Origin of the sequence: Spirillospora sp. CA-108201 (genome assembly GCF_050936235.1) — a bacterium.
GTDB lineage: Bacteria > Actinomycetota > Actinomycetes > Streptosporangiales > Streptosporangiaceae > Spirillospora.
In genome coordinates, this window is the sequence record NZ_JBNJNE010000001.1 from 3190854 (window position 1) to 3641577 (window position 450724).

Sequence of the window (450724 nt, forward strand, 5' to 3'; positions counted from 1 at the left end):
GCCGTCCGCCGAGCTGCGCCCCGACCAGCGCGACCGCGACACCCTCCCCGAGTACGCCCTCCTGGACCCGATCCTGGCCGACTACGTCGAACGCGACATGGGCCGCGACGCCCTCGTCGAAGCCGGCCACGACCCGGCCCTGGTCGAGCGCGTCATCCGCCTCGTCGACCTCGCCGAATACAAGCGCCGCCAGTACCCGCCCGGCCCCAAGATCACCCCCAAGAACTTCGGCCGAGACCGCCGCCTCCCCATAACCAACCGCTGGCGCGAAAAGCTGGACTAGCCCAGGGGGGCGCCCCCCTTGGAAGACACAGCGCGAGGAGCGAGTGCTGCGAGCGCAGCGCGCATGCCCGCCGAGCCGGGCGACCGCAGCGACACGACACCGGCCGCACGGACACGACACACCCGCGGCGTGGCGTGAGGATCGTCCGGCTCGCAACGAGGGTTCCAGGGGGTCGCCCCCCTGGGAGACACGGCTACTCGCGGTGGTGGAGTTCGCCGGGCCAGGCTTCCTCGGGCCAGGCGGGGACCTGTTCCGAGGCGTCGGGGTCCACGCCGGGGACGATCTGTTCGCACCAGACGACCTTGCCCGCGGCGGTGCGGCGGCTGCCCCAGCGGTGGGCGAGCTGGCTGACGACCAGGAGGCCGCGGCCGTTCTCGTCGTCGTCCTCGGCGCGGCGCAGGCGCGGCAGGGCGGCGGAGCGGTCCAGGACCTCCAGGACGAGGGTGCGCTCCAGCAGGAGGCGCAGCTCGATCGGGCCGTGGGCGTAGCGGAGCGCGTTGGTGATGAGCTCGGACGCCAGCAGCTCGGTGGTGTAGTCGAGGTCCTCCAGGCCCCATTCCGCCAGGCGGGTGCTGACGAGGCCGCGGGCGCGCCGGACGGCGGCCGGGTCGGCGGGCAGCGTCCACGAGGAGTACTGCTCCTGGGGGAGGCGGCGCAGCCGGGCGATCAGGACGGCGATGTCGTCGCGGTGCTGGTCGGCGTAGACGCCCGCGAGGGTGGTCTTGGCGAGGTCCTCCATGGAGCGGTCGACCGAGTCGCGCCCGAAGATCTTCTGGAGGCGGGCGAGGCCGTCGTCGATGTCGCGGCCCCGGTTCTCGACCAGGCCGTCGGTGTAGATCACGAAGAGGCTGCCGTCCTCGACGGCGAACTCGCGGCTCTCGATGGCCGAGCCGCCCGAGACGCCGAGCGGCGGCGCGGGCGGGACCTCCAGGAACTCGTTGTCGCCGGTCGGGCTCGCCAGCAGCGGCGGCAGGTGCCCGGCGGAGGCGATCTCGATGGTGCCGCTGGTGGCGTCGTAGACCGCGTAGACGCAGGTGGCGAAGTGCGGCTCCTGCTCGCCCAGCTCGATCATCAGCTCGTGCATGACGTGCAGGGCGTCGGCGGGCGGCAGTTCCAGGTTCGCGAGCGTGTGCAGCGCGGTGCGCAGCCGCCCCATGGTGACGGCGGCGCGGACGCCGTGGCCGGCGACGTCACCGACGATCAGGGCGACGCGGGCGCCGGGCAGCGCGATCGACTCGTACCAGTCGCCGCCGACCTCGACGAGCTTGCTGCCCGGCAGGTAGCGGTGCCGGACCTCGACCGAGGACGGCGCGGACAGCCGCATCGGCAGCAGGCTGCGCTGCAGCGCGAGGGCGGTGGCCCGCTCGCGGCTGTAGCGCCGGGCGTTGTCGATGACGATGGCGGCGCGGGCGGCGAACTCCATGCCGATCTCGACGTCGTAGGCGTCGAACTTGCGGAACCCGGGGATGCGGGTGCAGGCGATGAAGCCGAGCAGCGTGTCGCGGGCGATCATGGGCAGCAGCACCATCGACACGTTGGACAGCAGCTCGCCCGCCGGGCCGCGCCGCCACAGCCGGCCGATCTCGCCCGCGTCGTCGAGGGTGATGTGCGCCAGGTGGACGGGCCGGGCCGTCTCCATGACCTGCCGGTACGGGGTGCCCTCCGGGAAGACGAGCACCTCGCCGACGGGGAACGTGGACGTCCAGCCCGGGTTGCCGTCGTCGGAGGTGACCGCGATGCGGCGCAGCACCGCCGAGCCGGACTCGGCGTGCACCTCGTCGGCGGCGACCAGGCTCTCCAGCACCAGCACCGACGCGACGTTGCAGAAGTGCGGGACGACGACGTCGACGAGGCCGCGGGCGGACTGGTCGAGGTCGAGCGTCGCGCCGAACCGGGTGAGCGGGTCGTCCATCAGGGCGCGCCGCATGAGGGCCGGGTCCTGGTAGCGCTCGCTCGGCGGCAGCTCGACGCGGACGAACACCAGCGCCGCGAGCGCCGCGCCCGTGCCGACGCCGAGCATCGGCTGCACGGTGACGAGGGCGTCGGCGGAGGCTCCGCCGTCGCCGCGCAGCACGCCCATCACGCCGTTGCGCTCCTGCCCGGCGCCGTTGGCCTCCAGGAGCGTTTCCAGCTCGGCCTTCGCCTCGTCGCCGACAAGGTCGGTGGCGGGGCGGCCGAGCAGCTCCTCGGGGGCACGGCCGAGGACGGTCTTGGCATTCGGGCCGCACTGCACGATTCGCCGAGCACCGTCGATGCCCAGGACAAGGGTCCGGGACGCCGAATCGGTGGCAGGCGCATCGCCGCGCGGCGCCATGACGGATCTCACCTGACGCGCTCCAGACAGCCGGTCGTCTCAGCACTACCCAGCGACAGTATGGGGCATGACCCAGCGGTAAGGGGAGAAGATCGCGCTTACCGCGCCGAAAACCGCCCGGAGTCCGCTTCCGGACGGCTCTCCCGGGCGTTCTCGATGCCCCTGAGGAGGGTGTCGACGACCGCCTCGGCGTACCCCTCGGGGAACGTCTCCTGCGGCCGCTTGGCGGTCAGCGATCCGAGCAGCAGCGACATCGCGACCTCCACGTCGAGGTCGGGGCGCAGCTCCCCGGAGTCGACCCCGCGCTGGATGACCCCGCGGACGACGTCGCGCCGCGGCTCGATGACGTCCTGCCGGTAGCGGGCGTACAGCTCGGGGTGCTTCTCCGCGCCGCCGACGACGTTCCAGAAGCACCGCGAGTACCGGCGGTGCCGGTCGCCCGCGAACCGCCGCGCGATCGCGGTGAGGTCGTCGCGGGCGGACGCGCCGGACGGCTCGGGCAGCGGCTCCTTGACCGCGCCGAGCGCGTGCACGATCAGCGCCTCCTTGCTGGGCCAGCGCCGGTAGATCGTCGTCTTGCCGACGCCGGCGCGGGCGGCGACCGCCTCGATGGAGACGCCCGCCACCCCCGACTCCTCGGCCAGCAGGTCCAGGGTGGCCTCGATGATGGCCTTCTCGGCGCGCTCGCTGCGAGGCCGCCCCGCCTGCCGCCGCTCGGTCCCGGTCATGATCCCCTCACCCTGCCACACCGGCCGCCTTCTCCGGCCGCCGCTCGGCCGGAGCCTGCTCGGGCGGCGCGGCGACGCGTCCCGGCATCCACTTCAGCACGACCAGGGCGCCGACGAAGGAGATCACGGCGGCGGCGACGGACGCCGCGTGCATGGCGTGCACGAAGGCGGCGTCGGCGGGGCCGACGAGGCCCTGCCCGGCGGTCCCCATCTGGGCGGCGACGGCGTGCGCGCCCTCGATGGACTCGCCGGCGGCCCGGCGCGCGCCCGCGGGCAGCGCGGCGAGCTCGTCGCGCAGGTCGCCGCGGTAGACGGAGGCGACGACCGAGCCGAGCACGGCCACGCCCATCGCGACCGCGACCTGGCGGGCGGTGTTGTTGATGGCCGACCCGGCGCCGGCCTTCTCACGGGGCAGCGCCGACATGACCGACTCGGTGGCGGGCGGCATCACGTTGGCCATCCCGGCGCCCTGCACGAAGAAGATCGCGCCGAGGATCCACAGGGAGGTGTCGACGCCCACGAACTGGTAGCTCGCCAGCGCGACGGTGACCAGCAGCAGTCCGACCGTGCAGACCGCCTTGGCTCCGTAGCGGCGCACCATGGCGGCGCTGCGCGGGGCGAAGGCGAGCTGCGCGACCGCGAACGGGAGCACCATGGCGCCGGACTGCAGCGGCGTCAGACCGCGCACGGACTGCATGTAGAAGTTGGCGAAGAAGAACACGCCGGTGGCGGCGAAGAAGCACAGCGCGATGGACGCGACGGCGGCGGACATGCGCGCGTCCTTGAAGAGCCGGACGTCGAAGGCCGGGGACGCGGTGCGGGCCTCGTGCCACACGAACAGGGCGAGGACGGCGGCGCCGGCGAGGATCGGGCCGAGCACGGGGAGGGCCAGCCAGTCGCCCTTCTCGCCGCCCTGGATGATCCCGTACGACAGGACGACCAGCCCGATGACCGACAGCACCACGCCGACCGGGTCGAGCCGGCCGGGGGACGGGTTGCGCGACTCGGGGACCAGGAACGCCATCAGCACGACGCCGACCGCGATGACCGGCACGTTGATGAGGAAGACCGAGCCCCACCAGAAGTGGGCGAGCAGCAGGCCGCCGGTGAGCGGGCCGATGGCCACGCCGAGGCCGACCGCGCCGGCCCAGATGCCGATGGCGCGGGCGCGCTCGTGCGGCTCGAAGACGTTGGTGATGATCGACAGCGTCTGCGGCATGACCGCGGCGCCGCCGAGGCCCATCAGGGCGCGGGCGTAGATGAGCTGCTCGGGCGACTGCGCGTACGCCGACACCAGCGAGGCGAGGGCGAACACCGCCATGCCGCCGACGAGCACGCGCTTGCGGCCGATCCGGTCGCCGACCACCCCGAAGGTGAACAGCAGGCCGGCGAAGACCAGCGTGTAGGAGTTGATCGCCCATTCGAGTTGGCTCTGGGTGGCGCCGAGGCCCTTGCCGGGGTCGGCGATGGTCTTGAGCGCGACGTTGAGGATGGTGTTGTCGAGCACCACCACCAGCAGGCTCATCGTCAGGACACCGAGGATGTACCACCGGCGGCGCTGGATCGTCTGGGGGTCCATGTCGATACGCAACGGTATCGTTTCGGAATCTGTTCCCGGCCCGGCGGAGAAAAATCTGGAATGGGGAGGGGTACCCGAATCGTTGGCCAGGTGGCACCATCGGTTTCGTCTGGGTACGCCACAGTGGCGCCTCAAGACCAGCGGAGGTTCTGCATGTCTTCTTCTGTCGCACCACCGGCGCAGCCGACCGCACTCTACGGCGGTACGAGCGGGCGCAGGGTGACCGTACGCGACATCGCCGCGGCGAAGCAGCGGCACGAGAAGTGGCCGATGCTCACCGCCTACGACGCGCTCACCGCGCGGATCTTCGACGAGGCCGGCATCCCGGTGCTGCTCGTCGGCGACTCCGCCGCGATGGTGGTCTACGGCTACGACTCGACCATTCCCGTCACCGTCGACGACCTGATCCCGCTCACCGCGGCCGTCGTCCGCGGCTCCAAGCGCGCCATGGTCGTCGCCGACCTGCCGTTCGGCTCCTACCAGACGGGCGTCGCCGAGGCGCTGACGGCCGCCACCCGGTTCCTCAAGGAGACCGGCGCCCACGCGATCAAGCTGGAGGGCGGCCGCCGGATCATCCCGCAGGCCGAGGCGATGGTCGCGGCCGGCATCCCGGTGATGGGCCACCTCGGCCTCACCCCGCAGTCGGTGAACGTGTTCGGCGGCTACCGGGTGCAGGGCCGCGGCCAGGACGGCGACGAGCTGATGGCCGACGCCAAGGCCCTGGAGGCGGCGGGCGCGTTCTCCGTCGTCCTCGAATGCGTGCCCGAGGACCTCGCCGCCCGCGTCACCGCGTCCCTGTCCATCCCGACGATCGGCATCGGCGGCGGCAACCAGACCGACGCGCAGGTCCTCGTCTGGCAGGACATGGCCGGGCTCACCCCGCACACCGCGAAGTTCGTCAAGAAGTTCGCCGACATGAACACCCTGCTCGGCGACGCGGCCCGCGCCTACGCCGACGAGGTCGTCGGCGGCGTCTACCCGGCGCCGGAGCACAGCTACCACTAGCGGGCACGGGCCTCGGCGCCCACCTGGGCCCACCCCCGCACGGCCGCGCCGTCACCGGCGCGGCCGTGTGTGGTCTCCGGCCGTGCGACGCGGCCTCCCCGGCCGTGCGAACGCGGCCTCCCCGGCCGTGCGACGTCGACTACTGGTCGGGGTCGGAGCGGACCGGTTCGATCCGTGCTCCTCCGGCGGGCATGCCGCCCTCGTGGTCCTGGCCGTCGCGCGGCGGCGGGATGCGGCGCGGGGGCGCTGCGTCCGTCGTGATCTCGTCGCGGAGGGTCTCCACGGCGGAGCGCAGCACGTCGGGACCGGCGACGTTCATCAGCAGCAGCCCCAGGTTGAGGGCCATCTGGCCGTCGGTCATCTCGCTGCCGGCGAGCGCGTCCACGGCCGTGCGCAGGTCGGCCTGGTCCTCGGCGGAGACGTTCTGGAGCAGGCCGAGGCAGTACGTCGGCAGCGCGAGCCGCGACTTGGCGAACGAGACGCCCCGCATGATCTCGCCCGCCTCGTGCGCGCGGGTCTTGGCCTGCATCCGGTCGACGCCCCGGTCGGCGGCGGCCAGCAGCGAGGTCAGCAGCGTGCTCGGCCCCACCGCGACGTCCTCGTCGCCGACCCGGACGGTGAACACCGCGCTGCGGAACACCATCATCGAGCCGAGGCTCGCCACGAGCACCTGCGTCGCCTCGGCGACGTGCGGCGACTGGACGCCGAACCGCCAGCCGAAGGTGTGCAGGAGCAGCAGCGAGCCCGCGCCCGCGCCCCCGTTGATCAGCACGTACGCCCAGGTGCTCGGCACGCGGACCAGGGTGGTGGGCCGGTCCCGGTACCGGCTGACCAGCTCGGCGATGCCGACCAGGCAGCTCAGCGAGACGGCGACGACGTATCCGATCATCGGGCCGCGGTCACTGCCCGGTCAGCCGGACGACCTCGTCGATCTCCCGCTCCACCGCGACGAGGCCGCGCTCGCGCAGCGTGTCCACGGCGTCGGCGACCTCCAGCAGCCCGAGCCGGGTCGCGTGGTGGATCTGCTCCATCGACAGCGGGCCGTTGGCCGCCCGCAACTGCGCCAGCACGCGGCGGCACGCGTCCTCCGCGCCCGGCTCCGCGTACCCGGCGGGGCCGGGCTCGCCGGCGGGCGCCGCGCCCGGCGGCCGGACCCCGCCGCTCCGCCCGGAAGGGGCCAGGAACGCGCTCCACGGATCTGCCGACCGGTTCTCTCTCATCTCCACCCTGCCTGTCGCCACTGCGATGGTACGTCAGGAGTAGGACGCGCGGCGGGCCGAAACCGCTCCCCGTCCGGTCAGCGGTCGCGCTCGCGGGAGGCGTCCGGCGGCGCGGCCGCCTCCGCCCCGCCCCGCCCGTCCTCCCCGTCCGGTTCGGAGGGGCCGCGGCGCCGGGCGGAGGAGCGTGCCACGATCAGCCGGTCGCCCGGTTCGAGGGCCGCGCAGCCGGCGTCGTCGAACGGCAGCAGCCGCCCGCCGCGCACCACCGCGAGGGCCGGGACGCGGACCGCGCCGAGCGGGCCGCCGACCTCGTCGGGGCGGACCTCGCGCTCCACCAGGTCGAGGCCGCTCCCCTGCTCCAGCAGGTCCTCGATGACCTCGCCGACGCTCGGCTGCGTGGTGGAGACCCCGAGCAGCCGCCCCGCCGCCTCCGACGAGGTCACCACGTGGTCGGCGCCGGACTGGCGCAGCAGCGGGACGTTCTCCGACTCGCGCACCGCCGCCTGGATCCCGGCGTGCGGGTTGAGCTGCCGGGCGGTCAGCGTGATCAGGACCGCGGTGTCGTCGCGGGCGCTCGCCACCACGATCTCGCGGGCCCGCTGGACCGAGGCCTGTCTCAGCACGGAGCTGCGGGTCGCGTCCCCGACGACGCCCGCGAACCCGGCCTCGGCGGCCTCGGCCACCACCCGAGGGTCCGGGTCCACCACCACGATCGACTCGGGCGGCACCCCGGTGCTCAGCAGGGTCCTGATGGCGCTGCGGCCCTTCGTGCCGTAACCGGCCACCACGATGTGGTCGCGCACGCGTGCCCTCCAGCGGGACCTTCGCCAGTCGTCGCGGGTGCGCTCCGCCAGCACCTCGAGGGTCGTGCCCACAAGGACGATGAGGAACAGCACCCGGACGGGCGTGATGAAGACGATGTTGACGAGCCTCGCGCCGTCCCCGACCGGTGTGATGTCGCCGTACCCGGTCGTGGACATGGTCACCGAGGCGTAGTAGAAGGCGTCCAGCAGCGACAGCCGGCCGTCGCCGGTGTCGCGGTACCCGCCGCGGTCGAGGTAGACGGCGGCCACCACCATGAGCAGCAGGACGAGCGCCAGCCCGACCCGCTTCGCCACGGCGCGCAGCGGCCCCGTCCTCGCCGACGGCAGCAGGACGGGCGGCCGTCGCGCGGCGTCGGGACCGTTCATCCCGGCAACCTACCGGGACGGCCGGCCCGAGGCGCGGTCAGACGTCCGTGATGCGCAGTCCGGCGTGGGCCTTGTAGCGCCGGTTCATGGAGATGAGGTTGGCGGTGAACGCCTCGATCTGGTGGGCGTTGTGCAGCCGCCCCCCGTAGACGCCGCGCATGCCGGGGATCCGTCCGGCGAGGGCCTGGACGAGGTCGGTGGCCTCCCGGTCGTTGCCGAGCACCAGGACGTCCAGCTCCATCTCCCGCACTTCCGGGTCGAGCAGCAGCCGGGCCGACACGTGGTGGAAGGCGGCCACGACGCGGCTGTCGGGAAGGACGGCGGCGGCCTGCTCCGCGGCGCTGCCCTCCTCGACCGGCAGCGCGAACGCGCCCTTGCCCTTCTCGAAGCCGAGCGGGTTCACGCAGTCCACGACGATCTTGCCGGCCAGCTCGGCGCGCAGCGACTCAAGCGTGGCCCGGTGCCCGTCCCACGGCACCGCCACGATCACGACGTCGGACTCGCCGGCCGCGACCGGGTTCTGCGCGCCGGAGACGGGCAGGTCCGCGCCGAGCTCGTCGGCGGCGGCCTGGGCGCGCTCGGCCTTGCGCGACCCGATCGTCACCCGGTGCCCGGCGAGTGCGAACCGGCGCGCGAGTCCCTTGCCCTGGTCCCCCGTCCCGCCCAGGATGCCGATGGTCAGGCCGCTCGCGTCGGGAAGGTCGTACGGCGTCTTCTGCTGCTGCTCAGTCATGCGGCCGAGTCTGCCAGGCGCCGGTCGGGGAGCCCGGCGCCGGGCTCCCGCATCGCCGAAAGGGGCCTGCCCGGGACGCGCGGTGAGGCACCATGGTGCCCGTGGACACCGAGCAGATGGCGATGTTGCGCGAGGTCCTGTCGGCGACGGGCTGGCTAGAGCGGACCGAGGAGTTCGGCCGGGCGCTGCGCGTCACCTCCCGCACCCCGGGCGGGCTGCTGCTGGTCGGCACGCCCGCCGGCGACCCGTGGCATCTGGCGGCGCACCTCGACGACGAGAGCCGGCTCGGCGGCGCCCCGGGCCTCGCGCCCACGCTGGTGCGCTGGGAGCCGCCGGCCGCGGCGCCCGCGCACCTGCGGATCGGGCTGGAGCGGCTGGAGGCGGCCCGGCGCGGCGAGACGCTGTTCGTCGTCGCCGAGGAGGGGGCGCCCGTCCCGCTGCTGGAGCGGGTGGACGACGCGCGCCGCACCGGGGCGACCGTCCTCGCGCTGGAGGGCGGCGACCGCGAGCTGCGCGGCCTCGCCCACGAGGCGCTGACCGTCCCGCCGGGCGAGGCCCTCATGTCGTTCGACGGGGCGCAGCACCTCGTCAGCGCGGCCGCGGGCCGGGAGCCGGCGCGGACCGCGCGCGGGCTCCGGCGCCGCCTCGCCCGCCTCCTCGACACCGTCTCCGGCCCCGTCCTGGACTGATCAGTCCTCGTTCTGCCTGCGCCACGCCTCGTTGCGCTCGCGGGCGGTGGCCATGGCGTTCGCGGCCTCGCCCTCGGTCGCGTAGGGGCCCATCCGGTCCTTGCCGGGGCAGCCGGCCCCGTGCTCGACCTTCATGTGCTTCAGGCAGAACCACCAGTCACCGTCGTCACCGGCCATCGGCACTCCTCTCGATCACGCGCTGGCACCGCATTGTTGCCCGGATCGCGCTGACTACACTCCATCACTATGACGACCCAGTTGCTCCGACCCGGACGCGTCTCCCCCATGCGCAAGGTTCCCTCGGACATTCCGCGCCCGGAGTACGTGGGGAAGAAGCGGCCGCGGACGGGCGAGCCCGACGTCAAACCGCCCGAGACGATCGAGCGGATGCGGGTCGCCGGAAGGATCGCCGCGCAGGCGCTGGAGGAGGTCGGCCGGCACGTCCGGCCCGGGATCACCACCGACGAGCTGGACGCGATCGGGCACGCGTTCATGCTCGACCACGGCGCCTACCCCTCCACGCTCGGCTACCGCGGGTACCCCAAGTCGCTGTGCACCTCGATCAACGAGGTGATCTGCCACGGCATCCCGGACGACACGGTCCTGCGCGACGGCGACATCGTCAACGTCGACATCACCGCCTTCATCGGCGGCGTGCACGGCGACACCGACGCGACGTTCCTGTGCGGGGACGTGGACGAGGAGTCGCGCCTGCTGGTGGAGCGCACCCGCGAGGCGGCGATGCGCGGCATCCGGGCGGTCAAGCCGGGCCGGGCGCTGAACGTGATCGGCCGGGTCATCGAGTCCTACGCCAAGCGGTTCGGGTACGGGGTCGTGCGCGACTTCACCGGGCACGGGATCGGCACGACGTTCCACTCCGGCCTCGTCGTCCCCCACTACGACGACCCGGCCGCGACGACGATCATCGAGCCGGGCATGACGTTCACGGTCGAGCCGATGCTGACGCTCGGCACCCACGAGTACGACATGTGGGCCGACGGCTGGACCGTCGTGACCAAGGACCGCAGGCGCACGGCCCAGTTCGAGCACACGCTGCTGGTCACCGAGGACGGCCACGAAATCCTCACCCTGCCGTGACCCATCCCTCGGTCTAGAGTCCGATTCGCCCACATCCGGCCCGGGAGACTCTCCAGAGATGAACGCCCCAGCGCCGTACGAACCGAGGGTCCCCTCCGACAGCATGCCGCCGGGGCGGGCCGCGGTGAGCGTCACGTGGGCGGCGCTGCCGTTCCTGACCCTCGGCTTCGGCACGCCGTTCACGTTCGCCGCCGCGCTGCTGTGGCGGCGGAGCCTGCACCTGCTGGTGTCGACGGCCGTGTACGCCGGGACGTTCGCGCTGATGCTGTCCCTGCTCTCCGGCGGCGACGAGGACCAGGGCACCGTGCGGATCGCCGGCATGCTGATGTCCGTCCTGGCGGTGGTGGGCTGCGGGCACGCCTTCCTGATCCGGCGGAAGGTGTTCGACCCGCACGGGCTGTCGGGCGTCGACAACGAGGCCGTGGTGGAGCGGGTCAAGCGGCAGCGGCTGCTGCGGGAGAAGGCGCGGGCGCTGGCGTCGTCCGACCCGGGGCTCGCCAAGGAGCTGCGCATCGGGCGGCCCGACCTGCCGCGCCAGTACAACGACGGCGGGCTGGTCGACGTCAACCACGCGCCCGCGCGGGCGCTGACGCTGCTGCCCGGCATCACCGCGGAGCTGGCGGCCGTGATCGAGCGGGTCCGGGCCGAGACGGGCGGGTTCGTGTCGGCCGAGGAGCTGTCCGCGGTGGCGGGGCTCCCGCCCTCCCTGACCGGCGATCTGGCCGACTACGCCGTCTTCATCCGCTGAGCGCGGGTATGCAGCGGGGGTGACTCCGAAGAAGCCCGGGAAGCACGCCGCTCCCCCGGCCCGTGAGGGCGACCGGCTCGCCGAGTACCGGGGCAGGCGGGATCCCGGCCGGACGCCGGAGCCCGTGCCCGAGGGCGGGGCGCTCCCCCGGGGGGACAGGGCGCTGCCGCGCGGGAACGACGACACGTTCGTCGTCCAGGAGCACCACGCGACCAGCCTGCACTGGGACCTGCGGCTCGAACGCGACGGCGTGCTCGTCTCGTGGGCGGTGCCGAAGGGCCTGCCGTGGAGTCCGGAGACGAACCACCTCGCCGTGCACACCGAGGACCACCCCCTGGAGTACGCCGCCTTCGAGGGCGAGATCCCGCGCGGGGAGTACGGCGCCGGGAAGATGACCATCTGGGACAGCGGGACCTACGAGACGGAGAAGTGGTCCGAGCGCGAGGTGAAGATCGTCATCCACGGTTCGCGCGTGTCCGGCCGCTACGTGCTGTTCAGGACGCGCGGCGAGAACTGGATGATCCACCGGATGGACCCGCCGGCGGACCCGGACGCCGAGCCGCTGCCCGAGGCGCTGCGCCCGATGCGGCCGCAGGAGCGGGCCCGCCTCCCCCGCGACACCGGCGCGTGGGGCTTCGAGTTCGCGTGGGGCGGCAGGCGGCTGGCGGCCTACGTCGAGGGCGGCCGGACCCGGTTCACCGACGGGCGGGGCCGCGCCGTCGACGGCCCCGGCGGGCTCGGCCCCCGGCTCGGGGAGCGGCTCGGCGCCCGGCCCGCGCTGCTGGACGGGGAACTGGCCGTCCTGGACGGCCGCGAGACCTACATGATCTACGACGTGCCGCATCTGGACGGGCACCCGCTGCTGGACGTCCCCTACCGGGAGCGGCGGGAGCGCCTCGACGGCCTCGGCCTGTCGGGCCCGCGGTGGCAGACGGCCCCCTGGTTCCCGGGCGACGGCGCCGCCGTCCTGGAGGCGGCGCGCGACCAGGGCCTGCCCGGCGTCGTCGCGAAGCGCCTGGACTCCCCCTACGTGCCGGGCGAGGAGTCCGGCGCGTGGCGGCTCATCCGGTCCCGGCCCAGGAAGCGGCGCTGACCCGCCCGCGGCCGGCGCGATCCGCGTCGGGCGCTCGCCGAGCCCTTCGCAAAGCCCCGGCGCCCCGGGCGGAACCGGCGGTCGCCTCCGGGCATCAAAAGGACGTGACGCCCCGTTCGGCGCGTCTTCGCTGAAAACGATCAGAGGCGGTCTAGAGTCCCGCCCTGAGACGGGCGGCGATACGCGCTGGAAGGCGGGGGAACGGCACATGATGGGCAAGACGCATGCCCTGAGCGGAGCGCTGGCGTGGCTGGGCGCCGTCCCGATCATCGGGCAGGAGCGGCTGCTCGGCGAGCACGCGGTGACGCTGTCGCCGGAGCAGGTCATGGCGGGCGCGGTGGTGTGCGCCGGCGCCGCGATCCTGCCCGACATCGACCACCACAACGGCCGGATCGCCAACACCTTCGGGCCGATCACCAACCACATGTGCAAGTGGATCGGGAAGGTGTCGGGCGGGCACCGGCACGCGACCCACTCGATCCTGTTCGCGGTCGGCATCGGCTGGGCGATGGACACCCTCGCCACCCACTACGTCTGGGCCTGGTGGGCCTGCCTGTTCATGATCGTGGGGCTGGGGCTGCGCGGCGTCGGGCTGGACTTCGAGGGCGCCGAGCCGCAGTCGGCGCTGGCGGACTGCGCGCTGGCCCTGATCGCCGTCTGGCTCATGCACAAGATCGATATGAGCTTCGTCGGGTTCGCGGTGACGCTCGGCTGCCTGGCCCACGTCGTCGGCGACTGCCTGACACCGAGGGGATGCCCGGTGTTCTGGCCGCTGCCGTGGCGGATCGACATCCCCGTCATCCCGCGGACGGACGGCAAGGTCGAGCGATGGGTGGTGATGCCGATCCTGATCCTCGGCATCGCGATCCTCACCATCCGGTCCGTGCTCGGCGACATCACCGCCCAGTGGCTGACCCGGGGCTGATCATCCGAGCAGGTCGGAGAAATCGTCGCAGGTCAGGGTCTCCCGTTTGAGGAGCAGGACGTGCTTCTCCACGTCCGAGCGGCTCAGAAGGTTGACGCGCTTGGTGCCCGGGACGGCCTGCGCGGTGCACACGATCTGGGCCTTGGCCGTCCGCGACCAGGATTTCGGCCCGTCAGCGCCGACCGGGCCGACGTCGATCTCGCGACCGCGACGGGCCGGGCCGGACCCGTCCGCGGCGGCCTGCGCGTAGAGCTCGCCGTGGACCTCCGTATGCAGCCCGAGCGCGCGCTCCCCCGTGGTGGGCGGCACGGTCAGCTGCTGGACGGCCAGGTACGACTCGCCGGGCAGGCCGGGCCTCGTGACCGGCACCAGCCTGCCGCCCCGCACGAGGTAGATGGTGATCGTGGCGGCGTACGCCCGCGCGGTCGGCCCTTCTCCCGCGCTGATGATCCCCGTCGGGCGGATCCCGCAGCCGGCCAGAGCGGCGCAGGCCGCCACCGCCAGGAGCGCCCGCGCCCGGTCCGTCCGCCTCATGGGCGCTCGTCCTGTTCTCCGTCGGGCAGCCACAAGGTGAACACCGCGCCGCCTTCCGGTCCGTTGGCCGCCTCCAGCGTGCCCCCGTGCAGCAGAGCGTTCTCCTTGGCGATCGACAGGCCGAGGCCGCTGCCCTCGCTGCGCGAGCGCGCCGCCTCCGCCTTGACGAACCGGTCGAAGACCACCGCGGCCACGTCGGGCGGAAGGCCGGGGCCGCGGTCGGCGACCACGACCCGCACTCCGCCCGCGTCCTTCCGCTCCGGACGGCCGAAGCGCAGCGAGACGGGCGGGCGCCCGTGCTTGAGGGCGTTCCCGGCGAGGTTGGCGACGATGACGTCGAACCGCCGCGGGTCCAGCCGGACGAACAGGTCCGCGGGGCCCTCCACCGCCATCTCGTCCCGCCAGCCGCGCGCCTCCAGGGTCGCGCGGACCGCGTCGGCGACGTTGACGTCGTCCAGGACGAGGGCGGCGGCGCCCGAGTCGAACAGGCTTATCTCGATCAGGTGCTCGACGAGCGTGCCGAGCCGCCGGGTCTCCTCCGCGACGAGCCGGACCGCGGCCCCCTCGCCCGCGTCGCCGGCCTCCTCGGCGAGCACGTCCGTCATGGCGATCATCGAGGTGAGCGGCGTGCGCAGCTCGTGGGACACGTCGGCGACGAACCGGCGGGACGCGGCCTCCATCGCGCGCAGTTCCGTCACCGTCCGCTCCAGCGCCTCCGCGGTGCTGTTGAAGGTGACGGCGAGGTCGGTCAGCTCGTCGCGGCCCCGCGCCCGGACGCGGGTGTCCAGCTGCCCCTCGCCGAGCGCGCGGGCGGCGGCGCCGAGGCGGCGCACCGGGCGCAGTACGCCCCCGGTGGCCAGCAGCGCGAGGGCGAGCGCGGCCGCCAGCGCGGCGGCGTCCGCGATCAGCAGGGTGCGGGTGAACAGCCACAGGTCGGCGGCCTCCCGGCGCAGGCTCGCGGAGACGAAGACCATCGGCGGCGTCGTCCGCCACGGCTCGTCCGCCGTGGTCGTGTAGCCGGTGACGCGCGCACCGACGAGCAGGTAGGGCGTGCCGTGCCGGGTCACGCGCCGGAAGACCATCCCTCGCACCGCGCGCCTGGCGAACTCCCGGGTCACCGGCACGTCCAGCGCGCTCGGCGGCGGGAGGCCGGACTCACCGCGCAGCGGCACCGGCACCGCCACCGCCCTGCGCCCCTCGGCCGCGCCGAGCGCCTCCTCCAGCCTTCCGGAGACCAGCAGCTCGGCGTCGGGCGGCAGGTTCGGCGGGATCTGCTGGGCGAGGGTGGCGCGGACGTCGTTGATCACCGCGTCCTGGGCGCGCTGCAGCATCACCCGCCGCAGCAGCACGTAGGAGATGCCGGAGGCGAGCACGGACGCCAGCAGCGCGACCGCGGTGAACGCGGCCGCGAGCCGCACCCGCAGCCCGGTGAACCGCAGGCCCCGCATCCCGGGCACGACGAACCGGAGGAGGCGCCTCACGGCGCGGTGAACCGGTAGCCGAAGCCCCGCACCGTCTCGATCAGCCGCGGCTCGGCCGGCTCGTCCTCGATCTTGGCGCGGACGCGCTGGACGCAGGCGTCCACGAGCCGCGAGTCGCCCGGGTAGGTGTGCTCCCACACCTCGGCCAGCAGGTGCTGGCGGGTGAGGGCCTGGCCGGGGCGGCGCGTCAGCTCCAGCAGGAGCCGCAGCTCGGTCGGGGTGAGGCGCAGGTCGGCGCCGCCCTTGGTGACCTTCAGGGAGGTCCGGTCGACGACGAGGTCGCCGTAGACGGACCGGTCGAGGCGGGTCTGGTCGGCGCGGCGCAGGACCGCGCGGATCCGGGCGTCCAGGACGCGGGGCTCGACGGGCTTCACCACGTAGTCGTCGGCGCCCGCCTCCAGGCCGAGGACGACGTCGAGGTCGTCGCCCCGCGCGGTCAGCAGGATGACCGGCAGCGGGTCGTCCCGGCGGATGCGGCGGCACACCTCGATGCCGTCGATGCCGGGCAGCATCACGTCCAGCACGGCGATCTCGGGGCGGCGCGCCCGCAGCGCCTCCAGCCCGTCCTCGCCGGTGGCCCGGGACGTCACCCCGTGCCCCTGGCGGGTCAGCGCCAGCTCCAGAGCCGCCCTGGCGGACGGATCATCCTCGATGAACAGAATGCTCGCCACCCGGTCATTATCGGCGCCCTCGATCATCCGGCGGGCAGTGTCACAAGATCCGGACATCTTCGGCACGAGACCATGACAGGCCGCCGGAACCGTGGGACGCATGTCGCTCGCCCTGCTCCCGCCCCGCCGTCAAGCGCCGCCCGCCCCGCCGGGCTCCTCCCGGAGGTTCCCGCGCGCCCTGCCGTGGCTGCTCGCGGCCGGCGTGCTCGCGCAGGCGGCGGTCCGGCTCTGGTTCTCCTGGGCGCGGACGGCCCCGGCCGCCGACCCGGACGAGACCGGCTACCTGCTCGCCGCCCGCCTGCTGGCCGGCGGGCCGGGCGGCGACCTGTCCGGCAACACCTTCTACCAGGGCGGCTATCCGCTCCTGCTCACCCCGGCCTTCTGGTTCTCCCACGACCCCGCGACGGTCTATACGGCCGTCATGGTGATCAACGCGCTGCTGGGGGCGGCGCTGTTCCCGCTCGGGTACGCGGCGGCGCGCCGCTTCGGGCTGGCTCGCCGCCCGGCCCTGCCGCTGGCGTTCGCGGCGGCGCTGCTGCCCGCGACGACGTTCTTCGGCGCCTTCGCGCTCGCCGACGCCGTCCTGCCGGCGCTCGTCCTGGCGTGGCTGCTGGCGCTGGACCGCTTCGTCCGGAACGGCCGGGCCGGGGACGCGGCCCTCGCGAGCCTGGTCGCGTCCTGCGCGGCGGCCGTGCACACCCGCGGGGCGGTCCTGCTCGCCGTGCACGCCGCCGCCCTGCTGGTCACGGCCCTGCCCGGACGCCGCAGGATCCGCGCCGCGCTGGCCGGGGCCGCCGTGGCGCTCGCCGGGTACGCGGCGGGGGCGGCGCTGAACGCGCACGTCCGCGCCGAGCTGTATCCGCGCGGCACGCGGGACCTCAGCGGGATCCTGGTGTCCCGGCTGACCACGGTGCCCGGACAGGAGTGGGCGCTGTCGGGCGCGGCGGGGCAGCTCTGGTACCTGATCGTCTCCACCTGGGGACTGGCGGGGGCGGGGCTGGCGGCCGTCGCGGCGGTCCTCGCGCGGCGGCGGACGCCCGCGGCGGACAGGATCATGGCGGGGGTGCTGCTCGCCGCGACCTGCGGCGTCGCCTACGCCTCCTCGGCCGCGCTGCCGGACGAGCACCGGGTGGGCAACTTCGCCTACGGCCGCTACCTGGCGTGCGTGGCGCTGGTCTACGCCCTCGCCGGGGCCGCGGCGCTGGCGCGGCTCACCGCGGGCCCGGCGATCCGGCTGGCGGCGGCGGGCGCGCTCCTGCTGGAGGGAGCCGCGCTGTGGGTCACCGGCTACGCGGGCGACCGGCTCCGCACCCACGCCTTCATCGGGTTCGACTTCCCCGAGGTCACGTTCCTGACCGACGACCGGGGCGCGCTGCACCTGCACGAAGCGTCACTCGCCGCGCTCGCCCTGCTCGGCGGCCTGCTCGTGCTGTCCAGGCTGGACGGGACGGCCCTGGCCTCCGTCGTGCTCGCCGGGGTCAACCTCGCGGCGCTGACGTTCGCGATGGGGCCGCACGCGCGGCGCGTCCCGGCCGGGCCCCCGCTGCCCGGCCCGGCCTCAGGCGGGGTCGTCACCGACGCGTCGCTCAACTGGGCCGTCAGGACCGCGCTGATCCACCCCGTGTGGTGGACGCGCGTCGGCGCCTTCGACGTCCGCGCCGGGCGGCCGCCCGCGCCGGGCGTGTGCACGGTCGTCGTGCCCCTCCCGGACGGGACGCGGCCGGAGGCGTCCTGGCCCGCGCACCCGGCGGGCTGGCGGCCGCACGCGGGACGGTTCTGGTCGCCGTCCTGGGTGAGCTGGCACGCCCCGTCCTGCGCGGGCGCGGGCCGGTAGCGCCGGTCAGTAGCGCGTCACCAGCGCGATCCGGTCGTGGTCGATGAGGAAGCCGTCCGAGACGAAGGTGACCTCGCCCCCGTACTCCAGCACGGTCTCGATCACGTGGTCCACGACGTCGTCGACGACGTCCGCGCCCTTGAGCACGCCGGGCATGCCCTCCACCGGGGTCAGCTCGCCCTTCGTCCGCACCGCGGGCGCGTAGTAGCCACGCTCCACGACCAGGTGCTCGCCGCGCCCCTCCTCGACCAGCTCGGTCACCTCGCACAGCCCGCCCGCGTACCGCTGGATGCTGCGCGCCGCCTCCAGCTCCGACAGCACGCCGACCTCGCGGAGGTCCTCGTAGGCGGCGAGCGCGGGCCGGGCCGCCTCGGCGAGCGCGCTCGGCGAGGCGCCCTCGAAGCTGCCGTCGACGCGTCCCGCCACGGTGACGTGCGGACCGGCGACCTCGTCGAAGACGGCCTGGTACCGGGTGACGCCGGCGACGATCAGCGGGCGCCGGTCCCGCGCGAGGACGTGTTCGAGGGCGGCCACCGCGTCCCGCACGGCCTGGCGGCGGCGCTCGCCCTCGCCGCCCTGCGCGGCCCGCCGCGCCTGCCGTCCGGCGCTCGCCTCGTCGATCGGCCCGGGCTCGACGGGGAAGCCGCCGCGGGCGTGCTCGGTGAGCTCCGCCCCGAGGCCGCTCCACAGCCTCGTCCGGTGGTCCGACAGGGAGAGCAGCCAGTAGCGCGGCGTGCGGGTGAAGGCGGCGACGAGGTCGCGGGTGGCGAACCCGGTGTCGACGACCACCCGCTCGTCCACGGGCTGGCCGATCGTGAACGCGTGGTGCTCGCCGTGCGGGGCGGCGAACAGCACCAGCGCGTCGGAGGCGTGCCGGGGGTCGACCTCGCCCGCGGCGCGCTCCAGCCCCCGCACGACGTCGTCGGCGGCGTCGGACTCCACCCGGGGGTCGTCGTGGAGGCGGCGCCTCACCTCGCCCAGCAGATTCCGCAGCCTGATGCGGTCCTCCCGGCCTTCCCGGGCGGAGCGGTGCGTCGGCATCAGCACCGACACCGCGGGGTAGGGCCTCGGCTTGCGCAGCCCGGACAGGGTGACGGCATCCATGATCCCCCGATCGTCGCTCTATGCCTTTCTGTCTCTTTTGTAGCGACCTGTAGGTAAATGAGGTGTAAGCCCCGTCCGAATTGCGGGCCTCAGACCCGCTCGATCACCGGGCCGAGGACGTCCATGAACGGCGAGTGCACCGTGACGTAGGAGAACCCGTACCGCTCGCGGCGCTCCCGGATCTGCTCGGCGATCTGCGCCTGCGTCCCGAGCAGGACGAACGGCGTGTCCAGGATCTCCTCGACCGTCATGTACGGGAGACGCTCCGCCCGCATCCGCTCGGCCTCGGCGCGCCGGTCGGAGGTCACCTGCACGTGCTGGACGAGCACGTTCCACTCGATCCGGTCCGCCCGGTCGCCGGCGTGCTCGCGGGCGAACCGCACCCGCTCGGCGGCCTCCTCCGCGGTGCCCAGCCGGAAGGTGCCCGGCGGCTCGCCCTTCATCTGGTACGCCCCCGCGATCCCGACGATGTCGGCATGGCGCGCCGCCGCCCGCAGGACCGTGTCGCCGGTGCCGCCGACCAGCAGCGGCGGTCCCGAGCCGCCGAACCCGGCGCGCTGCACGGGCGCCGTCCCGGCGAGCCCGAAGAACTCGGCCACCGGCCGGTGCCGCTCGTAGCCGTCCCCGCCGAACAGCAGGCCCAGCTCCTCGATCAGCCCGGTCATCCGCTCCACGCGGGCGCCGAACGGCTCCCACGGGATCCCCGCCGCGTCGAACTCCCTTTTCATGTGCCCGGCGCCGAGCCCGAGCTCGACCCGCCCGCCGGTGAGCCGGTCGGCGGTGGCGACCTCGCGGGCGAGCAGGTGGGCGTTCCAGAAGCCGGCGTTCAGCACCAGGGCGCCGACGCGCAGCCGCTCGGTCGCGTCCGCGGCGGCGACCATGGTCGGGAAGGGGGCAGGGGAGCCGAGGTGGTCGGGCACGAGCGCGACGTCGTAGCCGTACCGCTCGCCGCGCCGGCACCGCTCGGCGAAGTCGTCCCGGGAGACGATGTCGAAGACGTTGAACCCGAAGCGCAAGTCCCTCATGGGGTCACCCTGCCACCTCAGCCGGGCGTGATGAAGGCCGTCTCGTAGGCGAAGATCACCGCCTGGGTCCGGTCGCGGGCCTGCATCTTGGCGAGGATGTTGCCGACGTGCGTCTTCACCGTCTGCGGGCTCACGAAGAGCTCCCCGGCGATCTCGGCGTTCGAGTGGCCCTTGGCCATCAGCCGCAGCACGTCGCCCTCGCGCTCGGTGAGCCGGCCGTGCCAGGGCGCGCCGGCGGCGCCGGACGGCCCGTGCCGCCCGGCCAGCTCCCGGATCGCCGCCGGGAACAGCAGGCTGTCGCCGTGCGCGACCATCCGGACCGCCTGGAGTATCTCCTCCGGCCGCGTCCGCTTGAGCAGGAAGCCGTTCGCGCCCGCCTTCAGCGCGTCGTAGACGTACTCGTCGTTCTCGAACGTGGTGACGACGATGATCCGCGGCGGCTCCGGCACGGTGGCGAGGATGTGGCGGGTCGCCTGGATGCCGTCGAGGCGCGGCATCCGCACGTCCATCAGCACGACGTCCGGGCGCAGCCGGCGCACCTCGCCCGGGACCTCCGTCCCGTCGGACGCCTCGCCGACGACGGTCAGGTCGTCCTCGGCGTTGATGATGGCGGCGAGCCCCGCCCGGATCAGCCGCTCGTCGTCGACCAGCAGAACCTTGATCGTCATGACCCGGACCTTAGCGGCAGCGAGACGAGCAGCCGCCAGCGGTCGCCGTCGGCGCCGGCGCTCATCTCGCCGCGCAGCACGGTGACGCGCTCCCGGACGCCGCCGAGGCCGCGGCCGCCCCCGTGGTCCGCGCCGTCGCCGCGGTCGCCGAGCGGATTGGTCATCTCGACCTCCAGCCGTTCCCCGTCCGCGCCGAGCCGCAGCCGCACCGGCACCTTGCCCGCGTGCCGGAGCGCGTTCGTCAGCCCCTCCTGGACGATCCGGTACGCCTCCCGCGACACCGCCGCCGGGACGTGCTCCACCTCCGGGCCCACCTCCGCGTCCAGCGCCACCCCGGCGATCCGCGTCTGCTCCAGCAGCCGCCCGAGATCCTTCAGCGTGGCCTGCGGGGCCGGGCGGGACCGGTCGTCGCGCAGCAGCCCGAGCACGTGGTCGAGATCCTCCAGCGCGGACCGGGCGGAGTCCTCGATCGCGGCGAGCGCCTCGCGGGCGAACTCCGGATCACTGTCCAGCACCCGCCCGGCCGCCCCGGCCTGCAGCGTCACCACGCTGAGCGCGTGCCCCACCGAGTCGTGCAGCTCCCTCGCCAGCCGGTTGCGCTCGGCGAGCCTGACGGCCTCGGCCCGCATCCCGGCCAGCCGCTCGGCGGCGGACGGCCCGAGGAGCACCGGCGCCAGCCGGGCCAGCAGCGCGCCCGCCCCCACGATCAGCGCGAGCAGCGCGGCCAGCGACGCCAGCCCGATCAGCGGCGCGGGCCACTGGTGCCAGGCGTCCTGCCAGCCCCAGGACTCCAGGAACCGGGTGTCCCAGCTCACCGCGGGCGCGAGGATCATCACGACGGCGGCCGGGGGGACCGCCAGGCTCAGCCCGCTGACCACCACGCCCGTGCCGAGGTGCAGCGTGAACCACGCCGCGGTCCGCCTCCGGCTCTCCCAGGTGCCCGCCGAGCCGGGCGCGAGCGCGGCGGCGGGGCCCCGGAGCAGTTCCTTGGCGAGGGAGCTCTCCAGCAACCGCACCGTCGGCACGAGCCCGGTGACGAACGTCGCCGCGGCCGGCACGACGACCAGCATCAGCACGACCTTGACGGCGCCGTCGCCCATCGGCAGCAGCGGGATCATGCTGATCGCCAGGAACCAGTACGGCATCAGCAGCGCACCGCCCACGACGAGGTGGGACCAGCGCCGCCAGGTCGTCCGCTCGATCAGCGGGCGGAGCACGCGGAGCACGCCACGATCCTGGCAGAACCCGCTCCCCCGCCCACTCCCCCGCGCGGGGGAGAGCGCGCTCACGCGTTGTCCTTCTCCCCGGCCGCGCGCTCCCCGGCCGCGCGGTCGCGCTCGGCGAGCTTGGCCAGGCGCGCGTTGTAGGCGGCGAGCTCGTCGTCCTCGGGGCGGCCCCCGGCCTTGGCGGCCCGGTCGGCCTTGCGGTCGCTGCGCCGCGCCTGCCGCTGGTCGTGGACGTACCACTGGAACGCCAGCACGATCAGGACGATGAACGTCGGCACCTCGCCGAAGCCCCACGCGATGGAGCCGCCGGTGTGCTGGTCGTGCAGGATCGTGGTGCCCCACGGCGGGTCGACGGCGGTGTACCAGCCGCGGGCGAGCGCCTGGCTCATGTTCATCAGGGCGATGCCGAAGAACGCGTGGAACGGCATCGTGACGAACAGCAGCAGCAGGCGGGCCGGGTAGGGCAGCTTCCGCGGCGCCGGGTCGACGCCGAGCAGCACCCAGAAGAACAGGGAGCCGCTGGCCAGGAAGTGGACCGTCATCGCGATGTGGCCGAGGTGGTTGCGCATCGCGGACTCGAACAGCGGCGTGAAGTACAGCACGAACGTGCTGACCACGAAGATGAGGGTGGCGACCGCGGGATGCGCGATGACCGCGAGGCACCGGCTGTGCAGCACGGCGGTGATCCATTCGCGCGGGCCGCGGTCGCCGCGCACGCGGGCGGGCTTGAGGGCCCGCAGCGCCAGCGTCACCGGCGCGCCGACGACCAGGAAGATCGGCGTCAGCATGTTCAGCACCATGTGCTGCGCCATGTGGACGCTGAACAGGATCGGCGCGTACCTGGCGACGCCGGTCTGGGTGACGGCCACGATCGTCACGAGCCCGATCATCCAGGACGCGGTGCGCACCCCGGACCAGGAGTCGCCGCGCCGCCGCAGCCGGACGACCGCGGCGATGTAGAGGCCGCCGAGGACGACGACGAGGGCGGCGAAGAACAGGTCGAACTGCCCCAGCGTCAGCAGCCGCACCGGGGTGACCTGGGGCGGCATGTCGTAGCCGAGCAGGGACTTGATCGCCGACTCGGGCTCGGCCGGAGCGGGCGGCGCGGTCCGGGCCAGCGCGACGGCCAGGCCCATGGTGGCGCCCATCACGGCGGCCTCGACGGAGGCGAAGCGGGCGAACGCCCCCGGCCTCCCGTCGGCCACCGCGGGCAGCGTCCGCGTCCGGTGCCACCAGCCGAACCAGCCGAGCAGGCAGAACGCGATGATCTTGCCGAGCGCGAGCCGTCCGTAGTCGGTCTCGACCATCTCACGCGGGTCCGGCAGCCGGGCGATCACGTTCACCAGGCCGCTGGCGCCGACGGTGACGTAGCACCACAGGGCCATCCGGCTGAACCGCTCCGCCACCACCGGCAGCCGGTCGCGGCGCAGCAGCGCGTGAGCGCCGGCGATGGCGAGCCCGCCGACCCACGGGGCGACCGCGACGACGTGCAGGGCGACGCCGGTCGTCGCGGTGGAGTGGTTGGCGGCCGAGGCCGAGTGCCCGGTGAGCGGCGCGGGCAGCAGCGCGATCCCGGCGAGGGCGAGCAGCCCGAACGCGGCGGCGGGCGTGGCGGTGGTGCGGGCCAGCAGCGCCACCACGACGGCCAGCAGCACCACGACCATCAGGGCGGTGCCCTGCGGCAGCGACCCGACGTAGCTGCTCAGCTCGCTGCCGGTGAGGACGTCGCCGACCGGCTGGCCGAGCACGTCCGCGACGGTGAACACCAGCGTGGCCGCCGCGGCGGCGGCCCAGGCGGCGGCGATCCAGGAGGCGGCGTTCAGGTAGCCGAGGGCGTCCCGGGACAGCCGCGGCGCGGCGCGCCCGCCCTCGACGGGCAGGAACGCGGCCGCGGCCAGCAGGGCGCCGACGGTCAGCGCGGACAGCAGGTCCATCGCCGCCCGGGAGACCGGCAGCCCCCACCGGGTGAGGGCGCCCGCGTCGCCGAGGCCGGGGATGACCTTCTCGGTGACCGAGCCGCCGAGGACCAGCCCGGCCACCAGCAGGGCGGCGCACGCGGCCAGGGCGGCCGCGCCCGCCCGCCAGACGGCCAGGCTCCCCCTACTCACCGCCGGTTGCCGCCTGGTGCTTGCGCTTGGCGCGGAACACGATGGCCACCCCGATGCCGACGCCCACGAGCAGGCCGCCGATGATCAGCACCCACAGCAGCATCCCGGAGCCGGAGTCCTCCGCGGCCGCGGCCTGCTCCTGGTCGATCTTGAGCGGCTGCTCGTCGGAGTTGGCGGCCGGGCCCGTCTGCTCCTCGGCGCCGACCCCGCCCGCGGTGGGCGCGGACGAGGCGGCCGGGGCGCCCGCGCCGCCGTCCCCGGGCACGCTGAACGTCAGGTCGTTCCCCTCGATCGGGTGCCCGTCCTCGCCGACGACCCGGTAGGCGACCGTGTAGGAGCCGGCGGGCAGCGGCCCGGACAGCTTCTGCGTGATCTTGGTCCCGGCGCGCTCGGCCGCGCCCGCCTGGAACTCCTTCTTCTTCCCGTCGCTGACGACGACCTTCGCCACGCTGATCTCGTCGCTGAAGACCAGGGTGACCTCGGTGACCGCGTCCGCCGCCTCGCCCTTCCCGGGCGTGCTGCCGACCAGCTTCGTGTGCGCCAGCGCGGGCGGCGCGGTGAAGGCGCCGAAGGCGAGCGCGGCGGCGGCGATCAGACCGAGGCGGCGCAGGGGCCGGCGGGACTTGAGCATGTTCATGGAGGGCCGGGTTCTCTAGTGAGTCGAAGGGCTCCGTCCACCCTACTGAGCCCGCCGCCATGACACGTCCCGGGTCGCGCGCCCGCGCGCCCCGGCGGAAGCGGCGCAGGTCAGTTGCACCCGCAGTCGCAGTCGCAGCAGTCGCACGAGTCGCAGCAGTCGCATGAGTCGCAGCAGTTGCAGCAGTCGCAGCAGCTTCCGTCGCACCTGCCGGCGTGCCGGGAGCACCAGCAGCGTTCGTCGCACGACTCGCCGTGGTGGTCGCTCCACTCGGGCTGGAAGATCCCGCACGTGACGCAGACCAGCGTCCCGGTGAAGCAGGGGATCGGCCAGCCGGGGCGCGGGGGCCGGGGCCCCCGCCTCGCCAGGTCCGCCGGGGCGGCGAAGGCGCGCTCGACCGATCGGCCCGCCTCGCGCTCCAGCAGGGCGCGGACGAGGCGCGGCCTCTCCATCTCCAGCTCGGCGAGCGCGAGCCTCAGCCCGTGCAGCGCGCCGTCGGCGTGCCGGCGGGCCTCGTCGAGCGCGGTGCCGGTGGCGAGGAGCGGGTTGTACGCGCCCGCCGCCTCGTCCTCGGCGAGGTCCTCGACGGCGTCGATGAGGTGGGCGAGGCGCCCGAAGAAGCGGCCCGCCTCGGCGAGCGTCTCGGCGTTGCCCTCCCTGCCCGCGAGGACGGCCGTGTGCGCGAACACGGCGGCGACCGCCGTCTCGGTGGGCTCGGTCAGGTCGAGGAGCCCGAGGCCGGGGGCCGCCTCCAGGAGCGGCTGCCGGGCGACGGCGTCGCGCAGCACCGCCGGGTCGAACCCGACGGCCCCGCCCGTGCGGCCTCCCGCGGCGTCCCACCGGTCGGCCATCCGCCCGGCCGCCGCGGCGACGAGCCGGCGCCCGTAGGGCCCGTCGCCGTCGGCGACGTGGTCGCGGGTCTTGCCGGCGGCGAGCAGCAGGGACGCGGCCGCGGCGAGCTGCGCGCCCTGCGCCCGCGCGGTGACGACCTCGGCGGTCCGCATCCCGCGCAGGGCGCACGGCCCCGCCTTGCGGCGCGGCGACAGCTCCGGCGCCTGCGCCTCCACCAGCACCGACACCAGCAGCCCGTCGTAGTTGGTGACCAGCCGCGCGGCCTGGCCGTGCTCGGCCCGCAGCGTCAGGCACAGCCCGCACAGGTGGGCCATCCAGTCCTTGAACAGGGACCCGCACAGAACATGGCGGCAGGGCCGAACAACACCGAACACGACCAATTCCCCCATCTCACGCCGACCGCAGCATTATTCATGGACGCGGCGGGGCGCGAAACGGTTCGGCCGGAACGGTCCCGTCAGACCCCCACGCAGGTCAGGGCGCGGCGGTAGGCGGCCATACGGGGCCCGTCGGAGGTCCCCGTCCCGGCCAGCACCTCGGCGAGGTCGAACCACGCCTGCGCGGCCTCCCGGGAGGACTCCATCTCCTCCAGGCAGGTCGCGGCCCGGGTCAGCACCTCGACCGCGCGGTCATGCCGGCCGAGCCGCACCGACGCCTCACCGAGCACGGTCAGCGCTCCGGCGGTGGCGCGGCGCGGGGCGTCCCCGAGCAGGTCCAGGGCCTCCTCGGCGAGCGCCACCGCCTCGGCCGGACTCCCGAGCGCCGTCTCGGCGCGGGCCAGCTCCGTCAGGCACCAGGCCACGTCGATCTCGCCGGAGGAGCTGGCGCTGATCTCGCCGCGCACCCGGGTCAGCAGCTCGCGGGCGCGGGCGGCCTGGTCGGGCTTGGCCCGCAGCAGCAGCCCCGCGTAGATGACGCGGAGCCGGTTGAGGTTGCGGGGGTCCTCGCCGTCGCCGGCCAGCATCAGGGCCCGCTCGGCGAGCGCGACCCCCTCGTCGTACTCGCCGCGGATCTCCGCGACGTAGGCGGCCTCCCAGTAGGCGACCATGCGGGCGCGGGGGCTGCCGATCCGCTCGGCCCGCTCGACGAGCTGGGACGCGAGCTGGCGGGCCCGGACCAGGTCGCCGCGCTCGATGAACGCCGACAGCAGCGCCGCGCCGAGGTCGACGGCGGCGTCGGTGGAATCGGCGCCGGTGGCGACCAGGTGCCGCAGCGCGGTCTCGGCGGCCTCCACGCCCGCGCTGATGTCGCCCCGCTCGCGCAGGCAGCGGCTCAGCGCGACGTGCACCTTGGCCCAGTGGTCGAGGTCGGCCTCGGCGGACGCCTGCTCGGTCAGCGCCGTCAGCTCGGCGATCGCCTCCTCCAGCTCGCCCGCGGCCTCCAGCGCGAGCGCGTGGCCCCAGCGTGCCTGATGCAGCATCTCGGGCAGCGCGACAGCGTCGGCGCTCGCGAGCACCTCGGCGAACCGGGCCCGCGCCTCGGCCGCCGCGCCGTTGCTGAGCGCGATCTCGGCGTAGTCGAGCGTGACGCGCAGCTCGTCCACGACGTCCTCGCTGACGCCGCTGACGAGGTAGGTCGCCGAGCAGTTCAGCTTCGCCGCCAGCAGGTCGACGACGCTCGGCGCCGGCACCCGCTTGTCGCTCTCGATCAGCGAGATGTAACTGTCGGACAGCTCGGGGAAGGCGAGCTGCGCCTGGCTCACGCCCTGCCGGATCCGCAGGGCGCGAATGCGCTGCCCCAGTGTCTCCCGATCCATCGTTGTGACCACCGCCTACAAGGTGCTCGCCGCGCGCAGGGCGAGGAAGAAGTCGACTCGGTCCTCAAGTCTGCCGAGATCCCGACCGGTCAGGTCCTCGATTCGCCGGATTCGGTACCGAAGCGTGTTCACATGGACGTGCAGCCGCGTCGCGGAGCGGTTCCAGGAACCCGAGCAGGACAGGAAGACCTCCAGCGTGTGCACGAGATCGGCCTGCCTGGCGCTGTCGTACTCCTCCAGGGCGCCGAGCATCCGCGCGCGGAACGACGACCGCGTCCGCTCCGGGACGGACGCCAGCAGCCACGCGTAGGAGTCCAGGGCCGTCACCCCGGCGGAGTCTCGCATTCGCACCAGGGCAGGCTATAGGGGACGCATCACCCCCGTCACGCTGCGAAGGACGGGAATCACGTCCCGGCATCCTTCCGCCCCGCGAGACCTCCTGGCCTTCCAGGCCCTCCGGACGGCTACCCTGTGCACGCCGTTTCCGAACACCATGCTGCTGAATGCGGAGCGCCCGTCATGTCCAAGACCCAGGCCGGACCGGCCGACGATTCACCGCCGGCGAACGGGCGCGGGCCGCTGGAGCGGCTGTTCGAGCTCACCGCGCGCGGCAGCTCCGTCCCGCGCGAGCTGCGCGGCGGCGTGACCACGTTCTTCGCGATGGCCTACATCATCCTGCTGAACCCGCTCATCCTCGGCGGGGCGAAGGACGTCGACGGGGCGTTCCTGTCGATCCCGCAGCTGACCACGATGACGGCGCTGTCCGCCGCGATCACCACCGTGATCATGGGCCTGGTCGGGAACGCGCCGCTGGCGCTCGCCGCGGGCCTCGGCATCAACGCGGTCGTGGCGTTCCAGGCGGCGCCGGTGATGACCTGGCCGCAGGCCATGGGCCTCGTGGTGATCGAGGGCGCGGTCATCGTGCTGCTGGCGGTCACCGGCGTCCGCGAGCGGATCATGAACTCGATCCCGCTGGCGCTCAAGCACGCGATCGCGGTCGGGATCGGCGCGTTCATCGCGCTGGTCGGCCTCTACGACGCCGGGTTCGTCACCTCCAGCGCCACGAGCCCGCCGCTGTCCCTCGGCACCGGCGGCCGGCTGGAGACGTGGCCGACGCTGGTGTTCGCGGGGACCCTGCTGCTGATGATCGTCCTGTACGTGCGGCGGGTGCCCGGCGCGATCCTGATCAGCATCGTCGCCGGCACGGTCGGGGCGGTGCTCATCCAGGAGAACGCCTCCGTCAAGCAGGGCGGCTGGGGTGTGGTCACCCCCGACATGCCCCACAAGCTGTTCGCCGCCCCCGACTTCGGGCTGTTCGGGGAGATCTCCCTGTTCGGCGGGTTCGGCCGGGCCGGGGTGATCACCGCGCTGGTCGTGCTGTTCACGCTGGTGCTGTCGGGGTTCTTCGACGCGATGGGGACGATCCTCGGCATCAGCGACGAGGCGGGCCTGGTGAGCGAGAAGGGCGAGGTGCCGCGGCTCGGCCGGATCCTGTCGGTGGACGGGCTGTCCGCCGCGTTCGGCGGCCTCACGAGCTCGTCGGCGAACACGGTGTTCGTCGAGTCGGCGGCGGGCGTCGGCGAGGGCGCCCGCACGGGCCTGGCCAACATCGCCACGGGCGCGCTGTTCGCGGTGACGCTGTTCCTCACCCCGCTGGCGGCGACCGTCCCCGCGCAGGCCGCGGCGCCGGCGCTGGTGGTGGTCGGCGCGCTGATGATGACGCAGGTCGCCAAGATCGACTGGAACGACCTGGAGATCACGATCCCGGCGTTCCTCACCGTCGTGCTGATGCCCTTCACGTTCTCGATCACCACCGGCCTGGGCATGGGCATCATCGGCTACGTCGTCATCAAGGCCACGCGCGGGAAGCTGCGCGAGATCTCCCCCGCCCTCTGGATCGTGGCGGCCCTGTTCGTCGTCTACTTCGCCATCCACCCCGTCCAGAAGTGGCTCGGCGTCGGCTGAGCCCGCGCGACCGCCCGCGCACGGGGAACCCCGGGGAAACACGGACGCACGGTGACCGCTCCGCGACGGAACTCGCGCGTTTGTAGGTCTCGGAGGCGGTTGCGGGTGTCAAATAGTGCCGGCATGGCGTAAGCAGAAGGTAGGGCCTTACCCCCCGGCGTGAAAGGCGTGGCTGTGGCGTCCGCGGACTCTCCCTCCCACCCGTCCCCGCCAGGTCACGTCCTGCTGGCGCCTGACAGGTTCCCGGGAGCGCTGACCGCCGCGCGGGCGGCGCGGCACCTCGCCGCCGGGCTGCGCCGCGCGCGCCCCGGCGTCGCGCTGCTGGAGCTGCCCGTGGCCGACGGCGGCGACGGCACCGTCGAGGCCGCGGTGGCGGCCGGATGGCGGCGCGTCGAGATCGAGGTGTGCGGGCCGACCGGCCGTCCGGTGACGGCGCGGCTGGCGCTGGACGGCGCGAGCGCGGTGGTCGAGCTGGCGGAGGCGTCCGGGCTGCGGCGGCTGCCCGGCGGCAGGCCGCGCCCGCTCACCGCCTCCAGCGTCGGGACGGGCCAGCTGCTCGCGCACGCCGTCCGGCTCGGCGCCCGGCGGATCGTCCTCGGCCTCGGCGGCGGCGCGTGCACCGACGGCGGCGCGGGCCTCGTCCAGGGGCTCGGCGGGCGGCTGCTGGACGCGCTCGGCAAGGACCTGCCGCCCGGCGGCGCGGCGCTGCGCTCGCTGCACGCCCTCGACCTGCGCGGCCTTCCCGACATGTCGGGAATTGAGGTGGTGGTGGCGGGCGACCCCGCCGGGCCGCTGCTCGGCCGCACCGGCGCCGCCGCGGTGGACGGCCCGCGCCGCGGCGCGAACCGCGACGAGGTGCGGCTGCTCGACGCGGGCCTGCGGCGCTGGGCCGACCTGGCCGAGGCGGCGGCCCGCAGGACGGCCCGCGACCTGCCCGGCGCCGGGACGGCGGGCGGCGTCGGGTTCGCCGCGCTCACCTTCCTCGGCGCGACGATCGAGCCCGGCCCGGCCCTGATGCTCGACCTGCTGGGCTTCGCGGAGAAGGCGCGCGGCGCGCGGCTGGTCGTCACCGGCGAGGGCGTCCTGGACACCCGGTCGCTGCGCGGCAGCGCGCCGGTGCACGCCGCCCGCGCCGCCGCCCGCGCGGGCGCGCCGGTCGTGGCGGTGGCCGGCCGCCGGAGCCTCACCGGGGAGCAGCTGCGCAAGGCCCGGATCCAGGCGGCGTACGCGCTGGCCGACATCGAGCCGGACGACGAGCGCCGCGTCCGCAGAGCGGGCCCGCTGCTGGAGCAGCTGACGGTCGCGATCGCCGACGAGTGGCTCCCCCGGGGCCCGGCGTAGTCCGGACCGCTCCAAAGTCCGCGCACCCGGACAGCCCTTTACATTGTGTCGTCGAAACGGCCGATGCCTTGACACAGTGCGTATGGCCGGACGTCGTCCCCGCCCCGCACGCTGGAGGCGTACATCCTGGTCAGCGTTGACAGAGGAGCTTCCGGTGAAGATCGGTGTCCCGCGAGAGGTCAAGAACCACGAGTACCGCGTGGCGATCACCCCGGCGGGGGCGCACGAGCTCACCCGGCACGGCCACGAGGTGTTCGTGGAGCGGGGCGCCGGGACCGGCTCGGCCATCCCCGACGAGGACTTCGCCGCCGCGGGCGCCAAGATCCTCGACGGCCCGGACGAGGTCTGGGCCGAGGGCGGGCTGATCCTCAAGGTGAAGGAGCCGATCGCGCCCGAGTACCACCGGATGCGCGAGGGCCAGGTCCTGTTCACCTACCTGCACCTGGCCGCGTCCCGCGAGTGCACCGACGCCCTCCTGGCGGCCGGCGTCACCGCGATCGCCTACGAGACCGTCCAGCTCCCGGACCGCTCCCTGCCGCTGCTCGCCCCCATGTCCGAGGTCGCCGGACGGCTCGCCCCGCAGGTCGGCGCCTACAACCTGATGTCGTTCAACGGGGGGCGCGGCGTCCTTCCCGGCGGCGTGCCGGGCGTCGCGCCCGCCAAGGTCGTCGTCATCGGCGGCGGCGTGTCCGGCCTCAACGCCGCGCAGATCGCCGTCGGCATGGGCGCGGACGTCACCGTCCTGGACGTCGACGTGGACCGGCTGCGCGGGATCGACGCCGTCTACCAGGGCCGCCTGCGGACGCTGGTGTCCAGCGCCTACACGGTCGAGCAGGAGGCCCTCGCGGCCGACCTCGTCATCGGCGCCGTGCTCGTCCCGGGCGCGCGGGCGCCCAAGCTGATCTCCAACGAGCTGGTGGCCCGGATGAAGACCGGCTCGGTCCTGGTGGACATCGCCATCGACCAGGGCGGCTGCTTCGAGGACTCCCGTCCCACCACGCACGCCGACCCCACCTACCGGGTGCACGGCTCGACCTTCTACTGCGTCGCGAACATGCCCGGTTCGGTCCCCAACACCTCCACCTACGCCCTGACCGGCGTGACGCTCCCCTACGCCGTCCAGATCGCCGACGGGGGCTGGCGCGGGGCCCTGCACGCCGACGCCGCCCTCGCCCGCGGCCTCAACACCCACGCCGGCGCGCTCGTCTACGACCACGTCGCGGAGGCCCACGGCCTCCCCCGCACGCCCCTCACCTCGATCCTCGACTGAGCGCCTCCCCCGCCCCGTCACCCGTTCCGGGGGTTCTTCGCGGGCGGCCCGCCGGGTAGACAGGCGGGCATGGGTGAACTGATCTTGGTGCGGCACGGGGAGACCGAGTGGAGCCGGGCGCGGCGGCACACCGGGCGGACCGACCTGCCGCTGACCGCGCGGGGCGAGGAGCAGGCCGGCGCGCTGCGCGGCGCCCTGGCCGGGCGTACCTTCGCGCGGACGCTGGTCAGCCCGGCGGAGCGGGCGCGGCGGACGGCCGAGCTCGCCGGGCTGCGGGCGGACGAGATCGACCCCGACCTGTGGGAGTGGGACTACGGCGGCTACGAGGGCGTCGGCACCCGGGCGATCCGCGAGGAGCGGCCCGGCTGGTTCCTGTGGGACGACGGGGTGATCCCGGGCGACGCCGGCCATCCGGGCGAGACCGTCGGCCAGGTCGGCGCGCGGGCGGACAGGGTCCTCGCGCGGGCGCGGCCGCTGCTGGCCGGCGGCGACGTCGCGCTGGTCGCGCACGGCCACGTCCTGCGGGTGCTGACGGCGCGGTGGCTGGGGCTGGACGCCGCGCTGGGGCGGCTGTTCGCGCTCGACACCGGTACCGTGTCGGCGCTCGGATCCGAGCACGACCGGCCGGTCGTCAGCGCGTGGAACGTGCCCGCCCCCCGGGCGCCCCACACCGCATAAGGTACCTGTTAGGGGATGTCCCCCAGGGGTACCCGGGCGTGCGCCCCCGACGGATTGCGAGGACGGAGATGGCGACCAGCGAAACCCCCACCCGCGGGTACACCGCCACGAAGGACCAGCTGCAGACGCGGCTCGCCCGGATCGAGGGCCAGGTGCGCGGCATCGACCGGATGGTCGAGGAGGACCGCTACTGCATCGACATCCTCACGCAGATCAGCGCCGTCCAGGCGGCGCTGGACAAGGTGGCGCTCGGCCTGCTGGACGGGCACGTCCGGCACTGCGTGGCCGAGGGCGCGGAGGAGGGCAAGGGCGAGGCGATGTCGACCGAGCTGATGGCGGCCGTCGGACGGCTCATGCGCCGCGGCTGAGTCACCCGCCCGGGCAGCCGCCCCCGGGGCCGCGTTCGTCCGCGGCCCCCGGCTGCGCGCGCTCCATGGTCTCGACGAGCACGCGCCAGCCGTGCAGGAACCGCGCCCGGTCCTCGGGGGCGAGCGTCTCCAGCGTGACCCGCAGCGGCCGCAGCCGCCGCCAGGCGAACCGCTCGGTCACCTCGCGGTGCCGCTCGCTCAGGCTGATGATCGTCCGCCGGCGGTCCCGCTCGTCCGGGCGCCGCTCCACGAAGCCGCCCCGCTCCAGCTCTCCGACCAGCTGGCTGACCGTCGCCGGGCTCAGCGCCATGTGACCGGCGAGCACGCCGACCGGCACCGGGCCGTGCAGGACGAGTTGCATCAGCGCCGGGACGTGCCGGGGGCCGAGCCCGGCGGCCCGCACCTCGCCGATGAGCTCCTCGGCGTCCTCGCGGCCGCCCTTCAGGCCGCGGATCAACCGGCCCATGAGCTGGATCATCGTCTCCAGGTCGGCGTCGACCGACGCGGCGGCATCGACCCCTTCCTCAGACATACCTTGAAGTTCAACACATTCCGTGATGCACTGCAAAATGTTGAACTTCAAGGCGTTTCACGTCTTGACCGACGGGGGCACGGGGCAACCGTCGGAGCCGCGGTGGGACTCGACGCGAAGGGGCCGACCATGACCGAGAGCCCGGCCACGAGGGTGGCGCCGCCCGGGGGCGCGGGAAGCGGCGAACGGCTCGACCGGCAGACGATCGTCCTCGGCCTGGTCATCGTGTCGGGCACCCTCATGGCGATCCTCGACACCACGATCGTCAACGTCGCGCTGGAGACGCTCGGCCGCGACTTCGGCACCGGCCTGTCGACGATCCAGTGGGTCATCACCGGCTACATGCTGGCGATGGGCACCGTCATCCCGCTCACCGGCTGGGCCGTCGACCGGTTCGGCGGGCGCCGCGTGTGGATGACCTCCATCGTGCTCTTCGTCCTCGGGTCGGTCCTGTCGGGCGCGGCCTGGAACATCGAGTCATTGATCGTCTTCCGGGTCGTGCAGGGGCTCGGCGGCGGCATGCTGATGCCGACCGGCATGGCCATCCTGACGATGGCGGCCGGGCCGCGCCGGATGGGCCGCATCATGAGCATCGTCGGCGTCCCGATGCTGCTCGGGCCGGTGCTCGGCCCCGTCATCGGCGGGTGGCTGGTCGAGGACGTCGACTGGCGCTGGATCTTCTTCGTGAACCTGCCCGTCGGCGCGCTCGCCTTCGCGCTCGCGTGGTGGAAGGTGCCGCACGGCCGCGGGGAGCACGCGGCGCCCGGAATCGACCTGCCCGGTCTGCTCCTGCTGCCGCCCGGGTTCGTCCTGCTCATCTACGGCCTGTCCACCGCGAGCAGCAACGGCGGCTTCGGCCGCCCGTCCACGATCGCCTGGCTGGCCGGCGGCGTCATCCTGATCGCCCTGTTCGCGCTGCACAGCCTGCGGCGCCGCGAGCGCGCCCTGATCGACGTGCGGCTGTTCGCCGACCGCACGTTCGCGACCGCGGCCGTCGCGGTGTTCTTCGTCGGCATCGCCCTGATGGGCTCGATGCTGCTCATCCCGCTCTACTACCAGATCGCCCGCGGCGAGGGGGCGCTCGCGGCGGGCCTGCTGCTCGCCCCGCAGGGCCTCGGCGCCGCGACCGCGATGCCGATCGCCGGCGTGGTCACCGACAAGCTCGGCGCCGGACGGATCGTCCCGGTCGGCATCGTCGTCCTGGTGCTCGGCACCATCCCGTTCGCGACGGTGGGCGCGGACACCTCCTACTGGCTGCTCGGCGGCGCCCTCTACGTGCGGGGCATCGGGCTCGGCTGCACGATGATGCCCACCATGTCGGCGGCGCTGACGACGCTCGGCCGGGCCGTGGTGTCGCGCGCCAGCAGCACGCTGAACATCATCGTCCAGCTCGGCGGGTCGGTCGGCACGGCCCTGCTCGCCGTCGTCCTGGCCCGCCAGATCAGCGACCGCATCCCCCAGGCGCCCGGCGGCGACGGAGGCGGGGCCGCCGGCGGCACGGGGCGGCTCCCCGAACAGGCACGCGAGCAGCTCGCGCCCAAGCTGGCCGGCGCGTTCGCGCACACGTTCTGGATCGCGCTCGTCCTCACCGCCGTGCTGATCCTGCCCGCCCTGCTGCTCCCGCGGCACGGCGCCCGCGATCACGACGGCGTGCCGGACGCTCCCCCGATGGGGTGAGTCTCAGGAGGCGATCGACCAGGCGGCCAGGCCCGACTCGTGCTCGCGCGTGAGGCGCCTGGCCCGCTGGGCGTCCGGCGAGTAGCGGAACCGCTCCGGCACGACCTGCGTGGTGCGGTAGAGGCCCTTCAGCGTCACCGTCGCGGCCAGGTCCGAGGTCGGCAGCCCCGGCAGCCCGTACATGCGGCGGGCCCACCGCGGCAGCGTCGACACGACCAGCACCCCGAGGCCGGGCGCGGCGAGCTTGAGCGGCAGCAGCGGCCGCGGCACGGCCGGGCTGAACATGCGGCGCAGCCCCTCGCGCGCCTCCCGGCACGCGAAGATCTGCCGCCGCATGCCGGCGTAGTAGTCCCGCATGTCCGCGACGGTGGCCGGCACGTCCGCCGGGTCGAGGCCGACGACCGCGGCGGCGCGGCGCTGCTCGTCCACGAACGCGTCGGCGTCGCGGGCGGTCAGCGGCACCCCGGCGCGGCGCGCCACGTCCAGGTAGGAGTCGACCTCGCCCAAGTGGACCCACAGCAGGTTCTCGGGGTCGTCCACCGGGAACGTCTCGCCGGTGCGCATGTCGAGGCCGGTCAGCTTGGAGTGCAGCCGGCGGACGCGGCGCCCCACCCGCTCGACCTCCTCGTGCGTGCCGTAGGTGCGGACGCGGACGAACTCGACCGTCCGGACGAGCCGCGCCCAGGCCGCGGAGGGGTCCATGAGCTCGGAGTTCTGCGCGGTCCCCCACATCGTGCGCGGATGCAGCGCCTGCAGCAGCAGCGCCCGGATCCCTCCGACGATCAGCACGGGCTCGCCCATGACGTGCCACGTCACCGAGCCCGGCCCGAACAGCCCGTGGTCCGCCCTCTCCTCGCTCGCCTCGTGCACCTCGACCGCCTCCCGCCGCCGCGGCCGGGCGCGCCGCCCGCGCCGCGTAACCGGAGGCTTACCCTGCCATGACGGCCGTCACACGATCAATCCCGGTCGCCCTCCGCGATCGCCTCGTCCTGCTCCTCCGGCTCGGTCTGCTCGGTGACCCAGGCGAGGTAGTCCATGCTGCCCGCCACCACCGGCGTCGCGACGATCTCCGGGGTGTCGTAGGAGTGGCCCTCGGTGATCAGGGAGGCCAGCTCGTCGAACCGGTCGGCGGAGGTCTTGAACAGCACCATCCACTCCTCCGCCGACTCGATCTCGCCCTCCCACCAGTAGGTGCTGGCGATCGGGCCCACCAGCTGCGCGCAGGCCGCGAGCCGCTCGGCGACCGCCGAGCGGGCCAGCTCGGCCGCCTCGGCGCGCGAGTCGGTCGCGGTCGTCACCTGCACGTAAGAGTGCGCCATGGCACGACTCCTTCCCGCTCGCCGTCCGGGCACGCCCCCGGGTAGGCAAGTGTCAACGGGCCGGACGGACGACGAGCGCGCTGCCGCCGCCCCGCCGGGTGGGCTCGGCGACCGCCTGGACGAGCCCCGGCCGCAGGAACTCCAGCCCGGTCGCGGCGCCGATCACGCCCCGCGGCGGTCCGGGGAACGGCTCCAGCCGGTGCCCCCGGGCGGCGAGGTCGCGGCCGTACCGGTCGATGAACGCCTGCTCGGCGAAGACCTGCGCGGTGTTGCGCTGCGTGGCCCGGGGCGCGGCGAGCGCGGTGGGCAGGTCCATGCCGAGGTCGATGCGGTTCAGCAGGATCTGCAGCACGGTGGTGATGATCGTCGAGCCGCCGGGCGTGCCGACCGCGAGCCGCGGGCGGCCGTCCTTCAGCACCAGCGTCGGCGCCATGCTGCTGCGCGGCCGCTTGCGCGGCCCGGGCAGGTTCGGGTCGGGCGCCTGGCCGGGCGCCGGCGGCTGGAAGGAGAAGTCGGTCAGCTCGTTGTTCAGCAGGAACCCGCGCCCCGGAACGGTGATGCCGCTGCCGCCGAACTGCTCGATCGACAGCGTGTAGGACACGACGTCGCCCCACTTGTCGGCGACGACGAGGTGGGTGGTCTGCGGTCCCTCGACCGCCAGCGCCCTGGTCTGGGTGCCCGGCGGGACGCACGGCTCGTAGCGGCCGTCGGGCGAGCCGGGGGCGACCGGCGCGGGAGCCGCCCGGTCCGGGCTGATCTGGCACGCGCGCTCGCGGGCGAACCCGGAGGACAGCAGCTCCTCCAGCGGCACGTCCACCTTGTCGGCGTCGCCGACGTAGCGGCCGCGGTCGGCGTAGGCGAGCTTGGACGCCTCCAGGTAGTAGTGCAGGGCCGTGACCGGGTCGCGCGGGTCGAGCCGGAAGTTGCCGAGGATGTTGAGCGCCTCCCCGACCGTGGAGCCGCCGGACGACGACGGCGGCATGCCGTAGACGTCCGTCCCCCGGTAGGGGACGTGGGTGGGCTTGCGCGGCACCGCCCGGTAGGCGCCGAGGTCGCCGCGCTCCATCAGGCCCGGGCGGACGTCGCGGGTCGCCTTCGGGTCGACCGGGGGCCTGGCGACCGTCCTGACGATCTCCCCGCCGAGCGCGCCCTCGTAGAACCAGTCCGCGCCGCGCCTCGCCAGCTCCCGGTAGGTGCCGGCGAGGTCGGGGTTGCGGAACACCGATCCGACCTCGGGCACCTTGCCCCCGGGCAGGAACAGCTCGCGGGTCGGGACGATGTCGCGGAAGCGCGCCTCGTTCACCGCGGTCTGGTCGTGGAACTCCTGGTCGACGACGAAGCCCCGGTCCGCCACCTTGATCGCCGGGCGCAGCAGGGCGCCGAGGTCGCGGGTGCCGAAGCGGCGCAGCGCGAGGTCCCACTGGGCGAGGGTGCCGGGCACGCCGACGCCCAGGCCGCTGGTGACGGCCTGGTCGAACGGCAGCGGCTTGCCCGTCGCCGGGTCGACGAAGGAGTCCTGGCGCATCCGCCGCGGCGCGAACTCCCGGCCGTCGAGCGCGTACACGCGGCGCGTCCTGGCGTCGTAGTACGTGATGTAGCCGCCGCCGCCGATGGCCGACACGTACGGCTCGGTGACCCCGAGCGTCGCGGCGGCGCCGACCGCCGCGTCCATCGCGTTGCCGCCGCGGCGGAGGACCTCCAGGGCCGTCCGGCTGGCGTCCGGGTCGACGGTGGAGACCGCGCCGCCGAATCCGGTCGCGACCGCCTGCTTGGCCGGCGCGGCCGGGCGGCCCGGCGCGGGTGCCGGGGCCGGCGCGGCGCCCGCGGCGGCGGGGACGGTGAGGGACGCGGCGACGGCCAGCGCGGTGACGGCGGCCGTGCGGAGCCGGCTCCGCGGTCGCCCCGGCGGACGGGACGTGGAAGCTTGCGAGGGCGACGGGGAGCGCAACACCGGACCTCCAGACGAACTCGGCGCCCCCACCGTGTCATCGATCTTCGGCCCGCGCCAGCGTCCGCACCGGCCGACCCCGGTCGCGCCGAGTCCCGGCGGCGCGGATGACATAAAGATCATTAAGCGCTTTCCTCATTGGAAATGAGGCGTATTCGCTCGGAACGCTCCACCAGAAAGGGACTCGGCCTCCCTGCGCCGAGCGTGAGGGATCCGCTGCGACACGTCGCCGACCTGCGAGGGTTGGCAGGATCCGACAACGGCCTGACCACACTCATCACCCACAAAACGTTGCTATTTAGCCCATAGTTGGTGAATTCTTAGGGACTTCAGCAAGCCGTCACCTCGCGAACAGCGGCGCGGGTTCAGGCCCCGGGGGACCACCTATGACCTTGGACATGCGCATGCGCAACAACATGTTCCGGCGACTGCCGGTCGAGCAGGCGACCGGCCGGCTCTACGGCGGACGGCACCGGCTCCGCGTGGTCTACCGGACCCGCGATCTCGTCGTGCTCGGCCTCGGCGTCATGATCGGGTCCGGCATCTTCAAGATCGCCGGCGAGCAGGCGTCCTCCACCGCGGGGCCGGGCGTGCTGGTGTCGTTCCTCATCGCGGGCGGGGTGTGCGTGCTGGCGGCGCTCGCCTTCGCCGAGCTCTCCTCGATCATCCCGGTCGCGGGCAGCGCCTACTCCTTCGCCTACGTCGCGTTCGGCGAGGTCTGGGCGTGGGTCGTCGGCTGGGCCCTGATCATGGAGCTGCTGCTGGCCGCGTCGGTGCTCGCCCGGGTCTGGTCCCTCTACGCGACGCAGGCGCTGCACGACTTCGGGGTGCCGATCCCGAGCGGGCTCGGCGAACTGATCGGCCAGCGCAAGGGGCCGGACGTGTTCGCGCTCGGCATCCTGCTGCTGGTCGTGCTGATGCTCGCCGGCGGCAGCCGGATGAGCCTGAAGTCGCTGTGGTTCATGGTGCTGGCCAAGGTCATCGTGATCGGGCTCGTGATCGCGACCGCGCTGAAGTTCTTCCACCCCGGCAACCTCACCCCGTTCCTGCCGCCGTCGCAGCCCGCGCCCGCGGGCGACAAGTCGGTGCTGGACGCCGTGCTCGGCGCGGTCGGCGGCGGCACCCCGCACGTGTTCGGGACCTGGGGCATGCTCGCGGCGGCGCCCGCGATCGCGTTCGCCTACATCGGGTTCGACCTGATCGCGACGGCCTCGGAGGAGACCGACGACGCGCCCCGCAAGGTCCCGCGCGGGATCCTCACCACCCTGGTCACGGCGATCGTGCTGTACGCGGCCGTGGCGTTCGCGCTGGTCGGCATGGTCGGGATGGACGGCATCGCCACGCTGAACCCCGACAAGCTGCTGCTCGCCGCGGCCTTCGACTCCGTCGGCGCCGGCGCCATGGGCAAGATCGTCGACGTCGGCGCGATGCTCGCGCTCACCACCGTGATCCTGGTGCTGATGATCAGCCTGACCCGGGTCGTGTTCTCCATCTCGCGCGACGGCCTGCTGCCGCGCCCCCTGGCCGCGATGAGCCGCTACAAGGTGCCATCCCGCGCCACGCTCGTCACCGGCGGCGCGGCGCTGGTCATGTCGCAGACGATCGACGTGCTGACGCTGGAGCAGCTCGTCGTGATCGGCACCCTGTTCGCCTTCCTGTTCGTCGCGGCGGCGGTGCCGGCACTGCGCCGCTCCCGGCCCGACCTGCACCGGCCCTTCCGCATGCCCGCGGCGCCGCTGGTCGTCCTCGTGACGATCGTCGCGGTGGGCTGGCTGATGCTGAACCTGAACGTCCAGACGTGGGGGTACTTCGCCGTCTGGATGGGCGTCGGGCTCGTCCTCTACCTGGTCTACGGGCGCCGCAAGAGCCAGATGAGGCTCCTGCTGGACGCGCCGCCCGAGCGCCCGGCCGCGGCGCGGCTCGCCCCCGCCCCGCCTCCGGGCATGGCCCCGCCTCCCGGCCGGCGGGACGCCCACTCCTCCCCCGGGCCGTACGGGACGGGGGCCTGGCCGGCCGAACCGCGCCCCGGCGCGCCCGAGAGCCCCTACCCGACCGGCCGCCACTCGTCGGGCCGGCGGCCGGGCGGCCAGTTCGCCCGCGACCCCCGTCCCGGCGAACGCGCCCCGGAGCGCTACGCCTCCGGCCAGGCCGACGATCCGTACACGCTCGATCCGGGCGTGCCGGACCCGTACGGCCCGCCGGGCGGCCAGGGCCAGAGCGGGGAGCACCCGCAGCCGCCCCACGGCGGCCGGCACCGCCGCTGAGGCCGCACCGGAGAACTTCTGTTTTGTGAAGTTCCGCCGAACACCGAGGGCGCCGCCCCTTCCCGGGGCGGCGCCCTCGCTCCGTCTCCGGAGGTGACCGGCTGGACAGGGGCCCCGGTCCGGGTTATGTTCTTCTCATACAGAGATGAACTCAACTTGAGACTTACTCAGTCCGAGATCGAGGGGAGGCGGGCGGATGACCCCGGAGCCGAGGCGCGACGAGAGCGAGTTCCTCGCGAACTACGACCCGCGCGACTACGACCCGGTCGCCGTGACGGTGGACGTGGTCGCGCTCACCATCCGCGACGGCGCCCTCCACGTCCTGCTCGTGCGGCGGGGGAACGCCCCCTACGAGGGGATGTGGGCGCTGCCCGGCGGCTTCGTCCAGGCGGGAGGCCCGCTCCAGGGCGCCGACGCCGAGGACCTGCCCGACGCGGCCGTCCGGGAGCTGGCCGAGGAGACCGGGCTCAGCGGCAAGGGCGGCGCGCTCGGCCGGGTCCACCTGGAGCAGCTCGGCACCTACGGCTCCCCCGGACGCGACCCGCGGATGCGCGTCATCTCCGTCGCCTACCTGGCGTTCGCGCCCGAGCTGCCGGACCCCGAGGCCGGCGGCGACGCGGCCGACGCCGCGTGGGCGCCGGTGGACGCGCTGGGCCTGGCCGAGTCCGGGGACCAGCGCCCCGGCACCACCCGCCGGCTCGCGTTCGACCACGCGCGGATCCTGTCGGACGGGCTGGAGCGGGCCCGCGGGAAGCTGGAGTACACCCCGCTCGCGGCGGCGTTCTGCGGCGGCGAGTTCACCATCCCCGAACTGCGCTCGGTGTACGAGGCGGTGTGGGGCGAGGAACTGCACGCCGGCAACTTCCACCGCAAGGTCTTGTCCGTGCCGGGGTTCGTGGAGAGCACCGGCACGACGTCCGACCGCGGCGGCCGGCGCGGCGGCCCGCGCCCCCGGCTCTACCGCGCGGGCGACGCCCGGCTCCTGCACCCGGCCCTGCTGCGGCCGAGCAGAGAAGAAGACATCAGATGAGCGAAGCGAACCGGGGGGCGTGGGGGGTCGCCCCCCCACAGGGAGCACAGATGAGCGAAGCGAACCGGGGGGCGTGGGGGGTCGCCCCCCACCGGGAGCACAGATGAGCGAAGCGAACCGGGGGGCGTGGGGGGTCGCCCCCCACCGGGAGCACAGATGAGTACGGATGAGCTGGACGACGCGCTGGCGCGGCTCGACCGGGCCCGCGTCCCCGCCGACCTGTTCGGCGAGGACGCGGCGGAGGCGGTGCGGCGCTACCGGCGGCTGGCGCGGCTCCTCCACCCGGACGCGGGCGGCCGCCGGACCCGGGAGGCGTTCGTCAGGCTGACCTCGCTCTGGCGGGCCTACAACCGCGGCGACGAGACGCTGATCACCACGCGCCGCCACGCGTACCGGCTGGAGGGCGATCCGATCGGCGGGGACCTCGCGGAGCTGTACGCGGCGCGCCCGGAGCCGGGCCGCGAGGTGCTGCTGAAGATGCCGCGCGACCCCGCCGACGGCGACCTGCTCGAACGCGAGGCCGTGGCGCTGCGCCGGCTGCCGAAGGACGGCGACGCCCGGTTCCTGCCGTACGTGCCGCGGCTCGTCGAGTCGTTCCGGCACCGCGACGCCGCCACCGGGACGCAGCGGCAGGTCAACGTGGTGGCCGCGCTGGACGGCTTCCACAGTCTCGCCTCGGTGAAGCGCGCCCATCCCGGCGGCGTCGACCCGCGCGACGCGGCCTGGATGTGGCGGCGGCTGCTGGCGGGACTCGGCTTCGCGCACCGCGCGGGCGTCCTGCACGGCGCGGTGCTCCCCGACCACGTGATGATCCACCCGGAGCGGCACGGCCTGGCCCTGGTCGACTGGTGCTACTCCGTCCCCGGCTGCTACGCGAGCACCGACCCCTCGGGGCGCGTCCCGGCGATGGTCGACCGGTACGCCGGCTGGTACCCGCCCGAGGTGCCGGGACGGCGGCCCGCGAGCCCGGCGACCGACATCTTCCTGGCCACCCGGTGCATGACCGACCTGATGGGCGACAAGGCCCCGAAGGCGATGCGCTCGTTCGCGCGCGGCTGCACGCTGCCGGCGCAGAACCGGCGCCCCGCCGACGCCTGGCGGCTGCTGGCCGAGTTCGACGAGCTGCTGGAACGGCTCTACGGCCCGCGGCGCTTCCGCCCCTTCCACCTGCCCGCCACCCGCTGAAGGAGAGAGATCATGGGAAGCGGAAACTGGTCCACCGACGTCTACGCCGCGCGCGCGAGCTACCGCGCGTCCACCGGAGCCAGCGCGTTCGCCTACTCCGACGGCGGCGCCACCGCCGTCCACCCCGACCTGGACCCGCGCGGCGTGACCGCCCGGGAGAGCCGGGACTCCGCCGACCACCCCGAGTCGCTCGCGATCGGCGTGCTGTTCGACGTGACCGGCTCGATGGGGACCGTGCCGCGGACGCTGCAGACCAAGCTCCCCGACCTGCTCGGGCTGCTGCTGCGCAAGGGGTACGTCGAGCACCCGCACATCCTGTTCGGCGCGGTCGGCGACGCGACGTGCGACCGGGCGCCGCTGCAGGTCGGGCAGTTCGAGGCCGACAACCGGATGGACGACGACCTCGGCAGGATCCTCCTGGAGGGCGGGGGCGGCGGCCAGATGCGCGAGTCGTACGAGCTGGCCATGTACTTCATGGCGCGGCACACCTCGATCGACTGCCTCGACAGGCGCGGCAAGCGCGGCTACCTGTTCATGATCGGGGACGAGCTCGCCTACCCGAAGGCGAAGCGGCGCGAGATCGCCGCGGTGATCGGCGGCGAGCCGGACGAGGACGTCCCGGTCGCCGAGCTCGTCCGCGAGCTGCAGCGCAAGTACGACGTCTACTTCATCATCCCCGAGGGCGCCTACCACTCCGGCAACCGCGAGGTGAAGGACTTCTGGCAGAAGCTGCTCGGCCAGAACGTCCTCTACCTGGACGACCTCGACGCGGTCTGCGAGACGATCGCGCTGACGATCGGGCTCGGCGAGGACGCCATCGACCTCGGCGAGGGGCTTGAGCACCTGGCGGAGGCGGGCTCGGACGCCGGCGCCTCGGTGTCGCGCGCGCTCGCCCGGCTGGACGCGGCCCGCGCACCGGTCGAGGTGTCCTCCACGCCGCCCGGCCTGGGCGCCTCCGGCCCGTCGGCGACGACCCGGCTCTGAACCCGTGGGCCACGTGATCGTCGTCGACCTCGGCTACGGGGACGCGGGCAAGGGGACGGTCGTCGACCACCTCTGCCGCACGGGGGCGCCCCCCGCGGTCGTGCGGTTCAACGGCGGCGCGCAGGCCGCGCACAACGTCGTCGCGCCGGACGGGCGGCACCACACGTTCGCCCAGTTCGGCTCGGGCATGTTCACGCCGGGGGTCCGGACGCACCTGTCGCGGTTCATGCTCGTCGACCCGCTGGCGCTCGCGGCCGAGGCCGAGCACCTGCGCGCGCTCGGCGTCCCGGGCCCGCTCGATCGGCTCACCGTCGACGGGGAGGCGCTGCTCACCACGCCCTACCACCGGGCCGCCAACCGCGCGCGGGAGTCGGCGCGCGGCGCGGCCCGGCACGGGTCGTGCGGGATGGGCATCGGCGAGACCGCGTCCTACGCCCTGGCGCACGACGACGCGCCGCGGGCGGGCGACTGCCTGTCGCCCGCCCGGCTGCGACGGCGGCTCTCCGCCGCCCGCGACTGGTACCGGGCCGCGTTCCCGGGCGGAGAGGACGTCCCCGGCGCCGACGCGTGCGCCGAGGCGTTCGCCGCCTTCGCCGAGCGGGTGCGGATCGTCGGGCCCGGCCGCCTGCCCGCCCTGCTCCGCGCCGGGAACGTGGTGTTCGAGGGGGCTCAGGGCGTCCTGCTGGACGAGTGGCACGGTTTCCACCCGTACACGACGTGGTCGACGACGACGTTCGCCAACGCCGAGACCCTCCTGGCGGAGGCGGGCGCGTCCGCGGCACGGCTCGGGGTGCTGCGCGCGTACGCGACGCGGCACGGCCCCGGGCCGTTCGTCACCGAGGACCCGGCGCTGACCGCCGACCTCCCCGACCGGCACAACGGCACGGGGCGGTGGCAGGGCGCGTTCCGCGTCGGCCACCTCGACGCCGTCGCGCTCCGGTACGCGCTGGAGGCGGCGGGCGGCGTGGACGGCCTGGCGGTCACGCATCTGGACGTAGCAGGGGCACGTCCAGACCTGCGTGTCTGCCGCTCCTACGAGATGGACGGCGAAAGGGTCGGGTGCCTGGAGACGGGGCCGCCCGACCTGGACCGCCAGGCCGCCCTCACCCGCCGCCTGCTGGCGGCGCGCCCCGTGTACGCCCCGCTCGGCGACCCGGTGGAGACGATCGAGGACGCGCTGGGCGCCCCCGTCGCGCTGCGCTCGCACGGCCCCACCTCGACCGACAAGCGGGCTGACCACTTCCGGACACCCATTGACCTGAGCCTGCGCTGAGACCAAGATCCCGCTAACGCCGCGGCTCTTCCGGAGGTGGACCTTGCGTCTCCCCCAGCGCACCCTGTCGGCATTCGCGGCGCTCGCCGCCTCCCTCGCGCTGCTGACCGGCCCGGCCGCCGTGCCGCCGGCCGCGGCGCAGGCCGGCGACGGCTGCGACCCGATCGATCCGGCCGCGTGCCTCCTGCCGTTCCCCAACGACTGGAACACGGTCGCCGACGGCGGCACGCCCACCGGCCGCCGCGTCCACCTGCGCACGACGCTGAAGAACGCGCTCGGCGTGCCCGTGTCCCCGGGCGAGTGGAACCGCGCCGACGGCTTCTCCCCCGGCTCGATGCTGCTCAGCCGCGTCCCCGGCCTCGACCTGGCCCGCACCGGCGCCGCGCCCGTCACCGACATCGGCGCCTCGCTGCGCGACGACGCCCCGATCGTCATCGTCGACACCGCGACCGGCGAACGCTGGCCGTACTGGGCGGAACTGGACGCGAACGCCCCCGCCGGCCGCCAGGCGCTCATCGTCCGTCCGGCCCGCAACTTCCGCGAGGGCCACCACTACGCCGTCGCGCTGCGCGACCTGCGCGACGCGTCCGGGAACCCGATCGGCCCGAACGCCGCGTACGCCAAGATCCTCGGGCCGGACCTGCCGGCGGCCGACCCGCTCGCGGCCCGGCAGCGTGACGCCCGGCGGGTCCTCGCCGCGCTCCAGGCCCGCGGGGTGGGCCGGGACGGCCTCTACCTCGCCTGGGACTTCACCGTCGCGAGCCGGCAGAGCCTCACCGGGCCCGTGCTCCGCATGCGCGACGACGCGCTGCGCGGGCTCGGCGACCGCTCCCCCTCGTTCCTCGTCACGCAGGTGGCCGACGACGTCGACGACAAGATCGCCCGCGAGGTGAAGGGGGTCGTCTGGGCGCCGAGCTACCTCGACCAGTACGGCGGGCTGCCCGGATCGGCCCTGCACCGCGGCGCGGACGGCATGCCCTCGCAGCTGCCGGGCAACTCCCAGGCCGTCCCGTTCCAGTGCGAGATCCCGCGCTCGGCGCTCACCCGGCCCGCGCGCCCCGCCCTCTACGGGCACGGCCTGCTCGGCAGCGAGGGCGAGGTCGACGCGGGCAACGTCAAGGCCATGGCCGCCGAGCACGGCTTCGTCTTCTGCGCGACCAAGTGGATCGGCATGGCGGACGAGGACGTCCCGAACGTCGTCTCCGCGCTCGCCGACCTCACCCGCTTCCGGACGGTCGCCGACCGCCTCCAGCAGAGCCTGGTGAACTTCACCTTCCTCGGACGCGCGATGACCCGCGGGTTCGCCGGGAACAAGGCGTTCCAGAACGACGCGGGCGCACCCCTGATCGACACCGGGGCCGAGCTGACCTACGACGGCAACAGCCAGGGCGGCATCATGGGCGGCGCGCTCACCGCGGTCTCCCCCGACGTCCGCCGCGCCGTCCTCGGCGTCCCGGCGATGAACTACAGCACGCTGCTCAACCGCAGCGCCGACTTCCCGCAGTACGCGAAGGTCCTCGACCTGTTCTACCCGGACAGGCTCGACCAGCAGATCGGCCTCGCGCTGATCCAGATGCTGTGGGACCGGGGCGAGGCCGACGGCTACGCCTGGCACATGACCGACGACCCGCTGCCGAACACGCCGAAGCACCGCGTGCTGATGCACGTGGCGTTCGGCGACCACCAGGTCGCCCCGGTCGCCGCCGAGGTCGAGGCGCGCACGATCGGCGCCCGCGTCCACGCGCCGACCCTCGCCCCTGGCCGCGTCCCGGACACGACGCCCTACTGGGGCATCCCGACGTTCGGCTCGTCCCACGACGGCTCCGCCATGGTCGTCTGGGACAGCGGCTCCCCCGTCCCGCCGCTCACCAACACACCGCCCGCCGAGGGGCGCGACCCGCACTCCGACCCCCGCGGCGACGCCGACGCGCGCCGGCAGAAGGCCGCCTTCCTCACCACCGGCGCCGTCGTGGACGTGTGCGGCGGGGGACCCTGCGTCATCGCGCCCTGATCCGCACCTGAGATGATCGGGATCATGCTCCAGGTCTGCCCGAACGGAAGCCGGACCGAGGGCGTGCCGACGTCCCCGGCGGAGATCGCCGCGGCGGTCCGCGCCGCCGCCGACGTGGGCGCGCAGGACGTCCACCTGCATCCCAAGGACGACGCGGGCGCCGACACGCTGGACGCGTCCCGCGTCGCCGAGACCATCACGGCCGTCCGCGCCGCCACCCCGTCGATCCCCGTCGGGGTGACCACCGGCGCCTGGGCCGCGCCCGATCCGGTCGAGCGCGCCGCGCTGGTGCGCTCCTGGACCGTCCTGCCCGACCACGCCTCGGTGAACTTCCACGAGGAGGGCGCCGAGCTGGTCGCCGAGGCGCTGTTCGAGCGCGGCGTCGCGATCGAGGCGGGGATCTTCTCCGGCACCGGCGCGGCGGCGCGGTTCCTCGGCTGGCCGCACGCCCACCACGTGCTGCGGATCCTCGCGGAGGTCACCGACACCGACCCCGGGACCGCGACCGACGCCGCGAAGGCGCTCCTGCACGACCTCGGCACGCGCCTGTCGCGCCCGATCCTGCTGCACGGCGAGGAGGGCGGCGCGTGGCCGGTGCTGCGGCTCGCCGTCAGGCTGAACCTCGACGTCCGCATCGGGCTGGAGGACACCCTCGAACTCCCCGACGGCTCCCCTGCCGCCGACAACGCGGCCCTCATCCAGACCGCCCGCGCCCTGGCCGTGGTGTGAGGTCCGGCCCACTCGCCCGCCCGGCGGCTCGCCACACGACCGGGCCCGGACGTCAGGAACGCGGGTTGTGGCCGGCGGCGTCCAGGCGCGCCCAGCCCGCCTCCCAGAGGTCGTCGCGGTGCCGGTCGCAGCGGCGCCGGACGAGGGCGTAGGCGATCAGGACGGGAAGCGCGCAGCCGAGCACGGTGGCGCCCGCCGCGTACGCGGCGTCGGTGACGGTGCGGCTGTGCGGGCGGGGCCGGACGGTCGGTTCGCTCTGCCGGTCAACCCAGATCGTCCGATGCGCGCCGACCTTGGCGTCCTTCCAGGCGGGCAGTGACCCGGCGTGGGACTTGCCGTCCGCGCCAGGCCAGACGGCCTGCACGGTCTCGTGGATGTAGCGGTCGCCGGACGAGCCGAGGCCGCCGGTCGAGGCGACCGTCGCGACGACCCGGTGGCGGTCCGCCCGCTCCGCGTTCTCCGCGCGCGTCCCCGCGGTGTAGGACCAGGACGCGGTCCAGGCGGCGAGCGGCGGGGCGACCCCGAGAAGCAGCAGTAGGAGGCCGAAGGCGACCAGCCGCTGGACCCGGTCCACCGGGCGGCGCAGCTCGCTGCGCTCCAGGCCGAGGCGCCGGCGCAGCCTGGTGAGCGGCGTGCCTCCTCGGCCGATGCCGGACCTGCGCATCTGCGTTCACCTCCCCGGGGTGCCCTCCCGGCAAGAGGCCATTAGCCATCTTTTCCCAGGATATTCCCGAGCTCGCCGATCGGCACATCACCGGTGGCCGTATCATCTCCCGTTTCCCGGCCGATATGCCGGTCCGACGACCGAATCCGGCCATCGGCCGGGTCCCCGGGCCCGGGCCCGCGCCGCCCACGGGCGGCCAGGGCGAGCAGCGCGCCGAGCAGGCACATCCCGGCGGTGATCCAGAAGATCTCCCGGTATTCGGTCCGCAACGCGTCCTGGAGGGCCGCCTCGTAGACCTTCATCTGCCGCGCGAACTCGCCCTTGGACATCAGGAACGGCAGCGGCGGCCTCAGGTCGGCCGTGAGGGCGTGGAACCGGTGGAAGCCCCACGCGGTGAGCGCGGAGATCCCGAGCAGCATCCCCATCATCCGCGCGACGACCACGGCCGCGGACGCGACGCCGTGCCGCCCGGCCGGGACGAACGCCAGCACCGCCGACGACACCGGCGCGATCACCAGGCCGAGGCCGAGCCCCGTCACGACGAGGTCGACGTCCATCCTCGGCAGGGGGCCGTACGACGCGTCCGCCAGGTCGGCCGGCCATCCGGCGATCAGCAGGTAGCCGCCGGCGGAGATCGCCATCCCCGCGGCCATCGGCCACCGCTCCCCCACGCGCCGCGCCACCAGGCCGCCGGCCACCGCCGCGACGGGCAGGGCCACGAGGAACCGCGTCAGCAGCAGCGCGCCGTCCGTCGCGTCCTTGTGCAGGACGGTCTGCGCGACCAGCACGACGTCCACGAGCGTCACCATCAGCGCCGCGCCCGACAGCAGGCTCACACCGAGCGTCGCCAGCAGCGGCCCCCGCCGCACGCCCGTCAGGTCGAGCAGCCGCGTCCTGGACCTGACCTCCCACAGCACGAACACCGCCAGGACGGCGGCGCCCGCGCCCAGCGCCGGCAGGCCCCACGGCGGCAGGGCCGCCTCCTGCGGCTCGGGGTTGTAGACGGCGGCGACCAGCAGGCCGAGCCCGAGCGCCAGCAGCAGTCCGCCCACCACGTCCACGCCCGGCCGCGCTTCCCGTGGGGGGACGCCCCCCCACACCCCCCGGCTCGCTTCGCTCATCTCTGGCCCGGACCCGCGCCCGCCGGGCACCGCGACCTGCACGGCCGCCATCGCCACCGCCACCAGCGGCAGGTTGATCCAGAAGATCGCCCGCCAGTCGAGCGCGGCCGCGATCCCCGCCCCGTACAGCGGGCCCAGCACGCTGCCGAGCTCCTGCGCCGCCCCCACCGCGCCGAGCACGACCGGCCGCTGCCGCTCCTCCCAGAGGTCGCCGACCAGCGCCATCGTCACCGGCAGCAGCGCGCCGCCCGCGACGCCCTGCACCACCCGGCCCCCGGTCAGCGCCGGGACGCCGTGCGCCAGCGCCGTCACCACCGACCCGGCCGCGAAGAACACCAGGCACGCCTGCATCACCGGCCGCCGCCCGAACCGGTCCGACAGCTGCCCGAGCAGCGGCATCGCCGCCACGTATCCCAGCAGGAACCCCGTCAGGACGGGCGTCACCCGCTCCAGCCGGTTCACCGGGATCCCGAGGTCCCTGACCACCGGCAGCAGGATCGTCGTGACGACGTAGGCGTCCAGCGCGGCCAGCAGCACCACCGCGCCGCCGGCGCCGATCGCGACCCGGCGACGCCCGCTCACCGCGGCGCGCTGATCTTGTAAGGGGCGTCGAACCCGGTGAACTCGATCGTCACCGCGCCCTCGTCCTTCGGGAACGCCCCCCGCACCTTCAGCAGCCGGTGGTCGGCCCTGCCCACCCAGACCTGGCCGTCCATGTCCTCGTCGATGCCGGGGATCAGACCCGCCACCTGGTCCTTGGGCAGCTTCGCGGCCACCCGGTAGGCCTCCTTGCCGTCCACCTTCTCCACCGCCTCGGGCGACGGCTCCCGCGCCGACGTCAGCAGCTTCGCGATCCCCCGCTGCGGGTCCAGCACCGCCGACGGGTCGTACACGCTCGCCGCCAGGCCCTTCGGCAGCTTGCGCCAGCCGCCCGTCCCGGCGTCCAGGTAGATGCTGTCCCCGACCGCGACGACCTTCATCTCGACCTTCTGGCCCTGCTGCTCCACCGCCAGCGTCCCCTCCGCGTCGCCGCTGCGGAGCAGCTTCATGTCGCCGCCCTTCACCATGACCGGGGTCTTGCCCTCCGACTCCAGGGTGAACGCGACGCTCTTGAGGCCCCCCATGGCCTGCGCGGCCTGCCGGAGCGTCTGCGCGGCGTCGAAGTCGGCCTTCTTCGCGGGCCCGCCGGACCCGCCGTCGCAGCCGCCGGCGAACACCAGCGCGAGCAGGACGGGCACGAGAGCGAGGATGCGTCTGGACATACGCGGGACCCTACCGACGGGTACCAGCACCCGTCACTCGGTAGCAGGTATGACATCCCGCCCCCGGAGGTAGGACATCGGCATTCGTGGTGGCCTCGGTGAAAGGGCCGCCGCTAGGATTGCTCCCGGCAACCCCCCGCCGGGCCGGGGAGGCGCCTGGGGCGGTAGCTCAGCTGGTCAGAGCAGGAGACTCATAATCTCCCGGTCGCGGGTTCGAGTCCCGCCCGCCCTACGCACGACGACGCACCGCTCCCGCGGCGGAGCGGGGCCGTTCCGGCCGGGCCCTAGGCGGGCCACTCCGGGCGGCGCTTCTCCAGGAACGCCGCCATGCCCTCCTGCGCCTCCGGTGTCTGGCTGGACGCGGCCATCACCTCGATCGCGTAGGCGTAGGCGTCCTGCTCGGGGCGGTCGAACTGGGCGTACATCGCCTGCTTTCCGAGGGCCTTGCTGCTGTGGCTGCCCTGGGTCGCGCGCTCCAGCAGGTCGCGGACGGCCTTGTCCAGCTCGTCGTCGGGGACCGCGTAGTTGATCAGGCCCCATTCGGCGGCCGTGGCCGCGCCGACGACCTCGCCGGTGAGGGCCATCTCCGCGGCGCGCTTGCGGCCGACGTTGCGGGAGATCGCCACCAGGGGCGTGTGGCAGAACCAGCCGCCCTTGCCGCCGGGCGCGGCGAAGCCGGCGCTCCGCGCGGCCACGGCCAGGTCGCAGCTCGCCACGAGCTGGCAGCCGGCGGCGGTCGCGAGGCCGTGGACGCGGGCCACCACCACCTGCGGGACCGACTGGATCGTCCGCATCAGGTCGGTGCAGACCCGCAGCAGGTCGCGGGCGTCGGCGTGGGACGCGCCGGCCATGTCGGCGAAGTCGTGGCCCGCGGAGAACACCGGGCCGCTCGCGGCGAGGACCACACCGCGGGCGTCGGTCTCCCCCACCTCCCGGAAGGCCTCGGTGATGCGGAGCAGGAAGTCGCGGGAGAGCGCGTTGCGGCGGCGCGGCCGGTTCATCGTGATCGTGGTGAAGGGGCCGTCGCGGTGCAGCAGGACGTCATCGTCTTCGCTCATGTTTCCGACGTTACGTCAGACCTTCGTCGTACGGTGGTCGGGCGTCCACGAGCCCAGGGGGCATGGCCTTGAAACTCCTCACCGCCACCAACTCCAGCCAGGGGTTCCGCGGCAACGACTTCGACTGGTGCGTCGAAGGCGAGCTGGTCCACATCGGGACGGTGTGCGCCCGCGACCGCGACGATCCCGACGGCGGCTGCGGATGCGGGCGCTCCTTCGCCGGGCTCAACTCCCACCGCGCCACGACCACGGCGATGGTCCGCCACGTTCCGGGCTTCACCGACGCCGACTACGTCCTGGCCGTCCGCTCCAGCCTCGAACAGCAGGGCTGCGACCCCTCGTTCGCCGAGCACGAGGCGGCCCTGCTGCGCTGCCTCGTGCGCGACTGGCCGGTGGGGGTGGTCGTCGAGCGGCGGCTGGATGAGATCGTGGTACGGCAGGTCGTCCAGCCCTAGATCCAGGAGGTGCGCGATGCTCGTCGCGTTCTCGGTCACCCCGCTCGGCGCGGGCGAGGAGGTCGGCGAGCTCGTCGCCGAGGCGGTCCGGGTGGTGCGGGCGAGCGGCCTGCCCAACCGGACCGACGCCATGTTCACCACGATCGAGGGCGAGTGGGACGAGGTGATGGCCGTGGTGAAGGCCGCCACCGACGCGGTCGCGGCGCGGGCGCCGCGGGTGAGCCTCGTCGTCAAGGCCGACATCCGGCCCGGCGTGACCGGCGCCCTCGACGCCAAGGTCGAGTCGGTGGAGCGCCGCCTCAGGTGAAGCAGGCCCGCACGCCGTTCTCGCCGCCGCGCGAGAAGGCGCGCAGCCGCTGGACGGCCGAGCCGTGGTCGCCGGGCCTGGTCCAGGGCGCCCGGTCGCCGATGACCTTGAAGGCCTCCACCAGCTCCTGCTCGTCGCCGTCCTCGAACCGCAGCGTGCCGTCGTCGGACGAGCCGTACAGGGCGGCGCCGGCGAGGCAGTCGGCCTGCAGCTCCGCGGCGGGCGACACCAGTCCGCGCCGGAGCCGGTTCTGGACCGCGTGGCCCCACTCGTGCGAGATCACCAGGTAGACCCACGCGTCGCCGCGCGCGTACCCCGACCGCATCAGGTGGGCGTCCCAGGCGACGAAGTCCCCGGACGGGCAGTAGGCGGCGTTGTCGGGCTCGAAGCGCTCGCGGCCGCACACCGGCGCCGACGCCGGGTCGCGGCCGTCGTAGAGGCCGACGACACGCGGTGAGCCGTACTCCCCCGTGAACAGGCGGTCCCAGTGCCGCCGCCAGAAGTCGTCGGTGAGCGTCTCGGCGGTCCGGACGTCCTCGCGGAACTCGCGCTCGTCGAACGTGCCCGGCGTCCCCTGCTTCGCGGCGGCGGGCGCGCGGGACGCGACCGGGGTGCCCCGCGCCGCGGGACGGGCGGCGCCGGGGCCGGCCGCGGCCGGGTCGAAGCCGCAGGCCCCCGTGAGCGCGGCGGCCAGCGCGAGCGCGCCGGCGAGGGCCGCGGGCCGCCGCGAGCGGTTCCATGCCGTCTGCCTCATGACGGGTCATACGCACCTGAACCCGCGGAAGGACGAGTACCCGCCCGAATCGGCCCGCACTGTGCTCCCCGCACAACCCGAACGACGTTCGATCGGACCCCCGCCCCGTCTTGCCCGCGGCCCGTGGACGCAGGTCGGGGCCCCGTGCCGGGGTGCCGGTCACACGAACTTCTGGAGGGGCGCATGGCGAACGGGACCCTCGCGGTCCGCGGGCTTTCGGTGAGCTACGGGCGGGCGGTGCGGGCCCTGCGCGAGGTCTCGCTGGACGTCCCGGCGGGATCGGTCACGGCCGTCCTCGGCGCGAACGGGGCGGGCAAGACGGTAACGGAACTGTGATGGTTTTCCGGTGGGGTGGCCTGCGCTGTTGTGGGGAGCCGGGTGCGGGCTTGGGTGGGGCGGCGGGCTGCTAGCCTCGCGCGGCTCCGGGCTGCCTCACGGCTGCCCACGTCAGGCCGGGGGCGGCCCCGCCGGAGGGGTCCCCGCCCAAGCCCGCGCCCGGCGTCCCGTCACCTGCCGTGCCCCGTGGGGGTCTGCCTGAGCGTGCACGGTACCCGGTTTGCGCGACGGCGGCTTAGCGTGCTGACCGTGCCGCACACGCTCTTTTGGGTAGGGCCCTACGCCGGAGGCGGGTCCGGATAAGGGGTGGGGGTCGGGGTTGGTTGGGAACCGAAGTGGCCGAACCTTGCGCGCCTGCTGGGCCGTTGGGCGGGTGGCTGGTAGGCGAGAGGAACGTTGAGATCAACGAAAAAGAGGCCCCGCCTGCGCATGTGCGCTGGCGGGGCCCCCGATGTTGCAGCTCATCGCGCGCCGGAATGACGCGTGATCAGCTTACTTGGTCAGGTACTCGGGCCCCTCGTTCATCTTGAACGACCCGTCCGCGTACAGGACGGGGGACCGCTCGATGCCCGGCCGACTGTAGTCCTCGACCTTGCGGACGACGTACCCGCGAGGGTCCGTGCAGTCCACGAGGACGATGGAGGCCCAGTAGCGGTTCGGGTGGTCCTGGACGAGCGGCACCGTGGTCTGGTTGCCCTCGGTGTCGGTGACGGTCACCTTCGCGCCGAAGCTCTTGAGGCTGCCGACACCGTTGCCGTAGGCCTGGTAGACGCCGAAGAGGGCGTACCCCTGCTCCGAGAGGTTGCCCAGACGCATGACCTCACTCCCGGGAACCCTGGAGTCCCCGGTGTGCTGCATGTGCGGACGGTCCTGGAGGGAGCCGAGGTTGTGGTGGTACACGACCTCCGCCGTGCCCACCGCGTCCGCCTTGGCCAGCCTGTTGAACAGGCCGCGCTGGCGAGGGACGGCGACACCGCTCTTGCCGACGACCCAGCCGAACAGGTCGAGGTCGGAGCCGCCCGCGACACCGGACTGCCAGGTGAGCTCGGCCGTGATGACGCTTCCGGCCTTGTCGTCGAGCGCCACGCCGACAGCCTCGTCGTTCTTGGTGAGGTTCGCGTTGGGCGCCTTGTTGAAATTGATGGCCACGGTTCGTGTCCTTTTCGTTGAGGTTGGCTTGGAGGTTGACCCTCCAGCTATGACTGTTCGCACAGACCGCAGAAGCGCAAGCCTGGGCACGCGACCGGTTCGATGACCATCGACGTGCGAGCCTGAGCCGCCATTTGTGACGCCGCCAAGGCCCTACACCAGCGGCCCGAGCGCTTCGGGTGTAGCCAGCCGTGGGGCGGTGAGGTCGGTGTTGTTGCGGGTGGACCTGACGGACCGTGCCTCGGTTCCGCGTCCGCGCTGATCGTCTAGGAGGGCTGCCTTCCGGCAGGGGTGGCGCGACAGAGAGCAGCCGGCGGCCGTGTCCGCGTGCCGGGGCCGAGCCTGATCGGGAAGAAGGCACGGCTGCCGGTCGCGGAACTTTGCGGGGTTCGTCGATGGGAGTTGGGCGGGGGCGGGATGGGTGCGGGTGGCGGCGGTCGGGCCGGCGGGAGGGCCGTCACGGCGTCGGCGGGCCGAGCCAAGCGGCCGGAGGCCGTCTTGGTCTCGTGCCCGTCCGCACGCCTGGTGAAGGTCCCGACCCGACCGAACCTGTTCCGTCCGGCAGCGTCACCCGAGGCGATCACGAAGCGGCGCGCATCGGCTCACCATGCGCGAAGGCGCGCGGCGATACGCCGCGCGCCTTGACCTACGTAGGGAAACTCCTCACACGCTCCCCGGGTTAGTCCCCTTTGATCTGAACGCGGTAGATGAACTCTCCCCAGAGATGGACAGGGCCTCGGTGCCACGAGACCTCGACCGGTCGCCCATTGGCGTCGTAGGCGACGTGGTACATCTCGAAGACGTGCTGATCGTCTTGGAGGTCGAAGTACTCCTGTTCGCTGCCGGTCGGAGGTCGGGAGAGAGTGAGGTACTCGTCGGCGTAGATCTCCTCGTAGCCGAGTTCCTTCATGCGCGTGAGCATGCCGCCCTGCGGCTGAGTGAGGTCCTCTAGCTGGGTGCCGAATGCGATATCGGCAGGGATGTAGCTCGGTACTTTCTGTACCAGTACGTCATCGGCGTACATGTCACGATTGCGGACGAGAACCTCGTTCTTGGGATCGACGCCGAGCAACTCGGCGATCCGGGCAGGCGGTACTTCTCGGCGAACGGTGGTTTCGGATCGTGGGGTCATGCCCTGGCGGCGGACCTCGGCAGCGAAGCCGCCCCGGTCCTCGGCGCGCTTCGGTGCGGTGTAGCGGTCACGGGCGTCTCGGGTGATCTGAGGCATGTAGGTCACCTTCGTCTTTCTTCCTTGTCCCAGGGTGATCAAGCCCTGCCTTCGCAGCCCTTGCAAGGATCGGTTGATGGTGCTGTCGCTGACGCGGAACTCTGCCGCGAGCTTGCGTTGACTTGGGAAATCCGAGCCTCGGGGATAAGGCGAGTTCTCCCTGAGGATGCGGTCACGCAAGATCGCTGCGATGTCATTTGCGCTGAGGGCCCGCACCTGCGCACTCCTGTTCGTGTTGGCACTTCCCCGATCACTTGGGCCAAACATTCAATCAGTGAACCTAGTGACCGAAGCTCATACTGCTTCAGTACTGGCCGGTTGACCCATCGGACTGGGATAGCGAAGCTTGGCGTCAGCAAACAGTGAACGTTTACGCAGTGAACCACACGAAGCGGGAGCACCGCCAGTGTTCGCATAAAGGGCCTGGTCGGAGGATTCCGCCAAATGGCGGACGGCCCCGGGGCAGTGATGCACCACCGCTCCCAGGGCCTAAGCCCGACTGGAAGGAGTCGGACCTGTGGGAGATGGTATTGCCACGCAGGTGGAGGCATTGGCGGCGGCTTGTGAGGCGGCCACGGGACACGAGTCGGCCGGGTGGTCGTGATGGGCGGCTACGCGGTGCAGGAGTCCACTACGAGTGGCCTGCTGACGATCGACTGCCTGGCGGCGCTGACGGCTCCTGCTCAGGTGCGGATGCTGGTGGGTCTGCGGCTGGAGGGGTGGGGGCTCGCGGGGTGGCGCAACGACATGGGTGTGATCGCCAGTGAGCTGGTGACCAACGCGGTGGTGCACGGGCCGCAGGACGGCACGGTGCGGGTGCGGTTCTCGCGGGAGCGCGGGGGGTTGCTGCTGGCGGTGTGGGACTCCTCGGATGCGATGCCGGTGCGCCGGGAGGATCCGGAGGGTCTGAGCGGTCGGGGCCTGGTGATGGTGGAGGCGCTCGCGACGGCGTTCGGCGCTAGCCCGACCAGTCCGAACGGGAAATGGGTGTGGGCGCGGTGCCGGACGGAATGACGGGCGGTGGCCGGGCGGCGTGGCGTGGGATGTCGGCTGCGAGGTTGCGCCTGCGGTATGAGGCGGGCGAGTCGGTTCCGGTGATCGCTGCGGCGTGGGGGCTGACGCCGCGTCAGGTGTACCGGTGGATGCGGCATGAGCGGATCAACCGGCGGCCTCCGGGTGCGCCGATGTGGGATGAGTTCCCGATTTCGCTGGAGGAGCTGCGGGGCTGGTACGAGTCGGGCGAGTCCATTTCGGGGTTGGCGCGGGAACTGGGGGTGTCGGAAAAGGCGGTGGTGATGCGGTTGGCGAAGTCGGGGGCGGTGCTGCGGTCGCGTGAGGAGCGGGGGCGCGGACGGAGGCGGATGGAGTTGGCGGTGCCCTCGCCGGTGCTGCGCCTGCGCTATGAGGCGGGCGAGTCGCTGTATGACCTGGCGCGGGCGCTGGGGGTGGTGCCCGCGACGGTGAAGGTGCGGCTGTTGGAGGCCGGGACGACGATGCGGCCGGTGGGCGGCCGTGACGGGCGGAACAAGATCGAGTTGGCGATCAGCCTGCGGGAGTTGCGCCGCCGTCGGGAGGCGGGTGAGTCGTTGGCCAGTCTCGCGGAGGAGTTGGGGGTGTGCGAAGCCACGATTTGGGCGCGGCTCAAGAGCGCTGCGGTGGAGTTGCGGGGCGACGAGGGGCGGCAGGACGGGCAGGAGCGATGAGAGCGGGAGGCGGGAAAGGCGTGGTGGCCGTGAGGCGGGCCGAAGAGGTGTACGACCGTGTCGGCGGGCTGCTGTCGGGTGCGGTGGACCAGGTGGAGCGGGGTGTGCTGAGGGGCCGTGATCTGGCGGGGATGCGGGCGCGGGTGCGGTATCTGGATCTGCTGGCGGTGACGCTGGGGCGTGCCGGGTGGGGGTGTGTGCCGCTGTATCGGTTGCCGGTGCGTCCGCTGCCGGTGCTGTGTCCGGTGCTGTGGGTGCACAGCCGTACGGGGGATGCGGGTCTGCCGGTGACGGTGCTGGCCACGTGTGCAGGCTGGTGGTACGTGGACGCCAGCGACCGGGGGGCGTGGTGGGTGGGCTGGTGCTCGGACCGGCCGGGAGCGGTGGCTGAGATCGACGGGCGGTTGATGGCGCAGATCTCCGCGCAGGAGGGGCCTGCGGTGCCGCTGAAGTTCGGAGGCGGCCGGTGAACGCATCGCAAGGGGCCGGGCTCGTGACGATGGAAGCGGCGCTGGACGGGCTCCACCTGTCTGTCGAGACGGCGTGCGCGGCGGTGCAGCGCAGGGGCGAAAGCCTGTCGCTGGAGGAGACGACCGAGGTGATGGAGTCGGCCGTGGTGGTCCTGGATGCGGTGCTGGCGATCGTCAGAACGACGGTGGCGCGGACCGAGATGATCCGTGAACGGGAGCTGACCGAGCGGCGGGGCTCGTCGGCGCTTGACGTGCTGGATCAGGCGGTGCTGCACCTGGGGTACGGCCGGGAGGTCGTTGAGGGGGGACGTCACCTGCTGGGCATGGGGTGGGGTGAGGTGCTGCGGGTGACGCGCGGCGAGGTGTAGGCGTCACGTTGCGGGGGCCGTGTGGGTGTAGGGCCGCGGCCCCCTGTTCGCGGCTGGCTGAGGGGCTGGGCCGGCGGATATGGCCGCCAGGCCACCCCGTAGGGGCGACCGCGAGGGAGTTCGGCCGGCGCTGGCCCGCCCTGGGCACCTTCCGTCTGAGTTGGTGTCGGTGTGGGGGCCGCTGCCCGGCTCAGGCCTGACGGTCGCGGGTTCGGTGTTCATCGAGGGAAAGCGAGAGGGTCATGGGTCGGCGTAAGCGTGCGCAGAATTGGGACGGCCGCAGTGCCAGCGGGCGGCGGGTGGACCGGTCTGCGGCGTGCCGTAAGAAGCCGTTCCTCACGCGGGAGGAGGCCGAGGCGGAGATGCGGCGGAAGCTGGAGCGCAAGGACAACGCGGACGGGTTCGCGCGGTTGCCGTCGAGGGTTCAGGAGTGCGAGCAGTGCGACGCGTTCCACATCACGGGGGCGTCTGCCAAGCCTGCTCCGGCGGGGAGGCTGCGGCGGCGGCGTAAGGGCGGGATGGGCTGGAAGTAGCGGCGCGGGGCCCTGGCCCGTGCCCGGCGCGGTGCGGGTCAAGGCCGGTCGGTCAGGTGAGGGGGACTTCGCCTGCGATGGTGGTGGCTTCGGGCCAGATGGAGACGGTGTGGTCGATGGGTGTGCCGTTCTACCTGGACGCGTTCTGGCTCCAGACGGGCCTGTTCGCGATGTCGGCGGCTAGCGGCGCCGTCGGCCTGAACCTGCTGACCGGCGCCACCGGGCGGCTGTCGATGGGGCACGCCTTCTTCCTCGCGGTCGGCGCCTACGGGTAGGTCTACCTGGCGGCCGACTCCGGCCCGCACCTGGCGGGGCTCGGGCTTGCGACGCCGGTGGCCTTCCTCGGCGCGATCCTGCTCGCGGGCGTCGCGGGCGGGCTGTTCAGCCCCATCGCCGGACGGCTGCGCGGCACCTACCTCGGCATCGCGTCCCTCGCGCTGATCTTCATCGGGCAGCACCTGCTGTTCAACGCCGGGAGCGTCACCGGCGGGTTCAACGGGCGCGACGTCCCGCCCTTGGAGATCGCCGGGTTCCGCTTCGACGACGCCCCCGGGCTGGTGGTGTTCGCGGTCCCGCTCGGCGCGCTGGAGCGGCTGTGGTTCCTCGCCGGGGCGCTGCTCGCGCTGGTCTTCCGGCGGACCGTCCCCGACTACTTCGGCATGTTCCTGTCCCTGGACCACCTCGCCATGATCGTCATCGGCGGGCTCGGCACCGCGGCCGGCGCCGTCGCGGGCGCGGTGTTCGTCTCCGTCCTGCCCCAGCTCCTCACCCGCTTCGGCGACGACCTGCCGCTCGTCGCCGCGCCGGGCTCGGGCGGCGTCTCCCCCGCCGAGGCCGCCCGGATCCTGTACGGCGCCGCCGTCGTGCTGTCCCTTCCCGGCGGCCTGACCGGGACGTGGACGCGGCTGCGCACCGCCGCGTCCCGGCGCCGGGCCTCCCGTCCCCTCACCGATTCGAGCAAGAGGAGCAAGCAATATGAGGCGCATCCGCAGATCCGGCGCGGCACGTCTCACCGCGGTCGCCGCGCTGGCCGTGGCGCTGCCGCTCGGCATGGCGTCGGGCTGCAGCGGCAAGGCGTCCGGCGGGTCCGGCGGGACCGGCCCGGACGGCGTCAGGACCGGGCCCGGCGTCACCGACGCCGCGATCCGCCTCGGCGTCGAGACCGACCTGACCGACAGCGACATGTCCGCGCAGGTCGCGGCGCTGAAGAGCGCGGGCGTCAAGGCGATCCTGCTGAGCGCCGGGCCCAAGCAGTCGGCGTCGCTGGCGGGCCTCGCCCGCGCCAAGGGCATGACCGCGCCGATCGTGGCGAGCAACTCCGGGTTCTCCCCGCAGCTCCTGCAGACCGCCGCGGCGCCCGCGCTGCTCAAGGACTTCTACCTCGCCGGCGCCGGCGCGCCCGTCTCGTCCGGCCTGGCGCCGATCAGGAAGCTGGCGGACGACTACGGGAGGAAGTACCCGGGGCAGCCGCGCGACAGCGCCGTCGTCAACGGCTACACGGGCGCGGTCATCTTCGCGGACGCGCTGAAGAAGGCGTGCGCCGCCAAGGACCTCACCCGGGAGGGCCTGATCACCGCGCACCGCTCCACCACGGCCCACGACGGCGGCTACGGCACGCCGATGGACTTCTCGAAGGTGGACGAGCCGGGCACCCGCAGGACCTACATCCTGCGGACGGACGCCAAGGCGCTCGGCGGTCTGGTCGTCGAGCGGCAGCCCGCGGAGTCGGAGGCGGCCGAGACCTACAAGGTCCCCGCCGGCGCCTGAGGCCCGGGGCGCGCGGCCCCGGGCCCGCGGTCAGCCTTCGGAGACGAGGCGCGCCGCGACCCGGTCGAGGACGGCGAGGTCCTCGACCGGGAGGTCGTAGAGCGACGGCGGCGGGGTGTCGAGGATCCGCTCGGCCTCCGCCGCCGCGGCCCGCCCCGCCGCCGTCACCGTCACGATCTTGGAGCGGCGGTCGGCGGGGTTCTCGGTCCGCTCGACCAGGCCCCGCCCGACCAGGTCGTCCACCACGAGGGTGACGTAGGGGCGGTCGGTGAGCAGCCTCTCGGCGAGGTCGCGCAGCGTCGGCGGCGTGCTCGCCGCGGCGATGTGGCGCAGCGCCTTGACCCGGAAGAAGCTCATGCCGAGCGCCTCGGTGACCTCGCGGCGCCGGTCGCCGCGCTCGTGCAGCAGGACCCTCAGGTTGTGCCACGCCCGCGCGGCGGCGTCGGCGTGCTGGACGGCGGGCTCGGTCATCGCGCACTCGCTCCCGTCACCTCGCGTGCGTCCGGCACCGGATCGTCGCCGAACAGGCCGGCCGTGCGCGCCGCGCTGCGGGCGGCCCGCCGGCCCGTGGTGGCCGTGCCCAGCACCAGGACCGCGGCGGCGCATCCGGCGAGGATCCAGTATGCCGGTCGGGCGGCCGCCACGAAGGCGGGCGCGGCGGGATGGGCCGCGGACGCCCCGGCGGCCAGCACCGCGCCGATCACCGCGACGCCGAGCGCCTGCCCGATCTGGCGGCTGGTGGAGGCGACCGCCGCGGCGACGCCCGCCTGGGCGCGCGGCATCCCCGACACGGCGGTGTTGGTGATCGGCGAGTTCACCATGCCGAACCCGATCCCGAACAGCACGTACGCGGCGAACAGCGTGAGGTCGCGCGTCTCGGCGTCGAACGCCGCGAAGAGCAGCCCGCTGGCGAGCATCGCCGCCCCCGCGATCTGGAGCGGGAGCCGCGGGCCCCGGCCGCCGACGAGCCGTCCCGACAGCGGGGCGGTCACGGCGGTCATCGCCGCCATCGGCAGCAGGAACAGCCCCGCGTGCAGCGCCGACAGCCCGCGCACGTTCTGCAGGTAGAGGGTGTTGAGGAAGAGGAAGCCGCCGAGCGCCGCGAACGCGCTGACGGCGATGACGGTCGCGCCGGAGAACGGGACGCTGCGGAAGAAGCGCAGGTCGATGAGCGGCTCGGGGGCGCGCAGGGCGTGCACGACGAACCCGGCGAGGGACGCGGCGGCGACGATCGCGGCGCCGTACACGGCCGGGTCGGCCAGGCCGCGGCCGGGCGCCTCGATGATCGCGTAGGTCAGCGTCCCGAGCAGAAGGATCATGAACGCCTGGCCGAGCGGATCGGGGCGGCGCGGGCGCGGGGCGCGCGACTCGGGGACGAACAGCGCGGTCAGCACGAGCGCGGCCAGCCCGATCGGCACGTTCAGCCAGAAGATCGACCGCCAGCCGACCGAGTCGACCAGCACCCCGCCGACCAGCGGCCCCATCGCCATGCTGAGCCCGACGACGGCGCCCCAGACGCCGATGGCGCGGGCCCGCTCGCGCGGCTCGGTGAACACGTTCGTGATGATCGACATCGCGACCGGGTTGAGCATCGACCCGCCGACCGCCTGCACGACGCGGGCGGCGACGAGCAGGCCGAGGGACGGCGCGAGGCTGCACAGCACCGACCCGACGGAGAACAGCGCGAGGCCGGTCTGGAACACGCGGCGCCGCCCGATCCGGTCGGCGGTCGAGCCGGACAGGAGGAGCAGGGACGCCAGCACGATCAGGTACGCGTCGATCGCCCACTGCAGGCCCGACAGCGAGCTGTGGAAGTCGCGCTGCAGCGAGGGGAGCGCGACGTTGAGGATCGTGTTGTCCAGGCTGACGATGAGCAGGCTGAGGCAGCAGATGGCCAGCACCGCCAGCCGGCGCCGGGGACTGAGTTCGGGCACGCCGGCCTCCAATCGTTATAGCCCTACAACCGTTATGAGGCTACAACGATTCCCGGTGTGCCCCGCCCGGCGGCGGGCGCCTCAGCGCGGGGCGGCGATGCGGGCGCGGGCCGCCGGAACCACCAGCGGGGTCCCGGTCTCCGGGCAGTCGATCACCCGGCACGGCAGCCGGAAGACCTGTTCCACCAGGTCGGCGGTGACGACGGCGGACGGGTCGCCCTCGGCCGCGATCCGGCCGTCCCGCATCGCGATCATGTGCGTCGCGTAGCGGGCGGCGTGATTGAGATCATGCAGGACGGCGACGATCGTCCGGCCCTCCTCGTGCAGCCGCGCGCACAGGTCGAGAACCTCGATCTGGTGCGCGATGTCGAGGTAGGTCGTCGGCTCGTCCAGCAGCAGCAGCGGCGTCTGCTGGGCGAGCACCATGGCGATCCAGACCCGCTGGCGCTGCCCGCCCGACAGCTCGTCCACATGCCGGTCGGCGATGTCCCCGACGCCGGTCGCGGCCATCGACTCCGCGACGACCCGCTCGTCCTCCCTGGACCACTGCCGCAGCAGGCTCTGGTGCGGGTACCGGCCGCGCGAGACCAGGTCGGCGACCGTGATCCCCTCCGGCGCGATGGACGACTGCGGCAGCAGCCCGAGCGTCCGCGCCAGCTTCTTCGCGGGCCAGTCGGCGATGGGGCGGCCGTCCAGCACGACCGACCCGGCGGAGGGCCTGAGGATCCGCGCCAGCGCCCGCAGCAGCGTCGACTTGCCGCAGGCGTTGGGCCCCACGATCACCGTGAACGAGCCCTCCGGCACCGCCACGTCGAGGTCCTCGGCGATGGTGCGCTTGTCGTAGGCCAGGGTGAGCCCGGCGCCGGCGAGCCGCGCGGTCGCGTCCTTCATCACATCCGTCCCGTCTTGCGTTCGGTCACGAGGAGCCAGACCAGGTACCCGCCGCCGAGCAGCCCGGTCACCACGCCGACCGGGAGCTGGTGGCCGGGGAAGCCGCGCTGCGCCGCCCAGTCGGCGGCCGCCATCAGCGCGGCGCCCATGCACGCCGCCGGGAGCAGGTTGGGGCCGGCCGTCCGGGTGAGGCGGCGGGCGAGCTGCGGCGCGGTCAGCGCGACGAACGAGACCGGCCCGGCCGCCGCCGCGGCGAGCGCGGTGAGCAGCACGGCCGCGGCCAGCAGCAGCACCCGGATCCGCTCGATGGGCACGCCGAGCCCGTGCGCCGCGTCGTCGCCCATCTCCAGCATCCGCAGCGCCCGGCCGCAGCCGGCGAGGGCGAGCGGGCCGAGCACCGCGAGCGCCGCGATGACGGGCGCGGCGTCCGCCCAGTCGCGGCCGTCCAGGCTGCCGGTCAGCCACAGCACGGCGCGGGCCGCGTCGGTGATCTCCGCCTGGGTGATCAGGTAGCCGTTGACGCCGGTGAGGATCGCGGCGACGCCGATGCCGACGAGGATGAGCCGCTGCCCGTGCGCGCCGCGCCGCCCGGCCACCAGGTACACGACCAGGCCGGTGAGCAGGCCGCCGCCCGCCGCGCCGGCCGCGACCGCGGCGCTGCCGGCGCCGGTCAGCACGATCACGGCGAGGACGCCGGTCGCGGCGCCCTGGCTGAAGCCGAGGATGTCGGGACTGCCGAGCGGGTTGCGGGTGAGCGACTGGAAGATCGCGCCCGCCAGCCCGAGCGCGGCGCCGACCGCGAGCCCGGCCGCCACGCGCGGCAGCCGGATCTCGTTCACGATGAGCGCGTCGGCGGGCGACCCCCGCCCGGCCAGCGTCCGGACGACGTCGGCGGGGCTGATCGGGAAGTCGCCGCCGCCGATGAGCAGCACGCCCGTCCCGAGCGCGACGGCGAGGCAGAGCCCCGCGACGGCGAGCGCGCGCGGCCGGAACCGGAACGACGCCGCGGGCGTCCGGACGACGGCGAAGTGCGGCCCCCTGCTCAGCGCTTCTCGTGGGGGGACGACCCCCCACACCCCCCGGTTCGCTCCGCTCATGAGAGGGACCTCCTCGGACGACGGACGAAGTACAGGAACACCGGCCCGCCGGCCACGACCATCACGACGCCCACCTGGAGCTCGGACGGACGCACCACGACGCGTCCGAGGACGTCCGCCGCGAGCATCAGGGCGGGCGAGAGCACCGCGCAGAACGGGATCAGCCGGCGCAGGTCGGGGCCGGTCAGGGCGCCGACGAGGTGCGGCACCATCAGCCCGACGAAGATGATCGGCCCGCACGCGGCCGTCGCCGCGCCGCACAGCAGCGTGACCGTGACGATCGCGGCGATCCGGACGCGTCCGGGGTCGGCGCCGAGCGCGCGGGCGGCGTCCTCCCCCATCGCCATCGCGTTCAGCGGGCGCGCCAGCAGCAGCGCGGCGACCAGCCCGGCCAGAACGAACGGCGCGCCGCGGACGACGGTGTAGCCCTGCGCGGAGGCGAGCGACCCGACCGTCCAGAAGCGCATCCGGTCGAGGGACGCGGTGTCGAGCAGCTGCACCGCGTTGACGTAGGAGAAGAGCGCGGCGTTCAGCGCCGACCCGGCGAGGGCGAGCCGGGCCGGGGTGGCGGCGCGCCCGCCGCCGACCGCGTAGAGCAGCACCGCGACGGCGCCCGCGCCGGCGAACGCGAACCACACGAACCCGGTGAACGAGGTGACGCCGAGGAAGGAGATGGCCGAGACGACCGCGGCGGCGGCGCCCGCGTTGATGCCGAGCAGGCCGGGGTCGGCGAGCGGGTTGCGGGTGAGCGACTGCATCACCGCGCCCGCGAGGCCGAGCGCGGTCCCCGCGAGGAGCCCCAGCAGGGTGCGCGGCAGGCGCATCTCGCGGACGAGCGTGTACGCCGCCGAATCGGCGTCGAAGAGCCCGTCCCACACCTGGCCGGGCGACAGCGGCTTCGCTCCGACTCCGAGGCTCAGCAGGGCGGCGGCGAGCAGGAGGAGCAGCGCGCCGGCGAGTCCGGCGGCCCACCGGGCGCCCGGCGGCCGCCGGGCGCCCGCCGCCTCCGCGGGCGGCGTGACCGGCGGCGACTTCGTCGTCAACACGTGGCGGGCTCCGGGGGGACGGCCGGGGACCACCGTGACGGTCCCCACTCTGGACAAGATCTTAGGTTAGGTTAACCTAAGTTTCCATCGGCCGACTATCCGGCCAGGCAACTTGATTTGGGAGAACGTCGGACATGTCGAACATCGGGGCACAGCACCTCACCCGCCGCGGCCTGCTCGGCGCGGGCGGCACCCTCGCCCTCGGGGCGCTCATCAGCGCGTGCGGAGGCGGTGACGGCGCGAGCGGCACGGCCTCGCCGGGCGGCGGCGCCTGGACGTTCACCGACGACCGCGGCACGCGGGTCGAGCTCAAGGCGCGCCCGCAGCGGGTCGTCGCCTACGTCGGCGCCGCCGCCGCCCTCTACGACTTCGGCGTGGACGAGCGGCTCGTCGGCGTGTACGGCCCGACGAAGCTCAAGGACGGCAGGCCGGACCCCCAGGCCGGGAACCTGCCCGTCGACCGCCTGGAGATCATCGGCAACGCCTACGGCGAGTTCAACATCGAGAAGTACGCCGCGCTGCGTCCCGACCTGCTCGTCGACAACATGTTCGTGCAGGGCGACCTGTTCTACGTCCCGGCCGAGAGCAAGGACAAGATCTTCGCGCTGGCGGACTCGGTCGGCATCTCCGCCGGCGCCGTCGCGCTGCCGAAGCCGATCGAGCGCACCGCCGCGCTCGCCGCCGCGCTCGGAGCCGACCTGAAGTCGGCGAAGGTGACCGCCGCCAAGGCCCGGTTCGACAAGGCCGCCGAGGCGCTGCGCGCGGCGGCCAAGGCCAAGCCGGGCCTGAAGGTGCTGGCGGCGTCCGCGAGCCCCGACCTGTTCTACGCCTCCAGCCCCGCGAAGAACACCGACCTCATCTACTACAAGGAGCTCGGCGTCGATCTGATCGTCCCCGAGAAGCTGGGCAAGGACGGCTACTTCGAGGAGCTGAGCTGGGAGAACGCCGACAAGTACCGCGCCGACGTCATCATGCTCGACTCCCGCACGCAGGCGCTCCAGCCGAAGGACCTCGGGTCCAAGCCGTCCTGGAAGGACCTGCCCGCGGTGAAGGCGGGCCAGGTGATCGCGTGGCAGCCCGAGCCCCGCTTCTCCCACGAGGGCTGCGCGCCGGTCCTCGAAGCGCTCGCGGCGTCCGTCCAGTCGGCGAAGAAGGCGGGCTGAGGCCGCGATGGCGAGGACCCCGGCGCACCCGTACGCCTTCTTCGACCTGCACGTCCTGCGGTCCGAGCGGCTCGGCCCGTCCATGGTCCGCGTCACCTTCGGCGGGGAGCCGGTGGACGGCTTCGTCACCGCCGGGCGCGACCAGCGGTTCAAGATCTTCCTGCCGCACCCGCACCAGGACGCCCCGGTGATGCCGCAGGGCGCCGACGGCGACACGTGGTTCACGGACTGGCGGACGATGGACCCGGCGGTCCGCGGCATCATGCGGTCCTACACCGTCCGCGCCAAGCGGCCCGGCGAGCTCGACGTCGACTTCGCGCTGCACACCGACGGCGCGTCCGGCCCGGCCGCCCGCTGGGCCGCGGCGGCGGGCGCGGGCGACCGCGTCACCGTCCTCGGCCCGACCGGCCCCGACAACGGCGGCTACGACTTCCGGCCGCCGCCCGGCGCGCCGGTCGTGATGGCGGGCGACCTGACCGCGCTGCCCGCCATCGCCGGCAACCTCGCCTGGCTGCCCGCCGGGACGCCCGCGCAGGTCTGGATCGACGTCCCGGACCCCGGCGACCGGCAGGACCTGCCGGCCGCCGCCGGCGCGCAGATCTCCTGGGTCACCCCGGGCGGCCTGCTGGACGCCGTGCGCGCGGCGACGATCCCGGACGGCGCGTACGCGTGGATCGCGGGCGAGTCCGCCCAGGTCAAGGCGCTACGGCGGCATCTGGTGAACGAGCGCGGCCTGCACCGCCGCGCGGTCACCTTCACCGGCTACTGGCGGCGCGGCGCCACCGAGGAGGACCTCCTCGCCGAGGTCGTCGCCGGCGGCAGCCCCGCCACCGAGGAGTGAGAGCGGTCAGGGGTCGCGGCCGGTGTCGTCGATGGTGAGGACGCTCCGGTCGAGGGCGCCGGCGCGGTAGGCGGCGGCGCCGATCGTCTGGGCGGCGACGGGCGCGGTGAGGAGCTGGAAGACCGCGACCAGCAGCAGCGGCGCGGCGCCCGCAGCGGAGCCCGCCTGGGGCGCGGCGCCCCCGAGGACGAGCAGGAGCCCGATCGTCTGCGGCTTGGTCGCGGCGTGCAGCCGGGTGAGCAGGTCGGGGAACCGCAGCACGCCGAGCGCGCCCACCGCGCAGAACGCGGCGCCCGCGGGAAGCAGGACGGCGGTGACGACGTCGCCGGCGGTCACGGGCCCTCCTCCCGCCGCGCCGCGAGGCGGGCGGCGGTGACCGACCCGACGAACCCCAGAAGCACGACGGCCACCAGGATCGTCGACAGCGCGGGCTCGCCCCAGACGGCCGAGTGCACCGCGATGCCGCTGACCAGCAGCACCGCCAGGACGTCCACGGCCATGATCCGGTCGAAGGAGGTCGGGCCGCGGACGAGCCGCGCGGCGGTCATCAGGACCGCCGCGCCCAGCAGGACCATGGTGACGGTGTAGACGACGGTCATCCCCGCCCCTCCTCCTCCGCTGTGTCCTCGGGGGTCACGAGGGCCCCCATCAGCCTGCGCTCCGTGCGCAGCACGCCGTCCCGCGCGGCGTCGGCCTCCCGGCGGTCGCGGACCGGCATGCCGTGGATGCGCAGGATCGACCGCTCCCAGTCGAGGTCGACGAGCAGGGTGCCGGGACGCAGGGAGATGCTCGTCGTGACCGCGAGCAGCACGAGCTCCGAGCGCGTCCGGGCCCTCACCTCGATGACGGCGCCCCTGACCCGGCGCGGGGCGCGCAGCGCGTGCCAGCCGATGACCACGCTCGACGCCAGCAGGTCCCACGCGAGTTCCGCGGCGGCCTCGGCGAGGCGCAGCGGCCGGATCCGGGTGACGAGCGGGACGGCGGGCAGCCTGCTCACCGTGTAGGCGACGGCCGCGGCGACGGCGCCGCCCGCGACGACGAGGGCGTCGACCCGTCCCCACAGCAGCACCCAGACGGCGAGCAGCCACGCCGCCATGCCCAGCCGGGCGCCGATCCTGCGGACCGCGGTCCTCACGGCGCCCTCCCGTCCAGCACGGCCCGCCGGTAGGCCGACGGCTCCACCAGATCGGCCGCGGCGCGCGCGCTCCAGGACGACAGCGGCCCGGCGAACCCGGCGATGAAGAGCCCGCCGGCGACCATCACGGCCGTCACCGCCTGCATGACCCGCACCCCGCCCCGGGTGTAGGGCTCGGCCCCGGGCGGCTCCCCCGCCTCGGCGGGCCGGGGGCGCCAGAACCCGAGCGCCCAGATCCGCGCCATCGCCATGAGCGTGAGGAGGCTCGCGAGCACCGCGACGCCGGTGACGGCGTACGCCAGCGGCCGTCCCGACCCGAGGCCCGCCTGGAACAGGGCGAGCTTCGCGACGAACCCCGACGTCGGCGGCACCCCGCTCACGCTCATCGCGGGGATGAAGAACAGCACGGCGATGAGGGCCGACAGGCGGGCGAGGCCGCCGAGCCGGCGCAGCGACGTCTCCCCCGTGCGGGCCTGGATCAGGTCGCTGACCAGGAACAGCGTCGCCTGCACGACGATGTGGTGGACGAGGTAGAGGATCGCCCCCGTGAGCCCGGCGACGTCGAACAGCGCCAGGCCGAAGAGCATGTAGCCGATGTGGCCGACGAGGGTGAACGAGAACACCCGGTGGATGTCGTCGTTCGCCAGCGCGCCGAGCGTGCCGACGACCATCGTCCCGGCCGCGAGGACGAGCATCACCCACGACCCGTGCTCGCGGGGGAACACCAGCGTCTCGACGCGGATGAGCGCGTACACCGCGGCCTTGGTCAGCAGCGCGGCGAACACGGCGGTGACCTTGGTGAGGGCGGCCGGGTAGGCGTCCGGCAGCCACAGGTGCATCGGCACGATCGCGCCCTTGATCCCGAACACGACGAGGAACAGCAGCCCGAGCGCCGTGCGGGTGCCCGCCGGCAGTCCCGGGACGCGCTCGGACAGGTCGGCGAGGTTCACCGTCCCCGCCGCCGCGTAGGTCAGGGCGAGCGCGGTGAGGAACATGATCGAGGACGTGAGGCTGACGACCGTGTAGGTCATGCTCGCCCGGAGGCGCTCGGCCGTCGGCTGGAGGGTCATGAGCACGTAGCTCGACGCGAGCATCACCTCGAAAGCGACGAACAGGTTGAACAGGTCGCCGGCGAGGAACACCAGGCCGACCCCGGCGGTCAGCGCCAGGTAGGCGGGATGGAACACCCCCGGCTCGCTCCGGCGCTCCAGCGCGCCCGCGCCCTCCGCCACCGCGTGCAGCATGATCGCCAGCAGCACGGTGCTGGACACCACGAGCAGCAGCGCCGACAGCCGGTCGGCGACCAGCGTGATGCCGAGCGGGGCCGCCCATCCCCCGGCCTGGACGGCGACGACCCCGTCCCGCGCCACGGCGGCCAGCACCGCCGCCGACGCCGCCACCGCGCCCGCCCCGACGAGCGGCGCGAGGACCCGCAGCCAGAACCGGCGGCGGCTGATCATCGCGAGGGCGGCGCCCAGCAGCGGCAGCGCGAACGGCAGGGGAAGCAGGACGTTCACTCGTCCTCCTCCAGGGGGTCGTGCGGTTCCGGCGGGGCGTCCCAGGACTCGCGGCGGCGCCCGGCGCGGATCCTGCGGTCCTCGACGTCGTCCCGCACCTCGTCCTCGCCGAGCAGCCGCCGGCTCCGGTACGCCAGCGCCAGCAGGAACGCCGTGACACCGAACGTGATCACGATGGCGGTGAGCGCCATCGCCTGCGGCAGCGGGTCGGCCATCGTCCGCCGCGAGCCCCCGCCGAGCAGCGGCGGCGCCCCCGCGGCCCCGCCCGCCAGCAGCAGGACGAGGTTGGCGCCGTGCCCGAGCAGCATGAAGCCGACCACGACGCGGATCAGTGACCGCTGCATCAGCAGGTCGAACCCGGCCGCGAACAGCACGGCGACGGTCAGCACGAGGACGAGCGCGGGCCCGGTCACGCCGCCTCCTCCTCGTCCCGTTCGTCCTCCAGGCCCGCCCCGAGCGTGGTGAGGATCGTCAGCACCAGTCCGAGGACCACCAGGTACACCCCGATGTCGAAGAACAGGCTGGTCGGCACCTCGACCTCGCCCAGGACGGGCGGCGACGCGTGCCAGATCTCCCCCTGGAGGAACTCCCCGTGCGGGAACCCCCCGGCCGTCCAGCCGGCCGCGCCCGTCGCGACCGCGAGGCCGAGGCCGCCGCCGATCAGGACGCTCGGCCGCACCGGCAGCGCGGACGCCAGCTCCCGCCGGCCGCCCGGCAGGTACCGCAGCACGAACGCCATGCCCGCCACGAGCCCGCCCACGAACCCGCCGCCCGGATGGCCGTGCCCGGCCACGAGCAGGTAGAGGGAGAACACGAGGATCGTCGGGCCGAGGAACCGCGCCGCGGCCTCCAGCACCACCGAGGACCCGCCGAGCGGCGGGCGCCCCGGCGCCGCCAGCCAGCGGCTCCCCGCCTCTCCCGGCCCGCGCTCGCCGCCGGCCGGGCTCGGCAGCCGCCGCCCGCTCGTCACCAGCCCGACGACGCCCATCGCCGCGACGCCCAGCACCGTGATCTCGCCGAGCGTGTCCAGCGCACGCATCTCGACGAGGATCGCGTTCACGACGTTCTCGGCCCCCTCCTCGCTCGCGAGCCGGGCGTACCCGGGCCCGGCCGGACGGGTGTCCCGGCTCAGCGCCGCCACCACCAGGAACAGCGCGACGAACCCGCCGAGGCACACGCTGATCGCCCCGACGACCGCCCTGGCCGACCCCTTGCGGCGCCTCGGCGGGTACCGGACCGGCAGCCGCCGCAGCACCAGCACGAGCATGATCAGCGACAGCGTCTCCACGACGAAGAGCGTCAGCGCGAGATCGGGACCGCCCTGCACCACGAACAGCCCGGCGACCCCGTAACCCGTCCCGGCGAGCAGCAGCGCGGCCGTCAGCCTCCGGCGGGCCCGCAGCGCCGCGAGCGCGCAGCCGATCACGACCACGGCCAGCACGACCTGCGCCGGGTCGTCCCACGCGCGCAGCCGGTCCACCGGGACGGCCGGGCCGGTCCCCCAGACCAGGGCCGCCGCCAGCGCCGAGCCCGGCACCACCAGCGCCATCACGCCGATCACACCGAGGTAGACGGGCAGCGAACCGATCTGCACGCGCCTGGTCACCTCGTGGGCCCCGGCGAGGATCCCCTCGACCGTCCCGTCGTAGCCGCGCTGCGCGTCGAGGAACCGCCACCGCGGCCGCCTGACGGGGAACGTCCGTCCGAACAGGACGAACACCACGGCACCCGACACGAGCGCGACCACGGAAAGCCAGAGCGCCGACCCGGGCCCGTGCCACAAGGCGAGCTTGTACGCGCCGTCCCCCGGCAGCGTGCCCGCATAGGGCCCGGCGAGCTTCTGCATCGCGCCGGGTGCGACGCCCAGAGCGAACCCGGCCCCCGCGAGGACCACGACGGGCCCCACCAGACCCCAATGCCCCCCGGGCGTGACATCCGCCTGACCACCGAACGCACCGACCAGGAACCGCACGCCGTAGGCCACGGTCAGCGCGGACCCCGCCACGACCCCGATGAGGACGGCGACGTCCCAGCCGCCATGCGCGAAGGCCTCCATGGCGGCCTCTTTCGCCACGAACCCAAGGAAAGGCGGCAGCCCGATCATCGACGCGGTGGCCGCCGTCGCCGTCCCGCCGCGCGGCGGGTCGGCCGCGATCGCCGAGATCCGGTACGTCCCGGCGGCCTGCCCGAGCAGCACGAACCCGGCGAGCATGAGGAGCCCGAACGCGGTCGTCGTCAGCAGCGCCTGCGCCGCCGCCCGCCGGTCCTCCGCCCGCTCCGGCCGGGTCGCGCCGATCAGCACGAACGAGCTGACCGTGGTCAGCTCCCAGAAGACGTACAGGACGAGCAGGTTGTCGGACAGCACGAGCCCCGTCATCGCCCCCGCGAACGCGACGAGCGTCCCGATCATCAGCCGCTCGGAACGGTCGAAGTACCAGCCCGCGTAGCACAGGACGACGGCCCCCACCCCGCCGATCAGCAGGAGCATCACGATGGACAGCGCGTCCAGCCGGAAGTCGAACACCAGCCCGAGCTCCGGCGCCCAGTCCAACCGCGCCGTGAGCGCGCCCCGCCCGACCTGCGCGGCGGCCCACCCGGCCGTGGCCGCCGGAAGCACCGCCGCGGCACACGCCATGACCCGCCGGTGCCGCCCGAACACCCAGGGCACGACGACCGCGACGACGGCGTAAGCGAGAACGAGCACGAGCATGCCGCCGCAGCCCCTCTCCGCCAGGCACGTCGCCTCCCACGTACCCGATCACCCACGAAACGACCATCCCCCGCCGGGCCTCACTCCGGAGGGGACGACGTCCCGGTGGGCGGAGAGGGAGTGTTGTGGCGGACCGTGGCGCGGACCTGGTCGCGGAACCACTGGTGGCCCCGGTCGGACGAGTGGCGCGGGTGCCAGGCCATGCCGATCTCGATGGGCGGGGTCGCGACGGGGACCGGGAAGGTGCGCAGGCCGAGCGCGGTGAGGGCGTCGGGGAGCCAGTCGTCCAGGGTGAGGCAGACCAGGTCGCCGGTGCGGGCCATCAGCAGGGCGGCGGTGTGGCTGGGGACGACGGCGGCGACGCGCCGGCGCAGCCCCTGCCGTGCGAGCGCGGTGTCGATGGGCCCGTGGCGTCTGCCCTGGCGGGAGATGCCGATGTGGTCGGCGGCGGCGAACCGGCGGGCGTCGATGGGGCCGTCGAACAGGGGGTGGTCGGCTCGGGCGACGGCGACCAGGGGAACGGCGGTCAGGGCCTCGGTGCGGGTCTCGGGGTCCAGGTGGTCCAGGACGCCGAGTTCGAGGTCGACCGCACCCTGCCGCAGGGCGGGGGTTCCCTCGATCGACTCCGGGAGGAAGGCCAGGACGGCCCGGGGCGCCCGGGCGCGGACGCGCTCGGTCAGCGGGGCGGCCAGACTGGCCAGCAGGAGGTCGCTGACCTGGGCGGTGAACGTGCGGTCCAGGTCGGGAAGGCCGGGGCCCGCGGCGGGGGCGAGAACGGCGTCGGCGTGTTCGAGGAGCGAGCGGACCTCCTCCCGCAGGCGCACCGCGCGGGCGGTGGGGACCATCTGCTGGCCCGCCCGGACCAGCAAGGGATCGCCGGTGGTGCGGCGCAGCCGTCCGAGGGCACGGCTGACGGCGGCCGGGGAGGTGCCGAGCCGCTCGGCGGCGCGGGTGACGCTGTTCTCCTGGAGCAGGGCGTCCAGGGTCGTCAGCAGGTTGAGGTCCATGGCACCCCTGATCGAATTGCGTTTGCTGAAACTATCCGTTGCCTATCTTTGCATTGTGCGACATGTCCGCGGTGGCCAAGACTCCAAGCGTCCGCACGTCACGAACATCGGAGCGACCATGACGCAGTCCGTCCGCGCAGGCCGAGAAGGCGATCTGCTGGCAGTGGTGAGCCAGAGCAGCGCCACCGTCTCCTTCTTCGACGCCGCCGACGACACCCGCATCGGCGAGGTGGACGTCATCGCCGAACCCCACGAGCTGTGCTTCGACGCACGTCGGCGACTCCTGTGGTGCGCCAGCACCTACCGCTCGGGCTACTATCACGCGAACGCCGGCCGTCGCAGCGAGGTCACCGCCATCGACCCCGACACGCGACGCATCGTGGAGGTCGTCGACCTGGCCCCGGAGCACGGGCCGCACGGCCTCGCCCTGGACGCCGAGCGCGGGCTGCTCTACGTGAGCGTCGAAGGATCCGCCGAGAGGCCCGGAGGCGTGGTGGTCGTCGACACCGCCACGCGGCGGCCGATCGGGCGGATCGGCACCGAGGCGCCGGGCCCGCACTGGTTCGTCATCAGCCCGGACGGGACGAGGGGCTACGCCGGCAACAAGGAGGCGCCGTTCGTTTCGGTCGTGGACCTGGAGAAGGGGACGCTCACCGCGAAGGTCGACGTCCCCGGCAGCGAAGGGCTGGCAGTCTCACCGGACGGAACGCGCGTGTTCGTCGCCGCGCCCTACGGATCGTTCGCGGCGGACGCCGAGCCGGCCTCCCCCGGGATCCGGGTCATCGACGCCAGGACCGCCACGGTGACCGGGGTCCTTCCGGTCGACGACATCACGTTCCCCGTCCACGTCACGTCGACCGGCAAGGTGCTGGCCGGGGAGCTGCGGATGGCCACCGACCCCGGGAGCCGGCTCGGCGCCCACTCCCCCGGCCGGCTGACGGTGTTCTCGGCAGACTCCGGCGATCGCCTCGGTCAGGCGGAGGTCGGCCTGTTCCCGCTCACGATCACCTCCTCACCGGACGGTGCCCTCGGATACGTCTCCTGCGTCACGTCCTCGACGGTCGACATCATCGACCTGGAGTCGATGCAGCGCCTCAACAGGCTCGACATCGCCAAGCGAGGCGAGCCGGGCGCCCACGGCCTCGCCTACATCCCCCGGCAACACTGACCGGTACGAGCCCGCCGCCCGGCCTGCCGATACGGCAGGCGGGCCGCGGTTAGCGCGCCTTCGCCTCAGCAATGAAGACCCCCGGCCGCGGCCGGGGCCTTCAGGTGGCATGACCGCTGCGAGAGCATCGGCCGAGCGCGCGCGAACCGGTCAGACCGCCCTGAGGCCGTCCAGCATGACCCGGGTGACGGCGTCGTCCTCCCGCACTCCGGGGCGGCAGACGGCGGTGCTGAGGATCTCGACCGCCTCGACCGGGCTGATGTCGTCGCGCATCGTGCCCTCCCCCTGCACCTCCCGCATGAGGTCCAGGAGGAGGCCGTCGACCTCGTCCTGCAAGGCGATCCGCTCCTCCGGCAACGAATCGCCATCCGCGGCGGCCTTGATGAGCGCGAACGGCTGACCGGCGCAGAAGGCGACGACCCGGGCCAGCACGTCCCAGCGCGGAAGCTCCCGCTCGCGAAGCCGCCGTATCTCCGCTCCGAGACACCGGAGCGAGCTGGTCGCGATCTCCTCGACGAGCGCCCGCCGGTCCGGGAAGTGCCGGTAGAGGGTGCCCACGCCGAGGTCCGCCGCCCGCGCGATCTCCTCCATGCTGACGCCGGGCCCCCGCTCGACGAACAGCCCGAGAGCGCAGGAGACGATCCGCTCGCGGTTGCGCTTCGCGTCGGCCCGCATCGCCCTCTCCCCGCGGTTAACCGGAACAAAGGATTCAGGTTATCCTGCACAACCAGAACCTGAAGATCCGATTCACCTTGGAGGCGGCTCATGCGCATCGGACTGTTCACCATCGCCGGAACGGCGCCTCTGGACGACCTCGTCACGCAGGTCCGCCAAGCCCGCGACGCCGGCCTCGACAGCGTCTTCTTCGGCCACGCGGGCTCCTGGGACGCCCTCATGACCGCCGCGGCCGCCGGACGCGAGGTCCCCGGCATCGAGGTGGGCACGGCGATCGTCCCGACCTACCCGCGCCACCCCCTCGCCCTGGCGAGCCAGGCACTCACCGCGCAGGCGATGACGGGCGGCCGCTTCACCCTCGGCATCGGCCCGAGCCACCCGCAGGTCATCGAGGGCTGGCACGGCATCCCCTACGAGCGCCCGGCGCGGCACGTCCGGGAGTACCTGTCCGCCCTACGCCCCCTGCTGCGCGGCGAAGAAGCCGACTACCACGGCGAAACGCTCACCGCAGTGGGCGCAGTGGACGCACCAGGCGTAACCCCACCGCCGGTACTGGTGTCAGCGCTGGGCCCGGCCATGCTGCGGATCGCGGGCGAACTGGCCGACGGCACGGTGACCACCTGGGTGGGCGCCGACGCGATGGCCGACCACATCGTCCCGTCCATCACCAAGGCCGCCGAGGCCGCGGGACGCCCCGCACCGCGCGTACTGGCGGGCGTCATCGTGGCCCTCACCAACGACCCGGACCGCGTCCGCCGCGACCTGGCCGCCCAGTTCGGCGCCGCGTCGGACTTCCCCGCCTACCGAGCGATCCTCGACCGGCAGGGCCTGTCCGGCGTCCACGAGACGGTCATAGCAGGCGACGAGACAACGGTCACCCGCGCTCTCCGCCGCTTCGCCGAAGCAGGCGTGACCGACCTCCTCATCAGCCCCCGCAGCGACAAGAGCGACCTCCTCCCCTTCGCCGCCTCCCTACGCTGACAACGCCCCACCGGGCCCAAGGTGGAACGCCGCCCCGGCAACTCTGCGAAGAGAGAATTCTCGGCGCTCTGAACACGGCTCAAAGCCGCCACCTGAGCACGGGAGCAAAGCTGCGAAGCGGCAATAACATGCAACACCAGCCACACCCGCGACTCGAAGTCGTCGACCTGCTCGTCGCCCCAGACCAGAACGAGTACTCCAGGAGCTCGCCGGACATAGAAGTTCACAATGCCGGCACCCAGCGAAGCGTCATCAAACAGTTCCTGCGGTCCGACAAGCGCACCGGGCGCCCGTGCGAGGCACGTGACTTCGCCTAAGCGAAGTGAGAGCACGATGAGTCCGCCGTTACGTCAAGGCGCGCGGCGACACCGAGCCAAGCAGTCCCGTCGTCCTCCGACGCTGCCTGGTGGCCCTACGGGCTGTGGGCGGGCCTCCCTCAGCCGCTCGCCCCGGACGCCGCGTGAGTCGCGGCACGGCTACTCGTCCCTGCTGTCGGACAGCCGGGTTTGCCGCAGAACATGCTCGCGCTGCCAGACGGGTCAGGCCCGCTTCCCTCGGGGGGAACGGGCCTGGTCTGGGTATCGCCGCGGTAAGGAAGCTCCCGCGATTGGACTCGAACCAATAACCTGCCGGTTAACAGCCGGCTGCTCTGCCGATTGAGCTACGCGGGATCGTGCGTCCGCCGGGGTCTGGTGGCCCCTGGCGGCGGGTCTAGGTTAGCGCATGTCCGGGGCTGTTCGCGCACGCGCGGGGATTGAGGCGGCGAGGGCGGGTATAGGGGGTGTCACGATTCCGCCGTCAGTAGGAGTTGGACATGAAGGCTCGCACGATGTTCATCGCAGGCGCCGCGGTCGGCTACGTCTTCGGGACGAAGGCCGGGCGCGAGCGGTACGAGCAGATCAAGCAGCTCTCCAAGCAGGTGTCGGAGAACCCGAACGTGCAGGAGGCCGCCGGGAAGATCCGGTCGAAGGGCGAGACGTTCGCCGGGGCCGCGCGCGACAAGGCGGGGCACCTGAAGGACCGGGTGCCCGAGCAGGTCACGGGGGGCCGCAAGGAAGAGCAGCCGTACCCCGGCTAGAGGCCGGTCTGACGGCGCAGGTCTTCGAGGACCTGTTCGGCCTGGGCCCGCAGGCCCGGGTCGGACGGGTCGAGCCCGGCGTCGAAGACGAACGTCCAGCGCACGTCGCCGCCGGCAGCGGGGCGCCGGCCGGCGATGCGCACCTTCCCGCCTCCGGGGAGGGTGGCGTGATGGGTGACGGCGACGGTGGCGGTGACGCGCTCGCGGACGGTCTCGGGCACCGAGCCGGGGTCGGTGAGGCGGACGTGGTGCTCGGCGCCGCCGGAGGTCTCCTTGACGTGCAGCCAGCCGTCCTTCCAGGTGGCGTGGTCGACACGCTCCCAGGGGATGCGGGTGAAGCCGCCCGAGGGGGTCGGCAGGTGCAGGGCCAGGAGGGTGGCGGTGACGTGGGAGCCGCCGCGGGTGGGCGCCGCCGCGAGGACGCGTTCGCCGCGTTCCAGCGCGAGTTCGGCGCGGACCGCGGCGGGCAGGGGACCCCGTTTCAGGCGCATGCCCCCACGGTAGGCGATCAGGCCGCCTGGGGGGCGCGGCGGGCCCCGAGGAGATCGAGGACGAGGGCCGCCGACCAGGCGAAGTCGTGGCTGCCGCGGCCGGTGCCGTCGAACGGGTCGAAGAACTCGCGGAAGCCGGACTGGCGGACGAGCCTCATGGTGGAGCCGTAGAGCAGGTCGGCGACGACGGGCAGGTCGTGGGCGAGGGCGCCGTACCAGACGAGCCAGTTGGTGCTGATCCAGGTGGGGCCGCGCCAGTAGCCGGCGCGGTCGAAGGCGGGCGCCTGGATGTCGCAGGTGGGGACGGGGTAGCCGGCGGCGCCGGCGAAGCGGGCCGACAGCAGCAGGTCGACGAGGCCGCGGACGATCGGCGCCGGCAGTTCGGGGTCCAGGAGCGGGCCGAACGAGCCGGCGGTGATGACGGGCAGCAGGCGGTCGTCGCGCAGGTCGCGGGCGCGGAAGCAGCCGGTCTCGGCGTCCCAGAGCCGGTCGAGGACGGCCTCGTGGACGCGCTGGGCGCGTTCGCGGTGCGGGACGGGGTCCGCGCCGATGATCTCGGCGATGGCGGCGAGGGCGTGCGTGGAGGCGAGGTAGACGGCGTTGACGAGGGGGTCCTCGACCGCGAACGGGTGGGTGTCGCGGAGGTAGCCGGGCCGGTAGGCGGCCTCCCGCATGAGCGCGACGAGCCGCACGTAGCGGTCGTAGTCCTCGCCGGTCGGCAGGGCGTGGGGGCGCAGGCCGGGGGCGTAGGAGGACGGGGGAAGCGGCAGCGCGCCGAGGGGGCGGTCCCAGGCGGGGCTGTTGTCGAGGCCCGACTCCCACGGGTGGCAGATGGCGATGAGGCCGCTGGAGTCCAGGTCGCGGCAGCGGGCCAGGTAGTGGTGCTGGGCCGTCAGCATCGGGTACAGGCGGGCCAGGAACGCCCGGCTGCTCTCCCCGTCGACGGCGCACTCGTGCAGGCGCAGGGCGCTGAGGGCGTGCAGGGGCGGCTGGGTGAGGGCCGAGGTGTGCACGCCGCGCGGGGCGTCCGGCTGCCGGTCGCTGCGCCACAGTTCGGGGCCGGGGAAGAAGGCGTGCCGGTCGAGGCGCGTGTTGAACACGATGTGGGGCAGCATCCCGTCCGCCCACTGACCGCGGAACAGGGAGATCAGCTCGGCCTCGGCGCGGTCGCGGCGGTGGCGGGCCAGGCCCATGCTGATGAAGGCCGCGTCCCAGCTCCACTGGTGCGGGTAGAGGCCGGGCGAGGCGGCGGTGGCGTTGCCCGTCCAGTTCGCGTCGAGGACGCGGGCCGCGGCCTTCCACAGCGCGGTCTCGTCGCCGGTGAGACGGGAGCTCATGTGGTCCAGGTGACCTCCTCCTGGGCGAGAGAAGGGTGCATTCCCGATTGTCGCCCCAGATCGCCGTCACGGCGACCCCTGGCGCGGAAACGGTTGTCTACCGGCCGGGAGGCCGGTCTGTGATCATGTGCGGCGCCGCGGCCCGGGCCAGGAGCCAGTGCGCGATCTCCTCGCCGGCGGCGACGCCGCGCGCGGCGGTGACGGCGGTGGCCGGGGCGGTCCAGCCGGTGTCGTGCAGTTCCCCGTGGGCGGGGCGGATCGACAGGTCGGCCGCCTCCAGCAGTTCGGCGTCCAGGAGCGCGTCGCCCGCGGCGAGCAGGGTGGACGCGCCGGTGCGGCGGGCGACCTCCCGGGCGGCGGCGGCCTTGGTCAGGCCGGCGGGCAGGCAGTAGACCTTGCGGCCTTGCAGGGACGTGCGCCAGCCGCGTTCGGCGCACCATCCGGCGAGGTCCTCGACCCAGCCGGGCGGCAGCGCGGTCCGGTCCACGACCGTGTAGGCGAACAGGTCGGAGGCGGTGCGCCGCTTGAGGACGAAGTCGCCGCCGTTGCGGGCGAGGTGGTGCTGGACGTCGGCGAGCGGGGCGCATCCGTCGGCGATCCGGTTCCGGACGGCCGCCGCCCAGTCCGGGTCGTCCTCGCCGTCCACGAGGATGTGGCCGCCGTTCGCGCAGACGGCGTACGGGGCCGGTTTCTCCAGAAGGTGCACGCGCCCGTACTGCTCCGGGGTGCGCGTCGTCGTCGGGACGAACGTGGTCGCCGTCGCGAGGGCCTCCAGTGTGCGCGCTGCCGGTTCGGTCACGTACGAGAGCGGGGCGCCCTGGTAGAACTCCACGCACAGCAGGCGCGGCATGGTCTCGTCTGGGCCTTCCAGAGCGAAGGCCGCAGCGGAGTAGATGAGCGTGCGGTCCAGGTCGGAGCACACCAGGACGGTCACTGCACGGCCCCCTTGCCGAACCGGGGATGGATGAATCCCATGCAAGCGTAGGGGAACCGGCCGGGCTCGACCTCATGGACGGGCACGCCGCGTTCCCTGGCGAGCAGCCTGATGTGGGTCACTTCCTGACCGGCATCCGCCCGCACGAGCACCTTCCATGGGACGCGCCTCAGCAGCACGCGTGTGGTCTCCCCGATCCCCGGTTTGACGAGGTTCAGGTCGTCGACGCCCTCCGCCTGAGCGCTGCGCCGGACGGCCTCCCATCCCGACCAGTCGGGCGTGCGGTCGGCCGCGCGGAGCTCCGGCCGGTCTTTCGCGACGCGTTCGGCCACATCCCCGAAGCGGGCGCAGACCACGTCGAGGAAGACGCCCGACACGTCGTCCGGGGTGAGTTCGGCGTAGAACTTCGCGCCGTGGAAGTCGCCGGGACCGATGAGGGCGTCGTTCAGGACCGTCCGGCTCACCAGGCCCGACACGGTCGAGTTGAGGCAAGCGGACGGGATCAGGAAGTCGTCCCGGGTGCCGAACAGGGACGTGCACCGTCCCGGGTCGGCAAGCACTGCGAGATCGGACGGGAACGGATGCTCTTCCAAGGCGGCGGTCAGTTCCTTGGTGATGGCGCCCTTGCCCGTCCAGCCGTCCACGAACATCACCGCGGCAGGGTCATGATGCTCAGCGAGATACCGCAGCGCGACCGTGTCGATGCCCCGGCCACGGACGATGCTGACCGCGTAGTGGGGGACGTCGAGGCCGTGCGCGTACCGGGCCCAGCGGCGCATCAGGATGCCGACGGGCGTCCCGGCCCTGGCGAGCGACACCAGCACAGCGTCCGGGCCGCGCTCGGCGAGGATCATCTCGGTGACCAGTCCGGTCGCGTAGGCGAGCCGTTCGGCGGACGCCTCCAGCGCGTCGTGGAACAGACGCCGGTACTCCGGGCCCGGCTGGTACTCGACCGGGAGCGATTCGGCGTAGTGCGCCCGCCCTGACTGGATCGCCGCCTCGCGTTCCTCCGTGGGCGCTTCGAGCCGCGCGCGGGACAGGTCCTTGAGGAGCCAGGCGACGTCCTCCGCCGGGTAGCTGCCGAAGGCGGGACCGTACAGCGGCTTCACGATGCCCTCCGGTGGGACGGGACGGTGGCGACCGTCACGGGGGCGAGCGCACGGAGCCGTTCCAGGAGGCCGTCGGCGAGCGCCACGGTGTCGCCGATGTCGTCCACCACGAACACGATCCTGTCGAAGGGGCGTTGCCCGGCTCCGGGCGCGACGTTGTAGGCGTACCGCTCCCCCGGCCCGTCGGCGGGGTCGTCATGGGACGGGAAGACCAGGCGGGTTCTGATGGCGTAGCCGGGGTCGTCCACGGCCAGGACGGGAGAGCGCGTCGTCGTGGAGTAGCGGACGTCCACATCCGGCCGGGCGTCGGCGAGCGCCTCCGCGAGGCGGAGCGGCGCGTACATCAGCTCCTCGAACCCGAGAACGAGGACGCGGGAGGCGTCTCTCCCGAGACCGGCCGCGAGGACGTCGCCCATCCGGGCCAGTTCCTTCTCCAGCCGCGTCCGGTGCTCTGGCAGGAATCCGTGGCGTCCCCCGTCCGGCACCGTGGCCGGCCATTCCAGCCCGACCCGGGAGACTCCGAACGCCGGTTCTCCCTCGGGTGTGTTGGGCGGGGACGAGATTCCGGCGACAAGCGCCCTTCCCGCCTCAAGGACGCCCTCCGGGAGCTCGACCCGTCCACCGGCGAGCGCCACCGCGTCGATGCGGGTACGCAGTCGGGACGCGAGATCGTCCATTCGGGCCCGGTCGGAGGGGTCGCGCAGGTCGACCAGGGCGGCCAGCACGTAGTGGCTCCTGGGACGAACGGCGTGCAGAGCCTCGATGGTGTTCAGCACCGTTCGGCCGGTGGAGAGCTCGTCGTCCACCAGAACCACCGGTACGTCGCGATCGAGCGGCGCGGTGTCCGCGGGCAGCAGGAGGTGGCTCGTGGCGTGGCTGTGCTCTTCCTCGAATCCGCCGTAGGCGGCGAACCCCTCAACGGGTCGCCGCGTGGAGTGCAGGTAGTACGCACCGCCCAGAGCGTCCGCCACCGAGTGCCCCAAAGCCGTCGCGGTCTCGGCGTAACCCAGCACGATCGCGTCCACAGCGTTCTGGGGAACGCGCATGAGATCACGTAGCGCGGCGGCAGCCGTCGGCTCGCCCCGCAGCCCGTCCAAGAGAAGCGGACCGGAGCGGGACGGTTCGTCGCCCCGCAGGCGCGCGCGCACAAGCTCGCCCAGCAGCAGCCCCGACCCGTACACCAGGCGCGGGTCGGTCGGCACGTGCTTGCCCAGCACCGCCGACACCAGCAGATGCGCGCGCTTCGGATTGCGGCGTACAGCGAGGCCCACGAGCGATGAGAGCCCGGCACCCGCCGGACGCGCGCCGTCCACGAGACGAACGCCGAGGCGCGACCCCACCCAGGAACCCGTCACCGGCTGTCCGCCGCTTCCAGCAGCTCGACGAACGTGACGCCCTCCGCGGCCACGCCGAACACCCGGGCGCGCAGCATCAGCCGCTGCGCCCACGCGCGGTGGGGTTTGGCCTCGTTCATCTTGTTGGCGTACGAGCTGGCCATCGCGCCGCCCCCGGCGACGCCCAGGATGTCGGCGGCGTCGCTGTACTCCTCGTGCGTCACCACCGACAGGGCGTGGACGGCCGCCACATGGCTCGGATGGATGACGGTCTTGCCGGTGAGCCCGTTCGCCTTGTCCAGGTGCACCTCGCGGATCAGCCCGTCCAGGTCGGAGGTGATGAGCCGCTGCCGCAGCGGCGCGGCGCGCTGCCGATCGAACGGCGACTGCCGCAGTTGCGGCTTGAACATCCGCTCTCCCTGCGAGAAGTACTCCCACACGGGCCCGGTCACCACGTGGCCGGTGCCGTCGGCCCGGCCGAGGATGTTGACCACGTCGCAGATCACGCCCGCGACGGGGCGGATGTCGTAGATCGTCAGGTCGGGCGGGCGCCGCAGGCCGTACGCGGCGGACATGTCGGTCGCCCCCAGCCGGACGGCGAGGATCCGCGACCGGTGCTTGGCGAGCAGCCGCGCCACGTCGTGCAGCATCTCCGCGCGGGTCTCGGAGTACACGGCCTCCGGGCTCTCGATCACCGGCATCGCCAGCAGCCGGAGCCCGCTGCGCTCGGCCGCGTCGCCCAGCGCGTCCAGGAACGCTCCACCGCCGGACGCGGTGAACTTCGGCAGCACGAACCCGGTGACGAGCTCCGCCGCGCCGCCGAGCCTGGCGGCCAGGTCGCCGATCTGCCGCGGGTCGCGGACGCGGACGAACAGCAGCGGGACCTCCGCGCCGTCCGCCCCGGAGCGGGCGTGCAGCGTCCGCAGGTGCGCCACGAGGTTGGCCTCGCCGGCCTCGACCTCCCCGTCGGCGATCGCGTCCTCCAGGCACACCACCATGCTCATCACGCCCCGCCGGGCCGCGCCCTCGATGTCGGCGGAGAGGGCGGGGCGCGTGGCGGGGCAGTACAGGGTCGCGCCGAGCGCGACCGCCAGCACGTCCGGGTCGTCGTGCCGGCCGAACGGACGCGGATGCCGGTAGAACAGGTGCTTGCGACGCGCGGCGTCAATATGGTCGAAATGCCGCATTTACCCTCGTCGGACGGTGCCTTCGACGGGGGGCCCGGGGGCTCGCCCCCGGGCGGACGGACCGCGCCGGGTCACAGGTGCGTCGCCACGGCCGGGAGCAGGTGCTGGAACGTGCGGCCGGTCGCGGTCGCCCCGATCGCGGTCATCGACCAGCCCTGCCCGTCCCGCGACACCTTGGCCATGATCTGCGCGTTGTGCTGCCCGGCGCCGCTCAGCTCGTAGCGCGCGATCTCCTGGCCGGTGGTCTCGTCCACCAGCCGGCAGAACGCGCCCGCGATCTGGGAGAAGTCCTGGCCGGTGAAGGAGTTCACCGTGAACACCAGCTGGGCGACGCCCTCCGGAACGCTCCGCAGGTCGACGTTGACGGCCTCGTCGTCGCCCTCGCCCTCACCGGTGAGGTTGTCGCCGGTGTGCTGGACGGAGCCGTCCTTGCTGCGCAGCTGCCGGAACCACACCTGGTCGACGAGGTTGCCGGACGCGTCGAACAGCAGGCAGGAGGCGTCCAGGTCGATGGACTGCGGCTTGCCCTTGCCGAACAGCCCCTTCTTGGCGACGGCGTCCCAGCCGAGGCCCATCTTGACTCTGGTCAGGGTGCCGCCGCCCGGCTTGGCCAGCGAGACCTTCTGCCCCTTCTGCAACGATATGGACATCGTCCGGCTCCTCCAGTGATGGATGTGGGTCGCGGGGTCGCGGTGACGCCGGTCAGACCTGGCTGGAGTGCAGCGGCCGCCCGCCGCCCGCCGCCGAGTCGGGAGAGTCCCCGTCCTGGTTGCGGTTGCGGACGACGGAGCTGGCGAACGCGGCGATGATCAGCCCGGCGCCGAGCCCGCCGGTGATCCACTCGGGGACGTGGTGGCCGATGCTCACCAGCATGCAGACCGCGAGGGCGCCGATCGCCCAGTGCGCGCCGTGCTCCAGGTAGACGTACTCGTGCAGGGTGCCCTTGCGGACCAGGAACACCGTCAGCGACCGGATGTACATGGCGCCGATGCCGAGGCCCAGCGCGATGACGACCGGGTCGGTGCTGATCGCGAAGGCGCCGATGACGCCGTCGAAGCTGAACGAGGCGTCCAGCACCTCCAGGTACAGGAAGAGGAAGAACCCCGCCTTGCCGGTGGCGAGGGCCAGGGAGCTCGGCCCGGACCGCCCGCCGCCCTTCACGGCCTCCGCGCCGTCCTTCTCGTCCTCGTCGTCCTCGTCGTCGTCCTCGCTCGCCTCGGAGAACAGCTCCCCGAGCCCGTTGACCAGGATGTAGGTCACCATCCCGAGCACGCCCGCGATCATGACGCTGCCCGGGTCGGAGGCCGACAGCCACGCCACGAGCGCCAGCGAGCCGCCCGCCACCACGACCGACAGCTGGTCCAGCTTGCCGATGCGGGCGAGCGGCCGCTCCAGCCACGGCAGCCACTTGTCGGCGCGCTCCTCGAACACGAAGTCCAGGAACAGCATCATCAGGAACATGCCGCCGAACGCCGCGATCATCGGATAGGCGTCGTTCATCAGCTGGTGGTAGCGGTGTGAGTCGTTGAGCGCGAGGTCGAACGCCTCGACCGGGCTCAGCTTGGCCGTGATCCCCACGATCAGCAGGGGGAAGACCAGCCGCATGCCGAACACCGCGATCGCGATGCCGACGGTGAGGAAGATCTTCTGCCAGAAGGCGCTCATCCTGTCGAGCACCTTGGCGTTCACCACGGCGTTGTCGAACGACAGCGAGACTTCGAGAACGGCGAGCACGGCGACCAGGGCCAGCCCGGTCGCCCCGTCGTAGAGCAGGGCGATGAGCAGGCCGACGGCCGTGACGCCGAAGGACCACCCGAAGGTGCGAAGAATCATGCGCGTATTTCTGCTAGGAAGGGCGGCCGGGCGGAGCGGCCGGGATGCGGGGGCGCCGGCGGTCAGCCGACGTTGACGCCGAAGTCCATCGCGATGCCCGCCAGACCGGAGGCGTACCCCTGGCCGACGGCCCTGAACTTCCATTCGCCGTTGTGCCGGTAGAGCTCGCCGAAGACCATGGCCGTCTCGGTGGAGGCGTCCTCGGTGAGGTCGAAGCGCGCGAGCTCGTTGCCGTCGTTCCGGTTGACGATCCGGATGAAGGCGTTGCGCACCTGCCCGAAGCTCTGCTGCCGGTTGTCGGCGTCGTAGATCGAGACCGGGAACACGATGCGGTCGCACTCCGCCGGCACCGCGGTGAGGTCGACGTTGATCGACTCGTCGTCGCCCTCGCCCTCACCGGTCAGGTTGTCGCCGGTGTGCTCCACCGAGCCGTCCGGGCTGCGCAGGTTGTTGAAGAACACGAAGTGCTGGTCCGACATGACCTTGCCGGTGCTCGCCAGCATCAGCGCGGAGGCGTCCAGGTCGAAGTCGGCGCCGGTGGTGGCGCGCACGTCCCAGCCGAGGCCGACGGTGACCGCGGTGAGGTTGGGCGCGGCCTTCGTCAGCGAGACGTTGCCGCCCTTGGCGAGTGAAACCCCCATGTGCGGGCTACTCCCTTCCTGTCTGGACTGTTCAGACTGTTCAGATGTTGACGCCGAAGTCCGCGGCGATGCCGGCCAGCCCCGAGGCGTAGCCCTGGCCCACCGCCCTGAACTTCCATTCCGTTCCGTTGCGGTACAGCTCACCGAAGACCATGGCGGTCTCCATGGACGCGTCCTCGGTCAGGTCGTAGCGCGCCATCTCCGCACCGCCGGCCTGGTTCAGCACCCGGATGAAGGCGTTGCGGACCTGTCCGAAGTTCTGCCCGCGGTTGTCGGCATCGTAGATCGACACGGCGAACGCGACCCGCTCGGCCGTGGCGGGCATCGCGCCGAAGTTGACCTTGAGCTGCTCGTCGTCGCCCTCGCCCGCGCCGGTGGTGTTGTCGCCGGTGTGCTCGACCGCGCCGTCCGGGGTGCGCAGGTTGTTGAAGAAGACGAAGTGCTGGTCGGTAATGATCTTTCCGGAGGCGTCCAGGACCATGGCCGAGGCGTCGAGGTCGAAATCGGTCCCGGTCGTCGTGCGCAGGTCCCAGCCGAGACCGACGGTCACCGCGGACAGGCCGGGGGCCTGCTTGGTGAGCGAGACGTTGCCGCCTTTGCTCAGGCTGACGGGCACGATGGGCCTCCAAGATCACATGCCGGATCGGACGCCGAACCGGCGCCCAGCCTTATCGACGTTGCAGCGATGCTATCCGTTCCATCCTTTATGAAGGGATGGCGACAATCTTTGTGATTCGGTCGCCACCCGGCGGTCGTCGCGCACCCGGCCGCCTTCGCGCATGGACGAAACCCGGGCCGGGTGCGCCAGACTGGGGAGCGGACGAAGGGAGGCTGCGTTGCGGGGACCGGGCGACCAGCGCCGCCGGGGCGGCCGCGGGTCACAGGCGGCGGCCGGGGCCGTCGAGGCGAGGGAGGCGGCCGCGGCCGCCTTCTACGACATGGACCAGGCGCAGAAGTACATCGACGGGCGCGTCACCGTGTTCGAGGACCTGGACGCCAGGGCGGCCGAGCCCGCCCGCGGGGAGTTCGCCCGGCTCGCCGAGGCCGCCGACGCCGCGTCCGTCGCCTACATCTCCGTCCTGGACGCCCACGACCTCGATGACCGGGACCGGTCACCGGCCGAGTACGACTCCGCCCGGCGCGCGTTCGTCGCCTGCACCGAGCGGCTGCAGAAGATCACCCGGGACCTGGGCGGCTTCGCCGAGCGCCTCGCCCCGCGGATGGCCCGGCTGGAGTCCGCGCTCGACCAGCTCCCGCCCCGGCTCACCGCCGCCCGCGACGCCGTGGCCGCCGCCGACGCCGCCGTGGCCGCGGCCAGGTCCGCCGGGATGGACGCCGCCGACCCGGAGCAGGATCTGGACCGCGCCAAGCAGGTCCTCGCCCAGCTCGGCTCGCAGGGGCTCGGCGGGCTCGGCCTCGACGGCGCCATGCGCAAGGCCGACGAGGTCCGCGAGATCGCCGAGCGGGCGCGGGAGGCGGCCGCCGAGCTGCCCCGGCTGGCCCAGAAGGTCCGCGACTCGCTGTCCTCCGTCCGGACGCGGGCCGACGCCGTCGCGAACCGCGTGGGGCCCGTCCAGGAGGCCATGCGCGTCCTCGTGCGCGGCTACTCGCAGGCGTGCTGGCAGGACCTCAAGGGCGCGCCGGAGTCGATCGAGGCGGGCGTCACCCGGGCCCGCGAGCGCCTCAACGAGGCGTCCGCGCACGCGGGCCGCACCGAGTGGAAGCAGGCGCAGCGGGCGCTCACCGCCGCGCGCACCGAGCTGAACGCGGCCGACCGCCGCGCCGGGCAGGTCACCGGGCGGGTGGAGGAGCTGAGAGCGGTCGCCGAGGATCCGGCCAGGCCCGTCGAGGGCGTCCGGTTCGCGGTGCGCGACGCCCAGCGGCTCGCCATGGCGCAGCCGGGCGGGGCCCCGCCCCAGCACGCCCGCGTGCTCGACTCCCTCGTCGAGCGGCTGGAGAGGGCGCCGCGGCGGCTCACCGGCGCCCACCCCGACTACTGGGCCTACCTTCAGGAGCTGGACTCCATCAGGACGGCCGCCGGCGACGTGGTGGCGCGGATCCGGTCGGAGCGGGCCCAGCAGAGCTAGGGCCCGTCTCGAAGTGGCCTCGGCCCCGCGCGCGAACGCGTGAGCTGCCCGGTGGAGCGAGGCCGGAGGCGAGCGGAACCGGGCAGCTCGCGAAGCGATGCCGCGTTCGCCCAGTTCCGGTCGCGTAGCGTGCCGTCAGGCGAGCGAAGTGGGCCGGGACTGTGAAACACAGCCCGCGGCCTGGTCAGGCGAAGAGGGTGTCTCCCCAGTAGCCGCCCTTGCGGACGCCCGGCGGGCACGCGTAGACGCCGGACCCGACGTGCTGGATGTACTCGTTCAGCGCGTCGGTGGCCAGCGAGTTCTGGACGCGGACGAAGCCCGTCCGCGGGTCGCGCTGGAAGGCGATGAAGAACAGGCCCGCGTCCAGCCGGCCGAGGCCGTCCGACCCGTCGGTGAACGAGTAGCCGCGCCGCAGGATGCGCGTCCCCTGGTTGGAGTCGGGGTGGGCGAGCCGCACGTGCGCGTCCGGCTTCATCCCGGACAGGACGGGCTTGTCGCGCTCCTTCTTCAGCCCGGCCGGCGCGCCCTCGCCCTTGTCGCGTCCGAAGATGTCCTCCTGCTCGCGCAGCGACGTCCGGTCCCAGGTCTCGATGTGCATCCGGATGCGGCGGGCGACGAGGTAGGAGCCGCCCGCCATCCAGCCGGCCCCGTCGTCCCCGGCCGCCCACACGTGGCGGTCGAGCAGGTCCCCCTCGGTTCCGGCGATGTTCTCGGTGCCGTCCTTGAACCCGAACAGGTTGCGCGGTGTCTGCGCGTCCGGCGTCGTCGAGGACGTCTTGCCGAACCCGAGCTGGGACCAGCGGACCGCGGCCACGCCGAACCCGATGCGGGCCAGGTTCCGGACGGCGTGCACCGCGACCTGCGGATCGTCCGCGCACGCCTGGACGGCGATGTCGCCGCCGCTGCGGGCCGGGTCGAGGTTGTCGCCGGGGAAGTGCGGCAGGTCGGCGAGGGCGGCGGGACGGCGCGCCCTGAGGCCGAACCGGTCCTTGCCGTCCTTCTCGAACAGCGACGGGCCGAAGCCGATCGTCAGGGTGAGCCGGGACGGCGGCAGCCCGAGCGCCTCGCCGGTGTCGTCGGGCGGCGCGACCGCGGGGCCGCCGACCGCGCCGTCGCCGACGGGCCGGCCCGCGGTCATGGCGGCGGCCGCGGCCGTCCACTCCTTCAGCATCCGCACGAGCCGGTCGCGGTCGCCGGTCGTCACGTCGAACGCCGCGAAGTGCAGCCGGTCCTGCACGGGGGTGGCGATGCCCGCCTGGTGCGCGCCGTGGAAGGCGATCGCGTCGCCCGCGCCGTCGTCCTCCTCGGCGGAGGCGACCCGGTCGAGCCCGGCCCCGGCGGCGGCCCCGACGAGCAGGCTCGCGCCGGAGAAGCCCAGCATCCGCCGCCGGGACATGCCCGACCGCTCCTGCGTCCCTTCGCCCGTCATGCCGCTGCCGTTCCTCTCGTCCGGATCACTTGGCGACGGCGGCGGCGAGCCTGGACAGGGGCTCGCCCAGCGCGTTCACCGCGTCGGCCAGCTCCTTGCGCTCGTCCTCGCCGACCTTGTCGTAGGAGACGTAGCCGTCGCCCTTCTCGTGCTTCTTCAGCAGCTTCTCGACGCCCGCGAAGTTGTCGTCGAGGTCCGTGGCGAGCTGCGCGTCCCGCTCCTGGACGACCGGCCTGAGCAGGTCGTAGATCTTCTTGGCGCCGTCCACATTGGCCTTGAAGTCGACGAGGTCGGTGTGGCTGAACGCCTCCTCCTCGCCGGTGACCTTGCCGGTGGCGACCTCGTCCAGCAACTCCTTCGCCCCGCCCGCCATGTCGTTGACGGGGTCCAGGGTGAGGCCGGGCAGCCGCGACTTCAGCGTCCCGAGGTCCGCCAGCAGCTGGTCGCCGTACTTCTCCTTGCCCTTGACGGAGCCGTCCTTCCAGAGGGCCTTCTCCAGCAGGTGCCAGCCGGACCAGTCCTTCTTCTCCTCCGGCTTGAGGTCGGCCTCGCGCGCGTCGACCTTGGGGTCGAGGTCGCCGAACTTCTCGGCGACGGGCTCGATCGTCTCCCAGCCGACGCGGGACGGCGCGTACAGCTCCTTGGCCTTCTCGACGTCGCCGGCCTTCACCGCGTCCACGAACTTCTCGGTCTTGGCGATCGTGTCGTCGGTCTGGACGATGACGAAGGCCTTGTAGTCGGCCGCGGCCTTGCTCAGGCGCGGGTCCGCGCCGGCGGCGCCGCCGGTGACCGTGACGTCCTGGGACGGGCCCTTGCCGGTCTGCCCGGCGCTGCACAGCAGCTTGTACTTCCCGGCGGGGAGGTTCACGACGAAGTCGACGCTGGTCCCGGGGCCGATGTTCTCCCGCTCGGCGAGGATCTTGCCGTCCGGCTTGAGCACCTCGAACTCGTTGACCTTGGAGCCCTTGTTGGCGACCTTGAAGGTGGTCTTGCCCGCGGGGAGCTCGGTCTTGGCGACCTCGCAGGCGTCGTCGGTGGCCGTCACGGCGATGGCGCCCGCCGCGCCCGCCTCGTCCCCGTCACCGCCGCACGCCGTCAGAAGGGACATCGACACCGCGGCGGCGCCGGCGAGCGCGAGGACGGACACAGGACGCATCAGGTCTCCAGGAGCGTGCAAATGGTTAGGCTTACCTAAATTAGCGAAAGCTAACCTCAGCACGTCAAGTGGGGCAGGGGACAGTGAGTCATCCCACGCTCCGCCGCCCCCTCGCGACCCGGGTCGGCGCGATCGGTCTCAGCGCGGGCGGTCGTGCAGGCCCATCGTGAGGTTGCGCGCGGCCATCGGGGGGCCGCCGGCCTGCGGGTCGCCGTACGGGGGCAGATGCCCCGGGTGCTGCGGACGCTGCTGGTGCTGGGGCGCCTGCTCGCGCTGCTGCGCCGCCGGCTCCGCCCAGACGGCCGTCCCGTACGCGCACACCTCGACGCCGCCGCCGATCAGGGCCGTGTCGAACCTCATGCCCACCACCGTGTTCGCGCCCTTGCGGCGGGCCTCCTCGCCGAGCCGCTCCACCGCCTCGCGGCGCGCCGCGGCCAGCCCGGCGCCCGGCTGCTCCCCCGTCACCCGGAACGTCGCGCTGCTCCCGCCCTGCCCGGGCGGGTGGACCGCACCCTGATCGGCTCGGACCGCCAGCCCGAGGACCTCTCCGAGCACGCTCCTGATCTCGTACCCCGCCACGCCATCAGTCGTCACGATCAGCATGGTCACCACGGTAGGACACGGTCCGGACGAAAAGCGACGTAAAGGCGGTAACGCGTATCTCTGCGCACCGCCGGACGCCGCTCCCGCGACGCGGCCGGGCGCGCCCGCGACCGCCCTCCCGGCGGACGGCCGGGAGGGCGGCCCCGTCGTCCGGGCCCGCGCCTCAGTCCAGGTACTCGCGGAGCATCTGGGCGCGGGACGGGTGGCGCAGCTTCGCCAGCGTCTTCGACTCGATCTGGCGGATCCGCTCCCTCGTCACGCCGAACTCGCGCCCCACCTCCTCCAGGGTGCGCGGGTGCCCGTCGGTCAGGCCGAAGCGCAGCTGGATGATGCGCTGCTCCCGTTCCGACAATGTGGCGAGGATGTCCTCCAGCTGGTCCTGCAGCAGGAGGAACGCCGCGGCCTCCATCGGCACCACGGCGTCGGCGTCCTCGATGAAGTCGCCGAGGTCGGAGTCCTCCTCGCCGATCGGCGACTGCAGCGAGACCGGCTCCTGCGCGATGCGCTGGACCTCCACGACCCGGACGGGCGACAGGCCCATCTCCAGGCCGATCTCCTCGGGGCTCGGCTCCCGGCCGAGGTCCTGGTGCATCTGGCGCTGCACGCGGACCAGCTTGTTGATCGTCTCCACCATGTGCACCGGGATGCGGATCGTCCGGGCCTGGTCGGCGATCGCCCGCGTGATCGCCTGCCGGATCCACCAGGTGGCGTAGGTCGAGAACTTGAACCCCTTGGTGTAGTCGAATTTCTCGACCGCGCGGATCAGTCCGAGATTTCCCTCCTGGATCAGGTCGAGGAACAGCATTCCCCTGCCGACGTAGCGTTTGGCGATCGAGACCACGAGCCGGAGATTGGCCTCGATCAGCCGTTGCTTCGCCCGCGCCCCCTCGCGGGAGAGCAGTTCGAGGTCGAGCAGCTCGCCGCGGGCGAGGACGGCGGTGCGCGCCATCTTCTCCTCGGCGAAAAGTCCCGCCTCTATCGATTTCGCGAGTTCTACCTCATCTTCTGCCGTGAGCAGCGGTACGCGACCGATCTCTCTCAGGTAGATCCGAACCAGGTCGCTCGTCGGCGCCCGCTTGCTGAGGTCTCCCTCATCCGCTCGCGTGACGTCCTCGGTCTCCTGCTGAGACTCAAGGACCTCCACCCCCTGCTCTGCGAGCATCCGGACGACCCGCTCCAGCGAGTCGTCCGGCAAGTCCGAGCGATCGAGCGCGGCAGCGACGTCCTCGACGGTCACACCGCCGCGTTCTCTGCCGCGTGCGACGAGGTCCGCCACCTGATCAACCGATGGCGCCTCGCTTGGCAGCACCGAAGGGCCCACATGGACAGTCTGCGTCAAAGGGGGCCTAGATCACAGGACCCATTTTCGCGGGACGGCCGGCTACTGCGACCCAAGCCCTCGCTCCCGCAACACCCGTCTCTGCTGCTCAAGCGCGACAAGATCACCGAAGAGCCGGTTGTACTCCTCGGCCGCCTCGACCGGATTCAGCCGCCCGAGTTTAGATTTCACGTTCGCGATCATGCGCGTGAGCTGGCGTTCCTGAATTCTGGCCAGCAATTCTGCTGCATATCGGTCGTCCGATTCCTGGGCGGACCGGACCGGTTCCACCCCGAGCTTGGTGAGCAGATCCCTGACCTGGTCGTTCGGCGCCCGCTCCAGGAGCAGCGCGACCCACTCCGCGGCGTTCCCCGCCGCCGAGGCGCCGCCCGCCTCCGAGATCACCGCCCGCACCGCCGCGTGCGGGGGCGCGATGAACGCCTCGACCGGGACCTCGTCGAACGCCGGGCCGAGCAGCGCCGGGCGCTGGACGGCCAGCTTCAGCAGCTCGCGCTCGCGCTGGACCTCGGGATCGGCGGGGTCGAACGCGGGGCGCCGCGGCGCCTCGGACTCCGCGCCGCCGCCCCGCCCGTCCCCGGCGGCCGGGCCGTTCCCCCGGCCGTCGCCGTTCCGCGCGCGCCCGTGCCCGTTCTGGCCGCGGCCGTTCCCCGCCTGCGCGCGGCCGTGCTGCCGGTTGGCCAGCTCGCGGACGCGGCGCAGCACGAACTGCTCGTCCATGATGCCGAGCCAGCGGTCCAGGTTGACCGCGTACATGTGGCGGCGGGAGCGGTCCTTGATGGCGGCGACGACCGGGGCGGCGGCGTCGAGCGCGCCGAGCCGCCCCTCGACCGTGTCGAGATCGTGCTGCTCGATGGCGCTGCGCACGGCGAACTCGAACAGCGGCAGCCGGGACGCCACGAGGTCGCGCACCGCCGCGTCGCCGTGCCGGATGCGCAGGTCGCACGGGTCGAGACCGTCGGGCTGGACGGCCACGAACGTCTGCGACACGAACTTCTGCTCGTCGTCGAAGGCGCGCAGCGCCGCCTTGCGGCCGGCCGCGTCGCCGTCGAAGGTGAAGATCACCTCGCCGCGGAACTCGTCCTGGTCCATCAGCAGGCGGCGCAGCACCTTGATGTGCTCGTCGCCGAACGCGGTGCCGCAGGTGGCGATGGCCGTCGGGACCCCCGCCAGGTGGCAGGCCATCACGTCGGTGTAGCCCTCGACCACCACGGCCTGCCGCCGCCGGGCGATCTCCTTCTTGGCCAGGTCGGCGCCGTACAGCACCGAGCTCTTGTGGAAGAGCGGCGACTCGGGGGTGTTCAGGTACTTGGGGCCGTCGTCGTCCTCGAAGAGGCGCCGCGCGCCGAAGCCGATGACGTCGCCGGACAGGTCGCGGATGGGCCACATCAGCCGGCCGCGGAACCGGTCCATCGGGCCGCGCCGCCCCTCCTTGGCCAGGCCGCCGGCGACGATGTCGCGGTCGGCGAAGCCGCGCCCGCGCAGGTGCCTGACGAGGCCCTCCCACTCGCGGGGGGCGAACCCGACGCCGAAGTGCGCGGCGTCGGCGGCCTCGAAGCCGCGTTCGGACAGGAACGTGCGGCCGGGCGCGCCGGCGGGCGAGTTCAGCTGCTCGGCGTAGTACTCGGCGGCGGCCCGGTGCGCCTCGACCAGCCGGGCGCGCTGCCCGCCGTCCTGGCGGGGGCCGCGGCCGCCGCCCTCCTCGTACCGCAGCTGGACGCCGGCCTGGACGGCGAGCCGCTCGACCGACTCGCCGAAGCTCAGGTGCTCGATCTCCTGGACGAACTTGATGACGTCGCCGCCCGCCTCGCAGCCGAAGCAGAAGTACAGCCCGCGCGAGGGCGTCACGTTGAACGACGGGGACTTCTCGTCATGGAACGGGCACAGGCCCTTGAGATTGCCGCCGCCCGCGCTGCGCAGCTGCAGGTACTCGCCGATCACGTCGGCGATGGACGAGCGCTCCCGCACGAGTGCGATGTCCTCATTGCGAATCCGGCTTGCCACGACCAAGGAGTCTACGGCGGGCCCGTGACATCGGGGGCATCGCACCGGGACGGGCATGGCCGTCCCCGTCCCCTCGCGGGGGCCCGCGGGGGACGGGGACGGCCCAGGTCAGCTCGCCCGGAAGCGGCCGAAGAGCCGGTACATGAACTCCGTCCCCTGCTTGAGGGCCTCGACGGTGATGCGCTCGTCGTTCCCGTGCATGGCGATCAGCTGGTCGTTGTCGACGACGTAGGGGTAGACGCCGTAACCGGGGAGGCCCTTCGAGGTCCACGGCGAGAGGCTCGTCCCGGCCTCGAACAGTGCGGGCGCGAAGACCGCGTCCGGGTAGGTCTTGGCGGCGGCGTCGCCGATGGCCTCGAACAGCGGCGAGTCCAGGCTGGACGGCGCCTTGGCCCAGGTGTCGTCCAGCCGCTTGAGCGCGTCGGCCTCCGACTCCCCCGGGTTGCCCGCGAGCGTGACGGTCACGTCGCGGTCGGCGAGGCGCCGCCGGATCGCGGCGAGGAAGTCGCGCGGCCGCTGGCCTCCGGGGACGCCCCGGCAGTTGAGGCGCAGCGTGGCCTTGGACGGGATGACGTTCTCCTTGTACCCCGCGTCCTCGATCACGAAGGCGTGCGTGGTGCGCAGGAGGGCCTGGTGCAGCCACGGGTAGGAGCTGCGCTTGACGACGAGCGCGGCCGCCCGCTCGCGGGCCTGCTGGGAGCGGGCGGACAGCAGCAGCCGCAGCGCCCGCTCGAACGGGCGGTCGTCGGTGGCCTTGGCCAGTGCGCCGAAGTACTCCCGGGTGACGGGGGTGAGCGCGACCGGCGCGAGCCAGGTGTCGATGTCGGTGACGGCGCGGGAGAGCTTGGCGATGGCCGAGTCGGGATTGGGCTTGGAGGAGTGGGTGGCGGTGCCGCCGGCGGCGAGGTCGAGGTTGAAGTAGACCTTGTCCTGGCGCGTCACCGTGATGAGCATCGGCGTCCGCCGGTCCTTCTGGGCGAGGAACCAGCCGCCCTCGGTGAGGACCATGCCCGCGTTGACCTTGTCCCAGTGGTTCTCGGCGAGCCAGTGGGAGCCGTACTGGCCCGCCTCCTCGTCGCAGTCGGTGAGGACGATGATGTCGCGGTCGAACCTCCCGCCCTCCTGAACGTGCCGGAGCAGGGCGCTGATGTTCGCGGAGTTGGCGCCCTTCATGTCCAGGGCGCCGCGGCCGTAGACCTCGCCGTCGCGGACGGTGCCGGCGAAGGGGTCGACCGTCCACTTGTCACGTTCCACCGGCACGACGTCGGAGTGTCCGAGCAGGAGCAGCGGCGGCGCCGCGGTGGTGCCCTCGATCCGGGCGATGAGGTGGACGTTGTCCTTCTTCGGGGTGGGGATGATCTGCGCGGGCACCCCCGCGGAGTCCCAGACGGCCTTGAGCATCTCGGCGTAGGGCCGGGTGACGCCGCCCTCCCCGAAGTTCTGGGTGTCGAACGACAGCATCTTCTTCAGCAGGGCGAGCGGGTCGAGGTCGGCGGGCGCGGGCCCGCGGGCGGGGCCGGCGAGGGCGGCGGGCGCCGCGGCGGCGGTGCCGCCCGCGAGCACGCCGCCCGCGAGCAGGACGGCGCCCGCGCCGGTGCGGTGCAGGAAGGTACGGCGGCTGACGGCGGGTGGGGAGTCGGACATGGGAGCTCCTTCTTCGAACCCCGGACGGGCTTCGTGATCAAAGGTGACACGGCGGCCCGCCGATCTCCAGGGCGGCGGTGCGCCGGTCCCTCGGCACGGCGCCGAACAGGGCGAAGTCGGGAAGATCACGCGGTGTCGAAATATCCGATCCGGTGGCCGGACTCGGCCGGATTAACGGCGAGTAACCCTGGTTTTACTCTGGACAACCTGGACCGCACCGCGATGAGATGGCCCACCGTAGATTTGCCCACTCCCAGGCGGACCCGATGACGGATGTTGTGCTGGACGGCGTCGACAAGGTGTATCCCGGCGGCCAGGTGGCCGTCCGCGACGTCCGGCTGCGCATCAACGACGGGGAGCTGTTCGTCCTGCTCGGACCGTCCGGCTGCGGCAAGTCGACCATCCTGCGCATGATCGCCGGGCTGGAGGAGATCACCGGCGGGGACCTGTGGCTGAACGGCACCGTGGCCAACGACCTGCCGCCGCGCGACCGGAACGTCGCGATGGTGTTCCAGGAGGGCGCGCTCTACCCGCACCGCACGGTCAAGGGCAACATGATGTTCCCGCTGGAGGTGTCCGGCGACGACCGCGCCGAGGCGTCCGCGAAGGTCGTCGAGCTGGCGCGCGCGCTCGGCATCAACACGATGATCGACCGGCTGCCGCGCACGCTGTCGGGCGGCCAGCGGCAGCGGGCCGCGATCGGCCGGGCGCTGATCCGCGAGCCGTCGCTGTTCCTGATGGACGAGCCGCTGTCGAGCCTGGACGCGGGGCTGCGCACGGAGCTGCGCGTCGAGATCGCCGCGCTGGTCCGCTCCAGCCGCACCACGACCGTCTACGTCACGCACGACCAGGTCGAGGCCATGACGATGGCCGACCGGATGGCCGTGCTGCGCGACGGCGTCCTGGAGGACGTCGGCACCCCCGAGCAGATCTACGAGGACCCGGGGACCGTGTTCACGGCCGCGTTCCTCAGCTCCCCGCCGATCAACCTGCTGCAGGCCACCCTGTGGGCCGTCGAGGGCCAGGGGCTGATGCTCGACCTCGGGCCGCAGCGGCTCACCCTGCCCTGGGACGATCCGCGGGCGTCCGCGCTGATCAGCCACCAGGGCCGGCCCGTGATCGTCGGGATCCGCCCCGACACGATGATGCCGATCGCCCCGGGCGCGCCCGCCCCGTCCGGGACCGTCCTGTCCGGCCAGGTCCGCGCGCTGGAGTTCCACGGCCACGAATGGCTCGCCTACGCCGAGGCGGGCATCCCCACGGTGGACGCGAACGAGGTGGGGCGTCCCGAGCGGCCGCAGGCCCCCGCGGCGGAGCGGCCCGGGCTGCGCGACCGGATGCGCGCGCTGTTCGGGAGGCCGCCCGAGGAGGAGCCGGTCGAGGAGCACGCGGGCCACCACCGGCGGTCCGACCTCGTCTTCCGCATCGCGCCCGGCGGACGGCCCGACCGCGGCGACCGCGTCGCGCTGGCGGTCGACCTGGACCGGATCCTGTTCTTCGGCGCGGACGGCCGGCGCATCACGCCCGTCCACCGCTAGTCACGGGCGACCGCGCCCGCCGCGCAGGACCCCGGCGAGCCGGCGCATCCCCTCATCGATCTCGGGCGGCGTCACGGCGCCGTACCCGAAGACCAGGCCCGCGCCGGGCGGCCCGGTCACGGCGAACTCCGACAGCGCGAACAGCCCGACGCCCGCGCCGAGCGCCCGCGCGGCGACGGCGGCATCGTCGGAGCCGTCCCGGAACACCGCGCTCAGGTGCAGGCCCGCCTCGGACGGGACGAGGTCGAGCCGGTCCCCCGGCAGCCCGGCGACCCGCGCGGCGACGCGCTCGTGCCGCGCCCGGTACTCGCGGCGCGACCTGCGGATGTGCCGGGCGAGCAGGCCCTCGTCGATGAACCGGGCGAGGGCCGCCTGCGCGGGCAGCTCGGCGTGCCAGGACGAGACGTAGCGCGCCATCCGGAACGCGTGGTGCAGCGACGGCGGCGCCACCAGGAACCCCAGCCGCAGCACCGGCCGCATGATCTTGGAGAAGGTGCCCGTGTACAGGACGCGGCCGTCCTCGTCGAGGCTCTGCAGCGGTTCGACGGGCCGCCCGCCGTACCGGTACTCGGTGTCGTAGTCGTCCTCGACGATCACCACGTCCCGCCGCCGCGCCCACTCCAGCAGCGCCCTGCGGCGCGGCAGCGACATCGGCATGCCCAGCGGGAACTGGTGCGAGGGGGTGACGTAGACGGCCCGCGCGTCGCCGGGCAGCGCGTCCACCCGGAGCCCCTCGGCGTCGACCGGCACGCCGCGCACCCGCATGCCGGCCGCGGTGAGGAGCATCCGCACGGGCGGGTACCCGGGATCCTCCACGGCCACCACGTCGCCCGGTTCGAGGAGGACCCGGACGATCAGGTCGAGGGCCTGCTGGACGCCGGAGGTGACGACGACGTCGTCCCCGCTCGCCCGCACCGACCGCGAGACGCCCACGTGCCGGGCGACGGCCTCGCGCAGCGCGGGCAGCCCGGCCGGGTCGGCCGCCGAGGCGGAGCCGGCCGGCCCGGACGGCCGCAGCAGCCCCGACATGATCCGCCGCCACGCCTCGTACGGGAAGAGCCGCACGTCGGGCAGCCCGGCGCGGAAGTCCCACCGGATCCCGGGCATCGGCGGCGGCCAGGCGGACACCTCCTCCCACACGCGGCGCGGCCGCAGCGGCGAGGCCGCGGGCGCACCGCGCGCGGCGGACCCGGTCTCCCGCACGAACGTCCCCGCGCCCACCCGGCTCGTCAGGAAGCCCTCGGCCGCGAGCCGGTCGTAGGCGACACCGACGGTGTTGCGGGAGATCGCCAGGCGCCGCGCCAGCTCCCGCGTCGGCGGCAGCGCCTCGCCCGCGCGCAGCCGGCCGTCCAGGATCGCGGTGCGCAGCTGGCCGTAGATCTGCCCCGCGAGGTCGCGGCGTCCCACCAGGCTCACGTGGAGGTCCACGGGGCCGACCCTAGATCGGCTCAGTCATTCTGCGCAATTTTGGACCTGTACCTGGGCCTCTGAGAGTCCCTAGCGTGGCCGTATGGACGTGCTGAACGAACTGCTCACCACCGATTTCCGCCCACTCGACCGGAAGGCGGCCGATCTCTACCTGTCCGTCGTCGCGCAGGTGAAGCCGGACGCGCTCCGCCTGCCGACGCCGTGCCCCGACTGGACGCTGCACGGCCTGCTGCGCCACCAGGTGAGCCAGGACGAGGGCTTCGCGGCCGCCGCCCGGGGCGAGGGCGCGCGGCTGTCCGCCTGGCGCGGCGGCGACCTCGGCGACGACCCCGCGGCGGCGGCGCGGGTCTCGGCCGCCCTCGTGACGGAGGCCTTCGCCGCGGTGGCCCTGGACGCGAGGCTCGACCTTCCCGAGATCCGCGACGGCGGCGCCTTCCCCGCCGCGCTGGCGGTCGGCTTCCACTTCGTCGACCTGGTCGTGCACGCCTGGGACGTCGCCGCCTCGATCGGCGCCGCCTGGGAGCCCGCCGGCGAACTCGTGGAGGCGTCCCTCAAGGTCGCCGCGATCGTCCCCGCGGACGGCCGCGGCCCCGGCGACTCGTTCGCCCCGTCCGTCCCCTCCGCGGACGGCAGGGAGCCGCGGGACCGCCTACTCGCCCTTCTCGGCAGGGACCCCTCATGGCGCTGCTGAGGACGGCGTGGCGCGCCGGGCCGGTCCGGGCGACGGGCCCGGTCCTCGTCAGCGTCACCGACTTCACCTGCGCGCACGCCCTCGACCTGCCGAGGGCCTTCCAGGCGGGCATGGCGCTGCGCCGGTCGTGGCCGGAACTGGAGGGCGCCGTCGGCCTGTGGCTGTGGACCGACCTGCGCCGCCGCAGGTGCGGCTCGGTCTCGGTCTGGACCGGCGACGCCGCGCTGCGCGGCTTCGTCGCCTGGCCGCCGCACGTCGCCATCATGCGCAGGTTCCGGCGGCGCGGGACGATCCGCGCCGACACCTGGTGGGCGGACGCCTTCGAGCCGGCCGGGACGTGGGCGCGCGCGGAGCGCCTCCTCGCTCAGGCGGGGGCGGGGGCGGCCTCGCAGGTCATCGACGCCTCCCGGTAGAAGCCGATCTTCACCTTGATCTGCCGCTGCTGCGCGCGCAGCGTGGCGATCTGCTCCTCGACCCGGCGGTCGTGGTCCTGCAGCAGGTCGAGCCGCTCCTGGACGGTCCGGCCGCCGCCCCGGGCCAGCTCGGAGTAGCGCAGCATCTCGGCGATCGGCATCCCCGTGCCGCGCAGGCAGCGCAGCATCCCGAGCCACTGCAGGTCGCCGTCGGAGAACACGCGCCGTCCCGACGCGTTCCGCGCGATCCCGGACAGCAGCCCGATCTTCTCGTAGTAACGCAGCGTGTCGATGCTGAAACCGCTCTTCTCGGCGGTCTCGGCGGGAGAGTAGGAGCTCACGCCCCCCAGGATCGCACCTGGAGTGCGCTCCAGGTCAACGTCCGGACGGCACCCCCGCTTGACCTGGAGCGCGCTCCAGGTCGCAGAGTGGAAGGAGAGACGTACACCACGAAGCACGCGAAGGACATGCCATGCGCATTGGACTCCAGGTTCCGAGCTTCACCTTTCCCGGAGGGCCGGAGCAGATCGGCCCCGCCTTCGCCCGCGTCGCCCGCGAGGCCGACCAGGGCGGGCTGCACTCCCTGTGGGTGATGGACCACTTCTTCCAGATCGGCGTCGTGGGCCCGCCGGAGGAGCCCATGCTGGAGGGCTACTCGGCACTCGCGTACGCGGCGGCGCTGACGGAGCGGATCACGCTCGGCACGATGGTCACCGGGGTCACCTACCGGCACCCCGGCGTCCTGGTCAAGACGGTGACCACGCTGGACGTCCTGTCGGGCGGGCGCGCCTGGCTCGGCATCGGCGCGGCCTGGAACGACGAGGAGTCGCGCGGTCTCGGCATCCGGTTCCCGCCGACCGCGGAACGGTTCGAGCGGCTGGAGGAGACGCTCCGGATCGCCCGCCGGATGTGGGCGGGCGACGAGTCGCCGTTCGAGGGCGAGCACTACTCCCTGGAGCGCCCGCTCAACTCGCCGCCCGCGCTGCGCCGCCCCCACCCGCCGATCCTCGTCGGCGGGGGCGGGGAGAAGAAGACGCTGCGGTTCGTGGCGAAGTACGCCGACGCGTGCAACCTCTTCGACGGCGACGAGCTGCCCCGCAAGCTGGAGGTCCTGCGGGAGCACTGCGAGCGCGAGGGCCGCGACCACAGCGAGATCGAGAAGACGTCGCTGACCTTCTTCACCGACACGCCCTCGGTCGGCGCCGCCGTCGACACCGTCGGGCGGCTCGCGGAGCGGGGGATCGACCAGGTGATCTTCTCGCAGGGCACCGGCCAGGACCTCGCCGGCATCCTCACCGAGGCCCTGGCCCAGACCGAGAAGATCGTCCCGGCGGGCCGGTGAGCCCGCTCCCGCGCGCCGCCCCGCGGCGCGCGGGACGCCCGTCCGGGCAGGCGGCGCACGCGCCGCGCGAGCGGCGGACGGCGTCAGACCTCGCGCAGGGACGTGAGCTTCTCGGGGTTGAGGACCCGGCGGACGGCGGTGACGCGGCCGTCCTCGACCTCCACGGTGTCGACGCCGACCGCCCGGCCCTCCCGCCGCACCAGCAGCTCGCGGCGGCCGTTGACCTCGGCGAACTCCAGCCGCAGCGTGTTGCGGGCGCCGACGCGCAGCAGCACGGTGGCGACCCGCCGCGCCCCGGCGACGACCTTGCGGGCGGCGAGGAGGCGCCCGCCGCCGTCGGTGGTGTAGGTCGCGTCCGGGTCCAGCAGCGCCAGCAGGGCGGCCTCGTCGCCGCGCTCGTAGGCGGACCGGAAGGCCTCCAGCACCCGGTCGCGCTCGCCCGGCGGGGCCTGGCGGGACGGCAGCGCCGCGGCGGTCTTGCGGCGGGCGCGGGACGCGAGCTGCCGGCACGCGGCCGCCGATCTGCCGAGCACGCCGGCGATCTGCTCGTAGGGCACCCCGAAACCCTGGTGCAGGACGAACGCGACGCGCTCCGGCGGCGACAGCTCCTCCATCACCACCAGCATCGCGGTCCCGGCCGTCTCGTCCACGAGCACCGGCTCGGCGGCGTCCGGCCCGGTCAGCAGCGGCTCGGGCAGCCACGGCCCGACGTACTCCACGCGCCGCGCGCGGGCGGAGCCCAGCACGTCGTAGGCGCGGCGCGCGGCCACCGTGACCAGCCAGGCGCGCAGGTCGCGGACGTCGTCGAGCGGCTCCCGCGCGGAGGCGCGCAGCCACACGTCCTGGGTGATGTCCTCGGCGTCCGCGACGCTCCCGGTGATCCGGTACGCGGCGCCGAACACCGCGGGCCGGTGCTCGGCCCATTCATCGTCGAGTCGGCTCACGCCCGCTCCGTGCCTCGGCTCTGCTCCCACGTGGGGACGGCCCCCGGCTCATGCCGCCGCGGGGGTGAACACCCACTTCTTGTACGACCAGTAGCGGAACGCCGACCCGAGGCCGACGCCCGCGAGGAGGCCCAGGTTGTAGGCGATCCCGCCGTGCAGGCCGAGGGTGTAGTAGGTGAAGCCGGTACAGAGCACCTGGATCAGCAGCCCGACGCCGTTCAGCGCGAAGAAGATCGCGACCTCCCGGCCGGAGCCGTCGCTGTCGCGGTGCCGGAACGTCCAGAACCGGTTGAGCAGGTAGGAGCTCAGCGTGGACGCCACGGTCGGCACGACGACGCTCGTGACCGGGCTGCCGCCGAGCCACGCGCGCATCAGGTTGGCGCCGAAGATCATGATCAGCGTGCCGAGGCACCCCACGAAACCGAAACTGAGCAGTTCGCCAAGGAATGTCCGCAGCGCCGGAGTGGACGCGACCGTTTCGGCCGGTCCCGACCGCTGCATGGTGCTCACTCGCCCAGACCTTACCTGAGTAGGACATATACAAAGGTCGTAACCCCACCAAAAGATCAACGGGCGCGGCCGTCACCGCTCGGCCGTCACCGCCGCCGGGGCGAGCAGGACGATCAGTCCGACCAGGGCGACCGGGACGGCCAGCGCCCACGTCAGGCCCACGCCCTGCGCGACGAACCCGATGACGGGCGGCCCGCCGAGCAGGCCGAGGTATCCGACGCCGGTCACCCGGGAGATCCCGGTCGCCGGCGGCACGCGGGGCAGGTTCCCCGCCGCGCTGAAGGTGACGGGCGCCACGACCGCGACGCCGAGGCCGAACAGCGTGAATCCGGCCACCGCCGCGGTCGGGTCCCCCACCGCGAGCCCGAGGCCGAGCCCGAGGGCGGCGACCAGCGAGCCGCCCCTCAGCACGGGGACGGGCCCGAAGCGCGCGACGACCTGGTCGCCGGTGAGCCGCCCCACGGTCATCGCCACCGCGCACCCGGCGTAGCCGAGCCCGGCCACGCCGGGTCCGGTGCCGAGGTTCTCCCGCAGGTAGATCGCGCTCCAGTCGGCCATGGCGCCCTCCCCCACGAACGAGCACAGGCCGATGACGCCGAGCATGACCAGCGGCCAGCGCGGGGAGCGCGCGGGGGCCGGGCCGTCCTGGTCCGGCTCGGGGAACTCGTCGGCGGAACGGTCCAGCAGGCCGCGGCAGCCGAAGGCGAGCAGGGCGACCAGCACCGCCGCGGCGACCGCCAGATGCAGCGGGACGGGGACGCCCGCGTGCGCGGCCGCCGAGCCGGCCAGCGCCGCCAGCAGCGTCCCGATGCTGTAGGAGCCGTGCAGCCCGGACATCAGCGGGCGCCCGTAGCCCCGCTCCACGGCGACGCCCTGCGCGTTCATCCCCACGTCCATCAGGCCGAGCGAGGCGCCCATCAGCAGCAGCGAGAGGATCAGCCCGCCGAGATTCCAGGCCAGGCCGAGCGGGACCAGCGCCAGCGCGCCGGCGGCCCCCGCGGCGACCGTCGTCGCGCGGCTGCCCCACCGGCCGACGATCCGCCCCGCGAACCGGACGGCCGCGACGACGCCCACGGGCGCGCCGAGCAGCGCCACGCCCATCGCGCCCTCGCTCAGCCCGAGATGCTCCTTGATCTGCGGTATGCGGGCGACCCAGGCGGCGCCGAGCAGGCCGTGCGCGGCGAACGCCAGCGTCACCGCGGCGCGCGCCCGGGACAGCGTCGTGATCTTCTCGGTAACCACCCGGCCGACTGTACGTGGCCCACGCGGCGGGGCAAGGCCCCCGGCGTCTCACGCCAGGTCCGCGAGCGGCACCCCCGGGTCGGCGAGACGGGCGGCGTCCACCGGGCGCCCCGAGCGGATCAGCGCCTGGACGTCCCCGGTGACGTCCCAGACGTTGGCGTTCATGCCCGCGACGACCCGTCCGCCCGACAGCCAGAACGCGATGAACTCCCGTCCCGGGACGTCCCCGCGGTACACGACCTCGTCGTACTCCCCCGGCGCCGCGACGCCCGACATCTCCATGCCGAGGTCGTACTGGTCGCTGAAGAAGTAGGGGACCTGGTCGTACACGACCTCCTGGCCCAGCATCGCGCGGGCCGCGGCGGGCCCCCCGTTCAGCGCGTTCGCCCAGTGCTCCACGCGGACCCTGCGGCCGAGCAGCGGATTGTAGGCGTTGGCGACGTCCCCGGCCGCGTAGATGTCGGGGTCGGACGTGCGCAGCGACTGGTCGACGAGGATCCCGTCGGACACCTCCAGCCCGGCCTCCTCGGCGAGCCCGCTGTTGGGCCGCACCCCGATGCCGACGACCACGACGTCCGCGGGCACCTCGGCGCCGCCGGAGGTCACGACCGCCGACACCTGCCCGGCGCCCCAGAACCCGGCCACGCCCTCGTCCATCCGCAGGACGACGCCGTTCTCGCGGTGCAGGTCGGCGAACATCCCGCCGAGCTCGGGTCCCATCGCGGCGTGCAGGGGCACCGGCTCCGGCTCGATGACCGTCACCTCGTTGCCGTGCTCGCGGGCGGCGGCCGCGGCCTCCAGCCCGATCCACCCCGCCCCGGCCACCACGACCCGGCGTCCGCCGGGCGCCAGCGCCTGCTTCAGCGCGGCCGAGTCGGCCATCGTCCGCAGGTAGTGGATGCCCTGGAGCTTGGAGCCCGGGACGTCCAGACGGCGCGGGGAGGCGCCCGTCGCCAGCAGCAGCTTGTCGTAGGAGACCGGCTCCTTGGTGGACAGCCGGACCTGGTGCGCGCCCCGGTCGATGGACGCGACGGACGTGCCGACCCGCAGTTCCACGTCGTGCTTGTCGTACCAGTCCGCCTCGTGGACGTGGGCCTTCTCCCTGGGTTCCTTGTCCTGCAGGAACCCCTTGGACAGAGGAGGCCGCTCGTACGGCCGCTCGATCTCCTCGCCGACCAGCAGCACCCTGCCCGCGAAACCCTCCTCGCGGAGCGTCTCGGCCGCCTTGGCCCCGGCCAGGCTGGCGCCGGCGATGACGAACGTCTCCTCGGGCATCGTGACCTCCTGTAGTGGACCTGTAGCTATCCCTACAGCGGCCTCTGCCACGAGACAAGGGTCGGTCGTCTGGCGCGTCGGGAGGCGCCCCTCCCGCGCGCCGGCCCGCGCCGGCCGGTCAGTGCCCGCGTCCGCCCAGCATGCGGTGGCGGGCCATCGCCGACAGGTCGGTCAGGGAGGCGATCTGGTCGATCACGGCGCGCAGCCGGGCCGCGTCGTCGGAGGCGTCCGTGAACGCGTCGCGGAAGCCCGGGTCGAGCGTGTCCGGCGCGCCCGCGAGCATCATCTCCGCCAGTTCGGTGATCAGCGTCCGCTGGCGGGCCCTGACCTCCTCGTGGCTGATCCACACGTAGTGCGCCGTGATGCCCTTGAGCAGCGCGTTCTCCAGCCGCTGCGCCCGCGGGACGATCAGCTCCGCCGCGTAGCGGGTGAGCGGGCGGTCGCCGTAGGCCTCCCGGGTGGCGGCCTCGGCGGCCAGGCAGAACCGCCCGATCAGCGTGCTGGTCAGGTTCTTGAGGGCGGCGAGGCTGCGCGGGGTGCCGTCGTAGCGGTCGGGCCAGTAGGGCTCGGCGAGCAGCGCGGCGAAGCGCTCCTCCAGTTCGGCCTGGCCGGCGTCGGGGCAGTACAGCTTGGCCGCCGTGACGGCGACGAGGCGCCGCTCGGCGGGGTCGGCGAGACGGGCGAAGTCGACGTGCCCGGCGACCAGCGCGTCCTCCAGGTCGTGGACGGAGTAGGCGACGTCGTCGCTCCAGTCCATGACCTGGGCCTCGAAGCAGGTGCGGCCCGGCTCGGCGCCGTCGCGCACCCAGCGCGCCACGTCCGCGTCGTCGTCGTAGACGCCGAACTTGCCGTTCACCGCCTCGGCCTGCGACCACGGGTACTTCATGGCCGCGTCCAGCGCGGCGCGGGTCAGGTTGAGGCCGACGCTGCGTCCGTACAGGGGCGGGCCGTCCGCGGCGAACGACTTGGGCTCCAGCCGGGTCAGGACGCGCAGGCTCTGCGCGTTGCCCTCGAACCCGCCGCAGTCGCGCGCGACGATGTCGAGCGCGTACTCGCCGTTGTGGCCGAACGGCGGATGCCCGATGTCGTGCGACAGGCAGGCCGTCTCCACCAGGTCGGGGTCGCAGCCGAGCGACTTGCCGAGCTCGCGGCCGACCTGGGCGCACTCCAGCGAGTGGGTGAGACGGGTGCGCAGGCTCTGCACGGTGTCGGCCACGGCGTCGGCGCCGGGCGAGGCCACCTGCGTCTTCGCGGCGAGCCGGCGGAGCGCGGCGCTGTGCAGGACCCGGGCCCGGTCGCGTTCGAACGCCGTGCGGTCGCGCCGCTTGGGGGGCTCGGGCGCCCAGCGTTCCTTGTCGCGGCCGTCGTAGCCCGTGGTCGTGTTGATCGTCATGTCCCTACCCAGGGTAGAGGGCCGCGGGGGTCCTCAGCGGCCCGGCGAGGGCGCGGCCGGGGGCGGAGACGACGAGGACGGGGGCTGGGACGCCGCGGGCGACTCGGACGGGTCGATGTGGATCCGCTTGATGGTCTCGTCCGGCACCTGGACGCTCTTGCCCAGCAGCACGTACGACAGGTACCCGCCGGTCTCGCGGACGATGTAGTGGAACTGGGTGTCGCGGGTCTGCACGCTCGGGCCGCTGCGGGTCGGCGACGCCGCGGCCTTGATGCCGCTGTCCTCGGCCATCTTCTTGGAGCGCAGCCCGTGCCACGGGTCGGTGACGATCACGCCCGACGCCCAGTGGTGCCGGTCGAACTCCTTGCCGACGGCCTTCATGCTCTCCAGCGTGTCGCGCCCGACGGGCACCTCGAAGACCCGGGAGGCGGGCACGCCGCCCTTGGTGATCAGCCAGTTCCGGCCCGCCCCGGCCTCGGTGTAGTTGTCGCCGAGCGCCTTGCCGCCCACCGTCACGATGGCCGGCGCGACGCCGCCGCGGTACAGCTCCAGGGCGTGCTGGAGCCGCCACTTGAGCGTCGGGGACGGCACCCCGTTGTACTGCGCGGCGCCCAGCACGATGATCGCGTCGGAGCGGGGCCGCTCGTCCTGGCGGGCCTGGTGCCAGATCCGCGTCCCGACGGCCAGCGGCGTCAGCACCGCGATCGCCAGCACCCCGAGGACGGTCCAGGCCGGGATCGCGAACCAGGGCGACCGGCGCCACCGGCCCCGCCCACGGCGGCGCCGCGGCCCGTCCGCCCGGTCGCCCGGCTCGTCCGTCTCTTCGTCTTCCGGCGTGAACTCCGGCAACTGCGCTTCCAACGTCATCGCATCGGACACGTTAGTGAGATGTTCCGGCATGTGCGCCAGGTTCGCCAGGACGGCGTGTCATCCGCCCCACATCGGAGCCGGCGGCCGGACCGGGCGCGGTGGCCCGGCCGCCGGGCGGGACGTCAGCGGCTGTCGCTGCCCCCGGAGGCGTCCGCGGCCTCGATGGCCGCGCGGCCCGCCTCCAGCCGGGCCACGGGGATGCGGAACGGCGAGCAGGACACGTAGTCGAGGCCCACCTCGTGGCAGAAGTGCACCGAGTCGGGGTCGCCGCCGTGCTCGCCGCAGATGCCGAGCTTGAGGCCGGGGCGCGCCCGGCGGCCCTCCTCGGCGGCGATGCGCACGAGCCTGCCGACGCCCTCCCGGTCGAGGGTCTCGAACGGCGACACCCCGAAGATCCCGAGATCCAGGTAGCGGGAGAAGAACGCCGCCTCGACGTCGTCGCGGGAGAAGCCCCACGTCGTCTGGGTGAGGTCGTTGGTGCCGAAGGAGAAGAACTCGGCGGCCTCGGCGATCTGCCCGGCGGTCAGCGCCGCGCGGGGCAGCTCGATCATCGTGCCGATCAGCGCCGGCACGTCGACCCCGGACGACTCCCTGACCGCGGCGAGGATGCCGCGCGCCTCGTCCCGGACGGCCTCCAGCTCCTGGACCGCGCCGACCAGCGGGATCATGATCTCCGGGCGCGGGTCGCCGCCGGCCCGCCTGCACGCCGCCGCGGCCTCGGCGATCGCGCGCACCTGCATGGCGAACAGACCGGGAATCACCAAACCGAGCCGCACGCCGCGCAGGCCCAGCATAGGGTTCTGCTCGTGCAGTCGGTTGACTGCTTCGAGCAGTCTCCGGTCCTTGGCGTCCGCTTCGTCGCCCGCGAGCGCGACCCTGACCGACAGCTCGGTGATGTCGGGGAGGAATTCGTGCAGCGGCGGGTCGATGAGGCGGATGGTGACGGGCAGTCCGTCCATCGCCTCGAAGATGCCCTCGAAGTCGCTCTTCTGCAGCGGCTCCAGGGCGTCCAGCGCGGCCTGCCGCTCGTCGTCGTCCTCGGCGAGGATCAGCTCCTCGACGAGCCGCCGCCGGTCCCCGAGGAACATGTGCTCGGTCCGGCACAGCCCGATGCCGGCTGCGCCGAACCGGCGGGCCCGGGCGGAGTCCTCCGGGTTGTCGGAGTTCGCGCGGACCTTCAGCGCCGCCCGCGCGTCGGCGTGCTCCATGACGCGGTGCACGGCCTTGACCAGGTCGTCGCCGTCCCCGGCCGGGAACTGGCCCTCGAAGTAGCGGACGACGGGCGAGTCCTCGACGGGCACCTCGCCGAGGAAGACCTCGCCGGACGACCCGTCGATCGAGATGACGTCGCCCTCCCTGACCGTGACGCCGCCGGGCGCGGTGAAGCGGCCCTCCCTGACGTCGACGTCGAGCTCCTCGGCGCCGCAGACGCACGTCTTGCCCATGCCGCGGGCGACGACCGCGGCGTGCGAGGTCTTGCCGCCCCGGGAGGTCAGCACGCCGTTGGCCGCGACCATGCCGGCGAGGTCGTCGGGGTTGGTCTCGCGGCGGACGAGGATCACCTCCTCCCCCCGTCCGGCCAGCTCCGCGGCCCGCTCGGAGGTGAACACCGCCTTGCCGACGGCCGCGCCCGGCGAGGCGTTCATACCCTTGGTGATCTTCTTGACGCCGTCCACCCGGTCGGCGAAGCGGGGGAACATGAGCTGGGCGAGCTGGTCGCCGGTGACGCGGCGGGCGGCCTCGTCCAGGTCGATGAGCCCCTGGTCGAGCAGCTGGCAGGCGATCCGGAACGCCGCGCCGGCGGTCCGCTTGCCGACCCGGGTCTGCAGCATCCACAACTTCCCGCGCTCGATCGTGAACTCGATGTCGCACATGTCGCGGTAGTGGTTCTCCAGGGTCTCCATGATCTCGAGAAGCCGGTCGTAGGACGCCTTGTCGATACGCTCCAGCTCCGTCAGCGGGACGGTGTTGCGGATGCCGGCGACGACGTCCTCGCCCTGGGCGTTCTGCAGGTAGTCGCCGTAGACGCCCTGCTGCCCGGACGCGGGGTCGCGGGTGAAGGCCACGCCGGTCCCGGAGTCCAGGCCCATGTTGCCGAAGACCATCGAGCAGATGTTGACCGCGGTGCCGAGGTCGACGGGGATGCGCTCCTGCCGCCGGTAGAGGACGGCGCGGGGCGCGTTCCAGGAGTCGAACACCGCCTCGACGGCCAGGTCCATCTGCTCGCGCGGGTCGGTCGGGAAGTCGCGGCCCGCCTGCTCCCCTACGATGGCCTTGAACCGGTCGACGAGCTCCCTGAGGTCTCCGGCGGTCAGGTCGCCGTCGTCGTCGCTGCCCCGGGCCCGCTTGACGTCCTCGACGGCGTCCTCGAACAGGTCGCCGTCGATGTCCATGACGGTCTTGCCGAACATCTGGATCAGACGGCGGTAGGAGTCCCACGCGAACCGCTCGTCGCCCGCCTGCGCGGCGAGGCCGTGCACGGACTCGTCGTTCAGCCCGACGTTGAGGACGGTCTCCATCATGCCCGGCATGCTGAACTTGGCGCCGGACCGCACGCTCACGAGGAGAGGGTCGTCGCTCTGGCCGAGCTTCTTGCCCATCGCGGACTCCAGGGCGGCCAGGTGCCGGTTCACCTCGTCCCCCAGGCCGTCGGGAAGGCTCCCGTGCTCCAGGTAGTGCCGGCAGGCCTCCGCGGTGATCGTGAACCCCGGAGGCACGGGCAGCCCGAGATTGGTCATCTCGGCCAGGTTGGCGCCCTTGCCCCCCAGGAGATCCTTGAGGTCCTTGTTTCCCTCAGTGAAGTCGTACACGAACTTCCGCACGGGGAGCTCCTTCTCGCTCCGGTTCCACCCAGTGGCAGGTCCAGGCCCGCCTCCGCGGGGCGCGCCGCACCGCGTCACCCCAGGCGGCGGCGGGTCCGCTGCCCTGTTTGCCGGGACTGTACCCGCGAACCCGGGACTTGCTCGGCGCCCGGTGCGCCGAGGGGAGTTTTCCCAGCTCAGAGTGCGGATAGTGGTCTATTCCAATAGGGAGACCAGGGACACACCGCTGACAACCGCCCTCCCCGGGGACCCCCGTCCCGGGGAGGCGGTCCGTACCCAAGACATGCCCATCGCGCGGGAGAGGGAATGATGAATCAAGGAGGTGACGTTGTGAGGCCGAAGGTCGCAGGCGGCCGGGCGGGAGATCCGTTCGCCCCCATAGCCGATTTCGGGTTCCTGTCCGACTGCGAGACGACCGCCCTGGTCGCGCCCAGCGGAAACATCGAGTGGATGTGCCTGCCCCGGATGGACTCGCCGAGCGTGTTCGGCTCCATCCTGGACCGCGACGCCGGATACTTCCGGGTCGGCCCGGCGGGCGTGGAGGTGCCCGCCGCGCAGCGCTACATCCCTGGGACCATGGTGATGGAGACCACCTGGTGGGTGCACGGCGGCTGGCTCGTGGTGACGGACGCGCTGCTCATGGGCCCCTGGCACCACGAGACGGAACGGTCCCACACGCACCGCAGGGCGCCCACCGACTACGACGCCGACCACGTCCTGCTGCGGATGGTGCGGTGCGTGAACGGGCAGGTGCAGGTCCGGCTCGACTGCATGCCGGTGTTCGACTACGGGCAGACGCCGGCGCGCTGGGAGCACACCGGCTCCGGCTACCACGAGGCCGTCGCGCGCGGCAACGGCGTCGGCCTGCGGCTCACCACCGACATGAACGTCGGGTTCGAGGGGTCGCTCGCCACGTCCCGGACGCTGCTGAAGCAGGGCGAGTCCCGGTTCGTGGCGCTGTCCTGGAGCGAGCACGCGGCGCCCTCCTCGTGGGAGGAGGCGCAGGACCGGCTCGTCTGGACCGTCCACCACTGGCAGCACTGGCTCGACCGGGGCCGCTTCCCCGACCACCCGTGGCGCAGCCATCTGCAGCGCAGCGCGCTCACCCTGAAGGGCCTGACGTTCGCCCCGTCCGGCGCGGTCGCGGCCGCCGCGACGACGTCGCTGCCGGAGACGCCGGGCGGCGACCGGAACTGGGACTACCGCTACACCTGGATCCGCGACTCCACGATGGCCCTCTGGGCGTTCTACACGCTCGGCTACGACTGGGAGGCCAACGACTTCTTCTACTTCATCACCGACGTCGCCGAGGCCGCCGAGGGCAAGCTGCAGATCATGTACGGGCTGGACGGGCGCGAGGAGCTGCCCGAGTCCACGCTCGACCACCTCACCGGCTACGACAACGCCCGCCCGGTGCGCATCGGCAACGAGGCGTACATGCAGGCGCAGCACGACGTGTGGGGCGCGATCATCGGCTCCATCTACCTGTTCGTGCGCAAGCGGGACCGGCTCGACGACCGGCTGTGGAAGATCGTCGTCAAGCAGGTCGAGGACGCCCTCGCCAACTGGCGGACGCCCGACTGCGGCATGTGGGAGGTGCGCGGCGAGCCGCAGCACTTCACCTCCTCCAAGGTGTTCTGCTGGGTGGCGGCCGACCGCGGGGCGCGGCTCGCCCGCATCCGCGGCGACCAGGAGCGGGCGCTCCGCTGGCAGGCCGCGGCCGACGAGATCCACGCCGACGTGCTCGCCAACGCGCTGGACGAGCGCGGCGTCTTCACGGCCCACTACGGCGCGACGGCCCTGGACGCCTCGGCCCTGCTGATCCCGCTGCTCGGCTTCCTGCCCGCCGACGACAAGCGCGTGCGGGAGACCGTCCTCGCCATCGCCGACGAGCTGTCGGAGGACGACCTCGTCCTGCGCTACCTCGCGGCGGAGACCGACGACGGGTTCGAGTCGGACGAGGGCACCTTCACGATCTGCTCCTTCTGGCTGGTCAGCACCCTGGTGATGATCGGCGAGCTGGAGCGGGCCCGCGCGCTGTGCGAGAAGCTGCTGTCCTACGCGAGCCCGCTGCAGCTGTACGCCGAGGAGATCGACCCGCACACCGGCCGCCACCTCGGCAACTTCCCGCAGGCGTTCACCCACCTGGCGCTGATCAACGCCGTCATGCAGGTGATCAGAGCGGAGAACCCCCAGGACCAGCCCCCTCTGGCCTGACCCTCCGGACCGGTCGTTCGTGCCGGCGGAGTGACGTCCCGCAGGCCGCCGCCGCCCCGGTGGGCGGCGGCGGTTCGGCGGGTCAGACGACGGCGCCCGAGTTGCCGGGGGTGCGGCGGGGCGGTCCGGTCTTCTGCCTGCGCTGGGGCGGCGGGGTCTTGGTGCGGCGCTCCAGGACGACCGCCAGCGGTGTCGCGGTGAAGACGCTGGAGTAGGTGCCGACGACGATGCCGATCAGGAGCGCGATGGCGAAGTCCGTCAGGGAGTCGCCGCCGAGCACGGCCAGCGCCGCCAGGATGAACAGGGCGCCCATGCCGGTGTTGATCGTCCGCGGGACGGTCTGCAGCGTGCCCCGGTTCGCGATGTCGGCGAACCGCCCCTTGGGGTTCGCGGTCCACATCTCCCGGACGCGGTCGAACACGACGACCGAGTCGTTGACCGAGTAGCCGATGATCGTGAGCAGCGCGGCGAGGAAGACGCCGTCGACCGGTTTGCCCAGCCAGGCGAAGATCCCGGTGACGATCGCGATGTCGTGGAACATGGCGAGCACCGAGCCCGCCGCGAACGTCCAGCGGAACCGGATCGTCAGGTAGGCGAGCTGGGCCAGCAGGGCCACGCCGAGGGCGATGAGGGCCTTGGTCCGCAGCTCGTCGCCGAGGGAGGGGCCGATCAGCTCGTCGCGCTGCTTGGCGGCGCCGCCGCCCTCCTTCGCGAGGGCGTCCTGGATGCGTTTCTCCTCCGCGTTGCTCAGGTCCGACGTCCGGACCGAGATGTCGTCCTTGCCCGAGGTCTGGACGACGGCGCGCGGGAACCCGGCGTCGGCGACGGCGGCGCGGGCGGTGTCGATGTCGACGTGCCTGGAGGTGGAGTACTCGACCAGGCGGCCGCCGGTGAACTCCACGCCGAAGTTCAGGCCGCGGGCGAAGATCCCGGTGACGGCGAGGACGACGGCGAGGGCGGAGACGCCGAGCCACAGGCGGCTGCGCTTCATCAGGTCGGGGCCGCTGTCCTCCAGCCACCGCCGGAGGCGTCCCGCTCCGCCGATGCCGCCCGCCCTGCCCTTGCTGAGCCGGGGCATGCGCGCGGCGGCGGCGTCGGTGAGGACCCGGCTCAGCAGCATCGCGGAGACGAGGGAGCCCAGCACGCCGATGATCAGAGTGACGCCGAAGCCCCTGACCGGCCCGGAGGCCAGGAAGAACAGCAGGCCGGCGGCCAGCACGGTGGTGGCGGCGGAGTCGGCGATCGCCGACCACGCCTTGTTGAACCCGACGGCCAGCGCGGTGCGGGCGCTGCGGCCCGGCGCCGCCGCGCGCTCCTCTCTCGCGCGTTCGAAGGCCAGCACGTTGGCGTCGATCGCCATGCCGATGGCCAGGACGAACCCGGCGAGCCCCGGCAGCGTCAGGGTGGCCCCGACCGCGACGAGGGCGCCGTAGGAGATCAGCGCGTACCCGGCGAGCGCGACCGTGGCGAGCAGGCCCGCGAGCCGGTACACGGCCACGATGAACAGGCCGGTGAGGACGATGCCGATGACGGCGGCGCGGGCGCTGGCGTCGATCGCCTCGTCGCCGAGCGTCGGGCCGACCACCCGCTGCTCGATGATCTTCACGGGGACGGGCAGCGAGCCGCCCTGGATCAGCGCCGCGAGGTCCTTGGCCTCGGTGGGGCCGAAGTCCCCGGTGATCTGGGTGGAGCCGCCGGCGATACCGACCCCGCAGGCGACGCTCTCGGTGACCTGCGGCGAGGAGATCACCTTGCCGTCCAGCACGATGGCGACGCGGCGCTCGTCTCCGGCCGCGCAGGCGGCCTTGGCGGTGAGCCGCTCCCAGGTCGCGCCCCCGCCGCCCTTGAACCGGACGTCGACGGCCCAGCCGCCGAGGTTCTGCGGGTCGTAGGAGGCGCTCGCCGAGCCGATCCCGGCGCCGGTGAGCGCGGCGGGGCCGATCAGGATCTGCCGCCCGCTCTCGTCGGGGATCAGCTGCTGCCCCGCCGCCGGCGCGCCGGCGGCGGGCAGTACCGGATGGGCGGTGAGCTGCGCGGTCTTGCCGATGGCCGCGGCGGCGCGGGTCGGGTCCTGGACGTCCGGCAGCTCGACGATCAGCCGCCGGTCCCCGGACCGGGTGATGGACGACTCGGCGACCCCGAGCGCGTCGACGCGCCGGTGCAGCACCTCGCGGGCGCGGTCGGTGGACTCCCGGTCGGCCTTCACGGCCGGGGAGTCCTGGGTCTCCAGGACGATCTGGGTGCCGCCGCGGAGGTCGAGGCCGAGGCGGGCGGGTTTGGAATAGGCGAAGTAGAACGATGTGGCGAGCACGGCGAACGCCAGTACCGCCCGCACCACGTTGGCGCGAGTCAAGGGAAACCTCCACGCAGGGGTTTCGGCGCCGCACGTCGGCGTGCGGCACCGGGGACGGAGAGCTCAGATCCCTGTGGAGGCGGGCGGGGCGCGCCCGCGCGGGGCGCCCCTCGGCGCGACGTCGGGCGCGGCGTGCGCGGCGGCGGCCCGGACGGGGCGTCCGGACGGCGGCCGGACCCCGGCGCCGGGCTCGGGGGCGTCGCGTGCTCGGGGTGGGCGTACGGCGCCGCGGCCCCCGCGGCGTGGAGGACGGCGGCGACGGCGGTCTGCGTCCGCCCGGCCGCGCGCGTCGTGGTGGCGGTCCGGGTGCGGGCGGGCCCCTGGTGCGCCGCCCCGATCCGGACGCCGGAGACGGTGCCGACGGAGGAGGCGCCGCCCTGCGCCCCACCGGCGGTCAGCGCGCTCGCGCCGACGGGGCCGGCGACGAAGCCGAGGAGGCCGAGGACGACGACGAGCAGCCGCGCGGCGGGGCGCCGGAAGGCGGGATGGAGCGTCTCGCCCATTCCGCCCTCCTCCCCCGGTCTCCGGCGGGTCGCCCGCCCGTTCCCGCCAACCTAGCCCACGTTCGCGCGGCCGGAGCCGCCGTCCGGGGCTCAGCAGGGGTTTCGCGCGAAGGCCGGTGCGTCAAGGCGGGCGGGCGTGACAAAGACCTGGCCCGTCCCCGGCCGTACGGGCTTACCAGCAGACACTGGCGAGTGTCCCGATCCGGCCACGCCGCGGGCGGCCGCCCGCCATTGCCCGCGCCATTTATGCGAATTACTTTCGCGTATGCCCACCCCGAACCGGACAGAGGAGTCTCCGGTGGCACGAATCAGACAGACCGCGATCGTCGGGACCGCCGCACTGGCCGTCCTCGCCGCGGGGGTCGCCCCCGCGTACGCCGCGGGCACGACCATCCGCAGGGGCTCGGCCGCGGCCGCGGCCTACTCCGGCAACGTGCAGGCGTCGCTGCTCGGCACCGCGACGGTCAGCAGCTCGCTCGGCAGCGGCTCCTGCAGCCAGTCGACGATGACCGGCTCCATCAACTCCGACGGCAGCGCGTTGAACGTCGCTTCCGCGACCTTCACCGGCGCCGGCGGCGGCGCGTGCAGCGGCAGCACCAGCGCGACGATCACCTCGCAGAACCTGCCGTGGACGGGCGGCAACGTCACCTTCGACGCCGCGCACACCGGCGGCCGGGACGCCACCGTCACGATCGCCAACTTCAAGGTGAAGGCCGTGATCAACCTCCTCGGCGGCGTCACCTGCGTGTTCGGCGGCAACCTCACCGCCAACGGCTACAACGGCAACAACGCCTCGCGCCCCGTCACCAGCAGCAGCGAGGCGCAGGTCGGCGTGCAGAACGCCACGGTCAGCAAGCAGTCGGGCAGCAGCTTCCTCTGCCCGTCCACCGCCAGCGTCACCGCCACGTACGCGCTGCGCGGCGAGACCACCGCCGGGTCCGGCACCTTCAACCAGTCCCTCTACGTCACGAGCTGACCGGAGGCCGGAACGGAGCTCCCGAGGAGGCGGTGAGACCTCCCACGACGTGCTCCCGGAAACGGACGGGCCGCCCCCCGCGCGGGGCGGCCCGTCACGTCGTCACCCGGGCGCGGCCCGGAGCCGGGTCAGCAGCCGACGAGCTGCGCGGCGAGGAACGACTCGACCTGGCTGAGCGCGATGCGCTCCTGGCTCATCGAGTCGCGCTCCCGGACGGTCACCGCGTCGTCCTCCAGGGTGTCGAAGTCCACGGTGACGCAGAACGGGGTGCCGATCTCGTCCTGGCGGCGGTAGCGGCGGCCGATGGCGCCGGCGTCGTCGAAGTCGACGTTCCAGTTGCGGCGCAGCTGCGCGGCGAGGTCGCGGGCCTTCGGGGACAGGTCGGTGTTGCGCGACAGCGGCAGCACCGCGACCTTGACCGGGGCGAGCCGCCGGTCGAGCCGCATGACGGCGCGCTTCTCCAGCTTGCCCTTGGCGTTCGGCGCCTCGTCCTCGGCGTAGGCGTCCATCATGAAGGTGAGCGTGCAGCGGTCGACGCCCGCCGCGGGCTCGATCACGTAGGGGGTGAACCGCTCGCCGGACTCCTGGTCGAAGAACGACAGGTCGGCGCCGGACGCCTTCGAGTGCGTCGTCAGGTCGTAGTCGGTGCGGTTGGCGATGCCCTCCAGCTCGCCCCACTCGCTGCCGACGAAGTCGAAGCGGTACTCCACGTCGACGGTGCGCTTGGAGTAGTGCGACAGCTTCTCCTGCGGGTGCTCGAAGAGCCGCAGGTTCTCCTTGCGGATGCCGAGGTCGACGTACCACTGCATGCGCTCGTCGATCCAGTACTGGTGCCATTCCTCGTCGCTGCCGGGCTTGACGAAGAACTCCATCTCCATCTGCTCGAACTCGCGGGTCCGGAAGATGAAGTTGCCGGGCGTGATCTCGTTGCGGAACGACTTGCCGACCTGGCCGATGCCGAACGGCACCTTGCGGCGCGCCGACTGCTGGACGTTCAGGTAGTTGATGAAGATGCCCTGCGCCGTCTCGGGGCGCAGGTAGGCCAGGCCCGACTCGTCCTCGACGGGGCCGAGGTAGGTCTTGAGCAGGCCGTTGAACATCTTCGGCTCGGTGAACGAGCCCTTCACGCCGCAGTTCGGGCACGAGATGTCGGCGAGGCCGTTCGCGGGCGGGCGGCCGTGCTTCTCCTCGTAGGCCTCCTCCAGGTGGTCGGCCCGGAAGCGCTTGTGGCAGGACTGGCACTCGGTGAGCGGGTCGACGAACGCCTGGACGTGGCCGCTGGCCTCCCAGACCTCGCGCGCCAGGATGACGCACGAGTCGAGGCCGACGACGTCGTCGCGGCCCTGGACCATCGACTTCCACCACTGGCGCTTGACGTTGTTCTTCAGCTCGACGCCGAGGGGGCCGTAGTCCCAGGAGGCGCGGAGACCGCCGTAGATCTCGCTCGACGGGTAGACCAGGCCCCGCCGCTTGGCGAGGTTGACGATCGTGTCCAGCACATCGGAACGGCGTGCCATGAAAGATTCTCCATCCGGCTGGCGGTCGGCGGGAACAGTGAGTGCGCCCCGGTCCCGCGGCGACGGCGGGCGGCGGCGAGTGTGATCCCCGGTGATGTGCTCCGGCGCGGTCACCGCCGCCGCCGGAGGGTGCCCCCAGCTTAGGGCACGGGGCCCCCTGAGCAGGAACTAGTAAACGCGCCCGTCGGCGACGTCGCCGTCGATGTTCAGGGTCACCCCGCCGTGCGTCTCCCGGTGGCCGCCTCGGTACTGCTTGACGCGGCGGTGGGGCGACCACCACGTGTCGGACAGGAACGGGTCGCCGTACACCTCGGCCCGGCCGTCCCAGTTGGCGAACCAGACGCAGGAGGGCTTGCTGATCGAGGACCGGCCCACGTCGCGGATGCCGGACTTGGCGCTGCTGTAGAGGCACGGCTTGTAGCCCTCGGTCTTCAGCCGGTCGACCCAGTTGTCGACGAACCGGAGGACGGCGGCCCGGCAGGCGCCCTTCTTGTGGTCGTAGGCCTCCATGTCGTAGTAGAGCGGCTTGCCCGCCGGGATGCCGAGCGCCCTGGCCCTGCGGGCCGCGTCCGCGGCGGCCCGGGCGCCCTGCCGGGAGGCGTTCCCGGCGGTGAAGCGCTGCGGCCGGTTGCCGCACGGGGCCTGGAGTCCCACGTAGGTGGCGGTGAGGCGGTAGCCCATCGCGCGCACCTGCCGCACCCACGACGCGGTGAGGTTCGGCTGGGCGCATCCGCGCGCCGATCCGCCGATGTAGATGTTGGTGACCTTGAACGAGGGCCGCCAGGCCCTCATGGTCGCCAGGGACGGGGCCGTGCAGGTGTCGAACCCCCTGCCGCGCGCCCACGAGCGCTCCAGCGCCGTTCCGTGGCCCGCCGACGGGCTCTCGCCGTCGGTCGGCACCGGGCCCCCGCTGGGCGCCGCGGAGGGCGCGGTCGCCGCGGTGGTCGCGGAGGGCACGGTGGTCGCGGGGGGCACGGTGGTCGCCAGCCGGCGGACGTCCGGCCTGGGCGGCGCGGCGGTCCACCGGCCGGACAGCCGGGTGCCCCGCAGGAGGCGCTGGAGCAGCCCCGGGTCCGTGCCGTAGACGCCGGTGATCGTGACCCCGGCCTCGGGGAGGGTGAGGCGCGTCTCGTGGTCGGCGGTCCGCGGCACGGTCAGCGAGGCGAGCTTGTCGGCGTGCACGACGGTCCGGGCGATCCGCCCGTTCCCCGCGGGCTGGATGTGGACGGCCTCGGTGCGGCCGACGGCGCGGGCCGGGCAGTCCGGCTGCGGGCCGGGGCGGCCGAGGTAGACCGCGTGCCGGTCGTAGCGGACGCACAGGGACGGATGCCGGTCGAGGCGGTGCACCCGCCAGCCTGCCGGGACCGGGACGCGCAGCCCCCGGTACTCCACCACGCGGCCGTGCGGGCTCCCCGCGCTCCCGTCCGGCCCGCTCAGGGAGAACGTGGCCGCCTGGTGGGGCGCGGGCCGCGCGGGGGCCGTCCCGGCGACGGTGAGGGCGGCGGCGACGGCCGCCGCCCCGGACGACACGCTGAACAGGACGGCATGGCGCATCACAGCTCCCCCGCAGGCCACGGCATGATCATGTGCCGCAAGGATGACCCTGGCGGAGGCACCGAAACCGGGAGGGGTCGCTTCTTGACCGCCGATTGCCCGCATTCTGACCGGGCCCGCCGGGAGACGGCCCGGTCGGCCGCTCAGGCGGAGGAGACCACCTCGTAGGCGCCGGGCTCGTCCACGGCGAGGGCGGCCAGCGGCATGAAGCGGAGCCGCACCTCGTAGGCGCCGAGCGCGCGGCGGTAGTGCCCGGCGCCGTCCCACTCGGTCACCAGGGCCCACAGGCCGGGGTCGTCGACGGTGCGGGCGAGGCGGCCGGAGCGGAATCCGGTGCTCGCGGCGAGGGCCTCCAGCACCGCGGTCATGCTCTCGGCGAAGCCGCCGGACTCCTCGTCCGGCACCCGGTAGCGGGTTATCGCGATCATCCGTCCATCCTGGCAGTACGTTGGGCCTGTGGAGACGAGAGGTGAGCGCGCGACGGGGCTGCGGGCGGCCGTCGAGCGGCGCAGCGCGGCGCCGGTGGTGTTCCTGCACCGGATGCCGCGGTGGGTCCTGCTCGCCGCCGTGTTCGCGCTGCTGGTGGTCGGCATGGCCGGAAGCGGCTGGGTGGCCGCGGCCGGACTGCTGGTGCTCGCCGCCGCGCTCGGCTGGTTCGCCTACCTGAACTGGCCCTCGCTGGACGGCTCGGGAAGGGTTCTGCGCCTCGCCGCGTTGGCCGTCCTGGTGGGATTCGCCCTGGGGCGCGGCATCGGTCGGTTTTGACAACCGTTTTCATCTTCGTCCATAATCGCGAGGTGCCCCCTCTCCGCGCAGCCCTGCGAACCGCGCCGGCGGCGCTCGCCCTGGCCGGGCTCGCGGCGGGCCTGACGGCCTGCGCCGACGCGGGCGCGGACGTCCCGCCCGGCCGGACCGCGGTGGTCGCGTCCTTCTACCCGATGGCCTGGCTCGCGGAGAAGGTGGGCGGCGGCGACGTGTCCGTCCGGACGCTCACCCGGCCCGGAACCGAGCCGCACGACCTGGAGCTGACGGCGCGGCAGGTCGCGAACGTCCAGGACGCCGACTACGCCGTCTACGTCAAGGGCGTCCAGCCCGCCGTGGACGACGCGGTCCGCAAGCACGCGAAGGGCCGGTCGCTCGACGCCGCCGGCCTCGTGCCGAAGCTTCCCCCGCCCGGCGAGACCGACGACGAGGAAGCCCACGACGGCATGCGGCACCGCGAGGCGTCCTACGACCCGCACATCTGGCTCGACCCGAACCGGATGGCGACCGTGGCCGCCGCGCTGGGCGAACGGCTGGCCGCCGCCGACCCCCGCCGCGCCGCCGGCTACCGGGAGCGCGCCAAGGCCGCCGCGCGGGAACTGGCCGGCCTCGACCGCGAGTTCCAGGACGGCCTCCGCTCCTGCGCGCGCCGGGAGATCGTGACCGCGCACGCCGCGTTCGGGTACCTCGCGGACCGCTACCGCCTCCGGCAGATCCCGGTCGCGGGCGTGGACCCGTCCGGCGAGCCGTCCCCGAAACGGCTGGCGGGCCTGGCCCGGCTCGTCTCCTCCACCGGCGCGACGACGGTCTTCACCGAGACCCTGGCCAGCTCGAAGGTCGCCGCCGCCCTGGCGCGGGAGGCGGGCGTGCGGACGGCCGTCCTCGACCCCGCCGAGGGCGTGGCGGACGGCGCGGGCGGCGACTACATGACGATCATGCGAGAGAACCTGCGGACCCTGCGGCCCGCGCTGGAGTGCTCATGAACGAGACCACCGCCCCGCCGCTGGAGATGACCGGCGGCCTCGTCCGGCGGGACGGCCGCGCGGTGCTCGCCGGGATCGACCTGCGGGTGGCGGCCGGGGACGTGCTCGCCGTCCTCGGGCCGAACGGGGCGGGCAAGTCCACGCTCGTCAAGGCGCTGCTCGGGCTCGTCCCGCTGGCCGCCGGCCGGACGGAGATCTACGGCGAGCCGCCCGCGCGGTTCCGCGACTGGCGGCGGATCGGGTACGTGCCGCAGCGGCTGCCGATGGGCGGCGGCGTCCCGGCGACGGTCCGCGAGGTCGTGGCGTCCGGCCGGGTGGCCCGGCGGTCGCGCTGGCGGCCCGCGCCGCTCGGCGACCGGGCGGCCGACCGCGCCGCCGTCGACCGCGCCCTGGAGACGGTCGGTCTCGCCGGGCGGGCCCGCGACTCGGCGCACCTGCTGTCGGGCGGCCAGCAGCAGCGGGTGCTGATCGCCCGCGCCCTCGCCGGCGAGCCCGACGCGTTCGTGATGGACGAGCCGACCGCCGGCGTGGACGCGGGCAGCCAGGCGGCGCTCGCGTCGGCGCTGCACGAGCTGGCCCGCGCCGGGCGGACGGTCGTCCTCGTCGCGCACGAGCTCGGGCCGATGGAGCCGCTCGTCACCCGCACGGTCGAACTCGGGCACGGCCGCGTCGTCCGCGAGACCGCCCCGCAGTCCCTCGGGAGGCCCGCGTGATCGAGATGCTCCAGTACGACTTCATGCGCGTCGCCCTGGCGATGGCGGTGCTCATCGGGCTGACCGCCCCCGCCGTGGGGACGTTCGTCGTCCAGCGCAGGCTGTCGCTGCTCGGCGACGGCATCGGCCACATCGCGCTGACCGGCATCGGGCTGGGGCTGCTCACCAGCACCTCCCCCGTCCTCGGCGCGCTGGTGGTGTCGGTGCTCGGCGCCGTCGCGATCGAGGTCCTGCGGGCGCGCAGCCGCAGCGGGGCGGACGCCGTGCTCGCCCTGCTGTTCTACGGCGGGCTGGCGGGCGGGGTCATCCTGACGAGCATCGACGGCGGCGGCTCGGCGGGCCTGCAGTCCTACCTGTTCGGCTCGATCAGCAGCGTGACGGTGAACGACCTGTACGTCGTCGCGGGGCTCGCCGCGGTCGTGCTGGCGATCGTCGCGGTGTTCGGCCGCGAGCTGTTCCTGCTCTGCCAGGACGAGGAGGTCGCGCGGGCGGCCGGGCTGCCCGTCCGGTTCCTCAGCGTGCTGATCGCCGCGACCGCCGCGGTCACGGTGGTGATCTCGATGCGCGCGATCGGGCTGCTGCTCGTCAGCGCGCTGATGGTCGTCCCGGTCGCGGCGGCGCAGCAGCTCACGCGGGGATTCTGGAGCACCATGCTGGCCGCGATGGGGATCGGTGTACTGTCGGCCGTGGCGGGCCTGGCGGGTTCCTTCCAGTACGATCTTCCCCCGGGCCCCTCGATCGTGTTGCTGGCGCTCGCGGTGTTCGTCGCCGCGGTCGCCGGGGGCTCGGTGGTGCGCCGCAGGCGCTCCCGCGCCGCGGCCGGAGCCGTCGCCGCGGGAGGCGCCGGGCCCGGCGCCCCGCCGCGCGTGGATGCCGAGGCGGAGGTGCTGAGGGGATGACGACGGCCCGCCGGGACGCGGTACGGCAGGTGCTGGCCGGCTGCGAGGGGTTCCGCAGCGCCCAGGACATCTACGCCGACCTGCGCGCCGACGGCTCCAAGATCGGCCTCACCACCGTCTACCGGGCGCTGCAGGCCCTCAGCGACGCGGGCGAGGTCGACGTGCTGCGCACCGACGAGGGCGAGGCCGTGTACCGCGCCTGCCGCACCGAGCAGCACCACCACCACCTGGTCTGCCGCGACTGCGGCCGGACGGTCGAGGTGGAGGGCCCGGCCGTGGAGCGCTGGGCCGACACGATCGCCGCCGAGCACGGCTTCGTCGAGATCACCCACACCGTCGAGGTCTTCGGGACGTGCGCGAACTGCGCCGCCAAGCCGTCCTGAGGCCCCGAAACCCTCCGCGCCCGCGCGCCCGCCGCACCGAAGCCGCCGCTGAACTCAGACAAGGCCGGTAATTCACACGCTCCGTAGGCGTTTCTTGTCAAATTGCTATATCTACTTCCCAGTAGCCCTATGTCATAAATATCCCCGTCGCCACGGCGGGCCCGACGGAGGGTCTTCGGGGGAGCGTGGCGCCCGCACGAGAGGGCGTTCATGACAAGACGGGCGTTCACCAGCCGAAGGATCACGCTCCTGGCCTCGGCGACGCTGCTCGCGTCGGCCGCCACCGCGCTCCCCGCCTCCGCGCGGCAGCCGGCGTCCCCGCCGACTCCGCGCGCCGCCGCCGAGCACGCGCTCCGGGCGCTCGCCGCCCGCGGCGCCGAGGTGCGCGGCGCCGAGGTGCGCGGCGGCGACGGGCAGGCGTTCCAGGTGGTCGGGGTCGGCATCGACCGCGACGGCACCTCGCACACCCGCATGACCCGCACCTACAACGGCCTCCCCGTCCTGGGCGGCGACATCGTCGTCCACGAGACGGGCGCCGGCGCGTGGAAGGGCACCAGCCTCACCCTCGCCAAGGCTCCGTCCGACTCCAGCCCGGAGGTCTCCGCCAAGACCGCCCAGAAGCGCGCCGCCACCAAGAGCCGCAAGGCCGACGGCTCCCCCGCGCTCGTCGTGGAGTCCCGCACCGCCGACCACGCCCCTCGCCTCGCCTGGCGCGTCCAGACCGTCGGGAAGAAGGCGGACGGGACGCCCAGCCGCGTCTTCACCTCCGTGGACGCGGCGACCGGCAAGGTGCTGCTGAGCGAGGAGACCGTCAAGACCGAGGCGGGCGACGGCAAGTCGCTCTACACCGGGACGGTCCCGCTCCAGACGACGCTGTCCGGCAGCACCTACCAGCTGAAGGACCCGACGCGCGGCAACACCTACACCGGCGACGCCCAGAACGACACCGACCTCTGCTTCCTCAGCTGGTGCTTCCACCGGGCGCCCGCCACGCTGTTCACCGACGCCGACAACCACTGGGGCAGCGGCACCACGTCCGACCGCGCCACCGTCGCCGTGGACGCCCAGTTCGGCACCAACGAGACCTGGGACTTCTACAAGAACGTCTTCGGCCGCACCGGCATCGCGGGCGACGGCAAGGGCTCCTACAACCGCGTCCACTACGGCAGCGGCTACGCCAACGCCTTCTGGGACGACTCGTGCTTCTGCATGACCTACGGCGACGGCGACGGCAGCCAGCTCGGCCCGCTCACGTCCCTGGACGTGGCCGCGCACGAGATGAGCCACGGCGTCACCAGCTCCACCGCGAACCTCACCTACAGCGGGGAGTCCGGCGGGCTGAACGAGGCGACGTCCGACATCATGGCCGCCGCCGTCGAGTTCTACGCGAACAACTCCGGCGACGTCGGCGACTACCTGGTGGGCGAGGAGGTCGTCCTGCCCGGCTTCGGCAAGGCCGCGCTGCGCTTCATGGACAAGCCCAGCAAGGACGGCAGCTCGGCCGACTCCTGGTCGACCGGCACCAAGAACCTCGACGTGCACTACTCCTCGGGCGTCGCCAACCACTTCTACTACCTGCTGTCCGAGGGCAGCGGCGCGAAGACGATCAACGGCGTCTCCTACAACAGCCCCACGTCCAACGGCTCCACGATCACCGGCATCGGCCGGGACGCCGCCACGAAGATCTGGTACCGGGCGCTGACCACCTACATGACGTCCTCGACCAACTACGCGGGCGCGCGCACCGCGACGCTGAACGCGGCCAAGGACCTCTACGGCGCGGGCAGCCCCCAGTACAACACCGTGGCCGCGGCCTGGTCCGCGGTGAACGTCAGCTAGCACCGTCTCCGAAGGAGGAACGCCCCGCCGGCGCGGGGCGTTCCCCGCGGTTCGGGTGATCCACCGGTCGCGCCATGGTGAAGAATCGGGGCATGGCTACGACACGCACCGCGAACGCGCATTGGGAAGGTTCTCTCCTGGAGGGCCAGGGGACCGTCTCGCTGGACTCCTCGAAGCTCGGCACCTACGACGTGACCTGGGCGTCGCGGGCGCAGGAGCCGGACGGCCGGACGAGCCCCGAGGAGCTCATCGCCGCCGCGCACTCCACCTGCTACTCGATGGCGCTCTCCCACGGCCTCGCCGGCGCCGGCACCCCGCCGGAGAAGGTGGACACCAAGGCCGAGGTCACCTTCCAGCCGGGCGAGGGCATCACCGGCATCCACCTGACCGTCCGGGCCAGCGTCCCCGGCCTGTCCGCCGCCGACTTCGAGAAGGCCGCCCAGACCGCCAAGGAGGGCTGCCCGGTGAGCAAGGCCCTGACCGGCACCAAGATCACCCTAGACGCAAGCCTGGTCTAAGGCAGTGCCCTCCTCCTTCGGGCCTTGAAGGCCCTCCATCGTCGCGCGCTGCGTGCGATCGCTGCATCGCTCCGACTCGCCTGGCGGCTCGCTGCGCGATCAGTTTCTTGCTTCGCTCGAAACTGCCTTCGGACGCGATCGCGACCGTTGAGGTCGTCGCGGGGTTGCGGCGGTGGCTGGGCTTGGTGGTCTCGTTGCCCGGATGGGCCCGATGAGAGTGGTCTCACGCCAGCGATCACACGCGGTGGGGGTGGGGCGGGCGCCTCAGGGCGCCCGCCCCACCCCCACCGCAACAAACGAACTCAGGCGCCGCCGGGCGCAGGCGCCTGACCCAGAGGAACCGCATTGGGCACAGCCCCGCCGTACCTGCGGTCGCGCGACGCGTAGAGTTCGCAGGCGTGCCAGAGGTGGCGGCGGTCGAAGTCGGGCCAGAGCGTGTCGAGGAACACCATCTCCGCGTAGGCCGACTGCCAGATCAGGAAGTTGGACGTGCGCTGCTCCCCGGAAGAGCGCAGGAACAGGTCGACGTCGGGGATGCCGGGCTCGTCGAGGTAGCGGGCGAAGACCTTCTCGTTGATCTTGCCGGGGTCGAGGCGGCCGGCCTGGACGTCCCGGGCGATGGCCGCGGCGGCGTCGGCGATCTCGGCGCGGCCCCCGTAGTTCACGCAGAACTGGAGGGTGAGGACGTCGTTGTCGCGCGTCATCTCCTCGGCCGTCTCCAGCTCCTTGATGACGCTGCGCCAGAGCCGGGGGCGCCGGCCCGCCCAGCGCACCCGCACGCCCATCGAGTGGAGCTGGTCGCGGCGGCGGCGGATCACGTCCCGGTTGAAGCCCATGAGGAAGCGCACCTCGTCAGGCGAGCGCTTCCAGTTCTCGGTGGAGAACGCGTACGCCGACAGGTAGGGGACGCCGAGCTCGATCGCGCCCATGATCACGTCGAAGAGCGAGTCCTCTCCGCGCTTGTGCCCCTCGGTGCGCGGCAGGCCGCGCTCCTTCGCCCAGCGGCCGTTGCCGTCCATGACGATGGCGATGTGCCGCGGTACCAGGTCCGCGGGGATCGGGGGCGGGGTGGCGCCGTCCCGGTGCGGATCCGGAGGCGATACGGCCCTGCTCAAACTCTCTCCCTGTCGGTGTCGTCGTCGCGCGTCTCGCGCTCCACATGGCGCAGGGAACGGATCCCGTGCTCCAGATGCCACTGCAGATAGGCGGCCACCAGGCCGCTGGTCTCCGTCCGGTGGCGCTGCTCGCTGCCGTCCGCGTACTCCCAGTCGCCGCGCAGCAGCGCCAGCATCAGCGCGAACGTCGGCGGCGCCGGGGTCGCGGCGCCCGCCTGGCGGCAGCCGGCGCACACCGCGCCGCCCGCCGCGATGGCGAACCCGCGCAGCCCGCCGCGGGTGCCGCACCGGCAGCACTCGTCGAGCGCGGGCGCCCAGCCCGCGACCGACAGCGAGCGCAGCAGGTAGGCGTCCAGGACGAGCCGGGGGTCGTGGGCGCGCTCGGCGAGCGTGCGCAGCCCGCCGACCAGCAGCAGGAACTGCCGCAGCGCGGGCTCGCCCTCCTCGCTGGTGAGCTTCTCCGCGGTCTCCAGCATCGCCGTCCCCGCCGTGTAGCGGGGGTAGTCGGTGACCAGCGCCTCCCCGTACGGGCGCAGCGTCTCGGCCTGGGTGATCAGGTCGAGGGAGCGCCGCTCGTACAGCTGCAGGTCGACGTGCGTGAACGGTTCCAGCCGCGCGCCGAACCTGGACCTGGTCTTGCGGACCCCCTTCGCCGCGGCGCGGATCCGGCCGGTCCGCCGGGTCAGCACCGTCACGATGCGATCGGCCTCGCCCAGCTTCTGGGTGCGCAGGACGATGCCTTCGTCGCGGTACAGGGTCACCCGTTCATTCTGACGCACGCCGCCCGATGCCTCGGTGCGCCGGGGTCATCTCCCCAGGATCTTCACAAGTCACACCGGCGACCCCGCTGCGCCGCGGGACGAACACACAACGTGACCGGATTCGGCCGTAGCGGTCCCCCGAAAGTCATGGCTGGAAGCACGGGCACCTGGCAGCGTTGGGGCATGAGATGCCACATCGTGCCACCGCACATGCTGGAGCGGATCGCCCGCGATGCCGAGGACCCGGCCATACGCGGCAGGGCGCGCCGAACGCTGGCGCTCACCTCCGCCCAGTTCACCGAGCGGCGGACGGCCGCGGCCGGGGCCCCCTCCCCGTCCGAGGACTTCGTCCCCAACCGGACGATCAACGACGCCGGGCACCGCGAGGACCTGCCCGGCCGCACCGTGCGCGCGGAAGGGGCGCCGGCCACCGGCGACGCGACCGCCGACCGGGCCTACGACTGGCTGGGAACGACCTTCGACTTCTTCGAGGCCGTGTACCGGCGCGACTCGATCGACGGGGCCGGCCTTCCGCTGGTCTCGACCGTCCACTACGGCGACAAGTACGACAACGCCTTCTGGAACGGCGAGCAGATGGTGTACGGGGACGGCGACGGCGTCCTGTTCACCGACTTCACCGCCCCGCTCGACGTCACCGGGCACGAGCTCGTCCACGGCGTCACCCAGTACACCGCGAACCTGGAGTACTACGGCCAGTCCGGCGCGCTCAACGAGTCGGTGTCCGACGTGTTCGGCTCGCTCGTCAAGCAATGGCATCTCGGCCAGGGCGCCGACCGTGCCGACTGGCTCATCGGGCAGGGCCTGCTCGCCCCGGGCGTCAACGGCGTCGCGCTCCGCTCCATGAAGGAGCCCGGCACCGCCTACGACGACCCGCAGCTCGGCAAGGACCCGCAGCCCGGCCACATGGATGACTATGTCGACACGTATCGCGACAACGGGGGCGTCCATATCAACTCGGGCATCCCCAACCACGCCTTCTACCTCGTCGCCACCGGCATCGGCGGCAACGCGTGGGAGAAGGCGGGCCGCGTCTGGTACGAGACGCTCACGGGCGGCTCCCTCGCCTCCGACGTCGGCTTCGCCGGCTTCGCCGCCGCGACCGTCCAGGCCGCGACCGCGCTGTACGGGGCCGAGGCCGTCGAGACCAAGGCCGTGAGCCGTGCCTGGATGGGGGTAGGTGTCTCCTTGGAGGCGAACGAGACGCAGTGAAAGTGACAGTCGTCCGCAGCGGGGGGTTTGCGGGAATCGAACGGCGCGCCGAGTCCGACAGCGCCAGCGATCCCATGCTGTCGAGGCTCGTCGGCCGCGTCGATCTGAAGAGCGTGCCGCCGCCGGGCCGAATCCCTGACCAGTTCCTGTACGAAATCGACATCGACGGCGACCGGACCACCGTCGGTGAGGCCCAGCTCCACGGTCCCCTTCGAGAACTGGTCCACCACGTCCTCGGTCGCATCTGACCGCCCGTCTCGGGTTCAGGAGCCGGGGGGCGCCTGGACCCGAGACCGCCGGCCGGCTACCGGCCCGGCGCGCGGGCGACCCGGTTGACCGCGGACAGCATCGCCTTGAGCGACGCGGTGACGATGTTGCCGTCGATGCCGACGCCCCACACCGACGTCCCCTCCCCGTCGCCGAACCGCACGTCGCACTCGACGTACGCGGCGGCGCGCGCGTCGCCGCCCGCGCTCATCGCGTGCTCGGCGTAGTCCAGCACCCGGACGTTGATCCCCACCGCGGCGAGCGCGTCCTCGAACGCCGAGACGGGGCCGTTGCCGACGCCCTCGATCTCGCGGATCTCGCCGTCCACGCGGACGTCGCAGCTGAGCGCGTCCTTCTCGTCCACCCGGGACGTCGTGCGGTGCGCCAGCAGCCCGGCGCGCGGGCCGTTGGCGAGGAACTCCGCCTCGAAGATCTCCCACATGCGCTCGGCCGTGACCTCGCCGCCCGCGCTGTCGGTGTGCTCCTGCACGACCCGGGAGAACTCGATCTGGAGCCGGCGCGGCAGCTCCAGCGCGTGCTCGGTCTTCATGACGTAGGCGACGCCGCCCTTGCCGGACTGGCTGTTCACCCGGATCACGGCCTCGTACGTCCGGCCGACGTCGTGCGGGTCGATCGGCAGGTACGGGACCTCCCACCCGTACTGCTCCACCGGCACGCCGGCGGCCTCGGCGTCGCGGCGCAGGTGGTCGAAGCCCTTGTTGATGGCGTCCTGGTGGGAGCCGGAGAACGCGGTGTAGACCAGGTCGCCGCCGTAGGGGTGCCGCTCGTGGACGGGCAGCTGGTTGCAGTACTCGACCGTCCGGCGGATCTCGTCGATGCCGGAGAAGTCGATCTGCGGGTCGACGCCCTGGGTGAACAGGTTCAGGCCGAGGGTGACCAGGCACACGTTGCCGGTGCGCTCGCCGTTGCCGAACAGGCAGCCCTCGATGCGGTCGGCGCCCGCCATGTAGCCGAGCTCGGCGGCGGCGACGGCGGTCCCGCGGTCGTTGTGGGGGTGCAGCGACAGGATGACCGAGTCGCGGTAGGCCAGGTTCCGGCTCATCCACTCGATCTGGTCGGCGTAGACGTTCGGGGTGGCCATCTCCACCGTCGCCGGCAGGTTCACGATGACCTTCCGGTCCGGGGTCGGCCTCCACACGTCGTTGACGGCGTTGCAGACCTCGACGGCGTACTCCAACTCGGTGCCGGTGAACGACTCGGGCGAGTACTGGAAGTAGATCTCGGTGTCGCCCATGTCCTCGGCCAGCTTGGCGCACAGTTTGGCGCCCTCCACCGCGATCGCGGTGATGCCGTCCCTGTCCTGCCCGAAGACCACGCGGCGCTGCAGCGTGCTGGTCGAGTTGTACAGGTGGACGATCGCCCGCCTCGCGCCGCGCACCGCCTCGAAGGTCCGCTCGATGAGCTCGGGGCGGGCCTGCGTCAGCACCTGGACGACGACGTCGCCCGGGATCCGGTCCTCTTCGATGATCTGCCGGACGAAGTCGAAGTCGGTCTGGCTGGCCGCCGGGAACCCGACCTCGATCTCCTTGTAGCCCATCCGCACCAGCAGCTCGAACATCTGGAGCTTGCGGTGGGAGTCCATCGGGTCGATCAGCGCCTGGTTGCCGTCGCGCAGGTCGACCGCGCACCATCGCGGCGCCTCGGTGATCACCTGGTCCGGCCAGGTCCGGTCGGCCAGCCTGACGGGCGCGAACGGCTTGTAGCGCTGGAAGGGCATGCCGGAAGTCTGCTGTTGCGGATACATCCGTTGAGTTCTCTCTGCTCGAACCTCGCGGCCGACGTCCACGGCGATGCCCCGCAGCGAGGGAGCCGGCCTGTTACAGGTCCCCGCTGCGGCCGCTAAGGAGGAGCAGCTCACGCAACACGTTCGCCAAGTTAACAGATGCCATCCGCGTTACGGAAACCGACGTCCGGATGCTGAGACGTCCTGCTCGTCCAGCGGTCCCGGCCGGGTCAGGGGACGAGCACGGAAAGGCAGGTCACACAGCCGTCGAGCGCCTCGAACTCGCTGATGTCGACGCTCGTGACGCGCAGCCCGTCGTCGGCGAGCCGGGCGGCGGTGCGGGGCGCCGACGCCGCCATGAGGACGTGGCCGGGCCCGAGGACCACCACGTGGGCGCCCTCCGGTTCGGAGACGACCTGCATGCACGGCAGCACCGAGGTGTCCACCATCTCCGGGACGCCGATCAGGCCGCCGTCCGGCAGCGCGGTCATCGCCGACTTCAGGTGCAGGCAGCCGCGGACGTCCACCGGGACCACCCTGCGGCCGCCCAGCAGGCGCGCGAGCTGGCAGATGCCCTCCTCGTTCGTCCGGGCGCCGCGCCCCACGTAGACGGTGCCGCCGACGTCCAGGACGTCCCCGCCGTCCAGCGTCCCCGGCTCCTCGATCCGCTCGACCCGCAGGCCGAGGTCGCGCGCGGCCTGCTCCACCCCGGCGGTCTCGCCGCGGCGGCTCGGCGCCCCGGACCGGCCGAGGACGGCGAGGCCGCCGCAGACGACGAGCGCGTCCTCGACGAAGACGGCGTCGGGCAGGTCGTCGGCGGGCGCGACGGCGCGGACGCTCCGTCCCGCCGCGCGCAGCGCCGCGACGTACGCCTCGTGCTGGCGCGCGGCGAGGTCCACGTCCACCCGGCGGCGGGCGGCGTGGGTGACGATGCCCTCGGCGAGACGCGGACCGGGCGGCCTGACCAGTGCCCTGCCGGCGGGCGCGGGAGCGACGTCCATGTCAGCGCGCCGCCCCCTCCGTCGTCACGATGACGCCGAGCGCGTAGGCGCGGGACATGCCGAGCAGGTCCGCGATGCGGTGCAGGGCGAGCCGCTCCCCCTCGCCGAGCGGGCCGTCCGCCAGCCCGATCCGGACGGCCTGCGCGAGGAACCACTCCTTGGCCTCGACGGCGAGGTGCGCCCCGGCCCGGGCGACCTCCCGCTCCAGGAACGTCCGGCGCAGCGCGAGGTCGGCGTCCACGGCGTCCGCGTCGTAGTCGGGCTCGCCGTACCCGGTGACCGTCGCGACCGCGCGGGCGCGGGCCGCGGCGTCGGCGGGGTCGCCCGAGCGCAGCACCAGGGCCGCGGCGGCCCGCATCCCGGCGGCGAGGGCCTCGGCCATCTGCTGCGCGGTCGGCGTCCGCAGGGCCGACACGGGGAGGCGGGCGCGGCACGTGCGGCACTCCACGGCCTGCCCGAGGCGCCACAGCGGCACCATCGGGACGAAGAAGACCGAGAACCAGCGGCGTCCGGCGCGCCTGCGATAGGCGCGGTCGCCGCCACACTGCGGGCAGTGGAAGGTCCCCTCGCTGACCGTACGGAACACCGCCGTCAGGCCGAAAACGAGCAACACCGGCGCTCTCCTCCCATAACGGACTCGTTACAACCTACCGACCCGCGGGCGGCGCGGCGGCCCTCCCGGACATTGCCCGCCCTGCGTTTACGCTGGGTTCATGACCGGTGACCTGGGACCCGACGCGGGACGCGCGCGGCCGCGCCCGTCCTTCCTGCCGCCCGTCGACGGGTACCCGCCGCAGCCGGGCGGCCCGGCCGAGACCGTCCCCGCCGAGACCGTCCCCGCCCCCCGGCGAGGCGGCGCCGCCTGGGTCCTCGCCCTGATCGCCGCATCGTCGGGCCTGCTGGTCTCGGCGTTCCTGCCGTGGGCGCGCGCCGAGGTCGTCGTCGACCTGTTCGGCCGGTCGCTGAGCCGCGACCTCGGCAGCGTCGCGGGCATCGACGCCGACGACCTCGTCCTCGCCGTCCCGGTCCTCGCCGTGATCGCGATCGCGCTGGCCGCGTGGGACCTGATCGGGCGCGACGCCCGGATCGGCGCGCTCGCCGCGGTGCCCGGCATGCTCGCCCTGCTGGTGTGCGGCGTCTTCGTCCTGCGGCTCGGCCACGTCCGCGACGACCTGCCCCAGACCGGCCTGGACCTCGGCTACCAGATCACCGTCCGGTTCGGCTGGTACCTCGCGGTCATCGCGGCCCTGCTCGTGGTCGGCTTGAGCCTCGCCCGCCCCGTCAGCGACAAGGTCTCCAGGTCGCAGCGGCAGCCGGACCAGGACCACCCCCAGTACCCCCCGCCGGAGCAGCGGTACGCCGGGCAGCAGTACCCGACGGGCGAGTACGCCGCCTGGCCGTCGGAAGACCAGGCGTGGGGCCGCCAGGACGCCCCGCACGAGGACCCCCCGCCCCCCGGGGACGCCCTGGAGAAGGACGCCGACGGGACGCCCCGGGCACGCGGGCAGGACCCGGAGGACGCCGGTCAGTCGTAGAAGCCGAGCCTGCGAAGCTGCTTGGGGTCGCGCTGCCAGTCCTTGAGGACGCTGACGCGCAGGTCGAGGAACACCTTCGTGCCGAGCAGCGCCTCGATCTGCCGCCGCGCCGCCGCGCCGACCTCCCGCAGCCGCGCGCCCTTGTGCCCGATGATGATCCCCTTCTGGCTGGACCGCTCGACGAACAGGTGCGCGTAGACGTCGACGAGGTCGTCGCGGCCCTCGCGGGGCGCCATCTCGTCCACGACGACGGCGATCGAGTGGGGCAGCTCGTCCCGCACCCCCTCCAGCGACGCCTCCCGGATCAGCTCCCCCACCAGGACCTGCTCGGGCTCGTCGGTGAGGTCGCCCTCCGGGTACAGCGGCATCCCCTCCGGCAGGTGGCCGATCAGCAGGTCGCCGACGAGGCCGACCTGGAAGCCGCTCTCGGCCGAGCACGGCACGATGTCGGCGAACTCCCCGAGCCGCCCGACCGCGAGGAGCTGCTCGGCGACCTGCTCGGGCGCGGCGAGATCGGTCTTGGTGACGATCGCGACCACGGGCGTCTTCCTCACCCCCGCCAGCTCCCGGGCGATGTACTTGTCGCCGGGCCCGACCGGCTGGTCGGCGGGCACGCAGAACCCGATCACGTCGACCTCGGTCAGCGTGGACCGCACGAGGCTGTCGAGCCGCTCCCCGAGCAGCGTCCGGGGCTTGTGCAGGCCGGGCGTGTCGACCACGACGAGCTGCGCGTCGGGCCGGTGCACGATCCCCCGGATGGCCCGCCGCGTCGTCTGCGGACGGCTACTGGTGATCGCCACCTTCGTCCCGACCAGCGCGTTCATCAACGTCGACTTGCCCACATTGGGCCGCCCAATGAAACAAGCGAAGCCGGAATTCATGGCCTTTCGCTCCTCCTTCGGGCCTGGCGGCCCTCCATCGTCGAGAAACGCGAGCGATCGCCGGCATCGCTCCGGCTCGCCTTGCGGCTCGCTGCGCGATCAGGTTCTCGCTTCGCTCGAACCTGCCTTCGGACGCGATCGCGACCATGAGGTCGTTGCGTGGTTGCGGCGGTGGCCGGGGTCTGTGCGTCCCTGGGGACGGGTGCGCTTATGACGTCTCTCCTTGTCGGGCCTTGCCCTCAGCGTGCCTTTGGGCGCGCGGGTATCGCAGCCGCGACGGTCGGTGTGGGGTCAGTTTAGTTGGGTCTCAGGGGAGGCGGGGTCATGCCGCGGTGCCGAGGGCCGCCAGGGAGGTGGTGGCCTTCTCCCCCCAGAAGGGGGCGTCGAGGCGGGCGGCGACGTCGGCGGCCGTGCGGTAGTGGGCGGCGGCCACCTCGGCCGGGCGTTCCAGGTAGCGGGCCAGGTCGCCGAGGACCTGCGCGACCGGGCCGACCGTGGCCACGGCGGTGGCGCCGCCGGAGAAGTGGCGCTCATAGGGCAGCAGCGCCGTGTAGGCCTCCTCGGCCAAGGGGCGGTCGCCCAGGGCGACGGCGCGCAGGCCGCGGACCGCCATGGTCAGGTCGAAGAAGTAGTCGAGCCGGACGGGGCCTGCGTCGGCCACCACCCGGCGGGCCTCGGCGGTGCGGCCGGCGGCGGCCAGGGTGAGGGCGTAGATGTCGGCGGTGGCGGCGACGTGCCCCCACTGGCCGTGCAGCCAGGCCGCCTCGTCCATCGCCTCGTCGGCCCGCCCCAGGACGAGCCGCAGGCAGAACGGGCCGAGGAGCGCCATGCCGCGCTCGCTGAACCAGATCCGGGTCCGGCCGATGGAGCCGCCGACCTCGGCGAACGCGCGTTCCGCCTCGTCCGGGCGGGCGGCGAACGCGCGCACCAGGGCCGTGTACCAGTCCGCGATGCGGGCGAGCAGCGGCAGCCCGTACTGCTCGGCGAGCCGGCGCCCCTCCGCGCGGTGCCCTTGCGCGGCGGGCAGGTCGAGCGCGGCGACGCTGGTCTGCTGGAGTTGCAGGTGCGCGAGGACGCGGTAGGTGCCGAGGTCGTGCTCGGTGGCCAGGTCGAGCAGTTCGGAGGCGAACCGGTGCCGCTCGGCGAGCCCTTCCGCACTCCGGTACGCGTTGATGTAGGCGCCGTTGAGGGCGAGAGCGATCAGCTCCGGCGCGCCCAGCGCGCGGGCGAGGCGCAGCGCCGCCCCGGCGGCCGCGGCGCCCCGGTCGTGCTGCTCGCCCTCCGACTCGATCGCCAGCGTGGTCAGCAGCCTGACCCGCAACTCCGGCTCGTCCTCGGGGAGGCGGGCCAGCGCCTCGTCGGTGGCCTCCACGACGGCGAGGTCGAGGGTCCCGTACTCGCGGCTCGTCCACAGCGTGGGGACGTCGAAGCCGACGATGATGCGGGCGAGCAGGCGGACGTCTCCGAGCGCGCGGGCGTCGGCGATGGCGGCGATCCGCCGGGCGCGGGCGTCGACGATCTGCCCCGCGAGGGCGCTCGCCCGGATCGCGGCCGCCTCCGCCTCCAGCCGGTCGCGGGTCCCCTCGGAGCCCTGCGCGCGGAGCGTGTCGACGGCGCGGACCCACAGGTCGGCCGCGGCGCCGTGCGCGTACCGGGCCTCGGCGGCCGCGGCGGCGCGCCGCGCATACCGTACGGCCTTCTCCGGGTCCGTACCGGATTCGAGGTAGTGGTGCGCGATCGCGGCGACCTCGCCCGGGAGGTGGCGCTCCAGCGCGGCGGCGACGCGGCCGTGCACGCGGGTGCGGCGGGCCCGGGACACGCCCGCGTAGAGGGTGTCGCGGACGAGGGCGTGAGCGAAGCGGATCCGGCCGGGCGCGGGCTCGGCGACCAGGCCGGCCGCCAGGCCCGCCTCCACGGCCTCGATCACCGTGTCCTCGTCCCCGGCCAGGTCGGTCAGGACGCGCAGGTCGGCGTCCCGGCCGACGACCGCGGCGTCGCGCAGCACGGTCCGGACCGGTCCCGGCAGCCGCGCGACGCGGCGGCGCAGCACGTCGCCGACGCCGGCGGGGACCCGGCGCGTGGCGGCGGGCAGCCCCTCGGCGTCCAGGAGCCGGGCCGTCTCCCGGGTGAAGAACGGGTTGCCGCCCGTGCGCTCGGCGATCGCGGACAGCTCCGCGTCGTCCAGGCCGGTGGCGCAGGTGTCCCGGACGAGGACCGCGACCTCCGCCGGCGACAGCCCGGCCAGCTCGATCCGCGCGGGCTCGTACCGGGCGAGCGCGGCCAGCGCGGCGGCGAGGCCGCCCGGCACCTCGGTCTGCCGGAAGGTGGCCAGCAGCAGCACGCGGCGGTCCCGCAGCCGCCCGGCGAGCCGGACCAGCAGCGCGAGGGTCTCCTCGTCGGCCCAGTGCAGGTCGTCCAGGACGAGCAGGAGCGGCGCCGTCTCCGCGAGCTCGGCGAGGTAGTCGCCGACGGCCAGGTGGAGCCGGAACCGCCCGGTGACGATGTCGGCGTCGCCGCGCCCGATGACGGAGTCGTCCAGCAGCGGCCCGAGCCGTCCGGCGAGGCCGCCGGCGGGCGGGGCGGCGGCCGCCAGCTCGTGCAGCAGTTCGGCCCAGGGCCAGGCGGCCGGCGCGCCCGGGGTCTCCGGCGCGGTCCCCCAGGCCCGCGTCCAGCCCCGTCCGGCCAGGTCGCGCGACAGCCTCTCGGCGAGGGCGGTCTTGCCCATCCCGGCGTCGCCGCAGACGAGGACGACGCCGCCGCGGCCCGCGGCGGCGCTCTCGGCGGCCTCCTCCAGCCGCGCCAGTTCCTGGGCGCGGCCGACGAAGGCGGGGCCCTCCTCGGGACGGGGCGCGGGCGCGAGGCGCAGCACCGGACGGGACGGCGCCGGCCGTTCCGGCGCCCCGAGCGCGGGCTCCTGCGCCAGGATGTCGCTCTCCAGGCGGCGCAGCGCCGGGCCGGGATCGACGCCGAGCTCCTCGGTCAGGGCCGCGCGGGCGCGCCGCAGCGCGGCGAGGGCGTCGCCCTGCCGCCCCGCGCGGTAGAGCGCGAGGGCCAGCAGCCGCCACGCCTCCTCGCGCAGCGGGTTGGCGGCCGCGTGGGTCTCCAGGTCGGGGACGGCCTCGGCGGCCGCCGCGAGCCGCAGCATGGCCCCGGCCCGGCGCTCGACCGCGAGCCGGCGCCGCTCGTCCAGGCGGGCGGCCTCGGCCGCGGCCCACGGCAGGTCGCCGAACTCGGCGTAGGCGGGCCCGCGCCACTCGGCGAGCGCCGCCTCCGCGCGGCGGCGCGCCTCCCGCGGATCGGCCGCCGCCCGTTCGGCGGCCTCGTCGATCAGCGCGTCGAACCGCCAGGCGTCGACGGCGCCGTCCGGAAGCCGGAGCGCGTACCCCGGCGGCTCGGTGACCAGGACCCGCGCGGGCGTGCGGGGCGGGCGGTCCGGTTCGAGCGCGCGGCGCAGGTGGGACACGAAGGACTGGAGGCCGGCGGCGGCGCGCGGCGGGGCCGTGCCCGCCCACAGGTCGTCGACGAGCCGGTCCGCGGGCACCATCCGGCCCCGCGCGGCGACGAGGCGGGCGAGCACGGAGCGCTGCCGGTGACCGCCGAGGTCGGCGGCGGCTCCCGCCACCTCGGCTCCGAAGGCCCCGAGAACGCGTACGACAGGCGACATGTCCCGATCAGCGTAACCGGGACATGTCGCCCGTCTGCGATCACTCCCCCGGTTACGCCCGGCTGGGCTCGGGACGGCGCTCGGCCGCCGGCGCGGGCGCCGCTCCGCCGTGCAGGTCGATCGTCGGCAGCACCCGGGCGAGCGGCCCCGGCAGCCACCAGTTCGCCCGCCCGAGCAGCGCCATCGTCGCCGGCACCAGCACCAGGCGCACGACCGTCGCGTCCAGCGCCACCGCGACCGCGAGCCCGACCCCCATCTGCTTGATCACCAGGCCGGGGTCGGCGGCGAAGCCGAGGAACACCGCCACCATGATCAGCGCGGCGCTGCTGATCACCCGGCCGGTCGCGGCGAGCCCGGTGGACACCGAGCCGCGCGCGTCGCCGTGCAGCAGCCATTCCTCCCGGACCCGCGAGAGCAGGAAGACCTCGTAGTCCATGGAGACGCCGAACAGGACGGCGAACATCAGCAGCAGGATGAACGACGACACCGGGACGCTGTGTGGGAGCCCGAGCAGCTCCGCGCCCCAGCCCCACTGGAACACGGCCGTGAGCACCCCGTACGCGGCGCCGATCGACAGCAGGTTCATCGCCGCGGCCTTCAGCGGCGCCAGCAGCGACCGGAACACGATCATCAGCATGACGAACGACGTCGCCACCACCACGCCGATCACGGGCCACAGCCGGTCCGACAGCACCCGGGACAGGTCCACGTAGATCGCCGTCAGCCCGGTGACCTCGGTGTCCGGCGGCAGCACGTCCGCCCGGATCCGGTCGACGAGGCCGGTCACCCGCTCGTCCTGCGGCCCGTAGTCCGGGGTGACCATGATCACCGCGGCGTCGCCGCGCGGGGAGGCCTGCGGCGGCGCGACGGACGCGACGCCCCTCGTGGCCTCCAGCCGGTCCCGCAGCCCCGGCAGGGCGGCCTCGTCGGTCCTGGTGAGGTCGACCGCGACGACCAGCGGGCCGTTGGCGCCCGGGCCGAAGCCGTCGGCGACCAGGTCGTAGGCCTGCCGGACGGTGTTGGACGCGGGCTCGCTGCTGGCGTCGCTCGGCCACGTCCGCATGCCGAGCGCCGGGGCGGCGAGGGTGAGCATCAGCGCCGCGGCGGCGAGCAGCCACGGCCACGGGTGCCGCCCGACGTGCACGGCCCACCGCCGCACCCGCGGCGACTCCACGGCGATCGCCGCGCCGGCGGCCCGGTCGCGGCGGCGCAGCACCCTGCGGCCGGCGAGGCCGAGCACGGCCGGCAGCAGCGTGACGGCGCTCATCACGGTCGCCGCGACGACGATGCCGGTGGTGAATCCCATCGTCATGAACACCGGGATCCGCGACAGCACCAGCCCGCACAGCGCCAGCAGCACCGTGAACCCCGCGAAGATCACCGACAGGCCCGCGGTCGCGATGGCGCGTCCCACCGCCTCGGGGACGTCGAGCCCCTCCGCGAGCCCCTCCCGGTGGCGGGTCAGGACGAACAGGGCGTAGTCGATCCCGACCCCGAGCCCGACCATGGTGGCGAGCGTCGGCGCGGTCGTGGCGACGTCGGTGACCGCGGCCACCAGCGTGATCCCGGACACGCCCACGCCGAGCCCGGCCAGCGCGACGGCGAGCGGCAGCCCGGCCGCCACCACCGACCCGAACGCCAGCAGCAGGATGACCAGGGCCGCCACGATCCCGATCGCCTCGGCGACGCCGCCGGGCGCGGTCACGTTCTCGGGGACCTGCCCGCCGAACTCCACCTGGTAGCCGGCGGCGTCCAGGTTCCGCGTCGCCGACCGCAACAGGTCGAGGGTCTCCTTGGGCCCGAGGTCGGTGACCGGCACCGAGTACCGGACGGTCATCAGCGCGGTCGCGCCGCCCCTGCCGAGCTGCGCCGGGTCGACGCCGCTCACGTGCGGCAGCCTGCGCAGCTCTCCCGCGGCCGCGTCCAGCCTCGCCTGGTCCACCCTCCCCGACTTCGCGTGCACCACGACCCGGGCGTCGGCCCCCGCCAGCGCGGGGAACCGCTCCTTCAGCAGGTCGGTGGCCTGCTGCGACCCCGTCCCGGCCAGCGTGTAGTCGTCGTGGAGGGCTCCCCCGGCGACGCCGGAGAGCCCGGCCATCGCGGCGACGAGCACCAGCCACACCACGATGAACCGCCAGGGCCGCAGAGCGGCGGCCCTCCCCAGGCGGTAGAGCAGACGGGACATCACTTCTCCCCCAGAACGGCGTTGTTCGACGCCCCCCAGGCTCGCGGGCCCCTCTTGCCGTCCACTTGCCGCCGACTTGCGGACCGCCGACCCCGGCTCGCGGACCGCCGAGCCGCCCGCCCCGCCCGCCCGCGATGCCCGTACGCTGGGGGCGTGAGCGAGCTGAACGCCGAGGACGCGAAGATCATCACCCTGGCCAGGTCGGCGCGGGCCCGCACGGGCGCCGCCGAGGGCGCCGCCGTGCGCGACGAGACGGGCCGCACCTACTCCGCCACGAGCGTGGACCTGCCGTCCCTGAAGCTCTCGGCGCTCAAGGTCGCCGTCGCGATGGCCGTCTCCAGCGGCGCCGAGGACCTGGAGGCCGCCGCCGTCGTCACCGCCGCCGAGGCGGCCGACCCCGCCGACGTCGCGGCCGTCCGCGACCTCGGCCCCAAGGCCCCGGTCCTGCTGGCCGGCCCCGACGGCGTCGTCCGCGACACCGTCCGCGGCTGACAGGCCCCGCGGCCGGGGCTCTCAGCGGGAGTGGTCCGAGGCCGCCCGGTCTCCGGCGTTCGCGGCCGGGGCGCCGAGCCGCCGCACCAGGACGGTGCCGACCCGGTTGCGGCGCCCGGCGATCGTCTCGGCCTTGAGGGACAGCACCGGGCCGGGCTCGCCGGTGGAGGCCTCGTTCGTGGCGACCTCGGCGGTGGAGCCCTCGATGGGGACGCGTCCGAGCGCGTGGGCGAGCAGGCCGCCGACCGTCTCGACCTCCTCGGCGTCGATCTCCACCTCGAACAGCTCGGCGAGGTCCTCGACGGGCAGGCGGGCGGTGACGCGGGCCGCGTCGCCGGAGAGCCAGGTCACCGGCGGGGTCTCCACGTCGTACTCGTCGGTGATCTCCCCGACGATCTCCTCCAGGATGTCCTCGATGGTGACCAGGCCGGCGGTGCCGCCGTACTCGTCGATGACGATCGCGACGTGGATCTGCCGGGCCTGCATCTCCCGCAGCAGCTCGTCGATCGGCTTGCTGTCGGGGACGTAGGTGGCGGGCCGCATGACCGAGTCGACCGTCTCGACCGACTCGCCCTCGCGGTGCTCCTGGCTGCGCCGCACGACGTCCTTCAGGTAGGCGATGCCGACGACGTCGTCCTCGTTCTCGCCGACCACGGGGATGCGGGAGAAGCCGCTGCGCAGCGCCAGCGACATCGCCTGCCGCAGGGTCTTGGTGCGCTCGACGAACACGATGTCGGTGCGCGGCACCATCACCTCGCGGACGAGGGTGTCGCCCAGCTCGAACACCGAGTGGATCATCTCCCGCTCGACCGGCTCGATCAGGCTGCGCTGCTCGGCGAGGTCGACCAGGTCGCGCAGCTCCGCCTCGGAGGCGAACGGGCCCTCCCGGAACCCCTTGCCGGGCGTGAGCGCGTTGCCGAGCAGGATCAGCAGCCGGGGCAGCGGCCCGAACACCCGCGTCACCGGGTGGATCACGGCGGCGCCCGCCAGCGCGATCCGGTCGGCGTGCTGGATGCCGAGGGTGCGCGGCCCCACTCCGATCACCACGTAGCTGACGACGATCATGACGGCGGCGGCGGTGACGTAGGCGCGCCACGTCTCGTCCAGCCAGGAGATGCACAGGTCGGCGACGATCACGGTGGCGACCAGTTCGCAGCCGATCCGCAGCAGCAGGACCATGTTGACGTAGCGGGCCGGGTCGGCGACGACCTCCGCCAGCCGCCTGGCGCCGCGGCGCCCCTCCCGGACGGCCTCCTCGACCGTGACGCGCGACACCCGGGCCAATGCCGTCTCGGTGCCGGCCAGCAGGCCGGCAAGGAAGACCAGGCCCACCGCCAGGGCGGACAGCCACGCCTGCGCCGTGCTCATCAACCGCCGCGTTTCTCCCGCCAGGAGGTGAGGAGCCCGGCCTGGAGGCCGAACATCTCCTTGTGCTCCTCCGGCTCGGCGTGGTCGTAGCCCAGGAGGTGCAGGATGCCGTGCGTGCACAGCAGCTCCAGCTCCTCCGCCGTGCTGTGCCCGGCCTCCCGCGCCTGCTTCTCGGCCACGGCGGGGCACAGCACGACGTCGCCGAGCAGCCCCGGGTCGGTCTCGCCGTCCTCGTCCGCGCCGCCGGACATGTGCCCCGGACGCAGCTCGTCCATGGGGAACGAGAGCACGTCGGTCGGGCCCGGCTCGTCCATCCACTTCTCGTGCAGCTCGGTCATCGCGTCCTCGTCGACCAGCAGCACCGACAGCTCGGCCAGCGGGTGGACGCGCATCCCGTCGAGGACGTGGCGGCACAGGTCGGCGATGGCCCTCTCGTCGACCTCGGCGCCCGACTCGTTCAGCACCTCGATGCTCACTGCCGCCCCCGCTTGCGGGGACCGCCGCGCGCCGCGCCCTGCTTGATCTGCGGGACCTGCTTCTCGTCGAACCGGTTGTAGGCGTCGACGATCTCGGTCACGAGCTTGTGCCGCACGACGTCGCGGCTGTCCAGCCGGGAGAAGTGGATGTCCTGGACGCCGTCCAGGATGTCCTGCACGATGCGCAGCCCGCTCAGCTGCCCGTTCGGCAGGTCGACCTGGGTGACGTCGCCGGTCACCACGACCTTCGACCCGAACCCGAGCCGGGTGAGGAACATCTTCATCTGCTCGGGCGAGGTGTTCTGCGCCTCGTCCAGGATGATGAACGAGTCGTTCAGGGTCCTGCCCCGCATGTACGCCAGCGGGGCGACCTCGATGGTGCCGGCGGCCATCAGGCGCGGGATCGAGTCGGGGTCGACCATGTCGTGCAGCGCGTCGTACAGCGGGCGCAGGTACGGGTCGATCTTCTCGTAGAGCGTTCCCGGCAGGAAGCCGAGCCGCTCGCCCGCCTCGACGGCCGGACGCGTCAGGATGATCCGGTTGACCTTCTTGTCCTGGAGGGCGCGGACGGCCTTGGCCATGGCCAGGTACGTCTTGCCGGTGCCGGCGGGGCCGATGCCGAACACGATCGTGTGCTTGTCGATCGCGTCGACGTACCGCCGCTGGTTCAGCGTCTTCGGGCGGATGGTCCGGCCCCGGCTGGACAGCACGTCCAGGGTGAGGACCTCCGCGGGCCGCGCGCCGCCCTCGCCGCGCAGCATCGCCAGGCTGCGCTCGACGGCGTCGGGGGTGAGCTGGGTGCCGCCCTTCAGCAGTTCGAGCATCTCGGTGAAGAGCCGGGAGACCAGGTCGGTCTCGTCCTGCGGGCCGGTCACGGTGATCTCGTTGCCGCGGACGTGGATGTCGATGTCGGCGCCGAACGCGTGCTCGATCGCGTGGAGCAACTCGTCCCGGGAGCCCAGCAGGCTCACCATCGAGTGGTCGTCCGGCACCACGATCTTGATCTGGGAGCGCGAGCCTGTCCGGTCGCCGCGCCCCGTGCGGGTTGCCCTCGCGTGAGTTGAATCGACCATCAGCCGGGCCTTGCGGCCTTTCGGACCTGCCTTCTGTCTGCTCCGGGTGTCCTGGTGTACCGGTTCCATCGTACCGGCGACCCCCGACACACCGCCGCCGCATTTTTCCCGCGCGGCGGCGCGGCTCAGCCGGGCGGCCAGTTCAGGCCACGCCCGCCCAGCACGTGGGCGTGGGCGTGGAACACCGTCTGGCCTGCCTGGGAGCCGGTGTTGAACACGACCCGGTAGCCCGTCTCGTCGATGCCCTCGTCGACGGCGACCTGGTGGGACTCGCGCACCAGCTCGGCGAGCAGCTCGGCGTCGGAGGCGGCCAGCTCACCGACCGTCGGGTGGTGGTCCCGCGGGATGACCAGCACGTGCGTCGGCGCCTGCGGGTTGATGTCGCGGAACGCCACCGTCCCCGCCGACTCGCGGACGATCGTGGCGGGCACGTCCCCGGAAACGATCTTGCAGAACAGGCAGTCGGTCATCGGTCTCCCCTCGCGGCGGTCCCCGGCGCGTCCGGTGATCCTATCGGGGCCGGCCCCGGCATGGATCGACCGCCCGCGCCGGACGGGTTTTCATCGATCGACTCCCCGTAGCGGTCGGCACGACGGCCCGTCACTGGCTAAGGTTGTCAGCTCAGGCGTAACCCCCTGGTTCGCAAGGCGTTGCGGCACATCTCGCCCCGGCGGGAACGCCCGGATCACGTCGGTCGGACGCGACCGTCCGAATGGGCGGCGGGGGGCCGGCAAAGGCGGCGGATAGGTGACCGAGGCAAACCAGGACATGCCCTTTCGTAAACCGAGCGACGAGGGTGCGCGTCCAACTGACGTGACCGAGACCCTCGTGGCCAGGGGCGCGGCGGGCGCGGTGGCCGCCGCCTGGGACGCCGATCAGGCGGTGACCGCCCTCTACAGCGCCAACTACCGTTCGCTGGTGCGCCTGGCGGCGATGCTCGTCCGGGACGCGGGGACGGCCGAGGAGGTCGTGCAGGACGCGTTCGTCGCGATGCACGGCGGCTGGCGCCGCCTGCGCGACCCGGACAAGGCCCTGTCGTACCTGCGCCAGTCGGTGGTCAACCGGTCGCGATCGGTGCTCCGGCACCGCGCCGTCGTCGAGAAGTACGCCCCCAAGGGCCTGCCCGACGCGCCGAGCGCGGAAGCCGGGGCCATCGGGGAGCTGGAACGCTCGGCGGTGATCGACGCGCTGTCCCGGCTCCCCGCCCGCCAGCGGGAGGCGCTCGTCCTTCGCTACTACGCCGATCTGTCCGAAGCGGAGATCGCTAGCGCGATGGGCATCTCCCGCGGCGCCGTGAAGAGTCATACGGCGCGCGGCATGACCGCGCTACGCAACGTCCTGGAGCAGTTCTCATGACCACCGACCCCCACGACGAGCACGGCGAGATCCTCCGCCGCGCCCTGCACGCGGAGGCGGACTCGGTCAACCCCGCGGGCGACGGCCTGGAGCGCATCCGGGCCCGCGTCGCCGACGGCCGGCGCCGCCGGTTCGGCCTCGGACGCCTCGGCCCGGCGCGCTTCGGGTTCGACCGCTTCACCGTGAACTGGGCGCGCCCCCTCCTCGCCGTGGCCGCCGCCGTGCTGATCGCCGGGCTGGGCGTGACGGCGCCGCAGACGATCGACCTGATCCAGCAGTCGGTCGGCAACAGCAGCCAGTCGGGCGACGGGGGCGACGACAACGCCGGCGACCGCACCGGCCCGGGGATCGACCCCCAGTTCCCGGTCCCGTCGTCGCCGGGCGGCAGCACGTCCGGCGAGCCGAGCACCTCGGAGACGCCGAGCACCAGTTCCTCGCCGGGGCTGTCGTCGTGCCGCATCCCCTCGCCGGGGGCCTCCGCGGCGGGCGCGACCGCCACGTCGGCGCCGCCGACCACGCCGTGCCCGAGCGAGACCCCGACGCACGCGCCGCCCACCACGCCGGCGCCGCCCACCTCGACGACGCCCGAGCCGCCGACCAAGCCGACCGAGCAGCCGACGCCGACGGAGACGAGCGAGCCCGCGAAGACCACCGAGCAGGGCGCCGCCAGCACGCCGTGACCGGCGCCGGCCGGGCCCCGGCGCTACCAGCGGCCGGTGGCGGCCAGCAGCACGCTGGCCGCCGCGACGCCCGCCGTCGAGGTGCGCAGGACGGTCGGGCCGAGCCGCGCGGGCCGCCCGCCCGCGACGGCGAAGCGTTCCAGCTCGTCCTCGCTGATCCCGCCCTCGGGGCCGACCACGAGGACGATGTCGCCCCGCGCGGGCGGCTCCACGGCGCTCAGCGGCGCCTCGGCCTCCTCGTGCAGGACCAGGGCCAGGGACGCGCCGGCGATCCGCTCGGCGACGTCCTCGGTGGTCTCCAGGTCCGCCACCTCGGGCAGCCGGCTGCGCCGCGCCTGCTTGCCCGCCTCGCGGGCGGTCGCGCGCCAGCGGCCGAGGGCCTTGTCGCGGCGCTCCGGGCGCCAGCGGGTGACGCAGCGGGACGCCGACCACGGGACGATCCCGTCCACGCCGACCTCGGTCATGGTCTCGACCGCGAGCTCGCCCCGGTCGCCCTTCGGGAGGGCCTGGACGACCACGAGCCGGGGCGCGGGAGGGGGCTGCCGGTGCCGGGCCAGCACGTCCAGCGTCAGGGACGCCCGGTCGGCCTCGGCGACGACGCACTCGGCCAGCAGGCCCTCGCCGTCGGTCAGGTCGACCCGCTCCCCCTGCCGCAGCCGCCGCACGGCCGCCGCGTGCCGGCCCTCCGGCCCGTCCAGCAGGACGCGGTCGCGCTCCAGCGCGCCCGTCCCGGCGAGAAAGACCGGCGGGCTCACCCGAGCCGCCCAAGTGCGGCCGAACCGACGCCGCTCATCGCTGCCACCTGCTCCTCATTCGCCGCGGCGGCCCTCCTGGTAGGCCGCCGCCACCGCGCTTCAGTGCTGGTTGAAGACGTCCTTGAGACGGGAGAACACGCCGCGCTGCCCCGGGGCGAACCTGCCGGGCGGGCGCTCCTCGCCGCGCAGCACCGAGAGCCGCCGCAGCAGCTCCTCCTGCTCCTCGTCGAGCCGGTTCGGCGTCTCCACGTTGACGTGGATCATCAGGTCGCCGCGACCGCTCTCGTTGAGGTGCCGGACGCCCCGGTTGTAGAGCGTGATCACCTGCCCCGACTGCGTGCCGGGCTTGATGTCGACGCTCTCGGCGGCGTCCAGCGTCTCGATGGTGACGCTGGTCCCGAGCGCCGCCGCCGTCATCGGGATCTCGACCGTGCAGTGCAGGTCGTCGCCCTCCCGCTCGAAGATCGGGTGCGGCTTCTCCACGATCTCCAGGAACAGGTCGCCGGGCGGGCCGCCGCCCGGACCGACCTCGCCCTCGCCGGCGAGCTGGATGTGGATGCCGTTCTCCACGCCGGCCGGGATCTTGACCTTGACGGTGCGCCGGGTGCGGACCCGGCCGTCGCCGGAGCACTCGGTGCACGGGTTGCGGATCACCGAGCCGAAGCCGCCGCACGCCGGGCACGGTCGCGCCGTCATGACCTGGCCGAGGAACGAGCGCTGGACCTGCTGCACCTCGCCGCGGCCGTGGCACGTCTCACACGTGTCCGGGTGGGTGCCGGGCGCGCAGCCCGAGCCCTCGCAGGTCGCGCAGGCGACCGCCGTGTCGATGGACAGCTCCCGGGTGGTGCCGAACGCGGTCTCGGCGAGGTCGAGCTCGACCCGCAGCGTCGCGTTGCGGCCGCGCCGGGCGCGCGACCGGGGGCCCCGCGCCGTCGACGTGCCGAAGAAGGCGTCCATGATGTCGCTGAACGGGAACCCGGCGCCGCCGAACCCGCCGGCGCCCGCCCCGCCCGCGGACGCGAACGGGTCCGCGCCGAGGTCGTACATCTCGCGCTTCTTGGGGTCGGAGAGCACCTCGTAGGCCTGGGTGATCTCCTTGAACCGCTCCTGGGTCTCCGGATCCGGGTTGACGTCCGGGTGGAGTTCCCGCGCGAGCCGGCGGTAGGCCTTCTTGACCTCGTCGGCGCTGGCGTCCCGCCGGACGCCCAGGGTCGCGTAGTAGTCGTTCGCCACTTACGACCCCGCCAGGATCTGTCCCACGTAGCGTGCCACTGCCCGTACCGCTCCCATCGTGCTGGGGTAATCCATGCGTGTCGGCCCGAGCACTCCCAGCCGGGCCAGAGTGAGGTCGCCCACCCCGTAGTCGGCGGCGACGACCGAGGTCGACTTGAGCCCCAGGTCGGGGTTCTCGGTGCCGATCCGCACCGTAACTGTAGAGGAGTCGCCGGTCTCGCCGAGCAGCCGCATGAGGATCACCTGCTCCTCCAGCGCCACCAGCACCTCCCGCAGGCTCTGCGAGAAGTCCACGGCGGCGAGGTTGGCCGCCCCGGCGAAGACGATCTTCTCCTCGTGCTTCTCGACGAGCGTCTCCAGCAGCACCGACAGCACCGCCGCCGCGACCGGCCGCTCGTCCGGGCCCACCCTGTCGGGCAGGTCCGCCACGGCCGCCGGGACCTCCCCGAGGCCGAGCCCGTCCAGGCACGTGTTGAGCAACGCCCGCAGATGGCCGATCGATTCCTCGGAGATCTGCCCGGTCTCGATGACGCGCTGCTCCACCCGGCCGGTGTTGGTGATCAGGACGAGCAGCAGCCGCCCCTCCGCCACCGGCACCAGCTCCACGTGCCGCACCGCCGAACGGGTCAGCGACGGGTACTGCACCACCGCGACCTGCCGGGTCAGCTGCGCGAGCAGCCGCACCGTCCGGCCGACGACGTCGTCGAGGTCGTAGGCCCCGGACAGGAACGTCTCGATGGCGCGGCGCTCGGCGACCGACAGCGGCTTGATCGTGGACAGCCGGTCGACGAACAGCCGGTAGCCCTTGTCGGTAGGGACGCGTCCCGCGCTGGTGTGGGGCTGGGCGATGTAGCCCTGCTCCTCCAGCACCGCCATGTCGTTGCGGATGGTCGCGGGCGAGACCCCGAGGTTGTGCCGGTCGGCCAGCGCCTTGGAGCCCACCGGCTCGTTGGTGGAGACGTAGTCCTCGACGATGGCGCGCAGGACCGCGAGCTTCCGGTCGTCCAGCACGGTGTCACCTCCTTCGTCCGGCCGGTCCGTGCTACTGGCACTCCTTGCTTTCGAGTGCCAAGTCTACGGCCCGGAAGGCTCGGCTGGAGCGCCCCCGCACTCTCCGCATGGCTGCGCGATCCTATCCGGCCGGGAAACCCGCGCCACGCCGAGGAACGCGGGGCGGCGCCGTCCGGGCGCCCGGCCCGGTTAATGTGCGGATCTGTGCGGAGTAAGAACTACGGAAACGACGTACTGGCCGGCGACTGGCGCAGGCCCCGCAAGGGCCGGATCCCCGAGGTGCCCGCCGAGCCGGGCCTGGTCGCCGAGGATCCCGACAGCGGTTTCTGCGGCGCCGTGGTCGGCTGCGACAAGTTCGGCGTCACCCTGGAGGACCGGTTCGGCAGGCACCGCGTGTTCCCGCTGACCAAGTCCGGGTTCCTCATCGACGGCAGGCCGGTCACCCTCGTCCGGCCGGCCGCCGCGCCCGCGGGCCCCGCGCGGTCCGCCTCGGGCTCGATCGCCGTCCAGGGGCTGCGGGCGCAGGTCGCCAAGGAGAGCCGCATCTACGTGGAGGGCCTCCACGACGCCGAGCTGGTCGAGAAGATCTGGGGCCACGACCTGCGCGTCGAGGGCGTCGTCGTCGAGTACCTCGAAGGCGTGGACGACCTGCCCGCCATCGTCGAGGAGTTCGCCCCCGAGGAGGAACGGCGGCTCGGCGTCCTGGTCGACCATCTCGTCGAGGGGTCCAAGGAGTCGAGGATCGCCGCCCGGGTCGCCTCCCCGCACGTCCTCGTCGCCGGCCACCCGTTCATCGACATCTGGGAGGCCGTCAAGCCCGCGGCCGTCGGCATCCGCGCCTGGCCCCGCATCCCCCGCGGCGTCCCCTGGAAGGAGGGCGTGATCGCCGAACTCGGCTGGGGCGACGACACGGGCGCCGCCTGGAAACGCATCCTCGGCTCCGTCAGCACCTACACCGACCTGGAACCCGTCCTCCTCGGCCGCGTGGAAGAACTCATCGACTTCGTGACTGCGCCTTCCCAGGGGTAGCGCCCCCTGGAACCCCCCGTCACGGGCCGGGCCGGCGCAGGTCAGGTGAGGGCTCGGACCACTGCGTCGGCCAGGAGGCGGCCTTTGAGGGTGAGGACGGCACGGCCCTGCTCGTAGGGGGCGGGCTCGATCAGGCCGTCGTCCATCGACGTGCGGGCGGCCTCGTCGTCCAGGAGGTGGGTGGGGCAGCCCTGGGCCAGGCGCAGTTCCAGCATGACGCGTTCGATGTGCCGGTCCTCGGCGGTGAGGACCTCCCGGGCGTGGGCGGGGGTGGTGCCCTCGGCGAGGCGGGCGGCGTAGGCGGCGGGGTGCTTGACGTTCCACCAGCGCGTGCCGCCCACGTGGCTGTGGGCTCCCGGGCCGACGCCCCACCAGTCGGCGGCCGTCCAGTAGAGCATGTTGTGCCGGCAGGCGGCGCGCGGGTCGGCGGCCCAGTTGGAGATCTCGTACCAGTGCAGTCCGTGGCCGCTGAGCAGCTCGTCGGCGATCAGGTACCGGTCGGCCATGGCGTCGTCGTCGGGGGCGGTCAGCTCGCCGCGCCTCACCTGCGCCGCCAGGCGGGTGCCCTCCTCGACGATGAGCGCGTAGGCGGACACGTGGTCGGGCTCCGCCGCCAGCGCCGCCTCCAGGGAGCCCCTCCAGTCGTCGTCGGTCTCCCCCGGCGTGCCGTAGATGAGGTCGAGGTTGATGTGCTCGAAGCCCGCCTTGCGGGTCCACTCGACGACCTGCGGGACGCGTCCGGGCGTGTGCGTGCGTTCCAGGACGGCCAGGACGTGCTCGCGCGCGCTCTGCATGCCGTACGAGACGCGCGTGAATCCGGCTTCGCGGAGCTTGCCGATGTACGCCTCGTCCACCGACTCGGGATTGGCCTCGGTGGTGACCTCCGCGCCTGGGGCGAGCCCGAACTCGGCGTCGATCGCGGACAGGACGCGGCCCAGGTCGTCCGGTGGGAGGAGGGTCGGCGTGCCGCCGCCCACGAAGACGGTCTCCACGGGCAGGTCCGCGTCCCCGAGCACTCGCCGGGCCATCCGGACCTCGCGGATCGCGGTGTCGGCGTAGGAGTCGCGGCTCGCTCCCGGGCCGAGCTCCGTCGCCGTGTAGGTGTTGAAGTCGCAGTACCCGCACCGGGTCACGCAGAACGGCACGTGCACGTAGAACGCGAACGGGCGCTTTCCCAGGCCGTGCAGGGCGGTGTCGGGCAGCGCACCGTCGGCCGGTACGGGATCGCCGTCAGGAAGCGTCGAGGGCACAGTCCAAGTCTGCCGCGCTCCGCCGCCTGCTTCGACCGGGCCTCTCCCGCCGGTCAGGCGTCTCCGAGCTTGTCGCGGAGCCAGTCGGGGGTGTGCTCGGCCGCGCGGGGGTAGCGGTCGAGGTCCTGGACGTAGGCGGACGGGGCCAGCGGCGGGCTGAAGTCGGGCTCGCCGTCGTAGTCGAACTCGGCGCTGAAGTGGCCGGAGCGCTCGACCTGGAGGCGCGCGGTGAACCAGGCGCCCTTGTCGGACCGGTACATGGCGCGGCGGAGTTCGTCCATCTTCCCGACGGCCTGGCCCGGGGGCAGGGCCGTGCGGCACTCCCCGTCGGGGCCCTCGACCTCGAAGGAGGCGCTGTCGATGCCGACCGTCGCGCGGAACTCGAAGTCGAGCCGCCGCCAGCCCGCGGGGGCGGCCGAACGCAGCGCGCGGACGGCGCCGTTCACCGTCTCCCGTTCCTTCTCGGAACGCAGAACCTGCTCGGGGTGGGTCACGCTGCCTCCGCGAGGTCGGCCGGGTTCGGTTGATCAAGGCACCGTACCCGTCCGACCGTACCGGCATCGGCGCCCGCGCCGGGCGGCCGCCGCCGTGTCGCGGCCGACCGGCGCGACTTCGGTCGCCGACCGCCTGAAGAGCCGCAACGAATACGGATAAGGTCGTCCGGATGCGAAATGAGGGTGCGACCGGCCGGGGACGCGTTCCCGCCCGGGTGCTGCTGCGCGGCGAGCCGGACGGCTGGCATTGGGTGCTGGTGGACGACGCGGGCGCCGAGCGGCGCGCGGACTTCGCCGGCGCGGGGACGCGCTGGTCCGCGGGCGGCCGGACCGACCCGGAGCCGGCGTGGTGGCGCCGCAGGCTCGCCGAGACGGCCGACGGGCTGCGGGACGCGGTCGCCGAGCGGCTGACCGACGCGACGTTCCGCGAGTTCGGCGCCGAGGCGGCGATCACCTGGTTCGCGGTCGCCGAGCCCGTCGAGTGGGAGGGCATCGTCACCCTCCGCGAGGCCGACCCGGCGCGCTTCCCCGGCCGCGTGCCGCCGTTCGTGGTCACCCTGGAACCGGGGCGCGGTGCGCTGCTGCCGGACGCGAGCCTGCTGTTCTCCACCCGCGCCGCGGACGCCTGGGCGACCCTCGCCGCGATCGCGGAGCGCTGCGGCACCCTCCCGCCGAAGTCGTCGTTCCTGTGCGGATGGACCGGGCACCGCAGCGTCCGGGTCGGGCGCGGGGCGCTGGCGCTGTCCACCGGCCGGGGCGAGGACGGCGTCGAGCGGCTCGCGCAGATCTGCGGGACGCGGGCGCCCGGCTGGAGCGGCAACCCCGAGATGCGGTTCCGGCTCGACGGCGTCGACCTGCTCGACGAGCCCGCCGGCGACGTCGTCGCGCTGCTGGGGGAACTCGACCACGAGATCGTCAGGCGCGGCGGCTCCGTCCGGCTGCCGGCCTCCGGGCTCACGCTGCACGCGCCCGACGGGTCGGACGAGGCGGAGCGGTTCACCGGTGTGTCCCTGGGGGTGCCGGCGGCGCTGTCGCCGCTGTGGGCCGGTTCCTGACGCCCGCCGATCCCCGGCGCACACGGAGCCGACACCCACGGGGGACCGCGCCGTCACCGGAACGCAACCGCGGCCGCCTAGGTTCCCCGATCATGAGAAGCCGCGCGCGCCATGCCGTGCTCGCCGTGACCGCCTCAGCCCTCGCCGGCGCTCCCCTCGCCCTCACCGCCGCCCCCGCCACCGCCGCCGGGCCGCCCGGCACGATCAACGTCCATCGCGGCAGCCCCGCCCGGTCGCTGCCGTTCACCGCCCGCCGCGGCGGGGAGGCGGTGATCTCCTTCACCGCGTCCGCGCCGGGCGTCTCCTGGGTCCGCGCGGGCGCCGAGTCGGCCGTCGTGTCGATCGCCGTCGACGGGCGCCATGCGACCGACCTCGTCGTCCCCACGTCCGATCCGGTTCCCCGCAGCCTCGGGCTCGGGCACGTCCGGAAGGGGCGCCACGAGGTGACCCTGCGGTTCGCCAAGGGCAGCGCGCCCGCCGCACGCCGCGTCACGCTCCGGCGCCCCGCGGTCCGCATGCCGGAGGCGGGCGCGCTCGCCCTGCGCCACGCGCCCGTCGTCGTCGGGCGGACGGGCTGGCCGTTCGGCGACCCGTACCAGAACGCGACCACCGACACCCCGCTGGTCGCCTGGCACGAGACCCGTCCCGCCGCCGCCCCCGGCCACAAGATCATCGAGTACTCGGTGGTGTGGAGCAACGAGGACGGCGGCACCGACACGCCCGCGCTGATGGCCCGCTGGGGCCGGACCACCGACATCGAGTGGATCTACCGGGTCGAGGTCGACGCGTCCGGACGGCGTGTGGACGGCACCGCCGTCTACCAGGCGCCGATGCACCTGACCCTGAAGTTCACGGGCCGCTACGAAGGCGACCACCCCGTCCTGCAGACCTGCACCCAGAACAACAACATGTGCGACGTGATCTCGCCCGACGCGCCCCTGCGCTTCCTGCCGGACGCCACCGGGACGCGGCCGGACGGCCGGGCCCGCGAGGTCGTCATGGACCGGGAACCGTGGACCTACCGGATCGCCGCCCAGGAGATGGTCCGCGAAGGGAAGATCGAGAAGCCGTCCGATCCGGCGACGCGCGAGGTCGGCGACCAGCGGACGTACCTGTTCGTGGAGTTCGCCAAGACGACGGGGACCGCGACCGGGTCCGGGTCGGTGCCCGGGGTCGCGCTCGGGGTGCGGCTGAAGTCCGACCCGTCCCGGCTGTACCGCTCCGACCACGACGAGCCGACCTGGTCGATCGACCGCGACGGCGCCGTCGCCACCACCGTCGAACTCCCGGAGGGGACCACGGTCTCCGACATCGCGGGCATCGAGGCCCTCCGCCGTCCCACCGGAAGCGGGGACGACGGCGCTCCGGCCACGGTGACGTCCATCAACCGCGGCTTCTTCCTGGACGATTCGTTCCTGCCGCGGCCCTCGTCGGTCGAGTGGAAGGGCTCGGTCACGCTCACGCCGGCGAACCCGTCCGCCGTCCTCTGGCGCCCCTGAGGCACCACCCGGCACCGCAAGCGGGCCCGTGGCGGAAATCGGCCACGGGCCCCTGTTCACAGGGAACCCGGACGAACTCCACGCGCGTCCAAGGAGTCATACACTTCGCCAATAACTTGCATAGCGACCCCGGAGAGGACGTCCACGATGGCCTACGGGCACCCCCCGTCGCCCGGCCAGGGACAGCAGCCCCAGTGGCAGCAGCAACAGCCCCCCTGGCAGCAGCCCGGCAACGCCTGGCAGCAGCCACAGCAACCCCAGGGCGGCATGGGCTGGCAGCAGCAGCCGCCGCCGGGCGAGAACAACTTCCAGGGCGGAAACAACACCGCCCAGATACCCGGACACTTCGGCCCCGTCACCGATGACGAGAAGACGTGGTCGCTGATGGCGTACGTGGGGCAGTTCCTCGTCGGCGCGATCGCCCCGGCCGTCGTCTACCTCGGCAAGGCCCGCTCGCCGTTCGTGCGCAAGCACGCCGCGCAGGGCCTCAACATGGGCATCGCCGCCATCGCCGTGTGGTTCGTCTTCGGGCTGCTGTCGCTGGTGGCCGACTTCCTCATCTGGGTGCCGCTGCTCTTCACGGCCGTGGAGATGTTCTTCCTGGTGTACGCGGGCAGGGCCGCCAACCGCGGCGAGTTCCGGCGCGTGCCGTCCCCGGTGGCCTGGCCCCTGCTGAAGTAGCGGCGGCTACTTCTTGCCTCTGTCGGCGTCGCCGCCCCCGGTCGAGAGGGCGGCGACGAAGGCCTCCTGCGGGACGTCCACCCGCCCGATGGTCTTCATCCGCTTCTTGCCCTCCTTCTGCTTCTCCAGCAGTTTGCGCTTGCGGGAGATGTCGCCGCCGTAGCACTTGGCGAGGACGTCCTTGCGGATGGCGCGGATGTTCTCGCGGGCGATGATGCGGGCCCCGACCGCGGCCTGGATCGGCACCTCGTACTGCTGCCGCGGGATCAGCTCCTTGAGCTTGGCCGTCATCATCAGGCCGTACTCGCGGGACTTGTCCTTGTGCACGATCTGGCTGAAGGCGTCCACCGACTCGCCCTGCAGCAGGATGTCGACCTTCACCAGGTCGGACTCCTGCTCGCCGCTGGGCTCGTAGTCGAGCGAGGCGTACCCGCGCGTCTTCGACTTCAGCTGGTCGAAGAAGTCGAAGATGATCTCGGCGAGCGGCAGCGTGTAGCGGATCTCGACGCGGTCCTCCGACAGGTAGTCCATGCCGAGCAGCACGCCGCGGCGGCCCTGGCACAGCTCCATGATCGCGCCGATGTGGTCGGACGGGGACAGCAGCGTCGCCTTCACCACCGGCTCGTACACCGTCCCGATCTTGCCCTCGGGGAACTCGCTGGGGTTGGTGACGATGTGCTCCGTGCCGTCCTCCATCACGACCCGGTACACCACGTTCGGCGCGGTCGAGATCAGCGACAGGTCGAACTCGCGCTCCAGCCGCTCACGGACGATCTCCATGTGCAGCAGGCCGAGGAAGCCGCAGCGGAACCCGAACCCGAGCGCCGCCGACGTCTCCGGCTCGTAGACCAGCGCGGCGTCGTTCAGCCGCAGCTTGTCGAGCGCGTCGCGCAGCTCGGGGTACTGGTCGCCGTCCATCGGGTACAGGCCGGAGAACACCATCGGCTTCGGGTCGCGGTAGCCGCCGAGCGCCACGGGCGCCTGCCGGGACGCGCCGGTCACGGTGTCGCCGACGCGCGCCTGCCGGACGTCCTTCACCCCGGTGATCAGGTAGCCGACCTCGCCGACGCCGAGACCCTGCACGGGTTTGGGCTCCGGGGAGATCACGCCGACCTCCAGGGTCTCGTGCGCGGCCCCGGTCGACATCATCAGGCTCTTCTCGCGCCGCGACAGGCGCCCGTCCATGATCCGGACATAGGTGACGACGCCCCGGTAGGTGTCGTACACCGAGTCGAAGATCAGCGCCCGCGCGGGGCCGTCGGGGTCCCCGACCGGCGCCGGCACCTCCTGGACGATCTTGTCGAGCAGCTCGCGGACGCCCTCGCCCGTCTTGCCCGACACGCGCATGACGTCCGAGGGGTCGCAGCCGATGATCCCGGCCAGCTCCTCGGCGTACTTCTCCGGCTGCGCCGCCGGAAGGTCGATCTTGTTGAGGACGGGGATCAGGTGCAGGTCGGCTTCGAGCGCCAGGTAGAGGTTGGCGAGCGTCTGGGCCTCGATGCCCTGCGCCGCGTCCACCAGCAGCACCGCGCCCTCGCACGCCGCGAGCGACCGCGAGACCTCGTAGGAGAAGTCGACGTGGCCGGGGGTGTCGATCAGGTTGAGGACGTGGTCGACGCCGCCGGACGTCCACGGCAGCCGGACCGCCTGGCTCTTGATCGTGATGCCGCGCTCGCGCTCGATGTCCATGCGGTCGAGGTACTGGGCGCGCATCTGGCGCTCCTCGACCACTCCGGTCAGCTGCAGCATCCGGTCCGCGAGGGTCGACTTGCCGTGGTCGATGTGCGCGATGATGCAGAAGTTGCGGATGATCGCGGGATCGGTCTTGACAGGCTGGGGCGCTGGCACCGGGGTCCGTTCGCAATGCTCACAGGTGGACAGGGATCTGTGCCTCCCATAGTCCCATGACCGGCGCGATGCTCCGTGCACGGTCCGGTTTGGGACGGGCCCCGGGGATTGGTAGGCTGTGCGACTGCGTGTGGCGTAGCGTCGTGCCCCGGGGGCACCGTCCCGCCCCCGTTCAGACATTTCGTCAGCGCCTGCCGATACGCGCAGGCCCAGGATCGCGACCAAGCTGAGGCTCTACGACGTGGCTAACATCAAGTCCCAGATCAAGCGCAACAAGCAGAACGAGAAGGCCCGCCTGCGCAACAAGGCCGTCAAGTCCGAGCTGAAGACGGCGATCCGCAAGTTCCGCGAGGCCGCCGAGGCCGGCAACGTGGACGACGCCGTCGCCGCGCAGCGGTTCGCCGCGCGCAAGCTGGACAAGGCCGTCAGCAAGGGCGTCATCCACAAGAACCAGGCCGCCAACCGCAAGTCGGCGATCGCCAAGCAGGCCGCCGCCCTGCAGGCCAAGTAGGAGCCGCACGCCCGGGGCCGGCCGCGCGCCGGCCCCGACGCATGTCCATGGACGAGCGCCGCGCGGTCAAGATCTCCAAGTATCTCGCCAAGCACCTGCGGCACCGCCCCGAGCGGATCGGCCTCACGCTCGATCCCGAGGGATGGGCCGACGTCGCCGACCTGCTCTCGGCCGCCGCGGCCCACGGGTTCGCGCTCACCCGAGCCGACCTCGAACACGTGGTGGCGGTCAACGACAAGAAGCGCTACGAGCTCGCCGGGGACCGCATCCGGGCCGTCCAGGGCCACACGGTGCCGGTCTCGTTGAACCTGCCGGTGACGCCCCCGCCGAAACTGCTGTTCCACGGCACCGTGCGCCGTTCCGTCGACCCCATCCTGCGGGAGGGGCTGCTTCCCATGGGGCGGCACGCCGTCCACCTGTCGCCCGACCGCGAGACGGCCCGGCGCGTCGGCGCGCGGCGCGGCGCCCCCGTCGTGCTGACCGTGCGGGCCGGCCGGATGGCGGCCGCCGGTCACGAGTTCCGCGTCAGCGCTAACGGCGTGTGGCTGGTCGACGCGGTTCCGCCGGAATATCTGAGCGAATGAGCTCCGCGGCGGCCCAGTCGGGGACGTGCCGCACCCAGTCGGGCCCCTCCTTCGGCCCGAACAGGTACCGGTAGGGGACGATCTCGCGGATGGCGCGGTGCACGTCCAGCCGGTCGTCGATCATGTGGGTGATCCCGAGTTCCGCGCAGTGCCGCGCCTTGTCCTGCCGCTTCCGGCAGAACCGCACGTTGCCCCGCGGCAGGCCGGTCCGCTCGTAGAAGTCATGCCGGTCGAGCCAGGCCAGCGTCCTCTCCCGCACCCGGTCCCCGCACTTGGAGATGATCCACGCCCGTCCCCCGAACGCCTCGACCAGGCCGGGCAGGACCTCGTAGACGCCGTCCGTCGCGGGAGACGCGAGGGCTTCCTCGAAACCGCCGTCGAGGAACGCGGTGTCGTCGTCGCCGGGAGCCCGGAGCCCCCCATGGATGACCCGGCCGAAATCAACGCCGAGCCGCGATTCGATGTTCATCCCCCCACCCTCGGCCCAGGCACCCTAAAACAGAACTATTAATGACCCTCCTGGCTATAGCCTGTGATTATGGATGTGAGCCGCCTGTCCACGGACGCGCTCGCCTCGTTCGCGGTCTTCGCCGACCACCTCAACTTCACCCGCGCCGCCGAGGCGCTCCACATCTCCCAGCCCGCCCTCCACGTCAAGGTGCAGAAGCTCGGCGACGCCCTGGGCCGCCCCCTCTACACCCGGCACGGGCGCCGCCTGGCCCTCACCCCCGCCGGCGAGCAGGTCGCCCGCTTCGCCCGCGACCTCGACGCCCGCATGGCGGCGTTCCTCGCCGACGTCCACGGCACGTCGCCCTCCCGCGTCCCGGCCCTGGCGGCGGGCGAGGGCGCCTACCTCTACCTCCTCGGCGACGCCGTCCGCCCCGGAATCCGCCTGGTCAACGGCGACCGCGCCCGCACCCTCGCCGCCGTCCGCACCGGCCGCGCCGACCTGGGCGTCGCCGTCCTCGACGTGCTGCCCGCCGACATCACCGCCGTCCCGCTGGCGTCCTACCCCCAGACGCTCGTCATGCCGGACGACCACCCCCTCGCCGCGCGGCCGCGCCTCGCCCTCGCCGACCTCGCCGGCGCCTCCCTCGTCGTCCCGCCTCCCGAGGGCCCGCACCGCATCACCCTCGAACGCGCCCTGCGCGCCGCAGAGGTGCCCTGGTCCCTGGCCGTCGAGGCCGCGGGCTGGCCCCTGATGCTGCACTTCGCGTCCCTCGGCGTCGGCCTCGCCGTCGTCAACGGCTGCGTCCCGCCTCCCCCGGGGCTGACGGCACGCGAGATCGTCGACCTGCCCGCCGTCCCCTACTACGCTCTCCACCTGCCGGACAGGGCCGACGACCCCCTCGTCACCGATCTCCTGACCGCCGTCCGCGCATCGCTGAGGAGCGCCCCGTGCACTTCGAGATCTCCGTCGACATCGACGCCCCGCCCGCGACCGTCTGGAGCCTCCTGAAGGACGTCGAACGCTGGCCCGACATGACCGCCTCGATGGACCGCGTGGAACTCCTGGACGAGCCCTTCGCCCTCGGCAGCCGGGCGCGCGTCCACCAGCCGAAGCTCCCCGCGACCGTCTGGACCGTCACCGCCTTCGACGAGAACGGCGACTTCACCTGGGAGTCCCGCTCCACCGGAGTCACCACGACCGGGGGCCACGAGATCGTCCCCACCCCCGGCGGCGGATGCACCGTCCGCCTCACGCTCGACCAGAAAGGCCCCCTGGCCCCCGTCCTCGCCCTCCTGGCCGGCCGCCTCACCCGCCGCTACGTGACCATGGAGGCAGAAGGCCTGAAGGCCAAGGCCGAACAGAACCCCGCCCCCTGAGAACACCCGCAAAGCAGCCAGGCACCACCCACCGACAACACCCTCCTTTCAGCCAGGTCGCCCGGGTGTATCTGGAGCCGGGTGTACCTGGAGCCGGGTGTACCTGGAGCCGGGTGTACCTGGAGCCGGGGTGTACCTGGTCGGTGGCGGGGGCGGAGTGGTGGGTCAGTTGCGGGCGGCGACGATTCGGGCGACGGTCTTCTCCAGGGCGTACGCCGGGTCTGCGGCGCCGCCCTTGACCTCCGCGTCGGCCTCCGCGACGGCGGTGAGCGCCCGCGCGACCCCGTCGCCGGACCACCCCCGCAGCTGCCTCTGCACCCGATCGATCTTCCACGGCGGCATGCCCAGGTCCTTGGCCAGTGCCGCTCCCCGCGCGCCCCGGGGCGCGCCGCCGACCTTCGCCAATCCGCGCACGCCCTGGGCGAGCGCGCTCACGATCAGCACGGGCGCCACACCCGTCGCGAGGGCCCACCGGAGCTGCTCCAGGGCCTCGGCGAGCTGGCCTTCGATCGCCTTGTCCGCCACGGTGAACCCGCTGACCTCGGCGCGCCCCCGGTAGTAGCGGGCGATGGCCGCATCGTCGATCTTGCCGCCGGTGTCGGAGACGAGCTGGCTGCAGGCCGCCGCCAGCTCGCGCAGGTCGTTGCCGACGGCCTCGATCAGCCCCCGCGCGCCGTCCGCCGAGATCTTCCCGCCCGCCCTGCGGATCTCGGCCCGGACGAAGTCGACCCGCTCGCCGGCCTTGGTGACCTTCGGGCATGCGATCTTTCGCGCGCCGAGCTTGGTCAGCCCCTCCACCAGGGCCTTCCCCTTGGCGCCCCCGGGGTGGACGGCGACGAGCACCACGTCCTCCGCAGGGGCCTTGGCGTACTTCAGCACCTCGGCCGTCAGGTCCTTGCCCAGGTCCTGCGCCGACCGCAGCACGAGCACCTTCCCGCCGCCGAACAGCGAGGGCGAGGTCAGCTCCGAGATGCGACCGGGCTCCAGCGCACCGGGCGCCAGATCGATGACCTCGGTGTCCGGGTCCCCTGCCCGCACGGACGCGACGACGTCCCCGATCGCCCGCTCCACGAGCAGCTCTTCATCACCGACGACCAGAACGATGGACTCAACCGACACCCCTGCAGCATGCCACGCCCCAGCCACCCCGCGCCCCCATCCACCGCCTTCCAAGCCCCCACCGCGGGCGTGGACGAGGTGGGTGCGGCGGCCGAGGCGGGCGGCGCCGCTGCCGGGACTGCCGGATGCGCCCGGCGGAACCCTCAAGGCCTCGCCCCGGAGTCATCGTGGTCGGTCGGGCTCCTGCGGTGGAGGAGAGGTCAGTGGCGGGGGACGGTCGTCAGGCCGGATCGGGTGCGGGCTATGGCTATGTCGCCCTCCTTGTCGGTGCGGTGGGTCTGGGTGTGGAGGCGGTGCAGGAGGGCGAGGGTGGTGGTGGACGGGTGGCCGTAGTCGTTGTCGGCGCCGACCGAGATCAGGGCGATGGACGCGTGGGCGGCTGCCAGGAAGGCGGGGTCCTGACTGCGTGAGCCGTGGTGGGGGACCTTCAGCACCTGGACGTGGGGGACGCTCGCTGCCAGGGCGCGTTGTGCCTCCAGTTCCACGTCGCCGGCCAGAAGGGCGCTGAAGCCCGGTCTGCGGGCGACGAGCACCACGCTCGCGTTGTTGATCGTGGTGCCGTCGTCCGCCGGTGACAGGGCGGGGGCGGTGGTGAGCGGGGCGAGGACGGAGAGGGTGAGGTCTCCGACGCGCCACTGCTGGCCGGTCGCGGCGGGGTCGATGCGGAGGCCGGACGCATGGCGCGCCTCGCGGCCCGAGGTGCGGGGCGTGATCAGCACCTCGCGGACGGTGCGGCCGTGGCGGACGCCGGAGATGCCGTTGATGTGGTCCGCGTGCGGGTGGGTCAGGACGAGGAGCGGGACGGCGGTGACGCCGAGGCGGTGAAGGCAGCGGTCGACCGGGGTGGGGTCGGGGCCCGCGTCCACGACGACGGCCTGGCCCGACCCGGCGGACAGAGCCAGGGCGTCGCCCTGGCCGACGTCGCAGGCGACCATCTGCCATCCGGGTGGCGGCCATGAAGGCGCCACGACGCGCAGGGCGATGACACCGACGAGGACGCCGGTCAAGGCTGCGGCCGCGATGAGGCGGAGGCGGTGGCTGCGCAGGACCAGGGCCGCTGCTCCGGCTCCTAGGAGAAGCGTGGTGGCGCCTAATGCGCCGCTTGCCCAGGGGATCGTCGCGTAGGGCAGCGAGGAGGCGGTTCGGGCGATCCAGATGATCCAGCCGACGGCCAGGCCTGCGGGCCACACGATCAGGCGGGCGAGCGGCGGGGAGAGGAGCGCGGTGACCGCGGCGAGGGCGCCCAGGAGGGTGGCGGGAGCGACGGCCGGGGCCGCGAGCAGATTCGCGAACACGGAGACGACGCCGATCTCTCCGGACAGCATCACCAGGACGGGCGCGACGGCCACCTGGGCGGCGGCCGCGACCGCGATGGCGGCCGCGAGCGGGCCCGGCATCCGGCGGGCGAGCCGTTCGCGCCAGGGCGGGGCCAGGACGAGCAGGCCCGCCGTCGCGAGGACGGACAGCGCGAACCCGTAGGAGCGCGCGAGTTCCGGGTCGATGAGGACGAGGAGCAGCACCGCCGCGGCCAGTGCGGGGATGCCTTGGCGCTGCCGTCCGGTGAACAGCGCCAGGAGGCCGATCAGGCCCATGACGGTCGCGCGGAGGACGCTCGGCTCCGGACGGGCGACGACCACGAACGCGCACACCGCGAGGACGGCGACGGGCGGGGCTCGGCGGCGCCCGAGACCGGCGAGGCGGCACAGCCCGAGGACCGCCCCGGTGACGATCGCCAGGTTCGCGCCGGAGACCACGAGGAGGTGGGTGAGCCCGGCGACCCTGAACTCCTCCGCGAGTTCCGGGTCGAGGCGCGAGGTGTCGCCGACGACCATGCCCGGAAGCACCGCGCGTTCGTCGGGCGGAAGCCGCGCCACGGCGGCTCGCAGCCGCGCCCGCACGTGCTCCGCGGCGCGCTGGATCGTGGACGGCGGGCCGAGGACGGTCGGCGGCCCGCGCACGATCACGACCGCGGCGAGCAGGTCGGGGCCCCGGGGCGGCACGAAGCGCCCGCGCAGGCGCACGCGCTGGCTGGGGATCGACCGGAGCCAGCGGGGGTCCGCGGCGATCAGGAGCACCGGGACGCGGACCTCGGTCCCCTGCACGGCCTCCGCGCGGGCGCGGATGATGATCATCGGTCGGCCGTTCCCGGGCCGTGCCTGCGGGTCCCCGGTCACCACGGCCTCGGCCGTCGCCGACCGCCCTGCCCGGGCCAGATCCCGTACGGGCCCCGTCGCGACGGCCGTGGTCCGCAGCGCCACCCCGCAGGCCGACGCCGCGGCACACGCCAGAGCCGCGCCGGCGAGAAGCCGCCACGCCTCCCTTGATCGGCGCGAGACGCCGCCGTCCGAGCGCCGCGCGACAGGTACGAGCCGCCTGAGGAAGCGGTGACGCCGACTGCCGCCCCCGCGCCTGGCGACACCCGTGTCCAGGCGAGGCGCGGCCGCGGACGGTGGGCTGGGGAGGCGGCCGTGCTGGTCACCTTTCGCGGGTCGGGCGTCCCTTGGGGGGCGCGTGGTGGCGGGTGGCTCGGGGTGTGGGTCTACCGGGTGCCGCGCGGCACCACTGTCTGCGTGAGGGCGCGTTTGCCGCTCAGGGGATGAGGGGTCTGCGGGTGCCGGTGGTGGGCGGTGAGTGCTCAGGAGGTAGAGGGCTGTGGCGGCGGCGGTCGCGGCCAGGCCGTAGATGAGCGGCCGGGGCAGGCCCAGGGTCGCGACGGCGGTCAGCCAGGTGGCGAGGGCCGGGATCAGGAGGCGCAGGTCGTGCGTCATACGCGAACCGATTTCTTCAGGTCCGCGAAGCGGTGGGAGCCGATGCCGCTGACGTCCTGGAGTTGCTCGACGGAGCGGAAGCCGCCGTGCTGCGTGCGGTAGGCGACGATGCGCTGGGCGAGGACGGGGCCGACGCCGGGGAGGTCGTCCAGCTGGTCGGGGGTGGCCGCGTTGAGATCGAGCGGGGTGCCGGGCGCGCCCGGGGCGGTCGCGGCCGCTCCGCCGGGCGGTGGTGGCGGCGGAGTCGGCGCGCGGATGCCGACCGGGATCTGCTCGCCGTCGACCAGGGGGCGGGCCAGGTTGAGGGCGCCCGTCTTCGCGCCCGGAAGGACTCCGCCCGCGGCCTTGATGGCTTCGGTGACCCGGGAGCCGGGCGGCAGGGTGACCACGCCCGGGTGCTCGACCCTGCCGAGGACGTGGACGACCACCGGGGAGGACGTCGCGGCGGCCGGGCCGGCCGACAGGGTGGGGCGCGGTTCGCTGAGGGAGACGGCCGCCGCGGGTGCGGCCGGCTGGGGGCGCGGGCGGGCGAGCCAGAGGTAGCCGACGGCCACCAGGGCGGCGAGCACGCCGACGAGGACGAGCATGCGGACGTGGGAGCGGTCGGGCGCCGCGCGTAACCGGGCGGCGGGCGGCGCGTCCGCCGAGGCGGCGGACGGCTTCCAGCGGCCCGTGAGGGCGTGCAGGCGGTCTTCCGTGTCGGGTCTCATGAAGCCCGACGTTAGGGAGACCGGTCAGGCGGGCGTGCGGGGTTCGAAGACTGTGGACAACTCTGGGTCAGCGGCGCCGGGACGCCGCGGCGGCGAGCACGAGCAGCACCACCAGGAGTGCGGTGACGTGGGTCAGCGTGCCGGGCGACGAGAGGTAGACGCCGCCGAAGACGGCGATCGCGACGACGTTCGACATCAGGGCGCCCGTGTTCGTCAGGGCGGAGACCGACGAGGCCTGGGCCGGTCCCGCGGCCCCGGTGATCCGGTCGACCAGAGGGCTGAAGCCCGCGGCATGACCGAACCCGGCGACGTACAGGAGGGGTATCGACAGGAGCGGCGGCCAGCCGTCCCGGACCAGGAACGCCAGTGTCGACGCGGCCCCGGCGAATGCCAGCAGGCCCCATGTCGGAAGATTCGCCTTCGCCAGAGGCGGCAGGCGTGTCCACCCCACGCCCGCCGTGGCGAAGCCCGCCGTATACGGAAGGAACGTGAGCCCGGCGTGGAGCGGTGAGAAGCCGAACACGTTCTGCAGGTGGAGCGCGAGTGTGAAGAGGAGTCCGGTGTAGGCGCCCGTCACCGCGCAGGAGGCGAACAGGCCGGGCTTGACGAAGGGCCTGCGCAGCACCGACAGGTCAAGGAGCGGTGACGCCGTTCTCAGCTCGTGGACACAGAAGATGCTGAGTACGACGCATCCCGTTGAGAGGGACGGCCACGTCCACAACGGCCAGTGCTGTTCCCTGCCGAGTACCAGCGGCACGACGAGCGCGGCCATGCCGCAGGAGAGGAGCACCACGCCGGGCAGATCCAGGCGGACGGCCTTCCTGTGTTCCGGCGGCATCAGACGTGGTCCGACGGCGAGGAGGACGGCTCCCACGGGGACATTGACCAGAAAGATGGGCCTCCAGCTGCCGCCCAGGGTCAGGATGACGCCTCCCGCCACCTGCCCCAGGGCGACCCCCAGCGCCAGGACCATCGAGTACAGGCCGAGTGCGCGCGCTCTGGCCGCCCCTACAAAAGACAGCTGGATCAGCGACAGAACCTGCGGCAACAGGAGTGCGGCCGAGGCGCCCTGGCAGACCCTTGCGTAGACGAGAACGGCGCCGGTCGGCGCCAGCCCGCACGCCAACGACGCGGCGGTGAAGCCGAACAGCCCAAGGAAGAACGTGGTGCGATGGCCGTAGCGGTCGCCCAGCCGCGCGCCGATGACCACGAGGACGGCCAGGGCGAAGATGTAGCCGCCCGTGATGAGTTGCAGCAGAGAGCCTGACGCGTGCAGCGCGTCCGCGATTCCCGGCATCGCCACCGCCACGATGGAGGCGTCCATCGAGACCATCGCCTGCCCTGTGAGCAGCACCACCAGCAGCCATCGTCCGACCATTCCGCGAGTGTGCGGGCGGCCGCCCGCCGGCGCTTGAAGATGTTTGCCCCTGCGTACGATGGCGGCATGCGCGAGTCGATCACCGTGGCGAGGACGGACGACTTCGCCGTCCACACGGTGCGGTGCACGGGGCACCGGCCCGGATGGTCGGAGCCCGAGCCGTTCACGGGGGATCAGATCGTGCTGGTGCGGGCGGGACGGTTCCGCATGCGGTCGCGCCGCGGACGCGCCGTCATCGACGGCACCATGGGCTACACACAGAGCGCCGGCGAAGAGGGCCAGTTCGCGCATCCCGCAGGCGGCGACGTGTGCACGGCCATCCTGCTCTCCCCCGGCCTGTGGCGGCGCCCGTCCGGCCCGGTCAGAGTCAGCGCGCGCGCAGACGTCGCCCATCGCCTCCTCCTGCGCTCCGGGCCTGACACGGCCTTCGAGACGGCCGAGCGGCTCGTGGAGCTTCTCGCCCACCTCGCCGTGGACGAGCAGAGCGGCAGGCGCCGTGCACTGGTCGACGAGGCGCGCGAGGCCATGACGAGCGGCCATCCTGAAGCGGCCGGGCTCGTCTCGCTGGCGCGCCTCCTTGAGGTCTCCCCCTCCCACCTGAGCCGGACGTTCCGCAGCGAGACCGGCATGTCCGTCACCCGTTACCGGAACCGGATCCGGGTCGGCCGCGCTTTGGACCGCCTGGAGCGGGGCGAGCGGGACCTGGCCGGTCTCGCCGCCGATCTGGGCTTCGCCGACCAGGCGCATCTCACCCGCACGGTCAGGGCGGAGACCGGACGCACGCCGACCGTCCTGCGCCGCCTCCTGCGCCCCTGACGGCCTCCCTGGGCTCCGGAGGCGCGCGGGTCAGAGCCGGGGGGCGATGACGACGCCCAGCATGCCGGGGCCGACGTGGGCTCCGATGACGGGCCCGACCTCGCCGACGTAGACGTCCTGGACGTGCGGGACGCGGTCGCGCAGCCGGGCGGCGAGGGTCTTGGCGCGGGCTGCGGCGGCGAGGTGCTGGACGCCGAGGTCGACGGGCCGGTCGCCGGCCTCGGCCACGGCCAGTTCCTCCAGCCGGGCCAGCGCCCGCGAGGACGTGCGGACCTTCTCCAGCGGCGCGATGCGGCCTCCGGTGATCTCCAGGAGCGGTTTCACCATCAGCGCGGAGCCCCACAGGGTGGCGGCGGCGCCGATCCGGCCGCCCCGCCGCAGGTGCTCCAGGGTGTCGACGTAGATGAGGGAGCGGGTGAGCCCGGCCCGCCGGGTGGCGGCGGACACGGCGTCGCCGGCGGACCCGCCCGCCAGCGCGGCGGCCGCCGCGGAGAGGGCGGCGAATCCGAGGCCCATGCCGATGGTCCCGCTGTCGACGACCCGCACGGGCACGGGGGATTCCCCGGCGGCGAGCCGCGCCGCCTCGACCGTCCCCGACATGGCGGAGGCCAGGTGAACGGAGACCACCTCGCGCGCGCCGGAGGCCGCGGCCGCCTTGTAGGCGTCCGCGAACCGCTGGGGCGCGGGACGGGACGTGGTGACGGGATGCCATTCCCTCAGCGCCCGGGCGGCGTCCGCGGCGCTGATGTCGCCTTCGTCCCGGGTGGCGCCGCCGACGGCGAGCTGGAGCGGGACGACGGTCAGCCCGTGCCGTTCGGCGAGCCCGGGGGGAAGGTAGGCGGTGGAATCGGTGACGACCGCGACCGCACTGCCCATGGCGGCGACACTACCCGCCGCCGCGCGCCTCCGTCAGGGCTGGACGGGGACGCCGCCGCGCCAGATGCGCAGGGCGCGGAGCCCGAACGCCCAGGCGAAGGCGCCCTCGTGGTCGGCGTCCCACAGGACGATGTCGGCGAGCATGCCCGGGGCGAGGGAGCCGCGGTCTCCGACGCGCAGCGCGGCGGCCCCGCCGAGGGTGGCGGCGCGCAGGGCCTCGGTCACGCTGAGCCCGAACATCGCGACCGACAGCCCGATGACGAGCGGCATCGACGTGATGCCGCACTGGCCGGGGTTGTGGTCGGTGCCGAGGGCGACGGTGACGCCGCGGTCGAGCATCTGCCGGACGGGCGCGGGGGCGCGGCTGCTGTTGAGGGAGCTGCCGGGGCAGACGGTGGCGGTGACGCCGGCGTGGGCGAGGGCCTTGATGTCGTCGTCGTTGGCCTGGGTGAGCAGGTCGGCGGACGCGCATCCGACCTCGGCGGCGACCTGCGCGGCGCCGATGCGCTCGTTGGCGCAGGCGTGCATGCGGGCCTTGAGGCCGGCGCGCTTGCCGGTGAGCAGGAGGGCGCGGGCCTCCTCGGCGGTGAAGTGGCCCTCGTCGCAGTAGACGTCGATCGAGTCGGCGCCGGCGACGGCGGCGTCGCCGGCCCACAGGCGGACGGCCTCGATGTAGTCGCGGCGGCGTCCGAAGAACTCGGGCGGCAGGATGTGCGCGGCGAGGAACGTGGCGTGGATGCGGGGCATGGAGGGCTCGCCCTCCAGCGACCGCAGCATCCGGATGTCGGCGAGCTCGCCGTCGCGGGTGAGGTGGTAGCCGGTCTTGGCCTCGACGGTGGTGGTGCCGGCGAGGATCCACTGGCGGAGCCGTTCGCGGACGCCGTTGCAGAGCGTCCAGGGGTCGGTGCCCCGGGTGACGGTCACGGTGGAGTTGACGCCGCCGCCCGCCGCGGTGATGGCCGAGTGGGACGAGCCGCTGGTGCGCATGGCGAGCTCGGCCCAGCGGTTGCCCGCGTAGACGGGGTGGGAGTGGGCGTCGATGAGGCCGGGGGTGACGAGGCCTCCGCCGAGGTTCTCGACGTGGTCGACGTCGACGATGTCGTCGATGATGCCGGGGACGCTCTGCGGGAGGTCCGAGGCGGGCCCCGCCCAGACGATCCGGTCGTCGTGGATGAGCACCGCGGCGTTGCTGCAGACGTCGGTGCCCGTCCAGAGCCTGCCGATGTTCGTCAACAGCCGTACCGTCATAGGGTCACCGACCTGGATGGGGCCATGCGCACGTGAGCGCGGTGCAGGATGCCGTGAGGCGACGGTGCGGGCCGCGGGCCCTCGTTCGAGCGTTCGGACCTGCCATGGTTGGGCCACCTGCTCTCGATCCGAAACGCCGACTGGGTGCCGGCGACTCCACCGTTGGAGGGTCGGGTGGCCGGAGGGCCACCGCTGGCAACGAGACCGGAGATATCGGTTTCGTCACGGTAGTGCACTGAACGTCCGTCCGACAAGCTCTGATCGCAGCACATCGACACCCATCACCCCGCCCCTTAGCTCTACGACGGTACGGATTTCAACAGCACCGTCAAGCGGATTGGACAAGCTGTCACCGTTCGGCGACCAAGGTGGGACTTCGGACGTCCTAGAACCGACCACCCAGCCCGTCCCAAACTCGCCGGGCCCCCGCGCGGGGGCCCGGCGAGACAGGGATTCAAGCCGTCGGAGAGACGGTCTCGTACTGGACCAGTTCGCCCGCGAGGTCGGCCGGCACGCGGGCGTGGAGGACGGTGCCCTCGGCGACGTGCTCCTGCTTGAGCACCTCCCCGCGCTCGTGCACGCGCGCGACGAGATCGCCCCGCTCGTAGGGCACCAGGACCCGCACCTCGCTCTCCAGCCCCGGCAGGTCGGCCTCGATCGCGGCGCGCAGCTCCTCGATGCCGAACCCCGTGCGGGCGGACACGACGACGCTGTGCGGCTCGCGGCGCTGAAGGCGCGCGATCGCGAGCTCGTCGGCGGCGTCCGCCTTGTTGATCACGATGATCTCGGGGATGCGGTCGGCGCCGATCTCGCGCAGGACCTCGCGCACGGCGTCGATCTGCGCCTCGGGGTCGGCGTCGGAGCCGTCCACGACGTGCAGGACCAGCCCGGCGTCGGTGACCTCCTCCAGCGTCGACCGGAACGCCTCGACGAGCTGGTGCGGCAGGTGCCGGACGAACCCGACGGTGTCGGCCAGGGTGTAGGCGCGGCCGCCCGGCGTCTCGGCGCGCCGGACGGTGGGGTCGAGGGTGGCGAACAGCGCGTCCTCCACCAGCACCCCGGCGCCGGTGAGCCGGTTGAGCAGGGACGACTTGCCCGCGTTGGTGTAGCCGGCGATGGCCACGGCGGGCACCTGGTGGCGGCGCCGCTCGCCCCGCTTGGTGTCGCGCGACTTGGACATCTCGGCGATCTGGCGGCGCAGCTTGGCCATCCGGGTGCGGATCCGCCGCCGGTCCAGCTCGATCTTGGTCTCGCCGGGGCCGCGGCCGCCGATGCCGACGCCGCCCGCGGCGCGCCCGCCGACCTGCCGGGACAGGTTGCCGCCCCAGCCGCGCAGCCGCGGCATCAGGTAGTCGAGCTGGGCGAGCTCCACCTGCGCCTTGCCCTCGCGGCTCTTGGCGTGCTGGGCGAAGATGTCCAGGATCAGCGCCGTCCGGTCGATCACCTTGACCTGGACGGTCTCCTCCAGGTGCCGCAGCTGGCTCGGCGCCAGCTCGCCGTCGCAGATGACGGTGTCCGCGCCGGTGGAGATGACGATGTCGCGCAGCTCCGCGGCCTTGCCGGAGCCGATGTAGGTCGCCGGGTCGGGACGCGACCGGCGCTGGGCGACGCCCTCGAGCACCTGCGAGCCCGCGGTCTCGGCGAGCAGCGCCAGCTCGCGCAGGGAGTTCTCGGCCTCCGCGGCCGTCCCCTCCGTCCAGACGCCCACGAGCACGACCCGCTCCAGCCGGAGGGCGCGGTACTCGACCTCCGTCACGTCGGTCAGTTCGGTGGACAGGCCCGCGACGCGGCGCAGTGCCCGTCGGTCTTCCAGGTCGAGCTCACCCGTCAGGGGCTCGTACTCGATCTCGTCAGGAGTCTGGGTCTGGTCTGCAGAGAAAGGTTCAGTCATATGTCCTCGTAGAACGCCGCTTCGCGGCCGTATCTTCCCCGCGATCGTCTCACGCACCGTCCCCGGTGGTCACCTGGTTATCACCCAGTTTCCCCTTGGGTTGACGCAAGCGCGCGCGGGGAGGTCTGCAGGGAACCCCGCTTTGACCGGCCTCCGTACCGGCGAGTACCGTTCTCCACACAACAGAAGTCGAATTTCGCTATACGAAAGGGCAGGCAGATGGCTGGACTGGAAGGCATCGAGGTCGCCGGACCCCTCGGCGAGCGGTACGAGGAGATCCTGACCCCCGAGGCGCTCGGCCTGCTCGCCGCCCTGCAGCGCGAGTTGGGCGCCCGCCGCAAGGAGCTGCTGAAGGCGCGCGCGGAACGCCAGCGCAGGCTGTCCGCGGGCGGGACCCTCGACTTCCTGCCCGAGACCGCCGGCGTCCGCGGCGACGACTCCTGGCGCGTCGCCGCGCCCGCGCCCGGCCTGGAGGACCGCCGCGTCGAGATCACCGGCCCGACCGACCGGAAGATGACGATCAACGCGCTGAACTCGGGCGCCAAGGTGTGGCTGGCCGACTTCGAGGACGCCAACACCCCGCTGTGGAACAACATGGTCGAGGGGCAGCTCAACCTGCGGGACGCCCTCGACCGCGCCATCGACTTCACCGACGCCAGGAGCGGCAAGTCCTACGCGCTGAAGGACGACGGGGAGCTCGCGACGATCGTCGTCCGGCCGCGCGGCTGGCACATGGAGGAGAAGCACCTGCTCGTCGACGGCGAGCCGATGTCGGGGTCGCTGTTCGACTTCGGCCTCTACCTCCTCCACTGCGGCCGCAGGCAGCTGGACAAGGGCAAGGGCCCCTACTTCTACCTGCCGAAGATGGAGAGCCACCTTGAGGCGCGGCTCTGGAACGACGCGTTCAACCTCGCCCAGGACGCCCTGGAGATCCCGCGCGGCACCATCCGCGCGACCGTGCTGATCGAGACGATCCCGGCCGCGTTCGAGATGGAGGAGATCCTCTACGAGCTGCGCGACCACTCCGCCGGACTGAACGCGGGCCGCTGGGACTACCTCTTCTCGGTGATCAAGAAGTTCCGGGACCGGGGCACCGACTTCGTGCTGCCCGAGCGGAACGCGATCACGATGACCGCGCCGTTCATGCGGGCCTACACCGAACTGCTCGTGCGGACGTGCCACAAGCGCGGCGCGCACGCGATCGGCGGCATGGCGGCGTTCATCCCGTCCCGCCGCGACGAGGAGGTCAACCGGGTCGCGCTGGAGAAGGTCCGCGCCGACAAGACCCGCGAGTCCGGCGACGGCTTCGACGGCTCCTGGGTCGCCCACCCCGACCTCGTCCCGGTCTGCCGCGAGGTGTTCGACGGCGTCCTCGGCGAGAGGCCGAACCAGCGCGACCGGCTGCGCGAGGACGTGCACGTCTCCGCCGCCGACCTGCTCAACGTCAGGGCCACCCCCGGTGAGATCACCGAGACGGGCCTGCGCAACAACATCGACGTGGCGCTGCGCTACCTGGCCACCTGGCTGGACGGCGCCGGCGCGGTCGCGATCCACAACCTGATGGAGGACGCGGCCACCGCGGAGATCTCCCGCTCCCAGGTGTGGCAGTGGATCTACAACGGGGTCTCCACCGCCGAGGGCCAGAAGATCACCAAGGAGTGGGTGGAGGAGCTCCTGGACGAGGAGCTGGGCAAGATCCGCGAGGAGCTCGGCCAGGCGTACAACGAGCCCCGCTACGGCCAGGCCGTGGAGCTCTTCAAGGAGGTCACGCTGGCCGACGAGTACTCCGAGTTCCTCACCACGCCGGCCTACCAGCAGTTCCCGTAGCGGGCCCGGCTCCGGCGGCGTTCGCGGACCGTCCGGGAGAGGTGTTCCGGACGGTCCGCGGGACCTTGCGGCAGGTCGGCGGGCGGGGGATCGTGGAGAGGTGGAGACCATGCTCACGGCGCTCGGGCCCCGGCTGGAGGCGCTGCTCGGCGCCGACCGGGTGATCATCGATCCGGTGCGGCTGCGCACCTACGAGTGCGACGGCCTCACCAACCACCGGTCGACGCCCGGCGTCGTCGTGCTGCCCGACACGGCCGAGCAGATCGCCGCGATCGTGCGGGAGTGCGCCGCGGCCGGCGTCCCCTACGTCGCGCGCGGCTCGGGCACGGGCCTGTCGGGCGGCGCGCTCCCCCGGGCGGACGGCGTGCTGATCGTCACGTCCCGGATGAACCGGATCCTGGAGATCGACATCCCGGGGCAGCGGGCCGTGGTGGAGCCCGGCGTGATCAACCTGGACGTGACGCGGGCCGTCCGCCCGCACGGCTACTACTTCGCGCCCGACCCGTCCAGCCAGCAGATCTGCTCGGTGGGCGGCAACGTCGCGGAGAACTCCGGCGGCGCGCACTGCCTGAAGTACGGCTTCACCGCCCACCACGTGCTGGCCTGCGAGGTCGTCACGCCGGGCGGCGAGCTGGTGGAGCTGACCGCGGACGGGCCCGGCTACGACCTGCTCGGCGTGTTCGTCGGGGCCGAGGGCACGCTCGGCATCACCACCAAGATCACGGTGCGGCTGACGCGGGTCCCCGAGACCGTGCAGACGCTGCTGGCCGCGTTCGGCTCGATCGAGGCGGGCGGCGGCGCGGTGTCGGCGATCATCGGCGCGGGCGTCGTCCCGGCGGCGATCGAGATGATGGACGCCCTGGCGATCGAGGCGGCCGAGGCGGCGGTGCGCTGCGAGTACCCGCCGGGCGCCGGCGCGGTGCTGATCGTGGAGCTGGACGGCCCGGACGCCGAGGTCGCCGCCCAGTTCACCGAGGTGGAGCGGATGTGCCGGGACGCGGGCGCCTTCGAGATCCGCATCGCCGCCGACGACGCGGAGCGGGCGCTGATCTGGAAGGGGCGCAAGTCGGCGTTCGCGGCCGTGGGCCGGATCAGCCCGGCCTACCTCGTCCAGGACGGCGTGATCCCCCGGACGGTGCTCCCGGACGTCCTGGCCCGGATCGACGCGCTGTCGGCCGAGTCGGGCGTGCGGGTCGCGAACGTGTTCCACGCGGGGGACGGCAACCTGCATCCGCTCGTGCTGTTCGACGACGCCGAGCCGGGCGCGGAGGAACGCGCCGAAGAGGTGTCGGGCGCGATCCTCGACCTGTGCATCGAGCACGGCGGCTCCATCACGGGCGAGCACGGGGTCGGCGTCGACAAGGCCCGCTACATGCCGCGCATGTTCACCGACGCCGACCTGGACACGATGCAGATGGTCCGCTGCGGATTCGATCCGGCGGGGCTGTGCAACCCGGGCAAGGTCTTCCCCACGCCGCGGCTGTGCGGGGAGGCGCCCGGCAAGCGCAAGGGCCCGCACCCGTTCGAGGGAAAGGCGGACATCTTCTGATGCGGCCCCTGGACGCTCTGGCGAAGGTCTGCGGCGACGTACGGCCCGGTGAGCCCGCGGAAGGCGTGCTCGGCGTGGAGCCCGTGCTCGTCGCGGCGCCGAAGAACCTGACCGAGGCCGCCGACGTCATGCGCGTGGCCGCCGAGAAGGGTCTGGCCGTCGTGCCGCGTGGGGCCGAGACCCGGTTGGACTGGGGCGAGCCACCGGAACGCTGCGATCTGCTCGTCGACACCCATCGGCTCAACAGCCTCGTCGAGCACACGGCCGGGGACCTCGTCGCCAAGGCGGAGGCCGGGCTCGCGATGGAGGAGCTCGCCGGGAAACTGGCGGAACGGGGGCAACGGCTCGCGCTCGACGTCCCGCTGCCGGGTTCGACGGTCGGCGGGACGATCGCCACGAGCGCCGCCGGGCCCCTGCGCACGCTCTACGGGACGCCCAGGAACCTGGTCATCGGGCTCACGGTCGTGCGGGCGGACGGCCAGGTCGCGCGCTCGGGCGGCAAGGTCGTCAAGAACGTCGCCGGCTACGACCTGGGGCGGCTCTTCTGCGGCTCCTACGGAACCCTCGGCCTGATCGTGGACGCCACGTTCCGGCTGCACCCCGTCCCCGAGGCGGCCGCGTACGTGACGTGTGCCGTCGACGGCCCAGAGGACACGAACGACGCGGTCCAGACCGTCCTCCACTCCCCCATCGCCCCAAGCGCGGTCGAATACATCAGTCCAGGGACGGTCTCGGTCTTCCTTGAGGGCGTTCCCGACGGTGTCGCCGCGCGCGCTCGGCAGACCGCAGAACTCCTCGGCGAGAAGGCAGAGATCTCGGATACCGCGCCAGACGGTTGGGGCCGGTATCCAGAAGGCACCACCCTCATCGACATCGGCGCCCCGCCGTCCTCGCTCCGCGACGTCATCACCGCGCTCGATGGGGACGCGGCCGCGACCTGGAGCGCCAGCGGGCATGGTCACGTGGGCCTCCCCGCCGAACTCGGCCCGAACGAGGTGGCCGACGTCCTCGGCCGTCTGCGGGACGTGCTGAAGAAGCACCGCGGTCACGCCGTCGTCCGCTACGCGCCGCAAGAGGTGCGCGGCGAGATCGACCTGTGGGGGCCGATTCCGGCGCTGACGCTGATGCGGCAGGTGAAGGACCAGTTCGACCCGGATCACCGGCTGTCCCCGGGCCGTTTCGCGGGAGGAATCTGATGAGCGCCCAAGACGACCTCCCGGACCTGCTCAACGACTGCGTGCACTGCGGGTTCTGCCTTCCGACATGCCCCACCTATGTGCTGTGGGGCGAGGAGATGGACTCTCCCCGGGGCCGCATCCATCTGATGCAGCAGCACGCGGACGGCGAACCGCTCAGCGGGCCGATGGTCGAGCACTTCGACCGCTGCCTGGGATGCATGGCGTGCGTGACGTCCTGCCCGTCCGGGGTCCAGTACGACCGGCTCATCGAGATGACCCGCGCCGACGTCGAACGCGAACACCCCCGCCCGCTGAAAGAACGCGTCATACGGGAGATGGTCTTCCAACTCTTCCCGTACAGGCGGAGGCTGCGCGCCCTGCGCGGGCCCCTCCGCGCCTACCAGAGGTCGGGTCTGGAACGGCTCGTGCGGTTCAGCGGCATTCTGGAACGCGTTTCACCGTCCCTGGCGGCGATGGAACGCCTCGCTCCGCCGCTCGGCAGGGCGCCGAGGCCGCCCGAGCGCGTCGCCGCGCGCGGCGAGCGCCGCGCCACGGTCGGGATGCTGACCGGATGCGTCCAGGGCGAGTTCTTCCCGGACGTCAACGCCGCCACGGCACGGGTGCTGGCGATGGAGGGCTGCGACGTCGTCATCCCCAGGGGGCAGGGATGCTGCGGCGCGCTGTCCCTGCACTCCGGACGGGAGGAGGAGGCCCGCGCCTTCGCCCGCCGGACGGTCGAGACCTTCGAGGCCGCCGACGTGATCGTGGTGAACTCCGCGGGCTGCGGGTCCGCGATGAAGGAGTACCGGGCGCTGCTCGCCGACGACCCGGAATGGTCCGGGCGGGCGGAGGCGCTCTCGGCCAGGACGCGGGACCTGGCCGAGTACCTGGTGGAACTCGGGCCGCGGGCCGAGCGGCGGCCGCTTCCGGTCACGGTCGCCTACCACGACGCCTGCCACCTCGCCCACGCGCAGGGCGTCCGGAGCCAGCCCCGCGACCTGCTCGCCGCGATCCCCGGGCTGACCGTCCGCGAGATCGCCGACCCGGACGTCTGCTGCGGCTCGGCCGGGACCTATAACCTGTTCCAGCCGGAGGCCGCCGGAGAACTCGGCGACCGCAAGGCGGTGAACGTGGACGCCACCGGAGCCGAACTACTGGTCGCCGCCAACCCCGGCTGCTCGATGCAGATCGCCACGGCGCTGCGCCGGCGCGGGGCCGCCATCGCGGTCGCGCACACCGCGCAGGTGCTGGACGCATCCCTGCGGGGACTCGGCCGCGACGCCCTCACCGCGCGCGGTTCGTAGCCCGCGGACCAGGACCGCCGCCGATCCGGCCGTCCGGTATCGTGGCCTGCCCGCCGTGAGCAGGGACAACGCCGACCGAGCCGGAGAGGGCCCGAGGGAGCACCGACCATGTCCGACAGCCGCCAGCCGTACCGCTCGCACCGCCGCAGGAAGAAGAGCCACGCGGGGAGGGTCGGGCTCGCCGGCGCCCTGACCGGCGCCGTCGGGATCGCCGCGGTGGCCGGAGCGATCATGGTGCTGCGGCCCGGCACGGGCGACGGCGGGAGCTCCTCGCCGCCCGGCCTCGCCAGCCAGGGCGACGCCGCGGGCGCGTCCGTGCCCGCGCCGAAGGCGGGCCCGCAGGTCGGCTTCACGACTCCGGAGGGCTACGGCTACAGCCTCGCCGCCGTCATGGCGGGGACGTCCCGGCAGCCGCTCGGCGCCACGCAGGCCCCGCCGTCGGGGACGACCTACGCCTACGCCGACTACGTCCTCACCAACAGCGGGCGGCGGCCCGTCCTGCTGGACTTCCCCGCCGACCTGTTCATGCCGAAGTCGCAGGTCCCCGCGTCGGCGCGGGAGCGGTGCATGCCGCAGGCGGGCGTCCCGGACGACATGTGCACCCTCCCCAACCACAGCAAGATCACCGCCCGGATCGACGGGTCGAAGGCGCCGGTCGAGGAGGGCGGCGACACGATGCTGCCGGCGGGCGCCTCCTACGTGGTCCGCATCGCCTCCGACCTTCCGGTCAAGGAGGACCTCTCCGCCGACGACCTGCGCCTCTACGTCTGGAACGCCCGGTTCACCAGCGACCGCAAGGGCATCCGGCTCGACTTCCCGTGAGCCTCACCGGCCGGTGAAGCCGATGTCCTGGTAGACGGGGTCCAGGAAGCCTCCGGCGCCCACGTTGGCAAGCTCCGCGCGCACGGCGACGAGCTGGGGACGCTGATACAGGGGCAGCACCGACGCCTGGCGCCAGATGAGCCGGTCGGTTCTGTTCACCAGGCTGTGAGCTCTTTCCGGGCTGATCTCCGCTATGGCCCGGTCCATCGCTGCGTCGATGGCGGTGCTGCCGATCCGCGAGTAGTTCTGCTGGACGTTCCGCCCGCGCGGACGTGCGAACACCGCTTTCATCTGTGAGATGGGGAACGGCGTGCCGAGCCAGGAGAACGGAACGATGTCCATGTTCCCGGGCGTGACGTACCGCTCGAAGACGTCGTCCGCGGGAACGACGTGGATGTCCACTCGGACGCCGATGCGTTCGAGTAGCGCACGCGTCAGTTCTCCTTCCCGCTTGCTGATGGGAACTCCCGATGGCACGACGAACCGCAGCGCGAGCGTGCGCCCTGCCTTGACGCGGTATCCGCCTCGCATTTTCCAGCCCGCCTCGTCCAGGAGCCGCCCGGCCCGTGCGGGGTCGTACGTGCCGAGCCCACCCGAGTTGTCCTGGTAGCCGGCCTGGGTGTTGACATAGAAGTGGCTGCCGAGCGTCTGGACCGGTACGCCCAAGCCGGACAGGTCGGAGCGTGCGATGACGCGCCGGTCGATGCCGAGCATCACCGCCCGGCGCACCCGGGCGTCGGACAGGACGGGTCCCGCCGCGTTGAACGTGAAGTTCCGCCAGTCCGGCCCGCCGGCCCTCCGGACGGCGGCGCCGGGGACGCCCCGGACACGCTGCAACGCATCCGCGTCGAGGCCGATGTCCATCAGGTCGATCTCGTCGTTGGCGAACGCGCCGGGCATCGCGCTGGTGTCCATGGCGCGGTACACGATCCGGTCGAGCTTCGCCGGTGGACCCCACCAGGCCGGGTTTCGCACGAGCGTCACCGTCTTGGCGGTCCGATCGATCCGCTGGAATCTGAACGGTCCGGCCGTAACGGGTGCGCTGCCCATCCAACCCGTATTGAACGCGCGGGGGCCGGCGTAGGCGGCAGCCGGGTACAGCGGGCTGAACAGGCTGTGCCAGTCCGCGTAGGCATGGGCGAACGTCACCTCGACCGTGTGTTCATCAGCGCCGCGTTCGATCCGCTCGATCTGCTGGTATCCGGTGACGGCCGACACCTCGAAGCGCGGGTCGCGTCCGGACAGGGCACGGGCCTGCGCCAGGAAGTCGGCGTAGCCGATGGGCCGCCCGTCCGACCACTTGGCGCGCGGATTGAGCCTGTAGGTCACGGTCTGGCCGCGCCGGGCCCGTTTCACCGTGGCCGACTCCAGATACTCCGGGACGGGACGCGGGACGGCCTTCTCGTCGGACCGCATCAGATACGGCATGACCGCCTGCATGACGTGCTCGACCGCGCCCTTGGCGCCGTTGACGTGGTTGGTGTTCCACTGGGACGGGAACTCGGGGAGCGGCCAGCGGAGCGTCCCGCCCTTCACGACACGGTCGCGCGGAGTCGGGTTCACGTCCGCGGCGGGCAGCACCCCGGACGCGTCAGAGGCCGACGGGGCACGGCACCCGGCGCCGGTCATGAGCACGGCCCCGAGAAGAGCCGCGACGAGGACCGGTTTCATTGCTCGGCCGCCGCCGAGACGAGCGGATGGTGGCAGGCGACGGCGTGGTCCGCCGCAATGGCGCGCGGCATCGGATCGTGGTGTTCGCATTGGCGTCCGTCTTCGAGGGTGAGCGTGGCGTAGCGCGGGCAGCGGGCACGGAACCGGCAGCCCGAGGACCCGACCGCGGGGTCGGACAGGTCGTCGTGCGGAAACGCGGGGCGAGATCGGTTCCGCCCCGGCCGGAGCGAAGGCATGGCGTCGAGCAGAGCCCGCGCATAGGGATGGGCAGGAGTTCCGTAGATGCTCGCGACCGGCCCTATCTCAGCGACGCGCCCATTGCGCATCACGGCGACCCGATCAGCGAAGCCCCGGACCAGGGCAAGGTCGTGGGTGACGAACAGGCACGCCAGGCCGAACCGCACCCGGATTCGTTCCAGCAACTCCATGACGCCCGCTCGCACGGCGGCGTCCAACGCGGACACAGGCTCGTCCAAGAGAAGCAGGCGGGGTTCCAAGGCAAGCGCTCTGGCCAAGGCCACACGCTGCCTTTGCCCGCCCGAGAGGGCATGCGGGAAGCGCCGTGCAAGGCCGGCTTCCAAGCCCACCAACGCGAGAAGCTCCTCCACACGGCCACCGGTCGGCATCCGGTGCGCGATGAGCGGTTCGGCGATGATGTCGGCCACCCGCATACGCGGGTTCAGTGAGGCGTACGGGTCTTGGAACACGACCTGGACGTCTCTGCGCAAAGCCTTGCGGTCGGCGGTGCGTAAGGCGGCCGTGTCCTGCCCGAAGACGGTGACGCGCCCCTCCTGCGGACGGGACAACCGCAGTATCTCCATCAAGGTCGTGGTCTTGCCGGACCCCGACTCCCCCACCAGCGCGAGCGTCTCGCCCTCACGGATGTCGAAGCTCACGCCGTCCACGGCACGCACCTCGCCGGCCCGCCGCCGTAGCGGCGTCCCCTGTAAGGGATAGCGACGGACCAGGCCGTCCACCTGGAGAACCACCGGCCGCCCAGGCCGGGCACGGGGAACCAGCGCCTCATCCGTACGCGGCCACGAGCGCAGCAGGCGGCTCGTATACGGCGTCCGGGGACGAAGGAAGACCCCCTCCACCGTGCCCGCCTCCGCCACCCGCCCCTCGTGCATCACCACGACGCGGTCCGCGAAGCCGGCGACGGCCGCCAGATCGTGAGTGATCAGCACGATCGCGGCGCCGCTCGCCTCCCGAGCGACCCGCAGGACGTCCAGCACCCGCGCCCGTACGGCCGCGTCCAGGGCCGATGTGGGCTCGTCCGCCACGATCGCGACCGGGTCGTGGGCGACGGCCATGGCGATCACCACGCGCTGCCGCATCCCGCCGGAGAGCTCGTACGGGTAGGACCGGGCCCGCCGTGCCGCGTCCGGCATGCCGACCAGGTCGAGCAGCTCCACGGCGCGAGCGCGCGCCGCCGCACGGCTGGCCGCCGAGTGGATCCGGACTGCCTCGGCGATCTGGGCGCCCACCGTTCGGACGGGCGAGAGCGCCGACAGCGGATCCTGGAAGACCATCGCCAGGTCCTTGCCGCGCACCCGCGAGAGTTCCGCGTCGGTCCGTCCCAGCAGTTCCCGGCCACGCAACCGCACAGAGCCCGACACACGGGCTCCCTCCGGCAGCAATCCCATCAGAGCGAGCGCGAGCGCGGTCTTGCCGGCTCCCGACTCGCCGACGATCCCGAGCGCCTCCCCGGCCCCGGCCGAGAAGCTCACGCCGCGCAGGACGCGCGCACCCGCCGCGTGGCCGACCGCCAGGTCGGCGACCTGCAGAACCGTCAACGCCCCGCCTCCGGGTCGAGTGCGTCCCGCAGCCCGTCGCCGAGCAGGTTCACCGCGACGACGATCAGGACGAGCAGCCCGGCGGCGGCTCCGAAGGCCCACGGGTGCGCGGCCGCCCCGCCCTGGCCGTCGGCGATGACCGCGCCGAGCGAGACGTCCGGCGGCCGCACCCCGAACCCGAGGTAGGACAGCCCGCTCTCCGCGGTGATCGCGACGCTCACGTTCAGGCCGGCGTCCACGGCCAGCAGCGACGCCAGCCCCGGAGCCACATGCCGCACGACCAGCCGCGGCGTGCCGACGCCGAGGAACCGCGCGGCCAGCACGTGGTCGCGGTTTCGCAGGGAGAGCGTCGCGGCGCGCACCGCGCGGGCGGTGACCATCCACATGAACGCGGCCAGCAACGCCGCGAGCACCGGCCGCCCTCCGGCGGCGCGGGACGCCAGGACGGTCACGACCAGCAAGGACGGGAGCACCAGCAGCAGATCGACGCCGCGCATCAGCATGCGGTCGACCCGTCCGCCCAGGAACCCGGCCGCCGTCCCGACGAGGGCGGCGAGTCCGGTCGACAGGACGGCGGCGCACGATCCGACCAGGAGAGAGTTCTGCGCACCGCGCAGGGTGTAGGCGAAGACGTCGCGCCCGCTCTGGGTCGTGCCGAGCCAGTGGCCGCCGGACGGCCCCTGCCGGAAGGCGGTGAAGTCGGTCTCGTCCCATCCCCACGGCGAGACGAGAGGTCCGGCGAAGGCGAGAAGGAAGAGCAGCGCGAGCAGAACCGCCCCGGCGACCCCACGACGGCCGACGGTCATGGCGTGCTTCCCCTGCGGACGCGGGGATCCAGCACCCCCGCCAGGACGTCGGACGCGAGGGCGGCGAGCACGACGGCGCAGGCGGCGAGGCATTCGACGGCGGCGACCGCGTTGGCGTCGCCGCGGGAGATGGAGCCGACGAGCCACTCCCCCAGTCCGTGCCGCCCGAAGGCCGTCTCGGTGAACACCCCGCCGAGCAGGACCAGCCCGGACGTGTAGGCGGCGTAGGTCGTCATCGGGACGATCGCGATCCGGAGCCCGTGCCGCAGCAGCGCGCCGCGCCGCCGCAGGCCCCTCGCCCGCGCGGCGCGCACGTGATCGGCGTGCAGCACGTCCAGCATCAGGCCGCGCTGGTAGCGGGCGCAGAGCGCGAGCTGGCAGAGCGCGATCGTGGCCGTCGGCAGCGCCAGGCGGCGTGCCCGGTCCGCAAGATCCCAGAGTGCGCCGCGGGACGCCCCCGGCGCGGTCTCGCCCACCCAGACGAACACCCGCATCCCCAAGGCGTCGTTGACCTCGCCGGCCGCGATCTGCAAGAGCACCGCCAGGACGAACACGGGGGCGGCGAGCAGCAGGCAAGTGCCGCCGGAGATCAGCCTGTCGGCCGCCCGACCGCGCCGGACGGCGGCGTAGGCGCCGAGCGCGACCCCCATCGCGCTTCCCAGGACCGCTCCCGGAGCCGACAGGCGCAGGCTCACGCCGAGACGCCGCCGCAGTTCGCCGCCGACCGGCTCGCCGGCCCACGTGCGGCCGAAGTCGCCGTGCACGACGCCCCCGGCCCAGGTGAGGTATCGCCGGGCCAGGGGCGTGCGGTCATCGAGGTTGAGCGCGCCGAGCCGCGCGTCGATCACGGCCTCCGGCGGACGGGGCGCGCGGTCCTCAAGGCCGGTCCGCGGATCGAGCGCCGCGGCGGCGAGCAGGTAGCCCAGGCTCGCGGCGAGCACCACCAGCACCGCGTGGTTCGCCAGCCGCCGAGCCACGAACGTCGCCACCGTCGTCCCTTCCCACCACCCGACCGTCACCGAATGTTAGGGAATGGGCACGCAGAGCGCATGGGTTTGCCAAGAATCACACGGCGACGGTCACGCGAGCGCCGGTTCGCGGTCGAGCGCGGCCTCTCTTCCCGGACGCCTCCGCAGACCGCCGAGGATCACGAGCAGGAAACCCCCGCAGGCCCAGGCCGCCAGGACGGTGAGCGGGCGGGCCTGCCCGGCGCCGTCGAAGAACGCCGCCGACCGCAGGAGGGTGGCCGACGCCCCCGGCGGCAGGTACTGGCCGATGGTCCCCCACGGCTGCGGCAGCAGTTCCGGCGCCGACGTCGCCGCCGACAGCGGATTGCCGAACAGCAGCAGCGTGAGCCCGCCCAGGCCGATCCCGGCGCGCCCGAAGACGGCGGCCAGGCCGACCACGGTTCCGGTCACGGCGAGGACGGTCAGCGCCATGACTCCGGCGAGCGCGAGGTAGGAGCCGGGAAGCAGCGACAGCCACCCCTGCGCGATCCACGCGACGTCCAGCCCGCCGAGCAGGGCGAAGATCACCGTGCCGGCGGCACGCCAGGCGAGGGACGTGACGGCGAACGTCAGCAGCACTCCGGCCGCGAGCCCGGACATGACCAGCGGGAGCGCGAGAGCGCCGAAACCGGCGCCACGGGGGTCGTCGGGATCCGCGGCGACCACGTCCTGGACGGGCGGGGACGCCGACGCGCCCCCGGGGTGAAGCCGCGCCGCCATCGCCGCGAGCTGCTGGGCGACCAGCGGCGAGGCGGCGGAGGCGGTGAGCACCTTCGGGCCGGACGGCGCCGTGACGACGGCGCCGTAGGCCTCGCGATCCGCTATCGCGGCGCGCGCGGCGGCCTCGTCGGGGGCTGTCCGGACGTCGAAGGCGCCCGGCCGCTCGCGGTCGAGCAGGCCGGCGACCGTGGTCGCCTGCGGGCCGGTCACGACGATCGGGACGTCATGCGGCGCCGTCCGCGCGGCGGGCCACGAGAAGGCGACGATCATGACGAGCTGCAGCAGCGTCGCGCCGACGGCCGCGCCGAGGGCGCGGACGGCGAGGGAGGTCCGCACTGTCTCCTCCAAAAAAACGAATGTCCGTTCTCTTTAACGCGGCCAGCGTGGCACCCCCCTCGGACCTTGTCAAGAAACGAACGTTCGTTTTATATTGGCGCCATGCCGAGAGTCAGCGAGGAGCACCGGGAGCGCCGCCGCCGCCAGATCCTGGACGCGGCCCGCACCTGCTTCATCCGCAAGGGCATCCACGCGACGTCCATGCAGGACATCTTCGCCGAGGCCGGTCTCTCCGCGGGCGCCGTCTACCGGTACTTCAAGAGCAAGAACGAGATCATCGAGGCGAACATCGCGGTCGTGATCGGCGACCTGCGCACGTTCTTCACCGACCTCGCCGAGGGCGACCCGCTGCTCCCGGTCGACGAGGTGGCCGGGCGGCTCGCCTCACGGGTCGTCGCCCTGTCCGGCGACGACGGCCCGCTCCGGCTCGCGCCGCAGGCCTGGGCCCTCGCCATGCACGATCCCGAGATCGCCGCCTACGTCGCCGACAACGTCACCGGACTGCGCGACACCTGGAGCCGGTACACCCGCCGGCTGGTCGACGCCGGCCTCCTTCCCGCCGACACCGACGTCGTGGCCGCCGGCAAAACGCTGTTCGCGCTCTTCCCCGGCTTCCTGATCCAGCGGGTACTCCTCCAGGACTTCACCCCCGAGGACATGAGGCGCGGACTGCAGGCGCTGACGCGCGCGAGCATGTTGACTCTGACGCCCTGACCCGCGACGATCCGGCATCCCCGCCGCGCCCGGCCACCCGACCCGCGGCCATGACGGAACGCTGACCTGCGCCCTCCGTTCATTTCGCCCGATTCCACGGTTACCATCACGGCACGCCCGCATGCGCCGCTACCGGGGAGTTCTCCGCCGAACCGGTCCAGCGGTGTCCTGAGGCGGACGCGTTTCGGACTGCGGGACAGGGAGCTGCGCGTTTTAACATTCCATTACCTTCGGGCGGGGAGTGGGGCATGGGGACGGAAGAGCACGACGGCGGAGCGGGGCGCATGGGCGCCCTCCTCGCGCTGACCGCGGTCGCGTCCGTCGCCGCGTCCCTGGCCGTCGGCACCCGCCTGCCGTCCGACCTGCGGATGGTGTGGTGGCATCCCGAGATCCTGGTCGCCCTGGCCTGGACGCCCGCGGGCGCCGTCCTGCTGCGGCACCGGCCGGGGCTGAAGGTCGCCTGGCTCATGGTCGGCTCGGGTCTCAGCGCCTCGCTCTACGTGCTCTCGCTCAACCTCGGCCCCTGGTTCGAGCTCCACGGCTGGCCCGGGGCCGGGTTCGTCCAGTGGCTCGCGGTCTGGCTGTGGGCCGTTGACACCTACGCCCTGACCCTCGTGCTGCCGCTGATCTTCCCGGACGGGCGGCTGGTGTCGCGGTGGTTCCTGCCCGCCCTCGCCCTCGCCTGCCTCGTCCCGGTCATCGTCTGCGCGCACCTGACCGTCGACCCGGACGTGCGCCGCTGGCACAACGGGGTCTCGGTGTACCCGTTCGAGGAGATCCCGCTCCCGATCAGCGCGGTCATCGTCACCGCCCTCGCGGCGGGCCTGTTCTCGGTGGCCGTGCGGTTCGTGCAGGCGCCGCCGGACGTCCGGCGGCAGATCGCCTGGGTGGTCTATCCGGGCCTCGTCGCCGAGGCGATCATCTTCGTCGGCGAGAACGGCCCGATCGGCGACCCGCTGCGCGACCTCACGATCGTCGCCGTCCCCATCTGCATCGCGATCGCGATCACCCGCTACCGGCTGTACGACATCGACCTCGTGGTCAGCCGGACGCTGGTGTACGCGGGCCTCGTCGTCGTCATCACCGGCGTGTACTTCGCGCTCGTCGGCACCGCGAGCCTGCTGGCCCACGGCCGGGGCACCCTCGCCGGGCTCGCCGGGGCGATCGTCGCGGGCGCGGTGTTCGAGCCCGTCCGGCGGCGGCTGCAGCGCACGGTGGACGGGGTCATCCACGGCGAGCGCGACCCGTACCGGATCGCCGACCGGCTGAACCGGCGGCTGCAGACCGCCGCGAACCCGGGCGCCGCGCTCGCCGTCGCCGCCGAGGTGGCGCGCTCGGCCCTGCACGCGACCGGCGTCACGATCGAGGTGCTGGACCGCGACGGAAGGACGGTCTCCGCGGAGGACGGCGTGCTCGGCGAGCGCCCGCAGCTCATCCCGCTGGTGTGGCACGGGGAGCCGGTGGGGCGCCTGCTGTTCGGCGTCACCCGCACCCCGGACGCGCGGCTGTCGAACGTCCTCGCCCGCAACCTCGCCGAGCTGGCGAACGCGGCGCGGCTCTCCGCGGACGTCCAGCGCTCCCGGGAGCACATCCTGCGCACGCGGGAGGAGGAGCGGCGGCGGCTGCGCCGCGACCTGCACGACGGGCTCGGGCCGACGCTGGCCAGCCTCGCCATGACGGTGGACGCCGCGCGCATCACGCTGAGGACCGACCCGGAGGCGGCCGACACGCTGCTGGAGGAGCTGCGCAGCACCATGGGGCGCACCATCGGCGACATCAGGGAGCTCGTCTACGGCCTGCGGCCGCCCGCCCTGGACGACCTCGGGCTGGAGGGCGCGATCCAGGCGCTCGGCGGCGTCGTCGCCGCCGGGGACGGCCCGCGGGTGGACGTGCGCGTCGAGGGCGACCTGAAGGGCCTGCCGGCCGCCGCCGAGGTCGCCGCGTACCGGATCGTCCAGGAGGCGCTGACGAACGTCCACCGGCACGCCGAAGCGGGCTGCGCCGAGGTGCGGCTGCATCTGAACGGGGATCTGCACGTCACCGTCGACGACGACGGCGTGGGACTGCCCGGCCATGTGCGCTCCGGCATCGGCATGTCGTCCATGCGCGAGCGTGCGGCCGAACTGGGCGGATCCTGCACGGTGGGGCCCGGCCCCAAGGGCGGGACTCTGGTCCGCGCCAGGCTGCCGGTCAACGGCGCCTCACCCTGAGCGCCGCCCCTCCCGGTGGGAGGGCCGGTGACCGCCCCCCGCCAAGAAGGTCGCCACCGGCCCTCGGGCTCCGTACGGGCCCGGGGCTCCCATCCCGGTCCATACGGGCCATTCACCAGAGGGTGTGCAAGAGAGAAGTTATGCGGCGGAAGGTCCCGCCGGAGAGGGACAGATGTCCCGTCTGTGCCGGGACCGCCACGGGACCGGCACACGCCCAGGTGGGGCGGGCGATCCGCTAGATCCAGCCGGGGTGCGTCTCGCCCTCGGCCACCAGGACGGCCGGGCCCCTCAGGAAGCTGGTCTCGCCGTCGAGGACGACGGTCACCCTGCCGCCGGGGACGTCCACCGTCCATTCGGCGCCGTCGGCCGCGCCGCGGGCCGCCGCCGCGGCCACCGCGACGGTCCCCGTGCCGCACGACCGGGTCTCGCCGGAGCCGCGCTCGAACACCCGCATCTCGACGTGCCGCTCCCCCACGCTGCGGAAGAACTCGACGTTCACCCCCGCGGGGAAGACCGCCGGGTCGAAATCCGGGGCGCGCGACAGGTCCAGGGCGGCGACCGGCTCCGACACGCGGCACGCCAGATGCGGGTTGCCGACGCTGACCCGCTCCCCCGCGAAGCTCGCGCCCGCCAGCGACGCCTCCCCCGGGCCGAGAAGCTCCGGCCGGCCCATCTCGACGCTGACGTCGCCGGACGGGCCGAGCGTCACGCGGCGCAGGCCCGCGCGGGTGGCCAGGTCCCACTCCCCGGACGGGGCCAGTCCGGCTTCGACCAGGTAGCGGGCGAAGACGCGCACCCCGTTGCCGCACATCTCGGCGATGCTGCCGTCGGCGTTGCGGTAGTCCATGAACCACTCGGCGTCGGCGTCGAACCCGGCGGCCTTCGTCCGGACCGCGCGCAGGACGCCGTCGGCGCCGATGCCCGCCCGCCGGTCGCAGAGCCGCGCGACGGCCTCCGGGGTGAGGTCGAGGACGCCGTCGGGGTCGGGGAGGATCACGAAGTCGTTCTCAGTGCCGTGCCCCTTGACGAACCGCATGCCCCGATCATATGGGGTCCGGCGTCTCCCGGTTCACCAGGGCGAGAGCGCGATCGACCAGGTCGGGGGCGTCATGGGGCAGCCACCGCACCCGCGGGTCGCGGCGGAACCACGACTCCTGGCGGCGGGCGAAGCGCCGCGTCGTCCGGACGGTGTCCTCCTTGGCCTGCCGCTCCGTCCACTCCCCCGCCAGGAGGCGCAGCACCTGCGCGTAGCCGAGGGCGCGCCCGGCGGTCACGCCGTCCCGCAGGCCCCGCTTCTCCAGCTCCCGGACCTCGTCGACCAGGCCCGCCTCCCACATCCGCTCCACCCGCAGGGCGATGCGCTCGTCCAGCTCCTCGCGGGGCACGCTCAGCCCGATCTGCACGACGTCGTCGTAGCGGTACCGGTGCTCGGGCAGGGTCGCGGTGAACGGGCGGCCGGAGATCTCGATGACCTCCAGGGCCCGCACGATCCGGCGGCCGTTGCTCGGCAGGATCGCCTCCGCCGCCGCCGGGTCCAGTCCGCGCAGCCGCTCGTGCAGCGCGCCGGGCCCGGCGCTCGCCAGCTCCTCCTCCAGGCGCCCCCGCACGGCGGGGTCCGTCCCCGGGAACTCCAGGCGGTCGAGGGCGGCGCGCACGTACAGCCCGGACCCGCCGACCAGCACGGGCAGCCGTCCCCGGCCCCTGATCCCGGCGATGGCGCCGGCGCTGAGCCGCTGGTACTCGGCGACGCTCGCGGTGACCGTGACGTCCCAGACGTCCAGCAGGTGGTGCGGGACCCCGCGCATCTCGGCCGCGGACAGCTTCGCGGTGCCGATGTCCATGCCGCGGTAGAGCTGCATCGAATCGGCGTTGACCGCCTCGCCGTCCAGCCGGAGGGCCAGCTCGACGGCCAGGTCGGACTTGCCGGCCGCCGTGGCGCCGACGACCGCGATCACGTGCGGGGCATTGGATGAGGTCACGGGATTGATTGTGGCAACAGAACGGGTATGGCCGGAATGAACGGGTGCCGCGCCGTGCCCGCGGCGCCGAACCGAGTCGAGGATCCGGGGGGATTCGATGTCCATCGTCGACAAGGTCAAGCAGATGCTCGGGCAGCAGGCCGACAGGGCCAAGCACGGCGTCGAGAAGGCCGGCGACATGTTCGACCAGCGCACCGGAGGCAAGCACGCCGACAAGGTCGACCGGGTCCAGGACCAGGCCGACGAGACCATCGACCGCGAGAGCGGCCAGGCCGGCGGCACGGGCGGCCCGCACGGCGAGACCGGCGACCAGCCCGGTGGAACCGGCGAGCAGCCCGGCGGGACCGGCGACCGGCCGTCCTAGGCGGGCGTGAGCATGCCGGGGCTCAGGGGCGGGTCGAGCAGCCCGGCGCGGAAGCGGCGGGCTGGGACGGACGCCCGACGGAGGGCATGCCCAGCGACACGCCCCGGGCCCCGCCGTCTCCGCCTTGGCGGGCCTCCCACGCGTCGCCCGCGCGCGTCCGGCGGACGCCGAGCGCGGGCTTGTCGGCGACCAGGTGGTGCGGCGCGGCGTAGGTGATCTCGACGGTGACCATGTCGCCGGGGCGGACCGGCTCCTCCGGCACGCCGAAGTGCACCAGGCGGTTGTCGGGCGCCCGCCCCGAGAGCCGGCGCGTCGCCTGGTCCTTGCGGCCCTCGCCCTCGGCGACCAGCACCTCCAGCGTCCGGCCGAGCTGCCCGCGGTTCTCCGCCCAGGAGATCTCCTCCTGGAGCGCGACGAGCCGCTCGTACCGCTCCTGGACGACCTCCTTCGGCAGCTGGCCGTCCATGGTCGCCGCCGGGGTGCCCGGACGCTTGGAGTACTGGAAGGTGAACGCCGAGGAGAACCGGGCCTCCCGCACCACGTGCAGGGTCTCCTCGAAGTCGGCCTCGGTCTCGCCGGGGAAGCCGACGATGATGTCGGTGGTGATCGCCGCGTCCGGGATCGCGGCCCGGACCTTCTCGATGATGCCGAGGTAGCGCGCCTGCCGGTAGGACCGGCGCATCGCGCGCAGCACCGCGTCCGACCCGGACTGCAGCGGCATGTGCAGGGACGGCATCACGTTCGGCGTCTCCGCCATCGCCGCGATCACGTCGTCGGTGAAGTCCTTGGGGTGCGGCGAGGTGAACCGGACCCGCTCCAGGCCCTCGACGCCGCCGCAGGCCCGCAGCAGCCCCGCGAACGCCGACTGCCCGCCCCCGGTCATGGCGCGGACCTCGTCCGGCGCGCCGGACAGGGCGCCGAAGCCCGAGCCGTAGGCGTTGACGTTCTGCCCGAGCAGCGTGATCTCCAGGGCGCCCTCGCCGACCAGCGCCTCGACCTCGGCGAGGATCTCCCCCGGCCGACGGTCGCGCTCCTTGCCGCGCAGGGACGGGACGATGCAGAACGTGCAGGTGTTGTTGCACCCCACGGAGATCGACACCCAGGCGGCGTAGGGGGACTCGCGGCGCGTCGGCAGCGTCGAGGGGAAGGTCACCAGCGACTCTTCGATCTCGACCTGCGCCTCGCTCCGCACCCGCGCGCGTTCGAGCAGCGCGGGCAGCGACCCGATGTTGTGGGTTCCGAACACCACGTCCACCCAGGGGGCGCGCTTGACGATGGTGTCGCGGTCCTTCTGGGCCAGGCAGCCGCCGACGGCGATCTGCATGCCGGGATGGCCGTCCTTGACGGGCCGCAGATGGCCGAGGTTGCCGTAGAGGCGGTTGTCGGCGTTCTCCCGCACCGCGCAGGTGTTGAACACCACGACGTCGGGCTCGGCCTCCACCGCGCGGACGTATCCGGCCGACTCCAGCAGCCCCGACAGCCGCTCGGAGTCGTGGACGTTCATCTGGCACCCGTAGGTACGGATCTCGTACGTACGGGGAGCCGTCTCCATTGGCGCACTCATGACAGTCATCCAGGTTACGGCCTTGGCGCGACACGGCCGAACGGGCGGCGCGTCCCGCCGCCGCCTTTTATGATCACTCTCCGCCACGACCGAACCCCGTCCGACGTGGGTATTCGTGATCGTATCGGTACCGCGCGGCAACTCGGGCAGTACCGGCGATGACATAAAGTCCGTGCCCATGACGGACAGCGAAAGCGGGCCCGAGCTCACGGAGACCGGGCCGGAGGACTCCACCCCGGAGCCGGCCGCCGTAGGTGACCGGCCGCTCGTCGTGGTCGAGCACGTCGACAAGCACTACGGCGAACTGCACGTCCTCAAGGACATCAACCTCACCGTGAACTCGGGCGAGGTCGTCGTCGTCATCGGACCGTCCGGCGGCGGGAAGTCGACCCTGTGCCGGTCGATCAACCGGCTGGAGCCGATCGACGGCGGCACGATCCTCGTGGACGGCAAGGAGCTGCCCAAGGAGGGCAAGGACCTCGCGAAGCTCCGCGCCGACGTGGGCATGGTGTTCCAGTCGTTCAACCTGTTCGCCCACAAGACGATCCTGGAGAACGTCACGCTCGGGCCGGTGAAGGTCCGCAGGCAGGGCAGGCAGGAGTCGCAGAAGCACGCGCTGGAACTGCTCGACCGGGTCGGCATCGCCAACCAGGCGCACAAGTACCCCGCGCAGCTGTCCGGCGGACAGCAGCAGCGCGCGGCGATCGCGCGCTCGCTCGCGATGAAGCCCAAGGTGATGCTCTTCGACGAGCCCACCTCGGCGCTGGACCCCGAGATGGTCAACGAGGTCCTGGACGTCATGACGGGGCTGGCCCGCGAGGGCATGACGATGATCGTCGTCACGCACGAGATGGGCTTCGCCCGCCGGGCCGCCCAGAAGGTCGTGTTCATGGCGGACGGCCAGATCGTCGAGGAGAACACCCCCGACGAGTTCTTCACGAACGCGCGGACCGAGCGCGCGAAGGACTTCCTTTCCAAGATCCTCACGCACTGAGCCGCGGGGCTCCGGCAGAGAGCAGAGGTACACCAGAAATGCGAGTACGTCGTTTCGGCGCCCTCATCGGGGCGGGGATGGCGCTGTCGCTGGCGCTCAGCGCGTGCGGCAGTGACACCGAGAAGACCGAGGCCAAGACGGTCGTCCAGAAGGCCAAGGACGACAAGAAGCTGACCATCGGCATCAAGTTCGACCAGCCGGCGCTCGGGCTGAAGAAGCCCGACGGCAGCTTCGACGGCTTCGACGTCGACGTCGCCAAGTACATCGCCAAGTCGCTCGGCGTCCCCGAGAACGGCATCACGTTCAAGGAGACGACCTCCGCCAACCGCGAGTCGTTCCTCGGCGGCGGGCAGGTCGACCTCGTGGTCGCCACCTACTCCATCACCGACGCGCGCAAGTCGCAGGTGACCTTCGGCGGGCCGTACTACGTCGCCCACCAGGACACGATGGTCAAGGCCGACAACGGCGGCATCAAGAAGGCCACCGACCTCAAGGGCAAGAAGCTCTGCAAGGCCGCCGGCTCCAACTCCTTCCGCCGCATCACCGAGGGCCCGCCGGACGGCAAGCTGAACATCAAGGGCGTCACGCTGGTGGACGCCTCCAGCTACTCCGAGTGCGTCAGCAAGCTGAAGTCCGGCGCCCTGGACGCGGTCAGCACCGACGACCTGATCCTGGCCGGCTTCGCCAACCAGCAGAAGGGCTCCTTCAAGGTCATCAACGACCCCTTCACCGACGAGAAGTACGGCGTCGGCCTGAAGAAGGGCGACACCGAGACCTGCGAGGCCGTCAACAAGGCCGTCTCCCAGATGTACTCCGACGGCACGGCCAAGACCCTGCTGGAGAAGCACTTCGCGGGCACCGGGCTCAAGCTCGTCACGACCGCCCCGCAGATGGAAGGCTGCGCCTGATCCAGGCCGCGACTGACGCCCGTCACGCCGGCGCGTCCCCGGCACGCAACCGCCCGGGGACGCGCCGGCTGGCCTGACACCGCTGGAACGTGATGAAACAGCTGAGCAATGTTTGACTTCAGCCCGTTCTTCGACAACTTCGACGAGATCCTCCAAGGATTCTGGGCGACCCTGCGCCTCGCGGCCGCCGCGGCGGTGCTCTCCCTGATCATCGGGACCTTCCTGGCGAGCTTCCGGGTCTCTCCGGTTCCGGTGCTGCGCGCCTTCGGCACGGGCTACGTCAATGTCGTGCGCAACACGCCGCTCACCCTGGTGCTGCTGATGTGCAGCCTGGGCCTGAACGACATCCTCGCGCTGAAGTTCTCTGACAACTCCTCGACGACCTACTACTGGTGGGCGGTCCTCGGCCTGTCGGCCTACACCGGGGCCTTCGTCTGCGAGACCCTGCGCTCCGGCATCAACACCGTCCCCCTGGGGCAGGCGGAGGCGGCGCGTTCGATCGGGCTGAGCTTCACGCAGTCGCTGCGCATGATCATCCTGCCGCAGGCGTTCCGGGCGATCATCGCACCGCTGGGCAGCGTGCTGATCGCGATGATCAAGAACACGACGGTGGCCGCGGCCGCCAGCTACGCCGAGGTCGCGCTGGTCACCAAGACCATCATCGACAAGCCCACGTTCGCCAACGGGGTCATCCCCCTGTTCATCGGCGTGTCGATCGGCTTCCTGATCCTCACCCTGCCGACCGGATACTTCTTCGGCTGGCTCGCCAAGCGGATGGCGGTGGCGCGATGAGCAAGGAAGCGACCGTTCTCTTCGACATCCCCGGCCCCCGGGCCCGGGCGCGCAACGCGGTGCTGACCGCCGTCGTGTCGATCGTGTTCGCCGCCGTCCTGGCCGCGCTGCTCTGGCGCCTCGGCGACAAGGGGCAGTTCGAGGAGAAGCTCTGGACGCCGTTCCTGAAGTGGACGGTGTGGAGGCACCTGCTCCTGCCCGGCCTGATCAACACGCTGAAGGCCGCCGCCGTCGCCACGGTGCTGGCCCTGCTGTTCGGCATCGTGTTCGGGCTGGCGCGGCTGTCGGACCACTGGTGGGTCCGCGTCCCGGCCGGCGCCGTGGTCGAGTTCTTCCGCGGCATCCCCCTGCTGATCCTGATCTTCCTGGCGTTCTTCGTCCCGAACAAGATCAGCCCGGCGATCGCCGAGTCCCAGTTCGGCACCCTGCAGCGCTTCTCGGTGGACTACTTCTTCTCGATCTTCGGGGTGGAGATCAACGCCGGGACGGTCACCGTGCCCGCGTTCGCCGCGGTCGTGTTCGGCCTGACGATGTACAACGGCTCCGTGCTCGCCGAGGTGGTGCGCGCGGGCGTCCTGTCGATCCCGAAGGGGCAGTCGGAGGCCGCCTACTCCATCGGCCTCCGCAAGAACGGCGTCATGCGGCTGGTGCTGCTGCCGCAGGCCATCACGGTGATGATGCCGGCGATCGTGAGCCAGATCGTCGTCCTGCTCAAGGACACCGCCCTCGGGTTCATCATCGCTTACGGCGAGTTCCTGCAGGCCGGCTTCAAGCAGGTGCCGGCGAACTACAGCAACAACGTGCTGCAGGCGGGCATCGTCGTCGCGGTCATCTACATCGCGATCAACATGTCGCTGAGCCGCGTGGCCACCTGGCTGGAGGGGCGCAGCCGCCGCAGCCGCAAGACCGAGGCCAAGACGATGGGCTCGGGCGGCCCGGCCCCCGTCGCCGGGGTCGGGGTGACCCAGCAGACCGTCTGACGGTCCGCCCGTCCGCGAAGGGCGCCGCCGGTCACCGGCGGCGCCCTTCGCCGTCCGCGGGACGGGCGAACCCCGGTGTTACCGGCGGGTTTCCAGGGGAAGAGCTTGTATCTTTCCGAGCTCAAACGGCCCGTCATGGCCCCAACCGATCCCCGTATGCGGGACGATTCCTGTTATGACCGCTCGTGCGACCCTTCCCTACGGCTCATGGCCTTCACCCATCTCTGCGGCCGATGTCGCCCGCGCCCGGCTGCGCCTCAGCTTCCCCAGCGTCGTGGGCGACGACGTGTGGTGGCAGGAGACGCGGCCCGAGGAGGGCGGACGGGCCACGGTCATCCATCTGAAGGACGGTCATCGCACCGAGCTGCTCCAGGCGCCGTGGGACGCGCGCACCCGCGTCCACGAGTACGGCGGGCGGTCCTACCTGCCGATCCGCACGGGCGCGGGCTGGTCGGTCGTGTTCTCCAACTACGAGGACCAGCGGCTGCACCGCCTCGACGAGGGCGACCCGAAGCCGTACCCGCTGACGCCCGAGCCGGCCGTCCCGGCGGGGCTGCGGTACGCCGACTACGTGCTGTCCCCGGACGGGACGGAGGTCTGGTGCGTCTGCGAGGGCCACATCGCCGAGCCGGCGGCCGCCGAGGGTGAGCAGAGCGCGGACGAGCAGCCCGTCACGGGCATCCGGCGCGCCATCGTCGCCGTCCCGCTGGACGGCAGCGCCGCCGGGGACGCCGGCGCGATCCGCGAGCTGGTGTCGGGCGCGCAGTTCTACGCCGGTCCGGTGCCGTCCCCCGGCGGGGGGCACCTGGCGTGGGTCCAGTGGAACCACCCCCGCATGCCGTGGGACGGCACCGAGGTGCGCGTCGCGGTGATCGAGGACGGCGCGGTGGTCGCCCCCCGCACCGTCAAGGGCGGCCTCACCGAGTCGGCCCTGGCGCCGCTCTGGCGCGACGACGAGTCCCTCTACGTGATCTCCGACTGGCCCGGCTGGTGGAACATCTACCAGGTCGGCCTGCACGGGGAGTCCGCGCAGGCGGAGTACCCGGCCGAGGAGGAGTTCGCCGCGCCGCTGTGGCAGCTCGGCGGCATGCCGTACGCGCTGCTCGGCGACGGGCGCCTCGCCGTCCTGCACGGCGAGGGCGACATGCGGCTCGGCGTCTACGACCCCGAGACCCTCGACCTCGTCGACCTGGAGGTCCCCTACGAGCACTGGGCGCCGCAGCTGTCCACGGACGGCACGACGATCGTGGGGATCGCCGGCGGCCCGGACCTGCCGGCCTCGGTGGTGCGGGTCGACACCACGACCGGGCGCGTCGAGGCGCTGCGCCGCGAGCGGGCCGAGCTGCCCGACGTCGCGTACCTGTCCAGGCCGCGCGCCGAGCGCCTGGAGGGGCCGTTCGGGCGTCCCGTCCACGCCTACGTGTTCCCGCCGACCAACCCGGAGGCGGCCGGACCCGACGACGAGCTGCCGCCCTACGTGGTGTTCGTGCACGGCGGGCCCACCGGGCGGGTGTCCACGGTGCTCGACATGGAGCGCGCGTACTTCACCAGCCGCGGCATCGGCGTGATCGACGTGAACTACGGCGGGTCGGCCGGCTACGGCCGCGCCTACCGGGAGCGGCTGCGCCGCCAGTGGGGCGTGGTCGACGTCGAGGACGCCGTCGCCGCCGCCCGCGCCCTGGTCGACGGCGGCGTCGCCGACCCGGCCCGGCTGGCGATCCGCGGCGGCTCCGCCGGGGGCTGGACGACGCTCGCGGCGGTCACGCAGACCGACGTGTTCAAGGCCGCCACGTCCTACTTCGGGATCAGCGACCTGCAGCGCTTCGCCGAGAGCACCCACGACTTCGAGTCCCACTACCTGTTCGGCCTCATCGGCCCCCTCCCCGGATTCGAGCGCGCCTACGAGGAGCGCTCCCCGATCAACCGCGCCGACCGGACGGCCTGCCCCGTCCTGCTCCTGCAGGGGCTGAGCGACCCCATCGTGCCGCCGGACCAGTCCGAGCGGTTCGCGCGGGCGCTGGCCGAGAAGAAGATGCCGTACGCCTACCTCACCTTCGAGGGCGAGTCGCACGGCTTCCGCAAGGCCGACACGGTCATCCGCTGCCTGGAGGCGGAGCTGGCGTTCTACGGCCAGACCCTCGGGTTCGAGCCGCGGGGCGTCGAACCCGTCGACCTCACGATCGGCTGATCAGGGGACGATGTAGGAGGAGATGTCCAGCAGCGTGTGGTCGGCCCGGAAGAACGACACCGTGTCGCCCGCGGTGTTGTTCAGGAAGCCGACCGTCAGGCCGTTGTAGTACGCGTCGGGCCGGTTCATGCCGGGGCCGACGTGGACGCGCAGCAGGCTGCCGGGCGGGATCACGTACCCGGAGCCGATCCGCATCAGGTTGCTCGCCTGGTCGCGCAGGTAGCCGCCGCTCACGTCGACCGGCCTTGACGTCGTGTTGCGCAGCACCACGTGCTCGCTCTTCTCCGGCTGGGCGTCGTCGCCGCTCGGGTCGGGGAAGACGCTGTCGACCACGACGCCGTTCGCGCCGGGGAACGGCGTCCTCCCGTCCAGGATCCGCCGCGTCGTGGCGGGGAAGTTCGTCGCGAGCCAGTCGTAGCCCTGGTTCGCCCCCATGGAGACCTCGGCCGGGCTGTCCACCGGGTCGCTGAACACCTTCAGCCCCTTGGCGTGCGCACGCCTGACGTCGTCGGCACTGGTGGCCCTCGGGTGCGCGTACACGCTGACCGTCCAGCCCGCCAGCCCGGCCAGCTCGTCGTCGGAGAGCATCGCCCCGCCGGTCAGGTAGGAGAGCTGCACCTTGGGCGCGGACGCGTGGAACTCCCTGAGCGCCGCCTGGTCGCGCGAGTGGACCTGCACCCGGTAGGCCCCGGACCTGAGCGTCCTGCCGTCGGTGAGCCGCGCCGCGTTCAGCTCCTCGGCGAGCAGCGTGGCGATCCCGGGGCTGTTGGCGGGCGCCTTCAGCTCAAGGCTGAGCCCGGTCTCACCGCCCCGGACGGCGATCAGCTCCTTCAGCGTGGGGACCCGCTGGCCCGCGTACCGGGCGTCGAACCAGGACCCGGCGTCCAGCTTCTTGATCTCGGCCAGGGTGAACTGGCCCACCCTCCACGGCGCCCGGTCGGGGTAGACCTGCTCCACATCGGTGGTCCGGGCGAGCGTGTCGTCGTGCAGGAGCACGATCTGCTTGTCGGACGTGAGCTGCACGTCGCCTTCCAGCACGTCCGCCCGGTCGCGGACCCCGTCGCGGTAGGACGCGAGCGTCTCCTCGGGAGCCTGCCCCGGCGACCCGCGGTGCCCGACGACCACGACGTGCGTCCGCTTCCCCGCTGCCTGCGGCGCGGCGTGGGCGCTGCCCGCGAAGGCGACGGCGGCGGCCAGCACGGCCCCGCCCCCGATCATGGCGATCCTGTTCACGCGATCCTCCCGCCTGGAAATGACTTGATCATCACCGCGGGAGCTTGCGAACACCAGACCAGCCGCTTAATTTCCCCCGAACCCCAACAAACCGCCCGGTCGCTCGGTCCTCGCCGGTCAGCGGGCGAACTCGATCGCCCGGGACTCCCGGACGACGGTGACCCGGATCTGGCCGGGATAGGTCAGCTCGTCCTCGACCTGCTTGGCGATGTCGCGAGCGATCACCTGCGCCTGGATGTCGTCGACCGCGTCGGGCTTCACCATCACCCGGATCTCGCGGCCCGCCTGCATCGCGAAGACCTTCTCCACGCCCTCGTGCCGGTCGCGGGCGATCTCCTCCAGCCGCTCCAGCCGCTTGACGTAGGCCTCCAGCGACTCGCGGCGAGCCCCCGGCCGGCTGCCGCTCACCGCGTCGGCGGCCTGGGTGAGCACGGCCTCCACGGTCCGGACCTCGACCTCGTTGTGGTGCGCCTCGATCGCGTGGACGACGTCCTCGTGCTCGCCGTAGCGGCGGGCGATCTCGGCGCCGATCAGGGCGTGGCTGCCCTCCACCTCGTGCGTCAGCGCCTTGCCGATGTCGTGCAGCAGCGTGCACCGCTTGGCGACCTCCACCGGCAGCCGCAGCTCGCCCGCCATGATGCCCGCGATGTGCGCCGACTCGATCAGGTGCTTGAGCACGTTCTGCCCGTAGGACGTCCGGTACCGCAGCTGGCCGAGCAGCGCGATCAGCTCCGGGTGCATGTCGGCGATGCCGACCTCGACCAGGGCGTCCTCGCCGGCGCGGACGCACAGCTGCTCGACGTCGCTGCGGCTGCGCTCGTAGATCTCCTCGATCCGCTGGGGGTGGATCCGGCCGTCCAGGACGAGCTTCTCCAGCGTCAGCCGCCCGACCTCGCGCCGCACCGGGTCGAAGCAGCTCAGAAGCACCGCCTCCGGCGTGTCGTCGATGATGAGGTTCACGCCGGTGGTCGTCTCGAAGGCGCGGATGTTGCGCCCCTCGCGGCCGATGATGCGGCCCTTCATCTCGTCGCTCGGCAGGTGCAGGACCGACACCACCGACTCGGCCGTCTGCTCGCTGGCGACCCGCTGGATCGCCAGCGTCACGATCTTGCGGGCGCGCTTGTCGCCCTCCGCCTTCGCCGCGTTCTCGATCTCCCGCACGATGGGGATGGACTCCCGCTTGGCCTGGTTCTCGATCGCCGCGACGAGTTCGCCCTTGGCCTGCTCGGCGGTCAGCCCGGCCGTCTGCTCCAGGACCTTGCGCCGCTCCTCGGCGACGTCGTCGAGCTCCCGCCCGCGGGCCTCCAGCGCCTTCCCGCTCTCGGCGAGCCGCCCCTGCCACTCCTCCAGCCGGCGCACCTCGGCGTCCAGCCGCTGCTCACGCTCCGCGAGGCGCGCCTCCCGGCGCTCCAGGTCCTCCCGGACGGTGCGGAGGTCGTCCCGCTGGGTCCGGCCCTCCTCGTCGAGCTCCGCGCGCCCGGCGGCGGCGGCCTGCTGCGCCTCCCGCTCGGCCTTCTCCAGGACGGCCCGCGCGTCCTGCGCGGCCTTCGTCCTGATCTCGTCGGCGTCGCCCTGCGCCCGGGCCATCTCGGCCGCGGCCTTGCCCGGCGTGCCGGGACGCCGCACCAGAATGATCACGAGAGCGACCAGGGTCACCAGCAGCGCTGCACCCAGCAGGACGCTCTCCATGAGACACAGATCCTTCCTCGCCGCGAGCCCGTCCGGGAGTACGAGCCCTGCCTAGCGAGGATTCACTCGCGCGCGGATGCACGACATCGCGGGACGGCGCTGCCGCGCGCCCCGGCCGAATCCGGTCGACGAACCTGTCCTTTATGCCTCTCAGCTGCTGGAACGTGCTCAGTCGTATGGCAATCCGCGAGACGCGGAGTAACTCCTCACTGCCGCAACGGTAAGCGGCACAGAGGTAATGAGCAAGCAAACGACGGGCATTCCGGACTAACCGAACGTCGGCGTGACTCCTTCCTTACCGCCTCCCCTGACCCCCTCCCCCTGTCCCGACCTGCACCATCACCCCCGCCCGACACACGATCCCGACCGGCCCCCCGCCCCCGACTCCCACACTCCCGGCGTGTCGCCCCCGCCTCACCCCAACGCCACGTGGCCCCCCGGCGGGACATGGCCGGCTCGGGTGGGTCAGTCGGGGGGATGGGTTCGGGTGGGTTAGTCGGGAGGGGTGGGGAGGTCTTCCGGGTCGGTGCCCTCTTCGGAGAGGGCTTCCTTCACCACTCGGTAGGAAAGGGCGGGCGAGTAGCCCTTGCGGGCGAGCATGCCGACCAGGCGGCGCATGCGTTTGGTGGGGTCGGCGCCGCGGGTGGCCGGGAGTTTGCGGGCCACCAGGGCACGGGCCGTCTGCTCCTCCTGGTCGGAGTCCAGGGTCTCCACGGCCTCGTTGACGGTCTCGTTCGCCACGCCGCGCCGGCGGAGTTCGGCGGCCAGGGCCCGCTTGCCCAGGCCCCGGCCGGTGTGCCTGGACTGGACCCACGCCTGGGCGAAGGCCTCGTCGTCGATGAGGCCGACGTCGGTGAAGCGGCCGAGGACGCGCTCGGCGACGTCGCCGGGGATGTGCTTGCGGTGCAGGGCCTCCGCCAACTGGGCCCGCGTGCGGGGGGAGGCGGCCAGGAGGCGCAGGCAGATCTCGCGGGCCCTCGCCTCCGGGTCGCTCTCGCGCGCGGCCGTCATGGGAGGCCGGGGCGCGCGGAGCCGGCCGGGGCCGTGGGAGCGGCGGCGCCATCGGGGAAGATCCGGGCACCGGTCGTGCGGTGCCGGGTAAGGCGCCGCCGCCCTGCATACGAGATCATCGCCTACTCTTCGTCAAGAGTCACCCGTCTCGGGGGATTCCTTGTCAGGAATCGCCCGCCTTGGCGGCCTTGGCGCCTCGCTTCGCGGCGGGGGCCTTGACCGGGGCGGGGGCGGCGGGCGCGGGCGCCGCGCCCGGGGCGGCGGGCTCGGCCTCCTTGTCGACCTTCGGGCCGATGCCGAGCTTCTCCTTGATCTTCTTCTCGATGCCGTCGGCCAGGTCGGGGTTGGCCTTGAGGAAGTTGCGGGCGTTCTCCTTGCCCTGGCCGAGCTGGTCGCCGTCGTAGGTGTACCAGGCGCCGGACTTGCGGACGAAGCCGTGCTCCACGCCGAGGTCGATCAGGCCGCCCTCGCGGCTGATGCCCAGGCCGTAGAGGAGGTCGAAGTCGGCGACGCGGAACGGCGGGGCCATCTTGTTCTTGACGACCTTGACGCGGACGCGGTTGCCGACGGCCTCGGTGCCGTCCTTCAGCGTCTCGATGCGGCGGACGTCGAGGCGGACGGAGGCGTAGAACTTCAGCGCGCGGCCGCCGGTGGTGGTCTCCGGGGAGCCGAACATGACGCCGACCTTCTCGCGGAGCTGGTTGATGAAGACGGCGGTGGTCTTGGTCTGGTTGATCGCGCCGGTGAGCTTGCGCAGGGCCTGCGACATGAGGCGGGCCTGGAGGCCGACGTGGCTGTCGCCCATCTCGCCCTCGATCTCGGCGCGGGGCACCAGCGCGGCGACGGAGTCGATGACGACGATGTCGATCGCGCCGGAGCGGATCAGCATGTCGGTGATCTCCAGGGCCTGCTCGCCGGTGTCGGGCTGGGAGACCAGCAGGGCGTCGATGTCGACGCCGAGCTTGGCGGCGTACTCCGGGTCGAGCGCGTGCTCGGCGTCGACGAAGGCGGCGATGCCGCCCATCTTCTGGATGCTCGCGACGGCGTGGAGCGCGATGGAGGTCTTGCCGGAGCCCTCGGGGCCGTACACCTCGACGACGCGGCCGCGCGGCAGGCCGCCGATGCCGAGGGCGATGTCGAGGGAGATCGCGCCGGTGGGGATCACCTCGACGGGCGCGCGGGCCTCCTCGCCCATCCGCATGACCGATCCCTTGCCGAACTGCCGCTCGATCTGGGCGAGTGCGGTCTCGAGAGCCTTCTCCCGGTCGTTCGCTGCCATTGAGATGTCCTTCTCGTTGAGATGTGTCGGCTCTCGGCCGCTGCTTGCGATGTCGAGGGCGACGTTACGGCGGGCCACCGACACTTTCGACCCCGGCGCGGTTCGATGACGCCGCCGCGGGCCGCGGCCAGCTTACCGAACATCCGTTCGATCATCGTCCCGCGCGCCGATTTGCGGCGGAATCTTCGTGCGATCGATGGTCCCGACCCCGTAACCTGGCGGAGTTGACGGAGGGTTCCAATCATGACGCTGACCGTCCTCTTCTGCGTCGATCCGCTCCATCCCCGGCGCGTTGACCCCCACTTCGCCCGCGAGGCGGCCGCCGTGCGGGACCACTACGGCGAGACCGCCCTGATCGACCACGACGCACTGCGGCGCGGCGACGTCGAGGACGCGGTCGACGCGGCGCCCTCCGACCTCGGCCCGGTCTGGTACCGCGGGTGGATGCTGTCGGCGGAGGAGTACGGCGCGATGGCCGCCGCCCTGAAACGGCGCGGGACGGTGCTCCTGACGCACCCGGACGACTACCGCCGCGCACACGAGCTGCCGGGCTGGCACGACACGTTCGCCGGGCTGACCCCGCACAGCGTGTGGCGCCCTCTCGGCACCGGCCAGGATCCCGGCCCCCTCGGCGAGCTGGGCGAGCTCGTCAGACCGCTGCGCGCCGGCCCTGGCGTGGTCAAGGACTACGTGAAGTCGTGCAAGCACGAGTGGGAGGAGGCGTGCTTCGTCCCCGACGTGAAGAACCTCGCGCAACTGCACGACATCGCGGCGAAGATGGTCGCGCTGCGGGACGACCATCTGGCCGGAGGCCTCGTCGTGCGGGAGTTCGAGCAGTACGACGAGGCGGGCGAGGCGCGCGTGTGGTGGGTGGACGGCGAACCCGCGCTGGTCGGCCCGCACCCGGACAGCCCCGGCGTGGAGCTCGATCCGGACCTGGCCTCGGTGGCCCCCGCCGTCCGCGCGCTGGGATGCCGCTTCATCACCACCGACCTCGCCCGCCGCAGCGACGGCGCCTGGCGCGTCGTGGAGGTCGGCGACGGCCAGGTGAGCGACCTGCCGTCGTCGGTGGACGCGATGGACCTCTACGCTCACCTCCCCGTGCCGGAATAGCGTCTCTTCAGGGTGATGCGGCGCGCGATCGAACCGGATTACGGTTTTCACCGTCTCATGACCTGTGGCCCTCGGCTGCCGATTGATCCCTCCGCAAGAAGGACGTGTTGTCTTGCCCCCTCAGGAGCCCACTCGCCGGCTCAGCTCCCGCGCCGTGAAGGTGGGGATGGTGAGCGCCCTGTCCCTGACCCTCGTCGCCTGCGGGTCCAGTTCGACGACGGCCAGATGCGTGGACCGCAACGCGCCGGCCAAGGGCAAGGGCGGGTACAAGGTCGTCCCGGAGAACAACTGCAACACCGGCGACATCGACAACGGGGCCAACAACGCCTACAACCGCTACTTCTGGTACTACGGCGGGAAGAGCCGGTCCGGCTTCGTGTCGGGCGGCAGCCAGTACCGGCCCGAGGGGAAGATCAAGTCGAGTGGCGGGCGGACGCTGAGCCGGGGCGGGTTCGGCGGCGGCGGTCGAGGCGGGAGCTGACCCATGCGCCGTGTCCGTTCCACACCGCGTGAAGGCTGGGCGGAGAAGGTCGAGGCGCACGGCCTCGCCTTCCACCGCACCGCGCACCCCGAGCATCTGACCCGGCCCTACTGGGACGAGTCCGTGCACTACGTCTTCGAGATGGACGAGGTACTGGCCCTCGAAGGCGTCGTCGAGGAACTGCACCGGATGTGCCTGGACGTGGTGGAGCACGTCGTGTCCACCGGCCGCTACCACGTCCTCGGCATCCCCGACTGGGTGGCGCCCCTGATCGAGGAGTCGTGGCGGCGCGGCGACCCGCACCTGTACGGGCGGTTCGATCTGCGCTACGACGGCCAGGGGCCCGCCAAGCTGCTGGAGTACAACGCGGATACGCCGACCGCGCTCGTGGAGAGCTCCGTCGTCCAGTGGTACTGGCTGCAGGACACCCACCCTGGGGACGACCAGTGGAACTCCATCCACGAGCGGTTCGTGGCGCGCTGGAAGGAGATGGCGCCCGCCGTGGACGGCGGGCCCGTCCACTTCGCCTGGACGACCGGCGACGAGACCGGCGAGGAGGTCATGACGATCGCCTACATGCAGGAGACCGCCGAGGAGGCGGGCCTGCCGGGTGTGGCGATCGCCATGGAGGAGATCGGCTGGGACGCGGCGCGCGGGCGGTTCGTCGACCTCGACGAGCGGGAGATCCGGACGCTCTGCAAGCTCTACCCCTGGGAGTGGATCGTCGCCGAGCCGTTCGGGCGCGACATCCCGGGGACGCCCACGTCGTGGATCGAGCCGATCTGGAAGATGGTGCTCTCCAACAAGGCGCTGCTCGTCCTCCTCTGGGAACTGTTCCCGGGCCACCCCAATCTGCTGCCCACCTACCTGAACACTCCGTCGAACCTGACGTCCTACGTGCAGAAGCCGCTGCTGGGGCGGGAGGGCGCGAGCATGCGCATCGTCACGCCGGACGGCTCCGAACAGCGGACCCAAGGCGACTACGGCGCGGAGGGGTTCGTCTTCCAGGAGTTCTGCGCGCTGCCGGAGTTCGACGGCGAGCATCCCGTGCTCGGCGCGTGGGTGGTGCACGACGGGGCCGCGGGGATCGGCATCAGGGAGACGTCCGGGCTCATCACCGACGACACCTCGTCGTTCGTCCCGCACCGGATCCCGCTGTAGCGGGCTCTCCCTAGCGCAGGGTCGCGGGGACGTCGAAGGTCGCGACGACGGCCTGCCAGACCCTCTTGGCGGATTCACCGTCGGCGAGGGCCTGTTCTATGGTGCGGCCGTCCAGTTCCGCCATGACGTAGTCCTTGGCAACGCTCTCGGCGTAGTGCTCGCCGAACTGCTGGTTCATCCGATCCCAGAAAAGTGTGAGCCGCACGTGACCCACGCTATCCGACGGACGGTCCCCCCAAGGACCGCGTCACCTCGTCGGGGACCCCTGGGGCGCGACCCTGACGGTACTGGCGGTGCAGGCCCGTCAGGTACCGCTCGACGCCTTCGATGACCCGGGCCGTCCGGTAGGAGGGGAAGACGTCGAACCCGTGCTGGGCGCCCTGCATCTCGGCGTAGAGGACGGGCGAGTCCGAGACCTCCCGGAGGCGTTCGACGAACCGGCGGGCCTCGGCCACGGGGATGAGTGAGTCGCGGCTGCCGTGGATGACGAAGAAGGGCGGTGCGTCTTCGCGGAGGTAGGTGACCGGGGACGCCTTCGCGTACACGTCCGGGTTCTCCGCGAAGGGCTGCTTGACCACCATCCGTTCCATCAGGCGGGTGGTACCGAACGGGCGAGGAAACGTGCCCGGCTCGAAGAAGTTGTAGAAGCCGTAGAACGGAACCGCGCCCTGCACGGTGGTGTCGGCGTCCTCGAAGCCCGGCTGGAAATCCGCGACGTTCGCCGTCAGCGCCACCATCGCGGTGAGGTGCCCGCCGGCCGACCCACCGGTCACGCAGAGGAAGTCGGGGTCCGCTCCGTACTCCTCGGCGTGCTCCTTGTACCAGGCGACGAAGTGTTTCAGGTCGATCAGGTGGTCCGGCCAGGTGGCACGCGGGCTGAGCCGGTAGTTGACGTTGAAGCCGACCCATCCCTGGACGGCCATGTGGTTGAGCAGCGGCAGCCCTTGCTCCCGCTTGTCTCCGATCACCCAGGCCCCGCCGTGGATCTGCATGAGCCCCGGGCGCAGCTCGCCGTCGGCGCGTTCGCCGGCGGGACGGAAGACGTCCAGTTTCAGGCGCAGGCGGCCCTCCTGCCGGAACACGACGTTGCGTTCGACCCGCACGCCCCTGCGCGGGACCAGGCACAGCGGGGGGACGATCAGGTGCCCGAGCGGGTAGCGCGGTGCGCCCTCCGGGTCCAGTTCGAGGGGAGCGCCGCTGTCGCGCAGGGTGACGACCGTCCGGCGGGACGCCGCGAGGGTGGCCGCGACGCCCGCCATGCCGAGGACCGCAAGGACGAGCCCGGTCCAGCCGGCCCAGCCGTCCAGTCCCCCGAAGGCCGCGGCCAGGGCCGTGGCGGCGGCCCAGGCGACCAGGACGTGCGGCGCCAGCTCGATCGTGAGCCAGCCCGCGAAGAAGCTCGCCACGAGCAGCACGGGGCTGCGCCTCGGGGCGTACGCGTTGGCGGCCGTGAGGGCGAACAGGACGCCCATGACGAGGAGGACGTAAGGCATCGCGACTCCCATGCGGAGCAGTGGCCTGCCGCTCCACCTTGCCCATACAAGCGCTTGCTTACAAGAGCCTCACGGAGGGACGGCTCCCCTTCGTGTGTGACGCGCGCCACGCCCGCGCATTCTGTCCGAGGCGCGAGGCAGTATGGCGCCATGGGCGGTGACGTGCTCGAACGCTTCTCCCCGGCGACCCGTGCCTGGTTCACCGGGGCGTTCGCCGCACCCACCCCCGCGCAGGCCGGGGCCTGGGAGTCCATCGCCGGCGGCGACAACACGCTGGTCGTGGCGCCGACCGGGTCCGGCAAGACCCTGGCGGCCTTCCTCTGGTCCCTCGACCGGCTCGGCACCGAGGCCGTCCCCGACGACGCGCTGCGCCGCTGCCGCGTGCTGTACGTGTCGCCGCTGAAGGCCCTCGCCGTGGACGTCGAGCGCAACCTGCGCGCCCCGCTGGCGGGCATCCGCCACGCGGCGCGGCGCCTCGGCCGGCCCGAACCGGACGTCCGCGTCGGGATGCGGTCGGGCGACACGCCGGCCGACGAGCGCCGCCGGCTGGCCGTCAGGCCGCCCGACATCCTGATCACCACACCGGAGTCGCTGTTCCTGATCCTCACCTCGCGGGCGCGCGAGTCGCTGCGCGGGGTGGAGACCGTCATCGTCGACGAGGTGCACGCCGTGGCGGGCACCAAGCGCGGCGCGCATCTCGCGCTGTCCCTCGAACGGCTGGACGCGCTCCTCGAACGCCCCGCCCAGCGCATCGGCCTGTCGGCGACGGTGCGCCCCGCAGACGAGGTGGCGGCGTTCCTGGGCGGGCCGAAGCCCGCCGCCGTCGTCCAGCCGCGTTCGGAGAAGGTGTTCGAGCTCGACATCGTCGTCCCGGTGGAGGACATGGGCGAGGTCGGCCGGTTCGTCGACGACTCGGGGGCGCCCGACCCCCGCCAGCGCAGCATCTGGCCCCACGTCGAAGACCGTCTGCTCGACCTCATCCAGGCGCATCGCTCGACGCTCGTGTTCGCCAACTCCCGGCGCCTGGCCGAGAGGCTGTGCGGGCGGCTGAACGAGCTCGCCTACGAACGCGCCGTCGGCGAGCCCCTGCCCGAGGACCACTCCCCCGCGGCCACGATGGCCCAGGCGGGCGCGGCCAGGGGAGCGCCCCTGGAGATCGCCAGGGCGCACCACGGCTCCGTCTCCAAGGAGGAGCGGGCCGGTATCGAGAACGCGTTGAAGGAGGGCCGCCTGCCCGCGGTCGTGGCGACGTCCAGCCTCGAACTGGGCATCGACATGGGCGCGGTCGACCTGGTCGTCCAGGTGGAGTCGCCGCCGTCGGTCGCGAACGGGCTCCAGAGGGTCGGGCGGGCCGGTCACCAGGTCGGCGCCGTGTCCAAGGGCGTCATCTTCCCCAAGTACCGGGGCGACCTCGTGCAGACGGCCGTGGTGGCCGAGCGCATGCGCGGCGGCGAGATCGAGGAGCTGCGGTACCCGCGCAACCCTCTCGACGTCCTCGCGCAGCAGATCGTCGCGATGGTCTCCATGGACGAGTGGACGGTCGACGACCTCGAATCCCTCGTCAAGCGCGCCGCCCCCTACGCCACGCTTCCCCGGTCGGCACTGGAGGCGTCCCTGGACATGCTCGCCGGGCGCTACCCCAGCGACGAGTTCGGCGAGCTCCGCCCCCGCCTCGTGTGGGACCGCGTGACCGGCGTGCTGCGCGACCGCCCGGGCGCCCAGCGGCTCGCCGTGACCAGCGGCGGGACGATCCCGGACCGCGGCCTGTTCGGAGTGTTCCTCGTCGGCGAGAAGGCGTCGCGCGTCGGCGAGCTCGACGAGGAGATGGTGTACGAGTCGCGCGTGGGGGACGTGTTCGTCCTCGGTGCGAGCTCATGGCGGATCGAGGACATCACCCCCGACCGCGTGCTCGTCTCCCCCGCCCCGGGCCAGCCCGGCAAGCTGCCGTTCTGGCACGGCGACACCCTGGGCCGTCCGGCCGAACTGGGCCGCGCGCTCGGCTCGTTCACCCGGGAGCTCGCCGCGCTGCCCCAGGAGGAGGCGCAGGCACGCGTCTCCTCGGCCGGCCTGGACGACTGGGCCTCCGTCAACCTCGTCTCCTACCTGACCGAGCAGCGTGAGGCCACCGGGCACGTGCCCGACGACCGCACGATGGTCGTCGAACGGTTCCGCGACGAACTCGGCGACTGGCGCATGGTCGTCCACTCGCCGCTGGGCGCGCGCGTGCACGCGCCCTGGGCGCTCGCCATAGCCGGCCGGCTGCGCGAACGGTACGGCGTCGACGCGCAGGCCATGCACGCCGACGACGGGATCGTCATCCGCATCCCGGACATGGACGAGCCTCCCGGCCTCGACCTGGCCGTCTTCGACGCCGACGACATCGAGCGCATCGTCGTCGACGAGCTGGGCGGCTCGGCGCTGTTCGCCGCCCGGTTCCGCGAGTGCGCGGCGCGTTCGCTGCTGCTCCCCCGCCGCCGTCCCGACAAGCGCATGCCCCTGTGGCAGCAGCGCCAGCGCGCCGCGCAGCTCCTGGCCGTGGCGAGCAGGTACCCGTCGTTCCCGATCGTGCTGGAGACCATGCGCGAGTGCCTTCAGGACGTGTTCGACGTCCCGGGCCTGGTGCAGCTCATGCGCGACATGTCCGGACGCAAGGTCCGCATGGTGGAGGTGGAGACCTCCGAGCCGTCCCCCTACGCGCGTTCCCTGCTGTTCCACTACGTCGGCGCGTTCATGTACGAGGGCGACTCGCCCCTCGCGGAGCGCCGGGCGCAGGCCCTCGCGCTCGACTCGGCGCTCCTCGCCGAACTGCTCGGCCAGGCCGACCTGCGCGAGCTGCTCGATCCCGACGCCGTCGCCGAGACCGAACGCGAGCTCCAGCGCCTCGCCGCCGACCGCCGCGCCCGCGACCTGGAGGGCGTCGCCGACCTCCTCCGCGCGCTCGGCCCCCTCAGCACGGCGGAGGCGGCCGAGCGCACGCGGCCCGCGAGCGCCGGCGCCCGGCCGGACGAGAGCGTGGCCGCGGCCGGTGACGGCGAGGCCGCCCCGGCGGGCGAGACCGTCCCGGGCGAGACGCTCGTCCAGGTGTCGCGGTGGCTGGCGGAGCTGGAGGCGACACGGCGGGCGATCCGCGTCCGGATCGCCGGGGAGGAGCACTGGGCCGCGATCGAGGACGCCGGGCGGCTGCGGGACGCGCTCGGCGCGCCGCTGCCGGTGGGCGTCCCCGAGGCCTTCCTCGAACCGGTCGACGACCCGCTCGGCGACCTGGTCTCGCGGTACGCGCGCACGCACGGGCCGTTCCGCGCGGCGCGGGCCGCCGCGCGCTTCGGGCTGGGCGTCGCCGTGGTCGCCGAGACGCTGCGGCGACTGTCGGGAGCGGGCCGGGTCGTCGAGGGCGAGTTCCTGCCGGTCGGGTCCGTGGCGGGGCCGCTGACGACCGAGTGGTGCGACAGCGGCGTGCTGCGGATGCTGCGGCGCCGTTCCCTGGCGCGGCTGCGCGCCGAGGTCGAGCCGTCCCCGCCGGAGTCGCTCGGCCGGTTCCTGCCGGTCTGGCACGGCATCTCGGGCGGGTCGCGGTTGCGGGGCATCGACGCGCTCGTCCAGGCGATCGAGCAGCTGCAGGGCGCGGCGGTGCCCGCGTCGGCGCTGGAGTCGCTGGTCCTGCCGTCGAGGGTGCCCGGCTACACCCCGGCCATGCTGGACGAGCTGACGTCGGCCGGCGAGGTCGTGTGGGCGGGCCAGGGAGGGCTCCCGGGCGGCGACGGCTGGGTGGCCCTGTACCTGGCCGACACCGCCCCGCTGCTCATGCCGGGCCCGGCGGAGATCACGTTGACGCCCGTGCACCAGGCCGTCCTCGACGCCCTCGGCGACGGGGGCGCGCTGTTCTTCCGGACGCTGTCCGACCGTGTGAACGAGCAGGCCACCGCCAACGACGCCGACCTCGTCACCGCTGTGTGGGACCTCGTCTGGGCGGGCCACCTCACCAACGACACGCTGGCCCCGCTGCGGTCTGCGCTCGGATCCGGCCGGCCGACGCACCGCTCCCGGACGACGCGCCGCGGACGTCCCGTCCTGCCGTCCCGGACGGGCCCGCCCACCGTCGCCGGACGCTGGTGGCCGCTCCCCGAGCGGGAGTCCGCCGCCACCCTGCGCTCGCACGCCCTCGCCGAGGCCCTCCTGGAGCGGTACGGCATCGTGATCCGCGGCGCCGTCGCGGCCGAACGCACCCCCGGCGGGTTCTCCGCCGTGTACCCGGTCCTGCGCGCGTTCGAGGAGACGGGGCGCTGCCGGCGGGGCTACTTCGTCGAAGGCCTGGGCGCCGCCCAGTTCGCGCTGCCGGGGGCCGTCGACCGGCTCCGCGCGCTCCGCCCGGAGGCGGCCCCCGCACCGGACGACATCTCCGCCCTGTGGGAGACGCCCCGCAGACCGGGGGTCCGCGCTCTCGTCCTCGCGGCGGCCGATCCCGCCAACCCGTACGGCGCGGCCCTGCCCTGGCCGGAACGCGCCGACGAGGTCGCCAGCGGCCACAAGCCGGGCCGCAAGGCGGGCGCGCTCGTCGTCCTGGTCGAGGGGCGCCTGGTCCTCTACGTCGAGCGCGGCGGGCGGACGCTCCTCACCTGGGACGACGACCCCGGCGTCCTGCAACCCGCCGTCGACGCCCTCGCCCTGGCCGTCCGGGAGGGGGCGCTCGGCAAGCTGACCGTGGAGCGCGCCGACGGTGAGGCGATCAGCGACTCCCCGCTGGCCGCCGCGCTGGAGTCGGCCGGTTTCCATCCCACGCCGCGCGGGCTGCGGCTGCGCTCCTGACCACCCGAGCCCCAGAGGGCCACGGTCACGGCGGCGGCGCACACCAGCATGCCCAGGAGTGAGGGCAGGGTGAGCGTGCTGCCGAACATCAGCCAGCCCCACAGCATCGTGGTGGGCGGGGTGAGGTAGAGCAGCGCGGACACGCGGGCGACGCCCGTCCGCCGGACGTTGACCCAGTACAGCCCGTACCCGCCGAACATCGCCAGCACGACGAGGATGGCGATGGCCGTCCAGAACGAGGGGTCGGACGGCGGAACCAGCGAGCCGTCCATACCGGCGAAGCCCGAGAACAGCAGCGCGCTCACGCCCGCCTGGACGGCCAGGGCCTCGGGAAGCTCGAGCGCGGGGCGCGTGCGACGTTCCACCAGGGTGGCGCCGACGAGGGAGAGCATCGCGGCGAACGGCAGGGCGTACGCCCAGGCGGGAGCGTCCGCGCTCAGGTCGCCGCCGACGACGAGCGCCACGCCGCCGAGCCCGGCGGCGAACCCGGCGAGCTGCCGGCGGCCGGCCGGCTCCCCGAGCAGGGGCGCGGCGAGCGCGAGCGCGACGAGCGGCTGCAACGCCGTGATCAGGCTGTTGACCCCCTCCACGACGCCGTGCTCGGCGGCGAGGAACACGCCGGAGAGGTAACCGACCTGTCCCAGCGTCCCGATCAGGGCGTGCAGGGCCAGGTCGCGTGGCGGGATCCGGCGGCGGCGCCGCAGCAGCCACATCCCGAGCACGGCCGCGCCGATGATGAACCGCCAGGCCAGAAGGGCGCTCGCGGGCGCGCTCCGGGTGCCGAGCTCGGCGCCGACGAAACCCGAGCTCCACGTGACCACGAAGGCGGCGCCCAGCAGCGCGTCCGATCGGCGGATGTCCACGGCCCCTCCCAGGGTATACATACCGGTATACCTACACCATAGCCATACCGGTGGGTATACTCGACGTCACCCCAGCGGAAGGAGCCGCGATGCCCGTGCACGACCGGCCGCTCACCCCCGCCGCCCGGCGGGTCCTCCAGACGGCGAGCGAGCTGTTCTACGAACGCGGCATCGGCTCGGTCGGCATGGAACTGATCGCCGCCGAGGCGGGCGTGACGAAGAAGACCGTCTACGACCGGTTCGGGTCCAAGGACGCGCTGATCCTGGCCTACCTGCGGACCCGCGACGAGCGGTGGCGCGCCTTCGTGACCGGCCGGATCGCCGAGGCCGCCGGCCCCCGCGAGCGGGTCCTCGCCACGTTCGACGCCCTCGGACAGTGGCTGTCCACAGAATCCGGGCGCGGCTGCTCGATGGTGAACGCCTGCGCGGAGCTGCCCGACCCGTCCCACCCGGTCCACGGGGTGGCCGCCGAGCAGAAGGCGTGGGTGCGCGCCCTCTACGCGGACCTGGTGGGCGACGGCGTGCTGGCCGACCAGCTGCTCATCCTGCACGAGGGCGCGGTCGTCGCGTACAGCGTCGGCGGCGTCCGCGACGCGGCGGCCTCCGCCCGCGCCGCCGCCGAGGCGATCGTGCCCCGGCGGCTCAGCGCCGCCGCCCCCTGAACATGTTGATCAGCCCGCGCAGGGCCCGCTCGTCCAGGGACCCGAACGGGTTGTCGTGGACGAGGTAGGTCCAGGTCGCCGAGGGCCGCTTCAGCCCCGCGGAGTCGAGGTCGACGCCGTCCTCGGAGGCCGTGAGGGCCGCGAAGGCGGCCGCGGAGCGCTCGCGCGCGTGGGCCAGCAGCCGCTTGCCCGCCGGGACGGCCTCCCGGTTGAACTCGATCAGCGGGTCCAGGCCCCGGCCGAGCGAGCGCAGGTGGATGCCCTCGCGCAGGTCGGCGAGGAAGGCCAGGTGCTCGGCCCAGCAGCGGTCGAGCTGGTACAGGACGATCTGCCGCGCGGCCTCCGCCACCGCGTCCGCGCCCGCGATCCCGGCGAGCTCGGCGTGCCGCTCCGGGGCGTCGGCCGCCAGGGCCCGGTCGGCGGCGTCGCCCCGCAGGACGGCGTCGCGCTCGGCGAGCACCTCCCGCCGCTGGAGCCCGATCAGGTGGTTGTACCGCCACGTGTTGCGGTGCAGCTCCAGGTCGACGCCCTCCGCGACGCGCTGGGCGTGGCCGACGATCCAGTGCGCGCCCTTGTCGGTGATGAGCCCCTCGTCGCCGGCGGGCGCCTTCGACTCCTCGTCCGGCGCGTAGCGGGTGACGAGGTCGTCCTGGAGGCTGGTGAAGAACACCGAGCCGCCGGGGTCGCCCTGCCGTCCGGCCCGCCCCCTGAGCTGGCCGTCCAGGCGGCTGCTGTGGTAGCGGCCCGTTCCGATGACCAGCAGGCCGCCCGCGTCCGCGACCCGGTCGCGTCCGGCGCCGTCCCGCTCCGCCGGGGCCGTCCCCGGGGCGGACGGCGAGGGGCTGCCGCCCAGCCGGATGTCGGTGCCCCGGCCGGCCATCTGCGTGGAGACCGTGATCGCGCCGTGCGCGCCCGCCTCCGCGATGATCGCGGCCTCCTCGGCGTCGTTCTTGGCGTTGAGGACGACCCGGTCGAGCCCGGCGCGGGCCAGGCGGCGGGCGAGCCGCTCGGACTCGGCGACGTCGCCCGTCCCGACCAGCACCGGGCGGCCGCCGGCGTGCGCGGCGGCGATCTCCTCGACGATCGCGACCTCCTTGTCGGCGGCGGTCGCGTAGAGGCGGTCCGGCTCGTCCTCGCGGACGCACGGCCGGTTCGGCGGGACGACGGCGATCGCCAGTGAGTAGAACTCGGTCAGCTGCCCGGCGACGGCCATCGCGGTGCCCGTCATCCCGCACCGGACGGGATAGCGGCCGATCAGCTCCTGCACGGTGATCGAGTCGAGGATCTCGCCGCTCGGGGAGGCGTCCAGGGCCTCCTTCGCCTCGACCGCCGCCTGGAGGCCGTCCGGCCAGCGCTGGAGCAGGGCCACCCGGCCCCGCGACTCGCTGACGAGCTTCACCGCGCCGTCCCGGACGATGTAGTCCACGTCGCGGTGCAGCAGGACCTCCGCGTGCAGCGCCACGTTCACCGCCGTCAGCGTGGCGAGGTTCTCCGGTGCGTAGAGGTCCAGCCCGAGGGTCCGCTCCACCTCCCGCGCCCCGGCCGCCGTGAGCTGGACGTTGCGCGCCTCGTCGTCGGTGGCGTAGTGCAGCCCGGGCCGCAGCCGCCGGACCAGGTCGGCGTGCCGCGGGTCGGCGGAGTCGAGGTCGGCGGCGCCCGCGAGCACGAGGGGGACCATGGCCTCGTCCACCAGCACCGAGTCGGCCTCGTCGACCAGCGCGACCGACGGCTCGGGCAGCACGAGGTCGCCCGCGCCGGTGGCGAGCCGGTCCCGGAGGAGGTCGAACCCGACCTCGCTGACCGGCGCGTACGTCACGTCCGCCCGGTAGGCCTCGCGCCGCTCGGCGGGCGTGGACGACTGGCCGACCCAGCCGACCGTGACGCCCAGCATCGCGTAGAGGGGCCCCATCCACCCGGCGTCGCGCCGCGCCAGGTAGTCGTTGACCGACATCACGTGGACCCGGTGCCCGCGCAGCGCGTAGCCGGCCGCCGCCAGGGCCCCCGACAGGGTCTTGCCCTCGCCGGTCGCCATCTCGGCGACGTGCCCGGACAGCAGGGCGAGCGTCCCGACGAGCTGCACGTCGAAGGGCCGCTCCCCCAGCGTCCGGCGGGCGGCCTCCCGGCCGAGGGCGCACAGCTCCGCGAGGTCCTCCTTCCCGCGGAGGGCGGCCGCGGCGGCGGTCAGCTCGGCGTCCGCCAGCTCCCGGACGCGGGACTCGCGCGTCCCCGCCTCGTCCACGAGCGCGCGCAGCGGCGCCAGATCGACGCTCCCCGGCTTCTGGACGAGGCGCCGCAGCCGGTCACGCAGTGCCATGACGTCCCCTCGGTTCGTCGCTCACGGTTCCCCCAACGGGCTGGCAGGAGTCGGCGTTCCCATGATCTCAGCGCGCCGGCCCCGGGGGTGTCCAGGGCGGCCTCCGCTGTTGGTCTGACCTCGAACTCATTCCTCGGGCGGATCCCCTCGGCCCCCGCGTTTGAAAGCATGGCCTCATAACGGGGTTTGCGGTGGCCGAGGGGAAAGCGTCACCGCGGAACGGGGTTTCGGCATGACACCTACGGCACGCAAGGCCGCCGCTCTCCGGCGCAAGCGTCAGATCATCAGCCAGACCGTCATCGACCGCGCGCTGAACGACCCGCGCCGTCATCCGGAGGTCGCCGTCGCGGTGGCGTCCGCCAAGTAGGGGAACGGTCCACCACACGATCGGGAGGCGCCTCCGCCCGGCGGGCGGAGGCGCCTCCCGCCTTCGCGGCGCGCCTTCCTACGATGCCCCCGCGGCCGAGAAGACGTCGTCGCGCGCCTGCTCCAGCGCCGCGTGCAGGGCGCCGCGCAGGACGGGGTTGCCCTTCACGCCGGTGACGGCGACGGCGGGGCGGGTCGGGCTGATCCGGCCGACGATCGACTCGATGCGGGTGGCCAGCGGCCGGCCCCCGGCGCGGCCGAGGCTCCCCGACAGCACCACGAGCCCGGGGTCCAGGACGATGTTGACCGAGGTCACGCCGTAGGAGATGCGGTCGGCGAGCTCGTCGAGGAACGGCCCGCCGCGGTCCTCGTCGGAGGCGGCCGCCCGGACGCAGTCCACGGCGGTCGGCTCGGCGATGCCGTGCTGGTGCGCGAGGGCGCGGACCGCGTCCGCGCCGACCAGGGCCCCGTAACCGCCGGCGAGGGTCGGGATCCCCCAGGTGGTCGACTCGGTGACGCCCTCGTCCCGCGCCGCGCGCCGGGCGGCCCCGACCGGCAGCGGCGCACCGGGGACGGGCAGGTAGCCGATCTCCCCCGCGCCGCCCCACCGGCCGCGGTGCAGCCGTCCGCCGAGCATCACCGACAGGCCCATGCCGCGGTCGAACCACATGAGCGCGAAGTCGTCGGCGTCGCGCGCGGCCCCGTAGGCCCGTTCGGCGATGGCGGCGAGGTTCACGTCGTTCTCGATGGTCACGGGGCGGCGCAGGTCGGTGCGCAGCGCGGCGAGGACGCCCTCGTGCCAGGCGGGCAGGTCGAAGGAGAACTGGACGTCGCCGGAGCGCGGGTCGACGACGCCGGGCGTCCCGATGACGAACGCGCTCAGCTTCGACACCGCGACCTTGGCGGAGCGGCACGCCTTGACGACGGCGCTGTGCACCGTCTTCACGGGGTCGTCGGCGCCGTTCGGGTCCACGGTGACCTGGGCGACGACGTGCCCGGTGATGTCGGCGACGCCGGCCGTGACCCCGTCCGGCCCCACCTCCAGGCCCGCGACGTACGCGCTGGACGGGACCACCGCATAGAGTGCGGCGTTGGGGCCCCGTCCTCCGGCCTGCTCCCCCACCACCGAGACGAGCCCGCGCTCCTCCAGCCGGGACAGCAGCTGGGACGCGGTCACCTTCGACAACCCGGTGTGCTCACCGATCTGCGCGCGGGTGAGCGGGCCCTGCTCGACGAGCAGGTCCAGTGCCGCGCGGTCGTTCAGCTCACGCAGCAGCCTCGGCGTTCCCGGGCGTCTTGCCATGGTGACCCCTGATGTCTCAATCCGCTAACGAGCAGTTTTGTTTAGGAAAGTTTCTTGTTAGTTTACGCCCAAGCGCCGACCGGCACGGTACCCCGGGTCGGGGGCGCGCGCAGAGCGCGGACTGGCGAGCAGGGCGCCCGCGAGCGATGCGAACGCGAGAGGGGCATGGCTGGGACCCTAAAGGGTCCGCGCCGTCTCCACTCGCACCGCAGGCCACAAGGCCGCGCGAGGCGATGCCGGAAAGGAACCCCAGTGAAGTACATCAAGGTTGCGGCAGTGACGGCCGCGATCGCCCTGGCCGCCACGGCCTGCGGCGGCGACAAGAAGGACGGCGACGCGGGCGACGGCAAGGACCCGGCGCAGCTGAAGGTCTGGATGATGGGCGACGGTACGCCCGAGCAGACCAAGTTCCTCGACGGCGTCGAGGCCGAGTTCAAGCAGAAGCACCCGAACACCGACGTCCAGGTCAAGTACGTGCCGTGGCCCCAGGTCGCCACCACCTTCCAGAAGGCGGCGGCCGGCGGCGAGGGACCCGACGTCACCGAGCTGGGCAACACCGACGTCCAGTCCCACATCGAGCAGGGCAGCCTGGCCGAGATCACCGATGAGTTCAAGGGCTGGGCGGACGGCAAGACCCTGAACAAGACCGCCCTCGGCAACGACACCGCCGACGGCAAGACCTACGCCGTGCCGTGGTACGGCGGCGTCCGCGGCGTCTGGTACCGCACGGACTGGTTCCAGGAGCTCGGCATCCAGCCGCCGAAGACCTGGGCGGACCTGACGGCCGCCGCGAAGAAGGTGCAGGACTCCAAGAAGGTCCCCGGCATCGGCATCCCGAGCGACCAGACCAACGCGCTGCTCAGCTTCGTGTGGGGCAACGGCGGCGAGGTCGCCGTCGACGACGGCAGCGGCGGCTTCAAGGGCCAGCTCGACCAGCCGCAGACGGTCGAGGCGGTCAAGTACTACGCCGGGCTCGTCACCACCGACAAGGTCGCCCCCGAGAAGTACGTCGGCAAGAACGAGCTGGAGGGCCCGCAGCGCGACTTCGCGCTCGGCAAGCTCGGCATGTACGTCGACGGCAGCTGGGCGCTCAAGGAGATGAAGAAGATCTCCGCGAAGAACGCCGACAAGTGGGGCGTCTTCCCGATCCCGACCAAGACCGGCGGCAGCGCCCCGGTCATGGCGGGCGGCTCCGACCTCGCGGTCTGGAACGACAGCAAGGCCAAGGGCGCGGCCTTCGACTACATCACGGTCCTGAACAACGCCAAGAACGCCAAGGGCTGGGCGGACTACAGCGGCTTCTCCTCCATGCGGTCGGACGTGAAGTTCTCCGACCCCAAGCTGGAGATCTTCACCTCCATCGCCGGCAACACCAAGTTCCCGCCGATCAGCTCCGGCTGGGGCGAGTTCGAGCAGGCCAAGAAGGTGCTGCCGAACGCCGTCAAGGCGATCATGCAGGGCAAGTCCGCCGAGGAGGAGATGAAGAAGGCGAACGAGCAGGCCAACACGCTGCTGAACCCGTAGTACCCGGCTGAACGGAACGTCCATGCTCGACACCGCTCCCGCGGTGCGGAGAGCGCCCGGCCGGAGAACGTCCGGCCGGGCGCGCCCCCGCCGCAGGCCCCGCTTCGGGCCCTACCTGCTGATCGCGCCCACCGTGGCCGTGATCGCCGTCCTGATGTTCTGGCCCATGATCCAGATCGGGGTCATGTCGTTCCAGAAGGTCGGCAACCGCCAGCTGCGCGGCGAGCCGGCCGAGTCGGTGGGGACCGAGAACTTCCAAAAGATCTTCAACGACCCGTTCTTCTGGCAGACCCTCCGGCACACCGTGCTGTTCGCCGTCGTCGCGGTGTCCCTGACCCTCGTCGTCGGGACGCTGGTGGGGCTGCTGCTCAACAAGCTCGGCAAGCGGATGTCGAGCTTCGTCGCCGGCGGCGTGATGGTCGCCTGGGCCACCCCGCCGGTCACCGCGGCGATCATCTTCAGCTGGCTGTTCGGCACCACCGGCGGCCTGGTCAACTGGAGCCTCGACCTGCTGCCCGACCTCCTCGTCGGCGGCGGCTGGAGCGACTACAACTGGTTCGCCACGCCGCTGTCCACCTACACCGTCCTCACCGTGTGCGTCGTCTGGCAGGCGTGCCCGTTCGTCGCGGTGTCCGTGCTGGCCGGGCTGAAGAGCGTCCCGGGCGAGCTGTACGAGGCGGCCCGGGTGGACGGCTCCGGACCGTGGCGCACGTTCTGGAGCCTCACCTACCCGATGCTCAAGCCGATCTTCCTGGTGCTGGTCGTCATGTCGATCATCTGGGACTTCAAGGTCTTCACGCAGCTGTTCATCATGGCCGGGATGGCCAACCGCGACGCGTTCAACCTGTCGCTGTACGGCTACTCCGAGGCGTTCGGCTCGCTGAATCCGAAACTCGGCATGGGCTCGGCCATCGCGCTCGTGCTCACGCTCATCCTGCTCGTCGTCACCGCCCTCTACGTGCGGGTCATGGTCCGTCAGGGGGAGACCCGATGAGGCGCCTGACGCGCAAGCTGCTGCTGAACGGGACCGGCCTGCTGGTCTTTGTGATCGCGGTGTTCCCCGTCTTCTGGATGGCCTCCACCGCCTTCAAGCCCAACACCGAGATCTTCAGCACGACGCCGAAGCCGCTGCCGTCCCATCCGACGCTGGAGCACTTCGACCTGGTGCTGAACGGCGGCATCGCCGAGGTCTCCTTCTGGGAGTACTTCCGCAACAGCGCGATCCTGGCGCTCGTCACCGTGCTGGTGTCGGGGCTGCTCTCGCTGATGGCCGCGATCGCCGTCGCCCGGTTCCGGTTCCGGTTCCGCACCACGTTCCTGATCATGCTGCTGGTGGTCCAGATGGTCCCGTGCGAGGCACTGGTCATCCCCCTGTTCCTCGACCTGAAGCAACTGGACCTGCTGAACAGCCTGGCCGGCCTCGTCATCGTCTACATCGGCTTCGCCGTCCCGTTCGCGATCTGGATGCTGCGCGGCTTCGTCGCCGCGGTGCCGCGCGAACTGGAGGAGGCCGCCGCCATCGACGGCGCGGGCCCGGTCCGGACGTTCCTGCGCGTCATGCTCCCGCTCGTCGCGCCCGGCCTGGTGGCGACCAGCATCTTCTCCTTCATCACCGCCTGGAACGAGTTCATCTTCGCGTTCACGTTCCTGGACGACCAGACCAAGTACACCTTGCCGATCATGCTGCAGTTCTTCTTCGGCCGCAGCGGCAACGCCTGGGGGCCCATCATGGCAGCGTCCACGCTGCTCACCATTCCCGTCATCGCCTTCTTCCTGATCGTCCAGCGCCGCATGGTGTCCGGGCTCACCGCCGGGGCGGTGAAGGGATGACGACCGACGACATCGCGACCACGGCGGAGATCGCCCGGCTCGCCCGCGGCACGCTGCTCCCGTCCTTCCCGGGCGCGACCGCGCCCCGCTGGGTCCTGGACGAGATCGAGGCCGGCCTCGGCGGCGTCACGCTGTTCGCCCTCACCGGCAACGTCCCGAGCCCGGAGTCGCTGGCCGCGCTCACCGCGCAGATGCGCAAGGCCGGCGACCCCTTCGTCACGATCGACGAGGAGGGCGGCGACGTCACCCGCCTCGGCGGCCACGCCACCGGCAGCCCCTACCCGGGCAACGCCGCGCTCGGCGCCGTCGACGACCCCGAACTGACCCGCCGCATCTACCGCTCGCTCGGCGCCGAACTGGCCGAGGTCGGCGTCAACTTCAACTTCGCGCCGTCGGTCGACGTCAACACCGCCGACGACAATCCGGTCATCGGCACCCGCTCGTTCGGCTCGGACCCCGCGCTGGTCGCGCGGCACGCCGCGGCCGCCGTCACCGGCACGCAGGAGGCGGGCGTCGCCGCCTGCGCCAAGCACTTCCCCGGCCACGGCGCCACCGTGGACGACTCCCACCTCGGGATCCCGCTCGTGGACGCCGACCTGGACCTGCTGGACCGCCGCGAACTGGTCCCGTTCCGGGCGGCGATCGCGGCCGGCACCCGCGCGGTGATGACCGGGCACCTCAACCTGCCCTCCATCACCCGCGGGGCGCCGGCCACCCTCTCCCAGGACGCGATCACCGGCCTGCTCCGCGAGCGGCTCGGCTACCAGGGCGTCATCGTCACCGACGCGCTCGACATGGAGGGCGCCAGCGGCGCGATCGGCATCCCGGAGGCGTCCGTGCGGGCCCTCATCGCGGGCGCCGACCTGCTGTGCCTCGGCCCGCACGAGCACGCCGAGACCGTCGAGGCCACCCTCGCCGCGATCGACGAGGCCGTCCGGACCGGGCGCCTCCCCCTCGCCAGGCTGGCGGACGCGGCCGAGCGCACCCGCCTGCTCAGGGAATGGCTCGCCGGGCACAGCCCCGCCGTCGTCGACCGGCCCGCCGGCCTGGAGGCCGCCCGCCGCGCCGTCCGCGTGACGGGCACGCTGCCCGGCTGGACCGGGACGCCCCTGGTCGTGGAGACCGAGTCGACCGGCAACATCGCGGTCGGCCCGACCCCCTGGGGCCTGAGCCCGTGGGCGCCCGACGCCGTCCAGACCGACGGCGCGGACGGGACGGCGGACCTTGTCTTGGATCGTGCCAAGGGCCGCGGTCTCGTCATCGTCCTCCGCGACGCGCACCGCCACGCCGGCCAGCGCGCCCTCACCACGGCCCTCCTCACCGCCCGCCCCGACACCGTCGTCGTGGAAATGGGCCTCCCCGTCTGGCGCCCCGCCTCCGCCGTCTACCTCGCCACCTACGGCGCCGCCGCCGCCAACGCCCAAGCCGCCGCAGAACTCCTGGGGCTCTGTTGATTGCCTTTTTCTCCTCCTTCGGGCCTGGCGGCCCTCCATCGTCGATAAAGGCGGGCGATCGCTGGCATCGCTCCGGCTCGCCTTGAGGCTCGCTGCGCGATCAGGTTCTCGCTTCGCTCGAACCTGCCTTCGGACGCGATCGCACCAGTGAGGTTGTCGCGGGGTCGCGGTGGGGGCTGAGGTCCTTGCAGTAGCCGGTACCGGTCGACGGGGAGGCCGCCGCGCGGCCGGTCCTCGCTTCGCTCGGACCTGGCTTCGCGATCAATGAGTGGTCGCGGGGCCGATCGAGGCCGTCGCCGTAGCTGGTTCACGCCCGACCAGTGGGAGAAGACACCCCGATGCCACACCCGCTCTTGTTCCGGCGACGCGTCGTGATCCTCTGTGCGCCCTCAGCTACCACCGCAACCACGCGACGACCTGGGGGACCGCGATCGCGTCCGAAGGCAGGTTCGAGCCTGCGAGAACCTGATCGCGCAGCGAGCCCCTGGGCGAGCCGAAGCGATGCCAGCGATCGCCCGCGGTGCTCGACGATGGAGGGCCGCCAGGCCCGAAGGAGGAGGGCACTGCCATAGACACAGCAGGGCCGCCAGGCCCGAAGGAGGAGGGCACTGCCATAGGGACCTACCGAAGCGGTCCTATCGGCAAGGGATAATGCGAATATGCGATTGTCCGCCCGGGTCGACTACGCGCTGCGCGCCTCCGCCGAGCTGGCGGTCGCCGGGAGCCATCCGGTGACCGCGGTCCAGCTCGCCGAGGCCCAGCAGATACCGCCCAAATTCTTGGAGAACATCCTCGGCCAGCTGCGCCGGTCAGGGCTCGTCCGGAGCCAGCGGGGGCCCGAGGGCGGCTACTGGCTGGCGCGTCCGGCCGAGCGGATCTCGCTGGCCGACATCATCCGCGCCATCGACGGGCCGCTGCTCGGCGTGCGGGGCGAGCGGCCCGAGCACGTCGGGTACGAGGGGCCCGCACGGTCCCTTCAGGAGGTGTGGATCGCGCTGCGCGCCAGCGAGCGGTCGATCCTGGAGCAGGTCACCCTCGCGCACATCGCCGCCGGGGAGCTGCCGGCGCCCGTCCAGAAGCTGACCGAGGACCCGTCCGCCTGGGAAAGCCCCTCCCTGATCTGACATGCCCGAGGGCGACGTCGTCTGGCTGGCCGCCCGGCGCCTGCGCGAGGCGCTGAAGGGGCGGGTGCTGACGCGTTCCGACTTCCGGGTGCCGAAGTACGCGACGGCCGATCTGCGCGGACGGACCGTTCTGGACGCGGTCTCGCGCGGCAAGCACCTTCTGGTGCGGGTGGAGGGCGGGCTGACCGTCCACACCCATCTGAAGATGGAGGGGCGCTGGCAGATCCGCAGGGCCGGGCCTCCTCCGCGCGACCACCGGGTGCGGCTGGTGCTGGCGAACGCGGAGTGGCAGGCGGTCGGGTACTCGCTCGGGGTGGTCGAGTTGCTGCGCACCGACGAGGAGGGCGCGGCGGTCGGGCATCTCGGGCCCGATCTGCTCGATCCGGGGTGGGGGCCGGAGACGGCGGCGGAGGCCGTCGCCCGGCTGGCGGAGCGGCCGGAGCAGGCGATCGGGGAGGCGCTGCTCGACCAGACGAGGGTCGCCGGGATCGGCAACGTCTACAAGGCCGAGGTTCTGTTCCTGCGGGGCGTGAACCCGTGGACCGCCGTCGGGAACGTTCCCGACCTTTCTGGCCTTGTGGAGCTCTCTCATCGCCTGCTGGAGGCCAACAAGGAGCGGCACGGGCACATCACGACCGGTGAGCTGGGGCGCGGCCGGGAGCACTGGGTGTACGGGCGCGCCGGACGTCCGTGCCGGAGGTGCGGGACCCGGGTCGAGCGGGCGGAGCAGGATGAGCGGGCGACCTTCTGGTGCCCGCGCTGCCAGCCGGTCGGCGCCCGCCCCGCACCCTGAGGCCCGAGGGCGGGTCGCCGCCTGTCCGGGTCGCCGGATCCTGCGCCCGTGCGTTGATCGTGCGTCGCCCGGTCGCCCTTAGTCAATTCTCGGGTTTTGTTGGGAAGCTCCTCGGTCTAGCTTGGGTGTTGTGACCTTGGACGACCTTCGTGTGTTCGTGGCGGTGTGCGCGGCGGGGAACCTGAGCGCGGTGGCGCGGGATCTGTCGTGCAGCCAGTCGGCCGTCAGCCAGCACGTCAAGCGGCTCGAACGCGAGACGGGACTCGTGCTTCTGGAGCGGCGCCCGCGCGGCGTGGTGCCGACCCGTGCGGGGCGCATCCTCCACGGGGCGGCGCGGGAGGGGATCGCCGGGTTGGACGCCGCGCTGCGTCAGCTCGACGACCTGCGGCGCGGGGTGGGGGGCACCGTCCGGGTCGCGACGGGGGCCACGACCGTGCGGCACTTCATGGCGGAAGGCGTGGCCGCGTTCCGGGCACGGCATCCCGAGGCCGCGCTCCAGTTCGAGACCGCCGGGTCGAGCCGCCGGTGCCTGGAGGCGGTGCGCTCCCACACGGCCGATCTCGCGTGGGTGACGATCGGGCCGCCGCTGGAGGGCGTCGAGCAGCGGGCGTCGTGCGAGCTCCCGTGGGTGCTGGCCGTGCACGTGGACGACCCGCTGGCCGCGCGGGCGTCCGTGGCGCTGGGCGAGCTGGCCGCGATCCGCTACATCGAACTGCCCGCGCACTCCACGTCCCGCGTCCACCTGGAGATGCATCTGGAACGCCACGGGGTCCGCCTGACCTCCACCACGAGCGTCGCCGACTGGGACACCGCGCTCCTGCTGGCCGAACTGGACCTCGGCCAGGCGATCCTGCCGGCCCTGCCCGGGTGGGGAGGAGGTCCGGGCGACGTCCGGCTGGTCCCGGTCCCGGAACTGCCGCCGCTCACCGCCGGATGGGCGGCGCGCCGCTGGGACGCCCTGAGCCCGCTCGCCGTGGAGTTCGCCGAGACCGTCCTGGCGCATCTCTGATCAGCGCACGGTCACCTGCCCGTTCGCGACGGTCAGCACCGCCTGCGGCGCGCCCCCGCCGCAGCGGGGGCCGTTCGGGAACGTTTCCCTCGGTGTGACGTCGAGGCGGCGGTCGAAGTAGGTCCGGCCCTTCGCGTCGCGCAGCTTGAGCGTGACCTGGACGGGCGCCTTGGGCAGGCCGTCGAGCCGCGCGAAGCCCGACTTGCCCCCGTCCGGGGACGCGGAGGCGCCGCATGCGGCGTCGGGCCCGTCGCCGTCGCAGCCGGTCGAGACGGACTTCGAGGTCGGGCTCAGCACGATCCGGGGCTCCTGGCACGTCCCGTTCCAGCACGCCCGGACGGACGCCGCCGCGAGGCGGGAACCGTCGGGAACGACCAGGTTCAGGCCGGGCTCGGACCCGATCAGCGTGCAGGGCCGGCCCGCGCCGCCGGATTCGGAGCCGCAGGCGGCCAGGGCGAGCAGGGCGGCGGCGAGCGGCACGGCTCGGGAGACAGGGCGCATACCCCATGATCGGCAGATCGCGGACGGGAACGCGGCGGAACGCGAAAAACCCCGGTCCTCGCCGAGGGCGGGGCCGGGGTTCCGCCGCGGTCGCGTCAGGTCTGCGCCTGGAACATCCAGTGCTGCTTCTCGAGTTCGGCGGTGATGCCGATGAGCAGGTCCTGGGTCACCTGGTCAGGCTCGTCGGTCGCCCGGATGCGCTCCCGGAACCGCGCGATGATCTGCGCGAGGATGTCGGTGACCGCGGCGACGACCTTGTCGTCGGCGAGGTATCCGGCCTCCAGCTGCGGGATCGTCGTGCGGTCGGCGACCGTGCGGACACGGCCGTCGGGGTTCGCCCCGATCGCCACGGCGCGCTCGGCGACGTCGTCCTGGCCGCTGCGGGCCAGCGCGACGACCTCGTCGAGGTGCTCGTGGACGACCTTGAAGTTGCGTCCGGTGAGGTTCCAGTGCGCCTGCTTGGCGACCAGCGCGAGATCGATCAGGTCGATGAGAGCGCCCTGCAAAGCGTCCCCGGCGGCCTTCAGTGCCGCAGCGCTGAGCGGGCTCTTGACCGACGCCATGAACGGGCTCCTTCCGCGTCGTTACGGTTATCCGTTTCAACACGGGAGAATCCCCGGTAATGCCGGACTCATGCCGTGAGGCCGCGCACACCCGCGGCCCCGGGGTCGGGGCATGAACGCGCCGGAAACGCTCAGGCGGCGACCATGTCGGCGCGAAGCTCGCCGGTGATCTCCTCTGGGGTCTCCGGAATGCTCTCGGCGGAGATGCGCTCGTGCTCCGGCGCTCCCGCCATGACGGGCTCGTGCTGCAGCTCGGCGAGGGCAAGCTGATCCGCGACTTCCCTCAGCACGTGCGACAGCGGGACGCCCAGGGCTTTGCAGATAGAGGAGAGCAACTCCGAAGAGGCCTCTTTCTGCCCCCGCTCGACCTCGGAGAGGTAGCCGAGTGACACCCGCGCGGCCGCGGACACCTCACGGAGGGTGCGTCCCTGGCGCAGCCGCAGCTGCCGCAGTACGTCACCGAGCAGCTGGCGAAGCAGGACCATCGTCTCGCTCCCTCCCTCAGTTCGGACCATCTGCCGGTTCCACCGTACCCGCCTTGGCGGTGGCCGTGGCAGACCGTTGATTTCGTGTTCGCTCGGAACGTAACGCTGTAATCAGCCCCGATCTTCCCGATCTGCCCGAGCCTCCCCGCTCTCCTCGGCCACGTCAAGTCCGAGCAGCCGGCGTCTCAGCAGCTCAAGGGCGTGCACGACGGTCATCCGCCGGATCACCGCGCGGATCTCCGGCCCCGTCCCGGGCACCGGGAGTTTCGGACCGACCACCGTGAGAGAGTCTCCGGGTCCGGCCAAGCCGATATAGACCGTTCCCACCGGACGGCCGTCCTGCGGGTCGGGGCCGGCGACGCCCGTCACCGCGAGCCCGTAGGTCGCCCCGAGGGCGTCACGGACCCCGGCGGCCATCCCGGCGGCCACGTCCGGGTGGACGGCGCCGTGCTCGGCGAGCAGGTCGCCCGGGACGCCGAGCAGCCGCTGCTTCAGCTCGGTGGCGTAGGCGACCATGCCGCCCGCGTACGTGGCGGACGACCCCGCCGTCGCGGTCAGCTCGGCGCCGACGAGGCCGCCGGTGAGCGACTCGGCCGTGGCGACGGTCTCGCCCCGGTCCAGGAGCAGCCGGTGCACGACCAGGCTGAGCGTCTCGTCCTCGACCCCGTAGACCGACGGGCCGAGCAGCTCCCGGACGCGCGACTCCACGCCCGCCAGCCGGCCGCCGGCGTCCCGGCCGGCCACGGTGACGCGGACCTTCACCTCGGCGGGGTCGGGCAGGTAGGCGAGCTTCACCCCGTCCAGCGCCTCCACCTCGGCGAGACGGGTCGCGATCACCGACTCCCACAGCCGGGCCGTGCGCAGCGTGCGGCGCGCGACGGAGGGCAGCCCGGCGATCTCCGCGAGCTCCGGCAGCACGACCTCGTCCATGATCGTGCGCATCTCGAACGGGACGCCCGGCAGCGCGTAGGCGACGCCGCCGGGCAGCTCCACGCGCAGGCCGGGCGCCGAACCGGCGGAGTTGGCCAGCGGCCGCGCGCCCTCGGGGACGTCCGCCATGCGCAGCGCCATCGGCTGCAGCTCGCGGCCGGCCCGGGCGACCCGCTCGCGCAGCCGCCGCTCCAGCGCCGGATCGCGGACGAGGGCGACGCCCGCCGCCTCGGCGAGCGCGTCGCGCGTCACGTCGTCGTAGGTGGGGCCGAGACCGCCGGTGGTGATGACGGCGTCGGCGCGGTCGAGCGCGGACGCCACCGCCGCGACGATCACGTCCAGCTCGTCTCCGACCACCACGCTGCGGGTGACCTCGACGCCGTGGTCGGCGAGCCGGCGGCCGAGCCACGCCGCGTTCCCGTTGATCGTGTCGCCGAGGAGCAGTTCGTCCCCGACGGTGAGAAGTTCGACCCGCATCGCGTCCCCGTCCGTCCCCGCCGCGCGGGATCCGTCCCCTCGCGCAGGCGCCCCGAATCTACCGTCGCGGGCCCGCGACGGGCCCGGCGGACCGCCGGTTCACCGGAAATACCGACCGAATGAGGACGCGGACGGCCCCGCCGCTTCGCACCGGCCCAACCGGCATAACGCTTTTCCGTCGTCGCGAAAAGAAGACGGCCGCGTTTATGTCCGCCGCGCCCGGACCGCGCCGGACGCTGCGTGCGGCCGGGACGCCACCGGGAACGCGCATCGTCGCCGCACGTCACCGGGCCCGGCGGACGACAATGGCGGGAAGCGCAGGTCACATTGTGAGTCAAAACTCATTCCACCGATTCGTGCACGGGGACGCCGGCAGGGATAATCGAATAGCGCGGGGCGCCCAAAAGCGGGGCCGCGGGGCCACGACCGGGGTGGGCGTGGTCCCGCGGCCCACCTAAGTCGACAGGCGGCGCAGCACGGCGCCGCAGCGGCGGGCGTAGGACCGCTGGAACGCCCTCCCGAGCGGGCCCGCCAGCCTGGCGGCCGCCGTCGCCGGACGGCTGAACGCCGTGACCGTCAGCCACACGTCGCCCTCGTCGTCCAGGTGCACGACGAACGACTCCTCCCCCGACTCGGGGTGGCCCGGGAGCGTCCCGTACGCCCATCCGGCGTAGCGCTCCTCCTCGCGCGTCCACACGATCCGGCAGGGCGCCCTCAGGCGCAGCGGCCCGATTCCCAGCCCGATCACGACGCTCACACCGGGGGCGGCGCGCGGCGCCGACGCCTCCACCCGGACCGGCAGGGCGCGGTGCATCCAGAACTCCATGACCGCGTCGGCGGCGTTCCGGAACGCCGCCGGCCCCCGCCCGACGAGCGTCCGCCGCCGCATGTGCCGGTACCCGGCGGGGCGTTCGGCGTCGCGCGTCGCGCCGACCTCGGCGTAGGTGAAGTCGTGCGCGGTCATGCCCCTCCGGCCTCCAAGCTGACGAATCCGCGTCAAGTATCGCCCGTACGCCTGGCCACCCGGCGAGCCGGCCCGTAACGTCCCGCGCATGATCGCCGTTGTCGCCGGGCTGAACGTCTTCCCGATCAAGAGCGCGGGGGCGGTCCCGGTCGCCGAGGCCGAGCTGACGCCGGACGGGCTGCGCCACGACCGGGAGTTCATGCTCGTCCGCACCGATGGGCGGCATCTGTCGCAGCGGGAGATCCCCGAGCTGGCGCTGCTCCGTCCCGGCTACGACGGCGTGAAGCTCGTCGTCCACGCCCCGCTCGCGGCCGCGCCCCTGGTGTGCGAGGCGGTGGACGGCCCCCCCGCTCGACGTCACCGTGCACGGCCGCCCGTGCCAGGGGATGGACCAGGGCGACGAGGCGGCCGGATGGTTCTCCGAGACCCTCGGCCTCCCCTGCCGCCTCGTCCGCTTCACCGGGACGCGCCCCACCGCGCTCGGCGGCGGCACCCTGACCTACGCCGACGGCTATCCCGTCTCGGTGCTGTCGGAGGAGTCGCTCGCCGACCTGAACCGGCGGATGGACGCCCGGCTCCCGATGGCGCGCTTCCGTCCCGACATCGTCCTGCGCGGCCTCGGCCCCTACGGCGAGGACCCCGTCACCCGCCTGCGCGGCGACCGGGTCGACATCGAGCTCCTCCGGCCGTGCGGGCGCTGCGTCATCGTCAACACCGACCAGGAGACCGCCCGCCGGTCCCCCGCGCCGCTGCGCGCGCTCGCCCGGTACCGCACCGGGCGGTTCGGCGGCACCCGGGAGATCATGTTCGGCAGGCTCGGCGTGCCCCGCGCGCTCGGCGCCCTCCGCGTGGACGGCGAGCTCACCGCCTCCTGAGGGACCGGTGAGCGCCGGCCGTCAGGAGGCCTCGCCGGACGGGCGGCGCATGCGCCAGGCCTGAAGGACGTAGTCGACGCCGGTGACGACCGTGACGACGAGGGCCGCGCCCATCGTGGCCCAGCGCAGGTAGTCGAGCGGGCCGGGCAGGATGTAGAAGCCGATGGCGAAGACCTGGAGGGTCGTCTTCAGCTTGCCGCCCTTGCTCGCCGGGATCACGCCGCGGCGGATCACGACGAACCGCATCACCGTGATGCCGATCTCGCGGACCAGGATGGCGGCGGTCACCCACCACCACAGCTCGCCCATCACCGACAGGCTGACCAGCGCCGCCCCGATGAGCGCCTTGTCCGCGATCGGGTCGGCGATCTTGCCGAAGTCGGTGACGAGGCCGCGCGCCCGGGCGATGTCACCGTCGATCTTGTCGGTGATCGAGGCGACGGCGAACACGGCGAAGGCGGCGAGCCGCCAGCCGGTGCCGTCCAGGAAGAACATCCAGACGAACAGCGGCACCAGCGCGATCCTGAGGAGTGTCAGCGCGTTGGCGATGTTCCAGAGGCCGGCCTGCGGCGGATCCGGCGCGGAGGCGACCGGCTCCGGGGTGCCGGCGATCACGAGACGTCCGCGACGAGGTCCACCCCGTCGCTGCCCGCGACCCGGGCCTCCACGATGTCGCCGAGCGCGAGCCCCTCGCCGCGGACCAGGACCGTCCCGTCCACCTCGGGCGCCTGGTGCTCGGCGCGGCCCTCGAAGCCGCCGCCCGGCGCTCCGTCCCCCGCCTGCTCCGCCTTGTCCTCCAGCAGGACGCGGACCACCGAGCCGACGCGGTCCTCGGCGCGCTGCGCGGTCAGCTCCTCGGCGAGACCGGTCAGCTCCTCGACCCGGGCGGCGATGTCGGCGGGGTCGAGCTTGCCGTCCAGGTTCGCGGCCTCGGTGCCCTCCTCGTCGGAGTAGCCGAACACGCCGACGGCGTCGAGCCGGGCGGCCGACAGGAACTCCGCCAGCTCCTCGAAGTCCTCCACCGTCTCGCCGGGGAAGCCGACGATGAAGTTGGAGCGCACGCCCGCCTCCGGGGCCAGCGCGCGGATCTGGTCCAGCAGCCCGAGGAACCGCTCCCGGTCGCCGAACCGGCGCATCGAGCGCAGCACCGGCCCGCTCGCGTGCTGGAACGACATGTCGAAGTACGGCGCGACACCGGGCGTTCCGCAGATCGCCTCGATGAGGCCGGGACGGGTCTCGGCGGGCTGCAGGTAGCTGACCCGCACCCGCTCGATGCCGTCGACGGCGGCGAGCGAGGGCAGCAGCTTCTCCAGCGCCCGCAGGTCGCCGAGGTCCTTGCCGTAGGACGTGGAGTTCTCGCTGACGAGCACCACCTCGCGGACGCCGTGGTCGGCGAGCCAGCGCGCCTCCTCCAGCACCTCCGCGGGCGGGCGCGACACGTACGCGCCGCGGAACGCGGGGATCGCGCAGAACGTGCAGCGCCGGTCGCAGCCGGACGCCAGCTTCAGCGGCGCGACCGGGCCGCCGCCGAGGCGCCGCCGCAGCACCCGCGGGCCCGACGCCGGCGCCACGCCGTCAGGGAGGTCGTCCTGCCCGCCGTGCCCCGGGACGACGACGTGGGAGCCGTGCCGCTCGACCGGGCTGATCGGCAGAAGGGTGCGGCGGTCGCGGGGAGTGTGCGCGCCGTGCCGGCGTCCCTCCATGACGTCGTCGAGACGGTCGCCGATCGCGGTGTAGTCGTCGAAGCCGATCACCGCGTCGGCCTCGGGCAGCGCCTCGGCCAGCTCGCTGCCGTACCGCTCGGCCATGCACCCGGCGGCGACGACCTTGGCGCCGGAGTCGTGCGCGGCCAGCAGCGTGTCGATGGAGTCCTTCTTGGCCGCCTCGATGAACCCGCAGGTGTTGACGACCACCACGTCGGCGCCGTCCGCGCCGTCCGCCAGGTCCCAGCCCGCGTCCTCGATGCGCGCGGCGAGCTCCTCGGAATCGACCTCGTTGCGGGCGCAGCCGAGCGTGATGAGTGAGACCTTGCGGCGAGTGGACATGCCCCTAAGGTAATGGGCCGCCGCCGCGATGCCGACCATCGGCCCGCGGCATCCTCGCCGGGAACCGCCGGCCGGGCCGCGGAACGCTCCAGCGCCGCCCCGGGACGCCGGATCAGGCCGATTCGGGGTCGCCCCGGTCGAAGGTCAGCCGCTGGACGCCCTTGCCCTTGCCGGGCGAGCCCAGGTCCTTGCCGTTGACGGTCAGGTTGACGCTGCCGCCGACGCCGATCACCAGATGGACCTTCTTCTTGGCGGTGAAGCTCTTCTGCTCGCCCTCGCGGATCATCCCGCTGAACAGCGGCCTGCCCTTGTCGCCCTGGACGTTCAGCCACGTCGTCCGCTTCGCCTCGACCCGCACCTCGACCTTGGTGCGCGGCGCCTCCGCGACCGGAGCGTTGCCCTTGGGCGCGGACGGCGTGGCCGACGGCGTGGGCGGGGCGGGCGTCCCGGCGACCTGCCGCGCGGTGCGCCGCCCGCCGCCGCCGTGCCCGACCACCTGGACGACCCCGTAGATGGCCACGAGCGCGAGGGCGAGCGCCATCGCGGCGCTCCAGTTCGGCGACCGGCGCTCGCGGAACGCGATCGGCTGCTCCGGCTCGAACGCCGACACCGCCGAGACCGGCTGCGGGGCGCCGCCGTGGTCGGCGTCGAACTCGGCGACGAGCGGTTCCGGATCGATGCCGATCACGCGCGAGATGCTGCGGATGTGGCCGCGGGCGTAGAAGTTGCCGCCGCACGCGGAGAAGTCGTCGGACTCCATGCCGCGGATGACGGTCTCGCGTATCCGTGTCTGGAGGCTCACCTGTGTCACCGAGAGACCGGCCCGCTGACGCTCCTCCGCCAAGGTCTCACCGATGCTCACGCCGGGCCTCCTCTGAGGAGCTGTGGCCGATCTCGCACGACTGTGAAACCAGTCTAGGAACGGGGGTGCCCGTTCAGCGACTGCCAACACGTTCGAAACAGGGCAAGATTTCGCATCATTCCGCAATGCTCCGGCACCGCGCTCAGCCTCCGCCGCGCAGTTCCGCAAGCACCCCCGGCAGATCGTCCGGCTTGGCCAGGACGTCCCGCGCCTTGGAGCCCTCGCTGGGGCCGACGATGTCGCGGCTCTCCATCAGGTCCATCAGCCGCCCGGCCTTCGCGAACCCGACGCGCAGCTTGCGCTGGAGCATCGACGTCGACCCGAACTGGGTGGACACGACCAGCTCGATCGCCTGGACGAGCAGGTCCATGTCGTCGCCGATCTCCTCGTCGATCTCCTTCTTCGGCGCACCGGCCGCGGCGACGTCCTCCCGGTAGCTCGCCTCCATCTGCCCCTTGCAGTGGTCGACGACGCTGTGGATCTCCTTCTCGGAGACGTAGGCGTTCTGGAGGCGCATGGGCTTGCTCGCACCCATCGGCAGGAACAGCGCGTCGCCCTGCCCGACGAGCTTCTCGGCGCCCGGCTGGTCGAGGATGACGCGGCTGTCGGACAGCGACGAGGTCGCGAACGCCAGCCGGGACGGCACGTTGGCCTTGATGAGCCCGGTGACGACGTCGACCGACGGGCGCTGCGTCGCCAGGACGAGGTGGATGCCGGCGGCGCGGGCGAGCTGGGTGATGCGGACGACCGAGTCCTCCACGTCGCGCGGCGCGACCATCATCAGGTCGGCCAGCTCGTCGACGATGACGAGCATGTACGGGTACGGGGTGTAGACGCGCTCGCTGCCGGGCGGCGGGACCAGCTTGCCCGCCTTCACCGCCTTGTTGAAGTCGTCGATGTGCCGGTACCCGGACGCGGCCAGGTCGTCGTAGCGGCGGTCCATCTCGCCGACGACCCAGTCGAGGGCCTCGGCGGCCTTCTTGGGGTTGGTGATGATCGGCGTGATGAGGTGCGGGATGCCCTGGTACATCGTCAGCTCGACCCGCTTGGGGTCGACGAGGATCATCCGCACCTCGTCGGGCGTGGCGCGCATCAGGATCGAGGTGATGAGCCCGTTGATGCAGGTCGACTTGCCCGCCCCGGTGGCGCCCGCGATGAGGATGTGCGGCATCTTCGCCAGGTTCGCCACGACCGTGCGGCCCTCGACGTCCTTGCCGAGCCCGACGATCATCGGGTGGTGCTCGTTCGTGGCGGCCGGGGAGCGCAGCACGTCGCCGAGGCTGACGATGTCCTTGTCGGTGTTGGGGATCTCGACGCCGATCGCGGACTTGCCGGGGATCGGGGAGATGATGCGCACGTCGGCGCTCTTCACCGCGTAGGCGATGTTCTTGGTCAGCGCGGTGACCTTCTCGACCTTCACCGCCGGGCCGAGCTCGATCTCGTACCGCGTGATCGTCGGGCCCCGGGTGAACCCGGTGACCTGCGCGTCGATGTCGAACTGCTCCAGCACGCCGGTGAGCGCGTTCACCACCGTGTCGTTGGCCTTGGTGCGCGGCTTGGACACGCTGCCGGGCCGCAGCGCCGTCGGGTCGGGCAGCACGTAGATCTCGCCGGACGACGACAGCGGCAGCTGCTCGGTCCGGCGCGGCGCCGGCGTCGGGTCGCGCACCTCGGGGTGCTCGGCCTCGGCGACGGCCTCGGCCGTCGGATCGGCGGACATGCGATGGGCGGACATCGCGTCGCCGGACATCGCGTCGTCGGACATGGACTCGCCGGCGACGTGCTCGTCCATCGGCTCGTCGGCGGGCGGCGCCGGGGGCGGGACCTGCGCGCCGAACAGGTCGGGCTCGAACAGCTCGTCGGCGAGGTCGCGGCGGGGACGGTCGGCCTTCTTCGGCTCGTCCTCCAGCAGCGGGGTGTCGTACGGCTTGGAGTGCTCGCCGACCTCCAGCTCGTCGGCGTCCTCGGCCTTGCCCTTGCGGCGCCGCTTCTTCGGCGCGTTCTCGCCCTCGGCCTCGCCGGCGGACGGGCGTTCGGGGCGGCTCTGCAGCGTGGCCATCGCCCACAGGTCGGCGACCCGCTCGGGGACCTTCGCGATCGGCGTCGCGGTGACGACCAGCAGCCCGAACCCGGACAGGAGCAGCAGCAGCGGGACGGCCACCCACCCGCTCAGCGCCGCGTCCAGCGGGGCCGAGACCAGCCAGCCGACCACGCCGCCGGACTCGCGGACGCCGTTCATGTCCTTGGCGGGGGACGGGACGCCGGCGGCGATGTGCAGGATGCCGAGGACGCCCACGCCGAGCGCGGTGATGCCGATGACGACGCGGCCGGTGTCCTCGTGGTGCTCGGGGTGGCGCAGCGTCCGCCACGCCAGCAGCGCCAGCAGCACGGGCAGGCCCATCGCCATGATGCCGAGGCCGCCGCGCACGACCTTCTCCAGCGCGATGGTGACGACGCCGTCGGGCCGGAACCAGGTGACGGAGGCCAGCACGATGGACGAGCCGAGCAGCGCCAGGCCCAGCCCGTCGCGGCGGTGCTCGGGGTCGAGGTTGCGGGCCCCGTTGCCGTAGGCGCGGAACACCGACCCGACCGCGACCGCCGCGAGAAGGTACAGCTTGAACAGGAGCTTGAAGAACCCGAGGACCGCCTGGGGGATCGGGTCGGGCTTCTGCGGGGGGCGCCCGCGGCCCGAGCCGCGGCTCCCCTTGGAGTTGCCGCTCGGTCGCTTCCGGGGGGCCTGACCTGCGGGCTTGCGAGCCGCCGTGCCCCCCGCACGCGAGGAGGCTTTCGCGCCTCCAGACGCACGTGTGGCCATGGTTATGAGAGTAACCAAGGACCCTCGCGGTTCCAGGGAGGGCGGGCGGGCGTGTCGAACGGACGGCGGCGGCCCCGGGACCCGTGTCGCGGGCCCGGTCCGCGCCGTCCGTCCGGCGTGCCGCTAGACCTCGACGACGACCGGGATGATCATCGGGCGGCGGCGGTAGTTCTCGCTGACCCACTTGCCGACGGTGCGCCGGATCAGCTGGCTGATCTGGTGCACGTCGTTCACGCCGTCGCCGGCGGGGTCCCGCAGCACGTCCTCGATCCGCGCGATGACCTCGTCGAAGTCCTCGTTGACGATGCCGGCGCCGCGGGCGTGCACCTCGGGCCCGGCGACGAGCTTGCCGGAGGTGGAGTCGAGGCCGATGACGATGGAGACGAACCCCTCCTCGCCGAGGATGCGCCGGTCCTTCAGGGAGGTCTCGGTGACCTCGCCGACCGACAGGCCGTCCACGTACACGTACCCGGCGGGGACCGCGCCGACGATCTTGGCCGCGCCGTCCACGAGGTCGACGACGACGCCGTCCTCGGCGATGACGATGCCGTCCTCCGGCACGCCGGTGAGCGCGGCGAGCTTGGCGTGGGCGCGCAGGTGCCGCCACTCGCCGTGGACGGGCATGAAGTTCGCCGGCTTGGTCATGTTGAGCACGTACAGCAGCTCGCCGGCCGAGGCGTGCCCCGACACGTGCACGAGCGCGTTGCCCTTGTGGACGATGCGGGCGCCCCACCGGGTGAGGCCGTTGATGACGCGGTTGACCGCGTTCTCGTTGCCCGGGATCAGCGACGACGCCAGCATCACGGTGTCGCGGTCGGTGATGCGGATCGAGTGGTCGCGGTTGGCCATCCGCGACAGCGCCGACATCGGCTCGCCCTGCGACCCGGTGCACACCAGCACGAGCCGGTCGCCGGGGATGTCGTCGATCACCTTCTGCTCGACCATGATGTCGTCGGGGACGTTGAGGTACCCGAGTTCGCGCGCGACGCCCATGTTGCGGACCATGGACCGCCCGACGAAGCACACCTTGCGGCCGTTGGCGACGGCGGCGTCGAGGACCTGCTGGACGCGGTGGATGTGCGAGGCGAAGCAGGCGACGATGAGCCGCCCCTGCGCGGTGCGGAACACCTCGTCGACGACGGGCCCGATGTTGCGCTCGCTGGTGACGAAGCCCGGCACCTCGGCGTTCGTCGAGTCCGACATCAGCAGGTCGATGCCCTCGGCGCCGAGCCGGGCGAACCCGGGCAGGTCGGTGAGCCGGCCGTCCAGCGGGAGCTGGTCCATCTTGAAGTCGCCGGTGTGCAGGACGAGCCCCGCGGGCGTGCGGACGGCGACGGCGAGCGCGTCCGGGATCGAGTGGTTGACGGCGAGGAACTCGCAGTCGAACGGCCCGAACGCGCGGCGCTCGCCCTCCGCGACCACGTGGGTCGCCGGTTTGATCCGGTGCTCGGTGAGCTTGGCCTCCAGCAGCGCCAGCGACAGCCGCGAGCCGACCAGCGGGATGTCGCGGCGCTCGCGCAGCAGGTACGGGACGGCGCCGATGTGGTCCTCGTGGCCGTGCGTGACGATCACGGCCTCGATGTCGTCCAGCCGGTCCCTGATGTACTCGAAGTCGGGCAGGATCAGATCGACGCCGGGCTGCTCGGTCTCGGGGAACAGCACGCCGCAGTCGACGACGAGCAGGCGACCGCCGTACTCGAACACCGTCATGTTGCGGCCGATCTCCCCCAGCCCGCCGAGCGCGACGATCCGCAGGCCCCCCTTGGGCGGCGCGGGCGGTTCCGAGAGATCCGGGTGAGGATGGCTCACCGGGCGACCTCCGGGATGACGACCTCCGGCACTTTGACTCCCCCTATCGTGAGGTCTTCTCGCAGGCGCGCCGCGAACTCCGGCGAGGCCTCCACCAGCGGCGCGCGAAGCGGGCCGCCTCCGGGGAGGCCGAGCAGGTTCAGCGCTGCCTTGACGGCGATGGCGCCCTGCGTACGGGTCATGATGGCGGCGACCACGGGCAGCAGCCGCCGGTGGATCTCCAGCGCCCGCCCGTGCTCGCCGGCGCGGTATGCGTCGATCATCTCATGGAGCTCGACGCCGACCACATGGCCGACCACGCTGACGAACCCCGCCGCCCCGACCGACAGCCACGGCAGGTTGAGGTTGTCGTCGCCGGAGTACCAGACCAGGTCGGTCTCGGCCATCACCCGGGACGCGCCGAACAGGTCGCCCTTGGCGTCCTTCACGGCCACGATCCGCGGGTGCTCGGCGAGCTGCACGAGCGTGTCGTTCTGGATCGGCACCCCGGCGCGTCCCGGGATGTCGTACAGCATGTTGGGCAGCGCCGTCGCGTCGGCCACCGCGGTGAAGTGGCGGACGAGGCCCTCCTGCGGGGGCTTGTTGTAGTACGGCGTGACCACGAGCAGGCCGTGCGCGCCCGCGGCCTCGGCCTGCCGCGCGAGTTTCAGGCTGTGCTCGGTGTGGTTGGTCCCGGCACCGGCGACGATCACGGCGCGGTCGCCGACCGCCTCGATGACCGCGCGCAGGAGCGTGCTCTTCTCTTCGTCGCTCGTCGTGGGCGACTCGCCCGTCGTCCCGTTGACGACGAGGCCGTCATGGCGCCGCTCGTCGACCAGGTGGGTCGCGAGGCGCGCGGCGCCGTCGTAGTCGACGCCGCCGTCCGGCAGGAACGGGGTGACCATGGCGGTCAGCATCCGTCCGAACGGAGCGGCAGTGGATGTGCTGGGTGCCATGCAACGAACGGTACCGTTCCGGCCGTTCCACTTGGACCCGCAGGTCGAAGCGGAACGGGAGAAAACGGGAGGAAGCCGTCGCCACACGCTCGGGGGTACGCGTGGCGACGGCTCCCACAACCGACATCGTGGCACGCAAATGCCGCGTTACGGGGTCAGTCCGGCCACGTCCCGGACTCGGTTGGATAACGTGACCCCGCGGTCATCTCCTGCAGGCGAACACGGAGCTCCTCGACGTCGGGGGTGCGCACGAGATCGTTCCCCCGGACCGCCCACCACTGCCCGGACCCGCCCCGCCCGATCCGCCAGCCGGCGAACTCGGCCGCGAGTTCGCCGATACGGTCGGCGTCGTGCCGCGCGGACTGCTGAGTGCCCATCGGCCGTCCCCACTTCCCCTTGCCATCCGCCTGTCGAGGCCTGACCTTCCGCACCCTCCACTACCCCCGGATTGTGCGGATATCCACCCCTTTTTACCTGGGGAAACGCAAGTTTCGGAACGTCGTGGCGTGGGTTTCTCAGCCGCCAAAACTTCCTGTCGCTCGGGGTAGCCAGGTGGCGCGATAACGTGACCATTCGGACGGACTGGTCGTCCAGTCCGCGTACACGCCGACGCCGTACGGACGCCTGGGCGGCCGCTTGAGATCATCGACTCCGCGCCGGACTCCGCGCAGGGCGACGGGCAGGTCCTCCGCCCACTCCATCAGGGGCCGGTAGGTGGGGACGCCCATGAAGACCGTCGTGCGGTCGCCGATGAGCTCCAGAGTCGTGCGGGTGTGCCGGGCGAAATGCCACCCGGCGAGGGAGCGCGTGGGCAGCGACACGTCGTAGGTCATGATCGCGACCTGGTCGGCGCGGTCGGCGACGGCGCGCAGGAAGTCCCGGGTGGGGCGGGGCGGATAATGGAACTTCCCCGTGCGCGGGAGCAGCGCCTTGTAGATCGGCTGGGCCGCGTCCAGGAGGGTCTGCTGCTCCAGCGCCACCGACAGCAGCCTGCCCTTCGACCGGGTCAGCGCGCGGGTCGCGTCCATGAGCGCGAGGAAGGCGCGGTCGTCGGGGTAGATCGGCTCGAAGTCGTAGTGGATGCCGTCGAACCCCAGGTCGAGGAAGGCCGCGTCCGTCCTGAGCACCCGCGCCCGCACGGCGGGGTCGTCCAGGTCGATGACGCCCTTGCCGTCCACCATCCGGATCTGCCCCAGGTAGGCCTGCGCGCGGACGCCCGGCGCGTACTCGTGCACGGCCGCGATGAGCCGGCGCGCGTGGCGGTACTTGGCCTCGGGCACGGTGCCGTCCGCCTCGAACGGCCCGGCGTGGAAGAAGACGTCGGTGATGCGGTTCTCTCTCAGCAGCTTTCCGAGCGCCCGGTACTCGGCGTCGCTGTGGGCCTCCCCCACCCACTGGTGCCGCGCCCAGAGCGCGTTGGCCTCGGTGCCGCGCGCCCGCGGTTCGGGCTGCCACCACACCCAGACCCCGGCGAACACCAGCCCGGCGAGGCCGAGCACGTAGGCCGCCGCCCACCCCAGAATCCGTCCGACCCGCCCCAAACCGCGCATCACGCAATCATGTCGGAAGAGCCGGGCGCCAAGCGCCCGCCGTCCCAGCGGGGCCCCAGCCGCGGCCCACGATCCGGCCATAAAACGATCATGGTTGGGACGTGTTCGCGCGCCGCGCGCGGCAGCGGTTGACAAGAGGGGAACCTTGTACTCACGAGGCGGCTCGTGGTGTCGGCCCGTTGGTCACGATGGGGAGCCGCCCGGTCCTTACCGTCCCACACGGATGGAGGTCTACCGGCATGCGAGTCCCACCGAGGCAGGGCGAACCCCGCCCCCTGATCAGCACGCGGGCCCTCGTGATCGTCCTCGTGGCGATCGGCGCCGCCGCCCTCGCCGCCGCCGCCCCGGATCTGGCGATCCCGATCGGGGTGGGCGTGGCGGTCATCACACTCCTGGCCCAGATCGTCAAGGACTGACCTCACCCGTGTCGCGCGCGACCGGCGGGCAGCTCTCCGCGCGGTCGCGCGCGACCTCGGGCGGCGTGTGCCGGATGCGGGCGCGCTGGGTGAGGGCCACGCAGACCAGCACGGCCACGGCCGCCATCGCGGTCGCGCCGTCGATCCGCTCTCCGAGAAGGACGCCCGACCAGAGCAGGGTGAGCATGGGCTGGGTGAGCTGGACCTGGCTGGCGCGGGCGATCCCGGCCCGCGCCAGCCCCTCGTACCAGGCGAAGAAGCCGAGGTAGGCGGAGAAGACGGACACGTAGCCGAAGCCGAGCACGGCGTGGGCGGTCCAGTGGGGGCGGGTCGTGGCGAGCAGCCACCCGGTGACCGGGACGGTGACGGGGGCCGCCAGGACGAGCGCCCAGGAGATGACGCGCCAGCCCGGCATGGCGCGTGCCAGCCGCGCGCCCTCGGCGTATCCGGCCGCGCAGGTGAGGAGGGCGGTGAACAGCAGCAGGTCGGCGGGCGTGACGCGGCCCGCCCCGCGGAGCACGGCGAAGCCGGTGACGCAGGCCGCGCCGGCCGCGCTCGCCAGCCAGAAGGCGCGGGAGGGGCGCTCCGCCGCGCGCAGGACCCCGAGCACGGCGGTGGCGGCGGGCAGCAGTCCGACGACGACGGCCGAATGGGCGGAGGAGGCGCCGTGGTCGAGCGCGAGCGTGGAGAACAGCGGGAAGCCGAAGACCACTCCGGCGACGACGACCGCGAGACCCGCCCACTGCCCGCGCTGCGGCGGGCGCGCCCGGACCGATAGCAGTGCGACGGCGGCGAGGAGGCTCGCGGCGGCGGACCGGCCAATGCCGATCATGTACGGGTCGAGCCCCTCAAGCCCGAGGACCGTCGTCGGAAGGGTGAGAGAAAAGGTCAGGACACCGAGGGCGGCGAGCCCCAGACCCGTCCCGGAGCCGCCGGCCGCTATCGGCACGGGAACAGTAGCGCTATCTTTAGTCCTCATGAAAGACGATAGCAGCGTGGCGGCGCTGGCCGGCCTGCTGCGCACGGAGGTCCACCGGATGAGTCCCGGCGAGCGCCTCCCGTCGAGCCGGGCGCTGGTCGAGCGGCACCGGGTCAGCCCGGTCACGGTGTCGCGGGCGCTCGGCCTTCTGGCCGCCGAGGGCCTGGTGGTGACGCGGCCGGGCAGCGGGGCGTTCGCCGCGCCGCGGGCCGCGGCCGCCGCGGAGCCCGCCGACTTCGGCTGGCAGGCGGTGACGCTCGCCGACCGGGCCGTGGACCCCTCCGGGGTGTCGTGGCTGCTCACCCCGGCGCCCGACGGCGTGGTCCCGCTCAGCGGCGGCTACCTGCACCCGGCGCTCCAGCCGGTGCGGGCGCTCGCGACGGCGGCGGCGCGGGCGGCCCGGCGCCCGGCGGCGTGGGAGATGCCGCGGCTCGGGGGCGTGCCGGAACTGCGCTCCTGGTTCGCCCGCGCGGTCGGCGGCGCCGTCTCCCCCGCCGACGTGCTGATCACGAGCGGCGGCCAGCAGTCGCTGACGACCGTGCTGCGGGCCCTGCTCCCGCCGGGCGCACCGGTGCTGGTCGAGTCGCCGACGTACCTGGGCGTCCTTGCGGTGGCGCGCGCGAGCGGGCTGCATCCGGTCCCCGTCCCGGTGGACGCGGACGGCGTCCGTCCCGACCTGCTGGCCGAGGCGTTCGCGATGAGCGGCGCGCGCGTCCTCTACGTCCAACCCGCCTTCCACAACCCGACCGGCGCGGTGCTGGGCGCCGAGCGGCGCGCGCGGGTGCTGGACGTGGCCCGCGCGGCCGGGGCGTTCGTGGTGGAGGACGACTTCGCGCGGTACCTCGGCGTCGACGCGCCCCCGCCTCCGCTGATCGCCCAGGACGCCGACGGCCGGGTCGTCCACGTCGCGTCCCTGACCAAGGCCACCGCGCCGAGCCTGCGGATCGCCGCGGTGGTCGCCCGGGGGCCGGTCGCCGAGCGGATCCGCGCGACGCAGCTGGTCGAGGAGTTCTTCCCCGCCAGGCCGCTGCAGGAGACGCTGCTGGAACTGGTCAGCTCGCCGGGCTGGCCGCGCCATCTGCGGGCCGTCCGGGCCGCCCTGCGCTCGCGCCGGGACGCGCTCCTCACCGCGCTCGCCCGCGATCTGCCGGAGCTGCGCGTCAACCGCCCGGCGGGCGGCCTCCACCTGTGGGCCCGGCTGCCGGACGGCGTCGACGACACCGCGCTGGCCGAGGCCGCGCTGCGCGCCGGGGTCCTGGTCAGCGCGGGGCGGCCGTTCTTCCCCGCCGAGGCCCCCGCCCCGCACCTGCGGATCAGCTACGGGACGGCGGCGTCGGAGGCGGAGCTCGCCGAGGGCGTGCGCCGCCTCGCCTCGGTCCTGCGGTCGTAGCGCCGCCCCGCGCTCATGAGGCGGTGCAGAGGCAGAACTCGTTGCCCTCGGGGTCGTGCCAGACCTGGAACGGGTGCGCCGGGTTCCCCATGGGCCCGGCGGCCGGGGTCGCGCCGAGGCTCGCCGCCCGCTCGCCGGCGAAGCGGATGTCCGGGACCTCCAGGTCCAGGTGCAGCCGGTTCTTGACCTTCTTGCCCTCGGGGACGAGCTGGAGCGACAGGACGGGCCCGCCCGCCCCGAGCGGCTCCAGGTCGAGCCAGTCGTCGCTCTCCGCCGTCGTCTTCATGGCGAGGAGTCCGCCCCAGAAGGCCGCCATGGCGCCCAGGTCGGCGCAGTCGATGACGAGGTTGCCCACCTTCGGCCTCATCGCACGGCTCCCGCCGCGCCGGCGGGCCGCGCTGCGGCGCGGGCGCAGTACGGAGCGGGAGGCGTGCGGCGCGCCAAGTGCAGCCCGCCGATCCGGTCGCCGACCCGGTCGCGGACCCAGGACCGCTTCCGGGCGGCGCGCTCCGTCGCCCGCGCGCGGGCGACGAGCCTCGCCTCGACGATGTCGGCGTGCAGGCGGGCGAACTCGCGTTCGGCCCAGGCATGGCGCTGCGCGAGCACCGCGAAGTACGGCAGCTCGTTCATGGTCGTCCTCCCGTTCATTGACACCATCTAAAACCTAATGCCGGTGTCGCGGTTCACGCAACCAGCGAAAGCTTTATGCCGGTGTTGACACTTGGTAGAGTTCCCCATGGACAAGGAGGGCGCGATGGCCGGCACCGACACGGGCGAGGGCCCCGCGCCGCCGTCCGACGCGGCGCCGCTGCTGGCGGACTTCGTCAACACGCTCGACGTCGAATCCGGCGCCGACGACATCGCGACGCCCGCCGCGCTCGCCGGATGGCTGGCCGGACGCGGGCTCGCTCTCGAAGGCGCCGGCGCCGCCGATGCCGACCTCCGCACGGCCGTCGCGCTGCGCGAAGGGCTCCGCGACGCCATGGAGGCCCACCACGGGAACCATGAGGCCGACATCCCGGACGACCTGGAGGACGTGCTGGCCGCCCTGCCGCTGCGCGTCACCCTGGCCGGTCCGCGCCCCGCGCTCGTCCCGCTCGACCCGCCGGGGGCGGCCGCCGGCGGCCTCGCCCGGATCGCCGCCGCGGTCATGGACGCGGTCGCCGCCGGAACCTGGCCGCGCCTGAAGACCTGCCAGGTCGACACCTGCCGCTGGGCGTTCCTGGACACCTCCAAGAACCGCTCGCGCGCGTGGTGCTCGATGAAGGTCTGCGGCAACCGCACCAAGACCCGCGCCTACCGGGCGCGGCGGCGGACCCCCGCGTAGCCGGCCCTCGCTAGGGTGGGCCGGGATCCCGGCGAGAGGACGTGAGCACGGCATGGCCGATGTGGGGGTGCGGCCCGCGCGGCGCGCGGACGCGGCCGCCGTCGCCGGCATCCAGGTGCGGGCGTGGCGGCACGGGTACCGCGACCTGCTGCCGGCGGACGTCCTGGGCCAGGTGACCAGCGACGCCGCGGTCGAGCAGTGGCGCGACAAGTGGGCGGAGGCGGCGACGGCGCCGCCGAGCCCGCGGCACCGGCTGCTGGTCGCGGTGGCGTCCGACCTCGTCGTGGGCCTGGCCGCGCACGCCCCGGCCGAGGACGCCGACCTCGACCCCGCCCACGCCGCCGAGCTGATCACCCTGCTGGTCGACCCCCTGCACACGCGGGCCGGGCACGGCAGCCGGCTGCTGGCCGCCACCGTGGACCTGCTCCGCGAGGACGGCTTCACCACCCTGGTCACCTGGGCGTTCGAGGGCGACGAGCTGACGCGGACGTTCCTCGGCTCGGCCGGGTGGGCGCCCGACGGGACGGCCCGGACGCTCGACATGGGCGAGCCCGTCCGGCAGATCCGCCTGCACACCGACATCAGCCCCCCGCCGCCCGGAACGGCCTCCTAAGCTGGGTTTCGAAGTCCCGGCCCACTTCGCTCGCCCGGCGGCTCGCCACGCGACCGGGCCCGGGCGAACGAGGCGTCGCTTCGCGATCAGCCCGATTCCGCTCGCCTCCGGCTTCGCTCCCGCGTTCGCGCGCGGCCGAAGCCACTGCGGAACAGGGCTCTAGCCAGGGGTCGGTGAGGCGCACGGGCGGTCCGGCCATATCTTGGAGGTCGTGCCCGAGTCCACTTTCCTGACGCCGCCCCGTGCCTCCGCACCGGCGCCCTCCCGCCGGCACCGCCGGCTCGGCCTGGTCGTGATGAGCCTCGGCGTCTCGCTGGTCGTGGTGGACGCCACGATCGTGGGCGTGCTGCTGCCCCGGATCGTCTCCGACCTGGGCCTGTCGACCTCGGGCGCGGAGTGGGCGACCTCGGTGTACGCGCTGGTGTTCGCCGCGCTGCTCATCCCGTTCGGGCGGGCGGGCGACCTGGTCGGGCGCCGCCGGATGTTCGTGCTCGGCGTGACGGTGTTCGCGGCGGCGAGCCTCGCCGCCGCGCTGGCCCCCGGCGGCGCGGCGCTGATCGGCGCGCGGGCGCTGCAGGGCGTCGGCGCCTCGATGCTCATGCCGGCGACGCTGTCCACGGTGAACGCGGTGTTCACCGGGCGGGACCGGGCCGTCGCCTTCGGCGTCTGGGGCTCGATGATCAGCGGCATGGCGGCGCTCGGGCCGCTCGCGGGCGGCGCGCTGGCCACCGGCGGCGGCTGGCGGTGGGCGTTCGGGGTCAACCTGCCGCTCGGCGCCGTCCTGATCGCCGGGGCGCTGCGGTTCATGCCCGAGACGCGTGCGCCCGCGCCGGGCGGCGCGCGGCGCGAGATCGACTGGGCGGGCGGCGCGCTGGCCGCCCTCGGCCTCGGCGCGCTGGTCTGGGGGATCATCGAGGGGCAGACGTACGGCTGGTGGACCGCGACGCGCCCGTTCACCGCCGGCGGCCTCCGCTGGCCGGAGGCCGCCCCGTCCCCCGTCCCCGTGGTCATGGCGCTCGGCGCCGCGCTGGTCGGGGCGCTGGTCGCGGTCGAGCGGTCCCGGGCGGCGGCGGGGCGGCCGGTGATGCTCGACCTGGCGCTGTTCCGCATCCCCAACTTCCGGCGCGGCAACCTGACCTCCGCACTGATCAACGTCGGCGAGCTCGGGCTGCTGTTCGTCCTGCCGCTCTTCCTGCTGGGCGTGCACGGCACGAACCCGCTGCAGATCAGCCTGGCGATCCTGCCGCTGGCCGTCGGCGCGTTCGTGTCCGGCGGGTGCGCGGGCCGGCTCGCCGACAGGCGCGGCCCCCACCGCGTCGTGCAGATCGGCCTGGTGCTGGAGGTCGCCGCGGTCCTCGGGCTGGCCCTGACCGTCTCGGCCACGACCGGCGGGCTCGGGCTCGCGCCGTGGATGCTGCTGTACGGGCTGGGCCTCGGGCTGACGTCGGCGCAGCTGGCGAACGTCTCGCTCGCGGACGTCCCGCCGGCGCAGTCGGGCCAGGCGTCCGGGACCCAGTCGACGGCCCGGCAGGTCGGCGCGGCGCTCGGCATCGCCGCGATCGGGACGGTGTTCGCGACGAGCCTCGGGCACGCGATGACCGACCGGCTGGCGGGTTCGTCGCTGAGCCCGGAGCGGAGGGCGGCCCTCGCCCGCGAGCTGCGCCACAGCGCCGGCACCTCCGGGCGTGATCTGCACGACACGCCCGGGCTCGCCGCCGAGGCGCGCGCCGCGGACGCCAGCCTCGCCGCCGCCACCAGGAACGCGGCGCTGACCACGGCGGCGATCCTGGCCCTCGGGCTCGGGCCCGCGCTGCGGCTGCGCCCGAGCACTGATCTTCATCGGGAAGAATCGAAGCGCTAGTCCCCCTGTCGTCCCACGAGAACAAGCGGTGACTGTGGCCACGCTCTCCCAATGGGTCGCCGGATCCCGGCCCCGAACCCTGCCCGCGTCCCTCGTTCCCGTCGTCGTCGGCACCGGCGTCGCCGTGGGCGAGGGCGACCCCGTCTGGTGGCGCGGCGTCCTCGCCGCCGTCGTCGCCCTCGTGCTGCAGATCGGGGTGAACTACTCCAACGACTACAGCGACGGCATCCGCGGCACCGACGAGGACCGCGTCGGCCCGCTGCGGCTCGTCGGGTCGAAGGCCGCCCCGCCCAAGCAGGTCCTGGCCGCCGCGCTCGGCTGCTTCCTCGCCGCCGCCGTGGCCGGGCTCGTCCTGGCCGCCGCGACGACGTGGTGGCTGCTGCTCGTCGGCGCGTTCGCGATCCTCGCCGCCTGGTTCTACACGGGCGGCAAGACGCCGTACGGGTACCGCGCGCTGGGCGAGGTCTCGGTGTTCGTCTTCTTCGGCCTGGTCGCCGTCGTCGGGACGACCTACGTCCAGATCGAGGAGCTGCCCTGGGAGGCGTGGGCGGCGGCGGTCCCGATCGGGCTGCTGGCGTGCGGGATGCTCGTCGCCAACAACCTGCGCGACATCCCCACCGACCGGGAGTCGGGCAAGCGGACCCTGGCCGTCGTCCTGGGCGACCGCTGGACGCGGATCCTGTACGCGGCGTGCACCGCGCTGCCGTTCATGTTCGCCCTGGCCCTGGCGGCCCCGCACCCGTGGGCTCTGCTCGCGCTGCTGGCGGCGCCGCTGTCGCTGCCGCCGACGCAGAAGGTGCTGAACGGCGCGAACGGCCCCGCACTGATCCCGGTGCTCGGCGAGACCGGCCGGCTGCAGATCGCCTACGGCGTGCTGCTGGCGGTCGGCCTGGCGCTCTGATCCCCGGCCGGGGTGCTCTGGCTCTCGGCCAGCAGGAACGCGCCGGTGAGGCCGGCGACCAGCCCGGCGAGCACCCCGGCGAGGGCGACCAGGCCCGTGGCCGACGCGGCGTCCTGCGCCAGGAAGCCCGGCCGGCCGAGCACCACGAGCAGCCCGTAGAGGGACGCGGCGAACATGGTGCCGGAGCCGGTCCACGCGGCGGCGAGCAGCACGGCGAACCGGTCCGGGCGGGCCGCGCGCCGGACGATCAGCAGGAGCGCTCCGGCGGCGGCGACCGCCGCCAGGCCCTCCACGCCGTCGGCCAGTTGCTGCGCCAGGTTCCGGTCGGCGGCCTCGCGCCCGTGGAGGCCCGCCGTCCCTCCGAACGCCCAGAAGAGCTGCACGGCCGCGAAGACGGCGGCCGGCACCGCCGCCCCGCGCGCCAGGAGCACCTGGAGCGAGTGGGTCGGCCCCTTGGGGACGCTCCTGGTGCGGATCTCGAACATGCGCGGCCACCGGTCGCGCGCGTACAGGGCGAAGGCCGTCAGCAGCCCGATGCCCTGCACGGTGAAGCCCGTGTAGACGACGCCGTACACCCAGCCCTGGAGCGCGTTGCCGTCGCCCGTGAGCGGCTCGGACGAGAAGATCGCCTGGAGGAGCGTCCCCAGCGGGACGGCGAGGACGATCGGCGCGAGCAGGCCCACCGCGATCCAGATCGGCGTCAGCACCAGCCACGCCGGGATCCGGCGGCCCCAGCGGAAGGTGAACGCCGCCGCCACCAGCACGGCCGCCGCGTCCATGCCGAGGGTGATCGCGTTGCCCACGTACAGCGCGGAGCCCTCGGCCGCGGCGGCGTCGTTCCAGCCGACCGTGCTGCCCGACAGCCACGCGATCTTGATGGTGAGGTAGGGGACGCACGCGGCGATCGTCGCCGCGCCGGCGGCCAGGCGGATGCGCCCGGGGCCGCCGTGCGCGCCGCGCGCGGCGGCGGGCGGGTGAAGGGAAACGGTCATGGACCGACGATCCACCGGGGCGCCCGCCCCGCGCCTCCCGCCGCGGGGGGAGAGCGGGCGCACCGCTCCCCCGCAGGGGTGAGGCGGCCGGTCAGGCCCAGTCGATCTCGGCGCGGCCGGCGTCGACGAGGGCCTTGTTGACGGCGCTGAACGGGCGCGTCCCGAAGAACTTCTTGGCGCTCAGCGGGCTCGGGTGCGCCGACTCGATCACGGTGTGCTGGGGACCGGTGATCAGGCGGGCCTTCTTGCGGGCGTAGGCGCCCCAGAGGACGAACACGACGCGCTCGCTCTTGTCGTTCAGCGCGCGGATCGCGGCGTCGGTGAAGTCCTCCCAGCCCTTGCCCGCGTGCGAGCCCGCCTCGCCGGCCCGGACGGTCAGCACGGCGTTCAGCAGCAGGACGCCCTGGTCGGCCCAGCGGGTCAGGTCGCCGGACGCCGGCGCGGGGACGTCGAGGTCGGCCGCCAGCTCCTTGTAGATGTTGCGCAGCGACGGGGGGAGCCGCACGCCCTCGCGCACGCTGAAGCTCAGCCCGTGCGCCTGGCCGGGGCCGTGGTAGGGGTCCTGACCGAGGATCAGGACGCGGGCGCCGTCGAACGGGCAGTGCCGGAACGCGTTGAACAGGTCCTCGCGCGGCGGGTAGACGGTCTGCCCGGCGTACTCCCCCGCGACGAACGCGCCCAGCGCGGCGGTGCCGATCGGGTCGAGCAGCGGATCGAGCCGCTCGCGCCAGTCGCCGGGCAGCAGTTCCATCAGGTCGAGGGACATCGTCGGGCCTCCGAGAAACGTGATCTTCCGTTGCCAGGAACACTAGTGCGGGCCTCTGACACGCCAGGGCCGAATCCAGGGACTCCTGCCCCCCCAACCCTAGGATGAGACAAATGCCCGATTCCCCCCATCGGCGGCGCCTCCGCGCGTCCGCGCTGCTCGCGGCGCTCGTCCTGCCCGCCCTCGGCGCCGGCTGCGGCGGCCCCTCCGGACCGGTGACGCTCACCGTCCTCGCGAACTCCTCGATGACGGAGGTGCTCGGCGAGATCGGCGAGGCCTACCACCAGCAGAACCCGGACGTCAGGCTGCGGTTCGCGTTCGGCGGGACGCCGGAGATCGCCGACCGCCTCGCCGAGCACGCGCCGGCCGACGTCCTGGTGACGGCCGACGGCGCGAGCATGGACGAGGCCGACGAGTACCTGGGCGGGCGCCGCCGCGTCATCGCCCGCGACACGCTCACGATCGCCGTCGGGCCGGGCAACCCCCGCCGGATCCGGGGCCTGCCGGATCTGGCGCGGCCGGGGCTGCGCGTGGTCGTCGGCGCCGGGACGGTCCCCGTCGGCCGCTACACCCGCCAGATCCTCGCCAAGGCGGGCGTGACCGTCCGGTGGAGCAGCGAGGAGATCGGCGCGCGGGCCGTCCTGGACCGCGTCCGCGCCGGCGAGGCCGACGCGGGCCTCGTCTTCGTCACCGACCTGAACTCGGCCGGGATCGCGGCGAGCAGCGTGCCCATTCCCGCCGACCAGAACGTCACCGCGTCCTTCCCCGCCGCGGTCGTCCGCGACAGCGGCCACGAGAAAACCGCGAACGCGTTCGTGGCGTGGCTGGTCACGCCCGACGCCCAGCGGCTGTTCAACAAGTACGGCTTCGTCACACCGACCGCTCCCCAGTGACCCTCGGGGAACGGATGGGACCCGGTTTCCGTTTACCTCCCCGGAGCCCCCCAGGGCTCGGGAACACCTGATCGCCCCGGTATCCGGGGCGCGTTGTACGGGGAGATGCGACACGTGCCGGACCAGCGACCCGCGCCACAGCCCGACGGGACACCGCGACCGAACGGGACGCCGCCGAACGCCGGCGCGCAGCGCTCCGGCACGGCCGAGCCCGGCAGACGCCAGTCGGTGCCGCCCCGCAGCGACCCCGACCAGCCGTGGCGCGCCGAAGGCGTCCCCGGCCGGCGGGAAGGGCGGGCGCGCGGCCTGCGCGGGGGCGGATGGAAGCCGAACCGCAACAACGCGGTCTTCTGGGCGCTGCTGCTGGCCGTCTTCGGGCTGAGCTACGTCTCCATGCACCTCACCGGCCAGAAGGAGCGGGTGACGGTCCCCTACACGGCGTTCACCCAGCAGGTCGCCGCGGGGAACGTGAAGGACGTGTACACCAAGGGCTACCAGATCCAGGGCCAGCTGAAGAGCAAGCGGCCGGTCCCGGGGCACGCGGAGAAGACCTACTCCTCGTTCGAGACGCTGCGCCCCGCGTTCGCCGACGACAAGATCTACACGGAGATGGTGGGCAAGGGCGTCGAGGTCGAGGCCAAGCCGGTCAACGAGGACCGCGGCCTGCTCGCCAACCTGCTGCTGTCGCTGCTGCCGACCCTGCTGTTCGTCGGCCTGTGGATCGGCGTGATGGTGTGGCTGCAGCGCCGCATGGCCGGCGGAGGCGGCGGCCTCATGGGCGGCTTCAACCGCTCCCCCAAGCCCGTGGCCGCGGACGACAAGCGCGCCACGTTCGCCGACGTCGCCGGCATCGACGAGGTCGAGGCGGAGCTGAGCGAGATCGTCGACTTCCTCAAGGACCCCGGGAAGTACCGCCGGATGGGCGCCCGCGTCCCCCGCGGCGTGCTGCTGACCGGCGCGCCCGGCACCGGCAAGACGCTGCTCGCCCGCGCCGTCGCCGGCGAGGCCGACGTCCCGTTCTACTCCGCGGCGGCGTCGGAGTTCATCGAGATGGTCGTCGGCGTCGGCGCCGCCCGCGTCCGCGAGCTGTTCACCGAGGCCCGCAAGACCGCCCCCTCGATCATCTTCATCGACGAGATCGACACCATCGGGCGGGCGCGCGGCGGCGGCGCCAGCATGGGCGGGCACGACGAGCGCGAGCAGACCCTCAACCAGATCCTCACCGAGATGGACGGCTTCTCCGGCTCCGAGGGCGTCGTCGTGATCGCCGCGACGAACCGCCCCGACATCCTGGACCCGGCCCTGATGCGCCCCGGCCGGTTCGACCGGCAGGTCGCGGTGTCCCCGCCCGACCTGGACGGCCGCGTCGCGATCCTCGGCGTGCACACCCGCGACGTCCCGCTCGACGCGGACGCCGACATCCTCTCGATCGCGCGGATGACGCCCGGCATGACCGGCGCCGAGCTGGCCAACCTGGTCAACGAGGCCGCCCTGCTCGCCGTCAAGCGCGAGAAGGGCGCCGTGGACATGGACGACTTCCAGAGCGCCCTGGAGAAGGTGCAGCTCGGCACCCGGCGCTCCCTGGTCATGCCGTTCGAGGAGCGCCGACGCACGTCCTACCACGAGTCCGGGCACGGCCTCCTCGGCATGCTCCAGCCGGGCGCCGACCCCGTCCGCAAGATCACGATCGTGCCGCACGGCCGCGCGCTCGGCGTCACCGTCTCCACCCCCGACGACGACCGCTACGCCTACGACGAGCGCTACCTGCGCGGCCGCATCATCGGCGCGCTCGGCGGCATGGCCGCCGAGGAGCTCGTCTTCGGAGTGATCACCACCGGCTCGGAGAGCGACCTGGAGCAGGTCACCAAGATCGCTCGCGGGATGGTGGGCCGCTGGGGCATGTCGCAGAAGATCGGCCCCCTGTCGATCCTGCCCGCGGACGGTTCGGACCCGATGGGCCAGTACGCCGCCCAGGGCACCCTGGACGCGGTCGACCTGGAGGCCCGCCGGATCGTCGACGAGTGCTACGCCGAGGCCCTGGAGACCCTCCGCACCCACCGCGACAGGCTGGACTCCCTGGCCGCCGCCCTCCTGGAGGCCGAGACCCTCGACGAGACCGCCGCCTACGCCGCCGCCGGCGTGGACCGCACCATCCGCGAGGTGGACCTCTCCAAGTCCCACCGCTGACCCGATCCATCACCCGTGTCAACCAGAGGTGTTCACCGATTCTGGGTACCCTGACTTCTCAGGGTCTCTACGCTGATGGGAGCCGAGCGTGATGGAGGAATCACCCAAAGTGAGCATTCTTGCCACGGTTCACCACCACCGCGAGCTCCCCGACACCCCCTACAACCTCTGGATGCGGGACGAGCTCGCCGACGTACTGGATCTCCCCCACGACGGCACCCGTGTCGAGATCATCGGTGGGGAGATCATCGTGTCGCCAGGGCCCGATATGGCTCACAACTTCATCGTCCAGGACGTGGCGGACGCTTTCGCCGCCGCCCGCGCAGCTGACGCGTCCTACCCGTGGCGTTGCGTCGCCACACAAGACCTGAACCTCAGCGAGGTGCACGACGGGTACATCCCCGACCTGTGCGTCCTTGACAGGACGACCGCAGCGGCAGGACGGCGCGCGCAGCTGCGCAAGGCCCTCCCGGAGCACCTGGAGCTCGCACTGGAGGTCACGTCGCCCAGCACGGTCGCGGAAGATCGACTCCCCGGCAAGAAGCGGGTCGGGCCGACCAAGTGGAACGGGTACGCGCGGGTCGGGATCCCGTTCTACCTGCTGGTCGACCGCGACCCTGGGGAAGCGCGGACGACGCTCTTCAGCTCGCCCGACACCGCGTCCGGCGACTACAGGGAGGCGGTGAGCTGGGAGTTCGGCGAGGCGATCAAACTGCCGGAGCCGTTCGGCCTGGAGATCACCACCGACGAGTGGGAGCCCTGGCAGCGCGGGCAGGGCTGAGAACGGTCCGCCCGCCTCAGGCGGGCCGTCGCCCTTGTCGGCCGTTACGCGCTCTTGAGCGAAGTACGTCATCACCCCGCATGTGCCGCGCGACTGTCGCGTCCACCTGCCGAACGCCGGCCCCCCGGCCCCGCACTTCCGTCACATCTGGGTCGTGCTGTTCGTCAGTGTGGTGACCTAGTGGCACAGAGGGGGACGTGATGGACGAGCGCGAGTTCCTGGCCGAGCGGTTCGAGGGGCACCGCACGCGCCTGAAGGCGGTCGCCTACCGGATGCTGGGCTCGCTCGCGGAGGCCGACGACGCCGTCCAGGAGGCGTGGCTCAAGCTCAGCCGCTCCAACGCGGGCGACATCGACAACCTCGGCGGCTGGCTGACGACCGTCGTGGGACGGGTGTGCCTGGACATGCTGCGCTCGCGCACGTCCCGCCGCGAGGACCCGCTGGAGGAGCGGCTGCCCGACCCGGTCGTCAGCGCGGCCGCCGGGCCCGACCCCGAGTACGAGGCGCTGGTGGCCGACTCGGTCGGGCTCGCGCTCCTGGTGGTCCTGCAGTCCCTCACCCCGGCCGAGCGGCTGGCGTTCGTCCTGCACGACACGTTCGGGGTGCCGTTCGAGGACATCGCGCCCATCGTGGGACGGTCCCCGGCCGCCGCCCGCCAGCTGGCCAGCCGCGCCCGGCGGCGGGTGCGCGGCACGTCCCCGGACCCCGAGCGCGACCCGGCCCGCCAGCGCGCGGTCGTCGACGCCTTCAACGCGGCGGCCAACGGCGGCGACTTCGAGGCGCTCGTCGCCGTCCTCGACCCGGACGTGGTGCTGCGCGCCGACGTCGGGGCGATCCCCGGCGGCTGGACGCAGGTGGTCGGCGCCGAGAACGTCGCGGGGCAGGCCATCAGGTTCCGCAGGACGACCCCGGGCCAGATCATGCACGCCCTCGTGAACGGGACCGCCGGGATCGTCTGGTTCGAGGACGGGCGCCCGCAGTCCGTCCTGGCCTTCACGGTCGCGGGCGGCAGGGTCACCGCGATCGACATCCTCGCCGACCCCGACCGCCTCGCCGCACTCGACCTGGTCTACTCCGGCTGACCCAGCGTGGCGGGGAGGGCCGAAGCGGTGAGGGCCGTCATGCCCTTCAGAGCGTCGAGGACCGCGGGGTGCGGGGCCGCGTGCACGGTCGGGAGGACCGGGTCGTCCGGGTAGGCGAGGGCGTCCGCGGACGCCGAGAAGCTCACGCCCGGGTCGCGGGGGTCGAGGCGGACCCACCGGTCGTCGACGAGAGCGGCCGCCAGGCCGTGGACGAAGCCCGGGCGCTGCTGGTAGCACAGTCCCGCCTGGACGCCGCCCGCCCGCAGGAGGGCGACGTAGGCGTGGGACTGGGCGAAGCACAGGCCGGTGCGCTGTCCGAGGACGTCGGAGGCCCGCCACGGGACGCGGGTGTCGCCGGTGTCCATGGAGTGCGGGATCCGGTCGCGGACGTAGTCGAACGCCGCCCCGGCGTAGGCGATGTCGTCGCCGGTGCGCAGCTCCGAGGCGATCGACTGGACGAGCGGGTGCTCGATGTCGATCGCCTCGGACGCGGCGAGGTAGTCCCAGGGCTCGGCGTCGAAGTCCATCACAGGCCGAGCAGCGCCTCGATGCCGACCGTGAGGCGGTCGAGTTCGGGGACCCTTCGGACGGCCAGCAGGACCCCGGGCATGAACGACTCGCGGTTCATCGAGTCGTGCCGGATCGTGAACAGCTCGCCGTGGCCGCCGAGGACCACCTCCTGGTGGGCGACGGCGCCGGACATGCGGACGGCGTGCACGCGGACGCCGTCCACGTCGGCGCCGCGGGCGCCCTCGACCCCGGAGGTGGTGGCGTCCGGGGACGGGGCGACGCCCGCCTCGGCGCGGGCGGCGGCGACCAGCTCGGCGGTGCGGTAGGCGGTGCCGGACGGGGCGTCCGCCTTGTTCGGGTGGTGCGTCTCGACGATCTCGACGGACTCGAAGAACGGGGCCGCCTTCTGCGCGAAGTGCATCATCAGCACCGCGCCGATCCCGAAGTTCGGGGCGATGACCACGTTCCCGGACGGCGCGTCGGTCAGCCAGGAGCGCACCGTGTCGAGCCGGGACGGGTCGAAGCCGGTGGTGCCGACGACGGCGTGCAGGCCGCGCTCGACGCACCACCGGAGGTTGTCCATGACGACGCCGGGGTGGGTGAAGTCGACGACGACCTCGGCGGCGGTCAGCGCGTCGAGCGCGTCGCCCTGGTCGACGGCGGCGACGAGCTCCATGTCGTCGGCTCCCTCGACCGCACGGCACACCTCGGCGCCCATCCGGCCCTGCGCGCCCAGCACCCCGACCTTTGTCACGTGTTCCTCCTGGTTGGCGTCGGCCCGAGCCTATCGTCAGAAGCGCTTGCCCAGCTCGCGCGCCTCGGCGTGCGCGGAGCGGCGCCCGGTCTCGGCGTCGGCGGTGGCGAGGTTCGGGCGGAACCCGGCGGTGCCGATGTCGGTGATCCCCGTCCACCGCAGCCAGCCCTCGAGGAACGGGGCCTGGTGGTCGCGGCCGAACGCCGGCGGGCGGCCCTCACCGTAGACGGCGCTGGTGTAGACGACGGCCGCCTTCTTGCCCTCCAGCAGACCGCGGTAGCCCTTCTCGGGGTCGAACCGGAACACCCAGCCGGGCTGCGAGACGACGTCGATGAACTGCTTGAGGATGTAGGGAACGCTGGAGTTCCACATCGGGACGCTGAACAGGTAGCGGTCGTAGGAGTCGTAGCGCTCGAAGACCTCCCGGGCGGCCCGCCAGGCGGCGGCCTCCTCGCCGGAAGGATCGTTCCCCGCGAGCACGGTCATCTTGGCGCCCGCCCCGGCGGGGCCGAAGGCGGGAAGGCCGGCCTCCCACAGGTCGAGGTGGTCGACGGTGTCGCCGCGGGCCTCGCGGTAGGCGTCCAGGAACGCTTCGGCCATCGCCAGCGACTCGGACGCGGCGCCTCGGGGGGACGCGGAGATGTGCAGCAGACGGGACATGACGGTCCTCCCACATGAAAATACGGACCAGGGACCGCTTACTCCTCCGGAGATTAGCGGACCCTGGTCCGTTTAACAAGTCAGCGTGTCGTCAGGCGCCGAACTCCCTGTCCCCCACCGGGCCGATGACCGTGAGGGCCTGCGGACCCGCCAGCACGTCGCGGGCGATGGCGCGGACGTCGTCGGGCGTGACGGCCTCGATGCGCGCCAGGACCTCGTCCACGGGCAGCAGGGACTCGTAGACCAGCTCGCTCTTGCCGATGCGGCTCATCCGGGAGCCGGTGTCCTCCAGGCCGAGGACCATGGCGCCGCGCAGCTGGCCCTTGCCGCGTTCCAGTTCCTCGTCGTCGAGGCCGTCGACCGCCTTGGCCAGCTCGTCCCGGCAGATCGACAGGACCTCCTCGGCCTTGGCGGGCTGGCAGCCCGCGTAGACGCCGAAGATGCCGGAGTCGGCGTACTGGGCCGTGTAGCTGTAGACGGAGTAGGCCAGGCCGCGCTTCTCGCGGATCTCCTGGAAGAGGCGGGACGACATGCCGCCGCCGAGCGCGGCGTTCAGCACGCCGAGCGCGAACCGGCGCTCGTCGGTGCGGGACGTGCCGGCGCCGCCGAGGATGATGTGCGCCTGCTCGGTGTCCTTGTCGATCACCACGCTGCGCGGGTCCAGCGGAACGGGCGCGCCGTCCAGCCGGGGCGCGGCGGGCGCGGCGTCGCCGTGCAGGTGCTCGGCGAACGCCTCCGACACCAGCCGGACCACGGCGTCGTGGTCGATGTTGCCCGCCACCGACACCACCAGGTTGGACGGGACGTAGTGCTGCCGGTAGTAGCCGTGGATCCGGTCCCGCGCCAGCGCGTTGATCGAGTCCTCGGTGCCGAGGATCGGACGCCCGAGCGGGGTGTCGCCGTACAGCGCCGTGGAGAACTCGTCGTGGATCAGGTCGCCCGGGTCGTCGTCGCGCATGTGGATCTCTTCGAGGATCACGCCGCGCTCGGCCTCGACGTCCTCGGGCCGGTTCACCGACGCCGCCACCATGTCGGAGACCACGTCCACCGCGAGCGGCAGGTCGGAGTCCAGGACCCGCGCGTAGTAGCAGGTGTACTCCTTGGCGGTGAACGCGTTGAGGTCGCCGCCGACCGCGTCGACCGCCGCGGAGATCTCCAGCGCCGACCGCCGCCGGGTGCCCTTGAACAGCACGTGCTCCAGGTAATGGCTGGCACCGGCGTCGGCGGGGGCCTCGTCGCGGGAGCCGATCGCCGCCCAGATGCCGAACGCCGCGGAGCGCACGGTCGGCATCGTCTCGGTGATGACCCGCAGCCCGCCGGGCAGGACGGTGCGGCGGACCGCGCCGGCGCCGTCGGCGTGGATCGTGGTGGTGGTGCCGGGCTCCTGCGCCCGCGCCGGCAGGGTCACGTGTCGCTCACATTCCGTCGGGGGAAAGCGACCGGCCGGCCGTTCCGCAGCCTCATCGCGCTGCGGACCCGGCCGGCCGGTCATGGCCTTGATCAGGAGTTGCGCTGGCCGGCGTCGTCGTCCGACCCGCGGCGGGTGCGGCGGCGCCGCGGACCGCGGCGGTCGCCGGAGTCGCCCTCGCCCTCGCCGTCGCCGGACGCGGAGGCGGGCTCGTCGCCGCCGTTCCCCTCCGCCTTCGCGGCGGACTCGCGCTCGACCACCTCGACCGGCACCAGCGACAGCTTGCCGCGCTGGTCGATCTCGGTGACCTCGACCTGGATCTTCTCGCCGACGCCCATCACGTCCTCGACGTTCTCGATCCGGGCGCCGCCGTGCAGCTTGCGGATCTGCGAGACGTGCAGCAGGCCGTCCTTGCCGGGCAGCAGCGACACGAACGCGCCGAACGTGGTGGTCTTGACGACGGTGCCGAGGAACCGCTCGCCGACCTCCGGCATGTGCGGGTTGGCGATCGAGTTGATCGCCTGCCGCGCGGCCTCGGCGGACGGCCCGTCGGTGGCGCCGACGTAGATGGTGCCGTCGTCCTCGATCGTGATGTCGGCGCCGGTGTCGTCCTGGATCGAGTTGATCATCTTGCCCTTGGGGCCGATGACCTCGCCGATCTTGTCGACCGGGACCTTGATCGTGATGATCCGCGGCGCGTTCGGGCTCATCTCGGCGGGCGCCTCGATGGCCTCCTGCATGACGTCCAGGATCGCCAGGCGGGCGCCCTTGGCCTGCTTCAGCGCGGCGGCCAGCACCGAGGCGGGAATGCCGTCGAGCTTGGTGTCCAGCTGCAGCGCCGTGATCAGGTCACGGGTGCCGGCGACCTTGAAGTCCATGTCGCCGAAGGCGTCCTCGGCGCCGAGGATGTCGGTCAGCGTGACGTACTCGTCGCCCTCGTTGATCAGGCCCATCGCGATGCCCGCCACCATCTGCCGGAGCGGGACGCCCGCGTCCAGCAGCGACATGGTGGACGCGCACACCGAGCCCATCGAGGTGGAGCCGTTGGAGCCGAGCGCCTCCGACACCTGCCGGATCGCGTACGGGAACTCCTCGCGCGAGGGCAGGACCGGGATCAGGGCGCGCTCGGCGAGGGCGCCGTGGCCGATCTCGCGGCGCTTCGGGGAGCCGACCCGGCCGGTCTCGCCGGTGGAGTACGGCGGGAAGTTGTAGTTGTGCATGTAGCGCTTGGTGCGCTCGGGGTTCAGCGTGTCGATCGTCTGCTCCATGCGGAGCATGTTCAGCGTCGTCACGCCGAGGATCTGCGTCTCGCCGCGCTCGAACAGCGCCGAGCCGTGCACCCGCGGGACGACGTGCGCCTCGGCGGTCAGCTGGCGGATGTCCTTCAGGCCGCGGCCGTCCATGCGCAGCCCGTCGCGGATGACCCGCTCGCGGACCAGCTTCTTGGTGACGGCGCGGTAGGCGGCGGAGATCTCCTTCTCGCGCCCCTCGAACTGGTCGGCGAGCTTCTCGGCGACGGCCGCCTTGATCTCGTCGAGCCGGGACTCGCGCTCCTGCTTGCCGGCGATGGTCAGCGCCTGCGCCAGGTCCTGGCCGGCGGCGTCGGTGACGGCGGCGAGCACGTCGTCCTGGTAGTCCAGGAAGACCGGGTACTCGGCGGTCTCCTTCGCGGCGACGGCCGCGAGGTCGCTCTGCGCCTTGCACAGCACCTTGATGAAAGGCTTGGCGGCGTCGAGGCCCTCGGCGACGGTCTCCTCGGTCGGAGCGGTCGCGCCCTCGCCGACGAGCTTGATGGTGTCGCGGGTGGACTCCGCCTCCACCATCATGATCGCGACATCGCCGTCGGCCAGCACGCGGCCGGCCACGACCATGTCGAAGGTCGCGCGCTCCAGCTCGGGGTGCGTCGGGAAGCCGACCCACTGGCCGTCGATCAGCGCGACGCGGACGCCGCCGATCGGGCCGGAGAACGGCAGCCCCGCCAGCTGCGTCGACATCGAGGCGGCGTTGATCGCCACGACGTCGTACAGGTGGTCGGGGTGCAGCGCCATGATCGTCTCGACGATCTGGATCTCGTTGCGCAGGCCCTTGGTGAACGACGGGCGCAGCGGCCGGTCGATCAGCCGGCAGGTCAGGATCGCGTCCTCGGACGGGCGGCCCTCGCGGCGGAAGAACGAGCCGGGGATGCGCCCGGCGGCGTACATCCGCTCCTCGACGTCCACGGTCAGCGGGAAGAAGTCCAGGTTGTCCTTGGGCTTCTTGGACGCGGTGGTCGCCGACAGCACCATCGTCTCGTCGTCGAGGTAGGCGACGGCGGAGCCGGCCGCCTGCCGGGCGACCCGGCCGGTCTCGAAGCGGATGGTGCGGGTGCCGAACGTGCCATTGTCGATCACGGCTTCGGTGGTCTGCGCACCGTCGATGCGCACGGCTTCTGTCACGGGAAACCTCCTCATGGGTTCCATGTCGGTCCTCGCGGCCGTTTCCCGTTGGCTGTCACGCTGCCGGTCTTCGATCGAAGCACCCGGATCGAGAGCGCCGCCGATGCGGCGGAACGGATCCGGAAGCCACTACCGAGGACCGGCCCGCACCAGCGGTGTCCGCGAGGCTTGTCTGAAGTTGGGGCCGGGGCCGGGCAGGCCCGCCGGCCATAAAAGGAAGGGAGTGGCCCGGAGGACCACTCCCTCACCCTGCTAGCGCCGCAGCCCGAGTCGCTCGATCAGCTGCCGGTAGCGGTTGATGTCCTTGTTCGCGAGGTACTTCAGGAGCCGGCGACGACGGCCGACCAGCAGCAGCAGACCGCGGCGGCTGTGGTGGTCGTGCTTGTGCTCCTTCAGGTGCTCGGTCAGATCGTTGATGCGGCGCGTCAGCAGCGCGACCTGGACCTCCGGGGATCCGGTGTCACCCTCAGTGGTCGCGTACTCGGCGATGATCTGGTTCTTCGTGGCGGTGTCGAGCGACACGTGGCTCCTTCGATGGATTCGTCACCCGCAGATCCCAGGCCCGGTGGGCGCGACGGGTCCGCATGGTGCGTGTTCAGAGGGTGGCCGCATGAGGGTGCAGCCAGCCGCGCCGGGGCCCTTCCCGGCGACTATTCACCGTACCATGCTGTGTTTACTGCAAGCCCGGCCCAAGATGCTCGCCTGGCGGCTCGCACCTTGACCGTTCTTGGGCGAGCGCGACCTCGCTTCGCGAGCTTCCCGGTGGGGCTCGCCTTCGGCCTTGCCCCACCGGTCAGGTCGCGCGCTCGCGTGACGGTTCAGGTTTCGTTGCGTCAGCGCGACGGGATCCGGTGCAGGCTCAGGAGGTGATCTCGCGGGCGCGGGCCACGTCGCGGTGCATTTCCTCGATCAGCGCTTCGATGGAGTCGAACTTCAGCGTGTCGCGGATGCGGGCGGCGAAGTCGACGGCCATGTGCTCGCCGTAGAGGTCGAGGTCGTCGCGGTCCAGGGCGTAGGCCTCGACGGTCCGCTCCCCCGCTCCCTCGAAGGTCGGGTTCGTCCCGATGGAGATCGCCGCCGGCCAGCGGAACGCGGGGTAGCGGTCGGAGTCGCAGGCCAGCCAGCCGCCGTAGACGCCGTCCGCCGGGATCGCGGTGTGCGGCAGCGTCTCCAGGTTGGCGGTGGGGAACCCGAGCGCGCGGCCCCGCTGGTGGCCGCGCACGACGACGCCCTCGACGCGGTGCGGGCGGCCGAGCGCGTGCGCGGCGGCCTCGACGTCGCCCGCGTCGAGCCGCCCCCTGATGTAGGTGGAGGAGATCGTGTCGCCGTCGGCCACCAGCGGCATGCCCTCGGCCGTGAAGTCGTACTTCTCGCCGAGCTCCCGCAGCAGCGCGACGTCCCCCTTGGCCCGGTGCCCGAACCGGAAGTCCTCGCCGACGATCACGTGGGCGGCGTGCAGCCGGTCGACCAGCACCGACTGGACGAACTCGTCCGGCGGCACCTTCGACAGCTCCAGCGTGAAGGGCACGACCACGACCGCGTCGGTGCCGAGGCCCTCCAGCAGCTCGACGCGGCGCCTGGTCGTGGCGAGCAGCGGCGGGTGCGTGCCGGGGCGGACGACCTCGTCCGGATGCGGGTCGAACGTGATGACCACCGAGCGCAGCCCGCGGCGGCGCGCCTCCTCGGCGGCGGCCCCCACGATCCTCTGGTGGCCGCGGTGCACGCCGTCGAACACCCCGATGGTGATCACCGAACGGCCCCAGTCTGCGGGAACCTCGTCGAGGCCATTCCAGCGCCGCACCATGCTCTCCCTGCGTAGGACGTTCCTGTCAGGTACTTCTTGCCGTCCTCAAGAGTGCCATGCGGGGGCGGGGTTGGTCGCATCCAGGGGGCGTGGTGTGCGGCACCCGCCCCCCGGCGCGTCCGGCGGAGGCCCTCAGCCGGACTGGTAGACGACCAGGGACACCGCGATGTACTGCAGCACGTAGGCCGCCAGCGTGCAGGCGTGGAACACCTCGTGGAACCCGAACCAGCTCGGGGACGGGTTGGGGCGGCGCAGCCCGTACACCACTCCCCCGATGCTGTAGCAGATCCCGCCGCCCGCGACCAGGAGGCAGGCGACGAGGCCCGCCCCGGACAGGAACTGCGGCAGGAACAGCACCGCCACCCAGCCCAGCACGATGTAGAGGGTGACGTAGAGGAAGCGGGGAGCGCCGATCCAGGTCGTCCGGAAGACGACCCCGGCGACGGCCCCGGTCCACACGATGGCGAGGACGGCCACGCGCACGCCGCCGTCCAGCGCCAGCACCGCGAAGGGCGTGTACGTCCCCGCGATGATCAGATAGATGTTGGCGTGGTCGAAGCGGCGCAGCACCTCGATCAGCCGGTGCGACTGCTGCCGGTGGTACGTCCCCGAGATCCCGAACAGCATCCCCGACGTCGCCACGTACAGCGCCGACGCCAGCCGCGCCTCGATGCTCGGGCCGAACGCCACCAGCACGAGCCCCGCGACGAGCACCGCGGGGAACGCGCCCAGGTGCAGCCAGCCGCGCAGTCGCGGCCGGGTCGGGGACGCCACCGGGGGATCGTCTTTCACCGTGGTCACGGACACCTCCTCACGAACCTACGCTTAAGTAGGTTACGCGACCGTAGGTTGGTGGCGCATCCGTTTCGTCCGGTGATGCTCGCCACGGACCGCACGGCTCGCCCCCGGTCAGGAGACGAACACGGCGAGGGACTTGGCGACCGGGTCCCGCTCCTCGACGAGCGCGAGCAGCGTCCCGTCCGGCCCGAAGACGCCCACCGGGCCCGGCCCGAGGCCGACGGCCGGCAGCCGTCCGCCGTGCGCGACCCTGCGGGCGTCGTCGTCGGACACGTCCCGGCGCGGGAACACCGCCGCGACGGCCTCGGCCATCGGCAGGATCTCCAGCTTCTCGCCGAGCTGGTCGAGGGTGCGCGCCATCGCCAGGTCGTAGGGCCCGACGCGGGTGCGGCGCAGCGCGGTCAGGTGGCCCCCGCAGCCGAGCGAGGCGCCGAGGTCGCGGGCCAGCGCCCGGATGTAGGTCCCCGACGAGCAGGACACCGTGGCGTCGACGTCGATCAGGTCGCCGTGCCGCCGGACGTCCAGGACCGCGAACTCGTCCACGGTCACCGGGCGGGCGGCCAGCTCCACGTCCTCGCCCTTGCGGGCCATCTTGTAGGCCCGCTCGCCGTTCACCTTGATCGCACTGACCTGCGGCGGGACCTGCTGGATCGTCCCGGTCAGCTCCGCGACGCCGGCCCGCAGCGCCTCCTCGGCGACGGCCGCGGCGGACGCGGTCGCGATGGTCTCGCCCTCCGCGTCGTCGGTGTTGGTCGACTCTCCCAGCCGGATCGTGGCGTCGTAGCCCTTGCTGGTCAGCGCCAGGTGCCCGAGCAGCCGGGTGGCCTTGCCGATCCCGAGGACGAGGACGCCCGTCGCCATCGGGTCCAGCGTGCCCGCGTGCCCGACCTTCCGGGTCTTCGCCAGCCGCCGCATCCTCCCCACGACGTCGTGCGACGTCCAGCCGGCGGGCTTGTCCACGATGACGAGTCCCGAATCCATGCTCTTGCTTCACCTCGAAGACGGCGGGCGGACGGAGGACGGCGATTCTAGCCGCCCCGCGGCGGCGCACGGAGCGGCCGGCCGGGTGGCCCGCCGGGAACAGGGGGCTCGACCCGCGACGCCGCCCGCCCGGTCAGCGGCCGGACGGCAGGAGGGCGCGCAGGCGGTCGAGCGCCTCGTCGACCGGCCCTCCCCAGACGAAGCCCGCCATCTCGCGATGGCCGCCGCCGTCGAGCGCGGCGCACACCCTGCTCAGGTCGATGTGGCCCTTGGACCGGGCGGAGAAGTACCAGCGGCCGTCGTCGGTCTCCTTGCACACGACGGCGACCTCCGCCTCGTCGGTCCTGCGCAGCTGGTCGATGATCCCTTCGAGCTGCTCGTACGGCAGGCCGCGCCGGTCCTCCCGGGCGATCGCCGTCCAGACCAGGCCGCGGCCGCCGGCGGCGTCGCGCTCCAGCCGGGCCCGCGCCAGCGCACCGGCGAGGACCTGCAGATAGTCGAACGGGGCCCGGTCCCACAGCTCCCGGCTGACCGTCTCCGGCCGGACGCCCGCCGTCAGCAGCCGTCCCGCCAGGTCGTGGACCTCGGGCGTGGTCGAGGGGTACTTGAAGGAGCCGGTGTCGCTGGCCAGCCCCGCGTACAGGCCCTGGGCGATGTCGCGGTCGAGCGGCACGCCGAGCCTGCGGACCAGTTCCTCGACCAGGACCGCCGTGGCGGCGGCTTCCGGATCGACCAGCCGCACGCCGCCGAACCCGGTGTTGGACGCGTGGTGGTCGATGACGATCAGGGAGCCGGCCCGGTCGGCGGCGCCGGCGAGCGAGCCGAGCCGCGCCCGGCCCGCCGCGTCCAGCGAGATCATCAGCTCCGGGGCGCGCGGCATCCGGGCCGGTTCGACCAGCAGCTCCTGGCCCGGCAGGAACCGCAGGATCGCCGGGACGCCGAACGGCTCCCCGAACGAGGCGAGGCAGCGCTTGCCGCACGCCCGCAGGGCCTGCGCGAGCGCCAGCATCGAGCCGAGCGCGTCGCCGTCGGGGACCACGTGGCAGGCGAGGCAGATCTCGCCGGCCTCGCGGATCAGCCCGACCGCGCGATCCCAGTCGAGCTCGGGGGCGGCGCCGCCGGGCTCGGGCCGCGCCCCGGGCCGGGACGGCGGACCGAGGCCGGACGGGGCGCCCACCGCGTGCGCAGCGCCGGGCCCGGGCTCGGGCGGGGCGCCGGACGCGGACATCGCGCCGGCCCCGCCGTGCCCGTCGGACCCGGACGGCGTCCCCGACATGCCGAACGCGCCCGGCTCGGGCGGCGCGCCCGGCTGGACGCGATACGCGATCTCGGCCGGGCCGCTCACGATGACGGGCGTCCGGAACGGCCGTCCTCACCGTCCCCCGCGGTGCCGCGCCCGCCGAGACCGGGCGCGTCCTCGTCGAGGTCGTCGTCCTCGTCCTCGCCGGCGTCGTCCTCGCGGTAGGGGTTGGCGTCCCCCGCGGGCGATGCGCCCTGCGCGGCCCGCGCCACCTCGGCGTCCTTGGCGCGGGCCTGGGCCAGCAGGTCGTCGATGTGCGCCGCGTTCTCCATCAGGGAGTCCATCACGAAGGTGATGCTGGGCGTGTGGCGGACGCCCGTCTTCCTGCCCACCTCCGACCGGATGACGCCCTTGGCGCTCTCCAGCGCGGCGGCCGTCTCGGCGCGCTCGCCGTCCGACCCGTACACCGTGTAGTAGACGGTGGCGTCGCGCAGGTCGTTGGTGATGCGGGTGTCCGTCACGGTCACGAAGCCGAGCCGCGGATCCTTGATCCGCCGCTCCAGCATCTCGGCGACGATCTGCTGGATGCGGTCGGCGAGCTTGCGCGCCCGAGCTGCGTCCACCATGATCGCACTCCCTTTCTATGGTCTGAACGGGAAGGTCGGTTCCCGCTCCTTCATTGTGGGGCGGCGCCCGCCCGCGCGCCCGTCAGTCCTCGCTGCTGTACAGGCGCTGCCGGGCGGACAGCAGTTCGATCTCCGGACGTCCCGCGACGAGCCGCTCGCACTGGTCGAGGACCTCGGTGCAGTTGGCCGCCGTGCCCGACACCACCGCCACTCCGATCTCCGCCCTGCGGTGCAGGTCGTTGTCGCCGGTCTCGGCGACGGCCACCGCCGGGAAGTGCTTGTGCACCTCGGCGATCACGGGACGCAGGACGGACCGCTTCTGCTTCAGCGAGCGGACGTCCCCCAGCAGCAGGTCGAGCGTCAACGCACCCACGTACACCTGGTCGATCACCTCGGACTCGTCAGAGATGGAACGACGGAGGTCATCCGCCGTGTTCCCAGCCTTTCCGGCGAACCAGAACAGGCCAGACATGACAGACGCCAGGCTAGAAGATCCGCCTGGCGCTCTGTCACCCGATTTAACGATCACGTCGTCGGCGTGCCCGGACGGGCCGCCGGGCCGGCCGCCCGCGCGGCCCCTCGCGGGGCCGCGCGGACCTGCCGTCCGCCTCAGTCGCGGGGCTTCTCCCGCATCTCGAAGCACTCGATGACGTCACCGAGCTTGATGTCGTTGTAACCGACGCCGATGCCGCACTCGAAGCCCTCGCGGACCTCGGTCGCGTCGTCCTTGAAGCGGCGCAGCGACGACACCGTGAGGTTGTCGGACACCACGACGCCGTCGCGGACGAGGCGGGCCTTGGCGTTGCGCTGGATGATCCCCGAGGTGACCATCGAACCGGCGACGTTGCCGATCCGCGGCACCTTGAAGATCTCGCGGACCTCGGCGGTGCCGAGCTGGGCCTCTTCGAACTCCGGCTTGAGCATGCCCTTGAGGGCCGCCTCGATCTCCTCGATCGCCTGGTAGATGATCGAGTAGTACCGGATGTCGACGCCCTCGCGGTCGGCCAGCTCCTGCGCGTTGCGCTCGGGCCGCACGTTGAAGCCGATGATGACCGCGCCCTCGGACGCCAGCGACAGGTTGACGTCGTCCTGCGTGATCGCGCCGACGCCGCGGCGGATGATCCGCAGGTGGACCTCGTCGCCCACGTCGATCTTGAGGAGGGAGTCCTCCAGCGCCTCGACGGAACCGGACACGTCGCCCTTGAGGATGAGCAGCAGCTCCTGCCGCTCGCCCCGCTCCAGGTCCTTGAACAGCTCTTCCAGCGAGCTGCTCTTGCGGCTCTTGAGCAGTTCGGCGTTGCGCTTGCGCGCGACCCGCTTGTCGGCGATCTGCCGGGCGACCCGGTCGTCCTCGACGACCAGGAAGTTGTCGCCCGCGCCGGGCACGGCCGCGAGACCGAGCACCATCACCGGACGGGACGGGCCCGCCTCCTCGACGCTGTTGCCGTTCTCGTCGAGCATCGCCCGGACTCGGCCGTTGGCCACGCCGCAGACGATCGAGTCGCCGACCCGCAGCGTGCCGCGCTGCACCAGCACGGTCGCCACGGCGCCCCGGCCCTTGTCCAGGTGGGCCTCGATGGCCGAGCCCTGGGCGGGCATGTCGGGGTTGGCCTTCAGGTCGAGCTCGGCGTCGGCGGTCAGGACGATCGCCTCCAGCAGCCCGTCGATGTTGATGCCCTGCTTGGCGGACACATCGATGAACTGCGTGTCGCCGCCGAACTCCTCGGCGACCAGGCCGTACTCGGTGAGCTGCGCCCGGACCCGGTTCGGGTCCGCGCCCTCGACGTCGATCTTGTTGACCGCGACGACGATCGGGACCCCGGCCGCGGTGGCGTGGTCGATCGCCTCGGTGGTCTGCGGCTTGACGCCGTCGTCGGCGGCGACCACCAGCACCACCAGGTCGGTGGTGTCGGCACCGCGGGCACGCATGGCGGTGAACGCCTCGTGACCCGGGGTGTCGATGAAGGTGATCTTGCGCTCCTCGCCGTCGACCTCGGTCTCGACCTGGTAGGCGCCGATGTGCTGGGTGATGCCGCCGGCCTCGCCCGCCTGCACGTTGGCGTGCCGGACGGCGTCCAGCAGCTTGGTCTTACCGTGGTCGACGTGGCCCATGACGGTGACCACCGGCGGACGCGACTGGAGGTTCTCCTCGCCGCCCTCGTCCTCGCCGTACTCGATGTCGAAGGACTCCAGCAGCGCGCGGTCCTCGTCCTCGGGGCTGACGACCTGGACGTCGAAGTCCAGTTCGAGCCCGAGCGACATCAGGTCGTCGGGGTCCACCGACTGGGTCGCGGTGACCATCTTGCCGAGGTGCATCATGATCGCGACGAGCGACGCCGGGTTGGCGCCGATCTTCTCGGCGAAGTCGGTCAGGGTCGCGCCCTGGGCCAGCCGGATGGTCTTGCCGTTGCCGCGCGGAGCCGAGACGCCGCCGGCGGCGGGCGCCTGCATGTTCTCGAACTCTTGACGACGCGCCCGCTTCGACTTGCGTCCGCGCGCCGGGCGTCCGCCGGGACGCCCGAAGGCGCCCTGCGTGCCGCCGCGACCGCGACCGCCGCCACCGGGACGGGGACCGAAGCCGCCGCCGCCACCGGGACGGCCGCCGGCACCCGCGCGGGGGCCGCCGAAGCCGCCGCCGCCACCGGGACGGCCGCCGCCACCGGGACCGCGACCGCCGCCGCCACCGGGACGGCCGCCGCCGCCCGGACCGCGACCGCCGCCGCCACCGCCGGGACCGCCGCGCCCGGGGGCGCCCGCGGGCCGCGAGGACGGCATGTTCATCGGGCTCGGACGCGGGCCGCCCGGCCGGGGCGGCATGCCGCCCGGGTTCGGGCGCGGGCCGCCGGCGCCGGGAGCGCCGCCCGGCCGCGGGCCGGGACGCGGGCCGCCCGCGGGGCCGCCGCCGCCACCCGGGCGGTCACCGCCCGGACGGGGGCCGGGACGCGGCCCCGGCTTGGGCGCCTGGCCCATGCCGGTGTTGGTCGAGCTGAACGGGTTGTTGCCCGGACGCGGTCCGCCGGGACCGCGGCCGCCGCCACCGCCGCCACCCTGGCGCGGAGCGGGACGCGGGCCGGGCTTCGGCGTGCGGGGACCCGGCTTCGGGCCGCCGGGCGCACGGTTGCCGGCACCGGCACCGGCACCGGTGCCGGGAGCGGACGCGGGCGGGGCGCTCGGGCCCTGCGCCGCGGGCGCGCTCACCGGCGTGCTCGGCGCCGGCGGGACGGGCGGGCGCGGCGCCGGCTGCGGGCCGGGCCTGGGCGCGCCGCCCTGGCCGCCCTGGCCTCCCTGGCCGCCGGGACCACCCGGACCGCTGGGAACGGCGGGGCCGCCCTGGCCACCGGAACCGCCGGGAGAGGCGGGAGCCGGCCTGGGCGCCGGGCGCGGGCCCGGACGGGGCCCGGGACGGGCGCCCTGAGAATCGGAACCGCCGCCGGACGGACCCGGACGCGGCGGTGCGGACGGGCGCGGACCCGGCTTCCTGGCCGCGCTCCGTCGGTCCCCCTGCTTGGAGGAGGAAGAAGAATTTGAGAAGGCTTCTGTCAGCCTGCGAACGACCGGCGCCTCAATCGTGGAGGACGCCGACCGTACGAACTCGCCCATTTCCTGGAGCTTGGCCATGACGACCTTGCTCTCTACGCCAAACTCCTTGGCGAGTTCATAAACCCGGACCTTCGCCACTGCACTCCCTACTCGGTCCGGGGGTGCGGCCTCCGGACCGTCGCTAACTTGCCGTACTCATCGCGGCGTGCTCATCGAGCGCTCATAGCAATCTCGACCTGCTTCCGACTAGACGTCGCTTACCATTCGGCCATCCTGCTGCTGCGCGGCGAGGGCCGCAAGTCGCTCCCGCAGCGGACCGGCGTCGAGCGGGCCCGGCAGGCGGAACGCCCGCGGGAACGCCCGACGTCGCTCTGCGAGTGCGAGACACCCCGGATCGGGATGCAGATGCGCACCCCGTCCCGGCAGCCGCCCGCGAGGATCGGGGACGATGACGCCCTCGACCGCTACCAGGCGCAGCAAGTCGGACTTGACCGTGCGAACCCGGCAACCCACGCACGTGCGAACAGCGGCCGCCGGGCCACGTCCCATGAGTCTACCGCGCCGAGGCGTCGGCGGGGCCTGTCGCATGCTCTCCTGACGCAGAAGATCCGGATTCGCCGGGTCCGTCGCTGTTCGGGGGCTTCTGTACCGGCTCGGTGTCGGACCGGATGTCGATCCGCCAGCCGGTGAGCCGGGCGGCGAGCCGGGCGTTCTGCCCTTCCTTGCCGATCGCGAGGGACAGCTGGTAGTCGGGCACCACCACCCGGGCGACCCGGGCGTCGGCGTCGACCACCTCGACACTCGAAACGCGGGCCGGGGACAGGGCATTCCCGACGAACTCCGCGGGGTCCTCCGACCAGTCCACGATGTCGATCTTCTCGCCGTGCAGCTCGCCCATCACGTTGCGGACGCGGCTGCCGAGCGGGCCGATGCAGGCCCCCTTGGCGTTCACACCGGACTTGCGCGAGCGAACCGCGATCTTGGTGCGGTGGCCGGCCTCCCTGGCGATCGCCGCGATCTCCACGGTGCCGTCGGCGATCTCCGGGACCTCCAGCGCGAACAGCTTGCGGACGAGGTTCGGGTGCGTGCGCGACAGCTGCACCGACGGGCCGCGGTGGCCCTTGCGGACCTGCACCACGTAGGCGCGCAGCCGCTCGCCGTGCTCGTAGCGCTCGCCGGGCACCTGCTCCTGCGGCGGCAGGATCGCCTCGATCTTGCCGAGGTCGACCAGCACGCTGCGCGGGTCCTTGCCCTGCTGGATGATGCCGCTGACGATGTCGCCCTCGCGGCCCGCGTACTCGCCGAAGGTCAGCTCGTCCTCGGCGTCGCGCAGGCGCTGGAGGATCACCTGCTTGGCGGTGGTCGCGGCGATGCGGCCGAACCCCGACGGGGTGTCGTCGAACTCGCCGACGGCGTTGCCCTCGTCGTCGGTCTCGGTCGCCCACACGGTCACGTGGCCGCTCTGCCGGTCCAGCTCGACGCGCGCCTTCGTCGCCGCGCCCTCCGTCCGGTGGTAGGCGATCAGCAGGGCGTCTTCGATGGCCTTGACGGCCACGTCGAGCGAGATGTCCTTCTCGCTCTCCAGGCCCCGTAGGGCGGTCATGTCGATGTCCACGAGGTTCCCCCCTCTAGTCCGGCTCCGCCGGAGAACGCGATTCCTCGGCCGGCGGCGGAGGCGCGAACTCCACCTGCACGCGGCCGCGCCCCAGCTCGCCGAGTCCGAACCGGCGCCGCACGGTCTCGGGCGCGGCGGCCTTCCCCTTCGAGGAGGACGGCTTCCCGGACCCCTTGGTGGAGGACCCGGGCCCGGCGGCCTTGCCGCCGCCCGCCCCGGCTCCCTTGCCCCGCCGCTTCTGGACGACGTCGATCTCGACGGCCTCGTCGTCGGCGGCCACGACGCGGCCCTCGATCTGGCCTCCCCCGGTCAGGGGGGCGACGATCATCCGGCCGACGGCGCGGCGCCAGTGCCGCGGCTCGGTGAGGGGGCGGTCGACGCCCGGCGAGGTCACCTCCAGCACGTAGGGCGAGGTCCCCATGACGTCGGACCCGTCGAGCAGCTCGGAGGTCGTCTCGCTCAGCCGGGCGATGTCGTCGAGGCTGATCCCGCCGTCGGCGTCGACGATGACCCGGACGAGCCGCCGGCGACCTGCGGGCCGCACGTCGACCTCCTCCAGGTCGTAACCCGCCTCGGCCACCGCGGGTGCGAGAAGTCTGCTGAGGGCCGCGGCGGCCGCGTCGCGGCTCGGGCGGACGGCGTCGCGCGGCGGGGCCGCCTCCTCCTGCCGGCCGCGCCTCCCTTGAGCGCGGCCGCCACGGGACTCGACGCTCATGGGTCCTCCTCCTGTTGTGCGCGTGCGATCTGTTCGTGCGCCTGCGACAGCGGGGTCGCCGCTCGTCCGCCGACACCTCAAGACTATCGACAGCCGGGGACCGCGGCGGTCTTTACGGCGGCTCTCCGGCGCGGCGGATATGGAATGCTTGAGCTGGCCTGATGGGCGCGTCCGGAGACCGCTGCCGCAACAGGCCGCCGCCACCTCCGCCACCGGGTGAGGAGACTTCCTTTGCCAGAGGCCGCACCACCGCCGGGGCAAGCGATGTCACGCTCGACACAGGCGCTGTCACGCCGCGCGTTGCTGGGCCGTGCCGCGGTACTGGGCGGCGGCGCGGTGCCGGTGCTGCCGTGGATCGCGTCCTGCGCGGCGGAGGCCGCCCCGCGCGAGGACGTGCCGACGCTGGTGGGCGCCATCGCCGCCGAGCAGAACCTGATCGCCGCGTACGAGGCGGCGCGGTCCGCGAACGCCTCGCAGGCCGGGCTTCTGGATCCCGCCCTCGCCCATCACCGGCGGCATCTGGCCGTGCTGAGGAGGCACTACGTCCCCGGCTCGGGGAACCGGGCGGACGAAGGCGGCGCGATCCCCTCGCCCAGCGCGGCGCCGGTCCCCTCCGGGGCGGCGGGCCTGGCGGCCCTGCGCGACATGGAGGACCGCGCGGCGCGGGGGCGCATGGCAGACGCCGCCAAGGCCGGCCCGGCGCTCGCGCAGCTGCTGGCCAGCATCGGCGCCTGCGAGGCCGGCCACGCCATGACCGTCAGGGGCGGGGCGCCGCCCGTCCGGTCGCGGTCGGACGCCGAGGCCGTGCAGGCCGCGCTGGCCGCCGAGCACGCGGCCGTCTACGGGTACGGGGTGCTCGGGGCCCGCCTGCGGGGGACGCTCCACCAGACCGCGAAGGACCTGTGGAACGTCCACCGCGCCCGGCGGGACCAGCTGGTCTCGATCCTGTCGGCCACGCCGGTCGCCGCGGCGTCCGCCTACCGGCTGCCCGTCCGGGTCACCTCCGCCCGCGGCGCCGCGCAGCTCGCGGCGGCCCTGGAGAACGGCCTCGTTCCCGCCTATGTCGCTCTCGCGGGCGTCTCCTCCCCCGACCTGCGCGCCTTCGCCGCCGACAGCGCGCAGCGGGCCTCGGCGTGGGCGGCGCGCTGGGGGTCCAGATCGGGCTCCGCGACGCCGTCGGAGGCGTTCCCCGGGCTGCCGTCCGCGGCGCTGTCCCCCCGCCCCGAACCCGGTGAGTGATCTTCGGCACGACGGGAACGAAGCGTCCGAATAGCGACGTTAGTCCCATTGCGGGATGACTTCGGGGGAGGGAGCCCACGTGACCACGACTCCGCAGCCGGGCAGGACGAGCGCCCTCGACGAACTGCGGGCCGCGTACCACGAGCAGCTGACGCGGCTGGCGGCCGAGCGCGACGCCGCGCGGCGCCAGGCGCGCAGAGCGCAGGCGCAGGCGGACGTGGCGCGGGCCGATCTCGCCAGTCTCAGGAGCCGCGTCGGGGAGCTGCTCAACGCCGCCGCGCGGCACCTTCCGGATCTTCCCGCGGCGGAGGGCCCGGACACGCCGGAGCTCCCCGCCGCCCAGGAAGGGCGGGCCCTGCCCGCCGGCCCGGCGGACCCCGATCCGGAGCCTCCGGCCGAGACGTCCGGCGAGCCCGCGGACCGCGCGGCGCGAGCGGCCTGACCGGGGGAACGGCCCGTCCGAGGGCGACGCGGAGGCCGCCGGGCGCGTCCGTCGCGGCGGTCCCCGCTCCCGGGGTCCAGTAAGGTCCACCAGATGACCGCGTACGGCCTTCTCGTCTCCCCCTCGCACAACCGGGTCTATGCACAGGCCGCCGCCGACCTGGTGAAGGCGGAACTGGCCGTGTTCAGCGAACGGGCCCTCGGCGGACGCGTCCGCGACATCGAGGAGACCGCGATCGGCGGCGTCCCCTACGTGACGTTCTCCGCCGACGCGTTGACGGAGGACGACGTGCGCCTCCTGTCGAACCTGTCGTCGCTCTACGCGCTGTTCCAGATCGAGGGCGAACTGCTCCGGCCCGTCGCGCTCCGGCCCCTGGACCTGTTCGGCAGCGACCTGCTCACCATCCAGAAGTACTCGGGCAAGACGAACGAGTACTTCACCAAGCTGCTGCTGAACGTCACGGCGATGGCGACCGACTCCCCCATGGACCTGATCAACAGGCGTCCCCGCGTCTTCGACCCGATGTGCGGGCGGGGCACGACCCTCAACCAGGCCATGATGTACGGGCTGGACGCCGCCGGGATGGACATCGACGGCAAGGACTTCGACGCCTACGCGGCCTTCGTCAAGACCTGGCTGAAGAACAACCGGGTCAAGCACCAGGCCGAGGTGACCAACGTGCGCCGCGAGAAGGCCGTCCTCGGGCGCCGCCTGCACGTGACGCTCGGCGCGTCCAAGGAGCGCTACAAGAGCGGCGAGACGATGGAGATCACCGTCGTTAACGCCGACTCGCTGGACGCCGGCAGGTTCTTCCGCCCGGCGTCGTTCGACCTGATCGTGACGGACGCCCCCTACGGCGTCCAGCACGGCAGCCGCCCGAAGGGGGCGCAGCCGGGCCGCAAGGGCGGGCCGCGGCTGTCGCGCAGCCCCGTGGAGCTGCTGACGGCCGCCGTCCCGGGGTGGGCGCGGCTGCTGCGTCCGGGCGGCGCCGTCGGGATCTCCTGGAACACCTTCGTCGGCCGCCGCGAGCAGCTCGCCGAGATCCTGGCGTCCAGCGGGCTGGACGTCCAGGACTCGGAGGCCTACGGCGGCTTCCGCCATCGCGTCGACCAGGCCATCTCCCGCGACCTGATCGTGGCCGCGAAGCCCTCAGGCTGAGTGCCACCGCTCCACGTGCGGGAGCAGTTCCCCCAGGTCGTGGATGAGGGCGTCGGGCGGTGTGAGCCCCGGACGGTCGAAGGCGCGGGTGGTCTGGTGCCAGATCTGGACGGCTCGCAGCCCGGCGGCCTTGGCGCCGTGGATGTCGTCGAACGGGCGGTCCCCGACGAAGACGCAGGAGCCGGGGTCGGTGGCGCCGACGGCGTCCATGGCGGCGCGGAACGCCTCGGCGTGCGGCTTCGTCCAGGGGATCTCGCTGGAGTAGACGGCGCCGTCGAGCATGCCGAGGACGTCGTCGCGGTCGAAGACGCGCTCGTGCCACTCGCGGGTCCAGATGGTGTTGGACAGCACGCCGATCTTGATGCCGCGCTCGCGGAGGGCGGTGAACAGGCCGGGGACGGCGGGGTCGGTGTGCGTGTGCGGGGTCCAGGTCTCGAAGTGGGTGTCCAGGAGCGCCTCGCTCGGCTCCACCCCGGCCATCGCGAACGCCTCGGCGAGCGTGGCGCTCCGGTGCTCCTCGGTGCCGCGCCGCCACAGCTCGTCCTCGGCGGCGACGAGGGCGGCGACGGCCTTCTCGACGGCGTCGGGAGGGAGGTGGGCGGCGCAGACGGTGCGCCAGATGTCGGCGAGTTCGAGGTCGTGCCAGGGGGTCAGCGTGCCGCCCCAGTCGAAGATCACAGCTTGTACGCCCATGCCCCGGATCGTAACCATCAAGCGGCGCCGGACGATCACTCTTTTACGCGGTGGTCGTCCGGAGGGCGCGACCGGGACCACCCCCTGTCCGGTCAAGGGAGCCCTCCATGCGCAGACCCCTGCTCGCCGCCCTCCTGTCCGTCGTCCTGGCGGGCGCGGCGGTCCCGGCGGCGGCCGACCCGATCCCCGACGGCCCTGGCAGGGGCCTCGTCCCGGCCTACGTCGGCGCGCCGGCCACCCCGGCGCCCCTGGCGGGCCGGCCCGTCCCCGCCAACCCGCACCAGGGGCCGGTGGGGACGTCGTCCATGCACGCCGACAGTTACGCCTCCGACACATATCCGTTCCTGGGGCCGCTCGGCCGCGATCCGCAGGTGCTGGGCGAGGCGAAGGGCGGCGGGCTGCCGGGGTTGTGCTCGACGGTGACGTTCGCCCGCCGGACGGGCCTGATCGTCGCGCAGTGCACGCGCGGGCAGAACCTCATGCTGCGGCTGATCGATCCGAGGACGCTGAAGGACCTCGCGACCTACGAACTGCCGCCCAGGCCGTCCACCGTCCAGGCGGTGTTCTCGCTCAGCCTCGACAAGGTGTTCACCGACACCTCGGGCGGGGCGTACTACTACCTGGACCCGCAGGATCGCGCCGTGCTGGCGGACTCGGCCTTCCATCTACGCCGTTTCGCGCACGAGAAGGGTCCGGACGGCGCCTGGCGCTTCACTGCCACCGACGACTGGGACCTCGGCCCGTACCTCTCCCATGACTGCGCCACCTGGACGAACCCGTGGCCGAAGGGGGAGTGCGACCCCGTCACCGCGGTCGGGCCCGACTGGGACGGCCTGATCTGGTGGATCACCAGGGGCGGCCGCGTCGGCACGGTGGACCCCGGGTCCGGGACCGTCCGCGTGACGCGGCTGCCGGGCGAGGGCATCCAGAACTCGTTCGCGGCCGCCGAGAACGGCGTCTCGGTGGTGTCCGACCACGCGCTCTACCGGATGCGGGCCGGCGCGGACGGGATCCCGGAGATCGTCTGGCGGCGGGCGTACGACCGGGGCAGCGGGCGCAAGCCCGGACAGATCGATCAGGGGTCCGGGACGACCCCCACGTTCTTCGGCGACGGCTACGTGGCCGTCACCGACAACGCCGACGACCGCATGCACGTGATCGTCCGGCGTGCGGACGACGGCGGGCTCGTCTGCCAGGTGCCGGTGTTCGGCAGCGGGGCGAGCGCCACGGACAACTCCCTCATCGGCTACGGCCGCAGCCTGTTCGTCGAGAACAACTACGGCTACACCAACTTCTTCGACCTCCCGCCGGGCGGGTCGTCCGTGGGCGGGGTGAGCCGCGTGGACGTGGAGCCGGACGGGACGGGCTGCCGGACGGTCTGGACGAGCACGGAGCGCTCGCCGTCCACCGTCTCCAAGGTCTCCGTGCCCGCGGGGCTGCTGTACCTCTACACGAAGGAGCCGCGCAGGGACCTCGTCGACGCCTGGTACTTGACCGCGGTGGACGTCCACACGGGGCGGACGGCCTACAAGGTGCTCACCGGCACGGGCAAGTGGTTCGACAACAGCTGGGCGCCCGTCACCATCGGGCCGGACGGGACCGCGTACGTGGGCGTCGTCGGCGGGCTCGTCGCCGTGCGCGACCGAGAGTAGGCCGCCGGTCATCGGGGATACCGGTCCGATCAGCGGACCCGATCCGGACCGGGAGGAGTCATGAGGGCACGCGAGCCCGGTGAGTCCCGCGACTTCCGCGAGGACATCGATGACATGGGAGACAACACCCAGGACGAACAGATCGCCCTGACCGAGGAATACGTGAACGACCCGCCCGAGGAGCTGAGGATCGAGGAGCCCGAGGAGAGCCGCGACGGCCTCGGCGTCACCGAGTACGAGCGGCAGACCGCGCGGGAGGGCGACGAGGAGCGGCCCACGCCGATCACGCCCGCCGAGGAGGACGCGGTCAATCCCACCCGCAGGCCCTGACCGCGACGGAGGCGCCCGCACCGTGCCGGTGCGGGCGCCTCCGTCGCTTCGGGCCGGGCGGCCACCGTCGGCGTGCCGGGCTTGCGCCGGCGACGCCGGCGTCCTTTCCGCGAGAACGGGCAGGAAGTAGAACAGAACGGAATAGCCAGACACTTCATGACCGTCTGGCGGAGCACTGCGACAGGACTTCGATCCGCCCGCTGCCCGCGGCCTCGCGACGGACGTGGCGCAGATCACTTTGCGGTTTGTTTTGGATCCCGGGGGAATGTCCTTCCCGGACCGTAGGTTGCGCATGGCGGGCGAGCTTGCGAGGTGACCGGGACATGCACGAGACAGTCACGGCACCGGTCCATCCCCCGGCCGAGGCCGACCCGCCGTTCCCCCTTCGAGACGGGCCCGACGAGCAGGCCCCGGCACGCCCGTGGTGGCGGCGCAGGGCCGGCCTGATCGTCCAGTGGGCGCTGATCCTCGGCGCCCTCGCCGCCCTCCCCCTCTACCGCGACGAGCTCCCCGACCTCGGCGCCATCTGGAGGGCCGCCGCGCGCGCCGACCCGGGCTGGCTGACCATGGTCGTGCTGGCCGTGGCGGGCTCGATGGGGGCGTTCGCCCGGCTCCAGCGCCGGCTGCTGCGCGTCGGCGGGCTGCGGATGCCGCTGCGCCGCGCTTTCGCGATCACCTACGCGGGCAACGCCCTGTCCACGACGCTGCCGGCCGGCCCGGCGGTGAGCGTCGTCTACACGTTCCGGCAGTTCCGCCGCGCGGGCGCCTCGACGCACCTGGCCACCGCGGTGATCCTGGCCGGCGGAGTGATCACCACTTCGGCCTACTCCGTGATCGGGCTCCTGGCGCTGGTGGCCGACCCGCACGCCCGCGGCTTCGCGCTGGCCGCCCTCGCCGTGCCGCTGGTCCTGGCCGTGCTGCTCGTCCCCGCGCTGCGGTGGCGCCCGCTGCGGGCCCTGCTGACCGCGCCGCCGCGCAGCGCGTACCGGGCCGCGCTCGCCCACCCGAAGATCGCTCCCTACGCGGAGCGGCTGGCCGGCGCCCGCGACATCCTGCGCCCGACCCTGCGCGACTGGGCCGCGCTCATCGCGCTGGCCCTGCTGAACTGGGTGTTCGACATCCTCGCGCTGCTGTCGGCGGCGCACGCGGTCGGCATCGACATCGCCCCGAACGGCGTCGCCCTCACCTACTTCGCCGCCCAGGCGGCGGGCAGCCTGCTCCCGCTGCTGCCCGGCGGGCTCGGCGCCATCGAGGGCAGCATGGCCGCGTCCCTGGTCGCGTTCGGCGCGACGCTGTCGCCCGCCGCCGCGGCCGTCGGCCTGTACCGGCTCGTGTCCTACTGGGCCGTCGTCGGGGTCGGCTGGATCGCCTGGGTCGGGCTGCACGAGGGTCCGCGTCTCCCGGCCCGCGCCAGGGCCGTCCTGGCCGGTACCGGCCGCCTGATCATGGACGGCATGTCCTCGGCGGCGCTCCTCACCCCCCAGGCCGCCGTCCCGGCGCAGACTCCGGCCGAGGCCCCGCACCCCTGACTGCGTTTCAAAGTCCCGGCCTACTCCGCTCGCCTGGCGGCTATGTTCATTCAGTCCCGGCCCACTCCGCTCGCCTGGCGGCTCGCTACGCGACCGGAACTGGGCGAACGCGGCATCGCTTCCCGATCCGCCCGGTTCCGCTCGCCTCCGGCTTCGCTCCACCGGGCAGCTCACGCGTTCGCGCGCAGGGCCGAGACCACTTCGAAACACGTCCCTAGCTCCGGCCTCCGTCCCCGGACCGACGCCCGGCCGGGACCTTCGACGGAGATCGCCCTCCAGGGGAATCAGCGCGCCGCGGCAGGGGCTTTAGTGGACATCGACGCACCCCCGCCCACGGAACGGACCCCAATGCACGGATCGCCCGACTTCTCGTCCGGCCCCTCGGCGACCGGCCTCGACCCGGCCGCGTTCCGCTCGGTGCTCGGCAGGTTCCCGACCGGCGTCGTCGCCGTCACCGCCCTCGACCCCGCCTCGGGGCTCCCCGTGGGCCTGGCCGTGAACTCGTTCACGTCCGTCTCCCTCGACCCGCCCCTCGTGGCGTTCTGCGTGGCGCACACCAGCACCACGTGGCCGGTCCTGCGCACCGCGCCCCGGCTGTGCGTCAACATCCTGGCCGAGCCGCAACGGGACGTCTCCGACCGGCTCGCCTTCGGGAGCGGCCCGGAGAAGTTCGACGGCGTCCCCTGGACGGGCGGTCCCGGCGGCGCTCCCCTGATCGACGGCGCGCTGGCGTGGATCGAGTGCTCGGTCGAGCAGGAGCACGCCGCCGGCGACCATCTGATCGTCGTCGCCCGCGCCCACGACCTCGCCGAACACCACGGCGCCGGGCCCCTCGTCTTCTACCGGAGCGGCTACGGCGCCGTCACGCGCTTCACACCGTCTCGGGGGCTCTGAGCCGGGTCAGGACCTGGACGGGGTCGGCCAGGACCTCGGCGAAGGCGAACTCGGCGGCGCCGACCAGGGTGGTGTCGTCGCCCAGGGTGGCGGTGCGGAGCTTGACCTTCTCGCGGGGGGCGGCGAGGGCGTTGGTCGCCAGGACGCTGCGGATCTGGGCCGCGGCGCCCAGGAAGATGTCGCGGAGCGTGCCGCCGAAGATGACCAGGCCGGGGTTGAAGAGGTTGACCAGGTTGGCGACGCCGACGCCGATCCAGGTGCCGACGCGGTGCAGCGCCTCCCGGGCCTTGATGTCGCCGGCGTCGGCGGCGGCGACGATGGCGCGGACCGCGTCGCGGCCGGGCTGGCCGGGGATCTCCACGCGGCCGGCGTGCTCCAGCAGCGTCCGCTCCCCCACCTCGGCCTCCAGGCAGCCCTTCGAGCCGCAGGCGCAGGGCCGGCCCCCGGGGTTGATCACCATGTGCCCGATCTCGCCGCCGAACCCCTCGTCGCCGCCGAGCAGCCGGCCGTGCGCGATGATGCCGCCGCCGACGCCCACGTCGCCGTGCAGGTAGATGAGGTTGTCGCAGCTCACGCCCGCGCCGCGCTCGTGCTCGGCGAGCGCGCCGAGGTTGGCGTCGTTGCACACCGAGACGGGGATGCCGAGCCCGAGGCGGCGGGACAGGGCGTCGCCGAGGCGCAGCCCGCCCACGTCCAGGTTCGGCCCGAACATGATCGAGTCGTCGGAGCGGCGGACGGTGCCGGGGAAGCCGAGGGCGGCGCCGACGCAGACGGCGTCGCGCTCGGCCTTGCGGACCAGGGACCGGGCGCCCGCCACGAGCACGCCGAGCAGGTCGGCGGGATCGGAGTCGCGGGCGCGGACGCCCTCGCGCCGGTCCAGCACGACGCCGCCGAGGCCGACGCGCGCGACGACGAGCCGGTCGACACCGACCTCGAACGCCAGCACGTAGACGCGGGTGGACTCCGGCCGCACCACCAGCGACGGGCGCCCGGCGCGGCGCCCCGGCCCGCGCGGCAGTTCCTCGCGGACCAGCCCGGCGGAGGTGAGGTCGGACGTGAGCGCCATGATCGTGCTGCGGTTGAGGCCGAGGGACTCGGCGAGGACGGCCCGGGAGGCGGGGCCCCGCAGGTGGACGAAGCGCAGCAGCGTCCCGAGGTTGTGCCGCCGGATGTCCTCCTGTGAAGGGCCCGCCCTCATCATTGGCGCAGCCCCAGCTCTCCGCTGGAGCCGGAGGTGATCAGCTCCACGACCTGGCGGTGGGTGACGTCGGCCGTGCGGACCTGGGCGGCCGTCCGGCCGAGGTAGAGCGCGGCGATCCGGTCGGAGACCGCGAACACGTCGTTCATGTTGTGGGAGATCAGCACCACGGCGAGGCCCTTGTCGGCGAGCCGCCGGACCATCTCCAGGACCTGCTGGGTCTGCGCGACGCCGAGCGCGGCGGCGGGCTCGTCCAGCACGACGAGCTTGCTGTCCCACAGCACGGCGCGGGCGATCGCGACGGTCTGCCGCTGCCCGCCCGACAGGTTCGAGACCCGCTGCCGGACCGAGCCCATCGTGCGGACGGCGAGGCCCGACAGCGTCGTGCGCGCCAGCTCCTCCATGAAGGTCTCGTCCAAGGCGAGGCCGCGGCGCTCCTCGCGGCCGAGGAACAGGTTCTGGACGATGTCGAGGTTCTCGCAGAGCGCGAGGTCCTGGTGGACGATCTCGATGCCGAGGCGGCTGGCGTCGCGGGGGGAGTCGACCTTGACCGGCCTGCCCTCGAAGCGGTACTCGCCCTTGTCGAAGGAGTGGATGCCGCCGATGCACCGGACCAGGGTGGTCTTGCCGGCGCCGTTGTCGCCGACGAGGGCGGTGACCTCCCCCGGGTAGGCGGAGAATGCGACGTCCTGCAGTACCTTCGCCGAGCCGAAGCTCTTGTCGATACCGCGCAGGTCGAGAACAGGCGTCACTGACATGCCGAGGGGCTCCCACCGTGCCACACCGCCGCCGCGCGCCTGGCGGTCGTCGTGAGTGAGCGTAGCAGTCGCGTTGTCCGCCCGGGCGCCGTCGGAAGACGGGCCCGGACGGTTCCGCGGCCAGGCCCGGGAGCCGGTGGGGCGGGCCACCGACTCCCGGGCGCTTCCGGCCGTGCTCACGGGGTCACCGTGCTCACGGAGTCACCGCGTCCACGAGGTCACCGTCCGGTGCTGGACCGGCGGCGCCTCGCCAGGGCGTCGATGCTCGCGGCGAACAGCAGCACGACCCCGGTGATGAGGTAGCTGAGGTAGGCCTTGGTGCCGAGCAGCCCCAGTCCGTTGGCGATGAGCGCGATGACCAGGCCGCCGAGCACGGCGTCGCGTGCCTTGCCGCGCCCGCCGAACAGGCTCGTCCCGCCGATGACCGCGGCGCCCACCGCGTACAGCAGCGTGTTGCCGCCGCCCGCGTCGGTGGCGACCGAGTTGAGGCGGGACGCGGCGACGATGCCGCTGATCGCCGCCAGCGCGGAGGCGATCATGAACACGGAGATCCGGATGCGGGTCACGTTGATGCCGGCCCGGCGGGCCGCCTCGGCGTTGCCGCCGACCGCGTAGATGTGCCGCCCGTAGCTGGTGCGGCCGAGCACGAACGTGCAGATGACGAGCAGCGCGCCGACGAGCAGCACACCCCACGGGATCCCGCCGAGGGTGATCAGCGGGCTGGGAGCGCGGTCCAGGCTCAGCACGTAGGTGCTGATCAGCAGCGCGGCCCCGACCACGGCGCACTGGGCGATCACGAAGCCCAGCGGCTTGGAGTGCAGGTTGCGGACGTGCTGGCGGCGCCAGCGCAGCATCAGGATCGCGGTGTAGGCGACGACGCAGGCGATGGCGAGCACCCAGCCGAGCCAGATCGGCATGTTCTTGTTCGAGAGCGCCACGACGAACTCGTCGCGGACGGGCACCGTCCCGCCCTCGCCGATGAGCCACAGGGTGATGCCCTGGAGGCCGAGGAAGAACGCCAGTGTCACCACGAACGACGGGATGCGCAGGAACGCGACGAGCCAGCCGATCACGGTGCCGATGACGACGCCGATCGCCACGGCGGCGAGCACCGCGACGTACCAGGGCTGACCCGAGTCGGCCATCAGCTTGGCCATCACGGTGGCGCAGACACCGCTGGCCACACCCGCCGCCAGGTCGATCTCGCCCAGCAGCAGGACGAAGACGAGACCCATGGCGAGGATCGTGATGGGCAGCGCCTGGGTGGCCAGGTTCGCGATGTTGCCCTTGCTGAGGAAGGTCTCCGGCTTCAGCGCCGTGAACAGCGCGACCAGCGCGACCAGGCCGAGGATCGCCGGGAGCGCGCCCAGCTCACCGGCCTTGATCTTGTACCAGTAGTCCAGCAGCGCGGAGTTCATGTCATGCTTGCGCCGGTCGTTGGAGAAGTCCGAGTCCGCCAGCTTGACGGCGGTCTCCTTGCTCTGGGGGATGTCGGTGGACACCTGGTCCCCTTTCAGATGCTCTCGGCGGCGGTCTGCGGCGCGAGGCCGAGATCACCGGAACGGCCGGCGGTGATGAGCTCCACGACCTGGCCGTGGGTCACCTCGGAGGTGGCGACGTCCGCGGCGACCCGGCCGAGGTAGAGGGCCGAGATGCGGTCGGCCACCTCGAACACGTCGTTCATGTTGTGCGAGATGAGCACGACGGCGTGGCCGGTGTCGGCGAGCCGCCGGACCAGGTCGAGGACCTGCCGGGTCTGGGCGACGCCGAGCGCGGCCGTGGGCTCGTCCAGGATCACGACCTTGGACTCCCACAGCGCCGCCTTGGCGATGGCGACGGTCTGCCGCTGCCCGCCGGACAGGCTCGCCACCTGCTGCCGGACGGACTTGACGGTGCGGACCGAGAGCCGGGCGAGGGTCTCCCTGGCCGCTTCCTCCATGGACGGCTCGTCCAGCACGATGCCCTTGCGCCGCTCGCGGCCGAGGAACATGTTCTGCGTGATGTCGAGGTTGTCCGCGAGCGCGAGGTCCTGGTAGACGACCTCGATGCCGAGCGCGGACGCGGCGCGCGGGCCGTCGATCGAGACGGGCTTGCCCTCGAACTCGATCTGTCCCGAGTCGATGGGGTGGATCCCGGCGATGCACTTGATCAGGGTCGACTTGCCGGCTCCGTTGTCGCCGACGAGGGCCATGACCTCGCCCAGGCGCACGGAGAAGTCCACGTCGTGCAGCACATGGACGGGGCCGAAGCTCTTGTTGAGCCCGGTCAGGCGGAGGACGGGGTCTCCTTTTTCTGCCACGAGTTTCCTTCCAGAGGTTCGGGCGTCTTGCCCGTGGCGGGCCCCTTGGCGTCCCGATTTTCCGGGAGGCCGGGACGCCCTCAGCGGGGAGGGGCCCGCCACGGAGTCAGCGTCGGGCTCCTACTGGATGCCCGCGTCCTTGCACTTGGCCGCGTACGCGCCCTTGCACAGGTCTTCCTTCTTGACGAACCCGTCGTCCGTGACCTGCTTGACGTTGTCCTTGAAGACGCCGATCGGGGTCAGGAGCACCGACGGGACGTCGCGCTTGCCCTCAGGGTCGTTCGTCGTCCCGTTGGTCTCGCCCTTCTGGCCCTTGATGAGGGACACGGCGAGCTTGGCGGCCGCTTCGGCCTCCTGCTTGACCGGCTTGTAGACCGTCATGCACTGGTTGCCGTCGAGGATGTTCTGGAGCCCCTCAAGCGTGGCGTCCTGACCGGTGACGGAGACCTTGCCGGCCTGCTTGTTCTTCTTCAGGATCGAGATGACCGCGTTGCCGATGCCGTCGTTGGCGGCGACCACACCGTCGATCTTGCCGCCCTTCTCCGTCCACATCTGCTCGAAAATCGTGGCGGCCTGCTCGGCCTTCCAGTCCGGAACGGCCTGCTCGGCGACCTTCTTGTAGTTGGTCGCCTTGTCGAGCACGTTGTGCGCGCCCTTGGCGAACAGCGTCGCGTTGTTGTCGGTCGGGGCGCCGTTGAGGTAGGCGATGTTGGCCGACTTGTCACCGAGGCACTTCTGCAGGCCCTTGCCGAGCTCCTCGCCGACCTTCACGTTGTCGAAGGAGACGTAGTAGTCGGAGACGCCGCCGAGGGCGAGCCGGTCGTAGTCGATGGTCTTGACGCCCTGGGCCTGCGCCTTGCGCTGCACGGCGGCCGCCGAGTTGGAGTCGATGCCGTCCAGGACCAGGACCGTGACGCCGCTGGTGAGCATCTGGTCGGCGATCGTCTGGAAGCGCTGGGTCGAACCCTCGGCGTTCTGGATGTCGTAGGCCACTCCGGCGGCCTTGAAGGCCTGCTCCAGGTACGGCCGGTCGAAGCTCTCGTACCGGACGGAGGAGGTGGTGTCGGGCAGGATCACGCCGACCTTGCCCTTCGAGCCGGAACCGCCCGAGTCGTTGGAGTCGCCGTCCCCGCACGCGGTGAGGCTGAGCGCCGCCGCCGTCGTGACGGCCAAGAAGCTGAGGATCCCCTTGCGCATTGCCCGGGTCCTTTCTGGGGGGTGGCCGCCTTGCGGCCGGGGGTGGTAGCCGGTGAGCGAGATCACCCGCTCCGACGGGAATGTTGTGTCCCGCAACTTACGTCGCACATGTCCGTCGCGCCAGACTTCAGCCAAAGTTCATTTGTTGTCGGCGGTAACAATCATGTAACACGAGATCAACACGGGTGGAACACGAGGACTACCGCGCGGGCCGCAGGAGGACCCCGGCCGCCGCCTGGGCATCCCCGAGCGGACCCGTCCGGGCGTAAATGTTTCGTGGCTCAACATTCACCGCGACCCACCGTCAAGCCACGCCTCACCCCAGCACCCCCCGCAACCCCCGGCACGCCACCGCCACCCCCGAGAGCGGCCGCCTCCCCACAACGCAAAACCCCAGGCAGACACCCACAAGCCAGGCATCACCCCAGATCGAACCCCCTGCACGCCCCCAACCGCACAGCACCGCACAGGCCTCAACCCCGCGCCTTACACCACCCACGCCGCGCCTCGACCGGCCAGCGCCCAACCCGGGCAGCGCTACAACCCCGCCCCCGCCACAACCCCACCCACGACACCAACGCACCCCGCCCCCAAGCCGGCCCCGCCCCGCACCCCAACCAGCTCCGCGCCCCACCCCCAGCGGCGCCACATCCGAACCGCGCCCCAACCCGGCCCGCACCCCAAACGGACCGCCCCCAAACGAGCCCACGTCCCAACCCAAACCACCCCACACCCCAACCCGGCATCTCAACCTGGACCACGCCTCAACGCGTCCACGCCTCAACCAAGCCGCGCCACGCCCATCCTCAAGCGCATCCGCACCGGGGCCCTTTCACACCGAGCACCTCAACCCCGTCCCGCCGCCACCCCCGCCACGACACACACGCGCCACAGTCCCGCCAAGCGGGCGGCAACACCGTTCCGTGCCACGCTCGCTGGGCGAGTGGGCTCGTTTACCTCACTCCAGCCGCACCCACACCAGGGCCACGTCAACCCGGAGCGGCGCTCCAACCCCGTCCCGGGCAGCGCCCCGGGCGGATCGGCGCCGCCACCGCCGCATACGCGCCGCGCTCAAGGTGGTGGGCGGGGCTCGTTCTACGCGGGTCTGCGCCGCCCAAGCCCGGCGCAACTCACGTCGGGTCGTGCTTCCAACGGGTCTGCGTCTCGTCCTGGGCGGCGGCACGCTTCCGCGTCTCTGGTCCGGCCGCGGTTCGGGCTCGGTTGCGTCTCGAAGCCGGTTGCGTCTCGCTTGGGTGAGAGGCGAGTTGGTCGGGGGTGTGCTGCTGGGCGGTGATTTGGGGCGTGGTGGAGTGCGCCTCGGCGTGGTGCGTCGCGAGGCGGTGCCGCTATGGGGTGCGTGGTGCGAGCTGTCAGGCCCCGGATTTCGCCGGGGCCCGGGTCAGGCGGACAGGACGCGGGCCACTCGGTCGGCCGCCGCGGCGGCGTCGGCGGCGGGCGCGATTCGCTCGGCCCACGACCACCAGTACCACCAGCCGTCCGCGCCCTGCTCCGCCAGGATGTTCTCGGTCAGTGCAGCGGCGTCGGGATTCATCACGTGCAGGCTGGGCGACTGGCCGCGGGGCAGGGTGAGACGCACCCGGAGACCGCGCTTGACCAGCTCCTCGCCGAGTTCTTCCAGATATTCGATCCGCGTCTTCGACGGCGCGGCTGTTCCCGTATCGTCAGGCGTCATCCCTGTTTCCTCACGGACTCCGTGCGGCCCGACGTGCGATTCAGCCTCCCTCTTCACCCGCCCGTGCGCAAGCACCCCGGCCTGCCGGCCGCGAGGTGAGCGGGGCGGGGGCGCGAGGGCGCACCGCGTTTCGGAGGTCGACCGGACCTTATCCGGGATATCTTGCGCTTGGCAGATGAACCGGCGCATGGGGGCTGAGGATGACGGTGGACGCGGGTGCCCAGCCAGGTTCCGGACCGTCCGCCGCGCGGGCCGGCGCATCGCGGACGTGGCACCGGTTCCACTACGCGGTCGGCGTGTTCGTCATCGCGTACGGCGTGGCGGCCCTCGGCAGCGCGGCGGCGCTGTGGGGCGACCGGCTGGACGAGATGGAGCACTACTTCGGGTCCGGGCCCGCCACGGGGATCCTGGTCCTCGCCAAGGCCGTCGAGGTCCTGCTCGTGCTCGGCGCCGTGGCGGGCGTGGTCCTGCGCCGCGACCTGCTGCTGGTCCCGCCGGTGGCGGGCTGGATGGCCGGGTTCGCGATGTTCGCCGTCCTGGACGTCTTCACGGGCAGGTGGGACGGCCTCGTCGAGCACCTGGCCTACCTGGCGGCGTTCGTCGTGCTGCTCTTCCTCTCCTACGGGCTGAGCGCGAAGGCGCAGCTCGCGGGGGCGCCGAAGGGCCCCGCGCCGGACGGGTCGCCGCGCGGCCCGAACGGCCTGACCTGGACGCAGGAGTTCGCGCTCCAGGCCATCAACCGGGCCGCCGCCCTCACCGGCCCGCGGACGCGCCCGGACAAGCGCGACTGATCTTGGCAGAAGTTGCCGTTGGTGGCGCCCCGGGCGGGTGCCACGTTGTGGCTCATGAGAGCCCGAAAACTGGCGCTGCCTGTGGTGATGGCCGCGTCCCTGGCGGTCCCGGCGTCGCTCGCCGCGCCCGCCGCCGCACGGCCCGCCGCGCCCGCGGCCGGCTGCGACCCGACGCGGACCGCACCGGTCTACCGGGGCAAGGTCCCCTCCCCCGAGAAGGTCCTCGGCTTCGACCTCGGTGAGCGGCCGGTCAGCGCCGCCGAGTCCGACGCCTACCTGGATGCGGTCGCCGCGAGGAGCGAGCGCGTCGTGTCCGGGACGCTGGCCACCACGGCGCAGGGACGGCCGCTGAAGTACGCGATCGCCGGACGCCCCGAGCTGATCTCCAAGGCGGGCCTGGCCAAGGTGCGGTGGGAGGCCGGCGCGCTGCGCGACCCGCGGACGCCGGCCGCGCTCGCCAAGCGGATCACCGATCGCGGCGTCCCGATCCTGTGGGTCAGCGGCAACGTGCACGGCGACGAGCCGAGCGGCACGGACGCGGCGCTGCGGGTGCTGCGCGACCTCGGCGACCGCCTCGACTGCGCCGCGACCGGGATCCTCGCCGGCGCGCTCGTGATCGTCCTGCCGACGCAGAACCCGGACGGGCGGACGCTGGGGACGCGGCAGAACGCCTACGGCTTCGACATGAACCGCGACTGGTTCGCGCGCACCCAGCCGGAGACCGACGGCAAGCTCGCGATGCTGAACCAGTACCCGCCCGCGCTGTACATCGACGCCCACGAGATGGGCGGGGACTCGTTCTTCTTCCCGCCGAACGCCGACCCGATCTACCACGAGACGCCCGAGCAGGCGATCGGCTGGATCAACGACCTGTACGGGGCGTCGATGGCGGCCGAGTTCACCCGCCAGGGCATCGACTTCTTCAACAGGGACGTCTACGACCTCTTCTACCAGGGCTACGGCGACACGGTCCCGACCAGCGCGTTCCACGCGGCCGGGATGACGTACGAGAAGGGCGACGAGAGCCCGTATCCGGACCGGGTGAAGGAGCAGTACCTCACGCAGTGGGTGTCGCTGTCGGCGGCGGCGCGCGACCGGCACCGGATCCTCACCGAGTGGCGCCAGATGACGGTCGACGCCTACGCGCAGGGCCAGGCGGGGAAGCTGGAGCCCAACCAGATCTACAACCCGCCGAACAAGGTCGACCGCCAGGTGCCGGACCGGAAGGTGCGGAGCTACTTCCTGCGCGACGACGACCCGGCCAAGCGCGCCGGGGCCGCGCTCGTCGTGCGGCGCTTGCAGCGCATGGGCGTGCGCGTCGAAAGGCTCGCCCGGCCGCTGGCCGTCCCGGACTTCAAGGCGTACGGGCGTCCGGAGGCCGCGACGACGCTGCCCGCGGGCACCTACTGGATCTCGATGGCGCAGGGCCAGAAGCACTGGATCCAGTCCATGCTGAACGAGGACTCCTACACTCCGTTCCCGTACTTCTACGACGTGACGGCGTGGAGCCTGCCGCTGCTGGGCAACGTGTCCGGCGGGTCGTCCGGCGCCGTCCTGCATCCGCGGACCGTCCCGCTGCGGACGCTCCCGGAGCCTCGTCCGGGCCACGGCGGCAAGGCGCCCCGGCTGGGCGTCCTCCAGTTGTCGGGGACGTCCTCGTCCGCGCGGCAGTCGGCCGGGTGGCTGAGGCACCGCCTCGACCGCGACTGGAAGCTGCCGTTCACGCCGCTCACCCCGGCGGACGTCGCGGCGGGCGAACTCCGGGGCGTCGACGTCCTGGTCACGCCGAACGGACCGGCCGCGTCCGCCTACACGGCGCTCGGCGACGCCGGGCGCTCCGCGCTCCAGGGGTGGACGCGGGACGGCGGCCGTTACATCGGCTGGCAGGGCGGCACCGAGCTCGCTGCCCGGCTCGGCCTGACGACCGCGACCCTCGCGGAGCCGACGTCCGACATCCCCGGCACGCTGCTCCGCGTGAAGGTGGACGGGGCCAGCCCACTGTCGGAGGGCGTCGGCGCGACGGCGTGGAACTTCACGTCCTACGACCCGGTCATGAAGGCGTCCAGCGGCGTCGTCGTGTCGTACCCGCAGGCGGATTCGCCCGACTGGTTCGTGTCCGGCTTCGAGCGCGGCGCGTCCGAGCTGGGCGGGACCGCGGCGGTCGTCGACCAGCCCCTCGGGAAGGGACGGTCGGTGCTGTTCGCCGCCGAGCCCAACTTCCGCGCGTTCAGCGACGGGACGGCCAAGCTGCTCTACAACGCGATCCTCGGCCCCGACCCGGCCCGGGCGGCGGCGCCGCAGGCGACCGCGACGGCGAAGGCGGCCCGGGAGGCGGCGCGGCTGCCGTCCTACGAGTCGCCGATCCGCGTCTCGGTCAAGGCCGCGGACGCCGCGGGGGCCGAGTCCCTGCTGCGGTCCGTCGGCGCGACGTGGACGCGGCGCGGCGCCGGCGGCGTCGTCCACTACGTGATCGACAACCCGCGGGGCCTGCCGGTGGACCACCACCCGTTCGCCGGGCGCCTGCCGTCCCTGATCCGCAAGGCCGGGATCACCCCGGTCGCGGTCACGCTCCCCTGACCGGTCCGCGCGGCGCGCCGGCCCGTTCCGGCGCGCCGCGCGCTACTTCCGGACGAGCCAGGCGATCGCGGTCATCGTGCCGGGCGGGACCTCGGTGAAACCGCCGTCCCGGACCGCGACCGCCGCCTCCTTCACGCAGCGCGCCCACAACACGTCCCGCGCCAGGTGGACGGCGGCGCCGGCCTCGACCCACGCCGCCACGTGCCGGCGGCGGCCCTGGCGGAGCAGCAGCTGGGCGGCGTGCCCGCACTGGGCCGCGGCCTTCCCCGTCGTGATCGTCACTTCCGGGTTGAGCGCGATCACCGCGTACGGGGGCCCGGGCGGCGGCGGCGCCTCCTGCGCCTCCGCCAGGTCGAGGCCCGCGACCTGGAGTCTGGCCAGCTGGGGCGGGACGTCCGACACCGGCCCCGGCGGGAACGCCCGCACCTGCGCGCCCGCATGCCGGACCGTGACGCCGGGCAGCGCCTCCGCCTCCGGCCAGCGGACGCCGCGGGCCCGGCGCGTCACCTTCCGGATCCGGCGCGACTCCCACTCCCGGACGGCGTCCCGCCACTCCCCCTCGGGCTCGGCGGCGCGCGGGTCGGTCAGCAGCCGGACGACGGCCGTCGCCGCGGCCTCGCAGACCGCGTCGTGACTGGGCGGATCGGCCTTCTCGGCGCGTACCACCAGTTGCATCGCCCACGGCGGGTCGTCAAGGGGGTCATAGTCGGGTCGCACGCCGTGGAGTATTCCAAACCCCGTTCCGCTTCCCGGGAGCGGTAGTGGGTACTGCAACTCTTGCCGTCCCCCGGACGTCGTTCAGGTACGGGAGGTCGCCGGTGGCCAATGGCGCATGGAGTGATTCCATACCGGGAATCGGGACGTTCTTCGTCGGCATCGACGTCGCTCCCGGCCGCTACCGCTGCGAGAACGGCAAGGGCGGCTGGTGGGTGCGCTTCACCGGCCCCGGCGGGGGCGACCCCGTGGGCTCGTGGCCGCTGCCCGCCGGCCCGACCGAGATCGAGATCGCGCAGAGCGACTTCGCGTTCGAGACCCACGTCTCCACGTCCTGGCGGCGCATCGCGCCGCCCCGCTCCCCCGAGGACGGCGCCCCGGCCGAGCCGCGCCCGGTCGCCGACCCGGCGCTGCGCGCCGAACTGGACACGATCGTCGCGCGCCGCAAGCCGCTGGTCTGGCTGGCGCCGCTGTCGGTCCTCGCCCTCGGCCTGCTCGGCTCCCCGCTCCTCGGCTCGCTGTGGCTGATCGGCCTCGGCATGCTCGCGGTGCTGGTCGCGCTCGGCACCCCGTCGGTCTCGCTGGACCTGCGGCGCGCCCGGGAACTGGAGCGCCGCCGCGACCGCTACCTCGTCCCCGAGGACTTCGACGACGACGGCCGCGCGCTGCTGGCCCGCGTCCAGGCGGCCGTCGACGCCGTCCGCGACTCGCAGGTCAACCGCGAGGGCCTGCTGGACGCGGTCGACAACGCCGTCACCCTGCCCCGCCAGGAATGGGAGATCGCGCAGGTGCTGGCGAAGCAGTCGAGGCTGCGCGCGGACCACGCCGACATGGCGGGGACCGACACGATCCCCGAGCTGGAGGCGGCGCTTCGGCCGCTGCGCGACAAGCTCGACGCCTCGGTCGAGGCGGTGACGCGCCGCATCGACGCCCTGGAGCGCTACGCCGAGCGCGCCAGATCGGCCGACGAGGTGCTCCGCGCCCAGCGCCGCCTGGAGTCGATCGCGGAGAAGGCGCACGAGTACGACGAACTGCTGGCCGACACCGTCCGGGACGACCTGGCGCTCCCCGCGATCGAACGCCTGACCGAGCAGGGCGAGGAACTCCTCCGCACCCTCCGCGAACGCCTCGCCGAGGCCGCCGAGGCGGGCGGAGAACTCCCGCCCCCGTCCTGATCAGGCGGTGAGGGCGCGGACCTGGGCCGGGGAGGTGAAGAGTTCGGCGCGCATGCCGGTCTCGCGGGCGGCGAGGACGTTGCGTTCGCTGTCGTCGAAGAACAGGACGTCGGCGGGCTTGACGCCGAGGCGGCCGGCGCAGATCTCGTAGGCGCGGGGGTCGGGCTTGGCGACGCCGATGCGGCAGGAGTAGACGCGCTCGTCGAAGCGGGAGAGCCAGGCGCCGTGCCGGGCCTCGAAGCGGGGCACCAGGTCGTCGATGATGTTGGAGAGCAGCCCGAGCGTCCGCCCCCGGTCGGCGAGCTCGCCGACCAGGGCGACCATCTCGTCGTCGACGTCGGTCCAGCTGGCGAGGTCGGCCTCGGTCAGCGCGGGGACGTCGGGGAAGGCGGTGCCGAGCCGGGCCGCGACGTCCGCCCAGTACGCCGCGCTCTCCTGGCCGGCGTCGTAGGCGGGGCGGCAGGCCCAGTAGGCGTCCCAGAACGCGGGCCCGGGCGTCCCGGCGATCTCCTCGATCCGCCGCACCGCCTCGGGGGTCTGGGTGCGGGCGATCACTCCGTACAGGTCGAACACGATCACGTCGGGCATGCCCCGAGCCTATTCGGCGCCGCCGAGGCTCGGGAAACCGCTGTAGCAAGCGCTTGTTGCACACCGTACGCTGGTCTGGCCGCCGAATCGAGCAAGCGGTTGGGCGACACGGCATAATGAGAGGGTGACGACCACGAGCGCCAAGTCCGGACGATCGAGAACCCGCGGCGCCGGTGAGGACGCGCCCCGCCGCCGCGGCCGCGGAGCCCCCGCGCTGGCGTCCGAACGGCGCGCCCACCTGGTCAGGCTCGCGGCCGAACTGTTCGCCGAGAAGGGGTTCCAGGCCACCACCGTCCGCAACATCGCCGACGAGGCGGGCATCCTGTCCGGCAGCCTCTACCACCACTTCGACTCCAAGGAGTCGATCGTCGACGAGATCCTGGCCGGGTTCTTCACCGAGATCATGGCCGCCTACCAGGCGGTGATCGACGAGAACGAGAACCCGCGGGACACGATCGCCGGACTCGTCCGGGTCGCGTTCGGCACCCTGGAGCCGCACCGCGCCGCGATCACGGTCATGCAGAACGACTGGAACTACCTGCGGGGCATGGACCGGTTCGCCTACCTGACCAAGTCCGAGGACGAGGTCGAGAAGATGTGGGTGACCACGCTCCAGGCGGGCCAGGCGGAAGGGCTGTTCCGTCCCGACCTCGACCCGAAGCTGACCTACCGCATGATCCGCGACACCGTCTGGGTGGCCGTCCGCTGGTTCCGGCCCGGGGGCCGGCTGAACGCCCAGGGGCTCGCCGAGCACTACCTCAAGGTGATGTTCGACGGCATCAACCTGCACTAGCCCGCAGGCCCGCCCGATCCGGCCCGGCCTCGCGCGCGGGGCGGGAGGGCAGGATCCGGCGCAGCGGCCCCGGCAGCCACCAGTTCGCCTCGCCGAACAGCTCCATCAGCGCCGGGACGAGCACCAGCCGCACGACGGTCGCGTCGATCAGGATCGCGACGCCGAGGCCGAGCCCCATCTGCTTGACGGCGACGTCCGCGCCGAGCAGCACCGACAGGAACACCATCACCATGATGGCGGCCGCCGCGCTGATCACGCGGGCGGTGCGGGACAGGCCGAGCGCGACGGCCTCGCGGGTGGCCACGCCCTCCTCGTAGGTCTCGCGGATGCGGGACACGAGGAACACCTCGTAGTCCATGGACAGCCCGAACAGGATCGGGAACATCATCAGCGGCACCCACGTGGTGACGGGCATGTCCGTCGGGAAGCCGAGCGCGCGTCCCGCCCACCCCCACTGGACGACGGCCGTCAGCACCCCGTACGCGGCCGCGATGGACAGCAGGTTCATCAGGGCGGCCTGCACCGCCACCGTGACCGACCGGACGAGCCCGACGAGCAGCAGCAGCGACAGCCCGACGACCACGGCGATCAGCAGCGGCAGCCGGGTGGAGACGCTCTCGGCGAAGTCGATCGAGGCGGCGTTCGGGCCGCCGACGTAGGCGCGGACGCCCGTCCCTCCGACGGCCCCGGGGATGACGTCGTCGCGCAGCGTGTGGACGAGGCCCGGCGTCCGCTCGTCCTGCGGGCCGGTCCTCGGGAACGCCATGACGATGGCGGCCTTCCCGTCCCGGCTGGAGCGCGGGGGCTGGACGGCCGCGACGCCCGGCGTCCCGCGGACCGCCTCCGCGATCCGTTCCGCCTCCGCAAGACCGCCGCCCTGGGTGACGATGACCAGGGGCGCGGCGGTGCCGGGCCCGAAGCCCTCCGCCATGATCCGGCTGGCCCGGTAGCCGCTGTGGTCGTGCGGCTGCGTGCCGGAGTCGGGCAGGCTCAGCCGCATCGACAGCGCGGGCACGGCGAGGACCAGCAGGACGACGGCCGCGCACAGCCCGGCGAGGACCGGGTGCGCCTGCACGACCCGCGCCCAGCGCTCGGCGAGCGGGCGGCGGGCCCGGCCGAGGCCGGGGACGCGGAGCCGGTCGACGGCGTGCCCGGCGAAACCGAGCAGGGCGGGCAGCAGCGTCACGGCGGCGAGCATCGTCGTCAGCACGGCGACGCCCGCCGCGACCGCCACGCCGTTCAGCAGCCTCTGCTGCATGATGAACAGGCCCATGAGCGCGATCACCACGGTGGTGCCGGCGAACAGCACGGCCCGTCCTGCGGTGGTGACGGCGGTGACCGCCGCCTCCTCCGGTCCGGCGCCCGCGTGCATCTCCTCCCGGTGGCGGGTGACGATGAACAGCGCGTAGTCGATGCCGACGCCGAGCCCGATGAGCGCCGCGATGATCGGGCTGAAGGAGGGCGCGGGCAGCAGGTGGCCGAGCAGCATGATCAGCGCGAGGCCGGTGCCGATGCCGAACAGCGCGGTCACGATGGGGAGCCCCATCGCCAGCACCGATCCGAACGCGACCAGCAGGATGACGACGGCGGCGAGCAGGCCGACGCCCTCGGACGGGCCGCCGCCCGGCGTCTCGGCGGCGTCCACCGCCGAACCCCCGAGCTGCATCCGGACGGGTCCGGAGTCGGCGCGCACGTCGTCCAGGAGCGCGGTCACGTCCGTCCTCGGCATGTCGTCGGACGAGACGTCGAGGCCGCCGGTGGCGAACGCGGTCCTGCCGTCCGCGGAGATCTGCCCGGGCGTCTCGTACGGCGACGACACCGACGCGACGTGCGGCGTCCTGGCCAGCCGGTCGATCGCCTGCTCGACGCGCGCCTTCACCCCCGGGTCCCGGACGCCGGCGTCGGCGCGCACCGCCAGCGTGATGGAGTCGCCGCTGCGCTGCGGGAAGTGCTCCTCCAGCAGATCCGACGCCTTCGCCGAGCCGGAGTCGCCTCCGGAGAAGTCGTTCAGGGGTTCGGCGGCGAAGCCGAAGCCGAGCGTCATGACGGCGATCGTGCCGACGATCCAGCCCGCCAGCGTCAGGCGCCGCCTCCGGTAGCAGAACCGGGCCAGCCTTGCGAGTCTCATGGGTACCGCCTCCGCGGACGCGCGCTTCCCGCGGACGCGCCGCACCTAGGGATGTTCTTGCGCGACCCAGGGTGCTCTCGGGTTGAGGCTCCGGGCATCCGGCGGACGGTGTCACCCAGGGGAGCCGGTTACATCCTCCGGAGTACATCCGGCGCGGTATCCCACGGTCCGGGGGCCGGAAGGCCCATAGTGTGCTTAGTCGCGATTTGCGGAGTAGGAGTGACGCATTGGTCCGTGGGGACGCTGTTGCGGGAGAGATCGACCGGGGGAGGTCGGGATGACGGCTCGGCAGGGGGCCGCCGGTCCCGACGAGCCCATGCCCGCGGCCCTGCGCGCGGCCACCGCGCGCGCCCTCCAGGAGCAGTTCCCGGGCGTGCGGGTCTGGTACGGCGAGGCGACGGGGTCCTGGTGGGCCATGGTGCCGTTGCGCGAGGGCCCGCGGCTGCTGGAGGCGCCGTCCTCGCAGCAGCTCCGTGAGGAGATCATGAGCGTCCGCTCGCGGGGGTGAACCCGTCCCGCCCGTTCCGCCCGTCGCGCGCCGGCGCTCGCGGCCAGGAGACGCCCGGGTTCCGGCGAACGCCGCGTCACGCTTCGCCGCCCGCCGGGAACGGGGCGCGATCCGTTCCCAGCGGGCGTCTCTGAGGAAACTAACCCGAAAAGTGTTCGGGCACAAGCGCTTGCTCGGTTTCGTCCGCGGGCGGCGACGCGACGCCGCGCTCCGGGACCGGCCCGCTACAGCTCGTACTGGATGGACGCGCGCTCCGCCGTGATCGGCGTGATGTACCCGTCGACCGCCGCGCGGTGGACCGGATGGTCGCGGTAGACCAGGTAGGCGTCCAGATCGGCGAACTCCGCGACCACCGCGAAGTCCCACGCGCCGGGGTTCACGCCGGCGTTCACCCCCACCCCGTACTCCCGGATCTCCGGGATCGCGCCGGGCAGCTCGCCCAGCTTCGCCGCGACCTCGTCCTGCTGGCCGGTCGTCGTGCCTTCGGTCCATCTGAACAGCGCTATGTGCCGGAAACCACTCATGGCCGCACGCTACAGGCGTCCCACCCGCCTCAGGCGTCCCCGAGCTCCGCCGCCGCGATCGCGCCGAGTTCCCAGCACGCCTCCAGGTCGGCCTTGCCGGGTTCGCCCGTCACCACCACGGGCGGCTGGACGGCCTTCCACTTCAGCCCGGTGGTGATGGCGTCCAGGGCCCGCACGGCGCCGGTGGCGTCGTCGTTGCCGTGCAGGAAGGCGCCGAACGGGCGGCGGACCGTCTCCTCCAGGCACGGGTAGTAGATCTGGTCGAAGAAATGCTTCAGCGCTCCGGACAGGTAGCCGAGGTTGACCGGCGAGCCCAGCAGGTAGCCGTCCGCCTCCAGGACGTCCACCGCGGTGGCGCTCAGCGCCGCGCGGGACGCGACCTCCACGCCCTGGATCTCGTCGGTCGACGCGCCGGCGCGCACCGCCTCGACCATGGCCTGGACGGACGGCGACGGCGTGTGGTGGACGAGCAGGAGCCTCTTCATCACCCCGAGGCTAGCGGTGTCCGGACCGTCCGGCCGGGTATGGCCGTAGGGCGGCGCCCGGCCCGCGGGTCCGGCCGTACGCTGGGTCAAGGCCCCATAACAACGACCGAATCCGGGAATGAGTTCCGGAAGATCTTGGTTGGGGGCTCAGCGGAGGTGTGCTTCGTGCTATCGGACGAGTCTTTGCGGAGGGGCGGACTTTCCCGCCCTCCGGCCGGGGGCGGGCCGGGTGCGGCGCCCCATGGGCGGCCCGTCTGGCCGCTCGCGCTGACCGCGGCCGTGGTCGCCGCCCTGATCGCGGTGCCCGCGTTCGCGGGCTCCCCGCACTGGCTCGGACGGCTGTCCCGGCTCGTCACCGGCAGCCCGCTGAGGCCGGAGCACGCCGTCGCGCTGGCCCTCGCGCTCGCGCTGGTCGCCCGCGGCGCGCTCCTGCGCCGCCGCGCCGCCTGGTACGGGCTGGTCGCGCTGGCGCTCCTCGGGCTGCTCGCCGTGGTGTCGGGCGACGACCCGCCGTGGCGGCTGCCGCTCCTCGCCGCCGTCCTCGGCGGGCTGTGGCTGGAGCGCGGCCGGTTCGCCGTGCGGCCGCATCCCGAGCGCGTCCGCACGGCCGTCAAGACCGGCGCGCTGCTGCTCGCCGCCGCGACCTTCTTCTCCCTGATCTTCGGCGGGGTGTCGGTCCGGTCGGTCGGCGACGTCGCCAGCGGCCTCGGCGCCACCGGCGCGCCCATGGACGGGGCGGGCTGGCTGCCGGGCGTGCTCGGCCTCGCCGGCGCCGCCGGGCTGCTCGTGCTGGTGATCACCCTCCTCGCGCCCGACCCGGCGCCCCCGCCCGGCGACGAGGCGGAGCGCGGCCGCGTCGCGGGCCTCGTCCTGCACCCCGGCTCCGACACCCTCGCCCCGTTCGCTCTGCGCCGCGACAAGGCCTACGTGTTCAGCGCGGACGGCCGCGCCGCGATCGGCTACCGGGTCCTGTTCGGGATGGCGGTGGCGGGCGGCGACCCGGTCGGCGACCCCGCCTCGCACGCCGACGCCGTACGGGCGTTCCTCGCGATGTGCCGGACGACCGGCTGGCGGCCCGCCGTCCTCGGCGCGAGCGACGCCCTGCTCCCCGCCTGGGGGCCGTGCCGCTCGATCGGCTTCGGCGACGAGGTCGTCATCCGCCCCGCCGAGTTCACGCTGTCCGGGCGCAAGATGCGCAACGTCCGGCAGGCCGTCAAGCGCACCGAGAACTTCGGCGTCTCGTCCGAGATCCGCCCGGAACGGGAGCTCACGCCCGCGCTGCGGGCGAAGCTGCTGGACGTCGCGTCGCGCTCCCTCGGCGGCGCGGCCGAACGCGGATTCTCCATGAACCTGGACGAGCTACTCACCGGATACCACCCGGGCGCGATCGTCGCCATCGCCTACGGCGACGACAAGGAGCCCATCGCGTTCCAGCGCTACGTCACCGCGGGCGAGGGCGTCAGCCTGGACGCGATGCGCCGCACCCCCGGCGGCCCGAACGGCGTCAACGAGCGCCTCATCGTCGAGATGGTCGAGTACGCCGCCGGGCACGGGCACGGGCTCGTCTCGCTGAACTTCGCCGCCTTCCGCGAACTGCTGGACGCCGGCGAGCGCGGCCTGCTGGAGAAGGCCGGCTACCGGGCGCTGCACCTCCTCGACCCGTGGATCGCGGTGGAGTCGCTGTACCTGTTCGACAAGAAGTTCAGGCCGTCCTACAAGCCGCGCAGCGTGGTCTTCCGGTCCTGGTTCGACATCGCGTGGCTGGCGGCGGCGCTGCTCACCCTGGAGTTCGGCCGGACGCGTCCCGCCCAGCGCGCCGCCGGCCCGATCACCGAACCCGTCCACCACCTGGGCCGCTCCTGAGGCGATCCCCGGCGCGGCGGCACATCCTAGAACGTGATTCTATGGAGTCCCCGCCTGAGAGGATCGCGCATGAGCAGCACGGTGCAGGGGCACTGCGATCCGGCGTTCGCCGGCGTCCGCGAGGTGTTCGAGGAGCACTTCGCCGAGGGACGCGAGCTGGGCGCCGCCGTCGCCGTCTACGCGGGCGACCGCAAGGTCGTCGACCTGTGGGGCGGCGTCGCCGACCGCCGCACCGGGCGCGCGTGGCGGGCCGACACGCCCTGCTTCGGATTCTCCTGCACCAAGGCGGTGACGGCCGCGGCCGCGCTGCTGCTCGCCGAGCGCGGCGCCTACGACGTCGACGGCCCGGTCACGGACTGGTGGCCGGAGTTCGGCGCCGCGGGCAAGGACGGCGCGACGGCCGCCCACCTGCTGTCGCACCAGGTGGGGCTGCCCGCGTTCGCGCGCCCCGTCTCGGCGGAGGAGGCCGCGGACGCCCCGGCCCGCGCGGCGGAACTGGCCGCGCAGGAGCCCGAGTGGACGCCCGGCGAGGGCCACGGCTACCACGCGCTGACCTACGGATGGCTGGCCGGAGAGATCGTCCGCCGCCATTCCGGCGGCCGGCCCGTCGGCGCGTTCGTGAAGGACGCGTTCGCCCGCGACCTGGACCTGTGGGTCGGGGCCCCGGACGAGGTGATCGAGCGGGCCGCGAAGCTGTCGGCGGGACACCGCACCGGCGGGGGGACCGACGCGCCGAAGGCCACCGAGCGCGACGTCCTGACCCGGCTGGCCGAGGCCTACGTCGACCCGCGGAGCATGATGAACCGGTCGCTGAACAACCCGCACCCGGGCAAGGGCGGCTACAACAACCCCGTCGTCCTGCGCGCGGGATGGCCCGCCGCCGGGATGACCACCACCGCGCCGGCGCTCGCGGGCTTCTACCGCGACCTCACGGCGGGCCGGATCCTGCGCCCGGACACGCTGCGCGAGGCCGTCCGGCCGCGCGTCAGCGGCCCCGACCGCACGCTGCTCGTCCGGAGCTCCTTCGGCCTCGGGTTCATGCGCCCCTCGCAGACCTTCTTCACCCCGAGGGCGGGGCGGAAGTCGGCGTTCGGCCACACCGGCGCGGGCGGCTCGGTCGGGCTCGGCGACCCCGTGGCCGGACTCGCCCTCGCCTACCTGCCGAACCTGATGGGCGACCCGGCGTCCGGCGACCTGCGCGCCTACCGCCTGACCCAGGCGGCGTACGCGGCGCTGTCGTGAGGGGCACGGCGCCGTCGTGAGCGAACGGTAGCGTCCTGGCCATGGACGTACGAGATCTGCATCCCTGGCCCTCCACGCCGCAGGAGGCCGAGGCGATCCAGGACCGGCTGCGTCCGATGCTCGAACTCGGCGTCCCGGGCCCGGCCGCGCCGCGCACCGTCGCGGGCCTTGACGTCTCCTACGCGGGTGACGGCGGCGGCGCCGACGACCGGCTGGCCGCCGCCGTGGTCGTCCTGGACGCGGCGACGCTGGAGGTCGTGGAGGAGTCGGTCACCGTGGGAGCGGCCGCGTTCCCCTACGTCCCGGGCCTGTTCGCGTTCCGCGAGCTGCCCACGCTGCTCGACGCCCTCCGCGCCCTGGAGACCACGCCCGGCCTGCTCGTCTGCGACGGCTTCGGCATCGCGCACCCGCGCCGCTTCGGGCTCGCGTGCCACCTCGGCGTGCTGACCGGCCTGCCGTCCATCGGCGTCGGCAAGACCGCCTTCGTCGGGACCTACGAGCAGCCGGGCCCGCGCCGCGGCGACGCGAGTCCGCTGCTGGACGGCGGCGAGACCGTCGGACGGGTGCTGCGCACCCGCGACGGCGTGAAGCCGGTGTTCGTGTCCGTCGGCCACCGCGCCGGCCTCGACGCCGCGTGCCGCACCGTCCTCGCCCTGACGCCCGACTTCCGCCTGCCCGAGACGACGCGCAGGGCCGACCGGCTGTCGCGGGACGCACTCGCCGCGCGCTCCGGGTAGCGCGTTCGCCCCGCAGGATGGCAGGCTCGTCCGAAGGAGCAGGCCGGGGGCCGCATCAGGCCACCCGCGACCGCTGGACGGTGCCCATGGAGACCCGGCCGATGCGGGCCGACGCCCGCCGCAACTACGAGCGAATCGTCACGACGGCTCGCACCGCCTTCACCGAGCACGGCACGGGCGCGTCCCTCGACGAGATCGCCAAGCGGGCGGGCGTCGGATCGGGAACGCTCTACCGGCACTTCCCCACCCGGGACGCGCTGCTGCACGCCGTCCTGCGCGAGCGGATCGACGGCCTGCTCGGGCACGCCGACGCGCTGCTGGCCGAACCGGACCCGGAGGCCGCGCTCGCCCGCTGGCTGCGCACCTACCTGGCGGGCGCGTCGAGCCCGCGCGGCACCTGCACCGTGATCATCGAGGCGATGGGGCCGGAGTGGCCGGCCACCGGGCTCGGCGCCGCCGCCGACGCCATCCGCGCCGCGCTCGGCCGGCTGCTGCGGCGGGCGCAGCTGGCCGGGGCGGTCCGCGCCGAGGTCGACCCCGGCGACCTGCTGCGGCTCGCGAACGCGATCGGCGTCGCGGCCGAGCGGGTCCCCGACCCCGGCGCGTACGCCGACCGGATGCTCACGCTGCTGTTCGGCGGGCTGCGCGCGGGCTAGATCGTTGATGGGGGTTTGCTGAACCGCTGCGGGCATGACGAAGGGCGCCCATGATCAGTGTGTGAAGACAAACCTGGACGCCCTTCTGACCGCACTCTACGTCCATCTGGACGATCACGTCCTGCGGTCGGCCGACCGCACCCGCAGACGCGGCCCCGACCGCACCCTCAACGACGCTGAACTGGTGTGCGTCGCTGTGGCCCAGGTCCTGCTCGGCTGCGATTCCGAGCGGCGGTGGCTGCGGACCGCGCCCGGCAGGATCGGGCACCTGTTCCCGCGGCTGCCCGGTCAGTCCGAGTACAACCGGCACCTGCGCGATGCCGCGCCCGCTCTGTTCGCCGCTTCGATGTGGCTGGTCCGCCAGACGCCCTCCTGGCAGGAGCGGCTGCGGCTGATGGACGGCACTCCGCTGCGCTGCGGCGCCTCACGCACCACCGTGCACCGCTCGGCCCTGGGCGAGATCGCCGGCTACGGCATGGACAAGTCCCACCACGCCTTCTACTGGGGCGCCAAACTGATGCTGATCAACACCGCCGAAGGCGCGGTGTGCTCCTTCAGCCTGGCCCACCCCAAAGAGCTGGACGAACGCAAACAGGCCGTGCACCTGCTGCACGTCCAGCAGGCCGCGCCGGGACCGTGCCCGATCGTGTGCGACAAGGGATTCGCCGGAGCCGGGGTGGAAAAGGCCGCCGCCGACCTGGGCCATATCCTGATCCGCCCCGTCCGCGACGACGAGCCCGAACCCGCCGTGAAGGTGTTCCCCAGCTGGCTGCGCCAGCGTATCGAGGCGGTGATCTGGACACTGAAGAACCAACTCGGGCTGGAACGCCACGCCGCCCGCACCACCGAAGGCCTGTGGACGCGCCTGTGCCAGCGCATCTGCGCCCTCAACGCCGCGATCTGGCACAACTGGCTCATCGACGCCCCAACCAAGCGATCACTTACCGCCTACGACCACTAACCAGAGCACTCAACAACCCCCATCAACGATCTAGGGCCGCCTTGTTCAGTTGACCAAGCGTTCGCTAGGTTGGCCGGGAGGCAACGGGCGACGAGGAGCGTTGATGGGGCAGCTTGACGGCAAGGTGGCGCTGATCACCGGTGGCGCGCGCGGCATGGGCAAGGCGCACGTCCGCCGGTTCCTGGACGAGGGCGCCAGAGTGGTCTTCGGCGACGTCCTGGAGGAGGAGGGCGCCAAGCTGGCCGCCGACCTCGGGGACGGCGCCCGCTTCGTCCGGATGGACGTCTCCCGCGAGGAGGACTGGCAGCGGGCCGCCGAGACCGCGACGGAGGCGTTCGGGGCGCTGAACGTCCTGGTCAACAATGCCGGGATCCTCCGGCACAAGACCATCGAGAAGATGGCCGTCGAGGAGTTCCGCCGGATCCTGGAGGTGAACCTGGTCGGCCAGTGGCTCGGGGTGAAGACGGTGACCGCGCCGATGCGCGCGGCGGGCGGCGGCTCGATCGTCAACGTGTCCTCGACCGAGGGCTTCATCGGCGCGGCCGGCCTCGCCGCCTACAGCGCCAGCAAGTTCGGCGTCCGCGGCCTGACCAAGTCCGCCGCCCGCGAGCTCGGCCAGTACGGCATCCGCGTGAACTCCATCCACCCCGGCGGGGTGCTGACGCCCCTGACCATGCAGGACGACGTCGTCTCCGCCACAGCCGCCAGCGCCGACGCGTTCATGAAGGCGCTCCCCCTCGGCCGCATGGGCAAGTCGCAGGAGATCACCGGGCTGGTCGTCTTCCTCGCCTCGGACGACTCGACCTACTGCACCGGCAGCGAGGTCCTCGTCGACGGGGGCATGCTCACGGGCGCCGGCTACTGAACGCGACAGGCCGCCGGTACCGGCTGGACCCCCGCACCGGCGGCCCGTCACGCGTCTAGGGGCGCCGGCCCGCCCATCCCTCGACCGACTCCAGCTGCGCCGCGAGCGAGATGAGCGTCGCCTCGTCGGAGTCGTGGCCGAGCAACTGGGCTCCGATGGGCAGCCCGTCCGCGGTGAACCCGGCCGGGACGTTCACTCCCGGCCATCCCAGCACGTTCCACGTCCACGCGTAGGGGCACGCGGCCGCGACCCCCGACTGCGTCCGCCGGTAGCCGGCCCCGTCGAAGGCCCCGACCCGCAACGGCGGCTGCGCGGTCGTGGGCGTCATCACCACGTCCGCGATCTGGAAGACGCGCCCGACCCGCCTCCGCAGATACGGGTCCAGCCGCTTGGCCAGGGGCAGCAGCCGCCTGCCGACGACCCGCCCGAGCCGCGCCTCGGCCTCCGTCCGGGGATCGGGCCGCGGGTCCGGAAGCGAGTCCAGCCAGTCGGCGACCCCGGCCGTCCCGCGCGGGACGAGCCCGAGCGCCGCCGGACCGTAGTCGGGGTCGGCGGGGAACACCTTGTGCCCGAGGTCGGTCAGCCTCCGCGCGAGCCGCTCGACCGCCGCGCGGATCCGGGGGTCGAGCCTCCCGCTCACCCCGAGGGCCGTCCGGTAGGAGACCGCGATCCGCAACCGGCCCGGCTCCCGCCGCGCGGCCTCGGCGAACGGCGTGATCGGCGGGTCGAGCCGGTGGACGTCCTCCGCGTGACTGCCGGTCAGCACGTCGAGCAGCAGCGCCGCGTCCCCCACGGTGCGCGCCAGCGGCCCCCACACGGTGATCCCGTTGAACGGGTCGGTGTGCGGATACCCGGAGACCCGTCCGCGCTGCGGCTTGATGCCCACCAGGCCCGTCCACGCCGCCGGTATGCGGATCGACCCGGCGCCGTCGGAACCGACCGCCGCCGCGACCATGCCCGCCGCCACGGCCGCCGCCGACCCGCCCGACGATCCGCCCGGCGAGTAGTCGGGATTCCACGGGTTCCTCGCGATCCCGTACTCGCGCGACTCGCTGAACGGCCACAACCCGAGCTCGCACGTCGTCGTCTTGCCCACGATGACGGCCCCGGCGGCCCGCAGCTTGCGCACGACCTCCCCGTCCCGCGTCACCGGCCGATGGTCCCCCGCCACCGCGAAGGGCGTGGTCTCCCCCGCGATGTCGGTGTCGTCCTTGATGGCGACGGGCACCCCGAGCAGCGGCAGCCGCTCCCCCTCCGCCAGCCGCTTGTCGGCCTCCAGCGCCTCCTGCGCGGCCACCTCGGCCCGTACCACCCGGAACGCGCCCAGCGACTCCCGCCGGCCGATGGCCTCCAGGCTCTCCTCCACCAGGTCACTCGAGGAGATCTCTCCCCTCGCCAGCGCCTCCGCCTGCCCGGCCAGCCCCAGCTCCACGCCGCCTCCCGCTATCGTTCGTTCGAACGAACGATACTGAACGCACGCGTTGTGGGGAAGACTGTGCACCGATGAACGCCCGTGACCGGATCCTCCACGCCACCCTCCGCCTGATCGGCGAGCAGGGCGTCGGCGCCGTGACCAACCGGGCCGTCGCCCGCGCGGCCGGCGTCTCCCTCGGCTCCCTGACCTACCACTTCCCCAGCCAGGAGGACCTCCTGCGCGAGGCGCTGCACGCCTTCGTGGAAGAGGAGATCGCCCGCATCACGACCTACGTCACGTCCCTCGCCGAGTCCGGCATCGCCCCCGTCCAGGCCGCCGACCAGGTCGAGAAGGCCGTCGTCGAGTTCGCCTACGGCCCCGAGCAGATCGCGAACCTGGAACTGCACCTGCACGCCGCCCGCGACCCGGCCCTCCGCGAGACCTCCACGCGCTCCATCGAGGCCTACGACCGCCTCGCCACCGCCATCCTGAAGGCCCTCGGCATCCCGGACGCCGAAAGCCACGCCCCCGCGATCGTCGCGATGCTCTACGGCCTGGCCCTCCGCCGCCTCGCCACCGGCGACACCACCGCCACCGGCACCGCCGACGCCTTCCGCCTGCTCCTCCTGGGCGCCCTCCCCCGCCCCTGAGAAAGGCTTCTGGCCCGCACGGCCCCAGAGCGGGGTTAGGGGGCCGTGCGGGCCAGAAGTCTGTCTCAATCAGGAACCTCAGTCGGAACCTCAGCCGACGCTCGCTCTGCTCTCCGCCTGTGCACCTCCGCCGTGTCTCCGATCTGACACCCCAAACGCTAAGCCGCCCCACCCCCCAACAGAACGCCCTTAAGCCTCACTTAGGGAAGGGCTGAGCCACCCTTATTCGGCTCGTGTCCGGGCCCGTCCGGGGAAGTCGGCTAGAGAGCTGCTCACCTGCGAAAACAAGGGAAGGAGCCCACGGGACCAGTCCGGGCCCGTCCAGCACCGTCGAACCAAACCGACTGACGCTGGCTCCCCGGATTGGCTCCCGTGGCTCCCCCTCTCAGCAGGGAGGAGGCCACACCCATGGCCCTACAAATCACCGCAACCACGATGACCGCCACGGCAGCCGGCAAGGTCATCGCCACCGCCACCCACACCGACTGCGGATGGCACGTCACCACGTGCCCCCGCCCCGTCGACCGCAACACCGCCATCACGGCCCTGATGCTCGCCGAACGCCTCATCACCCACGGCGAGGATGACCCGTGCGCGCGGGAGTGGCGACGGGAGCTGGGCCGTGACTGACCGCCTCATCCGCATCACTACCGCGCTCGCCGTAGTGGCGGTAGCCACCGTGGCAGCCGTCATCTCGTACCGCCACGCCTTCGAACTGGTCCACTCCCACGGCGAGTCCGGCCCGACGGCACGCCTCGTCCCGTTCACAGTGGACGGCCTCATCTGGGCAGCGTCCATGGTGATCCTCGACGCCAGCCGCCGAAAGCACCCCGCACCGCCCTTGGCCAAGTGGAGCCTCGCCGTAGGCATCGTGGCCACCGTAGGAGCCAACGTGGCGCACGGCGCCTCCCACGGCCCCATCGGCGCAGTAGTCAGCGCATGGCCGGCGCTCGCCCTGGTCGGATCCTTCGAACTCCTGATGACCCTCACCCGCGCCGCAGCCAGCCCAGACCTCACCCAGAACGAGCAACGCACCGAGCCGGAGCAGCCCCGTACCAAAGTGGAGCGGACGCCAGAAGAAGCGGTGCGGGACGAGTACCGGGCAAGCCTGGATGGCCCAGGCCGCCCCCTCTCGCAGCGCTACCTAGCCGAGAAACACGGCATCGACCGCCGCAAGGTCAAACAGATCATCACCAACATGGAGCAAGCCGCCCCAGCATGAACCATGGAGCCCCAGTCACGTCTCCCTGTGCCGTGACTGGGGATTCTTCGCTGCCAGGGCCACCGCGTCCCAGGATGACAGGGCAGAGGAGCCAGCAGGCGAATCACCGTAAGCCCTTCAACTATCCGCAGGCTGGTCAAGCGGTACCGAGTGACCGAGAGCGGACACTCGGAGCTTAGAACCGCATCAGAGGACAGCGGGCTATATTCTGTTGACATGTCAAAAGGACAGCGAAACAGAAAAAAGCGCACTCAGAACCAAAAAACCAAGGGACCGTCAGACAAGGGCATGGTTTTAGTGCACAGAATGTGGGTCGAAGAAAACTTTGAGCGGTGCGCACAAGGAATTTTCCAAAATATCCGGGGGGCGCAAGAAAAATTTCCAGGAAAAGAGCGACACCTATATCTAGATATAGCGGGTCACAGGAACGACGCTGGCGGCTACGACTGGGACGCCTATGAATTGATGAAGCATTTTATACCCGACTTTGCCATGCAGTATCTCACCAGCGCAAATACGCCATTTTATAGAATGGAAAACACAGAAAGCCAGAGCAATGATGTTCCAGAAGCTCTAGTCATTGGACCTGCAGAAGACGGCAGCACCACATACGATGTGGCAACTCTTGAACCCAGGGCCCGGGAAGTGATTGCTGAGCAGCGGACATCACCTCCCTCTGCAGAAATGATCGCGGACTATCTAGGCATGGATCGTCCAATGTGCTTGATCTGTCGGGATACGCCTGCTGAACGTGCACACGCGGTACCGAAATCCCTTCGCGGTTCATACGACGTTCGAAATTTCGCACTTCTATGCAAACCACATCACCACGAAGCGCCAGACGTGGCTGACGCTGAGGCTTTTTGGGCCTGGATTGACTTCAAATGCATTCTCCGAGAACGGTCGCAAGGCCATGAAGATGGCAACAATGAAACGCCACGTGAGCAAGTTGATTTCATGGATGGCGTTCGAGAGAACCTCATCAATATCTACAACTGGAGCGACAACGATTTTTACAGAATCTCATGGGAAGTCATGACGGAGATGCATCATGTCCTCGATACTGCCACAGGAAGGCATTTTGGCATGGACAAGAAAGCATCTACCTATGCATGGGCACTAGATATGGCCATTAAGCGCATCAAGTTAAAGATTTCGAACGAGACTTCCAGGTAATGCAACTCAAGCGTTCGTTGGACATTTCGGGCCTGTAGGCAGGCCTCGTAGCCTGCATCGGCGGACGAGTTGGCTCTACCGCCTGCCCGTCGCGAGGCCCCGCGCAATCAGTAAAGGGCATCGAGGGTGCGCTTCGACAGCGGCACAAGCTCGGCCATCTCGGCCCCGTGACTCCCCGTTTGTCTTCGCGCCCGCCGAACGGCCCAGCCTGGTCCGGCAGTCGGCGCCCACGAAGGAGCTAAGGGGCAGGCGCCGAGTCGGCGGCGCGTGCGGACCGGTTATCGGCCGCCTAAAAAGGTGCAGAAAGCCCACAGCCAGTTTCGGACCCAAAATCTCGGCCACTTGATCACGGACACGCCTTAGGCCAGGGGGACGCTCCGGACCACACGCGCTCAAAGCTCTCCAAGTACGTGCTCGCCATGTCACCATCTTCAGCCCTGCGCAGGTGCAGGACGGGGGCATGGGAGGCGGCGATGCCATAGGCGTGCGGATTGATCAAAAGATCACCGTCGGCGCGGTAGACCGAGTTGTAGAGCACGGTGTTATGTAGCCGGATCTCCACTCCGTCCACCTCCCGCAGAGCGCGGTAGTGAACCAGAGCGTTTCGGATCTTCGCGGCCATGGACTCGCCTACGCCCTCGTCGCTCCCGCGCGCGGCCACGCACGTGCCGTCCGGGTCGCCGAGCAGGATGCGAACCGCGACCCCGTCACGCGCCCGCTGTGCGAGCACGCGCATGATGCCCATGTCCTCGGCGAGGAAGAGTCCCGCGTAGGCCAGGACGCCGATCTCCTCGCGCGCGGCCCGGAAGAGCTGGTGCCACACCGGTCGAGGCACGGCCCATCGGTGTGGGTAGGTCGCCAAGACGTCGATAGCCGGCAGCTCTACACGGGCGTTCGTCATGGCGAGGTGCGGCCACAGGTCGGCCTCGTCTCTTCCGACCAATGAGGCAACCCGCGTCCGGTGGCGTGGGTAGGGCACGCGCCCCGCGACCCACCGCTGGACGGTCTTGGGGTCCACACGCAACCGCGCCGCAACGTCGGCTTCGGTCAGGTGCGCGTCGGCAAGGGCACGTCGCAACAAGTCGTTCATCGGGCCTCCCGCGATGCAAGTGAGAACGACGCATGACCGACGCTAACAGAAGACGTCCCTAGACGTCCCTAGATGCCGATGGAGAGGTCCTACACCGGACGGAAGGCTCAGGACCCAGGCGAACACGCCACCTCGTACCAACGAACCCGCAAGACGAGGAGTCCACCTCATGGCCACCGAACAGCCCCCTCAGACCAAACTCCGTGCCGTCAAGGCCGAAGCGGAGGCGGCAGAGAAGGCGCTCGCCGACTTGCGCCGGGACTTCACCGGTTACCGCATATGGCGCGCCACCCGGTGGGACGGACGTCTCGGAGACTGGGTGGCGAGCTTGCACGACCCGCGCGCCGGCGTGGATCCGACGGTGATCGCATCGAACCCCGCCGCGTTGCGTGAGGCCCTCGTGTACGAGGGCGAGCGCGCCAAGAACGTGCGCCCAAGGGCCCGGTGATGGCACGGGAGCGAGCGTCGCAACTGTCACCGGAGGAGGCCGTGATGGGGAGCACGGCCTCATGGGGTGGGGAGGAGGTGGCGCGGTTGGTGCTGGTTCCCCCGAACGCACCGACCGCGCTCCCTCCACCCACCTACAGCGGTCCATGGCGCGCACGCTGGCACCTCACGCGCCTCGCCCTCGTCCTGCGCTGTGACGGCTGGACGACCCAACTCCGCACCGAGACTCCCCGCACGCTCCTACGCGTCTACTCCAACGGCGCGCCCACCATCGGCGAGAGCATCTCCGTGGCCTGGGGCAACGGCACCTGGTGGTACCTGTCCAGCACCGGCCTGTGGCTCACGCCGTGCAGACGCCTCTGCCTCGCCGCGGACAAGTTGAACATCCTGCTCCAACCGTGGGTTGCGGCGGCATTCGATCCCCTGAGAGACGAGCAGCTCTGACATGACCCGCCGCACGGCATGGGGTACCTACATGTACATCACCCGCGTACTACGGCACCGCCTCACAGATGGCACCTACGCCCCCGGTGCCCGTCTACCGAGCGAGGCCGCACTCTGCGCCGAGTTCGGTGTCGTCCGCAGCACCGTGCGGCGGGCCCTGTCAGCCCTGCAAGCCGAAGGACTCATCACCGTCCGCGCCGGCGTAGGCCGATTCATGCCAGTTCCCGACGTCCGACCGCGGACGCGAACAGAGGACATCGCCGCGCAGCTGCGCCACCAGATCGAGACTGGACGCTTCCGCGCGGGCGCCGCGCTGCCCAGCGAGAATCAGCTCGCCCGATCCCACGGGGTATCTCGCTCCACCGCCCGCGCTGCCCTCCTTACCCTCGAAGCCGCGGGCCTGGTCACCTGCGTCCACGGCAGAGGACGCTACGTCGGCCAAGACGTCCCCACGTGACCTCCACACGCCCGTGAACGTCCACCCACATCCTCGTAGCGTCGAACCCATGAAGAACACCGCAGCATGGGCACGCGACCTCGCACGCCAGCACCTAGAGACCCCGCTCCCCCGCCGCTGGGCCCACACCCAGGGCGTAGCCCGGCAAGCCCGCACGCTCGCCCCCATCCTCGGAGACAAGGCCGATCTCCTAGAGGCCGCTGCGTGGCTCCACGACATCGGCTACGCCCCCGACCTCGTCCGGACGGGCTTCCACCCCCTAGACGGCGCCCGCTACCTGCGCAACATCCACCAGGCCGACGACCACCTGTGTCGCCTCGTCGCGCATCACTCATGTGCGTTGGTGGAGGCACGGGAGCGCGGCCTTGCCGAGTCGCTATCGAGCGAGTATGGCATGGAGCCGCCGGAACTCACCGAGCCGCTAATCTACTGCGATATGACTACGAGTCCCGATGGCGAGAATCTGCGCGTTGAGGACCGACTCTCAGAAATTCTGAGGCGATATGGCGACGGCCATCTCGTCGCGAGATCAATAAAAGTTTCATCCCCAGAGCTAATTGATGCTGTATACCGCGTAAGCAAAAATTTGAGAGTGGTTTATAGATAGGTCGACCGCGCCATTGAAGCTTAAGATGGAAACTGCATTAATCTCAGAACACTGAATCCTTGACGGCCCAGATAGTCTGAACAGCACCTGCAATGGTCGCAATAATCGTGAGGTAGAGCATGATCTTCTGGTGGGGATCGATGGTAACTGATTCCGGCGCAGGCTCAGCGTTGTAAGTGCCCGTAGTGCGCCGGGTGGATCCCGCGGCGGGAGCCGGACCATGCCGTAGTCCGAGCAACCGATAAAGCGCATCGCGCTTAAGCGGAGGATGCGACGGCTGCTCCTTGCAGGCATACAGACGACCGTCTGCAGCATTCCTGCACGGTTCATTACGACCAGTCTTCACGCCACAAGTTGTAGGGACATAGCATATCTCGTAGGCGATCCAGGAAAGCAAAGGAAGCACCCAGAGCTGCAATTCCCCGACCTGCCAGGCTAAAACACAGAGGGCCCCAGTAATCGCCCAGCCTGCCAGCATTCTGTTCCGTCGTTTTTCGTGGCGTGTTAGCCGACGAGCCATCCTTGCCCCTGACGCTCCCGTGTGATTCTCACAGAGAATCCTAGGAGTGCAGGTGGGCTACGTAAAGACCTTGGCCGGATCTTGTCAACTATGTCATACTTTGAGGTCAGTCGTAGATCATCATCAAGGGCGGGGAAGCGTCATCCGATGATCGGACTGCTGGGACGATCCATGTAGTGGCCGATGCGGAGTCGCATAGACCTGTCCATGCACTTTTCGATCACTTGATCACTGGAAATCCAAAGCACTTCGCGGGATTCACCACTTGTACGGCATTCACCCCCGACGGAACGCGCCGTGAGCAGGATTGAGAACTCCTGGCGGACCTCGTCGTTGCTCGTGTAGTGGATAACGTGTCTGGGGTCAGAGAAGATTCCGATAAGGCCAGTGATCTCGCAGTCGATACCGGTCTCTTCCTTGGCCTCACGTACTCCAGCTTGAGCGACCGACTCGCCTAGATCGATGGCGCCGCCTGGTAGGGCCCAGTTGTCGTTATCGGTGCGGCGGATCATGAGGATCTCGCCCTTGTCGTTCTCTACGACGACGTTGACGGAGGGGACGAGGCTGTTGGCCTTGGGGGCGTTGGGGTCGTCGTAGTAGTCGATTCTGCGGCCCATGTCAGTCCCCCGGTATGGGTGTGGCGCGTTCCCAGACGCGTTCGAAGCTCTCTAGTAGGGCAGCCGCAGTTAGTGATCTCGGGTTCGTTGTCGCCGGTAATGGCATCGGCGGGCGCGGAGTTGGTGGCGGCGTCGCCAGTGTGACCAGCGCAGATGGTGATTCCAGGAGTGCTGGGGTTGGTGGGCCAGAGCGTGCAGGCGGCGGATCTCGTTGACGGTGAGCGGGATCAGCTCGTCGTCTCCGAGGTGATCGACGGTGAGCGATTCGTCACGCGGATTCGGAGGGGCGTTTCGTTGTCCACAGGCTGCCGGCCCCCTGTGTGGCGAGCTCGTGCTCGCCCTGGTCAGTGCCCGTTTCGGTGCCGAGACCAGGATCAGGGCCGGGCGGCGGCTCGGTTTCCTGCGCCGCCGCCGCGGTGAGGGCCAGATGAGCATGTGCGACCATGGCCAGCGTGATGTGCCGATACCAGGCCAGGCGCTTGCGGACCTGGTAGTGATCGAGGCCGACCTCGTTCTTGGTCGCCTGAAAACATTCCTCGATGCTCCACCTGGATCCGGCCACCCGCACCAGCTCGCCCAATGTCACCGGCCCGGTGCTGTAGCAGCGGTAGAAGGCCAGCTCGGAGGGGTCGGACACGCTGCGGCGCACCAGCAGTTGATGGTGCTCGTCCAGGTGGATCCAGGCCCAGTCGTACCACCTTTCGCCCTTGGAACCTGGTCCGCACGAGTACCGCTGCCACGCGTCGGCGGCCAGGTCCGCGGCCAGATGATCGGCCCGCATCTTGCCGGTGGCCAGGGTGAGGTGGTGATCGCACGACACCGCCATGACGTAGTTCAGCCCGCGGCGCTCCAGCTTGGTGCGCAGCGGCCCGTTGTCACCGTAGGCCTCGTCCCCTGTCACCCAGCCGAACAGGAAGAGCGGGTCGTCGGCGGCACGTTCGATCATCACCCACGCCAGCTCCGGCTTGGTCGAAAACCGCAGGTCATCGTCCACTCCGGCATCGGCCAGCCGATCCGGGGCGGCATACCAGGACTTGGGCACATACAACTCCCGGTCGATCAGCACCCGATGCCGGCCCGGATCGACATAGGAGCAGAACACCCCGATCTGACAGTTGGTGATCTTCCCCGCGGTGCCGGTGTACTGCCGCTGCACCCCCGCCGACCGGCGGCCGGTCTTCTCAAACCCGGTGTCATCGACCGCCAGCACCCCATCGGCCGAGCCGATCCGCCGGGCCACCACGCGACGCAGCGCGTCCCGCACCCGATCGGCATCCCACACCGCAGCGTTCAACAACCGCTGCATCCCATCCGGCGTGGAGTCCCCGGCGAACTCCGCCAGCGACCACCCGTTCTTATGCTCCAGCCCGCTCAGCAATCCCAGCACATACGCCCGGGCCCGCAACCTGGGCTCCCGCCGGAACACCGCCGGGGCCACCACCTCGCCGAACAGCTCATCCAGCCGCCGTACCCACCCGGCCGGGTCGATCTCCATTACGGTCACGGCCTCCGCCGGTCATGTCGTCCATGCACATCTTCATGATCACAGCGGTGGCCGTCTCACGTCCGGCTCCGTCACCGAACCGAGATCGCCAAGTGCGGCTGCCCGACTATTCGGTGTGGAAGCCCGCGAGGTACTCGCGCACGATGTCGGCGTAACCGCCCGTGGTGGACGGCCAGGACGCCACGAGACGCTCCACCCGCTCCCGGTGGACCTGGATCCGGCTCGGCAGAACGAGGTGAAGCGCGGCCCCGATCTGAAGTTCCAACTCGTCCGACTCGGTCGCGCGGACAAGCAGGTCGTCGACCTCCGGTGCCTCGACCCCGTTCAGAGCCGAAAGCGCGTCACACCGCTCTGCGATGTCGAGCGTCTCATCGAAAACCATGCCGCCGACCACCGCCAGCAGCCGCGGATTCGGTACGGGCCCGTCCTGCAACGCGGCGGAGGCCGCGAAGATACCCGCTTCCCGCACGTTCACGTCAGTGGCGCCTTCGAGAGCGTCAGCGATCAGGTCCGCGTCCTCGGCCCCGGCCAGGTTCATCATCGCACGCAGGGCATGCACGTGGTCGACACCCTCCTCGCTGGATGCCGGAAGGCGGCGGAGCATACCCCGCGCGGCGACAAGCACCTCGTCGGCGAACGGCTCAAGCGGATTCCCCCCGGCAAACCGACTGCGCGTCACCGCGTCCTGGTATTCGTCCAGGGCTTCGCTCACGTACTCACTGTGCAGCAGGATGCCGAACGCGCGCAGATAAGAGTCCTTGCTGGTCGGGGCCCTCAACTCGGCGAGCGCCCAGTCGAGGTTCACGTTCTCCAGGGGCATATGTCTCAGGATCTCAGGGTCCGGTCCGCGATGGATCAGGCTAGCGGGCACACCGTCTTGATCACAGAGGTGGCCGCCTCACATCCGGCTCCGTCACCGAACCGAGATCACCAAGTGCGGCTGCCCTACTAGGTAGGTGTTGACCAGGTCTCCGCCGGCTATGCGGCGTAGGTGCCAGACGGGGGCGTGGGGGCCGGTGACGCCGTAGACGTGGGTGTTGACGAGGAGCTGGTCATCGGCGCGGTAGATGGAGTTGTAGAGGACCGTGCGGTGGAAGCGGAACTCGACGCCGTCTTGCCTGCGCAGGTTCTTGTAGAGGACTAGGGCGTTGCGGATTTTTGCGGCCTGGGCGTCGCCTACGCCTTCGTCGTCGCCTCGTTCGGCTACCTGTGGGCTGTCCGGGTCGCCGAGGAGGATGCGCACGCGGACACCGGCCTCGGCTTTTTCGGCGAAGGTGCGTTGGATGCCGGAGTCTTCGGAGAGGAAGAGGCCGGAGTAGACCAGGACGCCGATTTCTTCCTTGGCGGTGGCGAAGAGACGTCCCCATGCGTCCCTCGGGACGGATGTCCGGTGCGGGTAGATCGTCACTAGTTCGCTGCTGGACGCTGCGGTGACCTGCTCGTTAGAGAGGGCATCCGGCCATAGGAAGGTCTCGTCTACGCCCAAGCGTGAAGCTACTGCGTAGCGATGGCGCCGGTAGGGGGTGCGGTCTTTGGTGATCCACCGTTCTACCGTTTTTGGGTCCACGTCGAGCGACTCGGCGAGCGTGGCGATAGTCAGGCCCTGCTCTAGTAGAGCGGCGCGTAGGCGTTCGTTTGGCATGCACCCGTCCGGATTCCGGGACGTCCTAGGACGCGGTCAAGCCTATGAGGACGTCATGAACACGTCCAGTCATGTAGTGATCTCGTCCCGCAGGTCAGGCGCACTCTCTTTCTCGTAGACACCGACCGCCCGGACCGTCCCCGCCGGATACGGGCCTTACGAGAGGAGTGGTCAAAGATGATCCTCGTTCTGGCAGCGATCCTCGCCGTCTTCCTCGCTGGCTCCACCTGCGGAATCTTCGCGATGCTCGTCATCGGCATCCACGCCGAGGAGCGCCGGACCGCGCGGGGGCTCGCCGAGACGTCCCGCGTCGGTACCGCCTCCAGGCGTGTGCTCAGCACCCGCACGTGCGACGACGCGCCGGCCCGCGTACCGGCGGGGCGGTGAACATGCGGATGCCTCGCGTCATCACCGGTCACACGTGCCCCTGCGGCGCACGCGTCGAGCCCGGTAGCCGGAGGTGCCGCAAGTGCCGCGCTCGCGCCCGGTGGCTCCGGCGCGGGCGCGGCCCGCAGTATCCGGCTCCGTGGCTGTGAGGAGGGTACGTCAGTGAACGTCTCTGTTCCCCTGGTGGCGATCCTCGGCGCCGTGGTGTGGGTCGCGTGGCGGTACATGGGACTTCGCGGCTGGCACATCGCGGTGTGTCTGCTGTTCGGGTTCTTCCTCGCTGCGACCAGCGCCGCGCCGGAGATCCGCCGACTGGTGGCCGTCCTCGTCCGGTCCCTTTCTCAGCACTGACGTCCCCTACCGAAGGGAGGGATGCCTTGGTGCCTGATACACCACCGCATGTCCAAGTCAACGTTCAAGAGGTACGAACGCGAAGCCTCGCCGCGCGTGAGATCCTCTCCAGCCTTTCCGACGCGATGCCGTCCATCGAGGATCTGTGGGCGCGGCTCTACGCCGCGCTCGCCGATGTTCCCCAACTCCTCTCCGAGATATCCCGGCTCTCGTCCCTGCTCGCGAAAGTCCGGCGGGACCGCGCGAATCTGGCAGCTGCGGGGCGAGCCACTCTCCGAGCCGACCGCGACGGCGAACCGGATCCGCTGTACTACCTGCGCGATGAACTACGCGCGCAAGGCCACCTTCCCCCGGAGTCTTGGGGGTGCTCATGAGCCGGACGCGTCAGATGCGGCGGCATGCGCAGAAGATGCGGCGCAGTGGGTTGCAGCCCATGGTGATCATCGACCGTGACGACCAGTTCCCGGACGTGGCCGCCGTGCTCCTCGCGCGGGCCCTGTGGCGGTACCGGTCCGAGCTGGGGCCGGTCTACCTGGTGGCCGCGCTCGCCGTAGGGGGCGCAGTCCTGCACGTCGCGCACTCGGGGTGGTGGCCGTGGCTGCTGGCCCTTGCTGGCTTGGCTGCGTGGGCGCTGGCCATGTTCGGCGAGAGGGTGGGCCTCTCGCCGCGAATCGAGCGACTGTATGCCGCTGGCGTCGTGATTGGCGCAGGTGGGTGGCTGTCTGCGGCTACTGCACTCGGACCCACGGTCCCCCCGCTTCCTGTGATGCTCACCGGGGGCGCAATCGCGCTCGCCGCGCCATGGTGGGCGCACCGGAGGCGACGTGCCAGAGTGCGAGTCGATCGACAGATAGCCGCATGGCCGGAGATCGCGAAGGACGTCGGGCTCGCCGGTTCCCGCGCGCAATCCGCGGTAGTGGACGTGTGGGGATGGCGCGCACGGTTCGCCCTGGCACGTGGCCAGACAATCCAGGACGTCATCGCCAAGGTGCCGGCTATCGAGTCGGCGCTTGGGACGTTCCGGGGCGCTGTGCGCGTCGCACCGACGCGCGACGGCAAGGCCAACCGGTTCGAGTTGCGGGTACTCGATAGGGACCCGCACGCCGATGCGATCCCGTGGCCGGGACCGTCCGTCTCCTCCATTACCGAACCGATCGACCTCGGCCCGTTCGAAGACGCGACCGGTGCGCGTGTTCTGCTGCTGCGACGTCACGGCCTCTTTGGGGGCGTGGCCGGCTCCGGGAAGAGCGGCGGGATCAACGTCCTGATGGGCAACCTCAGCGCATGCCGGGACGTCGTCATCTGGGCCGTCGACCTCAAGCGCGGGATGGAGCTACAGCCGTGGGCGTCCTGTATCGATCGGCTCGCCACCACACCGGAGCAAGCCCGCGCCATGCTGCGAGACGCCGTCACCGTCCTGGAGGCTCGCGCCGAATGGCTCACGGCCAACGGGCGGCGCGTGTGGGATCCGACTCCGGAACACCCCGCGCTCGTCATCGTCGTGGACGAGTACGCCGAACTCGCCGACGACGCTCCCGACGCCGCAAGCGATACGGACTCAATCGCGCGGCGGGGGCGCGCCGTCGCCGTGACGCTCATTGCGGCCACGCAGCGGCCCACGCAGAAAGCCATGGGCAAGGGTGCCGTCCGGTCACAGATGGACGTCCGCGTGAGCTTCCGCGTCCGTGAAAGGAAAGACGTCGATCTCATTCTCGGGCAGGGGATGCTCAGCGCCGGATGGCACGCCCACACCCTCAACGCCCCCGGCAAGTTTCTCCTGTCCGCACCCGAACACGACACACCTCGACGAGGCCGCGCCTACCTACTCACCGATGCCACCGTGGCCGAGACAGCAGAGCGCCACGCATCCATCCGTCCGACGCTGGACGAGGTCTCTCTACGTGCGCTGGACGAGGCACACATGACGCCCGTCTCCGAGCCGTCCACGCTCATAATGCCGTCCCGCGAAGACCACGCCGAGACAGCGCTGAGGGAAGCCCTGGACGGCGCGCCCGAGGAGGGCCTCCCGATCGCCCATCTCCTGATGCTCACAGAGCTGAGCCGTCCCACCCTCTACCGGCGCCTCGCCGAGCTGGTGAAAGCCGGCCACGCCGTCCAAGTCGGACGAGGCCGCTACAAGGCATCCGATCACACCCGGTAATCGTCTCAACGTCTCGTCTCGCGCACGCGTCTGCACGTATAGGCGGCTGAGACGCCCATGAGACGAGACGAGAGACGAGCACACACCGCAACCGAGGAGATGATCCCCACCCACATCCGCGCACGGCCCCGGGATGAAGCCCGGGTGAGAGGAGGTGGTGTCCCCTGCAGGCGTACACCGTCGAGCAAGTGGCCGAGATCCTCAGCATCGGACGGGACAAGGTCTACTTCCTGATCCGCACCGGCCAACTCCGCAGCATCAAGATCGGCAAGCTGCGCCGCATCACTGACCGGCACCTCGCCGAGTTCGTCACCTCCCTGGAAGAGCCCTCCCTCGAAGAGGCCAAGCGCTGACATCCGCGCGGGAGGCCCGTCCGGACACCTCGCCCCGTAGAACGGGCCTCCCAACCTAGGGACGTCTTGGGACGTCTTGAGTTATGGTCGGTGGTGACCTCGACCGATACGAGGAGGGATCCGTTGGCAAAGATCCTGGTCGGCAAGTACGAGGGGTCGATCTACGAGGAGGGCGACGGGTACACCGGCGCGCTCTCGCTCGGCTTCGGCCCGGACGGCAAGCGCAAGAGGCTCAAGAGGAAGGGGCGCACCAAGACAGAGGTCAAGGACAAGCTCAAAGAGGCCGTCGAAGAGCTGAGCAAGGGCGTCAAGACGGACCGCAACTACTACGTCCGGGACGCGGTAGAGGAGTTCCTCGCCGCGTTCGCCAAGTCCGGCAAGTCGCCGAAGACCAACGAGGTCTACCGGTCACTCGCCGATCACCAGCTCATCCCGTTCATCGGACGGACGCGCCTCAAGGAACTCACGGCCGACGACGTCGAGACGTGGCTCAACGGCAGAGCCGAACACCTCACCTCGTCCTCGCTCGGCATCGTTCACAGCATCCTCAAGCGCTCGATCCGCAGAGCGGCGCGCCATGACCGCATCGGCCGGAACGTCGCCGAACTGGTGGACACCCCGGACGGCAAGCCCGCCCGAAAGTCGCGCTCGCTCAGCCTGGTGCAAGCGAGCACGCTGCTCGAAGAGGCGAGCAAGCCAGTGCACCGGTTTGGCGCATACGTCGTCCTGGCGATCGTCTCAGGGCTTCGAACGGAGGAACTCCGCACCCTCAAGTGGAGCGACGTCGACCTGGACAAGGCGACCGTCTACGTCCTCCGAGCCGACCGCCACAAGGGCGAGACCAAGACGGCACTCAGCCGTCGCGGACTCGGCATCGCAGACATGGGCGTGGACGTGCTCCGCAGCCACAAGACGAGGCAGGCGGCCGAGAAGCTCAAGGCCGGCGAGGCGTACCAGGACAACGATCTCGTGTTCTGCCACGAGGACGGACGCCCCTACACCGCGCAACACGTCCGGCACCGGTTCCGCAGGAGAGGGTGCTCACAGCGGCGAAGCTCAACCCCGCCGAGTGGTGTCCCCGCGAGCTACGGCACACGTTCGTGTCCCTCATGAGCGACCACGACGTCCCCATAGAGAAGATCAGCATCCTCGTCGGGCACTCCAGTACGAAGATCACCGAAACCGTCTACCGCCACCAACTCAAGCCGGAGATCCGCGACGGCGCTGAGCACATGAACGACATCTTCACCCGCAAGACCAAGTCCGCGTAGGGACGAGCGTGCTCCCGACCTGGCTCCCCAGGGCACCGGACGCAAAGGCGCCCCTCCCCCGCCTGGATCAACGCAGAATCCAGGCTTGGGCCTCACTTGGGGAACCCCTGAGCCACCCTTATTCGGGGCCCGTCCGGCACCGTCCGGGGAAGTTGGTCAGGGGAGCTCTCACCTGCGAGAACAAGCGCGGGGGCCGCAGGCCTTGCATCGGTCGTGGTACTGGTCATCTGATCGTCCCGTCCTCCTTGGCGTCGGTGGCGGGGCGGCGTGCTGCGTGAAGCCTGTCGGGGGCGGGTGCGCAAAGGGTTCGATCCTGGGGCGATTCGGGGCGGCAGTAATGGGATGTAGAACTTGGCCCCTTCGGCGTCGCAAAAAACTGTTGGCGCAACTCTCCGCACTCTTGTGATGACTATGGGTAACATGCCGCTGTAAGTCCGCCGCCTCATTCGGGAGGTAGAGATGCACGTAGGCACGAAGCTCGGCGTGGTTCTGGTCGCCACGACGCTGGCCGGGGGCGCGCTGAGCGCCGGGGCGGTCGCCGGGGCCGCTCCGCCTCCGGCGCCGGGTCATGACGGGTCGGCCGCGGTCCAGTCCCAGCCGCCGCAGGAGGAGGAAGGGCACGGGCCGGGCGCCATCGAGGTCGGGCCGGAGGGCGCCGCCGCGGCCATGCACCGGCTCCTGGTCCGGGACGAGCAGCGCGTTCGCCTCTGCGACGGCGTCGTCCTCCCGGCGGACGGGCTCAACGTCCGGACCGGGCCGGGCCTCGGCTACGCGAAGGTCGGGGTCCTGGCGAAGGGATCCAAGGTCCGGACCGACTGGGACTCCATCCAGCGCAGGGACGGGTACCTGTGGGTCCGGCTCAACGCCACGCGGTGGATCGCCGACTACATGCTCGGCGCCGACGACGGGGCCGTCCGCGGCAAGTGGTACGTCAAGTACTCCAACTGCTGAGCACGCTTGCCGACGGGTCGGCGTCCTCGGGCGCCGACCCGGTCCCGTCGCGCTGGTAGCGTCCCCGCATGGAAGAAGTGCCGTACACCGGTGGTGAGAAGGAAAGTCTGAAGGCCGCCCTCGACCGGCACCGGGACGTGGTCCTGTGGAAGCTGAACGGGCTGGACGAGGAGCAGGCGCGGCGTCCGATGACGCCGTCCGGGACGAGCCTGCTCGGTCTCACCAAGCACCTGGCCGCCGTCGAGTACAGCTGGTTCTGCGAGTCGTTCGGACGGGAGACCGAGCCGCTCCCGTTCCGGGACGACGACCCTGAGGCCGACCTCAGGATCGAGCCCGGCGAGACCATCGAGGGCGTCATCGCGTTCTACGGGCGGGCGCGCGCCGCGGCCGACAAGGTCATCGAGGAAGTGGCCCTCGAAGACCGGGGCACCGCGTGGCACGGCGCGACCGTGACCCTGCGGTGGGTGCTGATCCACATGGTCGAGGAGACGGCGCGGCACGCCGGGCACATGGACATCGTCCGCGAAATGCTCGACGGCGCGACCGGCGACCACGTCCGCGAGGACAGGTAGCCCGCGGACGCGACAGCGGGTGAGAGCAGCCGGTCACGCCAGTGCCGGGGAAAATTACGCCCGCGAAGTCTGGTGCTTGGGGGTTGTACAGGTGGGCGTGGTGGCATGTTGCCGCCTGCGGCCAAGCCTGTGACGGCCATGAGGACGGCGCCCCTGAGGCCGACGCCGAGCAGGCCTGCGGCGATTTAGAGGGCGCGTCTACGGGGTCACGCTAGGGCCGGTGAGCGCCGTCGCCCGTTCTGAGCAAGGCGGCCCTTGGGCCTGTCTCGGAGTGGTTCAGCCATGCGCGCGAACGCGGGAGCTGCCCGGTGGAGCGAAGCCGGAGGCGAGCGGAGCCGGGCAGATCGCGGAGCGATGCCGCGTTCGCCCAGGCCCGGTCACGTAGCGAGCCGCCAGGCGAGCGAAGTGGGCCGGGACTTTTGAGACACAGCCGCCAGGCGAGCGAAGTGGGCCGGGTCTGTGAAAAACACGCTAGGTGCGGGAGTGGCGGCGGCGGACGAGGCGGCGGGAGCGGCGGGCCGGGGGCAGCCATTTCGTGCGGAACCACATCTGCACCTGGGCCCCGCCGAGGACGCTGCGGTGGATGCGCAGGTAGCCGCCGGTCGACTCGGCGGCGCGGCGGGCGATGTCCAGGCCGAGGCCGGTGGAGCCGCCGCCGCTGCTGCCGCGCTTCAGCGCCGCGTCCGGGTCGGCGATGCCGGGGCCGCCGTCGGCGACGAGGATGCCGGTGACGCCCTGCCCCTGGTGGAGGGTGACGACGAAGCCGGTGCCCTCGGCCGTGTGCCGGAAGATGTTGCCGAGCAGCGCGTCCACGGCGGCGGCCAGCTCGGTGCCGGGGACCGGCAGCGGCGCGGGGCCCTCGGCGCCGATCAGCTCGCAGGAGCGCCCCTCGTCCTCGGCGAGGACGGACCAGAACGCGACCCGGTCGCGCAGCACCTTGGAGGCATCGCAGTTGCCCCGGCCGGTCGGCCGCCGGACGGTCCGGATGATCTGGTCGACCTCGCGCTCGAGGTGGTCGACGGCCTGGCGGGTCTGCTCGGCGACGTGCCCGTCCCCGAGCGCCTCGACGTTGAGGCGGAGCGCGGCGAGGGGGGTGCGGAGCCGGTGCGACAGGTCGGCCGCCATCTCCCGCTCGGCCGACAGCAGCTGGACGACGTGGTCGGCCATCGCGTTGAACGCCAGACCCGCCTCGACCAGCTCGGGCGGGCCGTCCGGCTCGATCCGCACCGACAGCTCCCCGTCGCCGAACGCGCCCGCGGCCTCGGCCAGCCGGCGGGTGGAGCGGATCATGCGCGCGCCGAGCCGGTCGGCGACGGCGACGGATCCGGCGACGAGCGCGGCGGCGACCGTCGTCATGACGAGCCACGCCTTCCACACCCCGCGCGACAGGTCCTCGTCGGGCAGGAACACCTCGACGACGGCGGTGCGGCCCGCGTCCAGCGACACCGGCTGGAGCAGCGCGAACCCGCCGTCGACGCGGGCGGTGTAGGAGCGGCCGCGCCGCCCGGCCTCGGTGAGCTGCTCGGCGCGGGCGCCCTCGTCCTCGCGGGGGTTCTTCGGGACGAGGCCGCCGTCCGGCATGTGCACGGTCATGCGCCCGGCGGCGCCCGCCTGGGTGCTGGCGACGGCGCGTTCGAGGGCGGCCGGGTCCTCGGTGACGACGAGGACGGGGCCGAGCGCGCTGGCCTGCCGTTCGGCGGTGGTCAGGGCGCGGTCCCGGGCGATCTCCCGGACGGTGAGGGCGAGCGGGATCAGGAACGCCAGCGCCACCATGGAGGTGACCGCCAGCGACACCAGGACGAGTGTCCGCCTCATGGGCGAGGGTCGGCCAGGCGGACCCCGACGCCGCGGACCGTGTGCAGGTAGCGGGGGGCGGCGGCGGTCTCGCCGAGCTTGCGGCGCAGCCAGGACAGGTGGACGTCGATGGTCTGGTCGTCGCCGTAGGCCTGCCGCCACACTTCGGCGAGCAGTTCGCGCCGCGCGACGACCCGGCCGGGGCGGGCGGCGAGGTAGGCCAGCAGGTCGAACTCGCGGCGGGTCAGCTCCAGGGGCTTGCCGTCGAGCAGCGCCTCCCGGCGGTCGAGGTCGATGTGCAGCCCGCCGACGCTGAGCTCCGCGGTGGGCCCGGACCGCGCCGACCTGCGCAGCACCGCGGCGAGGCGGGCGCTGAGGTGCTCGATGGAGAACGGCTTGATGAGGTAGTCGTCGGCGCCGGCGTTCAGTAACCGGACGATCTCGGGCTCGTCGTCGCGCGCGGTCGCGATGATGACGGGCACGTCGGAGATGCCGCGCAGCATCTTCAGCACCTCGGCGCCGTCGAGGTCGGGCAGCCCGAGGTCGAGCACGACGACGTCGGGCGGGGACTGCGTGACCTCGCGCAGCGCGTCCATCGCGGTCCCGACGCTGCGCACGACGTGCGAGCGGACGCTCAGCTCCCTGATCAAGGCGGTCCGGACGTTCGCGTCGTCCTCGACCACCAACACACTCGCCATGGCGGAACCGTATGCCACCATGTGCCCATGCGTCGCGCGATGTCGTATGTTGCCCCGTGGGCCGGGGCGACCGCGCTCGCGGTGGCGCTCTCCTGGCTCGGCGTGCGCGGTGTCGTGCGCAGCGCGGTGTCGGACCGGTCGGCGCCGCCGCCGATCGCCGGGCCGGTCATCCACTCCAGCCCGTCCACGCCCCCGGGGCCGCCCGCCGACTCGCCCACCGCGCGGACGAGGCCGCCGACCGGCCAGGACGAGGGGCCGGCGCCGTCCAAGGCTCCGAAGGCGCCGCCCGGCGAACCCCGGGGCGGGTCGTCCGCCAAGCCGACCGACCACGTGCGCAGCTACGCGACGCGCGGCGGGAGCGCCGCGGTGTCGATCGAGAAGGACCGGGTGCGGCTGGTGTCGGCCACGCCGAATCCCGGCTACGAGACGCGGGTGACGCAGACCGAGGGCTGGCTGCGGGTCGACTTCCTCTCCGACGAGCACACCTCGTCGGTCATCGCGTCCTGGTACGAGCATGCTCCGACGGTCAAGGTCTACGAGTACTGAGCGGGCGACCACCCGACTGTCGATCATTTCGCGCTACCGCGGTTTCGGCGGCGAACCCAGCGGGAAACAGTGGGTCAAATCGCTGGGACCGGCGGGGGCGGTCGGAAAGGTCAACGGCTCCCATGGTTCTGGATCCCGGAGAGGCCGGCCGCGCCGGCGCCGCGGACGCCGACGAGCGCCGCGCCCAGGTGCGCAAGGCCGCCGCCGCGAGCGTGATCGGCACCTCCATCGAGTGGTACGACTTCTTCCTCTACAACACCGCCGCGGCGATCGTCTTCAAGGACGTCTTCTTCCCCGAGTCGAGCGACTACGCGGGCACGCTGTCGGCGTTCGCGACGTACGCGGTGGGCTTCGCGGCCCGCCCGGTGGGCGCGGCGATCTTCGGGCACTGGGGCGACCGGCTCGGCCGGAAGGCGACGCTGATCGTCACGCTGGTGCTGATGGGCGTGTCGAGCGCGCTGATCGGCGTGCTGCCGGGCACCGAGACGATCGGCTGGGCCGCGCCCGCGCTGCTCGTGCTGCTGCGGATCCTGCAGGGCGTCGCCGTCGGCGGCGAGTGGAGCGGCTCGGTGCTGCTGTCGATGGAGTGGGGCGACCAGAAGCGGCGGGGGCTGATGGCGAGCCTGCCGCAGCTCGGCGTCCCCATCGGGCTCATCCTCGGCACCGGCATGATGACCGCCATCGCGCTGTCGGCGGACGAGGCGTTCAGGAACTGGGCGTGGCGCGTCCCGTTCCTGTTCAGCCTCGTCCTCGTCGGGATCGGGCTGTGGGTGCGGATCCGGGTGATGGAGACGCCGCTGTTCGCCGAGGTCGTCAAGCGCGACGAGGTCGCCCGGGTGCCGGTCGTCGAGGTCGTCAGGCGGCACCCCAGGGAGATCATCCTGAGCGCGCTGCTGCGCTGCTCGGAGCAGATGCCGTTCTACCTGTTCACCTCGTTCGCGCTCACCTACGTCCACAAGCACCTCGGCATGGCGCAGGGGCTGGCGCTGAGCGCGGTGACGGCGGCGGCCGCGCTGGAGCTGGTCACGATCCCGGCCGCCGGGCACCTCGGCGACCGCATCGGCCCGCGCCGGGTGTACGCGGCGGGGTCGATCTGCGTGGCGCTGTTCGCGTTCCCGTACTTCGCGCTGCTCAACACCGAGGTCGCGGCGCTGGTCGTCGTCGCGGTGGTGGTGGCGCAGATCCCGCACGCCGTGCAGTACGGGCCGCAGGCGTCGCTGATCGCCTCGACGTTCCCGACGCGGCTGCGGTACGGCGGGGCGGGCATCGGCTACCAGCTCGCCTCGGTGTTCGCGGGCGGCCCCGCGCCGCTGCTCGCGACGTGGCTGCTGCACGACTACGGCTGGCAGGCGATCTCGGTCAGCATGATCGCGGCGTCGGTGCTGACCCTCGGCGCGCTCGCGCTGCTGCCCGCCCCGGCGGAGGAGCGCGCGGCGGTCAGTACTCCGACGTGACGAACCGCTGCGGCATGATGAACATCCCGGTCGCCTCGACCGTGACCAGCCCGTCCGGCGCGCTGATCGTGCCGGACGCGTGGACCTTGCGGCCCTCCACGCGGCTGGCCTTGGCCTCCACCACGAGCGGGACGCCGAGGGGGGTGGGACGCCGGTAGCGCGTCTCCAGGGTGGCGGTCATGCCGGGCGTGCCGGTGGCGGCCGCCGCCATGCCGAGCGCCTGGTCGAGCACCATCGCGGAGACGCCGCCGTGCACGTACGACGGCGGGCCCTCGTAGACGGCGCCGAGCGTGAACTCGCCCCGGACGACGCCGTCCGCGGCCACCTCCAGGGCGATCGGCGGCGCGAAGGGGTTGAGCGGGCCGGTGACGGGGTTGGCGATCTGGCGGTCCATGCGGCGCTCGCCGGGCGTGACGAACGGCGGGGCGCCGCGGCGCTCGGCGGCGAGCCGGGCGGTCAGCGCCGCGACCTCGGCGGCCACCGCGGCGGCCTCGGCGGCGTCGGCGCCGGTGAGGACGGTGGCCTCGGCCAGCTCGCGCACGCGGGCGGCCAGGTCCGTCAGCGCCGCCACCTCATCGTCCTCCAGCACGGGCCGCTCCATCGGGATCGCGCTCAACTCCAGCCTCCTCGCGGGGCTCGCCCCCATCGCCCCTATGGCCGAACGAAATTCTAAAAGATGCCGGAGAGCGGTCCGGACGCAGGTCCCGCTCAGCGGGTGCCCGGATGATCGCCTGGGGGCCGCTCGGGATCGCCCGGACGCAGGGTGCCCGCCGCCGACCTGTGCGCCTCCCGCCCCGGTGAGCGCGTGGGCGAGCCCGTTTCCTATAGATTCCTGCAGTATCCCGCAAAAGGGACGCCCGAAGAGGACATGAGGACGACACGTGACGGACCAGCCCCCGCCACCTTCCGACCAGCCCCCGCCCGACCAGCCGCCCCCCGGTCAACCGCCTCCACCGCACCAGCCGCCGCCGTATCACGGCGCCTACGGCCAGCCGCCCGGCCGGCCGCCGGGGCCGCCGTCCGGCCCGCCGTCCGCCGGTCCTTACGACCCGCGCTACGGGTACGGCCCTCCCGGCGTCCCGTACGGCCCCGGCATGCAGAACCCGGGCGAGGACACGACCTGGGCGATCTTCGCCTACGTCGGGAACGTCCTGATCGGCTTCCTGCCGCCGCTGGTCATCTACCTGGTGAAGAAGAACACCTCGCCGTTCACCCGCTTCCACGCGGCGCAGTCGATGAACTACCAGCTCACCATGCTGATCCATCTCCTGGCCGTGGCGGCGGTCTGCGTCCCGCCGGCGATCGCGCTGGAAGCGCCCGCGTTCCTCGCGCTGTTCCTCCTCCCCTACCTGGAGCTGCTGGTCGGGGGGTGGGTGTTCCTCATCCTCGGCGCGGTGAAGGCCGGCAAGGGCCAGTACTACCGGTTCCCGACCTTCTTCTGCTTCCGCATGATCCGCTAGATCACAGGTGGGAGCGGGCGTACCCGTCCAGGACCGGCAGGACCGCGTCGCGGTCGCCCGCGGGCACGCGCAGCACGACCTCCTCGATCCCGAGCGAGGCGTAGTGGTCGAGCTTGCCGGGGGTGGGCAGCGTCCCGAAGGGGATCACGGCCGCCATGCCGCGTCCCGCGTCCTCGCAGGCGCGGCGCAGGGCGGGCAGGGCCTCGCGGACGCCCGCGCCGCCGATCGGCATCCAGCCGTCCCCGTACTCGGCGATGTGCGCGAACAGCGTCGGACCGGGGGCGCCGCCGAGCAGCACGGGGACGCGGCGGGACGGCTTGGGCCACGCCCGGCTCGGCGCGAAGCCCGTGAACTCCCCCGCGAAGGACGCCTCCTCCTCCGTCCAGAGGGCGCGCATGGCGAGGACGTGCTCGCGCGCCACGGCGCGCCGCCGCTTCCACGGGACGCCGTGGTCGGCGCCCTCCTCGGCGTTCCACCCGAAGCCGATGCCGAGGGCGATCCGTCCGGGAGCCAGCCGGTCAAGGGTGGCGACGGCCTTGGCGGTGACGATCGGCTCGCGCTGGGCGGGCAGCAGGACGCCGGTGCCGAGGACGATCCGCTCGGTCGTCACGGCCGCCGCGGCGAGCGACACGAGCGGGTCGAGCGTGCGGGAGTACTCCTCGGGCAGGGTCGCGGCGCCCGTCGGCGGCGGGGTGGAGCGGGACACGGGGATGTGGGTGTGCTCGGGGAGGTAGAGCGAGGCGAACCCGCGCGCCTCCGCCTCCGCCGCCAGCTCGTGGGGCGGCATGGTCAGGTCGGTCGCGAACATCGTGATGCCGAGACGCATGCCGTGTCCCCTTCCGCCCGGTCCCCGCACCCTACCCATACGACCAAGCGCTTGCTCAAACGCGTGGGTCAGTCGCCGAAGTCGCAGAAGACCGCGGTCGCGTCGTCGTGGATCTTGTGCCGCGGGAAGCGGACGGCCGCGGGGTCGGTGTCCTCGACCTCCCGCGTCCACTTGATCAGCCCCGCCGGGTCCCGCGCCAGCGAGACCATCCCCGACAACTCGGTGACGCCGAACACGTCGGCCAGCCGCGTGGCGCCGTCGGTCAGCAGGGCGGCGCTCCGCAGTTCGGCGGCCCGCACCGTCCCGGTGGTCGCCGCGTTCGCCACGGCGGGGTCCGCGGCGGCGTAGTCCCGGCCGCCGGTGATCTCCCGTACTTCGTCGAGGAGGTGCAGCAGGACGGTCGAGTCGCCCAGCACCAGGAAGTCGACCAGTTCGCCGCGCCGCCGCAGGGCGAGCACCGTCGCCGCCGGCGTGGTCGGAACCCGCAGGTCGCAGGTCGCCCGGTGCGCCGTCGCCACGTCCGCGATCGCGCCGGCGAGCCGCGCCACCAGCGGCCGGTCCCCCGGCCGGTGCGCGCCCTCGAGCGGCCCGATCGGCGGACCGGCCTGCGGGCCAAGCCCCTCCAGCATGCGCGCGAGCAGCCGGGTGCCGAGCGAGCGCGCGTACCAGGCGGTCCCGTGCGTGCAGCCGAGGTCGGTGCCGAGCGGCAGCCCGCATCCGTCGAGCACCACGACCGCCCCGGCGGCCGCCGCCACGAAGTCCTCGTTGGGCCGGTCCGGGCTCCCCTGGTCCGTCGCCCACGTCATGCGCATCCGTGTATGCCTTCCTGTTGGTCGGTCCCAGTATGGAGGCCTACGGCGGGTCTTCAGACGAGGACCGCGCGGTCGTCCACGCGCGCGACGGCGCGGACGGGAGCGCCGTCCGCGCCCGCCAGGGCCAGCGGGAAGAGGGAGACCTCGATCGCGCAGCCCGCGGCCTGGGCCGCGGCGAGGCGCCCGAGGCCGGTCAGGTTCTCGGCGATCACCGCTCCGGCGCCGCAGAGGACGCGGTGGGCGGCGAGGGAGAAGTCGTCCGAGCCCGGCGGCGGCGTCCGGTCCACGCTGAGCGCGTCGATGCCCACCGTCCTGACGCCCGCGGCGACGATCGCCTCCGCGGTCTCGGGCGCCGGATAGGGGTGGGCCAGGTAGCGGCCGGTCCCCCAGTGCCCCGACCAGCCCGTCGCGATGAGCAGGACGTCGCCCGGCGCGAGCCCCGGCGGGACGGCGTCCGGCGGTATCGGCGCGCGGGGCGGCAGGCCCCGGACGTCCATCACCACGGCCGGGCCGGTGAAGCGCTCCAGCGGCAGCTCGTCCAGCCTCGGCAGCGCGTCGTCGATGTGGAACGGCGCGTCCACGTGCGTGCCGGTCTGCGACCCCAGGTGCAGCCGCAGCACGTTCACCCCGGCCTCGGCGACCGTGAGGGCCGGCACGGCCTCCACCTCGGGGTCGCCCGGGTAGACCGGCATGCCCGTGACGATCGGCACCGACAGGTCGAGCAGTTCAACGCCCATGCGATCGATTATCCCGGCCGCCGCCCCAGCCGATAGCGTTGCGACGTGTTGCCACATGTGACCGCCATCCGCTACGTGACGCCGCTCCGCGAGGGCGGATCGCTCCCGGGCGTCGTCGAGGCCGACGACCTCGGCACCTACGTCATGAAGTTCCACGGGGCCGGGCAGGGCCGCAAGGCTCTGATCGCCGAGGTGGTCGCCGGTGAGCTGGCGCGCCGGCTCGGCCTGCGGGTGCCCGAGCAGGTGCTCATCGACCTGGACCCGGCGATCGGACGGCACGAGCCCGACCCCGACGTGCAGGACCTGCTGAAGGCCAGCCCCGGCTGGAACCTCGGCGTCGACTTCCTGCCCGGGTCGCTCGGCTTCGACCCGCTCGGCTGGAGCCCCGACCCCGGCTTCGCCTCCCGGGTGCTGTGGTTCGACGCGTTCATCGGGAACGTCGACCGCAGCTGGCGCAACCCCAACATGCTCGTGTGGCACGGCGACGTGTGGCTCATCGACCACGGCGCGAGCCTCATCTTCCACCACGCGTGGTCGAACGCGGCCCGGCTGTTCTCCGGCCCCTACGACGTGGACGACCACGTGCTGACCCCGTACGCGACGCGGCTGGAGGAGGCCGAGGCCGAGCTCGCCCCGAAGATCACCGAGGGGCTGCTGCGCGAGGTCGCCGGCCTCGTCCCGGACCGGTGGCTGGAGGGCGAGCCCGGGTTCGCCGACCCGCAGGCGCTCCGCGACGCCTACGTCGACATCCTGCTGCCCCGCGCCGGGAAGCCCCGCGAGTGGCTGCCCGCCCTCGACGTCAGCGCCCACCGCCCGGACACCTCCGCCCGGCGCGGCCAGAACCGTCCCGGCTGGCTCGGGGGCGCGTCATGACCGCCGGAAGGACCACCAACATCAGAACGGCGGCCGAGCCGACGGTGTTCGAGTACGCCGCGCTGCGCGTCGTCCCGCGCGTGGAGCGCGGCGAGTCCATGAACGTCGGCGTGGTCGTGTACTGCCGCGCCCTCGACTACCTCGGATGCCGCACGCACCTGGACGAGCGGCGGCTGCTCGCCCTGGACCCCTCGCTCGACCTGGCGGGCGTCCGGTTGGCGCTCACCGCGGTGGACGCGGTGTGCTGCGGCGGGGAGCGCGCGGGCCAGGCCGCCCGGGAGGCCCCGGGCGCGCGGTTCCGGTGGCTGACCGCGCCGCGCAGCACGATCGTGCAGCCGGGCCCGGTGCACGCCGGGCTCACCGGCGACCCGGCCGCCGAGCTCGACCGCCTCCTCGACCTGCTCGTCCGCTAGCTGTACGGGCCGGCCGGTTCGGGATCCGCTCGCGGCTCAGGTCCACTCCCAGCGGATGCCGTGGTAGCCGGCGGCCATCCCGAACTCGATGAAGTGGACGCTCTGGTAGCTGGACAGCCGCAGGTCGGCGGAGTCCTTCAGCGCGGTGTGCCCGTCGGGCCGCCACGTCCGGTAGCAGCGGGCGGGCAGCGCCGCCGGGTGGAACCGGACCTCGATGAGGTACTCGTGCTGCGGGGTCCGGAAGCCGCGCCCCTCCTCGGTCACGGGCGGGCCGGTCTCCTCGAACCCGAAGCCGTACTCCAGCAGGTAGGTCTCGCCGCGCCCGAGCGCCCGGTCGAACAGCAGCTCGGCGGCGATGAGGCCGCTCGTCTCGTCCATCCGGACGCGGCCGAACCGGCAGCCGCGCACGGTGCGGGACGAGGGCAGCACGCCCTGCGGATGGTGGTAGACGGCGATCCAGCGGTCCACGCCGCGCTGCTGGGCCTGGAACACCGCGCGGACGCGGACCTCGCGCAGTTCCCGGCGCCGGCCGATGAGGTACTGGTCGTGCAGGCTGAGCCCGGTGAGCTGCCGCTCGCCGCGGTCGCCGATCTCGTCCAGCAGGTCGCGGACGCCGGGCTCGGGGCACAGCTCCTCGACCGGCAGCCAGGGCCCGGCGGGGCGGTCGGTGGTCGGCCTGAGCAGCGTCAGCAGGGAGTGCCGCGGCAGTTCGAGGATGGTCTCCAGGCCGCGGACGGCGCGCAGCGAGTCGGCGCGCTCGGGCCGGGTCCGGCCGCGCTGCCAGTAGCTCAGCGTGGACAGGCTGACCGCGATGCCCTGCTCCTCCAGGCGGCGGCGCAGGGAGTCGAGGCTCAGGCCGCGCGCCTGGATGGCGGCGTGCAGGGCGACGTTGAACGGCCCGTACTGGAGGACCTGGAGAAGATCGTCCTCTGCGACACTCTGCATGCTCGGCCTCCGGATCGGCTCCGGCCGGCCCCCGCAAAACGGCCTTGACTACCGCAATTGCAACTTCCGCGCTCACTGTAAGGCTCCGCGGCCCCGATGCCAACAGGCAAACTGTCACAACCGTCGGCCCCGGCCTTCGCCGAACCGGGTACCGATTTCCGGCCGCGCCGCAGCGCTCGATCAGGTCCGCGTCCGCGTCGAGTGATCGCAGGCATCGCGGCCGTCGTCGCCCGCGTCAATGCCATTCCCACTCGATGCCCACTATTCCGCGCCGGACGGCTCCGACCGCGAGGTTCGCGCTCCCCGAAGTGCCGATCCACAGCTCGCCGAGGCGGCGGCGCGGGGACGCGGAGCTCTCGGCCGTGAAGCCGTAGCAGCGGGCGGGCAGCCGGTCGCCCTCGAACTGGACGAGCGCCACGTAGTCGTGGACGGGATGGGAGAAGCGCCGGTCGTAGCCGTCGTGCGCGGGCAGCCGGATCGGGCCGAGCTCGTACTCGATGACCGCGGTGTCCCCCGTCGCCAGCACCCTGTCGAAGACCAGCTCGAACGCCACCAGCCCGCCCTCGGCGCGGATCCGGCCGGGGCGGCAGTACCGCACGTCCAGCGGCTCCGCCGGGACGCCGCCCGCCGCACCGGCGGCGTCACCGTCCGCCATCGCGGCGAGGTCGCCGCAACCCGTCTGATGGACGCAGACCACGCGGTCGATGTCGTCCCCGGCCGCCCGAAGGACGGTGCGCACCGACAGCGTCCAGGACCGCCGCGCCTCGTCCAGCCGGTAGACGTCGTGGACGCTGAGCCGTTCGAGCCGGTGGTCGCCCGAGCGGTCGAGCTGCCCGACGAGGCAGGCGTAGCGCTCGGGATCGGGCCACAGGTCGCGGACGCCGCGGCCCCGCTCCGTCCCGTTCGGCTGGCCGGCGGCGGCCCCGCCGCGCACGACCGCCCCCCGGACGGGCGCGGCGCTCGGCGCGGGGTCCTCCAGCAGCTCGACGAGCGCGCCGGCAGGCACCTGAAGGATCTCCTCCAGCGCGACGACCACGGTGCGCGAGCGCGGTCGGCTGCGACCCCGCTGCCAGTAGCTGAGGGTGGCCACGCTGACCGTGAGCCCGCGCCGGCCAAGCCGGTGACGGATGCGCTCCAGGGTCAGCCCGCTCGCCTGGATCGCCTGCCGCAGTGCCCCGGCGAACTCCACGGCGGGATGGTACCCGGCTCGGAAGATCGATTCAGGTACCGGGGCGGATCGGGCACTAAATGACAAGCAGCCGAGAATCCCAGAAATAAAGCATTTCAGAACAGAATCGACATGAAGGTGCCCAGTTCGGTGAACCCGACCCGGCGGTAGGCCGCCCGCGCCCGCGTGTTGTAGTCGTTGACGTACAACGAGACCGTCGGCGCGATGCCGCGCAGCGCCTCCCGCACGACCGCGGACATCCCCGTCTCCGAGAGCCCCCGCCCCCGCAGGTCGGGCGGCACCCACACGCCCTGCACCTGGCAGGCCCGCGGGGTGACGGCGCCGACCTCGGCCTTGAACATGACGCGGCCGTCCTCGATGCGGGCGAAGGCGCGGCCGTCGCGGATCAGCTCGGCGACGCGGGCCCGGTAGAGCACGCCCCCGTCGCCCGCGTTGGGCGACACCCCGACCTCTTCGGTGAACATTGCCACGCAGGCCGGATAGACGATGTCGAACTCCTCCATCCGGACCCGGCGCACGCCGGGGTCGGCGGCCACGTCGGGGACGCTGGAGGTCGCCATCACCGGCTGCGCGGCGCGGACGGCCCGGGGCGGCCCCCAGTACGGCGCGAGGATCTCCCACAGCTCCCCGACCGCGCCGACGGGCCCGACGATGGACGAGCAGCGCCGTCCCTGCGCCTGGGCCCGCTCGGCGAACGCGCGGACGGCGTCCGGCCCGGCCGCGACCGGGATGAGGTTGGCGCCCGAGTAGCACAGCGAGACGAGCCTGCCGTCGCGCAGGTAGCCCCACATCTGGGCGCCGAGGCGGCGCGGATCGAGCCCCGCGGCGTGCACGCGGGAACTCACGAACACGTTGGAGACCGGGTCGGCGTCCAGGATCGCGAGGGCCTCCGCACGGTACCGGTCGTCCAGCACGCGTACCGGCATCGAGCCCAGCATCCGCACGGCTACCGGCCCCCGGCCCTCACCACTGAAAGCTCCACGTGGCCAAGACTATGCCGTCCGGACGCCGCGCACCTCCGCGGCCTCTGTCACGGCCCCGTCCGGGGTCGGTTCACCGGTGCGCGGCCGCCTGCTCCGCCCTGCCCGCCTTCGCCGCGACCGGCTCGGGCCCGGCCGCGCACCTCTGGTCCGGTCCCGGCCGGTTCGCGGGGAGCCTCCCGCCGCCGAGGTAGGCGGCGACGGCCCCGTCGACGCACCTGTCGCCGGACAGCGAGACGCCGTGGTTGCGCCCGCCGGCCTGGACGAGCAGCCGGGACGTCGGGAACCGGCGGTGCATCTCCAGGGCGCCCCGATACGGGGTCGCGGCGTCCTCGGTCCCCTGCACCATCAGGATCGGCGGCAGCGCGGACCCGCCTCCCACGCGCGGCGGCGGACCGCCCGGCGCCCCCCAGAAGGCGCAGGGCGCGTTGTACCAGGTGTTGCTCCAGGTCTCGAAACGGTAGCCCCGGCGGTAGAGGCGCTCGCTGTCGGCGTGCCAGCGCCTCCAGTCGCGCGGCCAGGCCGCGTCGCGGCACTGGACGGCGTTGTAGACCGTGTAGTTGTTCTGGTCGAGCCGTGTCGGCGGCCGCCACGCCTTGCGCAGCGGCGCAGGGTCGTGCCGGACGGCGTAGGCCGACAGGGCCCTGGCGTGCGCGGCCCAGGTGTAGTCGCCGTAGCCGTCGGCGAGGAACGCCTCGTCCAGTTCGGAGGGTCCGATCTTCCCGTCGATCGGCCTGGCCTTGAGCGCGGCGCGCACCCTGGCGTAGGAGGCGGCCACCTTCCGGCCGGAGTCGCCGAGGCGGTACGCCTTGTGATGGCGGGCGATCCAGGCGAAGTAGGCGTGGATGCGCTTCTCGAAGGCGACGTTCTGGTCGAGGTTGTCGCCGTACCAGACCCCGCTCGGCCGGACGACGCTGTCGAGCACCATGCGGCGGACCCGCTGCGGGTACATCGAGGCGTACACCGCGCCGAGGTACGTCCCGTACGAGTACCCGAAGTAGCTGATCTTCTGCTGGCCGAGGGCGGCGCGGACCGCGTCCATGTCGCGGGCCCAGTTCGCGGTGCCCATGTGCGGGAGGATCGCGCCGTACCGGCGGGCGCAGTCGCCGGCGTAGTGCCGCGCCCTGGCCTTCCACGCCTCCTCCTCCGCCGCGCTCGCGGGGATGGTGTCGGGGCGGGCGCGGCCGGGGCTCTGGTAGCCGGGGTCGCAGACCAGCTCGGGCCTGCTGGCGCCGACGCCGCGCGGGTCGAAGCCGATCCAGTCGTAGGACGCGGCGACCCGCTTGGGCAGCGACTCCGCGAAGAAGCCGGACAGGTCGCGCCCGTGCGCGCCGGGCCCGCCCCGGTTCAGCAGCACCACGCCCTTCGACGTGGACGCGGTGTGCCGGGCCCGGCTGAGTTCGAGGGTGATCTGCCTGCCGCCCGGGTCGGCGTAGTCGAGCGGCACCCGCAGGGACGCGCACTGCAGGCCCTTGAGCCGGGCGCCCTCCACCGGGTCCTTGGCGGGGCAGGACCTCCACGCGAGGCCGGCGGGCCTCGGGTCGGGATGGAGGGCGGGGGCGGCGTCCGCGGGCGCCCCCAGCGCGGCGGCCCCGGCGACGGCGAGCGTGACTGCGGCGGCCGCGGTCCCGGCGGCGGCCCTCTTTCCAGCGTCGTTCAGCACGTTCGCTTTCTATCGGCGGCGCGGCCGGGAACCGCGCATCCCGGGGATCGCGCGATTCCGCCCCCAAACGGGACCACCCCGAAAACCAACCGCCCGTAAAGCAAGACCGCGGTGTGCCGGTCCCGCCCCAGGAGGGGACGGGACCGGCACACCGCGGAACGGCATGCCGGCCGGGTGCAGCGACCGGGCGCCGTACTGCCCGCGTGCTACGGGCGCCCGACCGGGAGGTCCTTGCCCGCGGCGGCCCGTGCGGCCTTCGCGGTCATCGCCGCCGGGTCGGGGTCGTTCAGCGCCGGGACCGCCTTGCAGTAGGCGTCCGGGCCGCGGTGGCTCTGCGGCAGCGCCCCGGTGTCGAGGTACGCCGCGACCTTGTCGTCCAGGCACACGTTGCCGTTGAGCGTGTTGGCGTGGGTCTTGCCGCCGACCTCGAACACCAGGCGCGACGACGGGAAGAGCTTGTGCATCTCCAGGCCGCCCGCGACCGGGGTCGCCGCGTCCTGGGTGGACTGCACGAGCAGCATGCCCGCCAGGCCCTTGGCGCCCTTCAGCTTGAACTCGGGCCCGCCCTGGAACGGCCAGAAGGCGATCGGGGCGTTGAACCAGACGTTGCTCCAGGTGTTGAACCTGTAGCCCTGCCGGTAGAGCTTCGCGGCGTCGTTGTGCCACTTGCTCCAGTTGCGCGGCCAGCGGGCGTCGGCGGCCTGGACGGCGTTGTAGACGGCGAAGCCGTTGTCGTCGCCGCCGGGGCTCATCCAGTCGAGGAGGCCGGAGGCGTCCTTGTCGTTGGCCCACGCCGAGAGCGCCTGCGCGAACGGGATGTAGTAGCCCGTGTTGTAGCCGGCGGACAGCACGGTGTCGTCCAGCTCGTCCGGCCCCATCTTGCCGCCGATCGGCGCCTTCTTCGCGGCGGCGCGGACGGCGTAGTACTCGGCCTCGACGGCCTTCTCGCTCTTGCCGAGGTGGTAGAGCGAGTCGTACTTGGCGATCCAGGCCCACCAGGCCTTCATGTTGTGCTCGAAGGCCTTGTCCTGCTCCAGCTGGGCGTCGTACCAGACCGTCTTCGGGTTGACGTTGCCGTCCAGCACCATCCGCTTCACGCGCTTGGGGAAGAGCGTGGCGTAGGTGGCTCCGAAGTAGGTGCCGTACGAGAAGCCGTACCAGCTGATCTTGTCCTGGCCGAGCGCGGCGCGGATCGCGTCGACGTCGCGGGCGGCGTCGGTGGTGCGCATGTGCGGCAGCAGCCAGCCGAACTTCTTCGCGCAGTCCTGGGCGTACTTCTTCGACTTGGCGATCCAGGCCTTCTCCTCCTTGGCGGAGGAGGGGACGTAGTCCGGCCGGATCGGGTCGGAGAAGTTCGGGTCGCAGCTCAGCGCGGGCTTGCTGGAGCCCACGCCGCGCGGGTCGAAGCCGATGACGTCGTACTTGGCGGCGACGTCGGCGTGCCCGGTGCCGCCGATCCAGCGGGCGAGGGCGGGCGCGTACTCGATGCCGGTGCCGCCCGGGCCGCCCGGGTTCACGAACAGGGTGCCCTGGTAGTTCTTCTCGTCGGTGTGCCGGAAGCGCGACACCGCGATGGAGATCTTGCGGCCGTTGGGCCGGGCGTGGTCGAGGGGCACCTCGACCTGGGCGCACTGCGCCTTGTTCATCGGGTCATCGGGGCCGCTGACCTCGCACTTGCCCCAGTCGATGCCCTTGGCCGCGACCGTGGCGGCACCGGACCGCCCGGTGTCCGCGCTCGCGGAGACGGCGAACCCTGCGCCGCCCGCCGCCACGACCGCGGCGGTCGCGACGAGAACGATCCTTTTCACTTGACCCCCTCAGATCGGCGACTCCGGGCCGGCGCCATGCCGGAGGGGGGTGTCGCCGATGCGTGGCTGATGCGTACTGCCTGTCTGTCGCTGCCTGTCTGTCGCTGCCTGTCTGTCGCTGCCTGTCTGCTGCTGCCTGTCTGCTGCTGCCTGTCTGCTGCTGCCTGTCTGCTGCTGCCTGTCTGCCGCTGCTTGCCTGCCGCCGCGTTCCGGACCCCGGGGACCGCTCCCCGGGGTCCGGACCGCATGGGCGGCGACCGGCGTCAGCGGATGACGTCGGCCTTCAGCTGCGCGGCCTTGGGCGAGCCCGTGCCGCTCAGCGTCTTCGCGGTCGCCGTCGAGGGCGGCGTCGGGTCGCCGAGCTGCGGGACGTGGACGGTGCTCTGCTCCGGACGCTCTCCCCGCAGGAAGTAGGCGTCGAAGTAGGCGTCCACCTGGGCGGAGCCGCGGTGCACGATGCAGTGCGTGCGGTCACCGTCCTGGACGACCAGGCGCGAGCCCTTGAGCCTGCGGTGCATCTCCAGCGCGCCCGCGTACGGCGTGGCCGCGTCCGCGGTCGACTGGAACATGAGGATGTTGCGCGGCAGGTCGCGGGTGTGGCCGATGTTCACCGGCTTGCCGGCCTTGGCGGGCCAGTACAGGCACGGGGCGTTGTACCAGGCGTTGGCCCAGGTCTCGAACGGGTGCTTCCTGTCGATCCGCTCGTTATCGCGCTGCCACTTGTTCCAGCTCAGCGGCCACTGGACGTCGGTGCACTGCACGCCGAGGTAGACGGCGTAGCCGTTGTCGTCGGAGCCGCCGGTCGTCGGCGCACCATAGGTCTGCGCGAACGTGGCGGTGTCGCCCGACTTGAACGCCGACAGCGCGGCGGCGTACCCGTGCCAGATGGCCTGGCTGCGCCGGTACCCGGCGTTCAGGATCACGTCGGTCAGCTCGTCCGGCCCGACGGCGAGGGTCTGCCCGCTGTCGGGGTCGGTGTAGTGGACCGGCTTGTTCTTGAGCTTCGCGCGCAGGTCGTAGAAGTAGCTCCGGACCTGCTTCTGCGTGGTGCCGAGGTGGTACACCGAGTCGTACTTGGCGACCCAGCCGAAGTAGTAGTCGATGTTGATGTCGAACTGGACGTCCTGGTTGAGGTTGGCGTCGTACCAGGCGTCGGAGGGGCCGACGTTGCCGTCCAGCACCATCTTCCCGACGTTCTTGGGGTAGACGGTGGCGTAGGCGGAGCCGAGGTAGGTGCCGTAGGAGGCGCCGTAGTAGTCGAGCTTCTTGCTGCCGACCGCCCGCCGGATCGACTCCACGTCGTTGACCGAGTCGATCGTCTTGATGTGGTCGAGCAGCCCGGTCCTGTCGGCCTTGCCGCACGCCTCGGCGTAGCCCTTGGACAGCTTCAGCCAGGTGGCGACCGACTTGCGGTCACCGGTGCCGTAGTCGGGGCGCGGGGCGTTGGTGTAGTTCGGGTCGCAGCTCAGGGCCGGGACGCTCATGCCGACGCCGCGCGGGTCGAAGCCGATGACGTTGTACGCCTCGCGCATCGGGGCGGAGTTCTGCGCGAACACCCGCGGTCCGAACAGGGCGCCGCCGCCACCCGGCCCGCCGGGGTTGACCACGATGTCGCCCTTGGCGGCACCGGAGCCGGTGTGCGGCGTCCTGGTGAGCTGGAGCGTGATCTTCTTGCCCTGCGGCTTGGCGTAGTCCATCGGCACCGACAGCTCGGCGCACTGGACGATCTTGGAGACCGGGTACAGGGCGTCGTACAGGTCGTGCACCGTCTGGACGAAGTCCGCGGGACAGGCGTGCCACTTGGCCGCCGAGGGGTTGAATCCTCCTGCCGTTCCGGCGGAGGGGCTCGCGGCCTGTGCGCTTGTGGCGCCGAGACCGGTGAGACCGAGCCCGGCCACCGCGGCCACGACAACGATCCTCTTCACATATCCCCCTATCGTGCCGACTCCGGTTGAGTCAGACATACGGGTAAATGAGTGAAGATTGTGGCGGTTCTGGCTTACGGCCCGACAGGGGCCCGTCAGAGTGGATGCGGAATCGTGACAAGATCAGCGGAACTCTGTGACAACTCCGGACGTTCCGGTCGCGGATGCCCAGCTCCGGGCCAGGTTCCGGGCACGCGAAAAGGCCCCGGGTCGTGAGATCCGGGGCCCTTGAGGATCGTTACGGCGCCCGCCGGAAAGCCGGCGCCGGTCCGAGTGCGGGCGTCAGCCGACCACCACGTCGGCGCCCGGTCCGGAGACCGTGCCGTCCTCGGCGATCTCGATGCCCATCTCGTCGGCGATGCGCATCGCCTCCTCGATCAGGGTCTCGACGATCTGCGCCTCGGGGACGGTCTTGACGACCTGCCCCTTGACGAAGATCTGGCCCTTGCCGTTGCCCGACGCGACGCCGAGGTCGGCCTCCCGGGCCTCGCCGGGCCCGTTCACGACGCAGCCCATCACGGCGACGCGCAGCGGGACGGGGAAGTCCTTCAGCCCGGCGGTGACCTGCTCGGCCAGCGTGTACACGTCCACCTGCGCGCGACCGCAGGAGGGGCAGGAGACGATCTCCAGGCCGCGCTTGCGCAGCCCGAGCGACTCCAGGATCGCCGCGCCGACCTTGACCTCCTCGACCGGCGGCGCCGACAGCGACACCCGGATCGTGTCGCCGATGCCCTCGGCCAGCAGCGCGCCGAACGCGACGGCCGACTTGATCGTGCCCTGGAACGCCGGGCCCGCCTCGGTGACGCCGAGGTGCAGCGGGTAGTCGCAGGCCGCCGCCAGCTTCCGGTACGCCTCGATCATCACGACCGGGTCGTTGTGCTTGACCGAGATCTTGATGTCGCGGAAGTCGTGCTCCTCGAACAGCGAGCACTCCCACAGCGCCGACTCCACCAGCGCCTCGGGGGTGGCCCTGCCGTGCTTCTCCAGCAGGCGCTTGTCCAGGGAGCCGGCGTTCACCCCGATGCGGATCGGCACCCCCGCGTCCTTGGCCGCGCGGGCGATCTCGCCGATCCGGTCGTCGAACTTCTTGATGTTGCCCGGGTTGACGCGGACGGCCGCGCACCCGGCGTCGATCGCCGCGAACACGTACTTGGGCTGGAAGTGGATGTCGGCGATGACGGGGATCGGCGACTTGCGCGCGATCGCCGGCAGCGCCTCGGCGTCGTCCTGCGACGGCACGGCGACGCGGACGATCTGGCATCCGGACGCGGTCAGTTCCGCGATCTGCTGGAGCGTGGCGTTCACGTCGGCGGTGAGGGTCGTGGTCATCGACTGCACCGACACGGGGGCGTCGCCGCCCACCGGGACGCCGCCGACCATGATCTGCCGGGATCTGCGGCGGGGCGCGATCGGACCCGGCGCCCCCTGCCCGTCGCCTTCGCCGCGAACGCTCGGTATACCCAGTGAAACGCTCATCCCTCTCCTCAATTTTCGGCCCCGTACAAAGCCTAGGTGCCCCGCGCGGCTGAGTTGACGGCACCCGGCTTCGACCAGTGTGACCATTTGAGCACACTCGGTAAACGTTTCACGTCATTACGGTAGACGGAGGGGGTTGAGGACGTCGGCGAGGATCAGCAGCACGCCGAACCCCACGAGCACCAGGACGGCCAGGTATGTCAAGGGCATGAGCCGGGTCATGTCCACGGTGCCCGGATCCGGCCGCCCCCTGATCCGGTTGACGCCGGCCCGCGCCCGCTCGTAGGCGACGACCGCGAGGTGCCCTCCGTCCAGCGGGAGCAGGGGCAGCACGTTGAGCACGCCGAGGAAGATGTTCACCGAGACGACGAGCGAGAGGTAGAGGGTGAGCTTGTCGCGGGCCGAGCTCTGGGCGGAGAAGATCTGCCCGGACACCTCGGTCGCGCCGACCACGCTGCCGACCTGGCCGCCGGGCGTGCTCCCCCGCTCGGGCGAGAACAGCCTCGGCACGGCGGAGGGCAGGTCCGCCGCCGCCCGGCCGATCCCGGCGACGGTGCGGCCGACTCCCCGCCCGGCGAACACGGCCGCGTTGAGGGGACCGGTCCGCTGGTACCCGGCCCCGACGACCTTCGCCGACATGCCGACGAAGGGCCGCCCGTCCACGTCCGCGAGCGTGATCGGCAGCGTCACCGGCCCCGGCGCGCCCGGCCGCTCGACCACGACCGCCACCGTCCGGCCCGGCTTCGCCGCGCCGATCGCCCTGGTGAGCCCCGCCCAGTCGGAGACCGGAGTGCCGTTGAACGAGACGACGCGGTCGCCCGGGCGGAGCCCGGCCCGGGCGGCGGGGGACGGCGGCCGGCTCCCGCCGCACCCGCTGGACAGCGAGGCGGGGACGCAGGACGTGATCTCGTCGACCGTGCTGGTCACCGTGCCGGCCTCCCGCACGCCGATCGTCATCGCCATCACCATGAGCAGCAGGAAGGCGAAGACCAGGTTGGCGACCACCCCGGCGGCGATGACGACCGCGCGGCGGCCGGCGGGCTGCCGGTAGAACGCGCGCGGACGGTCGGCCGCGGGGATCTCCTCCAGCGGCGTATAGCCGACGATCTTGACGAAGCCGCCCAGCGGGACGGCCTTCACCCCGTACTCGGTCTCGCCGCGGCGGGTCGACCACAGGGTCGGCCCGAAGCCCACGAAGTACTGCGTGGCCTTCATCCCGAACCGCTTGGCGGCGAGCAGGTGCCCGCCCTCGTGGAGCATCACCGAGACCAGCAGTGCCGCCACGAACGCCACCGCGCCGAGGAAGAAGGCCATCGGTCCCTCCGGGTCGCCCCGAGGCGGGTCCCCGGGTCAGGCGGTCGCGGTCAGCTCCCTGGCCCTGGTCCGCGCCCAGGCGTCCGCCGCGAGGACGTCGTCGAGCGTGAGGCCGCCGGTGGTGCCCGAACCGTGCTCCTCCACTACCCGCGCGACGGTGTCGACTATCCCGAGGAACGGGAGCCGTTCCGCGCGGAAGGCGTCCACGCACTCCTCGTTGGCTGCGTTGTAGACGGCCGGGACCGTCCCGCCCAGCTCGCCGGCGCGGCGCGCCAGCGCGACGGCGGGGAACGCCTCGTCGTCCAGCGGGAACAGCTCCCAGGTGTGCGCCCTGGTCCAGTCGACGCCGGGCGCGGCGTCCGGCACCCGGTCGGGCCAGTCGATGCCGAGCGCGATCGGCAGCCGCATGTCGGGCGGGCTCGCCTGCGCCAGCGTGGAGCCGTCGGTGAACTCGACCATCGAGTGGATGACCGACTGCGGGTGCACCATGACCTCGACGCGGTCCATCGGGACGTCGAAGAGCAGGTGCGCCTCGATGACCTCCAGGCCCTTGTTGACCAGGGTCGCGGAGTTGATCGTGATGACCGGGCCCATGTCCCAGGTCGGGTGGTTCATCGCCTGCTCGGGGGTGACCCCCGTCAGCTCTCCGCGGGCGCGCCCCCGGAAGGGCCCGCCGCTCGCGGTGAGCACGAGCCGCCGCACCTCCTCGGGCCGCCCGCCGCGCAGGCACTGGGCGAGCGCCGAGTGCTCGGAGTCGACGGGGACGATCTGCCCCGGGCGCGCCCGCTCCTTGACCAGGGGGCCGCCGACGATGAGCGACTCCTTGTTGGCGAGGGCGAGGGTGCGCCCCGCGTCCAGCGCGGCCAGCGTCGAGGCGAGGCCGAGGGCGCCGGTGACGCCGTTCAGCACCACATCGCACGGCCAGGCGGCGACCTCGGCGACCGCGTCCGGACCCGCCACGATCTTGGGGATGGGGTAGTCGCCGGAGGCGTAGCCGCGCCGCTTGGCCTCGGCGTAGAAGGCGAGCTGGAGCTCCTGCGCGGCGGACGCCCTCGCCACCGCGACGACCTCGGGGCGGAACTCCAGCGCCTGCTCGGCCAGCAGGTCCACCCGCCCGCCGCCGGCCGCCAGCCCCGTCACCCGGAACCGGCCGGGGTTGCGGCGGACCACGTCCAGCGCCTGGGTGCCGATGGAACCGGTGGAGCCGAGGACGACCAGCTCGCGGGCGCCCGCGTCGGGGCCTGAAGGAGACATCACGCGTCCATTGTCGGGCATCGCCCGCCCCGGGGTCGCGCGGACGCCGTTCTCCCCGCCCGGTCTCGGCCCCGGCTCCGTCTCTCAGCCCGCGCCTTCGTCGTAGACGGTCCGCGCCCGCTCGACCTTCCCCAGGTTCACGGCGGACCACTCCGCGAGGCTCGCGAACAGCGGCGCGAGGCTGCGGCCCAGCTCGCTGATCTCGTACTCGACGCGCGGCGGCACCTCCGGGTGGTACGTGCGGACCACGAGCCCGTCGCGCTCCATCTGCCGCAGGCGCTGGGTCAGCACCTTCGGCGTGATCGTGCCGATGCGCCGCTGCAGCTCCACGAACCGCTGCCGGCCGTACTCGTGCAGCGTCCACAGGATCGGGGTGGTCCAGCGGCTGAACACGATGTCGACCACCGGCGCGATCGGGCAGGCCAGCTCGGGGGCGAGCGCCTCCTCGGTCCTGGCGTCCACCATCACGGCCTCCCCGGGTAGTCACTTTCTTCTAGGTACCTACTATACCGATGATGCTAGCTTCGCCGGGTCGCACCGCGACGGCGCCGCCCTCGGGCGGTGTCAGTGCAGCTCAGAGGGAGAAAGCAATGATCGTTGTCATGGGCGCCACGGGGAACGTCGGGCGGCCGCTCGTGCGGGCGCTGGCGGAGGCGGGCGAGCGGGTGCGGGCGGTGTCGCGCACCGACCCCGGCGACCTGCCCGAGGGCGTCGCGCACCGCGTCGCCGACCTCGCCGAGCCGGAGACCCTCCGGCCCGTCCTGGACGGGGCGGACGCGCTCTTCCTGCTCGTCGCCGGGCCCCTGCTCGGCTCCGTCGAGGACCTGGACCCGCGTTCCGTCGTCGACGTGGTGAAGTCCGCCGGGGTGAGGCGGATCGTGCTGCTGTCGTCGCAGGGGGCCGGAACCCGCCCGGCGGCGCACGCCCACGGCCACCTCAGGGCGTTCGAGGACGCCGTCCGGGAGTCGGGGGCCGACTGGACGGTCCTGCGGCCCGGCGGCTTCGCCAGCAACGCGTTCGCGTGGGCGGAGCCGATCCGCGCGCACCGGGCGGCCGCCGCTCCGTTCGCCGACGTCGCGCTGCCGTTCGTCCACCCGTCCGACATCGCCGGGGTCGCGGCCGCGGCGCTGCGGGAGGACGGGCACGAGGGCCGCGTGTACGAGCTCACCGGGCCGGCCCCGGTCACGCCGCGGGAACGGGCGCGGACGATCGGCGAGGCGCTGGGCGAGCCGGTGGCGTTCGCCGAGCAGACCCGGGAGGAGGCCAGGGCGCAGATGCTGGCGTTCATGCCCGCGCCGGTCGTCGACGGCACTTTGGACATCCTCGGCGAGCCCACCGGGACCGAACGCCGCGTCAGCCCCGACGTGGAGAAGGTGCTCGGGCGGCCCGCCCGGTCCTTCGCTCAGTGGGTCGAGGAGAACGTCCAGGCGTTCCGGTGAGTCACCGGTCGAGCGGGAGCCGGAGCACCAGGCGGGCGCCGTCGGCGCCGTCGGCGACCTTCAAGGTGCCGCCGTAGGCGAGGGCGATCTCCCGCGCGATCGAGAGGCCGAGGCCGCTGCCGCCCTTGTCGCGGCTGCGGGACGGGTCCAGGCGGGTGAAGCGCTCGAAGACGCGGTCCCGGTCGGCGCACGGGATGCCCGGGCCGTCGTCGTGCACCTCGACGACGGCCCAGTCGCCCTCCTCGCGCGCCTCGACCTCGATCTGCGCGCCCGCGTAGCGCTCGGCGTTGGCGAGCAGGTCGCTCACCGCGCGGCCGAGGCGCTCCCGGTCGCCCTCGACGATGAGGCCCGGCTCGACCTTCACCACCGTCAGGACCGGCGGGCTGCGGGGCGCGGCCACCGTCTCCACCACCACCCCGAGGTCGACGGGTTCGCGGGCGGGGAGGTCGCCGGAGTCGATGCGGGCGAGGATGAGAAGGTCCTCGACGATCCGCTGCAGCCGGTCGACGTCGGCCAGCGCGTCCCGCAGGGTGTCCGCGGCGTCGTCGTCTGGGGCGGCCAGGGCCAGCTCGATGCGGGTGCGCAGCCCGGTGATCGGTGTGCGCAGCTCGTGCGAGGCGTCGGCGACGAACGCGCGCCGCCGGGTGTTCGCACCCTCCAGCCGGGCGAGCAGGTCGTTGATCTGCTCGGCCAGCAGCTCCGCCTCGTCACCCGTCGCCGGGACCGCGACGCGGCCGGCCCAGCCGTCCCCGGCGAGCCTCTCCAGGTCCCGCCGGAGCCGTTCCATCGACCGGAGGCACCCGCGCGCGGAGTGCGCCGCCCCCCACCGGGCCGCCGCGAAGGCCACCGCCGCGAAAGCGGCCGCGGCCGCCGCGACCACTCCGGCCCGGTCGACCCCGGAGAGCACGTAGAGGACGGCGGCCGCCACGGCGGCGGCGGCCACCGTGAGGGAGCCGAGTGGGGTGACCGTCGCCGACGTCGCACGCGCCCACAGGGGGCTGTGCGGTCGGCCTCGCTGATCATCGACGTTCCTGGCCGACATGCTTCCTTTCTACGCAGGCACCTCTTAAAAGGGGGCAAAGCACCAGACTCGGGACCGCATAACCTTGCCGAAATGCGGTCATCGCCTGGCGGCCGCGCAGCCCGCACCTCCGTACCCCCAGGGCCTCCGGGAGGCGGGGCGACACGTGAGCCTTTGCCGCCCTTTTCACCTTCCGTAGCGGCAACAACACTCTTCCCCACTTATAAAGGAGGACGTGAAGGCGACTCCCACCGGGGGGATGGAGACATGGGCCAGACGGGCGAGCCGGTCGTCGACCCGCGAGGGTTGAGCACGGCCCAGCGCCTGGGCGACGCGTGCGTCGTCTGCCGCAAGAGATGGCCCCGGCCGCGCGTCCGCGTCGGCCGCCTGCCGGACTCGTCCGGGGTGTTCGCGTGCGACGACTGCGCACCCGCCCCGCCGGTACCCCGCGCACGGCGGGGCCCCCGGGAGCCGCTCACGGGCGCCGGACCGGCGGAACCGCCGCCGGCGCGGACGGCGGCGGGCGCCGCCGTCATGGAGGTCTCTCCAGGGAGAGGGTGACCTGGGCGTTTCGGGGGGAAGCCCAGGACCACCCGTCAGGCGCGCCCGGCTGGGGGCGGTCGGGCGCGCCGGAGAGACCCTCGCGCGGGCTCAGGCCTTGGTGGCCTGGATCCAGGTCCGTGTCCACTCGGCGTAGTCGGTGCAGTCCTTCTTCCCCGACCCGCTCTTGCCCGACGCGCCGCCGCACGCCTTCGACGGCGCGTGCGCGAAGACGATCTTGTTGAGGTAGCCGCGGTCGCCGACGTGGTAGGCGGCGCAGAAACCGGTCTTGAGGCGGTCGCCCGAGCACGCCTGCGGGTTGGCGGGCGCGACCCCCGTCCACTCGGCGACCTGCTGCTGCACGTCCGGCGAGGCCGTCCACTGGAGCCACTGGTACATGCAGTTGGGGTGCTGGACGCGGGCGCCGATCATCCACGCGTCCATCCACCCGGTCGCGCCCTCGGACGGGATGACGCTCTGGACGGGCCGCGCCGCGCGGTTCAGCACGTCCGCGTGGTAGGGCCACGCCTGGCCGAGCACGGCCCGGCCCCCGGCGAACGCGCTGACGGCGTCGGCCGGGAGGTCCCAGTACTCCCCCACGTACGGACGCTGCTGGGCCAGGACCCGGCCGGCGGCGGCGAGCTGCGCCGGCGTCAGCGCGTAGGGGTCGCGGATCTTGAGCTTGCGCTGCCGGTCCCTGAGGTAGAGCGCGGCCTCGGCGATCGCGAGCGGGCTGTCCCGCATGACGATCTTCCCGGAGTAGCGGCGGGCCTGGCCGGGGTCGAACAGCGCGGCCCAGCTCGCCGGCGGCGGGACGGCCCGGGTGTCGTACATCAGGAGGTTGGAGCCCCAGACGTACGGCAGCCCGTAGTGCTTGCCGTCGCGTTCCAGCAGCTTGCGCAGCTTCGGTTCGAGCTTCTTGTAGCCGTCCACGAGGTCGGGGTTGATCGGGACGACCTGCTTCTCCTCGACCAGCCGCCCGGCGACCTCCGCCGGGGCGGCGACGCCGTCGTAGCGCCGGTTCCTGTCGCGCATGAGGTCGGCCATCTCCTCGGGCGTCTTGACGACCTTCATGCCGATCTTGCAGCCGGTGCGCTCCTGGAAGGGCGTGACCCAGTCCACGCGGGGGTCGGTGCCGCCGCTCTCCACCGAGCCGGGCAGGGTGAGGAGGTTCAGCGCGCCCTCGCCGGGTCCGAGGGTGCTCACCACCTTGGCGACGCCCACGGGCTTGTCGTCCCCGCCGCTGCACGCGCCGAGCACCGCGGCGCCGAGCACCGCGGCCGCCGCCAGGGCCGTCGCCGCCTTGACCCGTGCCATGGCCCTGCGCCGCATGTCGCTCCCGATCCGTGCCAGGGCCCTCCCCCTCGCGAACGGGCCCGTCGGCGCAGCGTAGCGTCTCGGCGGCGGACGGACGCACGGACCCCGCACGCGGACGGCGGCCCCGGAGGCTCCCGGATGCCATTGCGCGGGCCACAGCGGGCGCGCACGATGTGATCGCCGGTCTCGCGGAAATTTCCCGCCGTCACGGAGGCCGTGCGGCCGGAATTACCGATGATCGCGACTCGGCTGTTTCCCCACAGCCTTTCCCGCAGGTGACAGCATCATGACCATTGCCGCACTCTTTGCTCGATATTCCGGCGCTATCGCCGGAAGGGAGGCCGCCGGGGCCCCGGGAGGACGGTGGGTGCTGGCGTCCGCGCCATAAACGGAGGTTGCTGGAGAGGATATGGCGCGGGCTCGCGTCCTGCCCGGGGCCGCGGCGGCACCGGTGGGCGTGGCGGAGGTGGGGAACGGCGGATCACCGTGCGGTGCCGCCCGGCCACGCGATCACCGGTACCCGGCCTGACGGCGGCGGTGTGACGCCCTCGAGACGGAGGAGGTTCGAGGGACGCCGCACGTCCTGCCGGGGGTCGCGGGACGGCCGGGGACGGCCGCCCGGTGGCGCCGGTCCGGCGGTCGGCCGCCGGACCGCGGCGGCGCCCGAGACCACCTCGATCCGCGCGATGAGCCGCTGCGGGGTGTCGGCTTCGAGGAAGTCCCCGACGTCGCGGTCCCGGGGCGGCAGCGCCCACCAATGGCCGGTGAACAGGCCGAACCAAATGGTCCAGCCCGGGAATCGCCTTCCGAGCGCGTCCACTTCGGCGGCGTGATCGCCTGCGGTCATAGCGCGGCTCTCCTGCACATCCGGCTCCACCGGCCCGCGGCCCGACGACCACGGGTTTCTGACTGCCGACCCTGACTTTTGAATTCGCTTAATTAAGGGAGACAGTCAGATTGTGTCGCCGGACACAGACACAGTCAATGGGATGGAGCCATTATTCGCCCGGCCGCGCCGGACGAAAATTGACAACGGAAAAACGCGCTCGGTAGGTAATTCTCGCGGGGTCCTCAGCCGCCGGCGGGGAAGCCGAGGTTCACCCCGCCGTGGGACGGGTCGGGCCAGCGCGCGGTGACGGCCTTCGTCCGCGTGTAGAAGTGGACGCCCTCCATCCCGTGGACGTGGCTGTCGCCGAACAGCGAGTCCTTCCAGCCGCCGAACGAGTAGTAGGCCATCGGCACCGGGATCGGCACGTTGACACCGACCATGCCGACCTCCACCTCGTTCTGGAAGCGCCGCGCCGCCCCGCCGTCCCTGGTGAAGATCGCGGTCCCGTTGCCGTACGGGTTGGCGGAGATCACCTCCATCGCCGCGTCGTAGGACCCCGCCCGCACGACCGACAGCACCGGGCCGAAGATCTCGTCCTTGTAGGCGTCCATGTCCGGGGTGACGTGGTCGAGGACGGCCGGGCCGAGCCAGAACCCGTCGCCGGCGCCGCCCAGCACGTCCGGGTCGCGGCCGTCGACGGCGAGCACCGCGCCCTGCGCGACGGCGCCGTCCAGATAGGAGGCCACCCTGTCGCGGTGCGCCTCGGTGACGAGCGGCCCCATCTGCGACTCGGGGTGGTCGCCCGGCCCGACCCTCAGCCCGGCGACGCGCTCCCCGATCCTGGCCGTCAACTCGTCCCCGACCGGGTCCACGGCCACCACGACGGAGATCGCCATGCACCGCTCCCCCGCCGAGCCGAAGCCGGCCGACACCGCGGCGTCCGCCGCGAGGTCCAGGTCGGCGTCCGGCAGCACGAGCATGTGGTTCTTGGCGCCGCCGAGCGCCTGCACCCGCTTGCCGTTCGCCGCCGCGGTCGCGTAGATGCGGCGCGCGATCGGAGTGGAGCCGACGAAGCTGACCGCCCTGACGTCCGGATGGCGCAGCAGGCCGTCCACCGCCGCTCCGTCTCCGTGGAGGACGTTGAACACGCCGTCCGGCAGCCCCGCCTCGGCCCACAGCTCGGCGAGCCGGACCGACGCCGACGGGTCCTTCTCGGACGGCTTGAGCACGAACGTGTTCCCGCACGCGATCGCGACCGGGAACATCCACATCGGCACCATCGCCGGGAAGTTGAACGGGGTGATCCCGGCGGCCACGCCGACCGGCTGGAGGATCGAGTAGGCGTCCACCCGCGAGGAGACGTTCTCGGAGAAGCCGCCCTTGAGCAGGTGCGGGACGCCGCAGGCGAACTCGGCGACCTCCAGCCCGCGGGCGACCTCGCCCGCGGCGTCGGCGACCACCTTGCCGTGCTCGGAGGAGATCAGCCGGGCCAGCTCCCCCCGGTGCGCGTCCACCAGCTCGCGGAAGCGGAACAGCACCTTCGCGCGCTGCGAGAGCGAGGCGTCCCGCCAGCCGGGGAGCGCCGCCTTCGCCGCGGCCACGGCGGCGTCGACCTCCCGGTCCCCGGCGAGGTCGACGGTCCCGGCGACGCGCCCCGACGCGGGCTCGAAGATCTCGCCCCGGCGCTCGCTCTCCCCGCCGAACGGCTTTCCGCCGATCCAGTGCGTCACATGCCTGGTCATGCGTCCTCCCGGCGAGCGGACGGCCCGCGCCCTCCGGCGAGCGCGGCCCCGTTCACGGCCTCCAGCGATGCGATGAGGATGCCGAGGCCCTCCGCGGCCTCGTCGTCGGTGAGGGTGAGCGGCGGCGCCATGCGCACCACGTTGCCGTACAGGCCGCCCTTGCCGACCAGAAGCCCCCGCTCCCGGGCCGCCTCCATCAGCGCGGCGGCGAGCGGCGGGCTCGGCTCGCCGGTCTCCGGGTCGGCCAGCTCGACCGCGAACATCAGCCCCTTGCCCCGCACGTCCGCGACGATCGGGAACCGGCCGGCCGCCGCCGACAGCCCGCCGATGATCGTCGCGCCCTGCCGGGCCGCGTTGGACCGCAGGTCGTGGACGAGGAGGTAGTCGAGCGCGGCGTTGGCGGCGGCCATCGACACCGGGTTGCCGCCGAACGTGGAGATGCCGACCGCGTGGAGGCCGTCCATGAGGTCGCCGCGCGCGACGACGCCGCCGACCGCGAACCCGTTGCCGAGGCCCTTGGCGAACGTGATCACGTCCGGGGTGACCCCGTGGTTGTCGATCCCCCAGAAGCCCTGGCCGGTCCGCCCCCAGCCGGTCTGCACCTCGTCGGAGATGAACAGGATCCCGAACTCGTCGAGGACGCGCTTGTAGGCGGCGAACAGGCCGTCCGGCGGCATCGTGAAGCCGCCGACGCCCTGGATCGGCTCGGCGATGAGCGCGGCGACGTCGCCGCCGGTCGCGGTGGCGAGCACGTGCCGCAGGTCCTGCGTGCAGGCGTCGACGTACTGCTCGTCCGACATCCCGGCGAACTGCGGGAGCCGGCGGTCGGCGCCGTGCAGGAAGTGGACGTCCAGCGGGGAGTACGACAGGTTCGTCCAGCCGCGGTTCCCGGTGACGCCCGTCGCGGCGAAGGACCGGCCGTGGTAGCTCTGCCGCATCGCGAGCACCTGGTCGCTGCGCCGCGCGTAGGCGGCCAGCAGCAGCGCCGTCTCGTTGGCCTCCGTCCCGGAGTTGGTGAAGAACACCTTCGCGTCCGGGATGCCCGACAGCCGGGCGATCTTCTCCGCCAGCTCGACCTGGCCGCGCAGCAGGTACGCGGTGGAGGTGTGCACGACGCCGGTGGCGAGCTGCCGCTCCACCGCGTCCCGGACCTCGGGCACGTCGTACCCGAGCATGTTGGTCAGGATGCCGATGAAGAAGTCGAGGTAGGAGTTGCCCTCCGCGTCGGTCACGCGGTTGCCCTTGCCGCCGACGATCTCGATGGGGTCCCGGTAGTTGAGCGCCATCCAGGACGGCATGACCGCCCGGTGGCGAAGGAGCAGGTTCGCGTGTTCCGACATGCCCCAAGTCTCGTTTCCGCGGGCGCCCGCGACCACCCGCAGAGTGTCAGGACCGGGCACTTCCCGTTAACGGTCTGCCGGTGGCCGACGATCTGTAACGACGGGAGCACCTCCGCTGACACCCTGTACGGATACCATCACCGGTGATGCTGCCCACTGTCGACGACGTCCTCCAGCTCGACGCGGTACGCCGCGGCCAGCCGCACGTCGTCGCGGGCGCCGACCGCACCGGCAACCGGGTCCGCTGGGTGCACGTCGCCGAGGTCACCGACATCGCGCACCTGCTGCACGGCGGCGAACTCGTCCTCACCACCGGGATCGCGCTGCCCGACGAGCCGGAGCGGCTGCGCGCCTACATCGCCGACCTCGCCGAGGTCGGCGTCAGCGGCCTGATGATCGAGCTCGGCCGCCGCTACGCCAGCGTGCTGCCGCCCGCGCTGACCGCCGCGGCCGAGGAGTTCGGCCTGCCGGTGGTCGTGCTGGCGCACGAGCCCGCGTTCGTCGACATCACCGAGTCGGTGCACGCCCGGATCGTCCAGGAGCAGTTCGCCGAGCTGCGCGCCTCCGAGCAGCTGCACGAGATCTTCACCCAGCTGTCGGTCGAGGGCGCCTCCACCGACGAGGTCGTCCGGCAGGTGGCGGCGCTCGGCGGGCACCCGGTGGTGCTGGAGAACCTCGCCCACCAGGTCCTCGCCGCGGACGCCGGCGGCGCCGACCCGGCCGAGCTGCTGTCGGCGTGGGAGACCCGCTCGCGGGCCGTCCGGCCCGGCCGCCGCACCGGCTACGACGAGGCGTCCGGCTGGCTGGTCACGATGGTCGGCGCGCGGGGGGAGGACTGGGGGCGGCTGATCGTCGACCTCGGCTCGCCGCCGTCCCCGCGCGAGACCGTGCTGATCGAGCGGGCCGCCACCACCCTCGCCCTCGGCCGGCTGCTCGACCGGCACGCCGAGAGCGTCGAGCGGCAGGCGCACGGGACGATCATCGCCCGCATCCTCGCGCACGCCTACTCCGACCCGCAGGAGGCGGCGGCCCGCGCCCGCGCGCTCGGCGTCCCGCTGTCCGGACGCCGGCTGCTCGGCGCCGTGCTGCGGCACCGCGGCCCCGTCCTGTCCCGGTCCGCGCCGCCCGTCGGGGAGCTGTCGCAGCTCGCCGAGACGGCCGCGGCCGCCTGCAAGGACGCGCGCCTCGCCGCGCTCGTCGGCGTCCTGGACGAGGGAGGGCCGCACGCCCGCGTCGGCGTCCTGGCCTCCCTTCCCGCGCGCGCCGACGTGGAGACCGCGCTCACCGAGGTCGCCACCCGGATCCGCAAGCAGTCCGGCGACACCGTGATGGCCGCCGGGTCGGTGGTGGAGACGATCCGCGACGTCCGCCGCTCCTTCCTGGAGGCCGAGCAGGTCGCCGACGTCGCCGCGCGCGGCTCCGGGGCCCGCCTCTACTACCGCCTTCCCGACCTGCGCCTGCGCGGGCTGCTGCACCTGCTCCGCGACGACGCCCGCGTGCAGACGTTCGTCGAGCGCGAGCTCGGCCCGCTCCTGGAGTACGACGCCCAGCGCGGCAGCGACCTCACCCGCATCCTGGAGCTGTACCTCGAATCCGGCCGGAACAAGGCCGTCGCCGCCCAGCAGGCGCACCTGTCCCGCCCCGCCTTCTACGCGCGGCTCCGCCGCATCGAACGGGTCCTGGACGCCGACCTCGACGACGTCGAGTCGTGCGTGTCCTTCCACGTGGCGCTGCTGGCCCTGTCGTCCGTCCGCTGGGAGCGGTCCTGACGGGGCCGGTGACCGGTGAAGGCCGTTCGCTGCGGGCCTCGCGCGCATACCCTTTACCCCATGGCGGACGCGGTACTGCATGTTCATCGGTACGGGGACCCGGCCGGAGCACCGGTGGTGATGCTCCACGGGGTCAGCGGGCACGGGGCGCGCTGGCGCAGGACCGCCGAGCGGTACCTGGCCGACCGCTCCGTCCTCGCGCCCGACCTGCGCGGGCACGGGCGGTCGACGCACGAGCCGCCGTGGACCGTCGAACGGCATGTGGCGGACGTCCTGGCGATGATGGACGCCGAGGGCGTCGAGCGGGCCGACCTCGTCGGGCACTCCTACGGCGGGATGATCGCGCTGCATCTGGCGCGGACCGCGCCGAGGCGGGTGCGGCGGCTCCTCCTGCTGGACCCGGCCATCGGGCTCGACCCCGCGGCGGCGGCCCGGGAGGCGCGCGCCGCCATGGCGCCGGCGTCGTTCGGCGACGTCGCCGAGGCGCGGGCCGACCGGGCGGCGCGCTGGCCGGCGGCTCCGCGCGACGCCGTGGACGAGGAGGTCGCCGAGCACCTGGAGCACGGCCCGGACGGGCGGACGCGGTGGCGGTTCGATCCGGCGGCCGTGGTGACCGCGTACTCGGAGATGGCCCGCCCCCACCTGGTGCCGCCCGCGGACCTGCCCACCCACCTGGTCATCGCGACGGAGGCCGACTTCGTCCGCCCCGACTTCGTGGTCGACCTGCGCGCGGCGCTCGGGCCCGGCCTCGTGCTCAGCGAGATCGAGGCGGGGCACATGCTCTACGTCGACCGGCTGGAGGAGACCGGGTCGCTGGTCGCCGCGTGGCTCAGCGCAGGCGGCGCCGGCCGGTGAACGGCGGCAGGGACAGCGGGGTGTGCAGGCCCGGCGGCGCCTCGGCCACGGCGGGGACGGCGCTGACCATGCGCAGCGCGGTCGACGCGGCCGGGTCGGCGGCGGCGGGCCCCGCGAGGTCCATCCGCCAGGGCGGCTCGCCGTCGATCTCGACGCGGTGGCCGCCGGGCCCGCCCGGCGGCGGCGCGGGCCAGTGGGGGGCGATGTCCGCGCGCATCCGGGCGACGTGCTCGACGGTGATCACGGGACGGCCGCGCAGCAGGCCCGACACCTGGAACCGCAGGCCCGCCAGCGTCCCCTTGGGGACGGAGCCGACGTCCTCGGGCGCCGGGCAGAGTTCGTAGGTCTCGGTCACCTCGTCCAGGGGCACGGCCAGGTGCTCGGCGAGGAGCCGCACGATCGGGCCCCACGCCCGTCGCGGCCCGCCCGGCCGGACGATCGGCGGGCGGTGCCCGATAGGGCCGCCGAAGCCGAGCCGGGCTCCGGCCTCGGGGTCGTCGCCGCAGGTGAACCGGGTGACCTTGACCCCGTGCACGCGAAGGCAGCCGCCGCTCAGCAGGAGCGGGAGCACGTCGGTCGCCGGGCTGGTCCCGAGGGTGAGGCAGGCGGCGCCGCCGGTGGCGCACGCGGACCGGAGCCGGCGGACGAGGGTGCGGTCGGCGGAGGGCGGGTGGACCAGAGAGGGCAGAACGTCCGAGATGACGCCGGTGCCCGATTCAAGGATGCGGCAGAGCTCCCGCGCCGCGTCCCGGGAGCGGGAGGCCGTGTGGCAGACGACGTGGGGCCGCCGGGCCAGGAGCGCCGCCGGGTCCTCCGAGGCGCGGATCCCGGCCGGCCGGCCGCTTCCGGCCAGCTCGGCGGCGTCGACGCCGGCGTGCCGGGGATCGGTGGCGACGACCCCCGCGAGTTCGAGGTCCGGGTGCCCGAGCAGCGCCCCGAGTGACGACCTGCCGACGGGTCCGGTCCCCCACTGGCCGACGAGATAGGACATATCACCACCCTTGTGACCAGGCGCCCGGTCGACGCGGGCGCATCATAGGCATGCCCGCCCGACCAGAACGAGCCCCTCCCGCGACGTAGATCCGTGCTGGCCGGGAAGGAATGTCTGGTGGCACTTCGCGCGGGTGCGCGCACGTTCGGGGTGGAGGAGGAGCTGCTCCTGGTCGACCCGGAGACGGGCGCGCCCCAGGCCCTGTCCGGCTCGGTGATCCACTACGCCCGGCGCCACGACGAGCTGTTCCTGACCGGCGGGCGCCGCTCCAAGGCCCTGGAGACCGAACTCCAGCGCGAGCAGCTGGAGACGGCCACCCCGGTCTGCGGCTCGCTGGCCGAGCTGTCCGACCACGTCCGGTCGGCGCGGGTGGCGGCGGGCCAGTCGGCGGCCGGGGTGGGCGCCGCCGTCGCCGCGCTGGCGACGTCGCCGGTCAGCGTCCGCCCGTCGCTGACCCCCTCGCACCGCTACCTGCGGATGTCCGACGTCTTCGGGCCCACCGCCGACGAGCAGCTCACCTGCGGCTGCCACGTGCACGTCGGCGTCGAGTCCCCCGAGGAGGGCGTCGCCGTCCTCGACCGGATCCGGCCGTGGCTGCCCCCGCTCCTCGCGCTCAGCGCGAACTCCCCGTACTGGCAGGGCGTCGACACGGGCTCCGACAGCTGGCGCAACCAGGTCTGGGGCCGCTGGCCCTCCAGCGGCCCGACCGAGCTGTTCGGCTCGGCGGGCGCGTACCGGACGGCGATCGAGGCGCTGCTCGCGACCGGCGTGCTGGTGGACGAGGGCATGGTCTACTTCGACGCCCGGCTGTCGCGGAACTACCCCACCGTCGAGATCCGCGTCGCGGACGTGTGCCTGGACGCCGACGACGCCGTGCTCATGGGCGCGCTCGTGCGGGCGCTGGTCGACACCGCCGCGGACGCGTGGCGGCGGAGCGAGCCGCCCGACCCGGTGCGCACGGACCTGGTGCGCCTGGCCACGTGGCGGGCCGGGCGGTCGGGCCTGCGCGGCGAGCTGGTGCACCCGCACACCCACACCGCCGCCCCCGCCCGCGCCGTCGTCACGGCGCTCGTCGAGCACGTGTCCCCCGCGCTGGACCGCGCCGGCGACCTCGACACCGTGACCAAGCTCCTCGGCGGCGTGCTGGAACGCGGCAACGGAGCCCGGTTCCAGCGCGCCGCCCACGCCCGCGGCGGCGACACCAGGAGCGTGGTCACCGCCGCCGTCCAGCGGACGATGGCGGTCTGACCGGCCGCTTCGGCCTGAGCCCCTCGCAGGCGGCCGCAGGTTCCCGGACCGGACCGGCCTGGCCGGTCCGCGGGCGCCCGCGGGCCTCGCCGCCGGGGCCGCCGCGGCGCGGCCCCGGCGGCGGGCGGTCAGTCCGCGCGGCGCTTCTGGAAGGGGAGGTAGCGGTCGGCGCGGCGGTGCCGGGCGAGCAGACCGGTGGACTCGACCGCGAGGATGCGGTCGAAGCGGAAGGCGCGCACGCCGCGGCGCATGCGGCACCAGCCGACGAGGTACCAGTGGTCGCGGTGCACCAGGCAGGTGACCGGCTCGACCTCGCGGATCGTGACGTTGGCGCCCGCGTCGCCGTAGCAGAGCCGGACGACGCGGTGCTCGGTGATGGCGGCGGCGACCACGCGGGCGCGGTCGGAGGTGGAGACGTCCAGGGGCCTGGTGAGGGTGGCGAGCGTGGTGGTCACCACGTCGTCGTGCGGGGTGGCGTCGAGGAGGGTGTGCAGGGCCCGGCGCGCGGTGGTGGCCTGCGGGCCGGTGCCGAGGTGCGCGAGCGAGAGCGCGAGGGCGGCGATCTCCGCCGCCGTGAGCGCGGCCGGCGCGGTGGGCGCGGTCTGGGGGTGCGTCGCAACGTTCGCCATGGTTCGATCATACGTTCGAACACTGACATTTTGGAGGCCCGCCGGGGCGTCGCGGTCGACCTGCCGCCGGCGGGGCCCGTCCGGGGCGATGATCGGCTTCGCGCTTGAGAAGGCGGCCTCGCATGGTGAAAACTGGCCCCGGAAAACGTGCTCTATTCGGGGGAATCAGGGGCGAACATGGGTCAAGTCGTGGACCGGCGTTGAGTGAGCCACGCCTGGACCGGCCTCCGATGAGCCGAGACGAGGCGGACGGGATGCTCGCGCGCCTCCAGGGCGAGAGGGAGCGCATCGGCGCGGCCCTGCTGGAACTGGAGGCCCACCAGGGCTACCAGTTGCTGGAGGGCGCGGCGCTGCGCGGCGCGACGCTGCGCGTGCAGTCCGACGTGCGGTCGCAGACGGCCTCTCTCTGGCTGCTGTTCGACCTGTACGGACGCGTCCTTTCCACCGCCGAGGAACTGCGCGCGCGCCACGGCAGGCCCGGCCAGGCGCAGCTCGCCGAGCTCACCCGCCTGCTGGACGGACCGTCGGTGGAACTGCCCGCGGCGGAGGTGCCGCTGGAGCGCCGGACGCTGCTGGCCGTCCCGTCCGGCGAGAGGCTGACGCTGCGGGCGGCGGTCGACCGGATGACCCCGCTCTACGAGGAGGTCGCGCACGCGGTCGCCGCGCTCGACACGGTCTGGTCGACGCTGCTGTCGCGGCTCGCCGAGGTCGAGGCCGAGCGGCGGGCGGCCGAGGAGCTGCTGGAGTCCGCCGGCGGCGCGGACCCGTCCCTCGACCGGCTCCGCGACGAGCTGGAGGCCGTCGCGGCGACCGTGCGCGCCGACCCGCTCGCGCTGGCGCGGGACGGCCTCGCCGACACCGCGCGGCTGGACGCGATCCGCTCCGGCCTCGCCGAGGTGCGCCGCGGCCTGGAGGAGGCGGAGCGGCTGCGCGAGGGGTTCGCCGCCCGGATCGGCGGTGTCGCCGCCGTCCTGGACCTGCTGCGCGCGGCCGAGGCGGAGGCGCGGGCCGTCCGGGGCGAGGTCCTCGTCAAGATCGCCGCACCCGCGCTGCCGGACCTGCCCGACTCCTCCGCCGCCCTCGCCGACCGGCTCGCCGCCGTGACCCGGCCCCGGCCCGGCGCGGCCGCGCGGGGCGGCGGCTGGCGCGAGACCGCGCGGCGGGTCGCCGACCTGGAGCACGCCGCCGACGCGGCGCTGGAGCGGGCGCGCGAGAGCACCGGCCTGATCCGGGGACTGCTGGACCGTCGCGAGGAACTGCGCGGCCGCCTGCAGGCCTACCGGGTGAAGGCCTCGCGGCTCGGCCACGCCGAGGACGCCGAACTGGCCCGGTCCTACGAGCAGGCACGCGAGCTGCTGTGGACCTCCCCCTGCGATCTGCGGAAGGCCACCGTGGCCCTGACCGCGTACCAGCGGGCCGTCACCTCGCGGGAGAAGGGAGCGGATCGATGAGCCAGTGCGCGCAGCCGGGATGCGGAGGCACGATCGCGGACGGCTACTGCGACGTCTGCGGCAATCCCCCCGCCGCCGCCGCGCCCGCGGCGGGCGCCGCGCCGAGCGTCCCCGCCCCGCGCCCGGCCGCCGAGCGCCCCGACCAGTGCCGACAGGCCGGATGCGCGGGCACGATCGTGGACGGCTACTGCGACGTGTGCGGCTCGCCGCCCGCCTACACCGCCCGTGTCCAGGCCGCCGCGAGCCCCTCCGGCGGCGCGGGCGCATCGGCGGGCACGGCGAGCACGGGAACGTCGGGAAGCACCGCGACCGGCGGCACCCGGACGGGCAGCACCCGCACCGGGTCGGCCCGCTCCTCCGGCCGCCGCGGCATGCTCGGCGCCGGGCTCGTCGAGGTGCCGCGCGTCCCCTACCGGGACCCGTCCAGCGCGGTGATGAGCGACCCGGAGGTCGCGGAGGCCAAGCGGTACTGCAGCGGCTGCGGCGAGCCCGTCGGCCGCGGTCGCGGCGACCGCCCTGGGCGCACGGAGGGCTTCTGCCCCAAGTGCGGCGCCCGGTTCTCCTTCACGCCGAAGCTGGTCCCGGGCGACCTCGTCGGCGGCCAGTACAGCGTGCTCGGCTGCCTCGCCCACGGCGGGCTCGGCTGGATCTACCTGGCCCAGGACAAGAACGTCAGCGACCGCTGGGTGGTGCTGAAGGGCCTGCTCGACAGCGGCGACGCCGACGCGATGGCCGCGGCGGCGGCGGAGCGCGCGTTCCTCGCGGAGGTCGAGCACCCCAACATCGTCAAGATCTACAACTTCGTCCAGCACGGCGGCGACGGCTACATCGTCATGGAGTACGTGGGCGGGCAGTCCCTCAAGGACATCCTGCTCCGGCAGCCGCTGCCGGCGGGACAGAAGCACCTGCCGGTCGCGCAGGCCATCGCGTACGGGCTGGAGGTACTGCGCGCGTTCGAGTACCTGCACGCGCAGGGCCTCGTCTACTGCGACTTCAAGCCGGACAACGTGATCCAGTCCGAGGAGCAGCTCAGGCTGATCGACCTCGGCGGGGTGCGGCGGCTGGACGACCCGGACGGCGCGATCTACGGCACGGTCGGCTACCAGGCCCCCGAGATCGCCGACGCCGGCCCCTCGGTGACCTCCGACCTCTACACGGTCGGCCGGGCGCTCGCCGTACTGAGCTTCCCGTTCAAGGGCTACACCCGCGGGTTCGCCGACTCGCTGCCGCCCCGCGAGGAGATCCCCGTCCTCCAGCGGTTCGAGTCCTACGACCGGCTGCTGCGCCGGGCGACGCACAAGGAGCCGACCGCCCGCTTCCAGGACGCTGCGGAGATGGCCGAGCAGCTCACCGGCGTACTGCGCGAGGTGCTGGCGGCCGAGGACGGGACCCCGCGTCCCGCGCCGTCCGGGCTGTTCGGCCCGGAGCGGTTCACCACGCGGATGGCGGGCGAGGCGCGGGAGGAGGCGGCGCTGCCGCCCGTCCCGCCGCCGGACGCCGCGGCGGCGCTGCCCGTCCCGCTGGTGGACGCCGCCGACCCCGCGGCCGCGTTCGTGTCCGGGCTCGGCGCGCTGGAGCCGGCGCAGGCCGCCGAGACGGCGGCGAACGCCCCCGAGCGCACGCCCGAGGTCCGGCTGGCGCTCGCCCGCGCCAAGATCGAGCTGGGCGAGGCCGGCGAGGCCGACGAACTGCTCGACGCGCTGGCCGCCGAGCGCCCCTCCGACTGGCGGGTCGGCTGGTACCGCGCGGTCGGGCTGCTCGCGCGGGGCCGGCTGGACGAGGCCGCGCCGCTGTTCGACCGGCTCTACGGGCTGCTGCCCGGCGAGGCGGCCCCCAAGCTGGCCCTCGCCCACTGCCGCGAGCGGTCGGCACCCCACGACGCCGTCCGCCTGTACGAGACCGTGTGGCGCACCGACCAGAGCTACATCAACGCCGCGTTCGGCCTCGCCCGCGTGCGGCTGGCGGCGGGCGACCGTCCCGCCGCCGTCGCCGCGCTCGACTCGGTACCGAAGATCTCCATCCGGTACGTTCCCGCGCAGGTCGCGGCCGTCGTGACGGCGGTGCGCGGCCGTCCCCCCGCCGAGCTCACGGCGGGCGAGCTGGTCGCCGCGGGCCACCGGCTCGCCGCCCTCGGCCTGGACGACGAGCGCCGCGACCGGCTCGCCGCCGAGGTGCTGGAGGCCGCGCTCGGCTGGATCCTGGCGGACCCCGGCACGGCGGCCGGGACGCGGGGCGGCTCCCTGTTCGGCGCCCCGCTCGCCGAGGCCCCGCTCCGCCGCCTCCTGGAAGGGACCTACCGGGAGCTGGCACGCCGCACCCGTGACCGGGACGAGTGCCGCCGGCTCGTCGACTCCGCCAACGCCGTACGCCCGAGGACGCTGCTGTGACCGACGACCGAACCGGAGCCGGCGACACCGCCGGAACCGAATCCCCCCAGCCCGACGCCGCCGCCGGCGGTGCGACCGGGACCGACCAGGGGAAGGCGGCCGAGCTCGCCTGCCCCGCCTGCGGCGCCGTGGTGTTCGCCGAGGAGATCTTCTGCGAGGAGTGCGGGCACCGGCTCGCCGACGGGCCGCCCGCCGAGGCCGCCGGGCGCGACGGCGCCACGATCAGGCAGGAGTCCGCGCCGTCCGCCCGGCGGGCGGACGGCGCCGGCCCGTGCCCCGGATGCGACGGCACGGCGATCGACGCCGACGGCTACTGCGAGACGTGCGGCCTGCGCCAGCCCGCCGAGCGCGACCACGTCGAGATCGAGCTGCCGGCCGGGTCCGGCGGCAACGGGACCCGCCCGGTCGTCGCGGCGGGGGCGAGCGACCGCGGCCGCCGCTACAGCCGCAACGAGGACGCGCTGGCCCTCGCCGCGCACCTGTCCGGCATCGCGACCGTCGTGTCCGACGGCGTCGGGTCCTCGCAGCGCCCCGACGAGGCGTCCCGCGCCGCGGCCGACACCGGACTCGCCGAGCTGGTGGCCCGGCTCGACGCCGGAGAGGACGCCGAGGACGCCACCCGGCACGCGGCGCTGCGCGCGGCCGCCGCCGTCGCCGCGCTCGCCACGTCGCCGTCCGACGCGCCGTCGTGCACCTACGTGTCCGCGGTGACGCGCGGCCCGGCGGTCACGGTCGGCTGGATCGGGGACAGCCGCGCCTACTGGCTCGCCGCGGACGGTGCCGCCGGGACGGGCGGGGACGACGCGGACGGGACGTCCGGAGACGCCGCCGAGCCGGGGCCCTCCGCCGACGAGGTGGACGCGGCCGAGGTCAGCACCGGCGACATGGCCGAACTCGGCGCGTCCCGCCGGCTCACCGAGGACGACTCGTGGGCCGCGTTCATGGTCGCCGAGGGGACGCTGACGGAGGCGGAGGCGGAGGCGCACCCGAACGCGCACGTCATCACCGCGTGGCTGGGCGCCGACGCCGGGCAGGTCAGCCCGCACGTGGCGACGTTCCGGCCCGGCGGCCCCGGCACGCTGCTGGTGTGCAGCGACGGCCTGTGGAACTACTTCCCGGCCGCCGCCGACCTGGCGGCGCTGCTGGCCGGGCCCGGGGGCGGGGAGTCCCCGGGCGCGGCGGCCGACCCGCTCGGCGCCGCGCGGACGCTGGTGCGCCGCGCGCTGGACGCCGGCGGCCGCGACAACATCACCGTCGCCGTGATCCCGGTCCCCCCGCCCGGCGGCTCCGGCGGCCGCGTCCACGAGAGCATCCCCCAGAGCACGGAGGAGCCCCGATGAGTGAGCCGCAGTTCACCATCTCCATCGACCAGAACAAGTACCTGCCCGAGGGCGGCCGCGAGGTGCACGCCATCGTGTCCGTCGAGGCGAGCGCCGCCGACGGCGCGGCCGGGGGCGCCCCCGTCCCGTCCTCGGCCCGGGCGTCCGAGATCGTCATCATCGACACCTCCGGCTCGATGTCCTACCCCGCGACCAAGCTGCGCGCGGCGATCGCGGCGGCGCAGACCGCGATCGACACGCTGCGCGACGGCGTGGAGTTCGCGGTCGTGTCCGGCTCCAACACGGCGAAGATCGTCTATCCCGGGTACCAGGGGACGGTCCCGGCGACGCCGCAGACCCGCGCCGAGGCCAAGCACGCGCTGAGCCTGCTGAAGGCGTCCGGCGGCACCGCGATCGGGTCGTGGCTGCGGCTGGCCGATGACATCTTCGGCGGCCGCGACGGCATCCGGCACGCGATCCTGCTGACCGACGGCAAGAACCAGCACGAGACGGCGGAGGAGCTCGACGCGGCGCTGGCCCGCTGCGGCGGGCGGTTCGTCTGCGACTGCCGGGGCGTCGGCACCGACTGGGAGGTCGCCGAACTGCGCAAGGTGTCGTCCGCGCTGCTCGGCAGCGTCGGCATGGTGGCCGACCCGGCCGGGCTGGTCGAGGACTTCCGCGCCATGACGGAGGCGGCGATGGGCAAGTCGGTCGCCGACGTCGCCCTGCGCGTGTGGACGCCGCAGACGGCGCGGCTGCGGTTCGTCAAGCAGGTCTCCCCGTCGGTGGAGGACCTCACCGGCAAGCGCGCGGAGTCGGCGCCGCAGGCCGGCGACTACCCGCTCGGGGCGTGGGGCGCCGAGAGCCGCGACTACCACCTCTGCGTGGAGGTGCCGCCGGGCGAGATCGGCAAGGAGCTGCGCGCCGCGTGGGTGAAGCTCGTCGTGCCGGGCGCGCCGGGCGAGGAGGCGCGGGTCGTCGCGACCGCGAACGTCCTCGCCCAGTGGACCGACGACGAGGCGGAGTCCACCCGGATCAACCCGCGGGTGGCGGGCTACACCGGGCAGGCGGAGCTGGCCGCCGCGATCCAGGAGGGCCTCCAGGCCCGCAAGGACGGCGACCTCGACACCGCGACCGCGCGGCTCGGCCGGGCCGTGGTGCTCGCGGGCGAGGCGGGCAACGACGAGATCACCGCGATGCTCCGCAAGGTGGTGGACGTCGTGGACGAGGCGGCCGGCACCGTCCGCCTGAAGCGCGACGTCGCCAAGGCCGACGAGATGGAGCTCGACACGCGCTCCAGCAAGACGGTCCGGACCCGCAAGGACGAGACGGTGACCACCAGGAGGGGCGAGGGCTGAGCATGGCGAGTTGCCCTAGCGGACACACCTCGCAGGCGCAGGACTACTGCGACGTCTGCGGCGAGCGCATCGAGGGCGCCCCTTCCGGCGCGGCCCCCGCCCCGCCCGGCCCGCGGCCGTCGCCGGGCGGGACCGCGTGCCCCGACTGCGGGACGCCCAGCACCGACCGCTTCTGCGAGGCGTGCGGCTACGACTTCGCCATCGGCGGCGGCATGCCGACGCCGCCGCCGGAGCCCGCGGCGCCCGTCCCGTCCGGGCCGTCCGACCCGCGGCGCCCGCCCGCGCCTCCGGTGCCCGCGCCTCCCGTCCCGGCCCCGCCGGCTCCGCCCGTGCCCGCTCCCCCGGTCCCGGCCCCGCCCGTCCCGGCGCCGCCGGTGCCCGGGGCGGTGTGGACCGCGGTCGTGCGCGCCGACCGCGAGTACTACGACACGGTCATCGCCGAGGAGGGGCCCGACTCGGCGTCGCTGGCGTTCCCCCCGTACGCGCCCGAGCGGCGGATCCCGCTCGCCGGGCCGCAGGTCCGCATCGGGCGGCGCAGCTCCTCGCAGCCGGTCCCGCCCGAGATCGACCTGCGCGAGCCCCCCGAGGACCCCGGCGTCTCCCACGTCCACGCCGTGCTGCTGGCGAAGCCCGGCGGCACCTGGACGCTGGTCGACCCCGGCTCGACCAACCGCACCTGCGTGAACGGCTCCACCGACCCCGTCCCGTACAACGTGGAGGTCCCGCTCTCGGAGGGCGACCGGATCCACGTGGGCGCCTGGACCACCATCACGCTCACCCGAGGCGAGGCGACATGACGGCCGTCCAGCAGTCCCCGCCGGCGAGTGCGCCGGCCCCCGCCGCGCAGGCGCCGCCGGCCCGGGGCGGTGGCGAGGCACGAGTCGAGCCGGGCGGCGGGGCGCCGTCCGGCCCCGCCCGGCTGCTCCCCCGCACCGTCGCGGCCCGCGTCAGGGCGCTGACCGCGCTGTCGCTCGTGCTGCTGGTGGCGCTGCTCGGCGTCACGTGGGCGGCGACCGGGAACGCCCGCGAGGGGGTGCGGGTCATCGGGCACGACGCGGGCCCGCAGGTCGTCGCCACCGGCGACCTGTACTTCCAGCTCTCCGACATGGACGCCCGGCTCGCCGACGCGCTGCTGATCGGCGACGCGGCGGGCGGCGGCCGCGAGCAGGCGCTCGCCCGCTACGACCAGAACCGCCGCAAGGCCGGCGACGCGCTGCTGAAGGCCGCGAAGCTCGCGGACGAGACGACCGAGAACAACACGGCCCGGGACCTGCTGGACGCGCTGGCCCGCTACGAGCGCCTCGCCGGGCAGGCCCTGCTGCTGGACCGGCAGTCACCGCACGCCTCCGGGCCGCCGGCGCAGAAGGTCGTCGACCTCTACCGGCAGGCGACCGACCTCATGAAGCTGGACCTGCTGCCGAAGGCCTACAACCTGACGCTCGACAACGGCACCCTCGTCCGGCACACCTACGAGGACAAGCGCTCGGCGGTCCTCCTGGGCCGCACGGGCGTCCTCGTCGCGGGCGCGGCGCTCCTGGCCGTCCTCCTCGGGTTCCAGCTCTTCCTCGCCCGCCGGTTCCGGCGGCTGCTGAACGTGCCGCTCGCGCTGGCGACGCTCGGCGCGCTCGTCCTGGTCGCGGCCGGGACCCTCATGCTCACCGGCCAGGCGAACCATCTGCGCCAGGCCAAGGAGGAGGGCTTCGACTCGATCCTGGGGCTCTCGCGGACGCGCGCCATCAGCAACAGCGCGAACGCCGACGAGACCCGGTTCCTGCTCGACCCCGGGCGGGCCGACGCCTACGAGCAGGTCTACCTGAGCAAGTCCCAGACCGTCCTGTACCTGAAGGCCGGCAACCTGACCCAGTACAACGCGGCCGTCCAGAAGGACCTGTCCTTCGAGCCCGGCCGCGTGAAGTTCCTCGGCTTCCTCGGCGCCGAGGCCGAACGGCCGGTCCAGTCGGCCCGGCGGACGGCGCAGCTCACGGAGGTCATGAACAGGGTGCTCCGCGACTACCAGAAGGTCCAGGCCAACGACCGCGGCATGCGCGACCTCGTCGACCGGGGGCGGCGCGACGAGGCGGTCGCCGCGCGCGGCGCGGCCGCCGCCGACTTCACCCGCTACGACCGCTCCCTCCAGGATCTGGTCGCCATCCACCAGAAGGCGTTCGACGAGGCCGTGGACGACGGCGACGGCGGGACGGGCGGCTGGTACGCCGTGCTGCCCGCCGCGGGCCTCGTCATCGCCGCGCTCGTCCTGGCGGGCGTGCGCCCCCGCCTGGCCGAGTACCGATGGTCGAAGTGAGGGCGCGGCGCCTCGCGGCGGCGCTCCTCGCGGCGGCGGCCGTCCTCGGCGCGGGGACGGCGTGCGGGATCGCCGACGCCGGGGAGGACTCCGTCGCCGGAAAGGACGCGCTCGTCATCGGCGTCAACGGCGACCAGCCGGGACTCGGCGAACGCCGGGGCGACGGCTCGTTCACCGGATTCGACGTCGACATCGCGAAGGAGATCGCCCGGCGGATGGGCGTGCGGCCCGGCGACGTGACGTTCAGACAGGTGACGTCGGCGACGCGCGAGAAAATGCTCCAGGACGGCGACGTCGACCTCGTGGTGGCCAGTTATTCCATCACGCCGGAACGCAAGGTGAAGGTGTCGTTCGCGGGTCCCTACTATGTGGCCCACCAGGACATTCTCGTCCGCAGGTCCGAAGCCCGCGCCATCCGGAACATCGACGACCTGAAAGGGCGGCGGCTCTGCCGCGTGCCCGGGTCGGTGTCGTTCCCGCGCGTCCACGACGAGCAGGGCGTCGACGCGCTGCCGGTCGAGGCGAGCGGGTACGCCGGCTGCCTCACCGAGCTCACCGGGGGGCGGCTCGACGCGGTCTCGACCGACGACCTGATCCTCGCGGGCCTCGCGGCGAAGGCGTCCGGGGGCGGCGACGGTCTCACGCTCGTCAACGCCCCGTTCACCGACGAGCCCTACGGCGTCGGCCTCAGGAAGGGCGACGTCGACGGCTGCGAGGCGGTCAACAAGGCGATCACGCGCATGTACCAGGACGGCACCGCGCCGCGGCTGCTGGACACGTGGTTCCGCCCGGCCGGGCTGAAGGCCGCCACCACCGTCCCGCAATTCGAGGGCTGCGTCTGAGAATCCGGGCCCGAGAATCCGTCACCAAGCGCACGGAAGGCGTTACGGAATGGCGCGGGAAGGACAGGTGAGACCGGCCGGTCACTGAGATCAGTCGGTTACGTAAGTTCCGGTCGGCGCACGTGATCGTAAGTTATGGTCGCGATCAAAACCCGTTCCGGTAATCACCGTCACGCCCGAGGAGTGCAATGACGACGGTCATCCTGGTGGTGATGTGCGTCGTGGTGGGGGCGCTCGAACTGTACGCGGGCAAGCAGAGCCGGGACCAGGCCCAGGCCTTCACCCGCCGGATCGACGAGCTGAACGACCAGGTCACCAAGCAGAACAACGTGCTGGTCACCGTCGGCGAGCAGCTCACCGCGGAGCTGGGGCGGGTCAAGCAGGACGTGCTGCCCGCGCTCGACACCCGGCTCCGCCAGAACACCGGGCAGGTGGAGGAGCTGGCGGGCCTCGTCCACCAGGCGGACGACTACCTGCGGACCCAGGCGGGCAGGCTGCACGAACTGGAGCAGCAGCGCATCACCCTCGCCGCGCTGCGCCGCAAGCTCGGCGAGGTCGAGACGTCGGTGCGGGCCGCCACCGGGGCGGGCGGCGAGGCCGTCGAGGGCAAGGTCGACGCGGCGCTCGGCCGGCTCGCGGACCTGGAGCGCGGCGGCGAGGAGATCCTGGAGCTCCAGCGCGCCCTCACCCGCACCCTGGAGGACGTCGAGGACGTCGTCGCCGAGCTGCTGCAGTTCACCGAGGGCGAGCTCGACGACACCGTCACGGCGGCGCTCACCGGGCGCCCCCGCGCCCACGGCGACGCCGTCACCGCGACGGGCCGGCTGTGGACGCGCGACGAGCAGCTGGAGGACATCCTCAGCGACATGTACGAGCGGTGCGTGCGCGCGAGCCGGCTGGCCGTGCGCTTCCGCACGGCCGAGGGCGCGAACGGCACGCCCGGCTCACCCGAGCGCCGCCGCTACTTCCTCGGCGGGCACGCCGCCGAGGACCTGGCGGGCGTGTTCAGCGCCCTGCTCATCTCCGCGGGCGCCGGCGCCCGGCCCGGCAACGGCGTGTCCGGCGGCGAGGCCAGGCGGGGCCTCGCCCGGGTGGAGCCGGGCGTCCCGGCGGGGGTGGAGGCGGTGCGCGGGCCCGAGGACGAGGCGGCCCTCAAGTCGCTCCTGCGGACGCTGGCGGAGTGCTCGGGCGCCGTCGCGCAGATCGGCCCGCTCATGGCCGTCCGGACGCGCGACGAGCTGCTGTGCGCGGTGCTGACGGCCGCGCAGTCGCTGGAACTGGAGAGCGACGAGGTGTTCTGGGACCCGGCCGACGCGAGCGTCCGGCTGCGGCGGCTGCCGTCCCATCAGCTGTGGGACCTCACCGGCTGGGCCACCGCCCCGTAGGCCCGCACGGACCGTTCCGCCGGGCCGCCGATCCGCACGTAGAGGGGGCAGCGCAGGGCGCCGGTGCGCTGGTCGGCCTCGACGCACAGTCCGATCCCGGCGGCGCGGTCGAGGAACACCGCGTTCTCCACCGCGCGCGCCCCGCGCACCGCGTAGGGGACGGAGTCGGCGTCGCCGGTGTCGACGAGCTCCTCGAACGTCAGCCGCCGCGCGAACCGCATCAGCACCGCGGCGTCCACGACGCGGCTGCCGATCGCCGCCGACGGGCCCGCCACGACGATCCCGAAGCTCGGGTTCTCGCGGCCGCGCACGTAGATCTCCCGGTCCGGCTCCAGGCCCCGGCGGCGGTCCGGCACCTGGACGCCGAAGCCGCTCTCGCCGTCGAGGTAGGCGGGCGGGCCGAACCCCGACGGCGGCGCCCCGTCCCGCACGCGCAGCGCGCCCGCGGGCATCTCCCAGCCGGGCAGGTACACGCCGAGGCCCCTCAGCAGCAGCCGCCAGATGGGGCGTCCGGTCACGTCGGGCGCGAACTCGCCGCGCGGCCCGCCGGGGTCCCGCGGTCTCTCGGCGTCGCCGTCCATGAGGACCATGATCGGCGAACGGGTCCGCGTCCGACAAGGCCTCGCGCGGGGCCGGGGCCCTTACCGCGCGGGCCCCTGCACCGCCGGTGCCGCGTCGGCTACGGTTGACCCACCCGGATCATGACGAGGACGCCGCCGTGAATCTGCAGGACATGATGGTGCACCGCGACACCTCGTCGCGGACGGTCGACAAGTATCTGATGTCCTACGAGGGCCGTGTCATCGCGGTGCGGCGGCATCCCGCCGTCCTGCTGCTGCCGGTGGGGGTCGTCGTGGCCGGGCTCATCGCGTGCGGCGCGGCGAGCGCGGTCAGCGGGCAGATCTGGATCTGGTGGCTGTGGCTGGTCGCCGTCTGCTTCCTGGCCTGGAAGGTGATCGCCTGGTCGGTGGACTTCTTCCTGGTCACCGAGCACCGGGTGATGGTCGTCAACGGCGTCCTCAACCGCAACGTCGCGATGATGCCGCTCGCCAAGGTCACCGACATCGCGCTGAACCGCTCGGGGCTCGGGAGGGTCTTCGGCTACGGCGAGTTCGTGATGGAGTCCGCGGGCCAGAAGCAGGCGCTCCGCAACGTCGGTTTCATGCCGTACCCGGAGCAGCTCTACCTGGAGGTCTCGTCGGTCATCTTCGGCACGGTCGAAGAGTCGCCGGACTGATCCCTTCCCGCGGTCAGGAGTCGAAGCCGAGGCCCATGCGGTCGAGGGTGCGGAGCCAGAGGCCGCGGCGCCCCGCGTTGCGGTCGGCGCGGGCGATCTCGCGCCGGGTCAGCTCGATGACGCCGTAGCGCAGCGGCTCGGGCGGGAACGGGACGGGCTTGGAGCGCACCATCGCCAGCCGTGTCCGCTCGGTCTCCTCGCCGGGCGCGAGTCCTACGCGCAGGAGGTCGAGCATGACGTCGGCCCCGAAGCGGGTGGCGCCCACACCCAGGCCGGTGTAGCCCGCCGCGTACGCGAGCCTGCCGTCGTAGGCCGTCCCGTAGAAGGCGCAGAAGCGGCTGCACGTGTCGATGACGCCGCCCCAGGCGTTGGTGAAGCGCACGCCCTCCAGTTGCGGGAACGTCGCGAAGAAGTGCCGGGCGAGGGTCGCGTAGGTGGAGGGACGTCGCTCCAGGGCGGGACGCATCCCGTTGCCGAAGTGGTAGACGGCGTCGTAGCCGCCCCACAGGATCCGGTCGTCGGCGGTGAGCCGGTAGTAGTGGAACTGGTTGGCGTTGTCGCCGAGCCCTTGCCGGTGCCGCCAGCCGATGGCCGCGCGCTGCGCGGGGGTGAGCGGCTCGGTGACCAGCGCGTAGTCGTACACCGGGACGACGTAGTGGCGCAGGCGCCGCAGGATCGGCGGGTAGGCGCCGGTCCCCAGGGCGACGTTCCGGGCGGTGACCGTCCCGAGCGGGCGGGGCGCCCGGTCGCCTCTCAGCGGGGGCGCGGCTGTCGTCAGCCGGAGCCGGCGCGCATCGGTGCGCAGCGCCGTGACGCGGGTGTTCTCGAAGACGCGGACGCCGAGGGCGCGGCACGCGTCCGCCAGGCCCCAGGCGAGCTTGGCCGGGTGCACCATGGCGACGGAGTCGCGGTCCCACAGGCCCGCGAGGTAGGTGGGCGAGTCGACCTCCGCGCGGACCGCGTCCGGACCGAGCATGATCGGTTCCCAGCCGTGCTCGTAGGCCTTCTCCGCCGCCTCCTGGAGCGCCGGCACCTGCCACTCCTCGGTGGCGACGCTCATCTCCCCCGTCGGCTCCCATTCGGCGTCGACGCCGTGGCGGGTCAGGGTCTCCGCGATGGCGAGCAGGTTCTCCCAGCCGAGGCGTTCGAGCGTGTGGGCGTCGTCCGGCCAGCGCGCGAGGCCGTTCTCCAGGCCGTGGGTGATGCTGGCGGCGCAGAAACCGCCGTTGCGTCCGGACGCGGCGGCGCCGATCCGGCCGGCCTCCAGCACGACCACGTCCAGGGACGGGTCGCGCTCCTTGGCGAGCAGGGCCGTCCACAGGCCGCTGTACCCGCCGCCGACGACGGCGAGGTCGCACGTGAGCGCGCCCGCCGCCGCCGGGCCCGCGCCGGGACGGGCCGGGTCCTGGAGCCAGAACGGCTCGGGGGCGGCGTCGGCGAGCGCCCCGGCCGCGTTCACGTTCGTGTCCGCGCGCGGGCGCCGCGCCGCGCCGACACCACCGCGATGAGCACGCCGACCGCGAAGATGAGCGTTCCCATCACGTTGACCTGCGGAGGCGTTCCCGTCCTGGTGGAACCGTAGATCCACAGCGGGAACGTGACGGTGGCGCCGCTGGTGAAGTTGGTGATGACGAAGTCGTCGATGGACAGCACGAACGCCAGCAGCGCCCCCGCCAGCACCCCCGGCATGATCATCGGCAGGGTGACCAGGCGGAACCGCGTCCACGGGCCGGCGCCGAGGTCCTGCGCCGCCTCCTCCACCGCGGGGTCGAGCCCGACGACGCGGGCCCGGACCGTCACGGCCACGAACGCGATCGAGAACATCACGTGCGCGAGGAGGATCGTCAGGTAGCCGCGCGGCAGGTTGAACGTGACGAACATCGACAGCAGCGACGCGCCCATCACGATCTCCGGGCAGGAGATCGCCATGAACAGCACGAGGTTCGTCGAGCCCTTGCCGCGGAACCGGTAGCGGCCGAGCGCGAGGCCCGCGAACGTCCCGATGACCGTGGTGATCAGCGTGCTGAGCAGCGCGATCGTCAGCGAGTTGACGAGGGCGGCGGTGAGGTCGCTCTTGTCGAACAGGTGCCGGTACCACCGGAGCGTGAAGCCCTGCCACTCGAAGTTCTGCTTGCTGCGGGTGTCGTTGAACCCGAACAGGATCATGATCGCGATCGGCAGGATCAGCCACGCGATCAGCGCGAGGGTGTAGAGGCGCAGGCCCGAGATCCGGCGCCGGAGAGGCGCGCGGCGCCGCGAGGGCTTGGCGAGGGTGACCGGAGCCTTGGTGGGGGTCGTCATCGTCCAGCCGCCTCCAGGACGTCCTGCGTGCCGAGCGTGCGCGCGTAGGCGAAGATGCCGACGAGCAGGATCGCCATCAGCGCGAACGACAGCGCGGACGCCGCCGGGTAGGCGCTGTTGTTGAAGTACTCGGTCTGGATGACGTTGCCGATCATGGTGTTCTGCGGGCCGCCGAGCACCTCGGCGTTGACGTAGTCCGACGACACCGGCACGAACGTCATGATCACGCCGGCGAACACGCCGGGCAGCGACAGCGGCAGGATCACCCGCAGGAACGCCTGCGCGCGGCTCGCGTACAGGTCGTAGGCCGCCTCCACCACGCGCGGGTCGATGCGTTCGAGCGCCACGTAGATCGGCAGGACCATGAACGGCAGGAAGTTGTAGGCGAGCCCGGACACGACCGCGACGCCGGTGTCGAGGACGTGGAACCCGTCCGGCAGGACGCCGTGATGGCGCAGCGGCCCGAGGACCGGCCCGTTGTCGGTGAGGACGAGCTTCCACGACACCGTCCGCAGGATGAACGAGACGAAGTACGGGAGCAGCAGGAGGAACAGGTACGTCGACTTGGCGCGCCCGCCCCGGAACGCGATCCAGTACGCGGCCGGGTAGGCGAGCACGATGCACGCGATCGTGGCCAGCAGCCCGTACCAGAGCGACCGGACGAACTTGTCGCCGTAGGTGCTGAGCCCGTCGGTGTAGTTCCGCCAGTGCAGCGTCTGCTGGAAGCCGTCGATGAGGTTCCCGGTCTGCAGCGACAGGGACACCATCAGCACCATCGGGACGAGGAAGAGCGCCGCCAGCCACAGCCCGCCCGGCAGGATCATGAGGTACGGCGCGAGCCGCCCCCGCACCCCCGCCATCACGATCCCTTGGAGATCGGCTCGAAGATCTTCTGGTACTCGGTCTCCTCGGCCTGCGTGAGCCGCCGGTAGTGCCGCAGCCGAGCGAGGTCGGCCTGCGACGGGAAGATCAGCGGGCTGGTGCTGAGCCGGGTCAGGTCCTTCTTGTCCGCCCCTCCGGCCTGCTCGGCCTTCTGCGCGATGAGCCTCTGGGTGGCCGGGATCGGCGGCATGTAGTTGATGAACTCGGTCAGCGGCGCGTTGTTCTCCGGGACGTACAGCCAGTCCATGAGGGCCAGCGCGTCCACCGGGTTCTCGGCGGTCTTCGGGATGCACAGGTTGTCGGTCCAGATCGTGCCGCCCTCCTTCGGCACCACGAACTTCACGTCCGGGCTCGTCAGGCTGTACACGTCCCCGGACCACGCCATGGTCATCCACACGTCGCCCTTGCTGACGGCGTCGACGTAGTCCTGGCTGTAGTATTTGCGGACGATGCCCTTGTCGCGCTGCTCGCGCAGCTTGGCGGCGGCCTTCTCCCAGTCCGCCCTGGTCGACTTCTCCGGGTCGATGCCGAGCAGGAACATCCCGAAGTTCCCGAGCTCCTGCGAGTCGCCCATCATGCCGACCTTGCCCTTGTACTTCGGGTCGAACAGCTGGGCGATGCTGGTGATCTCCTCCTTCACGTACCTGGTGTTGTACGCGATCCCGGTGACGCCCGACTCGTACGGGATCGTGAAGGCGTTGCCCGGGTCGTAGGAGGGGTTCTTGAACGACGGGCCCGCGTTCGCCTGGAAGTTCGGCAGCTTCGACAGGTCGAGCGGCGCCAGGTAGCCGAGCTGGCGGCACTGCTCCAGCTGGATCCCGTTCGTCATGACCATCAGGTCGAAGCCGATGGACTGGCCGGCCGCCAGCGGCGCCTGGATCTTGCCGAACCACGGGCCCATCTCCTGGATGACCTCCTTGTAGGTCACCTTGACGCCCGTCTCCTTCTCGAACGCCTTGATGGTCTCCCGGTCGTCCTGCATGTAGCCCGGCCAGTTCGCCCAGTTGAGCCTGCCGCTCTTGGCCTTGCCCGCCCAGTACTTCTCGACGTCGCCCCGGCTGACCTTCTCCTTGCCGCCCTGCCCCTTCACCCCGCACGCCGACAGGGCGAGCCCGGCGCCGGCGGCGCCCATCAGTCTCAGGACGTCGCGGCGGGCCGGACCGCCCGTCTCGGAACGTGCCAGGCGCGGCCTTGCGAGTCCGCGGAGGAACGCGGGGTCGAACTGGCTCACTGGGGGGCTCCTATGGCGTACGAGTGGCGCGGATCCCACGACAACCAGACGCTGTCGCCGCGCACGGCGATGTCGTCGGCGGACGTCGCGTTCTGCAGGAACACGACGACGTCGGCGCCGGCGGAGGTGGTGATGTTGTAGTTCGTCGACGTCCCGAGGTACACGACCTCGGTCACGGTGCCCCGGACGGCGCACCGCCCGTCCCCCGGCCTGTCCGGCCCGATCCCGATCTTCTCGGGGCGGACGGTCAGCTCCACGCGCTCCCCCGCGACGGCCTCCCGGCCGCCGCGCATCGGGACCTCGATCCGGCCCTCCGGCCCGTGGGAGAGCACCGCGCCCTCCGGCCCGGACCCGGTGACCTCCCCGTCCAGCAGGTTGGACGTCCCGATGAACCCGGCCACGAACCGCGTCGCGGGGTGCTCGTAGATCTCCCGCGGCGTGCCGAGCTGCTCGATCACCCCGTCGTTCATGACGGCGATGCGGTCCGACATCGTCAGCGCCTCGCCCTGGTCGTGCGTCACGTACACGAACGTGACGCCGACCCCCCGCTGGATCCGCTTCAGCTCGACCTGCATCGCCTGGCGCAGCTTCAGGTCGAGGGCGCCGAGCGGCTCGTCCAGCAGCAGCGCCCGCGGCTCGTTCACCAGCGCCCGGGCCAGCGCGACCCGCTGCTGCTGTCCGCCGGACAGCTCGGCGGGACGGCGCCTCTCCCGTCCCGCCAGGTCGACGATCTCCAGCATCTCCCCCACCCGCCGCGTGAGGCGCGCCTTCGGAACGCCGCGCCGGCGCAGGCCGAACGCGACGTTCTCGAAGACGCTCATGTGGGGGAAGAGCGCGTACGACTGGAACACCATGTTCACGTCGCGCCTGTTGGGAGGCACGTTCGTGACGTCCTGCCCGTGCAGCCGGACCCGTCCCGCCGTCGGCTCCTCGAAGCCGGCGATCATGCGCATGGTCGTCGTCTTGCCGCATCCGGACGGGCCGAGCAGGGAGAAGAACTCCCCCTCCGCGATCCACAGGTCGACGCCGCGCACCGCCGCCACGGTCTCGCCGTAGGCGTCGTAGTTCTTCTCGACTCCCGCGAGTTCGATCGCGGGGACCGCGACGGCCGGATCGTCGCGAGCCGCGGCGGGTTGGGTCTCGGTCATGGGCGGGACTTCCTTCACGGGCTCCGGTCGGCGGCGCTCAGCCGCCGATGTAGTGCATGACGTGCTTGACGCGGGTGTAGTCCTCGATTCCGTACATCGACATGTCCTTGCCGTAGCCGGAGTGCTTGAAGCCGCCGTGCGGCATCTCCGACACCAGCGGGATGTGGGTGTTGACCCACACGGCACCGAAGTCCAGTGCCTTGGTCATGCGCATGGCGCGACCGTGGTTCTGCGTCCACACACTCGCGGCGAGGCCGTACTTGACGCCGTTGGCCCACTCCACGGCCTGAGCCTCGTCCGAGAAGCTCTGGACGGTGATGACCGGGCCGAAGACCTCGTTCTGCACCATCTCGTCGTCCTGCCTCAGGCCGCTCACGACGGTCGGCGCGAAGAAGTAGCCGCGGTCTCCCACGCGCTCGCCGCCGGTGAGGACCTTCGCGTGGCTGGGCGCCCGCTCGATGAAGCCCTGGACGCGCTCCAGCTGGTTCGCGCTGTTCACCGGCCCGTAGAAGGCGTCGGCGTCGCTGGGCGGTCCGACGGCCGTCCCCTTGGCGGCCTCGGTGAGCGCCTCGGCGAACTCCCCGTGCAGCCGGTCGGCGACCAGCACGCGGGTGGCCGCCGTGCAGTCCTGGCCCGCGTTGAAGTACCCGGCCTCGGCGATGCCCGTCGCCGCCGCCTCGACGTCGGCGTCGTCGAACACGACCACCGGCGCCTTGCCGCCGAGCTCCAGGTGCACCCGCTTGAGGTCCTTGGCCGCCGACGCGGCGACCTCCATCCCGGCCCGCACGCTCCCGGTGATCGACACCATCTGCGGCGTCGGGTGCTCCACCAGCGAACGCCCGGTGCCGCGGTCGCCGCAGACGACGTTGAGGACGCCCGGGGGCAGGAACTCGGCCGCGATCTCCGCCAGCATCAGCGTGCTCGCCGGGGTCGTCTCGGACGGCTTGAGCACCACGGTGTTGCCCGTCGACAGCGCCGGCCCGATCTTCCAGACCGCCATCATCATCGGGTAGTTCCAGGGCGTCACCTGCGCGCACACCCCGACCGGCTCCCGCCGGACCGAGGAGGTGTGGCCGGCCATGTACTCGGCGGACGCCTTGCCCTCCAGCACCCGGGACGCCCCGGCGAAGAACCGGAGGTTGTCCACCATCGGCGGCACCTCCTCGTCCAGGGTCATCTGGACCGGCTTGCCGGTGTCCCGGCTCTCCGCCCGGACGAGGTCCTCCGCCCGCTTCTCGACCGCGTCCGCGAAGCGCAGCATCGCCAGGCTCCGCTCCCCCGGCGTGGCGTCGCGCCAGGCGGGGAACGCGTCGGACGCCGCGCGGAACGCGGCGTCGACGTCCTCGGCGCCGGACACGGGCGCCTCCGCGTACGTCTCGCCGGTGCTGGGGTCGACCACCTCCAGCGTCCGCCCGTCCTTGGCGTCGACGTACTCTCCGCCGATAAAGTTGCGCAGCCTCTCGCCGCTCATCCTCAGGTCCCTCCTGGGCTCCATCGCCCGTTGTGTCCTGTTGGCCCGACCCTTACAGAGAGGTCCGTCCAACACAAGTGATTCCGTTGTTACGATCGAATTTCACGACTAATTCCCTTGGTCCAGGGGCCTCACACCCTCGATGCCGCAGCTAGGAGATCCGGATGGAACGGGCAGCCCGCGTCCAGCTCGACGAGACCGCCAAGCAGATCATCGAGCAGCTCCAGCAGGACGGCCGCCGCTCCTACGCCGCCATCGGCAAGGCCGTCGGCCTCTCCGAGGCCGCCGTGCGCCAGCGCGTGCAGAAGCTCCTCGACACGGGCGTCATGCAGATCGTCGGCGTCACCGACCCGCTCATGCTCGGATTCCACCGACAAATGATGATCGGTGTCAGGTGCGAAGGCGACCTGGAGAAGATCGCCGACGAGCTCGCGGCCCTGGACGAGATCGACTACGTCGTCATCACCGCGGGCTCGTTCGACATCCTCCTGGAGCTCGTCTGCGAGGACGACGAACGTCTTCTGGAACTTCTCGGCCGTATCCGTGCAATCCCGGGCGTAGTCTCCACTGAGAGCTTCGTCTACCTCAAACTTCGCAAACAGACCTACTCCTGGGGGACGCGCTGACTCCGCCGGACACCCGTTGATTCTCGTTCTCTGAGGGGATGTCCTGGCAACACCTCGCGGCGTACTTTTAAAGGCCGCAAGGAAGGAGACCGGCCATGCCCGAGTCGGTTCGCCAGGACCTTCCGGACGACCCCGTCGACGATCACATCGCCTTCCGGACCACCGCGGAGCAGTTCCTCGTGATCCGCGCGGCCGCCGAGCTGATCGGCTGGTCGGTCACCGACTTCGTCCTGTCAGCCGCCCTGGACCGCGCCGAACGCGACCTCCACGAACACGCCGCCGCCCAGGAAGCGACAGAACCCGCCCCAGACCCGATCCCTCCCTACACGGCCCTACTTCTAGCCCTATCCTGACCCACCCCAACACGGCGCCGCTCCAACCCGCCACTACCGCCAAAACCCTCCCACGGCGACCTGCAGCGCCCAACGGCGCCTGAGCCCTGACAAGGCTCGGCTCCTCCACGCCAGACACACACAACCCCCGCCACCGCCACGCGCTGGCGGGGCCCGCAGACAAGCCCCAAGCCCGCAGCGACGTCGGCCCGACATCCCCCAGGCAGAGCCGCCACAGCAATTCCACAGAGACCCCACAACACCTCCCAGGCAGCAAACCGCCTCGCCAGCGCCCCTTCCGTGGGCACGGACGACACACCACCTCCGGGCAGGGACACCCCGCGTCCTCCGAGCAGGCTTCAGAACTCCGCCGCAGCCTGCCGGCACCCACCTGTAGATGAGATGGTGCGCCGCCTTCCCGGGGCCACAGGTCGTATGTTCGACCTGTGCTTGCGGTCGTCGGCGGCGGGTGTGGCAGAGAGAATGGGGGGATGGGTGAGGCTGTGAGCAAGGCGTGCCTGTTCTGCGAGATCATCAAGGGAGAGCGGCCCGCGCACATCGTGCTGGACGCGCCGGAAGCGATGGCGTTCCTCGACACCCGGCCGCTGTTCAAGGGGCACACGCTGCTGGTCCCCCGAACTCACTACGAAACGCTCACGGATCTGCCCGAGGACCTCCTCGGCCCTTTCTTCGCGCAAGCCCAACGCCTCGCGAAGGCGATGGAATCCGTCCTCGAAGCGGCCGGCTCGTTCGTCGCCATGAACAACCGGATCAGCCAGAGCGTCCCCCACCTGCACGTACACGTGGTCCCGCGCAACCCCAAGGACGGCCTCCGCGGCTTCTTCTGGCCACGCCAGAAGTACACCTCCGACACCGAGGCCGCCGACTACGCAGCCCGCCTCTCCAGTTCACTGACCAACCCCGCCTAGCAGCGAAGCCGCGCGACGCGAGCGCATGAGACCGCACGGCGTGGACGCGTGGGGCAGTTTGGTGCTACTCGGTCTCCTCTTCCGGGAGAGCGCGGGTGTTGGAGGCCGGCGTCGGCTAACGCCGTCCTTACGAGGGGGTCCCTACGGTTTGGATGCCATGCGGCTGGAGCGTGTCGCCTTTCGTTATCGGCGCCGGGACCCTTGGGTGTTCCGGGACGTCACGTTGTCGCTTCCGGAAGGAAGCGTGACCGAGGTGACCGGGCATAACGGCGCAGGGAAGTCCACTCTGCTCCGCGTGATGGCCGGGCTGCGCAGGCCACGAACAGGCGTCGTCAAAGACCGCCCCACCCGAGTGGGATACGCGCCGGAGCGGTTCCCGGTCGACCAGCCGTTCAGTGTCCGGGCGTACCTGGGCCACATGGCGGCCATACGGCGCGTCCCTGCGGACACCTGCGACGCCTGGGCAGAGCGACTGGGCTTTGACCACCTCCTCGATGTCCGGCTGCCCGAACTGTCGAAGGGCAGCGCTCAGAAGATCGGGCTCGCGCAGGCGCTCATGGCGGACCCGGAGCTGCTGATCCTGGACGAACCCTTCGCGGGCCTGGACGCCGCCACACGCGATTCGCTCCCCGATCTGATCTCCGAGTTCGCCTCGCGCGGCTCCACGATCGTTGTCAGCGACCACCAGCGCTGCATCGAGGCGATGCCCGGTGTTGACCGCTTGCACGTCGCGAACGGCTCCGTCACTCCGCTGGCCTCCGGGGGCCCCGTTCCTTGGACCGTCCTGGAGGTCGAGGTGCCCGGGGACGAGGCCGACACCGTGGAGACGAAGCTCAGGGCCGACGGCTACCGGGTGCGGAGGCGCGAAGAATGATCCCACTCGTCCGATTCCAGGTGGCGGGCTATCTCCGCTCGCTGCGCGTCCTGCAGCCGCTGATCGTCGTGGCGCTGGTCGTGGCGCTGGTCCTCGCGCAGGGGCCGAGCGGCCCGGACGCCGGCGAGCTCGCCGTACACACCTTCGCGGACGTGGCGGCGTTCATGTTCCCCGTGTGGGCGTGGGCGGCCCGCGCCCTCCTCGACACCCAGCCCGACGAGCAGCGTTCTCTGACCGCCGCCGCTGCCCGCCGCCCGTCCGCGCCCACGTGGGCGGGCTTGCTCGCCGCGTACGGGGTGAACATCTCACTGGGCGCCACGGCATTGTTCGTCCCTCTCATCCAGGCGCTCCAACTCGGCTCGCCGGGGCAAGCGATCCTGGTGGGCTGCGCGTTGAACCTCCTCGTCGCCGTCCCGGGCACGCTGCTCGGGGCCTGGACGAGCCGCGCCCTGATCCCGGACCCCGGCATCTCGCTGCTGGCGCTCCTCGGCGGCGCGACCGCCCTCCTGCTCCTCGGCATGGGACACCTCTCCTGGCTCTCCATCCCCATGATCGGCTGGATGCGCGCAGCTCACGACGGCCCCAGCGTCTTCGTCTCCCACTTCCCCGCCACCGCCCTCCACCTGGTCATCTGGTCCACCGCAGTAGGCGCCGCCTACCTCCTGACCACCCGCCACCACCGCGCCCCCTAACCCCAAGCCCTCCCACCCGACCACTGCCCCCTGACCACCCGGCGCCCCCTGACCCCACCGCGTACCTGGCCACTCCCGCCCCTGACCACCCACGCCCTTGACCACCCCACACCCTCAACCTCATGCCCCGGACTACCCCGCGCACCTGACCACCCCGCGCAGCCTCACCACCCCGCGCAGCCTCACCACCCCACGCTCCTGACCACTCCACGGAGGGCGGCTCCCTGCGAGCACCAACTCGCACCACGCCTGCGCCCCACCCGGGCGGTCCTCGCCAGTGAGGTCGCAAGTGCTGTGGGGAGGCAGCGCAACGCACCCACAGCGAAACAGCAACCACATCGCTGGCCCACCCCAGATGTCGCCTTGTCTAGCTCCAGCTCACACCGCGCGTACGACCGCTGGTGCTGTGTTCGGCCCTGAAGCCGCCAGTGCTGTCGAGTGACAGAGCGAAGCGCCCACGGTCGCGGTTCTCACCACGCCCTCGACTCCGCCGCACACGACCACCGCACCACAGAGGGCCGCTCCCATCGAGAATCCAGCTCACACCACGCGTGCGTCCACTGACGTGGTGCTTCGTTGTGAGGTCGCCACCGCTGACGACCGACAGAGCGAAGCGCTCGCGGCCGTAGTTATCGGCACGCCATCGGCCCCGATCCACACGACCACCGCACCATGGAGGGGCACCCTCGTCCAGAACCCAGCTCACACCGCGACTGCGTCTGTTGATGTGGTGCTCGGCGGTGTGGCCGGGAGGGCTGTGGGTGGACAGGGCGGAGGCTGATCCCTGGTGGGTCAGGCGGCCTGGACGGTTAGCCATGTTTGCTCCAGAGGGGTGTCGCGGCGGTTGCAGAAGTAGATCCGGCCCGGGTCGCCCCAGTACCAGCCGAGGCGGTCGTCGGAGTCGAGTTGGAGGAGGAGGTGCCACTCCTCGACCGCGCGCTGCTCGTCCGGCGTAAGAGCCGGGGGGTTGAGGGCGTTCAGGGTGCGGCCGGTTGAGGCGTACAGGCAGTCGGGGCCGAGGGGACGTTGGACGAGGGTCGGCCAGCCGCCCAGTTGGTGGGCGGGCGCACCGTCCGGGCAGGTGTGGCGTGTCCAGGCGGCGTGCAGTTGTTCGTACACGGGCACGATGCCGTCGTAGAACATCTCCAGGCGCTGGATGACGGCCTCCTGGGGAGAAGGCAGGGAGAGGAACGGAGCGGCGCCCAGTGTGGTCTGCGGATAGGAAAGGGGGCCCGGCGGCGGGGTCGCAGGGCGGAGGTTGCCGGTGAAGACGCGCCAGCCGTCGCGGTGGCCGGGTTCGTCGCCCCACGGGCGGGGGATCTCGCTGGCGTAGTAGAACGCGGCCCGGCAGGCGGGCAGGCCCGTGACCTTCGGCAGACCGGCGAGGCCCGCGAAGTCGATCGCGCCTAAGAAGTCGAGCGGGCGGCCGTTCCATGTCGGCCATGGCTCGTCAGGCGGCAGCAGCGGGACGCCGCCAAGGTGGACGGGCACCTCCCCGCGGGTGGACAGGCGCAGCCCGGGCTTGATCAGAGGCAGCAGGATGGCCGTGATCTCAGGCGCGAGGAAGGAGTCGAACAGGGCTCGGAGCCGTCGGTGCTGTGCGGCGAAGGGATCCATGCACGAAGCGTGGCGCGGGCCTCACGCAGGGCGCAGCATCCCGCGAAATTGTGGATAACTTCGTCAGCGTTCGAGGGCGGCCGCGAGTTGCAGCAGGAAGCGGTCGACCTCCTGCTCGTCGTAGCCGGGTCCGAGCCGGACGGTGCGGAACGCGCTCTCCCGCACGTCCCGGGCGGTCACGGGCGGGGCCGTGCCGCGCAGGCCGGCGATCACGCGCTCCAGGAAGGCGTCGACGTCCCGCACGTCGTAACCGGGGCGCAGGCCGGCGCCGGAGAACCGCGCGTTCTGGATCCAGTTGATCAGCCAGGCCGGCTGGGCGCGGGTGCGGCCGGGGCGCTCCCTGATCGGCGCCCGGGTCTGGAGCTCCCTGATGCACTCGCGGAGCAGCTCGTCCACCGCGCGGCGGTCGTAGCCGCGCAGGACGGTGGTGAAGCGGGTCCGGCGCAACTCGTCCGCGGACATCGGCGGTCCGCCGTTCAGCGCCTCCGAGATCCGCTTGAGCATGGCGTCGACCTGGCCGCGGTCATAGCCCCGCAAGACCACCGGCAGCCGTGTACCCGTCTTCACCGGCACCGCGCTCCTCAGCCGTGTCCCCGCCGCGAGGCGCCGGGAACGGGCCCGCGGCGCGCTCAGTCCTTGGTCGCCGCGGCCAGCTGTCCGCAGGCCCCGTCGATCTCCCTGCCCCGAGTGTCGCGCACCGTGACCGGGACCCCGTGGGCCTCCAGGCGCCGGACGAACTCGCGCTCGTCCTCGGGCCGGGAGGCGGTCCACTTGGAACCCGGCGTTGGGTTCAACGGGATCAGGTTGACGTGTACGAGGTGCCCGCGCAAGAGCCTTCCGAGAAGATCGGCCCGCCAGGCCTGGTCGTTGATGTCCTTGATGAGGGCGTACTCGATCGAGACGCGGCGCCCGCTGCGGTCGGCGTAGGCCCAGGCGGCGTCGAGCACCTCGGAGACCTTCCACCGGTTGTTGATGGGCACGAGGTCGTCGCGCAGCTCGTCATCGGGCGCGTGCAGGGACACGGCCAGCCTGACGGACATGTCCTCGGCGGCGAGCTTCTCGATGGCCGGGACGAGCCCGACCGTGGAGACCGTGACCGACCGCTGGGAGATGCCCAGCCCGGCGGGTGCCGGATCGGTGATGCGCCTGACCGCGCCTATCACGGCCTTGTAGTTGGCCAGGGGCTCGCCCATGCCCATGAAGACGATGTTGGAGACGCGTCCCGGGCCTCCTGGGACGCGCCCGCGGGCGAGTGCGCGCGCGCCCGCGGCGACCTGCTCGACAATCTCGGCCGTGGAAAGGTTGCGGGTGAGCCCGGCCTGGCCGGTCGCGCAGAAGGGGCAGTTCATCCCGCAGCCCGCCTGGGACGAGACGCACATCGTCGCCCGATCCGGGTAGCGCATCAGGACCGACTCGAAAAGAACGCCGTCGAAGGCTTTCCAGACGGTCTTGAGGGTCGTCCCGCCGTCGCAGTCCAGCTCGCGTACAGGGGTCAGCAGCGAAGGCAGCAGTTCTGACACGAGACGGTCCCGGACGGCGGCCGGCAGGTCCGTCATCTTGGCGGGGTCGTCGATCAGGCGCGCGAAGTAGTGTCGCGACAGCTGGTCTGCGCGGAACGGCTTCTCCCCCAGCGCGGTGACCGCCTCGCGCCGCTCGGCCGTGGTGAGGTCGGCGAGATGCCTCGGCGGCTTGCCGCGCCTTGGGGCGGCGAAGACGAGCTTCGCCGGAGTCTTCTTGGGCGCGGCGCCGGTCGTGGAGGGCTGGGTGGTAGACATGGTCCTTCCAGTGTCGCAAACACCTGTGCGTGCATCGTCCGTCCTGGGACGTCCACCCATACCTGAACAGCGACATTCCTGCACACGGCCTTGTCTGCGACTAAGGTCTCGATCATGTCGGTTTTGCGCAGGGGCGCCGCCTCGCCCCGGGGGTCAGCGGCCACGGTCGTCCACGCGGCGGCCAGCCCGTACGGCAGCCGGCGGCTCACCATCGAGACCGACGGCGAGGTCACCGCGGCCTACCTGAAGGACGCGCGAGACTCGGTGGTCGGAGCGGTCTGGGTCGCGAACCACCGCGAGGCCCCGCGGGAACTGGACCGGTCGCGGCTCGACGAGGGCCTTGCCCCCCTCCTGCCCGAGTCGCATGTGCGCCACCCCGCAGGACGTCCGGCGTTGAACGCCGGGGCGCTGGAGGTCGTCTGGTTCGAGGAGGGCGACGGCGTGGCTCTCCTGGAGGAGGGCGATCTGCTGCTGGTGATCCCCGGTTGGTCCGACATGGGGCGCGGTATCCCCGGCTACGCCCGCGACGCCACGTCGCAGAGCCCGTTCGCCTTTCCCTTGGACGAGGAGATCGAGGAGTTCGGACCGCGCGTCGACCAGGCGCGCGAACACTGGAAGCGGTGCCGCGCGGAAGGTTCCTGGGCCGAGTTCCAGCAATCGATCCTCGGGCACCTTCTGCAACGGCTGGGGCCCAGTGGCCACTACTGGCACGATGTCGGACGCCAGTTGGCGAACGGCAGGCCGAGCGTGGCCCCGACGGTAGGGGTCTCGGAACGTCCCGCAAGAGGCGACCGGGAATTCACCGTTTTGAGCACGGTCGGGATGAGCCGCCAGCGGATGCCCACGGTCGAACTGTACGAGGACGACGTCGCCCCGTACGGACGCATAGAACTGGCCGTCGCCAGCACTCTGCCCAGCCAGCGGTCGGGCAGCATCTTTCCGTGGCTCGCGCAGTACCCGTGGCGGTCAGTGACCTGGTTCGCCCCTGGAGACGTCGTCAAGTGGTACCACGAGCCGCGCACGTTCCCCCTCGGCAACGGCGAGTCGTCCTGGGAGGGCGTGCTTCTCTTGGACGACCCGAACCGTCTCCCGGGTCCTGGGGCGCCTGGCATGACAGGCCTGACGCTCAACGGCGACGGCGTCCGGTGGCTATGGCTCGTCCCCATCACGGGCGAGGAGCACCGGTACGCCAAGAGCGAAGGATCCGACGCGCTCATTCGGCGTCTTGCCCAGCAGGGCCGCTCCTGGGTCGTTTCCTGAAGGCTTCCAGGGGCGATCCGTAGTCAGCCTAGGAACGCCCCTAGGAAGTCCTAGCTGGGGACGAACAGTTCCAGCAGTAGCCAGACGACGGGGGCCGTCGCGACGAGGGAGTCGAGGCGGTCCATCACTCCCCCGTGGCCGGGCAGGAGCGTGCCCATGTCCTTGATGCCGAGATCCCGCTTGATCATCGATTCGACGAGGTCGCCGGCGGTCGCGGTGACCACGGTGGCGAGCCCGATGATCACGCCCTGCCAGATCTGACCGCCGTCCAGGAGCCACCACACCAGCCACCCGCCGACGATCATGCAGGTGACGGCGGAGCCGGTGACGCCCTCCCAGGTCTTCTTCGGGCTGATCGTGGGCGCGAGCTTGTGCTTGCCCAGGAAGGATCCGGCGAAGTAGCCGCCGATGTCGCTGGCGGCGGTGGTGGCGATGAAGATGACGATGCGGTGGTCGCCGTCGGCGGGACGCATGAGCAGCGCCACGATCCCGCCCATCAGCACCAGGTAGCCGGCCACGAGCGATCCGGCGGTGACGTCCCGCACGTATCCGGAGGCGCCCTCCGTCATGCGCGTCATCAACAACGCCAGGATCGTCAGCGAGACCGCGGCGATGGTGGCGGTGGCACCCCAGACGTAGGCGACGACGGGCGTGCCGACCATGCCCGTCGCGACGGGGATGAACGGGACCCGGATGTCACGGCTCTTGAAGGCCTCGGTCAGTTCCCGCATGCCGAGGAACAGGAAGACGACCATCACGCCAAGGAAGATCTCCTTGACGGTGTAGAGCGAGAGCAGCACCAGGGCGCCGAGCGCGACGCCCACGCCGATGGCGAGCGGGAGGTTACGTCCTGTTCTGCTTCCGGGATTGCCGGCGGGGGACGCGCCGCCGGGAGACGGGGAGTCGCCGGAGGACGGGGGGTCGCCGGATCCGTCCTGCCCTTGCCCGGGGGGCGAGTCCAGTGCTTCTCCGGGGGGTGGGCCGGCCATGTCGACCTCCGGCTCGTCCGGGGAGCCCGAGGGCTCCCCGGAATCGTCGAGTCTCATCAAACTTCGAGCAGTTCGGCCTTCTTGTGCTCGAGTAGCTCGTCGATCTGCGCCACGTAGCGGTGCGTCGTGTCGTCGAGTTCCTTCTCGGCACGCCTGACCTCGTCCTCGCCGACCTCGCCGTCCTTGGCGAGCTTGTCGAGGGTGTCCTTGGCGCGGCGCCGGATGTTGCGGATGGAGACCCGGCTCTCCTCCGCCTTGGTGCCGGCGACCTTGATGAACTCCTTGCGGCGCTCCTCCGACAGGTCGGGGAAGACGACCCGGATGACGTTGCCGTCGTTGGTGGGGTTCACACCGAGGTCGCTGTCGCGGATGGCCCTCTCCACCGCCTGCATGGACGACTTGTCGAAGACCTGGACGACGACCATGCGCGGCTCGGGGAGGGTGAACGACGCGAGCTGGTTGATCGGCGTCGGCGTCCCGTAGTACTCAGCCGTGATCTTGTTGAACATCGCGGGGGTGACCCGGCCGGTGCGGATGGCCTGGAAGTCCTCCTTGGCGACCGCGACCGCCTTCTCCATCTTCTCCTCGGCTTCGAGGAGGGTCTCGTCGATCACTGTGACTCCCGTGTCATCTGGTCGGCCCTGGTCCTGCGGTTCCGCGCCGCGTCCGGCGCGGCCGTGGGCTGCGGTCAGCCCTCCGCCGGGCTGACCAGCGTGCCGATCTTCTCACCCCGGACGGCCCGGACGATGTTGCCCTGCCCCATGAGGTCGAAGACCACGATGGGGAGCGCGTTGTCCATGCAGAGGCTGATGGCCGTGGCGTCCATGACCTTCAGACCCCGCTGTAGAACTTCACCGTATTCCAAACGGTCGAACTTGACCGCGTCTGGATTCTTTCGGGGATCGGCATCGTAGACACCGTCCACTTGCGTGGCCTTGAGCACCGCCTCCGCGCCGATCTCCAGCGCGCGCTGGGCGGCGGTGGTGTCGGTGGAGAAGAACGGCTGCCCGAGCCCGGCGCCGAAGATGACCACGCGGCCCTTCTCCAGGTGCCGCATGGCGCGGCGCGGGATGTAGGGCTCGGCCACCTGGCTCATGGTGATGGCGGTCTGCACGCGGGTGTCGAGCCCGAGCTTCTCCAGGAAGTCCTGCAGGGCCAGGCAGTTGATGACGGTGCCGATCATCCCCATGTAGTCGGCGCGCCCGCGGTCCATGCCGCGCTCGGCCATGACGGCGCCGCGGAACATGTTGCCGCCGCCGCACACGACCGCCACCTGCACGCCGTCCCGGACGGCTTCGGCGATCGCCTCGGCGACGTGCTGGACGACCTCCGGGTCGATGCCGAGCGGGTCCCGTCCGGCGAAGGCCTCGCCCGAGAGCTTCAGCAGCACCCTCTTCCAGCCCGCGCGCGGCGCGTGCTGGCCGGACGACGAGGCCGCCGTCGCGCTACTGGTCGTCTTGTCCGGCACGTCGGCGGCCTCCTCGTTGCGTTCGCTCTATTTCGCGCACTCGTCTCCAGGGTGCCCTTAAGCCTGCCCGACCTTGAACCGGGCAAAGCGGACGACCTTGACGCCGGCCTCGTCGAGGACCTTGGCGATCGTCTTCTTGTTGTCCTTCACGAACGCCTGCTCCACGAGCACGAAGTCGCGGAAGTAGGCGTTCACCCGGCCCTCAACGATCTTCGGGATGGCCTGCTCGGGCTTGCCCTCGTCGCGGGTGAGCTGCTCGGCGAGCGCCCGCTCCTTCTCGACCGCCTCGGCGGGGATCTCCCCGCGGGTGAGGTACTTGGGGGCCATCGCCGCGATCTGCTGGGCGACGTCCTTGGCGACCTCGGCGTTCTCGGTGTCCAACTCGACCAGCACACCGGTGGTCGGCGGCAGCGACGGGTCGGACTTGTGCAGGTAGCTGGCCACGTAGACGCCCTGGAAGTGGGCGAACCGGCGCAGCTCCAGCTTCTCACCGATCTTGGCGCTGTTCTCCTCGATCAGGGCCTGGACGGTCTTGCCGGGCTCGATCTCGGTGGACAGCAGGGCGGCGGCGTCCGCGGCGCCGTTGGCGGCCGCGAACTCGACCAGGCGCTGGGCGAGCTCGATGAACTGCGCGTTCTTAGCGACGAAGTCGGTCTCGCAGTTGAGCTCCAAGAGCGCCCCGTCGCCGGAGTTCGCAAAGTGCTCGGCGACCAGGCCGTTGGCGGCGGTGCGCTCGGCGCGCTTGCCGACGTCCTTGGCGCCCTTGAGGCGCAGCAGTTCGGTCGCCTTCTCGAAGTCGCCGTCCGCCTCGGTCAGGGCGTTCTTCACGGCCATCATGCCGGAGCCGGTCAGGTCGCGCAGCCGCTTGACGTCAGCGGCGGTGAAGTTGGCCATCGCTCTCTTCGCTTCTCTCGTCGTTGGTCGTGGGACCCGCGACGGTCCCGGTGGCTCCCACGCGGGAGCCACCGGGACCGGCGGATCAAGCCTGCTCGGCCTCGGCGGCCTTGGGGGCCTCCTCAGCCGGGGCCTCCGCAGCCGGAGCTTCCTCGGCCGGGGCCTCCGCAGCCGGGGCCTCCTCGGCGGCCGCGGGGGCCTCAGCGGCCTCGGCGGCTTCAGCCGGAGCTTCCGCCGGCGCCTCGGCGGCGGCCTCGGCCGGAGCGGCGCCGTCGGCCTCGCCGGGCTTCAGCAGGTTGCGCTCCCACTCGGCCAAGGGCTCGCTGCCGGCGGCCGCGGCGCCCTCGGCGGGCTTCTCGTCCCCACCGGACGCGGCGCCGGCCTTGGCGATGAGGCCGTCGGCGACGGAGTCGGCCACGACGCGGGTCAGCAGGCTGACGCTGCGGATGGCGTCGTCGTTGCCCGGGACCGGGTAGTCGACCTCGTCGGGGTCGCAGTTGGTGTCGAGGATGGCCACGACCGGGATGCCGAGCTTCTTGGCCTCGTTGACCGCGATGTGCTCCTTCTTGGTGTCCACGATCCAGATGGCGCTCGGAACCTTCGCCATGTCGCGGATACCGCCGAGGGTGCGCTCCAGCTTGTCCTTCTCGCGGCGCAGGCCGAGGAGCTCCTTCTTGGTCATGCCGGAGCCGGCCACGTCGTCGTAGTTGATCTCCTCCAGCTCCTTGAGCCGGGTGAGCCGCTTGTGGACGGTGGAGAAGTTCGTGAGCATGCCGCCCAGCCAGCGCTGGTTGACGTAGGGCATGCCGACCCGGGTCGCCTGCTCGGCGATGGACTCCTGGGCCTGCTTCTTGGTGCCGACGAACAGGATCGTCCCGCCGTGGGCGACCGTGGCCTTGACGAACTCGAACGCGCGGTCGATGTAGGACAGCGACTGCTGCAGGTCGATGATGTAGATGCCGTTGCGCTCGGTGAGGATGAAGCGCTTCATCTTCGGGTTCCACCGGCGGGTCTGGTGGCCGAAGTGGACGCCGCTCTCGAGGAGCTGCCGCATGGTGACGACGGGTGCCATTGCCCGTGTTCTCCTTCTCTGGCCCTGCCGGGCCGCATTTGGTTATCTGCCTGCGCCCGGGTGCTGCCCCACCGTCGCCGAGGCGACGGACCGAGGGACTGCGCCCCACCAGGGTTGCGGTGGCATGCGGACGCGTGAAATCAGCCGCCGGGACACCTCCAGGCGGCTGTGACCCGTTGCCGGGTCTGGGTCCCGACCGCTCTGGGAGCGGCTTCTCGCCTGCCCGCCCTGGGGCGGAACGACGACGGCCTGGCCCTGACCGATGCCCTCTCGGACACACCTACAGATTATCAGGGCGCGAACGTGCCCCGGGCATCATCGTTTCCCGTAGTTATCCACAGTTCGCGAACCCCGTCGACGCACCGGCCCGCCGCCGGGCAGGGTTCGGTTCATGACCGTGTTCTCGCTGCTCCTCACGTGCATGATCGCCCTTGGCTCGCCCGGACTCGACGCCTGGCGCTGGCCTTTAGGGCCGCCGCCGCCGCGGGTCGTGCGCGGCTTCTCTCCCCCGGCCGCCCCGTGGAGCGCGGGCCACCGCGGGGTGGACCTCGCCGCGCATCCGGGGGAGGCGATATACGCCGCCGGGCCGGGGCGCGTCGCCTACGCCGACGATCTGGCGGGACGAGGCGTCGTGGCCATCGACCACGGCGTCCTGCGGACCACGTACCTGCCCGTCCGCCCCAGCGTCCGCGCGGGCCGCCGCGTCACGTCCGGCACGCGCATCGGCGTCCTGGAACGAGGGCTGCTCCACTGCCCTACGACGTGCCTGCACTGGGGCCTGCGCCGCGGTGCCCTGTACCTGAATCCGCTCAACCTCGTCCAGCGCCAGGTACGTCTCCTGCCCCTCTGGCAGCAGCCCACGCCAACGGCAAGCCCTCGTCCCCTCGATCCGCCGTCTCCGCAGCCAAGGATGGCTCTGCGCGACGCCGTCACGGCCACGGGCGGAGCAGTGTCGGGCTTGGTCCTGGCCTTCGCCCTGGCCTTCGCCTGGCGTCGAACCCGCCTCCGCTTCCGGCTGCATCGCCGCCGCCGTCAGCCGCCGGGCGTCATCAACCTGTCCCAGGAACGCCACCTACGCCGCACCCCCTGACCCTCGTCCCGTCCGTCGTCGCCGCCCGGCTCCAACCGCGCCGGGCGGCGACGATGCTCCAGGGACACAGCACAACCACGCGGCCACATCGACCACGGGGCTTCCCGCGCCCAGGTATGCCGCATCACAGCTACCTGCCGCTCACCCCCAAGACGACCTGGGCTCCACCGGCGGAAGCGACCCCTCCGCTCGCTGAGCAACGGACGGTCGCTTTGGATGGTGCGGGACGCTGCCTTCCGATGGGCGGGGTACCCGCTTCTCTGTCGCGGCGATGCCGTTACCGCCTCCCGCATGACAGGGCCGCCCGGCCAGGCTCTGGCGGCGTAGGCCGGGAGGCGCCATTCGCCGCCTTCTCTCATGGCTATGACGTGTTTCGGAGTGGCCTCGGCCACGCGCGCGAACGCGTGAGCTGCCCGGTGGAGCGAAGCGGAGGCGAGCGGAACCGGGCAGATCGCGAAGCGATGCCGCGTTCGCCCAGGCCCGGTCGCGTAGCGAGCCGCCCGGCGAGCGAAGTGGGCCGGGACTTTGAAACGCAGCCTAGTCGGAGCGGGTGCCTCGGGGGTGGGCCTGGCGGTGGACTTGCCTCAGGCGTTCTGCGGATACGTGCGTGTAGATCTGGGTCGTCTGCAGGGACGCGTGGCCGAGGATCTCCTGGACGCTCCGCAGATCGGCGCCGCCTTCGAGGAGGTGGGTGGCGGCGGAGTGGCGGAGGCCGTGCGGGCCGAGGTCAGGAATCTCCCCCACCTCCGAGATCCTCGTGTGGACGATCCGCCGGGCGCTGGTGGGGTGCAGGCGACCGCCACGTGCGCCGAGAAAGAGGGCGGGACCGCTGTTCCGGGTCGCGAGTTCGGGGCGTCCGGCGCGCAGCCAATCCTGGACGGCACGGGCCGCGGGCTCTCCGAGAGGAACCGTGCGCTCGCGTCCGCCCTTTCCCAGGACTCGCACGGTCCCGCGACCGGCGTCCAGGTCATCGACGTCGAGCCCGCACAGTTCACTCACCCGGACTCCCGTGCCGTAGAGGACCTCCAGGACGGCCAGATCGCGAAGCCCCACGGGCCCTTCGGCGTCCACGGTGTCCAGGAGACGTGCCGCGTCGTCCTGGGTGAGGACGGTTGGGAGATCACGCCGTCGCTTGGGCGTGCCCAGCAGGAGACCGGGGTCGTTCTCAAGAAGCCGCCGCCGGTGCAGATGGCGGGTGAACGCGCGGATCGCCGCCGTCCGTCGGGCCAGGGTCGCCCGGGAGCGGCCAAGAGCATGTTGACGGGCGAGCCATGCCCGCAGAACCGAGATCTCCAGCTCGGCCGGCTCCGTCAGGCCCGTATGGGCGGCATAGGCGCAGAAGTCGGCCAGATCGCCGAGGTAGGCCCGCAGGGTGTGGGGTGAGACGTTCCGCTCCGCGCGCAGATGACGGCCGAATTCGGCGACGGCGTCCTCCAGCGCGTTGGTCACAGGCGTCACGCTGCGCCAAGCCCGCGATCGAAGCAAGCACCGAACCCCGGTTTCGAGCGAATCGACCGAATACTCCTCCGGCGTTATCCACAGAACGGTGTTCTGTGGCCACGTTCCGTGACGCTCCGGCACTGTCGAAGGCCGGAGGTGACCGATGAAAGCCCACATCAATCTCGGCCGGCGCGGCGAGGACGCCGCCGCCCGGTACCTGACCGGCCTCGGCTGGACGATCCTCGACCGCAACTGGCGGTGCCCTGACGGCGAACTGGACATCGTCGCCCATGACGGGCGACGGCACGTCGTGTGCGAGGTGAAGACCCGCCGGACGGCCCGTTTCGGTGACCCCCTCGACGCGATCACCGCCGCCAAGGCCGCCCGGTTACGGCGGCTGGCCTGGCGGTGGGCCGACGCCCACGGCGTCAGAGGCGCGCCGCTGCGCGTGGACGTGCTCGGCCTGATCGGCGACGGCGACGACTTCTCGATCGATCACCTTGAGGAGGTGTGCTAGATGACGCTGGCCAGAACGCGCTCGGTCTCCCTGGTCGGCGTGGACGGCTTCGTGGTGGACGTCGAGGCGGCCATCACCAGCGGCGTCCCGGGCCTGCACCTCGTCGGTCTCCCGGACACCGCCCTCAGCGAGGCGCGCGACCGCGTCAGAGCAGCGATCTTCAACTCGGGCGAGGACTGGCCCAACCGCCATGTCACGGTGTCGCTGTTCCCGGCGAGCATGCCGAAGAAGGGCGCGACCTTTGACCTGGCCATAGCGATCGCGCTGCTCGGGGCCGCGGAGGTGGTCCCGCCGCGCAGCTGCGCGGAGATGGTGCTGATCGGCGAACTGGGCCTGGACGGACGCGTCCGTCCCGCGCAGGGCGTGCTGCCCGCGGTGCTGGCCGCCGCGAACGGCGGGTACCGCACGGTCGTCGTCCCGCGCGCCAACGCCGCGGAGGCCGCACTCGTCCCGGATACGAAGATCGTGCCCGCGAGCACGCTCCGCGGGCTGCTGTGCTTGCTCCGCGACGAACCACCGCCCTTCGAGGAGGACGAGGATGAGCGAAACTCTCCTGCGCCTCCGAAAGGGTTCGGCCTGCGGCAGCAGGACATCTCACCCGACCTGGATCTGGCCGACGTCAGGGGCCAGGCCGAGGCCCGCCGCGCCCTGGAGATCAGCGCCGCCGGTGGGCACCACCTGTTCTTCGCCGGCCCGCCGGGCTGCGGGAAGACCATGCTCGCGGAGCGGCTCCCGACGCTGATGCCGCCCCTCGAACCGGAGGTCGCCCTGGAGGTCACCGCGATCCACTCCGTCGCCGGCACCCTCCGGCCGGGCCAGCCTCTGATCATGCAGCCCCCGTTCTACGCACCGCACCACACGGCGTCCCGTGCCTCGATGGTCGGCGGCGGCTCGGGTCGCGTGCTCCAGCCCGGCGCGGTCTCCCTGGCCCATCGAGGGATCCTCTTTCTGGACGAGGCGCCGGAGTTCATCGCCGGGACACTCGACGCCCTCCGGCAACCACTCGAAGAAGGCGAAGTGCGAATCAGCCGCATCGAGGGCATCGCGCACTTCCCGGCACGGTTCACGCTCGTCCTCGCGGCGAACCCGTGCCCGTGCGCGGCGGCGAAGCAGATCGACTGCTCCTGCGCCCCGGGCGTCCGCCGCAAGTACGCGAGCCGGGTGTCCGGCCCCCTGCTCGACCGCATCGACCTCAAGCTGGAGCTCACCCCGGCCAGCCGTGCCGAGCTCCGCTACGACCTGGAGTTCGCCGAGTCGAGCAAGGTGGTGGCCGAACGGGTCATGGCGGCCCGCGAACGAACGATGAAACGCCTCGCCGGTACACCATGGCGGTCCAACTCCGAGGTCCCCGGGCCGGAACTGCGCCGCCGCTTCACACCGCCCCAGGATGCGATGCACGGCGTCGACGAAGCTCTGCAACGGGGAACGCTCAGCGCTCGCGGCCTCGACCGGATCCTGCGGGTGGCCTGGACGATCGCCGATCTCGCGGGCCACGGCGAACCCGGGCCGGACGACGTCGGCGGCGCGCTCACCCTCTGGTCTGCGGGGCGCCAATGAGCGACGAGCGAACCGCCCGCGCCGCCCTGACCGCGGTCGCCGAACCCGGGGACGCCTTCCTCAACCGGATGATCGATCACTGCGGTCCCGAGGACGCGCTGGAGGCCATCCGGACCACCCTGCTCCCCCGGGGCCTGTCGGCCACCCTTCAGGAGGTTCGGCGTCTCGACAACTGGCGGATCCGGCTCATCGCGGCGGAACCCGACCAGGACATGGCCGTGTGCGCGCGCTTCCGCGGCCGCTTCGTCTGCCCGGGAGAGCCCGAATGGCCGACGACCCTCGACGACCTCGGCACCGGGCGCCCGTACGGCCTGTGGCTGCACGGGCCCGGCGACCTGCGCTACAGCTGCCTGCGTTCGGTCGCCGTCGTCGGCTCCCGCGCCGCGTCCCCCTACGGCCTGCGCGCCGCCGCCGACTTCGCCTCCGAGCTCGCCGACCGGGGCTGGACGGTGATCTCCGGTGGTGCCCTCGGCATCGACGCGGCCGCCCACCGCGGTTCGCTGGCCGCCGACGGGCCGACCGTGGCGGTCCTGGCGAACGGCGTGGACGTCCCCTACCCGGCGTCCAACGAAGGGCTCTTCGCCGAGATGGCACGGCGGTCGCTCCTCGTGAGCGAGTCACCGCCGGGCACTCACCCGCACCGCCTCCGCTTCCTCGTCCGCAACCGCGTGATCGCGGCCCTGTCCCGCGGCACGGTGGTGGTCGAGGCGGAGGCGCGCAGCGGCGCCCTCAACACCGCCGGATGGGCGGCCAAACTCGGTCGGCTGGTGATGGCGGTGCCAGGCCCGATCACCTCCCGATCCTCGGTCGGCTGCCACCGCCTCCTGCGCGAGGAGGGCGCCACCCTCGTCACCCGCCCCGAGGAGATCATCGAGGCCGTCGGCCGCATCGGCGCCGACCTGGCCCCGCCGCCGGCGACGCCCGTCCTGCCCCGCGACCGCCTGGAACCGGTCACCCGCTCCGTCCTTGAGGCGTTCCCCGCTCGCGGTGCGGCCGGGCCCGCCCAGCTCGCCGTCAAGGCGGGCGTGGAACTGAACACCGTCAACGCCAAGCTCGGCCTGCTCGCCGCAGGGGGCTTCATAGAGCGCGCGTCCTCGGGCTGGCGACTGACGAGGTCCGGCAGGTCGAACAGCCCGCCCACCCTGCAGTCGGCCGACCCGCCGCCCCTCCCCCACGCCGACGACGACCACCCGCAGGAGCTCCGATGACCCGACGCGACGATCATCCGCCTGAGTCACCGGCCGGAGCGGTGCCTGGAGGTGGACGGCCTCGGCTTGCTGTTCAAGAAGCAGCTCACTGTCGACCGGGGCTTCGTGTTCCATCTGCCGGCCGCGCGCCTGAGCCGGTCATGGGCCGCGGTGGGGCGGTGGAGCGTCGACCTCGCCGAGCGCAGAGTGGAAGGCACCCTCCTGCGTCGCTACAGGAACGAACCCAGCGGAAGAACTCGTAGGTGCCGGCGGGCTATTGCTCGGCGGGGAGTTCGAAGTCGCTCTTCGCCAGTTCCTCGACGTTGACGTCCTTGAAGGTGACGACGCGAACGTTCTTGACGAAGCGAGCCGGACGGTACATGTCCCAGACCCACGCGTCCTGCATGGTGACCTCGAAGAAGACCTCGCCGTTGTCGACGCTGCGCACCTGGAGGTCGACCGAGTTCGTGAGGTAGAACCGGCGCTCGGTCTCGACGACGTAGCTGAACAGCCCGAGGACGTCGCGGTACTCGCGATAGAGCTGCAGCTCCATCTCGGTCTCGTACTTCTCGAGATCCTCCGCGCTCACGCTCGTGCCCCTTCCGTGCGGTCCTCGTCGGGGAGCTCCCCCTCGGTCTCCTCCTCCAAGACCACATCTCCATTGTTACGCAAGGCACGCCCGACATTGACGTAGGAGAAGCGATGCTCAGGACACGGGCCGTGCGCGGCGAGCGCCATGCCGTGCGCACGGGTCACATAGCCCTTGTGGACATCGAAGCCGTACTCGGGATACCTCTCGTGGAGGTCCACCATGATCCGGTCCCTGGTGACCTTCGCGATGATGGACGCCGCGGCGACGCAGGCCGCGACCTGGTCACCCTTGATCATCGGGAGGGCGGGGACGTCCAGCCCCGGAACCGGGAACCCGTCGCTGATGACGTACGCCGGGCGCTTGTCGAGTGCGGCCAGCGCCCGCCGCATCCCGGTGATGTTGCACCGGTGCAGGCCCAGGCGGTCGATGTCGTGGCACGGGATGATGACGGCGCTCCATGCGTAGGCACGCTGGGTGATCTCCGCGTAGAGCCGCTCGCGGCGGGCGGGTGTGAGGAGCTTGGAGTCCGTGAGGCCGTCGATCTTCCCTCGTCCACCCTGGAGGATCACCGCGCCGACGACCATCGGCCCCGCGCAGGCCCCCCGCCCCGCCTCGTCGACGCCGGCGACCGGGCTGAAACCCGCGTGGCCGAGAGCCCGCTCGTACGCGAACAGCCCCGCGTCCCGGCGCGGCGTGAAGCGGAGTGGACGACCGTTCATGCTCCGCAGCGTACGTCCCAGCAAGCCCCGGCCGCTCCCCGAACGCCGCGCTTACTGCCGTATGCCACACCACACGAAAAACCGCCCAAGGCAGAAGCAGCCCACTGGTCCTGTGCGCCCCCGGCTCCACACCGACCCAACGCTGCAATGCGCTGGGCCAGACAAGCACCGACCGTAAGAGCACCATGCGCCAGATGCCCTAGCGAATGAAAGACCCGACCCTGAAGATCAGGCCCCAACCAAGCCGGCCTCGCCAGCCCTTCAGCAAGCTTGATGCCCCAGCCCCGAACGGTCAGGTCTCCCAGCCGGGGCGACCTCACCAGGATCTCCGCAACTCAAAGCCCCCCGGGATGGTCAGGGCCTTCGGCCAGGCCGGTCTCGCCAGGGCTTCAGCGCGCCCAAGGATCTGGCCCTGGGCGGGCGGGTGCCGGTCGGGGTGGCTTCGCGGATTTCGGGGGTCAGGGTCTCTGGCGGTGGCGGCGTCGGATGTAGGCGAGAGGGAAGGTGCAGAGGACGCCCAAGGCGTAAGGGGCCGCGGGGAGGGCGGCTGCGGCGGACTTCTCCAGGGCGGGTTGTTTGAAGGTGGCCGGGATCGGCAGAGTGCCGAGGCGGTCCAGAGGCCAGACGATGACGAAGGCGCGGCCGATCACGCGGTCGATCGGGATGGTGCCGCCGCCCGGGTCGCCGCGGTGGGAGCGGGAGTCGTAGGACAGTTCGCGGTGGTCGCCCATCACCCAGAGCTGACCCGGCTTCACGGTGACGTCGAAGGGGTCGTTGGAGGGTTTGTTCTGCTCATGGGTGATCGGATCGGTGAAGATGTAGGACTTCTCGTCCAGGGGGACCCCGTTGACGGTGACGCGGCCCTGGGCGTCGCAGCACTTGACGTGGTCGCCGGGGATGCCGATGACGCGCTTGATGTAGTCCTTCTCGTTGGGCGCGACGCCGAAGGCGGTGCCGACGGCGCGCAGAGCCTTGGAGACGGGATTGCTGGGCTCGGCGACCTGGACTTCGGGGTCCCAGGAGTCGAGGCCGTTGAAGACGATGACGTCACCGCGGGCGATGTCCCGCGTGTGGTAGACGATCTTGTTGACCAGGACGCGGTCGCCGACCTGGAGGGTGTTCTCCATGGAGCCGGACGGGATGTAGAACGCCTGGACCGCGAACGCCTTGATGACGAGGGCCAGCACGACGGCGACCACGATGAGGACGGGAAGCTCTTTCCAGAAGGAGCCCTGCTTCTTCTTCTTGCGCTTGCCGTTGCCTTCGGAGTCGTCGGCCGTCTCATCGGCCGAGTCCACGGGCTCCTTCTCTTCGGGCACCGCGCCCTCGGCTTCGGATCGCACGTCTCTCCGATCGTCCTCGTCAGTCATCAGAGCGAAAGCCTAGCGGCGCGGTGCCCGTGGGACGCCGTGCGTGGGCGTGTCGCCGACGGCCAAGTCGATCTTCTCCGTCCAGAACGGGCAACGCCCCGGGCACCGTCGCGGGTTCCCGGGGCGTCGTGGTCCATCGGCTCAGTGCTCGCGCTTCTCCTTGATGCGCGCGGCCTTGCCGCGCAGGTTGCGCAGGTAGTAGAGCTTGGCGCGGCGGACGTCGCCGCGGGTGACGACCTCGATCTTGTCGATCGAGGGGCTGTTGAGCGGGAACGTCCGCTCGACGCCGACGCTGTAGCTGACCTTCCGGACGGTGAAGGTCTCGCGAGCGCCGCCGCCCTGCCGCCGGATCACCACGCCCTGGAAGACCTGGATACGGCTCCGGTTGCCCTCGGTGACACGCACGTGCACCTTCAGCGTGTCGCCCGGACGGAAGTCCGGGACGTCGGCGCGCATCGCGGCCTTCTCGATCTCCTGGATCAGGGTGTGCATCGCAGCGGTTCCTCGTTGTCGAACGCGGGCGTCGAGAGGCCCCGGTGGGTCTTTCGTGGGGGCGTCGCGCCGCGGAAAGTGGTCTTGGGGTGCCGTGCGGTCAGGACGCACGGACGCTTTAGTCTGCCATACCTTCGCCGTCAACCGGAAAACCGGCCTCGCGCAGCACGGCGCGGTCATGCTTGTCGAGGGCCTCCGGAGCGAGGCGGGCGAGCAGTTCGGGGCGGTGCCGGGCCGTCCTGCGCAGCGACTCGTCCCGCCGCCAGCGGGCGATCGCGCCGTGGTGACCCGAAAGAAGAATGTCCGGAACAGGCCGCTCGCGCCAGACGGGGGGCTTGGTGTAGACGGGGCCCTCCAGGAGCGATTCCATCGCGCCGGGGGCGAAGGAGTCGTCGGCGACAGAGTCGGCGTTGCCGAGGACACCGGGCAGAAGGCGGCCGATCGCCTCCACCATGACGAGGACGGCGACCTCTCCGCCGGCGAGGACGAAGTCGCCGAGGCTGACCTCGTCCACCGGCATCCGGGTCCGGGCCTCTTCGGCGACGCGGGAGTCGATGCCCTCGTAGCGCCCGCAGGCGAAGATCAGCCAAGGCTCCGCCGCGTACCGCACCGCGTCCGCCTGCGTGAACGGCCGCCCGCTCGGCGTCGGAATGATCAGCCGGGGCACCATCCCGGGGGCCGATGACGCTCCAGCAGGCGCCTCGGCCTGCGGTTCACCGGGCGATCCTGGTCCGGACGCGGCAGGCACGCCCGTTCCGGCGACGCCAAGGGAACCCGTTCCGGCGGCGTCGGACGAACCCGCTCTGGGCGCGCTGGGCGAACCCGTCTCGGGCCTCCCGGACGAGTCCGTCCCGAAGGCATCAGAGGAACCTGCCCTGGTGGCGCCAGACCCCGCCGCATTCGAAGAAGCTGGTCCGGACATGCCAGGCGGCGTCCCGAAGGCGCCGGGGGGAGCCGATTCGTAGACGCCCTGCCGGCCGGTAGCGAACCGGCCTCCGAAAGACGCGTCTCCCAGACCGGGCGAGCCCACCTCGGACACACCGCCAGAAGATGGCGCGCCGGAGACGTCTCCAGGTTGGGACGTCTCGCCGGGCATGAACTGGCTGGAAGGGCCGCCGGACGGCGAGGAAGGGGACGTCCCTGGCAGGGATCCCGAGAAGGGGGGCACCAGGGTGTCGAGGACCTCGCCCCAGGGGTCGGGCTTCATGACCATGCCGGGGCCGCCGCCGTACGGGGTGTCGTCGACGGTGCGGTGCCGGTCGTGGGTCCATTCGCGCAGGTCGTGGACGCGGACGTCCAGCAGTCCGGCGCGCCGTGCCTTGCCCAGGAGGGAGATGTCCAGCGGGGCGAAGTACTCGGGGAAGATCGTGACTATGTCGAGTTTCATGATTCGTCGAGCAGACCGGGGGGCGGATCGATGACGAGCCGCCCCCCGGGAACGTCCACCTCGGGGACGAGCGCGGCCACGAAGGGGACCAGCTTCTCGCCCCCGGCCCCGCGCACGACCAGGAGATCCTGGCCGTGGTGCAGGACGTCCGCGACCTGGCCGATCTCGGCCCCGTCCGTGGTGAACACGGCGAGTCCGAGCAGTTCCTGGTCGTGGAAGTCGTCCGGGTCGGCGGACTGGGGGATGTCACCGGGGTCGACGACGAGCCACGTTCCGCGCAGTTCCTCCGCGGCGTCGCGGTCGCCGATCCCGGCGAAGCGCACGAGCAGGCGTCCCGAGTGCCAGCGTTTCCGCTCGACGGTGAGCGGACCGGCGGTGACGGGATCGGTGGTGATCGCCGTGCCCGGGGCGAACCGGGACTCCGGCTCGTCCGTGCGGACGTCGACGGCGACCTCGCCGCGAATCCCGTGCGGCCGTCCGATCCGTCCCACCACGAGCGGTTCGCTCATCGGGACGCCACTCAGCGGACCTCGTTGACGTCGAGCAGGTCGACACGCACGTAGCGGCCTCCGGAGAGGGCGCTGATCACCGTGCGGAGGGCCTTGGCGGTGCGACCGCTTCGGCCGATGACCTTCCCGAGGTCCTCGGGGTGCACGCGCACCTCCAGGACCCGGCCGCCCCTGATCCGACGGGCGCGAACCTGGACGTCGTCCGGGTTCTCGACGATCCCGCGGACCAGGTGCTCGAGCGCTTCTTCGAGCACGTCAGCCCTCGCTCTTGGCTTCGTCGGTCTCGGTGGCCTTCGCCTCGGACTTCTTCGGCTCGGCCTTCTTCTTGCCGCGGGTCGCGGTGCCGGCGGCCTCGTCGTCGCCCAGCGACTCCTTGACGGCGGCCTCGAAAACGGCCTTCTTGTCGGCCTTCGGCTCGGCGACCTTGAGGGTGCCCTCGGCACCCGGCTCGCCCTTGAACTTCTGCCAGTCGCCGGTGATCTTCAGCAGGTTGAGCACGGGCTCGGTCGGCTGCGCGCCGACACCCAGCCAGTACTGCGCACGCTCAGAGTCGATCTTGATGAGCGAGGGCTCCTGCTTGGGCTGGTAGAGCCCGATCTCCTCGATGGCCCGCCCGTCCCGCTTGGTGCGGGCATCGGCGACGACGATCCGGTACTGCGGGTTCCGGATCTTCCCCAGACGCTTGAGCTTGATCTTGACTGCCACGGGTGTGGTGTACTCCAACTTCATCACTGGATGGACGGGCCCGCGCCAGGTGGGGAACACCGGCTCACGGCCGCCCGATGGACTCCGGTCGCGCAGGACGAGAGAGGGCGCCTCGCGATTCCGGGTTTCCAGCCTGCCATTGTGCCAGACGTTCGCCGCGAAAGCGCAATCGCACCGCCCGGGTGTCGCCCTGTCTCCCCGACGCCCAGACCACCCGCAAGCCACCCCCACACCCACAACCCGGCACCCCCAACAGATGACCGGCAGCGGACACGCCAGAGCCGCCCCGAGCTCGATCACCCCCGCCCGCCACATCCACAAGAGCAGAAGCACACGTGTAGCCCGCACAGCGGCCGAGCATTTTCCGGCCAGAGCGCACGACCAGGACAGCCCCCCGCCTGAGCACCGCCCCCATGGCAGACGAGCACCTTGGCCAAAGCACGGGCCTCAAACCCGCGCCTCAGCACCGCCCCCACGGCGGGCGAACACTCTCCGTCCAAAGGCGCCTACGCATGCAGACCCGCAACCCTGCGCAGCCCACACGGCAGGCGGGTCCAGTCAGAGCGCGGGCCGGGGCAGGCTCGCGGCTGAGCGTTGTCCGGGCGGTGGGGTGAGCGCCCTGGGGCCAGGACTTGGGCTTGAGGAGGCCCGTATCCGTGCGGTGGTTGGCGGCTTGGGCGATCTTGAGGCTGCTGGGCCGTGGGGTCGGGTGTGCGGTCCGTACGGACTGCGCTGGAGCGAATCCGCCGGATACGCGAGCGGGTCTCGCGGGCGCGCCGAGGTTCGGTGCGGGTTGGCTTGGATACCTCGGGCGGGCGTGAGGACGGGGCCCGGGGCCCCCGGCCGCGTGGTTCTGGGTGTGCTCGGGCCTCGCGGCGGGGGTGTCGGGTTACTTCTTCTTGCGGCCCTGGAGTTTGTTCAGGTCGGGCATCTGGAAGCCGGGCGGGAGCTGGCCGCCCAGGCCGGGCGGGAGGGCGCCGCCGCCGAGGCCGGGCGGGAGGCCCTTCGGCATGCCCTCGGCCGCGGGGGCCTGCTCCTTGGGGGCCTGGCCCCCCGCGGCGCGCTTGCGGGGGTCGCCGCTGCGCTGCTTGCCCTTCTTGTTCTTGGCGGCCTTCGCCGCCTTGGCCGCCTTGCGCCGGCCGCCGGGCATGCCGGGCAGGCCCATGCCGCCGGCCATCTGGCGCATCATCTTCTGCGCGTCGAAGAACCGGGTGACCAGGCTGCTGACCTCGCCGACGCCGACGCCGGAGCCCTTGGCGATGCGGGCCCGCCGCGAGCCGTTGATGATCTTCGGCTGGGCGCGCTCCTGCGGGGTCATCGAGCGGATGATCGCGGCGATGCGGTCCAGGTCCCGGTCGTCGATCTGGCTGATCTGGTCGCGGACCTGGCCCATGCCCGGCATCATCCCGAGCAGGTTCCCGATCGGGCCGAGCTTGCGGATCATCATCATCTGCTCGAGGAAGTCCTCGAGGGTGAAGTCCTCGCCCGAGGCGAACTTGCTGGACATCTTCTCGGCCTGCTCGGCGTCGAACGCCTGCTCGGCCTGCTCGATCAGGGTGAGGATGTCGCCCATGTCGAGGATCCGGCCCGCCATGCGGTCCGGGTGGAAGACGCTGAAGTCCTCCAGCTTCTCGCCCGTGGAGGCGAACATGATCGGGCGTCCGGTGATGTGCCGGACGGACAGGGCCGCGCCGCCGCGCGCGTCGCCGTCGAGCTTGGTGAGGACGACGCCGTCGAAGCCGACGCCGTCCATGAACGCCTGGGCGGTGTTGACCGCGTCCTGGCCGACCATGGCGTCGACGACGAACAGGATGTCGTCGGGGTGGACGGCGTCGCGGATGTCGACGGCCTGCTGCATCATCTCGGCGTCGATGCCGAGGCGGCCGGCGGTGTCGATGACGACGAAGTCGTGCTGGGCGTGCCTGGCCTGGTCGATCGAGCGGCGCGCCACGTCGACGGGGTCGCCGACGCCGCTGCCGGGCTCGGGCGCGAACACCGGGACCCCGGCCCGCTCGCCGACGACCTGGAGCTGCTGGACGGCGTTGGGGCGCTGGAGGTCGGCCGCCACCAGCATCGGGGTGTGGCCCTCCTGCTTCAGCCAGCGGGCGAGCTTGCCGGCGAGGGTGGTCTTGCCGGCGCCCTGGAGGCCCGCGAGCATGATCACGGTCGGCGGGGTCTTGGCGAGCCGGATCCGCCGGGTCTCGCCGCCGAGGATGGTGATGAGCTCCTCGTTGACGATCTTGACGACCTGCTGCGCCGGGTTCAGCGCCTGCGAGACCTCCGAGCCCTGCGCCCGCTCCTTGATCTGAGCGATGAAGTCCTTGACCACGGGGAGCGCGACGTCGGCCTCGAGGAGCGCGATCCGGATCTCGCGGGCGGTCGCGTTGATGTCGGCCTCGGAGAGCCGGCCCTTGCTGCGCAGCGACGAGAAGACCGTCGTCAACCGGTCGGAGAGCGTCTCGAACACGTGTCTGGACCGTCCTTGGAAAGCTTCTGGGATCGCCTATCAGCGTATCGGGTCGTCGGCGAGCCCCGCCCCCTTCGGCAAACCGGTTCAGTGAAGGGTTCTGAGGACGCGGGTCCGGACGGCCGCCAGCGCGTCGGGGTCGTCGAGCGGACGGCCCTGGCCGTCCACCACGTAGAAGACGTCCACGGCCTCGGCGCCGAGGGTGTCCACCTGGGCGGCGCGGACCTGGAGGCCGCAGGATCCGAGGGCCTGCCCGACCCGCCACAGGAGTCCGGGACGGTCGTGCGCCCGGACCTCGACGACGGTGGCGGTCCGCGACGCGTCGTCCACGATCATGACGCGCGGGGGCGGCACCGTGACGCCGGGCCGGATCCGGACCGACCGCGCCCGCCGCTCCAGCCGCTCGGCCACGTCGAGGCGTCCGGCGAGCATCCGCCGCAGGTCGGCCTCCAGGCCGGCCGGGTCCGGCGGCGTCCCGTACTCGGGGACGGCCGTGAAGTCCAGCACCGCCGTCTGGGCGGACGAGGCCGACGGGGAGGAGATCACGCGCGCGGTCTTCACGGCCAGGCGGTGCAGGGCGAGGACGCCGGCGGCGCGCCAGAGCAGGCCCGGGCGGTCGGGGGCGGCGATGGTGATCCGGGAGCCCGTGACGCGGACGGCGGCGCCGTCGTGGCGGGCCAGGGCGAGGTGGTCGGCGGCGAGGGCGGGGGCGGGCGGGGGCGTGCCGCCGGAGAGCGCGGCGGCGGCGCGGCGGGCGAGTTCGGCGACGAGGCGGGCCTTCCAGGCGCCCCAGGCGGCGGGGCCGGTGGCGCGGCCGTCGGCGACGGCGAGGGCGGCGAGGATGTCGACGACCTCGCGCTCGCGGCCGGGCGCCCCGGACACGGCGGCGGTGACGGTCTGGACGGTCACCGGGTCGTCGATGTCGCGGCGGGTCGCGGTCTCGGGGAGCAGCAGGTGGTGGCGGACGACGGTCTCCAGGACGCGGACGTCGTCCTCCGGGAGGCCGAGGCGGGCGCCGATGTCGCGGGCGACGACGGCGCCGGAGGTGGAGTGGTCGCCGGGCCAGCCCTTGCCGATGTCGTGCAGGAGGGCGGCGATCAGGAGCAGGTCGGGACGGGCCGCCTCGCGGGTCAGGGCGGCGGCGCCCGCGGCGGTCTCGACGAGGTGGCGGTCGACGGTGAAGCGGTGGACGGGGTTGCGCTGCGGGCGGTTGCGGACGCGCTCCCAGTCGGGCAGCAGCCGGACGATCAGTCCGGCCTGGTCGAGGGCCTCCCAGACCGCGATGGCGGCGGGTCCGGCGCCGAGCAGGGAGACGAGCGCGTCGCGGGCCTCGGCGGGCCAGGGGACGCGCGGGAGGGCGGCGCGCTCGGCGAGCCGGGCGACGGTGGCGGGGGCGAGCGGCAGGCCCGTCTGGGCGGCTGCCGCGGCGACGCGCAGGATCAGGGCCGGGTCGTTCAGGTCGGCGCTCCGCGCGAGGACGACCTCGCCCTCGTGCTCGACGGCGCCGTCCCCGACCGGCCTGCGCTCCACGCCGCGCCTGCCCGCGCCCTGCGGGACGCCGGGGGGCTGCGGATGCTTGGCCCTGGTGTAGTTCTCGACGCGGCGCCACAGGTGGGACGCGCCGTAGGTGATCGTGCGGGCGGCCTCGGCGATCGAGCGCTGCAGGACGTCGGCGTCCATGAGCCCGAGGGCGCGGGCGACGGCCTGCTGCTCCTGGAGGACGAGGCGGTCGCTGGAGCGGCCGGTGACCTGGTGGAGCGCGTGGCGGATGTCGAGGAGCAGGTCGTGGGCGGCGCGCACCCGGGCGTCGGGGGCGGAGGCCACCCAGGACGCGGCGACGGCGTGCATGACGTGGACGTCCCGCAGCCCGCCGTGGGCCTCCTTGAGGTCGGGTTCGAGCAGGAACGCCAGCTCGCCGTGGGTCTCCCAGCGTTCGCGGCACAGCGCCGACAGCTCGGCCAGCCGGACGGGGGCGTCGGCGCGCCAGTCTGCGAGGACGGCGGCGCGCAGCTCGTCGACGAGGGTGTGGTCCCCGGCGACGCGGCGGGCCGACAGCAGGCCGAGGGCGGCCTTCATGTCGCCGCGCGCGACGGTCCGCGCCTCGGCGACGGTGCGGACGGAGTGGTCGAGGCGCAGCCCGGAGTCCCAGACCGGGTACCAGACGCGGTCGGCGATCGCCGCGACGCCGGCCAGGCCGCGATGCAGCAGGACGAGGTCGAGGTCGCCGCCGGGGGTCAGCTCGCGCCGCGCGTGGCTCCCCACCGCGACCAGCGCCACCCCCTGCGGCACCGGGGCGTCGCCCGCCGTGAAGGCCCCGTCGCGCGGCCCGCTCTGCGAGCCCCCGCTCTGAAGGCCGCCGGACGAGGCGGCACCCTGCGAGGCGCCTTCGTGCCCGGCGCCGCCCTGCGGCGGAGGTTCGGGGTGGGGACGGCCGGGAGCCAGGAGGGAGGCCAGCCAGCGGTCGAGTGCGGCGGCGCGGGCGGCGCGGGCGGTGGACAGGGCGGCGCGGGCCGAGTCCGGAGCGGCGCCGCCGGCCGGAGCGGGCGCGGGGGCCCGGTCTCCGGCCGGCGGGTGGGCGAGGGTCACCGTGCTCCCTAGAGGGCTTCCGGTCCGGTCTCGCCGGTGCGGACCCGGACCACGGTGTCGACCGGCACGGCCCACACCTTCCCGTCGCCGATCTTGTCCGTGCGAGCCGCCTTGACGATCACGTCGATGATGTCGTCGGCGTCCTCGGCCTCGACCAGCACCTCGACGCGCAGCTTGGGCACCAGGTCGACCTGGTACTCGGCGCCGCGGTAGACCTCGGTGTGGCCCTTCTGCCGCCCGTAGCCGCTGGCCTCGCTGACGGTCATCCCCTTGACGCCGAAGGCCTCCAGCGCCTTCTTCACCTCGTCCAGCTTGAACGGCTTGATGACCGCCGTGATGAGCTTCATCCCTTCGCCTCCACCTTCTTCGCCGGGACGGCCGGGGCGGGCGACGCCGCGGTCGCGCCCGAACCGATGCCCGCGCGGATCGTGCCGAAGTCGTAGGCGGTCTCCGCGTGCGCCGTGCTGTCGATGCCGGCGGCCTCGTCGTCCTCGCTGATCCGGAAGCCCATCACCAGGTCGATCACCTTGGCGATCACGTAGGTGACGACGAAGGAGTAGGCGAGCGTCGCAAGGACGGCGACGGCCTGCTTGCCGAGCAGCGCGAACCCGCCGCCGGCGAACAGCCCGTCGGCGCCGGCGTCGTTGACGGCGGTGGTCGCCAGGAACCCGATCAGCAGGGCGCCGACGATGCCGCCGACCATGTGGACGCCGACGACGTCCAGCGAGTCGTCGTAGCCGAGCTTGTACTTCAGGCCCACCGCGAACGCGCACACCGCGCCGGCGACCAGGCCGAGGGCGAGGGCGCCGAGCGGGGTGACGAACGCGCAGGCCGGGGTGATCGCGACCAGGCCGGCCACCACGCCCGAGGCGATGCCGAGGGTCGTGGACGCGCCGTCGCGCAGCTTCTCGACGACGATCCAGGCGAACGCGGCGGCGCAGGTCGCGACGAGCGTGTTGATGAACGCGACGGCCGCGGTGGAGCCGGCCGACAGCGCGGACCCGGCGTTGAACCCGAACCAGCCGAACCACAGCAGGCCGGCGCCGAGCAGGACGAACGGCAGGTTGTGCGGCCGCATCGGCTCCTTCGGCCAGCCCTTGCGCTTGCCGAGCACCAGCACCAGGGCGAGCGCCGCGACGCCGGCGTTGATGTGGACGACCGTCCCGCCCGCGAAGTCGAGCGCGCCGAGGTGGAACAGCCAGCCGGACTTGCCGCCGTCCTTGCCGTCGGACCACCACACCCAGTGGGCGATCGGGAAGTACACCAGCGTCGCCCAGACCAGGGTGAACACCACCCAGGCCCCGAACTTGGCACGGTCCGCGACCGCGCCGCTGATCAGCGCGACGGTGATGATGGCGAACGTCGCCTGGAAGGCCACGAAGACCAGCTGCGGGATGCCCGTCCCGTCGTCGGCCGTGGCCGCGTTCTCCAGGCCGACGAGCCCCCAGTCGCCGAACCCGCCGATGAACGAGCTGAGCCCGCCGCCGTCGCCGAAGGTGAGGGAGTAGCCGTAGACGACCCACGCCATGCCCACCACGGCGATGCTGACGAAGCTCATCATCATCATGTTGAGGACGCTTTTGGCCCGGCTCATTCCCCCGTAGAAGAAGGCCAGGCCCGGTGTCATCAGCAGGACGAGCGCGGTGCTCGTCAGCATCCAGGCGGTACTACCGCTATCGATCTTCATCTCTGAGCGCGTCCCTCCTCGCCAGGAACTTCGAACTGCTCAGAGACTCTGGCGCGGCCGTTTCGCCCGGTATGCCGCTACGTTTCCGCCATGTGAAACCCGACTTCAGCGTGTTTCGCCGTTGTTTCCAAGTCCTCACATGCCGTATTTACGCGGTTTGCGGGCCGGTGCAAGCCCCGTTCAAGGCCGGCGCAAGGCCCGTTCAGTCGCCGAGGATCGCGTCCACGAACGCCTCGGGCTCGAACGGCGCGAGGTCGTCCGGTCCCTCCCCCAGGCCCACCAGCTTCACCGGGACGCCGAGCTCGCGCTGCACCTGGACGACGATGCCGCCCTTGGCGGTGCCGTCCAGCTTGGTGAGCACCACGCCGGTGACGTTGACGACCTCGGCGAAGACCCGGGCCTGCTGCATGCCGTTCTGGCCGGTCGTCGCGTCCAGGACGAGCAGGACCTCGTCGACCGCGGCCTGCTTCTCCACCACCCGCTTGACCTTGCCGAGCTCGTCCATCAGCCCGGTCTTGGTGTGCAGCCGCCCCGCCGTGTCGACGATCACCACGTCGACCTTGGTGTCGATGCCCTGCTTGACGGCGTCGAACGCGACGCTCGCGGGGTCGGCGCCCTCGTCCTTGCGGACGACCTGCGCGCCCACCCGCGTCCCCCACGTCTCCAGCTGGTCGGCGGCGGCGGCGCGGAAGGTGTCGGCGGCGCCCAGCAGCACGGTGTTGCCGTCGCCGACGAGGACGCGGCCGAGCTTGCCGCAGGTGGTGGTCTTGCCGGTGCCGTTCACGCCGACCACCATGAGGACGGCGGGACGGTCGCCGTGCGCCTCGGTGTGCAGGGAGCGGTCGATGTCCGGGCCGATCTGCTTGAGCAGCTCCTCCTTGAGCAGCTCGCGGACCTCCCCCGGGCTGCGCGTGCCGAGGACCTGGACGCGGGTCCGCAGGTCGTCGGTGACCTGCCGGGCCACCGCCGTGCCGATGTCGGCGGCGATCAGGGTGTCCTCGATCTCCTCCCAGGCGTCCTCGTCGAGGGTGTCGCGCGAGAGCAGGACGAGGAGGGTCTTGCCGAAGGCGTTCTGGGAGCGGGCGAGCCGGGCCCGCAGCCGCACGAGCCGCCCCGCGCCGGGCGGGGGCCTCTCGATCTCGACGGCGGGCCGCGCCGACGGGGCCTCCGCCGGCGGCGCCTTCTCGATCGTGGGGGCGCCGGTGTCGGCCGCGTCGGCGGCGGTGGCGCCGCCGGTGCGGTCCGAGGGGCGCTCGACCGGCGGGCGCGGGCGGGGCCGGCGCGGCCGCAGCAGCGTGATGCCGCCGATGATCAGCGCGATCACGGCCAGCGCGGCGATGACGATCACATATTCCATAACGCCCCCAGTTTTCCAGACGAGCACTCCCGCGCGGACACGCTGCGCCGGGCCCGCCGATCATGCGGCGAGCCCGGCCGGGCGCGCAACCGCGCGGGACGCCCGAACGCCCCGGACGCCCGCGCCGGGCAGGGTAGATCAGGCATTACCCCCAGGGAGGGATGCCCGTTCGGAGGACTCCCACTCGTCGACGTTGCGGAGCAGGGCCTCCAGGTAGGAGCGCAGGTGGGTGCGGTAGACGTCGCTGTAGGTGCGCAGGTAGGCGATCTCGCGCTCCAGGGCGAGGCGCTCCCCGTCCGGGAGGGTCTCGGGGCGGGACGCGGGCGGGGCCTGCGGGGCGGCCGTCCGGACGGCCGCCTCGGCGACGGCGACGGCCTTGCGGTGGGCCTCCTCCAGCATCTGCTCCGCGCGGCCCTTGGCGTCGGACAGGATCGCCTCCCGGTGCAGCCTCGCCTCGTGCGCCAGCTCCCTGGTGTAGCGCTCGGCGTCGGCCACGTACAGGTCGGCGGTCTGCTGGGCCTGCGACAGGATGCGGACGGCCTGGAAGTGGGCGTCCTCGGGGGCCATGACGCCGCGGGCGCCCGAGGACGCCTGGGCCCGCAGCCGGTTCACCTCGTCGGCGAGGGCGGCCTGGTCGGTGAAGATCTTGACGAGTTCCCGCTCCACGTACTGCAGGAAGTTGCGGACCTGCTCCTCGTCGTATCCGCGGCGCCCGAGGGCGGCCCGGGCGAACACCACCGAGTGGAGTTCGCCCGGGCTCAGCCGCGAGCCCTCGGAGACGACCGGAAGGTTCGGGGAGTTCAACGCGCTCACCTCTGTGCGTCGGCGAAGGTTTCGAGGCGGATGCGGTCACGGGGGACGCCGAGCCGCGTCAGCTGCTCGACGGTGTGCCCGACCATGACGGACGGCCCGCACACGTAGGCGTCGTGACCGTCCCATGGGCCGCGCCTGGCGACCACGTCGGACAGGTTGCCGTGCTCGATGCCGTCGTCCCCGGACTGGAGCAGCGAGGAGAACCCGTGCCCGCCCTGTTCGTCCGACACGGCCGAGACGAGTGTGAGCCAGGGGAGCCCGTCCGCCAGCTTGGTCAGGTCCTCCAGGTCGTAGAGGCCGTCGCGGCTGCGGGCGCCGAAGAACAGGTGCACGCGCGGCGGAACGGCGCGACCGGAGATCTGCTCCAGGATCGCCTTGAGCGGGGCCAGGCCCGTGCTGCCCGCGACGAGCAGGACGTCCCGCGGGGAGCTCTCGTCCAACGTGAGCGTGCCGATGGGGGCGCCCATGCGGACGCGGTCGCCGGGCTGGGTGCCGCGCACCAGCACGGGGCTCACCGGCCCGCCGTCCACCAGCCGGACGTGGAAGTCGACGGTGTGGTCGGGACGCGGCGCGTTCGCCATCGAGTAGTACCGCCAGTGCCGCAACCGGGACGGCACTTCGAGCGCGACGGACTGGCCCGGCGCGTACGGCAGGGGCCGGTCGGGCTGGATCCGCATCACGCTGATGTCGAATCTGCGGCGCTCGACGGCGACGACCTGGCCGTTCCACCAGGCGGGGGTGCTGAGGGCGTTCTCGTTGGCGGCCTCCAGCATGACCTTGGCCACGAGGCCGTAGGCGGCCGTCCAGTCGCTCTCGATGTCGTCGTTCCAGGCGGCTCCGGAGAAGTGCCGCAGGGTGGCCAGGAGGCTGGCGCCGACGTGCGGGTAGTGCTCGGCCACGATGCCGAACCTGCGGTGGTCACGGCCGAGCTGCTGCAGGAACGGGACGAGGTTGGACAGGTCGTCCACCTGGGACACGATGTGCCCGAGGGCGCGCAGCAGCTTGTCGCGCTGGCCGCTCATCCCGACGGGGAACATGTCGCGCAGGTGGGGGTTGCGCACGAAGAGGTCGGAGTAGAAGAACAGCGCGACCCCGTCGCCCTTCTCGGCGACCTGCGCGAAGCTGGCCTTCAGTCGCTGGGCGTCCACGGATCAGGCGACGGGCTCGGCCGCGGCCTCCGTCATCACCTTCGCGACGACGCCGTAGGCGGCGGTCCAGTCGCCTTCGAGGTCGGCGTTCCACTCCGGGCCGCTGAAGTGGGCGAGGGTGGCGAGCAGGCTGGCGCCGACGGGCGCGTAGTGCTCGGCGACGACGCCGAAGCCGTGGTGGCGGCGTCCGAGGTCGGTGAGGAAGGGGACGAGCGCGTCCGGGTCGTCCACGGTCGAGACGATCTGGGACAGCGCCGCGATCAGCACCTCGTGCTGCTTGGCCATCGACGCGGGGAACATCCGCCTGAGCTGCGGGTCCCGCGCGAAAAGGTCGGCGTAGAAATACTCCGCGACGTCCAGGCCGTTCGTGGCGACCAGGGCGAAATTGTCTTTGAGTTTCTGCGGATCCACGGATGACACCTCTCCGGCGGTTCTCCGTACCAGGCGGGGGGAGCCTGGTGAAGGAGCCAGAGAACCGCAGGTGCATATGGGTAGTGGATAGCCCCAGGTCACACAAGTCCGCCAGCGTCGCCAGGTCATCACGGTCGGTGCACGCCGATCCTTCCGATTACGCGTCACCGGCGGGGATGTGAAGTCTCCGATCGGTTATGGGCCCGGGGAAGACGGCGGTGACCGGACCCGCCGCCGCGCCCGAAATGTGAGCGCTGGGCGATGTCACGTTCCAGAGAAATGTGACCCGCATCACGGTGCCCGCGAAAGGGCCCGCCTTCGGCCGGACGGGGGCGCCGGGCCGCCGCACGCCCCTGTCAGCGCGGCAACCAGGCGCCCCGGTCCACCGGCGGGCGCCTCGCGGCCGCCCCGGCCGGCCACGACGGATGCCCAGCCCCGGCCGACCACGCCGAGAACGGCGATGCCCCGGGCCCTCCGAGCACCTTCGAAACGGTGAGCCACCAGGTCCGTACGCCGAGTGAGAGGACGTCCGGCCCGGTACGCGACGGCGGGCCGCCCTTAACGCGGACGGCGTCCCGCAGAAGTTCCTTTCCCGGTTCTTCTCATGAGATAATCCCGCCTTACCGCTCCGTCCCCCCGTTCGGTTCGGACCGAGTGGCGCGGCGACGCATTTCTCCTCCATGCGTCCAGGGCACTCCTATAGGAAAAGGAAGTCGCTGGGGCGGGAGTGGCCCGGACGGGCGCCCACCCTCGCTGACCTGCCGATCTTGTGGCCGCTGGCCATTCCCCGGTCAAGGCGTTAATCTTCGGCTGCCGCCTGATCTACCGGAAAGGCGGCGCTCGGACAATGGGCCGACATCCCGCCCCGAGGAAGGCACGCCATGGCTCTTCGGTTCACCTCCCGCGCCGTCGGCGCGCTCGCCGTCACGGCGCTCGCGACAACATTTCTCGCGTCGGGGTGCAGTGGCGACGACAAGGACGGCGGCAACAAGGTGTTCCGACCTCCGCCCTCGTCGCCATCGACCACCGCGCAGGAGGACACCGACCCCGGCGCCCGGGAGGGGATCGAGGGCGCGAAGGCCGCGCTCCAGGCATTCCTGCGCGGCCAGGCCGCCGGGGACCAGGGGGTGTGCCGCTATGTCGCGGAGGACGGCGACTTCCTCCGGGGCCCGGCGCTCCGCGGCGACTGCGCCGCCGGTGTGCGCAACACGCCGCACCTCGTCCGGCCGCAGGAGCGGCAGGCCCTCCGGACCGTGTCCGTGAAGGGCGGCCGGCTGGCGGGCGAGGAGGCGGTCATCCCGTTCTCCGCCCTGCACTGGGGGAGCGGGACCATGACCGAGCGCACACTCCAGGGCGAGTTCACCCTGCACCACAACGGGGAGATCTGGCAGATCGTGAAGTGACACCGGACGCCCCGCCGGTCAGGGCCGGTACATGGCGATCCAGTCGACCGAGAGGGTCACGTCGGCCTTCCGGCTGACCCCCTTGGTCGTCAGGCTGGTCATCTGCGGGAACCAGTCGAGCTGGATGGCCTGCCCCATCTTCCCGGGCGGCAGGGCCTCCCGCTTCGAGGTGTGGAACCACTTGCGCCCGTCCACGTAGCCCGTGATGCCCCTGGAGTTCCACTCCACCGCGAAGGCGTGCCACTGCGTCAGGTCGATCTTCAGGTGGGAGTCCAGGCGCTGGGACTCCTTCTCGGGTCCGTAGTGCAGGAAGAAGTTGGTCCCGTTGCGCAGGCCCTTGTCGCCGTAGGTCTCCATCCAGTCGATCTCCCCGCCGCCGTTCTGCGGGTCGGTGCCGCCACCGCCGCCGACCGGCCACAGCAGCAGGTTGGCGTTGTAGCAGGCGCAGCCGCGGCTCACCTTGACGCGGGCCTCCCAGCGTCCGCGGTTCTGGGCGCCCTTCATCCAGGCGACGCCCCCGGTGTCGCCGTTGCGCTTGCCGGTGATGCGCAGGACGCCGTTCCGTACGGTCACCGCGTTGGCGACGCGGCGGCCGCGGCCGCCGTTGCCCGGACCCGTGTAGACCTCCCAGGCGCGGCGGTCGAAGGTCCGGAAGCCGTCGGAGGCGATCGGACGCCCCCACCGGTACCGCCGCGCGGCGGTCGTGGAGGCCCGCTTCTTCGGGCGCTCGGAGTCCCAGGTGTCCTCGTGGGCCCGCGGACCCGGCTTCCCGTGCGCGGTGGCGGGCGTCCCGTAGGCGATGGCGGGCGCGGACCTCTCCAGGGAACCGACGGCGCGGGCGGGCGTCCGGCCCGGGGGCGCCTGCGCGGAGGCGGCGAGCGCGAACGAGCAGCCGGCGGCCAGCACTCCGCCGCTGATCATGGCCATTCTGGTACGGGTCGGCAAAAGCACGGCATTCCTCCGGGCAACGAATCAGGCGAAGGCCCGGCGGGAATTGCACCGTCCTTCTCGTACTCCGTTCACCGGAACGCTATCGACGGCCCGCGGGCGCCCCTAGGGCCCTAGGGCCCTAGGCACGGGGGGTGCGGGCCCCAATCGCGGAGGCCCTGCTCAGCCGCCGGGAGGCATCCCGAGCCAGGTCACGATGGCCGTGGCCCGGTTCGGCGCGCCGAGTTTTGCATATATGCGATTGATGTAGTTCTTGACGGTTTTCTCGGTGAGAAATAGCTTGGCCGCGATGTCGTGATTCGCATGACCGCGCACGATCAGATCCATGACCTGGACCTCGCGGGCGGAAAGTCCGAAACGCTCGCGCTGCTCGGCCGGATCGGCCGCGGGCGCCGCTGGACGGCCCGTCCGCGCGGCGTCGATGAGCGCGGCGCTGGCCGCGTGCGAGAGGGGGTGGGCCCGGTGCCGGACGGTGTCCCGGATCGCCTCGGCGAGCTCGTCCACCGTGAAGGTGTTGTGCACGAGGTAGCCGACGGCGCCGTTGCGGACGGCCGACAGGATCACCTCGGGCTCCTCCACCTGGGTGAGCATGATCACGCGGCTGGTCCGGCTCAGCGCGGCGGCGGCGCTCACCCCGTCGGCGCGCGGCATCCGGACGTCGAGCAGGACCACGTCGGGCACGAGCCGCCAGGCCATCTCCTCGGCCTCGCGCCCGTCGCCGGCCTCGCCCACCACCTCGATGTCGTCGGTGGCCTCCAGCGCGGAGGTGAGGCCGGCGCGGATGAAGGCGTTGTCGTCCACGACCATGACGCGGTACCGGACGGGCCCGTCCATCACCGGCTCCCCAGCGCGGCCTGTGCGGGCTCGGGCTCCGGGCCCGCCGCCGGCATCGACGCGGTGATCTCGGTGCCGCCGCCCGGAACCGAGCGCACGGCCAGCCGGCCGCCCGCCCTCCTCGCCCGCTCGTGCATGCCCACGAGGCCGTAATGTCCCCCGCGGGTGAGCGTTTCCAGCCAGCCGGGGTCGTCCGGCCGTCCGGGCATTCCCCTGCCGTCGTCGCGCACGCGCACCTCCAGGTCGCCGTCGATGATCGCCGTGACGATGTCGACGCGGGACGCCTCCGCGTGCCGCCCCACGTTCTCCAGCGCCTCCCGCACGATCGTGACCATCTCGCGCCGCGCCGGCGCCGGCAGGTCGGCGCCGGCCTCGGCGTCCACCCGCACCGGGACGCCGGTGCGGCCCTCCCACTCCCCCGCCAGCTCCCGCACGGCGTCGCCCAGCGGGACGCCGGCGGAGTCGTCGCGCAGCTCGGCGATGAGCGAGCGCGCCTCGCGGGTGGCGACCTGGGCCGCGGTGGCGATGCGCCGCGCCTCCCGCTCGGCGCGGTCGGGGGACTTGCGGACCCAGCCGGGCAGGCCGTTCGCCGACAGGGCGATGCCGGACAGCGTCGCCGTCAGCGAGTCGTGCATCTCGCGGGCCAGCCGGGTGCGCTCCTCGGCGGCCATCGCCTGCGCCTCCATCCGCCAGCGCGTCTCCTCGGCGGCGGCGTGCTCGTCGAACAGGCGGCGCAGCACCGTCCCGACGAGCGCCGCGACCCCGTAGAAGACGGGCAGCATGACGAGCAGCGGCATCGTGATGCCTCCGCCGCCGTCGTCGGAGGGCGCGTTGCGGTAGAGCGCCGCGTAGTACAGCACGGCCTGCTGCGCGCACAGCAGCGCGGTGACCGGCCACCGGTACAGCAGCCCGGCCAGACCGGCGGTCACCACCGTCACGAGGAAGTAGGGGCCGAAGATCCCGCCCACCTGCAGCACCGCGTAGCCGATGAGCACGTCGAAGGCCAGCAGCGCGGGCTGCTCGAACAGCCGCAGCACGACCTTCTCCCAGCCCGCCAGCACCACGCCGGAGACCACGGCCGCGAGGACCAGCACGCCGAGCGCCCAGGGGTCGTCGCGCACCTGCCCGTCCACCACCACGGTCACCCCGATGACGAGCACGCGCAGCTGCATCAGCAGGACGAACGTGGTCCCGACCCTGGTCTCGACAGAACGCTGCAAGCCAGACGGAACCGATGCACCGGAGCGCGGCATCGCGGAAGCCCTCCAGTTGACGAGCGCCGAGTCATGACGCCATTGATCTTGTCGAAGACCGCATAGCGAACATTAGTCATTCCGGACGAGGAGATCGCTACGATGCCCACGAGAACAGGCGTTCCCGTTCGCGGGAGGACACCGGTGCAGGCGCCGAGAGCGGTTCCGCATCCGGAGGAGGCGCGTGACCCGGCCGACCTGCTCGACCTGATGCGCCGCCTGCAGCAATGGTCCGGCCTGCCCCTTTCCGAGCTTGAGGAGCGGATGAACGCCGACGGTGTGGTCGCCCCCTCGGGGCTCGACGCGCTCCTCAGCGGGCGGGCGCTGCCGAGCCGAGGGCTGGTGACTTCCTTTTTGGCCACATGCGGCCTCGTCCCGGACGAGCGCACGCGGTGGCTGCGGGTCTACGACCGGCTGTGCGGCCCCGCCGCCGTGGAGGGCGACCGGCGCGTGGCGGGACGGCCGGCGCTGAACCTCGGCCCGGCGGCGCCTCCCCTCGCCGCTCCCCCCGTCCTGACCCCCGTCCAGGCTCCCGACCCCGCCCTGGCCTCCGCGCCGGCGTCCGGGAGCGGCTCCTCCGGAACCGGCTCCTCCGGCAGCGGTTCCTCCGGGCGGCACGCGGCGTCGCCGCCGGGCCCGCGGCACCGCAAGAAGTCCCCACGCGGGAACGCCGACCGCCGCCCGGTGTCGCTGCTCGTGGCGGCGCCCGCGATCATCACGCTCGGCGTGGTGGTCACGACGCTGGCGGGGGTGTTCGGCAGCGGAGACGAAGGCAAGCCCCACCGGCAGCAGGCCTCGCCGGGCGCGTCCACCAAGTCGGCGCCGCCATCCGCCGGGTGGTACACGATCATGCCCATCACCGACGAGCGGACCGGCGACTGCCTGTCGGTCCTCCCGGACGAAGAGCTCGATCCGCAGCTGGCGCAGGACAAGTGCGTGGCGGAGGACAGGCTCCAGCGGATGCGGCTCGCCTCCGTCCCCGGCGGCTCCGGGACATTCCAGCTGAAGGCGTGGACGCCGAAGGGCAAGCTGTGGTGCACGACGCTCGACAAGAAGACCGAGCGGGCCACGCTGCACATGAAGGAGTGCGGGGACGACGATCCGCTGCAGCGGTTCGGGCTGGCGCCGGCGGGCAAGCCGGTGAAGGGCGGGCAGCTGTTCGACCTCGTGCCGGAGGCGACCCGCGACCATGACATGTGCATCGGCGTCGACATCCGGATCACCGGGGGGCTGGAGACGATCCTCGCCTCGTGCGGCAACACCGGAGTGCGCGGCTTCCTCTTCACCCCCGCCTCCGAGCCGTGACCGCGCGGCGGGTCAGTCGAGGTCGCGCAGGCGCTGGCTGACGACCTGGGTGACGCCGTCGCCGCGCATGCTGACGCCGTAGAGGGCGTCGGCGCCCTCCATCGTGCGCTTCTGGTGCGTGATGACGATCAGCTGGGACGACTCGCGCAGCTCCTCGAAGACCGTGATGAGCCGCTGGGTGTTGGTGTCGTCCAGCGCCGCCTCGACCTCGTCCAGCACGTAGAACGGGGACGGGCGCGCCTTGAACACCGCGACGAGGAACGCGATCGCCACCAGGGACCGCTCGCCGCCCGACAGCAGCGACAGCCGCTTGACCTTCTTGCCGGGCGGGCGGGCCGAGACCTCGACGCCCGTGGCGAGCATGTCGCCCGGCTCGGTCAGCGACAGGCTGCCCTCGCCGCCGGGGAACAGCCGGGCGAAGATCCGCTCGAACTCGCGGGCGGTGTCGTCGTAGGCGGCGGCGAACACCTGCTGGACGCGGTCGTCGACCTCCTTGACGAGGCCGAGCAGTTCGCGCTGGGTCTTCTTCAGGTCCTCCAGCTGGGAGGTGAGGAACGCGTGCCGCTCCTCCAGGGCGGCGAACTCCTCCAGCGCCAGCGGGTTGACCTTGCCGAGCTGGTTGAGCTGCCGCTCGGCGGTCTTGGCGCGCTTCTCCTGGACGGCCCGCTCGTACGGGAGGGGCGGCGCGTCCTCGCCCTTCCCCGGGTCGGCCGGGACGGGCTGGTCGGGCCCGTACTCCGACACCAGCGCCTCGACCTCCAGGCCGAACTCCTCCAGGGCCCGCTGCTCGAACTGCTCCAGCCGCAGCCGCTGCTCGGCGCGGGCGACCTCGTTGCCGTGCACCACGTTGACGAGGCGTTCGAGGGTCGAGGACAGCTCGCGCACCTGCCCGCGGACGACCTTCAGCTCCGCCTCGCGCGCGGCCTTGGCCTGCTCGGCGGCCTCGCGGCGGCGCACCGCGGCGGCGAGGGAGTGCTCGATGCGCCCCAGTGCCGCACGGGCGCCCCGCAGGACGGCCTTGGCGACCCGGGCCTGCTCCTCCCGGCGGGCGCGGCGCTGCGCGGCGTGGGCGCGCTCCTCGCGCTCGCGGCGGGCGCCGCGTTCGAGGGCGTCGGCGCGCCCGGCGATGGCCTGGACGCGCTCCTCGGCGGTGCGGACCGCGAGCCGCGCCTCCATCTCCGCGGTGCGCAGCTCCTGGCAGCGGGCGTTCAGCTCGTCGCGCGACTCGGTGTCGTGCCCGGCCTCGTCGGCGACCTCGGCGGCCTCCTCGGCCTCCGCGAGCCGCACCGCCAGCTCCTCGGCCGCCTCGGTGTCGCGTTCGAGGGACTCCCCGGCCGCGTCGAGGGCCTTGGTCAGCCGCTCGGCCTCGCCCCGCGCGGCCCGGACGTCGGCCTCCAGGCGGGCGGCGCGCTTGGCCTCCTGCGCCGCCTGCGCGTCGTACTCCCGCAGCCGCGCGCGGACGCGGTCGAGCCCGGCCTGCGCGCGGTCGACCCCCGACCGTGCGTCGCCGGCCGCGGCTTCGGCCGCCTCGACGGCGGCCTGGGCGGCGTGCTCGCGCTCCACCGCCCCGGTGAGCCCGTCGGCGGCGGCGGCAGCGGCGGTCTCCGCCGCGGCGAGGTCCTCGGTGGCCTGGTCGAGCGTCGCGCGCATCTGCAGGAGGCCCTGCCCCCCGCCTTCTCCGCCGCCCTGCGCCCAGTGCGCCCCGACGAGCTCCCCGGCCCGCGTGACGGCCCGCAGCGACGGCTCCCCGCGCACGAGCACGGCCGCGGCGGGAACGTCCTCGACGACGACCACGTCCAGCAGCAGATGCTCGAAAGCGGGACGCACCGAATCCGGGACGGTGACCGCGTCGACCGCGTAGTCGGCCCCGGCGACGCGCTCGGCCCGCGCCGGCGGCCCACCCCCGACGACCAGCCCCGCGCGCCCGGCGTCGCGGGAGCGCAGCAGCGCGAGCGCCGCCTCGGCGGTCTCCAGTGACCCGACCGCGACGGCCTCGGCGGCGCCGCCGAGCGCGGCGGCGACGGCGGTCTCGTACCCGGGCCGGACGTTCAGCAGCGAGGCGACCGTGCCCAGCACCCCGCCGAGCGAACCGTCCGAGGCCGCCGACAGCAGCGCCTCCCCGCCGTCGGCGGCGCTGGCGAGCGTCAGGTCCAGGGCCTCGATCCGCGCCTGGAGGGCCGCGATCCGCTTCTGCGCCGTCTGGTCGGCGCCGCGGGCCGCCCCCACCGCCGACCGGGCCTCCTTCAGCGCGCGGCGCGGGCCGTCCACGGCGGCGCGGGCGGTCTCGGCGGCGTCCTTGGCCGCTGCGAGCGCCTCCTGCGCGGCCTCGTGCTCGGCGGCGAGCGCGGGATCCTCGACGACCTCCGCCTCGAACGCCTCGAACTCGGCCTGCGCGGACCCGGCGCGCTGCTCGGCCTCCTCCCGCGCCTCCGCGAGCCGCCCGATCTCCGACCGCCCGGCCTGCGCCTTGCTGCGCAGCGCCTCGACCCGGCCGCGCAGCCGCGCCAGCTGCTCGCGGCGGTCGGCGGCGGCGCGGGCGGCGGACTGCAGGCGGCGCTCCTCGGCCGCAAGGGCCTCCTCCGCGGCCGACCGCTCCTCCACGGCGCCGGACAGCCCCTCCCGGGCCTCGTCCAGCGCCTCGCGGAGCATCTCCTCCTGCTCGCGGATCTCGGCGGCCTCGCGCTCCATGTCCTCGGGATCGCGGCCCCGCCGCTCCTCATCGCGCGCCTCCGCGGCGTTGCGGTGCCGCTCGGCCGCGAGATCGGCGACGCCGCGGAGCCGCTCCCTCAGCGCCGACAACTGGAACCAGGTGTCCTGGACCTGCGCGAGCTTCGGCGCCTGCTCCGCCTCCTCGGCCTCCAGGACGCCCTCGCGCACCTGCGCCCCGCCGAGCGCCCGCTCCGTCTCGGTGCGCCGCTCCCGGATCGCGGCCTCGTCGGCGGCCTCCTGCTCCAGCCTCGTCCGCAGCGTGACCAGGTCGTCGGCGAGCAGCCGCAGCCGGGCGTCCCGCAGGTCCGCCTGGATCACCGCGGCCCGGCGCGCGATCTCGGCCTGCCGCCCGAGGGGCTTCAACTGCCGCCGCAGCTCACCGGTCAGGTCCTGCACGCGCGTGAGGTTGCCCTGCATCGCGTCCAGCTTGCGGAGGGCCTTCTCCTTGCGCTTGCGGTGCTTGAGGACGCCGGCCGCCTCCTCGATCACCGCGCGCCGCCCCTCCGGCCCCGAGTGCAGGACGCGGTCGAGCTGCCCCTGCCCGATGATCACGTGCATCTCGCGGCCGATGCCGGAGTCCGACAGCAGCTCCTGGATGTCCAGCAGCCGGCACGCGTCCCCGTTGATCGCGTACTCGCTCGACCCCGACCGGAACATCAGCCGGCTGATGGTCACCTCGGAGTAGTCGATCGGCAGCGCGCCGTCGGAGTTGTCGATCGTCAGCACGACCTCGGCGCGCCCCAGCGGCGCCCGGTTGGCCGTCCCGGCGAAGATGACGTCCTCCATCTTCCCGCCGCGCAGCGACTTGGCGCCCTGCTCCCCCATCACCCACGCCAGCGCGTCCACGACATTGGACTTCCCGGACCCGTTGGGCCCGACCACAGCGGTGATCCCCGGCTCGAACTTCAGCGTGGTGGAGGACGCGAAGGACTTGAAGCCGCGCAGCGTCAGATTCTTCAGATACACGCGCCAGCCGCCCCCCTCCTACGACACCCACACCCAGAACATCCGAAGCACGATACTGGTTTTCTTGCTTTTTTCTCCTCCTTCGGGCGCTGGGCGCCCTCCATCGTCGATAAAAGCGGGCGATCGCTGGCATCGCTCCGACTCGCCCAAGGGCTCGCTGCGCGATCAGGTTCTCGCTCCGCTCGAACCTGCCTTCGGACGCGATCGCAGTGTTTATTGCAGTGCTCTCCTCCTTCGGGCCCCGAGGGCCCTCCATCGTCGGGCACCGCGGGCGATCGCTGGCATCGCTCCGACTCGCCCAAGGGCTCGCTGCGCGATCAGGTTCTCGCTCCGCTCGAACCTGCCTTCGGACGCGATCGCAACCATGGAGGTCGTTGCGTGGTTGCGGCGGTGGCTGAGGTCGTCGCGGTTGTGGGTTGCGGGGGGCTCGCCTTGCGGGCGGTCTCGCCTCGTTCGGGCCTGGTTCTGGACGCGATTGCCGTTGAGGAGGTCCGTGCTGGGTGCGACGCGGCGTAGTTGTGGGTCGCCTAAAAGCACACACAGCTCCGCTCGTGCGCGTAGGGCGGCGGTGTTTGAGTGCGGGTACAGGTACGCGCAAGTTGGGCGAGCGGCGACGCATCGCTCGCGGAGGGCGATCCCCCATCAATGCCTACGATGCGGAGAATTCGACGACTGCTCGGGAGCCTGACGAGAAGGGCGGCCACCTCGCGACGGCCTCGACGGCTGAGCAGCGCTCAGGGCAAGGGGAACCCGCAGCGGGAAGCACAGAGAGCCGCCGTGCCGAGCAGACCACAACCGACTATCGCGACCGCCTCAGCCGACGCAGCAACCGCGCGACGGCCTGGGGGCCGCGATCGCGTCCGAAGGCAGATTCGAGCGAAGCAAGAATCTGATCGCGCAGCGAGCCGCCAGGCGAGCCGAAGCGATGCCAGCGGTCGCACGCTTTTATCGACGATGGAGGGCCGCTAGGCCCGAAAGAGGAGAAAAAAGCAATAAATCAAGTGAGCGCGGGTTCGCGCTCCTTTACCGGAAGCGACATCACTTCGTCGTCCGTCGCCGTCGCAAGCGCGTCGTTTTCCGCCTGGAGCCGTACGAGCTCGGCCTCCAGGTCACGTACGCGCTGCTGCAGGCGCCGCATCTCCGCGACCATCCGGGGGTCGGGACCGCCGACGTGGCCGAGTAGAGCCTTCGCCATGACTAAGGGTCCTCCACGCTGAGTAACCAGCAGGGATCGCGCACAGGAAACCGCTCAAGTCGGTGCGCGTACCGTCTAGAGTCGCACCGGTCGCTGTCCTGGTCAAGACGCACATCACAGGCCGGTAACAACCTTCCTCTACTAGTTTAGCAGGTACAAACCGGTACTCCCTACCCGGTCAGCGTTCCCGGAACCCGGAGGCCTCCCCGCGCGGCGCGCCCCAGCGGTCGACGACGCCGGTCACAGCGCCGGGACGTCCGGGAACGCCGCCGGGGACGTCGCCGTCCAGCAGCTCCAGAAGCCGGCGGCAGACGCCGCGCGGGCCCTCGGCCACGACCTCGACGCGGCCGTCGGCCAGGTTGGTGGCGCTGCCGGCGAGACCCAGTTCCAGCGCCCGGGACCTGACCCACCAGCGGAACCCGACGCCCTGGACGCGTCCCCGCACCCAGGCCGTGAGCCGCACGATCTCGTCGTCCTCGTTCATCGCTCCCTCTCGGTGCCGCTAGTACCGTGCCCGCCTGGGGCGGGGCTGGCACACCGGGCAGCTGTAGGACGAGCGGTTCATGAACTCGTCGCGTCGGATCGGGGAGCCGCAGCGGCGGCAGGGCTCGTCGCGCCGCCCGTAGGCGTCCAGGGACCGCTCGAAGTAGCCGCTCTCGCCGTTGACGTTCACGTAGAGGCTGTCGAAGGACGTGCCGCCGACCTCCAGGGCGGCCGTCATGACCTCTCTCGCGGCCTCCAGGACGCGCGCGGCGTCCGCCCGGGTCATCGTGTCGGTCGGGCGCGCCCAGTGCAGCCTGGCGCGCCACAGGGCCTCGTCGGCGTAGATGTTGCCGACCCCGCTGATCAGGGACTGGTCGAGGAGGGCCCGCTTGATCCCGGTGTTGCGGCGGCGCAGCGCGCGGTAGAAGGCCTCCGCGTCGAAGGCGTCCTCCAGCGGGTCGGCGGCGATGTGGACGATCGGCTCGGGGACGAGCGCCCGCCCGTCGAAGACGTCGGGGACGAGGTCGGCGACCATGAGGTGCCCGAACGTCCGCTGGTCGACGAAGCGCAGGTCGAGGCCGTCGTCGTCGAACTCGGCGCGGACCCGCAGGTGCTTCTCGCGTTCCCGGCCGGGCTCGCCGACGAGCAGCTGCCCGCTCATGCCGAGGTGCGCGAGCACCGCCTCGCCGGGGGCGCCGTCCTCCTCGGAGCGGAGCGGGATCCACAGGTACTTGCCGCGGCGGCGGGGGGCCAGCATGGTGCGCTTGGCGAGCCGCCCGGCGAAGTCGGCGGGGCCCTCGGCGTGCCGGCGCACCGATCGCGGGTGCAGGACCTCGGCGGACGCGACGGTCCGGCCGGTCGTCCAGCGCTCCAGGCCGCGCCGGACGACCTCGACCTCGGGAAGCTCAGGCACCGGCCTGCGCCGCCTGCCCGGCCTCCCTGGCCGGGTCCTCGTCCTGCGCCACCGCCGTCTCCGGGGTCGCGTCGCGCTGGACGACGAACTCGCGGATGGCGTTCCAGGCGGCCTCGGCTGCGTGCTGCTCGGCCTCCTTCTTGCTGCGGCCCTCGCCGGACCCGTAGGTCTGGCCGCCGACCCGCACGGAGGCGCGGAACGTCTTCTGGTGGTCGGGGCCGCTCTCGGCGACGTGGTACTCGGGGACGCCGAGCTCCTCGACGGCGGTGAGCTCCTGCAGCGAGGTCTTCCAGTCCAGGCCGGCGCCGAGCCCCGCCGACCGCTTGATCAGCCCGTCGAAGAGCCGGTGCACCAGGGCGGACGCCTCGCTCAGGCCCCGGTCGAGGTAGACGGCGCCGATCAGCGCCTCCAGCGTGTCGGCGAGGATCGAGGCCTTGTCGCGGCCTCCGGTGCCCTCCTCGCCGCGGCCGAGCCGGATGTGGGCGCCGACGCCGAGGCCGCGGGCGACGCCGGCGAGGGCGCGCATGTTGACCACGGCGGCCCGGAGCTTGGCGAGCTGCCCCTCGGGGAGGTCGGGGTGGCCGCGGAACAGGGTGTCGGTGACGACGAGGCCCAGCACCGAGTCGCCGAGGAACTCCAGGCGCTCGTTGGTGGGCAGGCCGCCGTTCTCGTAGGCGTAGGAACGGTGTGTCAGGGCGCGTTCGAGCAGCTCGCCGCCCACTTCGACGCCGAGCGCGCCGGTCAGTTCCGCGCGGTCCGGCGCGGGTTCGCTCTTCTTAGCGCTCACAGGCCCTCCTCGCAGGCCGTGTACCGCGCGGCGCGCGGTCGCCTCTGCGGCGCGCGGCCGAGGGGCCGGGACGGCGAGGACGCTCGGCGGGGTGGGTCCGCGAAGACGAGGTGCGCGCCGGTCGGTTGGATCCCGGCGTGCACCACGGCTCCGGGCGCAGTCTCCGCGCCGGTCACCACGCCGACGTCACGCGCCGGGTGGTCGGGGTGCGTGTCCTTCCGCACCGTGAGGGGCGGGCCGCATGCGCGGATCCGCCCCCCAGGATGCGAGAAGACTCAGGCCGACGGGGCGATGACCTGCCGCCGGTCGTAGGTTCCGCACGTCGCGCACGCGGTGTGCGGCAGCTTGTGGTCGCGGCACGTCGGGCACTCGACCAGGTTCGGCGCGGCGGTCTTCCACTGCGCACGCCGGTGCCGCGTGTTGCTGCGCGACTTCTTCCGCTTCGGGACGGCCACGTCAGCCCTCCTGCTTTCCTTCTCGATCCGATGAATCACGGGTGCCGGAGCTCCCGTTCCCCCGGTCGGGGGCTGCCGGCGACAGGTCGCCGGCAAGGTCCCGCAGCGCCGCCCACCGGGGGTCGGCGACGTCATGGCGGTGGCCCGGCCCGACGTCCGCGAGCCGCGCACCGCAGTCCGGGCACAGGCCCGGGCAGTCGTCCCGGCACAGCGGGGACAGCGGCAGCGCGAGCACCACCGCGTCCCGCAGGACCGGTTCGAGGTCGATCAGGTCGCCCTCCAGGCGGAGCTCGTCGTCGTCGGCGTTCCCGCCCGAGCGGGTGTCGTCGTAGACGAACAGCTCCTGGAAGTCCGCCTCGAAGGTCGAGGCGATCGGGTCGAGGCAGCGGGAGCACTCCCCCTGGAGGGGGACCGTCGCCGTGCCGGTGACGAGCACCCCCTCGAGGACCGCCTCGAGCCGGAGGTCCAGCTCGATCGCGGCGCCTTCGGGGACGCCCACCATCTCGACGCCGAAGTTCTCCGGTGCCGGCACGGTCAGGCGCTCCTCCCGCGACGATCCGGGTTGCCTGCTCAGAGCTCGGGTGTCGAGCTTGAACGGGGCGCCGGGGTCGTTGCGTGTCAGCGGATTCCTGCTTTCGTGAGGCATGGTCGAACGGCGGCTGTCTGCAATGGCCGACAACCAAGGGTACCGAACACCGGCCGCTGACCCAACTCGCGGCCCGTCCACCAGGGGCAGGCCCGTCAGCCGTCCTTCCGGAGCCGCTGCACCAGCCGGTCGTGGACGCTGTCGGGGACCAGGCCGGAGACGTCCCCGCCGAACCTCACGACCTCCTTCATCAGGCTGGACGACAGGAACGCGTACTCGGGGTTGGTCGCCATGAACAGCGTCTCCACGCCGGCGATCCGGTGGTTCATCTGGGCCATCTGCAGCTCGTACTCGTAGTCGCTGACGGCCCGCAGCCCCCGGACGATCACCGGGATGTCCTGCTCCTTGCAGTAGTCGACGGTGAGCCCGTAGAAGGTGTCGACCGTGACGTTGCCGTACTCCCGGGTGACCTCGGAGATCATGTCGGCGCGCTCGTCCACGGTGAACAGGCTCTTCTTGCTCTTGTTGATCAGCACGGCGACGACCACCTCGTCGTAGAGGCGGGAGGCGCGGCTGATGATGTCGAGATGCCCGTTGGTGACGGGGTCGAACGATCCCGGACAGACGACACGGCGCACGGCGCGAACCCCTTCGGTCCCGGTTTCTGACCTGCGGCGTGAACGTACCAAATCGCATTCGGCCGGGTTCCCACCGGGCTCGGCGGGCCCGTCTCAGCCGCCCAGCGCGTCGACGATCCGCGCGGCGACGGGACCGGACTCGATGCCGTACCCGGACGCCTCGGTCATCACCGCGACCGCGTACCTCGGATCGCCGCGCGGCCCGAACCCGATGAACCAGCGGTCGTTGTAGGAGGCGCCCTCGACGTCGGCGGTCCCGGTCTTGCCGCCGAGGACGGACGTCCCCCGCAGGGACTTGCCGGTGCCCCGCTCGACCACGGCCTCCATCATGTCCCGCATCTGCTTCGCCTGGTCCCCGGTCAGCGCGCGGGACATCCGCCGGGACGAGATCTTGTCGACCGTCGAGCCGTCCGGGGCGCGCAGCCTCTCGACCAGCCGCGGCCGCATGACCTCCCCGTCGTTGAGGACCGCGGCGGCGACCATGGCCATCTGCAGCGGCGAGGCGACCGTGCTGCCCTGCCCGATGGATCCGAGCGCGCTGAGCGACGGCTGGTCGGTCGCCGGGAAGGAACTGGGGGCGCTCTTCAGGCCGTCGGCGAACTCGATCCGGTCGCCGAACCCGAACCTGCCCGCCTGCGCGCCGACGGCGTCGTTGCCCGGTTCCTGGGCGCCCATGTAGGCGAACGTGGTGTTGCAGGACTGCGCGTACGCCTCGATGAGAGGAATCTGCGACAGGTCGCAGGAACCGCCGATGTCGCCCGCGTCGTTGTTGATCGCCTGCCCGGCGCCCGGCGGCCTGTAGCCGCGCCCGGCCTTGACGCGCGTGTCCTCGCTCGTGCCGGACCTCAGCGCCGCCGCGGCGACCACCGTCTTGAACGTGGAGCCCGGCGGGAACACCTCGTGGGCGGCCTTGTCGAGCAGCGGCTTGCGCGGCTGGTCGCCGAGCCGGTCGAACGCCTCCGTGGCCTTCTTCCGGTCGAGCGTCGACACGTCGTTCGGGTCGTAGGACGGTGTGGAGGCCATCACCAGGATCGCGCCGGTGCGCGCGTCGAGGACGACCGCGGCCCCCCGGCGGGCGCCGCTGGACCGCAGCGCCTCGTAGGCGGCGCGCTGCGCGTCGGGATCGACGGTGGACTCCACCATGCCGCCGGGGACCCTCTTGCCGATCAGCTTGTCGACGAGGCCGGAGGTGGCGAGCCGGGCGTCGGTCCCGTCCAGGAAGTGGTTCTCGGCCTCCTCCAGGCCGGTCTGGGAGAACACCGAGAAGTAGCCGGTGACCGGCGCGAAGGCGGCGCCGTCCTTGTAGCGGCGCTGGAAGCGGTCGTCGCCGACCTGCTCGGACCAGGCGAGCCGCTCGCCGCGCGCGACGATCGGCCCGCGATCGATCTTGAAGCGGTCCTCGAACTGACGGGCGTTGAGGGGGTCGTCCCGCAGTTCCTGCGCCTGGAAGCCCTGCACGTAGGTGACGTTCACCAGGAGCGCGAGGATCAGGAGCAGGGTGATCACCCACATGCGTGCCACCGCGCGGTCGATCCCGGGCTTCATGCGGATGCCTCTACCCGAACCGCCGGACTGTCAACGGCCGTCGGCGCGGCCGTACCAGAAGACCGCCTCGCCGTAGCGCCGCTCCCGCTCGGCCTCGTAGCCGCCCGGCCACTCCAGCGCCGGGCCGCGGGCGGCGCGCTCCACGACGACCAGCGCGTCCGGGGACGCCCACCCGTTGTCGCGCAGGTCCTCCAGCAGGGCGCTCACGGAGGCGTCCGCCAGCGCGTACGGCGGGTCGGCGAAGATCAGGTCGTAGGGCTCGTCCGGCGCCTTGCGGACGAGCCGCTCCACCTTGTCGGCGCAGGGAACGGCACCGGGCAGCCCGAGCGCCCCGACGTTCTGCCGGATCACCTTCATCGCCCGCGGATGCGACTCGACCAGCAGCGCATGGACGGCCCCCCGCGACAGAGCCTCAAGCCCAACGGCCCCCGACCCCGCGTAAAGATCGGCGACACGCAGCCCGTCCAACGGCCCGAGCAGGGCGAGCACCGTGGAGAAGAGCCCCTCCCGCGCACGATCACTGGTCGGCCTGGTATCCCGCCCCGCCGGCACGACCAACCGCCGCCCCCCAGCCACCCCCGCAATAACCCGACTCATCGCCCCAGTATCGGCCCGCCGAGGAGCACCCATCGCACTACCTCCGCCCCCAGCCCTCGCAGCCCCGGCTCGATCACGAGCAAACACGGCTAACTCGCTCAGCCGTCTACTACGCCAGCTTGATCGCCCAGCAAGCTGCCGGCGAGCCATGCAAAAGAGCAGAAACTCACTACCGCAACAAGCTCAGCCACCGCCGCACCACGCGAGTACCTGGGGGCCGCGATCGCGTCCGAAGGCAGGTTCAAGCGAAGCGAGAACCTGATCGCGCAGCGAGCCTTTAGGCGAGCCGGAGCGATGCCAGCGATCGCCGCGTTTTTCGACGATGGAGGGCCGCCAAGGCCCGAAGGAGGAGAAAAGGGCAAATAAATACAGCGGGTCGCCAGCGCCGTGCCACGCTGACGACCCGCTCGCGGCCGGTACCAGCTTTGGACCGAGGGGACCGGCCACATCCACACTCGCGACCGCTGTTCAAGCGAACGCGAGAACCCCACCTCCCAGCAAGCCACCAGGCGAGTCAAGCAAGCCCAATGCCACGACCTCCGTCGCCACTCCGCAACGACGACCTCCCTGGTTGCGATCGAAGGCCGGTTCGAGCAAAGCGAGAACCCGACCGCCTAGCGAGCCGCCAGGCGAGCCGTGCGACCCACTGCTGCAACGACCTCAGCCACCGGCGCACCACGCGACAACCTGGGGCCGCGATCGCGTCCGAAGGCAGATCCGAGCGGAGCAAGGATCTGATCGCGCAGCGAGCCGCCAGGCGAGTCGAAGCGATGCCAGCGATCGCTGCAGTGTTCGACGATGGAGGGCCCCCGGGCCCGAAGGAGGAGAGCACTGCGATAGGCACAGCAGGGCCGCCAGGCCCGAAGGAGGAGAAAAAGGCAATATCACGCCAAACTCCAGCGGGCTTGGGTTCGGACTCCCGGGTCGGGGTCGGCGAGGGTTTCGGTCAGGGCGGTCACCACCTCGGGGATGTCGGCGGCCCACTGTTCGAGGGCCTGGACGGCTGCCCGGCGGACGTCGACCGTGCGGTCGTGGAGGGCCTTGATCAGGGGGCGGACGGCGACTTCGGGGCGGGCCTTGGCCAGGGCGCGGACGGCGTGGCAGCGGACCTGCCAGTTGGCGTGGGCGATCGCGGTGACGACGCGTCCTTCGAGGGGTTCGGGGATGCCGAGGTCGGCGGCGGCGGCGAGGGCGGCGAGGGCGGCGAGGCGGACGACGGGGTCGTGGTCGGTGAGGAGGTGTTCGAGCGCGGGGAGGCCGGAGGGGCGGGCGAGGCGGGCGAGGCCCTCGGCGACGGCGACGCGGACCTCGCGGGACGGGTCGTCGGCGGCCTCGGCGACGCGGGCGGTCTCGCGCAGCGCGATCAGGCCGAGGACGGCCTGGATACGGACGTGGGGCTCGTCGTCCTCGAAGCCCCGGGCGTACAGCTCGCCGGCGCCCGCGGCGAGGATGCCGATGAGGTCGGCGGCGGTGTCGCGGACGGCGGTGTCGCGGCCGCGGGCGGCGGCGAGGAGCAGGGCGTCGACGCCGTCGTCTCCGAAGTAGAGCTCGGGCAGGTCGCGCAGCGCGTCGGCGGCGACGCGGCGGACGTCCTCGTGGTCGTCGGCGAGCGCCCAGGCGAAGGTGTCGCCGGTGCCGCGGGGCGCCTCTCCCGCGCGGGCCGCCCTGGTGAGCGCCGTGAGGGCCGCGGCCCGGGTCGCGGGGTCGGGGTCGCGGAGGAACTCCTCCGCCTGGTCGAGCCGGATGGTGCGAGTCATGGGCGTGGCCTCCTGGTGGGCCGTCGGATCCGGAGGCGGGCGGGGCCCGCCCGGGGGGCTCGGGATCAGCGACGGGAACACAGGGCGCTCGCCTGGCGCCGGAGGTCGACGTGCAGGCGGGCGATCAGAGCACGACTCGGGTTCACGCGTTCATCGTGTCCCGGCCGGACCCTATTGTCAACCAAATAGGTCGGCAATATCTGTTATGTCTTCTCCAGGAAGTCCGCGCGCTCCTCGTCCAGCAGGGAGGCGAGAACGGTGGCCAGGCCGGGGTGGTCCGACAGGTCGGGGTCGGCCTCGACGAGCGCGGTGGCCTCCTCGCGGGCGTCGCGGATCACGTCCTCGTCCCGCTGGAGCGTGAGCAGCCGCAGGCTGGACGAGCGCCCGGCCTGCGCGGCGCCGAGCACGTCGCCCTCGCGGCGCTGCTCCAGGTCGAGCCTGGACAGCTTGAAACCGTCGGTGGTGGAGGCGACCGCGTCCAGCCGCTCGCGGGCCTTGCCGCCCGGCGCGGCGTCGGTGACCAGCAGGCAGAGGCCGTGCAGGGAGCCGCGCCCGACCCGCCCGCGCAGCTGGTGGAGCTGGGAGACGCCGAACCGGTCCGCGTCCATGATCACCATGACGGTGGCGTTGGGCACGTCCACGCCGACCTCGATGACCGTGGTGGCGAGCAGGACGTCGAGCTCCCGCGCGGTGAAGCGGCGCATCACCGCGTCCTTCTCGTCCGGGTGCAGCTTGCCGTGCAGGACGCCGAGGCGCAGCCCGTCGAGCAGCTCCTCCAGCTTCGGCAGCACCTCCATGATCCCGAGCGGGGACCGGCGCTCGCCCTCCTCGTCCACGACGGCGTCGCCCTCGTCGCCCTCCTGCTCGCCGATGCGGGGGCAGACGATGTAGACCTGCCGGCCGTTCGCCGCCTCCTCCTTGATGCGCTCCCAGGTGCGGGCGAGGAACGCGGGCTTCTCGGGCGGCACGACGTGCGTCTGGATCTGCGACCGCCCCGCCGGAAGCTGCCCGAGGACCGAGGTCTCCAGGTCGCCGAAGACGGTCATGGCCACCGTGCGCGGGATCGGCGTCGCCGTCATGACCAGCACGTGCGGGCGGCCGCCGTCGACCTTCTCGCGCAGGGCGTCCCGCTGCTCGACGCCGAACCTGTGCTGCTCGTCCACCACGACGAGCCCGAGATCGGCGAACTGGACGCTCTCCTGGAGCAGCGCGTGGGTGCCGACGACGATCCCGGCCGCGCCGGACGCCGCCTCCAGCAGCGCCTCCTTGCGCGCCTTCGCCCCCTGCGACCCGGTCAGCAGCGCCACCCGCGTGGCGTGCTCGGCGCCGCCGATCTGCCCCGCCTGCGCCAGGTCGCCGAGCATCCCGATGATCGACCGGTAGTGCTGCTGCGCCAGCACCTCGGTCGGCGCCAGCAGCGCCGCCTGCCCTCCCCCGTCCACCACCTGCAACATCGCCCGCAACGCGACCACCGTCTTCCCCGCGCCGACGTCGCCTTGGAGGAGGCGGTGCATGGGGTGGCGCTCGGCCAGGTCGGCGGCTATCTCGTCGCCCACCTGCCGCTGGCCCTCGGTGAGTTCGAAGGGCAGGCGCGCGTCGAACTCCGACTGGACGCCCTCGAAGGCCGGGGGGCGGGGCTTGGCGGGCAGCGACGCGGCGGCGACGCGGCGCTGGGCCAGGGCCGCCTGGACGACGAAGGCCTCGTCCCACTTGAGACGGGCCTTGGCGCGGCCCAGTTCGTCCCAGGTGCGGGGCCGGTGGATGCCCTCGTACGCCTCGCGCAGGCCGATCAGGCGCCGGCGGCCCAGGAGCGCGCCGGGCATGGGGTCGTCCGGCAGGTCGAGCTGGTCGAGGACGGTGTCGACGGACGTGCTGATCGCCTCGATGGGCAGCGACTTGGTGGACGGGTAGATCGGGATGATCTCGTCCGCCCACTCCTGTGCGGCCTCCTCGGCCTTCTCCTGGACGACCTTGTACTGCGGGTGGGCCAGCTGCCGGACGGCCCTGCCGCTGCGGGGCACGTAGGTGCTGATCTTCCCGGCGAACAGGCCGCGGGTGCCCGGCGACAGCTCCTTCTCGGGCCGGTAGGAGCCCTTGCGGCCGAAGAAGCTGAGCTTGAGCTCGCCGGTCCCGTCGGTGACCGTGATCTCCAGGACGTACCCGGGGCTGCGGGTGAGGGAGCGGCCCTGCACCTTCACGACCTCGGCCATGACCGTCACGTGCTCGCCGTCCTGCAGCCCGCTGAGCTGCGTCAGCTCGCCGCGGTGGGCGTAGCGGCGCGGATAGTGGAGCAGCAGGTCGCCGACCGTGTGCAGGTCGAGGCCCTTCTTCAGCGCGTTGGCCGTCTTGTCGCCGAGGACCTTGCGCAACGGCTCGTCGAGAGTTGCCACGGGTCTTTTCTAGCCGATGGGGGCGACGGGAATCACTCGACGCCGATGAGCAGGGGGTAGCGTTCCTGGTCGCCGTCGTAGACGCCGGCCTCCACGTCGGGGCGCCGCCGGCGCAGATGCTCCTGCAGGCCGGCGGCGAGACCGGGCGGGGCGTGCCGTCCGGGGATCAGCGTGACCAGCTCCCCTCCGCCCGACAGCATCCGGTCCAGGACGTCGCGGGCCACCGCGGCGAGGTCCGCGCCGATCGTCGCGACGTCGCCCTCGATCAGGCCGAGGACGTCGCCCGGCCGGCAGAGGCCGGCGCTCGTCACCGCCTCCTGCGCGGCGACCTCCAGGTGGCCGAAGCGGGTGGCGCCGGCCGCGCGGGTCATCTCGATCACGTCCTCGGCGAAGCGGCGCAGCGGGTCGTGCACGGCGAGCGCCGCCATCCCCTGGACGGACGCCTTCGTCGGGATCACCGCGATGCGCGCCCCGCCGTCCCGCGCGCGCTCTGCGGCGGCCTCGGCGAGGGCGAGGACCTCCGGCTCGTTCGGCAGCACCGTCACCTCGTCGCCCGCGGCGAGGAGGGCCTCCGCGAGCACCGCGAGCGGCGGGACGGCGCCGGGCTCGCGCCGCACGACCCGCGCGCCGCTCTCCTCGAACAGCGCGGCCAGCCCGTCGGCGGCGGTGACGGCGATCACCGCGCGGCCGGTGTGCGGCGTGCGCGGCCCGCCTTCAACGGCGTGCAGGTAGGTGACGCGGATCCGGTGCGGCCGCCCCGCCCCCATGCCCGCCTCGACGGCCGCCCCGGCGTCGTCGACATGGACGTGGACGTTCCACAGCCCGTCGCCGCCGACCACGACGAGGGAGTCGCCGAGGCCGTCGAGCCGCTCCCGCAGCGTGTGGACCGCGTCGTCGGGCGCGTCCAGGAGGTACATCACCTCGTAGCCGAAGCCCTGCGGCGCCGGGAACGGAGCGGAGGGCGCGGGCGCCCCGGCGGCGCGGGGCGGGACGTCGTACCGCTCGGGGTACTCGTCGGTGATCACGGCGACGAGGGCGTCGAGCACCACGCAGAGTCCGGCCGCTCCGGCGTCCACGACACCGGAGCGGGCCAGCACGTCCAGCTGCCCGGTGGTGCGGCGCAGCGCCCGCCGGGCGCCCGCGGCGGCGGCCCGCGCGGCCTCGGGGAGCCCGGTTCCGGGGGCCGCCGCGCAGGCCGCGGCGGCCTCGGCGAGGACGCTCAGGATCGTGCCCTCGACGGGATGCTCGACGGCGCCGCGGGCCAGGACGGACGCGTGGTCCAGGGCGGACGCGAAGGCCGCGCCGTCCGGCGGCGCCTCCAGCGGGCCGAGGACGTCGGCGAGGCCCCGGAACACCTGGCTGAGGATCACGCCGGAGTTGCCCCGGGCGCCGAGCAGGGCCCCCTGCGCGAGGGTCCGCCACGGGTCCGCGCCGCCCGGCGGACCGTCCAGGGCGTCGGCCGCCGCGATGACGGTCAGGTGAAGGTTGGTGCCGGTGTCGCCGTCCGGGACGGGGAACACGTTGAGCGCGTCGATCTCGGCCCTCGTCCGTCCGAGGGCCTCCGCCGCGAGCCTGCACCACCGCCGCACCGCCGCGCCGCCGAGGACCGCCGCATCATCGAGGGCCACCGTGCTCCCTTCCGCGCCGCCGGTCGCGGCGCCGCCGATTCGCTAACCCGACGGGCTGTCGGCTAGTCTGGTCCACGCGCCACGTTCGTGGCGCTCATCAGTGAGCGCCCATGATGCCCGGCCCGCCCGAGGCGGCAGCCGGGTGGCGCTCCGATCAGAGCATCGACACCACTTGGAGTTTCCCGTGGCTTCCGTCTGCGACGTCTGCGGCAAGGGACCCGGTTTCGGCATGCGCGTGTCCCACTCGCACCGCCGCACCCCGCGCCGCTGGAACCCCAACATCCAGCGCGTGCGCGCCGTCGTGAACGGCAGCACCAAGCGGATCAACGCCTGCACGTCCTGCATCAAGGCCGGCAAGGTCGTCAAGCCGACGGTCTGAGCCTTCCCGGGCCGCCCCTGCGGGACGGCCCACCGCACCGCCTCAGTCGGCTCATCGGAATCCCCGGTGGGCCGGCTTTCGCATTCCCGCCCGATGCCGCAGCGGCCCCCGAGCCCGGCCGGCGCCGCCCGGCCGTCGTGCCGCGGGCCGCGCGTCGCGCCGGCGGTGGTCAGAGGCGGTGCCGCCAGGCGTGGTCGACGGGGCCGATGCCCGCGCCGAGGGGGAAGCCCGCCGCGATCGCGCCCGTCACGTACTCCTTCGCCTTCGCCACCGCGGCCGGGACGTCGTCGCCGAGCGCCAGGTGCGAGGCGATGGCGGACGCGAGCGTGCAGCCGGTCCCGTGGGTGTGCCGGTTGTCGTGCCGGGGCGCGGTGAAGCGGTGCTCGCGCTCCCCGTCGAACAGCAGGTCGGCGGGCTCGCCCGGCAGGTGCCCGCCCTTGATCAGCACCCAGGCGGGGCCGAGGGCCTTGACCGCCTCGGCGGCCTCGCGCAGCCCGGACTCGTCCACGACCTTGACGCCGGTGAGCTGCTCCACCTCGTACAGGTTGGGCGTGACGACGGTCGCGGCGGGCAGCAGCGCCGCGCGGACGGCGTCCACGGCCTCCGGGGCGAGCAGCGGGTCGCCGTGCTTGGAGACGCCGACCGGGTCGACGACGGCGGGGGCGCCGGACGCCGCGAGCGCCTCGGCGACGATCTCGACCAGGGCGCCGGACGCGAGCATGCCGGTCTTGATCGCGTGGACGCCGATGTCGGACAGGACCGAGTCGATCTGGGCGCGCACGGCCTCGGGCGGCAGTTCCCAGTAGCCCTGGACGCCGAGGGAGTTCTGCGCGGTGACGGCGGCGACGACGCTCATCCCGTGGACGCCGAGCGCGAGCATGGTCTTCAGGTCCGCCTGGATGCCGGCGCCGCCGCCGGAGTCCGAGCCCGCGATGGTGAGCACGAGGGGCGGGGCGGAGGCAGTGCGCGTCATACCGCCCATTTTATGGTGATCTGTGGAAGCGGCGATCCGCCGGAGGCGTCCGAGCTCAGACCAGCGTGCAGGGCAGCTTGTTGAGGATGCAGGCGGACGGCCGGGACGGGGCGCCCTGCGCGGCGAACACGATCCGCACGGTGCCGCCGGGCGCGATCGCGGTGCGGCCGCGGACGAAGGCGACCCGCCCGGTCCGCACGACGGTGGCGCCCTGCACGGCCGTGACCGGGGCGTTCGTGATCTTGAAGGCGAGCGCCCACGCGGTGACGGGGCGCTGCCCCTTGTTGGCGATCGTGGCGGTGGCCTTGAACCCGCCGGGGGTGCGGGAGGCGACGCGGAAGCCGACGACGAGGCCGTCGGGGCGGCCCGCGCCGCGGCTGGCGCGCCCGCCGGGGCCGCGCTGGGTGATCTGGTTGTCGCGCGGGTCGGTCTGGGACGTCTTCGGGGCGCCGCCCGCGAAGTTGAGGGAGATCTGCTGGGTGCTCAGCGCGTAGGAGACGATCCCCACGGCGATGACGAGCGCGACGATCGGGAGCAGCGGGAGGGGCAGCATCGAGACGATCCTCGTCCAGCCGCTCTTGGCGGAGTCGTCCGTCCCCGGCTCGGGCTCACTGTGAGTGTCGCCGGGCTCGGGCGGCAGCCCGCGCGGCTGCTCGGGGAACGGCGCCGCCGCGGGGGCGCCCGGGTAGTCGCCGGGATAGTCCCAGGGGAGCGGGGCGAACCGGTGGGGGTCCGCCTGCGGGTCGTCCCGGCGCTCGGCGACCGGGTCCGTCCGCGCGGGCGGCGGCCCCGGCCTGACCTGGTCATGCGGCGAGACGTACACCCGGTCGTCGGTCGGCCCGGAGAACACGTCGTAGGAGGGGTCGACAGGAGCCCCGAAGTACGGCCCTCGCGACGCTTCGGCGCCCGGTACGGGGTCGTCGTCCGGTTGCTCAAGCCTGGAGTGTCGTCCCATCCCATCCTTCTTCGATCACAGGATGTATACCAAACCCGTCCCAAGCATGCCTACTGGATGTGTCAACACACACGGCCGTACGCGTCGAGGGCGCCGGGGCGTTCAGGCTGGGAAATGATCCCATGCTCCGGGGGGCGGGCGGCGCCCGTCCACGCGCACTCCGGTCCCCTCGGCGACGGTCCCGATCCGTGTCCAGGACGGGGGCAGGACGGCGTCCGCCGGGTAGGTCCCGGCGAACGCGTGGTCCTCGCCGCCGGTGAGCGCGAGGGCCGGACCGTCCGGCCCGAGGATCTCCGGGACGGGCAGGCGCGCGGAGTCGACGTCGATCCGGACGCCGCTCGCGCGGGCGATGTGCCCGAGGTCCTGGACGAGCCCGTCGCTCACGTCGAGCAGCGCGGTGGCGCCGTGGGTCCGCGCCTCCTCCCCGGCGGTGTAGGGCGGCTCGGGACGGCGGTGCGCCGCGATCAGCTCCTCGGGAGCGTCCCGCCCGGCCTCCAGCAGCGCGAGCCCCGCGGCGGCGAAGCCGAGCCTGCCGCGGACGGCGACGACGTCCCCCGGGCGCGCCCCGGAGCGGGTGAGCGGCGCCGCCCCGCCGAGGTCGCCGAGGGCGGTGATCGCGAGAGTGATCTGCGGCGCGGCCACGACGTCGCCGCCCGCGACGGACGCGCCCGCCGCGCGGCACTCGTCGGCGAGCCCGTCGTAGAGCCGCTCGGCCCATCCGGCGCGGGTCCCGGGCGGGGCCGCGAAGCCGACGAGCAGCGCCGTGGGGCTCGCGCCCATCGCGACGACGTCGGCGAGGTTCTGCGCGGCGGCCTTGCGCCCGATGTCGTAGGGGCCGGACCAGTCGAGGCGGAAGTGGCGCCCCTCCACGAGCAGGTCGGTGGTGGCGACGACGCGGCCGTCCGGCGCGGCGATCACCGCGGCGTCGTCGCCGGGGCCGAGCCGGACGGCCGGGCCCTGGGGCAGCCGCCGGGTCAGACGGCCGATCAGGCCGAACTCGCCCAGCTCGCCGATCGTGCCCATCTGCGCCGTTCCCCCGATTTCTCGCGTTTCTCCCGGTTCACACCGGGCACGCCGTACCCCGACCGCCCGTGGCGGCGCGTAACACGATACGGTGAACCGTCCGACGGTTGATTCTCCGCTTGGGGAGGACGTGATGGTGCAGGCCTACATCCTCATCCAGACCGAAGTCGGTAAGGCAGCCGATGTGGCGGGCCACATCACCGGCATCACCGGCGTGACCCGGGCGGAGGACGTCACCGGACCCTACGACGTGATCGTCCGAGCGGAGGCGCGGAATGTGGACGAGCTGGGCAAGCTCGTCGTCGCGCAGATCCAGGCCGTCGAGGGCATCACGCGGACCCTCACGTGCCCGATCGTCCACATCTGAGCGCTCCGCGGCGTCGAATCGCTTCCTGGCCGTCCTCGGCGGCATCGCACTGCTCGCCGCGGCGTGCGGGGACGGCGCCGTGCAGGTCCCGGTGCCGGGCCCGGACGCGGCGACCCAGCGGCTCTGCCAGGGGCTGCGGCTGCCCGAGAAGGTGCACGGGCAGAAGCGCCGCGACACCTCCCCGGACTCGCCGCTGACCGCCGCCTGGGGCTCCCCCGCGATCGCGCTGCGCTGCGGCGTCCCCCGTCCCGCGGCGCTCCGCCAGACGTCGGAGCTGGTGACCATCAACGGGATCGACTGGTTCGGGCAGCCCGCCGACCGGCCGGTGACCTTCACCGCGGTGGCGCGCCAGGCCTACGTCGAGGTGACGGTGCCCCCGAAGTACAACCCGGCCGGGGACGTGCTGATCGAGCTGGGGCCTTCGATCAAGGCGACGATCCCCGCGAAGCCCGAGGGCCAGATCTGATCGACCGAGCCTGATCAACGGGCCTGGCCGCCGGGACCCGGTCACCAGATCGGGACCGGGCTCTCCCCCCGCGGGTAGTAGCCGGGGATCGGCTCCCCGGACGCGGCCCGCTCCAGCCGCCGCCTCATCCCGTCCGACAGGACCCCGGCCTTCATCATCTCGACGAACACCGACGTGACGTTGCCGAGGTCGAACCAGTCGCGCTGCCACGACCACCGCCGGTCCCCCGCGTACCGGAACCAGGACCCGCCGATGCCGAGCACCTCGTAGGGCGTCCCGTCGGGGCGGCGCGCGTCGGCGACCTGCTTCCAGAACCCGACGACCCCGCCCTTGCGCTCGTCGACCAGGATGCTCTGGTACGGGTAGGTCCAGCCGTCCAGGCCGCCCATCTCCGAACCGAGCGCGATGTCGCGGATCTCGTCCCGGCCGACGGCCATGAAGTCCTGGTCGGGGCCGATGTTCCAGCCGTAGGTGGCGTCCTCGGTGTAGAGGTCGGCGAGCGGGCGCCAGTCGCCGGCCTCCTCGCAGCGGCGGTTGGCCTCCAGCCAGTGCTCGACCATCGCGTCGAGCTCTTCACGGGGGAACGCGGGCATCACGACTCCAGCAGTTTGAGGGCCTGGGTGGGGCAGTAGCGGACGGCGGAGGCCACCCCGGCGCGCATGTCCTCGGGCGGCTCGGCGTCCAGGACGCGGACCCTGCCCTTGGGCGGCACCTCGAAGACGTCGGGGGCCTCCAGCTCGCACATGGCGTGTCCCTGGCACAGGTCCAGGTCGGCCTCGATCCTCACCGGCGCCTCCGGCGGTAGCGGACGGCGCAGGGCTGGGCGAGCTGGACCACCATCTTCGAGTGGTCGTCGCGGTAGCTCTCGGGCGGCTGCGCGGGCTCGAACTCCCAGTCCCGCAGCAGGACCGAGAAGATGGCCTTGAGCTGCATCATCGCGAAGTTCGCGCCGACGCAGCGGTGCCGGCCGGCGCCGAACGGCACCCACGTCCAGCGGTGGAGCACGTCCTCTTCGCGCGGAGCGGCGTAGCGCTCGGGGTGGAAGACGTCGGCGTCGGGGAAGTCGGCCTCGATCCGGTTGGAGACGGCGAGGCCGCAGCCGACCATCGTGCCCGCCGGGATGCGGTGCCCGACCACCTCCTGGTCGGACTGCGCGACCCGCAGCAGCAGGATCAGCGGCGGATGCAGCCGCAGCGCCTCCTTGATCGCCGACTCCAGGTTCGGGATGGCGCGCAGCGCCTGGAACGACACCTCGCGGCCGTCGTCGTACAGCTCGTCCAGCTCGCGGACCACGCCGTCCAGGACGCCCGGATGGCGGAGCAGCTCGATGAGCGTCCAGGCGGCGGTGCCGGACGTGGTGTGGTGCCCGGCGAACATCATCGAGATGAACATGCCGGTGACCTGGTCGGCGTCGAACTTGAGCGTGCCGTCCCCGTCCTTGATCGACATCAGCACGTCGAGCAGGTCGCGGTCCTGCCGGGGCGGGTCCGGGGGCCGCGAGTCCATGATCTGCTGGACGAGCTCCACCAGCGCCGCGCGCGCCGCGTCGCGCCGCCGGAAGCTGTCGATGTCGGCGTGGGGGGCGACGTAGGCGATCGCGTCGGTGCCGCGTTCGAGGTCGTGGTACAGGTCGGCGAACCGGCGGTCGAGCTGCTCGCGGAACTTGCGCCCGATCAGGCACGCGGACGAGGTGTAGATCGTCAGCTCGGCGAAGAAGTCGAGCAGGTCGATCTCGCCCTCCTCGCCCCAGCCGGCGACCATCCGGTCGACCTCCGCGGAGATCGTCGCGGCGTGGCCCTTCATGAACGAGCCCTTGAGCGCCTGGTTGTGCAGTGCCTCGCGGCGCTGCTCCGGGGTGGCGTCGAACACCACGCCCTCGCCGAAGATCGGCGTCATGAACGGGTACGCCTCGGCCTGGTCCAGCTCCTCGTCGGGGGCGCGGAAGAAGAACTCGTTGGCCTCCGCGCCCGACAGCAGCACGACGCGGCGCCCGGCGAGGCGGAACTCGCCGACGTCGCCGCACTCGTCCCGGACCCGCCGCATCAGCCCGATCGGGTCCGAGCGCAGCTCCTCCAGGTGGTCGGGCCCGCCCGACACGACGCGCGGCTCCACCAGTGCGGTCACGACTCCTCCAACGGTGCCTCGGGCTGGACTTCGACGAGCCGGAGATGGGCGCCGCGCGGGGCCGCGACGATCGCGGCGACGGCGGCGGCGACGTCGGACGGGCGCAGGAAGTAGGGGTGGCGGGCGTGGCCCCACCTGGCCCAGTCCTCCAGGACGGCGCCGGTGGTCTCCGCGTCCCAGCTCATGCCCATGCCGGTCGCGGTGGGCCCGGGCCGGACGATGGACGCCCGCACGCCCGTCCCCTCCAGCTCCATCTGCATGGTGCGGGCCATCCCCTCCACGCCGTTCTTGGCCGCGACGTAGGCGCCCGTCCAGGAGCGCGGCGCGGGGACGGTGTCGGAGGAGACGAACACGATGTCGCCGCGCCGCCGCGCCACCATCCCCGGGACGAACTGCGACACGAGCCGGTGCGCGCCGACGAGGTGGACCTGCACCTGCGCGAGGAACTCTGCGGTGTCGAGCTCGTGCAGGCGCCCGGCGGACAGGTCGCCGGCGCTGGAGACGACGACCTCGACGGGTCCGAGCGCGTCGGCGGCGGCCGCGGCGAACGCCTTGACCGAGTCGGAGTCGGCGACGTCGAGCGGGTGCGCGAACGCCTCGCCCCCGCCGGCCCGGACGGTCGCCGCCAGCTCCTCGCACCGGTCGGCGCGCCGCGCGCCGAGCGCGACCGGGTGCCCGGCCATCGCCAGCGCCGTCGCCGTCGCCGCGCCGATCCCGGACGAGGCGCCGGTCACCACGGCCGCGCGGCGCTGCGGATGGGGGTCGAACCTGGGCATCAGCGCACCTCCACGCGCACGGGCAGGGCGGCGAAGCCGCGGACGTTCACCGAGTGCACGCGCTCGGCGCCGTCGTGGTCGACCTCGTAGGCGGGGACGCGGCGCACGAACTCGGTCAGCGCGATGCGCGCCTCCAGCCGCGCCAGGTTCGCGCCGAGGCAGAAGTGCCGGCCGCCGCCGAAGCTGACGAGCTGGGAGGTGTCGCGGTCGAGGTCGTAGGCGTCGGCGTCGGCGAACACGCGCGGGTCGCGGTTGGCCGATCCGACGAGCAGGAGCACGCGGTCGCCCTCGCGGACGCGCCGGCCGTGCAGCTCGACGTCCCGCACGACCTTCCTGGCGAGCATCTGGCTGGAGGTGTCGTAGCGGAGCGTCTCCTCCACCCAGTCGTCCACCCGGGCCGGGTCGCGGAGGGGCTTGGCGGCCTGGTCCGGGTTGCGCGACCCCCAGTAGAGGGCGTTGGCGAGCAGCTTGGTGGTGGTCTCGTTCCCGGCGACCACCATCAGGAACAGGAACGCGATGACCTCCTCGTCGTCCAGCCGGTCGCCGTCGATCTCGGCGTCGAGGAGGGCGGAGGTCAGGTCGCCGGCGGGCCTGCGGCGCCGCTCGGCGACCATGTCCTGGTAGTAGCCGGCGAGGGTGAGGGCCGCGTCCATCCCGGCGGGCGGGACGTCGTTCAGGCCCTCCTCCCGGTGGACGACCGTGTCCGCGAGCCGGCGCACCTCGGCCCGGTCGGCCTCGGGGACGCCCATCATCTCCGAGATGACGTCCATGGGCAGCAGGCCGGCGAACTCGGAGACGAAGTCGAACCCGCCCTTCTCCAGGGCCGGCTCCAGATACCGCCGGGTGAGCGCCAGGATGCCGTCGCCCAGTTCCTTGACCCGCCGCGGCGTGAAGCCTTTGGACACCAGGGCGCGCATGCGGGTGTGGCGCGGCGGGTCGAGCGCGAGGAACGACATCGTCCGGGGCGCGTGCGGGCCCCAGGCGCTCGGTTCCACCGAGACGCCGTGGGAGTTGGAGAAGGTCGCGTGGTCGCGGAAGGCCGCGGAGACGTCGGCGTGCCGGGTCAGCGCCCAGAAGCCGATCTCGTCGTTGCGGTAGAGGGGCGCCTCCTCGCGGAGGCGCGCGTAGAGGGGGTAGGGGTCCTCGTGGACGGCGTAGTCGAAGGGGCTGTAGGAGACCTGCGCGGCAGGGTCCACGGCCGTCACCTCACTCGGGGGGTTCGGGCAGGATGAGCTCCGCCATCTCGGCGAGCCGGTCGGCCATGCGGGCGTAGGACGTGTAGCCCATGCCCGCGTACAGGAGCGCGCCGGTGTAGGCCAGTTCCAGCGCACCGAGGATCTTGGGGTCGTCGTGCTCGCGCAGCGCCGCGCGGAGCCGTTCGCGGATCGCGTACCCGATCCGCATCCGCAGTTCGCGGACGTCGGGGTCGGTGCCGAGCAGCGCGGTGGTGCACGCCGCCGCGAGGTCCGGCTCGTCCGACACCAGCAGCGCGATCTCGCGGAGCGTCCCCACCACGCGTTCGCGCAGCGTCCCGTCCGCCTCGACCGGGGGCAGGGCGCTGAGCCGCCGCCAGAACACCTCGGTGATGAGGTGGTTCTTGGAGGCGAAGTAGGTGTAGGCGGTCGCGGGCGCCACGCCGGCGCGGCGGGCCACGTTGCGGACGGTCAGGCCCTCGTAGCCGGTCTCGCCGACCTCCACCACGGCGGCGTCGGTCAGCCGCCGCACCGTGTCGGCCTGCCGCTCGGTGAGGCGGCGCCGGGTGGGCTCGGTCATGGGTTCGGGTTTTCCGGACACGTGTCCAGACATTAGTTCAGAAGTAGGGCGCGCGCAACGCCCGCCGTGCTCGTCCCGGGTGGGGCGGGCGGGATTCGAACCCGCTCAGTCAGCGACACCTGGTTTACAGCCAGGCCCGACTCTCCGAACGTCGGCGCCGCCCCTCGCGCGGGCCGCGGGCCCGCGCCGTGCCTCCGGAGGGATTCGAACCCCCAGCGCACAGCACCTCATGCTGCCGTCTCTGCCGTTGGACTACGGAGGCGTGCGTGCGGCTCCCGGGATTCGAACCCGGAACGTCCACTTCCTGAGAGTGGCCTCTCTGCCTGTTGGAGTAGAGCCGCGGGGAACTCGCGAGGACGGGCGTCGCTCGCGGCGGCTCGGCCGGGGCCTCTAGGAGACGGGATACCGGCCGGGGCGGGCGTGCGACGCCGAGGGCAGTCGGAGTCGATACTGCTCCAGAGCCATGGCCGGTCCTCCTCTCGCGCGTCTCGTGTCACCGTCCCTGTCTCGGACGGGCTGACGTCGTCAACGGTGCCACCGGCGGCACGGCCGCGGCAACGGGTTTTCCGCTCAGTTCTCGTTCGGCAGGGCCGCGCCGAACGCGACCAGGGCCCAGAACGCGACCATGATCCAGCCGAGCGCGATCCCCGTGACCGCGAGCCCGAGGCCGCGCTCGCCGGAGCGCCGCAGCCGCACCCAGGCCATGTGCCCGGCGACGATCGCGGGGATGGACGGCAGCCCGCACGTGATCAGCCCCACCGCGCCCATGGACACCGCGTAGATCGCGAGGCTGTTCATCGGCGGCTTGGCGTGCGGATGGCCCGCGGCCGGGTAGTGGTGGGGCGCCTGCGTGGGGTGCCCCTGGTAGCCCGTCTGGTACCCGGCCATCTGCTGGTATCCGGTGGGCTGCTGGTAGCCCGTGGACTGCTGGTAGCCGGCCGGCTGCTGGTAGGCGGCCGGGCGGGCGTCGATCGCGTCGGCGTAGCGGTTCCAGCTCTCCGCCTCGGCGGTCCGCCCCTGCCCGCCGAGCAGGACGGCGAGGTTGCGCATCGCGGCCGGGTCGCCCGCCTGCGCGGCCTGCCGGTACTGCCCCTCGACCAGCGCCGCCGCCTCCCCCGCGGCGAGCGCCGGAGCGATCCCCGGCGCCTGCGTCCCGGGCGCCTCGGTGCGGTCCCGGCCGCGGACCGAGGCGGTCTCGGCGCGGTGCCGGCCGGGCGCCTGGATGTCCTGCGTGGACGGCGCGGGCTGCCGGACGCCGCTGGAGATGAGGCCGTCCAGCAGCGACTGGGCGGACGGCCGCCGCGCCGGGTCCTTGGCCAGCGCCGCCCGGACGGCCTTGAGCAGCATGCCGTCGAGCCCGCCCAGGTCGGGTTCGCCGCTGATGATCCGGTGGATGACGGCCGGCAGCGAGTTGCCGGCGAAGCACGGCCCGCCGCGCGCCGCGAAGGCCACGGTCGCGCCCCAGGCGAACACGTCGGACGCCGGGGAGGCGCCGCGCCCGTCCAGCTGCTCGGGGGCCATGAACGCGGGCGTGCCGACGATGCCGCCGGTCGCGGTGAGGCGCGTCCCGTCCAGCGAGCGGGAGATGCCGAAGTCGATGACGCGCGGCCCGAACGTGGACAGCAGCACGTTGGCGGGCTTCAGGTCGCGGTGCACCACGCCCGCGGCGTGGATGGCGGTCAGCGCGGTCGCGATGCCGACCGCGACGGCCTCCAGGTCGGCGCCGCGCAGCGGCCCCTCCTTCACCACGGCGTCGTCCAGGCTGGGGCCGTTGACGAACTCGGTCACCAGGTAGGGCGGGTCCGCGCCGGGATCGGCGTCCAGGACCGGCGCCGTGCAGAACGGGCGCACCCGCTTCGCCGCCGCGACCTCCGCCTCGAACCGCGCGCGGTACTGCCGGTCGGCCGCGTACTCCCGCCGGATCACCTTCAGGGCGACCTTGCGCCCGGACGCGTCCAGCCCCGCGTACACCGTCCCCATGCCGCCCTCGCCGACACGGTCGACGACCCGGTAGGGGCCGATGCGCTCCGGCAGGTCGGCGTGCGGCACGGACATTCTCCTCGGGACGGAAATCGGCTGTACAAGCCTGGCACATCACCACGCTTCACGCGGCCCCGTCCGCGATCATTCAGTGCCGCGCGCCCCGGCCGAGCTCGGCCCGCAGCGTCCCGGCCACCACCTCCGCGGTCACCTCCAGCGCCCGGACGTCGTGCGCCGTCCGGCTGAGCGCGAGCGATCCCTCGAAGGCGCTCAGCACGTAGGTGGCCAGATCCTTCGCGCGCCCCTCCGCGATGCCGGCCCCGGCCAGCCTCCGCGCGAGGGAGAGCTCCCACGACGCGAACACCTCCGCGCACGCGTGCCGGAGCGGTTCGCTCGTGCTGGCGACCTCCAGCGCCACGGTCGCGATCGGGCACCCGTCGCCCCACGCCGACCTCTCCAGCGCCTCCGCGCTCAGCCGGAACATGTCGAGCACCGCACGCCCCGGGTCCTGGCCGGCCCGCGCGAACACGAGATCGAACAAGCGCAGGTACCGATCGCCCGAATGCCGCACGGCCTCGGCTCCGAGCTGCTCCTTCCCGCCCGGGAAGAAGTGGTACAGCGACCCCCAGGGCGCCTCGCCCGCCGCGGTGATCTGCTTGAGCCCCGTCCCGGCGTACCCCTGCTCGCGGAACAGCTGGGCGCTCGCCTCCAGCAGCCGGGTCCGTGTGTCGCGCGTCATGCGGACACCCTAGCCCTTGCTCTCACTAGATCGATCTATCTACTATGACGGCCGATCCAGACAGGGAGCCGCTTCGTGACCGTGCGCACCGAACGCCGTGGACCCGTCCACGTCATCACCCTCGACCGCCCGTCCCGCCGCAACGCGGTCGACGGGCCGACCGCCCTGCGGCTGGCCGGCGCCGTCCGCGACTTCGAGGAAGGCGACGCGGAGGTCGCCGTCCTGACCGGCGCCGGCGGCGCCTTCTGCGCGGGCAACGATCTGAAGGCGATGGCCGCGGGCGACTTCCCCGTCCCGACCGCCGACGGCCCGCCCCCGATGGCGGTCACGCGCGCCCGCCCGTCCAAGCCGGTGATCGCGGCGATCGAGGGCCACTGCTTCGGCGGCGGCTTCGAACTGGCCCTGTGGTGCGACCTCCGCGTGGCGTCGGAGACCGCCGAGTTCGGCCTGCTCAACTTCGAGCACGGCCTCCCGTCCCTGGACGGCGCAACCGTCCGGCTCCCCCGCCTGGTCGGCCCGGCCCGCGCCCTGGACGCCCTCCTGACCGCCCGCCGCATCCCGGCCCGGGAAGCCGCGGACTGGGGCCTGCTGACCACCCTCACCCCACCCGGCGAAGCCCTGCGCACGGCGCAGGCCCTGGCCGCCCGCATAGCGGCCCTCCCCGCCCCCGCCCTCCAGGCCGCCCGGGCCTCACTCCTGACGCAGGGGCCCCTCTCCGAGTCCGAGGCCCTGAAGAACGAGACGACCCTCGCGCTGTCCGCCCTGCCCGCCCCCGCGTGAGCGAAATCGCGGGCCGCTCTTGCGTCGCGCCGGGGGCTGGAATGTAGTCTGGACAGGTGTCCAGAACAAACGATCGCTTGCTTCTGGTGGACGGACGACTCGTCCCCGGGGCGGGCGGCGCCTTCGAGACGATCAATCCCGCGACCGAGGAGGTGCTCGGTACCGCCGCCGACGCCTCCGCCGACGACATGGACCGGGCGATCGCGGCCGCGCGCCGCGCGTTCGACGAGACCGGGTGGGCGACCGACCACGCCTTCCGCGCGCGGTGCCTGCGGCAGCTCCGGGAGGGGCTGCGGCGGCGGGCGGACGAGCTGCGCGAACTCACGATCAAGGAGGTGGGCGCGCCGAGGTTCCTGACGTTCGGGGCCCAGCTGGACGCGCCCGTGGACGACCTCGCGTGGTTCGCGGACCTGGTCGAGGACTACGGCTGGGAGCGCAACCTCGGACGCGCCGAGCCGATGGGGATGCCCAGCCACCGGAGGGTCGTCCGGGAGGCGGTGGGCGTCGTCGGCGCCGTCACCCCGTGGAACTTCCCGCACCAGATCAACCTCGCGAAGCTGGGTCCGGCGCTGGCGGCGGGCAACACGGTGGTGCTGAAGCCGGCGCCCGACACGCCCTGGTGCGCGGCGGTGCTCGGCGAGGTCGTCGCGGAGGACACCGACATCCCGCCGGGCGTGGTCAACGTGGTCACCTCGTCCGATCACGCGCTGGGCGCCCGGCTCACCCGGGATCCCCGCGTCGACCTGGTGTCGTTCACCGGGTCGACGGCGACGGGGCGGGACGTGATGGCGAGCGCGGCCGGGACGCTCAAGCGGGTGTTCCTGGAGCTCGGCGGCAAGTCGGCGTTCGTCGTCCTGGACGACGCCGACCTGCGGGCCGCGTGCTCGTACGCGGCCTTCGCCGGGATCACCCACGCCGGGCAGGGCTGCGCGATCACGACCCGGATCCTCGTCCCGCGCGAGCGCCACGACGAGGCCGTCGAGATCACCGCCGAGACGCTGGCGAAGCTCGGCGCCGGGGACCCGCAGGACGACCGGACGATCTGCGGCCCGGTCATCTCGGCGCGGCAGCGCGAGCGGATCGAGGGCTACCTGGACCTCGCCGTGGAGGAGGGCGGCGCGTTCGCCTGCGGCGGCGGACGCCCGGAGGGCCGGGACAAGGGCTTCTGGATCGAGCCGACGCTGATCACCGGGCTGACCAACGACGCCCGCGCGGCGCGGGAGGAGATCTTCGGGCCGGTGCTGGTGCTCCTGCCGCACGACGGCGACGACGACGCGGTGCGGATCGCGAACGACTCCCCGTACGGGCTGTCGGGCGCGGTGCACGGCGGGGACGTCGAGCGGGCGCGCGCCGTCGCGAGGAGGCTGCGCACCGGGACGGTCAGCGTGAACGGCGGCGTCTGGTACGGCGCGGACGTCCCGTTCGGCGGCTACAAGCAGTCGGGCATCGGCCGCGAGATGGGCGTGGCCGGTTTCGAGGAGTACCTGGAGACCAAGGCGATCGCGGAGGGCGTGTGAGGTTCGAGGGAAAGGTCGCGGTCGTCACCGGGGCCGCGCAGGGAATCGGCGAGGCGTACGCGCGGGCACTGGCGTCCGAGGGCGCCCACGTGGTCGTCGCGGACGTGGACGAGCGGGGTCGCGCCGTCGCGGACGGCGTCAAAGGCCTGTTCGTGCGAACGGACGTGTCCGATCCCGCGTCCGTGGAGGCCATGGCCGGGGAGGCGGTGGAGCGGTTCGGCGGGATCGACCACCTCGTCAACAACGCCGCCATCTTCGGGACGATGAAGCTGGACTTCCTCTTCACCGTCGACTGGGACTACTACAAGAAGTTCATGTCGGTGAACATGGACGGCGCGCTGCTGTGCGCGCGCGCCTGCCACCCCCACATGCAGGCGCGCGGCGGCGGTTCCATCGTCAACCAGTCCTCCACGGCGGCCTGGCAGTACTCGGGCTTCTACGGGCTGGCCAAGGTCGGCGTCAACGGGCTCACGCAGCAGCTCGCGCACGAGCTGGGCAGCATGAACATCCGCGTGAACGCGATCGCGCCCGGCCCGATCGACACCGAGGCCAACCGGACGGTCGTGCCGGGCGGCATGTCGCAGAAGATCGTCCAGGACAAGATGGCGCTCAAGCGGATGGGGTCGCCCGAGGACCTGGTGGGCGCCTGCCTGTTCCTGCTGTCGGACGACGCCGCGTGGATCACCGGCCAGATCGTCAACGTCGACGGCGGCGAGGTGTTCCGGGCATGAGCGGGGCTGACCGGGAGGCGCGCGTCCCCCCGGCGAGCGGGCGCGCGGCGGTCGGGTTCGTCGGGCTCGGGCAGATGGGGGCGCCGATGGCGGCCCACCTGGCGGGACGGGGCCTGGCCGTGTACGACGCGCGGGCCGAGGCGATGGCGCCGCTGGTGAAGGCGGGCGCGCGCGCCGCGAAGAGCGTCGCCGAGGTGGCCGCGCACAGCGACCTGGTGTCCGTCATGGTCCGGGACGACGCCCAGGTGACGGAGGTGGGCGAGGAGGTGCTCGCGAGCGCGCGTCCGGGCACGGTCCTGGCGGTCCACTCGACCATCCGCGCGCGGACCGCGCAGGACCTGGCCGCGCGAGCACGGCGCTACGGGATCGAGGTGGTGGACGCCCCGGTCAGCGGCGGGTTCATGGGGGCGAGCGCGGGCAGCCTCGCGGTCATGGTCGGCGGGACGGACGAGGCGTTCGAGCGGTGCCGGGAGCCGTTCGGCGCCTGGGCGGACCTCGTCCTGCACATGGGGCCGGTCGGCGCGGGCACCCGCGCGAAGCTGGCCCGCAACATGCTGCACTTCATCTCGTTCACCGCGGCCGCGGAGGCGCAGCGCCTCGCGGAGGCGGCCGGGGTGTCGCTGCGCAAGCTCGGCCGGGTCGTCCGGCACACCGACGCGATCACCGGCGGCGCGGGCTCCATCATGCTGCGCCCGACGACCGCTCCGCTGGCGCCGGACGACGACCTGTACGACATCCTGCGGCACACGCGGGACCTCGGTGAGAAGGACCTGTCCCTCGCGCTGGAGCTGGCCGACGAGCTGGGGGTCGACGCCCCGCTCGCCCGGATCGCTCTCGATCGTTTCGGTGCGGGGCTGGGGTTGGGGGAGGCCAATGACTGAGCGCAGCGAACCGGGGGGTGTGGGGGGTCGGCCCCCCACAGAGAACACGCCTGAGCGCAGCGAACCGGGGGGCGTGGGGGGTCGGCCCCCCACAGAGAACACGCCTGAGCGCAGCGAACCGGGGGGCGTGGGGGGTCGAGCTCCCGCAGAAGGCGCATCCGGGTCCGGTGAGCCCGCGGGGCGGCGTGAGCGTGGGCTGGAGATGATGCGCCGGGTCTACGGCTGGGAGGTGTCGGATGGGCCCGGCGACTTCTTCGGCATCACCGTCGAGCACCTCTTCGGCGACATCTGGACGCGGCCGGGGCTGAGCATGCGCGACCGGCGGCTGCTGCTCGTCGGGGTCCTCGCCGGTCAGGGGCTGAACGACGTCCTCGACATCCAGATCCCGGCGGCGCTGGCCAACGGGGAGCTGTCCCCGGACGAGCTGCGCGAGATCGGCGTCTTCCTCACCCACTACGTCGGCTGGCCGCTCGGGTCGAAGCTGAGCGTCCAGATCGACACGCTGATCGCCCGGCACGAGAAGCGCGCGCGGCGGGACGGCTAGGAGCGGTCTCGATGGGACCTCGGCCCCGCGCGCGAACGCGGGAGCTGCCCGGTGGAGCGAGGCCGGAGGCGAGCGAAGTGGGCCGGGACTGCGAGAACACGGCTAGCACAGGCGCGGGGTCGGGTCGGGCATCAGCATCGGCCCGGTCACGCGGAACCGTTCGACGCCCTGCCGGGTGAGGCTGACGCGCAGGTCGATCCAGCCGCGCACGCCGGGCTCGCCGCAGTCGTGGGCGCCCCTGCGCGGGAAGTGCAGGTCGCCCACCGACAGCTTCGCGCCCCGGACGTGCACCGGCAGCAGGATGCGGGACCCGGCGGTGAGGGGCGCGATGAGGCATCCGCCCACGTCGCGGCCGCGCGCGTCGCCGGGCACGGCCACGGGTTCGGGCGGCGCGCAGCCGATGATCCCGGGATGGCCGCCGGCGTCGCGCCCGCCTCCGGGGCGTCCGACCGCGAGCACGTCCACCACGATCACGTCGCCGGGTTCCGCTCCGACGACGACGAGCGGACCGCACAGCAGGAGGCCGCCGCCGGGTTCCCGGCCGGGGCACTCCATCCGGACGGACCCGCCCGTGATGACCTCCGCCACTCCCGGGATGTCGGGGTGCCAGTGGCTGTGTCCGAGAACATCCCGCATCCCGGGGTCGTCGAGGTCGAACACGGCTGGTGAGGGCATCGGGCAGAGCTCCTTCCGGCAGGGGCAGGCGATGCCCCGATGCTGCCCAGGCGCTGTTTCCGGAGGGTTTCGGCCTGCTGACGCTCGCGTAAGACGGCCTTCACCGGAAATCCCTCGCTCGCGGGGAACCGGGCGGCGAACGCTAGCGTCCAAGGTCCATGCGTGGTCGCATCTTCCTCCCGGTCGCGACGGCGCTCCTGCTGGCCGGGATCGCCGGGTGCTCCCGGTCGGGGCAGGTCCACGACCGGGACACCGAGGCGCCGGCGGTACGGCTCGTCGCCTATCGCGGCTGTGACGCGCTCCTCGACGAGCTGCGCCGCGCCACCCTGGACAAGGTCGGCCCGTACGGGCTCGACGGCGCGCTGAGCGACGGCGCCGAGGCGCTGGCGAAGGCGCCGAGCGCGGGCGGGGCGCCCGGGGCTCCCGCGCCCGCTCCGGAGCACTCCACGACGAACTCGCACGAGCCGGACGCGGACGAGCCCGATCTCGTGAAGACCGACGGCCGCAGGATCGTCGCGTTCGCCAAGGGACGGCTCAGGGTCGTCGACCCGGTGTCGCGCAAGGTGACGCACACGGTGGCACTGCCGGGCGCCGCCCGCTACGACGACGGGGAGCTTCTGCTCAGCGGCGACCGCGTGCTCGTCCTGACGCGGCAGGCCAGAGCCGTCCCCTTCGAGGCGCCGGCACCGGGCGGGCCGGCGGCGGGGCGGCCGCTGCCCGGCCGGCCCCTGCCCGGGTCGACGCAGACGACGCGCCTCACGCTGGTCGATCTGTCCGGCGAGCCGAGGGTCGCCGGGACGATGACGTCCAACGCCGACTACCTCGACGCGCGCCAGACCGGCTCCACTGGTCCGCGTGGTGGTGAGGTCCCAGCCGCGCATCCACTTCCCCGGGGGCGACGGCGAGAGGAAGGCCGTCGCGGCGAACCGGGAGGCCGTGTCGAAGGCCCCGCTGGACGCGTGGCTCCCGTCCTTCGAGGTGGAGGGCGGGGCGGCGTACCGGACGCCGTGCGACCAGGTCAGCCGCCCCTCCTCGTACGCGGGCTCCTCGATGCTGACCGTGCTGACGCTCGATCTCGCGAAGGGCCTCGGCGACCCCCGGCCGGTCGCGGTGACCGCCGACGGCTCGACCGTGTACGGCGACGGGCAGAGCCTCTACGTCACCGGCACTCCCCCGGAGCTGTTCGCGTGGCCGCGCAAGAAGGCGGTCGAGCCGCGTACGGACGTCCACAAGTTCGACGTCCGCGGTAGCGGACGCCCGAATTACGTGGCCTCAGGCTCGGTGAAGGGCTTCCTGCTCAACCAGTACTCGATGTCGGAGCATGAGGGGAACTTGCGCCTGGCCGCGA

At 72.8% G+C, this 450724-nt stretch carries 426 protein-coding genes, 5 tRNA genes and 8 pseudogenes (2 of these 439 only partly in view); 180 read left to right on the top strand and 259 right to left on the bottom strand.

What is annotated here, in order from left to right; all coding sequences use genetic code 11:
- On the top strand, positions 1-283 hold the 3' end of the coding sequence (locus tag ACQEU6_RS15530; RefSeq protein WP_499332592.1) for an NAD+ synthase. Its footprint begins 1508 nt before the window's first position; the window shows 283 of its 1791 coding nt (coding positions 1509-1791); the start codon falls outside the window, past its left edge; the stop codon is at positions 281-283.
- Positions 284-476: 193 nt separating this feature from the next.
- Here ACQEU6_RS15530 and ACQEU6_RS15535 read toward each other — a convergent pair whose 3' ends face one another.
- From ACQEU6_RS15535 to ACQEU6_RS15545, 3 genes are all read right to left on the bottom strand, one after another.
- Positions 477-2516, bottom strand: a complete 2040-nt coding sequence (locus ACQEU6_RS15535; RefSeq protein ID WP_499332594.1) for an ATP-binding SpoIIE family protein phosphatase — start codon at positions 2514-2516, stop codon at positions 477-479.
- 179 nt (positions 2517-2695) lie between these two features.
- The gene (locus ACQEU6_RS15540) at positions 2696-3325 is read right to left on the bottom strand and encodes a TetR/AcrR family transcriptional regulator (RefSeq protein WP_499332595.1); all 630 of its coding nucleotides are present in this window, start codon (positions 3323-3325) and stop codon (positions 2696-2698) included.
- 7 nt (positions 3326-3332) lie between these two features.
- The gene (locus ACQEU6_RS15545; protein ID WP_499332597.1) at positions 3333-4904 is read right to left on the bottom strand and encodes an MFS transporter; all 1572 of its coding nucleotides are present in this window, start codon (positions 4902-4904) and stop codon (positions 3333-3335) included.
- A 153-nt stretch (positions 4905-5057) separates the two neighbouring features.
- Here ACQEU6_RS15545 and panB point away from each other — a divergent pair, with 153 nt between their 5' ends.
- The gene (gene panB / locus ACQEU6_RS15550; protein ID WP_499332598.1) at positions 5058-5909 is read left to right on the top strand and encodes a 3-methyl-2-oxobutanoate hydroxymethyltransferase; all 852 of its coding nucleotides are present in this window, start codon (positions 5058-5060) and stop codon (positions 5907-5909) included.
- Positions 5910-6048: 139 nt separating this feature from the next.
- Here panB and ACQEU6_RS15555 read toward each other — a convergent pair whose 3' ends face one another.
- From ACQEU6_RS15555 to npdG, 4 genes are all read right to left on the bottom strand, one after another.
- The gene (locus tag ACQEU6_RS15555; protein WP_499332600.1) at positions 6049-6798 is read right to left on the bottom strand and encodes a hypothetical protein; all 750 of its coding nucleotides are present in this window, start codon (positions 6796-6798) and stop codon (positions 6049-6051) included.
- A 10-nt stretch (positions 6799-6808) separates the two neighbouring features.
- Positions 6809-7129 carry a hypothetical protein gene (locus tag ACQEU6_RS15560; protein ID WP_499332602.1) on the bottom strand — a complete coding sequence of 107 codons (321 nt, stop codon included), beginning with the start codon at positions 7127-7129 and terminating at the stop codon, positions 6809-6811.
- A gap of 77 nt (positions 7130-7206) precedes the next feature.
- On the bottom strand, positions 7207-8319 hold the full coding sequence (locus ACQEU6_RS15565; protein ID WP_499332603.1) for a potassium channel family protein: 1113 nt from the start codon (positions 8317-8319) through the stop codon (positions 7207-7209).
- Between the two features lie 37 nt (positions 8320-8356).
- Positions 8357-9052 carry an NADPH-dependent F420 reductase gene (npdG, locus tag ACQEU6_RS15570; protein ID WP_499332605.1) on the bottom strand — a complete coding sequence of 232 codons (696 nt, stop codon included), beginning with the start codon at positions 9050-9052 and terminating at the stop codon, positions 8357-8359.
- Between the two features lie 92 nt (positions 9053-9144).
- Here npdG and ACQEU6_RS15575 point away from each other — a divergent pair, with 92 nt between their 5' ends.
- Complete coding sequence (locus ACQEU6_RS15575; RefSeq protein WP_499332607.1) at positions 9145-9741, top strand: hypothetical protein; 597 nt, start codon at positions 9145-9147, stop codon at positions 9739-9741.
- Here ACQEU6_RS15575 and ACQEU6_RS15580 read toward each other — a convergent pair whose 3' ends face one another.
- The gene (locus ACQEU6_RS15580; protein ID WP_499332609.1) at positions 9742-9918 is read right to left on the bottom strand and encodes a hypothetical protein; all 177 of its coding nucleotides are present in this window, start codon (positions 9916-9918) and stop codon (positions 9742-9744) included.
- A 69-nt stretch (positions 9919-9987) separates the two neighbouring features.
- Between ACQEU6_RS15580 and map the strand changes: the two genes are divergently transcribed.
- From map to ACQEU6_RS15600, 4 genes are all read left to right on the top strand, one after another.
- The gene (map, locus tag ACQEU6_RS15585; RefSeq protein ID WP_499332611.1) at positions 9988-10839 is read left to right on the top strand and encodes a type I methionyl aminopeptidase; all 852 of its coding nucleotides are present in this window, start codon (positions 9988-9990) and stop codon (positions 10837-10839) included.
- Between the two features lie 58 nt (positions 10840-10897).
- Positions 10898-11587, top strand: coding sequence for a ComEA family DNA-binding protein (locus ACQEU6_RS15590; protein ID WP_499332613.1), 690 nt, complete (start codon positions 10898-10900; stop codon positions 11585-11587).
- A gap of 19 nt (positions 11588-11606) precedes the next feature.
- Positions 11607-12680, top strand: a complete 1074-nt coding sequence (locus tag ACQEU6_RS15595) for a DNA polymerase ligase N-terminal domain-containing protein (protein WP_499332615.1) — start codon at positions 11607-11609, stop codon at positions 12678-12680.
- Positions 12681-12888: 208 nt separating this feature from the next.
- Positions 12889-13605, top strand: coding sequence for a metal-dependent hydrolase (locus ACQEU6_RS15600; RefSeq protein ID WP_499332617.1), 717 nt, complete (start codon positions 12889-12891; stop codon positions 13603-13605).
- Here ACQEU6_RS15600 and ACQEU6_RS15605 read toward each other — a convergent pair whose 3' ends face one another.
- The 3 genes from ACQEU6_RS15605 to ACQEU6_RS15615 are packed head-to-tail and all read right to left on the bottom strand — an operon-like array spanning position 13606 to position 16291.
- Entirely contained in the window at positions 13606-14139 is a 534-nt protein-coding gene (locus tag ACQEU6_RS15605; RefSeq protein WP_499332618.1) for a hypothetical protein, read from the bottom strand.
- A complete protein-coding gene (locus tag ACQEU6_RS15610; protein WP_499332621.1) occupies positions 14136-15620 on the bottom strand; it encodes an ATP-binding protein in 1485 nt (494 codons plus the stop codon). Before ACQEU6_RS15610 ends, ACQEU6_RS15605 begins: the two co-directional genes overlap by 4 nt.
- Positions 15617-16291 (bottom strand): response regulator, encoded by a 675-nt coding sequence (locus ACQEU6_RS15615; protein ID WP_499332623.1) that lies wholly within the window; start codon positions 16289-16291, stop codon positions 15617-15619. The genes ACQEU6_RS15610 and ACQEU6_RS15615 overlap by 4 nt, the downstream gene beginning before the upstream one ends.
- Positions 16292-16391: 100 nt before the next feature.
- On the opposite strand from ACQEU6_RS15615, the gene ACQEU6_RS15620 reads away from it, so the two are divergent.
- A complete protein-coding gene (locus ACQEU6_RS15620) occupies positions 16392-18125 on the top strand; it encodes a hypothetical protein (protein ID WP_499332624.1) in 1734 nt (577 codons plus the stop codon).
- Between the two features lie 6 nt (positions 18126-18131).
- Here ACQEU6_RS15620 and ACQEU6_RS15625 read toward each other — a convergent pair whose 3' ends face one another.
- The 9 genes and pseudogenes from ACQEU6_RS15625 to ACQEU6_RS15665 form a co-directional block, all read right to left on the bottom strand.
- On the bottom strand, positions 18132-19229 hold the full coding sequence (locus tag ACQEU6_RS15625; protein ID WP_499332625.1) for a baeRF3 domain-containing protein: 1098 nt from the start codon (positions 19227-19229) through the stop codon (positions 18132-18134).
- Positions 19230-19318: 89 nt separating this feature from the next.
- Positions 19319-20254: a TIGR03621 family F420-dependent LLM class oxidoreductase gene (locus ACQEU6_RS15630; protein ID WP_499332627.1), complete on the bottom strand. Its 936-nt coding sequence runs from the start codon at positions 20252-20254 to the stop codon at positions 19319-19321.
- A 17-nt stretch (positions 20255-20271) separates the two neighbouring features.
- The gene (locus ACQEU6_RS15635) at positions 20272-20922 is read right to left on the bottom strand and encodes a response regulator transcription factor (RefSeq protein WP_499332629.1); all 651 of its coding nucleotides are present in this window, start codon (positions 20920-20922) and stop codon (positions 20272-20274) included.
- Positions 20919-22148 (bottom strand): sensor histidine kinase, encoded by a 1230-nt coding sequence (locus ACQEU6_RS15640; RefSeq protein WP_499332630.1) that lies wholly within the window; start codon positions 22146-22148, stop codon positions 20919-20921. The genes ACQEU6_RS15635 and ACQEU6_RS15640 overlap by 4 nt, the downstream gene beginning before the upstream one ends.
- Before the next feature lie 59 nt (positions 22149-22207).
- On the bottom strand, positions 22208-24256 hold the full coding sequence (locus tag ACQEU6_RS15645) for a bifunctional copper resistance protein CopD/cytochrome c oxidase assembly protein (RefSeq protein WP_499332631.1): 2049 nt from the start codon (positions 24254-24256) through the stop codon (positions 22208-22210).
- Positions 24249-24893 (bottom strand): copper resistance CopC family protein, encoded by a 645-nt coding sequence (locus ACQEU6_RS15650; RefSeq protein WP_499332633.1) that lies wholly within the window; start codon positions 24891-24893, stop codon positions 24249-24251. The genes ACQEU6_RS15645 and ACQEU6_RS15650 overlap by 8 nt, the downstream gene beginning before the upstream one ends.
- Positions 24894-25003: 110 nt before the next feature.
- Positions 25004-26119 (bottom strand): DUF5685 family protein, encoded by a 1116-nt coding sequence (locus ACQEU6_RS15655; protein WP_499332635.1) that lies wholly within the window; start codon positions 26117-26119, stop codon positions 25004-25006.
- A gap of 83 nt (positions 26120-26202) precedes the next feature.
- Complete coding sequence (locus ACQEU6_RS15660) at positions 26203-27501, bottom strand: helix-turn-helix domain-containing protein (protein WP_499332637.1); 1299 nt, start codon at positions 27499-27501, stop codon at positions 26203-26205.
- Positions 27502-27516: 15 nt separating this feature from the next.
- Positions 27517-27849: pseudogene (locus ACQEU6_RS15665) on the bottom strand (PucR family transcriptional regulator); the annotation flags it as partial.
- Between the two features lie 171 nt (positions 27850-28020).
- Here ACQEU6_RS15665 and ACQEU6_RS15670 point away from each other — a divergent pair.
- The 5 genes from ACQEU6_RS15670 (at position 28021) to ACQEU6_RS15690 (ending at position 33123) form a co-directional block, all read left to right on the top strand.
- Complete coding sequence (locus tag ACQEU6_RS15670; protein WP_499332638.1) at positions 28021-29466, top strand: NCS2 family permease; 1446 nt, start codon at positions 28021-28023, stop codon at positions 29464-29466.
- A 174-nt stretch (positions 29467-29640) separates the two neighbouring features.
- Positions 29641-30807 (top strand): glycerate kinase, encoded by a 1167-nt coding sequence (locus tag ACQEU6_RS15675; protein WP_499332640.1) that lies wholly within the window; start codon positions 29641-29643, stop codon positions 30805-30807.
- A 154-nt stretch (positions 30808-30961) separates the two neighbouring features.
- On the top strand, positions 30962-32077 hold the full coding sequence (gene ald, locus ACQEU6_RS15680; protein WP_499332642.1) for an alanine dehydrogenase: 1116 nt from the start codon (positions 30962-30964) through the stop codon (positions 32075-32077).
- Between the two features lie 69 nt (positions 32078-32146).
- Positions 32147-32755: a histidine phosphatase family protein gene (locus ACQEU6_RS15685; protein WP_499332643.1), complete on the top strand. Its 609-nt coding sequence runs from the start codon at positions 32147-32149 to the stop codon at positions 32753-32755.
- Between the two features lie 68 nt (positions 32756-32823).
- Positions 32824-33123, top strand: a complete 300-nt coding sequence (locus ACQEU6_RS15690; protein ID WP_089312530.1) for a metal-sensitive transcriptional regulator — start codon at positions 32824-32826, stop codon at positions 33121-33123.
- 1 nt (position 33124) lies between these two features.
- On the opposite strand, the gene ACQEU6_RS15695 is transcribed toward ACQEU6_RS15690, so the two are convergent.
- Positions 33125-33655, bottom strand: a complete 531-nt coding sequence (locus ACQEU6_RS15695; protein ID WP_499332644.1) for a MarR family winged helix-turn-helix transcriptional regulator — start codon at positions 33653-33655, stop codon at positions 33125-33127.
- Positions 33656-33784: 129 nt separating this feature from the next.
- On the opposite strand from ACQEU6_RS15695, the gene ACQEU6_RS15700 reads away from it, so the two are divergent.
- Complete coding sequence (locus ACQEU6_RS15700) at positions 33785-35332, top strand: MDR family MFS transporter (protein WP_499332645.1); 1548 nt, start codon at positions 33785-33787, stop codon at positions 35330-35332.
- 3 nt (positions 35333-35335) lie between these two features.
- On the opposite strand, the gene ACQEU6_RS15705 is transcribed toward ACQEU6_RS15700, so the two are convergent.
- The 3 genes from ACQEU6_RS15705 to ggt form a co-directional block, all read right to left on the bottom strand.
- Positions 35336-36202, bottom strand: a complete 867-nt coding sequence (locus ACQEU6_RS15705) for an oxygenase MpaB family protein (RefSeq protein WP_499332646.1) — start codon at positions 36200-36202, stop codon at positions 35336-35338.
- A gap of 86 nt (positions 36203-36288) precedes the next feature.
- The gene (gene cutA, locus ACQEU6_RS15710) at positions 36289-36651 is read right to left on the bottom strand and encodes a divalent-cation tolerance protein CutA (protein ID WP_499332647.1); all 363 of its coding nucleotides are present in this window, start codon (positions 36649-36651) and stop codon (positions 36289-36291) included.
- Between the two features lie 52 nt (positions 36652-36703).
- The gene (gene ggt, locus ACQEU6_RS15715) at positions 36704-38602 is read right to left on the bottom strand and encodes a gamma-glutamyltransferase (RefSeq protein ID WP_499332648.1); all 1899 of its coding nucleotides are present in this window, start codon (positions 38600-38602) and stop codon (positions 36704-36706) included.
- 383 nt (positions 38603-38985) lie between these two features.
- Here ggt and ACQEU6_RS15720 point away from each other — a divergent pair, with 383 nt between their 5' ends.
- The 7 genes from ACQEU6_RS15720 to ACQEU6_RS15750 all read left to right on the top strand — a co-directional run bounded on the left by ACQEU6_RS15720 (position 38986) and on the right by ACQEU6_RS15750 (position 48075).
- Positions 38986-40863, top strand: coding sequence for an APC family permease (locus tag ACQEU6_RS15720; RefSeq protein WP_499332650.1), 1878 nt, complete (start codon positions 38986-38988; stop codon positions 40861-40863).
- A 196-nt stretch (positions 40864-41059) separates the two neighbouring features.
- A complete protein-coding gene (locus ACQEU6_RS15725) occupies positions 41060-41893 on the top strand; it encodes an NUDIX hydrolase (protein WP_499332651.1) in 834 nt (277 codons plus the stop codon).
- Positions 41894-42049: 156 nt separating this feature from the next.
- Entirely contained in the window at positions 42050-43078 is a 1029-nt protein-coding gene (locus ACQEU6_RS15730) for a serine/threonine-protein kinase (RefSeq protein WP_499332653.1), read from the top strand.
- Between the two features lie 12 nt (positions 43079-43090).
- Positions 43091-44062 (top strand): hypothetical protein, encoded by a 972-nt coding sequence (locus tag ACQEU6_RS15735; protein ID WP_499332654.1) that lies wholly within the window; start codon positions 43091-43093, stop codon positions 44060-44062.
- Positions 44063-44066: 4 nt separating this feature from the next.
- Entirely contained in the window at positions 44067-45335 is a 1269-nt protein-coding gene (locus tag ACQEU6_RS15740) for an adenylosuccinate synthetase (protein WP_499332656.1), read from the top strand.
- A gap of 43 nt (positions 45336-45378) precedes the next feature.
- Positions 45379-47346, top strand: a complete 1968-nt coding sequence (locus ACQEU6_RS15745) for a hypothetical protein (protein WP_499332658.1) — start codon at positions 45379-45381, stop codon at positions 47344-47346.
- Between the two features lie 12 nt (positions 47347-47358).
- Positions 47359-48075: a 3-keto-5-aminohexanoate cleavage protein gene (locus ACQEU6_RS15750; protein ID WP_499332661.1), complete on the top strand. Its 717-nt coding sequence runs from the start codon at positions 47359-47361 to the stop codon at positions 48073-48075.
- 52 nt (positions 48076-48127) lie between these two features.
- On the opposite strand, the gene ACQEU6_RS15755 is transcribed toward ACQEU6_RS15750, so the two are convergent.
- From ACQEU6_RS15755 to ACQEU6_RS15765, 3 genes are read right to left on the bottom strand one after another with little or no spacing between them, the layout of a single operon-like run.
- A complete protein-coding gene (locus ACQEU6_RS15755) occupies positions 48128-48739 on the bottom strand; it encodes an Rv1733c family protein (RefSeq protein WP_499332663.1) in 612 nt (203 codons plus the stop codon).
- Between the two features lie 41 nt (positions 48740-48780).
- Positions 48781-50442, bottom strand: a complete 1662-nt coding sequence (locus ACQEU6_RS15760; protein ID WP_499332665.1) for an MFS transporter — start codon at positions 50440-50442, stop codon at positions 48781-48783.
- The gene (locus ACQEU6_RS15765) at positions 50439-51122 is read right to left on the bottom strand and encodes an LppX_LprAFG lipoprotein (protein WP_499332667.1); all 684 of its coding nucleotides are present in this window, start codon (positions 51120-51122) and stop codon (positions 50439-50441) included. The genes ACQEU6_RS15760 and ACQEU6_RS15765 overlap by 4 nt, the downstream gene beginning before the upstream one ends.
- A 158-nt stretch (positions 51123-51280) precedes the next feature.
- Here ACQEU6_RS15765 and ACQEU6_RS15770 point away from each other — a divergent pair.
- Positions 51281-51354 (top strand) — tRNA-Ile (locus ACQEU6_RS15770).
- A gap of 52 nt (positions 51355-51406) precedes the next feature.
- On the opposite strand, the gene ACQEU6_RS15775 is transcribed toward ACQEU6_RS15770, so the two are convergent.
- Positions 51407-52180: an enoyl-CoA hydratase-related protein gene (locus tag ACQEU6_RS15775; RefSeq protein WP_499332669.1), complete on the bottom strand. Its 774-nt coding sequence runs from the start codon at positions 52178-52180 to the stop codon at positions 51407-51409.
- Between the two features lie 62 nt (positions 52181-52242).
- Between ACQEU6_RS15775 and ACQEU6_RS15780 the strand changes: the two genes are divergently transcribed.
- Positions 52243-52635, top strand: coding sequence for a DUF7715 family protein (locus ACQEU6_RS15780; protein ID WP_499332670.1), 393 nt, complete (start codon positions 52243-52245; stop codon positions 52633-52635).
- A gap of 16 nt (positions 52636-52651) precedes the next feature.
- The gene (locus tag ACQEU6_RS15785) at positions 52652-52942 is read left to right on the top strand and encodes an MTH1187 family thiamine-binding protein (RefSeq protein ID WP_141577257.1); all 291 of its coding nucleotides are present in this window, start codon (positions 52652-52654) and stop codon (positions 52940-52942) included.
- On the opposite strand, the gene ACQEU6_RS15790 is transcribed toward ACQEU6_RS15785, so the two are convergent.
- Positions 52935-53696 carry a neutral zinc metallopeptidase gene (locus ACQEU6_RS15790; protein ID WP_499332671.1) on the bottom strand — a complete coding sequence of 254 codons (762 nt, stop codon included), beginning with the start codon at positions 53694-53696 and terminating at the stop codon, positions 52935-52937. The two genes, ACQEU6_RS15785 and ACQEU6_RS15790, sit on opposite strands and share 8 nt — an antisense overlap.
- A 183-nt stretch (positions 53697-53879) precedes the next feature.
- Here ACQEU6_RS15790 and ACQEU6_RS15795 point away from each other — a divergent pair, with 183 nt between their 5' ends.
- Positions 53880-54032: a hypothetical protein gene (locus ACQEU6_RS15795; protein WP_499332673.1), complete on the top strand. Its 153-nt coding sequence runs from the start codon at positions 53880-53882 to the stop codon at positions 54030-54032.
- A gap of 492 nt (positions 54033-54524) precedes the next feature.
- Here ACQEU6_RS15795 and ACQEU6_RS15800 read toward each other — a convergent pair whose 3' ends face one another.
- Entirely contained in the window at positions 54525-55181 is a 657-nt protein-coding gene (locus ACQEU6_RS15800) for a hypothetical protein (protein ID WP_499332675.1), read from the bottom strand.
- A gap of 679 nt (positions 55182-55860) precedes the next feature.
- Complete coding sequence (locus ACQEU6_RS15805; protein WP_499332677.1) at positions 55861-56625, bottom strand: GntR family transcriptional regulator; 765 nt, start codon at positions 56623-56625, stop codon at positions 55861-55863.
- Between the two features lie 387 nt (positions 56626-57012).
- On the opposite strand from ACQEU6_RS15805, the gene ACQEU6_RS15810 reads away from it, so the two are divergent.
- The 8 genes and pseudogenes from ACQEU6_RS15810 to ACQEU6_RS15845 all read left to right on the top strand — a co-directional run bounded on the left by ACQEU6_RS15810 (position 57013) and on the right by ACQEU6_RS15845 (position 61250).
- Positions 57013-57423 (top strand): ATP-binding protein, encoded by a 411-nt coding sequence (locus ACQEU6_RS15810; protein WP_499332679.1) that lies wholly within the window; start codon positions 57013-57015, stop codon positions 57421-57423.
- Between the two features lie 44 nt (positions 57424-57467).
- Positions 57468-58112: a helix-turn-helix domain-containing protein gene (locus ACQEU6_RS15815; protein WP_499332680.1), complete on the top strand. Its 645-nt coding sequence runs from the start codon at positions 57468-57470 to the stop codon at positions 58110-58112.
- 29 nt (positions 58113-58141) lie between these two features.
- Positions 58142-58582 carry a hypothetical protein gene (locus ACQEU6_RS15820; protein ID WP_499332681.1) on the top strand — a complete coding sequence of 147 codons (441 nt, stop codon included), beginning with the start codon at positions 58142-58144 and terminating at the stop codon, positions 58580-58582.
- 23 nt (positions 58583-58605) lie between these two features.
- On the top strand, positions 58606-58950 hold the full coding sequence (locus ACQEU6_RS15825; RefSeq protein ID WP_499332683.1) for a hypothetical protein: 345 nt from the start codon (positions 58606-58608) through the stop codon (positions 58948-58950).
- Between the two features lie 299 nt (positions 58951-59249).
- Positions 59250-59483 (top strand): hypothetical protein, encoded by a 234-nt coding sequence (locus ACQEU6_RS15830; RefSeq protein WP_499332684.1) that lies wholly within the window; start codon positions 59250-59252, stop codon positions 59481-59483.
- Positions 59484-59560: 77 nt separating this feature from the next.
- Complete coding sequence (locus tag ACQEU6_RS15835) at positions 59561-59758, top strand: hypothetical protein (RefSeq protein ID WP_499332686.1); 198 nt, start codon at positions 59561-59563, stop codon at positions 59756-59758.
- Between the two features lie 384 nt (positions 59759-60142).
- Positions 60143-60295: pseudogene (locus ACQEU6_RS15840) on the top strand (branched-chain amino acid ABC transporter permease); the annotation flags it as partial.
- Between the two features lie 163 nt (positions 60296-60458).
- Positions 60459-61250, top strand: a complete 792-nt coding sequence (locus ACQEU6_RS15845; protein ID WP_499332687.1) for an ABC transporter substrate-binding protein — start codon at positions 60459-60461, stop codon at positions 61248-61250.
- Positions 61251-61280: 30 nt separating this feature from the next.
- Here the strand turns inward: ACQEU6_RS15845 and ACQEU6_RS15850 are convergent, their stop codons facing one another.
- The 5 genes from ACQEU6_RS15850 to ACQEU6_RS15870 all read right to left on the bottom strand — a co-directional run bounded on the left by ACQEU6_RS15850 (position 61281) and on the right by ACQEU6_RS15870 (position 66266).
- The gene (locus ACQEU6_RS15850) at positions 61281-61721 is read right to left on the bottom strand and encodes a MarR family winged helix-turn-helix transcriptional regulator (RefSeq protein WP_499332689.1); all 441 of its coding nucleotides are present in this window, start codon (positions 61719-61721) and stop codon (positions 61281-61283) included.
- A complete protein-coding gene (locus ACQEU6_RS15855; RefSeq protein WP_499332690.1) occupies positions 61718-63184 on the bottom strand; it encodes an MFS transporter in 1467 nt (488 codons plus the stop codon). Before ACQEU6_RS15855 ends, ACQEU6_RS15850 begins: the two co-directional genes overlap by 4 nt.
- An 81-nt stretch (positions 63185-63265) precedes the next feature.
- Complete coding sequence (locus ACQEU6_RS15860; protein WP_499332691.1) at positions 63266-64075, bottom strand: ABC transporter ATP-binding protein; 810 nt, start codon at positions 64073-64075, stop codon at positions 63266-63268.
- Complete coding sequence (locus ACQEU6_RS15865; protein WP_499332692.1) at positions 64075-65172, bottom strand: FecCD family ABC transporter permease; 1098 nt, start codon at positions 65170-65172, stop codon at positions 64075-64077. Before ACQEU6_RS15865 ends, ACQEU6_RS15860 begins: the two co-directional genes overlap by 1 nt.
- Positions 65169-66266, bottom strand: a complete 1098-nt coding sequence (locus ACQEU6_RS15870; RefSeq protein WP_499340208.1) for a FecCD family ABC transporter permease — start codon at positions 66264-66266, stop codon at positions 65169-65171. The genes ACQEU6_RS15865 and ACQEU6_RS15870 overlap by 4 nt, the downstream gene beginning before the upstream one ends.
- An 86-nt stretch (positions 66267-66352) precedes the next feature.
- On the opposite strand from ACQEU6_RS15870, the gene ACQEU6_RS15875 reads away from it, so the two are divergent.
- Together ACQEU6_RS15875 and ACQEU6_RS15880 are read left to right on the top strand one after the other, a co-directional pair.
- On the top strand, positions 66353-67381 hold the full coding sequence (locus ACQEU6_RS15875; protein ID WP_499332694.1) for an ABC transporter substrate-binding protein: 1029 nt from the start codon (positions 66353-66355) through the stop codon (positions 67379-67381).
- Between the two features lie 7 nt (positions 67382-67388).
- Positions 67389-68222 (top strand): siderophore-interacting protein, encoded by an 834-nt coding sequence (locus ACQEU6_RS15880; RefSeq protein ID WP_499332695.1) that lies wholly within the window; start codon positions 67389-67391, stop codon positions 68220-68222.
- Between the two features lie 6 nt (positions 68223-68228).
- On the opposite strand, the gene mnhG is transcribed toward ACQEU6_RS15880, so the two are convergent.
- From mnhG to ACQEU6_RS15915, 7 genes are all read right to left on the bottom strand, one after another.
- Positions 68229-68558 (bottom strand): monovalent cation/H(+) antiporter subunit G, encoded by a 330-nt coding sequence (gene mnhG / locus ACQEU6_RS15885; RefSeq protein WP_499332696.1) that lies wholly within the window; start codon positions 68556-68558, stop codon positions 68229-68231.
- The gene (locus tag ACQEU6_RS15890) at positions 68555-68821 is read right to left on the bottom strand and encodes an MrpF/PhaF family protein (protein ID WP_499332697.1); all 267 of its coding nucleotides are present in this window, start codon (positions 68819-68821) and stop codon (positions 68555-68557) included. The genes mnhG and ACQEU6_RS15890 overlap by 4 nt, the downstream gene beginning before the upstream one ends.
- Positions 68818-69357: a Na+/H+ antiporter subunit E gene (locus ACQEU6_RS15895; protein ID WP_499332699.1), complete on the bottom strand. Its 540-nt coding sequence runs from the start codon at positions 69355-69357 to the stop codon at positions 68818-68820. Before ACQEU6_RS15895 ends, ACQEU6_RS15890 begins: the two co-directional genes overlap by 4 nt.
- Complete coding sequence (locus ACQEU6_RS15900; RefSeq protein WP_499332700.1) at positions 69354-70874, bottom strand: Na+/H+ antiporter subunit D; 1521 nt, start codon at positions 70872-70874, stop codon at positions 69354-69356. Before ACQEU6_RS15900 ends, ACQEU6_RS15895 begins: the two co-directional genes overlap by 4 nt.
- Positions 70871-71287, bottom strand: a complete 417-nt coding sequence (locus ACQEU6_RS15905; protein WP_499332701.1) for a Na(+)/H(+) antiporter subunit C — start codon at positions 71285-71287, stop codon at positions 70871-70873. Before ACQEU6_RS15905 ends, ACQEU6_RS15900 begins: the two co-directional genes overlap by 4 nt.
- Entirely contained in the window at positions 71284-73584 is a 2301-nt protein-coding gene (gene mbhE, locus ACQEU6_RS15910) for a hydrogen gas-evolving membrane-bound hydrogenase subunit E (protein ID WP_499332704.1), read from the bottom strand. Before mbhE ends, ACQEU6_RS15905 begins: the two co-directional genes overlap by 4 nt.
- Before the next feature lie 80 nt (positions 73585-73664).
- Positions 73665-74591, bottom strand: coding sequence for a LysR family transcriptional regulator (locus ACQEU6_RS15915; RefSeq protein WP_499332707.1), 927 nt, complete (start codon positions 74589-74591; stop codon positions 73665-73667).
- Between the two features lie 118 nt (positions 74592-74709).
- Here ACQEU6_RS15915 and ACQEU6_RS15920 point away from each other — a divergent pair, with 118 nt between their 5' ends.
- Entirely contained in the window at positions 74710-75759 is a 1050-nt protein-coding gene (locus ACQEU6_RS15920; protein ID WP_499332709.1) for a YncE family protein, read from the top strand.
- 150 nt (positions 75760-75909) lie between these two features.
- Here ACQEU6_RS15920 and ACQEU6_RS15925 read toward each other — a convergent pair whose 3' ends face one another.
- A complete protein-coding gene (locus ACQEU6_RS15925; RefSeq protein WP_499332711.1) occupies positions 75910-76434 on the bottom strand; it encodes a TetR/AcrR family transcriptional regulator in 525 nt (174 codons plus the stop codon).
- A 90-nt stretch (positions 76435-76524) separates the two neighbouring features.
- Between ACQEU6_RS15925 and ACQEU6_RS15930 the strand changes: the two genes are divergently transcribed.
- Entirely contained in the window at positions 76525-77415 is an 891-nt protein-coding gene (locus ACQEU6_RS15930; RefSeq protein WP_499332713.1) for an LLM class F420-dependent oxidoreductase, read from the top strand.
- Positions 77416-78013: 598 nt separating this feature from the next.
- Here the strand turns inward: ACQEU6_RS15930 and ACQEU6_RS15935 are convergent.
- Positions 78014-78086, bottom strand: a tRNA-Asn gene (locus ACQEU6_RS15935).
- Positions 78087-78229: 143 nt separating this feature from the next.
- Between ACQEU6_RS15935 and ACQEU6_RS15940 the strand changes: the two genes are divergently transcribed.
- Positions 78230-78493 (top strand): YtxH domain-containing protein, encoded by a 264-nt coding sequence (locus ACQEU6_RS15940; RefSeq protein ID WP_353832364.1) that lies wholly within the window; start codon positions 78230-78232, stop codon positions 78491-78493.
- On the opposite strand, the gene ACQEU6_RS15945 is transcribed toward ACQEU6_RS15940, so the two are convergent.
- The 10 genes from ACQEU6_RS15945 to ACQEU6_RS15990 all read right to left on the bottom strand — a co-directional run bounded on the left by ACQEU6_RS15945 (position 78490) and on the right by ACQEU6_RS15990 (position 87975).
- The gene (locus tag ACQEU6_RS15945) at positions 78490-78984 is read right to left on the bottom strand and encodes a hypothetical protein (RefSeq protein WP_499332715.1); all 495 of its coding nucleotides are present in this window, start codon (positions 78982-78984) and stop codon (positions 78490-78492) included. The genes ACQEU6_RS15940 and ACQEU6_RS15945 overlap by 4 nt on opposite strands.
- Before the next feature lie 17 nt (positions 78985-79001).
- The gene (locus ACQEU6_RS15950) at positions 79002-80321 is read right to left on the bottom strand and encodes an MGH1-like glycoside hydrolase domain-containing protein (RefSeq protein WP_499332716.1); all 1320 of its coding nucleotides are present in this window, start codon (positions 80319-80321) and stop codon (positions 79002-79004) included.
- A 97-nt stretch (positions 80322-80418) separates the two neighbouring features.
- Positions 80419-81255 carry an HAD family hydrolase gene (locus ACQEU6_RS15955; RefSeq protein WP_499332718.1) on the bottom strand — a complete coding sequence of 279 codons (837 nt, stop codon included), beginning with the start codon at positions 81253-81255 and terminating at the stop codon, positions 80419-80421.
- Complete coding sequence (locus ACQEU6_RS15960) at positions 81252-82364, bottom strand: cysteine protease StiP family protein (RefSeq protein WP_499332720.1); 1113 nt, start codon at positions 82362-82364, stop codon at positions 81252-81254. Before ACQEU6_RS15960 ends, ACQEU6_RS15955 begins: the two co-directional genes overlap by 4 nt.
- On the bottom strand, positions 82361-83635 hold the full coding sequence (locus ACQEU6_RS15965) for a phosphoribosyltransferase family protein (protein ID WP_499332721.1): 1275 nt from the start codon (positions 83633-83635) through the stop codon (positions 82361-82363). The genes ACQEU6_RS15960 and ACQEU6_RS15965 overlap by 4 nt, the downstream gene beginning before the upstream one ends.
- Positions 83636-83715: 80 nt before the next feature.
- A complete protein-coding gene (locus ACQEU6_RS15970) occupies positions 83716-84885 on the bottom strand; it encodes an HpcH/HpaI aldolase/citrate lyase family protein (RefSeq protein WP_499332723.1) in 1170 nt (389 codons plus the stop codon).
- Between the two features lie 71 nt (positions 84886-84956).
- The gene (locus ACQEU6_RS15975; RefSeq protein ID WP_499332724.1) at positions 84957-85535 is read right to left on the bottom strand and encodes a TerD family protein; all 579 of its coding nucleotides are present in this window, start codon (positions 85533-85535) and stop codon (positions 84957-84959) included.
- Positions 85536-85587: 52 nt separating this feature from the next.
- Complete coding sequence (locus ACQEU6_RS15980; protein WP_499332725.1) at positions 85588-86718, bottom strand: DUF475 domain-containing protein; 1131 nt, start codon at positions 86716-86718, stop codon at positions 85588-85590.
- Positions 86719-86780: 62 nt separating this feature from the next.
- Positions 86781-87359: a TerD family protein gene (locus tag ACQEU6_RS15985; protein ID WP_499332727.1), complete on the bottom strand. Its 579-nt coding sequence runs from the start codon at positions 87357-87359 to the stop codon at positions 86781-86783.
- A gap of 40 nt (positions 87360-87399) precedes the next feature.
- The gene (locus ACQEU6_RS15990; RefSeq protein WP_499332728.1) at positions 87400-87975 is read right to left on the bottom strand and encodes a TerD family protein; all 576 of its coding nucleotides are present in this window, start codon (positions 87973-87975) and stop codon (positions 87400-87402) included.
- 220 nt (positions 87976-88195) lie between these two features.
- On the opposite strand from ACQEU6_RS15990, the gene ACQEU6_RS15995 reads away from it, so the two are divergent.
- Positions 88196-89446: a molecular chaperone DnaJ gene (locus tag ACQEU6_RS15995; protein WP_499332730.1), complete on the top strand. Its 1251-nt coding sequence runs from the start codon at positions 88196-88198 to the stop codon at positions 89444-89446.
- A 184-nt stretch (positions 89447-89630) separates the two neighbouring features.
- On the opposite strand, the gene efeB is transcribed toward ACQEU6_RS15995, so the two are convergent.
- From efeB to ACQEU6_RS16025, 6 genes are all read right to left on the bottom strand, one after another.
- Positions 89631-90875, bottom strand: coding sequence for an iron uptake transporter deferrochelatase/peroxidase subunit (gene efeB, locus ACQEU6_RS16000; RefSeq protein WP_499332732.1), 1245 nt, complete (start codon positions 90873-90875; stop codon positions 89631-89633).
- A gap of 25 nt (positions 90876-90900) precedes the next feature.
- The gene (gene efeO / locus ACQEU6_RS16005; protein WP_499332734.1) at positions 90901-92031 is read right to left on the bottom strand and encodes an iron uptake system protein EfeO; all 1131 of its coding nucleotides are present in this window, start codon (positions 92029-92031) and stop codon (positions 90901-90903) included.
- Positions 92032-92169: 138 nt separating this feature from the next.
- Positions 92170-92634 (bottom strand): YbjQ family protein, encoded by a 465-nt coding sequence (locus ACQEU6_RS16010; protein ID WP_499332735.1) that lies wholly within the window; start codon positions 92632-92634, stop codon positions 92170-92172.
- Positions 92635-92797: 163 nt separating this feature from the next.
- On the bottom strand, positions 92798-93943 hold the full coding sequence (rpoD, locus tag ACQEU6_RS16015) for an RNA polymerase sigma factor RpoD (RefSeq protein ID WP_499340210.1): 1146 nt from the start codon (positions 93941-93943) through the stop codon (positions 92798-92800).
- A gap of 72 nt (positions 93944-94015) precedes the next feature.
- Positions 94016-95974 (bottom strand): DNA primase, encoded by a 1959-nt coding sequence (gene dnaG / locus ACQEU6_RS16020; protein ID WP_499332737.1) that lies wholly within the window; start codon positions 95972-95974, stop codon positions 94016-94018.
- A 108-nt stretch (positions 95975-96082) separates the two neighbouring features.
- The gene (locus ACQEU6_RS16025) at positions 96083-97618 is read right to left on the bottom strand and encodes a M20/M25/M40 family metallo-hydrolase (protein ID WP_499332739.1); all 1536 of its coding nucleotides are present in this window, start codon (positions 97616-97618) and stop codon (positions 96083-96085) included.
- Positions 97619-97884: 266 nt separating this feature from the next.
- On the opposite strand from ACQEU6_RS16025, the gene ACQEU6_RS16030 reads away from it, so the two are divergent.
- Positions 97885-99156 carry an ABC transporter ATP-binding protein gene (locus tag ACQEU6_RS16030; RefSeq protein ID WP_499332740.1) on the top strand — a complete coding sequence of 424 codons (1272 nt, stop codon included), beginning with the start codon at positions 97885-97887 and terminating at the stop codon, positions 99154-99156.
- Here ACQEU6_RS16030 and pdxR read toward each other — a convergent pair whose 3' ends face one another.
- Entirely contained in the window at positions 99157-100584 is a 1428-nt protein-coding gene (gene pdxR, locus ACQEU6_RS16035) for a MocR-like pyridoxine biosynthesis transcription factor PdxR (RefSeq protein ID WP_499332741.1), read from the bottom strand.
- Between the two features lie 82 nt (positions 100585-100666).
- Here pdxR and ACQEU6_RS16040 point away from each other — a divergent pair, with 82 nt between their 5' ends.
- Together ACQEU6_RS16040 and ACQEU6_RS16045 are read left to right on the top strand one after the other, a co-directional pair.
- The gene (locus ACQEU6_RS16040) at positions 100667-101275 is read left to right on the top strand and encodes a TIGR03086 family metal-binding protein (RefSeq protein ID WP_499332742.1); all 609 of its coding nucleotides are present in this window, start codon (positions 100667-100669) and stop codon (positions 101273-101275) included.
- Positions 101263-101688: a hypothetical protein gene (locus tag ACQEU6_RS16045; protein WP_499332744.1), complete on the top strand. Its 426-nt coding sequence runs from the start codon at positions 101263-101265 to the stop codon at positions 101686-101688. Before ACQEU6_RS16040 ends, ACQEU6_RS16045 begins: the two co-directional genes overlap by 13 nt.
- On the opposite strand, the gene ACQEU6_RS16050 is transcribed toward ACQEU6_RS16045, so the two are convergent.
- Positions 101640-102029 carry a MerR family transcriptional regulator gene (locus ACQEU6_RS16050; protein WP_499332746.1) on the bottom strand — a complete coding sequence of 130 codons (390 nt, stop codon included), beginning with the start codon at positions 102027-102029 and terminating at the stop codon, positions 101640-101642. The genes ACQEU6_RS16045 and ACQEU6_RS16050 overlap by 49 nt on opposite strands.
- A 131-nt stretch (positions 102030-102160) precedes the next feature.
- Between ACQEU6_RS16050 and ACQEU6_RS16055 the strand changes: the two genes are divergently transcribed.
- Entirely contained in the window at positions 102161-103030 is an 870-nt protein-coding gene (locus ACQEU6_RS16055; RefSeq protein ID WP_499332747.1) for an LLM class F420-dependent oxidoreductase, read from the top strand.
- 83 nt (positions 103031-103113) lie between these two features.
- Here ACQEU6_RS16055 and sigJ read toward each other — a convergent pair whose 3' ends face one another.
- From sigJ to ppdK, 7 genes are all read right to left on the bottom strand, one after another.
- Positions 103114-103974, bottom strand: coding sequence for an RNA polymerase sigma factor SigJ (gene sigJ, locus ACQEU6_RS16060; protein ID WP_499332748.1), 861 nt, complete (start codon positions 103972-103974; stop codon positions 103114-103116).
- A gap of 48 nt (positions 103975-104022) precedes the next feature.
- A complete protein-coding gene (locus ACQEU6_RS16065; protein ID WP_499340211.1) occupies positions 104023-104475 on the bottom strand; it encodes a GtrA family protein in 453 nt (150 codons plus the stop codon).
- Between the two features lie 81 nt (positions 104476-104556).
- Positions 104557-105726 carry an MFS transporter gene (locus ACQEU6_RS16070; protein ID WP_499332749.1) on the bottom strand — a complete coding sequence of 390 codons (1170 nt, stop codon included), beginning with the start codon at positions 105724-105726 and terminating at the stop codon, positions 104557-104559.
- Positions 105727-105774: 48 nt separating this feature from the next.
- Positions 105775-107001 (bottom strand): NAD(P)/FAD-dependent oxidoreductase, encoded by a 1227-nt coding sequence (locus ACQEU6_RS16075; protein WP_499332751.1) that lies wholly within the window; start codon positions 106999-107001, stop codon positions 105775-105777.
- Positions 107002-107119: 118 nt separating this feature from the next.
- Positions 107120-108394: a deoxyguanosinetriphosphate triphosphohydrolase gene (locus tag ACQEU6_RS16080; RefSeq protein ID WP_499332752.1), complete on the bottom strand. Its 1275-nt coding sequence runs from the start codon at positions 108392-108394 to the stop codon at positions 107120-107122.
- Between the two features lie 33 nt (positions 108395-108427).
- Positions 108428-109261, bottom strand: coding sequence for a YdcF family protein (locus ACQEU6_RS16085; protein WP_499332754.1), 834 nt, complete (start codon positions 109259-109261; stop codon positions 108428-108430).
- 125 nt (positions 109262-109386) lie between these two features.
- A complete protein-coding gene (ppdK, locus tag ACQEU6_RS16090) occupies positions 109387-112086 on the bottom strand; it encodes a pyruvate, phosphate dikinase (RefSeq protein ID WP_499332755.1) in 2700 nt (899 codons plus the stop codon).
- 330 nt (positions 112087-112416) lie between these two features.
- On the opposite strand from ppdK, the gene ACQEU6_RS16095 reads away from it, so the two are divergent.
- Positions 112417-114303: a glycoside hydrolase family 15 protein gene (locus ACQEU6_RS16095; RefSeq protein WP_499332757.1), complete on the top strand. Its 1887-nt coding sequence runs from the start codon at positions 112417-112419 to the stop codon at positions 114301-114303.
- Between the two features lie 82 nt (positions 114304-114385).
- Here ACQEU6_RS16095 and secD read toward each other — a convergent pair whose 3' ends face one another.
- Complete coding sequence (gene secD, locus ACQEU6_RS16100; RefSeq protein ID WP_499332760.1) at positions 114386-116656, bottom strand: protein translocase subunit SecD; 2271 nt, start codon at positions 116654-116656, stop codon at positions 114386-114388.
- Positions 116653-117159: a hypothetical protein gene (locus ACQEU6_RS16105; RefSeq protein ID WP_499332763.1), complete on the bottom strand. Its 507-nt coding sequence runs from the start codon at positions 117157-117159 to the stop codon at positions 116653-116655. Before ACQEU6_RS16105 ends, secD begins: the two co-directional genes overlap by 4 nt.
- A 298-nt stretch (positions 117160-117457) precedes the next feature.
- Here ACQEU6_RS16105 and ACQEU6_RS16110 point away from each other — a divergent pair, with 298 nt between their 5' ends.
- Positions 117458-118135 (top strand): hypothetical protein, encoded by a 678-nt coding sequence (locus ACQEU6_RS16110; protein ID WP_499332765.1) that lies wholly within the window; start codon positions 117458-117460, stop codon positions 118133-118135.
- 128 nt (positions 118136-118263) lie between these two features.
- Here the strand turns inward: ACQEU6_RS16110 and ACQEU6_RS16115 are convergent, their stop codons facing one another.
- The 3 genes from ACQEU6_RS16115 to ACQEU6_RS16125 all read right to left on the bottom strand — a co-directional run bounded on the left by ACQEU6_RS16115 (position 118264) and on the right by ACQEU6_RS16125 (position 121634).
- Positions 118264-119652, bottom strand: a complete 1389-nt coding sequence (locus ACQEU6_RS16115; RefSeq protein ID WP_499332766.1) for a glycine--tRNA ligase — start codon at positions 119650-119652, stop codon at positions 118264-118266.
- A gap of 168 nt (positions 119653-119820) precedes the next feature.
- Positions 119821-121206 carry a DUF1906 domain-containing protein gene (locus ACQEU6_RS16120; protein WP_499332768.1) on the bottom strand — a complete coding sequence of 462 codons (1386 nt, stop codon included), beginning with the start codon at positions 121204-121206 and terminating at the stop codon, positions 119821-119823.
- 143 nt (positions 121207-121349) lie between these two features.
- Positions 121350-121634: an antibiotic biosynthesis monooxygenase family protein gene (locus tag ACQEU6_RS16125; RefSeq protein WP_499332770.1), complete on the bottom strand. Its 285-nt coding sequence runs from the start codon at positions 121632-121634 to the stop codon at positions 121350-121352.
- A gap of 28 nt (positions 121635-121662) precedes the next feature.
- Here ACQEU6_RS16125 and ACQEU6_RS16130 point away from each other — a divergent pair, with 28 nt between their 5' ends.
- From ACQEU6_RS16130 to ACQEU6_RS16160, 7 genes are all read left to right on the top strand, one after another.
- Positions 121663-121971: a DUF6703 family protein gene (locus tag ACQEU6_RS16130; RefSeq protein WP_499332771.1), complete on the top strand. Its 309-nt coding sequence runs from the start codon at positions 121663-121665 to the stop codon at positions 121969-121971.
- 32 nt (positions 121972-122003) lie between these two features.
- Positions 122004-122951, top strand: coding sequence for a metal ABC transporter substrate-binding protein (locus ACQEU6_RS16135; protein WP_499332774.1), 948 nt, complete (start codon positions 122004-122006; stop codon positions 122949-122951).
- Positions 122948-123664, top strand: a complete 717-nt coding sequence (locus tag ACQEU6_RS16140) for a metal ABC transporter ATP-binding protein (RefSeq protein WP_499332776.1) — start codon at positions 122948-122950, stop codon at positions 123662-123664. The genes ACQEU6_RS16135 and ACQEU6_RS16140 overlap by 4 nt, the downstream gene beginning before the upstream one ends.
- The gene (locus tag ACQEU6_RS16145) at positions 123661-124563 is read left to right on the top strand and encodes a metal ABC transporter permease (RefSeq protein WP_499332778.1); all 903 of its coding nucleotides are present in this window, start codon (positions 123661-123663) and stop codon (positions 124561-124563) included. The genes ACQEU6_RS16140 and ACQEU6_RS16145 overlap by 4 nt, the downstream gene beginning before the upstream one ends.
- Positions 124560-124946, top strand: a complete 387-nt coding sequence (locus ACQEU6_RS16150; RefSeq protein WP_499332779.1) for a Fur family transcriptional regulator — start codon at positions 124560-124562, stop codon at positions 124944-124946. The genes ACQEU6_RS16145 and ACQEU6_RS16150 overlap by 4 nt, the downstream gene beginning before the upstream one ends.
- 210 nt (positions 124947-125156) lie before the next feature.
- Positions 125157-126785, top strand: a complete 1629-nt coding sequence (locus ACQEU6_RS16155) for a M4 family metallopeptidase (RefSeq protein WP_499332781.1) — start codon at positions 125157-125159, stop codon at positions 126783-126785.
- A 92-nt stretch (positions 126786-126877) separates the two neighbouring features.
- The gene (locus ACQEU6_RS16160; RefSeq protein ID WP_499332783.1) at positions 126878-127303 is read left to right on the top strand and encodes an OsmC family protein; all 426 of its coding nucleotides are present in this window, start codon (positions 126878-126880) and stop codon (positions 127301-127303) included.
- 302 nt (positions 127304-127605) lie between these two features.
- On the opposite strand, the gene ACQEU6_RS16165 is transcribed toward ACQEU6_RS16160, so the two are convergent.
- Together ACQEU6_RS16165 and recO are read right to left on the bottom strand one after the other, a co-directional pair.
- Positions 127606-128418, bottom strand: a complete 813-nt coding sequence (locus tag ACQEU6_RS16165) for an isoprenyl transferase (protein ID WP_499332784.1) — start codon at positions 128416-128418, stop codon at positions 127606-127608.
- Positions 128415-129179: a DNA repair protein RecO gene (gene recO / locus ACQEU6_RS16170; RefSeq protein ID WP_499332786.1), complete on the bottom strand. Its 765-nt coding sequence runs from the start codon at positions 129177-129179 to the stop codon at positions 128415-128417. The genes ACQEU6_RS16165 and recO overlap by 4 nt, the downstream gene beginning before the upstream one ends.
- Before the next feature lie 183 nt (positions 129180-129362).
- On the opposite strand from recO, the gene ACQEU6_RS16175 reads away from it, so the two are divergent.
- Both ACQEU6_RS16175 and ACQEU6_RS16180 read left to right on the top strand, forming a co-directional pair.
- On the top strand, positions 129363-130409 hold the full coding sequence (locus ACQEU6_RS16175) for a M4 family metallopeptidase (RefSeq protein WP_499332788.1): 1047 nt from the start codon (positions 129363-129365) through the stop codon (positions 130407-130409).
- Entirely contained in the window at positions 130406-130657 is a 252-nt protein-coding gene (locus tag ACQEU6_RS16180; protein ID WP_185023279.1) for a protealysin inhibitor emfourin, read from the top strand. Before ACQEU6_RS16175 ends, ACQEU6_RS16180 begins: the two co-directional genes overlap by 4 nt.
- 56 nt (positions 130658-130713) lie before the next feature.
- On the opposite strand, the gene leuA is transcribed toward ACQEU6_RS16180, so the two are convergent.
- The 3 genes from leuA to ACQEU6_RS16195 form a co-directional block, all read right to left on the bottom strand.
- Positions 130714-132441 carry a 2-isopropylmalate synthase gene (leuA, locus tag ACQEU6_RS16185; RefSeq protein ID WP_499332790.1) on the bottom strand — a complete coding sequence of 576 codons (1728 nt, stop codon included), beginning with the start codon at positions 132439-132441 and terminating at the stop codon, positions 130714-130716.
- A 209-nt stretch (positions 132442-132650) separates the two neighbouring features.
- The gene (gene ddaH / locus ACQEU6_RS16190; RefSeq protein WP_499332792.1) at positions 132651-133421 is read right to left on the bottom strand and encodes a dimethylargininase; all 771 of its coding nucleotides are present in this window, start codon (positions 133419-133421) and stop codon (positions 132651-132653) included.
- Position 133422: 1 nt separating this feature from the next.
- Positions 133423-134034: a hypothetical protein gene (locus tag ACQEU6_RS16195; RefSeq protein WP_499332794.1), complete on the bottom strand. Its 612-nt coding sequence runs from the start codon at positions 134032-134034 to the stop codon at positions 133423-133425.
- Between the two features lie 100 nt (positions 134035-134134).
- Here ACQEU6_RS16195 and ACQEU6_RS16200 point away from each other — a divergent pair, with 100 nt between their 5' ends.
- Positions 134135-134956 carry a hypothetical protein gene (locus ACQEU6_RS16200; protein ID WP_499332797.1) on the top strand — a complete coding sequence of 274 codons (822 nt, stop codon included), beginning with the start codon at positions 134135-134137 and terminating at the stop codon, positions 134954-134956.
- On the opposite strand, the gene era is transcribed toward ACQEU6_RS16200, so the two are convergent.
- The 3 genes from era to ACQEU6_RS16215 all read right to left on the bottom strand — a co-directional run bounded on the left by era (position 134947) and on the right by ACQEU6_RS16215 (position 141686).
- Positions 134947-135837 carry a GTPase Era gene (era, locus tag ACQEU6_RS16205; protein WP_499332798.1) on the bottom strand — a complete coding sequence of 297 codons (891 nt, stop codon included), beginning with the start codon at positions 135835-135837 and terminating at the stop codon, positions 134947-134949. The genes ACQEU6_RS16200 and era overlap by 10 nt on opposite strands.
- Positions 135838-136159: 322 nt before the next feature.
- A complete protein-coding gene (locus tag ACQEU6_RS16210) occupies positions 136160-139501 on the bottom strand; it encodes an ATP-binding protein (protein ID WP_499332800.1) in 3342 nt (1113 codons plus the stop codon).
- Between the two features lie 52 nt (positions 139502-139553).
- Positions 139554-141686 (bottom strand): MMPL family transporter, encoded by a 2133-nt coding sequence (locus tag ACQEU6_RS16215; RefSeq protein WP_499332802.1) that lies wholly within the window; start codon positions 141684-141686, stop codon positions 139554-139556.
- A gap of 153 nt (positions 141687-141839) precedes the next feature.
- Here ACQEU6_RS16215 and ACQEU6_RS16220 point away from each other — a divergent pair, with 153 nt between their 5' ends.
- Positions 141840-142178, top strand: coding sequence for a cytidine deaminase-like protein (locus tag ACQEU6_RS16220; RefSeq protein WP_499332804.1), 339 nt, complete (start codon positions 141840-141842; stop codon positions 142176-142178).
- Positions 142179-142199: 21 nt separating this feature from the next.
- Here the strand turns inward: ACQEU6_RS16220 and ACQEU6_RS16225 are convergent, their stop codons facing one another.
- The 4 genes from ACQEU6_RS16225 to ACQEU6_RS16240 form a co-directional block, all read right to left on the bottom strand.
- Positions 142200-143546, bottom strand: coding sequence for a hemolysin family protein (locus ACQEU6_RS16225; RefSeq protein WP_499332807.1), 1347 nt, complete (start codon positions 143544-143546; stop codon positions 142200-142202).
- Positions 143546-144022: an rRNA maturation RNase YbeY gene (ybeY, locus tag ACQEU6_RS16230; protein WP_499332809.1), complete on the bottom strand. Its 477-nt coding sequence runs from the start codon at positions 144020-144022 to the stop codon at positions 143546-143548. Before ybeY ends, ACQEU6_RS16225 begins: the two co-directional genes overlap by 1 nt.
- Positions 144019-145095: a PhoH family protein gene (locus tag ACQEU6_RS16235; protein ID WP_499332811.1), complete on the bottom strand. Its 1077-nt coding sequence runs from the start codon at positions 145093-145095 to the stop codon at positions 144019-144021. The genes ybeY and ACQEU6_RS16235 overlap by 4 nt, the downstream gene beginning before the upstream one ends.
- Positions 145096-145220: 125 nt before the next feature.
- The gene (locus ACQEU6_RS16240) at positions 145221-145565 is read right to left on the bottom strand and encodes a histidine triad nucleotide-binding protein (protein WP_499332813.1); all 345 of its coding nucleotides are present in this window, start codon (positions 145563-145565) and stop codon (positions 145221-145223) included.
- Positions 145566-145908: 343 nt separating this feature from the next.
- Here ACQEU6_RS16240 and ACQEU6_RS16245 point away from each other — a divergent pair, with 343 nt between their 5' ends.
- Both ACQEU6_RS16245 and ACQEU6_RS16250 read left to right on the top strand, forming a co-directional pair.
- A complete protein-coding gene (locus ACQEU6_RS16245) occupies positions 145909-146451 on the top strand; it encodes a SigE family RNA polymerase sigma factor (RefSeq protein ID WP_499332816.1) in 543 nt (180 codons plus the stop codon).
- Positions 146448-147131, top strand: a complete 684-nt coding sequence (locus ACQEU6_RS16250; protein WP_499332817.1) for a hypothetical protein — start codon at positions 146448-146450, stop codon at positions 147129-147131. Before ACQEU6_RS16245 ends, ACQEU6_RS16250 begins: the two co-directional genes overlap by 4 nt.
- A gap of 23 nt (positions 147132-147154) precedes the next feature.
- Here the strand turns inward: ACQEU6_RS16250 and ACQEU6_RS16255 are convergent, their stop codons facing one another.
- The 3 genes from ACQEU6_RS16255 to hrcA form a co-directional block, all read right to left on the bottom strand.
- Positions 147155-147886, bottom strand: a complete 732-nt coding sequence (locus ACQEU6_RS16255; RefSeq protein WP_499332818.1) for a 16S rRNA (uracil(1498)-N(3))-methyltransferase — start codon at positions 147884-147886, stop codon at positions 147155-147157.
- 99 nt (positions 147887-147985) lie between these two features.
- Positions 147986-149119: a molecular chaperone DnaJ gene (dnaJ, locus tag ACQEU6_RS16260; RefSeq protein ID WP_499332819.1), complete on the bottom strand. Its 1134-nt coding sequence runs from the start codon at positions 149117-149119 to the stop codon at positions 147986-147988.
- Entirely contained in the window at positions 149120-150130 is a 1011-nt protein-coding gene (gene hrcA, locus ACQEU6_RS16265) for a heat-inducible transcriptional repressor HrcA (RefSeq protein ID WP_499332821.1), read from the bottom strand. It lies immediately after the preceding gene.
- 204 nt (positions 150131-150334) lie between these two features.
- Between hrcA and ACQEU6_RS16270 the strand changes: the two genes are divergently transcribed.
- Positions 150335-151159: a DUF3097 domain-containing protein gene (locus ACQEU6_RS16270; protein WP_499332822.1), complete on the top strand. Its 825-nt coding sequence runs from the start codon at positions 150335-150337 to the stop codon at positions 151157-151159.
- Between the two features lie 41 nt (positions 151160-151200).
- Here ACQEU6_RS16270 and hemW read toward each other — a convergent pair whose 3' ends face one another.
- Positions 151201-152409, bottom strand: a complete 1209-nt coding sequence (hemW, locus tag ACQEU6_RS16275) for a radical SAM family heme chaperone HemW (protein ID WP_499332824.1) — start codon at positions 152407-152409, stop codon at positions 151201-151203.
- Positions 152410-152462: 53 nt separating this feature from the next.
- A complete protein-coding gene (locus ACQEU6_RS16280; RefSeq protein ID WP_499332826.1) occupies positions 152463-152903 on the bottom strand; it encodes a hypothetical protein in 441 nt (146 codons plus the stop codon).
- Positions 152904-153073: 170 nt separating this feature from the next.
- Here ACQEU6_RS16280 and ACQEU6_RS16285 point away from each other — a divergent pair, with 170 nt between their 5' ends.
- From ACQEU6_RS16285 to ACQEU6_RS16295, 3 genes are all read left to right on the top strand, one after another.
- On the top strand, positions 153074-153958 hold the full coding sequence (locus tag ACQEU6_RS16285) for a hypothetical protein (RefSeq protein ID WP_499332827.1): 885 nt from the start codon (positions 153074-153076) through the stop codon (positions 153956-153958).
- A gap of 92 nt (positions 153959-154050) precedes the next feature.
- Complete coding sequence (locus ACQEU6_RS16290) at positions 154051-155457, top strand: hypothetical protein (RefSeq protein ID WP_499332829.1); 1407 nt, start codon at positions 154051-154053, stop codon at positions 155455-155457.
- 147 nt (positions 155458-155604) lie between these two features.
- A complete protein-coding gene (locus tag ACQEU6_RS16295) occupies positions 155605-156138 on the top strand; it encodes a DUF4870 domain-containing protein (RefSeq protein ID WP_499332831.1) in 534 nt (177 codons plus the stop codon).
- Positions 156139-156144: 6 nt separating this feature from the next.
- On the opposite strand, the gene lepA is transcribed toward ACQEU6_RS16295, so the two are convergent.
- Positions 156145-157986, bottom strand: coding sequence for a translation elongation factor 4 (gene lepA / locus ACQEU6_RS16300; RefSeq protein WP_499332832.1), 1842 nt, complete (start codon positions 157984-157986; stop codon positions 156145-156147).
- A gap of 241 nt (positions 157987-158227) precedes the next feature.
- Between lepA and rpsT the strand changes: the two genes are divergently transcribed.
- Both rpsT and ACQEU6_RS16310 read left to right on the top strand, forming a co-directional pair.
- Positions 158228-158497, top strand: coding sequence for a 30S ribosomal protein S20 (gene rpsT / locus ACQEU6_RS16305; protein WP_173393630.1), 270 nt, complete (start codon positions 158228-158230; stop codon positions 158495-158497).
- A gap of 41 nt (positions 158498-158538) precedes the next feature.
- A complete protein-coding gene (locus ACQEU6_RS16310; protein ID WP_499332834.1) occupies positions 158539-159081 on the top strand; it encodes an RNA 2'-phosphotransferase in 543 nt (180 codons plus the stop codon).
- On the opposite strand, the gene ACQEU6_RS16315 is transcribed toward ACQEU6_RS16310, so the two are convergent.
- The gene (locus ACQEU6_RS16315; RefSeq protein WP_499332835.1) at positions 159029-159550 is read right to left on the bottom strand and encodes a hypothetical protein; all 522 of its coding nucleotides are present in this window, start codon (positions 159548-159550) and stop codon (positions 159029-159031) included. The genes ACQEU6_RS16310 and ACQEU6_RS16315 overlap by 53 nt on opposite strands.
- Before the next feature lie 69 nt (positions 159551-159619).
- Here ACQEU6_RS16315 and ACQEU6_RS16320 point away from each other — a divergent pair, with 69 nt between their 5' ends.
- On the top strand, positions 159620-160540 hold the full coding sequence (locus ACQEU6_RS16320; RefSeq protein ID WP_499332837.1) for a LysR family transcriptional regulator: 921 nt from the start codon (positions 159620-159622) through the stop codon (positions 160538-160540).
- Entirely contained in the window at positions 160480-160908 is a 429-nt protein-coding gene (locus tag ACQEU6_RS16325) for an SRPBCC family protein (RefSeq protein ID WP_499332838.1), read from the top strand. The genes ACQEU6_RS16320 and ACQEU6_RS16325 overlap by 61 nt, the downstream gene beginning before the upstream one ends.
- A gap of 165 nt (positions 160909-161073) precedes the next feature.
- Here ACQEU6_RS16325 and holA read toward each other — a convergent pair whose 3' ends face one another.
- From holA to ACQEU6_RS16345, 4 genes are all read right to left on the bottom strand, one after another.
- Positions 161074-162027: a DNA polymerase III subunit delta gene (holA, locus tag ACQEU6_RS16330; RefSeq protein WP_499332839.1), complete on the bottom strand. Its 954-nt coding sequence runs from the start codon at positions 162025-162027 to the stop codon at positions 161074-161076.
- Positions 162028-162227: 200 nt separating this feature from the next.
- On the bottom strand, positions 162228-164285 hold the full coding sequence (locus tag ACQEU6_RS16335; RefSeq protein WP_499332842.1) for a ComEC/Rec2 family competence protein: 2058 nt from the start codon (positions 164283-164285) through the stop codon (positions 162228-162230).
- A gap of 506 nt (positions 164286-164791) precedes the next feature.
- Positions 164792-165505: a ComEA family DNA-binding protein gene (locus ACQEU6_RS16340; protein WP_499332844.1), complete on the bottom strand. Its 714-nt coding sequence runs from the start codon at positions 165503-165505 to the stop codon at positions 164792-164794.
- 67 nt (positions 165506-165572) lie between these two features.
- Positions 165573-166883: an MFS transporter gene (locus ACQEU6_RS16345; RefSeq protein ID WP_499332848.1), complete on the bottom strand. Its 1311-nt coding sequence runs from the start codon at positions 166881-166883 to the stop codon at positions 165573-165575.
- A 66-nt stretch (positions 166884-166949) separates the two neighbouring features.
- Between ACQEU6_RS16345 and ACQEU6_RS16350 the strand changes: the two genes are divergently transcribed.
- On the top strand, positions 166950-167699 hold the full coding sequence (locus tag ACQEU6_RS16350) for a helix-turn-helix domain-containing protein (protein WP_499332849.1): 750 nt from the start codon (positions 166950-166952) through the stop codon (positions 167697-167699).
- A 30-nt stretch (positions 167700-167729) separates the two neighbouring features.
- Here ACQEU6_RS16350 and ACQEU6_RS16355 read toward each other — a convergent pair whose 3' ends face one another.
- The 3 genes from ACQEU6_RS16355 to hflX form a co-directional block, all read right to left on the bottom strand.
- Positions 167730-168575: a DegV family protein gene (locus ACQEU6_RS16355; protein ID WP_499332851.1), complete on the bottom strand. Its 846-nt coding sequence runs from the start codon at positions 168573-168575 to the stop codon at positions 167730-167732.
- A 33-nt stretch (positions 168576-168608) separates the two neighbouring features.
- Positions 168609-169823 (bottom strand): imidazolonepropionase, encoded by a 1215-nt coding sequence (gene hutI / locus ACQEU6_RS16360; protein ID WP_067631854.1) that lies wholly within the window; start codon positions 169821-169823, stop codon positions 168609-168611.
- A 454-nt stretch (positions 169824-170277) separates the two neighbouring features.
- Entirely contained in the window at positions 170278-171714 is a 1437-nt protein-coding gene (hflX, locus tag ACQEU6_RS16365) for a GTPase HflX (RefSeq protein WP_499332852.1), read from the bottom strand.
- Between the two features lie 219 nt (positions 171715-171933).
- Here hflX and aceB point away from each other — a divergent pair, with 219 nt between their 5' ends.
- From aceB to ACQEU6_RS16390, 5 genes are all read left to right on the top strand, one after another.
- Positions 171934-173541: a malate synthase A gene (gene aceB / locus ACQEU6_RS16370; protein WP_499332854.1), complete on the top strand. Its 1608-nt coding sequence runs from the start codon at positions 171934-171936 to the stop codon at positions 173539-173541.
- A 109-nt stretch (positions 173542-173650) separates the two neighbouring features.
- On the top strand, positions 173651-175090 hold the full coding sequence (locus ACQEU6_RS16375) for an FAD-linked oxidase C-terminal domain-containing protein (protein ID WP_499340213.1): 1440 nt from the start codon (positions 173651-173653) through the stop codon (positions 175088-175090).
- Complete coding sequence (locus ACQEU6_RS16380) at positions 175090-176286, top strand: FAD-binding oxidoreductase (RefSeq protein ID WP_499332856.1); 1197 nt, start codon at positions 175090-175092, stop codon at positions 176284-176286. The genes ACQEU6_RS16375 and ACQEU6_RS16380 overlap by 1 nt, the downstream gene beginning before the upstream one ends.
- Positions 176286-177572: a (Fe-S)-binding protein gene (locus ACQEU6_RS16385; protein WP_499332858.1), complete on the top strand. Its 1287-nt coding sequence runs from the start codon at positions 176286-176288 to the stop codon at positions 177570-177572. The genes ACQEU6_RS16380 and ACQEU6_RS16385 overlap by 1 nt, the downstream gene beginning before the upstream one ends.
- Before the next feature lie 108 nt (positions 177573-177680).
- Positions 177681-178394 carry a hypothetical protein gene (locus tag ACQEU6_RS16390; RefSeq protein WP_499332860.1) on the top strand — a complete coding sequence of 238 codons (714 nt, stop codon included), beginning with the start codon at positions 177681-177683 and terminating at the stop codon, positions 178392-178394.
- Positions 178395-178397: 3 nt separating this feature from the next.
- Here the strand turns inward: ACQEU6_RS16390 and ACQEU6_RS16395 are convergent, their stop codons facing one another.
- The 5 genes from ACQEU6_RS16395 to ACQEU6_RS16415 all read right to left on the bottom strand — a co-directional run bounded on the left by ACQEU6_RS16395 (position 178398) and on the right by ACQEU6_RS16415 (position 184730).
- The gene (locus ACQEU6_RS16395) at positions 178398-180065 is read right to left on the bottom strand and encodes an ABC transporter family substrate-binding protein (RefSeq protein ID WP_499332861.1); all 1668 of its coding nucleotides are present in this window, start codon (positions 180063-180065) and stop codon (positions 178398-178400) included.
- Positions 180062-181861, bottom strand: a complete 1800-nt coding sequence (locus ACQEU6_RS16400) for a dipeptide ABC transporter ATP-binding protein (RefSeq protein ID WP_499332862.1) — start codon at positions 181859-181861, stop codon at positions 180062-180064. The genes ACQEU6_RS16395 and ACQEU6_RS16400 overlap by 4 nt, the downstream gene beginning before the upstream one ends.
- Positions 181858-182667, bottom strand: coding sequence for an ABC transporter permease (locus ACQEU6_RS16405; protein WP_499332863.1), 810 nt, complete (start codon positions 182665-182667; stop codon positions 181858-181860). Before ACQEU6_RS16405 ends, ACQEU6_RS16400 begins: the two co-directional genes overlap by 4 nt.
- Positions 182664-183656 carry an ABC transporter permease gene (locus tag ACQEU6_RS16410; protein WP_499332865.1) on the bottom strand — a complete coding sequence of 331 codons (993 nt, stop codon included), beginning with the start codon at positions 183654-183656 and terminating at the stop codon, positions 182664-182666. Before ACQEU6_RS16410 ends, ACQEU6_RS16405 begins: the two co-directional genes overlap by 4 nt.
- Before the next feature lie 90 nt (positions 183657-183746).
- Positions 183747-184730: a hypothetical protein gene (locus tag ACQEU6_RS16415; RefSeq protein ID WP_499332866.1), complete on the bottom strand. Its 984-nt coding sequence runs from the start codon at positions 184728-184730 to the stop codon at positions 183747-183749.
- Between the two features lie 102 nt (positions 184731-184832).
- Between ACQEU6_RS16415 and ACQEU6_RS16420 the strand changes: the two genes are divergently transcribed.
- Both ACQEU6_RS16420 and ACQEU6_RS16425 read left to right on the top strand, forming a co-directional pair.
- Positions 184833-185444 (top strand): TetR/AcrR family transcriptional regulator, encoded by a 612-nt coding sequence (locus ACQEU6_RS16420; protein WP_499332868.1) that lies wholly within the window; start codon positions 184833-184835, stop codon positions 185442-185444.
- A gap of 248 nt (positions 185445-185692) precedes the next feature.
- The gene (locus tag ACQEU6_RS16425; protein ID WP_499332869.1) at positions 185693-187654 is read left to right on the top strand and encodes a sensor histidine kinase; all 1962 of its coding nucleotides are present in this window, start codon (positions 185693-185695) and stop codon (positions 187652-187654) included.
- A 235-nt stretch (positions 187655-187889) separates the two neighbouring features.
- On the opposite strand, the gene dapF is transcribed toward ACQEU6_RS16425, so the two are convergent.
- A complete protein-coding gene (dapF, locus tag ACQEU6_RS16430; protein ID WP_499332870.1) occupies positions 187890-188690 on the bottom strand; it encodes a diaminopimelate epimerase in 801 nt (266 codons plus the stop codon).
- A 7-nt stretch (positions 188691-188697) separates the two neighbouring features.
- Positions 188698-189609: a tRNA (adenosine(37)-N6)-dimethylallyltransferase MiaA gene (gene miaA / locus ACQEU6_RS16435; protein ID WP_499340215.1), complete on the bottom strand. Its 912-nt coding sequence runs from the start codon at positions 189607-189609 to the stop codon at positions 188698-188700.
- Positions 189610-189730: 121 nt separating this feature from the next.
- Between miaA and ACQEU6_RS16440 the strand changes: the two genes are divergently transcribed.
- Complete coding sequence (locus ACQEU6_RS16440) at positions 189731-189997, top strand: antitoxin (protein ID WP_499332871.1); 267 nt, start codon at positions 189731-189733, stop codon at positions 189995-189997.
- Positions 189998-190019: 22 nt separating this feature from the next.
- Here the strand turns inward: ACQEU6_RS16440 and miaB are convergent, their stop codons facing one another.
- Complete coding sequence (gene miaB / locus ACQEU6_RS16445) at positions 190020-191561, bottom strand: tRNA (N6-isopentenyl adenosine(37)-C2)-methylthiotransferase MiaB (protein WP_499332873.1); 1542 nt, start codon at positions 191559-191561, stop codon at positions 190020-190022.
- A 271-nt stretch (positions 191562-191832) separates the two neighbouring features.
- On the opposite strand from miaB, the gene ACQEU6_RS16450 reads away from it, so the two are divergent.
- From ACQEU6_RS16450 to ACQEU6_RS16470, 5 genes are all read left to right on the top strand, one after another.
- A complete protein-coding gene (locus tag ACQEU6_RS16450; RefSeq protein ID WP_499340217.1) occupies positions 191833-192555 on the top strand; it encodes an amino acid ABC transporter ATP-binding protein in 723 nt (240 codons plus the stop codon).
- A gap of 38 nt (positions 192556-192593) precedes the next feature.
- Positions 192594-193463, top strand: a complete 870-nt coding sequence (locus ACQEU6_RS16455) for a glutamate ABC transporter substrate-binding protein (RefSeq protein ID WP_499332874.1) — start codon at positions 192594-192596, stop codon at positions 193461-193463.
- A 108-nt stretch (positions 193464-193571) separates the two neighbouring features.
- Positions 193572-194255: an amino acid ABC transporter permease gene (locus ACQEU6_RS16460; RefSeq protein ID WP_499332875.1), complete on the top strand. Its 684-nt coding sequence runs from the start codon at positions 193572-193574 to the stop codon at positions 194253-194255.
- Entirely contained in the window at positions 194252-195235 is a 984-nt protein-coding gene (locus ACQEU6_RS16465) for an amino acid ABC transporter permease (RefSeq protein ID WP_499332876.1), read from the top strand. Before ACQEU6_RS16460 ends, ACQEU6_RS16465 begins: the two co-directional genes overlap by 4 nt.
- Before the next feature lie 175 nt (positions 195236-195410).
- Positions 195411-197423 carry an alpha/beta hydrolase family protein gene (locus ACQEU6_RS16470; RefSeq protein WP_499332877.1) on the top strand — a complete coding sequence of 671 codons (2013 nt, stop codon included), beginning with the start codon at positions 195411-195413 and terminating at the stop codon, positions 197421-197423.
- On the opposite strand, the gene ACQEU6_RS16475 is transcribed toward ACQEU6_RS16470, so the two are convergent.
- The 4 genes from ACQEU6_RS16475 to recA form a co-directional block, all read right to left on the bottom strand.
- Positions 197424-198656: a glycerophosphodiester phosphodiesterase family protein gene (locus tag ACQEU6_RS16475; RefSeq protein ID WP_499332879.1), complete on the bottom strand. Its 1233-nt coding sequence runs from the start codon at positions 198654-198656 to the stop codon at positions 197424-197426.
- A 117-nt stretch (positions 198657-198773) separates the two neighbouring features.
- Positions 198774-200345 (bottom strand): ribonuclease Y, encoded by a 1572-nt coding sequence (gene rny, locus ACQEU6_RS16480; protein WP_499332880.1) that lies wholly within the window; start codon positions 200343-200345, stop codon positions 198774-198776.
- 492 nt (positions 200346-200837) lie between these two features.
- Positions 200838-201356, bottom strand: a complete 519-nt coding sequence (locus ACQEU6_RS16485; protein ID WP_499332883.1) for a regulatory protein RecX — start codon at positions 201354-201356, stop codon at positions 200838-200840.
- 163 nt (positions 201357-201519) lie between these two features.
- Positions 201520-202635 carry a recombinase RecA gene (recA, locus tag ACQEU6_RS16490; RefSeq protein ID WP_499332884.1) on the bottom strand — a complete coding sequence of 372 codons (1116 nt, stop codon included), beginning with the start codon at positions 202633-202635 and terminating at the stop codon, positions 201520-201522.
- Positions 202636-202878: 243 nt separating this feature from the next.
- On the opposite strand from recA, the gene ACQEU6_RS16495 reads away from it, so the two are divergent.
- From ACQEU6_RS16495 to ACQEU6_RS16505, 3 genes are all read left to right on the top strand, one after another.
- Positions 202879-203748: an ATP-grasp domain-containing protein gene (locus tag ACQEU6_RS16495; protein ID WP_499332885.1), complete on the top strand. Its 870-nt coding sequence runs from the start codon at positions 202879-202881 to the stop codon at positions 203746-203748.
- Between the two features lie 166 nt (positions 203749-203914).
- Positions 203915-204229, top strand: a complete 315-nt coding sequence (locus ACQEU6_RS16500; protein WP_499332886.1) for a hypothetical protein — start codon at positions 203915-203917, stop codon at positions 204227-204229.
- 3 nt (positions 204230-204232) lie between these two features.
- Positions 204233-205390, top strand: coding sequence for a glutathionylspermidine synthase family protein (locus ACQEU6_RS16505; protein ID WP_499332887.1), 1158 nt, complete (start codon positions 204233-204235; stop codon positions 205388-205390).
- 10 nt (positions 205391-205400) lie between these two features.
- Here ACQEU6_RS16505 and ACQEU6_RS16510 read toward each other — a convergent pair whose 3' ends face one another.
- Complete coding sequence (locus ACQEU6_RS16510; protein WP_499332889.1) at positions 205401-205595, bottom strand: DUF3046 domain-containing protein; 195 nt, start codon at positions 205593-205595, stop codon at positions 205401-205403.
- A 10-nt stretch (positions 205596-205605) separates the two neighbouring features.
- Positions 205606-206883, bottom strand: coding sequence for an alpha/beta hydrolase fold domain-containing protein (locus ACQEU6_RS16515; RefSeq protein WP_499332891.1), 1278 nt, complete (start codon positions 206881-206883; stop codon positions 205606-205608).
- Between the two features lie 150 nt (positions 206884-207033).
- On the opposite strand from ACQEU6_RS16515, the gene ACQEU6_RS16520 reads away from it, so the two are divergent.
- Positions 207034-211686, top strand: coding sequence for an Lhr family helicase (locus ACQEU6_RS16520; RefSeq protein ID WP_499332892.1), 4653 nt, complete (start codon positions 207034-207036; stop codon positions 211684-211686).
- Between the two features lie 77 nt (positions 211687-211763).
- On the opposite strand, the pseudogene ACQEU6_RS16525 reads toward ACQEU6_RS16520, so the two are convergent.
- Positions 211764-212570 (bottom strand): annotated as a pseudogene (locus ACQEU6_RS16525) (DMT family transporter); the annotation flags it as partial.
- 68 nt (positions 212571-212638) lie between these two features.
- Here ACQEU6_RS16525 and ACQEU6_RS16530 point away from each other — a divergent pair.
- Positions 212639-213211 carry a TetR/AcrR family transcriptional regulator gene (locus ACQEU6_RS16530; RefSeq protein WP_499332893.1) on the top strand — a complete coding sequence of 191 codons (573 nt, stop codon included), beginning with the start codon at positions 212639-212641 and terminating at the stop codon, positions 213209-213211.
- Here the strand turns inward: ACQEU6_RS16530 and secA2 are convergent.
- Positions 213192-215525: an accessory Sec system translocase SecA2 gene (secA2, locus tag ACQEU6_RS16535; RefSeq protein WP_499332895.1), complete on the bottom strand. Its 2334-nt coding sequence runs from the start codon at positions 215523-215525 to the stop codon at positions 213192-213194. The genes ACQEU6_RS16530 and secA2 overlap by 20 nt on opposite strands.
- Before the next feature lie 232 nt (positions 215526-215757).
- Between secA2 and ACQEU6_RS16540 the strand changes: the two genes are divergently transcribed.
- Positions 215758-215892 (top strand): hypothetical protein, encoded by a 135-nt coding sequence (locus ACQEU6_RS16540; protein ID WP_499332897.1) that lies wholly within the window; start codon positions 215758-215760, stop codon positions 215890-215892.
- Positions 215893-215970: 78 nt separating this feature from the next.
- On the opposite strand, the gene ACQEU6_RS16545 is transcribed toward ACQEU6_RS16540, so the two are convergent.
- Positions 215971-217194, bottom strand: a complete 1224-nt coding sequence (locus ACQEU6_RS16545) for an ROK family transcriptional regulator (protein ID WP_499332898.1) — start codon at positions 217192-217194, stop codon at positions 215971-215973.
- A gap of 252 nt (positions 217195-217446) precedes the next feature.
- Between ACQEU6_RS16545 and ACQEU6_RS16550 the strand changes: the two genes are divergently transcribed.
- The 7 genes from ACQEU6_RS16550 (at position 217447) to ACQEU6_RS16580 (ending at position 224928) form a co-directional block, all read left to right on the top strand.
- Positions 217447-218718 carry an extracellular solute-binding protein gene (locus ACQEU6_RS16550; RefSeq protein WP_499332900.1) on the top strand — a complete coding sequence of 424 codons (1272 nt, stop codon included), beginning with the start codon at positions 217447-217449 and terminating at the stop codon, positions 218716-218718.
- Positions 218719-218740: 22 nt separating this feature from the next.
- A complete protein-coding gene (locus tag ACQEU6_RS16555) occupies positions 218741-219712 on the top strand; it encodes a carbohydrate ABC transporter permease (protein ID WP_499332902.1) in 972 nt (323 codons plus the stop codon).
- Positions 219709-220548, top strand: coding sequence for a carbohydrate ABC transporter permease (locus tag ACQEU6_RS16560; protein WP_499332903.1), 840 nt, complete (start codon positions 219709-219711; stop codon positions 220546-220548). Before ACQEU6_RS16555 ends, ACQEU6_RS16560 begins: the two co-directional genes overlap by 4 nt.
- Entirely contained in the window at positions 220545-222002 is a 1458-nt protein-coding gene (locus ACQEU6_RS16565; protein ID WP_499332904.1) for a glycoside hydrolase family 3 protein, read from the top strand. Before ACQEU6_RS16560 ends, ACQEU6_RS16565 begins: the two co-directional genes overlap by 4 nt.
- A gap of 659 nt (positions 222003-222661) precedes the next feature.
- Positions 222662-223126: an RrF2 family transcriptional regulator gene (locus ACQEU6_RS16570; protein ID WP_179843198.1), complete on the top strand. Its 465-nt coding sequence runs from the start codon at positions 222662-222664 to the stop codon at positions 223124-223126.
- Between the two features lies 1 nt (position 223127).
- Positions 223128-223919, top strand: coding sequence for a DNA-formamidopyrimidine glycosylase family protein (locus ACQEU6_RS16575; RefSeq protein WP_499332906.1), 792 nt, complete (start codon positions 223128-223130; stop codon positions 223917-223919).
- Between the two features lie 130 nt (positions 223920-224049).
- Positions 224050-224928 (top strand): LysR family transcriptional regulator, encoded by an 879-nt coding sequence (locus ACQEU6_RS16580; RefSeq protein ID WP_499332908.1) that lies wholly within the window; start codon positions 224050-224052, stop codon positions 224926-224928.
- Here the strand turns inward: ACQEU6_RS16580 and ACQEU6_RS16585 are convergent, their stop codons facing one another.
- The 5 genes from ACQEU6_RS16585 to ACQEU6_RS16605 form a co-directional block, all read right to left on the bottom strand.
- Positions 224929-225429: a hypothetical protein gene (locus ACQEU6_RS16585; RefSeq protein WP_499332909.1), complete on the bottom strand. Its 501-nt coding sequence runs from the start codon at positions 225427-225429 to the stop codon at positions 224929-224931.
- 95 nt (positions 225430-225524) lie between these two features.
- Positions 225525-225992, bottom strand: coding sequence for a Dps family protein (locus tag ACQEU6_RS16590; RefSeq protein WP_499332911.1), 468 nt, complete (start codon positions 225990-225992; stop codon positions 225525-225527).
- A 131-nt stretch (positions 225993-226123) separates the two neighbouring features.
- On the bottom strand, positions 226124-226477 hold the full coding sequence (locus ACQEU6_RS16595) for a helix-turn-helix domain-containing protein (RefSeq protein WP_089313015.1): 354 nt from the start codon (positions 226475-226477) through the stop codon (positions 226124-226126).
- Between the two features lie 111 nt (positions 226478-226588).
- Positions 226589-227884: a CinA family nicotinamide mononucleotide deamidase-related protein gene (locus ACQEU6_RS16600; RefSeq protein WP_499332913.1), complete on the bottom strand. Its 1296-nt coding sequence runs from the start codon at positions 227882-227884 to the stop codon at positions 226589-226591.
- Between the two features lie 454 nt (positions 227885-228338).
- Positions 228339-228848, bottom strand: a complete 510-nt coding sequence (locus tag ACQEU6_RS16605) for a DUF1990 domain-containing protein (RefSeq protein WP_499332915.1) — start codon at positions 228846-228848, stop codon at positions 228339-228341.
- An 88-nt stretch (positions 228849-228936) separates the two neighbouring features.
- Here ACQEU6_RS16605 and ACQEU6_RS16610 point away from each other — a divergent pair.
- A pseudogene (locus tag ACQEU6_RS16610) lies at positions 228937-229092 on the top strand (MOSC N-terminal beta barrel domain-containing protein); the annotation flags it as partial.
- A gap of 142 nt (positions 229093-229234) precedes the next feature.
- The gene (locus ACQEU6_RS16615; RefSeq protein WP_499332916.1) at positions 229235-229723 is read left to right on the top strand and encodes an MOSC domain-containing protein; all 489 of its coding nucleotides are present in this window, start codon (positions 229235-229237) and stop codon (positions 229721-229723) included.
- 21 nt (positions 229724-229744) lie between these two features.
- On the opposite strand, the gene pgsA is transcribed toward ACQEU6_RS16615, so the two are convergent.
- The 8 genes from pgsA to ACQEU6_RS16655 all read right to left on the bottom strand — a co-directional run bounded on the left by pgsA (position 229745) and on the right by ACQEU6_RS16655 (position 239739).
- Positions 229745-230338, bottom strand: coding sequence for a CDP-diacylglycerol--glycerol-3-phosphate 3-phosphatidyltransferase (gene pgsA / locus ACQEU6_RS16620; protein ID WP_499332918.1), 594 nt, complete (start codon positions 230336-230338; stop codon positions 229745-229747).
- On the bottom strand, positions 230335-231768 hold the full coding sequence (gene rimO, locus ACQEU6_RS16625; protein ID WP_499332919.1) for a 30S ribosomal protein S12 methylthiotransferase RimO: 1434 nt from the start codon (positions 231766-231768) through the stop codon (positions 230335-230337). The genes pgsA and rimO overlap by 4 nt, the downstream gene beginning before the upstream one ends.
- Positions 231769-231880: 112 nt before the next feature.
- Positions 231881-232630 (bottom strand): helix-turn-helix domain-containing protein, encoded by a 750-nt coding sequence (locus tag ACQEU6_RS16630; protein ID WP_499332920.1) that lies wholly within the window; start codon positions 232628-232630, stop codon positions 231881-231883.
- A gap of 142 nt (positions 232631-232772) precedes the next feature.
- On the bottom strand, positions 232773-235445 hold the full coding sequence (locus ACQEU6_RS16635; RefSeq protein ID WP_499332922.1) for an FtsK/SpoIIIE family DNA translocase: 2673 nt from the start codon (positions 235443-235445) through the stop codon (positions 232773-232775).
- Between the two features lie 123 nt (positions 235446-235568).
- Positions 235569-237254 carry a ribonuclease J gene (locus tag ACQEU6_RS16640; protein ID WP_499332923.1) on the bottom strand — a complete coding sequence of 562 codons (1686 nt, stop codon included), beginning with the start codon at positions 237252-237254 and terminating at the stop codon, positions 235569-235571.
- Positions 237251-238189, bottom strand: a complete 939-nt coding sequence (gene dapA, locus ACQEU6_RS16645; protein ID WP_499332924.1) for a 4-hydroxy-tetrahydrodipicolinate synthase — start codon at positions 238187-238189, stop codon at positions 237251-237253. Before dapA ends, ACQEU6_RS16640 begins: the two co-directional genes overlap by 4 nt.
- Before the next feature lie 155 nt (positions 238190-238344).
- Positions 238345-238566: a hypothetical protein gene (locus tag ACQEU6_RS16650; protein ID WP_499332925.1), complete on the bottom strand. Its 222-nt coding sequence runs from the start codon at positions 238564-238566 to the stop codon at positions 238345-238347.
- 138 nt (positions 238567-238704) lie between these two features.
- The gene (locus tag ACQEU6_RS16655; protein ID WP_499332927.1) at positions 238705-239739 is read right to left on the bottom strand and encodes a hypothetical protein; all 1035 of its coding nucleotides are present in this window, start codon (positions 239737-239739) and stop codon (positions 238705-238707) included.
- A gap of 239 nt (positions 239740-239978) precedes the next feature.
- On the opposite strand from ACQEU6_RS16655, the gene ACQEU6_RS16660 reads away from it, so the two are divergent.
- Entirely contained in the window at positions 239979-240155 is a 177-nt protein-coding gene (locus ACQEU6_RS16660) for a hypothetical protein (protein WP_179278875.1), read from the top strand.
- On the opposite strand, the gene ACQEU6_RS16665 is transcribed toward ACQEU6_RS16660, so the two are convergent.
- The gene (locus tag ACQEU6_RS16665; RefSeq protein ID WP_499332929.1) at positions 240145-241104 is read right to left on the bottom strand and encodes a DMT family transporter; all 960 of its coding nucleotides are present in this window, start codon (positions 241102-241104) and stop codon (positions 240145-240147) included. The genes ACQEU6_RS16660 and ACQEU6_RS16665 overlap by 11 nt on opposite strands.
- 28 nt (positions 241105-241132) lie before the next feature.
- On the opposite strand from ACQEU6_RS16665, the gene ACQEU6_RS16670 reads away from it, so the two are divergent.
- The gene (locus ACQEU6_RS16670) at positions 241133-242524 is read left to right on the top strand and encodes an aminotransferase-like domain-containing protein (RefSeq protein ID WP_499332930.1); all 1392 of its coding nucleotides are present in this window, start codon (positions 241133-241135) and stop codon (positions 242522-242524) included.
- 13 nt (positions 242525-242537) lie between these two features.
- Here ACQEU6_RS16670 and ACQEU6_RS16675 read toward each other — a convergent pair whose 3' ends face one another.
- Together ACQEU6_RS16675 and ACQEU6_RS16680 are read right to left on the bottom strand one after the other, a co-directional pair.
- Positions 242538-242891: a VOC family protein gene (locus ACQEU6_RS16675; RefSeq protein ID WP_499332931.1), complete on the bottom strand. Its 354-nt coding sequence runs from the start codon at positions 242889-242891 to the stop codon at positions 242538-242540.
- Positions 242888-243154, bottom strand: coding sequence for a hypothetical protein (locus ACQEU6_RS16680; RefSeq protein ID WP_499332934.1), 267 nt, complete (start codon positions 243152-243154; stop codon positions 242888-242890). Before ACQEU6_RS16680 ends, ACQEU6_RS16675 begins: the two co-directional genes overlap by 4 nt.
- 124 nt (positions 243155-243278) lie before the next feature.
- Here ACQEU6_RS16680 and ACQEU6_RS16685 point away from each other — a divergent pair, with 124 nt between their 5' ends.
- The 4 genes from ACQEU6_RS16685 to ACQEU6_RS16700 all read left to right on the top strand — a co-directional run bounded on the left by ACQEU6_RS16685 (position 243279) and on the right by ACQEU6_RS16700 (position 247226).
- On the top strand, positions 243279-243851 hold the full coding sequence (locus tag ACQEU6_RS16685; protein ID WP_499332935.1) for a CGNR zinc finger domain-containing protein: 573 nt from the start codon (positions 243279-243281) through the stop codon (positions 243849-243851).
- 52 nt (positions 243852-243903) lie between these two features.
- On the top strand, positions 243904-244464 hold the full coding sequence (locus ACQEU6_RS16690) for a GNAT family N-acetyltransferase (protein WP_499332936.1): 561 nt from the start codon (positions 243904-243906) through the stop codon (positions 244462-244464).
- A gap of 211 nt (positions 244465-244675) precedes the next feature.
- Positions 244676-246325 carry an MFS transporter gene (locus ACQEU6_RS16695; protein ID WP_499332937.1) on the top strand — a complete coding sequence of 550 codons (1650 nt, stop codon included), beginning with the start codon at positions 244676-244678 and terminating at the stop codon, positions 246323-246325.
- A 34-nt stretch (positions 246326-246359) separates the two neighbouring features.
- The gene (locus ACQEU6_RS16700) at positions 246360-247226 is read left to right on the top strand and encodes a 1,4-dihydroxy-2-naphthoate polyprenyltransferase (RefSeq protein ID WP_499340218.1); all 867 of its coding nucleotides are present in this window, start codon (positions 246360-246362) and stop codon (positions 247224-247226) included.
- On the opposite strand, the gene ACQEU6_RS16705 is transcribed toward ACQEU6_RS16700, so the two are convergent.
- Positions 247190-248218: a hypothetical protein gene (locus ACQEU6_RS16705; protein WP_499332939.1), complete on the bottom strand. Its 1029-nt coding sequence runs from the start codon at positions 248216-248218 to the stop codon at positions 247190-247192. The genes ACQEU6_RS16700 and ACQEU6_RS16705 overlap by 37 nt on opposite strands.
- Positions 248219-248309: 91 nt before the next feature.
- Complete coding sequence (locus ACQEU6_RS16710; RefSeq protein ID WP_499332940.1) at positions 248310-248984, bottom strand: uracil-DNA glycosylase; 675 nt, start codon at positions 248982-248984, stop codon at positions 248310-248312.
- Between the two features lie 113 nt (positions 248985-249097).
- Between ACQEU6_RS16710 and modA the strand changes: the two genes are divergently transcribed.
- The 4 genes from modA to ACQEU6_RS16730 all read left to right on the top strand — a co-directional run bounded on the left by modA (position 249098) and on the right by ACQEU6_RS16730 (position 253927).
- Positions 249098-249877 carry a molybdate ABC transporter substrate-binding protein gene (modA, locus tag ACQEU6_RS16715; protein WP_499332941.1) on the top strand — a complete coding sequence of 260 codons (780 nt, stop codon included), beginning with the start codon at positions 249098-249100 and terminating at the stop codon, positions 249875-249877.
- Between the two features lie 114 nt (positions 249878-249991).
- Positions 249992-252064: an ATP-dependent zinc metalloprotease FtsH gene (gene ftsH, locus ACQEU6_RS16720; protein ID WP_499332942.1), complete on the top strand. Its 2073-nt coding sequence runs from the start codon at positions 249992-249994 to the stop codon at positions 252062-252064.
- A gap of 109 nt (positions 252065-252173) precedes the next feature.
- Positions 252174-252845 (top strand): Uma2 family endonuclease, encoded by a 672-nt coding sequence (locus tag ACQEU6_RS16725; RefSeq protein WP_499332944.1) that lies wholly within the window; start codon positions 252174-252176, stop codon positions 252843-252845.
- A gap of 200 nt (positions 252846-253045) precedes the next feature.
- Positions 253046-253927 (top strand): sigma-70 family RNA polymerase sigma factor, encoded by an 882-nt coding sequence (locus tag ACQEU6_RS16730; RefSeq protein ID WP_499332945.1) that lies wholly within the window; start codon positions 253046-253048, stop codon positions 253925-253927.
- On the opposite strand, the gene ACQEU6_RS16735 is transcribed toward ACQEU6_RS16730, so the two are convergent.
- The 16 genes from ACQEU6_RS16735 to rimP all read right to left on the bottom strand — a co-directional run bounded on the left by ACQEU6_RS16735 (position 253915) and on the right by rimP (position 271013).
- A complete protein-coding gene (locus ACQEU6_RS16735) occupies positions 253915-254454 on the bottom strand; it encodes a transglutaminase-like domain-containing protein (RefSeq protein ID WP_499340220.1) in 540 nt (179 codons plus the stop codon). The two genes, ACQEU6_RS16730 and ACQEU6_RS16735, sit on opposite strands and share 13 nt — an antisense overlap.
- A complete protein-coding gene (dapB, locus tag ACQEU6_RS16740; RefSeq protein ID WP_499332947.1) occupies positions 254454-255191 on the bottom strand; it encodes a 4-hydroxy-tetrahydrodipicolinate reductase in 738 nt (245 codons plus the stop codon). Before dapB ends, ACQEU6_RS16735 begins: the two co-directional genes overlap by 1 nt.
- 36 nt (positions 255192-255227) lie before the next feature.
- Positions 255228-255851, bottom strand: a complete 624-nt coding sequence (locus tag ACQEU6_RS16745; RefSeq protein WP_499332949.1) for an FMN-dependent NADH-azoreductase — start codon at positions 255849-255851, stop codon at positions 255228-255230.
- A gap of 91 nt (positions 255852-255942) precedes the next feature.
- Positions 255943-257259 (bottom strand): M16 family metallopeptidase, encoded by a 1317-nt coding sequence (locus tag ACQEU6_RS16750; protein ID WP_499332950.1) that lies wholly within the window; start codon positions 257257-257259, stop codon positions 255943-255945.
- Positions 257260-257351: 92 nt separating this feature from the next.
- The gene (locus tag ACQEU6_RS16755) at positions 257352-259694 is read right to left on the bottom strand and encodes a polyribonucleotide nucleotidyltransferase (protein ID WP_499332952.1); all 2343 of its coding nucleotides are present in this window, start codon (positions 259692-259694) and stop codon (positions 257352-257354) included.
- Between the two features lie 252 nt (positions 259695-259946).
- Entirely contained in the window at positions 259947-260216 is a 270-nt protein-coding gene (gene rpsO / locus ACQEU6_RS16760) for a 30S ribosomal protein S15 (protein ID WP_067792110.1), read from the bottom strand.
- Between the two features lie 337 nt (positions 260217-260553).
- Positions 260554-261495: a bifunctional riboflavin kinase/FAD synthetase gene (locus ACQEU6_RS16765; protein WP_499340222.1), complete on the bottom strand. Its 942-nt coding sequence runs from the start codon at positions 261493-261495 to the stop codon at positions 260554-260556.
- A gap of 135 nt (positions 261496-261630) precedes the next feature.
- On the bottom strand, positions 261631-262299 hold the full coding sequence (gene trhA, locus ACQEU6_RS16770; protein WP_499332955.1) for a PAQR family membrane homeostasis protein TrhA: 669 nt from the start codon (positions 262297-262299) through the stop codon (positions 261631-261633).
- A 108-nt stretch (positions 262300-262407) separates the two neighbouring features.
- On the bottom strand, positions 262408-263277 hold the full coding sequence (gene truB / locus ACQEU6_RS16775; RefSeq protein WP_499332958.1) for a tRNA pseudouridine(55) synthase TruB: 870 nt from the start codon (positions 263275-263277) through the stop codon (positions 262408-262410).
- 133 nt (positions 263278-263410) lie between these two features.
- Positions 263411-264622, bottom strand: a complete 1212-nt coding sequence (locus ACQEU6_RS16780) for a DHH family phosphoesterase (protein ID WP_499332960.1) — start codon at positions 264620-264622, stop codon at positions 263411-263413.
- A complete protein-coding gene (gene rbfA, locus ACQEU6_RS16785; protein ID WP_499332961.1) occupies positions 264619-265143 on the bottom strand; it encodes a 30S ribosome-binding factor RbfA in 525 nt (174 codons plus the stop codon). Before rbfA ends, ACQEU6_RS16780 begins: the two co-directional genes overlap by 4 nt.
- A gap of 82 nt (positions 265144-265225) precedes the next feature.
- On the bottom strand, positions 265226-265534 hold the full coding sequence (locus ACQEU6_RS16790) for a DUF503 domain-containing protein (protein WP_345174204.1): 309 nt from the start codon (positions 265532-265534) through the stop codon (positions 265226-265228).
- A 218-nt stretch (positions 265535-265752) separates the two neighbouring features.
- On the bottom strand, positions 265753-268821 hold the full coding sequence (gene infB / locus ACQEU6_RS16795) for a translation initiation factor IF-2 (protein WP_499332963.1): 3069 nt from the start codon (positions 268819-268821) through the stop codon (positions 265753-265755).
- A 108-nt stretch (positions 268822-268929) separates the two neighbouring features.
- Positions 268930-269271, bottom strand: coding sequence for a YlxR family protein (locus ACQEU6_RS16800; RefSeq protein ID WP_499332965.1), 342 nt, complete (start codon positions 269269-269271; stop codon positions 268930-268932).
- Positions 269237-270286, bottom strand: a complete 1050-nt coding sequence (gene nusA / locus ACQEU6_RS16805) for a transcription termination factor NusA (RefSeq protein WP_499332966.1) — start codon at positions 270284-270286, stop codon at positions 269237-269239. The genes ACQEU6_RS16800 and nusA overlap by 35 nt, the downstream gene beginning before the upstream one ends.
- 25 nt (positions 270287-270311) lie before the next feature.
- On the bottom strand, positions 270312-271013 hold the full coding sequence (gene rimP, locus ACQEU6_RS16810; RefSeq protein WP_499332968.1) for a ribosome maturation factor RimP: 702 nt from the start codon (positions 271011-271013) through the stop codon (positions 270312-270314).
- Positions 271014-271277: 264 nt separating this feature from the next.
- Here rimP and ACQEU6_RS16815 point away from each other — a divergent pair, with 264 nt between their 5' ends.
- The 3 genes from ACQEU6_RS16815 to ACQEU6_RS16825 all read left to right on the top strand — a co-directional run bounded on the left by ACQEU6_RS16815 (position 271278) and on the right by ACQEU6_RS16825 (position 273852).
- A complete protein-coding gene (locus ACQEU6_RS16815; protein WP_499332969.1) occupies positions 271278-272252 on the top strand; it encodes a DUF4439 domain-containing protein in 975 nt (324 codons plus the stop codon).
- 79 nt (positions 272253-272331) lie between these two features.
- Positions 272332-272694 carry a hypothetical protein gene (locus tag ACQEU6_RS16820; RefSeq protein ID WP_499332971.1) on the top strand — a complete coding sequence of 121 codons (363 nt, stop codon included), beginning with the start codon at positions 272332-272334 and terminating at the stop codon, positions 272692-272694.
- 93 nt (positions 272695-272787) lie between these two features.
- Complete coding sequence (locus ACQEU6_RS16825; protein WP_499332973.1) at positions 272788-273852, top strand: TRM11 family SAM-dependent methyltransferase; 1065 nt, start codon at positions 272788-272790, stop codon at positions 273850-273852.
- On the opposite strand, the gene ACQEU6_RS16830 is transcribed toward ACQEU6_RS16825, so the two are convergent.
- Positions 273844-274545, bottom strand: a complete 702-nt coding sequence (locus ACQEU6_RS16830; RefSeq protein WP_499332975.1) for an HAD family hydrolase — start codon at positions 274543-274545, stop codon at positions 273844-273846. The genes ACQEU6_RS16825 and ACQEU6_RS16830 overlap by 9 nt on opposite strands.
- A gap of 107 nt (positions 274546-274652) precedes the next feature.
- Between ACQEU6_RS16830 and ACQEU6_RS16835 the strand changes: the two genes are divergently transcribed.
- The 4 genes from ACQEU6_RS16835 to ACQEU6_RS16850 all read left to right on the top strand — a co-directional run bounded on the left by ACQEU6_RS16835 (position 274653) and on the right by ACQEU6_RS16850 (position 278950).
- Positions 274653-276197, top strand: a complete 1545-nt coding sequence (locus ACQEU6_RS16835) for a hypothetical protein (protein ID WP_499332976.1) — start codon at positions 274653-274655, stop codon at positions 276195-276197.
- 60 nt (positions 276198-276257) lie between these two features.
- Positions 276258-276527 carry a hypothetical protein gene (locus ACQEU6_RS16840; RefSeq protein ID WP_499332978.1) on the top strand — a complete coding sequence of 90 codons (270 nt, stop codon included), beginning with the start codon at positions 276258-276260 and terminating at the stop codon, positions 276525-276527.
- Positions 276528-276850: 323 nt separating this feature from the next.
- Positions 276851-278056, top strand: coding sequence for a lysylphosphatidylglycerol synthase transmembrane domain-containing protein (locus tag ACQEU6_RS16845; protein WP_499332979.1), 1206 nt, complete (start codon positions 276851-276853; stop codon positions 278054-278056).
- Positions 278057-278404: 348 nt separating this feature from the next.
- On the top strand, positions 278405-278950 hold the full coding sequence (locus tag ACQEU6_RS16850; RefSeq protein WP_499332980.1) for a flavin reductase family protein: 546 nt from the start codon (positions 278405-278407) through the stop codon (positions 278948-278950).
- Here the strand turns inward: ACQEU6_RS16850 and ACQEU6_RS16855 are convergent.
- The 6 genes from ACQEU6_RS16855 to ACQEU6_RS16880 form a co-directional block, all read right to left on the bottom strand.
- On the bottom strand, positions 278928-280148 hold the full coding sequence (locus ACQEU6_RS16855) for an ROK family transcriptional regulator (protein ID WP_499340224.1): 1221 nt from the start codon (positions 280146-280148) through the stop codon (positions 278928-278930). The genes ACQEU6_RS16850 and ACQEU6_RS16855 overlap by 23 nt on opposite strands.
- Entirely contained in the window at positions 280148-280906 is a 759-nt protein-coding gene (locus tag ACQEU6_RS16860) for an ATP-binding cassette domain-containing protein (protein WP_499332981.1), read from the bottom strand. The genes ACQEU6_RS16855 and ACQEU6_RS16860 overlap by 1 nt, the downstream gene beginning before the upstream one ends.
- A gap of 218 nt (positions 280907-281124) precedes the next feature.
- Positions 281125-282408 (bottom strand): sugar ABC transporter permease, encoded by a 1284-nt coding sequence (locus ACQEU6_RS16865; protein WP_499332982.1) that lies wholly within the window; start codon positions 282406-282408, stop codon positions 281125-281127.
- A gap of 11 nt (positions 282409-282419) precedes the next feature.
- Positions 282420-283205 carry an ATP-binding cassette domain-containing protein gene (locus tag ACQEU6_RS16870; RefSeq protein WP_499332983.1) on the bottom strand — a complete coding sequence of 262 codons (786 nt, stop codon included), beginning with the start codon at positions 283203-283205 and terminating at the stop codon, positions 282420-282422.
- Between the two features lie 120 nt (positions 283206-283325).
- Positions 283326-284402, bottom strand: a complete 1077-nt coding sequence (locus ACQEU6_RS16875) for a sugar ABC transporter substrate-binding protein (RefSeq protein ID WP_499332984.1) — start codon at positions 284400-284402, stop codon at positions 283326-283328.
- A 1399-nt stretch (positions 284403-285801) separates the two neighbouring features.
- Positions 285802-286095, bottom strand: a complete 294-nt coding sequence (locus ACQEU6_RS16880) for a hypothetical protein (protein WP_179278877.1) — start codon at positions 286093-286095, stop codon at positions 285802-285804.
- A 206-nt stretch (positions 286096-286301) separates the two neighbouring features.
- Between ACQEU6_RS16880 and ACQEU6_RS16885 the strand changes: the two genes are divergently transcribed.
- Together ACQEU6_RS16885 and ACQEU6_RS16890 are read left to right on the top strand one after the other, a co-directional pair.
- Complete coding sequence (locus ACQEU6_RS16885; protein WP_499332986.1) at positions 286302-286886, top strand: hypothetical protein; 585 nt, start codon at positions 286302-286304, stop codon at positions 286884-286886.
- 54 nt (positions 286887-286940) lie between these two features.
- Positions 286941-289463, top strand: coding sequence for a M14 family zinc carboxypeptidase (locus tag ACQEU6_RS16890; protein WP_499332988.1), 2523 nt, complete (start codon positions 286941-286943; stop codon positions 289461-289463).
- A gap of 42 nt (positions 289464-289505) precedes the next feature.
- Here ACQEU6_RS16890 and ACQEU6_RS16895 read toward each other — a convergent pair whose 3' ends face one another.
- Positions 289506-290180 carry a hypothetical protein gene (locus ACQEU6_RS16895; RefSeq protein WP_499332991.1) on the bottom strand — a complete coding sequence of 225 codons (675 nt, stop codon included), beginning with the start codon at positions 290178-290180 and terminating at the stop codon, positions 289506-289508.
- A 101-nt stretch (positions 290181-290281) separates the two neighbouring features.
- Between ACQEU6_RS16895 and ACQEU6_RS16900 the strand changes: the two genes are divergently transcribed.
- Positions 290282-291352 carry an Rv1352/Rv1906c domain-containing protein gene (locus ACQEU6_RS16900; RefSeq protein WP_499332993.1) on the top strand — a complete coding sequence of 357 codons (1071 nt, stop codon included), beginning with the start codon at positions 290282-290284 and terminating at the stop codon, positions 291350-291352.
- On the opposite strand, the gene ACQEU6_RS16905 is transcribed toward ACQEU6_RS16900, so the two are convergent.
- The gene (locus tag ACQEU6_RS16905) at positions 291353-291940 is read right to left on the bottom strand and encodes an HAD family hydrolase (RefSeq protein WP_499332996.1); all 588 of its coding nucleotides are present in this window, start codon (positions 291938-291940) and stop codon (positions 291353-291355) included.
- A gap of 124 nt (positions 291941-292064) precedes the next feature.
- On the opposite strand from ACQEU6_RS16905, the gene ACQEU6_RS16910 reads away from it, so the two are divergent.
- Positions 292065-292733, top strand: a complete 669-nt coding sequence (locus ACQEU6_RS16910) for a TetR/AcrR family transcriptional regulator (RefSeq protein WP_499332998.1) — start codon at positions 292065-292067, stop codon at positions 292731-292733.
- Here the strand turns inward: ACQEU6_RS16910 and ACQEU6_RS16915 are convergent.
- Positions 292720-294861, bottom strand: a complete 2142-nt coding sequence (locus ACQEU6_RS16915) for an MMPL family transporter (protein ID WP_499333000.1) — start codon at positions 294859-294861, stop codon at positions 292720-292722. The two genes, ACQEU6_RS16910 and ACQEU6_RS16915, sit on opposite strands and share 14 nt — an antisense overlap.
- A gap of 277 nt (positions 294862-295138) precedes the next feature.
- On the opposite strand from ACQEU6_RS16915, the gene ACQEU6_RS16920 reads away from it, so the two are divergent.
- Positions 295139-295369, top strand: coding sequence for a hypothetical protein (locus ACQEU6_RS16920; RefSeq protein ID WP_499333001.1), 231 nt, complete (start codon positions 295139-295141; stop codon positions 295367-295369).
- Between the two features lie 224 nt (positions 295370-295593).
- On the opposite strand, the gene ACQEU6_RS16925 is transcribed toward ACQEU6_RS16920, so the two are convergent.
- Both ACQEU6_RS16925 and ACQEU6_RS16930 read right to left on the bottom strand, forming a co-directional pair.
- Positions 295594-295893, bottom strand: a complete 300-nt coding sequence (locus tag ACQEU6_RS16925; RefSeq protein ID WP_499333002.1) for a Dabb family protein — start codon at positions 295891-295893, stop codon at positions 295594-295596.
- A 29-nt stretch (positions 295894-295922) separates the two neighbouring features.
- Complete coding sequence (locus tag ACQEU6_RS16930; RefSeq protein WP_499333004.1) at positions 295923-296378, bottom strand: flavodoxin family protein; 456 nt, start codon at positions 296376-296378, stop codon at positions 295923-295925.
- A 279-nt stretch (positions 296379-296657) separates the two neighbouring features.
- Here ACQEU6_RS16930 and ACQEU6_RS16935 point away from each other — a divergent pair, with 279 nt between their 5' ends.
- From ACQEU6_RS16935 to ACQEU6_RS16960, 6 genes are all read left to right on the top strand, one after another.
- Positions 296658-298241 (top strand): bifunctional lysylphosphatidylglycerol flippase/synthetase MprF, encoded by a 1584-nt coding sequence (locus ACQEU6_RS16935; protein WP_499333006.1) that lies wholly within the window; start codon positions 296658-296660, stop codon positions 298239-298241.
- Positions 298242-298310: 69 nt separating this feature from the next.
- Positions 298311-299483 carry a serine hydrolase domain-containing protein gene (locus ACQEU6_RS16940; RefSeq protein ID WP_499333007.1) on the top strand — a complete coding sequence of 391 codons (1173 nt, stop codon included), beginning with the start codon at positions 298311-298313 and terminating at the stop codon, positions 299481-299483.
- A 41-nt stretch (positions 299484-299524) separates the two neighbouring features.
- A complete protein-coding gene (locus ACQEU6_RS16945) occupies positions 299525-300220 on the top strand; it encodes an endonuclease V (RefSeq protein ID WP_499333009.1) in 696 nt (231 codons plus the stop codon).
- A gap of 86 nt (positions 300221-300306) precedes the next feature.
- Positions 300307-300876 (top strand): TetR/AcrR family transcriptional regulator, encoded by a 570-nt coding sequence (locus ACQEU6_RS16950; protein ID WP_499333010.1) that lies wholly within the window; start codon positions 300307-300309, stop codon positions 300874-300876.
- A gap of 61 nt (positions 300877-300937) precedes the next feature.
- Positions 300938-301837, top strand: a complete 900-nt coding sequence (locus ACQEU6_RS16955; RefSeq protein ID WP_499333012.1) for a transposase — start codon at positions 300938-300940, stop codon at positions 301835-301837.
- Positions 301838-301940: 103 nt separating this feature from the next.
- The gene (locus ACQEU6_RS16960; RefSeq protein WP_499333014.1) at positions 301941-302702 is read left to right on the top strand and encodes a glucose 1-dehydrogenase; all 762 of its coding nucleotides are present in this window, start codon (positions 301941-301943) and stop codon (positions 302700-302702) included.
- A 55-nt stretch (positions 302703-302757) separates the two neighbouring features.
- Here ACQEU6_RS16960 and ACQEU6_RS16965 read toward each other — a convergent pair whose 3' ends face one another.
- Positions 302758-304134, bottom strand: a complete 1377-nt coding sequence (locus ACQEU6_RS16965) for an amidase (protein ID WP_499333015.1) — start codon at positions 304132-304134, stop codon at positions 302758-302760.
- A 71-nt stretch (positions 304135-304205) separates the two neighbouring features.
- On the opposite strand from ACQEU6_RS16965, the gene ACQEU6_RS16970 reads away from it, so the two are divergent.
- The 4 genes from ACQEU6_RS16970 (at position 304206) to ACQEU6_RS16985 (ending at position 307164) form a co-directional block, all read left to right on the top strand.
- Complete coding sequence (locus ACQEU6_RS16970; protein WP_499333016.1) at positions 304206-304766, top strand: TetR/AcrR family transcriptional regulator; 561 nt, start codon at positions 304206-304208, stop codon at positions 304764-304766.
- 435 nt (positions 304767-305201) lie between these two features.
- On the top strand, positions 305202-305396 hold the full coding sequence (locus ACQEU6_RS16975) for a hypothetical protein (RefSeq protein WP_499333017.1): 195 nt from the start codon (positions 305202-305204) through the stop codon (positions 305394-305396).
- Positions 305389-305988 carry a DUF2637 domain-containing protein gene (locus ACQEU6_RS16980; RefSeq protein ID WP_499333018.1) on the top strand — a complete coding sequence of 200 codons (600 nt, stop codon included), beginning with the start codon at positions 305389-305391 and terminating at the stop codon, positions 305986-305988. Before ACQEU6_RS16975 ends, ACQEU6_RS16980 begins: the two co-directional genes overlap by 8 nt.
- Before the next feature lie 216 nt (positions 305989-306204).
- The gene (locus tag ACQEU6_RS16985) at positions 306205-307164 is read left to right on the top strand and encodes an HNH endonuclease (RefSeq protein WP_499333020.1); all 960 of its coding nucleotides are present in this window, start codon (positions 306205-306207) and stop codon (positions 307162-307164) included.
- Positions 307165-307510: 346 nt separating this feature from the next.
- Here ACQEU6_RS16985 and ACQEU6_RS16990 read toward each other — a convergent pair whose 3' ends face one another.
- Positions 307511-308254, bottom strand: a complete 744-nt coding sequence (locus ACQEU6_RS16990; protein ID WP_499333022.1) for a DUF5919 domain-containing protein — start codon at positions 308252-308254, stop codon at positions 307511-307513.
- Between the two features lie 169 nt (positions 308255-308423).
- On the opposite strand from ACQEU6_RS16990, the gene ACQEU6_RS16995 reads away from it, so the two are divergent.
- The 4 genes from ACQEU6_RS16995 to ACQEU6_RS17010 are packed head-to-tail and all read left to right on the top strand — an operon-like array spanning position 308424 to position 310209.
- On the top strand, positions 308424-308702 hold the full coding sequence (locus ACQEU6_RS16995; protein ID WP_499333024.1) for a hypothetical protein: 279 nt from the start codon (positions 308424-308426) through the stop codon (positions 308700-308702).
- 44 nt (positions 308703-308746) lie between these two features.
- Entirely contained in the window at positions 308747-309145 is a 399-nt protein-coding gene (locus ACQEU6_RS17000) for a hypothetical protein (RefSeq protein WP_499333026.1), read from the top strand.
- Between the two features lie 31 nt (positions 309146-309176).
- Complete coding sequence (locus ACQEU6_RS17005; RefSeq protein WP_499340226.1) at positions 309177-309602, top strand: winged helix-turn-helix domain-containing protein; 426 nt, start codon at positions 309177-309179, stop codon at positions 309600-309602.
- 49 nt (positions 309603-309651) lie between these two features.
- Positions 309652-310209 (top strand): HD domain-containing protein, encoded by a 558-nt coding sequence (locus ACQEU6_RS17010; protein WP_499333028.1) that lies wholly within the window; start codon positions 309652-309654, stop codon positions 310207-310209.
- Positions 310210-310252: 43 nt separating this feature from the next.
- Here the strand turns inward: ACQEU6_RS17010 and ACQEU6_RS17015 are convergent, their stop codons facing one another.
- From ACQEU6_RS17015 to ACQEU6_RS17035, 5 genes and pseudogenes are all read right to left on the bottom strand, one after another.
- The gene (locus ACQEU6_RS17015; protein ID WP_499333029.1) at positions 310253-310687 is read right to left on the bottom strand and encodes a hypothetical protein; all 435 of its coding nucleotides are present in this window, start codon (positions 310685-310687) and stop codon (positions 310253-310255) included.
- A gap of 182 nt (positions 310688-310869) precedes the next feature.
- Positions 310870-311346 (bottom strand): NUDIX domain-containing protein, encoded by a 477-nt coding sequence (locus ACQEU6_RS17020; RefSeq protein ID WP_499333032.1) that lies wholly within the window; start codon positions 311344-311346, stop codon positions 310870-310872.
- A gap of 382 nt (positions 311347-311728) precedes the next feature.
- A pseudogene (locus ACQEU6_RS17025) lies at positions 311729-312841 on the bottom strand (IS701 family transposase); the annotation flags it as partial.
- Positions 312842-312956: 115 nt separating this feature from the next.
- Positions 312957-313670 (bottom strand): hypothetical protein, encoded by a 714-nt coding sequence (locus ACQEU6_RS17030; RefSeq protein ID WP_499328613.1) that lies wholly within the window; start codon positions 313668-313670, stop codon positions 312957-312959.
- 93 nt (positions 313671-313763) lie between these two features.
- Complete coding sequence (locus tag ACQEU6_RS17035) at positions 313764-314492, bottom strand: helix-turn-helix domain-containing protein (RefSeq protein WP_499333034.1); 729 nt, start codon at positions 314490-314492, stop codon at positions 313764-313766.
- A gap of 177 nt (positions 314493-314669) precedes the next feature.
- Here ACQEU6_RS17035 and ACQEU6_RS17040 point away from each other — a divergent pair, with 177 nt between their 5' ends.
- The 8 genes from ACQEU6_RS17040 (at position 314670) to ACQEU6_RS17075 (ending at position 320538) form a co-directional block, all read left to right on the top strand.
- Complete coding sequence (locus ACQEU6_RS17040) at positions 314670-314879, top strand: hypothetical protein (protein ID WP_179833436.1); 210 nt, start codon at positions 314670-314672, stop codon at positions 314877-314879.
- 162 nt (positions 314880-315041) lie between these two features.
- Positions 315042-315230: a hypothetical protein gene (locus tag ACQEU6_RS17045; RefSeq protein WP_185025836.1), complete on the top strand. Its 189-nt coding sequence runs from the start codon at positions 315042-315044 to the stop codon at positions 315228-315230.
- A gap of 433 nt (positions 315231-315663) precedes the next feature.
- Positions 315664-317391 (top strand): FtsK/SpoIIIE domain-containing protein, encoded by a 1728-nt coding sequence (locus ACQEU6_RS17050; RefSeq protein WP_499333036.1) that lies wholly within the window; start codon positions 315664-315666, stop codon positions 317389-317391.
- A gap of 164 nt (positions 317392-317555) precedes the next feature.
- Complete coding sequence (locus ACQEU6_RS17055; RefSeq protein WP_353832870.1) at positions 317556-317744, top strand: helix-turn-helix domain-containing protein; 189 nt, start codon at positions 317556-317558, stop codon at positions 317742-317744.
- Positions 317745-317867: 123 nt separating this feature from the next.
- Positions 317868-318857: a tyrosine-type recombinase/integrase gene (locus tag ACQEU6_RS17060; RefSeq protein WP_499333037.1), complete on the top strand. Its 990-nt coding sequence runs from the start codon at positions 317868-317870 to the stop codon at positions 318855-318857.
- Positions 318854-319015, top strand: a complete 162-nt coding sequence (locus ACQEU6_RS17065) for a hypothetical protein (RefSeq protein ID WP_499333039.1) — start codon at positions 318854-318856, stop codon at positions 319013-319015. Before ACQEU6_RS17060 ends, ACQEU6_RS17065 begins: the two co-directional genes overlap by 4 nt.
- A gap of 459 nt (positions 319016-319474) precedes the next feature.
- Complete coding sequence (locus ACQEU6_RS17070; RefSeq protein ID WP_499333040.1) at positions 319475-319966, top strand: SH3 domain-containing protein; 492 nt, start codon at positions 319475-319477, stop codon at positions 319964-319966.
- Between the two features lie 68 nt (positions 319967-320034).
- A complete protein-coding gene (locus ACQEU6_RS17075; RefSeq protein ID WP_499333041.1) occupies positions 320035-320538 on the top strand; it encodes a DinB family protein in 504 nt (167 codons plus the stop codon).
- A 471-nt stretch (positions 320539-321009) separates the two neighbouring features.
- On the opposite strand, the gene ACQEU6_RS17080 is transcribed toward ACQEU6_RS17075, so the two are convergent.
- Together ACQEU6_RS17080 and ACQEU6_RS17085 are read right to left on the bottom strand one after the other, a co-directional pair.
- A complete protein-coding gene (locus ACQEU6_RS17080; protein ID WP_499333043.1) occupies positions 321010-322353 on the bottom strand; it encodes a sensor histidine kinase in 1344 nt (447 codons plus the stop codon).
- The gene (locus ACQEU6_RS17085; RefSeq protein ID WP_499333044.1) at positions 322350-323030 is read right to left on the bottom strand and encodes a response regulator transcription factor; all 681 of its coding nucleotides are present in this window, start codon (positions 323028-323030) and stop codon (positions 322350-322352) included. The genes ACQEU6_RS17080 and ACQEU6_RS17085 overlap by 4 nt, the downstream gene beginning before the upstream one ends.
- A gap of 27 nt (positions 323031-323057) precedes the next feature.
- Here ACQEU6_RS17085 and ACQEU6_RS17090 point away from each other — a divergent pair, with 27 nt between their 5' ends.
- Positions 323058-323576: a hypothetical protein gene (locus ACQEU6_RS17090; protein ID WP_499333046.1), complete on the top strand. Its 519-nt coding sequence runs from the start codon at positions 323058-323060 to the stop codon at positions 323574-323576.
- A 122-nt stretch (positions 323577-323698) separates the two neighbouring features.
- On the top strand, positions 323699-325030 hold the full coding sequence (locus ACQEU6_RS17095) for an MFS transporter (RefSeq protein ID WP_499333047.1): 1332 nt from the start codon (positions 323699-323701) through the stop codon (positions 325028-325030).
- On the opposite strand, the gene ACQEU6_RS17100 is transcribed toward ACQEU6_RS17095, so the two are convergent.
- Positions 325014-325646, bottom strand: coding sequence for a PaaI family thioesterase (locus ACQEU6_RS17100; protein WP_499333048.1), 633 nt, complete (start codon positions 325644-325646; stop codon positions 325014-325016). The two genes, ACQEU6_RS17095 and ACQEU6_RS17100, sit on opposite strands and share 17 nt — an antisense overlap.
- A 265-nt stretch (positions 325647-325911) precedes the next feature.
- Between ACQEU6_RS17100 and ACQEU6_RS17105 the strand changes: the two genes are divergently transcribed.
- Positions 325912-326490 (top strand): DUF4870 domain-containing protein, encoded by a 579-nt coding sequence (locus tag ACQEU6_RS17105; RefSeq protein WP_499333049.1) that lies wholly within the window; start codon positions 325912-325914, stop codon positions 326488-326490.
- Position 326491: 1 nt separating this feature from the next.
- Here ACQEU6_RS17105 and ACQEU6_RS17110 read toward each other — a convergent pair whose 3' ends face one another.
- The 3 genes from ACQEU6_RS17110 to ACQEU6_RS17120 form a co-directional block, all read right to left on the bottom strand.
- Positions 326492-327316, bottom strand: a complete 825-nt coding sequence (locus ACQEU6_RS17110) for a TIGR03619 family F420-dependent LLM class oxidoreductase (RefSeq protein WP_499333051.1) — start codon at positions 327314-327316, stop codon at positions 326492-326494.
- 68 nt (positions 327317-327384) lie between these two features.
- Positions 327385-328122, bottom strand: coding sequence for a hypothetical protein (locus ACQEU6_RS17115; protein WP_499333053.1), 738 nt, complete (start codon positions 328120-328122; stop codon positions 327385-327387).
- A gap of 59 nt (positions 328123-328181) precedes the next feature.
- On the bottom strand, positions 328182-328865 hold the full coding sequence (locus ACQEU6_RS17120; RefSeq protein ID WP_499333055.1) for a cyclase family protein: 684 nt from the start codon (positions 328863-328865) through the stop codon (positions 328182-328184).
- Positions 328866-328910: 45 nt separating this feature from the next.
- Between ACQEU6_RS17120 and ACQEU6_RS17125 the strand changes: the two genes are divergently transcribed.
- Both ACQEU6_RS17125 and ACQEU6_RS17130 read left to right on the top strand, forming a co-directional pair.
- The gene (locus ACQEU6_RS17125; RefSeq protein ID WP_499333056.1) at positions 328911-329738 is read left to right on the top strand and encodes a HipA family kinase; all 828 of its coding nucleotides are present in this window, start codon (positions 328911-328913) and stop codon (positions 329736-329738) included.
- Entirely contained in the window at positions 329735-330151 is a 417-nt protein-coding gene (locus ACQEU6_RS17130) for a DUF3037 domain-containing protein (protein WP_499333058.1), read from the top strand. Before ACQEU6_RS17125 ends, ACQEU6_RS17130 begins: the two co-directional genes overlap by 4 nt.
- A 36-nt stretch (positions 330152-330187) precedes the next feature.
- On the opposite strand, the gene ACQEU6_RS17135 is transcribed toward ACQEU6_RS17130, so the two are convergent.
- From ACQEU6_RS17135 to ACQEU6_RS17180, 10 genes are all read right to left on the bottom strand, one after another.
- Complete coding sequence (locus ACQEU6_RS17135; RefSeq protein WP_089312821.1) at positions 330188-331096, bottom strand: hypothetical protein; 909 nt, start codon at positions 331094-331096, stop codon at positions 330188-330190.
- 235 nt (positions 331097-331331) lie between these two features.
- Positions 331332-332285, bottom strand: a complete 954-nt coding sequence (locus ACQEU6_RS17140) for a helix-turn-helix domain-containing protein (RefSeq protein WP_499333059.1) — start codon at positions 332283-332285, stop codon at positions 331332-331334.
- Between the two features lie 95 nt (positions 332286-332380).
- Positions 332381-333223: a GNAT family N-acetyltransferase gene (locus ACQEU6_RS17145; RefSeq protein ID WP_499340228.1), complete on the bottom strand. Its 843-nt coding sequence runs from the start codon at positions 333221-333223 to the stop codon at positions 332381-332383.
- A 115-nt stretch (positions 333224-333338) separates the two neighbouring features.
- The gene (locus ACQEU6_RS17150; protein WP_499333061.1) at positions 333339-334928 is read right to left on the bottom strand and encodes an alpha/beta hydrolase; all 1590 of its coding nucleotides are present in this window, start codon (positions 334926-334928) and stop codon (positions 333339-333341) included.
- A 206-nt stretch (positions 334929-335134) separates the two neighbouring features.
- Positions 335135-336736 (bottom strand): alpha/beta hydrolase, encoded by a 1602-nt coding sequence (locus ACQEU6_RS17155; protein ID WP_499333062.1) that lies wholly within the window; start codon positions 336734-336736, stop codon positions 335135-335137.
- A 263-nt stretch (positions 336737-336999) separates the two neighbouring features.
- Positions 337000-338661 (bottom strand): alpha/beta hydrolase, encoded by a 1662-nt coding sequence (locus ACQEU6_RS17160; RefSeq protein ID WP_499333064.1) that lies wholly within the window; start codon positions 338659-338661, stop codon positions 337000-337002.
- A 282-nt stretch (positions 338662-338943) separates the two neighbouring features.
- A complete protein-coding gene (gene ispG / locus ACQEU6_RS17165) occupies positions 338944-340137 on the bottom strand; it encodes a flavodoxin-dependent (E)-4-hydroxy-3-methylbut-2-enyl-diphosphate synthase (protein ID WP_499333065.1) in 1194 nt (397 codons plus the stop codon).
- Between the two features lie 117 nt (positions 340138-340254).
- The gene (locus ACQEU6_RS17170) at positions 340255-341451 is read right to left on the bottom strand and encodes a M50 family metallopeptidase (RefSeq protein ID WP_499333066.1); all 1197 of its coding nucleotides are present in this window, start codon (positions 341449-341451) and stop codon (positions 340255-340257) included.
- A gap of 36 nt (positions 341452-341487) precedes the next feature.
- A complete protein-coding gene (gene dxr / locus ACQEU6_RS17175) occupies positions 341488-342726 on the bottom strand; it encodes a 1-deoxy-D-xylulose-5-phosphate reductoisomerase (RefSeq protein ID WP_499333067.1) in 1239 nt (412 codons plus the stop codon).
- 63 nt (positions 342727-342789) lie between these two features.
- Entirely contained in the window at positions 342790-343170 is a 381-nt protein-coding gene (locus ACQEU6_RS17180) for a winged helix-turn-helix transcriptional regulator (RefSeq protein ID WP_499333068.1), read from the bottom strand.
- Positions 343171-343295: 125 nt separating this feature from the next.
- Between ACQEU6_RS17180 and ACQEU6_RS17185 the strand changes: the two genes are divergently transcribed.
- Positions 343296-344144: an NAD(P)H-binding protein gene (locus tag ACQEU6_RS17185; RefSeq protein WP_499333070.1), complete on the top strand. Its 849-nt coding sequence runs from the start codon at positions 343296-343298 to the stop codon at positions 344142-344144.
- Position 344145: 1 nt separating this feature from the next.
- On the opposite strand, the gene ACQEU6_RS17190 is transcribed toward ACQEU6_RS17185, so the two are convergent.
- Positions 344146-345186, bottom strand: a complete 1041-nt coding sequence (locus ACQEU6_RS17190) for a sensor histidine kinase (RefSeq protein WP_499333072.1) — start codon at positions 345184-345186, stop codon at positions 344146-344148.
- Between the two features lie 246 nt (positions 345187-345432).
- Here ACQEU6_RS17190 and ACQEU6_RS17195 point away from each other — a divergent pair, with 246 nt between their 5' ends.
- On the top strand, positions 345433-345726 hold the full coding sequence (locus tag ACQEU6_RS17195; RefSeq protein WP_499333073.1) for a hypothetical protein: 294 nt from the start codon (positions 345433-345435) through the stop codon (positions 345724-345726).
- A gap of 90 nt (positions 345727-345816) precedes the next feature.
- Here ACQEU6_RS17195 and ACQEU6_RS17200 read toward each other — a convergent pair whose 3' ends face one another.
- The 4 genes from ACQEU6_RS17200 to ACQEU6_RS17215 form a co-directional block, all read right to left on the bottom strand.
- Positions 345817-347037: an ABC transporter substrate-binding protein gene (locus ACQEU6_RS17200; RefSeq protein WP_499333074.1), complete on the bottom strand. Its 1221-nt coding sequence runs from the start codon at positions 347035-347037 to the stop codon at positions 345817-345819.
- A 466-nt stretch (positions 347038-347503) separates the two neighbouring features.
- Positions 347504-347869, bottom strand: a complete 366-nt coding sequence (locus ACQEU6_RS17205) for a hypothetical protein (protein ID WP_499333076.1) — start codon at positions 347867-347869, stop codon at positions 347504-347506.
- A 224-nt stretch (positions 347870-348093) separates the two neighbouring features.
- Positions 348094-349593: a CoA-acylating methylmalonate-semialdehyde dehydrogenase gene (locus tag ACQEU6_RS17210; protein WP_499333077.1), complete on the bottom strand. Its 1500-nt coding sequence runs from the start codon at positions 349591-349593 to the stop codon at positions 348094-348096.
- Positions 349590-350933, bottom strand: a complete 1344-nt coding sequence (locus tag ACQEU6_RS17215) for an aspartate aminotransferase family protein (protein ID WP_499333078.1) — start codon at positions 350931-350933, stop codon at positions 349590-349592. The genes ACQEU6_RS17210 and ACQEU6_RS17215 overlap by 4 nt, the downstream gene beginning before the upstream one ends.
- Positions 350934-351079: 146 nt before the next feature.
- Between ACQEU6_RS17215 and ACQEU6_RS17220 the strand changes: the two genes are divergently transcribed.
- Both ACQEU6_RS17220 and ACQEU6_RS17225 read left to right on the top strand, forming a co-directional pair.
- Positions 351080-352702: a PucR family transcriptional regulator gene (locus tag ACQEU6_RS17220; protein WP_499333079.1), complete on the top strand. Its 1623-nt coding sequence runs from the start codon at positions 351080-351082 to the stop codon at positions 352700-352702.
- A 60-nt stretch (positions 352703-352762) separates the two neighbouring features.
- Positions 352763-353557: an alpha/beta fold hydrolase gene (locus tag ACQEU6_RS17225; RefSeq protein WP_499333082.1), complete on the top strand. Its 795-nt coding sequence runs from the start codon at positions 352763-352765 to the stop codon at positions 353555-353557.
- Here ACQEU6_RS17225 and ACQEU6_RS17230 read toward each other — a convergent pair.
- Positions 353532-354548: an NAD(P)H-dependent amine dehydrogenase family protein gene (locus tag ACQEU6_RS17230; RefSeq protein WP_499333083.1), complete on the bottom strand. Its 1017-nt coding sequence runs from the start codon at positions 354546-354548 to the stop codon at positions 353532-353534. The two genes, ACQEU6_RS17225 and ACQEU6_RS17230, sit on opposite strands and share 26 nt — an antisense overlap.
- A gap of 117 nt (positions 354549-354665) precedes the next feature.
- Between ACQEU6_RS17230 and ACQEU6_RS17235 the strand changes: the two genes are divergently transcribed.
- Entirely contained in the window at positions 354666-355796 is a 1131-nt protein-coding gene (locus tag ACQEU6_RS17235) for a glutamate--cysteine ligase (RefSeq protein ID WP_499333086.1), read from the top strand.
- 128 nt (positions 355797-355924) lie between these two features.
- Here the strand turns inward: ACQEU6_RS17235 and ACQEU6_RS17240 are convergent, their stop codons facing one another.
- Complete coding sequence (locus ACQEU6_RS17240) at positions 355925-356425, bottom strand: helix-turn-helix transcriptional regulator (protein ID WP_499333088.1); 501 nt, start codon at positions 356423-356425, stop codon at positions 355925-355927.
- Positions 356426-356655: 230 nt separating this feature from the next.
- On the opposite strand from ACQEU6_RS17240, the gene ACQEU6_RS17245 reads away from it, so the two are divergent.
- From ACQEU6_RS17245 to ACQEU6_RS17280, 8 genes are all read left to right on the top strand, one after another.
- Positions 356656-357876 (top strand): coiled-coil domain-containing protein, encoded by a 1221-nt coding sequence (locus ACQEU6_RS17245; protein ID WP_499333089.1) that lies wholly within the window; start codon positions 356656-356658, stop codon positions 357874-357876.
- Positions 357873-360263, top strand: a complete 2391-nt coding sequence (locus ACQEU6_RS17250; protein WP_499333091.1) for a serine/threonine-protein kinase — start codon at positions 357873-357875, stop codon at positions 360261-360263. Before ACQEU6_RS17245 ends, ACQEU6_RS17250 begins: the two co-directional genes overlap by 4 nt.
- Positions 360260-361603: a protein phosphatase 2C domain-containing protein gene (locus ACQEU6_RS17255; protein ID WP_499333093.1), complete on the top strand. Its 1344-nt coding sequence runs from the start codon at positions 360260-360262 to the stop codon at positions 361601-361603. The genes ACQEU6_RS17250 and ACQEU6_RS17255 overlap by 4 nt, the downstream gene beginning before the upstream one ends.
- Positions 361600-362940: a vWA domain-containing protein gene (locus ACQEU6_RS17260; protein WP_499333096.1), complete on the top strand. Its 1341-nt coding sequence runs from the start codon at positions 361600-361602 to the stop codon at positions 362938-362940. The genes ACQEU6_RS17255 and ACQEU6_RS17260 overlap by 4 nt, the downstream gene beginning before the upstream one ends.
- 2 nt (positions 362941-362942) lie before the next feature.
- On the top strand, positions 362943-363737 hold the full coding sequence (locus ACQEU6_RS17265) for an FHA domain-containing protein (protein WP_499333097.1): 795 nt from the start codon (positions 362943-362945) through the stop codon (positions 363735-363737).
- On the top strand, positions 363734-365242 hold the full coding sequence (locus ACQEU6_RS17270; protein WP_499333099.1) for a GlnX family signal transduction membrane protein: 1509 nt from the start codon (positions 363734-363736) through the stop codon (positions 365240-365242). The genes ACQEU6_RS17265 and ACQEU6_RS17270 overlap by 4 nt, the downstream gene beginning before the upstream one ends.
- Positions 365230-366084 carry a glutamate ABC transporter substrate-binding protein gene (locus tag ACQEU6_RS17275; RefSeq protein ID WP_499333100.1) on the top strand — a complete coding sequence of 285 codons (855 nt, stop codon included), beginning with the start codon at positions 365230-365232 and terminating at the stop codon, positions 366082-366084. Before ACQEU6_RS17270 ends, ACQEU6_RS17275 begins: the two co-directional genes overlap by 13 nt.
- Positions 366085-366272: 188 nt before the next feature.
- Positions 366273-367469 (top strand): coiled-coil domain-containing protein, encoded by a 1197-nt coding sequence (locus ACQEU6_RS17280; protein WP_499333102.1) that lies wholly within the window; start codon positions 366273-366275, stop codon positions 367467-367469.
- Here ACQEU6_RS17280 and ACQEU6_RS17285 read toward each other — a convergent pair.
- The gene (locus ACQEU6_RS17285; protein ID WP_499333104.1) at positions 367430-368050 is read right to left on the bottom strand and encodes a hypothetical protein; all 621 of its coding nucleotides are present in this window, start codon (positions 368048-368050) and stop codon (positions 367430-367432) included. The two genes, ACQEU6_RS17280 and ACQEU6_RS17285, sit on opposite strands and share 40 nt — an antisense overlap.
- A 137-nt stretch (positions 368051-368187) precedes the next feature.
- Here ACQEU6_RS17285 and ACQEU6_RS17290 point away from each other — a divergent pair, with 137 nt between their 5' ends.
- Positions 368188-368706 carry a PH domain-containing protein gene (locus ACQEU6_RS17290; RefSeq protein WP_499333106.1) on the top strand — a complete coding sequence of 173 codons (519 nt, stop codon included), beginning with the start codon at positions 368188-368190 and terminating at the stop codon, positions 368704-368706.
- Positions 368707-368719: 13 nt separating this feature from the next.
- On the opposite strand, the gene ACQEU6_RS17295 is transcribed toward ACQEU6_RS17290, so the two are convergent.
- Genes ACQEU6_RS17295 through ACQEU6_RS17320 form a run of 6 tightly spaced genes read right to left on the bottom strand, consistent with a single transcriptional unit; the run spans position 368720 to position 375739 of the window.
- Positions 368720-370165, bottom strand: coding sequence for an NAD(P)/FAD-dependent oxidoreductase (locus tag ACQEU6_RS17295; RefSeq protein ID WP_499333108.1), 1446 nt, complete (start codon positions 370163-370165; stop codon positions 368720-368722).
- Positions 370162-371007 carry an ABC transporter permease gene (locus ACQEU6_RS17300; RefSeq protein WP_499333109.1) on the bottom strand — a complete coding sequence of 282 codons (846 nt, stop codon included), beginning with the start codon at positions 371005-371007 and terminating at the stop codon, positions 370162-370164. Before ACQEU6_RS17300 ends, ACQEU6_RS17295 begins: the two co-directional genes overlap by 4 nt.
- On the bottom strand, positions 371004-371867 hold the full coding sequence (locus ACQEU6_RS17305; protein ID WP_499333111.1) for an ABC transporter permease: 864 nt from the start codon (positions 371865-371867) through the stop codon (positions 371004-371006). The genes ACQEU6_RS17300 and ACQEU6_RS17305 overlap by 4 nt, the downstream gene beginning before the upstream one ends.
- On the bottom strand, positions 371867-373120 hold the full coding sequence (locus tag ACQEU6_RS17310) for a polyamine ABC transporter substrate-binding protein (protein WP_499333112.1): 1254 nt from the start codon (positions 373118-373120) through the stop codon (positions 371867-371869). The genes ACQEU6_RS17305 and ACQEU6_RS17310 overlap by 1 nt, the downstream gene beginning before the upstream one ends.
- Entirely contained in the window at positions 373117-374268 is a 1152-nt protein-coding gene (locus ACQEU6_RS17315; protein WP_499333116.1) for an ABC transporter ATP-binding protein, read from the bottom strand. The genes ACQEU6_RS17310 and ACQEU6_RS17315 overlap by 4 nt, the downstream gene beginning before the upstream one ends.
- 37 nt (positions 374269-374305) lie before the next feature.
- The gene (locus ACQEU6_RS17320; RefSeq protein WP_499333118.1) at positions 374306-375739 is read right to left on the bottom strand and encodes a gamma-aminobutyraldehyde dehydrogenase; all 1434 of its coding nucleotides are present in this window, start codon (positions 375737-375739) and stop codon (positions 374306-374308) included.
- 164 nt (positions 375740-375903) lie between these two features.
- Here ACQEU6_RS17320 and ACQEU6_RS17325 point away from each other — a divergent pair, with 164 nt between their 5' ends.
- From ACQEU6_RS17325 to ACQEU6_RS17345, 5 genes are all read left to right on the top strand, one after another.
- Positions 375904-376365 (top strand): Lrp/AsnC family transcriptional regulator, encoded by a 462-nt coding sequence (locus ACQEU6_RS17325; protein ID WP_499333121.1) that lies wholly within the window; start codon positions 375904-375906, stop codon positions 376363-376365.
- A gap of 95 nt (positions 376366-376460) precedes the next feature.
- Positions 376461-376718 carry a type II toxin -antitoxin system TacA 1-like antitoxin gene (locus tag ACQEU6_RS17330; protein ID WP_499333122.1) on the top strand — a complete coding sequence of 86 codons (258 nt, stop codon included), beginning with the start codon at positions 376461-376463 and terminating at the stop codon, positions 376716-376718.
- Between the two features lie 470 nt (positions 376719-377188).
- Positions 377189-377626, top strand: coding sequence for an HIT family protein (locus ACQEU6_RS17335; protein WP_499333124.1), 438 nt, complete (start codon positions 377189-377191; stop codon positions 377624-377626).
- A 157-nt stretch (positions 377627-377783) separates the two neighbouring features.
- Positions 377784-378500, top strand: a complete 717-nt coding sequence (locus ACQEU6_RS17340) for an ATP-binding cassette domain-containing protein (protein ID WP_499333126.1) — start codon at positions 377784-377786, stop codon at positions 378498-378500.
- Positions 378497-379192 (top strand): hypothetical protein, encoded by a 696-nt coding sequence (locus ACQEU6_RS17345; RefSeq protein ID WP_499333128.1) that lies wholly within the window; start codon positions 378497-378499, stop codon positions 379190-379192. Before ACQEU6_RS17340 ends, ACQEU6_RS17345 begins: the two co-directional genes overlap by 4 nt.
- Positions 379193-379984: 792 nt before the next feature.
- Here the strand turns inward: ACQEU6_RS17345 and ACQEU6_RS17350 are convergent.
- The 3 genes from ACQEU6_RS17350 to rlmN form a co-directional block, all read right to left on the bottom strand.
- On the bottom strand, positions 379985-380809 hold the full coding sequence (locus tag ACQEU6_RS17350) for a DUF1963 domain-containing protein (protein ID WP_499333129.1): 825 nt from the start codon (positions 380807-380809) through the stop codon (positions 379985-379987).
- Positions 380810-380872: 63 nt separating this feature from the next.
- Positions 380873-381376 (bottom strand): DivIVA domain-containing protein, encoded by a 504-nt coding sequence (locus ACQEU6_RS17355; protein WP_499333131.1) that lies wholly within the window; start codon positions 381374-381376, stop codon positions 380873-380875.
- A gap of 62 nt (positions 381377-381438) precedes the next feature.
- Entirely contained in the window at positions 381439-382584 is a 1146-nt protein-coding gene (gene rlmN / locus ACQEU6_RS17360) for a dual-specificity RNA methyltransferase RlmN (protein WP_499333133.1), read from the bottom strand.
- Between the two features lie 114 nt (positions 382585-382698).
- On the opposite strand from rlmN, the gene ACQEU6_RS17365 reads away from it, so the two are divergent.
- Complete coding sequence (locus ACQEU6_RS17365) at positions 382699-383844, top strand: suppressor of fused domain protein (protein ID WP_499333134.1); 1146 nt, start codon at positions 382699-382701, stop codon at positions 383842-383844.
- A 50-nt stretch (positions 383845-383894) separates the two neighbouring features.
- Here ACQEU6_RS17365 and ACQEU6_RS17370 read toward each other — a convergent pair whose 3' ends face one another.
- The 5 genes from ACQEU6_RS17370 to rpsB all read right to left on the bottom strand — a co-directional run bounded on the left by ACQEU6_RS17370 (position 383895) and on the right by rpsB (position 388267).
- Positions 383895-384890, bottom strand: coding sequence for a phosphatidate cytidylyltransferase (locus ACQEU6_RS17370; protein WP_499333135.1), 996 nt, complete (start codon positions 384888-384890; stop codon positions 383895-383897).
- On the bottom strand, positions 384890-385447 hold the full coding sequence (gene frr / locus ACQEU6_RS17375; RefSeq protein WP_499333136.1) for a ribosome recycling factor: 558 nt from the start codon (positions 385445-385447) through the stop codon (positions 384890-384892). The genes ACQEU6_RS17370 and frr overlap by 1 nt, the downstream gene beginning before the upstream one ends.
- Before the next feature lie 74 nt (positions 385448-385521).
- Positions 385522-386223, bottom strand: coding sequence for a UMP kinase (gene pyrH / locus ACQEU6_RS17380; protein ID WP_499340230.1), 702 nt, complete (start codon positions 386221-386223; stop codon positions 385522-385524).
- Between the two features lie 135 nt (positions 386224-386358).
- Positions 386359-387195 carry a translation elongation factor Ts gene (tsf, locus tag ACQEU6_RS17385; protein WP_499333138.1) on the bottom strand — a complete coding sequence of 279 codons (837 nt, stop codon included), beginning with the start codon at positions 387193-387195 and terminating at the stop codon, positions 386359-386361.
- 85 nt (positions 387196-387280) lie between these two features.
- Positions 387281-388267, bottom strand: a complete 987-nt coding sequence (gene rpsB / locus ACQEU6_RS17390; protein ID WP_499333141.1) for a 30S ribosomal protein S2 — start codon at positions 388265-388267, stop codon at positions 387281-387283.
- A gap of 391 nt (positions 388268-388658) precedes the next feature.
- Between rpsB and ACQEU6_RS17395 the strand changes: the two genes are divergently transcribed.
- Positions 388659-389357 carry a murein hydrolase activator EnvC family protein gene (locus ACQEU6_RS17395; protein ID WP_499333143.1) on the top strand — a complete coding sequence of 233 codons (699 nt, stop codon included), beginning with the start codon at positions 388659-388661 and terminating at the stop codon, positions 389355-389357.
- 537 nt (positions 389358-389894) lie between these two features.
- Here ACQEU6_RS17395 and ACQEU6_RS17400 read toward each other — a convergent pair.
- Complete coding sequence (locus tag ACQEU6_RS17400) at positions 389895-390806, bottom strand: tyrosine recombinase XerC (protein ID WP_499333146.1); 912 nt, start codon at positions 390804-390806, stop codon at positions 389895-389897.
- Between the two features lie 154 nt (positions 390807-390960).
- Between ACQEU6_RS17400 and ACQEU6_RS17405 the strand changes: the two genes are divergently transcribed.
- Genes ACQEU6_RS17405 through dprA form a run of 3 tightly spaced genes read left to right on the top strand, consistent with a single transcriptional unit; the run spans position 390961 to position 394079 of the window.
- Positions 390961-391314, top strand: a complete 354-nt coding sequence (locus ACQEU6_RS17405; protein ID WP_499333149.1) for a YraN family protein — start codon at positions 390961-390963, stop codon at positions 391312-391314.
- Positions 391315-392871, top strand: coding sequence for a YifB family Mg chelatase-like AAA ATPase (locus ACQEU6_RS17410; protein ID WP_499333151.1), 1557 nt, complete (start codon positions 391315-391317; stop codon positions 392869-392871).
- On the top strand, positions 392868-394079 hold the full coding sequence (gene dprA, locus ACQEU6_RS17415; RefSeq protein ID WP_499333153.1) for a DNA-processing protein DprA: 1212 nt from the start codon (positions 392868-392870) through the stop codon (positions 394077-394079). Before ACQEU6_RS17410 ends, dprA begins: the two co-directional genes overlap by 4 nt.
- A gap of 253 nt (positions 394080-394332) precedes the next feature.
- Here the strand turns inward: dprA and ACQEU6_RS17420 are convergent, their stop codons facing one another.
- From ACQEU6_RS17420 to ACQEU6_RS17500, 17 genes and pseudogenes are all read right to left on the bottom strand, one after another.
- On the bottom strand, positions 394333-394647 hold the full coding sequence (locus tag ACQEU6_RS17420; RefSeq protein ID WP_499333157.1) for a DUF2469 domain-containing protein: 315 nt from the start codon (positions 394645-394647) through the stop codon (positions 394333-394335).
- Entirely contained in the window at positions 394644-395369 is a 726-nt protein-coding gene (locus ACQEU6_RS17425; RefSeq protein ID WP_499333161.1) for a ribonuclease HII, read from the bottom strand. Before ACQEU6_RS17425 ends, ACQEU6_RS17420 begins: the two co-directional genes overlap by 4 nt.
- 458 nt (positions 395370-395827) lie before the next feature.
- Positions 395828-396712: a signal peptidase I gene (lepB, locus tag ACQEU6_RS17430; protein WP_499333164.1), complete on the bottom strand. Its 885-nt coding sequence runs from the start codon at positions 396710-396712 to the stop codon at positions 395828-395830.
- Positions 396713-396880: 168 nt separating this feature from the next.
- Positions 396881-397231, bottom strand: coding sequence for a 50S ribosomal protein L19 (rplS, locus tag ACQEU6_RS17435; RefSeq protein WP_149257798.1), 351 nt, complete (start codon positions 397229-397231; stop codon positions 396881-396883).
- A 118-nt stretch (positions 397232-397349) separates the two neighbouring features.
- Positions 397350-397976, bottom strand: a pseudogene (locus tag ACQEU6_RS17440) (RNA methyltransferase); the annotation flags it as partial.
- A gap of 354 nt (positions 397977-398330) precedes the next feature.
- Positions 398331-398618 (bottom strand): annotated as a pseudogene (locus ACQEU6_RS17445) (tRNA (guanosine(37)-N1)-methyltransferase TrmD); the annotation flags it as partial.
- A complete protein-coding gene (gene rimM, locus ACQEU6_RS17450; protein WP_499333167.1) occupies positions 398615-399127 on the bottom strand; it encodes a ribosome maturation factor RimM in 513 nt (170 codons plus the stop codon). The gene rimM and the pseudogene ACQEU6_RS17445, both read right to left, overlap by 4 nt.
- An 11-nt stretch (positions 399128-399138) precedes the next feature.
- Positions 399139-399381, bottom strand: a complete 243-nt coding sequence (locus tag ACQEU6_RS17455) for an RNA-binding protein (RefSeq protein WP_179843326.1) — start codon at positions 399379-399381, stop codon at positions 399139-399141.
- 1 nt (position 399382) lies between these two features.
- A complete protein-coding gene (rpsP, locus tag ACQEU6_RS17460) occupies positions 399383-399832 on the bottom strand; it encodes a 30S ribosomal protein S16 (protein ID WP_499333169.1) in 450 nt (149 codons plus the stop codon).
- Between the two features lie 889 nt (positions 399833-400721).
- The gene (ffh, locus tag ACQEU6_RS17465) at positions 400722-402299 is read right to left on the bottom strand and encodes a signal recognition particle protein (protein ID WP_499333171.1); all 1578 of its coding nucleotides are present in this window, start codon (positions 402297-402299) and stop codon (positions 400722-400724) included.
- A gap of 87 nt (positions 402300-402386) precedes the next feature.
- A complete protein-coding gene (locus ACQEU6_RS17470; protein WP_499333173.1) occupies positions 402387-404885 on the bottom strand; it encodes a [protein-PII] uridylyltransferase in 2499 nt (832 codons plus the stop codon).
- 8 nt (positions 404886-404893) lie between these two features.
- The gene (locus ACQEU6_RS17475; protein ID WP_089312877.1) at positions 404894-405232 is read right to left on the bottom strand and encodes a P-II family nitrogen regulator; all 339 of its coding nucleotides are present in this window, start codon (positions 405230-405232) and stop codon (positions 404894-404896) included.
- Complete coding sequence (locus tag ACQEU6_RS17480; protein WP_499333177.1) at positions 405229-406572, bottom strand: ammonium transporter; 1344 nt, start codon at positions 406570-406572, stop codon at positions 405229-405231. Before ACQEU6_RS17480 ends, ACQEU6_RS17475 begins: the two co-directional genes overlap by 4 nt.
- Before the next feature lie 202 nt (positions 406573-406774).
- Entirely contained in the window at positions 406775-407929 is a 1155-nt protein-coding gene (gene ftsY, locus ACQEU6_RS17485; RefSeq protein ID WP_499333179.1) for a signal recognition particle-docking protein FtsY, read from the bottom strand.
- A gap of 138 nt (positions 407930-408067) precedes the next feature.
- Positions 408068-408733, bottom strand: a complete 666-nt coding sequence (locus tag ACQEU6_RS17490) for a DivIVA domain-containing protein (protein WP_499333180.1) — start codon at positions 408731-408733, stop codon at positions 408068-408070.
- A gap of 5 nt (positions 408734-408738) precedes the next feature.
- Complete coding sequence (locus tag ACQEU6_RS17495) at positions 408739-409890, bottom strand: globin domain-containing protein (protein ID WP_499333182.1); 1152 nt, start codon at positions 409888-409890, stop codon at positions 408739-408741.
- Between the two features lie 3 nt (positions 409891-409893).
- On the bottom strand, positions 409894-410301 hold the full coding sequence (locus tag ACQEU6_RS17500; protein WP_499333184.1) for a globin domain-containing protein: 408 nt from the start codon (positions 410299-410301) through the stop codon (positions 409894-409896).
- Positions 410302-411182: 881 nt separating this feature from the next.
- Between ACQEU6_RS17500 and ACQEU6_RS17505 the strand changes: the two genes are divergently transcribed.
- Positions 411183-411704, top strand: coding sequence for a hypothetical protein (locus tag ACQEU6_RS17505; protein WP_499333186.1), 522 nt, complete (start codon positions 411183-411185; stop codon positions 411702-411704).
- An 18-nt stretch (positions 411705-411722) separates the two neighbouring features.
- Here the strand turns inward: ACQEU6_RS17505 and ACQEU6_RS17510 are convergent, their stop codons facing one another.
- The 3 genes from ACQEU6_RS17510 to ACQEU6_RS17520 form a co-directional block, all read right to left on the bottom strand.
- Positions 411723-412625 (bottom strand): glycoside hydrolase family 16 protein, encoded by a 903-nt coding sequence (locus tag ACQEU6_RS17510; protein WP_499333188.1) that lies wholly within the window; start codon positions 412623-412625, stop codon positions 411723-411725.
- 189 nt (positions 412626-412814) lie between these two features.
- On the bottom strand, positions 412815-413486 hold the full coding sequence (locus ACQEU6_RS17515; protein ID WP_499333190.1) for a response regulator transcription factor: 672 nt from the start codon (positions 413484-413486) through the stop codon (positions 412815-412817).
- Positions 413486-414706, bottom strand: a complete 1221-nt coding sequence (locus tag ACQEU6_RS17520; protein WP_499333192.1) for a sensor histidine kinase — start codon at positions 414704-414706, stop codon at positions 413486-413488. Before ACQEU6_RS17520 ends, ACQEU6_RS17515 begins: the two co-directional genes overlap by 1 nt.
- 177 nt (positions 414707-414883) lie before the next feature.
- On the opposite strand from ACQEU6_RS17520, the gene ACQEU6_RS17525 reads away from it, so the two are divergent.
- Positions 414884-416044: a hypothetical protein gene (locus ACQEU6_RS17525; RefSeq protein WP_499333193.1), complete on the top strand. Its 1161-nt coding sequence runs from the start codon at positions 414884-414886 to the stop codon at positions 416042-416044.
- A 12-nt stretch (positions 416045-416056) separates the two neighbouring features.
- On the opposite strand, the gene smc is transcribed toward ACQEU6_RS17525, so the two are convergent.
- The 14 genes from smc to ACQEU6_RS17595 all read right to left on the bottom strand — a co-directional run bounded on the left by smc (position 416057) and on the right by ACQEU6_RS17595 (position 432693).
- A complete protein-coding gene (gene smc, locus ACQEU6_RS17530) occupies positions 416057-419719 on the bottom strand; it encodes a chromosome segregation protein SMC (RefSeq protein ID WP_499333195.1) in 3663 nt (1220 codons plus the stop codon).
- 997 nt (positions 419720-420716) lie between these two features.
- Complete coding sequence (locus ACQEU6_RS17535; RefSeq protein ID WP_141577590.1) at positions 420717-420914, bottom strand: hypothetical protein; 198 nt, start codon at positions 420912-420914, stop codon at positions 420717-420719.
- 178 nt (positions 420915-421092) lie between these two features.
- Positions 421093-421398: an acylphosphatase gene (locus ACQEU6_RS17540; RefSeq protein WP_499333197.1), complete on the bottom strand. Its 306-nt coding sequence runs from the start codon at positions 421396-421398 to the stop codon at positions 421093-421095.
- A gap of 18 nt (positions 421399-421416) precedes the next feature.
- Positions 421417-422310, bottom strand: coding sequence for a bifunctional DNA-formamidopyrimidine glycosylase/DNA-(apurinic or apyrimidinic site) lyase (mutM, locus tag ACQEU6_RS17545; RefSeq protein ID WP_499333198.1), 894 nt, complete (start codon positions 422308-422310; stop codon positions 421417-421419).
- Entirely contained in the window at positions 422303-423097 is a 795-nt protein-coding gene (rnc, locus tag ACQEU6_RS17550; protein WP_499333200.1) for a ribonuclease III, read from the bottom strand. Before rnc ends, mutM begins: the two co-directional genes overlap by 8 nt.
- A gap of 275 nt (positions 423098-423372) precedes the next feature.
- Positions 423373-423552, bottom strand: a complete 180-nt coding sequence (rpmF, locus tag ACQEU6_RS17555) for a 50S ribosomal protein L32 (RefSeq protein WP_149257815.1) — start codon at positions 423550-423552, stop codon at positions 423373-423375.
- Between the two features lies 1 nt (position 423553).
- Positions 423554-424198, bottom strand: coding sequence for a YceD family protein (locus ACQEU6_RS17560; protein WP_499333201.1), 645 nt, complete (start codon positions 424196-424198; stop codon positions 423554-423556).
- A gap of 95 nt (positions 424199-424293) precedes the next feature.
- Complete coding sequence (gene coaD, locus ACQEU6_RS17565) at positions 424294-424776, bottom strand: pantetheine-phosphate adenylyltransferase (protein ID WP_499333203.1); 483 nt, start codon at positions 424774-424776, stop codon at positions 424294-424296.
- Positions 424777-424869: 93 nt separating this feature from the next.
- On the bottom strand, positions 424870-426321 hold the full coding sequence (locus tag ACQEU6_RS17570) for a penicillin-binding transpeptidase domain-containing protein (protein ID WP_499333204.1): 1452 nt from the start codon (positions 426319-426321) through the stop codon (positions 424870-424872).
- 30 nt (positions 426322-426351) lie between these two features.
- Positions 426352-426918, bottom strand: a complete 567-nt coding sequence (gene rsmD, locus ACQEU6_RS17575; protein WP_499333205.1) for a 16S rRNA (guanine(966)-N(2))-methyltransferase RsmD — start codon at positions 426916-426918, stop codon at positions 426352-426354.
- Between the two features lie 884 nt (positions 426919-427802).
- Complete coding sequence (locus ACQEU6_RS17580) at positions 427803-428675, bottom strand: HEAT repeat domain-containing protein (RefSeq protein ID WP_499333206.1); 873 nt, start codon at positions 428673-428675, stop codon at positions 427803-427805.
- 65 nt (positions 428676-428740) lie between these two features.
- Entirely contained in the window at positions 428741-428821 is an 81-nt protein-coding gene (locus ACQEU6_RS17585; protein ID WP_143227168.1) for a putative leader peptide, read from the bottom strand.
- A 57-nt stretch (positions 428822-428878) separates the two neighbouring features.
- Positions 428879-431065 (bottom strand): ATP-dependent DNA helicase RecG, encoded by a 2187-nt coding sequence (gene recG, locus ACQEU6_RS17590; RefSeq protein ID WP_499333207.1) that lies wholly within the window; start codon positions 431063-431065, stop codon positions 428879-428881.
- 32 nt (positions 431066-431097) lie between these two features.
- A complete protein-coding gene (locus tag ACQEU6_RS17595; RefSeq protein ID WP_499333209.1) occupies positions 431098-432693 on the bottom strand; it encodes a DAK2 domain-containing protein in 1596 nt (531 codons plus the stop codon).
- A gap of 184 nt (positions 432694-432877) precedes the next feature.
- On the opposite strand from ACQEU6_RS17595, the gene rpmB reads away from it, so the two are divergent.
- Positions 432878-433072, top strand: coding sequence for a 50S ribosomal protein L28 (gene rpmB, locus ACQEU6_RS17600; RefSeq protein ID WP_030164391.1), 195 nt, complete (start codon positions 432878-432880; stop codon positions 433070-433072).
- A gap of 169 nt (positions 433073-433241) precedes the next feature.
- On the opposite strand, the gene thiD is transcribed toward rpmB, so the two are convergent.
- From thiD to ACQEU6_RS17615, 3 genes are all read right to left on the bottom strand, one after another.
- Positions 433242-434054 (bottom strand): bifunctional hydroxymethylpyrimidine kinase/phosphomethylpyrimidine kinase, encoded by an 813-nt coding sequence (gene thiD / locus ACQEU6_RS17605; protein ID WP_499333212.1) that lies wholly within the window; start codon positions 434052-434054, stop codon positions 433242-433244.
- A gap of 46 nt (positions 434055-434100) precedes the next feature.
- A complete protein-coding gene (locus tag ACQEU6_RS17610) occupies positions 434101-435000 on the bottom strand; it encodes a cellulose binding domain-containing protein (protein WP_499333214.1) in 900 nt (299 codons plus the stop codon).
- Between the two features lie 102 nt (positions 435001-435102).
- Positions 435103-436023: a thiamine-phosphate kinase gene (locus tag ACQEU6_RS17615; RefSeq protein ID WP_499333216.1), complete on the bottom strand. Its 921-nt coding sequence runs from the start codon at positions 436021-436023 to the stop codon at positions 435103-435105.
- 133 nt (positions 436024-436156) lie between these two features.
- On the opposite strand from ACQEU6_RS17615, the gene ACQEU6_RS17620 reads away from it, so the two are divergent.
- Entirely contained in the window at positions 436157-436390 is a 234-nt protein-coding gene (locus tag ACQEU6_RS17620) for an Lrp/AsnC ligand binding domain-containing protein (protein ID WP_499333218.1), read from the top strand.
- 25 nt (positions 436391-436415) lie between these two features.
- A complete protein-coding gene (locus tag ACQEU6_RS17625) occupies positions 436416-436856 on the top strand; it encodes a DUF3515 domain-containing protein (RefSeq protein WP_499340232.1) in 441 nt (146 codons plus the stop codon).
- A 41-nt stretch (positions 436857-436897) separates the two neighbouring features.
- On the opposite strand, the gene ACQEU6_RS17630 is transcribed toward ACQEU6_RS17625, so the two are convergent.
- The 11 genes from ACQEU6_RS17630 to ACQEU6_RS17680 form a co-directional block, all read right to left on the bottom strand.
- Positions 436898-437449, bottom strand: coding sequence for a Cif family virulence factor (locus ACQEU6_RS17630; protein WP_499333220.1), 552 nt, complete (start codon positions 437447-437449; stop codon positions 436898-436900).
- Positions 437449-437643, bottom strand: coding sequence for a ferredoxin (locus ACQEU6_RS17635; RefSeq protein ID WP_499333222.1), 195 nt, complete (start codon positions 437641-437643; stop codon positions 437449-437451). The genes ACQEU6_RS17630 and ACQEU6_RS17635 overlap by 1 nt, the downstream gene beginning before the upstream one ends.
- On the bottom strand, positions 437640-438980 hold the full coding sequence (gene cyp51 / locus ACQEU6_RS17640) for a lanosterol 14-alpha demethylase (protein ID WP_499333223.1): 1341 nt from the start codon (positions 438978-438980) through the stop codon (positions 437640-437642). Before cyp51 ends, ACQEU6_RS17635 begins: the two co-directional genes overlap by 4 nt.
- A complete protein-coding gene (locus tag ACQEU6_RS17645; protein ID WP_499333227.1) occupies positions 438977-439756 on the bottom strand; it encodes an SDR family oxidoreductase in 780 nt (259 codons plus the stop codon). Before ACQEU6_RS17645 ends, cyp51 begins: the two co-directional genes overlap by 4 nt.
- Positions 439756-440952 carry a cytochrome P450 gene (locus tag ACQEU6_RS17650; RefSeq protein ID WP_499333229.1) on the bottom strand — a complete coding sequence of 399 codons (1197 nt, stop codon included), beginning with the start codon at positions 440950-440952 and terminating at the stop codon, positions 439756-439758. The genes ACQEU6_RS17645 and ACQEU6_RS17650 overlap by 1 nt, the downstream gene beginning before the upstream one ends.
- A gap of 10 nt (positions 440953-440962) precedes the next feature.
- Entirely contained in the window at positions 440963-441529 is a 567-nt protein-coding gene (locus ACQEU6_RS17655; protein WP_258938505.1) for a TetR/AcrR family transcriptional regulator, read from the bottom strand.
- An 80-nt stretch (positions 441530-441609) separates the two neighbouring features.
- Positions 441610-441693 (bottom strand) — tRNA-Tyr (locus tag ACQEU6_RS17660).
- Positions 441694-441718: 25 nt separating this feature from the next.
- Positions 441719-441791, bottom strand: a tRNA-Leu gene (locus ACQEU6_RS17665).
- Between the two features lie 5 nt (positions 441792-441796).
- Positions 441797-441870: transfer RNA gene (locus ACQEU6_RS17670), tRNA-Leu, on the bottom strand.
- Between the two features lie 229 nt (positions 441871-442099).
- Positions 442100-443578 carry a protein kinase domain-containing protein gene (locus tag ACQEU6_RS17675; protein WP_499333231.1) on the bottom strand — a complete coding sequence of 493 codons (1479 nt, stop codon included), beginning with the start codon at positions 443576-443578 and terminating at the stop codon, positions 442100-442102.
- A 79-nt stretch (positions 443579-443657) separates the two neighbouring features.
- A complete protein-coding gene (locus ACQEU6_RS17680) occupies positions 443658-444248 on the bottom strand; it encodes a TetR/AcrR family transcriptional regulator (protein ID WP_499333233.1) in 591 nt (196 codons plus the stop codon).
- Positions 444249-444323: 75 nt separating this feature from the next.
- Between ACQEU6_RS17680 and ACQEU6_RS17685 the strand changes: the two genes are divergently transcribed.
- The 5 genes from ACQEU6_RS17685 to ACQEU6_RS17705 all read left to right on the top strand — a co-directional run bounded on the left by ACQEU6_RS17685 (position 444324) and on the right by ACQEU6_RS17705 (position 448701).
- Positions 444324-445028, top strand: coding sequence for an enoyl-CoA hydratase-related protein (locus ACQEU6_RS17685; RefSeq protein WP_499333235.1), 705 nt, complete (start codon positions 444324-444326; stop codon positions 445026-445028).
- A gap of 86 nt (positions 445029-445114) precedes the next feature.
- Positions 445115-446545 carry an aldehyde dehydrogenase gene (locus ACQEU6_RS17690; protein WP_499333237.1) on the top strand — a complete coding sequence of 477 codons (1431 nt, stop codon included), beginning with the start codon at positions 445115-445117 and terminating at the stop codon, positions 446543-446545.
- The gene (locus ACQEU6_RS17695) at positions 446542-447276 is read left to right on the top strand and encodes an SDR family oxidoreductase (protein ID WP_499333239.1); all 735 of its coding nucleotides are present in this window, start codon (positions 446542-446544) and stop codon (positions 447274-447276) included. Before ACQEU6_RS17690 ends, ACQEU6_RS17695 begins: the two co-directional genes overlap by 4 nt.
- Positions 447273-448157, top strand: a complete 885-nt coding sequence (locus ACQEU6_RS17700) for an NAD(P)-dependent oxidoreductase (protein WP_499333240.1) — start codon at positions 447273-447275, stop codon at positions 448155-448157. Before ACQEU6_RS17695 ends, ACQEU6_RS17700 begins: the two co-directional genes overlap by 4 nt.
- A gap of 202 nt (positions 448158-448359) precedes the next feature.
- A complete protein-coding gene (locus tag ACQEU6_RS17705; RefSeq protein ID WP_499333241.1) occupies positions 448360-448701 on the top strand; it encodes a carboxymuconolactone decarboxylase family protein in 342 nt (113 codons plus the stop codon).
- Between the two features lie 102 nt (positions 448702-448803).
- Here ACQEU6_RS17705 and ACQEU6_RS17710 read toward each other — a convergent pair whose 3' ends face one another.
- Complete coding sequence (locus ACQEU6_RS17710) at positions 448804-449376, bottom strand: acetamidase/formamidase family protein (protein WP_499333242.1); 573 nt, start codon at positions 449374-449376, stop codon at positions 448804-448806.
- Between the two features lie 158 nt (positions 449377-449534).
- Here ACQEU6_RS17710 and ACQEU6_RS17715 point away from each other — a divergent pair.
- Together ACQEU6_RS17715 and ACQEU6_RS17720 are read left to right on the top strand one after the other, a co-directional pair.
- A pseudogene (locus ACQEU6_RS17715) lies at positions 449535-450212 on the top strand (beta-propeller domain-containing protein); the annotation flags it as partial.
- 19 nt (positions 450213-450231) lie between these two features.
- Positions 450232-450724: the 5' portion of a beta-propeller domain-containing protein gene (locus ACQEU6_RS17720; protein ID WP_499333244.1), read on the top strand. It continues 692 nt past the right edge of the window; 493 of the gene's 1185 nt are visible here — the first part of the coding sequence; the start codon lies at positions 450232-450234; the stop codon falls past the right edge of the window.

Bases quoted from the DNA above. Each gene is read 5' to 3' on its own strand.
- ACQEU6_RS15540 (WP_499332595.1), bottom strand. From the start codon at position 3,325: ATGACCGGGACCGAGCGGCGGCAGGCGGGGCGGCCTCGCAGCGAGCGC.
- ACQEU6_RS15545 (WP_499332597.1), bottom strand. From the start codon at position 4,904: ATGGACCCCCAGACGATCCAGCGCCGCCGGTGGTACATCCTCGGTGTC.
- panB (WP_499332598.1), top strand. From the start codon at position 5,058: ATGTCTTCTTCTGTCGCACCACCGGCGCAGCCGACCGCACTCTACGGC.
- ACQEU6_RS15555 (WP_499332600.1), bottom strand. From the start codon at position 6,798: ATGATCGGATACGTCGTCGCCGTCTCGCTGAGCTGCCTGGTCGGCATC.
- ACQEU6_RS15560 (WP_499332602.1), bottom strand. From the start codon at position 7,129: ATGAGAGAGAACCGGTCGGCAGATCCGTGGAGCGCGTTCCTGGCCCCT.
- ACQEU6_RS15565 (WP_499332603.1), bottom strand. From the start codon at position 8,319: ATGAACGGTCCCGACGCCGCGCGACGGCCGCCCGTCCTGCTGCCGTCG.
- npdG (WP_499332605.1), bottom strand. From the start codon at position 9,052: ATGACTGAGCAGCAGCAGAAGACGCCGTACGACCTTCCCGACGCGAGC.
- ACQEU6_RS15575 (WP_499332607.1), top strand. From the start codon at position 9,145: ATGGTGCCCGTGGACACCGAGCAGATGGCGATGTTGCGCGAGGTCCTG.
- ACQEU6_RS15580 (WP_499332609.1), bottom strand. From the start codon at position 9,918: ATGGCCGGTGACGACGGTGACTGGTGGTTCTGCCTGAAGCACATGAAG.
- map (WP_499332611.1), top strand. From the start codon at position 9,988: ATGACGACCCAGTTGCTCCGACCCGGACGCGTCTCCCCCATGCGCAAG.
- ACQEU6_RS15590 (WP_499332613.1), top strand. From the start codon at position 10,898: ATGAACGCCCCAGCGCCGTACGAACCGAGGGTCCCCTCCGACAGCATG.
- ACQEU6_RS15600 (WP_499332617.1), top strand. From the start codon at position 12,889: ATGATGGGCAAGACGCATGCCCTGAGCGGAGCGCTGGCGTGGCTGGGC.
- ACQEU6_RS15605 (WP_499332618.1), bottom strand. From the start codon at position 14,139: ATGAGGCGGACGGACCGGGCGCGGGCGCTCCTGGCGGTGGCGGCCTGC.
- ACQEU6_RS15620 (WP_499332624.1), top strand. From the start codon at position 16,392: ATGTCGCTCGCCCTGCTCCCGCCCCGCCGTCAAGCGCCGCCCGCCCCG.
- ACQEU6_RS15625 (WP_499332625.1), bottom strand. From the start codon at position 19,229: ATGGATGCCGTCACCCTGTCCGGGCTGCGCAAGCCGAGGCCCTACCCC.
- ACQEU6_RS15630 (WP_499332627.1), bottom strand. From the start codon at position 20,254: ATGAGGGACTTGCGCTTCGGGTTCAACGTCTTCGACATCGTCTCCCGG.
- ACQEU6_RS15635 (WP_499332629.1), bottom strand. From the start codon at position 20,922: ATGACGATCAAGGTTCTGCTGGTCGACGACGAGCGGCTGATCCGGGCG.
- ACQEU6_RS15650 (WP_499332633.1), bottom strand. From the start codon at position 24,893: ATGAACATGCTCAAGTCCCGCCGGCCCCTGCGCCGCCTCGGTCTGATC.
- ACQEU6_RS15660 (WP_499332637.1), bottom strand. From the start codon at position 27,501: ATGGATCGGGAGACACTGGGGCAGCGCATTCGCGCCCTGCGGATCCGG.
- ACQEU6_RS15670 (WP_499332638.1), top strand. From the start codon at position 28,021: ATGTCCAAGACCCAGGCCGGACCGGCCGACGATTCACCGCCGGCGAAC.
- ACQEU6_RS15685 (WP_499332643.1), top strand. From the start codon at position 32,147: ATGGGTGAACTGATCTTGGTGCGGCACGGGGAGACCGAGTGGAGCCGG.
- ACQEU6_RS15690 (WP_089312530.1), top strand. From the start codon at position 32,824: ATGGCGACCAGCGAAACCCCCACCCGCGGGTACACCGCCACGAAGGAC.
- ACQEU6_RS15695 (WP_499332644.1), bottom strand. From the start codon at position 33,655: ATGTCTGAGGAAGGGGTCGATGCCGCCGCGTCGGTCGACGCCGACCTG.
- ACQEU6_RS15700 (WP_499332645.1), top strand. From the start codon at position 33,785: ATGACCGAGAGCCCGGCCACGAGGGTGGCGCCGCCCGGGGGCGCGGGA.
- cutA (WP_499332647.1), bottom strand. From the start codon at position 36,651: ATGGCGCACTCTTACGTGCAGGTGACGACCGCGACCGACTCGCGCGCC.
- ACQEU6_RS15720 (WP_499332650.1), top strand. From the start codon at position 38,986: ATGACCTTGGACATGCGCATGCGCAACAACATGTTCCGGCGACTGCCG.
- ACQEU6_RS15725 (WP_499332651.1), top strand. From the start codon at position 41,060: ATGACCCCGGAGCCGAGGCGCGACGAGAGCGAGTTCCTCGCGAACTAC.
- ACQEU6_RS15730 (WP_499332653.1), top strand. From the start codon at position 42,050: ATGAGTACGGATGAGCTGGACGACGCGCTGGCGCGGCTCGACCGGGCC.
- ACQEU6_RS15735 (WP_499332654.1), top strand. From the start codon at position 43,091: ATGGGAAGCGGAAACTGGTCCACCGACGTCTACGCCGCGCGCGCGAGC.
- ACQEU6_RS15750 (WP_499332661.1), top strand. From the start codon at position 47,359: ATGATCGGGATCATGCTCCAGGTCTGCCCGAACGGAAGCCGGACCGAG.
- ACQEU6_RS15755 (WP_499332663.1), bottom strand. From the start codon at position 48,739: ATGCGCAGGTCCGGCATCGGCCGAGGAGGCACGCCGCTCACCAGGCTG.
- ACQEU6_RS15765 (WP_499332667.1), bottom strand. From the start codon at position 51,122: ATGTCCAGACGCATCCTCGCTCTCGTGCCCGTCCTGCTCGCGCTGGTG.
- ACQEU6_RS15775 (WP_499332669.1), bottom strand. From the start codon at position 52,180: ATGAGCGAAGACGATGACGTCCTGCTGCACCGCGACGGCCCCTTCACC.
- ACQEU6_RS15780 (WP_499332670.1), top strand. From the start codon at position 52,243: ATGGCCTTGAAACTCCTCACCGCCACCAACTCCAGCCAGGGGTTCCGC.
- ACQEU6_RS15785 (WP_141577257.1), top strand. From the start codon at position 52,652: ATGCTCGTCGCGTTCTCGGTCACCCCGCTCGGCGCGGGCGAGGAGGTC.
- ACQEU6_RS15790 (WP_499332671.1), bottom strand. From the start codon at position 53,696: ATGAGGCAGACGGCATGGAACCGCTCGCGGCGGCCCGCGGCCCTCGCC.
- ACQEU6_RS15795 (WP_499332673.1), top strand. From the start codon at position 53,880: ATGGCGAACGGGACCCTCGCGGTCCGCGGGCTTTCGGTGAGCTACGGG.
- ACQEU6_RS15810 (WP_499332679.1), top strand. From the start codon at position 57,013: ATGGGCGGCTACGCGGTGCAGGAGTCCACTACGAGTGGCCTGCTGACG.
- ACQEU6_RS15835 (WP_499332686.1), top strand. From the start codon at position 59,561: ATGGTGGTGGCTTCGGGCCAGATGGAGACGGTGTGGTCGATGGGTGTG.
- ACQEU6_RS15845 (WP_499332687.1), top strand. From the start codon at position 60,459: ATGAGGCGCATCCGCAGATCCGGCGCGGCACGTCTCACCGCGGTCGCC.
- ACQEU6_RS15850 (WP_499332689.1), bottom strand. From the start codon at position 61,721: ATGACCGAGCCCGCCGTCCAGCACGCCGACGCCGCCGCGCGGGCGTGG.
- ACQEU6_RS15860 (WP_499332691.1), bottom strand. From the start codon at position 64,075: ATGAAGGACGCGACCGCGCGGCTCGCCGGCGCCGGGCTCACCCTGGCC.
- ACQEU6_RS15865 (WP_499332692.1), bottom strand. From the start codon at position 65,172: ATGAGCGGAGCGAACCGGGGGGTGTGGGGGGTCGTCCCCCCACGAGAA.
- ACQEU6_RS15875 (WP_499332694.1), top strand. From the start codon at position 66,353: ATGTCGAACATCGGGGCACAGCACCTCACCCGCCGCGGCCTGCTCGGC.
- ACQEU6_RS15880 (WP_499332695.1), top strand. From the start codon at position 67,389: ATGGCGAGGACCCCGGCGCACCCGTACGCCTTCTTCGACCTGCACGTC.
- ACQEU6_RS15890 (WP_499332697.1), bottom strand. From the start codon at position 68,821: ATGACCGTCGTCTACACCGTCACCATGGTCCTGCTGGGCGCGGCGGTC.
- mbhE (WP_499332704.1), bottom strand. From the start codon at position 73,584: ATGCTCGTGCTCGTTCTCGCTTACGCCGTCGTCGCGGTCGTCGTGCCC.
- ACQEU6_RS15915 (WP_499332707.1), bottom strand. From the start codon at position 74,591: ATGGACCTCAACCTGCTGACGACCCTGGACGCCCTGCTCCAGGAGAAC.
- ACQEU6_RS15920 (WP_499332709.1), top strand. From the start codon at position 74,710: ATGACGCAGTCCGTCCGCGCAGGCCGAGAAGGCGATCTGCTGGCAGTG.
- ACQEU6_RS15925 (WP_499332711.1), bottom strand. From the start codon at position 76,434: ATGCGGGCCGACGCGAAGCGCAACCGCGAGCGGATCGTCTCCTGCGCT.
- ACQEU6_RS15930 (WP_499332713.1), top strand. From the start codon at position 76,525: ATGCGCATCGGACTGTTCACCATCGCCGGAACGGCGCCTCTGGACGAC.
- ACQEU6_RS15940 (WP_353832364.1), top strand. From the start codon at position 78,230: ATGAAGGCTCGCACGATGTTCATCGCAGGCGCCGCGGTCGGCTACGTC.
- ACQEU6_RS15945 (WP_499332715.1), bottom strand. From the start codon at position 78,984: ATGCGCCTGAAACGGGGTCCCCTGCCCGCCGCGGTCCGCGCCGAACTC.
- ACQEU6_RS15950 (WP_499332716.1), bottom strand. From the start codon at position 80,321: ATGAGCTCCCGTCTCACCGGCGACGAGACCGCGCTGTGGAAGGCCGCG.
- ACQEU6_RS15970 (WP_499332723.1), bottom strand. From the start codon at position 84,885: ATGCGGCATTTCGACCATATTGACGCCGCGCGTCGCAAGCACCTGTTC.
- ACQEU6_RS15975 (WP_499332724.1), bottom strand. From the start codon at position 85,535: ATGTCCATATCGTTGCAGAAGGGGCAGAAGGTCTCGCTGGCCAAGCCG.
- ACQEU6_RS15980 (WP_499332725.1), bottom strand. From the start codon at position 86,718: ATGATTCTTCGCACCTTCGGGTGGTCCTTCGGCGTCACGGCCGTCGGC.
- ACQEU6_RS15985 (WP_499332727.1), bottom strand. From the start codon at position 87,359: ATGGGGGTTTCACTCGCCAAGGGCGGCAACGTCTCGCTGACGAAGGCC.
- efeB (WP_499332732.1), bottom strand. From the start codon at position 90,875: ATGACGGGCGAAGGGACGCAGGAGCGGTCGGGCATGTCCCGGCGGCGG.
- efeO (WP_499332734.1), bottom strand. From the start codon at position 92,031: ATGCGTCCTGTGTCCGTCCTCGCGCTCGCCGGCGCCGCCGCGGTGTCG.
- ACQEU6_RS16010 (WP_499332735.1), bottom strand. From the start codon at position 92,634: ATGCTGATCGTGACGACTGATGGCGTGGCGGGGTACGAGATCAGGAGC.
- ACQEU6_RS16025 (WP_499332739.1), bottom strand. From the start codon at position 97,618: ATGTCCGACTCCCCACCCGCCGTCAGCCGCCGTACCTTCCTGCACCGC.
- ACQEU6_RS16030 (WP_499332740.1), top strand. From the start codon at position 97,885: ATGACGGATGTTGTGCTGGACGGCGTCGACAAGGTGTATCCCGGCGGC.
- ACQEU6_RS16040 (WP_499332742.1), top strand. From the start codon at position 100,667: ATGGACGTGCTGAACGAACTGCTCACCACCGATTTCCGCCCACTCGAC.
- ACQEU6_RS16045 (WP_499332744.1), top strand. From the start codon at position 101,263: ATGGCGCTGCTGAGGACGGCGTGGCGCGCCGGGCCGGTCCGGGCGACG.
- ACQEU6_RS16055 (WP_499332747.1), top strand. From the start codon at position 102,161: ATGCGCATTGGACTCCAGGTTCCGAGCTTCACCTTTCCCGGAGGGCCG.
- ACQEU6_RS16065 (WP_499340211.1), bottom strand. From the start codon at position 104,475: ATGCAGCGGTCGGGACCGGCCGAAACGGTCGCGTCCACTCCGGCGCTG.
- ACQEU6_RS16075 (WP_499332751.1), bottom strand. From the start codon at position 107,001: ATGCCCGAGGAGACGTTCGTCATCGCCGGCGCCAGCCTGGCCGGGGCC.
- ACQEU6_RS16080 (WP_499332752.1), bottom strand. From the start codon at position 108,394: ATGACGATCAACACGACCACGGGCTACGACGGCCGCGACAAGGAACGC.
- ACQEU6_RS16085 (WP_499332754.1), bottom strand. From the start codon at position 109,261: ATGACGTTGGAAGCGCAGTTGCCGGAGTTCACGCCGGAAGACGAAGAG.
- ACQEU6_RS16105 (WP_499332763.1), bottom strand. From the start codon at position 117,159: ATGGGCGAGACGCTCCATCCCGCCTTCCGGCGCCCCGCCGCGCGGCTG.
- ACQEU6_RS16115 (WP_499332766.1), bottom strand. From the start codon at position 119,652: ATGGCACGCCGTTCCGATGTGCTGGACACGATCGTCAACCTCGCCAAG.
- ACQEU6_RS16120 (WP_499332768.1), bottom strand. From the start codon at position 121,206: ATGCGCCATGCCGTCCTGTTCAGCGTGTCGTCCGGGGCGGCGGCCGTC.
- ACQEU6_RS16125 (WP_499332770.1), bottom strand. From the start codon at position 121,634: ATGATCGCGATAACCCGCTACCGGGTGCCGGACGAGGAGTCCGGCGGC.
- ACQEU6_RS16140 (WP_499332776.1), top strand. From the start codon at position 122,948: ATGAACGAGACCACCGCCCCGCCGCTGGAGATGACCGGCGGCCTCGTC.
- ACQEU6_RS16150 (WP_499332779.1), top strand. From the start codon at position 124,560: ATGACGACGGCCCGCCGGGACGCGGTACGGCAGGTGCTGGCCGGCTGC.
- ACQEU6_RS16155 (WP_499332781.1), top strand. From the start codon at position 125,157: ATGACAAGACGGGCGTTCACCAGCCGAAGGATCACGCTCCTGGCCTCG.
- ACQEU6_RS16160 (WP_499332783.1), top strand. From the start codon at position 126,878: ATGGCTACGACACGCACCGCGAACGCGCATTGGGAAGGTTCTCTCCTG.
- ACQEU6_RS16175 (WP_499332788.1), top strand. From the start codon at position 129,363: ATGAGATGCCACATCGTGCCACCGCACATGCTGGAGCGGATCGCCCGC.
- leuA (WP_499332790.1), bottom strand. From the start codon at position 132,441: ATGTATCCGCAACAGCAGACTTCCGGCATGCCCTTCCAGCGCTACAAG.
- ddaH (WP_499332792.1), bottom strand. From the start codon at position 133,421: ATGGACGTCGCTCCCGCGCCCGCCGGCAGGGCACTGGTCAGGCCGCCC.
- ACQEU6_RS16200 (WP_499332797.1), top strand. From the start codon at position 134,135: ATGACCGGTGACCTGGGACCCGACGCGGGACGCGCGCGGCCGCGCCCG.
- era (WP_499332798.1), bottom strand. From the start codon at position 135,837: ATGAATTCCGGCTTCGCTTGTTTCATTGGGCGGCCCAATGTGGGCAAG.
- ACQEU6_RS16210 (WP_499332800.1), bottom strand. From the start codon at position 139,501: ATGTCGCCTGTCGTACGCGTTCTCGGGGCCTTCGGAGCCGAGGTGGCG.
- ACQEU6_RS16215 (WP_499332802.1), bottom strand. From the start codon at position 141,686: ATGTCCCGTCTGCTCTACCGCCTGGGGAGGGCCGCCGCTCTGCGGCCC.
- ACQEU6_RS16225 (WP_499332807.1), bottom strand. From the start codon at position 143,546: ATGAGCACGGCGCAGGCGTGGCTGTCCGCCCTGGCGGTGGGCCTGGTC.
- ACQEU6_RS16235 (WP_499332811.1), bottom strand. From the start codon at position 145,095: ATGGTCGATTCAACTCACGCGAGGGCAACCCGCACGGGGCGCGGCGAC.
- ACQEU6_RS16240 (WP_499332813.1), bottom strand. From the start codon at position 145,565: ATGACCGACTGCCTGTTCTGCAAGATCGTTTCCGGGGACGTGCCCGCC.
- ACQEU6_RS16250 (WP_499332817.1), top strand. From the start codon at position 146,448: ATGACCACCGACCCCCACGACGAGCACGGCGAGATCCTCCGCCGCGCC.
- ACQEU6_RS16285 (WP_499332827.1), top strand. From the start codon at position 153,074: ATGCGAAATGAGGGTGCGACCGGCCGGGGACGCGTTCCCGCCCGGGTG.
- ACQEU6_RS16290 (WP_499332829.1), top strand. From the start codon at position 154,051: ATGAGAAGCCGCGCGCGCCATGCCGTGCTCGCCGTGACCGCCTCAGCC.
- ACQEU6_RS16295 (WP_499332831.1), top strand. From the start codon at position 155,605: ATGGCCTACGGGCACCCCCCGTCGCCCGGCCAGGGACAGCAGCCCCAG.
- ACQEU6_RS16310 (WP_499332834.1), top strand. From the start codon at position 158,539: ATGTCCATGGACGAGCGCCGCGCGGTCAAGATCTCCAAGTATCTCGCC.
- ACQEU6_RS16315 (WP_499332835.1), bottom strand. From the start codon at position 159,550: ATGAACATCGAATCGCGGCTCGGCGTTGATTTCGGCCGGGTCATCCAT.
- ACQEU6_RS16320 (WP_499332837.1), top strand. From the start codon at position 159,620: ATGGATGTGAGCCGCCTGTCCACGGACGCGCTCGCCTCGTTCGCGGTC.
- ACQEU6_RS16340 (WP_499332844.1), bottom strand. From the start codon at position 165,505: ATGAGACCCGACACGGAAGACCGCCTGCACGCCCTCACGGGCCGCTGG.
- ACQEU6_RS16345 (WP_499332848.1), bottom strand. From the start codon at position 166,883: ATGGTCGGACGATGGCTGCTGGTGGTGCTGCTCACAGGGCAGGCGATG.
- ACQEU6_RS16350 (WP_499332849.1), top strand. From the start codon at position 166,950: ATGCGCGAGTCGATCACCGTGGCGAGGACGGACGACTTCGCCGTCCAC.
- ACQEU6_RS16355 (WP_499332851.1), bottom strand. From the start codon at position 168,575: ATGGGCAGTGCGGTCGCGGTCGTCACCGATTCCACCGCCTACCTTCCC.
- hutI (WP_067631854.1), bottom strand. From the start codon at position 169,823: ATGACGGTACGGCTGTTGACGAACATCGGCAGGCTCTGGACGGGCACC.
- hflX (WP_499332852.1), bottom strand. From the start codon at position 171,714: ATGACTGAACCTTTCTCTGCAGACCAGACCCAGACTCCTGACGAGATC.
- aceB (WP_499332854.1), top strand. From the start codon at position 171,934: ATGGCTGGACTGGAAGGCATCGAGGTCGCCGGACCCCTCGGCGAGCGG.
- ACQEU6_RS16375 (WP_499340213.1), top strand. From the start codon at position 173,651: ATGCTCACGGCGCTCGGGCCCCGGCTGGAGGCGCTGCTCGGCGCCGAC.
- ACQEU6_RS16380 (WP_499332856.1), top strand. From the start codon at position 175,090: ATGCGGCCCCTGGACGCTCTGGCGAAGGTCTGCGGCGACGTACGGCCC.
- ACQEU6_RS16385 (WP_499332858.1), top strand. From the start codon at position 176,286: ATGAGCGCCCAAGACGACCTCCCGGACCTGCTCAACGACTGCGTGCAC.
- ACQEU6_RS16390 (WP_499332860.1), top strand. From the start codon at position 177,681: ATGTCCGACAGCCGCCAGCCGTACCGCTCGCACCGCCGCAGGAAGAAG.
- ACQEU6_RS16395 (WP_499332861.1), bottom strand. From the start codon at position 180,065: ATGAAACCGGTCCTCGTCGCGGCTCTTCTCGGGGCCGTGCTCATGACC.
- ACQEU6_RS16405 (WP_499332863.1), bottom strand. From the start codon at position 182,667: ATGACCGTCGGCCGTCGTGGGGTCGCCGGGGCGGTTCTGCTCGCGCTG.
- ACQEU6_RS16420 (WP_499332868.1), top strand. From the start codon at position 184,833: ATGCCGAGAGTCAGCGAGGAGCACCGGGAGCGCCGCCGCCGCCAGATC.
- ACQEU6_RS16425 (WP_499332869.1), top strand. From the start codon at position 185,693: ATGGGGACGGAAGAGCACGACGGCGGAGCGGGGCGCATGGGCGCCCTC.
- dapF (WP_499332870.1), bottom strand. From the start codon at position 188,690: ATGCGGTTCGTCAAGGGGCACGGCACTGAGAACGACTTCGTGATCCTC.
- ACQEU6_RS16440 (WP_499332871.1), top strand. From the start codon at position 189,731: ATGTCCATCGTCGACAAGGTCAAGCAGATGCTCGGGCAGCAGGCCGAC.
- miaB (WP_499332873.1), bottom strand. From the start codon at position 191,561: ATGAGTGCGCCAATGGAGACGGCTCCCCGTACGTACGAGATCCGTACC.
- ACQEU6_RS16455 (WP_499332874.1), top strand. From the start codon at position 192,594: ATGCGAGTACGTCGTTTCGGCGCCCTCATCGGGGCGGGGATGGCGCTG.
- ACQEU6_RS16460 (WP_499332875.1), top strand. From the start codon at position 193,572: ATGTTTGACTTCAGCCCGTTCTTCGACAACTTCGACGAGATCCTCCAA.
- ACQEU6_RS16465 (WP_499332876.1), top strand. From the start codon at position 194,252: ATGAGCAAGGAAGCGACCGTTCTCTTCGACATCCCCGGCCCCCGGGCC.
- ACQEU6_RS16470 (WP_499332877.1), top strand. From the start codon at position 195,411: ATGACCGCTCGTGCGACCCTTCCCTACGGCTCATGGCCTTCACCCATC.
- rny (WP_499332880.1), bottom strand. From the start codon at position 200,345: ATGGAGAGCGTCCTGCTGGGTGCAGCGCTGCTGGTGACCCTGGTCGCT.
- ACQEU6_RS16485 (WP_499332883.1), bottom strand. From the start codon at position 201,356: ATGACGGCCGCGCGCGAGAGCGACCCGGAGGCGAGGGCCCGCGAGATC.
- recA (WP_499332884.1), bottom strand. From the start codon at position 202,635: ATGGCAGCGAACGACCGGGAGAAGGCTCTCGAGACCGCACTCGCCCAG.
- ACQEU6_RS16495 (WP_499332885.1), top strand. From the start codon at position 202,879: ATGACGCTGACCGTCCTCTTCTGCGTCGATCCGCTCCATCCCCGGCGC.
- ACQEU6_RS16500 (WP_499332886.1), top strand. From the start codon at position 203,915: ATGGTGAGCGCCCTGTCCCTGACCCTCGTCGCCTGCGGGTCCAGTTCG.
- ACQEU6_RS16505 (WP_499332887.1), top strand. From the start codon at position 204,233: ATGCGCCGTGTCCGTTCCACACCGCGTGAAGGCTGGGCGGAGAAGGTC.
- ACQEU6_RS16515 (WP_499332891.1), bottom strand. From the start codon at position 206,883: ATGCCTTACGTCCTCCTCGTCATGGGCGTCCTGTTCGCCCTCACGGCC.
- ACQEU6_RS16520 (WP_499332892.1), top strand. From the start codon at position 207,034: ATGGGCGGTGACGTGCTCGAACGCTTCTCCCCGGCGACCCGTGCCTGG.
- ACQEU6_RS16530 (WP_499332893.1), top strand. From the start codon at position 212,639: ATGCCCGTGCACGACCGGCCGCTCACCCCCGCCGCCCGGCGGGTCCTC.
- secA2 (WP_499332895.1), bottom strand. From the start codon at position 215,525: ATGGCACTGCGTGACCGGCTGCGGCGCCTCGTCCAGAAGCCGGGGAGC.
- ACQEU6_RS16540 (WP_499332897.1), top strand. From the start codon at position 215,758: ATGACACCTACGGCACGCAAGGCCGCCGCTCTCCGGCGCAAGCGTCAG.
- ACQEU6_RS16545 (WP_499332898.1), bottom strand. From the start codon at position 217,194: ATGGCAAGACGCCCGGGAACGCCGAGGCTGCTGCGTGAGCTGAACGAC.
- ACQEU6_RS16555 (WP_499332902.1), top strand. From the start codon at position 218,741: ATGCTCGACACCGCTCCCGCGGTGCGGAGAGCGCCCGGCCGGAGAACG.
- ACQEU6_RS16560 (WP_499332903.1), top strand. From the start codon at position 219,709: ATGAGGCGCCTGACGCGCAAGCTGCTGCTGAACGGGACCGGCCTGCTG.
- ACQEU6_RS16565 (WP_499332904.1), top strand. From the start codon at position 220,545: ATGACGACCGACGACATCGCGACCACGGCGGAGATCGCCCGGCTCGCC.
- ACQEU6_RS16570 (WP_179843198.1), top strand. From the start codon at position 222,662: ATGCGATTGTCCGCCCGGGTCGACTACGCGCTGCGCGCCTCCGCCGAG.
- ACQEU6_RS16575 (WP_499332906.1), top strand. From the start codon at position 223,128: ATGCCCGAGGGCGACGTCGTCTGGCTGGCCGCCCGGCGCCTGCGCGAG.
- ACQEU6_RS16585 (WP_499332909.1), bottom strand. From the start codon at position 225,429: ATGCGCCCTGTCTCCCGAGCCGTGCCGCTCGCCGCCGCCCTGCTCGCC.
- ACQEU6_RS16590 (WP_499332911.1), bottom strand. From the start codon at position 225,992: ATGGCGTCGGTCAAGAGCCCGCTCAGCGCTGCGGCACTGAAGGCCGCC.
- ACQEU6_RS16595 (WP_089313015.1), bottom strand. From the start codon at position 226,477: ATGGTCCTGCTTCGCCAGCTGCTCGGTGACGTACTGCGGCAGCTGCGG.
- ACQEU6_RS16600 (WP_499332913.1), bottom strand. From the start codon at position 227,884: ATGCGGGTCGAACTTCTCACCGTCGGGGACGAACTGCTCCTCGGCGAC.
- ACQEU6_RS16605 (WP_499332915.1), bottom strand. From the start codon at position 228,848: ATGACCGCGCACGACTTCACCTACGCCGAGGTCGGCGCGACGCGCGAC.
- ACQEU6_RS16615 (WP_499332916.1), top strand. From the start codon at position 229,235: ATGGACCAGGGCGACGAGGCGGCCGGATGGTTCTCCGAGACCCTCGGC.
- rimO (WP_499332919.1), bottom strand. From the start codon at position 231,768: ATGTCCACTCGCCGCAAGGTCTCACTCATCACGCTCGGCTGCGCCCGC.
- ACQEU6_RS16635 (WP_499332922.1), bottom strand. From the start codon at position 235,445: ATGGCCACACGTGCGTCTGGAGGCGCGAAAGCCTCCTCGCGTGCGGGG.
- dapA (WP_499332924.1), bottom strand. From the start codon at position 238,189: ATGGCACCCAGCACATCCACTGCCGCTCCGTTCGGACGGATGCTGACC.
- ACQEU6_RS16650 (WP_499332925.1), bottom strand. From the start codon at position 238,566: ATGGGCACTCAGCAGTCCGCGCGGCACGACGCCGACCGTATCGGCGAA.
- ACQEU6_RS16655 (WP_499332927.1), bottom strand. From the start codon at position 239,739: ATGCGCGGTTTGGGGCGGGTCGGACGGATTCTGGGGTGGGCGGCGGCC.
- ACQEU6_RS16660 (WP_179278875.1), top strand. From the start codon at position 239,979: ATGCGAGTCCCACCGAGGCAGGGCGAACCCCGCCCCCTGATCAGCACG.
- ACQEU6_RS16670 (WP_499332930.1), top strand. From the start codon at position 241,133: ATGAAAGACGATAGCAGCGTGGCGGCGCTGGCCGGCCTGCTGCGCACG.
- ACQEU6_RS16675 (WP_499332931.1), bottom strand. From the start codon at position 242,891: ATGAGGCCGAAGGTGGGCAACCTCGTCATCGACTGCGCCGACCTGGGC.
- ACQEU6_RS16680 (WP_499332934.1), bottom strand. From the start codon at position 243,154: ATGAACGAGCTGCCGTACTTCGCGGTGCTCGCGCAGCGCCATGCCTGG.
- ACQEU6_RS16685 (WP_499332935.1), top strand. From the start codon at position 243,279: ATGGCCGGCACCGACACGGGCGAGGGCCCCGCGCCGCCGTCCGACGCG.
- ACQEU6_RS16690 (WP_499332936.1), top strand. From the start codon at position 243,904: ATGGCCGATGTGGGGGTGCGGCCCGCGCGGCGCGCGGACGCGGCCGCC.
- ACQEU6_RS16705 (WP_499332939.1), bottom strand. From the start codon at position 248,218: ATGACCGTTTCCCTTCACCCGCCCGCCGCCGCGCGCGGCGCGCACGGC.
- ACQEU6_RS16710 (WP_499332940.1), bottom strand. From the start codon at position 248,984: ATGTCCCTCGACCTGATGGAACTGCTGCCCGGCGACTGGCGCGAGCGG.
- modA (WP_499332941.1), top strand. From the start codon at position 249,098: ATGCCCGATTCCCCCCATCGGCGGCGCCTCCGCGCGTCCGCGCTGCTC.
- ACQEU6_RS16730 (WP_499332945.1), top strand. From the start codon at position 253,046: ATGGACGAGCGCGAGTTCCTGGCCGAGCGGTTCGAGGGGCACCGCACG.
- ACQEU6_RS16735 (WP_499340220.1), bottom strand. From the start codon at position 254,454: ATGGACTTCGACGCCGAGCCCTGGGACTACCTCGCCGCGTCCGAGGCG.
- ACQEU6_RS16745 (WP_499332949.1), bottom strand. From the start codon at position 255,851: ATGTCCCGTCTGCTGCACATCTCCGCGTCCCCCCGAGGCGCCGCGTCC.
- truB (WP_499332958.1), bottom strand. From the start codon at position 263,277: ATGGATTCGGGACTCGTCATCGTGGACAAGCCCGCCGGCTGGACGTCG.
- rbfA (WP_499332961.1), bottom strand. From the start codon at position 265,143: ATGGTGGACGCAGCTCGGGCGCGCAAGCTCGCCGACCGCATCCAGCAG.
- ACQEU6_RS16800 (WP_499332965.1), bottom strand. From the start codon at position 269,271: ATGCGACAGGCCCCGCCGACGCCTCGGCGCGGTAGACTCATGGGACGT.
- nusA (WP_499332966.1), bottom strand. From the start codon at position 270,286: ATGACCGCCCTACGGGGCCTGGAGAGCGAGAAGGACATCTCGCTCGAC.
- rimP (WP_499332968.1), bottom strand. From the start codon at position 271,013: ATGAGCGTCGAGTCCCGTGGCGGCCGCGCTCAAGGGAGGCGCGGCCGG.
- ACQEU6_RS16815 (WP_499332969.1), top strand. From the start codon at position 271,278: ATGTCACGCTCGACACAGGCGCTGTCACGCCGCGCGTTGCTGGGCCGT.
- ACQEU6_RS16825 (WP_499332973.1), top strand. From the start codon at position 272,788: ATGACCGCGTACGGCCTTCTCGTCTCCCCCTCGCACAACCGGGTCTAT.
- ACQEU6_RS16830 (WP_499332975.1), bottom strand. From the start codon at position 274,545: ATGGGCGTACAAGCTGTGATCTTCGACTGGGGCGGCACGCTGACCCCC.
- ACQEU6_RS16835 (WP_499332976.1), top strand. From the start codon at position 274,653: ATGCGCAGACCCCTGCTCGCCGCCCTCCTGTCCGTCGTCCTGGCGGGC.
- ACQEU6_RS16840 (WP_499332978.1), top strand. From the start codon at position 276,258: ATGAGGGCACGCGAGCCCGGTGAGTCCCGCGACTTCCGCGAGGACATC.
- ACQEU6_RS16845 (WP_499332979.1), top strand. From the start codon at position 276,851: ATGCACGAGACAGTCACGGCACCGGTCCATCCCCCGGCCGAGGCCGAC.
- ACQEU6_RS16850 (WP_499332980.1), top strand. From the start codon at position 278,405: ATGCACGGATCGCCCGACTTCTCGTCCGGCCCCTCGGCGACCGGCCTC.
- ACQEU6_RS16855 (WP_499340224.1), bottom strand. From the start codon at position 280,148: ATGAGGGCGGGCCCTTCACAGGAGGACATCCGGCGGCACAACCTCGGG.
- ACQEU6_RS16860 (WP_499332981.1), bottom strand. From the start codon at position 280,906: ATGTCAGTGACGCCTGTTCTCGACCTGCGCGGTATCGACAAGAGCTTC.
- ACQEU6_RS16875 (WP_499332984.1), bottom strand. From the start codon at position 284,402: ATGCGCAAGGGGATCCTCAGCTTCTTGGCCGTCACGACGGCGGCGGCG.
- ACQEU6_RS16880 (WP_179278877.1), bottom strand. From the start codon at position 286,095: ATGACGCCTGACGATACGGGAACAGCCGCGCCGTCGAAGACGCGGATC.
- ACQEU6_RS16890 (WP_499332988.1), top strand. From the start codon at position 286,941: ATGAGAGCCCGAAAACTGGCGCTGCCTGTGGTGATGGCCGCGTCCCTG.
- ACQEU6_RS16905 (WP_499332996.1), bottom strand. From the start codon at position 291,940: ATGCCCGACGTGATCGTGTTCGACCTGTACGGAGTGATCGCCCGCACC.
- ACQEU6_RS16915 (WP_499333000.1), bottom strand. From the start codon at position 294,861: ATGAGACTCGCAAGGCTGGCCCGGTTCTGCTACCGGAGGCGGCGCCTG.
- ACQEU6_RS16920 (WP_499333001.1), top strand. From the start codon at position 295,139: ATGACGGCTCGGCAGGGGGCCGCCGGTCCCGACGAGCCCATGCCCGCG.
- ACQEU6_RS16925 (WP_499333002.1), bottom strand. From the start codon at position 295,893: ATGAGTGGTTTCCGGCACATAGCGCTGTTCAGATGGACCGAAGGCACG.
- ACQEU6_RS16930 (WP_499333004.1), bottom strand. From the start codon at position 296,378: ATGAAGAGGCTCCTGCTCGTCCACCACACGCCGTCGCCGTCCGTCCAG.
- ACQEU6_RS16940 (WP_499333007.1), top strand. From the start codon at position 298,311: ATGAGCAGCACGGTGCAGGGGCACTGCGATCCGGCGTTCGCCGGCGTC.
- ACQEU6_RS16945 (WP_499333009.1), top strand. From the start codon at position 299,525: ATGGACGTACGAGATCTGCATCCCTGGCCCTCCACGCCGCAGGAGGCC.
- ACQEU6_RS16950 (WP_499333010.1), top strand. From the start codon at position 300,307: ATGGAGACCCGGCCGATGCGGGCCGACGCCCGCCGCAACTACGAGCGA.
- ACQEU6_RS16960 (WP_499333014.1), top strand. From the start codon at position 301,941: ATGGGGCAGCTTGACGGCAAGGTGGCGCTGATCACCGGTGGCGCGCGC.
- ACQEU6_RS16970 (WP_499333016.1), top strand. From the start codon at position 304,206: ATGAACGCCCGTGACCGGATCCTCCACGCCACCCTCCGCCTGATCGGC.
- ACQEU6_RS16975 (WP_499333017.1), top strand. From the start codon at position 305,202: ATGACCGCCACGGCAGCCGGCAAGGTCATCGCCACCGCCACCCACACC.
- ACQEU6_RS16985 (WP_499333020.1), top strand. From the start codon at position 306,205: ATGTCAAAAGGACAGCGAAACAGAAAAAAGCGCACTCAGAACCAAAAA.
- ACQEU6_RS16990 (WP_499333022.1), bottom strand. From the start codon at position 308,254: ATGAACGACTTGTTGCGACGTGCCCTTGCCGACGCGCACCTGACCGAA.
- ACQEU6_RS16995 (WP_499333024.1), top strand. From the start codon at position 308,424: ATGGCCACCGAACAGCCCCCTCAGACCAAACTCCGTGCCGTCAAGGCC.
- ACQEU6_RS17000 (WP_499333026.1), top strand. From the start codon at position 308,747: ATGGGGAGCACGGCCTCATGGGGTGGGGAGGAGGTGGCGCGGTTGGTG.
- ACQEU6_RS17005 (WP_499340226.1), top strand. From the start codon at position 309,177: ATGTACATCACCCGCGTACTACGGCACCGCCTCACAGATGGCACCTAC.
- ACQEU6_RS17010 (WP_499333028.1), top strand. From the start codon at position 309,652: ATGAAGAACACCGCAGCATGGGCACGCGACCTCGCACGCCAGCACCTA.
- ACQEU6_RS17015 (WP_499333029.1), bottom strand. From the start codon at position 310,687: ATGCTGGCAGGCTGGGCGATTACTGGGGCCCTCTGTGTTTTAGCCTGG.
- ACQEU6_RS17020 (WP_499333032.1), bottom strand. From the start codon at position 311,346: ATGGGCCGCAGAATCGACTACTACGACGACCCCAACGCCCCCAAGGCC.
- ACQEU6_RS17030 (WP_499328613.1), bottom strand. From the start codon at position 313,670: ATGCCCCTGGAGAACGTGAACCTCGACTGGGCGCTCGCCGAGTTGAGG.
- ACQEU6_RS17035 (WP_499333034.1), bottom strand. From the start codon at position 314,492: ATGCCAAACGAACGCCTACGCGCCGCTCTACTAGAGCAGGGCCTGACT.
- ACQEU6_RS17040 (WP_179833436.1), top strand. From the start codon at position 314,670: ATGATCCTCGTTCTGGCAGCGATCCTCGCCGTCTTCCTCGCTGGCTCC.
- ACQEU6_RS17050 (WP_499333036.1), top strand. From the start codon at position 315,664: ATGGTGATCATCGACCGTGACGACCAGTTCCCGGACGTGGCCGCCGTG.
- ACQEU6_RS17065 (WP_499333039.1), top strand. From the start codon at position 318,854: ATGAGCGACCACGACGTCCCCATAGAGAAGATCAGCATCCTCGTCGGG.
- ACQEU6_RS17070 (WP_499333040.1), top strand. From the start codon at position 319,475: ATGCACGTAGGCACGAAGCTCGGCGTGGTTCTGGTCGCCACGACGCTG.
- ACQEU6_RS17075 (WP_499333041.1), top strand. From the start codon at position 320,035: ATGGAAGAAGTGCCGTACACCGGTGGTGAGAAGGAAAGTCTGAAGGCC.
- ACQEU6_RS17080 (WP_499333043.1), bottom strand. From the start codon at position 322,353: ATGAGGCGGACACTCGTCCTGGTGTCGCTGGCGGTCACCTCCATGGTG.
- ACQEU6_RS17085 (WP_499333044.1), bottom strand. From the start codon at position 323,030: ATGGCGAGTGTGTTGGTGGTCGAGGACGACGCGAACGTCCGGACCGCC.
- ACQEU6_RS17090 (WP_499333046.1), top strand. From the start codon at position 323,058: ATGCGTCGCGCGATGTCGTATGTTGCCCCGTGGGCCGGGGCGACCGCG.
- ACQEU6_RS17095 (WP_499333047.1), top strand. From the start codon at position 323,699: ATGGTTCTGGATCCCGGAGAGGCCGGCCGCGCCGGCGCCGCGGACGCC.
- ACQEU6_RS17110 (WP_499333051.1), bottom strand. From the start codon at position 327,316: ATGCGTCTCGGCATCACGATGTTCGCGACCGACCTGACCATGCCGCCC.
- ACQEU6_RS17115 (WP_499333053.1), bottom strand. From the start codon at position 328,122: ATGACGTGGGCGACGGACCAGGGGAGCCCGGACCGGCCCAACGAGGAC.
- ACQEU6_RS17120 (WP_499333055.1), bottom strand. From the start codon at position 328,865: ATGGGCGTTGAACTGCTCGACCTGTCGGTGCCGATCGTCACGGGCATG.
- ACQEU6_RS17130 (WP_499333058.1), top strand. From the start codon at position 329,735: ATGACCGCCGGAAGGACCACCAACATCAGAACGGCGGCCGAGCCGACG.
- ACQEU6_RS17135 (WP_089312821.1), bottom strand. From the start codon at position 331,096: ATGCAGAGTGTCGCAGAGGACGATCTTCTCCAGGTCCTCCAGTACGGG.
- ACQEU6_RS17145 (WP_499340228.1), bottom strand. From the start codon at position 333,223: ATGCTGGGCTCGATGCCGGTACGCGTGCTGGACGACCGGTACCGTGCG.
- ispG (WP_499333065.1), bottom strand. From the start codon at position 340,137: ATGAGCGTTTCACTGGGTATACCGAGCGTTCGCGGCGAAGGCGACGGG.
- ACQEU6_RS17170 (WP_499333066.1), bottom strand. From the start codon at position 341,451: ATGGCCTTCTTCCTCGGCGCGGTGGCGTTCGTGGCGGCACTGCTGGTC.
- dxr (WP_499333067.1), bottom strand. From the start codon at position 342,726: ATGCCCGACAATGGACGCGTGATGTCTCCTTCAGGCCCCGACGCGGGC.
- ACQEU6_RS17180 (WP_499333068.1), bottom strand. From the start codon at position 343,170: ATGGTGGACGCCAGGACCGAGGAGGCGCTCGCCCCCGAGCTGGCCTGC.
- ACQEU6_RS17185 (WP_499333070.1), top strand. From the start codon at position 343,296: ATGATCGTTGTCATGGGCGCCACGGGGAACGTCGGGCGGCCGCTCGTG.
- ACQEU6_RS17190 (WP_499333072.1), bottom strand. From the start codon at position 345,186: ATGTCGGCCAGGAACGTCGATGATCAGCGAGGCCGACCGCACAGCCCC.
- ACQEU6_RS17195 (WP_499333073.1), top strand. From the start codon at position 345,433: ATGGGCCAGACGGGCGAGCCGGTCGTCGACCCGCGAGGGTTGAGCACG.
- ACQEU6_RS17200 (WP_499333074.1), bottom strand. From the start codon at position 347,037: ATGCGGCGCAGGGCCATGGCACGGGTCAAGGCGGCGACGGCCCTGGCG.
- ACQEU6_RS17205 (WP_499333076.1), bottom strand. From the start codon at position 347,869: ATGACCGCAGGCGATCACGCCGCCGAAGTGGACGCGCTCGGAAGGCGA.
- ACQEU6_RS17210 (WP_499333077.1), bottom strand. From the start codon at position 349,593: ATGACCAGGCATGTGACGCACTGGATCGGCGGAAAGCCGTTCGGCGGG.
- ACQEU6_RS17215 (WP_499333078.1), bottom strand. From the start codon at position 350,933: ATGTCGGAACACGCGAACCTGCTCCTTCGCCACCGGGCGGTCATGCCG.
- ACQEU6_RS17220 (WP_499333079.1), top strand. From the start codon at position 351,080: ATGCTGCCCACTGTCGACGACGTCCTCCAGCTCGACGCGGTACGCCGC.
- ACQEU6_RS17225 (WP_499333082.1), top strand. From the start codon at position 352,763: ATGGCGGACGCGGTACTGCATGTTCATCGGTACGGGGACCCGGCCGGA.
- ACQEU6_RS17230 (WP_499333083.1), bottom strand. From the start codon at position 354,548: ATGTCCTATCTCGTCGGCCAGTGGGGGACCGGACCCGTCGGCAGGTCG.
- ACQEU6_RS17240 (WP_499333088.1), bottom strand. From the start codon at position 356,425: ATGGCGAACGTTGCGACGCACCCCCAGACCGCGCCCACCGCGCCGGCC.
- ACQEU6_RS17245 (WP_499333089.1), top strand. From the start codon at position 356,656: ATGAGCCGAGACGAGGCGGACGGGATGCTCGCGCGCCTCCAGGGCGAG.
- ACQEU6_RS17250 (WP_499333091.1), top strand. From the start codon at position 357,873: ATGAGCCAGTGCGCGCAGCCGGGATGCGGAGGCACGATCGCGGACGGC.
- ACQEU6_RS17260 (WP_499333096.1), top strand. From the start codon at position 361,600: ATGAGTGAGCCGCAGTTCACCATCTCCATCGACCAGAACAAGTACCTG.
- ACQEU6_RS17265 (WP_499333097.1), top strand. From the start codon at position 362,943: ATGGCGAGTTGCCCTAGCGGACACACCTCGCAGGCGCAGGACTACTGC.
- ACQEU6_RS17270 (WP_499333099.1), top strand. From the start codon at position 363,734: ATGACGGCCGTCCAGCAGTCCCCGCCGGCGAGTGCGCCGGCCCCCGCC.
- ACQEU6_RS17275 (WP_499333100.1), top strand. From the start codon at position 365,230: ATGGTCGAAGTGAGGGCGCGGCGCCTCGCGGCGGCGCTCCTCGCGGCG.
- ACQEU6_RS17280 (WP_499333102.1), top strand. From the start codon at position 366,273: ATGACGACGGTCATCCTGGTGGTGATGTGCGTCGTGGTGGGGGCGCTC.
- ACQEU6_RS17285 (WP_499333104.1), bottom strand. From the start codon at position 368,050: ATGGACGGCGACGCCGAGAGACCGCGGGACCCCGGCGGGCCGCGCGGC.
- ACQEU6_RS17300 (WP_499333109.1), bottom strand. From the start codon at position 371,007: ATGACGACCCCCACCAAGGCTCCGGTCACCCTCGCCAAGCCCTCGCGG.
- ACQEU6_RS17305 (WP_499333111.1), bottom strand. From the start codon at position 371,867: ATGGCGGGGGTGCGGGGGCGGCTCGCGCCGTACCTCATGATCCTGCCG.
- ACQEU6_RS17315 (WP_499333116.1), bottom strand. From the start codon at position 374,268: ATGACCGAGACCCAACCCGCCGCGGCTCGCGACGATCCGGCCGTCGCG.
- ACQEU6_RS17320 (WP_499333118.1), bottom strand. From the start codon at position 375,739: ATGAGCGGCGAGAGGCTGCGCAACTTTATCGGCGGAGAGTACGTCGAC.
- ACQEU6_RS17325 (WP_499333121.1), top strand. From the start codon at position 375,904: ATGGAACGGGCAGCCCGCGTCCAGCTCGACGAGACCGCCAAGCAGATC.
- ACQEU6_RS17330 (WP_499333122.1), top strand. From the start codon at position 376,461: ATGCCCGAGTCGGTTCGCCAGGACCTTCCGGACGACCCCGTCGACGAT.
- ACQEU6_RS17335 (WP_499333124.1), top strand. From the start codon at position 377,189: ATGGGTGAGGCTGTGAGCAAGGCGTGCCTGTTCTGCGAGATCATCAAG.
- ACQEU6_RS17340 (WP_499333126.1), top strand. From the start codon at position 377,784: ATGCGGCTGGAGCGTGTCGCCTTTCGTTATCGGCGCCGGGACCCTTGG.
- ACQEU6_RS17345 (WP_499333128.1), top strand. From the start codon at position 378,497: ATGATCCCACTCGTCCGATTCCAGGTGGCGGGCTATCTCCGCTCGCTG.
- ACQEU6_RS17350 (WP_499333129.1), bottom strand. From the start codon at position 380,809: ATGGATCCCTTCGCCGCACAGCACCGACGGCTCCGAGCCCTGTTCGAC.
- rlmN (WP_499333133.1), bottom strand. From the start codon at position 382,584: ATGTCTACCACCCAGCCCTCCACGACCGGCGCCGCGCCCAAGAAGACT.
- ACQEU6_RS17365 (WP_499333134.1), top strand. From the start codon at position 382,699: ATGTCGGTTTTGCGCAGGGGCGCCGCCTCGCCCCGGGGGTCAGCGGCC.
- ACQEU6_RS17370 (WP_499333135.1), bottom strand. From the start codon at position 384,890: ATGAGACTCGACGATTCCGGGGAGCCCTCGGGCTCCCCGGACGAGCCG.
- tsf (WP_499333138.1), bottom strand. From the start codon at position 387,195: ATGGCCAACTTCACCGCCGCTGACGTCAAGCGGCTGCGCGACCTGACC.
- rpsB (WP_499333141.1), bottom strand. From the start codon at position 388,267: ATGGCACCCGTCGTCACCATGCGGCAGCTCCTCGAGAGCGGCGTCCAC.
- ACQEU6_RS17395 (WP_499333143.1), top strand. From the start codon at position 388,659: ATGACCGTGTTCTCGCTGCTCCTCACGTGCATGATCGCCCTTGGCTCG.
- ACQEU6_RS17405 (WP_499333149.1), top strand. From the start codon at position 390,961: ATGAAAGCCCACATCAATCTCGGCCGGCGCGGCGAGGACGCCGCCGCC.
- ACQEU6_RS17410 (WP_499333151.1), top strand. From the start codon at position 391,315: ATGACGCTGGCCAGAACGCGCTCGGTCTCCCTGGTCGGCGTGGACGGC.
- dprA (WP_499333153.1), top strand. From the start codon at position 392,868: ATGAGCGACGAGCGAACCGCCCGCGCCGCCCTGACCGCGGTCGCCGAA.
- ACQEU6_RS17425 (WP_499333161.1), bottom strand. From the start codon at position 395,369: ATGAACGGTCGTCCACTCCGCTTCACGCCGCGCCGGGACGCGGGGCTG.
- rplS (WP_149257798.1), bottom strand. From the start codon at position 397,231: ATGCACACCCTGATCCAGGAGATCGAGAAGGCCGCGATGCGCGCCGAC.
- rimM (WP_499333167.1), bottom strand. From the start codon at position 399,127: ATGAGCGAACCGCTCGTGGTGGGACGGATCGGACGGCCGCACGGGATT.
- ACQEU6_RS17475 (WP_089312877.1), bottom strand. From the start codon at position 405,232: ATGAAGCTCATCACGGCGGTCATCAAGCCGTTCAAGCTGGACGAGGTG.
- ACQEU6_RS17480 (WP_499333177.1), bottom strand. From the start codon at position 406,572: ATGAAGATCGATAGCGGTAGTACCGCCTGGATGCTGACGAGCACCGCG.
- ftsY (WP_499333179.1), bottom strand. From the start codon at position 407,929: ATGGAATATGTGATCGTCATCGCCGCGCTGGCCGTGATCGCGCTGATC.
- ACQEU6_RS17505 (WP_499333186.1), top strand. From the start codon at position 411,183: ATGGCTCTTCGGTTCACCTCCCGCGCCGTCGGCGCGCTCGCCGTCACG.
- ACQEU6_RS17510 (WP_499333188.1), bottom strand. From the start codon at position 412,625: ATGATCAGCGGCGGAGTGCTGGCCGCCGGCTGCTCGTTCGCGCTCGCC.
- ACQEU6_RS17515 (WP_499333190.1), bottom strand. From the start codon at position 413,486: ATGGACGGGCCCGTCCGGTACCGCGTCATGGTCGTGGACGACAACGCC.
- ACQEU6_RS17535 (WP_141577590.1), bottom strand. From the start codon at position 420,914: ATGGCGAAGGCTCTACTCGGCCACGTCGGCGGTCCCGACCCCCGGATG.
- ACQEU6_RS17540 (WP_499333197.1), bottom strand. From the start codon at position 421,398: ATGAACGAGGACGACGAGATCGTGCGGCTCACGGCCTGGGTGCGGGGA.
- ACQEU6_RS17560 (WP_499333201.1), bottom strand. From the start codon at position 424,198: ATGCCTCACGAAAGCAGGAATCCGCTGACACGCAACGACCCCGGCGCC.
- ACQEU6_RS17570 (WP_499333204.1), bottom strand. From the start codon at position 426,321: ATGAAGCCCGGGATCGACCGCGCGGTGGCACGCATGTGGGTGATCACC.
- rsmD (WP_499333205.1), bottom strand. From the start codon at position 426,918: ATGAGTCGGGTTATTGCGGGGGTGGCTGGGGGGCGGCGGTTGGTCGTG.
- ACQEU6_RS17580 (WP_499333206.1), bottom strand. From the start codon at position 428,675: ATGACTCGCACCATCCGGCTCGACCAGGCGGAGGAGTTCCTCCGCGAC.
- thiD (WP_499333212.1), bottom strand. From the start codon at position 434,054: ATGGGCGGTATGACGCGCACTGCCTCCGCCCCGCCCCTCGTGCTCACC.
- ACQEU6_RS17610 (WP_499333214.1), bottom strand. From the start codon at position 435,000: ATGGGACGACACTCCAGGCTTGAGCAACCGGACGACGACCCCGTACCG.
- ACQEU6_RS17615 (WP_499333216.1), bottom strand. From the start codon at position 436,023: ATGGGCACGATCGGCGAGCTGGGCGAGTTCGGCCTGATCGGCCGTCTG.
- ACQEU6_RS17620 (WP_499333218.1), top strand. From the start codon at position 436,157: ATGGTGCAGGCCTACATCCTCATCCAGACCGAAGTCGGTAAGGCAGCC.
- ACQEU6_RS17630 (WP_499333220.1), bottom strand. From the start codon at position 437,449: ATGCCCGCGTTCCCCCGTGAAGAGCTCGACGCGATGGTCGAGCACTGG.
- ACQEU6_RS17645 (WP_499333227.1), bottom strand. From the start codon at position 439,756: ATGCCCAGGTTCGACCCCCATCCGCAGCGCCGCGCGGCCGTGGTGACC.
- ACQEU6_RS17655 (WP_258938505.1), bottom strand. From the start codon at position 441,529: ATGACCGAGCCCACCCGGCGCCGCCTCACCGAGCGGCAGGCCGACACG.
- ACQEU6_RS17680 (WP_499333233.1), bottom strand. From the start codon at position 444,248: ATGACGCGCGACACACGGACCCGGCTGCTGGAGGCGAGCGCCCAGCTG.
- ACQEU6_RS17700 (WP_499333240.1), top strand. From the start codon at position 447,273: ATGAGCGGGGCTGACCGGGAGGCGCGCGTCCCCCCGGCGAGCGGGCGC.
- ACQEU6_RS17705 (WP_499333241.1), top strand. From the start codon at position 448,360: ATGATGCGCCGGGTCTACGGCTGGGAGGTGTCGGATGGGCCCGGCGAC.
- ACQEU6_RS17710 (WP_499333242.1), bottom strand. From the start codon at position 449,376: ATGCCCTCACCAGCCGTGTTCGACCTCGACGACCCCGGGATGCGGGAT.